Source organism: Roseococcus sp. GW821-FHT12F05, assembly GCF_058806835.1.
The window spans coordinates 1-441142 of record NZ_JBXAQB010000005.1; the positions used below are offsets into that span (position 1 = coordinate 1).

A 441142-nucleotide genomic window follows, 5' to 3' on the forward strand; every position below is an offset into this window, starting at 1 on the left:
CAGATCAAACCAACGCCCAGTTACCCAAGACATGGCACCAATCTCAAACGCGCACATATCATCTGCATCAACAGATTTGACTATCAAACAGCATGGCCGGACTTTCGTCCGGCCATCGGTACCACTTCGGTTTCCCTCGTGGCGGGCGGGCTTCCTAGCCGAGTTGCCTCGGCCGCGTCAACCGGTCCGTTTCACCGTCCGGAGCGCCGTAGGGCACCGCGTCGGTGGAGCGGCTTTTATGGGGGTGGCGGCCCCCTGTAAACCCCATCTTCATGCGTCATTTGCATGACGGTCATGAGGACCTATGCGCCGACAGACTCCTTGACCTCCACATCGAGTCCGTCATCGCCCACGCCCACCTCGAGCACGTCGCCGTTCTTCACGGCGCCCTCCAGCAGCATTCCCGCCAGGCGATCCTGGAGATTCCGCTGGATCACGCGCTTCAGCGGCCGCGCGCCATAGACCGGATCGTAGCCAGCCTCGGCCAGCCAGTCCCGGGCATCGGCATCGAGCTCCAGCGTGATCTTCCGCTCCTCCAGCAGCCCGCGGAGCCGCTGCAGCTGGATATCCACGATCTGGCCCATGTCCTCGCGCGCCAGCCGCCGGAACAGCACGACCTCGTCCAGACGGTTCAGGAATTCCGGCCGGAACCGCTCCCTGACAGCCCGCATGACCGCCGGCCGCGCCATCTCGACATCGGCGTCGTCCGGCAGCTCCGAGATGGCTTGGGAGCCGAGGTTGCTGGTCAGGACGATGATGCAGTTGCGGAAATCGACCGTCCGCCCCTGCCCGTCCGTCAGCCGCCCGTCGTCCAGCACCTGGAGGAGGATGTTGAACACGTCCTCATGCGCCTTCTCGACCTCGTCGAAGAGGATGACCTGGTAGGGCCGCCGGCGGACCGCCTCGGTCAGCGTGCCGCCCTCCTCGTAGCCGACATAGCCCGGAGGCGCGCCGATCAGCCGCGCCACCGCGTGCTTCTCCATGAACTCGCTCATGTCGATGCGAGTCATGGCGCGGTCGTCGTCAAATAGAAACGAAGCAACGGCCTTGACCAGCTCAGTCTTGCCGACGCCCGTGGGGCCGAGGAACAGAAACGAGCCGATCGGCCGGTTCGGGTCCTGCAGCCCGGCGCGGGCGCGCCTGACAGCCTTGGACACCGCCTCCAGCGCCTCCTCCTGGCCGACCACGCGGCGCCGCAGCTCCTCCTCCATCCGGAGCAGCTTGGCCCGCTCGCCCTCAAGCATCTTCTCCACGGGCACGCCGGTCCAACGGCTCACCACGGCGGCGATGCCCTCCTCCGTTACCGCCTCGTTGACGAGCTTCGCCCCGCCCTGCCCGGCCTCGGCGATCTGCTTCTCCAGCGCCGGGATGGTGCCGTAGCGCAGCTCCGCGGCCTTGTTCAGGTCGCCCCGCCGCTCGGCGAGGTCCTGCTCGGTCCGGGCCTGATCCAGCTGCTCCTTGAGCTTCTGGCTCTCGACCACCTGCCCCTTCTCGGCCTCCCAGGTGGCAGTCATGGCGGCGCTCTTCTCGCCCAGCTCGGCGAGTTCGGCCTCCAGCTTCACCAGCCGCTCCTTGGACGCCGGGTCCTCCTCGCGCTTCAGCGCCTCGCGCTCGATCTTGAGCTGCAGCACGCGCCGGTCGAGCTCGTCGAGCTCCTCCGGCTTGCTGTCGACCTCCATGCGCAGCCGGCTCGCGGCCTCGTCCACGAGGTCGATCGCCTTGTCCGGCAGGAAGCGGTCGGTGATGTAGCGGTTGCTCAGCGTCGCGGCGGCCACCAGCGCGCCGTCCGTGATCCGGACGCCGTGGTGCAGCTCGTACTTCTCGCGGATGCCGCGGAGGATGCTGACCGTGTCGGCCACACTCGGCTCGCCCACCATGACGGGCTGGAAGCGCCGCGCCAGGGCCGCATCCTTCTCGATGTGCTTCCTGTATTCGTCGAGCGTCGTCGCGCCGATGCAATGCAGCTCGCCGCGCGCCAGGGCCGGCTTCAGCAGGTTGGACGCATCCATCGCGCCATCGGCCTTGCCCGCGCCGATCAGTGTGTGCAGCTCGTCGATGAAGATGATGACCTGGCCCGCCGCGTCTTCCACTTCCTTGAGGACGCCCTTCAGCCGCTCCTCGAATTCACCGCGATACTTGGCGCCGGCCACCATCGCGCCGAGATCAAGCGCCATGACGCGCTTGTTCTTCAGCGCCTCGGGCACGTCGCCGCGTGCGATGCGCAGCGCCAGGCCCTCGACGATGGCGGTTTTGCCCACGCCGGGCTCGCCGATCAGGACAGGGTTGTTCTTGGTGCGCCGTGCCAGCACCTGGATGGCGCGCCGGATCTCCTCGTCGCGGCCGATCACGGGGTCGAGCTTGCCGGCCCGCGCCGCCTCGGTGAGGTCGCGCGCGTATTTCTTCAGCGCGTCGAAGCTCTCCTCGGCGGTGGGCGCGTCGACCTTGCGGCCCTTGCGGAGGCGGGTGATGGCCTCCTCCAGCGCGGGCGCCGTGATGCGGCCGGCCTTCAGCGCCTGCTGGGCCGGGCTCGCGGCCGTGGCGAGGCCGAGCAGCATGCGGTCCTGCGCCACATAGGCGTCGCCGGCCTTGGTCGCGGCCTGCTGCGCGGCGTCGAGCACGCGGACCAGCTCGGGCGTGAGCTGCGGCGCCTGGCCGGCATTGCCGCCCTGCACGGCGGGAATCTTCCGGATATCGGCCTCGACGGCGCCGCGCACGGCGTTCACGTCGCCGCCGGCGGCAGCAATCAGGCCGGAGGCCGCGCCCTGCTCGTCATCGAGCAGCGCCTTCAGCAGGTGCTCGGGCGTCAGCCGCTGGTGGTACTCGCGGATGGCGATGGTCTGCGCCGCCTGCAGGAAGCCGCGGGCGCGTTCGGTGAATTTTTCCAGGTCCATTGTGTCTCTTGTCCCCCTCGAGGCGACGGTTTGCGATGCGCCCCCAATCGGGCTGCGCATCCATGATCTCATTGTGGTAACGGGGGATGCCGTGATTCAAGACAGGACCAGGGAGAAGTCATGCGCATCGAGCACATCTATCGCTATCCGGTGAAAGGCCTCTCGGCCGAAGCGATGGAGGAGGTGACGCTCTCCCCCGGCGAATGCCTGCCGCATGACCGGCGCTTCGCCCTGGCCCAGGCGGACGCCCCCTTCGATCCGGCGGCGCCGGTCTGGATGCGCAAGACGCATTTCGCCTGCCTCGCGGCCAATGCAAGGCTGGTGAAGCTCCACACCGCCTACGACCCCAAGACCGGCCATCTGGTGATCCGCAAGCCCGAGGGCGATGCCCTGGTCGCCGATATCCGGACGGCGGAGGGCCGGGCCGAGGTCGAGGCGTACATGACGGAATTCATGGCCGAGGAGGCGCGCGGCCGCCTGCGGCTGGTGGACGCGCCCGGCTACAACTTCACCGACATCCCCCAGAAATCCGTCTCGATCATCTCGCTGGCGAGCCTCGCCGCGCTGGAGCGGGCGGCCGGGATGCGGCTGCACCCCCTGCGCTTCCGCGCCAATATCTATGTGTCGGGCGGGGTCGAATGGGGCGATTTCGACCTGATGGGCCGGGAGATCCAGCTCGGCCAGGCGCGGCTGAGGGTCTGGAAGCGCATCGTCCGCTGCCCGGCGACCGAGGTGAACCCGGACACGGCCGAGCGCGACGCGCGCCCGCCCCGTACCCTCTTCGAGAATTTCGGCCATGCCGACCTCGGCGTGCAGGCCGAGGTGCTGGAGGGCGGGCGCGTCTCGGTGGGCGACGCGCTGGAGCGGCTCGACCCGGCCTGACGCCGGGTCGGACCCTCAGATCTTCCGCGACGGATTCGGCCCGCGGCCGCGCCCCGGCGGATCGGTCGGGTCGTTGTCCGTCGGGCCCTGCGGAGCCTGGGGCGCCTGCGGACGCGAGCCGCCGCGGCCCTGGCCGGGCGGATCGTTGGGGTCGGAGTCGCTGATCCCGCTTCGCGGCCGGGTCTTGCCGCCGCTGCCGCCGCGGCCCTGACCCGGCGGGTCGTTCGGGTCGTTGTCCGTAGGGCCCTGGGGCGTCTGCGGGCGCGAGCCGCCGCGACCCCGCCCGGGCGGGTCGTTCGGATCGTTGTCGGTGACGCCGCCGCCACCGCCGCCGCCCCGGCCGCGCCCCTGGCCGGGCGGGTCGTTCGGGTCGTTGTCGGTGACACCGCCGCCGCCACCCCGGCCGCCGCGGCCCTGGCCGGGAGGGTCGTTCGGGTCGGAATCGCTGGTTCCGCCGCCACCACCACCGCTGCCCCCGCGGCCCTGGCCGGGCGGGTCATTGGGGTCGGAGTCGCTCTGGCCCGTGCCCGGACCCTGGCGACCGCCGCGGCCCCGGCCGGGCTCGTCGGTCGGGTCGGAATCGCTGGTTCCGCCACCACCCCCGCTGCCGCCGCGGCCCTGGCCGGGCGGATCGTTGGGGTCGGAGTCGCTGCGGCCGGTGCTGGGCGGAGGAGTCGGCGCCGGGGCCGGCTGGGGCCGCGACTTGGATCCCTGTGCGAAGGCGTCGCCCGAGGCGGCGGCCCCACCCAGAGCTGCCAGGTTCAGGACCAGCAGCCGGCGGCGAAGCCTCGGATCGAACGTCTTCATCTGTGTCTCCTCATCCGTGCGACGCTAGATCGTTTCGCGGATGATGACACCACCGCAAAAGCCGTCCAACGCATCTATTTCCGGCGTGGTCTCGGGCGTAACCCGTTCGGGCCGTACAAGTTCCGGCTAGCCGGACAAGATGGCGTCATCATGTCCGGCCAGGACCCCGGCCGCGCCGACCACCCGCACCCTCCCCTGCAGGCGGAGGCAGGCGCCGAGGATCAGGCCCCGTCCCAGGAGGGCTTCCGCGCAGGCCACGCCCCGGTCCAGCGCCTCCGCCACCAGCGCCGGCGGCAGCTCGCCGACCGCGACGGTGACCGGCAGGTCGCGGAGGTCGCTGTCGGGATCGAGGCTCTCCGCGGGGCGGCGGATCACCGATTCGTGCTCGGCATCCACGGCATTGGCGATGATGCTGGCCGCCGCATCGGCCTCCGGGGCCCGTTCCGCCAATACGGTCACGGCGTCGGCGATGCCGAGGGAAAAGCTCCGGCCCCGCCAGCCGGAGGTCGCGATGCCGCGCACCGGGTCGGCGGCCCGGATCACGGCGAGGCCGCTCGGTGCCGCCGCCTCCGGCCCCTCCATCAGCCCGACCCTCAGCGTGCTGGTTGGCGAGAGGTGGAGCGCGATGTCGCCGCCGTTGTTCACATGCGCGAGCGACAGGCCCGGGACGGTGGCGATGGCGAGCAGCACGTGCTCGGCGACGGCGCCGGCCACGGCCACCATGGGCGTCACGAACTGCGCCCGATGGGGCCAGGCGGCCTCGGCCATGCGGCGGGCGACGGGGTGGCGGAGGTCCGGCAGCCGGCCGAGCAGCGGCGCGCGCAGCAGCGGGAGCTCCACGGAGAGCGCGGCCAGGACCCCATGCAGGGCCCGCCAGGCGGCCTCGCGCGCCTCCAGGATGGCGGCGCGGGCGCCTTCCAGCCCGATGACGAGATCGATCGGCCCGTCCTGCAGGTGCAGCCTTCCGTCCGGCAGCATGGCCCGGCGCGGCGGCTCCCAATGCGGACCGCCGCTCATCCCGGCGCTCTCGGCCAGGGGTTTTGCCGCGGCCAGGCCTCGTTGGTCGCCCCCTGGCCGTACTGGGCGAGCAGGGCCTGGAGGCTCAGCGCCTGCTCCACATGGCCGCCGAGGGCGGCGTAGAGCTCGGCGCGCAGGGTGAATTCGAGGGGCGCGACCAGGGCCGGGGTCGGCACGTGGCCGAAGGCCTTGTCCGGGATGGCCAGGACATCCGCCATGATGGTGATTCCTCCGCCCGGATAGAGATAGCAGGGCGCGCCCCCCATGGTCACGCGCACGTCGCCGCGCTGGACGCTCCGGGTCAGGAGGATGGGGTTTTCCGTGACGCCCGCGCGCAGCGAGCCGCCGGCACCGGCCATGAAGAGGATGGAGGTCAGCGCCGGCTCGCAGTTCTCGCCGATGCGGGCGACGGTGCCGGCGACCGGCTTCGGCATCCGGGCCGGAACCGGCTTCAGCGCCTCGTCCAGCTCCACATAAAGGGAGTCCTCGCCGGTCGTGCTGGTCAGCAGCAGCCGCAGGCCGGGCCAGGCCAGCTTGGGATCGATGCTCTCGATGAGGGTCAGCGGGTCCGAGATGTCCGTGCCGCCCCATCCCGTCCCCGGATGCGCCACCTGGAAATACCGGCCTGGCGTGGAGCGCCGTCCCCGCACGCGGACGCCGGAGGGCCGCATGTCCAGGCATTTTCCCGCCTGGTGCTCGGTCAGCACGCCGGTGATGTGGTCGTCCACCACGATCACCTCGTCGACATGGCCCTGCCATTGCTGGGCGAAGATGCCGATGGTCGCCGAGCCGCAGCCGACCCGCATCCGGCTTTCCGGCACGCCGTTCACGATGGGCGCGGCGCCGGCCTGGAGGGTCAGGCGCGAGCCGCCCTCGATCTCGACCTCGATCGCCTCCTTGCGGCAGAGCGCCAGCATGGCCGCGCAGGTCACGTTGCCCTCGCGCTTCGAGCCGCCCGTCAGATGCCGGACGCCGCCAATGCTGAGCATCTGCGAGCCGTATTCCGCCGTGGTGACATGGCCGATCTGCTCGCCCTCATGCATCACGCGGGCGGCTTCCGGGCCGAGATGGCGGTCGGTGTCGATCTTCGCCTTGAGCCCGCAATAGCTGAAGATGCCCTCGGTCACGACCGTCACCGTGTCCACGCCGGCGTGCCGCGAGCTGACGATGAAGGGCGCGGGCTTGTAGTCGGGATAGGTGGTGCCGGCGCCGATCGCCGTGACGAAGACGTTTTCCGCCGGCGGGGCGATGCCGCCGTCCCAATCCTCGGAAGCATCGAGGAAGGGGATGACCGGATCGCCCGCCTCCACCGCCTGCCGCAGCAGGACCAGCGGATCGGTCCGGATCAGCGTGCCGTTGTCGTTGGCGTAGCGGTGGCAGGCGCCGGCGCGCCCGGGCCGGATGCGGCAGAGCACCGGGCAGGCGTCGCAGCGGACGATGCCGTCCGCCTCGGCGGCGCCGAAGATGGAGGTGCGGTCTACCATTTGGCCCTTCTGCGCCTCCGCTTCAGACCTTTGCGGGTTTCGCCGCTGCGGTCATGGGAGACAGGGAGTGTAACGCTTCGAGCACACGGTGGGGCAAGGCGGGAATCCGGTGGATCTCGGCCCCGGTGGCGTCGCGAATGGCGGAAAGAATGGCAGGCGCGGTCGCGACGAGGGCCGGTTCGCCCACGCCCTTGGCACCATACGGGCCGAGCGGCTCGCGCTCCTCGATGAGGATGCAGTCGATGGGGGGCACGTCGCCGAAGCTCGGGATCAGGTAGTCGTGGAGGTTCTCGGTGCGGCCGGGGATGTACTCCTCCATCAGCGCCAGCCCGATGCCCTGGGCGATGCCGCCATGGATCTGGCCCTCGACCAGAGTGGGGTTGATGGCGCGGCCCACGTCATGCGCGGCGACGAAGCGCTCCAGCTTCACCGTGCCGAGCTTCACGTCCACGGCGAGCGCGCAGAGCTGCGCGGCGAAGCCATAGGTGGCGTAGGGGACGCCCTGGCCGTCCGCATCCAGCGGCACGGTGGGCGGGTCGAAACGGCCATGGCCCTCCATGGGCTCCGCGGGCCGGAAGGGCGCGCCGTCCAGCGTCAGCGCGCCATCCCAGCCGAGCTGGCCGTTGCTGCCGCGCAGGATCTTCTCGCGCAGGTCGGCCGCCGCCTCCTGCGCCGCGCGGCCGCTGACGAAGGTCTGGCGGGAGGCGCTGGTCTTGCCGGCATCCAGCGTCGTCGCGGTGTCGCCGTTCACATGGCCGAGGGCGGCGACCGGCAGGCCCAGCGTCTCGGCGGCGATCTGCATGAGCACCGTGCTGCTGCCCTGGCCGATGTCCACCGCGCCGTTGAAGAAGGTGATCCGCCCGTCCGTGCCGAGCACGATCCGCATCTCCGACGGGTTGGACATGCCGGTATTGCCGATGCCGTACCACATGCCCGCCACGCCCACGCCATGGCGCAGCACGCCACTGGCCGCGTTGCGTTCCGCGGCCTGCCTGCGCAGCGCGGCCCAGGCCGGCCGCAACGCCTCGAAGCACAGGCGCTGGCCGGCGGAATGTTCCAGGAGCTGGCCTGTCGCCGTGGTGTCGCCGGCGACCAGCGCGTTGCGGACCCGGAACTCCAGCCGATCCACGCCGCTGGCATCGGACAGCCGATCCCACAGCATCTCCTGCGCGATCGCCGCCTGCGGCACGCCGAAGCCGCGGAAGGCGCCCGCGGGCGGCTGGTGCGTGTGCACCGCCCGCGCCCGCGCGCGGACATGCGGCACGCGGTAGGGGCCGGTCGCGTGCACCGGCACCCGGCCGGCGACGGTCGGGCCCCAGCTCGCATAGGCGCCGGTGTCGTAGATCCCCTCGAAATCCAGCGCGACGAGCCGGCCTTCCGCGTCGCAGCCGGCACGGGCCGTGATGCGGGCGGGGTGGCGCTTGGTGCTGGCGGCCATGCTCTCGGTCCGTGACCAGATGGCGCGGACAGGATGGTCCATCACCCAGGCCGCGACGGCGAGCATCGGCTGGATGCCGGCGTCCAGCTTGCCGCCGAAGCCGCCGCCGCAGGCCGAGGGGATGATGCGCACGTCGTCCATGGAGAGGCCGAGCACGCCGGCCACCTCCTCGCGGTCCATGCCTGGGGCCTGGGTGCTGGACCACACCTCGATGCGGCCACCGACACGGCGCGCGAAGCCGGCCTCCGGCTCGATATAGGCGTGCTCGACGAAGCCGGTTCGCCACTCGCCCTCGGCGACATGCGCGCAGCCCTTCAGCGCGGCCCCGGCATCGCCGCGGCGCACGAAGCCGGTGGTGAGCACGTTGTCCGGGAATTGCGTGTGCAGCGCCTCGGCTTCCAGCGCCGCAAGCGGATCGGTGAGCGGCGCCAGGATATCCCAGGCGATGGGCAAGGCCTCGAACCGCAGCGCTTCCACTGCCTCGCGCGTGCCGACCACGGCGCAGACCGGGTCGCCGCGGTAGAGCACGCGCCCCTCCGCGAAGACCGGCTGGTCCTTGATATGCGGATAGATGCCGTAGCCGTTGCGGCCCGGAACATCCTTCGCCGTCAGCACCGCGCGCAGCCCGGGATGCGCGGCGAGGAAGGTCTCCAGATCGCCCAGCACGAACCGCGCATGCGCGTGCGGGCTGCGGATCGCGCGCATCCACAGCGCATCGGCCGGCGCGAGGTCGGCGCCGTAGCGCTCGCTCCCGTCCAGCTTCGGCGCGCCGTCCACGCGCGGCAGCCGGGCGCCGACGCCGCCGGTTTCCGCCGCGGCATCGACGCCGCGGATCGCGTCGATGATCCGCCGGTAGCCCGTGCAGCGGCAGAGGACGCCGCCCAGCGCCTCCTCCACCTCCGCCTCGGAGGGCGAGGGGTTCCGGCGCAGCTGCTCCGTCCCGGCCATCAGCATGCCGGGGGTGCAGATGCCGCATTGCGCCGCGCCATGCGCGTGAAAGCGCGCCATCAGCGCGCGGCCCTCGTCGGTCTGGGCCAGCCCCTCGACGGTCTCGACGGCGGCGCCCTCGCACTGCCCGAGCGGGACCAGGCAGGCGCAGGCCTGCGCGCCGTCCACCAGCACCGTGCAGGCGCCGCAATCCCCGGCGTCGCAGCCGATCTTGGTGCCCGTCAGCCCGAGCGAATCCCGCAGCGCATCGGCCAGCCGGACCTGGCCCGGCAGGTCGAGCTGCCGCGCCACACCGTTCACGGAGAGCGACGTCATGCGGCGAGCCGTTCCCGCGCGCGAGCCACCAGCTCAGCTGCGGCGAGGTGCCGGTAGCCGGCCGTCGCGCGCACGTCGTCGATCGGCGAGAGCCCGCGCCCGTCCAGCAGCCGCGCGACCTCGGAGCAGGAGCCCACCGCCACGCGCCCCGCCGCATTCGCCGCGACCATCACGATGGAGATCACCAGATGCGCCCGCGATCCCAGCTTGAGGAAGATTGAGGGCGATTGCGCCATCGCCTCGGGCACATGGATCGCGACCAGCAGCTCGTCCCTCGCGCGGGCCGTGCGCCGGTTGCCGAGGATGAACTCGCCCAGGCCCAGCCGCCGTGTTCCACGGAGGCTCGCCAGCTCCACCCCGGCGTCCAGCATGAGCAGCGGCGGCACCCCGTCCGCCGCCGGCGAGGCGTTGCAGAGATTTCCACCTATGGTTGCACGCGCCTGCACCTGCCGCCCGCCGACCTGCCGCGCCGCCTCGCGCATCGCGTCGAAGCCCGGGGGCAGATCGGCGTCGCGCAGGGCCGCCCAGCTCGTCGCCGCGCCGATCCGCCAGCCGTCCCCCTCGCGCGAGATCCCGCGCAATCCCTCGATCGCCGTGATGTCCAGGACGTCGGCCTCGCGCGGCGCGCCCCAGGCCGCCGCATGCGCCCGCGCGGGAAAGATGTCGGTCCCGCCGGCGATCACCTGGCAATCACTCCCTGCCAGCACTTCCAGCGCCGCGCGCAGCTCGCGCGGCCGAACATAAGCGCCCAAGCCGGAGGACTCCCCAAAGGAGGTGTCATTTTGATGCCCCTTGGCGTGCCGCTCAATGGGAAACTAGGCTGCGCCAAATGGCGCCGCCTCTCGCCTCTTTGTTGAGATCGATCCGAAGGGAGCCCGCGATGACAAGGGTGCTGGTGAAGGGCCCGGGACTGGTCTTCCCGGGCGAGATCGCTGCGGATGCTCCCATCGGCCGCGCCGGCACGGCTGCCGGCGAAGCCCTCCTGGCCAGGATCGATGGCGAGGTCCGCATGGGCCGCTGCCGCAACACCCCTTCCGCCGCCCGCATCCCTGAGGTCACCGCATGATCATCCGCAAGCTGCTCGTCACCGTCGAGGACACGCTGCTCGAAATGGGCCGCCCGGTGACGCCGTCCATCCGCCGCGCCGTCGCGATGGCGGTGATCGAGAACCCCTTCGCCGGCCGCTACTTCGACGACCTGAGCGAGCTGGTCGAGACCGGCGAGAAGCTCGGCGCGCTGCTGGCCGAGCGTGCCATCGCGGTGCTCGGCGTCCCGGGACCGGAGCTGCACAGCTTCGGCAAGGCCGCCATCGTCGGCGAGGCCGGCGAGCTGGAGCACGCCGCCGCCATCCTGCATCCCAAGTTCGGTGCCCCCATCCGGGCCGCGCTGGGCAAGGGGCCGGCGCTCATCCCCTCGGCGAAGAAGCGCGGCGGGCCGGGCAGCACCATCGACATCCCGCTCGGCCACAAGGACGCCGCCTTCGTCCGCAGCCATTACGACGCGATCGAGGCCCGGGTGACCGACGCGCCCATGCGGAACGAGATCCTGGTCTGCCTGGCGCTGACCACCGGCGGCCGTCCCCTGCCCCGCGTGGGAGGCCTGACGGTGGGCGAGATCGCCGGCCAGGACGGGCTGCGCTAGGCGCCGCGAGGGCGATTCACCGGCTGGGCTATCCGCCTCGGCGGATCGCGCTCGATGCGCCGAGATGTCCGGTTCAATTCGATCCGGACAGGCCGTGAGCGAAAGCTTGCAAGCCTCTTCCCGCCTCGCCATACAGGTGGGCAAGGCCGGATCAGAACCGGTCGAGGGAACTTCCAAGGGGGACCGGACCGAAGTGAGCGATACGATCCTGGAGACGCAGGGGCTGACCAAGGAGTTCTTGGGCTTCCTCGCCGTGCAGAACGTGAACCTCTCCATCCGTCGCGGCAGCATCCACGGGTTGATCGGCCCCAACGGCGCCGGCAAGACGACCTGCTTCAACCTGCTCACGAAATTCCTGCAGCCGACGCGCGGCAGGATCACCTATGACGGCCGCGACATCACCAACATGAAGCCGGCCGAGGTCGCCCGGCTGGGCCTGGTCCGCTCCTTCCAGATCTCCGCCGTCTTCCCGCATCTGTCCGTCCTCGAGAACGTCCGCCTGGCGCTGCAGCGCGCCCGGGGCGCGAGCTTCGACTTCTGGCGCTCGGATTCGGCGCTGAAGCAGTACGACGCCCGCGCCCGCGAGCTGCTGGAGGATGTGGGCCTCAGCGAATATGCCGGGCTGCAGGCCGGCCAGCTCCCCTACGGCCGCAAGCGCGCGCTGGAGATCGCCACCACCCTGGCGCTCGAGCCGGTGATGATGCTGCTCGACGAGCCCACTGCCGGCATGACCCATGACGACGTGGACCGCATCGTCACCCTCATCAAGCGCGTCTCGGCCGGCCGGACGGTGCTGCTGGTGGAGCACAACCTCAAGGTGGTCGAGGGCCTCTGCGACCGCATCACCGTGCTGGCCCGCGGCGAGGTGCTGGCCGAGGGCGACTACTCGGCCGTCAGCCGCAACCCGGACGTGCAGGCCGCCTATCTCGGCACCGATCCCGCCAGCGTCGGCGTGCCGGAGAGCGCGCTGAATGTCTGACCCCATGCTGAAGATCAAGGGTCTGGAGGCCTGGTACGGCGAGAGCCACGTCCTGCATGGCGTGGACATCGAGATCGCCGAGGGCGAGGTCGTGACCCTGCTGGGCCGCAACGGCGCGGGGAAGACCTCCACGCTGCGCGCCATCATGGGCCTCGTCGGCCGCCGCGCGGGCTCGATCAAATTCGAGGGGACGGAGCTGATCGGGCTGCGATCCGACCTCATCGCCCGCACCGGCATCGGCTACTGCCCGGAGGAGCGCGGCATCTTCGCCTCGCTGGACGTGACGGAAAACCTGATGCTGCCGCCGACGCTCCGGCCCGGCGGGCTCGAGGTGTCCGAGATCTACACGCTCTTCCCCAACCTCAAGGAGCGCGCGCGCAGCCCGGGCACCAAGCTCTCGGGCGGCGAGCAGCAGATGCTGGCGATCGGCCGCATCCTGCGCACCGGCGCGAAGCTGCTGCTGCTGGACGAGCCCTCCGAGGGCCTCGCCCCGGTCATCGTGCAGCAGATCGGCCGCACCATCCGCGAGCTGAAGACCCGCGGCTTCACCGTCCTGCTCGTCGAGCAGAATTTCCGCTTCGCCCAGACCGTGGCGGATCGGCACTACGTGATGGAGCACGGCCGCGTGATGGACATGGTGCCGAACGCCGAGCTGACCTCCTCGCTGGACCGCCTGAACGAATACCTCAGCGTCTGAACACCGACGCCGCAACGGAGCATACGAGCTGATGTCCATCCAACGCCGTACCCTTCTCTCCGCCGCCGCCGCGGCCCCCCTCGCGGGCGGGCTGTCGCGCAAGGCGCGCGCGCAGGCGAACACCATCAAGATCGGCGTGCTCACCGACATGTCCGGCCTCTACCGCGACCTCGCCGGCCCCGGCTCGCTGAAGGCCGTGCAGCAGGCGGTGCAGGAGAGCGGGATCGCCCAGCGCGGCGTGACCGTCGAGATCGTCTCCGCCGACCACCAGAACCGGCCCGACGTCGGCTCCACCGTCGCGCGGCAGTGGTTCGACCGCGACGGCGTCGACGCGATCATCGACGTGCCGACGAGCTCGGTGGCGCTGGCGGTCAACACCATCGTGCGCGAGAAGAACAAGGTCTTCCTGAATTCCGGCGCCGCGGCCTCGGACCTCACGGGCAGCGCCTGCTCGCCCAACACCATCCACTGGACCTACGACACCTGGATGCTCTCGAACTCCACCGGCGGCGCCATGGTGCGCGCGGGCGGGCAGAGCTGGTTCTTCATCACCGCCGACTACGCCTTCGGCCACGCGCTGGAGCGCGACGCCGCGGAATTCGTGCGCGGCGCCGGCGGCCGGGTCCTGGGCCAGGTGCGGACGCCCTTCCCGGGCACGACCGACTTCTCCTCCTTCCTGCTGCAGGCCCAGGCGAGCCGGGCGCAGGTCGTGGGCCTCGCCAATGCGGGCGGCGACACGATCAACTCCATCAAGCAGGCGGCCGAGTTCGGGCTGACGCGCGGCGGCCGCGTGAAGCTGGCGGGGCTGCTGGTCTTCATCACCGACGTGCATTCGCTCGGGCTGCAGACGGCGCAGGGGCTGGTCCTCACCGAGACCTTCTACTGGGACCTCAACGACAAGACACGCGGCTTCTCCACCCGCCTGGCGCTGCCGGGCGGCGCTAAGCCCTCGATGGTGCAGGCCGGCTGCTACTCGGCCGTGCTGCACTACCTCAAGGCGGTGGGCGACATGGGCGTGGCCGCGGCCAAGGCCAGCGGCGCCGAGACGGTCGCGAAGATGAAGGCGATGCCGACCGACGACGACGCCTTCGGCCCCGGCAGCGTCCGCGCCGACGGCCGCAAGATCCATCCCTCCTACCTCTTCGAGGTGAAGCAGCCCTCCGAGAGCCGCGGCGCCTGGGACTACTACAAGCTGCTCAGCACCACCCCGGCCGACCAGGCCTTCCGCCCGATCGCCCAGGGAGGCTGCGCGCTGGTTCGCTAGACTTGACCGGTCCGCCCCCGGCGGGCCGTTCTGCAGACGACTACAAACCGGGGCGAGGCGGCATAGACCGCCCGCCCCATCCTCACAGGGAGACTGGACCAATGAGCAGGATCGAACGCCGCGCCCTCCTGGGCGCAACCGCCGGCGCCGCCGCCCTCGGCGCGCTGCCGGCCCGCCGCGCGCGGGCGCAGGCCGCCAACACCGTCAAGATCGGCGTGCTGAACGACCAGTCCGGCATCTACCGGGACGTGAACGGCCCGGGCTCGGTCTCCTGCGTGCGGCAGGCCATCGCCGATTTCGGCGCCGCCGCGAAGAACATCAACGTCGAGGTCGTGGTGGCCGACCACCAGAACCGGCCCGACGTCGGCTCCAACGTCGCGCGGCAATGGTTCGACCGCGACGGCGTGGACCTGCTGATCGATGTGCCGACCTCCTCCGTGGCGCTCGCGGTGAACCAGGTCGCGAAGGAGAAGAACAAGGTCTACATCAACTCCTCGGGCGCGACCTCGGACCTCACGGGCTCGCAGTGCACGCCCAACACCATCCACTGGACCTACGACACCTACATGCTCGCCAAGTCGACCGGCGGCGCCATGGTGCGCGCGGGCGGCGACAGCTGGTACTTCATCACGGCCGACTACGCCTTCGGCCATGCGCTGGAGCGCGACACCACGAACTTCGTCCGCGCCGCGGGCGGGCGCGTGGTGGGCGGCGTGCGCGCGCCCTTCCCCTGCACCGACTTCAGCTCCTTCCTCGTGCAGGCGCAGGCCAGCCGCGCCAAGGTCGTGGGCCTCGCCAACGCGGGCGGCGACACCATCAACGCGATCAAGCAGGCGGCCGAGTTCGGGCTGACGCGCCGCGGCACCAAGCTCGCCGCGCTGCTCATGTTCATCTCCGACGTGCACAGCCTCGGCCTCGAGACCGCGCAGGGCCTGGTCTGCACCGAGAGCTTCTACTGGGACCTCAACGACCGGACGCGCGCCTTCACGCGCCGGGTCGTGCCGTCCATGCCCGGGCAGCTCCGCCCCGGCATGGCCCAGGCCGGCTGCTACAGCGCGGTCATGCACTACCTCAAGGCCGTCGCCGACATGGGCGTGGCGCAGGCCAAGGCGAGCGGCATCGAGACGGTGAACCGCATGAAGGCCATGCCGACCGACGACGACGCCATGGGCCAGGGCTCCATCCGCCAGGACGGCCGCCGCATCCAGCCCGTCTACCTGCTCGAGGTGAAGTCGCCGGCCGAGAGCCGGGGCCCCTGGGACTACTACAAGGTGCTGCAGACCACCTCGGCCGAGGAGGCCTACCGCCCGCTCGCCGAGGGCGGCTGCTCCTTCGTCCGCACCTGATCCTGCCGGCGGAAGCGGCCGGAAGAGCCGCGCCGCCTCCCTTCAACCCCTCCGAGGACCCGATCCATGAGCCCGCCCCGCAGACATCTGCTCGCCGCCTTCGGCGGGCTTGCTGCGATGCCGGCCGCGCGGCTGCGGGCCCAGAATTCCCCGGGGGGCGGCACCCTCCGCATCGGCGTGCTGACCGACATGTCGGGCCCCTACCGCGACCCGACCGGTATGGGGAGCGTGGTCTGCACGCAGCAGGCCGTGGCGGATTTCGCGGGGCCGCTCGGCCTCTCCGTCGAGGTGATCCAGGCCGACCACCAGAACCGGCCGGACACCGGCTCGGCCATCGCGCGGCAATGGTACGACCAGGGCGTGGACGCGATCGTGGACGTGCCGACCACCTCGGTCGCGCTCGCCGTCAGCGGTATCGCGCGGCAGAAGAACAAGGTCTTCCTGAACTCCGGTGCCGCTTCCACGGAGCTCACCGGCGCCGCCTGCTCGCCCAACACGGCGCACTGGGCCTACGACACCTACATGCTCGCCAAGGGCACCGGCGCGGCCGTGACGCGGACGGGCGGCGGGAGCTGGTTCTTCGTCACGGCCGACTACGCCTTCGGCACGGTGCTGCAGCGCGACGTCACGCAATTCGTCGAGGCCGAGGGCGGCCGCGTCCTCGGCTCGGTGCGCTACCCCTTTCCGGCGACGACCGACTTCTCCTCCTTCCTGCTGCAGGCGCAGGCCTCGCGCGCCAAGGTGCTGGGCCTCGCCAATGCGGGCACCGATACCGCCAACTGCATCATCCAGGCCCGGGAGTTCGGCGTCAGCCGGAGCATGCGCCTCGTCGGCCTGCTGATGAGCCTCAGCGAGGTGCATGCGCTCGGCCTGCGCGCCGCGCAGGAGCTGCTGCTGACGGAAAGCTTCTACTGGGACCTGAACGATCGCACCCGCGCCTTCGCCGCGCGCGTGCAGCCACGCATGCCGCACCGGACCATGCCGGGGGCGGTGCATGCGGGCTGCTACAGCGCCGTCGCGCACTACCTGAAGGCGGCTGCCGCGCTCGGCCCCGCCAACGCCGAGCTGGACGGCGCCGCCGTCATCGCCCGCATGAAGGACATGCCGACCGACGACGACGCCTTCGGTCCCGGCCGGCTGCGCGAGGACGGCCGCAAGCTGCACCCCGCCTATCTCTTCCAGGTGAAGTCGCCCGAGGAATCGCGCGGGCCCTGGGACTACTACAACACCGTCGCCACCACCGCGGCCGAGGATGCCTTCCGGCCGATGCAAGAGGGCGGTTGCCCGCTCGTCAGAGGCCCCGCTCTTTAAAGGCCCGCTCTCTAAAGGATAGACCGCGTATGGACGATATCTTCGGGATCCCGGCGCCGCTGCTCTTCGGCCAGTTGCTCCTCGGGCTGATCAACGGTGCCTTCTATGCCCTGCTGTCGCTCGGCCTTGCCGTCATCTTCGGCATGCTGAACGTCATCAACTTCGCGCACGGCGCGCAGTTCATGATGGGCGCCTTCGTGGCCTGGATGCTGCTCGAATATGCCGGCCTCAACTACTGGTGGGCGCTGGTCCTGGCGCCGCTGCTGGTGGGCCTCTTCGGCGTGCTCCTCGAACGCACGATGATCGCGCGATTGTACAAGCTCGACCATCTCTACGGGCTGCTGCTGACCTTCGGCCTCGGCCTCATCATCGAGGGCATCTTCCGCAACCAGTACGGCAGCTCGGGCCTGCCCTACCGCATCCCGCCCCAGCTCTCCGGGGCCTGGGACCTGGGCTTCATGTTCATGCCCGTCTATCGCGGCTGGGTCGTCGTCGTCGCCGCCGTGATGTGCATCGGCACCTGGCTCGTCATCGAGAAGACCAAGATCGGCAGCTACCTGCGCGCTTCGACCGAGAACGCGGCGCTGGTGCAGGCCTTCGGCATCAACGTGCCTCGGCTGATGACGCTGACCTACGGCGCGGGCGTGGCGCTGGCCGCCTTCGCCGGCGTGCTGGCGGCTCCGATCTACTCGGTGAACCCGCAGATGGGGTCGAACCTCATCATCATCGTCTTCGCGGTCGTCGTCATCGGCGGCATGGGGTCCATCCTCGGCTCCGTCATCACGGGCTTCGGGCTCGGCATCATCGAAGGTCTGACCAAGGTGTTCTATCCGGAAGCCTCCTCCACCGTGATCTTCGTGGTCATGGCCATCGTGCTGCTGGCGCGCCCCGCCGGCCTCTTCGGGAGGGCCTGAGCCATGGCGGCACCCGGCGGCTTCAGCGGCACCGACTTCCGCAACGAGGAAGCCTTCTTCCTCGGCTTCACCCAGGCGCAGGTCATCGCCTTCGTCCTGCTGATCGCCTTCCTCGCGATCAGCCCTTTCTTCCTCTACCCCGTCTTCCTGATGAAGCTGCTGTGCTTCGCGCTCTTCGCCTGCGCCTTCAACCTGCTCATCGGCTATGTCGGCCTGCTGAGCTTCGGGCATGCGGCCTATTTCGGCATGGGCGGCTACATCACCGGCCATGCGGCCAAGGTCTGGGGGCTGCCGCCGGAGCTCTCGATCATCCTGGGCGGCCTCATGGGCGCGGCGCTCGGCCTCGTCATCGGCTGGATCGCGATCCGCCGGCAGGGCATCTACTTCGCCATGATCACCCTGGCCTTCGCGCAGATGGTCTACTTCTTCTGCGTGCAGGCGCCCTTCACCGGCGGCGAGGACGGCATCCAGTCCATCCCGCGCGGCTACTTCCTCGGCATCGTGGACCTCAGCCGCGACCTCAACATGTACTGGCTGACGGCGGGCGTCTTCCTGCTGGGCTTCCTGCTGATCCACCGCATCGTGCACTCGCCCTTCGGCATGGTGCTGAAGTCGATCCGCGAGAACGAGCCGCGCGCGACCTCGCTCGGCTACCGCACGGACGACTACAAGCTGATGGCCTTCGTGCTCTCGGCCGGGCTGGCGGGCGTGGCGGGCGGGCTGAAGTCCATCGTCTTCGGCATCGCGACGCTCACCGACGTGTTCTGGACCATGTCCGGCGAGGTCGTGCTGATGTCGCTGGTGGGCGGGCTCGGCACCATCTTCGGGCCCTTCCTGGGCGCGGCCGTCATCATCACCATGCAGAACTACCTGGCCGAGTTCGGCGCCTGGGTGACGGTGATCCAGGGCGCCATCTTCGTGCTCTGCGTGCTCGCCTTCCGCCGCGGGCTGGTGGGAGAGATCGGCAACTGGCTGCGCGTGCGGTTGTGACGGCATGACGCAGGACAAGGATTCCCTGGACGCGCTCGGCCTTCGCTTCGGCACGGACAAGGCGTCGAGCGGCCACAACTACCTTTCCTTCTACGAATCCTTCCTGGCTCCCCTGCGTGACCGGCCGCTGAAGATCCTCGAGGTCGGGGTGCTGAACGGCGCGTCGCTGCTGACCTGGCTGGCCTATTTCCCGCACGCCTCCATCGTCGGCGCCGACATCAACCCTGCCGTGCTGGCCTATTCCGGCGACCGGATCCACATCGAGATCCTCGACCAGTCGAACATCCAGGATCTGACCGACCTCGCGCTGCGGCATGGGCCCTTCGACCTCGTGGTGGAGGACGGCTCGCATCTCTGGGAGCACCAGATCACCACGCTCCGCCAGCTCCTGCCGCATGTGAAGGGCGGCGGCTTCTACATCGTCGAGGACCTGCAGACGAACTACGGCGCCTATGTCGAGAAGTACCGCGGCGTCGCGTCCTATTCCTGCGTGGACTACCTGAAGCGGCTGGTGGACCTGAAGGTGTCGGGCCTGCGCGCCGACCTGCGGGCGGAGGAGGACGCCTTCCTGCGAACCTATGCGCCGCTGGCGGATTCCATCGCCTTCGCGCGGCATTGCTGCGTCATCCAGAAGGCGCCGCCGCCGTTGCAGGTTCAGCCCTTCGCCGAGCTCGGCACGGCGAAGGGCCTGCCGGTGGCCGTTTCGGCGAATCTGGGCGGCAAGCACCATGCGGTGGGCATGGGGGGCGCCATCCGCAGCGCTCCGCCGCAGCAGCCCATCAGCGCCTTCTACCTGGTGGTCCAGGGCCGCACGCCGGTGCTCGAGTACAGCGCCCGGCTCTCGGACGGCGGCTGGACCGACTGGGTGTCCGAGAAGACGATCATCGGCACCGGCGATGCCCAGCAGGCGCTGACCGGCTTTTCCGTCCGGCTCCGGCCGGAGCTGCAGGACGGGTTCCGCCTCCGGGTGGCGGGGCTGTTCCAGGGCGTGGAGGCGCCGGTCCTGGCCGGCCCGGGGGAGGCCTGCACCACCGACGGCAAGGCGGCGCTGCGCGGGATCCAGGTGACGCTGGCCGCGCCCGGCGGCTGAGGCCTGCTACGCGTAGGCGGCGTCGATCATCACCCTGCTGAGCAGCGTGTAGGCGGCGGTCCAGGCGCCTTCCACCTCGGGCGTGTAGGCCGGCCCGAGGCCCTGGCCCAGCGTCCAGAGCAGCGCGGCGCCGACGCTGCCGTACTGCGCCTGCGTGACGCCGTAGGAGAGGTGGCGCTTCGCCATGTCCTGCGCCACCGGAACCACCTTCTCCGGCTGCCTCAGCGAGGAGACGACCATGGCCAGCGCGGCCATGAGCTTCTGGCCCTGCAGCGCCATGTCGCTCTTCGCGAAGAGCGGCACGGTGGTGGGGTCGGTCTCCCAGAGCCGCGCGTAGAAGAGCTCGGCGGCCTTCTCCTTGATGGGGACGACCTGGCGGAAGGTGTCCTGGACGAGGGTGACCTGGTCGGGCGTCATTCTTGCGGTTCCTGAATGCGGCGGTGCAGCAACGTTACGAAGCGGGTGCACGCCACTGCAACAACGGGATTCTCCTCATAAGGGCACTTCGCCCGGTTCCTTCAGTGTCGCGAGCACGAAACTGGAGCGGGTCTCCTTCACGCCGGGCAGGCGCAGCAGGGCGCGCGTCGCGAAATCGCCGAAGGTCTCCATGTCGGGCGCGAGGATGTGAAGCAGGTAGTCCATCTCGCCGCTCATCGTGTAGGCGGCGAGGATTTCCGGCCGCGCGGCCAGGGCCTTGTGGAACCTTTCCACGACCTCCTCGGCGTGGCTCTCCAGCGAGACCTGCACGAAGGCCTGGAGCGGCAGGCCCACGCGGGCGGGCGCGATCTGCGCCGCGTAGCCCCGGATGACGCCGGCCTCCTCGAGGCGCTTCACCCGGCGTTGACATGGGGTGGCCGACAGGCCGACCTCCTCGGCCAGGGCGGTGATGGGCAGCCTCCCGTCGCGCTGGAGGGCGCGGAGGATGCGGCGATCCCCGGCATCCAGCGCGATCGGAGTGGATTTCGCCATGGAAAGCGCCTTTCGTGGTGGATTCCTGTCATCAGACCGCATCCTGGCACCGAATCCGGCGAATTTCACTCGCTTCCCCGGGCGACATTTGCCGCAGCCAACCGAGGAAGCCTCCATGGACGTCCCTCCTGATCGTACCGACATCGCCGGCCGCATCTGCGACGCCAATCCGATGGGCACGGACGGCTTCGAGTTCGTCGAGTTCACCGGCCCCGACACCGGGCATCTGCGCCGAGTCTTCGCGCGGCTCGGCTTCGTCCAGGTCGCGCGCCACCGCAGCAAGGACGTGACGCTCTGGCGCCAGGGCGGGACGAACTTCGTCCTCAACGCCGAGCCCGCCAGCTTCGCCCAGGGATTCGGCCGCGTGCACGGGCCCTCGGCCTGCGCCATGGCCTTCCGGGTCGCCGACGCGGCGCAGGCCTTCGAGCGCGCGATCCAGCTCGGCGCCCGGCCCTTCCATGGCCGCGTCGGGCCGATGGAGCTGAATATCCCGGCCATCGAGGGGATTGGCGGCAGCCTGATCTACTTCGTGGACCGCTACGGCGACCGCGGCTCCATCTACGACGTGGACTTCCGATGGCTGGACGGCGTGGACCCGCATCCGACGACGCATGGCCTCACGGTCATCGACCATCTCACCCACAACGTGCACCGCGGCCGCATGGACGCCTGGTCCGGCTTCTACGAGCGGCTCTTCAACTTCCGGGAGATCCGCTACTTCGACATCGAGGGGAAGCTGACGGGGTTGAAGTCCAAGGCCATGACCTCGCCCTGCGGCCAGATCCGCATCCCCATCAACGAGAGCAGCGACGACCGCTCGCAGATCGAGGAATACCTGCGCGCCTACAACGGCGAGGGCATCCAGCACATCGCCCTCGGTACCGAGGACATCCACGCGACGGTGGAGGGCCTGCGCGGGAATGGCGTCAGCTTCCTGGAGACCCCCGACACCTATTACGAGCTGCTGCCGCAGCGCCTGCCCGATACGGGCGAGGATATCGAGCGCATGCGGCGCAACAGGATCCTGATGGATGGCTCGCCCTCTGGCGGGCGGCTGCTGCAGATCTTCACCGAAACGATGATCGGCCCGATCTTCTTCGAGAAGATCCAGCGCAAGGGCGACCAGGGCTTCGGCGAGGGCAACTTCCGGGCGCTCTTCGAGAGCATCGAGCTGGACCAGGTCCGCCGCGGCGTGCTGACCCCCGCCGCCGAATAGGGCAAGCCTGCCCAAGGGCGGGGCACGGGGGGACCGCAGGCGCCGAAGCCGGCCCAATCCCCCCTTTGCGCCCGGCCGGTCCTGGTTACAGTCGCGCGGCATGACCTGGTCCCTCCTGGCGCGCGACCCCCGCAGCGGCGAGCTCGGCGTCGCCATCGCGACACGCTTCTTCGCCGTGGGCGCGCTCTGCCCGCGCGTGGAGGGCGGCGTGGGCGCGCTGTCCTCGCAGGCGCTGCTGAATCCCATGCTCGGCCTCCGCGGGATGGAGCGGCTGCGCGCCGGCGAGGCGCCCCAGGCCATCCTGGACGCGCTGATCGCCGGGGACGCAGGGCGCGACACGCGGCAGTTCCATATCCTCGGTCCGGACGGCGCCGTCGCGCAGCACACCGGAGCGGCCTGCGTGCCCTGGTGCGGATCGGTGCGGGCGGAGAACGTGTCGGTGGCCGGCAACATGCTGGCCGGGCCTGATGTGGTCGGGGACACGCTGACCGCCTTCCTCGCCGCGCCGCACCTCCCGATGGCGCTCCGCCTGCTTCATGCCATGGAGGCCGGCGAGGCCGCCGGCGGCGACGCGCGCGGGAAGCAGGCGGCCGCGCTGATGGTGGCGTCGAAGGACCCCTATCCCGACCTCGACATCCGCGTGGACGACCATCCCGATCCGCTCGCCGAGCTGCGCCGCCTGCATGCGGTGGCGCAGGAGCGCTTCGTCACTTTCCGCAGCTTCCTCGCCGGCACCGACCATCCCGGCGTCTTCGACCGTTCCGTCATCGCGGCGGCCACCGAGGCCCGGGCGAAGCGATGAACGCCCTGGAGGTCGACCGCCTCAGCATCGAGTTCCACACCGACCGCGGCGTGCTGCACGCGGTGGACCGCGTCTCCTTCAGCGTCGAGCCGGGACGGACGCTGGCCATCGTCGGCGAGAGCGGCTGCGGGAAATCCGCGACGGCGCTGGCGATCCTCGGCCTGCTGGCCGAGAACGCCGAACGGCTGGGCGACATCCGGCTGGCCGGCGAGCTGCTGACGCCGGAGGGTCAGCGCAAGGCGCGCGGCCGCGAGCTCGCGATGATCTTCCAGGAGCCCATGACCAGCCTGAACCCGGCCTTCACGGCCGGCGAGCAGGTGGCCGAGGCGCTGCGCCTGCACGAGGGCCTGACCGCGCGCGACGCCATGGCCCGCGCCATCGCCATGCTGGAGCGCGTGCGCATCCCCGAGGCCGCCCGGCGCGCCAAGCAGTATCCGCACCAGCTTTCCGGCGGCATGCGGCAGCGCGTGATGATCGCGATTGCGCTCGCCTGCCGGCCCAGGCTGCTCATCGCCGACGAGCCGACCACTGCGCTCGACGTCACGGTGCAGGCGCAGATCCTGGCGCTGCTCGACGAGCTGAAGCGCGAGACGGGCACCGCCGTGGTCCTCATCACCCACGATCTCGGCGTGGTGCAGGACCATGCGGACGAGGTGGTGGTCATGTATGCCGGCCGCGTCGCCGAGCGCACGGCGGCCGCGCGGCTCTTCGCCGAGCCGCAGCACCCCTACACGATCGGCCTGCTCGGCGCTGCGCCGCGGCTGGATTCCAAGCGCCCGCGCCTCGCCTCCATCGAGGGCACGGTGCCGGACCTGCGCAACCCGCCGCCTGGCTGCCGCTTCGCGCCGCGCTGCCCCTTCGCGGCAGAGGTCTGCGCGACCACGCCCCCGCTGCGCGAGATCACGCCGGACCACTTCGCGGCCTGCCATCGGGCGCCGCTCGCGGCATGACTCCACTCCTGCAACTCGACGGGATGGTGAAGCACTTCCCCTTCCGCGACAGCCTCGGCCGGAAGCGCGGCGCGGTGCGGGCGGTGGATGGCGTGTCGCTGTCCGTGCCGCAGGGCAGCGTGCTCGCCATCGTCGGCGAGAGCGGCTGCGGCAAGTCCACCCTCGGCCGCCTCGCGCTGCGGCTGCTCGAGCCCGATTCCGGCACGCTGCGCTTCGACGGCGAGGACGTGCTGGCCCTAGGGCCTTCCGCGCTGCGCGCCAAGCGGCGCGAGATGCAGCTCATCTTCCAGGACCCCTTCGCGAGTCTCGACCCGCGCATGACCGTCGAGGCCGCGATCACCGAGCCGCTGATCCTCCACAGGCTGCATCGCGGCCGCGAGCGCGCGCGCGTCGCGGAACTCCTGGAGCGCGTCGGCCTGCGTCCCGAGCTGGCGCGCCGCTGGCCGCACGAATTCTCCGGCGGCCAGCGCCAACGCATCGCCATCGCGCGCGCGCTGGCCAGCGAGCCGCGCCTCATCATCGGCGACGAGCCCGTCTCCGCGCTCGACGTCTCCGTCCAGGCGCAAGTGGTGAACCTGCTGGGCGACCTGATCCGCGACCTCGGCCTGACCTTCGTGCTCATCAGCCACGACCTCGGCGTCGTCCGGCAGATCGCGGACAGGGTGGCCGTGATGTATCTCGGCCGCATCGTCGAGGAGGCGCCGGCGGAGCAGATCTTTCAGGCGCCGCGCCACCCCTACACGCGCGCGCTGCTCGCCGCCGTGCCCGGCCAGGGCGGTGTGCTGAAGCTGCTGGAGGGCGACATCCCCTCCCCCGTCGCGCCGCCCTCCGGCTGCCGTTTCCGCACGCGCTGCCCCTATGCGCAGGCGCTCTGCGCGGAACAGGGGCCCGAGCTGGTCGGCGAGGCGCATATCGCCGCCTGCCATTTCCAGGATAGCCTTCCCCCCGCGACGCCCATCCGCGAGGCCGCGGCCGATGCCCGCCTCGCGCGCCTGCAAAGCTTCTTCTCGACCAACCGGGAGCCCATCGCATGATCCGACGCCTGCTGCTCGCCGCCTGTGCCGCGCTGGGACTTTCCGCCGCCGCCCCCCACGCTGCAAACGCCCAGAACCTCCGCATCGGCCTGCGCGAGGACCCCGACATCATGGACCCGACGCTGGCCCGCACCTTCGTCGGCCGCATCGTCTTCGCGAGCCTCTGCGACAAGCTCTTCGACATCAACGAGCGGCTGGAGATCGTCCCGCAGCTCGCCACCGGATACACGTGGGAAGACCCGCGCACCCTGCTCATCACGCTGCGCGAGGGCGTGCGCTTCCACGACGGCGAGCCGATGGACGCCGAGAGCGTGCGCTACAGCCTCGACCGCCACATGAACCTGCAGGGCAGTTTTCGCCGAGGCGAGATCAACACGATCGAATCCGTCGAGGTCGTGGACCCGCTGAAGGTCCGCATCCGTCTCCGCGCGCCCTCGGCGCCCTTTCTCTCGCAGCTCACCGACCGCGCCGGCATGATCGTGAGCCCCAAAGCCGCCGAGGCCGCCGGCCGCAACTTCGGCACCCGCCCCGTCTGCGCCGGGCCCTTCCGCTTCGTCGAGCGCGTGGCGCAGGACCGCATCGTGGTCGAGCGCTTTCCCGAATACTGGAACGCCGCGGCGATCCACCTGAACCGGGTGACCTACCAGATCATCCCGGACAGCACGGTGCGGCTGGCCAACCTGCAATCCGGCGCGCTGGAGATGGTGCAGTCGGTCGATCCCGACGACGTGCCGGCGGTCCGCCGCAACAGCCGGCTGCGCGTCTCCATCAGCGACGAGCTCGGCTACCAGTCCATCTCCTTCAACATCGGCAACGGAGCGCGCTCGCAGACGCCGATCGGCCAGAACGCCCGCATCCGCGAGGCCTTCGAGCTGGCCATCGACCGCAACGCGCTGAACCAGGTCGTCTATGAGGGGATGTACACGCCCGCCTCCCAGCCCGTGCCCCCGGCCAACCCCTTCCACGTCGCGGCCTTCCAGCCGGAGCCGCGCAACCTCGAGCGCGCCCGCGCCCTGCTGCGCGAGGCCGGCGTCACCACGCCGCTGCGCGTGGAGATGACCGTCACCAACAGCCCGGACCTGCGCCAGGCCGGCGAGGTCATCCAGGCCATGGTGCGCGAGGCCGGCTTCGACCTGCGCATCAACACGATGGAATTCGCGAGCAGCCTCCAAGCCGCGCAGCGCGGCGATTTCGAGCTGTACCTGCTGGGCTGGTCGGGCCGCGTGGACCCGGACGGCAACTCCTGGAGCTTCATCCACTCGCGCGGCCCGCAGAACGACGGCCGCTACGCCAATCACGAGGTGGACCGCCTGCTCGACGCCGCCCGGCTGGAGCAGGATCCCGCCAAGCGGCGCGAGCTCTATGCCCAGACCTGGCAGATCGCGATGCGGCAGGACCGCCACCGCATCTACCTCTGGCACCGCAAGAACATCGTCGTGCACACGGCGCGACTGCAGGGCTACGTGAACGTGCCGGACGGCATCATCCGCCTGCAGGGAATGCGCCTTCAGTGATCACGCTGCACCACTGCCCCAACTCGCGCTCGAACGGCGCCCGCTCGCTCCTCGAGCAGATGGGCGTGCCCTACGAGCTGCACGCGATGGACCTGCGCGCCGGCGAGAACCGGCGGCCGGCCTATCTCGCCGTCAACCCGCTCGGGAAGGTGCCGGCCATCGAGGAGGACGGCGCGCTGATCACTGAGCAGGGCGCCGTCTTCCTCTACCTCGCCGACCGATTTCCCGAGGCCGGCCTGGCGCCGCCGATCGGCGATCCCCTGCGCGGCCCCTTCCTGCGCTGGCTGTTCTTCTACGGCTCGGCCTTCGAACCGGCCGTGGTGGATCACGCGCAGAAGCGCGATCCCGGCACGGCCTCGATGAGCCCCTACGGCACCTACGACGCCGTGATCGACACGCTGCGCGGCCAGCTCGCCAGGGGCCCCTGGCTGCTCGGCGAGCGCCTCACCGCGGCCGACATCCTCTGGGGCGTCGCGCTCGGCTGGACGATGATGTTCGGCTTGGTGCCGAAGCATCCGGAATTCGTGGCCTTCGCCGAGCGCGTCGCGGCGCTGCCGGGCGTGAAGAGCGCGGCCGCGAAGGACGCGGAGCTCGCCGCCGCGCACGAAGCCGCCCGCGGCGAGGGCTGACGCCGATATGTGGGGATTTCTGCTCCGCCGGCTGGGCCAGGTGATCCCCACGCTGATCATCGTCTCGATCCTCGTCTTCGCCCTGCAGCAGCTCATGCCCGGCGACCCCGCGCTGATCCTCGCCGGCGAGGAGCGCGGCGACCCCGAAGTCCTCGCCCAGATCCGCGCCGAGCTGATGCTCGATCAGCCATTGGTGCACCAGTACCTCCACTGGATCTGGCGCGCGCTGCACGGCGATCTCGGCTTCTCCTGGCGCATCCGCCTGCCGGTCGGCGAGCTCATCCTGGAGAAGCTGCCCGTCACCTTCCAGCTGGCGTCCATGAGCTTCATCATCGGCGTGGTCATCGGCGTGCCCTGCGGCGTGCTCAGCGCCGTCTGGCGCGACCGCCCCGCCGACTGGGTCATCAACGGCATCGCGCTCTTCGGCATCTCCACGCCGAACTTCTGGCTGGGGATCATGATGATCCTGTTCTTCTCCGTGCAGCTCGGCTGGCTGCCGCCCAGCGGCTACGTGCCGCTCTGGGAAGACCCGCTGATGAGCCTGGAGACGACGATCATGCCGGCCTTCGTGCTCGGCACTGGCGTCGCCTCCGTGCTGATGCGCCACACCCGGGCCGCGATGCTGGGCGCGCTGAGCCAGGACTACGTGCGCACGGCGCGCGCGAAGGGGCTGAGCGAGCGCGTCGTCGTCGCCAAGCATGCGCTGCGCAACGCGCTGATCCCGGTGGTCACGCTGGGCACCATCGAGTTCGGCCGGCTGCTGGCCGGCGCCGTGCTGACCGAGCAGATCTTCTCCATCCCCGGCTTCGGCAAGCTCGTCGTGGACGCCGTGTTCAACCGCGACTACCCGGTGGTACAGGGCGTGGTGATGGCGACGGCGCTGATCTTCATCCTGCTGAGCCTGGTCGCGGACCTGCTCTACATGGCCATCAACCCGCGGCTGCGCACGGCATGAGCACGACGGCCGCCCAGACCACGGGAAGCATCGCCATCGAGACGGGCGAGAGCCCCGCCCGCCGCGCGCTGCGGCGCTTCCTGCAGCACAAGCTCGCCATGTTCGGGCTGATCGTGGTGATCGTCTTCGTCGCGGCCGCGCTGCTGGCGCCCTGGATCGCGCCCTTCGACCCGCTGGAGACGAGCTGGTCGCGCATCCGCAAGCCGCCCTCGCTCGCCCACTTCTTCGGCACCGACGAGAACGGCCGCGACGTGCTGAGCCGCGTGCTCTTCGGCGCGCGGGCGAGCCTGATGGCCGGCGTCATCGCCGTCGGCGGCGCGGTGTTGATCGGCGTGCCGGTCGGCCTGCTCGCAGGGCTCGGCGGCAAGTGGCTGGACATCGTCATCAGCCGCATCGCCGATGCGATGCTGTCGATCCCCTTCCTGATCCTGGCCATCGCGCTGGCCGCCTTCCTCGGACCGGCGCTGGAGAATGCGATGATCGCCATCGCCGTCTCCGCCTCGCCCATCTTCGTGCGGCTCGCACGCGGCATGGCGCTGGAGGCCCGCAGCACCGACTGGGTGGAGGCGGCGCGCGCGCTCGGCAACCCGCTCTGGCGGATCGGCGTGATGCACGTGCTGCCCAACATCGTCCCGCCGCTGCTGGTGCAGGCGACGCTGGCCATCGCCGAGGCCATCATCGCCGAGGCCTCGCTGAGCTTCCTGGGGCTCGGCCAGCAGCCGCCGCAGCCCTCCTGGGGGAGCATGCTGAACTCGGCGCAGCGCTTCATCGAGGGCGCGCCGTGGCTGGCCATCTTCCCCGGGCTGGCGATCTTCCTGGTGGTGCTGGCCTTCAACCTGGTCGGCGACGGGCTGCGCGACGCGCTCGATCCGCGGAGCCAGCGGCGCTGAACCTCTGGAAGGGCTGAAATCCAGCCTTTCCCAAGCTTTCCGCAAGCTCCTCTCCAAGCAAGGGCGTGCCGGGCCTCCTAAAGCTCCGGCCACGTTCCACGGCCCCTTCAGGCACGGCGGGACGCCAACCCTGGAGAGAGACCATGACCGACACCGCGACCCTCGACGCCCCCGCCAAGCCCCGGAAGCCCCCGGTGGCCATGAACGGCGTGAACACCCCCGCCCTCCTCGCCACGATCGACGCCGTCGCCGGCCAGCGGGAGCTCGCGAAGTTCCAATTCCGCGCGAACGGCCAGTGGATGGTCGGCACGCATATGCGCGGCACCATGCTGGGCTTCTCCGGCGCCGGCGGCGAGCACACCCACAAGGCCGCCGTCGAGGCGCATTCCGACCACCCCGCCGTGCTCTGCGGCGAGGACAACGGCCCGACGCCGGTGGAATGGCTGCTGCACGGCCTGGCCGGCTGCCTCACCGCCGGCATCGCCAACATCGCCTCGGCGCGCGGCGTCGTGCTGAGCAAGGTGGAATGCAGCGTGGTCGGCGACATCGACCTGCAGGGCATCCTCGGCCTCTCGGACCAGGTGCGGAACGGCTTCGGCGCCATCCGCGTGAACTTCCGCATCGAGGGCGACGCGCCCGCCGAGAAGCTGGCGCAGATCGTGGAGCAGGCCCGCGCCCGCTCCGCCGTCTTCGACGCGCTGACCAATGGCTGCCCCGTGGACGTCGTGGTCGAGCGCTGACCGCGCGGCCGGCGGCCGGAAGGCCGCCGGCGCCTCACTCCGGGGAACGGACGCCATGCTGCACACCGATGCCATCATCATCGGCGCGGGCCAGGCCGGTCTCGCCATGAGCCACTGCCTGTCCGCCCGGCGGATCGAACACGTCGTCCTGGAGCGCGGCCGCGTCGCCGAGCGCTGGCGCAGCGAGCGCTGGGATTCGCTCCGGATGCTCACGCCCAATTGGATGAGCCGGCTGCCCGGCCATGCCTATTCCGGCGCGGAGCCGGAGGGCTACATGACCATGCCGGAGGTCGTCGCCTTCCTGGCATCCTACGCCGCGCGCATGCCGGTCATGACGGGCCAGACCGTGCGCTCCCTGTGCCGCGTCCCCGGCGGGTACCGCGTGGAGGCGAGCGGCGGCACCTGGATGGCGTCCGCCGTGGTGATCGCCACCGGGCAGTGCGACGTGCCCTGCGTGCCGGCCATGGCCGCGGATTTGCCGCCGGAGATCCGCCAGATCACCGCCGCTGGCTACAAGCGGCCTTCGCAGTTGCCGAAGGGCGGCGTCCTGGTGGTCGGCGCCTCCGCCAGCGGCGCCCAGATCGCCGAGGAGCTGCATCGCTCCGGCCGGCCCGTGACCCTCTCCGCCGGACGCCATGTCCGCCTGCCCCGGCGCTACCGCGACCGTGACATCATGGACTGGATGGACCGCATCGGCCTGCTCGCCGAGCCGGCCGATCCCGACCGCGACCTGGCCCTGGCCCGCATGCAGCCCTCCTTCCAGCTCGTCGGATCGCCGGAGGGGCGGGATATCGACCTCGGCACGCTGCATGCGCTCGGCCTGCGTGTGGTGGGGCGGGTGGCGGGCCTCGCCGCGGGCGTGCTGCATCTGCGGAACGACCTCGCCGAGACGACGGCAGCCGCGCAGCGCAGCCTCGACCGGCTGCTAGACCGGATCGACCTCGCCGCCGATGCGCATGGCGCGCCCGCGGAAGCGCGGCCCGCGCCCATCGCCCTCGACCCATCGCCCGCGCAGCTCGACCTCGCGGCCGAAGGCATCCGCAGCGTCGTCTGGGCCACCGGCTACCGGCGCGACTACGGCTGGCTGCACGTCCCCGTGCTCGATGCCGCCGGCGAGATCCGGCATCGCGGCGGAATCACGCCGGCGCCCGGCCTCTACGCGCTCGGCCTGCGCTTCCTGCGGCGGCGCAACTCGAACTTCCTCGACGGCGTCGGCGCCGATGCGGCCGAGCTCGCCGAGGACATCCAGGACCACCTCGCCAATCCCGGCCGTGCCGCGGCCTGACCCGGAGGAGACGGATCATGACCGTTCGCAACGACTATGACGCGCTGGTGGTGGGCGCGCGCTGCGCCGGCGCCGCGACCGCGCTGCTGCTGGCCCGGCAAGGCCTGCGCGTGCTCGCCGTGGACCGCGGCGGCTACGGCACGGACACGCTCTCCACCCATGCGCTGATGCGCGGCGGCGTGATGCTGCTCGATCGCTGGGGCGTGCTGCCGCGGATCGTCGAGGCCGGCACCCCGGCCGTGCGCCGCGTCACCTTCCACTACGGCGAGGAGGAGATCGCGGTCGACCTCCGCCCGGCGGACGGCATCGACGCGCTCTACGCCCCGCGCCGGACGCTGCTCGACAGCGCGCTGGTGGATGCCGCCGTCGAGGCGGGCGCCGAGATCCGCCACGGCCACGACATGGTGGGGCTGCTGCGCGAGTCGGGCGGCCGCGTCACCGGTGCCAGCCTGCTGGATGCCGAGGGGCGGGTCTCCCGCATCTCCTGCGCCCTCGTGGTCGGCGCCGATGGCGCCGGCTCCGGCGTCGCGCGCCAGGTCGAGGCCGCGACGCTGCACCGTGGCCGGCACGCCGCGCCCGTCACCTACGGCTACTGGAGCGGGCTGCCCCGCAGCGGCTACCACTGGCACTACCGCCAGGGCGCGAGCGCCGGCTGCATCGAGACCAATGCCGGCCAGCACTGCATCTTCGTCTCGGCCCCGGCCGAGCACTTCCAGGCCGCGCCGCGCGAAGGGCGCGAGGCGCAGTTCCGCCGGATCCTCGCCCAGGTGGCGCCTGAGCTGGCCCGCCAGCTCGCGGACGCCGAGTTGCAGGGGCCGCTGCGCAGCTTCGCCGGGCGGCGAGGCTTCCTGCGGCAGTGCCATGGGCCGGGCTGGGCGCTGGTCGGTGACGCCGGCTACTTCAAGGACCCGATCACGGCGCATGGCATCACCGACGCGCTGCGGGACGCATCCCTCCTCGCCGACGCGGTCGCGCGGGGCGACATGGGCCACTACGCCGCCATGCGCGACGAGCTGTCGCTGCCGCTCTTCCACACGACGGACGAGATCGCCGGCTACGGCTGGGAGCTGGAGGCGCTCAAGGCGCTGCACCGGGACCTGAACATGGCCATGAAGCGGGAGGTCGCGCAGCTGCTGGCGATGGGCCCGGCCTGCCGGGAGGATGCGCCCCGGGAGGACGTGCCCCGGGAGGACGTGCCATGAGCGGCTGGGACGGCGTCGCCGCGGGCAGGCCGAAGCCCGGCCAGGCCGCCGAGCGCCGGCGCCGCACCAGCCTCGAGGACGTGCATCGCTTCTCCGCCATGACCGGCGACTGCAACCCGCTGCACTATGATGCGGAGCTGGCCGCCGCCACGCCCTTCGCCGGGCTGATCGTGCAGGGTGGCGTCACCTCGGGCCTGCTGAACGCCGTCGTGGCCGAGGACCTGCCAGGCCCCGGCTCGGTCTTCCTCGGCGTGGAATGGCGCTTCGTGAAGGCAGTGCGCGTCGGCGAGGAGATCGTCGCGCGCGTGGAGGTGGCCTCGGTGCGCGACGACAAGCCGATCTGCAACCTCGTGACCATCGTGCGCAACGGCGACGGCGAGACCTGCCTCACCGGAACGGCCGTGACCTACACCGTGCCGCTGGCCGTCGCGACCACGGCCGTCTCCGGCAGCCCCGCGAGCGCGAGCCCCTCGGCGAAGCGGTCCACGACCGCCGTGTCCGGGCAGAAGAAGAGGTCGGTGCGCCCGTAGGCGCAGCTGTAGTCCGGCACGCGCCGCAGCAGCTCCTCGACGCTCGCGCGCGCCGCCTCGCCGCGGCCGGTCAGGCCGAGCGCCGCGGCGTGCAGCGCGAAGGTGCAGTGGCTCGCATTCTGCAGGCGCATCGCCATCCGGCTGCAGCTCACCGCCGCCTCCAGGTCGCCCAGCGCGAAATGCGCGAGCGCGCGGAGGTGGTGGAAGCTCGTCAGATGCGGGTCGCGCGGGCTGAGCTCGATCGCGCGCTCCACCAGCGCCAGCGCGTCGATCTCGCGCCCGCACCAGGTGAGCGCGAAGGCCAGCGCGAAATAGCCCTGGGCGAAGCTCGGATTCAGCTCCACGCATTGCTCGAGCGCGGCGACCGCGTCCTCGTGCTGGCCCAGCATGCAATGCGCCCGGCCGAGCACGCAGAGGTTCATGCAGTCGCGATCGTCCAGCGCGACGGCGGTGCGCGCGCCGCGCATCGCCTCCGCCAGCAGCCTCGGCCGCTGCTCCGGCGGGCTGATGAAGGCGCGCTGGAGATGCACGTAGGACAGCGCGCCATGCGCGCGCGCGAAGCCAGGCTCCAGCGCGACGGCCTGGCGGAACATCTCCTCCGCCTGGTCCATGCTGGGCCGGGTGAAGCCCCAGAGGTTCCACAGCCCGCGCTGGTAGCTGTCCCAGGCGTCGAGGTTCTCCGGCGGCTTGCGCATCGCGAGCTCGCGCTCGATGCGCCCGAGCTCGGGCTCCATCACGGCCGCGATCTGCCGCGCCATGGCGTCGGTGACGGGCATGATGTCCATCAGCGGCAGGTCGTAGGTCTCCGACCAGAGCTGCCGGCCGGTCTCGGCGCAGATCAGGTCGGCGACGATCCGCACGTTGCTGCCGCGCCTCAGCACGCTGCCCTGCATCAGGTAGCGCACCTTCAACGCCACCGCGATCTCGCGCAGCGGCACCTGCCGATCGCCGAAGGCGGCGCCGGAATGGCGGCTCAGCACGTCGAGCCAGCGGTTGCGCGCCAGCAGCCGGATGACGTCCTCGGTCAGGCCATAGGCGAAGTACTCGGTGCCGGAATCCGGGTTCAGGTCGACGAAGGGCAGCACGACGATCGAGGGCTTGCGGGACTCGCCGCCCGGCACGGGAGGCAGCGTCGGCGTTTCGGCCTCCGCGGCGGGCACGGCCTCCGGCTCCGCCTCCGTCACCTCGCCCATGAAGCGGAAGCCGCGCTTGTGGATGGTCTTGATCAGCTCCTGCCGGTCGCCGTCGTCGCCGAGCGCGCGGCGCGCGGCGTTGATGCGGCTGCTCAGCGCCGCCTCGGAGACGATGCGCCCGTTCCACACCGCGTCCAGCAGCTCGTCCTTGCTGACGACGCGGCCACGGTTCTCGATCAGGTGAACCAGCAGGTCGAAGACCTGCGGTTCGACATGGACGGGCTCATCGCCCCGGCGCAGTTCCTTGCGGCCCAGGTCGATCTCGTGCCCGGCAAAGCGCAGCATTGCCGAATCTCCGACGGCGCCCAGCCTCCGAGGCCAGGACATCAATCATTCTCGCGCCTGGGCCGGTCGCGCTCAAGCCTTCATAGCATCGAGTGTCGGAATTCTGCATGTCATCTGCATATCAAAAGCAAATCTCCAGAAATCCGGAAGGTGACCTTCAAGTCCTCACGCGGGTGAAGCGGCAAAAGGATGGGATCGACGCACGACGCATCGATACGCCACGCACACCCAGAAAGGACAGAATCGTGATCATCTTGGATATGCTCGCCCAGTTCGCGCTTTGGCAGGACCGGGCCCGGAGCCGGCGCATGCTGCTTCAGCTCGACGACCACCTGCTGCAGGACATCGGAATGACGGAGGACATGCTCGCCGCGGAGACCGGCAAGCCCTGGTGGCGCGTCTGAGCGCGCGGCCGCGGGTCCCGGCCGGGCAGGCGGACGCGTTCCCCTTGCCCGGCCGGCGGCATCTGGCGCAGCCTGCCGCAAATGCCACGACCGCGGCCGCCCGATCAGGAGCCGAGCCATGAACGACGCCATGCCCTGCTGCCATGCGGCAGCCCCGAAAGCCGTCGCGGCCGCGCATCCGCTGGACCCGCTGACGCCGGCCGAGTTCCAGGCCGTTTTCGCCATCATCCGCGCCGATCCGGAATTTTCGGAAGGCGTGCTCTTCGAGACGGTGGAGCTCTTCGATCCCGACAGGGCCGCGCTCGCCGCCTGGCCGGAAACGCCCGTGCCGCGCCATGCCCGCGCCAACCTGTTCCGCACGGATGCGATGGGCGTCTGGCGGCTGGTGGTCTCGCTGGACGAGGGTCGCATCCTCTCCCGCAGGCATCTGCCCGACGCGCGGCCGACCATCCAGCTCGAGCAGTTCCTCATGATCGAGCGCGTGGTCCGCGACGATCCGCGCTTCGCCGAGGCCTGCCGCAGGCGCGGCATCGAGGATGTGGAAAAGGTCTGCGTGGATCCCTGGTCCGCCGGCAGCTTCGGCGTGCCGGGCGAGGAGGGCCGCCACCTCGCGCACACCTTCTGCTGGCTCCGCCTGCGCGAGAACGAGAACTTTTATGCGCATCCCATCGAGGGGCTGAACGCCGTCGTCGATATCCTCGCCGGCACCGTGCTCCGCGTGGACGATCATGGCGGCCCGCCGATCCCCATGGCCGAGTCCAACTACGACCATGATTTCCTCGAACACGCGCGCGATCCCTGGAAGCCGCTCGACGTGGTGCAGCCGCAGGGCGTGAGCTTCGCGCTGGCAGGCCGCTGCCTCACCTGGGACCGCTGGTCCCTGCGGATCGGCTTCAACGCGCGCGAGGCGCTGACCCTCCACGACATCCGCTACGACGGGCGGCCCATCCTGCACCGCGCCTCGCTGGTGGAGATGGTCGTGCCCTATGGCAGCCCCGAGCGCGGGCACTTCCGCAAGAACGTCTTCGACGTGGGCGAGTACGGGCTCGGCAAGCTGGCCAATTCGCTGAAGCTCGGCTGCGACTGCCTGGGCTCCATCCAGTATCTCGACGCCCATCTCGGCACCATGACCGGCGAGGTGATGACCATCGAGAACGCCATCTGTATCCATGAGGAGGATCACGGCCTGCTCTGGAAGCACTGGGATTTCCGCACGGAGCGGACCGAGGTGCGGCGGGCGCGGCGGCTGGTGGTCTCCACCATCTGCACCGTCGGAAACTACGAATACGCGCTCTACTGGTACCTGCACACGGACGGCATGATCCAGTTCGAGGTGAAGGCGACCGGCATCATCAACACCGTCGCCTGCGAGCCCGGCCAGCCCGGAAAATTCGCGCGCGAGGTGATGCCCGGCGTGGCGGGGCAGATCCACCAGCACATCTTCTGCGCGCGGCTGGAGATGGCGGTGGACGGCGCCGGCAATTCCGTCGTGGAGTCCAACACGCGCGCCGTGGAGGACGGGCCGGAGAACCCCTACGGCAACGCCTTCTTCGAGGAGGAGACGGTCCTCCGCACCGAGCTGGAGGCCTGCCGCAGGATCGAGCCGGCGAGCATGCGCAGCTGGAAGGTGATCAATCCGAACCGCGTCAACCAGGTCGGCCGTCCCACCGCCTACAAGCTGGAGCCCACCCATGCGGTGACGCCCTTCCTGCGGCCCGATTCACCTTCCGGCCGGCGCGCGGCCTTCACGCGGAACCACCTCTGGGTCACGCCCTTCGACCCGGAGGAGCGCTATCCGGCCGGCGAGTACATGAACCATTCCGACGGGCGCGGCGACATCTCGGAGATCGTGCGGCAGGACCGGCCGATCGAGAACGCCGACCTCGTGGTCTGGCACACCTTCGGCCTGCACCACACCGTCCGGCCCGAGGACTTTCCGGTGCAGCCCTGCATCACCACCGGCTTCAAGCTGATGCCGAGCGGCTTCTTCGACCGCAATCCCGGCATCGACCTGGCGCCGTCGGTCAACGGCGCGAGCTGCCACGCGAAGGCTTAGAGTCCGCTTGGAAACTCCGCCGCCGGAGTTTCCAAACGGCGTCTGAGATCCTCAGGCGAGATGCCGGTCGAAGAAGGCGGAAATCTCACCGAAGGCTTCGAGTGTCTCGGGCACGCTCGGATCGAGGAATTGCGCGTGGCTCTGGCCTTCGAAGACCTGCAGCGCGGCCTCCGCGCCCGCCTGCCGCAGCTTGCGGTGGGCACGCACGGTGTCACTGAGCAGCAGGTCGCGCGTGCCCGTGGTCAGGATGGCCGGCGGAAAGCCGGAGAAATCGCCATAGACGGGCGAGATCAGCGGGTCGCGCAGGTCGCGCCCGTTCGCGTAGAGCCCGGCCGCCGCGCCGGCCCAGCCGGTATTCGAGACCAGCACATTGTCCACATAGGCATTGGCCTGGCGTGAATCCCCCTCGCCGGTGAGGTCGCACCAGGGCGTCCCCGGCGCGATGGCGGCCGGCAGCGGCAGGCCCTCGGCCCTGGCGCGCAGGATCATGGCCAGCGTCAGCCCGCCGCCGGCGGAGGCGCCGAAGATCGCCATCTTCCGCGGATCGTTCTGCCCGAGCAGGGCGCGCCAGACGGCGATGGAATCGTCGAGCGCGGCGGGGAACGGAAAATCCGGCGCCATGCGGTAGTCGATGGAGACCACGCGGAAGCGGCCGTAGCCCGCCATCATCATGCCCTCGCCGGCGCCGGCCTCGCCGGGATAGAGGACATAGCCGCCGCCATGCACGTGGACGAGCAGCCGGTCGCGGTTCGCGGCCGGCAGGTCGTCGGGCGTGATGGCGAAAGCGGGAACCCCGGCGATGCGGGTGGCCTGGACATGGACCTTCAGATGCTGCCGCAGCGCGGGCAGGTGCGGCGCGACGGCGGCGGCGCTCTGGGCCTGCATCGCTCGCCATCCGGCGGCGTCCTGCGGGATCGTGTCCCAGCCCGGCGGGAAGGGCGCGCCGATGCGGATGCGGAGTTCGGAGCTTACTGTGTTGGGGACGGGTAGTAGGCGCGCCGGCAGGGACCGCGGCGCCGGGATCGGCGCGGCCTGCTGGCCCCAGGCCGCGGCGGGCAGCCCCGCCAGGGTGGAGGCCGCGAAGAGGCGGCGGGAGAGAAGCGGGCCTGGGCGGCGGATCATCGAGGCATCCTGCCCGAATCTTCCTGCATCGCTCAATCGCGCGATCGGCGGCAGAGCCCTTCGGCAGGGGCGCGGAGCGGCCTGCCGATCAGGACGAGAGCGCCTGCCAGCCCGGCAAAAGCTCGGGGCATTGGCCTGGCGCAAGGAGAACCGCGCGCTCGACCCGCAGGCCGCCACCTTCCGGCAGATGCGTCACTGCGCAGATCGAGAAGCTCTCCATGATGATCGAAGAGGCGCCGAACAAGGGGACGTTCAGCACGGGCTCGTGATCGTCCGGAATGTCGGCCCATCCGATCAGGCGGTAGTCTCCCGGCTCCCCCCTGTAGACCTTCATGAGCTCCTTACCCGACCATCGCCCCCACTACAGTTATCATAATAGTTTTAAGTGCAGTAATTTCCTACCATCCGATACCCGTCGGGCGCAGCCCGCGAAGCGCAGCCCGCGAAGCGCAGACTGAGCGAGCGCAGGTAGCCGGCAGGACCGGCTGAGGCATGTTGGCCAATGAGGGCTTGGAACGCCCCAAGGTCGGGCGCTGACTGCTAGCCGCAGAAGCTCCACCTCGGGGAGGAGAGCTCGCACTCATGCTGCCCGTCCTAGGTCGGCTTGCTTCAGCATGGCCGATGTCGGCTGCAGGAGGTTGGCGTGGGGCGCCAAATGGCGGGAAATCGCCGAAAGATGGTCGGAGTGGCGGGATTCGAACCCACGACCCCCAGTCCCCCAGACTGATGCGCTACCAGGCTGCGCTACACTCCGACGGGCGCTGCCTTACCACCCGACGCGCCTTTGTCAAAGAGGCTCCTCAGACGATCGGCCCTGCATAGAGATCGCCCCTCGTCGGCGGCAGGCCGGACGCGCCGCGCGCCTTCTTCGTCGCCACCGTCTGGAAGATTCCCACGCTCCCCCGCTCGAAGGCCAAGGCACAGCCGGCGAGATAGACCAGCCAGATCCGCGTCTTGGCCGCGCCCACCTCGGCCTCCGCAGCCGCGCGATTGGCGTAGAGATTCTCGGTCCAGAGCCGGCAGGTGCGGCCGTAATGCTCGCGCCAGCCCTCGGTGTCGTGGATCTCGAAGCCGTTGCGCTCCAGGGCGTCGGTGGTGCCGCCGATGTGGTCGAGCTCGCCGCCGGGGAAGATGTAGTTCACCAGCGCGGCGAATTCCGGCCGCTTCTTCCGGAACTCGCGCTCGGTCCGCTTCATCGGCCGCGCGATGGCGTGGTGCAGGTAGATCCCGCGCGGCCGCAGCAGCGACCGGATGTGGCCGAAATAGCCGTCGCGGTTGTCGAGCCCGACATGCTCGAACATGCCGATGGAAGCGACCTTGTCGAACTCCATGCCCTGCAGGCTGCGGAAGTCGCGCAGCTCGATCGTCACGCGGTCCTCCAGGCCGAGGCGGTTCACCTTTTCCGTCGCGAAGTCGAACTGCGCCTGGCTCAGCGTCACGCCATGCGCCTGCACGTCGTGGTGCTGCGCCGCGTGGCAGACCAGCCCGCCCCAGCCGCAGCCGATGTCGAGGAAGCGTTCGCCGGGGGCCAGCCGCAGCTTGCGGCAGATCATCTCCAGCTTGGCCTTCTGGGCCGTGGCGAGATCGGCCTGCCAGTCCGGGAAATAGGCGCAGGAGTAGACCATCTCCGGGTCGAGGAAGAGCGCGTAGAAGGCGTTGGCGAGGTCGTAGTGGAACTGGACCTGCGCCCTGTCGTCGCGGCCGGCCTCCGCGCGCGCCTCCTGGACGCCCGCATAGGCATGGCTGGGGTCAGCCGCTCCCGAGCCGAAGAGGAAGGGCAGCAGGACCCGCGCCAACGCGAGCTTGCTCACGCCGCGCGCCAGCCCGCGCGTGCCCTTCTCGCCGCGCCGCGCCGCGAGGTCGAGCAGCGTCCCGCCCTCGATCTCGATCAGCCCCTCGGCGAGGAGGTCGATCAGCGTCGGCAGGCGCGGACGACGCAGCAGGCGCGTGACGGCGCGCGGGTCCCGGACGGCGACGGCGAGGTCGCCGCTCCAGCGCGGACCGAGCGGGATGGCCTCGCCGTCCCAAAGGCGGAGGGCGAGATCGAGGTCGAGCCTCGGGGCGAGATCGGCAATCAGGCGGCGAAGCACGGCAAGGCGGGAGGCGGACGTCATCGGCGGAAATTGCCACAAGGCGCGACGCTTCCCTACCCCGGCGCATGCCGGGGACTGAAGGCCGGCGACGACCACCGCACCCTGCTGGCCTCGTTCTTGCACCGAAACACATTACAACACGTCTTTGAGGAGTTTCGATGGTCGCGCGTCGCACGCTGTTGGCTGCTTCTGCAGTTTCGCTGACCAGCCCTGCCCTCGTTTCGCGCAGCTCGCTGGGCCAGACGAGACGCCGGGTGAAGATCGGCTCGGCCTTCACCACCACCACCAACGCCGCCTTCCTGATGCCCGACATGCTGAAGGCCGAGGGCATCGATGCCGAGATCGTCACCTTCCCGAGCCTCGTGCAGCGCATGCAGGCCGTGGCCTCGGGCGATGTGGACGTCGGCAATGGCGGCCTCTCCGCGACGATGCAGATCGCGGTGAAGGGCTTCCCGATGTCCGTGCTGGCCAATGGCTGCGACGGCGGCTGGATGCTGCTGGCCAAGCCGGAGATCCGCAGCTTCGCCGCGCTGCGCGGCAAGAAGATCGCGGTGCAGAACGGCTCCATCGGGCTGGTCAGCCTCGCCTGGAAGCTGAAGCAGGAGGGCCTCGAGGGCGCGGTCGAGCTCGTCTACATGGACAACCAGGACCAGCCGATCCCGCTGATGCGCGGCGACGTGAGCGCCATTTGCTGCTTCGAGCCCTATTGCTCGCTGGCCGAGTTGCAGGGCTGGGGCCACAAGCTCTGGGTTCCCTACGACACGCCCATGGGCAAGACGAACCTCGGCTTCGTCGCCTCCGTGCCCTTCATCCGCAACAACCCGGACCTCGTGCGCAGCATCGTGCGGGCGCATGTCCGCGCGACCAACGAGATGAAGAACAACCCGTCGATCGCGGTGCAGACCACCATCCAGCAGTTCCGCATGACGCGCGAGGTCGCCGAGGCCTCCACGCGGAACCTCTTCTTCTCCGCCGAATCCGGGCCGCCCTTCCAGGACGGGCTCAAGGCGCTGGCGCGGATGATGATCGAGCAGAACCTGCTGGAGCGGGAGCCCGACTGGGCCGAGTTCATCAACACCAGCTTCCTGACCTGACTTGTCCAGCCGCATCTTCGGCCTGCTGCCGCTGGTCGCGCTGCTGGCGGCCTGGCAGGCGGCCGCGGCCGCGCGGATCTATCCGACGCTGCTGCTGCCGCCGCCCATCGCAGTGCTCCAGGCCTTCACGACGGAATACGCCGCGATCCTGGCCAATGCCGGCGCCAGCATCACGCGCGTCGCCGTCGGCGTGGGCATCGCCTTCTGCGTGGCGGTGCCGCTGGGTCTGCTGATCGGGCGCTACCAGATCCTCGACCGGCTCACCGACTGGTCGATCCAGATCTTCCGGTCCGTGCCGCCGATCTCGCTGATCCCCATGGCGCTGCTGTTCTTCGGCATCGGCGACAAGCCGGCCATCATGCTGATCTTCCTCTCGGCGACATGGCCGCTGCTGATCAACACGATCTTCGGCGTGCGCAGCATCGACCGCACGCTGCTCAAGGTGGCGAAGGCGGCGCGGGCCAGCGAGGCGCTGATCTTCCGCGACATCATCCTGCCGAGCTCGATGCCGGCGATCTTCACGGGGCTGCGGCTGGCCATCGGCGGCGGCTGGCTCACCGTGGTGACGGCGGAGATGATCGCGGTGCGCTCGGGCCTCGGCTACATGATCCTGAACGCGCAGCTCACCTTCCGCTCCGAGCTCATCGTCGCCGGCATCATCGTGATCGGCGCCATCGGCCTGCTGGCCGACCAGGGCGTGCGCGTGCTGCGCGAGCGGGTCTGCCGCTGGCAGGAGGGCCTCACGGCCCAAGCGGAATGATGGTGTCGGAATGAGCATCGACGGATTTCTCGAATGCCGCGGCGTCGGCAAGACCTACCAGGGCAAGTCCGGTGCGGTGGAGGCGCTGCGCGGCATCGACCTCGCCTGCGGCACGGGCGAGTTCGTCTGCCTGCTCGGCCTCTCGGGCTGCGGCAAGTCCACCCTGCTGCAGATGATCGCGGGGCTGGAGACGCCGAGCACCGGCACCATCGCGATCAACGGCCAGCCGCTCGCCGGGCCCTCCGCCGAGACCAGCATCGTCTTCCAGGATCACGGCCTCTTCCCCTGGATGACGGTGCAGAAGAACGTCGAGTTCAACATGAAGGCGCGCGGCGTCGCCGCTGCCGAGCGCCGCGAGCGCGCGGAGAAATTCCTGGCGATGACCGGCCTCTCCGGCTTCGCCAAGCGCTATCCGCACGAGCTCTCCGGCGGCATGCGCCAGCGCGTCGGCATCGCCCGCGCGCTGACCACGCAGCCCAAGGCGCTGCTGATGGACGAGCCCTTCGGCGCGCTCGACGCCCAGACGCGCGGCCGCCTGCAGGAGGAGCTGCTGCAGATCTGGGAGGGCCAGCGCACGACGGTGCTCTTCGTGACCCACAGCATCGACGAGGCGGTCTTTCTCGCCGACCGCGTGGTCGTCTTCTCGCCGCGGCCCGGCCGGATCTCAGCCGTCGTGCCGGTCGACCTGCCGCGCCCGCGCGATCCGGAATCGCCCGGCTTCATCGCGCTGTCGAAGGAGCTGCGACACAAGCTGGCCCCGGATCTGCACGGGGCGCCTTTAGGTTAGACCATGATGCGTTCGCATTCGCTCAGGCATCATGTTTTAACCTTTTGTTTTAGCGTGTAATTCAGACCTCCGGCGCCTTCCTGCCTTCGGTCATCACGCTTCAGGAGAAGCTGCGCGAGGACTTCGCGACGCCCTGCGCTGCCTCGACGTCCGCGCGGCGCAGCAGCAGCGCGGTTGCCAGGGCGACCAGCCCGCTCACCGCCATGATCGCCGTCATCGGCCAGGGCGTGCCGTCGTTCACCAGGCCGAGGAGCGTGCTGGAGACGGCGCCGAAGCCGAACTGCATGCCGCCCGCCAGCGCCGAGGCGGAGCCCGCGCGATGCGGAAAAGCCGAGAGCGCCACCGCCATGGCATTGGCGCTCACAAGCCCGAGCATCGAGATGTAGAAGAAGACCGGCACCACCAGCCCCGCCAGCCCGCCGAAGCCCGTGCGCCCGGCGACGGCCAGCGCCACCCCGCCCGCGGCCGCGACGCAGATGCCGCGCAGCAGCAGGCGCTCGGGCCCGAGGCGCATCACCAGCCGCCGGTTCACCACGTTCAGCGCCATCATGCCCGCGATGTTGATGGCGAAGAGCAGGCCGTAGAGCTCGGCCGGCACGTGGTGGTACTGCACATAGGCGAAGGGGCTGCCCGCCAGGAAGGCGAAGCAGCCGGCGTAGAAGAAGCCGCCGGCCAGCGCCGCCCCGAGGAAGCGGCGATGAGACAGCATCTCGGCATAGCCGTAGAGGACATCCGGCAGCCTCAGCGAAGCGCGCATCGCCGGCGCCAGCGTCTCCCGCAGGAAGAGCGCGCCGATCAGCGCCGCCACGCCGAAGCCCATCTGCGTCCAGAAGACCGCGCGCCAGCCGAACCAGAGCAGCGCCTGGCCGCCGAGGCTCGGCGCCAGCAGCGGCGCCACGCCCATCACCAGCATCAGCAGCGACAGCGCCCGGGCCGCGCGCTCGCGCCCATAGACGTCGCGCACCATGGCCCGCGCCAGCACCGGCCCGGCGCAGGCCGCCAGCGCCTGGAGGCAGCGCCAGAAGATCATCTGATGGACATTGGCGGCGAGCACGCAGCCCAAGGTCGCCACGAGGTAGAGCAGCACCGCCGCCAGCACCGGGATGCGGCGGCCGAAGCGATCGCCAATGGGACCCCAGATCAGCTGACCCAGCCCGAAGCCCACCAGGAAGGAGGAGAGCGTCCACTGCAGCTGCGCGTCCGAGGCATGCAGCGCGGAGGCCATGGCAGGCAGCGCCGGCAGGTACATGTCGGTGGACATGGGCCCGAAGGCCATCAGCAGGCTAAGGATCAGGAGAAGCCGGGCGGCGGCTGCGCCCTCGGGCGGGACAGCCGGGTCTGATGCAGCGGACATGCGAGAGAATATAGGACAGTCAGGCTGACTTGTGCGCCACAAAATGTTGCAGCGCACAACGTCACCGGCAAGGCAGCGTCAATCGATCGGCATGACCAACCGCGCAACCCTCACACGTCGAGGTTCGCCACCTTCAGCGCGTTGCCCACGATGAAGTCGCGCCGCGGCTCCACCACGTCGCCCATCAGCGTCGAGAACACGCCCTCCGCATCCTCGGCATCGTCCACGCGCACCTGCAGCAGCGTGCGCACCGCGGGATCCAGCGTGGTCTTCCAGAGCTGGTCGGGATTCATCTCGCCCAGCCCCTTGAAGCGCTGGATGGAGAGGCCGCGCCGGCCCTGCCCCAAGATGCGGTCGAAGGCCGCCAGCGGCCCGCGCACCTCGGCTTCGCTGGCATCGAAGGCGACCTTCGCGCCGGCGGAGAAGTCGCGCTGCAGGAACTCGCGCCGCTCGTCGAGCCAGCGGGCTTCCGCGCTGCGCAGGGCCGCTGAGGTGAGCGTGTAGCGCTCGGCCACGCCACGCACCATGCGGTGCATGTGCACGCCGTGCTCGTCCACGCTCACCTTCCAGCCGCGCTCGGCGGGCGGCGCCATGGCGTCGAGGCGAGCGGCGAAATCATTCGCCGCCTCCAGCGCGCGCTGCGTGTCGGGCGCGAGGATGCCGGCCATCGCCGCCTGCTCGACGATCTCGACGGGGATGTTCACCGCGAGACGGCGGATGCGTGAGGTCGTCTGGCGCAGCGATTCCACGATCTCCATCAGCTCGTCGCCGGTCGCCTCGCGGCCGGTGGCCAGCGTGATGCGCGCGTTGGCCGTGGCCTTCTCGATCAGGTAGTCCTCGAGCGCGCGGTCGTCCTTCAGGTAGCGCTCGTCCTGGCCGCGCTTGGCGCGGTAGAGCGGCGGCTGCGCGATGTAGAGGTAGCCGCGCTCGATCAGCTCCGGCATCTGCCGGTAGAAGAAGGTCAGCAGCAGCGTGCGGATGTGCGAGCCGTCCACGTCGGCGTCGGTCATGATGATGATGCGGTGGTAGCGCAGCTTGTCCGCCGTGAAGCCGCCCTTGGCCGGCTCGCCCGGCCCGATGCCGGTGCCGAGCGCGGTGATGAGCGTGCCGATCTCGGCACTTGCCAGCATCTTGTCGATGCGCGCGCGCTCGACGTTCAGGATCTTGCCCTTGAGCGGCAGGATCGCCTGGTTCGCGCGGTTGCGCCCCTGCTTCGCGGAACCGCCTGCCGAGTCACCCTCGACCAGGAAAAGCTCGCACTTGGCGGGGTCCTTCTCCTGGCAATCGGCCAGCTTGCCCGGCAGCGTCGAGAATTCGAGGGCGTTCTTGCGTCCCACCTTCTCGCGCGCGAGCTGCGCGGCCTTGCGGGCCACGGCTGACAGCACGACCTGGTCCAGGACGAGCTTGGCCTCCTTCGGATGCGTCTCGAACCAATGCGACAGCGCATCGGCGACGGCCATCTGCACCACCGGCTGCACCTCGGAGGAGACCAGCTTGTCCTTGGTCTGCGAGCTGAACTTAGGGTCCGGCACCTTCACGGACAGCACGCAGGTCAGCCCCTCGCGCATGTCGTCGCCGACGAGCTCGATCTTCTCCTTCTTCGCGAGGTCCTCGGCGTATTTCGCCACCACGCGCGTCAGCGCCTGGCGGAAGCCGGCCTGGTGCGAGCCGCCGTCGCGCTGCGGGATGTTGTTGGTGAAGCAGAGCATCACCTCGCGCGGCGAGCTGGTCCACCACATCGCGAGCTCGACGCGGATGCCCTCGCCTTCCTTGGCGATGACGCTGATGGGCGGCTTGAAGATGGGCTCCTTGCCCTTGTCCAGCCACTCGACGAAGGCGACGAGCCCGCCGTCGAACTTGAACTCGGCCGTCACAGCCGGCACGTGCCGGTCGTCGCGCAGCGTGATGGCGAGGCCCGAGTTGAGGAAGGCCAGCTCGCGCAGCCGCCGCTCCAGGATGGCGAAGTCGTACTCGACATGGGTGAAGGTGCCGGCGGAGGGCTTGAAGGTCACCTCCGTGCCCTGGTGGTGAGCGGGGGCCGGCCCCACGACCTTCAGCGGCTGCACCGTGTCGCCGTGCTCGAAGCGGATGAAGTGCTCGATGCCGCCGCGCCAGATGCGGACTTCCATCCACTCGCTGAGCGCGTTCACCACCGCGGCGCCCACGCCGTGCAGGCCGCCCGAGACCTTGTAGGAGTTCTGGTTGAACTTGCCGCCGGCATGGAGCCGCGTCAGCACCACCTCGGCGGCGCTCACCCCCTCCTCCGCGTGGATGTCGACCGGGATCCCGCGCCCGTCATCCGTCACGGTCACGCTGCCGTCGCCGTTCAGCACGACGTCGACGCGCGAGGCATAGCCGGCCTGCGCCTCGTCCACCGAATTGTCGATGATCTCGAAGGCCATGTGGTGCAGGCCGGAGCCGTCGTCGGTGTCGCCGATGTACATGCCAGGCCGTTTCCGCACGGCTTCGAGGCCGCGCAGGACGGTGATGGAGGCGCCGGTGTAGTCCGCGTCGGAGACCTGATTCGGGAGGTCGCCGCCGGTCGGGGAATCGCTGGTCATCTGGAAATGGAAAACCTCAGGAAAGACCCCTCATATATGGCATTTTTCCTGCGGTTACGGCAGGGGGTTTCGGCGGGCCTGACCCGGCGAAACCGCCCAGTGTTCCGCGGCTTCCGCGAGGGGCGAGAATACCCCCGGATCGGTGCCCGTGAGGAAGCTCTGGGCGGGCAGCGCGGCCAGGGCCTCGAAGAGCGCGGAACGGCGCTCGGAATCCAGGTGGGCGGCCACTTCGTCCAGCAAAAGCAAGGGCGCAAAGCCCCTGCTGGCCGCAATCAGCCCGGCATGGGCCAGCACGGTCGAGATCAGCAGCGCCTTCTGCTCGCCGGTGGAGCAGAGGCCGGCCGCGATGCCTTTCTCGGCATGCGTGAAGAGCAGGTCGGCCCGGTGCGGGCCGGTGAGCGTCGCTCCGGCGGCCGCATCACGGGACCGGGACGCCACCCAGCCGGCGCGCAGGGCGTCCTCGGCGGCCAGGGCGGGCATGGCGTCCAGCAGCTCGGCCGCGGGGTCCTGCAGCGTCAGGACGGCCCGCGGGAAGGCGCCGGCCGCGCCGGCCTCCAGGGTGGCGTTCAGCCGCCCCACCAGCGCGCGCCGGGAGGCGGCGATGGCGATGCCGTGGCGCGCCATCGCATCCTCCAGCCCCGCGATCCAGGCCGGCTCCGCGCGCCGCCCTTCGCGGCCCTGGACCAGCAGCCGGTTACGGTTGGCCATGGCGGTCTCATAAGCGGAAACCTCGCGCGCCAGATGCGGCTCCAGCGCCATGGCGAGCCGATCCAGGAAGCGGCGTCGCCCGCCGGCGCTCTCCTGGAAGAGCCGGTCCATCTGCGGCGTGATCCAGACGGCGGCGACCCGCTCGGCAAGGTCGGACTGCGCGCGCAGCTTCCCGCCATCCAGGCGGAAGGCGCGGCGGTCGGGGCCGCCCTCCTCCGCCGTGCCCGTGCCGACCTCGAAGCCTCCGAGACCGTCGTCGAACTGGCCGGAGACGGCCCAGGGCGGCTCGCCGCCCATCGCCACCTCGGAGATGCGCGCGCCGCGCAGGCCGCGGCCGGGGACGAGCAGGCTGATGGCCTCCAGCAGGTTCGTCTTGCCGGCGCCGTTGGGGCCGGCGAAGACGACCAGTGGCGCGGAGAAGCGCAGGTCGGCAGCGGGGTAGGAGCGGTAGCGCGTGAGGCGCAGGCGAGTCAGGCGCAGCATGGGACCTTCGAGGGGCTTTGCCCCTCGAGCACCCCAGCAGGAAACGGAGTTTCCTGCACCTTCCGCAACCGATGTGGGTCCAGGGAGCGTGCTCCCTGGCGGGGGGTTGGCCGCGAAGCGGAGACAACGGGGCGGAGCCCCTTGGTCACACCCTCATCGGCATGAGGACGTATAAGGCCCCCGGATCCTTCGCATCGGCGACCACCGTGGGTGCGCTGCCGTCCGAGAACTTGAACTCCAGCTCCTCGCCCACCTGGTCCGTGATGTCATTCAGGTAGCGCGCCTGGAAGCCGATCTCGATCGGCGAGGAGGCGTAGGTCACGGAGCCTTCGTCCAGCTCCTCCTGCGCCTGCCCCTGCTCCGGGCTCGACGCCGTCAGCAGCAAGTGGTTCCGGTCGATGGACAGCTTCACCGGCCGCGACCGCTCGCTGGAGATGGCGGCCACGCGGCCCACCGCCTCGGCGAATTCCTTCTTCGAGACCTTCAGGATCTTGTCGTTGCCGCGCGGGATCACGCGCTCGTAGTCCGGGAAGGTGCCGTCGATGAGCTTGCTGGTCAGCGTCACGGTACCGATGCGGAAGCTGATCTTGGTGTCGGAGAGGCGGAACTCGATCTCGTCGCGCGTCTCCTCGGCGAGCTTGTTCACCTCGTTCACCGTCTTGCGCGGGACGATGACGCCCGGCATGCCGCCGGCGCCCTCGGGCAGGTCCTCCTCGACGCGGGCCAGGCGGTGCCCGTCCGTCGCTGCGGCGCGCAGCACCTTGCGGCCATCGACCTCGGCCGTGTGCAGGTAGATGCCGTTGAGGTAGTAGCGCGTCTCCTCCGTGCTGATCGCGAAGCGCGTGCGCGAGATCATGCCGCGCAGCTTGGCCGCCTCCAGCTTGAACTGGTGCGGCATGGAGCCCTCGGTCATCGAGGGGAAATCCTCGACGGGCAGCACGGGCAGGCTGGTGCTGAAGCGGCCGGCGCGCAGCGCCAGCGGGGCGTCGCCGCCCTTGTGGTCGAGCTCGACCATGGCGCCTTCCGGCAGCTTGCGGACGATCTCGTAGAGGGTGCCGGCCGGCGCCGTGGTGCGGCCGGGCCGCGCGACCTGCACGCCCGACACTTCCTCGACGATGGCGATCTCCATGTCGGTCGCGGTGACGCGCAGCGTGCCGTCCTTCGCGTCCAGCAGGATGTTCGCGAGGATGGGGATGGTGTTCCGGCGCTCGACCACGGATTGCGTGTGCCCGAGAGCCTTGAGCAGGATGGCGCGCTCGACGCTGAACTTCATCTCCCGGTCCCTTGCTATCCGAAGGCGCCGCCTCGATTCGCCGCGCAATACGGCCAAACCACTAGCATCATGGCTGGCCCCGGCAAAGCTTGGTGCGCGGGTCGCAAGGCCCGTTGGGGCAGGAAGAATGCCGTATTCGGCAAATCCACCGCGAAGGGCGGCGGCACGCTGTCCGGGGGCGGGGAAAACCTCCGCCCTTCCCCTCACATCTCCAGCATCTTGCGGAGCAGCGTCACGTCCTCGGCGAAGGACGGGTCCTCGCCCATCAGCTCCGTGATCTTGTTCACCGCATGCAGCACCGTCGTGTGGTCGCGGTTGCCGAAGCGGCGGCCGATCTCGGGCAGCGAGCGCGAGGTGAGCTGCTTGGCCAGGTACATCGCCACCTGCCGCGGCCGCGCCACCGCGCGCGAGCGCCGGGCCGAGGCCATCTCCGTCAGGCGGATGTTGTAGTGCTCGGCCACCTTGCGCTGGATGTCGTCGATCGACAGGCGCTTGTCGTGCGCGCGCAGGATGTCGGAGAGCACCTCCGGCACCGTGTCCAGCGTGATCGGCCGGCCGAAGAGCTTGGCATGGGCGACGAGCCGGTTCAGCGCGCCCTCGAGGTCGCGCACGTTGGAGGCGATCTTGCGCGCCAGCAGCTCCTGCACGCGCCCCGGCACCTCGACGCCCGCATGGTTGGCCTTGGCCTGCAGGATCGAGAGCCGCAGCTCGTAGGTCGTCGCATGCAGGTCGGCGACGATGCCGCCGGAGAGCCGCGTGCGCAGCCGGTCCTCGATGCCCGAGAGGTCGTTCGGCGCCTTGTCGGCGGAGATGATGATCTGCTTCCCCGCGTCGATCAGCGCGTTGAAGGTGTGGAAGAACTCCTCCTGCGTGTTGTCCTTGCCGATCAGGAACTGCAGGTCGTCCACCATGAGCACGTGGACCGAGCGGAGCTGCGTCTTGAACTCCATCGTGTTGTGGCTGCGCAGCGCCGCGATGAAGCGGTACATGAACTTCTCGGCCGACATGTAGGCGACCGCGAAGTCCGGCGCCTGCTCGCGCAGCGCCCAGGCGATCGAGTGCATGAGGTGCGTCTTGCCCAGACCCACCCCGCCATAGAGGAAGAGCGGGTTGAAGCCGGCCTGCGCCGGACTCTCGGCCACGCGGCGGGCGCAGGCATGGGCGAATTCGTTGGGCTTGCCGACGACGAAGGTGTCGAAGGTGAAGCGCTGGTCGAGCGGCACGAGCCAGTCGTTGCGCAGCGCGCCCTCCGGCGGGGCAGCGGCGGGCGCTGCAGCCACCGCGACGGCCGCCGCCGGCGGCGTGGTGGTCACGTTCTCGGCGAGCGCCGCGGGCTCCTCGACCTCCTCCTCGACGGCGGCCTTGGTCCCGGTGGCCTGCACGCGCAGCGCCACCTGGCGGATGCCCGGCATCTCCGCCTGGCAGGCCAGCCGCAGCCGGTCGCCGTAATGGTCGCGCACCCAGTCGCGGAGGAAGCGGGTCGGCAGGTTCACGAGCGCCGTCTCGCCGTCGATGCCGGCCAGGGTCATCTGGCGGAGCCAGTTGCGGTACTCCACGTCGCCCACCTCCTGGCGGAGGCGGGCCCGCGCCCGGGCCCAGCTGGCGGCGGTCTTTCCGGCATTTGGCGGGGGAATATCGCCGGAATCCGTGTCCATCCCTGTCCTCAGTCTCTCAACGCTTTCGTCACGAAAGCGCATTGGTTGTGTCACTTTGGAGGGCGGGGGCGCCCCAAATCTACTTCCTTGAGAGAAATCAGCAGCTTGCCTGAGCGGAGCCTCGCGTATTGCCTGGCCTCCGAAGGAGTTTAGCGGGAGTAACACTGCGAAATAAAGCGGCCCGAAGCGACAATTCGAAAACTCCGGCCACAGTGTGACAAACAAGCCGCGATCATGTTCCAAACAAATGACAGACGCGCGACATCGGCGAGAGCATGGGAATACTCTCGGCCGAGCCGCTTTCTATTTGTCAGGAAAGATTTTTACTTAGGCGCCGACGGCGCCCAGGGCCTTGATGCGCGCGGAGAGGCGCGACAGCTTGCGGGCCACCGTATTGCGGTGCAGCACGCCCTTGGTGACGGCGCGCTGCATCTCAGGCTGCGCGCCCTTGAAGGCCTCGGCGGCGCTGGCCTTGTCGCCGCCCGCAATCGCCAGTTCCACCTTGCGGAGGAAGGTGCGCACGCGTGAGCGCCGCATGCGGTTGCGCTCGGTGCGCTTCTCGGTCTGACGGATGCGCTTACGCGCGGAAGCGTTGTTGGCCATGGGCTCTGAAATGCGATCTCGAATAGGGTCTGCGGCGGTCCGCCACGGGAGGCAAGGGTCTAAGCCGCGCGGCCCTCCACCGTCAAGACACTTGATGGGACATAGGCGCCATGTCGCGCGCTAACGGTTGTGAAAGCTGGGTTTCCGCTTCTCGGCGAAAGCCGCCATGCCCTCTTTCTGATCCTCCGTGGCGAAGAGCGAGTAGAAGACCTTCCGCTCGAAGCGCACGCCCTCGGCCAGCGTGGTCTCGAAGGCCACGTTCACCGCCTCCTTGGCGATGGCCACCGAGGGGGCCGAGAGGCTGGCGATCTTCTCCGCCATCTTCAGCGCCTCCGGCAGGAGCTGGTCCACGGCCACGATGCGGGCCACGAGGCCGCTGCGCTCCGCCTCGACCGCGTCCATGAAGCGGGCGGTGAGGATCAGGTCCATGGCCTTGGCCTTGCCGATGGCCCGCGTCAGGCGCTGGGTGCCCCCGGCGCCCGGGATGATGCCGAGGTTGATCTCCGGCTGGCCGAACTTCGCGTTCTCGGCCGCGATGATCATGTCGCACATCATCGCGAGCTCGCAGCCGCCGCCCAACGCGAAGCCGGCCACCGCCGCGATGACGGGCTTCTTGACGTGGGTCACCGCCTCCCACTTCGTGATGAAGTCGTCGAAATAGACGGCCGGATAGGTGCGGGCCTGCATCTCCTTGATGTCGGCGCCGGCCGCGAAGGCCTTCTCGCTGCCGGTGAGGATGATGGCGGCGATGGCGGGGTCCGCGTCGAAGCCCTTCACGGCCTCCGCCAGCTCGGCCATGAGCTGGTCGCAAAGCGCGTTCAGCGCCTGCGGCCGGTTGAGCCGGATGATGGCGGCCCGGCCCTGGACCTCGGTCAGGATCATCTCGTACGGCATGGCATTCCCCAGGCTTTGCGGCGCCTCGGCGCTGCGTGAATTATCTTTGCGTTCGGGCGCAGTAGAAGGTGGATCGGCCGGACTGCACAAGCCGCGTGATCCCGGGGCAGCCCTTCGGGCCGGGGCAGAGCCGGCAGGGCTGGCCCTCGCGGTCGTAGACGTCGAAGCGCTCCTGGAAGTTGCCGATCTCGCCGTCGGCGCGGACATAGTCGCGCAGGCTGGATCCGCCGGCCTCGATGGCGTCCGAGAGCACCGCCTTGATTGCCGGCACCAGCCGGTCGGCCCGGGCGCCCGGGATGGTCGCGGCCATCCGCTTGGGCGAGATTCCGGCCCGGAACAGCGCCTCGCAGACATAGATGTTGCCGAGCCCGGCCACGATCTTCTGGTCCAGCAGCGCCGCCTTGATCGGCGTGAATTTTCCGCCCAGCGCGCGCTCCAGCACCTCCACCGTGAAGCCCGCCTCCAGCGGCTCCGGCCCGAGGCCCGCCAGCAGGCGGTGGCTGTCCTCGGCCTCTCGCGGCACCAGGTCCACGCTGCCGAAGCGCCGGGGGTCGACGAAGCCGATCCGCCAGCCGCTCTCGGTCTCCATCACCAGGTGCTCGTGCAGCTCCGGGGGCTGGTTGTGGCCGCGCGCATCGCTGGCGGCGCCCTGGGGGCCCATGCGCGGGACCGCCGGCGCGTCGCGATGCCGCGCCACCATCCGGCCGGACATACCGAGATGGATGAGCACGCTGGGCCGCTCCTCCAGCCGCATCAGCATGTACTTTCCGCGCCGGCGGAACCCGTCCACCCGCGCACCCGTCAGGGTCCGCACGAGCCCGGACGGGAAGGGCCAGCGCAGCCCCTCGCGCCGCGTCTCCGCATGGCGGATCACCTGGCCGTCCAGCACCTTGGCCAGGCCGCGCATGACCGTCTCGACTTCCGGAAGCTCGGGGATGGTCCGCTCCTGTCGCCGTCGAATTCCCGCCCGCCCGCATGGCAGATTCCCGGGCGGCGGGCTATAGCTCGGCCAATGAAGGAAAACGCCGACCGCACCGCCGATTTCGGGTTCCGGACCGTCGCCGCCGAGGAGAAGGCGGGCCTCGTCCGCGAGGTCTTCGACAGCGTGGCCCCCCGCTACGACCTCATGAACGACCTGATGTCGCTCGGCCTGCACCGGGTCTGGAAGCGCATCTTCCTCAACGCCATCGCCCCCCGCTCCTCCGAGACGCTGCTGGACCTCGCGGGCGGCACGGGCGACATCTCCTTCCTGGCGCTGGAGCGCGGCGCCGGCCGCGTCATCTGCTCGGACATCAATGCCGAGATGCTGCATGTGGGCCAGTCGCGCGCGCTGGACCGCGGGCTGGCGCGCGGCCTCGCCTTCCTCTGCACCGATGCCGAGCACCTGCCTTTGCCCGATGCCAGCGTCGAGAAGGTCAGCATGGCCTTCGGCCTGCGCAACTGCACCGACAAGGACGCCGTGCTGCGGGAGGTGCGGCGCGTGCTCAAGCCGGGCGGACGCTTCCACTGCCTGGAATTCTCCCGGCTGGAGATCGCGGCCCTGGCGCCGCTCTACGAGGCCTGGTCCTTCAAGGCGCTGCCCGCCATCGGCGGCCGCATCGCAAAGGATGCCGAGAGCTACCGCTATCTGGCGGAAAGCATCCGCATGTTCCCGGACCAGGCGACGCTGGCCGGCATGATGAAGGCGGCCGGGCTGGAGCGCGTGGCGCACCGCAACCTCTCGGGCGGCATCGTCGCCATCCACACAGGCTGGAGATTCTGAGATGGCGAGTCTCGATCTGCAGCGCCGCATCGAGGCGAGCTTCGCGCTGCAGGGCCTCATGCGCGTCATCGAGGCGCGCGTCACCGAGGTCGAGCCCGGCCGCTGCGTCATCGAGGCGCCCTTCCGCAAGACGCTGACGCAGCAGCACGGCTTCCTGCATGCGGGCGTGCTGACCACGCTGGCCGACAATGCCTGCGGCTATGCCGCGCTCAGCCTGCTGCCGCCCGGGCAGGAGGTGCTGACCGCCGAGCTCAAGGTCAACTTTTTGCGGCCCGCCCGCGGGGTGCTCGCCATCGCGCGGGCCGAGGTGCTGAAGCCCGGCCGCACGCTGACCGTGGCGCGCGCCGAGGTCTGGATGCGCATGGAGGACGGCGCCGAAATGCTCTGCGCCGCCATGCAGGCCACCCTGGTCCCCTCGCTGACGCAATGATCCTCACGGGCAAGGCCATGCTGGCCGGGGTCACCGGCTGGCCCGTCAGCCACTCGCGCTCGCCGCTGCTGCACGGCACATGGATCGAACGGCACGGGCTGGACGCGGCCTATGTGCCGCTGCCCATTCGTCCCGAGAGCTTTTCCCACGTCATCCGCGGCCTCGCCGACGCCGGCTTCCGCGGCGTCAATGTCACCATCCCGCACAAGGAGGCGGCCTTCGCCGTCTGCGAGACCGTCTCACCCCGCGCGCTGCGGGCCGGCGCGGTGAACACGCTGGTCTTCCGCGAGGGCCGCATCGAGGGCGACTGCACCGACGGCTTCGGCTTCCTCGCCTCGCTCGGCGCTTACGATCCTTCGAGCGGCCCCGCCGTGGTGCTGGGCGCCGGCGGCGCCGCGCGGGCCATCGTGGCCGCGCTGCTCGATGCCGGCTGCCCGCGCCTGACCTTGGTCAACCGCACGCCCGCGCGCGCCGAGGCGCTGGCGCGAGCGCTCGGCGGGCCGATCGAGATCAGCGACACGCCCCCGCTGGAGGACGCCGCGCTGCTGGTGAACACGACCAGCCTCGGCATGGCCGGCCAGCCGCCGCTGGAGATCGACCTCGCGCCGCTGCCTGATCATGCCGTCGTCGCCGATGCCGTCTACGTGCCCCTGGAGACAAAGCTGCTCGCCGCCGCCCGCGCGCGGGGTCTGCGCGGCTCGGACGGGCTCGGGATGCTGCTGCACCAGGCGCGGCCGGGCTTCGAGGCCTGGTTCGGCGTGATGCCGGAGGTGGATGACGCGCTGCGCCGAATCGTGGCAGCCGATATACCGGCGCGATGAAGATCCCATCGTGAAAATTTGGGGCCTCACCGGCAGCATCGGCATGGGGAAGTCCACCGCGGCGCTCGCCTTCCGTCGCCTCGGCGTGCCGGTTTTCGACGCGGATGCCGCCGTGCATGCGCTGCAGGCCAAGGGCGGCCGCGCCCTGCGCCCGATCGAGCGCGAGTTCCCTGGAACGGTGCGCGACGGCGTCCTGGATCGGGAGAAGCTGCGCGCCGCCGTGCTCGGCCAGCCCGCCGCGCTGCGCCGGCTGGAGGCGATCATGCATCCGCTGGTGCGCGACGAGCAGCGCCGCTTCCTCGGCCGGGAACGCGGCCGCGGCACCCGGCTGGTCGTGCTCGACATCCCCCTGCTCTTCGAGACGCGGCACGACCTCAGCGAGTTCGACCGCATCCTCGTCGTGTCCGCGCCGCCGGCCGTGCAGCGGGCGCGCGTGCTGATGCGCAAGGGCATGACGCCCGAACGCCTCGCGGCCATCCTGTCGCGGCAGATGCCCGACGCGGAGAAGCGCCGCCGCGCCGATGTCGTCATCCGCACCGGCCTTTCGCGCCGGCACGCCGGATCCGCCGTCCGCCGCCTCGTGGGAAAGCTGCGCCATGCGTGAGATCGTCCTCGACACCGAGACCACCGGCTTCGAGCCGAGCGAGGGCCACCGCATCATCGAGGTCGCGGCGATCGAGATCGTGAATCTCATGCCCACGGGCAAGGTGTTTCACACCCTCATCGACCCGCAGCGCGACGTGCCGCCGGAGGCCACGCGCGTGCATGGCTTCACGCGCGTGGACCTGGAGGGCAAGCCCCTCTTCGGCGACGCGGCGGAAGCGATGCTGGAGTTCCTGGGCGACTCCCCCATCGTCGCGCACAACGCGCCCTTCGACTTCAAGCATCTCGACGCCGAGCTGATCCGCTGCGGCCGCAAGGCGCTGAACCCTGCAAGGATGGTGGACTCGCTGATGCTGGCGCGCACCGCCTTCCCCGGCGCGCAGAACAGCCTGGACGCGCTGTGCCGGCGCTTCAACGTCGACCTCTCGCAGCGCACGACGCACAACGCGCTGCTCGACGTGAAGCTGCTGGCCGAGGTCTACCTGGAACTGCGCGGCGGGCGGCAGCCGGGGCTGGTGCTGGGCTCGGCGCCGGTGGTGCAGGCCATCCTGCGCGAGGAGAGCGCGCCGCGCACGCCGCGACCGATCCTCGTGACGGCCGAGCAGCTGGCGCGGTTCGACGCGTTCCTCGCGAAGATCAAGGATCCGCTGTGGAAGAAGCTGGAGCTGTAGACGGTCCGCGCCCCCGGTGTGATCATCCCGGCTCGACACAGGGAGGCCAGTCATGAGCGCAACGGAATATCCCCCCGCACCCGGGCTTCTGAAGACTCCGTCCTATTCGCATGCCGCCGTCGCCTCGGGCGCGCGAACGATCTACACGGCCGGGCAGGTCGCAGTGGACGAGAACGGCGCGCTGGTCGGCGGCAGCGACCTCGCAGCCCAGACGGCGCAGGTGATGGAGAATCTCGGCAAGGCGCTGGCCGCCGGCGGCGCGAGCTTCGCCGACGTCGTGAAGATCACCACCTATGTCGTGGGCTACAAGCCCGAGCACCGGGCCATCATCGGCCAGGCGCGCGCAAAATTCTTCGCGGGCCGGGCGGCGCCGCCCGCCAGCACGCTCGTCGGCGTCGCGGCGCTGGCGGTGCCGGAATGGCTCGTGGAGATCGAGGCCATCGCCGTCGTCGGCTGACGGCTCAGCCTCGTTCGTCGAAGCGGGCCATGGTGGCGTGGCCCGGCATGCTCACGCCTTCGCCGCGCAGCAGCACGCGCGCGCAGTCCCGCAGGATGCGCAGGTCGCCCGCGAAGGTGATGCGCTCGACATAGCGCGCATCCCATTCGAGCCGCTCCTCCCAGGGCACGCCGTTGCGGCCCTTGGACTGGGCGAGGCCGCAAAGCCCCGGCCGCACCGAGAGGCGGGAGGCCTGGCGCGGCGTGTAGCGCGCGGCGTATTCCGGCAGCAGCGGCCGCGGCCCGATCAGGCTCATCTCGCCGCGCAGCACGTTGACGAGCTGCGGCAGCTCGTCCAGCGCAGTCGCGCGCAGCGCGCGACCGAGCGGCGTGAGGCGGTCGGAATCGTCGCCCGGCCCGTGGCGCATGCTGCGGAACTTCAGCACCTGGAACCACGCGCCGCCGCGCCCCGCACGGGTCTGCCGGAACAGCACCGGCGGGCCGAGCCGCGCGCGCACCAGCAGCGCGACGACAGCCATCGCCGGCGCGGTCAGGATCAGCAGCGCCGAGGCCGCGGTCACGTCGAAGGCCCGCTTGCCCCAGCGTCTATACACGCCGTGCCTCCACGCCCAGCGACAGCCCGAGCCCCAGCGCGAACCACACCATCCGGTTGCCGAGATCCGTCGAGACCATCGCCGTCAGCGCGAGCGGCAGGGTCAGCGCCAGGATCGCCGCCGCGCGCTCCGGCTCCACACGGGTGAGTCGCGACAGCGCGAAGAGCACGGCCCCGCCGAAGGCCCCGCACCACAGCAGCAGCCCCACCGCCCCGCCCTCCACCAGCGCCTCGATGGCGTGGTTGTGCGGATGCAGGCCGCGATCCTGGCCGACGCCCGCGGCAACCGGGAACCCGCCCGGCCCGAGCCCGGCGAAGCCGCCCCAGCGCCAAGCCTCGGCCCAGAGGATGTCGCGCGCGGAATCCACGCCGCCGGTGTCGCGCGTCAGCCGCTCCAGCGTCGCCAGCTCCTCGACGCGCTCCGGGTCCAGCAGCAGCACGCCGAGTCCCACCGCTGCGCAGAGCGGCGCGGCGCAGAGCCAGAGCAGCGCCGGCCCGACGCGCCCCTGCAGCACCCAGCGCAGGGCCGGCGCCAGCGCGACCGTCATTCCCAGCGCGAGAAAGGCCGCGCGCCCGCCCGGCAGCAGCACCGCCGCCGCCAGTGCGCCGAGCACGCCGAGCCAGAGGATGCGCCGCCAGCCGCCCGCTGATGTCGCCCGCAGCGCCGCAAGCCCGGCCGCGCAGGCGATCGCGAGGCCGGCCACCTGGTACTGCACGCGCACGCGCGACGGGTCCACGCCGACCTTCCCGCCCAGCACCACCGCGTCGGTCGCGATGCCCCAGGCCACCGAGACGCCGACGAAGGCCCCGACCCAGATCACCGCATCGCAGAAGACGCGCCGCGCCGCCGGCTCCGCGCCGGTCACGAGGCCGGCGATCACCATGACCGGCCCGATCACCATGATCTCCGGCAGGCGATCGGCCACGCCCTCGTTCCAGGGGCTCCAGGTCGCGGCCAGGACCCACCAGGCCCAGAGCGCGCCGCAGGCGGCCAGCGGCAGGCCCAGCCCCGGCGCCAGGATCCAGGACCGGCCGGCGAGAAGCAGGGGCAGCAGCGCGAGCAGGCCGAGCGCCGCGAGCAGCGTCACGTCGAAGGGCAGCGCCGCCACCGCCGGCGTGGACTTCAGCGCGCCGGCGAAGTGCATCGCGGCGGCGGCGATTCCAGCCGTCCCGCCGAGGGCCGGGAGGGCCGTCAGCATCAGCCGTCGCCAGGGGGCGTGGAGGCGGGCGTGCGCGTGAGCACCGGCTCGATCCGCTCCCGCGCCGGCGGCGGCCCCGGCCAGACGGGCGCCCGCCACTCCTCTCGCCCGCGCAGCAGCAGCCGGCACGCGGCGAGGAGCACGACGGCCCCCGGGATCGCGATGGCCAGCAGGACCAGCAGCAGCGGCCGGTTGGGCACCGAGGGCCGCAGCTCCACCATCGGCAGCGAGACCAGGCGCGCCGCGGCCGCCTCGTCGGCCGAGACGACCAGTGCCGCGCGCTGCTGCTGCGCCAGCAGGTCGTAGAGCGTGCTGCGCAGGAAGAGGTCGGGCTCGGTGCGCAGCCGCGCCTCCAGCGCCACGATGCGCCGCTCGGCGAGCTCGGCGAGCGTCTGGCGCACGCGGCCCTCGGCCACGGCGTGCAGGCGCTGCAGGACATGGAGCGCGGTGGCGCGGTCGCGATGCACCAGCTCCAGCGTCCAGGTGACGGAGGTGAGCGAGGGCGTGGCGGCGAAGTTTCGCTCGAGGAAGGTCAGCACGTCGTCGGCATCGGCCGTCATGCGCAGGCCGAGGGCACGGCGGATCGGGCCGAAGGGCGGCGCGGCGCGGCGCGCCTCCAGCTCGGCCGGCAGGCTGGTCTCGCGGACCAGCGCCTCGGCGGCCTCGGGCGCGCGCAGCGCGGCGAGGTACACGGCGAAATTGCCGCCCGGCCGCTGGTCGAGGAGCGAGGGCTGCAGGAAGGGCGCGGGCGTGAGCAGCGCTGACGTGGCGATGCCGGTGGTCTCGGCCGGCGCCACGATGGCCGAGGCGACGTAGCTGCGCGGCCAGTTCCAGACGATCGTCGCCGCGCCGGCATAGAGCAGCAGCGCCGCCGGCGCGATCCAGCGCGTCTGGCGCCACAACCCCCGCAGGAGCTCGTCCAGCGTCATGCGAGCCGGATCACGGTGGTGAGCCGCGTGGCCCCGGCGCGGACGCGCACCTCCAGCACCGGCAGCGGGTTCGTCTCGCCATAGGCGAGGCTTTCGAGCCCGTCGACGAGCCGCAGCCGCACCGGCGCGTCGGCGGCGACGGCGAGGCGCGCCGGCCCCTCGACGCCATCCTTCGTGAGCCCCCATTCGCCGGGCATGAGACGCCAGCGCAGCACCGCCTCGGCGAAGGGCCCGCCGATCCGGTCCTCGACCCGGAAGCCCCCGGCGGTCGGAAAGATCTCGCGGGCGTGGGTGCGGCCGCGCCGGTCGCGCCACCAGCCGCCATCGGGCAACGCTGATGTCGCGGGCCAGTGCGCGAAGAGGAAGGGGCCGAGGCGCGGCATCTGGTCCTCGCCGTCGAAGCCGATCGTGTTGTGGGCCTCGGCACCCTGGAAATAGGGGAGCCAACTCGGGTCCTCGGGATTGTAGGCGCCGGTGCCCCCGTCGCGCAGCAGGTTTTCCAGACCGTCCCAGAGGTCGAGATGCAGCAGGTCGGCGTGATTGGGCCGGAAGCGCAGCGGCCCGGTGCGGAGAATCGCGCGGGCCCGGCCGCTGCGGCGCCCGAGAAAGCCGAGGCTGTTCCAATCGCCGGATTCCGCGAGGGTTTCGCCCGGCAGCGGCAGGCCCATCGCCGCGCAGCCGGAATCCTCGGGCCATCCGGCCGAGGCGCCGCAGAAGAGGCGCGCCGCGCGTTCCAGGCTGGCGCGGGCGTCGTCCGGCCCGGCCTCCGAGAGGTCGGCGACATGCGAGCCGTCCTGGTGGCCGATGCGCGGCAGCGCCCCGGTCTCCGGGCAGGCGAGGCGATGCAGCCAGCGCGTCGCGGCGGCCATGCGCTCCCGGGTGAGCGGCGCGGCCGGCGGGCCGGACCAGCGGCGGCGCAGCCATTCCGCCGTCGAGACCACGTCGAGCAGCAGGCGATGATAGGCGGGGCTCGGCTGGGCGAAGCTGCCGTCATCGGCGACGAGCCGCGCCACCGCCGCGTCCAGCCGCCGCGCGCCGCGCCGTGCCATCCGCGCATCCGCCGTCGCGAGGCCGCAGACCAGCAGCCCGGCCGCCTCGGAGACCGGGTGGTTGTTGTCCTGCGCCATGGCATAGGCGGGGTTGGCCTCGATGCGCCGGGCCAGCAGGCGCATCGCCGCGCCGTCGGGGCGTGCATCGAGCAGCGCGGCCGCCAGCGCGAGGTGCAGCGCCCGCAGCGCCGCCTCCTGCCCGCAGGCCCAGTTCGGGCCGCGATAGGGCGGGTTGGCCGCGAACCAGGCGGCCAGGAATTCCGCTATTCCCGCGCCCTCGCCGGCCAAGGCGAGGCGAGGCAGCTCCGCCCAGCGATTGGCCTCCCAGAGGGGGCGGATGTCGGGCCCCGCCATCGTGCGGAGATGCGCCGCCGGGAGCGTGGGATCGAAGCCGCCGGCTCCGGGAACCGCAATGGATGGCGCCGGCCAGGCCGCCGGGACCGGCCTGTCCCGCAGCCGCGCGGCCACCCAGGCGCGCGCCCAGGCGCCGCGCCCGAGCAGCGCAAGCGCCACCGCGCGCGGGCCCAGCCGCATCACCGCATCCAGCCGCAGCCCCCAATTATATGAAACGGAGAGAGCAATACCCCTCATGGTTGCAAGCATGGGGGCATTTGGGCCAAATCCACAATCTCAGGATGAGGTAAATGATTGGTGCTCGCGCATAGGTTTCTTTCGCGACTTATTCCTGTCGCGGGCCTGCTGCTGGCCCAATTCGTTTCTTCAGCGATAGGATTGGCCCAGAACCTTCCCTCCACCCTTCTCGCGCCTCCCTCGCTGCCGCCCACCCTGCCCGGCGGCGCGCCCCTGCAGAGCCTGCCGCCCGCCGCCCAGCAGGAGATCCTGCAGCGCCTGCTCGATGCCGGGGCCGGGCGCCCGCTCGGCGGTGCGACCCCAGCCCTGCCGCCGACGCCGCCGCCCGGCGCGAATCCGCCGCTGCCCGGTGCCGCCCTGCCGCTGCCATCGGCCGCGGTGCCCGAGGATCCGCTCTCGCCCGTCGAGCAGTTCTTCGCCAACCGCCTGACCCAGCCGCTGCGGCAGTTCGGCTACGACACCTTCCGCTCCGGCCCCGGCGGCGCCCCCGTCGGCAACGCCTTCGGCAATGTGCCGGAGGACTACATGATCGGCCGCGACGACGAGCTGGTGATCGCGCTGCGCGGCCGCTCGCGCCAGAACCTCACCCTGCGCGTGACGCGCGAGGGCATGCTGCTGCTGCCCGACCTGCCGCCGATCGCCGCTGCCGGCCGAACCCTGCGCGACCTGCGCGCGGAGCTCGAATCCCGCGCCCAGCGCGAGCTCGCGGGGTCCGAGGTCTTCCTGTCGCTCGGCCAGCTCCGGCAGGTGACGGTCTTCGTGGGCGGCGAGGTGATGCGGCCGGGCGTGGTGCCGCTCTCGCCGCTGGCCAATGTGCTGGACGCGCTGGTCGCCGCCAGCGGCGTGCGCAAGTCCGGCACGCTGCGCGCGGTCCGCGTCGAGGGGCCGAATGGCCGGCGCATCGTGGACCTCTACCCCGTCATCGCCGGCGAGGGCGCCACCCCCGACCTCACGCTGCGCGAGGGCGATCGCATCCTCGTGCCACCCATCGGCGGCGTGGTGGCGCTGGGCGGGGAGGTCTCGCGCCCCGCCATCTACGAGCTACCGGCCGGCGGCGCCCAGGCGCCATTGGGCACCATGCTGCGGCTGGCGGGCGATGCGCTGCGCCCCACCGGCAACCGCTACCTGCTGGAGACCACCGACGGCGAGGGCCGCCGCGCCTTCCGCGAGATCGCCCTCTCCACCCCGCTGCGCCGCGGCGACGCGCTGCTGGTCCAGCCGGGCTCGGACGTGCAGTCGCAGCAGCTCCGCCTCTCCGGCCATGTGGTGCAGCCGACCACCCGCGCCATGGGCGGGCGCGGCGCGACCCTGCGCGGGCTGCTGGCGGATTCCCGCCTCGTCCGGCCCGATCCCTATGCCCGCATGGCCGTGGTGCTGCGCGTCGACGCCCGCAGCCGCGGCCGGCGCTTCCAGCCCTTCGACCTCGCCGCCCTGCTGCAGGGCCGCACCGACCTGCCGCTTGCCGAGGGCGACGACGTGGTGATCCTCGCCCTCTCCGACGTGCTCTGGCTCTCCAGCCCGACGGTGCAGCGGGCCCTCCGCGGCGAGACCGAGACCTCGACGGTGGCGCCCGCGCTGCCCGTCGCGCTGCCGCAGCCGCGCGGGGCCACACCGATCGCCCCGCCGCAGGGATTTTCCGCCCCGCCGCCGCCCGGCGGGCCGCAGACCGGGAGCGGGTTGCCGGCCGGCCTCGATTGCCCGGCGCTGACCCAGCTCGCCATCGCCGCGCGCTCCTCGCCGCAGCGCTTCGGCCATGCACGTGTGGCCGGCTTCCCCGAGCTCGGCGCCCTGCCCTGCCCACAGGTCTTTCTCGACTATCCGGCTCTGCTCACCTTCCTGCTGGACAATTCCGTGCTGCTGACCGGCGAGGCGCGGCTGCCCGGCCTCTATCCCATCATCGACAACACGGGCCTCGACGCGCTGCTCGCCGTGGCCGGCGGCGTCACCGACACGGCGGACCTCTCCTCCATCGAGCTCGCGCGCGAGCCGACGGAGCAGACCAGCGCCATCCCCCTCAGCCGCACCCTGCTCGACCTGCGCAGCCGGAATTTCCAGGCCGTCCGGCTCTCGCCCCGCGACGGCATCCGCATCCCCCGCGGCTTCGGCGACCGCGACACCGGGCCGGTCTCGCTGGTGGGCGAGTTCCAGCGGCCGGGCATCTACGACATCCGCCGCGGCGAGCGACTCTCCGAGCTCATCGCCCGCGCCGGCGGGCTGACACCGCAGGCCTATCCCTATGGCGCCGTCTTCACCCGCGAGAGCGTGCGCAACCGCCAGCAGGAGGGCTTTCAACGAACCGCCCGCGAGCTGGAGACCGGGCTGATGCAGGTCGCGGCCGGCCAGGCCGTGGTCGGCACACGGCAAGGCACGGACATCGCCGGCGCCGTCGCCGCCGGGCGCGAGATGGCCGCGGCCCTGCGTGAGGCCCGCGCCGCAGGGCGCATGGTCGTCGAGGCCAATCCGGTGGTGCTCGCCGGCCGCCCCGATCTCGACGTGCTGATGGAGCCGGGCGACCTCGTCGTCATGCCCAAGCGGCCCAACGAGGTGACGGTGGTGGGCTCGGTGCAGAACCCAGGCAGCCTGCAATTCGTGAGCGGCTGGCGGGCCTCGCGCTACGTCACCGCGGCCGGCGGGACGCAGCGCTTCGCCGACCAGTCGCGCGCCTTCCTGGTGCTGCCCAACGGCTCGTCCGCGCCGGCGGGGCTCGGCTCCTGGCAGCAGGGTGGGCCGCCCGTGCCCCCCGGCAGCCTGGTGATCGTGCCGAACGATCCCTCGCCCTTCGAGAGCTGGGGTTTTCTCCGAGATATGACGCAGGTGGCGGGGCAGCTCGCGATCTCGGCGGCGGCACTCGCGGTCATCACGCGGGGCAGCGGGAACTGATTTCGTGCCCTCAAGCGCCGGGCGCCGCCTCCGGCGGCTTGGCTTCGCGCCGCGACGGAACCGCGCCTGGGAAGGCAGGTCTGGGCGCGACGGCCGCCATGCGGCCGGATTCTCGATGGCCGGCCCTGCTTCTCGCCGGTTTCGCCCTATTGACGGGCTCCCCCGCCCAGGCCCTCGACGACGTCCCCGCCTCCGGCTCGAATTTCGGCCGCGTCGGCCTGATCGAGATGCCCAATGCCCGCTTCCGCCTGGACGGCACCATCGAGGCCGGGATCGCTGTGCGGCGCCAGCGCAACTTCTGGTTCGTGAACTTCCAGGCCCTGCCCTTCCTGGAGACCACCTTCCGCATCACCGACCGCCTCAACGGCACCACCGGCCAGGGCACCAGCACAGACCGCGCCTTCGACCTCAAGCTGCGCGTCTGGGAGGAGAATGCCTGGCGCCCGGCACTGGCGATCGGCCTGCAGGACGTGATCGGCACCGGCCTCTACCAGGGCGAGTATGTCGCGGCTTCCAAGCGCTTCTGGTCCGTCGACGCGACGCTTGGGATGGGCTGGGGCCGGCTCGCCACCGGCAACGACATCCGCAATCCGCTGAGCTACAGCAATTCCTACTTCGGCACCCGGTCGCGCAACGTGGGTCAGGGCGGCACGGTGGCGCTGAACAGCCTGTTCCGGGGCCGCAGCGCGGGCATCTTCGCGGGGCTGGAATGGTCGGTGCCGTCCATCCCGACGCCGCTCGGCGCGATCGAGGGGCTGCGCGCCAAGGTCGAGTACTCCGCCGACGCGCTGCGCGACGAGCGCGGCGGCTATCCCGCCCGCACCACGAACCTGCGCGGCGAGGCCGCGAGCCGCTTCAATGTCGGCCTGAACTGGCAGCCCAACCGTCACGTGGATGTCGGACTCTCCTTCGTCCATGGGACCGACCTGCTGCTGCGCGCCTCGCTGCGGCTCGATCCCAACGACCCGCCGGAACTGCCGCGCCGTCCGCCGCCGCCCATGTATCCACGGCCCAGCCCCGTCGCGGAATCCATCGAGCCGCCGGCGCCGCGCCCGAGCTGGCGCGACCGGGTGATGCAGGCTGCCGCCGGCTATGACGGCACGCTGCGCCTCGGCGCCGACGACGCGGAGGGCGAGGCCACGCGCAATGCGGCTCTCGCGCGCCGGCTCTTCCCCGCGCTGCGCGAGGCGGGCTTCCTGCCGATCGCCTTCGACATCAGCGGCGAGGATGCGCGCATCACCGTCTCCGGCGGGCGCTACCGCACGCTGGCGCAGGTGACCGGCCGCGTGGTGCGGGCGGCGCAACCCATCCTGCCGCCGGAGGTGGAGCGCATCCATCTCACCTGGGAGCGCGACGGCGCCGTGGTGGCGCGGCTCGTCACCCTGCGCGAGGCCTTCGAGAACCTGGCCCGCGGGCGCGGCAGCGCAGAGGAGATCCTGCACGCCACACAGCTCCTCCCAGCCTTTTCGGAGCCGCTGAGCGGCAGCGCGATCCGCACCGCGCCGCCGCGCTTCTCCTGGGGGATCGCGCCGACGCTCAACCTCCAGGTCGGTGACGCAAAGACTTCGCTGCGCTGGCAGGGCGGTGTGGCAGCGGGCGGGCGGCTGGAGCTCGGCTGGAACACGGCGGTCGCCGGCAGCGTGGCCCAGGCGATCGCCGGCAACCTCGACGGCGGGCTGCCGAGCGACAGCCTGCTGCCGCATGTCCGCAGCGATTTTGCCCGATATGCCCGGACCGACACGCCGACCATCCCGGCGCTCTATCTGGAGCGGCTCTGGAACCCGGCGCCGGAGGTCTATGCGCGCCTCACCGGCGGCCTGCTGGAGCCCATGTTCGGCGGCATCTCCACCGAGGTGCTCTGGCGGCCCTACGACCGCTCCTGGGCGCTGGGGCTCGACGTGAACTACGTGGCGCAGCGCGACTACCGGCAGCGCTTCGGGTCGCTCGGCTATTCGGTCGCGACGGGGCACGTCTCGCTCTATGCCGACCTGCCGCTGTGGAACCTCTACACGGTGATTCGCGGCGGACGCTACCTGGCCGGCGACTGGGGCGGGACGATCGAGATGGGGCGCCGCTTCGACAGCGGCATCGAGATCGGCGGCTTCGCCACCTTCACCAATGTCAGCCGCCGAGAATTCGGCGAGGGCAGCTTCGACAAGGGGATCTATATCCGCATCCCCTTCGACTTCTTCGGCGTGGGCACGCGCAACCGGGCCTCGGTGAACCTGCGGCCGGTGCAGCGCGACGGCGGGCAAAGGCTCGCGGTGGACAATCCGCTATGGGACGTGGCGCGCGACGGACGCGCGGATGCGCTGCAACGCGGCTACGAATGGTTCGGCCGGTGATCAGGCCCCAGCGGCGTAGCGGTCGATCGCCGCCAGATGGCGGCTGACCTCCCCGTCCGGCAGGAAGGAGCCGAGGAAGCTGTTGCGCGCCAGCGCCACGATCTCCTCCCGCTCCAGCAGCCCCGCCATGGCCCGAAAGTTCTCGTTCACATAGCCGCCGAAATAGGCCGGATCGTCCGAGTTGACGGTGACGCGCAGGCCGCGCCGGAGCATCCGCGCGATGGGGTGGTCGGCCGCGGACTCCACCACCTTCAGGCTGAGGTTCGACAGGGGGCAGACGGTCAGCGTCGTCGCCTGCCGGACCAGCCGCGTCGTCAGATCCTCGTCCTGCAGGGCGGCGTTGCCATGGTCGATGCGGTCGACCTTCAGCACGTCGAGCGCCTCCCGGATGTATTCGGGCGGGCCCTCCTCGCCGGCATGCGCCAGCAGCTTCAGGCCGCGCTCGGCGGCCATCGCGAAGACCCGGGCGAATTTCGCCGGCGGGTTGCCCTGCTCGCTCGAATCCAGCCCCACGCCGAGGATGCGGTCGAGCCAGGGCTCGGCGGCCTTGAGGGTCGCGATCGCATTCTCCTCCGGCAGGTGCCGGAGGAAGCAGAGGATGAGGCGCGAGGTGACGCCGTGCTCGGCCTCGGCCTTCGCCATGCCGGCCAGGAGCCCTCCGACGGCGGTCCCGAAGGGGATGCCCCGGTCGGTGTGCGTCTGCGGGTCGAAGAAGATCTCGGCGTGGACGACCTTGTCCGCCGCGGCGCGGGCGAAATAGGCGCAGGCGAGGTCGTGGAAATCCTCCTCCTCCCGCAGGACGCCGGCGCCCCGGTAGTAGATGTCGAGGAAGTCCTGCAGGCAGGAGAAGCTGTAGGCCGCGCGGACCTCCTCGACCTTGCCGAAGGGGATCTGGATCTTGTTCCGCCGGGCCAGCGCGAACATCATCTCGGGCTCGAGGCTGCCTTCGATGTGCATGTGGAGCTCGGCCTTCGGCAGGCCCGCGATGAAGGCGTCTTTCCCCATCGCGGAAGCCTATCCCGGGGCGTTGCCCGGAAGCCAGGATTGGACTTTTGTTTTGTCGCGGGATTCAGACCTACGGCGCCTTCGCGCCTTCGGTCACCCCGCTCTAGCCCGGAAAGGCCTTCACTTCCGTCTCGACGAAGGCCAGCGGCGCCGTGCCGCCGTTCACCACATTGTGCTCGACGCCGGCGAGGCGTGAATAGGCCACGCCCGCCTTGAGCTCCGCCGTGCTGGTCGTGCCGTCCGGGAACTCGATGTGCAGCGTGCCGTCGTTCATCGGCACGACCACATAGAGCCAGCCGTGCCGGTGGAAGCCGGTCTCCGCGCCGGGCTCGAACTCCCAGCGGATGACGCGCAGCTTGTCGTCGTCGATCAGCGAAACCGGGACGGCAGGCGCACGGCAGCGCAGGGGCTCGGACATGTTGTTACTCCGCGGCCTGGGCGGTGGCGGCCATGCCGGGCAGCGGGATCGCGCCGGTCGCGACCCAGGCGGCCCAGCACTTGTCGGCCGTCGCCTTGTCGAGCGGCAGGTGCGGCGGGCGGATCACGCGATAGCCGTCGTCGCCCGTGCTGCGCGCGATCACCTCGCGCAGGTTGGGGATCAGCGGGAAGGAGGTCGCGGCCTTGCGGGTCGCGGCCAGCATGGCCTGCGCCGCATCGGCCTCGGGACCCGTGCGCTTGGCATAGACGATGCCGCCCCAATGCGAATTGGCGTTGCTCGCCGCGGTGATGCAGCCCGCGCCGCCCTCGGCCAGGATCTTCTGGAGGAACTCGTCGGAGCCCGTGTAGACCTCGAAGCCCTGGTCGGCGAAGGCGTCGATCATCGCCTTCATGTTCGTGTAGTCGCCCGAGCTGTCCTTCACGCCCTTGAACACGCCGGGGAAGGCCTTCAGCAGGCGGCCGATCAGGTCGAGGCTGAAGGGCACCGCCGACTGCTGTGGGAAGTTGTAGAGGTACAGCGCGATGCCCGAGCCGACGCGCTTCGCCACCTCGGAGAAGTAGGCGAAGAGGCCGTCATCCGACGGGCCCTTGTAGTAGAAGGGCGGCAGCAGCAGCACGCCGCGGCAGCCGTGCTGCTTGGCATGCAGCGTGAGCTCGACCGTGTCGGTGAGGCTGGCGCAGCCCGTGCCCGGCATCATGACGCTGGCCGGCACGCCGCGGGCGATCAGCCCTTCCAGGATCTGCTTGCGCTCGTGCAGGCCGAAGCTGTTCGCCTCGCCCGTCGTGCCGAGGATGCCCAGGCCGTTGCAGCCATTGGCCAGCAGCCACTTCGCGTGCTTCGCCATGCGGTCGAGGTCGGGCGCGAGGTCCGGCGTCATGGCGGTGAGGACGGCGGCGTTCACGCCGCCGAACAGGGCATTCTTCATGGCTGGTTTCCTTGGGAAGAGCGAAGGGGCAGTGAGCCGACGGCGGGGCGTGTGCCCGCCCGGCGTGGCCAGTTCCCTGGCCAGGTGGCGATATGGTCCTCGGTGGCGCCGGCCTGGCGCTCGTTGATCACGCGGCCGCGCACGGAGATACCGGCGCGGACGACGCTTTCGGGGTCGCCGGAGAGCAGCGGATGCCAGGACGGCAGGTCCCGCCCTTCGGCGAGCAGGCGGTAGGCGCAGGTGGGCGGCAGCCAGTCGATGCCGCGCAGCCGCGCCGGCGTCAGGCGGATGCAGTCCGGCACGCGGCTCCGGCGGTTGGCGTAGTCGGTGCAGCGGGCCGTCGCGGTGTCCAGCAGCCGGCAGGCGACCTCGGTGTGGTGGAGGCGATCGGTGTCCTCCTCGCGCAGCTTGTGCAGGCAGCAGCGGCCGCAGCCATCGCACAGGCTCTCCCACTCGGCCGATGTCATCGCCTCGAGCGTCTTGGTCTTCCAGAAGGGCAGCGGAGCCGTCACATGACGGGTTTAGCGCAACTCCGCCGGCTGTGAAATCAGCGCCTCGGCGGCGGGGGCGGCGGCAGCGGCGTGCGGCCCACGCTGCCGCGCGAGGCACGGCCCGGCGCAGACGCCGCGGGCAGCGGCTCGGCCACGGGGGCGGCGGCCGGCGCGCCGCCGAAGCGCATGAGCGCGGCGCGCAGCGGGTCGGCGCCCGGATTGTGCACGGCCATGTTCATCACGATGTCGCGCGGCGCCACCTCGCGGCCGTAATAGGCCATGTTCCACTCCGGCTTCGGATCCATCACCGTCCCTTCCAGGGACAGCCCGGCAAAGAGGCCGCGCGAGCGGGAAAAGGCCAGGATGTCGGCGCCGAGATTGGTGGTGGTCGCCGCCTCGACCGAGCCGCCGACATGCGCGACGGCGAGCGAGGCGTCGGCGCCGAAGCGGAACTGGTTCTGGATGGCCGCGTTCATCGCCTTCTCGGTCATGAGCAGGAGCAGCGTCTGGCTGTCGCGGATGCCCGCCTGGAAGCCGATGCTGCCCGAGCCCGTCTGATAGAAGGCCGGCGAGGACCAGGAGCCCGCGGCGTCGCGGCCGACCAGCACGCAGTCGCCGCCCTCGCCGCCGGCGAAGAAGGCGGCGCTGAAGGTGCGGGGGCAGATGAGGGCGCCCCGCGCCCGGCGCAGCACGCTCGCGGCGTCGAGCCGGTCGTTCTCCTCCGTCAGGATCTCCTGCACCGTGAGCGCGGAGCGGTCGACGAGCGCCTGCGGCGCGTTCCCGGTGGGCGCACCCGCGCAGGCCGAAAGCGCCGCCAGGGCGGCCAGGATGACAAGGCGCATGAGCTTCCCCCGATAACCCCAAGCAAACGCGCGATTCTACCTCAGGCTTCACCGTGCCGGAAGGGAAAAGGCTTTGGGCCCCTCCGGAGGGGCTTCGCCGCCTCGGCGCAGCGTCCGCGAAAGCCTTCTTCCACACCGGATCGAAAGCTCGGCACGCCGCCTCAAAGGCCGTTCGGGAATCCCGCCGGCGGAGGATTTGCCGCGGATTTTTCGGGCCCGGAAGACGCCGTGGGAACGACCCGCCGGCACTTCCCGGACGGCCTCTCACGCCAGGTCGATGCCCTGGATGTCGATGGCCACGGCGACACGGTCGAGGATCGGCCGGTTCTCCGCGCCGATGGCATGGACGCGGCGCTTCGTCGGAAAGACCAGCCCATCGAAGGCCTGCGGTTCGCTGGCGTAATTCGCGCTGGATGTCCCGCCCATGATGTCGACGCTGTAGTCCTGCCGGCGAAGGATGCCGGAGGCGTCGAAGTAGAAGACCTGATCGCGGGAATGGCTGGGGATATCCGGGGGGAAGGCGACCTTCAGGCGCCGCCAGGTCTCGCCGTCCTCGTCCCAGGGCGCGATCTCCTCGGCCTGGAATCCCGGAAGCCCGAACAGGAAGGGCGTGGTCAGATAGGTCCACATCGCATAGCCGGAGAAATAGATCAGGTGCTGCGCGTCCCAGCGCGTGGCCAGGGTGTGGCCCTCGAAGGCCAGCCTCGGCGACTCCCGCTGCTCGAGGACCTCGCCGCGGTCGGTCACGATGGCGGTGCGGCCGGGCTCGTATAGGCCGCGCTGGCCCGGCTTGGGGAAGGGCGAGAATTCGGTCCGGGGCCGATGCGGGTCGATCGAGACCTCCGCCGCGGCGAAGACGTCCGGCCAGCCCTTCACATGCCACATGGCGCCGCCGACCGAGATGCGCGCGGTCAGCCGCCGGAGCTGCCGCCACCGCTCCCAGCCGCCATGCGCCGCGACGGCAAGCTCCAACAGATCGCTCATATTCTATCTCCGCTGCTGCCGGCGTCCGACCGGAAGGTTTAAATTTGCAACCTATCGACAGGATGATCGAATGGTTTAAATTTGCAACCCATGGCACAGCACCGACGGCGGAGAATTCGATGAAGGGCAGGAGGACCGATCTGGGCGGAGCCGGCTGCGGGATCGCACGCGCCCTCCAGCTGGTCGGCGACTGGTGGACGCTCCTGATCGTCCGGGATGCCTTCCAGGGGCGTCAGCGGTTCGGCGAGTTCCAGAAGAGCCTTGGCCTGGCGAAGAACATCCTGTCCTCAAGGCTGCGAAAGCTCGTCGAGGACGGGATCTTCCGCATCGAGGCGGACACCGATTCCGCGCCGGGCCACCGCTATGTGCTGACGCCCAAGGGCGAGCAGCTCTACGTCGTCCTCATCGCGCTCTGGCAATGGGGCGAGCAGAATTGCTTCGAGGATGGCGGGCTGACATCCGCCATGGTGGACAGGCTGAGCGGGCAGCCGCTCGCGAAGCTGCAGCTCGCGGCGCAGGATGGACGGAGCCTCGGACCCCGCGATTTCCGCCTGGCCCCGAAGGAGCCAGCCTAGCGCCGGAGATCCTGCCGGTCGGCCGACCCATTCGAGGGCCTGATCCACCCTCCGGTGATTCCACCTGCGGCGACCGGGCCCTAATCCACGTCGGGCAGGATCCAGGGCTCCTCGTTCACCGAGACCACGCGCCAGTCGGCGCCGTGCTTCTCCAGCCGGGTGAGCGACAGGTTCTTGATCGAGAAGGTCAGCGCCTGGTGCGCGTCGAGGTCCAGCGCATGGGCCAGGGCCGCGCGGATGCTGCCGCCATGGGCGACGATCACGACATCCTCGCCGGCACGGGCCTCGGCCAGGCCTTCCATGACGGGCGCCACGCGCGCGCGCAGGTCGTCGAAGCTCTCGCCGCCGGGCGGGCGCTCGACCGCGGCGTGCGGCCAGAAGGGGTGCGCAGGGTGGCGCAGCCGCTCGACCAGCGCCTCGTGGCTGATGCCCTGCCACTCCCCCAGCGACTGCTCGGCGAGGTGGGGCTCGATCGCCAGCTCCTGCTCCGGATAGCCGGCCGCGAAGATGGCCGCCGCCGTGGCCTGGGTGCGGACCAGCGAGCTCGCGACCCAATGCGCCGGGCGCGGCAGGCGGGCGGCCAGCCAGCGGTAGAGCGCCGCCTCGCCCTTCAGCGACACGTCGCAGAGCGGCACGTCCATGTTGCCGTAGAGCGTCGCGCGGGCCGTGGCCTCGACGAGCGCATGACGGATCAGAAAGAAGCGGGCCGGTTCCATGGCCGATGCGTGTAGCGGCGCGGCCCACATGCCGCCAGGGACGACGGGTCGCGTCAGACCCGCGCTTGTGGCGGCTCGATCCGGGCTGATAGCCATTCCGCATGCAGATCGTGAAGCTGTTCCGCGACCGCCGCTTCCTCGTCATGCTCGCGCTGGGCTTTTCCGCCGGCGTGCCGCTGCCGCTGACGGGCTTCGTGCTGCGTCAGTGGTTCTCGGAGGCGGGACTCTCGCTCACCGCGATCGGCTTCACGGCGCTGATCGGCCTCTCCTATTCGCTGAAATTCCTGTGGTCGCCGGTGATCGATCATGCGCGGCCGCCGATCCTGGCCCGGCTGGGGCGCCGGCGCGGCTGGCTCGCGACCATCCAGCCGCCGCTGATCCTGTCGATCCTGGCGCTGGGCCTGACCGACCCCACGCAATCCGCCGTGCTGACGGCGGCCGTCGCTGTGGTCGTGGCCTTCCTCTCGGCCAGCCAGGACATCGTGGTCGACGCCTACCGCATCGAGATCCTCGAGGAGGAATCCCAGGGCTACGGCTTCGCCTGCTACGTCTGGGGCTACCGCTTCGCGCTGCTGGCGGCGAGCGGCGGCGGCCTGGCGCTGGTGGCGGTGATCGGCTGGTCCGGCACCTTCGCCTATTGCGCGGCGCTGGTCGGCATCGGCTTCGTCGCCACCCTCTGCGCGCCGGAGCCGGCCGCGGCGCCGCCCGAGCCCATGGGCTGGGCCCAGCGGATCCGGACGGCCGTCATCGATCCCTTCGCCGACTTCATGAAGCGCCGCTACTGGCTGGCGATCCTGCTCTTCGTCGGCCTGTTCAAGCTGGGCGAGGCGCTGGCCGGCATCATGACCGCGCCCTTCTACCGCGAGATCGGCTTCACGCGCGGCGAGGTCGCGGCGGTGGGCAGCGTCTTCGGGCTCGTCATGATGCTGGTCGGCGTGCTGGCCGGCGGTTGGTTCGTCTCGCGCATCGGCACGGGGCGGGCGCTGGTCATCACCGGGCTAGCGCAGATGCTGTCCAACCTGATGTACGTGGCGCTCTATTCCACGGGGCGGGACATGGCGATGCTCTACGCCCAGGTCGGCGTGGAGAACTTCACCGACGGGCTCGCAGACGCGGCCTTCGTGACCTATCTGACCGCGCTCACCAACCGTGCCTTCAGCGCCACCCAATACGCGCTCCTTTCCTCGCTGGCGGCGGTGCCGCTGCGCTTCCTCGGCGGGTGGTCGGGGCAGCTGGCCGAGGCGATGGGGTGGCGCAACTTCTTCCTGCTGACGACGGCGGCTGCGTTGCCCGCGCTGTGCATCATGCTCTGGCTGCTGAAGCGCCTGCCGCCGCCGCCGCGAAACCTCCCTCCCGCTCAACCGATGGCCCTCGCAGCATGAACAACGCCTTCTGGCTGACCCCCCTGCTGCTCGTCGGCAGCAATGTCCTGATGACCTTCGCCTGGTACGGGCACCTCAAGGCGCCGGCCTGGCCCATGTACGTGGCCATCCTGGTGAGCTGGGGCATCGCCTTCTTCGAGTATTGCCTCGCCGTCCCGGCCAACCGCATCGGCTACGGCACCTTCACCGGCCAGCAGCTCAAGGTCATGCAGGAGGTCATCACCCTCGGCGTCTTCGCCGTCTTCAGCGTGACCTTCCTGGGCGAGCAGCTCCGCTGGACCTATTTTGCCGCCATGGGCTGCCTGATCATGGCCGTCATCTTCATCTTCCTGCCCGTCGACTGAACCCACCACGGTCACAGTTATTCACAGCTTCTTCGCATTCGCGGGACTTGCGACACGGGATTCGGCTCGCCTAGCCTACCGGTGGTGGTGAATCGCATGGCGCACCCCAATCCCTGGGCCTTGGGGGAGGTCCGAGGGGGCGACGCGCGGCATCGGGCGGTCACGCCCCGTCACTCGTGAGTCCGGCCCGCCCGGGGCATGGCTCGCGCACCCAACCGGGCCCATAGGGGAGTGCCACATGTCCGGAATGCTGGCAGAGGTTGCTGACGACGAACGCGCAACCAACCCGCTCGACGTGCTGGAACAGATCGTCATCGCCAATGAATGGATGTTCGAGCGACGCTCGGACGGCGAGATGGCGGCGGAAGCGCCGGGCAAGTGGTGCAACTATACCCTCTTCTTCTCCTGGTCGCCCGAGATCAGCGCCATGCACTTCTCCTGCGCCTTCGACGTGAAGGTGCCGGACCAGCGCCGCGGCCCACTCTTCGAGCTGCTGGCCCTGGCCAACGAGCGCCTCTGGATCGGCCATTTCGGGCTGGAATCCGACGAGGGCGTGCCGGTCTTCCGCCATGCGGTGCTGCTGCGCGGGGCGCCCGGCGCCTCGGCGGAATCGCTGGAGGACATGGTCGACATCGCCATCACCGAATGCGAGCGCTTCTTCCCCGCCTTCCAGTTCGTCCTCTGGGGCGGCAAGGCGCCGGGCGAGGCGCTGGAAGCCGCGATGCTCGACTGCGTGGGCGAAGCCTAGGTTGCGCGCGCAGACGCCGGGCGTGCGGCTCGCGCGCCTGGCCTCGCAGATCCGGCAGGCCGCCCGGGTCGCGAAGCAGGAGGCCGCGCGAAGGCGGCCGCGCAGTCCCAAGCTGGGGCGCTGGCGGGGACGTTAGGTCACGGGGGCTTTGCCCGTTGTCTCCGCTTCGCGCCCCCTCAGCAAGAACCTCATGTTCTTGCATCTCCGAAACGAATATGGGTCCAGGGAACGTGTTCCATGGCGAGGAGCGCGAGGGGGCGGAGCCCTCTCGCTTCGCCCGCGCGATCTTCTAGACTGCGGCAAAACCGACAGGAATCGCCGCTGATGTCCCTCCCCCCTCTCCTCCTCATCGGCTGCGGCAAGATGGGCGGCGCCATGCTCGCCGGCTGGCTGGAGAAGGGCCTGCCGCCGGAGACCGTCGTGGTCGAGCCGCATGCGGCGGCGGTGTCCGCCTTCGCCGGCCGCGTCCGCCATCTCGCCGGCATCGCCGAGATCCCCGCGGGCTTCGCGCCGGCCGCCGTCATCCTCGCCACCAAGCCGCAGGAGGCGCCGAACGCCCTGCCGGCCCTGGCGCATCTCGTCCGGCCGGAGACGGTCTTCCTCTCCATCATGGCCGGCAAGACGGTCGCGGGCATGCAGAAGCTCCTGGGCGGCGCGCCGCACATCGTGCGCGCCATGCCCAACACGCCGGCGGCCGTGCGGCTCGGCTTCACGGTGGCCTGTCCCGGACCGGGCGTGACGGCCGCCCAGCGCGAGCTCTGCGACACGCTGCTGTCAGCCGTCGGCGAGGCCGCCTGGGTGGAGCAGGAATCGCTCATCGATCCCGTGACGGCCGTCTCCGGCGGCGGCCCGGCCTATGTCTTCCTGCTGGCCGAGGTGATGGAGAAGGCCGCCATCGCGCAGGGACTGCCGCCCGACCTCGCGCGCCGCATGGCCCGCGTGACGGTCGCCGGCTCCGGCGCGCTGCTGGCGGCGAGCACGGAGGACGCCTCCACGCTCCGCGTCAACGTGACCAGCCCGAAGGGCACGACCGAGCGCGCGCTGGCCGTGCTCATGCGGCCGGAGAACTGGCCCGCCATCATGGAGGAGGCCATCGAGGCCGCGACCGCCCGCTCGCGCGAGCTCGCGGGGTGAAGGCCGCCGTCGCCACCATCGGCTTCACGAAGACGACGGCGGAAAATTTCTTCGCGCGGCTGAGGAAGGCGAAGGTGAAGCGCGTGATCGACGTCCGGCTGCACAAGACCTCGCAGCTCGCGGGCTTCGCCAAGGCGGACGACCTCGCCTATTTCCTGAAGACGATCAACGGCATGGACTACACGCCCGAGCCCAGCCTCGCGCCGACCGAGGAGCTGATGAAGTTCTTCAAGACGGACAAGGGCGACTGGACCGTCTTCGCGCGCGACTTCTCCGCGCTGATGAAGGAGCGGAAGATCGAGAAGGCGCTGCAGCCCTCCCTCTTCGACGGCGCCTGCCTGCTCTGCTCCGAGGCGACGGCGCATCGCTGCCACCGGCGGCTGGTGGTGGAGTATCTGAACCGGGAATGGAACGGCACGCTCGAGGTCGAGCACCTCTGATCCGCCGTCACGGGCGCGGCCTGGAGAGCCTCCTCCGCAGCGCCTGGCCGAGCAGCCGGGCCAGCGTCGGCGGATCGTCCAGCAGGTAGCGGCGCCAATAGCGCTTCGGGTCCATCATGAGCTGGTAGGGCGATTCCAGCCCGGCGCGCTGCATCCAGCGGGGCGCGCGCGGCAGCGTGCCGGACAGCGTGTCGAAGACGCCGCCCACGCCCATGGCCACAGGCCCACCGACCGCGAGGAGGTTGCGCGCGATCCAGGCATCCTGCTTGGGCTGGCCGAGCGCGAGGAACAGCAGGTGCGGCGCGAAGGCGCGGATCCGGGGGATCAGCTCGGCATCCTCCGATCCCTCCCCGGTCTCGGTGAAGCGTCCGCCGTCCGTGCCCATGACGCGCAGGCCCGGATGCTCCGCCTCCAGCCGGGCCGCGAGGCTCTCCGCGACGCCGGGCGCGCCGCCCAGCAGGAACATCCGCAGGCCCCGGCGCCGTCCCAGCGCGAGGCACTCGCGCATCAGGTCGTGCCCCGTGATCTGCTCCGGCACCGCCTCGCCCGCGCCACGGAGGAGCCACAGCAGGATGCGCCCGTCGACCAGGGCCATGTCGGCCCCGTTGATCACAGACCGGAAGAAGGGCTTGCGGCGGGCCAGCGTCAGCAGGTTGAGGTTGATGGTCATGACCTGCAGCGGCTCGCCGGCCAGGCAGGCGCGCTCGATGCGGGACATGACCTCGGCCAGGCCGATCGAGGTCAGGAAAAGCCCGTCCAGCTCGACCCGGCGGCTGGCGGGGCCGCCGACCGGCATCACGCGGCCCGGGCCAGGACCTGGCCGCGGATGATGCCCGGCGGCGCGGCCTTGCGGGCGGTGTCCAGCTTCAGGACGGGCGCCCGGCTCCAGTCCAGCCCTGCCACGGCGCTGCCGACATCGACGAAGTCGAACTCGCCCAGCATCCGGCGCAGCTTCCCGAAGGCGCCGCCCAGGCCGACATAGGATTTGAACCGCCGCGCCCGCGACAGCCCTTCCACGACCGGCTGCCCAGCGTCGAAATCCCGCGGATGGAAATAGGTCATCACGTAGTCGGACCGCCGCAGTTGCTGCCGGATCACGGGATAGGGCAGCAGCCGGAAATAGCCGCCGCCGCTGAAGACAACGTCCCGCCCCAGGAAGCGGCCCAGGTTCAGCGGCAGCTCCTTCAGCCGTCCCGTCGGCAGGTCGATCCAGGAGGGTCCACGGACGAAGCCGGCATAGCCCCCATGCGCCCGCGACGCCGGAAAGATCGAGCAGTCGACCTCGATCCCGTTCGCGAGGAGAAGGTCGAACGCCCATGCGCTGGCCGGCGTGATCGAGAAGCCCGGCGCGCGGTAGATGCGCACCGGCTTCGCGGTGAGGGCCTCGAGCAGGCCGATGGACCGCTTCAGATCCTCCTCGAACTCCCGCGGCGACTGCTCGTAGACCAGCTGGTGCGCCTGGGAATGCGTGCCGATCTCGTGCCCGGCCGCGTCGATGCGGCGGATCAGCTGCGGGTACTTCTCCGCGATCCAGCCCAGGCAGAAGAAGGTGGCCTTCGTGCCGCGCGCGCCGAGTTCCTCGAGGATCCGCTCGGTGCCCCGCTCCACGCGCGACTCATAGGCCGCCCAGCTTGCGGGCGATCGCGTGGTCGGCACGTCTAGCAGGTGGAACCAGTCCTCGATGTCGAAGGAGAGGATGCGCGTGCTCATGCGCCGCGCTCGCGGAAGACCACGGCGATGCCGTTCCAGATGATCCGGAGGTCGTGCCGCAGCAGCTGCCAGGAGGAGGAGGTGCGGTAGGCCTCGGCATATTCGAAGTCGCCGCGCGGGTCGCCGAGCGCCTTCGTGCCCTTCTGCGCCTGGCCGCGCCCCAGCAGGCCGCCCTTGAGGAGCAGGCGGGTCACGTTCCCCTGGGCGAGGTCGCGCTCGTAATGGTGCCAGGCCAGCGGCCGCGGGCCGACGAAGCTCATGTCGCCCTTCAGGATGTCCCAGAGCTGGGGCAGCTCATCCAGATAGAGGGCCTTCACGAAGCGCCCGACATAGGTGCGGCTCTCCGGCGACCACTCCTTGGCGAAGGCGTGCCAGCTGCCCTGCGCGGCCAGCACGGGGTCGATCTCGGTCATCCGGATCTGGCGGATCTTGTGCTTGCGGAACCGCCGGCCGGCGCTCGACGCGATGTAGCTGTAGACCAGCGGGCCCCGGTTCCGCGGGATGAGCCATCCCTCGATCAGGTTCGCCAGGTACAGCGCGAGCCCGACGGGCGACAGGGCGACCAGGGCCGTGGCGGCGACGGTCCGGTCGAAGGCCAGCTTGGCGGGGCGGTCCGGCAGGGGTTCCCGCAGGGCGAAGAGCTCGGAGAATTCCTGGCGGAGGGCGGCATCCGGCGGCCGGCAGTGAAAGGCCTGGGGAGGCTCGGGAGGGAGGTCCGCCGAGCTGAACGCCACCGTTGTCGACATATCGATTCCCTTCCCGGTCACGCCGGGCGGGCATGCAACCCATCGGCGCTGTGGCCCGAAGGTTACGTTCACTTTAACATATCGTCAATCAATTTTTATACAATTTGTCGCGTGCGTTTCAAATCGAGCCCGAATCGAGACTCCCTTCATATGGAAAATTATAAAATAAACACAAATATCTTATTTTTATACGTTTTCACCTGCTGCCCAGCCGCTCGCCCAGGCCCACTGGAAGTTGTACCCGCCGAGCCAGCCCGTGACGTCCACCGCCTCGCCGATCACGAAGAGGCCCGGCACTTCCTTCGCCATCAGGCTTTGCTGCGAGAGCGAGTCCGTGTCCACGCCGCCCAACGTCACCTCGGCCTTGGCATAGCCTTCGGTGGTCGAGGGCGTCAGCGTCCAGGCCTTGAGCAGATTGGCCAGCGCGATCAGCGCGCGGTCCTGCAGATCGGCCATCCGGAGGCCCGGCAGGTGCCGCTCGGCCAGGGCCTGGGCCAGCCGCGTCGGCAGGAATTCCCCGAGCACCGTCCTGGGCTCCGCCTTCGGCCGCGCGCGCTTGGCGGCCAGCAGGAGCGCGGTCGCGTCCTGGCCGGGCAAAAGGTCCAGCGTGACCGCCTCGCCCTCGCGCCAGTAGGAGCTGACCTGGAGGATCGCCGGACCGGAGAGGCCGCGATGGGTGAAGAGCATCGCCTCCGGAAACTTCGCCTTCCCCGCCCTGGCGATCACCGGCAGCGAGACGCCCGCCAGGGGCTGCATGAGCGCGAGCTGCTCGCCGCCGAAGGCCAGCGGCACCAGGGCCGGCCGGCGCTCGACCAGCTTCAGGCCGAAGCGCTGCGCCACGTCATAGGCGAAGCCGGTCGCGCCCATCTTCGGGATGGAGAGCCCGCCCGTCGCCAGGACCAGCGATTTCGCCGTGAAGATTCCGCGGCCGGTCGCGACGCGGAACTCCGTGTCGCGCGCGATGTCGGTCACGCGGGTGTCGACCCGAAGCTCCACGCCGGCGGCCTGGGCTTCGGCCAGCAGCATCGCCACGACCTGCCGCGCCGAGCCGTCGCAGAAGAGCTGGCCCAGCGTCTTCTCGTGCCAGGCGATGCGGTGCTTCTCGATCAGGGCGAGAAAATCGCGCGCGGTGTAGCGGGACAAGGCCGACCGCGCGAAATGCGGGTTGGCGGAGAGAAACCGCTCCGGCCGGATGTCGCGGTTGGTGAAGTTGCAGCGCCCGCCGCCGGAGATGAGGATCTTCTTCCCGGGCTCCTCGGCATGGTCGATCAGCAGCACCCGCCGCCCCCGCTGGCCGGCCCGGATGGCGCACATCAGCCCGGCCGCGCCGGCGCCGATCACCAGGACGTCATGGGACGCCACTCAGCGATCCGGTCGCGACTGGCTGCTTCTGCCCGGCGCGCGAACGACGGCCCGACGGTGCCTCCGCACCGTCAGAGCCCGTGCGAGACCCGCCGGGTGTTGGAGGCGCGCAGGTTGCGCAGCCGCGCCAGCGCCCAGAGCGGGAAGATGCGCCGGTAGCCGTGGTAGCGCAGGTAGAAGACGCGCGGGAACCCGGTGCCCGTGTAGTCCTCCTCGGGCCAGTCGCCGTCGGGCTTCTGCCGGCTGGTGAGCCAATCCGCGCCGCGCTGCACGGCGGGGTGGTCCGCCTCGCCGGCGGCCATCAGCGCCAGGATCGCCCAGGCCGTCTGGCTCGCGGAGCTCGGCGCGTGCTGCTGCGTGTCGGGGCGCGTGCCGCCGCGGGTCGGGTAGCTCATGCCGTCCTCGCCCCAGCCGCCATCCTCGTTCTGCCGCTCGACGAGCCAGGCGACGGCGCGGCGCATGGCCTGGTGCCCGTGCGGCAGACCCGCCGCGTTCAGCGCCGTCAGCGCCGACCAGGTGCCGTAGACGTAGTTCACGCCCCAGCGGCCGTACCAGGAGCCGTCGGCCTCCTGCTCGCGCAGCAGGTACTCGATGGCGTGCCTGGAGGCCGCCTCCTCGCCGCGGCCGAGCTGCGCCAGCATGGCGAGGCAGCGGCCCGAGACGTCGGAGGTCGGCGGGTCGAGCAGCGCGCCATGGTCGGCGAAGGGGATGTGGTTCAGGTAGTGGAAGGTGTTGTCGGCGTCGAAGGCGCCCCAGCCGCCGCCCTTGGACTGCATGCCCACCGTCCAGTCCGTGGCGCGCCGGATGGCCGGGTCATACCCCTTGTCGTCGCCGGCCTCCTTCCGGAAGCGGTCCATGGCGAGCACCACCACGGCGGTGTCGTCGACATCGGGGTAGTGCGCGTTCTCGTACTGGAAGGCCCAGCCGCCCGGCTTGAGGTTCGGCCGCTGCCAGGACCAGTCGCCCTGGACGTCCGTGATCTCCTTGGTCAGCAGCCAGTCGAGCCCGCGCGCGACGGCCGAGCGCTCCTCGCCGCCGCCGGCCTCGAGCAGCGCGTGGCTGACCAGCGCCGTGTCCCAGACCGGGGAGAGGCAGGGCTGGACATAGGTCTCGTCGCCCCGCTCCTGCACCAGCTTCTCGATGGAGGACCAGGCCGTGAGCAGCCGCGGATCGTCCTCGGCCACGCCCATGCAGTGGTACATCAGCACCGTATTGGCCATGGCCGGGTAGATGGCGCCCAGCCCGTCCTCGCCGTTCAGCCGCTCCGTGACGAAGCGCTCGCAGGCGGCTTCCGCGCGCGCGCGGTGGGTGCGCGGGAAGAGCGTGCGGGCGCGGTGCAGCGCGCCGTCCAGCCCCTTGAAGAGCGAGGCCCAGGGCTCGGCCTGGTGGGCGCCGCCGGGCCAGTCCTTCACCTGCTCGGGGGGCGTGGCGAAGAGCTCGTCGATGGTCGCGCCGGTCGGGTTCTGCGCCCGGGGCTGGCGCGCGATCACCACGGTCAGCGGGATCAGCACGGTGCGGGCCCAGTAGCTGATCTTGCTGACGTGGAAGGGGAACCAGCGCGGCAGCAGCATGATCTCGGGCGGCATCATCGGCACGGCGCGCCAGGGCACCGCGCCGAACAGCGCGAGCGCGGCCCGGGTGAAGACGTTGCTGCGCTCGGCCCCGCCGGCGGCGAGGATCGCCTTGCGGGCGGCGACCATGTGCGGCGCGTCGGCGGGATCGCCGATCAGCTTCAGCGCGAGATACGCCTTCACCGAGCAGGAGATGTCGAGCGGCCCGCCATGGAAGAGCGGCCAGCCGCCGCCGCAATTGCCGAGCTGGTCGGACTGCACGCGGCGCAGGTAGCGGCCGATGCGCGCCTCCTTCTCCGGCTGGATGCGGCCGAAGAAGTGGTGGAGCATCACGTATTCGGCGGGGATGGTGCAATCCGCCTCGAGCTCGAAAACCCAATGCCCATCGGCGCGTTGATGCGCGAGCAGATGCTGCGCCGCGGCGGCGACGGCCTGCTCGAGCGTCTCGTTGTCCGGCCCCTGCGAATCCAGGCTGGGCGAGCCTCCCTGAGAGGCCGAGGCGGCGCTCCCGGGCAGGTTCGGCATGATGTTCAACGCGGCATACCCCTTGTTTCCGCATGAGCGGGATGGCCGGGGGCGCGAAGGCGCCGAAGGTCTAAATCCCGCGGTAGATCAAAAGAACTGGAACGCCAGCCGGAATGGATAGGCCATTTGGGCCCCGAACCGGAAGGGCGCGGGAAGTTGTATCTGGGCTGTGTCATTCGCGCGACAGTGGTTCCCCCTTCCAGAGCCCGCCCTTCCCCGCCCATTCGGCCCGGGCGGAGTCGAGGGTGAAGGCGAGATAGGTCGTCGCGACCAGCGGCAGCGCCAGCCCGCGCAGGGGCGAAAGGCCGAAGCGCATCAGCATCGGCGCATAGGCCAGCGCCATGGCGGCCCAGGCGAGCAGGCCCAGCGCGCGCGCCCAGCCCTCGCCGAAGATCGCGAGCAGCGGCGGCGCGAGGTAGACGAGGCTCAGCGCCGCCACCATGCCGAGCAGGATCAGCGGGTTGTAGAGAAGCTGCGCATAGGCGGTGCGGACGACCATGGCGCGGATCGTGCCGAGGTCGTCATAGGCGCGCAGCGAGCGCACCCGTTCGGTCAGCCCAAGCCAGATCCGGGAGCCGTTGCCTTTGGCCACCCTATTCAGACCTCCGCGCCCTTCGGCGCTCCGGTCATCGGGTGGCGCCTTCATCAGGGCCGCCAGCGCGCAGTCGTCGATGATGCGCCCCTTGATCGGCAGCAGCCCGCCGCGCGCCTCGAAGGCCGCGCGGCGCAGCAGCACGCAGCCGCCGGCGGCCGCGGCGGTGCGCGCCCTGGGGTCGTTCGACCAGCGGAAGGGGTAGAGCATCTGGAAGAAGAAGACGAAGGCCGGAATCAGCCAGCGCTCGGCCGCGCTCTCGCAGCGCAGCCGCGCCATGAGGGAGACGAGGTCGCGGTCGTCGGCGATGGCGCGGGCGACAAGGCGGCGCAGGCTGTCGGGGGAATGGGCGATGTCGGCATCGGTGAAGAGCAGGTATTCGTGCGCCTCGCCGGCAACCGCCTGAAGTCCCTGCTGCAGCGCATAGAGCTTGCCCGACCAGCCCGGCGCCTTGCCCGTGCCGGTGACGACCAGCAGCCGCTCGTCGCCCGCGCCGCGCGCGAGGTCGCCCGTGCCGTCCGAGCTGCGGTCGTCCACCACGACGATGCGGAGGGGGCCGGGATAATCCTGCGCCGTCAGCCCGCGGACCGTGGCCGCGATGGTCTCCGCCTCGTTGCGCGCCGGCACGATGGCGCAGACCGCCGGCCAGTGATCCGGCCCGGGCAATCCCTCCGCATCGGAATCGTCGTCGCGCGCGAGCCAGAAGAAGCCGCGGCCGAGGAGCAGCACCGCCCAGGCGAGGCAGGCCGCCAGTGCGAGAAACATCACCGGCGCAGCATCCCCACGCTCTCGTACCAGTGGATGGCGTCCATCACACCCTCCTGCCAGGGGCGCGCGGAAAAGCCGAGCACGCGTCGCGCCTTCTCGGCCGAGAAGAACATGTGGTGTCCGGCCATGCGCAGCCCGTCGATCGTCAGCATGGGCTCCCGGCCCGTCGCGCGCGCCACGACCTGCGAGATGACCGCGAGCGGGTAGAGCGGCGCGCGCGGCAGGCGGAAGGGCCGGCGATGCCCGCATTCGAGGGCGATGAACTCCAGCATCTGCGCCAGCGTCACGTCCTGGCCGCCGAGGATGTGCCGCTCGCCGATGGCGCCATGGTCGAGCGCCGCCACGCAGCCCGCCGCGCAATCCGTGACATGCACGAGGTTCAGCCCGGTCTCGACATAGGCCGGCATCTTGCCCCGCGCCGCCTCCAGGATGACGCGGCCAGTGGGCGTCGGCCGGCGGTCGTAGGGGCCGATCGGCGTGGAGGGATTCACGATCACGGCCGGCAGCCCCTCGCGCTTCACCAGGGATTCCACCAGCCGCTCGGCCTCGGTCTTGCTCGCCTTGTAGGGGCCGATCGCCTCCTCCGGCGCGGCGAAATCCTCCTCCGTGGCGGGAGTGCCGTCGGCCCGCGGCTTCAGCGTCGCGACCGAGGAGACATGCACGATTCGCGGCACGCCCGCCTTCAGCGCCGCCATCATGACCGCCTCGGTCCCGCCGACATTGGTCGCCCGCATCCGGGCCGGATCCGGCACGAATATCCTATAATCGGCCGCTGCATGGATTACTCCACCCACTCCAGCCATGGCGTAGGAGAGGCTTTGCCCGTCCGTGATGGTGCCGAGCGCGTAGGAAATATCGAGCCCGGCCAGGGACTCCCGCGCCGCCTGCGGGCGGATGAACGCGCGGACGGCATGGCCTTGCGCCAGGACGGCCCGCGCCAGCGAAGCCCCGAGGAAGCCGGTGGCACCTGTGATCAAGATCGTCGTGGGACGCATGGCAGTCTTGTGGCGGACCCCAAAGCCATGGTCCAGATCGCGGAACGCCTTATATGAGCATCATGCAATCCCGACGCCTCTTCCTCCTCGCCCCCGGGCTGCTGGCCCTGGCGACTCCCGCCCTCGCCCAGTCCTCCGGGGCCCAGGCGGCCCCGGCCGACGTGGTGGAGCGCTTCCACACCGCGCTGCTGGGCGTCATGCGTGACGCCCAGCGCCTCGGCGCCCGAGGCCGCTACGAGCGGCTGATGCCCGTCATGAGCCAGGCCTTCGACCTGGCGGCGATGACGCGCATCGCCACCGGCTCCAACTGGACGAGCCTGCCGCCCGACCAGCAGACTGCCCTGTCCGAGGCCTTCACGCGCTGGTCGATCGCGACCTACGCCTCCCGCTTCGACGGCTATTCCGGCGAGACCTTCACCACCATCGGCACCCAAAGCCTGGCGAACGGCGACACGCTGGTCCGCACGCGGCTGAACCGCACGGATGGCGAGCCGGTGGTGCTGTCCTATCTGCTGCGGGGCAATCCGCCGCGCATCGTGGACGTGTACCTGACGGGCACGATCAGCGAGCTCGCCTCGCGCCGCTCGGAGTTCTCGGCGCTCATCCGCGAGGGCGGCGTGCCCCGCGTGATGCACGAGCTGGAAACCCGCACGGCGCGGCTGCTGGCGGCCTAAGGGAGACCCTGCCCGCGCGGGCGCCGATCAGGCGCCACGCGCGGCCCCGGGCGTGCTAGGCTGGGAGCATGGAACCCGCCGAGCCCAGGAACTTCCGGGAGTTCTGGCCCTTCTACGTGGGCGAGCACCTGGACGCCCGAAATCGCTGGCTTCACTTCCTCGGCACCTCGGCGGCGATCGCCTGCCTTCTGGCCGCCGCCTTCACCGGCCAGCCCTGGTGGCTGGCGGCTGCGCTGGTGGCCGGTTACGCGCTGGCCTGGATCGGCCATTTCACCATCGAGCGGAACCGGCCGGCGACCTTCCGCTACCCCCTCTACAGCCTCCTGGGCGACTGGAAGATGTTCGCCCTGATCCTCACCGGCCAGATGGACCGCGAGGTCGCGCGCGTCCGGGCCGAGCGCGCCCGCGAACCATAGTCCCCCGAAGGCCCCTCGGGCCCGTCCTGCACCCCGCTTCCTGAGCTTTCGCGCGGGCCGGCCCGGCCGCCCGGTCATACCCGGTTGCGCGCGCCGGCAGGATCGGCTTTTTTGTCGGTAAGTCTTTGTATTTCTTCAATTTATTGAAGAGGTATACAGCTCTACCGATGAAGAGGTGAAGAGTGGTGCACATATTGGTCCGTGGGTTGCCTTTCGCCCTGGTCCCCTGCCTGGCCGCGGCGCAGACGCAGGAGCCCGCCCCAGCGATCGAGCTCGATCCCATCGTCGTGCAGTCCTCGCGGCTCGAGGCGGCGCGGACCGGCATCGCCCCCGCGCTGGGCGCCAGCGTCACCCGGATCGACCGCGAGACCATCGAGCGGCTGCCCCAGGGCGGCGGCGCCTCGCTCAACCAGGTGCTGCTCCAGGCGCCGGGCGTGGTGCAGGAGGCGCAGGGCGACCTCCATGTCCGCGGCGACCACCGCAACCTGCAGTACCGCATCAACGGCGTGATCATCCCCGAGGCGATCAGCGGCTTCGGCCAGCTCTTCGACGCGCGGGGCATGCGGTCCGTCGAGCTCATCACCGGGGCGCTGCCCGCACAGTTCGGCTATCGGACGGCCGGCATCGTCGACATCACGCTGCGCTCCGGCGCGCAGGATCCCGGCGGCACGGCGAGCCTCTACGGCGGCAGCTTCGGTCAGTTCCAGCCGAGCCTGGCCTATGGCTCCGCGGTCGGGCCCTTCGAGTACTACGTCACCGGCAGCTACCTGCGCAGCGACCGCGGCTTCGAGAACCCGACCAGCTCGCCCAACTCCATCCACAACACCACCGAGCAGGTGCGCGGCCTGGTGAACATGGCCTATCTGGTGGACGACCGGACGCGCGTGGCCTTCATAGGCGGCACCAACCAGTCGCGCTTCGAGATCCCCAACATCCCCGGACAGCCGGCGCAGTTCACCGCCTTCGGCCAGAGCAGCTACGACAGCGCGAGCCTGCGCGCCCGGCAATGGCAGCGCTCCAGCTTCGGCGTGCTGGCCCTGCAGCACTCGCGCGACGCGGTGGACCTCCAGCTCTCCGCCTTCGTGCGGCAGACCTCGATCAGCTACGTGCCGGATACGGTGGGCGAGCTGATCCTCTCCGGCGTCGCGGCCGAGACGCGCAAGCGCAACTATTCCGCCGGCCTCCAGGGCGACGCGTCCTGGCGCGTCGCCGAGGCGCACACGCTGCGCGCCGGCTTCTTCGCCTCCGCCGACATCACGCGCAACATCGCCAACAGCACGGTGCTGCCGGTGAACGCGCAGGGCCAGGCCTTCGATGCGCCCTTCACCATCCAGGAGCGCGGGCGGATCGAGGGCCAGCTCTACGGCATCTACGCCCAGGACGAGTGGCGGCTGACCGACGAGCTCACGCTGAACTACGGCGCGCGCTTCGACGTGATGAACCAGCAGGTGAATGCGTCGCAGCTCAGCCCGCGCGCGAACCTCGTCTGGCGGCCCACGGAGGCCACGACCATCTCGGCCGGCTATGCGCGCTACTTCACGCCGCCGCCCTCGGAGCTGCTGACCAATCCCGCGCTGTCCCGCTACGTCGGCACCACCCTGGCGCCCGAGGTGCTGCAGGCCAGCCCGCCCCGGCCCGAGCGCGCGCACTACTTCAACCTCGGCATCCGCCAGCGCATCGGCGAGAGCCTCACCCTGGGCGGCGAGGCCTTCTACCGCTCGGTCCGCGACATGCAGGACCTCGGCCAGTTCGGCAGCGCCTATATCTTCTCGCCCTACAACTACCGCGAAGGCCGGGTCTTCGGCACGGAACTGTCGGCGCAATGGCGCCGCGGCCCGATGCTGCTCTACGGCAACCTGACCCTCTCCCGCTCCGAAGGACGCGGCCTCGTCTCCAACCAGTACTTCTGGAGCACCGCCGAACTCGCGCAGGTGCAGAAAAAGTTCGTCCGCACGGACCATGACCAGCTCATCACCGGCTCGGCCGGCGTGGCCTACAACGTCTGGGAGGGCGGCAACGTCTCCTCGACGCTGGTCTATGGCAGCGGCATGCGGCGCGGCTTCGCCAACAGCGGGGTGGTGACGCCCTATGTCACGGTGAACCTCGGGCTGAGCCAGGAATTCACCATCGCCGGCGGCGGCAAATGGACCGCGCGGCTCGACGTGCTGAACCTCTTCGACCGCAGCTACCAGCTCCGCGACGGCACCGGCATCGGCGTCGGCGCCCCGCAATACGGCATGCGCCGCGGCATCTTCGCCGGCCTGTCCCGCGCCCTCTGAAGGACCATCCAGATGACCGAAGCCCATGATTTTTCCCTGGTCGCGCTGTTCCTGCAGGCCGACCTCGTGGTGAAGGCGGTGATGCTGGCCCTGGCCGCCGCGAGCCTCGCCGTCTGGACCATTCTGCTCGACAAGACCTTCCGGCTCCGGCGGCTGCGGCGCGACATGGCGGCCTTCGATGCCGCCGGACGCGCGGGGCACGGGCAGGCCCTGGAGAGGGGCCTTGGCCGGGAGGTGCTGCAGGCCGGCGCCGCGCTGCGCTTCGATCCCGACGAGGACCGTCTCACCCGCAAGGAACGCCTGCGCGAGACCATGCGCCTCGCCCTCGGCGACGCGATGCGGCCACTGGAGACCGGTCTGCCCTTCCTGGCGACGGTCGGCTCTTCCGGCCCCTTCATCGGCCTCTTCGGCACGGTCTGGGGGATCATGAACAGCTTCACGGCCATCGCGCGCTCGAACAACACCAGCTTGGCCGTGGTGGCGCCGGGCATCGCCGAGGCGCTGCTCGCCACGGCCATCGGCCTGGCCGCCGCGATCCCGGCGGTCATGGCCTACAACCGCTTCGTCGTGGCCGGCGCGCGGCTGCGCGGCGACGGGCAGGCGGCCATCGCCCGTCTCGCCGACGCGCTCAGCGAGGCGCGCCGCGCGCCCGTCCCGGCGGGGGACTGAGCCATGGCCATGACGGGATTGCCGCAAGGCGATGACGAGGCGGGCGCCCTGCCCCTCTCCGAGATCAACGTGACGCCCTTCGTGGACGTGATGCTCGTGCTGCTGATCGTCTTCATGGTGGCGGCGCCGCTCATGCTCTCCGCGGTGCCGGTGCAGCTGCCCAGCGCCGCCGCCGCGCCGGCGACGCCGCCCACCGAGCCCATCGTCCTCACCCTCGACCGGGAGGGCCGCGCCTTCCTGCGCGACGAGCCCGTCGAGGCCGGCGCCCTAACGGCACGGATGCGCCTGCTGGCGGCCGGCGGCACCGACCGCACCGTGCAGGTCCGCGCCGATCGCGGCCTCGCCTATGGCGACGTGCTGGCGGCGATGGGCGCGGTCTCCGCCGCCGGCTTTTCCCGGGTCGCGCTGCTCGCCGAACAGCCGCCGCGCTGATGTTCGACGCGGCCCTCGTCTCCCCCGGCAGCCCGCCCGTCGCGGCGGCCCCGAAACGGGGTCCGGCGATCCATCCGGCCGCGCTGGCAGGCGCGCTGCTGCTGCACCTCGCGGGCTTCGGACTGCTGGTCTGGGCCGCCGCCTCGCGCGAGCCCCGGCGCGCGGAGGAACCGCCGGCGATCGAGCTGACGCTGGAGACGGTGGCCGCCGAGGCTCCCGCGCCCGAGGCTCCACCGGCCGAGCCGGAGCCTCCCCCGGAAGTACCGCTGCCGGAACCCGAGCCGCCCCCGCCGGTCGAACCGCCGCCGCCCGAGCCACCCCCGCCCGAGCCACCGCCGCCGATCCGCGCCGAGGCCGTCGCGCCCCCGCCACCACCCGCGCCGCGTCCGCGGCCGCCGCAGCCTCCCCGCGAACGCCGGCCCGCGCCCGCAGCACCCAGCACGGCGCCGCCGGCTGCCGCGCCGGCACCTGTGGCGGCTGCGCCGGTCGCGCCCTCCGGCCCGCCCGTCTTCACCAATGCCCGCTTCCGCCGGACACCCACGCCGCCGGACTATCCGATGGTCGCCCGCGAGCGCGGGATCACCGGCACGGCCCTCATCCGCGCCCTGGTCGGCACAGACGGCGAGACGAAGGAGGTGCGCCTGCACCGGTCGAGCGGGAACGAAGCCCTGGACAGCGCCGCGCTCGCCGCCGTCCGCCGCTGGTCCTTCGAGCCCTCGACCCGCGACGGCCAGCGGATCGAATCCTGGATCGAGGTGCCGATCCGCTTCCAGCTGCGGTAGGGTCCGGCGGCGGCCTATTGCGCCGCCGGACCCACCACCTCGAAGAAGCGGTTCTTCAACGCCTTCTGGTTCTCGTAGATCGAGCCCTGGAGGCCCGCCGGCGGCAAGGGCAGCCGCACCGGCACGGCGGCCAGCCGCGGCGCGAGGCCGGGCGTGCCGGCGACCATCAGCTCATCATAGGCCGCGAGCCCGTCCGGGAAGCCCAGCAGCGGCCAGGCATCGGCGGCGCGGAACTGGAACAGCATCAGCCGCCGGTCCCGGTTGGAGAGATTCGGCGCCGAGCCATGCACCGCCCGCACATGGTGCACGGTGATGGAGCCCGCCCGCCCGGTCAGCGGCACGGCGGCGGCGTAGTCGACCTCCTTCTTCGCGGGATCCATGGCGCCGCAGAACGCCCCGTCGGCGTGGTGATCGTAGACCGGCCCCTTGTGGGTGCCGGGGATGATCATCAGCGGGCCGTTCTCCAGCGCCATGTCGTCCATCATCACGCCGACGGCGGCGAGGTCGTCATTGGTGTGGGGATAGAAGGCCCAGTCCTGGTGCCACTCCACCGCCGCGCCGAAGCCGGCCGACTTCATGTTGAGCTTGGCCGTGTCGAAGCGGATGTCCGGGCCCCAGAGGTCCTGCAGCACCTCGACGATCCGCGGGTGGCGCACCAGCCGGGCATAGGCCTCATGATGCAGGTGCGGCGCCTTGATGCGGCGGACGCGCGGCATGCGCGGCGTGTGCGTGTCCTCGAGATCGTAGATCGCATCATGCGTCGTCACGGCGCGGGCGCGCTCGACGAAGCCGTCGGTGACGCGGCGGAGCTCCGCCACCTCCTCCGGCGTCAGCACGTCCGGCACCACGATGGCGCCGACCTCCTCATAGGCGCGTTTCTGCTCTTCCGTCAGGATAGGCATTCGTTTCCTCCTATCGGTACCAGCGCCGCGCCGACCGTGCCGCGGCACGCATGGAATCCTGCGGGCTCTGCCCCCCGCTCACGACGCGGGCGAACATGTCCACGACCACCCAGTTCTCGTGCACCGCCCCCATGGCGGCGCCGATCGGGCCGGCGAAGCCCTCGTAATAGGGCGTGTCCATGGCGTTGCGGAACACCGCCAGCTTGGGGTCGGAGGTCCAGACCGCGCTGTCCGCATAGGCCTTCAGCGGCTGCGACCAGTAGCCGAGGCAGGCGGTGAGCCAGGCATCATATTGCGGCGCTTCCATCATGAAGCGGATGTATTCCCGCGCCGCATTCGGCGCGCGGGTGAAGCGCGGCACCATGGCGTTCAGGGTCAGCGCCGTCTCCGGCGCCTTCGGTGCCGCGCCGTGCGGCATTTCCGCGTGGTCGGTGTCGGCGGCGAGCTGGCGCTTGACCTCCTCGTCCGAGGTCTTCAGCGCGAAGTAGATGGAGACGCCGTTCTGCGTCAGGCCGAGCTGCCCGGCGACGAAGGCACTGTTGTTGGAGGCGCCGTTCCACGCCATCGTGCCCTGCACCATCGTCTCCTGCATGGCCCGGGCGAAATCCAGCGCGCGTAGCGTCTCCGGGCTTTCCAGGGCGACCTTGCCCTCCTCGTCCACCAGCCTCGCGCCATGCGACCAGAGCAGCCAGTTGGCGTAGCCGGGCGCGTCGCCCGGCGCGTGGCTGAGGGCGAAGCCGCAGGGCAGGCCGACGCGCTTCAACCCCTGGCAGAGCCTGAGGAACTCGCCGAGGTCATTGGGAATCTGCGTGAAGCCGGCCTGCTGCACCGCGCTGCGGCGGAAGACACAGGGGCCGGTGGTGCCGCCCATGGGCAGGCCGAGCCAGGCGCTGGACTTCCACTTGCGGCCGTAGAGCAGAGCCGTGTCGTACCAGCCGCCATATTTCGCGCCGAGATAATCAGCGAGGTCGGTCAGCTCCAGGACCTTGTCCTCGAAGAGATGCGGATCGGCACCGAAGCCGATGATCACGTCGGCGCCCTGGCCGACATTGAAGGCCGAGGCGATCTGCACCGGCATGTCCGGCCAGTTCACGTAGTCGACCCGCACCTCGATGCCCGTGGCCCGGGTGAATTTCCGGGTGTTCTCGTTGAAGAGCACCTCGTCGGGCTCGATGTACTTGGCGGGCCGCAGCACCCGCAGCCGGGCGCCGGATTCCAGCGGATATCGGGGGGCCGGCACCTCCGCGGCGCGGATCTGCGCCCGCGCCGTCCCCGCCCCGGCCAGCAGACCAGGGCCAAGCGTCAGCGCCCCGCGGCGCCGCATGGTGATGTCCCGCATCCTTTCCTCCCGTCGCGTGGGTTGGCCCCACTGCGGGAAAGACTAGCCATGCCAGGCCCCCGGCGTCGACGCCGATCCGCTTCCAGCTTCGCTGGAACCTGAAACTTGTTGATTTTACATGGAAATTTTGATAGGAAGGCCCGGATCAGGGGATGCATTGCGCCCGCCTTCCCGCCCGGAAAGGAGGGTTTGTCCGAAAACCGCTCCGCGAATGCCCCAAATTACGAAAAAGAACCGGATCGGTCAGTAGCGCGCCCCCGGCGGCATGTTACGCGCCCAGGCCGGATCCGGCTCGCCGACCGACGGCGCCGTGATGGTGATGCCCGGCAGCTGCGCCGGCGTCGCGGCGGGGGTTCCCGGCATGGCGGTCGGCGTCGCCGCCCCGCCGGAGGAATCCGCGCCTGGGTCGTCCAGCGGCACGATCGTCTCGGCCTCGCCGCCGGTGCGCCCGAGCTCGGCGTCGCGGCGCTGGCGGGTGACGCTGCGCAGGCGGGCGTAGAAGTCGAGGCTGTCGGTCCGCAGCGCGTCCAGCGTCTCGATGTTCTCGGCACGCAGATCGATCCCGCTCAGCGCGCCGCGGCCCACGCCGATGATATGCGCCGTGGCGGTCGAGAAGATGGAGCCCGTCAGCAGCCCGATCGGGTTGGACACGGCATCGACCCCGTCGCCGATCGCGTCGCGGACCACGGTGGGGCCCATGACGGGCAGCATCAGGAAGGGGCCGTCCGGCACGCCCCAGGCATGGAGCGTCTGGCCAAAATCGCCGGAGCGGCGCGTGAGCCCGTTGGGCGTCGCGATGTCGAAGAAGCCGAGGCCGCCGCCCACCGTGTTGATGTAGAAGCGCATCAGCGTGTGGCCGGCATCCAGGAAGCGGAACTGCAGGATGTTGTTCGCGAAGACCACGGGCTCGTTGAGGTTGCTGAGGAAGTTGCGGATGGCGGTGCGCATGCCGTCCGGCAGGGTGTCGCGATAGGCCGCGGCCGCGGGGCGGATGGCCGCGTCGTCGAGCGCGACGTTGAAGTCGAAGATCTGGCGGTTGGTCGCTTCCCAGGGGTCGCGAGGATCGGTGGCCGGCTGGTTGCCGGCGCAGGCACCGAGGGCGAGGGCAGAGGCCAGGAGCAGGGCAGAGGCGGTTCGTTTCACGGCCGGGACACTACCGCAGCCTCCGCGGCTGCGCGATATGACGCTTGTGACTTGGTTTGCGATCCCTTTCCTGCTTCTGGCGCTGGCCGGCACCGGCCAGGCGCTGGCCGCGCGCCGCGCCCTCCGCCGCCTCGCCGCGACGCCGGCGCCGACCGGACCGGCACTGGCCGCCAGCGTGCTGAAGCCGCTGCACGGGGACGAGACGGGGCTGGGGCGCAACCTCGCGGCGACGCTGGGCCAGGCGCATGCGGCGCCCTGGGAGGTGCTCTTCGGCACCGCCGATCCGGCCGACGCGGCCCGGCCGGTCGCCGAATCGGCGATGGCGGCGAGCCCGACGCAAGCGCGCTTCCTCGCCGGCGGGGCGGTGCTGGGCGCCAACCGCAAGGTCTCGCAGCTGGTCCACCTGGCGGCGGAGGCGCGGAATCCCGCCCTGGTCGTCGCCGATGCCGACATGCGCTGCCCGCCCGACTGGCTGACGGCGGTGACGGCGCCGCTGGCCGATCCCGCGATAGGCCTCGTCACCTGCCTCTATCGCGGCGAGGCGGCGGATGGCGGGGTCTGGTCGCGACTCGCGGCGCTCGGGATCGACTGGCACTTCCTTCCGAACGCGGCGCTGGGCGAGGGCCTGGGCAAGGCGCAGGGCTGCTACGGCGCGACCATGGCGCTGCGGCGGGACACGCTGGAGCGGATCGGCGGCTTCGAGCCCCTTCTGCCGCTGCTGGCCGACGATCACGCGCTGGGCGCGGCGGTGCGGAAGCTGGGGCTTGATGTCGAGGTCTCGCCGGTCATCCCGGTGCATGTGATGCACGAACCCAGCCTGGGCGCGCTCTGGGCGCATGAACTGCGCTGGGCGCGGACGCTGCGGCTGCTGAATTTTCCGGGATTCCTCGGCCTCGGGCTGACGCATCCGCTGCCCTGGGCGCTGGCGGCGCTCGCCCTCGCGCCAGGGGGATGGACGCTCGGCGTGCTGGCCCTGGCGCTGGCCGCGCGATGGGCGCTGGCCGCCGGCGTGGATTCCACGCTGGGCGTGGCCGGCGGCTGGCGGCGCTGGGCCTGGCTGCCGGTGCGCGACCTGCTCTCCTTCGCCATCTGGGTGACCGCCCTGGCACGCGGCGAGGTGGTCTGGCGCGACCGCCGCTACCGCATCGGACCCAATGGAGAAATGGTCGAGGACATCAGGTGAGGCGCCTGATCCTCAACGCCGACGACCTCGGCCTCGCCGCCGAGACCAATGAGGGCATCGAGCGCGCGCACCGCGAAGGCGTGCTGACCGCGGCCAGCCTGATGACGGGCGAGGCCGGCTTCGAGGAAGGCGTGCGGGTCGCCCGCGCCAATCCGGGCCTCGCGGTCGGGCTGCACCTCACGCTCACCGACGGCGTGCCCACCCTGCCCGCCTCGCGCATCCCGGCGCTGACCCAGAAGAACGGCCGCTTCCGCGACGACATGGCCGGGATGGGGCTGACGCTCGCGGTCTCGCACGAGGCCCGCGCCGAGCTGGCGGCCGAGGTCGCCGCGCAGATGGCGCGCTTCACCGCGACCGGCCTCGCCTGCGACCACGTGAACGCGCACAAGCACTATCATCTCCACCCCAACATCGCCGCCGCGCTGATCCGCGCCGCCGCCGAGGCCGGGGTGCGCTGCCTGCGGCTGCCCTGGGAACCGGGATCACTCGTCCGCTCCGTCGAGCCGGACGCGCCCGGTACGGGCGAATGGGCCATCCGCCCCTGGTGCCGCGTGCTGCGCCGCCATGCCGCGAAGCGCGGCCTCGTCGCGCCGGACCGCGTCGTCGGCCTCGCCTGGTCCGGCCACTTCACCGCCGACCGCCTGCTCGGCGTGCTGCCGCACCTGCCGGAGGGCGTGACGGAGCTCTACTTCCACCCCGCCACCGCCGGCGGCTTTTCCGGTGGCGCCGAGGGCTACGACTATGCCGGGGAGCTCGCCGCCCTCACCGATCCGCGCGTCGCCGAGGCGCTGGCCGGCACCACGCGCGGCGGCTATGCGGCCATGCTCTTGCCGAACGCCGCCTGACGTCCCAGGAAGGCCCGGTGAGCCCGCTTCCCATCCGCGAGGAGATTCCGCGCGTCGCCCTCGTCACCGGGGGCGCGAAGCGGCTCGGCCGTGCCATCGCGCTGGCCCTGGCCGAGGCGGGCTTCGACCTCGCCATCCACTACAACAGCTCCGCCGGGGACGCCGAGGCGCTGGCCGGCGACATCGCCCGGCTCGGCCGGCGCTGCGTCGCCTTCCAGGCCGATCTCATGCGGGAGGCCGAGGTCGCCGCCCTGCTGCCTCGCGTGCGCGAGGCGCTCGGCCCGGTCGGCGTTCTCGTCAACAACGCCAGCACCTTCGAGCGCGACGAATGGGACGACGCCACCCGCGAGGGCTGGGACCGGCACATCGAGCCCAATCTCCGCGCGCCCTTCGTCCTCATGCAGGATTTCGCCCGCGCCCTGCCGCCGGAGGCCGAGGGCGTGGTGGTCAACATGCTCGACCAGCGGGTGCTCTCGCTGACGCCGCACTTCGTCTCCTACACCGTCTCCAAGGCGGCGTTGTGGGCGCTGACGCAGCAGATGGCGCTGGCGCTCGCGCCGCGCATCCGCGTGAACGGCATCGGCCCCGGCCCGACCCTGCCGAGCCCGCGCCAGACCATGGCCCAGTTCGAGCGGCAATGCGCCTCGGTGCCGCTCAGGCGCGGCACCACGCCGCTGGAGATCGGCGCGGCTGTGGTGGCGCTGGTGGCGCTGCCCTCCGTCACCGGGCAGGTCCTGGCGCTCGACGGCGGCCAGCATCTGCAATGGGCCCCGGGTGGCGGGGCCGGGGGGCTGGTCGAATGAGTGCCGAGGACTATGTTGCGCCGCAACACGCGCTTTGGCGCCCTGGAACCTGATCATGCCCGGCGTCACGCCACCTCCTCCGCTGCCGCAGAACGGCGCCCTCAAGCTTCGCCAGGTCTTCGTCCGCGGCCTCGAGCTGCAGGCCCGGCTCGGCGTCTACGCCCATGAGAAGGTCGGCCCGCAGCGGATCCGCGTGCATATCGATCTCGCGGTGGTGGACGAGAGCGCGGCCATCGGCATCGGGCCGGACGACCTGGCCCGGGTCGTGAACTACGAGCGGGTGGTGCACGCCGCGCGCGAGGCCGTGGCGCGGGGCCATGTCCTGCTGGTGGAGACCCTGGCCGAGACCATCGCCGCCGCCGCCCTGGAGGATCCCCGGGTGCGGACCGCCCGGGTCTCCATCGAGAAACCGGACGCCTTCGCGGACACCGAAACAGTGGGCGTGACGATCGAGCGGACGCGGGAGTAGACTGCCTTCCGACAGGCTTTCCTTCCGTCGGAATGTTCTCCCCCGCGCGGCCGGGATCAAACCGAAAGTCAAGCACGATTTTCTCGAGTCGCGAGAGTCATCCACCGCAGCCTCCAGAAGCTCAGGACGTCTTGATTCATCAACATTTTCTTCATGGCGTGGCCATTCGCCTCGTGTACCGCAGAATATAAACACATAAAATCAATGGGTTACATAATTGCCCTTATTTTAGTCACTTCGATTCAACCCCAGGTCAAAGGCCGCCTGGGCCCCTTTGCACACCATCTCTCCCACAGGCTTATCCACAGGGTCCGGGGATAGTTGGAAGCTTGAGCGAAGACCCCCCTCCCGATATGCCGACACGCATGGAATCCGCAGATCCGCCGGTGGAATCGATCGGCAGCGGCCTCGCCGTGTTGGAGGCGGCGCTGCCCTCCCTGCCGCTCTCGCCGGGCGTCTACCGCATGCTCGACGGCAAGGGCGACGCGCTCTACGTCGGCAAGGCGCGGGCGCTGCGCAAGCGCGTCACCGCCTATACCCAGACCTCCCGCCTGCCCGAGCGCCTGCGCCGCATGGTGCACGAGACGCGGCGCGTGGAGGTCATCACGACCTCCTCCGAGGTCGAGGCGCTGCTGCTCGAAGCCAATCTCATCAAGAAGCTGCGGCCGCGCTACAATATCGTCCTGCGCGACGACAAGTCGTACCCCTGGCTCCTGGTCAGCGACGACCACCCCTTCCCGCAGATCGCCAAGCACCGCGGCGAGCGCCGCAAGGGCGCCGCCTATTACGGCCCCTTCGCCAGCGTCTGGGCGGTGAACCAGACCATCACGGCGCTGCAGCGCGTCTTCCTGCTGCGCACCTGCCGGGACACGGTCTTCGACACGCGCGACCGGCCCTGCCTGCTCTACCAGATCAAGCGCTGCTCGGCCCCCTGCGTGGAGCGGGTGACCCAGGACGAATACGGTGCGCTGGTCGCCGAGGCGAAGCAGTTCCTGGCCGGCGAGGTGCCGACCATCCAGCGACGCCTCGCCGCCGAGATGGAGCAGGCGGCCGAGGCCCTGGAGTTCGAGCGCGCGGCCTCGCTGCGCGACCGCATCCGCGGCCTCACCCAGATCCAGGGCAACAGCCGCATCAACATGGACGGCGTGGGCGACGCCGACGTGGTGGCGCTGCACATGGCGGCCGGGCAGTCCTGCGTGCAGGTCTTCTTCTTCCGCGGCGGCCGCAACAACGGCAACCGGCCCTACTTCCTCACCCATGCCCGCACCGACATCACGCCGGAGGAGGTGATGGGCAGCTTCCTCGCCCAGCTCTACGACGACCTGCCGCCGCCGCCGCTCATCCTGCTCAGCCACGAGGTCGAGGAAGCGCCGCTGATCGCCGAGGCGCTGGCCGTGAAGGCCGGCCGCAAGGTGGAGCTGCACCGCCCGCAGCGGGGCGACAAGCGCGACGTCGTCGTCCATGCCGAGACCAATGCCCGCGAGGCGCTGGAGCGGAAGCTCGCGGAATCCACCGCGCAGGGCCAGCTGCTGGACGGGGTGCAGAAGCTGTTCGACCTGCCGGAGCGGCCGGAGCGCATCGAGGTCTACGACAACAGCCACATCATGGGCACCAACGCCTATGGCGCGATGATCGTCGGCGGGCCGCAGGGCTTCAACAAGGGCGCCTATCGCAAGTTCAGCATCAAGTCCGCCCTCACGCCCGGCGACGACTTCGCCATGATGCGCGAGGTGCTGGAGCGCCGCTTCGGCCGCGCCCTGAAGGAGGACCCCGCCCGCGCCGAGCCCGGCTGGCCGGACCTCGTGGTGATCGACGGCGGCCAGGGGCAGCTCACCGCCGCGCGCGAGATCATGGCCGGCCTCGGGCTGGACGACATCCCGCTGGTCGCCATCGCCAAGGGCGTTGACCGCGACGCCGGCCGGGAGTGGTTCCACATGGCCGGCCGCGAGGCCTTCCAGCTCCCGCCGCGCGACCCGGTGCTCTACTACCTCCAGCGGCTGCGCGACGAGGCGCACCGCTTCGCCATCAACACCCACCGCGCCGGCCGCGCCAAGGCGCTGACCCGCTCGGAGCTGGACGACGTGCCGGGCGTCGGGCCCAAGGTGAAGCGCGAGCTGCTGAACCACTTCGGCTCGGCCCGCGGGGTGCGCAATGCCGGCGAGCAGGACCTCGCCCAGTGCCCCGGCGTCGGCCCCGCGCTGGCCCGCCGGATTCACCAGCATTTCCACCCTGGCTCCGGGCAAGCTACATAGGGGCCGTGCCAACGGACCTGCCCAACCTCCTGACCCTGTCGCGGATCTTCGCGATCCCGTTGCTGGTGCTGCTCGTTGCCGTGCGCCAGCCCTGGTTCGACTTCGCGGCCTGCGTGCTGTTCTCGGCGGCCGCGATCACCGACTACTTCGACGGCAAGATCGCGCGGGACCGCAAGATCGTCTCCGACTTCGGCCGCATGCTGGATCCGATCGCCGACAAGCTGCTGGTGGGCGCGGCCCTCATGCTGCTCGCCGGCTTCGAGCGGCTGCCCAACTGGGCGCTGCTGCCGGCCATCGTCATCATGCTGCGCGAGATCCTCGTCTCCGGCCTGCGCGAGTATCTGGCCGGCCTCAATGTCGGGCTGCCCGTCACCGCGCTCGCCAAGTGGAAGACCGGCTTCCAGATGGGCGCGCTCGGCACGCTTCTCGCCGGCGACAGCGGGGCGCGGATGGTCGGCCTGGGCTTCCTGCCGGTGTCGCTGATCGGCGAGATCATGCTGTGGACTGCAGCCGCGCTGACGCTGGTCACGGGCTGGGATTATTGGGTGGCGGGCCTACATCACGTCAGCCGCGACGCGCCTCCGCTGGAGTCGCCCAAGCGGCCTTGAGAAGGTTGGCGCCTCGGCGCATGTTGCGCCGCGGCGGGGTTTCGGGAGTTTGGGTATGCGGTTGAAGACGTCGGGGCCAAAGGTGCTTCTGCTGCTGGGCCTCGGGACGGTGCTGTCCGGCTGCTCGACCTTCGAGTCCGGCTTCGCCTCCGCCACAGGGTGGATGTCCGGCGTCTCCGATCGCTACGGGCCGAGCTGGGGCGGCATGCGCCCGGCGATGCCGTCGGACAGCCTGACGGTGCAGCGCATCCGCAACCGCGGCACGCCCGAGGCGCTCGCGCCGCTGACCACCGAGCCCGGCGACGTCTGGCCGCGCGAGGAAGGCCCACGCGCCACGCTGGCCAATCCGGACGAGGCGCTGCGCGGCTTCCGCCCCGGCGAGGAGGTTCCGCCCCCGCGCCGCCGCGGCAGCGCGGGGCTGCCGGCCGATCCGGTCGTGCCGGGCCTTCCGCCCATGCCGGCCTTCGATCCGCCCCCGCCCCCGCCGCCCAGCGCGAACCGCACCGACACGCCGCGCACGGACGGCCAGGTGATCTTCACGCCGCAGGGCCCGGTCAACACCACGGGCAGCACCGGCCGGGTGCAGACGACGATCTCGCCGCAGGGCTCCGGCCTCGCCATCCAGGATGGCCCCGTGACCACCATCATCGGCCCGGGCGGCAACGTCCAGCAGGTGCCGACACCGCGCTAGACCATGATGAGTTCGCACCCGCTCACCGACTCACGGCCTGGCTTTTCCGTTTGGCGCGGGATTCAGACCTGCGGCGCCTTCGCACCTGCGGTCATCCCGCTCGCCCGGCGCGGGATTCAGACCTGCGGCGCCTTCGCGCCTGCGGTCATCCCGCTCTAACCCCATGCAGATCCTGTATTTCGCCTGGGTTCGGGAGAAGGTCGGGGCCGCCGGGGAGGAGATCGCGCTGCCCGAGGGCGTGCGGAACGTCGGCGCGCTGATGCGCCACCTGGGCTCGCTGAGTCCCCGCCACGCCGAAGCCTTCGCCAACCCCACGGCGATCCGCGCGGCCGTGAACCAGGATTTCGCGACCGCCGAGGCCGCGGTCGCCGATCGCGACGAGGTCGCCTTCTTCCCGCCCGTCACCGGAGGCTGAGCATGGCGCGCATCGCCGTGCAGGAAGCGCCCTTCGACCTCGCGGCGGAGAGCACGGCGCTCAGCGCCGGCCGCACGGATGTGGGCGCGATCGCAAGCTTCGTGGGCCTCTGCCGCGCCGATGACGGGCTGTCGGCGATGGTGCTCGAGCATTATCCGGCGATGACGGAACGAGCGCTGGAAAAGATCGTCGCGGAAGCGGAGGCGCGCTGGCCGTTGACGGGCTGCACCGTCATCCACCGCGTCGGCCGGCTGGAGCCGGGCACGCCCATCGTTCTGGTGTTGACGGCAAGTTCGCACCGCGCGGCGGCGCTGGAATCCTGCGCCTTCCTGATCGACTGGCTGAAGACCAAGGCCCCCTTCTGGAAGCGCGAGGAATTTCTGGCCGGCGGCGCGCGCTGGGTCGAGGCGAAGGCCGGGGACGACGCCGCGGCCGATCGTTGGTGAGGGCCGGACCTTAATTGTCGCGGGATTCAGACCCCCGGCGCCTTCGCGCCTTCGGTCATCCCGCTCTCGCGATCCTCGCGGGCGGGCTGCTGCTGATCTGGCCGGCCTTCCTGAATCGCTACCCGATCCTGTTCAGCGACAGCGGCGCCTTCATCGCGCAGACGGTCGAGCCGCTGATGATCTGGGACAAGCCCTGGATCTACGGGCCCTTCGCCTGGATATTTCATCAACACGTCACGCTCTGGGGCACGGTCGCCGCGCAGGGGCTGATCGTGTCGCATCTGGTCTGGCTGCTGGCGCGCGTGCTGGGACGCGCGGCGGCCTGGCGGCATGTCGCGGTCTGCGCCGCGCTGGCCCTGCTCACAGCGGCGCCCTGGTCGGCCGCCCTGGTGATGCCCGACATCCTGACGCCGGTCGCCGTGCTCTGCGCGGCGCTGCTGGGTTGGGGGTGGGACCGGCTGGGCCGTGCCGAGCGCGCCTGGCTGATCGTGCTGGGCGGCGTCGCCACCGCCTCGCACCTCTCGAACCTGCCGGTGATCTTTGCGTTGGTCGTGCTGGCCGCGATCCTGCGCGCGGGCTGGGGCACGGTTCTGCGCGTGGCCCTGCCGCTGACAGGCGCGGTGCTGCTGCTGCTCGGCACCAACCTGGTGGGGCACGGGCGGCTCGCGCTCTCGCCCTATGGCAGCACCTTCCTCCTCGCGCGGCTGATCGCCGACGGGCCGGCCGCGCGCACCATCGAGGCCCGCTGCCCCGATTCCGGCTGGTACCTCTGCGCCTTCGCCGGGCGGCTGCCGACCAATTCCGACGTCTTCCTCTGGGTGCCGGACAGCCCGGTGAACCGGCGTCCAGACGGGACGCCCATCTTCCTGGGCGGCATGGTGCTGGCGCCCGAGGCCAGCGCGATCATCGCCGAGACGCTGCGGCGCGAGCCGCTCGCCGTGATCCGCGACGGGATCGCGAACTTCATCGCCCAGCTCCGCCGCTCGCAGATCGGCGACACGCTCTCGCGGCACGATGTGGGAATGGGCGTGCGACCGGAGATCGCGAAGGGGTTTCCCGCGGCGGAGCTGGCCCGCTTCGACGCCTCGCTGCAGATGCGCGACGGGCTGAAACCGGCCGGGCGGATGTTCAACCCGGTCTTCTCGATCGCGCTGGTCCTCGCCAGCCCTGTCGCGCTGCTGGCCTGGTGGCGGGCGCATCGGGCGCACGACCTTCGGAGCCTGGGGCTGCTGCTGTGCCTGCTGGTCGGCCTCACGGGCAACGCGCTGGCGACGGGAGCGCTGTCCATGCCGCACCACCGCTACCAGGCGCGCGTGGTCTGGCTGCTGCCGCTGGCGGCGATGCTCTTCTGGCGGCGGCCCGACCTCAGGGCCTGAGGATCCAGAGAAGTCCCAGCGCCACCAGGGCCGGCACGCCGAAGACGACCAGCGCGATCGGCAGTTCCTGCATCACCGTGTAGCCGGCGCGGGTGACGCCGATCCACAGGTTCACCGCCGTGGCGATCAGCCAGATCAGGAGGAAGAGCTGCAGCGCGGTGGCGGGCTGGCCGATGGCTCGCCCGGCGATGGCCATGCCGGCCAGCAGGACCAGCCCGCCGCCAATAATCAGGATCGTGTGCATGCGAAGCCCCGCCCGTGCCGCCACGGCATAAGGGCCGGCCTTGGGGCCGGCCCCCTGCCTCCATCCAATTATGTCAGGCTTTGGCATGCGGTGCGAGGAGGTCCTCCAGGCCAATTCGCCGAAACAGCTCCGCCCTGACACGGTCGGCAACGCCGTTTACGACCTCGGCACCGTCCTGCGAGGGGTCGACATGGACGCGGAATGGCCGCTTGCCGAAGGGCAGGTCCACCACCTCAGCGATGGCACGTGCTACCTCGGCCGCGTCGGCATCCGCGGGCTCCAGCGCGGCGAGGCCCTTCAGCGCCTGCTCCGGGACGCCGGCATAGGGGCCCTCGTTGTATTCAGCGGCCCGCTCCTTGTCGTCCGGCGCGCCGGAATGGGCGAAGTGGTTCGTGCCCTTGGTGAAGGCGCCGGGCACGATGATCGAGGTCTCGATGCCCCATCGCGTCAGCTCGCTGGCATAGGAGACGGCCAGGCTGTCCATCGCCGCCTTGGCCGCGAAGTAGGGCGAGAGGTAGGGCGGCGTGCCGCCCCGCGTGCTGCTCGACGAGACCCAGACCACCAGGCCCTTCCCCTGCTGCCGCAGCTGCGGCAGCGCCGCGCGGTTCACACGCTGGGTGCTGAGCACGTTGATGTCGTAGAGCTCGGCGAACTGCTCCGGCGTGAAGGCCTCGGCGGGACCGAAGGACATGTGGCCGGCATTGTGCACGATCACGTCCAGGCGGCCGGCCTCGGCGATGATCCGGGCGATGCCCGCCTCCACCGAGGGGTCGCTGGCCACATCGAGCTCGACGCTGCGCAGGTCCACCTTGTGCCCGGCGGCGTAGTCCGCCGCATTCTTCACCTGGTCGGCGTTACGACCCTGGGTGGCGCGCATGCCGGCGTAGACGATGTGGCCGGCATCGGCGAGGGCACGGGCGGTGAGGGCGCCGAAGCCGCTGGAGGCTCCGGTGACGACGATGACCTTCTTGTCCATGACACTTCGCTCCTGTCTTCGCGGGTTCAGACGAGGCCGCCGTTGGCGCGCAGGACCTGGCCGTTGATCCAGCCGCCGTCCGGGCCGGCGAGGAAGGCGACCGCGGCGGCGATATCCTCGGGCGTGCCCAGCCGCTCCAGCGGGTTCATCTTCGCCATGCGCTCGACGAGTTCGGGCGACTTGCCCGTGAGGAAGAGGTCCGTCGCGGTCGGCCCCGGCGCCACGGCGTTCACCGTGATGTTCCGGCCGCGCAGCTCCTTGGCCAGGATCGGCGTGATGCCCTCGATCGCGGCCTTGGTCGCGACGTAGACACCGTAGGTCTCCAGCTTCAGGCCGACCACGCTGGTGGAGAAGTTCACGATCCGGCCGCCGTCGCGCAGCTTGCGGGCCGCCTCGCGCAGCGCGTTGAAGCTGCCCTTGAGGTTGACGGCGATCTGACTGTCGAAGAGGGCGTCATCGCTCTGGGCGATGGTGGCCAGCTTCATGATGCCGGCGTTGTTCACCAGCACGTCCACGCCACCGAAGGCCGTCTCGGCCGCCTCGAACATGCGGGCGACGGCCGCGGGGTCGGCCACGTCGGCCTGAGCGGAGATGGCCTTGCCGCCGGCCGCCTCGATCTTGCGGACCAGCGCCTCGGCGGGGGCCTGGCTGCCGGCGTAGTTCACGACGACGGTGAAGCCGTCGCGGGCCAGGCGCTCGGCGACCGCGGCGCCGATGCCGCGCGAGGCTCCGGTCACGATGACGACCTTGTTGGTTTCAGAGTGGCTCATGGGTTTGTTCTCCGGTGGTCCGCCGGTCCGTCCGGCTGGTGGGAGGAAGATGACCCTTTTCGATCTGCGGATAATCATGCGATATTCGGCAATACTTTCCGGATTTATCGAACAATCCCATGGATCGCCTGGATGCGATGCGGGTCTTCACCCGGGTGGTGGAGCGCCGCAGCTTCACATCAGCCGCGCAGGACACCGGCCTGCCGCGCTCGACCGTGACGGATGCGGTGAAGCAGCTGGAGGCGCGGCTCGGCGTGCGGCTGCTGCAGCGGACCACGCGGCATGTGAGCCCGACGCTGGACGGCGAGGCCTATTACCGCCGCTGCATGGTGCTGCTGGCGGATCTCGAGGAGGCCGAAGGCGCCTTCGATGGCACGAAGCCGAAGGGCGTGCTGCGCGTGGAGGTGCAGGGCACGCTGGCGCGGCATTTCATGCTGCCGGGGCTGCCACGCTTCTTCGCCGCCTATCCCGAGATCGAGCTGCACATGAGCGAGGGCGACCGTTGGGTGGACCTCGTGCGCGAGGGCGTGGACTGCGTGCTGCGCTTCGGCAACCTGCCGGACAGCGACATGGTCGCTCGGCGCGTGACGATGCTGGAGCGGCTGACCTGCGCCTCGCCGGAGTATCTGGAGAAGCACGGCACGCCCGCGGACTGGCAGAGGCTGGAGGGTCACCGGATGGTGGGCATGCGCTCGCTCACGACGGGCCATCTGCGGCCGCTGCAATTCCTGGTGGGGGGCGAGCCGCGCTTCGTGACGCTGCCAATCACCATGTCGGTGACCGGCCCCGAGAGCTACCTGCCGACGACGCGGCTCGGCTTCGGGATCGCGCAGCTGCCGCGCTTCCACATCGAGGAGGAGCTGGCACGCGGGACGCTGGTCCCGATCCTGCCGGACTGGCCGCCCGCGCCGATGCCGGTGTCCATCCTGTATCCGCGCAACCGCCAGCTATCCCCGCGCGTGCGCATCTTCATCGACTGGCTGGCGGGAGAATTCACCGGAGGTGCAGGAACATGGTGAACATACATGTTCACCCTGCCGGGTGCTCGAGGGGCAAGGCCCCTCGATCTACAGCCGCGGAGCCAGCCCGCCCACGCCCGTCGCGAACTCCAGCTGCGCCAGCGCGGTGAGGTACTGCGCCCTTGCATTGTTCGCCGCCACGCGCGTCGCGTTCAGCGTGCGCAGCGCGTCCAGCACGTCGAGCAGGTTGCGGCCGCCGGCAAGATAGGCCTGCTCCGAGCTGCGATAGGCCTGCTCCGCCCGGCTCAGCGCGCCGCCGGTGTAGAGCCGCAGCAGCGCGCGCGCCTGCTCGTAGGCGGACCAGGCGGTGGCGAAGTCGGCGCGGGCCTGGAGGAGCGTGTTCTGCGCCAGGGCCTCGCTCTGGGCCTGCTGGCCCTGGGCGGCGCCGATGTTGCCGCGCGTGATCCGGCTGGTGAAGAGCGGCACCGAGAGGTTCAGCGTGAACTGGTTGCTGGCGATCAGCGGCTGGGAGGAGCTCGGCAGGTCCTGCGAGAGCTCGGAGCGCCCCCAGCCGCCGTTCACCGTCACGTCGCGCCAGCGCTGGGCCTCGGCGAGGCTGGTGTTGGCGCCGGCGGCCGAGGCCTGCCGCGCGGCCACGACCACGTCCGGGCGGCTCTGCACCGCATCGCCCAGCGTGCCACGCGCGACGCCGATATCCGGCACGATGTCGAAACGGCCGCGAATGTCGATGGCCATGGAGGGCAGCGCCACGCGCAGGGGATCGCGGCTCGGCGGCGCCGGCGGCACGGGGGCCGCGGCATCGAGGGCCAGCGCCACGGCCACCTGCGCGACGGCCGCGGCATAGGCCTGGGCCGCGGTGGTGACATCGGCCTCGAAGGGCACGCGGCTGGCCTGGAAGCGCAGCAGGTCGCCCTCGGGCAGCGCCCCGTCCTGGACCTGACGGCGCAGCAGCGCCTCGGTGCGATCGAGGCTGCCGCGATTGGCCAGCGCGACCTCGAGATTGGCGCGGGCGGCCAGCGCCGCGATGAAGTTCTGGCGCAGCGCGAAGACCTGGTTGCGCAGGGCGTCGAGCACCTGCGCCTCGGCGACGGCGATGTTCTCGTTGGCGAAGCGGGTGCGCAGCTCGCGCTTGCCGCCGAGCTCGACCAGGACCGTCAGGCCCAGGTTGATGTTGTTGTTCGGCCCGTGAACGCGCGCGCCCTGCAGGCCGTCGCGCCGGGTCTCGTTGAACTCGCCGATCGTGTTGCCGATGCTGACCTGCATGGGCGGCCGCGAGGAGGCGACGAGGCGCTGCGCGCGGGCGATGTCGATGCCGCGCTGGGCCGCGATGACGGTCAGATTGCGGTCGATCAGCCGTTGCTCGGCCTGGTCGAGGGTGAGCACGCGGGTCTGGCCGGGCAGCGGCAGGGCCTGCATGCCGGGGCCGGCCGCGCGCGGCTGGCGCGCCGGCGGCGGGGTGGCGGGAGTGGGCGCCGGCGCCTGGGCCAGCGCGGGCGCGGCCGCACAGAGCGCGGCCAGAACCAGCATTGGCCTCATGCCGGCAGCCCCGCGCGCTCACGGCGTGCGGCAAGCGCCGCTTCCTGGCGCGCGAGGTCGCGCGGACGGCCGAGACGGTCGATCAGCGCCGGGAAGACCACGAGGATGAAGATCGGCACCAGCCCGATGCCGCCCACCACCACGATGGCCAGCGGCTTGGTCACGTCGGCGCCGATGCCGGTCGCGAGCGCCATGGGCAGCAGGCCGAAGAAGCTCGCGAAGCAGGTCATGAAGACCGGGCGCAGGCGGTCCTGGCCGGACTGGTCCAGCGCGGGCTTCCAGGACATGCCCTCGTGCCGGAGGTGATTGAAATGCGAGAGCATGATGATCCCCTCCATGACCGTGATGCCGAAGAGCGCCAGGAAGCCGATGGCCGCCGGCACGGAGAAGTTCAGCCCCGCGACGCCCAGCGCCATGATGCCACCGACGAGTGACAGGGGTACCATCGCCATCACCAGCAACATCTCCCGCACATTACCAAACTGCACATAAAGCAGGACCATGATGATGAGGAGCGCCACGGGCACGATATTGAGCAATCGTGCTACCGCCTCCTGGAGGTTGCGGAACTCGCCCAGCCAGTCGAGCCGGTAGCCGGGCTCCAGATGCACCTCGCGGGCGATGAGCGCCTGTGCCTCCAGCACCGCGCTCGCCGGGTCGCGGCCGCGGACGGAGAAGCGGATGGGCACGTAACGCGTGCTCTCCTCGCGATAGACATAGGCCGTGCCGGAGGAGAGCTCGATATTCGCGACGTCGGACAGCACCGCGCCGCGCGGCCCGCCCACCGGGATGCGCCGGATCGCGTCGATGCTGTCCCGGAACGGCGCGGCCAGCCGGACCGTGATAGGGAAGTTGCGGTCGCCGCCGGGCTCGTAGAGCCGCCCGGCCTCGCGCCCGCCGATCGCGGCCTGCACCACCTCGTTGATGTCGTCCACCTGCAGCCCGAAGCGCGCGGCGCGCGCCCGGTCGATCCGCACGGAGACGGTCGGCTGTCCCAGCGTCGGGAAGATGGCGATGTCGGTCAGCCCGCGCACCTGGGTGAGCAGCCCGCGGATCTGCTCGGCATGCTGGGTCAGCAGCTCGAGGTCGGGGCCGTAGACCTTGATGGCATTGGCGCCTTTCACGCCCGAGGCGGCCTCCTGCACGTTGTCGCTGATCGCCTGGGCGAAGCTGAACTGCACGCCGAGGAAGCGCTCGGAGAGCCGCGCGTTGATGGCGGCGACGAGCCCGTCGCGGTTGCGCGCGGTGGTCCATTGATCCGGTGGCCGGAGGGGCACGAAGAACTCGGCGTTGAAGAAGCCGGCGCTGTCCGTGCCGTCGTCCGGTCGGCCCTGCTGCGAGGTGACGGTGATCGCCTCGGGGAATTCCATCAGCGTGGCGCGGATGCCCTGGACGGTGGGCTGCCCCTCCTCCAGCGAGATGGTGCCGGGCATGGTGGCGCGGACCCAGAGGTTGCCCTCCTCCAGGGTCGGCAGGAACTCCGCGCCGAGATGCGAGAGCACCAGGATCGCGAGCGCGACCAGCACCGCCGCGACGACCAGCGCGAATTCCCGCGCCGCCATGGCGAGGCGGTAGAGCTTGCCGTGCACCCAGCGCAGGCCGCGGACCAGCGGCGTGTCGCGCTCCTGGCTGTCCTCGCGCAGCAGCACGGCGGAGAGCGCGGGCACCACCGTGAAGGCGGCGATCAGCGAGCCGCCGATGGCATAGGCGTAGGTCTTGGCCATGGGGCCGAAGATGCGGCCCTCGATGCCGCCCATGGTGAAGAGCGGGATGAAGGCCACGATGACGATGAGCAGCGCGAAGAGGATGGGCTTGCCCACCTCGCTGCCGGCGCGCAGCACGGTGAGCGAGATGCCCGAGAGCCCGCCCGCCGCCTGCGGGTTGGCGTAGAGATGCGGGTTGCGCCGGGCGAGCGCCAGGTGGCGGTAGATGTTCTCGACCATGATGATGGTCGCGTCCACCAGCAGGCCGAAGTCCAGCGCGCCGATGGAGAGCAGGTTGGCGCTCTCGCCGCGCGCCAGCATGACCATGACGGCGAAGAAGAAGGCGAAGGGGATGGTGGCCGCGACCACGACGGCGCCGCGCAGGTCGCCCAGGAAGAGCCACTGGATCACCAGGATCAGCATCACGCCGACGATGATGTTGTGCACCACCATGTGGGTGGCGACCTTCACCAGGTCCTCGCGGTCGTAGAGCGGCACCACATGCACGCCGGGCGGCAGGACGCCGCCGGCATTGATGCGCGCCACCTCGTCCTGCACGCCGCGGATGGTGGGCAGGGTCTGCTCGCCACGGCGCATGAGCACGGTCGCCAGCACCACGTCGTCGTCGCGCTCGTGGCCGGCGATGCCGAGGCGCGGCAGGCTGCCGATCTCGATGGCCGCGACGTCTGAAAGCAGGATCGGCGTACCGTCGGCCGAGGCCGACAGGACGATGTTGCGGATGTCCTCGACGCTGCGGATCAGGCCGATTCCCTGCACGACGGCGGCCTGCGGCCCGATGTTGATGGTGCCCGCGCCCACCGTGGCGTTGCCCGCCCTGACGGCGTCGATCACCGCCGGCAGCTGCAGCCCGTAGGCGTTCATCCGGCCGAGGTCGATCGTCACGTTGTAGGACTTGCTGCGGCCGCCGAAGCTGGTCACGTCCACCACGCCGGGGACGCGCTTGAAGCGGCGCTCCAGCACCCATTCCTGCAGGGTCTTGAGGTCGTCCGGCGAGAAGCCGGGCGGGCCGACGACGCGATAGCGCATGATCTCGCCGATGGGCGAGAGCGGGCTGATGGTCGGGTTCGCGCCGTCCGGCAGGTCGCGCAGGACGGCGAGGCGGTTCAGCACCTGCTGCAGCGCCTGCTCGTAGGTGAAGGCAAAGGTGAACTGCACGCGCACGTCCGAGAGGCCGAAGAGGCTGGTCGAGCGGATGGAGTTCAGGTTCGGCAGGCCCGCCATGGCGAGTTCCACCGGGATGGAGACGTAGCGCTCGATCTCCTCGGCCGAGGCGCCGGGGTTCTGCGTGATGATCACGACCTGCGGCGGCACCGGGTCGGGATAGGCCTCGATGTTCAGCTTGAGGAAGCCATAGGCCCCCACGGCCACGAAGACGATGAAGAGGAGAATGACCAGCGCCCGCTGCTGGAGCGAGATGGCGACAAGCTGACGCATCAGGGCGTGCTCAGTCGATGCGCGAGGCGCGGTCGATGAAGAGGGCCCCGCCGGTGACGACACGGTCGCCGTCGGCGAGGCCGGCACGGGCCTCGATCATGTCGCCCGAGCGGATGCCCGGCGTGATCCGGCGCATGACGAAGCGCTGATCGGCCAGCGCCACCCAGACATTGGCCTCGTTGCCGCGGAAGATCACGGCGCTGGCCGGCACGGCGGGGGCGCGGGACGCCTCGCCGACCTCGATGCGGAACGTCGCGAACATCTCGGGCCGCAGCTCGTTGTCGGGGTCCCGGATCTCGGCCATGACCATGAGGCGGCGCGTCATGGGGTCGAGGCCGGCGGCCGTGCGCACGATGCGCGCATCGAAATGCCGGTTCGGCAGCGCATTGACCATGACGTCCACGGGCTGGCCCACCCGGATCATCGGCACGTCCATCTCGCGCACATTGGCGATGAGCCACATGGTCGAGAGGTCGGCGATGGTGAAGACCGGGTCGCCCTGGCCGGCGGTGAGCCACTGGCCGGGGCCGGCGCGGCGCTGGGTGATGGTGCCGGCAAGCGGTGCGGTGACGGTGATGACGCCGCTGACCTGGCGGGTGCGCTCGATCTCGGCGATCTGGTCGGGCGTGCGGCCGAGGACGCGCAGCCGGTCGCGGTTGGCCTCGGCCTGGGCGCTGGCGCTGCGCAGGTCGGATTCGGCGGCGGCGGCCGCGGCGCGGGCCTGCTCCACGTCACGCTGCGAGGCGGCGCGGGCGGAGAAGAGCGAGGCCTGCCGGGCATCCTCGCGCCGCGCCTGGGCGAGGGCGACATTGGCCTTCTGCATGTTGTCGAGCGCGTTCAGCAGGTCGTTGGCGGCGCCGGTGACATCGGGCGTCTCGATCTCGTAGAGCGGCGCGCCGGCCTCGACGCGGTCGCCGACGCGGGCGAAGGCGCGCATCACCCGGCCCGTATAGGGCGAGAGCATGGGGGTCGAGCGATCGTCGTTGTAGGCGATGCGGCCCTCGGCCATGCGCTCGGGGCGGAACTCGCGCGAGGCGACGGGCTCGATGCGCAGGGCGCGCATCTCGTTCTCGTTCAGGCGGAACTCGCCCTCGGGCAGCGCGGCGGCCGTCGACGCCGTGGCGGCCGCCGGCTTCTCGACGTGATTCAGGTAGTAGTAGGCGCCGCCGCCCAGCACCAGGACGAGACCCAGCCAGGGCAGGAACCGGCGCACGGGACGGACCGCCGCGGTCAGCTCCGAGGAGGGCGCCGACGAAGCCGTCGAGGCCTGGGGCTCGGCGCGCTGGTCGAGCTTGGGCGGTTCCTGGTGAATCACGTTCATGAATGTCCCGAACCATCCACGCGAAGGGAGAGGCCAGTCGAATTCGACGCCACGATAGGGCCCCGCGATGGAGAACGTACATTAACCGAAGCTGAACGAAGCCGGTAGCGACACTCGATGAAATTCTGTCCATCTGGGCCGGAACCCAGGCTTGGCCTTCGGTATGGCGCTTAGCATGAAAACAGAGAGCGATCCGAAAGTTCAAAGCTGAAACCTGCGACAGAATAGGCGGCCGGGCCTTTTCAGACGGGCAGGAGCGGCTGGGGATCGAGCCAGAGCCGGTACCAGCCCAGGCCGAAATGCAGGTGGGGGCCAGTGACGCGGCCGGTCGCGCCCATGGCGCCAATCCGGTCTCCCACGCGGACCTCCTGCCCCTCCCGGACCTCGATCGCGGAGAGGTGCGCATAGAGCGTGTTCACCCCATGCCCGTGGTCTAGCACCAGGACCCGGCCGAAGAAGTGGAACTCGGCCGCCAGGGTGACGCGGCCGGAGCAGGCAGCGTGGATCGGCGTGCCGACGGGGCCGGCGACGTCCAGGGCGAAATGGGGCTGGCGGGGCTGGCCGTTCAGGATCCGCTGGCTGCCGTAGATCCCGCTGATGCGCCCTCGCGCCGGCCAGGCGAGGCCGGCGGCGAAGTCGGTGCGGGGGGTGTCGAGGCCGCGGACGGCGGAAAGCCGCTCGCGCTCCACGCGGATGCGTTCCAGCGTGGCGGCGTCGGGCGTCACCTGGGCCGGCGGCAGGCCGTTGATGTGCTGGACGTCCCAGTGGCGGGGCGCGACCTCGATCGTGCGGGCGGCGCCGTTCTCGGTCAGGGTGGCGCGGGGGCCGTGGTCGCGGCCGAAGCCCATGACGAAGAGGCCGTCGGGCGAGACGCGCACCGCCTGGCCGTCCAGCGCCAGCCGCGCGCCGACGGCGCCCCGGCCGAGGAGCATGGCGCCCTGGGCCGGCATGCCGCGCCATTCCAGCGCGGCGGCCGGCCGCGCCAGCAGAAGCGCCGGCAGGGCCAGCGCGGCACGGCGGTTCAAAACAGCAGTCCCTGGACGGGCTTGGCCGGGGCGGCGGAGACACCGACGCTGCCGTCCTGGAAGGTCAGGGTCAGCTTCGCGCCCGGCGCGATCTCGGCGGCGGCGGTGATCGTCTTCCCGCCCGCGCCCTGCACCAGCGCGAAGCCGCGGGCCAGGACGGCGTTGTAGCTGACCGCCTCCAGCCGGGCGGCGAGGCCCTCCACCCGGGCGGCGCGCTCGCGGATCAGGCCGAGCACCGGCGCCGGCGAGAGCCGCGCCAGGGCCGGAGCGGCCTGCCGCCGCGCCTGGGTGCGGGCCCAGGCGGCATTCATCCGCTGGTCCAGCGCCTGCATGGCGTTACGGCCGGCGGCGATGGCCTCGCGCGGATGGCGGAGATGAGCGCCGAGCCGCGCCACCTCCTGTCGCTTGGCCAGGACGAAGCCGGGCAGCGCCGTCCGCAGCCGCTCGCCGCGATCGTCGAGCCGCTGGCGGAGCTGGTTCACCATCGCCGGCAGGTCGGGCAGGCCGCGCTCGGCACGGTGCAGATGGAGGCGGCTCTCGCGCAGCCTGGCCGCGATGCACTGGGCGATCCGCGAGCCGCTATGGGCGATGTCGGCGGCCAGCTCCACGCGGGAGGGCACCGCCAGCTCGGCGGCGGCGGTCGGGGTGGGCGCGCGGCGGTCGCTGGCGAAGTCGATGAGGGTGGTGTCGGTCTCGTGCCCCACGGCGGAGATGAGCGGGATGGTGGAGGCGGCGGCCGCGCGGATCACGATCTCCTCGTTGAAGGCCATCAGATCCTCCAGCGAGCCGCCGCCGCGAGCGACGATGATCACGTCGGGCCGGGGGATGCGCCCGCCCAGGGGCAGGGCGGAGAAGCCGGTGATGGCGGCGGCGATCTTCTCCGCCGCGCCCTCCCCCTGCACCGGGACCGGCCAGAGGATCACATGCCGGGGAAATCGGCGGGCCAGGGTGGTGCGGATGTCCTGGATGACGGCGCCGCGCTCGCTGGTCACCACGCCGATCACGACCGGCAGCAGGGGCAAGGCACGCTTGCGCTCCGGGGCGAAGAGGCCCTCGGCCAGCATCGCCAGCCGGAGCCGCTCGATGCGGGCCAGCAGGGCGCCCTCGCCGGCATATTCCAGCTTCTCGATGATGAGCTGGTACTTGGAGCGGTCGCCATAGGTGGAGACCCGGCCGGTCGCGATCACCTCCAGCCCGTTCTCCGGCTTGAGCCCGACTCGGGAGACGGCGCTCTTCCAGATCACGCTTTCGATCTTGGCGTTCTCGTCCTTGAGCGAGAGGTAGATGTGGCCCGAAGGGTAGGGCTTCACCTCGGTCAGCTCGCCGCGGACGCGGACGCGCTGGAAGGCGCCCTCCAGGGTGCGCTTGATGGCGCCGGCCAACTCGCCCACACCGTATTCGGGAATGTTTCCGCCGGTTCCGTCCATCGCATGAGTATAGGACGGATCGCGGCGTTGCGGAGGCAGGCAGCAGTGAAGGTCGGGGCATGAGAGTTCTGGTGGTGGGCGGCGGCGGCCGCGAGCATGCGCTGTGCTGGGCGATCGCGGCCTCGCCGCTGCTGACGCGGCTGATCTGCGCGCCGGGGAACCCGGGGATCGCGGAGATCGCCGAGTGCTTCCCGGTGGGTTCCGAGGACATTCCCGGCATCGTGGCGCTCGCGAAGCGGGAGGCCATCGACCTCGTGGTGGTCGGCCCCGAGGCGCCGTTGACCCTCGGCATGGCCGATGCCTGCGCCGAGGCCGGCATCGCCTGCTTCGGCCCGCGCAGGGCGGCGGCGCTGCTGGAGGGCAGCAAGAGCTTCTTCAAGGAGATCGCCAATGCCGCCGGCGCGCCCACCGCCGCGCATGGCCGCTTCACCGAGGCCGCCGCGGCGCGCGCCTACATCCGGGAAAAGGGTGCGCCCATCGTGGTGAAGGCGGACGGGCTGGCCGCCGGCAAGGGCGTGGTGGTCGCAGCCACGGTGGAGGAGGCCGAGCAGGCCGTCACCGAGATGATGGAGGACGGCATCCACGGCGCCGCCGGCTCCACCCTGGTCATCGAGGAATGCCTGATCGGCGAGGAGATCAGCTTCTTCGCCTTGTGCGATGGCACGCATGCCGTCCCGCTCGGCGCGGCCCAGGACCATAAGCGCGTGGGCGACGGCGACACCGGCCCCAACACCGGCGGCATGGGCGCCTATTCCCCACCCCCGGCCTTCACCGAGGCGCTGCAGGCCGAGGTGATGAAGAGCTGCGTCACCCCCGTCCTGGCCGAGCTCGCGCGCCGCGGCACGCCCTTCCAGGGCGTGCTCTTCGCCGGGCTGATGCTGACGGCGGACGGCCCCAAGCTGCTGGAGTTCAACGTCCGCTTCGGCGATCCGGAGTGCCAGGCGCTCATGCTCCGCCTGCGCAGCGACCTGCTGCCGGCGCTGCTCGCCGCCACCCAGGGCGAGCTCAAGGATTTCGACCTGCGCTGGGAGAAGCTCGCCAGCATCGTGGTCGTCATGGCGGCCGAGGGCTATCCGGCCAGGCCCCGGAAAGGCACGGAGATCCGCGGGCTGGAAGCGGCCGCGCAGGTGCCGGGCGTGCAGGTCTTCCATGCCGGGACGGCGCGCGACGAGGAAGGGCGGCTGGTCGCCAATGGCGGGCGCGTGCTGGGCATCGCGGCGACCGGCGCGACCTTCCGGGAGGCGCGCGAGGCGGCCTATGCCGCCGTCGCGAAGGTCGATTGGCCGGAAGGGTTCTGCCGCACCGATATCGGCTGGCGGGCTCTCTGAGAGGGCGTTCCGCGCCCAGCCCCCGGCCTGGAGGATCGCCGCGGGTGGAATCGCCGGGGGGCGTGAGCCAGGCTCTCGAAACGACAGGCGGAAGCTTTCGCCCCAGGCCCTTGCAGGCGGGAAATTCTAGCGGATGAGCCCCATCTCCCGCAGCAGCGGCGGCATGTCACGGTACATGTCCGAGACATAGGTGGCGTAGTCGGCGCCGCCCCGCCACTGCGGCATCAGGTTGAGCCGCGCGAGGAGCACCGCGTGCTCCGGTTCCCGCGTGGCCTTGTGGAAGCCCTCGATCAGCGTCTCGGCCATCTGCGGCGGCATGCCTTTCGGGCCCGCCAGACCGGAAAGATAGTCGAAGGCCACGTCGAAGCCCTGCTCCCGGATCGTCGGGACGTCCGGATAGCGCTCCATCCTTGTGCGGGCCGTGATCCCCAGCAGCCGGACGTCGCCGCTCTGGATCATGCCCGCCGCGGCACCGATGGTGTCGAACATGACGTCCACGTCGCGGCTGAGCACCGCATTCAGCCCGGGCGCCGGGCCCGACATCGGGACGAAGAGGAAGCGGATGCCGGTCCGGTATTCGAGCAGCTTCATGCCGAAGGGCGGGCTGGCCGGCGTGCCGCTGCCGGCAAGGGAAATTCCCTCCGGCCGGGCGCGCGCCCGCTCCACCAGATCCTGCATGCTCCGGATCGGGCTGTCCTTCAGCACGACGAAGCCCAGTGCCATGTTGTTGAGCCCGGCGAGATGGGTGAAGTCGCGGGTCGAATCATAGTCGCACGGCTGCACGAGCGGCAGGCGCCAGCTCGCATCGGTGGCACCGACCAGGACCGAGCCGTCGGCCGGCTGCGTCTTCACATAGGTCATGCCGATGGAACCGGAGGCGCCAGGGCGGTTCTCCACCACGAGGCTGCGCTGCAGGAAGCGCCCGGCGATGGGCGCCAGCCCGCGCAGATAGGCGTCAAAGGTGCCGCCCGCCCCCCAGGGGCAGATGATGCGGATGGGCTTGTCGGGCAGCGCGGCGCGGGCCGATGCGGCCAGGGGCAGCATGGCCGCGGAGGCCAGCCATCGGCGACGGGTCGTCGAGGTCACGTCGATCTCCTCCTGGTGCTGGCCCGGCTTCCCTGTCCGCCATGCTGCGACATGCGACGCGCCCTCGGCAAGGCACCGGCCGGATCCGTTCCATCCGCGAAATACCGTCGCGGAAGGCGAGGCACGGCCGATTCTTAAGTCTTTCCGCTGGCATCCGATGATGGCAGTGTCCCGCGCAAATCGAGGGAAGGCCCGAGCCAGGATGAGCACCTACACGCACCCGGAAACCATTGCCCTGCATGGCGGCAGCCATCGCGCGGATCCGTCCATGGGCTCGGTCGCCGTACCGATCCATCAGACGACCAGCTTCCAGTTCCACGACACGGGCCATGCCGCCCGGCTCTTCGGCCTCGCCGAGCTCGGCAACATCTACTCCCGCATCATGAACCCGACGAACGACGCGCTGGAGACGCGCGTGGCGCAGCTCGAGGGCGGCGCGGCCGCGCTGAGCGTGGGCTCGGGCCAGGCGGCGACGACCTTCACGGTGATGAATCTCTGCGAGGCCGGCGACAACATCGTCAGCAGCACCGATCTCTATGGCGGCACCTGGAACCTCTTCGCCAATACGATGAAGCAGTTCGGCATCGAGGTCCGCTTCGTGGATCCCGCCGATCCCGAGGCCTTCGCCCGCGCCACCGACGCCCGCACCCGCGCCTATTATGCGGAAACCCTGCCCAACCCGAAGCTGCAGGTCTTCCCGATCGGCGAGGTGGCGGCGATCGGCCGGAAGCTCGGCGTGCCGCTCATCATGGACAACACGGCGGCCCCCATCCTGTGCCGGCCCTTCGAGCACGGCGCGGCGATCGTGATGCACTCCACCACCAAGTGGATCGGCGGGCACGGGACCAGCATCGGCGGCATCGTGGTCGACGGCGGCAATTTCGACTGGGAGGCGGGCGGCGACCGCTTCCCCACGCTGAACAAGCCCGACCCCAGCTACCACGGCGCCGTCTGGAGCCAGGCGGCCAAGCCGCTCGGCCCCATCGCCTATATCCTGCGCATGCGGACCTGCCTGCTGCGCGACATCGGCGCGCCCATGTCGCCCTTCAACGCCTTCATGTTCCTCCAGGGGCTGGAGACGCTGCCCCTGCGCATGGAGCGGCACTGCTCCAACGCGATGAAGGTCGCGGCCTTCCTCTCAGGGCATCCGGACGTGGTGAAGGTGATCCACCCCTCGGTCATGACGGGCGAGTCCAAGCGCCGCGCCGACGCCTATCTCAAGGGCGGCTACGGCAGCCTCCTCGGCTTCGAGCTGAAGGGCGGCAAGGAGGCCGGGCAGGCCTTCATCGAAAAGCTGAAGATGTTCTACCACGTCGCCAATATCGGCGACGCGCGCAGCCTCGCGATCCATCCGGCGACCACCACGCACAGCCAGCTCGACGAGACCGAGCAGGCCGCGAGCGGCGTGACGCCCGGCTATATCCGCCTCTCCATCGGCATCGAGCATATCGACGACATCCTGGCGGATCTGAAGCAGGCGCTCGCCTAGGCTAGGCGCCGCGCGGCTCCTATAACGGCCTCCGATGACGTTCCGGCCATCGGAGGCCCCATGAACTTCTACGGTTCCTTTCCCAGCACCCGCATGCGGCGCAACCGCCTTAATGCCTGGACGCGCGCGCTCACCGCAGAGAACCGGCTGACGCCGGCCGACCTGATCTGGCCGATCTTCCTCACCGAGGGCGAGAACAAGATCGTCCCCGTGGACAGCATGCCCGGCATCGTCCGCGTCTCCGTGGACCGCGCGGCGGAGCATGTGGCCGAGGCCGCGGCGCTCGGCATCCCCGCCGTCGCCCTCTTCCCCTACACGCCGATCGAGGACCGCGACGACGAGGGCACCGGCGCCGTCGACCCGGACAACCTGATGTGCCGCGGCGCGCGCGCGCTGAAGGCGGCGCATCCGAACCTCGGCCTGATCGGCGACGTCGCGCTCGACACCTACACCAGCCACGGCCATGACGGCGTGCTGCGCGACGGCTACGTCCACAACGAGGACACGGTGGAGATCCTCTGCCGGCAGGCCGTTCTCATGGCCGAGGCCGGCGTGGACGTGATCGCGCCCTCCGACATGATGGACGGCCGCATCGGCACCATCCGCAAGGCGCTGGACGACAAGGGCCTGATCCACACGCGCATCATGAGCTACGCGGCGAAATACGCCTCGGGCTACTATGCGCCCTTCCGCGACGCGGTGGGCAGCACGGGCGCGCTGATCGGCGACAAGAAGACCTATCAGATGGACCCCGCCAACAGCGACGAGGCCCTGCGCGAGGTCGCGCTCGACATCGCCGAGGGCGCCGACATGGTCATGGTGAAGCCCGGCCTGCCCTATCTGGACATCGTGCACCGCGTGAAGACGGAGTTCGGCCTGCCCACCTTCGTCTACCAGGTCAGCGGCGAGTACTCGATGCTCATGGCGGCCGTCGAGCGCGGCTGGCTCGACCATGACCGCGCGATGATGGAGGCGCTGATCTCCTTCAAGCGCGCGGGCGCCAACGGGGTGCTGAGCTACTTCGCGCTGAAGGCCGCGCGGCTGCTGAAGGCGGGCTGAACCCCGGCGCCTGCGCGCCTTCGGCCGCCCCGCGCTACTTCCGCGGCGCGCCGCCGGCGGCGCCGGAGCGGAAGGCGTTCATCAGCGCGGTGACGTCCGGCCCCACATCGGCCGAGGCGTTGCCGGCGCCGACGAAGATCGCGACGTTGTTGTTCGGCACGCAGTAGATCGTGAAGATGCGGCCGCCCTCGCGCTCGCCCCAGGCGGCGGATTGCGTGGTGTTGAGCGGCCGCAGCCCCACCGAGGCGATGGCCAGAGCGGCCCGCTGCAGGCAGACGTTCATCGGCGTGCCCGGCGGGATGGTCTCGTGGTTGACCACGGCGCCGGTCGCCAGGGCGGGTCCGGCGGCCAGGATGGCGCCGGCCAGGAGCGCCGCGCCGGCCAGTTTCGGGATCACGTGCATCTGTCGCCTCCGTCTTGGTCTGCCGATCCTGGCAAATCGGGAGGCGTCAGGGAATATGATGCGCAGGACATTATCATGGCATCACAGTCGTCCCGGGCCTGGCGGCAGCCCCGCGACAACGCCGGCCTTCCCCGCGAGTTGCCGCTCAACCCTCCAGAAAGCGCAGGATGAGGGCGATCTGCGCGGGGTCCATCAGCGCCGGCGCATGGCCGCAGCCGGGGATGGTCTCGACCGTCACGTCAGCGGACTGGCCCATGCGGGCGGCGGTCCCCGGCAGCAGCAGGTCGGAGCTCTCGCCGCGCAGGACCAGCACGGGACGCTTCACGCAGAGCTCCCAGAGCGGCCAGAGGTCGACGTCGGCGAGCGGGCCCGCCATGGGCTCCACGATGGCAGGGTCGTAGTGCAGCACGAATTTTCCCGAGGCCGTCATGCGGGCGCTGTGCCGCGCCAGATGCGCCCATTCCCCGTCGGTCAGCGGACCGAAGGGCGCGTGGACGCGGCGGAGCTGCGCCTCCACGGCGGCCAGGCTGTCGAATTCCGGAAAGACCTGCAGGTAGTCGCGAATCCGCTCCAGCGAGGCGACGGGGACGAAGGGGCCGATGTCGTTGAGCACCATCCGCCGCATGGCCACGCCCGGCACGGCGCAGAGCCCCATGCCGATCAGCCCGCCCATCGAGGTGCCGACCCAGTCGTACTCGCCGAGCTGCGCCAGCAGCGGCGTCAGCGCGGCGATGTAGGTCGGCACGCCGTAGAGCGCGCCGGCCGGCAGCCAGCCGGAGATGCCGCGCCCCGGCACGTCCGGGCAGATCACCCTCCGGCCCTGCGCGGCCAGCGCCTGGGCCAGCGCGTCGAAGTCCCGGCTGTTGCGGGTGAGCCCGTGCACGCAGACGACGGGCCTGCCGGCGGCCGGGCCCCATTCCGTCCAGCGCAGGGTCAGCGCCCCGAAGTCGAAGGTGCCTCGCAGCGCGCCGATGCGGGGCGTCTCCATCTCAGACGATGCCCTTGCCCTTGAGCTCGGTGATCTCCGAGGGGCCCATGCCCAGCAGCCCGCCCAGCACCTCCTCGTTGTGCTGGCCCAGGGTCGGCGGCGCGCTGCGGTAGGTCGGCGGCGTCGCGGAGAGCCGGACGGGATTGGCCGTGACCTTCACCGTCTCGCCCGACGCATGCTCCATCTCGACCACGCAGCCGCGGGCCACGACATGCGGGTCGGCGAAGACGTCCTTCAGCGTGTTGATGGGACCGCAGGCGATCTTCAGCGCCTCCAGCGCCTCGACCCATTCCGCCGTGGTCTTGCTCTTCATGACCGGCGTCAGCGTGTCGGTGACGAGCTGGCGGTTCTCGACGCGCTTGGGATTGGTGGCGAAGCGCTCGTCGGCCAGCAGGTGCTCCTGGCCGAAATTCTTGCAGAAGCGCTCGAAGGTCGGGTCGTTGCCGACGGCGAGGATCAGGTAGCCGTCCTTGCTCGGGAATTCCTGATAGGGCGAGATGTTCGGGTGCTGGTTGCCCAGCCGTACTGGGTTCTCGCCGGTCGAGAGGTAGTTGGAGCCCTGGTTGGCCAGCCAGGCCACATGCGTGTCCAGCATGCCGATGTCGATGCGCTGGCCCTGGCCGGTGGCGTGGCGGTGGTTCAGCGCGGCGAGGATGCCGATGCAGCCGTAGAGGCCGGCGAAGAGGTCGGCCACCGGCACGCCCGACTTCTGGGGGGAGCCGTTGGGCTCGCCGGTCAGCGACATGATGCCGCCCATGGCCTGGATCAGCGCATCATAGCCGGGGCGCGGCGCGTAGGGGCCGGTTTGCCCGAAGCCGGTGATCGAGCAATAGATCAGCTTCGGGTATTTCGCCGAAAGCTGCTCCCAGCTCAGGCCGTACTTGGCCAGCGCGCCGACCTTGAAGTTCTCGACGAGCATGTCGCAGCTCTCGAGCAGCTTGTGGATGATCGCCTGTCCCTCGGGCTTGGCGATGTCGAGGGTGACAGACTTCTTGTTGCGGTTGACGCCGACGAAATAGGCGCTCTCGCCGCTCTTCGGCCAGACGGGCGGGGCGAAGCCGCGCGTGTCGTCGCCCGATTCCGGCTTCTCGATCTTGATGACCTCGGCGCCCAGGTCGCCCAGCATCTGCGTGCAGGTCGGGCCTGCCAGGACGCGGGTCAGGTCGAGGACGCGCAGGCCGCTAAGCGGACCCGGAGACGGGGTGGACATAAGGACATTCCCTGAAGGCCAAACGACCTTCAGGGATTAAACGCGCCCTGCCGCCGGCGCAATCCGGCTGGGGTTGCTGAAGAATTCCAGCGGCGGAGGATTCGCGGAGGATTTTTCGTGCCTGGAAGGCGCCGGGTGCCGCCCCAGGCGCGCAAAAGACCCGCGAAACCGACCCGCAGGAGTTCTCCGGTAACCCTAGACGCGCTCGAACTTCACCTTCGCGTTCTCGCCCGTGTCCGGCGTCTTCCCGGCCACCAGCGCCTTCACGTAGCCATAGGCGAAGAGGACCTTCGAGCCGGGGCTGTCCCAATACTCGGCGCCGAGCATCTCGACCTCGATGAGGGCCAGGTTCTCGCTCTTGTGGCCCTTGGGGAACCAGAGGCGAGAGGCCTCGGTCCAGAGCTCCTTCTGCTTCGCCTCGTCCTGCATCACCTTGGCGCGACCGGTCACCGAGACGAAGGCCTGGCCGGACGGGTTCGCACAGGCCAGCAGCACGTCGTGGTCGCGGCCGATCTCGAGGGTCTTGGGGCTGTTCACATCGGTGAAGAACCAGACCTTGTCATTCTCGACGCCCATCACGGCCATGGGGCGCGAATGCATGGCACCATCCTCGTCGGCCGTGACGAGCATCACGAAACCGATCTGCTTGATGAGCTCGCGGACCTTGATCCGGGCCTCGTCGTCGGAAATCTGCTGGGTCATGGGGGCTTCCTTTCTGGTTGTCCCTTCAACCGGCGGAGGGCGCGAGGGTTGCCCGGAAGGCCCCATCCGGCGCATGGTCCGCCCGACCCAAGACAAGAGGAGCGCTTTATGCTCGAGACGCCGCACCCGACCCCTTCCGCTCCGGAACTCGACTGCTTCGCCCTCGCCAAGCAGATGTCCGGCCTGCATTTCATCGGCGGCCGCTACGTTCCCGCGCTCAGCGGCAAGACCTTCCCGGTGGTGAACCCTGCGACGGGTGTCGAGGTCGCTGCCGCCGCCGAAGGTGACGCCGCCGACGTGGACGCCGCCGTCCGCGACGCCGCCCGCGCCCAGAAGGAATGGGCGAAGATGCCGGCCCGCAAGCGCGGCGCCCTCGTGCATCAATGCGCCGCCGTGATCCGCGAGCATCAGGAGGAGCTGGCGCGCCTCATCGCGCTCGAGACCGGCAAGGCGCTGCGCACCGAAAGCCGCGTCGAGGCCGGCACCGTCGCCGACATCCTGGAGTTCTTCGGTGGCCTCGGCTCCGAGCTGAAGGGCGAGAGCGTGCCCTTCGCGCCGAACGTGCTCTCGGTGACGGTGCGCGAGCCGCTGGGCGTGGTGGGGGCGATCATCCCCTGGAACGTGCCGATGCTGCTGATGTCGCTGAAGGTCGCGCCGGCGCTGGTGGCGGGCAACACGGTGGTGGTGAAGTCGGCCGAGGAGGCCCCGCTCGCCGTGCTGCGCATCTGCGAGCTGATGAACCGCGTGCTGCCGGCCGGCTGCTTCAACATGGTGAGCGGCATGGGCCCGGAATGCGGCGCGCCGCTGGTCGAGCACCCGCTGGTGCGCAAGGTGACCTTCACCGGCTCCGTCGAGACCGGGAAGATCGTGGCCAAGGCCGCCTCCCAGAAGCTGATCCCGGTGACGCTGGAGCTGGGCGGCAAGTCGCCCATGATCGTCTTCGCCGACTGCGACTTCGCCAAGACCGTCAGCGGCGCGCTGACCTCCATGCGCTTCACCCGCCAGGGCCAGAGCTGCACGGCCGCCTCGCGCATCTATGTCGAGCGTCCCATCTTCGACGCCTTCGTGGCCGAGATGAAGAAGGCCGTCGACGCCATGGTCATGGGCGACCCGCTCGACGAGAAGACCGACATCGGCACCATCATCAGCGAGGGCCAGTTCGAGAAGGTCCAGGGCTTCATCGACGAGGGCAAGAAGACCGCCGGCGCCGTCGCGCATGAGTGCTCGGCCATGCCGAAGGATTCCGCGCTGAAGAAGGGGCTGTTCATCCGTCCTGTGATCTTCACCGGCCTCGACGGCAGCTCGCGCCTCGTGCGCGAGGAAATCTTCGGGCCGGTCACCGTCATCCAGCCCTTCGACGACGCCGAGGCCGTGCTGGCCGAGGCCAATGACAGCGAATACGGGCTGGCGGCGAGCCTCTGGACCAACAACCTCAAGGTGGGCCTCGACCTCGCGCACCGGCTGGAGGCGGGGCTGGTGCAGATCAACCAGAACCTCGTGGTGCAGGCCAACCTCTCCTATGGCGGCGTGAAGAGCTCCGGCCTCGGCAAGGAGGCCTCGCTGGAGGCCATGCTCGAGCACTTCACCCACAAGAAGACCATCATGGTCAACATGTCATGAGCATGTCCCTCGAAGGCAAGACCGCCGCGGAGCTCAAGGCGATGGTGGCCAATGCCGAGGCCATCCTCGCCGGCCCGAACGCCAAGCTGCATGCGAAGGCGACCGAGTTCCGCGACGCTGCGAAGCTGGCGCTGGAGACCCGCCGCGTCACCTTCGTCGGCACGCGCGCGGCGGTGGACCCGGTGCTGGAGGCCGCGACGCAGCGCATCCTCGACGTCGCGGCCGAGGCGCAGAAGCGCTTCGACCTGACCGCGGAGACAGCCAAGGCCGCCGGCGTGAAGCAGCCGCATGCGCTGCTCTCGAAGGACGGCGCGCCCAAGACCGGCGGCGGCGTGCGCACGAAGAAGTACCGGCGCTGCCCCTACATCTCCTACCGGGGCCCGGCGGGCATTGCGATGCTGCTCTTCGCCGTGCCGACGGACGGCACGGAGAGCTTCTGGACCGGCGGCCTCGTCGCCGTCGGCGCGCCCGAGCTCGACACGCCCATGGAAGAGGAGGCCGCCGTGGCCGCCTTCCTGCAGGCCCTGGCCGAGACCGCGCCTTCCCGTCCGTGAAGGACGTCAGCGTCGTCATCGTCGCCTATCATTCGGCGGCGCTGCTTCCCTCCTGCCTCGCGGCGATTCCGGCCGAATGCCCGGTGGTCGTCGTGGACAATGCCAGCCCGGACGACAGCGCGGAGGTGGCCCTCGCGGCACGTCCCGGCGCGAAGGTGATCCGGGCGGGGAAAAACCTCGGCTTCGGGCCCGGCGCCAATGCCGGCTTCGCGGAGGTTTCGACCGAGTTCGGCCTCCTCCTCAACGCCGATGCGACCCTGGAGCCGGACACCGTCGCCGGCCTCGTCGCCGCCGCGCGCCGCTATCCCGAGGCGGCGATGTTCGCCCCCGAGGTCATCGCGCCCGACGGCAGCATGCAGTTCGGCCACGACCTGCCCTTCCGCCGCCTGCGCGGCCCCGTCGTCGAGCCCGAGGGCGACGCCTGCTGCTGGTATGTCGGCGGCTCCGCCATGTTCTTCCGGATGGCCGTCTTCCGCGCGCTCGGCGGCTTCGACCCGGCGATCTTCCTCTATTTCGAGGATGACGACCTCTGCCTGCGGATGCGCGCGGCCGCCCATGCGCTGGTGCATGTCGCCGGCGTGCGCGTGCGGCACGAGGGCGGGGCGAGCACCGCGCCTTCCGAGAAGCTCAACTGGTGGAAGGCCTTTCATCAGGGCTGGTCTCGGCTGCACCTGGAGGCCAAGCACCACGGGCGCGGCGCGGCCTGGCGGCTGATGCTGGGCGAATGGCCGGGACTCGTCCTCAAATCGACGCTGCGGCGCAGCGATGCCCGCCGCGAGAAATGGTCCGGCCGGGCCGCCGGCATGGTCGCCTGGATGAGGGGCCGGAAGGCCGCCGAGATCGCGCTCGGCAGGCGCCCGTAGACTGATCTCAACGGTTTAATATTCTAAGGAAATCAATTCTCTAACCGTGCTTGCATCGGAAGGCTGCGCGGCCAATGCTCCCCGCGCTCGAGGCCGCGCAACTGGCCTGGGCGGGGGAATCTCGGCATGGCACTGCTCACCAACAACGGCGCCTTCCGCGACAACGTCGCGGGGGTGCCGCCCGAACACGCCCATGCCTTCCGCACCGTCGCCGCCTCGCAGCGCTGCGTGATCCTGGTCCGCTGCGTCGGGCCCACCTGCCGCCAGCTCCTCCAGCACGGCTACGACACCAAGGGCTTCCGCATCCACGGCAAGTCCTGCGACTGGGGGCCCATGGCGGGCTTCGTCCTGCGCGATCCGCGGCTGAACAAGTCCGGCCTGCCCAACGAGGACTACAACCGCCGGGAGCACCAGGAGGCCCTCACCGACGCGCATGCCCATGCGGGCTGGACCGCCAGCACCACGCCGCTGCGCCTCTTTCCCTCGCGCGTGGCCTGGCTGCAGAACACCAACCGCATCCAGGTGGTGGCCAGGGGCGCGGACCGGCTGGAGGGGCGCGCCGTCCATCCCAGCGGCATCGCCTTCCACTACAGCCTCATCCGGGTTCAGACCCCGGCCGGCGAGATGTGGGGCGTCTATCTCGACAGGACGAAGAACGCGATCAACGCCGGCGCCGGCCGCAGCAGCGGCTTCGTGCAGGAGCGCGGCGACGCCCCGGTGCGCTACGACACCAAGTACGGCGACATGTACGAGCCGCTGCTCGCCATGACGAACTCCGTGGACCACCGGCACTACCGCGCGGAGCATCCTCTCAACGCCATCACCGGCGACTACGACCTCTTCGCGATCTGGCCCTTCCTCCGCGGCCCCGATGCCTACAATCGCCACGGGGACGACCGACGCGTGCTCGGCACCAACCGCGGCTGGACCGAGCGCAACCGCATCGAGACCCAGCTGGAGCGCTTCTTCACCACCACCGGCCAGGGCACCAAGCTCGGCAACATGACCAACCGCCTCTACCTGGTCTCGCAGATCCTGAACTCGACCATCGCAGGGATGCGCACGGGCGTGGCCGGGATGGCGGGCCAGTCCTTCCCCAACCGCAACGTGCTCTGGCACAGCGACGAGGCGGCCCGGCCCTTCGTGAACGACGTGGACCTGCCGCTGATCGCCTTCACGCCCGGGGGCAATTTCATCGGCATCGAGAACATCGCCGATTTCCGGAACTTCGTGCTGCTCTGCATCCTCGCCGGCCTCGTCCCGACGCTGGGCGAGGGCTGGGTCATGAATCCCGATCCGCACAACCCCGATCCCCGGCGTCGCTACCCCAACCGTCTCGGCGCCGCCTTCGCGCCGCTGATGCCGCCCGACTGGAACGACGGCCAGTGGCTAGTGCCGGCCTGGTACAACGCCTGAAGGGACCTTTGCCGAGGGGGCGATTCAGCGCCTCGGCGGATCGCACCCTACTCCGCGGCGCTCTCCATCGCCGCCGCGGCGTAGCGGCTCGCCGGCCGCGCCAGCCCGAGATTCTCGCGCAGCGTCGTCCCCTCGTATTCTCGCCGGAACAGCCCGCGCGCCTGCAGGATCGGCACCACCTGGTCGACGAAGGCGTCGAACTGGGTCGGGAAGAAGGGCGGCATCAGGTTGAAGCCGTCGGCGCCGCCCTCGCGGAACCATTGCTCCATCGTGTCGGCCACCTGCCCGGCCGCGCCGATCACCATCAGGTGGCCGCGCGAGGCGGCGACCCGGTGGCAGAGCTCGCGCAGGGTCAGCCCCTCGCGCCGGGCCATCTCCAGCAGCAGCAGGGCGCGGCTCTTCAGATGCTCGCTCTCGGGCAGGTCGGGCACGGGCGCATCGAGGTCGAAGCCCGACATGTCCGTGCCCAGCCGGTCCGACAGCACGGTGTTGGCCTGCTTCATGTCGAGGTTGCGGCTGAGCTCGGCAAAGAGCGCCTTCGCCTCCGCCTCGGTCCGGCCGATGATCGGCATGAAGCCGGGCATGATCTTGAGCGAATCCTCTGATCGACCGTGCTGGGCGAGCTGCGCCTTCAGCCCGCGATAGAAATCCTGCGCGTCGCTCAAGTTGTTCTGGGCAGTGAAGACCACCTCGGCCGTGCGCGCCGCCAGCGCCTGGCCGGGCGCGGAACTGCCGGCCTGGATGATCACGGGCTGGCCCTGCGGGCAGCGCGGCAGGTTCAGCCCGCCCTTCACGGTGAAGTATTTTCCTTCGAAATCGGGGACGTGGAGCGTGCCCGGCCGCACGAAGGTGCCGCGCTCCTTGTCCATGACGAAGGCGTCGTCGTCCCAGGAATCCCAGAGCAGCTTGCAGGCCTCGACGAACTCGTCGGCCATGGCGTAGCGCTCGGCATGCGGCGGATGCTGGCGGCCGAAGACGGCGCCGTTCTTGGGATAGGAGGTGGTCACCACGTTCCAGGCCGCGCGCCCGCCGGAGAGATGGTCCAGCGAGGAGAAGGCCCGGGCGGTGTGGTAGGGCTCGGCATAGGTGGTCGAGGCCGTGGCGGCCAGGCCCAGATGCTTCGTCGTGGCCGAGAGCACCGACAGCAGCGTCAGCGGCTCGAACTTGCCGATCGAGGAGGGATGCTCCCCGTAGCCGGTCGAGAAATTGTCGGCGAGGAAGAACATGTCGAACTTCCCGCGCTCGGCCGTCGCGGCGATGTGCTGCATCAGCGCGAGGTTGGGGCCGCCCGGCATCGCGTCCGGATGCCGCCAGCCGGCGACGTGATGCCCGGCGGCCTGCACGAAGATGCCCAGCCGCATCTGCCGGCCCATATCTGCTGCGTCCATCGCGGCCGCTCCTTCCGTCTACGGAAGGAAGACGCCGGCCGCCGGGCGCCGTCAAGCCGCCTGAGCGTCAGCTCCGGCCCAGCCACATTCCCGTGGCGAAGGCGGTGAGGCCCAGGGTCACGCTCAGGGCAACATAGGTCACGCCCTCCCAATGCGCGCGCTCCCACAGCGTGGCCGTCTCGAGGCTGAAGGCCGAGAAGGTGGTGAAGCCGCCCAGCACGCCCGTCATCCAGAGCAGCCGCTGCTGCGGCGACAGCCCGATCCCGACGAACATGCCCATGGTGAAGCTGCCGAGTATGTTCACCAGCAGCGTGCCCCAGGGCCAGCCCATCCCCATGAAGAGCAGCGAGACGAGATAGCGCAGCACCGAGCCCGCGGCGCCGCCGACCGCGACGAGGAAGAAGCTCATCCGCGGGGCTTCTTCCGGGCGGCGCGCGAGGCGAAGCGGATGAAGGCGTCTCGGCGCGTCATGAGGACCATCTCATCCGAAGTTCGTCACGCGACACCTTAGCTGGGCAACGGCCCGTTGGAACCTTCTTGAGACGGCTTCAGGACTTCCTCGACGCCTTCTGGGCCGCCCAGTAGTCGAGCCGCTTGCGGATGTCGCGCTCGAAGCCACGCTCGTTCGGCCTGTAGAGGTCCGGCGCGCCGCGCTGGCGGACCTCCTCCGGGAAGAACTCCTGCCCGGCATAGGCGTCGGGATAGTCATGGTCGTAGCGGTATCCCGAATGGTAGCCGAGCTCCTTCATGAGCTTCGTCGGCGCGTTGAGGATGTTCAGCGGCGGCGGGACATGGCTCGTCTCGCGGGCCAGGCCCGTGGCCGCCTCGAAGGCCATGTAGGAGGCGTTGCTCTTCGGCGCCGTCGCCACGTAGCTGATGGCCTGTGCCAGGAAGAGCCGCCCCTCCGGCCAGCCGATGCGCTCGAAGGCCTGCCAGGCGGTGATGACCTGCACCATGGCCTGCGGGTCGGCCATGCCCACATCCTCGGAGGCGGCGCAGGCGAGCCGCCGGAAGATGGCCTCGGGCGCCTCCCCTGCCACCACCATGCGCGCCGCGTAGTAGTGTGCCGCATGCGGGTCGCTGCCGCGCAGCGACTTGTGGAAGGCGGAGAGCAGGTCGTAATGCCCGTCGCCCGCCTTGTCGTGGGAGGGCAGCCGCCGTGTCAGCACCTGCCCCATGGCCTCGACGTCGAGGGGCCGGCCGGAGCGCACCGTGTAGATCTGCTCGACCAGGTTCAGCAGGTAGCGTCCATCGCCGCCGGCCAGGCCCAGCAGCGCCTCGCGCGCGTCCTCCGTCAGCGGCAGCGGGCGGCCGACATGCGCCTCGGCGCGCTCCAGCAGGACCGACAGCGCCGCATCGTCCAGCGCCTTCAGCACGAAGACCTGCGAACGGGACAGGATGGCGCCGTTCAGCTCGAAGGAGGGGTTTTCGGTCGTCGCGCCGATCAGGACGATGGTGCCGTCCTCCATGACCGGCAGGAAGGCGTCCTGCTGGGCTCGGTTGAAGCGGTGGATCTCGTCCACGAAGAGCAGCGTGCCCTGCCCCATGGCGCGGCGGTCCCGCGCCGCGTCGAAAACCCGCCGCAGGTCGGCGACGCCGCCCTGGATGGCGGAGAGGGATTCGAAATGGAGAGCCGTTTCATGGGCGAGCAGGCGGGCGATGGTCGTCTTGCCGGTGCCGGGCGGCCCCCAGAGGATGAGGGAGGAGAGCGTCCGGCTCTCGACCATCCGCGTGATCGGGCCGTCCGGGCCGAGCAGCTGGTCCTGGCCGATGACGTCCTTCAGCGAGGTCGGGCGGAGGCGGTCGGCCAGGGGGCGCGGCGCCTCGGACTCGAACAGGCTGCCGGAATCCGGCTCGGAGCGGGGGCGGCGGGGGGCCATGGCGGCATTCTATCCCTTCGCCGCCGGAAGGGCACGAGGGCGGCCGGAGTTTCCCCCATCGGGGTTTCACCGAAGCGAAGCTTGACGCAGGCCGGCCCCGGCGCGACGCCTCGGCCATGCTGCGCCGCACGATCCTCCTCGCCGCCTCCCTGCCGATCGCCGCCCGTCCTCTTGACGTTCTGGCGCAGGAACGGCCGGTCCGGCTGGTCATCGCCTATCCGCCCGGCGGCAGCACCGACATCCTGGCCCGGCTGATCGCGCCCCGCATGGGCGAGCTGCTGGGCACCACCGTGACGCCGGAGAACCGCAGCGGCGCCTCGGGCGCGGTGGGCGCCGGCGTGGTGGCCCAGGCCGCGCCGGACGGCGCCACGCTGCTGCTCGATTCTGGCGGGCAGGCGGTGAACCCCTTCCTGATGCGCGGTCTCGGCTTCGACTACCGCACCGCCTTCGCGCCCGTGACCCTGCTGGCCACCCTGCCCCTGCTGCTGGTGGTCCGGGCCGACCTCGGCGTGACCAGCCTGCCCGCGCTTCTGGACCGGCTGCGGGCCGAGCCGCGGCTGGCCGCCTATGGCAGCGTGGGGATCGGTGCGCGCACGCATCTCGCAATGGCCGCGCTGCTGCGCCGGGCCGGCATCGCGGCCGAGCACATCCCCTATCGCGGCGGCGCGGACCAGGTGACGGGGCTGCTGCGCGGCGACGTCGCGATGGGCTTCACCTCCATCGCCCTGGCCGCACCCCTGCTGCGCGACGGAAAGATCCGGTCCCTCGGCACCTCGCTGCCCGGCGCGCCGGACAGCATCGCCGACCAGGGATTTCCCGGATTTTCCATCGGCGACTGGCTGGCGCTCTTCGCCCCGGCCGGCACCCCGGCGCCGGTGAGCGCGCGGATCGCCACGGCCGCCGCCGATGCCGTGAACCAGCCCGCGCTGCGCCCGCGCCTGGACGAGCTCGGCCTCCTGCCCGCCGCCGAGGGGCCGGAAGCGCTCACCCGCTTCCTCGCTGCCGAGCGAGAGGCCATGGGCGCGCTCATCGCCGCCGAGGGCATCCGGCTTGACGGGTAATCCGCTTGACGCGGCACGTCGGGCCGGCATTCCTGGAACTCTTCATCCTTCGTTAGCGGCGATGGTGCTTCGATCCGCGCAAGGAGAAGACCGGCGCCACTTCGGCCCTACGGAGGATGCGATGTCCTTTTCCCGCCGCGCCCTGATCCTGGGCACGGGCGCCGGCCTGGCCAGTGCCCCGGCTGCTGATGCCCAGGGCTGGTCGCCCATGCGGCCGGTGCGGATCATCGCGGCCTGGGGCGCCGGCGGCTCGGCCGATTCCTCGCTCCGCGTCGTGGCACCGCCGATGCAGGCCGTCCTCGGCCAGCCGATCGTCATCGAGAATCGCGGCGGCGCCTCGGGCTCCATCGGCGCGGCCGCCGTCGCGCAGGCGGCACCGGACGGCTACACCCTGCTCTTCGACGCGGCCGGGCAAGTCAGCAACCCCTTCCTGATGCGCGGACTCGGCTTCGACTACGAGCAGGCCTTCGTGCCCATCTGCCTCTTCGCGCTGGTGCCCAACGTGCTCTGCGTCCGCGCCGATACGCCGGTGCACAGCGTGACGGAGCTGGTCGCCCATCTGCGCGCGAATCCCGGCACGCCCTATGCCAGCACCGGCATCGGCCTCGCCTCGCACCTCGCCGCCGTGCTCTTCGCCGGGCGCGACCGGCTCGAGGTCACGCACGTCCCCTACCGGTCGAGCCCGCAGTCCATCGTCGGCCTGCTCGGCGGAGACACGCTCTTCACCTTCAACACCACGCCGGCCGTCATGCCGCTGATCCGCGACGGGCGGCTGCGCGCGCTGGCTGTCGGCACGCCCGCCCGCATTCCCGCCCTGCCCGACACGCCGACGATGATGGAGCTCGGCTACCAGGGCTTCTCCATCAACGAATGGCTGGCGCTCTTCGCACCCGCGGGTACGCCGCCGCCCATCGTCGCCCGCTACGCGGAGGCCGCGCAGCAGGGCCTGGCCGATCCGCAGGCCCGCGAGCGCCACGCCTTGCTCGGCATGGAGATCATGGCGCAGGGTCCCGCCCCATTCGCCGCCTTCCTCACGGATCAGCGCGCCCGCATCGGCGCGCTGATCCGCGACAACAACATCCGCCTGGAGAGCTAGTCATGTTCCGCCGTTCGCTTCTGGCCTCGCTGATGGCCACGCCCGCCTTCGCCCAAGGGGGAGCAGCTCCGTGGTCGCCGGCGCGCTCGATCCGGATGATTGCGCCCTATGCGCCGGGCGGCGGCGTGGACACTTCGGCGCGGCTGCTGGCCGTGCCCATGACATCAGCGCTCGGCCAGTCGGTCGTCGTGGACAACCGCGGCGGCGCCGGCGGCTCGATCGGCGCCGCCGAGGTGGCGCGCAGCGCGCCGGACGGGCTCACCGTGATGATCGATGCGCTGGCGCACACCGTGAACCCGGCGCTGATGCGCAACCTGCCCTTCGACTACGCCACGGCCTTCACGCCCATCAGCCAGGTGCTGATCTGGCCGCAGATCCTGATCGTGCCGCCGACCCTGCCGGTCCAGAACCTCCAGGAATTCGTCGCCTATGCGAAGGCGCGGCCGGGCCAGCTCACCTATGGCTCCTCGGGCAACGCGACGGCCGCGCACCTGGCCTCGGCGCTGCTGCTGCGCCGCGCGGGCCTCGACATGACGCATGTGCCCTATCGCGGCGGCGCCCCGGCGCTGCAGGATCTCGTCGCCGGGAACCTGACCTTCGTCTTCGGCACCGTCGCCTCCTCCCTGCAGCTCGCGCAGGAGGGCCGCGTGAAGGCGCTCGCCGTCAGTTCCACCACGCGCCTCGGCGCACTGCCGAATGTCCCCACCGTCGCCGAGCAGGGCTTCCCGGATTACGAGCTGAACGAGTGGAACGGTCTCTACGGCCCCGCCGGCCTGCCCGCCCCCGTCGTCGCCCGCTGGTTCGAGGCGGTGAAGGCAGCCCTGGCTGATGCCAATGTCCGCTCGCGGCTCGACGCTCTGGGCGCGATCCCAGTCGGCAGCGAGCCAGGGCCCTTCGCGGCCTATGTGCGCCAGCAGCGCGAGGCGATGGGCGCGCTCGTGCGCGAGACCGGCATGGAGCTGGGCTGAAGCGAAACCGGCGCGGGGAGGCCCCCGCGCCGGTCTCAAACAGGTTTCAACGGCCCGGCGTCAGAACTCGCGGCGCGGCGGCCGGCGGTCGCGCGGGGGCGGCGGCGGAGCCGCCAGCTCCACCTCCAGCTCCTTGATCTTCGCCTTCACGGAATCGCGCAACGCCGGCGTGGCATGCGCCTTCATCCCGGCGAGCACTTCCTTCAGATCGCGGAGCTGCTTCTCCTTCTCCACACGGGTGCGGGAGATGGGGCGGTTGTCGCTGAGCTGGCCTTCCCGGGAGCGCATCCTCAGAGGCCCAGCATCAGCCGGCGGGGATCCTCGATCCCCTCCTTCACGCGGACGAGGAAGGAGACCGCCTCCTTCCCGTCGACGATCCGGTGATCGTAGGAGAGCGCCAGGTACATCATCGGCCGGATCTCGACCTTGCCGCCGACGGCCATCGGCCGCTCCTGGATCTTGTGCATGCCGAGGATGCCCGACTGCGGCGGGTTCAGGATCGGCGTGGACATCAGCGAGCCGTAGATGCCGCCATTGGTGATGGTGAAGCTGCCGCCCGCCATCTCCTCCAGCTTGAGCTGGCCGTCGCGGACGCGCTTGCCGAAATCGGCGATGCTCTTCTCGATCCCGGCGAAGCTCATCTGGTCGGCGTTGCGCAGCACCGGCACGACCAGGCCCGAAGGCCCGCCCACCGCGATGCCCATATGGACGAAGTTGCGGTAGATGACGGTGTCACCGCCCTCGATCTCGGCGTTGACCGCCGGGAATTCCTTGAGCGCCGCGACGCAGGCCGAGACGAAGAAGGACATGAAGCCGAGCTTCACGTTGTGCTTCTTCTCGAAGACGTCCTTGTACTCGGCGCGCATGGCCATGACCGCGCCCATGTCCACCTCGTTGAAGGTGGTGAGCATGGCGGCGGTGTTCTGCGCCTCCTTCAGGCGGCGCGCGATGGTGGCGCGCAGGCGCGTCATCTTCACGCGCTCCTCGCCGGCATCGAGCGCGCGCTCGGCCTTCGGAGCAGCCGCGGGAGCCGCAGCGGCGGCGGGGCGGCTGAGGAAGTCGATCACGTCGCCCTTGGCGATCCGGCCGTCCTTGGCCGAGCCGGCGCCGATCTGCGCGGCGGTGACGTTGTTCTCGGCCATCAGCTTGGCGGCGGCGGGAAGCGGGGCACCAGCCGAGGCGCCCTTGTCCTCGGCCGCGGCAACGGAGCCGGCGCCCGTGCCGGGCGGCTTGGCGGCGGCCGTCGGAGCGGCGGCGGGAGCCGCCGGGGCCGGAGCGGCAGGGGCAGCGGCGGGCTTGGCCGGCGCGGCAGCGGTGCCCGCACCGGCGGCGATGCTGCCCAGGACCGCGCCGGGCTCGACCTCGGCGCCCTGCTGGGCGGCGATGGCCTCCAGCACGCCGGCGGCCGGCGCGTTCACCTCGACGGTGACCTTGTCGGTCTCGAGCTCGACCAGGGGCTCGTCCGCCGCCACGGCCTCGCCGGCCTGCTTGAGCCAACGCGCCACGGTCGCGGTGCTGACGCTTTCGCCCAGGGTGGGCACGAGAATATCGGTTGCCATGGTCTTCGCTCTATTCCTGGCGGCTTCTTAAAGCAGTTGGGACCGGGACGTCAGCCCGAACAGGTGCCGACGTCCCGAAAAAACCTCAGAGACCCAGGGCCGAGCGGACCAGAGCGTCCTGCTGGGCCTGGTACACCTTGGCGAGGCCGGTGGCCGGGCTGGCCGCGGCGTCGCGGCCCACGTAGTCCGGCCGCTTGGCCTTTACGTCCAGGCCCTTCAGCACGCCCTCGATCCGCCGGTCCACGAAGTTCCAGGCGCCGTTATTCTCCGGCTCCTCCTGGCACCACACGACCTCGGCGTTCTTATAAGGAGCGAGCGCCTGGGCGAGGCTCTTGTCCGGGAAGGGATAGATCTGCTCCAGCCGGATCAGCGCCACGTCGCTGATGCCCTTGGCCTGCCGCTCCTGCAGCAGGTCATAATAGACCTTGCCGGTGCAGAGCACGACGCGCTTCACCTTCTCCTCGGGGGCGATCGCCTCGACCTCGGGGATCACGTAGCGGAAGCCGCTGCCCGGGCCGAACTCGGCGAGGCTGCTGACCGCCAGCTTGTGCCGCAGCAGGCTCTTCGGCGTCATGATGACGAGCGGCTTGCGGTAATTGGCCTTCAGCTGCCGGCGCAGGGCGTGGAAATAGTTGGCCGGGGTGGTGAAGTTGCAGACCCGGATGTTCCGCTCGGCGCAGAGCTGCAGGTAGCGCTCCAGCCGGGCGGAGGAATGCTCCGGCCCCTGCCCTTCCTGCCCGTGCGGCAGCAGCATCACGAGTCCGGACATGCGCAGCCACTTGGTCTCGCCCGAGGCGATGAACTGGTCGATGATGACCTGCGCGCCATTGGCGAAGTCGCCGAACTGCGCCTCCCAGAGCACCAGCGTCTTGGGATCGGCCAGCGAATAGCCGTAGTCGAAGCCCAGCACGCCGAACTCGGCCAGCAAGGAGTTGAAGGCCTCGAACTTGGCCTGGCCCTCCTTGATGTTGTTCAGCGGGACGTATTCCTGCTGATTCACCTGGTCGACCAGCACCGCGTGGCGCTGGCTGAAGGTGCCGCGCTGCACGTCCTCGCCCGAGAGGCGGACGCGATGGCCCTCCAGCAGCAGGGTGCCGAAGGCCAGCGCCTCGCCGGTCGCCCAGTCGATGCCCTCGCCGCCCTCGATCGCCGTCTTCTTCGTCTCGAGCTGGCGGGCGATCTTCGGATTGATGCCGAAATCCGCTGGCACGCGGCAGAGCGCGCCGCCCACCTCGCGCAGCGTGTCGAGCGCGACGGCGGTCTCGTGGAGCTGCTCCGCGCCCTCGCCGTTGCCGACCGCCTTCAGGCCGGACCAATGCCCCTCCAGCCAGTCCGCCTTGTTGGGCTTGAAGCTGGCGGAGGCCTGGAAGGCGTCCTCCATCTTGGCGTTGAAGGCGTCCTGGATGGCCGCCGCGTCCTCGGCCTTGAGGCTGCCCTCGGCGGCCAGCTGCTCGGCGTAGAGGGTGCGCGTCGTCTTCAGCTGCCGGATGCGGTTGTACATCACGGGCTGGGTGAAGGCCGGCTCATCGCCCTCGTTGTGGCCGTGGCGGCGGTAGCAGACGATGTCGAGCACGACGTCGGCCTGGAAGCGCATGCGGAACTCGGTGCAGAGCCGCGCGCACCACACCACCGCCTCGGGGTCGTCGCCGTTCACGTGCAGGATCGGCGCCTGCACCGACTTGGCCACGTCCGTGCAGTAGAGGCCGGAATAGGCGTGGGCCGGGACGGTGGTGAAGCCGATCTGGTTGTTGGTCACGATGTGGATCGTGCCGCCGGTGCGGTAGCCGATGAGCTGGCTCATCGCCAGCGTCTCGTAGACCAGGCCCTGGCCGGCGAAGGCGGCGTCGCCATGCAGCAGGATGCCCATGACGCTGGTGCGGCTCTTGATGTCGCCCGCCATGTCCTGCCGCGCCCGGACCTTGCCGGCGACGACGGGGTTCACCGCCTCCAGATGCGAGGGGTTGGGCTGCAGCGAGAGGTGGATGGTCCGGCCGCCGATCTCGAGATCGGTGGAGGTGCCGAGATGGTACTTCACGTCGCCCGAGCCCTGGACGTCGTCCGGCTTGAAGCTGGAGCCCTTGAACTCCGAGAAGACCTGCACGAAGGGCTTCTTCACCACGTTCACCAGCACGTTCAGCCGGCCGCGATGCGCCATGCCGATGGCGATCTCGTTCACGCCCTGCTCGGCCGCCGTCTCGATCGTGGCGAGCACGGCGGGGATGGTGCTTTCGCCGCCCTCCAGGCCGAAGCGCTTGGTGCCGACATACTTCTTGGCGCAGAAGGCCTCGAAGCCCTCGGCCTCGGTGAGCTGGGTCAGGAGCTTGCGCTTGTCCTCGGCGCCGAAGCTGCCGGCCCAGGGCGCGCCCTCGATGCGCTGCTGGATCCAGGACTTCTGGTCCGGATCCTGGATGTGCATGAACTCGACGCCGATATGGCCGCAATAGGTGGCCCGCAGCCGCTCCATGATCTGGCGGATGGTGGCGGTCTCGAGGCCCAGCACCTTGTCGATGAAAATGGGACGGTCGAGATCGGCGTCCTCGAAGCCCCAGAACTTCGCCGAGAGCTCCGGATGGGCCGGGGTGACCTGCAGGCCCAGCGGATCGAGCTGCGCCTCCAGATGGCCGCGCACGCGGTAGGAGCGGATGAGCATCAGCGCCCGGATGCTGTCGAGCACCGCGCGGCGCGTGGCCTCCGGATCGGCGGCGGCAGGCGCGGCCGCGCCCTTGGCCGGGGCCGCGCCCTTCGGCGCGGGCTTGACCTCTTCCGCCGGGGCGAAGCCGCCGCGGGGGCGCGGCGCCCAGGAGGCGCCCATCGCGTCGGTCAGGACGGCCCGGGCGTCATCGTTCAGGGCGGTGAAGAGCTCCGCGAAGGAGGGGTCGACCTTCGTGGGATCCTCGACCCACCTGGCATAGGTGTCGGCGAGATACGCGGCATTCGCCCCGTTCATCGCACTTGCGAGGATGTCCACTCCGGCCATTTTTCGTCGCTCCGTTCCGCAGGTGTCGCGGATGAGAATGCAATCTTCGGACCATATTGGCCCGTTTCCTAAAACAATATGAGCATTCGGGCGGGATTTTGGCGTCCCGCCCGACGCAGGTCAGACATCAGCCCCCGGCATCAAAGCCGTGGGGCATCAGCCCTTCAGGGCACGCACCATGGTCGAGCCCAGGGAGGCCGGGCTGTCGGCGACATGGATGCCGGCGGCCGCCATGGCTTCCATCTTGGCCGCCGCCGTGTCGTTGCCGCCCGAGATCACCGCGCCGGCATGGCCCATGCGGCGGCCCGGAGGCGCCGTGGCGCCGGCGATGAAGCCCACCACGGGCTTGTTCGGCTTGCCGGGCCCGAAGTTCTCGCTCTTCAGGTACTCGGCCGCGAGAATCTCGGACTGGCCGCCGATCTCGCCGATCATGATGAGCGACTTGGTCTCGTCGTCCGCCATGAAGAGCTCGAGCACGTCGATGAAGTCCATGCCCTTCACCGGGTCGCCGCCGATGCCGACGCAGCTGGACTGGCCGAGCCCGGCCGCCGTGGTCTGCGCCACCGCCTCATAGGTCAGCGTGCCCGAGCGGGACACGATGCCGACCGAGCCGCGGCGATGAATATGCCCAGGCATAATGCCGATTTTGCAGGCATCCGGCGTGATGACGCCCGGGCAGTTCGGCCCGACCAGGATGGACTCCGACCCGTCCAGCGCGCGCTTCACCTTCACCATGTCGAGCACGGGAATGCCCTCGGTGATGCAGATGATCAGCGGGATCTCCGCGTCGATCGCCTCCAGGATGGAGTCGGCCGCGAAGGCCGCCGGCACGTAGATGACCGAGGCGTCGGCGCCGGTCGCTTCCCGGCACTCGGCCACCGTGTTGAAGACCGGCAGGTTCAGGGTCGGGTGCATGGTGCCGCCCTTGCCCGGCGTCACGCCGCCCACGTAGTTCGAGCCATAGGCGATGCCCTGGCTGGCGTGGAAGGTGCCCTGGGCTCCGGTGAAGCCCTGGGTCATGACCTTGGTGTTCTTGTCGACGAGGATGGCCATGGCTCAGGCAGCCTTCTTCACGGCGGCGACGACCTTCTGGGCCGCGTCAGCCAGGTTGTCCGCAGGGATGATCGCGAGGCCGCTCTCGGCCAGGATCTTCTTCCCGAGCTCCACGTTGGTGCCTTCGAGGCGCACCACCAGCGGCACCTTCAGCGAGAGGTTCTTGCTGGCGGCGACGATGCCCTCGGCGATCATGTCGCACTTGGCGATGCCGCCGAAGATGTTGACCAGGATGGCCTTCACATTGGCGTCCGAGGTGATGATCCGAAACGCCTCGGTGACGCGCGCCGCATCGGCCGTGCCGCCCACGTCGAGGAAGTTCGCTGGGGACGAGCCGTAGAGCTTGATGATGTCCATCGTCGCCATGGCGAGGCCCGCGCCGTTCACCATGCAGCCGATCTCGCCGTCGAGCGCCACGTAGTTCAGCTCGTGGTTGACGGCGTCCAGCTCCTTGGGGTCCATCTCGCTGTCGTCGCGCAGGGCCTCGAGGTCCTTGTGGCGGAACAGCGCGCTGTCGTCGAAGGAGACCTTGGCGTCGAGCGCCACGATGTCGCCCGCGCCGGTCACGACCAGCGGGTTGATCTCGACGATCGCGCAGTCGAGCTCCAGGAAGGCGCCGTAGAGCGAGGTCACGAACTTCACGAAGCTGCTGACCTGCTTGCCCTCAAGGCCGAGGCCGAAGGCCAGCTTGCGGGCGTAGAAGGGGAAGAGGCCCGAGGCTGGGTCCACCGCCACCTTGAGGATCTTCTCGGGATGGTGCTCGGCGACCTCCTCGATCTCCATGCCGCCCTCGGTGGAGGCCATGACGGTGAGGCGCGAGGTTTCGCGGTCGATCAGCAGGCCCAGGTACAGCTCGCGCTTGATGTCGCAGCCGTCCTCGACATAGACGCGGGAGACGAGCTTGCCCGCTTCGCCGGTCTGCTTGGTGACCAGGGTCTTGCCGATCATCGCCTCGGCCGCCGCCTTCACGTCGGCGACCGACTTCACGACGCGGACGCCGCCCTTGCCATTCGGGTCTTCCTTGAAGCGCCCGGCGCCGCGGCCGCCCGCATGGATCTGCGACTTCACCACATAGACGGGCCCAGGCAGCTTCTTCGCCGCGGCCTCCGCCTCGTCGGCCGTCCAGGCCACATGGCCTTCGAGGACCGTCACGCCATAGCGGCGCAGCAGCTCCTTGGCCTGATATTCATGGATGTTCATGGGTGGGGGTCCTCAAGGTCAGTCCATTGTGCCAGTGGCCAGCGACTGCGACCAGTCGGCGCGGCCGTTGCGGAGCGCCTCGGCGGAGGCGGCGTCCCAGTCGTATTCCTCAGCGTGGAACTCCACCTGCCACTCCGTCCCACGGCGTTCCAGCAGCGCCCAGCGGGCATGCGGCGTGCCGGTCTCCATGCGGTGGAAGAAGGGGGTGGTGTCCTTATAGGCGGGCTGGCCGACCGCTCCGGGATTCACGATCGTCCGCCCGTCGGGCAGCCGCATGAGCCGGGCGCGATGGGTGTGGGCGGTGAGCACCAGCGTCTCGCCCGCGGGCGCGGGCAGCAGGGCCGCCACCTCGGCGGGGCGCCGCTCGCGGATGCCGTGCTCCGTCGACTCGTGCATGACGTAGGTTAGGTCGTCTCCGGGCAGGGAATGCGTGGCCAGGATGCCCTCGCCCCGCCATTCCATCGGCCGCGCGCCCAGCGCCTCGCGCTGCGCCGCGGTCAGCCTGGCCTGGGTGAAGCTGTCGGTGGCGCCCAGCTTCTCCGGCGGATCGAAGGCGACCCAGCGGTCGTGGTTGCCGCGGACCGACGCGGCGGAGCCGCAATCGGCCAGCATCTCAAAGCACTCGGCCGGCCAGAGCGGGCCGGACACCGCGTCACCGAGCTCGACCAACAGGTCGGGCGCGGCGCGCTTCACGGCGGCGAGCACCGCCGCCAGGGCCAGGCGGTTGCCGTGGATATCAGCGATCACGGCAACCCGCACGGGCTGTCTCAGACGCCCAGCGCCTTGAAGTCCTCGATGAGCTTCTTCACCGCGTCGCAGGACTTGTCGAAGGCGGCCTTCTCCTCGGGGAGGAACTCGACCTCGACGATCTTCTCCACGCCGCCGGCGCCGATCACGACGGGCACGCCGACATAGAAGTCCTTCATGCCGTACTCGCCGTTCAGCATCACGGCGCAGGGCAGGACGCGCTTCTTGTCCTTCAGGTAGGACTCGGCCATCGCGACGGCCGAGGCGGCCGGGGCGTAGAAGGCCGAGCCGCGCTCGAGCAGCTTCACGATCTCGCCGCCGCCATTCGCGGTGCGGTTCACGATAGCGTCGATCTTCTCCTGCGTCGTCCAGCCCATCTTGATCAGGTCGGGGACGGGGATGCCGGCGACGGTGGAGTAGCGGGTCAGCGGCACCATGGTGTCGCCGTGGCCGCCGAGCACGAAGGCCGTCACGTCCTCGACGGAGACGCCGAATTCCTCGGCGAGGAAGAGGCGGAAGCGGCTGCTGTCCAGCACGCCGGCCATGCCGACGACCTTGTTCGCCGGCAGGCCCGACTTCTGCTGCAGCGCCCAGACCATGACGTCGAGCGGGTTGGTGATGCAGATGACGAAGGCGTCGGGGGCGTAGGTCTTGATGCCCTCGGCCACCTGGCCCATCACGCCGGCGTTCTTGGTCAGCAGGTCGTCGCGGCTCATGCCGGGCATGCGCGGGAAGCCGGCGGTGACGATGATGACGTCGGCGCCCTTGATGGCCGCGTAGTCCGAGCCGCCCGACATCGCACTGTCGAAGCCGTCGACCGGGCTGGACTGCATGATGTCCAGCGCCTTGCCGGCCGCGACGCCGCCGAAGACGTCGAACATCACGACGTCACCCAGCTCCTTCAGGCCAATCAGATGGGCGAGCGTGCCGCCGATATTGCCGGCGCCGATGAGCGCGATCTTGTTGCGGGCCATGGGGTTTCCCTGAATGCCTTTCCGAACGCGGGAGAGTTACTCCCGCGCCGCCGGGCCGGCAAGGCGCCGGGATTCGGCGCCGAAGCTGTGTTCAGCGCAGCCGAAGACTGGCCTGGAGGCTAGGCGTGCACCTGCTGGGCGGCCCGCGTGTGCCCCGAGGGCAGCACCTCCACGCCCGGGTCGGGCGGCAGCTCGACGGAGAAGTGCCGGCGCAGCACGTCCTGGATCAGCTCGTAGCAGGCACCGATCCGCACGACCTCCATCGTCGTGAAGTCGATCATGGTCGAGGAGCGCCGGTAGGGGTGGTACTTCCGCAGGCCGTAATCGATCAGGAGATCCGCGCAGTCGCGGATCGGCGCCTGGACCTCCTCGGCGCGGAACTTCGTGCCGGTGCCCGTGAGGTTCGCCGAGGAGCCGAAGAGCGGCTGGTTCTCCGCCAGCGCGAGCCGCGCCATCTCCTCCTCCAGCGCGCCGACGTTCATCAGGATGGCGAGCGTGCCGTTCTCCGTGCTGGCCGCCAGCGCCGCGGGCTCCAGCGCCGATGGCAGGGGATGGTCCGGGCGAAAGGGACCGATCGCGGAGATCGGCAGGTCGTAATCCAGCACCAGGGCACGGATCATCTCCTTCGCCCGGGCCGGCATGTCGTGCACCTCGTCATGGATCGCGAGGCTGCCCAGCATGGCGTTGCGCTTGTGCGCGCCGCGGCCCTTGGCCCGGAAGAAGCGCAGCAGCGCCGCCTCGCAGCCGCCGACGCCGGCATAGCCGACATCGGTGGGGAAGACGCAGACCCCGCCGGCCCTCACCACATCCAGCACGCGGCGGGCGTCGCCCGCGATGTCCAGGCGCGTCATCGCGAGTCTCCCCTCAGTCCATCCGCAGGTTCAGGCCGGGTAGGATCGGCGCCCAGCGCGCGTTCTCTGCCCGCAGCATCGTCGCGGCCCGCTCGGGCGTCGTCGTCATGATGTCGAAGCCCGCGCGGGTCAGCGCCTCCTGGAGGCCGGGCTCCGCCATGACCTCGAGGGTCGCGGCATGCAGGACCTGGATGACCTCGGGCGGCGTCTGGGCCGGCGCGAAGAGCAGGAAGCGCAGGGAGTTCACCGCCTGGGGCAGCCCCGCCTCGGCCGTGGTCGGGATGTCCGGCGCGGCGGTGGAGCGCGTGGGCGAGAGCAGCGCGAGCGGCCGCAGCGTGCCGCCCCGGAAATGCCCGCTGACCGCCCCGAGGCTGAACACGCCGAGATGCACGTGCCCGGCCAGAACGTCGTTCAGGGCCGGCCCGCCGCCGCGATACTCCACCTGGAGCATGCGCATTCCGGCCTCGCGCGCGAAGAGCTCGTAGCCCAGATGGTGCGGCGAGCCGAGGCTGGGGTTGGCGAAGGCCCAGCGATCCGGCTCGCGCCGGACCAGTTCCACGAATTCCTGCAGATTCCGGGCGGGAACCGCGGGGTTGATGCCCAGGACCAGCGGGGAGTCGGCCAGGTAGGTGACGGGCGCGAAGTCGCGGAACAGGTCGTAGGTCAGCCGCTGATAGAGAAGCGGGAAAAGCGCGACATTGTCGGCATTGATGATGAGCGCATGGCCGTCCGGCGCTGCGCGCGCCGCCAGCTCCATCCCGATATTCGTCGCGGCGCCGCCCCGGTTCTCGATGACCAGCGGCTGGCCCAGCCTCAGCCGCATCCGCTCCGCCCAGGGGCGCGAGAGCGCGTCGGTGCCGCCGCCGGGCGGGTACGGGATGATCAGGCGGATCGGGCGGGAGGGGTAGGCCTGGGCCCGCGCCGGCCCCGGCATCGCAAGGGCCGCCATCCCGGCCGCGAGCGCGCTTCGACGGCGCATCGGAACATCTCCTCGGACAGCCCGACTCTAGGCGGCGGGCTTACCAGGGAGTGTAGCGCGATCTTGTCCGGACAAGAAGGCCCGTGGCGGGCAGATCGCCGCCTGCACCGTTCCTTAAAGCGTGATGACCGAAGGCGCGAAGGCGCCGGAGGTCTGAATCACGCGCCAAAACAAAAGGCTAGACCTTGATGCCTGAGCGAATGCGAACGCATCCGAGGTCTAGAGCGGGACGCAGCGCGTGATGTCGTTGTGGCCGACCGCCAGGGTGGCGATGGTGCCGTCGGGGCAGGCCGCCTGGTTCATCGCGGCCGGGGCGAGGCCGCCCGTCCAGCGCATCACCTCGCCGCGCGAGGCTGTCGTGGTGCAGGTGCGGCGGCCATGACGGATGGAGCAGGAGGCCATGGCGGTGCGGCGCAGGCCGCGGCCCTGCGACATCGCATAGGAGCGGCCATAGGGCACGGCGGCGGCCACCCGGCTGTTCAGGCTGCGGCTGCCGCGGGCGGCGGCGTCGCGGCCCCGGCCGCGCGAGGCGACGGCGGTGTCGCGGCCTCCCCGGCGGGTGGAGCGCTCGGCCGTCGCGTGACGGGACGGCGCGGCGGAGCGGGAGGCCGTGGCGCGGCTCCGGTCGCTCGTGCGGGCGGATGCGGTGGGGCGGGTGGAACGCGTGGCGGCGGGCCGGGCGGCCGTCTGCCGGCTGGACGCCGACCGCGAGGAGCTGGAGGATTGCGCGCTGGTCCTGGTGTCGGTCCGGGCCGAAGCCTCCACCGGCACGAAAGCCGCCAACAGGCACAGGCCCAGAAGGCCCCCGATCAGTTTCCGCATGAAATCCCCCGATTCCTGACCCGCCGGCCCCCGAGCCGCGCGACAGACGCGACCCCGACGCGCGACAGACGCGACACTCGTGTTACGGGGTATTACGTCAGGGCAGGTGAGGCAACCCCAAATACTCCTGGCTCTGCATTTCCATGAGGCGCGAGGCGGTGCGCTCGAACATGGCGGCGTTCTCGCCGTGCTCGTAGAGCTGGTCCGGCCCGGCCTCGGCCGAGGCGACCAGCTTGCAGCGATGCTCGTAGAGGGCATCGATCAGGGTGATGAAGCGTCGCGCCCGGTCGAAGTTCTCTGGCCCGAGTCGCGGGATGCCGTCCAGCACCAGCGTGTGGAAATGCGTGGCCAGGGCCAGGTAGTCGGCGGGGCCGAGCGGCCGGCCGCAAAGCTCATCGAAGGAGGTCCGCACCACGCCCCGCGCCGCCTCGCCCGCCGGGACGGTGCGGCCAAGCACCTGGAGGCTCGCGGGCTGGCCGTGCCGCTCGCCGGTCAGTTCCTCGAAGGCGGCGTCGAGCGCGCGCTCCGAGCGGCCGTTCACCGGGTGGTGCCAGGTGGGCAGGCCCCGGATGCGCTCGCGGCGGTAGTCCTGCGCGGATTCGAGATAAAAGACCTCCACCCGCGACTGGATGAGCGCGATGAAGGGCAGGAAGGCGTCGCGTCCCGGCTTGCCCTTGAAAAGGTCCTGCGGGGCGGTGTTGCTGGTGGCCACCATCACCACGCCGCGCGCGAAGAGCGCCTCGAAGAGGCGGCCCAGGATCATGGCGTCGGTGATGTCGTGGACCTGGAACTCGTCGAAGCAGAGCAGCGATGCCTCGCCGGCGATCTGGTCCGCCAGCGGCGGAATGGGGTCGTCGGCGCCCGGATGGGCGCGGCGCCAGGCGTGGATGCGAGCGTGCGCCTCCTGCATGAAGGCATGAAAGTGGATGCGGCGCTTGCGCGGGACCTCGGCCGTCTCGAAGAAGAGGTCCATCAGCATGGACTTCCCGCGGCCGACGGCGCCGACGAGGTAAAGCCCCTCCGGCGTCCCTTCCGGCGCCGCCAGATCGCCCGAGCCCCGCTTGCCCCCGAAGAGCTTGCCCAGGAAGCCGCGCTGCGCCGGGGCCGCGGGCTTCGGATCGTAGCCGCGCAGGTTGCGCCAGAGGGTCTGCAGGATCTCGGCGGCATGGGCCTGGGCCGGGTCGGCGCGGAGCGCACCCTCGGCGACGCGGGCGCGATAGGCCGCCAGCGGGCCTTCATTCTGCTGGGGGAGGGAGTCCATGGGCGGCAGGGATAGACCGGGCGCAGCGGCGGCTCAACTCGCCTTCCGCAACGCAGCATCCCGAAGCGCCACCCGCTTGAGCCCCTCGGCCGCCGCAAGGTAGCCCAGCACCAGCGCTGCGATCAGCCCGAGCAGCATCCCCGGCAGCGCGGTGAAGCCGACCACATGGCCCAGTGGCGAGAAGGCGAGGACCATCGCCACCGCCAGCGCGCCCAGCGAGGACAGGACCAGCCAGGGGTGCGGCCGGCTCGCCCAGGCCGGGCCGCCGGTGCGGATCACGAAGACCACCAGCACCTGGGTCGCCATGGATTCCACGAACCAGGCGGTGTGGAACATCTCCGGCGGCGCGTCGAAGCCCAGCCGCAGGATGGCGAAGGTCGCGATGTCGAAGATCGAGGAGAGCGGGCCCATCACCAGGGTGAAGCGCAGCACCGCCGCCATGCTCCATCCGTGCGGCTCGGCGGTCTCGGCCTCGTCCACGGCGTCGAAGGGAATGCCGAGCTCGCTGATGTCGTAGAGCAGGTTGTTCAGCAGCACCTGCACCGGGGTGAGCGGCAGGAAGGGGATGAACAGCGAGGCCGCCGCCATGGAGAGCATGTTCCCGAAGTTCGAGGAGGTGCCCATGCGGATGTACTTCTGGATGTTCGCATAGGTCCGCCGGCCCTCCGCCACGCCGTCCGCCACCACGCCCAGGTCCTGCTCCAGCAGGATCATGCAGGCCGCCGCCCGCGCCACGTCCGACGCGTCGGCGACGGAGAGGCCGCAATCCGCGGTCCGGATCGCCGGCGCGTCGTTGATGCCGTCGCCCAGGAAGCCCACCACATGGCCGCGCGACTGCAGGGCGCGGATGACGCGCGCCTTCTGGTCCGGCGAGACGCGGGCGAAGAGGTCGGTGGTCTCTACTCGGGCGGAGAGCGCGGCGTCGGTCAGCTTCGCGATCTCCTCGCCGGTCAGCAGGCCCTGCACGGGCAGGTTCAGCGCCTGCACCAGATGGCGCAGCACCGGCGCGGCATCGCCGGAGATGACCTTCACCTTCACACCCAGGGCAGCCAGGCGCGCGATCGCGGCGGCGGCGCTGGGCTTGGGCGGATCCTCGAAGGCGCAGAGCCCGGCCCAGACGAGCTCGCACTCGTCCTCCTGGACCGAGCAACGGTCCTTGTCCGCGGGCATCTCCCGCCAGGCGACGCCGAGGCAGCGGAGCCCCTGCCCCGCCAGCGCCTCGACCTGCGCCGTCAGCTTCGCGCGAGCCTCGTCGTCGAGCGGAAGCGGCGCGCCATCCGGCCCTTCCACGGCGGTGGCGCAGGCCAGCAGCTCCTCCGGCGAGCCCTTCGCCACCAGGAAGCGGCGGCCCCCATGCTCGGCCAGGACGGAGACACGGCGGCGCTCGAAATCGAAGGGGATGTCGGCGATCCGGGTCCAGCCGGCGCCGATGCCCTCCGTCCCGGCCAGGATCGCGTCGTCCAACGGGCTGCGCACGCCGGTCTCGAAGCGGGCGTTCACCACCGCCAGCTCCAGCACCCGGGCGCTGGGCTGGCCGTCGGGACCGGGATGCTGGGCAAGGGCAATGCAGGCCTCGGTCAGCGTGCCGGTCTTGTCCGTGCAGAAGACGTCCATGGCGCCGAGGTCATGGATGGCGGCCAGCCGCTTCACCACCACGCGCCGGCGCGCCATGCGCTGCGCCCCGCGCGCGAGGGTGACGGTGGTGATCATCGGCAGCAGCTCGGGCGTGAGGCCGACGGCCAGCGCGATGGCGAAGAGGAAGGATTCCAGCGCCGGCCGCCCGAAGGCCAGATGCGTCACGAGCACGAAGAGCACCAGGAAGATCGTCAGCCGCAGGATCAGGATGCCCAACCGGTGCAGCCCGACCTGGAAGGCGGTCGGCGGCGCGTCGCCCTCCAGCGCTGCCGCGATGGCGCCGAAGCGCGTGGCCGCTCCCGTGGCGGTGACCAGCATCCGGCCCTCGCCGGTGATCAGCGCGGTACCGGCGAAGAGCGCCCCCCGCGCCTCGGCCGGGCCCTTGGCCTGGGTCGGGCCGGGAAGCTTCTCCACCGGATAGGGCTCGCCGGTCAGCAGCGCCTCCTGCGCGCGGAGGTCGGCGGCGGCGAGCAGGATGCCGTCAGCCGGCACGAGGTCGCCGGCATGCAGCTCGAGGATGTCGCCGGGGACCAGCGCCTCGGTCGGCACGGGAACCAGCTTCCCGTCGCGCAGCGCCCGGGCCTGGAGGGCCACCGAGCGCCGCAGCGCCTCGGCCGCGGCCTCGGCCCGCCCTTCCTGGAAGAGGTCGAGCCCGATCGAGACGGCGAGGATGAGGAAGATGATGAGCATGCTCGCCACGTCGCCCGTCAGGCCGGAGAGCACGGCGGCCACGATGAGGATGGCGATCAGCGGCTCGATCAGCCGCCGCAGCAGCTTGGCGGCGAGACGCTTCTTTGCGTGGACCGAAGCGACGTTGGGCCCGAAGCGCTCCTTGCGCCGGGCGGCCTCCTCGGCGCTCAGCCCGGCCTCGGTCACGCCGAGCCGCCCGAGCGCCTCCGCCGGCGTCAGGGCCCAGAAGGGATCGATACCGGCGTCATCCATGGCGGACAGCATAGGTGGCCCGGCATGGCCGGGCCATGGGTCAATCCTTGGGCGCCAGGTAACCCGCGCCGGTCACCCCACATTCGCCTTCAGGCTGCGATGGTCCTTGGTGATCTCCGCGAAGGCCGCCTCGCACTCCCGCTGCTTCAGCGCGACGTCCTTCACGATCCCGACGATGTCGTCGTGCTGCCGCTCGCTGTCCCGCGACCGGAATTCCGAGCCCTCGGTCTTGATCCGGTGCAGCCGCTTCTCCTCCTCCAGCATGCCGTCGACATGCTTCCGGAAGACGGCGAACTGCGCCGCCACCTCGCTGTAGACCGCGTCGATCCTGTTGAAGAACGGCTTCTGGACCTTCCGCTTCTGCCGGATGTCGGCAAGGGATTTCTTCACCGCCTCCATGCCGTCGAACTTCCTGATCTTGTCCTTCAGGGAGGAATAGACCTGATCAAAGGCCCGTTTCTCGTTGTGCATGCGCACGAACTGGCCCTCCAACCTGTCGACGAGCTCGGACGCGTCGCGCGCGGGGTCGGCGCGCCTCTGGGCATCGAGGATCCAGCCGGTCGCCCTTCGCTCCAGGGCGTCGAACTTCTCGATGACCGAGCGCACCTCCTTGATGGCGGCGATCTCCTCCGCCCGCTGCGCCAGCAGCCCTTCATAGGCGCTCGCGGCCCCCAGCGCTTCCACCTGCTCCTTGAAGAGGGTCCCGAAGCCGCGCCATTCCTCCTGATAGCCCGGATATTGCCGGTCGTACTCCACGAGGTCGCGGTGCAGCTTCTGAATGGCCCTCAGGCCCTTCGTCGCCGTGTCCTTCTTCACCTCCATCGAATTGAACTGGCTCTTCACGATCAGCTCGACCGACTCGAGCATGGTCTGTGCGCGGGTCTCGGTGCGGCGCATCAGCTCCACATAGTCGCGATGGTTGTCCCTCGCCTTCCTCTGCTCCTCCTCCAGGATGGAGAGTGCCTGGCGGCGCTTCGCTTCCTTTTCACCCGCCTGCTCAGACAAGGCCGCGATTCGCGTGCCGATGGTGATCCTGGTCAGGCTGGGCATGGGCTCTTCCGGTTCCGAAGCGGTGTGTGACCTCCTGTCTGAGGCCGCTTCGGCTACACGGAGGTTGCAGGGACGCGCGGAATGACGACAGCTGTCATCGAACCCTGCCGGCCGCGATCAGTCCTGATGCGCGAGGAAATGGGCGATGGCGGCGATATCGGCGTTGGACAGCCCGACGACCGCGCCGTTCATCTGCGTGTCGGCACCGGCGCGCCGGCCCTCCCGGTACTCGACCATCGTGCGGGCCAGGAACTCCTCGCGCTGGGCGGCGATGCGCGGGATCTGCGCCCGGCCGCCGAAGTCGGCCACATGGCAGGTTCCGCAATGGCGCGGCCCGATCAGCGCCTGGCCTGCGGCGAAAAGCGCCGCATCGCGCGGCCGGCGGTCGTCCGGCGGGCCGGGCGGCAGGCTGGCGAAGAAGGCGGCGAGGTCCTCGACGTCGCGATCCGGCATGTTGGCGGCGAACTGGTTCATCGCCGGCACCTGGCGGATGCCCTCGCGGAACAGGATCATCTGCAGCGTGATGAAATCCGCCGGCTGCCCGGCCAGCGAGGGGATGTCCTCCGTCTGGCTGCGGCCGTTCTCGCCATGGCACATGACGCAGGTCTCGCGGGCCAGCTCGGCGCCGCGCCGGGCATCCTGCGCCAGCGCCGCCCCAGAAGTCGCGGCGGCCAGAAGGGCCGCCGCCAGCAGTCGAACGAGCATCACTGGCGATAGGTGATGCGGTAGATCGCGCCCATCTGCTCGTCCGCGACCAGCAGGGATCCGTCGCGCAGCACCTGGACATCCACCGGACGGCCGAGGAAGCGCTGGTTGGCCTCGTCCAGCAGGCCCGTCATGAAGGGCTCGACGCCGGTCACGTTGCCCTGCGCGTCGAGCTTCGCCACCACCACGTCGTAGCCGCTCATCCGCTCCCGGTTCCAGGAGCCGCGGCGGGCGATGAAGATCTGGTTGCGATAGGCCTCGGGAAACATCGTGCCGGTGTAGAAGCGCATGCCGATCGGCGCGACATGGCCGCCCAGCAGGGCGGAGGGCTGCGCGAACTCGCTGCAGTTGCGCCCGGCATTCTCCTGCGGATCGGCCCAGCTGCCGACGCAGAAGGGATAGCCGTGATCCTCGCCGGTGCGGCGGACGCGGATGAGCGTGTCGTTCGGCACGTCGTTGCCGGCCCAGTCGCGGCCGTGATTGGTGGCCCAGAGCTCACGCGTCACCGGATGGTGCGCCAGGCCCACGCTGTTGCGCACGCCGCGCGCCTCGATCCGCCGGTCGCTGCCATCGGGGTTGAAGGAGACCAGCAGCGCGAAGCGCTCGCGGTCGATGCTGCAGATGTTGCAGGGCGCTCCGACGTTCGTATAGATCCGGCCGTCCGGTCCGAGCGAAGCGACCTTCCAGAAATGGTTGCCGCCGTGATCCGCCTCGCCCGGCAGGCCGAAGGCCTGCGTCAGCTCCACCGGCGCGGGGACATTGTCGAGATTGGCCTCGATGTTGTCGTAGCGAAGCACCCGGTTGAGCGCGAGCACGAAGAGGCTGTTGCCCACCATCACGATGCCGTTGGGGTTGTTCAGCCCCTGCGCGATGACGCGCGTGCGCGTCGTGCCGTCGGGATTGCGGGTGATGGCGTAGACGCGCCCGATCACGCGGCTGCCGGCGAAGACGGTGCCGTTCGGGCCTTCCGCCATGGCGCGCGCGCCGGGGATGCCATGCGCGAAGACCGCCGCGGCGAAGCCCGGCGGCAGGCGAAGCGCTGCGACCGGCAGCCGGTCGACGGGCGTCACCGTCAAGGTCGGCCCGTGCGGAGCGAGGGTGGAGCCCTCGGGGCGGCCCACGGCCCATCCCGGGACGGCCGCGGGTGCGGGCGTTTGCGCAAGAGCGGGGCCGGCAATCATCGCCGCGGCCATGCCGAGCAGAAGGCGTTTCATGGTCATGATTTCTCTCCCTGCTGCCCTGCGGGCAAGCCCGCGGATGGAATGACGAAAACGGCATGGGTTGCAAGCCCGTACTGCCGCAGCCATGCATCCGTCAGGAGAATTCGCGGTACCTAAATTGCGACTCGCGGGCATCGGCCACGGCCGCGGCCAGAAGCCCGTGATGCGGCGAGAGCGCGCAGGCCGGATCGGTCGCGGCGGCGTCCCCCGTCAGCGCGAAGGCTTGGCAGCGGCAGCCGCCCCAGTCGCGCTCGGCATGCGCACAGCCCTGGCAGGGCTTGGGCATCCAGGCCGTGCCGCGGAAGGCGTTGAAGGCGTCGCTGCCGGACCAGGCCGCCTCCAGCGACGTGTCCCGGACGTTCGGAAAGGTCATGCCGGCGATGGACTTCGCCGCGTGGCAGGGCAGGATTTCGCCCTTCGGCGAGATCGCCAGGAAACGCCGTCCCCAGCCGCCCATGCAGGCTTTCGGCCGCGCCGCGTGGTAATCCGGAACCACATAGTCGATGACGAGGCGTCCACGATTCGCCAATCGTGCGTCGTCCACGATGCGTGTCGCGACGTCGAGCTGCGCGCGGGTGGGCAGCAGCGCGTCGCGGTTGGCGAGGGCCCAGCCGTAATACTGCACATGCGCGACCTCGAGCCGCTGCGCGCCCCAGTCCAGCGCGATCTCGATGAGCTGCGGCAGGTTGTGCAGGTTCTGCCGGTGGACGACGGCATTGAGGGTGAGCGGCAGGCCGAAGGCGCGCACCAGCGCGGCGGCCTGGCGCTTCTTCGGCTGGGCGCCGCGCATCCCGCCGATCCGATCGGCCCCCGCCTCGTCCGCGTCCTGCACGGAGAGCTGGACATGGTCGAGCCCGGCCTCGACCAGCCGCGCCATCAGGTCAGCGTCGAGCAGCACGCCGGATGTGATGAGATTGGCGTAGAGCCCGGCCTCGCGCGCCGCCGCCGATATCTCGACGATGTCGCGCCGCGCGGTGGGCTCGCCGCCGGAGAGATGAAGCTGCAGGCAGCCGAGCGCCGCCGCCTCGCGGAAGACGCGGGCCCATTCGGTGGTGGTCAGCTCGTCCCGTGCGCGGGCCAGCTCGGTCGGGTTGGAGCAGTAGGGGCAGCGCAGCGGGCAGCGATGCGTGAGCTCCGCGAGCAGCGCCAGCGGAGGCTCGATCGCGCTCATCCCTGGAGCGCGCCCTTGACGACGAGGTCGCGCAGCATCTCGGCCACGTCGGCGCCGATCTCCTCGGCGGGAGCCGCGAATTTTTCCGCGAGCAGCGCGACAATGGCGGCCTCGTCGCGCTGCCCGTCCACGAGGCGCAGGACTTCCAGCGCGGTCTCGTCGGGGATGAACATGCGCTCCGGCGCCATGACGATCCAACGCGACCGGGCCTTGTCCTCATGCAGGCGGACACCGGGGGCGAAGCGCGGGGTCACGCCGCCTCCGATCGCCGGAGCGCGCTTGCGCGAAGGCGTGAATCGGCGGCGCAAAGCTTCATGGCCGGTAGGCGCCGGGCGGCGGCAGGCCGGGCTCCACATAGGCGAAGTGCAGCGCGTCGAGCTGCGCCCAGAGCAGGTCGCATTTGAAGCGCAGCGCGGCGAGGCAGAGCTCCTGCTTCTCGCGGGTGTCGGCATGCGCCTTCACGTAGGAGAGCGCGAAATCCACGTCCTGCGGCGCCTGGGTGAGGCGTGGCGTGAAATAGGCCAGCGTCGCCTCGCTCACGAAGTCGTAGCCGCGCAGCATGCCGGCGACGCGCTCCTGGATGATGTTGGGCGAGAACATCTCCGTCAGCGAGGAGGCGATGGCCTCAAGGATGCTGCGCTCGCGCACGAAATGCACGTATGCGTCCACGGCGAAGCGCGTGCCGGGGAGCAGGCCGGCCAGCGAGACCACGTAGTCGCGATCGATGCCGAGGCTGTCGGTCAGCACCAGCCAGCGCTCGACGCCGCCGGGCTTGGTGCCGTCGCCGTCGTGATCCTCGATGCGGCGGCGCCATTCGCGGCGCAGTTCCGTCGTGGGAAGGCGCGCGAGGAGCGAGGCGTCCTTCGCGGGGATGCTCGCCTGATAGTAGTAGCGGTTGAGCGCCCAGGCCTGGACCTGCGGCTTCGTCAGTTGCCCCGTGTGCAGCAACCGGTGGAAGGGGTGCAGGATGTGGTAGCGCTCGGCGCCGATGGCCCGCAGCTCGGCTTCCAGTTCCTCAGGGCTGACGGGCTTCACAGGGTGATCTCCATCCCGTCCTCGGCGACGTCCCAGCCCTTCGCGGCGAGGTGAGCGCGCTCCGGGCTGTCGTCCAGCAAGGCGGGGTTCGTGTTGTTGAGATGGACGTAGATGCGGCGCGCGACGCCCAGACCCTCGAAGGCTTCGAGCGAGCCGCCCTCGCCCGTGATGGGCATGTGGCCCATGCGGCGGCCGGTCTTGGGGCCAGCGCCGGCGACGATCATCTCGTCATCGGTGAAGAGCGTGCCGTCGAACATCACGCAGGCCGCACCGCGCAGGCGCTCGGACAAGGCCGGCGTCATCATCGCGCAGCCGGGGATGTAGTGGAGCGTGGCGCCGCCCGCGGAGATGGCGAGGCCGACCGCCTCGCCCTCCTCGGCCACGCCCGGATCCTCGCCGGCCTCGGCGAAGAGCGGGACCTTTCCCGGCACGGGATAGGCCTCGAAGGTCAGGCCGGCAGCGGGAGCGAAGGGGGTGTTCAGCGCCATCTCCTCGCGCGTCACGAAATCGGAGTTCAGCGCCCGGAAGATGGGATTTTCGTCCAGGACCGCCAGTCCCGGCGCGGCGGCATAAAGACGAAAGGGCTGGCGCTCGCGCAACGTCAGCAGCCCCGCCAGCGTGTCGACCTCGGCCCCCGTCAGCACCACGGCCGATATCGGCGAGTTGCGCAGGGGTTTATCCCGGGGATGCAGCGCCGGCGTGGCTGCGATCTGCTGGCGCAGGTCTGGCGAGGCATTCACCACCGCCCAGTGCTCGCCATCGGCACTGACCGCCAGCGACGCCTGGCTCCGCGGCTTGGCCAGGATGTCACCCGCGCGCGAACGCCTGCAGCCCGGGCCCGCCGAGTTCCATTGCGGGAAGCCGCCTCCGGCCCCCGCGCCCAGCACGATCGCGCGCAACATGTGAAGGGCCCAGGCTCAACGCCCGGGCAGGACCTCAGCCGATCTCGGCGCAGGCGTAGCTGTTGATCTCGAGCGCCAGCGACACTTCGACGATGCGGGGCTTCTTCCAGGCCATGACGATACTCCCGATTTGGACCGGCAGATCGCCGGCGCCTCGAACATGGCGGCATTGCCAGCATCCATCAAGAACCCTGATCGCTGGACGCGGTTGATCTTTCGGGCCTAAAGCCCGCCCCTGACCTTCCGGAGATGAAGCCATGGCCTATAGGGTCGCGATCGTGGGTGCTACCGGCGCGGTGGGGCGCGAGCTGCTGAAGATCCTGGCCGAGCGGAAATTCCCGGTCTCCGAGGTGATCGCCCTCGCCTCCTTCCGGTCCGTCGGCCAGGAGGTGAGCTTCGGCGACGACACCGTGCTGAAGATGCGCAACCTCGAGACCTACGACTTCACCGGCACGGACATCGCGCTCTTCAGCCCCGGCGCCGCCGTCTCGGCCATCCACGCGCCGCGCGCCGCCGAGCAGGGCTGCGTCGTCATCGACAACACCAGCCAGTTCCGCATGGAGCCGGGCGTGCCGCTGGTCGTGCCCGAGGTGAACCCGCAGGCCCTCGCCCGCTTCCGCAAGCGCAACATCATCGCCAACCCAAACTGCAGCACCATCCAGATGGTGGTCGCGCTGAAGCCGCTGCACGACATCGCCCGCATCAAGCGCGTGGTGGTCTCGACCTACCAGTCCGTCTCCGGTGCCGGGAAGGAGGGCATGGACGAGCTCTTCAACCAGACCAAGGGCAGCTTCGTGCACGACATGCCGACGGTGGAGCAGTTCACCAAGCCCATCGCCTTCAACGTCATCCCGCACATCGACCGCTTCGTGGAGGACGGCGCCACGAAGGAGGAGTGGAAGATGTCGGTCGAGACCCGGAAGATCCTCGACCCCGACATCCAGGTCATCGCCACCTGCGTGCGCGTGCCGGTCTTCATCGGCCATGCCGAGGCGATCCACGTGGAATTCGAGACCCCCATCACCGTGGCGCAGGCGACCGCGGCGCTGAAGAAGGCGCCAGGGGTCTCCGTCTTCGACAAGCGCGAGGACGGCGGCTACATCACGCCGCTCGACGCGGCCGGCGACGACGAGGTCTTCGTGTCCCGCCTGCGCAAGGACCCGACCGTGCCGCATGGTCTGGCCTTCTGGTGCGTGGCCGACAACCTGCGCAAGGGCGCGGCGCTGAACGCCGTGCAGATCGCCGAGGAGCTGCACCGCCAGGGGCTGCTGACGAAGCAGACGGCCTGAGGCGGAACGCGGGGGACGCCGTCCTCCGCACCCCCTGCCAAAGGCCGAGAGGCCCCTGGGACCCAATACCTTCAGGAATTCGGATGGGGGGCGGATCCCGCATCGCTCACGGGAAGTTCACCTCCGTCAGATTGCACGTGTTCACCTGCCGGCGCTCGCTCGACTGGCCGTTCGCATAGACCACGCGGATGTCGTTCACGCATTGCCCCGCCGGCAGCACGACGTTCAGGCCGCGGCCCGGCGGCAGGACGGTCTGGCCGAGGCGATCACTGCCCCAGCTGCTGACGCGGGACGACGAGACATACACCTCGTTGATGACCACATTCCCACGATTGTTCAGGATGAAGTCCGGGTTGTTGGACTGCGCCCAGGCGGGCGCAGCCAGCAGGATGCCGAAGCCGGCGATCAATACGAAGCGCATGAAATGCATGGATATTTCCTTTGGAGGTTCACCCATCATGGGCGCCAACGGCTAAGGCGGTCCTAACGGCGCCGGTCTCGCCAAGGGGAAAACCTAGGACGGAGTTCTTAATTTTCCTTGCAAATGAGAACAAAATAGGAACATAACGACCTCCCGCCTGGAGGTCCTCCCCTTGCCCAGCTTCCTCGCCACCCCCCTCAAGATCCTGCTGATCGGCCTCTCCGCCGTCTCCGTCCTGTTCTGCGCCCGCCTCGCCGGGATCGGCCCGGGCCCGCTTCTCAGCGCCCCCGGCACGCTCGCTGCGCTGCTGGTCTTCCTCGTCGGCCTCGGCTTCGCGGCCTTCCTCTGGTGGCTCGCCTCGCGCTGTTTCACGCTCCTGCGTGATCCCGCCACCACCCCCGAGCAGATGGCCGCGCTCCGCGACCTCCCGCTCGCTTTGCCCGAGGGCACGGTCCGCGCGCTGCTGGCGCTGATCGTCGGCGTGATCGGCCTGCCGCTGCTGCTCTTCAGCCAGAGTCTGGCGCTGAACGACGCCGTCGCCGGCTATGTGAACGGCATCATCGCCGGCGTCTTCGGCTACTACTTCGGCGCCCGCTCCACGACCCCCGAAGCCCAGGCCGCCCGCCGCCTCGGCGATGCGCTCGAGGGCCAGCAGCGCGCCAACGAGGCGCTGCGCAGCAGCGAGGCCGCGGCGCGCGAGGCGGCCGCCCAGGCCGGGCAGCCTTCCCGCATCGCCGAGGTAATGGCCGCGCTGGAGCAGCACCTCTCCGTCGCGCGGATCCTGGTCCAGCGCCTCGGCCCGGCCCTGCCAGCGGGGGTGATCCCCGCCCAGGCCGCCTCCTGGCTGGACCAGGCCGAGCAGGCGCTGAGCGCGGCTCGCGCGCTCGGCAGCCAGGCGGACCTCGGCTCGCTCCAATCCGCGCTCGGCACCCTGACCGGGCGCGACGGTCCGCTATCCTCGCTGCTCCGCGCCGCGGCGCCGCTGCTGCCGGCCGCCGCCGGCGGGCCGCTCGCGGGCGTGGCGATGCTGCTCGGCCTGGGCTGGAACCTGGGCGCGGCCGCCTGGCGCCGCTTCCGCGCGCAGCTCCTCGACGCGCCACACGACCCGGCGCTCTTCGAGCCGGGCGCCATCACCCCCGCCTCGGCCGAGCTCCGCCTCGCCGATGCGCCCATCTTCGCGCGCCTCTTCATGCCGCGGCTGGCCGAGCCGGGCTTCCTCGCCGGCCTGCTCGACACCTGCCTGCGCGAGGACGCGGCCGACCGGCTCTGGGCCCGATATCCCGGCTTCGCGAGCCCGGCCGAGGCCGCCCAGGGCCTCGCCGAATTCCGCCGCGCCCTGCTGGAGGACCGCGTGGAGGCCGATCTCGCGCCGGACCTCGTGGCCCGCGTCGCGCAGTCGCTGAACGGCGCCGCGCCGGGAATCCGCCCGGATGCCGCAGCTCGCGTGACCTTGCCGCAGCCCGGCGCAGAGCCGGCGCAGGCGGCCCTCCAGGCGCTTGCCCTGCTGCTCGGCGAGTTGCGCGAGACCCATACGGACCCGGTCCCGCTGCTGGCGGGGCTGACGCCATGAGGTGGCCTGTCGCCCTCCTGCTCGCAGGCTGCGCGCCGGTCGCCAGCCTGATCGATCCACCGATCGCGCAGCTCGCCCGCTGGGAGCACGCGGGCCCGGTGGAGATCGCCGCCGAGCCGGTCGCCTGCCCCGCCGGGCATGACGCCTGCCCCCGCCTGCACCTGCTGCGCGCCGAGGCCTGCATGTCCCTCGCCATGGCCGCCCGCGCGCCCGGTGCCGCCTGCCCGGCCCTGCGCGACCACCTGCCCTGCGCGGCCGCTTCCTACGCCGCCGCCCGCGCGCTGATGCCCGATCCGAAGCTGGCGGCCGGGGAAGCCCAGGCGCGCCTCTGCCTCGCGGAGCTGTCCGCGCCAGGCGAAGGCACGCGTGAGGCCGCGGAGGCTGCCGCTGCGGCCGGCTCACCCCTCCTCGGCGCCCGCGCCGCGCTCCTCGCAGCGCGTCCCGGCGCCGGCCCCGATGCCCGGCGCTGCGCCGCCGCCCGAGGGGGCCTGCCCCTCGCCCCCGCCGGATCGCGCGAGGCCGCCGACCTCGCCCGCCGCATCGCCACCATCCCCCATTGCGGAGCCACGCCATGATGCTCGAGCGCAACCTCGATTTCCGCCTCCCGCTGATCCGCGGCGAGGATGTCCGCACCGCCCAGCTCGCACTGATCCGCGCCGGCGCCCTGCGCGGCGACGCCGACGGCGTCTTCGGCCCTGCCACGCGCGACGCCGTCGCCGCCTATCAGCGCCGCGAGCGGCTGTCGGCAGACGGCGTGGTGGGTCCCCTCACCTGGACGCGCCTCACCGGCCAGCCCGTGCTGAAGCGCGAGCGCCCCTGGCAGGACGGGCTGCGCCCTTTCCTCCCCGCGCTGGTCGAGGCCCATGGCGCGCCGGTCGGCAACGGCCGCAACCGCTGGCGCCTGACGCGCGCCGGCATCGAGCTCGAGGGCGAGAACGGCGCGCGCCGCAACGCCAGGCCCGACATCGCCGCGCGCTGCTGGTCCACGCATCGCGAGGCGCTGGAGGCGGCGGCCACGCGCTTCACCGTGCCCGTCGAGCTGCTGATCGCCACCGCCTGCACTGAGAGCGCCGGCCGCGCCGATGCGATCCGCGAGGAGCCCGGCTTCACCTCGGACGCCGCGACGCCCAACCGCGTCTCGCCCGGGCTGATGCAGACCCTGATCTCGACGGCGCGCGAGGCGCTGTCCGATCCCACGCTGGACCGCCGGAAGCTGCTCGATCCGGCGGTCTCCGCCGCGGCCGGCGCGGCCTATATCAGGCGCCAGTCGCAGGCCGCGACACGCTTCGACCCGCCGCTGGTCGCCATGGCCTACAATGCCGGCAGCCTGCGTATGAATTCCGATGCATCGAATCCGTGGGGCCTGATAGGAACCAAGCGTGGCAACGTTTGGCACGCTGACACGTTCATCGCCCATCTGGGCGATACCTATGCGCTTTTTGCCGGAGGTGAGCGACCGGGCGACGCCACGCCGAGTCTCTGGGAATTGCTGCCATGAGCGCGTGTGCTCTCGCGCTGGTGCTGCTGCTTGACGCCAGCGCTTCCATTCTTCCGCCCGAGTGGCAGCTGCAGACGCAGGGCCACGCCGCCGCCTTCGAGGATGCCGTCGTGCACCGGGCCATCGCGAATGGCGACGGCGTCGCCGTCACCGCGCTCTCCTTCAGCGACAGCACGCGCGAGATGGTCGCCTGGCGCATCCTGCGCGACGAGGCCGACGCCGCCGGCTTCGCGGCCGCCTTGCGCGAGGCGCCGCGCGGCATCCCCTCGGGCACCGATATCGGCGGAGCGCTGATCGCCGCCATGGAGCGGCTCGACGCCGCGCCCTGCGACGCCGACCAGCGGGTGATCGACCTCGCGACCGACGGCGAGGCGAACCCGCGCCGCGCGCAGGAGGCACGCGGACGCGCCGAGGCCCGCGGCGTGCGCATCAACGCGATCGGCGTCGCCTCCACGCGCGCGGGCGACTGGCTGCGCGAGAACGCGGTCACGATGGGCGGCTTCGTGATGGAGGCGCCGGACTGGCCGAGCTTCGCCGTCGCGATCCGCCGCAAGGTGACGCTGGAGCTGGCCGGCGCCCCTTGAAGCCGCGGGCGCAAGCCCGGAGGATGGCGGCGGAGGAAGCTTCGCATGCCCGTCACCATCCGCCCCGTCGTCCGCGACGACTTCGAGAAGTGGCTGACCCTCTGGGACGGCTACAACGCCTTCTATGGCCGCGAGGGCGACACGGCGCTGGACCCTGACATCACGGACATGACCTGGTCGCGCTTCTTCGACGCCTATGAGCCGGTCTTCGGCCTCGTCGCCGAGAGCGACGGCGCGCTGCTCGGCCTGACGAATTTTCTCTTCCACCGCAGCACGACGTTGATCGCGCCGACCTGCTACCTGCAGGATCTCTTCACGACGCCGGCCTCACGCGGCAAGGGTGTCGGCCGGGCGCTCATCGAGGGCGTCTACGAGCGGGCACGGGCGGCGGGCTGCCCGCGGGTCTACTGGCAGACGCACACGACCAACGCGGCGGGACGGATGCTCTACGACAAGGTGGCGCAGCACTACGGCTTCCTGGTGTACACAAAGCAACTGTAGTTAGGCCGAAAGCAACCCATCAATCGGAACTGAACACTTCCGGGCAGCGATCGACAGACGCGCACGAACCTCGACGCTATTGGGCAGGACCATGTAGCCGGTGGCGAGGTCGCCCAATAGGATCGATGCGTCGCGCGGACGGATGCGCCAACTCAGCGCCACCAAGAGGCACAGCGCCGCATCCAACCGGTCCTGTTCAGCCTTTTTCGGCAGACTGACGCCGGCCGCATCGCGACACCATTCGGCGAGTTCCTCGCATCCGAATGCTGTGGCCTCGCGCGCTGCGGTGGTCGCCACACGCCCCCAATCCATCGGCTTGAACGTCTTTCGTCGTCCAGGATTGTATCGAGGCCCCTTCTTGGGCCCACAGAATTCCGTCTCGAAGGAGGGGAGCGCCAAGGCTGGAAATACCTCTATAAGGTAGAGGCCGGTACTCGCTGCCCTAGCCTGTTCCGGATCCTCGACGGCATCGAGTTCACTTAGGAAGCGCCAGATCGGCGAGTCGTCGCAGAACATTCCTTTGCGTCCGCGATTGGCGGGCTGTACGCCGCCTCCGAGCCAGCTGATCACGGATGCTGCGACACGCTCAACTGGGCGCATGCTGGTCGGGTTAGGAACGATCGTCGGCTGATCCAATGCCACGATCGTGATGCCGTTGTCCGATTGAACCCGGCGGATGAACGTCAGCGCCTCCTCAAAGGAAGCGAGTTGGGGCGGGTGGAACCGGAGGGGGTGGCCCGCATCCACACACAACGCGCAAATCGCTCCGGGTGCCCGTGGATTGTTGGCCCAGGCAGAGTCAAAGCCAATGTAGGTATCCATCCGCGGCAGCCCTTTGCGTCACCCATGCGCCTCGATCAGCGCCACCAGCCCCTCCAGGATCTGCGTCGGCGAGGGCGGGCAGCCCGGGATCACGAGATCCACCGGCAACGCCGCCTCCACCCCGCCGAGCACGGCGTAGCTGCCCTTGAACACCCCGCCATCCACCGCGCAGTCGCCGAGCGCCACGACCCACATCGGGTCCGGCGTCGCGGCACGGGCGCGGAGCAGCGCCTCGGCCATGTTGCGCGTCAGCGGGCCGGTGACGAGCAGGATGTCGGCGTGGCGGGGACTCGCCACGAAGCGCAGGCCGAAGCGCTCCAGGTCATGCACCACGTTCTGCAGCGCGTTGATCTCGAGCTCGCAGGCGTTGCAGCTGCCGGCATCCACCTGGCGGATGGCCAGCGAGCGGCCCAGCCGAACCTGCGCCGACTCCTCCAGCCGCGCGCGCAGCTCGGACACGATCTCCGGCGCGACGGGCGGCGGGGGATCGGTGACTGGGCGCGAGACCAGGCAGCGCGCGAGCTTGGGCCAGAGCATCAGTCGGGCGCCCAGAAGATCAGCCGGTTGTGGAAAGGGTCGGTGATGCGGATCTGCCGCTCGCCCCAGGGCACGGTCTCCAGCCCTGGGCGCGCATAGGGGTAGGCCTTGGCCGTGATCTCGGCGTGCAGCGCCGCGATGTCGCCGGTGAGGATGCGAATGTTGGCACCAGGGCTGGCGTCGCCGTAATGCTCAGTGAGGTGCAGCGTCACGGACCCGCGCGAGACCTGCGCGTAGAGCGGCGCCCACTCCTCGAAGCGATGCTCCCAGTCCCAGGCGAAGCCGAGGAAGTCCACATAGAACTCGCGCGCCTTGGCGACGTCGAAGATGCGCAGGGTGGGGGTGACGGATTGCGGGCTCATAGATCCACTCCGCTGTAGCTGCCGTTGATGCTTTTGTTGATGAGCGGGAAGTCGGCGACGATGTTGCCGATCACCGCCGCCTCCAGCAATGGCCAGTGCAGCCAGGAGGGATCGCGCAGGTAGCAGGCCTCGATGAGGCCGCCATCGTCCAGCCGCATCCAGGCCAGGCATTCGCCGCGGAAGCCCTCGACCAGGGCCACGCCCTCGCCGCCGGCATGCGGCATCGGGATGGTGAGCGCCTCGCCCTCCGGCAGCGCGGGCAGCCAGGATTGCAGCAGCGCGATGGACTGCAGCGCCTCGGCGTGGCGCTGGCGCCAGCGGGCATCGACGTCCGCGCCCGCTTGGGTGATCAATTCGCCCGGCGGCAGCTCGCGGGACAACAGCCGCGCGTCGAAGGCGCGGCCAGCGGCACGGCCGACGACCCCGCCCGGCGCGAAAGCGGCGACGAGGTCGGCCTGCATGATCCCGGTGCCGAGCACGCGGTCCTGCAGGCTCGCATGATCGTCGTAGTAGCGCAGCAGCACAGGGAGCTCCGCCGCGACTGCGGCGAGCGCATCGAGCAGGACCACAATTCCCTCTGGCGCTAGGTCCTGCGCCACGCCGCCGGGCATCACCCGGTCCATCATCAGCCGGTGGCCGAAGGCCGAAAAATTCGCGCGCAGCAGCCCCTCGCGCAGCAGGCCCGCCCGCGCATGGATCACCGCGAAGGCCGCGTCGTTGGCGATGAAACCGAGGTCGTTGAGATGGTTGTGCAGCCGCTCCAGCTCCAGCATCACCGCACGGATCGCCACCGAACGCAGCGGGATCTCCACGCCCAGCGCCGCCTCGGCCGCGCGGGCGAAGGCGATGCCGTGCGCGACCGTGCTGTCGCCCGAGAGTCGAGCGGCAAAGCGCGCCGCCGCCCGCGGCGACTTGCCCTGGATCAGCGTGAGGATGCCTTTGTGCAGGTAGCCCAGCCGCGTCTCCAGCCGGACGATGATCTCGCCCTGGATGTGGAAGCGGAAATGCCCGGGCTCGATGATGCCGGCATGGATGGGGCCGACCGGGACGACGTGGACGCCCGCGCCCTCCACCGGCAGGAACTCCATGGGCCAGGGGTCCGGCTCGTGCCTTGCCGGTCGTCCGGAGAGCGGGCCCAGCAGCGGCCAGCGCCCGTGGTCGAGCCAGGGGCGTCCGTCGGTGCCGCCCTCCGCGCCGATGGCCCAGAGGTCGCGCAGCCCGCGCTCGAACCAGGCGGCGGCGGGCCGGACGGGCGAGAGGGCCGGGATCCATCCCTCCGTCGCGGCGACGGAGGCCAGGATCACCCCCATGTCAGCCGCGTCGAGGAAGGCAGCATGCGCCATCCCCGGCTCGCCCCAGAGGCCCAGCAGCGCGAAGCCGGGCTCGGCGGCCAGCGCGTCGCGCAGCCGCGACCACCGCGCCGGGTCGAGCAGGTAGCGCGGCCAGGGCCGGCATCCCGCGGGCAGGCCGCCCTCGATGATCTCCCGCGCGCTCACGACAGCGACCTCGCGGCTTCGAGCAGCATGGCGGCGAGCGGCGCCGGCAAGGCCAGCGCCAGCAGCGCCGCCAGCAGCAGGTTGATCCAGAGCGGCAGCAGCGTGGCGAGGCCGCTGCGCATCGCCACGGGCTCGGGCGTCGGCGCGCCGAAGCAGAGGCGCTGCATGGCGTGCAGCAGCGCCGTCCCGGCCATCAGCAGCCCGAAGACCAGCAGCGGCAGCAGCCAGGGCCAGACGCGGCCCGTCTCGGTCGCCAGCAGCAGCTCGGAGGCGAAGAGGCTGAAGGGCGGCAGGCCGGCCAGCGCCGCCATGCAGAGCGCCAGCCCCCAGCCCAGCGCCGGATGCGTGGCGGTGAGTCCGCCGATCGCCTCGATATTCTGGGCGCCCTTCAGCCGCACCGCGCGGCCGACGGCGAAGAAGGTCGCCGGCTTCACCAGCGAATGGCCCCAGAGGTGCAGCAGCCCCGCCATGTGCCCCGGCACGCCGCCGATGCCGAAGGCAATGGCGACGACGCCCATGTGCTCGATGCTGCTCCAGCCGAAGAGCCGCTTGGCGTCGCGCCGGCGCCACAGGGAAAAGCCGGCCAGCAGCAGCGTGGCGAAGCCCATCGCCAGCAGGAAGCCGCCGGGCGCGATGACCGCGGGGTTGGCGCCGACGATCGCCTTGCTGCGGAGGATGCCGATCATGGCCGAATTGAGCAGCAGCCCCGAGAGCACGGCGGCGATGGGCGTCGGCCCTTCCGCATGCGCATCGGGCAGCCAGGAATGCAGCGGCACCAGCCCCGCCTTGGTGCCGAAGCCCACCAGCAGGAAGATGAAGGCGAGGTTCAGCAGGCCCGGATCGGCGCGTGCCGCCACGGCGCGCAGCGCGGCGTAGGAAAGCTGCTCGCCATGGCCCAGCAGCGGCTGCGCCGCCAGCGCCAGCACGATGATGCCGAAGAGCGCCAGCGCGATCCCCACGCTGCACAGGATGAAGAACTTCCAGGCCGCCTCGATCGCGGAGGGCGTGCGGGGCAGCGCCACCACCAGCACGCAGGCCAGCGTGCCGGCCTCGATCGCCACCCACATGATGCCGAGGTTGTCGGAGAGCAGGGCCAGGAAATGCGTCGCCATGAAGCCCTGGAAGGCCACGTGGAAGTAGCGCGTGCGGCGGCGGTCGAAGCCCTCATGCACCACGTCCTGCGCCGAGAAGATCGCGGTGCCCAGGCCCACGATCGCGCCGGCCAGCACCATCGGCAGGTTCAGCGCGTCCGCGCGCAGCAGCCCCTCGCCGACCGGCCCGGCCGCCAGCATCAGCAGCGCGAGCGCCAGCGACCCCGCCGAGGCCGCGATGTTGAGCTGCGGCGCCAGGCCCGGCACCATCGCCACCAGCGCGGCCGCGAGCAGCGGCAGCAGCACCATGACGTCGGCGAGGTTCATGGCCCCTCGCCCCGGTGCGGGTGGAGCATGTCGGTGTCGAGGCTGTCGAAGCGCTCGCGCAGCAGGCGGGCGAAGAAGCTGGCGATGACGATGACGACCAGCACGAGGCCCGCGGTGGAAATCTCGATCACCAGCGGCATGCCGGCCACGCCGACCGCGCCCAGCACCAGCCCGTTCTCCAGCGTCATCAGCCCGGCCACCTGGCCCAGGGCGCTGCGCCGCGTCAGCATGGTCAGCAGCCCCAGCAGCACGATGGAGAGCGCGATGGCGAGGTCCTCGCGCGCCAGGGCCTGGGCGCCGGTCGTCGCCGGCAGCACGACGAGGACGGAAAGCGCGACCAGCAGCACGCCGCCCAGCATGCTGAGGCCGATGCTTCCGGCCGGCTCCACGGCGCGGTCGGGCATGCGGCTCTGGACCATCCGGCGCAGGAAGAGCGGAATGGCGACGCCCTTGGCCGCCAGCGCGATCAGCCCGGTGACGTAGAGCTGCGGCGCGCCCTGGACGTAGCCCTGCCAGACGGCGGCGGCCCCCAGCAGCACGCCCTGCAGCGCCAGCGCGTTCACCAGGGCCGCGGTGCGCCGCTGGTAGAGCAGGACGAAGGAGACGAGCAGCATGGCGCCGCCCAGCACATGCGCCACGTCGTAGGGGAGCTGGCCGAACCCCATCAGGCCAGCCCTGTCGAGACGAAGATCAGCGCGGCGGCCAGCAGCGCCAGCAGCAGCGCGCCGCCCAGGAAGTCGGGCACTCGGAAGACGCGCATCTTCGCGATGGCGCTTTCGAAGAAGGCCAGCCCCAGCGCCAGCACGCCCATCTTGACCAGCCAGAGCCCCAGGCCGATGGCCCAGGCCAGCGGCCCGCTCCCCGCCGGCGCCGTGCCGAAGGGCAAGAAGATCGCGGCCAGGAGGGCGAGCCAGAGCGTCAGCTTCACCGCCGCCTGCATCTCCCAGACCGCGAGGTGCCGCCCGGAAGCCTCCAGCAGCATCGCCTCGTGGACCATGGTGAGCTCCAGATGCGTCGCCGGATTGTCCACGGGGATGCGGGCGTTCTCCGCCAGCGTCACCGCGATCAGCGACATCGCCGCGAAGAGCAGCGAGACGCGCAGGCCCAGATTCCCCTCGCGCAGCACCGCGGCGATCGCGTCGAGGTTGGAGCCGCCCGCCAGCACGGCGAAGACCATCACGCAGACCAGCAGCGCGGGCTCGGCGAAGACGGCGAAGGTCATCTCGCGCGCTGCGCCCATGCCGCCGAAGGGCGTGCCGGCGTCGTGGCCGTTCAGCGCCAGGCAGACCCGCGCGAGCGCCAGCAGCCCGCCGATCAGCACGAGGTCGGCCATCGGCGCGAGCAGCATGCCCTGGGCGAAGCTCGGGATCAGCGCGGCGGCGAGCGCCGTGGCGCCCAACGCCAGGTAGGGCGCCGCCTGCGAGACCACGCTGGCGGTCTCGGCCAGCACCGGGCGCTTGCGCAACAGCTTGAGGAGGTCGCGCCAGGGCTGGAGGAGGTGCGGCCCGCGCCGCCCCATCAGCCGCGCCTTCAGCCAGCGCACCAGGCCCACGAGCACCGGCGCCGCCGCCAGGATCAGCGCGACGTGCAGGAGCTGGGTGATGAGGCTGCCGAAGGCCGTGAGCATCAGCCGCGCTCCAGCCAGGCGACCAGCGCCAGCAGCAGGATCAGCGTGCCGAAGGCGATGGCGAGGTAGGCGCGCAGGGTCAGGTTGCGCAGCAGCTCCGCCTCGCGCGACAGGGCCCGGCGGGCGCGCGCCAGCGGATAGAGCATCTGGGTGAAGCCGCGGTCCTCGGCGTCCACGCGCAAGGTTGCGGGCAAGGCCGAGCCGGGAGCGGCCGCTACGTGCTGCTCATGGAGCGCGAGCGCGACGGCGCCGAGGCTCCGCCGGATGGGTTGGCCGAGGCCGGCCGCGCTCACCTGGCTCAGCGGATCGCCGAAGGGCAGGTGTGGCGGCGGCGGCAGGAAGCCGCAGGCCCAGGCCGGGCCGCGCGTGGGCTCCAGCTTCGAGCGGCGCCGGACCGCAAGCCAGATCAGGCCGACCGCCAGCGCCAGCAGGGCGGCCGTGGCCCAGGGGGCGTAGCGCGCGCCCACCTCGCCCAGCGCCAGATCGAAGCCTGCGACGGGGGCATGGGCATTCTCCCCCAGCAGCACGCGGATCGCGCCGCCCGCCAGCGCCAGCATCGGCGCCGCCAGCACGGCCAGCGCCGCGCTCGCCGCGGCCGGGATGAGCAGCGCGGCCCGCATCAGCCCCGTCGCGTCGGCGGCGCCCGCGGCCTTCGGGGTGCGGGGCCGGCCCAGGAAGACGAGGCCGAGGAAGCGCACCATCGCCGCCGCCGCCAGCCCGATCGCCATGCCCGCCACCGCCAGCACCGCCGCCGCGAGGAGCTGGACCGACATCTCCGCCACCCGGAAGCCCTGGATCAGCGATTGCAGCAGCAGCCACTCGCTCGCGAAGCCCGAGAAGGGCGGCAGCGCGGCCGCCGAGGCCGCGCCCAGCATGGCGCAGCCGGCCACCCAGGGCATGCGATGGATGAGGCCGCCCAGCCGGTCCGGATCGCGGCTGCCGGCGAGGCTCGCCACCGCCCCCGCACAGAGGAAGAGCAGCGCCTTGAAGCCGGCATGGTTCAGCGCGTGCAGCAGCACGGCCGAAAGGGCCAGGGCCGCCAGCGGCCGCAGATCCGCGCCCCGGAAGACCAGCGCGAGGCCCAGCCCCAGCACCGTCAGCCCCATGTTCTCCAGCGTGGAGCAGGCCAACGCCGCCTTGATGTCCTGCTCCAGATTGGCGCGGAGCGCGCCGATCAGCGCCGTCGCCGCCCCCACCGCCATCAGCGGCAGCCCCCACCAGAGCGGCTGGGCCGGGCCGCAGAGATCCAGCAGCATCCGCAGCATCACATAGAGCGCGACCTTCACCATCGCACCGGACATCAGCGCCGAGACGGGCGTCGCCGCCGCCGGATGGGCCAGCGGCAGCCAGACATGGAAGGGCACCAGGCCGATCTTGGAGCCCGCGCCGAGCAGGACGAAGACCAGCACGGCCCCCGCGCGCCAGCCTTCCGGCGGCGCCGAGCGGATCGCGGCGAAGCCGAGCCCCGCCGGCGCCAGCAGCGCGAAGCCGGCGATCAGGCAGAGGCCGGAGAAGATCGCGAAGCCCAGGTAGAGCCGCGCCGTCCGGCGGCCCGGCCCCTGCGGATGCCGCGCCGCGAGCAGCCCCCAGGAGGCCAGCGACATGGCCTCGAAACCCAGCAGGAGGGAAAACCCGTCGGCCGCGACGAGCACCGCTGCCATCCCCGCCAGGAAGAGCGGGAAGGCCGCGCCCTCGGCTCGCGGCGGGGGCGGCGAGGCGGCGGCGAAGAGGGAGGCCGGGACGCCGACCAGCGCCAGGATCAGCAGGAACCAGGCCGAGAGCGCATCCACGGCGATCAGCGAGGGCGCCCAGGGCGGCCCGATCGGCAGGGGCGTCGTCGTCAGCTCCCCGCCCGCCAGGGCCATGCCGCCGGCCAGGCCCAGCCCCGCCACGCAGGCCGCGCAGCCGAGGAACATGGCCCGCGGCGCCCGGCCGGAACCGCCCAGCACCGCGAGGCCCAGGAGCGCCAGGAAACAAAGGCCCAGGAGCGTCAGCACGCCCTCGACCTTCCCCCAAAGGCTCCGATTCGCATCCGCATGATCAGGAGTTTAGGGGCCAAGGGGCCCAGGGGCGAGCGCAACGCTCTGGACTTTCGCCAAATCATCTTTAGGGAACGCGCGCGGCAGTTATTTGACGGGACCCGCGGGGCTCCCGTCCGCACGGCGTTCTGGAGGATCTTTGGGGGATGGCGCTGCTTCTGGCCTTCAGCCGGGGCGTGGACTGGATGAGCGACAAGTTCGGCCGGGTCGCCGACTGGTGCGTCCTGCTGGCCTGCGCCGTCAGCGCGGGGAACGCGCTCAGCCGCTACGGCTTCAACATCTCCTCCAACGGCTGGCTCGAGGTGCAGTGGTACTTCTTCGCTGCCGTGGTCATGCTGGGCGCCAGCCATACCCTCTATCGCAACGAGCATGTGCGGGTGGACCTGATCTTCGGCTCGCTGGGCGAGCGCGGGCGCCTCTACGTCGACATCTTCGGGATCATCGTCTTCCTGCTGCCCGGCATGATGCTGCTGGCCTGGATGACCTGGCCCTATTTCTGGGACTCCCTGACGCGGGAGGAATTCTCGCCGGCCCCCGGCGGGCTGATCCGCTGGCCGGCCAAGCTGCTGATGCCGCTCGGTTTCTTCCTGCTGGTGCTGCAGGGCCTTTCGGAGCTGGTGAAGCGCATCGCCCTGCTGCGGGGCCTGTCCGACGAGGTGGACGTCGTCACCGAATACCAGCGGCCCGAGCAGTAACGACATGAGCCTCGAAATCATGCCGCCGCTGATGTTCGGCGGGCTGATCGTCTTCCTGCTGATCGGCTTCCCTGTGGCCTTCAGCCTCTCGGCGGTCGGGCTGTTCTTCGGCTTCCTCTCGATCGAGCTCGGCTTCTTCAACGCGGGCTATCTGGGCAACCTGCCGCTGCGGGTCTTCGGCATCCTGTCGAACGACCTGCTGCTCTCCATCCCCTTCTTCACCCTGATGGGCGCGATCCTGGAGCGCTGCGGCCTCGCCGAGGACCTGCTGGAAGGGACCGGCCAGCTCTTCGGCAAGGTCCCCGGCGGCCTCGCCTATGCGGTCATCCTGGTCGGCGCGGTGCTGGGCGCCATTACCGGCACCGTCGCGGCCTCGGTCATCGCCATGGGCATGATCTCGCTGCCGATCATGATCAAGTACGGCTACGACACGCGGATCGCGACTGGCGTGGTGGCCGCCTCGGGCACCATCACCCAGCTGATCCCGCCTTCGCTGGTGCTGATCGTCCTCGGCGACCAGCTCGGCCGCTCGGTGGGCGACATGTATGCCGGTGCCATCGGCGTCTCGGTGCTGCAGATCCTGCTTTTCATCGCCTTCATCGCGGGCGTGGCGATCTTCGCGCCGCACAAGGTGCCGCCTCTGCCACCGGAGGCGCTGGTGCCGCGCGGCTGGCCCCTCTACTGGCGCGTGATCAAGGGCATGGTGCCCTCGATCGTGCTGATCCTGCTGGTGCTGGGCACCATCTTCATGGGCCTGGCCACGCCGACCGAGGCCGGCGCCATGGGCACGCTGGGCGCCGTCCTGCTGGCGATGATCAACCGCCGCTTCACCTGGAAGCTGATGCGCGAGGCCATGGGCAACACCATGCGCCTGACCAGCATGGTCATCTTCATCCTGATCGGGGCGACCGTGTTCAGCCTGGTCTTCCAGGGCGTGGACGGCTCGCGCTGGGTCGAGCACCTGCTGAGCCACCTGCCGGGCGGACAGGTGGGCTTCCTGATCTTCGTGAACATCTTTGTCTTCTTCCTGGCCTTCTTCCTCGATTTCTTCGAGATCGCCTTCATCATCATCCCGCTGCTGGCGCCGGTGGCGGCCAAGTTGGACATCGACCTGGTCTGGTTCGGCGTGCTGCTCTGCATCAACCTGCAGACGAGCTTCATGCACCCGCCCTTCGGCTTCGCGCTCTTCTACCTGCGCAGCATCGCGCCCAAGTCGCTGCCGACGAAGGATATCTACCTGGGCGCGATCCCCTGGCTGGCGCTGCAGCTGATCCTGGTGGGGGTGGTGATCTTCTGGCCGCAGAGCGTGACCTTCTTCGTGCATCCCGACAGCGGCGTGGATCCGGCGAGCGTGACGATCGAGCTGCCGCCTGCGCCGGCAACGGATGACGACGCCATGCCGGTGTTCAGGTAGGGTCGGGAGGGCCCCGCTTTCGCATCGACGCCGCTCAGCCGAATCGATATATGCGGCCCGAATTTTCGGAAGACGACGATGGAAGCGCGCCCCGATCAGAGGCTCTTTGTGCTCGACGCCCTGCAATGGGAAACGCTCGTCGAGGCGTTGAACGCTCCGGTCACGACCAATCCAGCCTTCAAGGCGCTCATGACCCGGAAGGCGCCTTGGGATACGTCGGCTCCTCGAGAAGCGGGCAATTCCTAAAGCATCGCCAAGGAACGCTTCCGCTTCGGCGGCGGGAAGGCCGCATCCAGCGCCGCGTGCTCCTCGGCCGTCAGCACCATCCCTCCCGCCGCCGCGTTCTCCCGCACATGCTCGGGCGCCGTCGCCTTGGGGATGCTGATCACGCCCGGCCTCGACAGCGTCCAGGCCAGCGCCACCTGCGCCGGCGTCGCCCTGCGCTCCTTCGCCACGCGCACCAGCTCCGGATGCCGCAGCAGCGACCCGCCCTGCCCGACCGGCGAATAGGCCATCACCGGCATGCCGCGCCCGGCGCAGAAGGGCAGCAGATCGTATTCCGGCCCGCGATGCTCCAGGTTCAGCAGCACCTGGTCCGTCGCGCAGTCGGCCAGCGCCGCGCCCAGCTCCTCCAGATCGTCGACATCCAGGTTCGAGACGCCCCAGCGGAGAATTTTTCCGGCCGCCCGCATCCGTTCCATCGCCTCCACCGTATCCGCCAGAGGTACGGAGCCGCGCCAATGCAGAAGGTACAGGTCTATCGTCTCAGTCCGGAGGCGCTGGAGGCTGCGCTCGCAGGCCTGCGGCAGGCCGCGGCGCGAGGCGTTGTGCGGATAGACCTTGGAGACGAGGAAAACCTTCTCGCGCTGGCCCGCGATGGCTTCGGCCACCACCTCCTCGGCGCCACCGTCACCATACATCTCGGCGGTGTCGATGAGGGTCAGGCCGAGCTCGATGCCCAGCCGCAGGGCGGCGACCTCGGCCTTCCGGTTGCCGCCCCGCTCGCCCATGTGCCAGGTCCCCTGCCCGAGGGCGGGGACCTCGGTGCCATCGGGGAGTCTCACCTTCGACATCGCCGTTCCTCCTGTGGGCCTGTAGACTAGCGCCCATGTCCAGGCTTGCCACCGCCCTCTCCCTGCTCCTGCTGCCGGCCGCCGCCCTGGCCCAGCCCGCGACCGAGGAGATCGGCAGCTGGCGGCTGACCTGCGCGACCGACCGCATGACCGACCGCGCCGCCTGCGTCCTGAAGCACCGGGACTGGGTGGAGCGGCCGAGCGTCGGCGCCGGGCTCAGCCTCGAGATCCAGGACCGCGGCGGCAAGCTCGTGCCGGTGGTGACGGCGCGCGACCTTTCGCTCGACAGCGCCTCGCGCGCGGTCCTCGCGGTGACAGGCACGGCGCAGTTGCGCTTCGACCGCAATGCGATGATGGAGCTGCCCTGCGGGCTGGAAGGGCGCAACCTCGTCTGCGCCCCCCGCCGCGCCGATGCCGATCGCGCCACGCAGGAGCTGATCGCGGCCGAGCGAGCGCTGGTCCGCATGGCCGGCCTCGGCAGCAACACGACGGCCACGACCGAGCCGACCGAGCTGCGCCTCTCCGGCACCGCCAACGCCCTCGCGCGCTTCCGCGCCGCGCAGCCCGCCGGCACCGCCGCGCCGCCGGCCGAGCCGGGCCTCGACCTGCGCGACATCCTCGGCCGGCTGCAGAACCTCGTGCGATGAGTGAAGCGGCGGCCCTGCTGGCCCGCATCGCCGGCGGCGACCGCGCGGCGCTGCAATCGCTCTACAAGGCGCAGTCGGTGCGACTCTTCGGCGTCGCCATGGCCATCCTGCGCGACCGCGACGCCGCCGCCGACGCTGTCCATGACGGCTTCGTCAACATCGCGAAGCGCGCGGCCCAGTTCGATCCCGCGCTCGGTGCCGGCGAGGCCTGGCTCGGCGCCGTCGTCCGGCACGCCGCGCTCGACATCGCGCGCCGCCGCGGCCGCGAGATGCCGACCGACGACGCCACCCTCGGCGACACGCCGGTCGAGGCGACCCAGCTCGACGCCATCGCCGCCGGCGAGGAGGGCGCGCGGCTGCGCTCCTGCCTGGAGCAGCTGCCGGAGAAGAATCGCAAGGGCATCCTGCTCGCCTTCGTGGACGGGCTCTCGCATCCGCAGATCGCGGCCCGGCTGGAGCTGCCGCTCGGCACGGTGAAAGCCTGGATCCGCCGCGGGCTGCTCAGCCTCCGGGAGTGTCTGGCATGACCCCGGAGGAGCGCGACGCCCTCGCCGCCGAATACGTGCTGGGCACGCTGGAGGCTCGCGAGGCGGCCGAGCTGCGCGCCCAGATGGAGACCGATGCAGAGCTCGCCGCCTCCGTCGCCGGCTGGGAGCGCCGGCTAGCGCCGCTGCTCGCGCTGGCGCCGCCCGAGGCGCCGCCGCCGGACCTCTGGGCACGCATCGAGCGCAGCCTCGGCGGGATCGCGGCGCCGGCACGGACAGGATGGCGCTTCCCCTGGCCGGCGCTGGGCATCGGCGCGAGCGCTGTCGCCGCCGGCCTGGCCGCCTTCCTCGTCCTGCGCCCGACGCCGCCGGCGCCGCTGATGACGGTGCTGCTGACCAGCCGCGACCAGCCCGCCTGGCTCGTCGAGGCGCAGGGCGACACCATCCGCCTCGCCGCGCTCAACCAGCGCCCGATCGAGGCCGGGCGCGTCGCGCAACTCTGGGCGCTGCCGCAGGGGGCGACGGCGCCGACCTCGCTCGGCCTCGTGCCGGAGAGCGGGCGCTTCAGCGTGACGCCGACGACGCTGCGGCCCTCGCCGGGCATGCTGATCGAGATCACGCTCGAGCCGCCGGGCGGCTCGCCGACGGGCCGCCCCACCGGGCCCATCCTGTTCATCGGCCGGCTGAGCGCGGCCGGAGGAACGTGATTTCGCCCTCAGACGGCGGGCGGCGGCTCCGCCGCCTTGCCTTCGCCGCGCCGCTGGAGTGCCCACCGGAAGGCTGAGTGGGCGGCGCCGACCGCCTTGCGGCCGGATACTTGGAGCTCATCCCTCAACTTCGCATGCCGCACGAATTCCGCGCATCGCTGCATCCGTCCCGCAGCGCGCTCCGTAACGTCGACAGCGAGGCGATGACGCCACGCGACAACGGAGACGAAACGCCATGACCCACACAATTCGCCTCGCTCTGCTGGGCACGGTCGCCCTGCTCGCCGCCGCACGCGCCGAGGCCGCCACGCTCGTCGGCCTGACCGGCGACAACAAGCTCATCCGCATCGACAGCGAGACCCGCCGCGCCATGCCGGCCGTCCGCATCACCGGCACGAACGGCACGGTGGTCGGCATCGACCAGCGCCCGCAGGACGGCCGCCTCTACGGCATCACCAGCACGGGCCAGATCGTCACCCTCGATCCCGCCAACGGCCGCGCCACCGCGGTGAGCCAGCTGAACGTGCCTTTCCAGCCCGTGGGCCACGCGATCTTCGACTTCAATCCCGTCGCCAACCGCGTCCGCATCATGGGCCTGGACGGCCAGAACCTGCGCGTGAACGTCGAGACCGGCGAGGCCGCCACCGACGGCAGCGTGAAGAACGCGGCCGGCGCGGCGGGCGTGCCGCGCGTCGTCGCCGGCGCCTATACCAACAGCCTCCAGGGCGCGACGGCGACCATGCTGCTGACGATCGACACCTCGACCAACAGCCTCAACGTCCAGAACCCGCCGAATGACGGCGTGCAGGCACCCCGCGCACGGCTCTCCGCGCAGGTGCCGGCGAGCGTCGCGCTCGACATCCTGAGCGACGGCACGAACAACTGGGGCTTCGTGATGGCCGGCAGCACGCTGCATGCGCTCGACCTCGCGAGCGGCGCGCTGACCAGCCGCGGCACGGTGGCGCTGCCGCGCGGCACGAGCCTGATCGACATCGCCGCGATGCGGTGACGAAGCGCGCCCCCGCGCGATGACTTCCCGGCTGCCGCGTCCGGGCTCCCTCCCCGGGGCGCGGCCGCGCGGGGGAAAGCGCCGCCGCCTTCCGGACAACCCGGATGGCGGCGTGCGCGTCTTCAGGCGGCGAGGATCGGAACGCCGTATTCGGCGAGGGCGCTATCGCGGGTCAGCAGCGTCAGGCCTTCATGTTTCGCCTGGGCCACGAGCATCCGATCGAAGGGATCTCGATGCCTCGGCAGCCGCGGCAAGTCCTGATAGGCCAGGATGTGCGTGTCCTGGATCGCAAGCGGCCGCAATCCAGCGAGCCGCATCCCGCGCAAAGCCTGCGACACGTCCATGTCCAGCTTGCCGGTGCTCCGCTTCGCAGCGATCTCCCAGAGACTCACCTGGCTGACGAAGCTTTCTTCCGCCTCGTCCTGCAGAGCACGCGCCGCTGCGGCGCTCAGACGTGGATCGCCCTCGATGGCGAAAATGAGCGCATTCGTGTCGAGCAGCAGACGCATCAGAGGATCGGCTTGTTTTCCATCTCGTCGATCATGGCCTGCCACTCCGGGTCAGAGTGCTTGTCGTAGTCGAGATCGGCCCGGGAGATCTTGCCCTTCAGCACGCCAAGCACGCATGAGCCGCCGGCCCTGCTGAACCGGCACCAGCTGCGCCACTGGCTTGCCCCGGCGCGTGATGACGACCTCCTCGCCCTGCTCGACCTGCCGGGAGAGGTGGGTCTTGGCCGAATAGGTGTCCGTGACGGTCGTCATGGCACCGACCTAGTCAGGCCAGCTGGTCAGATCAAGGTGATTCCCTCGTCCGGAGCACTTCCACGGCGCCGGCGATCTGCACTGACATCATCCGGTCCTCCCGCATGATCGGCACCCGCTCGCGCAGCGCCGCCACGGCCGGGCGCAGCGCTGGCGCCGCCGCATGGTCGCGGATATCCAGCGCCTGGGCCGCGAGGAGAAACTCGATCGCCAGGATCTGCCGTAGCGTCTCGGCGGCGAAGGCGCAGCGGCGCGCGGCCAGCGGCGCCATGGGCACGTGGTCCTCGGTGTTGGCGCAGGTCGGCACGGACTGGATCGAGGCGGGGATGCTGCGCATGCGCAGCTCCGCCACCAGCGAGGCCGCCGTGTACTGCGCGATCATGAAGCCGCTGTTGCGCCCCGGCGTCGCGTCGGGATGGATGAGGAAGGCCGGCAGCCCGTTGTTCGTCGCGGGATCGACCAGCCGCGCGCAGCGCCGCTCGCTGATGACGGCGAGGCTGGTCAGCGCGTTCGCGAAGAAATCCAGCGCCTCGGCCGCCGCCTGGCCGTGGAAATTGCCGCTGTTGGAAGTGACGAAGCCGTCCGCGAGGCCGAAGAGCGGATTGTCGTTCGCCGAGTTGATCTCGATCTCCAGCACGCGGCGGCAGAACTCGCCGGCGTCGCGCGCGGCGCCGACCACCTGCGGGATGTTCCGCAGGCTCAGCGCGTCGCGCAGCCGCGAGGCGCGCGGCGCCAGCACGGAGACGCTGCCTTCGGTCAGCTCGCGCATCCGCCGGCTGGCCGCGATCTGGCCGGGATGCGGCTTGGCCAGCGCCACGCGCTCATCGAAGGCGTCGTTGAGTCCGCCCAGCGCCTCCAGGCTGAGCGCGGCGATCGCCTCGGCCCAGCGGATCAGCCCGTCGCCGGCGAGCCAGGACAGACAGCCGATCGCGGTGGTCTGCTCCGTGCCGTTGATGAGCGCGATGCCGTCGCGCCCGGTCATGGGAATCTGCGCAAGACCGGCGCGCGCCATGGCTTCCGCGCCGTCCAGCCGTTCGCTGCGGAACAGGCAGAAGCCGTCACCGATCAGCGGCAGCACCAGATGCGCGAGCGGCGCCAGATCGCCGCAGGCGCCGACGCTGCCCTGCACCGGCACCTCCGGCACCATCCCGGCATTGAGCATGGCCAGCAGCGCCTCGGCCGCTTCGAGCGAGGCGCCGGTGATCCCCGTCGCCAGCACATTCGCGCGCAGCGCGAGCATGGCGCGCACCTCCGGCTCCGGCATGGGCGCGCCGACGCCCGCCGCGTGGGAGCGCAGCAGGTTGCGCTGGAGCGCCTGGTTGGCCTCGGGCGGGACCTTCGCGCCGTCCAGCGCGCCGAAGCCGGTGGTGACGCCATAGATCGGCGTGCCGTCGGCGATCAGCGCCGCGAGCTGAGCCTCGCCCGCCGAGATGCGCGCACGGGCCGCAGCCGTGAATTCGGCGGGCGCGCCGGCCGCGATGCGGCCCAAAGTCGCGCAATCCAGCCCCTCGCCGGCGATCTGTTCCATCGGAGTCCCCCATGCCTTCAGGGCGGAATGCTACGGCAGCTTCCGTAACGTCGCAGCCGCGTCCCCGGGCAGGTTCCGCTCCTGCAACGAAGGAATCTCCCGATGAAGCGCGAAGCCATCCGCGTCGAGCCCCTGTCCACCTTCCTGGAGCGGCGGCAGGCGCCGGTCTCGCCCGTGGTCCGCGGCGCGGGATATGTCCATGTCTCCGGCCTGCCGCCCTTCGACCCGGCGACCGGCGAGATCGCCGAGGGGCCCATCGAGCGCCAGACCGAGATCGTGCTGGAGCAGATGAAGCTCTGCCTGGAGGCCGCCGGCACCTCTCTGGAGAACGTGCTGAAGTGCAACGTCTACTGCACCAGGCCGGAGGCCTTCGGCGCCATCAACGCGATCTACGCGCGCTACTTCCCGAAGGACCCGCCCGCGCGGATCTTCATCACCGTGCCCTCCTGGTTCGGGCCCTTCGACATCGAGATGGATTGCATCGCGGCCACCTAGGCGGGGATCACGGGACGCGCGATGTTCGGCGAAAGTTCGAAGAGGACATGTCTCATGCGGGTTCTGGTGCTGGGCGCGGGCGCGCTGGGTGGGTATTTCGGCGGCCGCCTGGCCGAGGCCGGCGGCGACGTGACCTTCCTCGTCCGCCCCGGACGCGCTGCGGCGCTGGCAAAGGACGGCCTCGTCCTCGAAAGCCAGTTCGGCCCCGCGAAGCTCGCCGTGAAGACGATCCAGGCTGCCGAGCTGCAGCCCGGCTGGGACGTCATCCTGCTGAGCAACAAGGCCTACGACCTGGACGACGCCATCGCCACCATCCGCCCCGGCGTGGATGATCGCACCGCCATCCTCCCCGTGCTGAACGGGCTCTCGCACATCGACACGCTCAAGCGGGAATTCGGCGCGGAGCGCGTGCTGGGCGGGCTCTGCAAGATCCAGGCGACGCTGACGCCCGATGGCGTGGTGAAGCAGCTCAACGACTGGCGCTGGCTCACCTTCGGCGAGCTCGACGGCTCCATGAGCCCGCGCGTGCAGGCGCTGGAGGCGGCCTATGCGAAGGCGGTCGGCGTCGAGGCCAAGGCGGTCGCCAACATCAACCAGCGCCTGTGGGAAAAGCTCGTGCATCTCGGCACCAGCGCCGTCGGCACGGTGCTGATGCGCGCCAATGTCGGCGAGATCGTGCGCGCCGGCGGATCGCCCCTGCTGCTCGCCATCCTGGAGCGCAACGCCGCCATAGCGACGCATCACGGCCATCCCATGCCGGACGCCTTCATGGCCGAGTACCGCGCGCTGTTCAACGATGCGGCCAGCGCCTACGCCACCTCCATGCTGCGCGACGTCGAGGCCGGCAACCGCATCGAGGGCGAGCACATCCTGGGCTTTCTCGCCGAGGCGGCGCAGCGCGCTGGCATCGACACGGCGATCCACGACATGGCCGCGCTGCACGCGCGCGCCTACGAGCAGAGGCGGGCCGCCGGGCGGCTGATTCACGCCTGAGGCCGAAGAAGCCTCAGGCGATCAGACGCCGCCGCCTTCCGTAAGCGCGTGCAGCTTCTCCACCTGCACCTTGCCGAGCGCGGTCTTCGGCAGTTCCGCGACGCGGATCACCCCGCGCGGATGCTTGAAGCGCGCGAGCCTGCGCTCGAAATGCGCCGCCATCTCGGCCTCGTCGAATTCCGGCGTGGCCACGACGACGGCGATGGGCACCTCGCCCCAGCGCGGGTCGACGCGGCCGATCACGGCGCATTCGAGCAGGCCGGGCAACTCGTGCAGCACGCGCTCCAGCTCGGCCGGGTAGATGTTCTCGCCGCCCGAGATGATGACGCGCTTCAGCCGGTCGGTGAACCAGAAGCGGCCCTCGGCGTCCTGGTGCCCGACATCGCCCGTGCGGAACCAGCCGTCGCGCAGGGATTCGGCCGTCTCCACCGGGCGCTGCCAGTAGCCGGACATCACGTTGGGCCCGCGGATCTCGATCTCGCCCGCGGCGCCGATCCGCGCCTCGCAGAGCGGCGCCATCAGGCCGATGGAGCCCGGCGCCGCCAGCGCCTCCGCGCGCGTCTGCGCGATCGCGATGGGGCTCGTCTCCGTCATGCCGTAGACCTGCTGGACCGGGATGCCGCGCTCATGAAAGGCCTGGATGAGCGCCATCGGCACCTCGGAGGAGCCGGCGCCGATCGCGCGCAGCGAGGACAAGTCCTCCACGGGCCAGCGCGGGTGGTTCACCAGCGCCGCCATCACCGCCGGCACGAGCAAGGTCAGCGTCGGCCGATGCGCCCGCACGGCGTCGAAGAAGCCGTCGGGGTCGAATTTCGGCAGCAGCGTCACGCGCGCGCCGGCCAGCAGCGCCGGCACGGTCTGGATGTTGAGCCCACCCACGTGGAAGAGCGGCAGCACCGTCAGCACATGATCCTCGGGCGTCAGCTCGAAGACCTGCTTCGCGTTCTCCGCATTGGCGTGCAGCGCAGCCGCCGAGAGCATCGCGCCTTTCGGCCTACCTGTCGTGCCGGAAGTATAGCCGATGAGCAGCGCGTCGCAGCGCGCCTCGGTAGGCATCGGGCGCGGCGCCACCGCGCCGCTCGAAGGGCCGTGGCGCACCAGGTGCAGCCCGGCATCCTCGGCGATCCATTGCAGCTCGTCGGCCGCCAGCCGCCAGTTCAGCGGCACCAGCGTGAGGCCCAGCCGCTCGCAGGCGAAGAGCAGCGCGATCATCGAAGGATCGTTCAGCCCGATCCAGCCGATGCGATCGCCTTTCTCGGCGCCCGCATGCCGCAGCGCGATCTCCTCGGCGTCGATCAGGGGGGCCAGCGCATTCAGATCGAAGCTCATCGAGGGGCTCCGCCCCTCGTTGTCTCCGCTTCGCGGCCACCCCCCGGCAGGAAACTCAGTTTCCTGCCCTTTCGATCAGAAAGCGTTCCGCTCAATCCGTCTCGCCCTTCTCGTAGAGGGCGTCGCGGCCGATGCGGTCGATGCAGAGCTCCGCCGTCCAGGGCAGCATCAGCGAGCCGCAGCGGCTGTCGCGGTAGATGCGCTCCAGCGGCAGCGACTTCAGCATCGCCTGGCCGCCGCAGGTGCGCACCGCCTTGGTGGCGATGGCGCTGGCGTTCTCCATCACCGTGTTCTGTGCCGCCAGAGCGCGCAGGATCTGCTCCTTGGAGGGATCGGGGCCGGCCTCTGAGATCGCCTGGAACCAGAGCGCCTTGGTCTGCTCCAGCATCACGCGCATCTCGGCGACGGCGATCTGCTTCGTGGGATACATCCGCCGCTTCACCGGCGGCGTGCCCGGCTGCTCGCCGCGCAGGTAGCGCACGCAGAAGTCGTAGGCCGCCTGGGCGAGGCCCATATAGGTCGGCGTCAGCGTCATGAACATGTGCGGCCAGCGGCTCGCCGCCTGGAAATACAGCCCGGGCGGCATGAGCGCCGCGCTCTCCGGCACGAAGACGTCGCGGAAGATCAGGTTCCGGCTGACCGTGCCGCGCATGCCCAGCGGATCCCAATCGCCCTCGACGCTGACACCCGGCGCGTCCTTGGGAATCGCAAGATACAGCGTGTCGCGGCGCGAGAGCTTTTCGTCGCCATGCACCTCGGTGCAGAGAATGCCGTAATAGTCGGCGTGGCCCGACAGCGACGCGAAGATCTTCTTCCCGTTGATGCGGAAGCCGCCTTCGACGGGCGTGGCCGTCGTGCCGAAGGCCACGGTTCCGGCCGCGGCCGCGCCGCCTTCGGAAAACGGCTGCGAGAAGACCGCGCCGCGCTCCAGGATATTCGCGTAGTGCAGGCCGCGCCGCTCGCGGTGCAGCGCGCGCGTGGCCGCATCCATCTCCAGGTCGTCGGTCAGCAACCCCGTCCAGAGCGTGCTGCAGACATGCATGTTCCAGGTGAGCGCGGTGGCGCCGCAGTATCGCCCGAACTCGGCCGCGGCGAGGCAATAGGCCCGGAAATCCGCGCCCATCCCGCCCTCCTCGAGCGGCACGCAGATGCCGAGCCAGCCTTCCTTCCGCATGTCGTCGTAATTGTCGGTCGGAAAGCTCGCCTCGCGGTCCCAGCGCGCGGCGCGCGGCGCGAGCACACGCGCCCCGAACTCGCGCGCCCGCGTCGTCAGCTCCGCCTCGAAGGGCGAGAGGCGGAAGCCGCCGACATCGAAGATGGGGGCATCGCTCACGGCCAGACGTCCTTCAGCAGCCGCGCCGCATGGATGCCGCAGAGCTGCGACGGCCGCGCCCCCGGATGCAGGCGCAGGTAGCGCCCCACCAGGTCGAAGCCGATGGCATAGCCGGCCCAGCGCGGCGGCGCGGCATCGTCGCGGCGGTAGGGCGAGGCTCCGCCGTAGAACCAGGCGGCGTGGTCGTAGTGGAGCGCCTCGGCCTCGCCCTGCGCGCGCCCGGTCCAGGCAGCGAGAGCCTCCGCGCCCAGCGCGGTCTCCCACAGCTCCGGCGGCGTCTCCAGGCACTCGTGCACGAAGTGGCCGGCGAGCCCCTCGCTCACCAGCGCGTCGCCCAGCGTGTGATTCCAGCCGATCGCGGCCATGCGCAGGCAGTGGTGCAGCTCGTGCACCACGAGGCGCTGCACCGCGCCCTCCGCCAGCGAGTCCCCGAAGCGCGGATTCTGCGGATCGAGCGACAGGCTGAAGCAGCTGGGCCGGTAGGCATTGGCGCCCATGCCGAGCTCGGGGATGCCGGAGCGCGGCACGTTCTGGACGAGGATGTCGACGGCCGGCAGCGTGGCGCGACGGTCCGCCGCCTTGCAGCCGGTAAGGATCTCGGCCGTCAGCACCTCGCGCCAGGGCGAGAGCGGTCCGGCGGCCTCCAGCCAGTGCAGCCGCCAGTCGCTCACGACCGGGCGCTCACGCCAGAAAATCCCGCAGCGCGGCATGGAAGGCGTCCGGCGCCTCCAGCGGCAGCAGATGCCCGACGCCGGGGATCACCAGGAGCTGCGCATCGGGCATCGCATCGGCCATGCGCTGCATGCCGCGCGGCGGCGCCGTCGCATCCGCCTCGCCGGCGATGAGCAGGCTCTTCTGCGAGACCTTCCCCAGATCGCCGCGCCGGTCGAAGCCCGTGAGCATGCCGAGGGTCGTGCGATAGGCACGCTCGTCCACATCAGCCATGGCGGCGATGGCCGCGGGGATCGCGGAAGGATCGGCCGATGGACCCGGCATGGTCGGTACCAGCGCCTGCGCCACGCCCGCCATGCCGAGCCCTTCGTCCAGCGGCTTCTGGCGCGCGGCCAGAAACGCCTCGCGGAAGGCCGGATCGCGGCTGCCGAAGGCGGGGGAGCTCGCGACGATCACCAGCCGGTGCACATGCTCCGGATGTCGCAGCGCCATCTCCAGCGCGACCATCCCACCCAGGGAATGTCCCACGACATCGGCACGCGGAATCCCGCGCGAGGCGAGCAGCGCCATCGCCGCATCCGCCACCGCGGCAAAGCTGTCCAGCGCCGGCGCCACGCCGTCATAACCCGGCATGTCCATGGCGATGACCTGGTGGTCTGCGGAAAGCGCGTCGATGGTCGGCCGCCACAGGCTCGCGCGCCCACCGATGCCGTGCAGCAGCAGCACGGCCGGGCCCTCCCCCGCCTCGATGGTCACAGCAGTCTGCCCTCCCGCACGACCGCCTCGCCGTCGAGCGTGATCGTGGTGTTGAAGACGGGGATATCGAAATGCCCCTCGGTGAAGCGGTTCGCGAACTCGTTCGCGCCCGTCGAGAAGAGGAAGTTGCCCGCCACGGCGCGCAGCTCCGTGCCGTTGGTGTCCTCGCGGTCGTAGAAGGTCAGCGCCTCGTAGCGCGCGCGGCGGTTCAGGCCCCAGCCCACATGGGACACCGCATAGGCCGCGCGGTCGCCCCAGGCCTCCAGATAGCGGCGCATCATCTCCGCATCGGCGCCCTGCCCTTCGATGCGGGTGATGTGATCGTCCTCGATGGTGAGGGCCACCGGCGATTCCATATAACGTTTGAAGGTGAGGTTCACATCGCCGGCATCGAGCACCAGCCGGCCCTGCACGCTTCCCTCACGTGGGAAGCTCACGAGGATGCCGCCGGGCCAATGCGCGATGGTGCCGGGCCGGTCGGTCCAGCCCCAGACGCCGACGCTGGGCGCGCCCTCCATCGCGACATCAAGGTCGGTGCCCGCGGCGGAAGACACGTGCATGCGCTTCGCCGCCCGCGCGCGCTTCACCGCGGCCCGGGCGACGACCTCGTCCTCATCCGTCGGGACCAGGCGCTCCAGCGCATCGGGATGCTCGTTGCTGACCATCAGCACGCGGCTGCCCGCACCGAGGATTCGCTTGAGTTCCGGTGCATGCAGCAGGCCCTCGACGGTGAGGTCCACGATGAAGGGCGAGGCCGCCATCGCCGCCAGCGCGGCCGGATGCCCGGCGACGGCGCGCGACGCCCCCGTCGAGCGCACCGGCACCGGCGCGGATTGCCGCGGCGTGGGCAGCGTGCAGCGGAAGTACCGGGCCCCGATCCGCGCCAGCGCCGCCTCGGCGAGCGCGATGTTGACCTCCCGCGAGCGGCTCTCGGCCAGGAGGCAGACCGCCTCCCCCTCCGCCACCCGGCACCGGCGGAACACCGCCTCGAAGGCCTCGATCCAGGAGGGTTCCAGGGCGATGACGGGCAAGCTTCGGCTCCTCGGACGCCGTCAGCCTATCTCATGAAAACTCATATGTCAGCGATCCGTAATTCCCCTTAATTGCATGCCGGTGAACGCGACGACCAATCTCCCCCACGAAATCAACCGGGTCAGGGGATGTTTCATGGATGGGATTCTGGTTCGCTCGGCCTCCACAAATGAGCGATTTGTCGATGATTATCTGCTCTATCTGATGGCGCGTGCCTCGCACGCGATCTCGTCGGAATTCCACACGACCCTGCGCAAGGCCGGAATCTCCGTCCCCGTCTGGCGCGTGCTGGCGACCCTCTCCGGCAGCCCGGGCGAGACCGTCACCGGCCTGGCCGAGGCCTGCCTGCTGCAGCAGCCCACCATGACCAAGCTGCTGGACCGCATGGTCCGCGACGGCATCGTGAAGCGCCTGCCCGACCAGCGCGACCGCCGCGTCGTCCGCATCCAGATGCTGCCGCGCGGCGAGCAGATGGTGCGCGACCTGCTGGTCTCCGCCAAGGCGCACGAGGCCGAGGTCATGGGCCGCTTCCCCGCCGTGGACCGCATGCAGCTCAAGCAGCTGCTGCGCGCCATGCTGACCAAGCCCCCGCGGGCGCGCCGGAGCGCGGCCGCCGCCGCTTGAAGCTGCCCCACCCGGACCAGCTCGGCCGGATCGCCCTGATCCTGGTCGCGCTGGGGGCGGTGGTGCAGATCCTGGTCCTGGTGCTGCCGTAGCAGGGAGGGCGCTTCACGGCCTCGGCTTTCGCCTCGGCCGGTTGCGTCCCTCGCAACCGGGGGCCGTCTGCATTATCTCGGTGGGCGTGACCCAGCCGACTCCCCCTTTCCTCGACCATGACCGCCCGCCGGTGCCCGACCTCGTCGTGCCCCGCGGCGTCACCCCCTTCCACCTCGACGGCAAGCCGGTGCGCGGGCGGCTCGTCCGCCTGGGCCCGCTGGCCGAGGCCCTCCTCACCCGCCACGCCGCGCCCGACGCCGTGACCCGCCTGCTGGGCGAGGCGCTGGCGCTGACGGCTGGCCTCGCCGCCGCGCTCAAGTTCCGCGGCAGCTTCTCGCTTCAGGCCAAGGGCGACGGGCCGATCTCCATGCTCCTCGCCGATTGCACCGATGCCGGCGAGTTGCGCGGCTATGCCCGGATCGAGCCGGACAAGCTCTCCATGTACGGCAAGAATCCCTCGGCCCGGGCGCTGCTCGGCCGCGGCTACCTGGCCTTCACCTGCGACCAGGGGCCGGAGATGGAGCGCTACCAGGGCATCGTCGCCATCGAGGGCACGGACCTGACGGAGATGACCGGCACCTATTTCGCCACCTCCGAGCAGCTCCGCACCCATGTCCGCCTCGCCTGCGCCAAGACGGCGGAGGGCTGGCGCGCCGCCGCCTTCATCATGGAGCGCGTGGCCGGCGAGGGCGGCATCGGCCCGGAGCTCGACTCGGAGGACCAGGAAGAGGCGTGGAACACCGCCCTCGCGCTGGCCGGCACGCTGAAGGAGGAGGAGCTGCTGGACGACGGGCTGGCGCCCGAGCGGCTGCTCTACCGGCTCTTCCACCAGGAGGGGCTGATGGTCGGCCAGTCCCGCGCGCTGGCCTATGGCTGCCGCTGCTCGCGCTCGCGGCTGCTGGGCGTGCTGGAGGGCTTCCCCACCGACGACCTCGACCACATGGCCGAGGACGGCACCATCACCATGACCTGCGAGTTCTGCAATTTCGACTTCCGCTTCAGCCGGGAAAGCATCGACCGCGCCGCGGGCCATGCCTAGAGCCTTTTCCGTTCGCAAGGGCTCTCTGCAAAGCCTCTAGTTCGTTGTTTTGAGAGCATGATTCACGCTTCCGGTGATTTCACCTTCAGCGATCATGCTCTAGAAAGCCCAAGGGAGAGAACATGCCGCCACGCCGCGCCCTACTGATCCTGCCCGCCGCGCTGGGGGCCTGCGCCTCCACGCCGCCGCCGCGGGTGGAGGGGCCGCCCATCTCCTATGCCCATCTCACGCAGATCCGCCTGGACGTCTCGGCGATCGTCACCGAGGACCGCACGCCAAATGGCGGCCCCAACGACATCGGCCGCACCCTGCAGCCCACCGCGCCCGAGGCCGTGCTGATCATGGGCCGCGACCGGCTGGCCGCCTTCGGCACGCAGAACCGTGCGCGCTTCGCCGTCACCCGCGCGCAGATCGTCCGCGCCCGCAGCGCGGGGCGTGTCGGCGTCTTCGCCGCGGATCCCGGCGAGCAGCTCACCTGCCAGCTCACCGCGCGCCTGGAGATCCTGGGCGAGAACGACCGGCGGCTGGGCTATGCCGAGGCCTCGGCCGAGCGCTCGCAGACCGCGGAGAGCACACCGAACGAGCGCCGGATCGTGGCGGAATCGCTGCTCCGCCAGACCATGTTCGACCTGAACACCGAGTTCGAGTTCCAGATCCGACGCGCGCTGCGTCCCTACCTCGTGGAGGGAACCGGCGCGCCCCCGCCCCCCGTCAGCCGCGAGGCCCTATGATCACCTTCTCCAACCCCGAGGGCGCGCCGCAGCCCGCCTCCCGCTACTCCCAGGCCGCCCTGGTCGAGGGGCCCGGCAAGCGGCTGGTGATCTCCGGCCAGATCGGCATGGCGCTCGACGGCACCGTGCCCGCCGACGGCAAGGCGCAGATCCGGCAGGCGCTCGCGAATCTGAAGGCGGTGCTGGCCGCCCATGGCATGGGCCCGGCGGACATCGTGAAGATGACCGTCTTCCTGACGGATTCGGCCCTCGTCGCCCCCTGGCGCGCCCTCCGCGACGAGGCGATGGAGGGCGCGGCGCCCACCAGCACGCTGCTGATCGTGGCCGGGCTCGCCAGCCCGAAATTCCTGGTCGAGGTGGAGGCCGAGGCCTTTCTCTCCGCATAATCGCCAACAACACCGGAAACGTCCCCAGAATGAAGATCGCCCGACGCGGCCTCCTGGCCGCCGCCGCCCTGGCTCCCTGTGCCGTTCAGGCCCAGCCGGCCTGGCAGCCCATCCGGCCGCTGCGCCTCATCGTCCCCTTCGCGCCGGGCGGCAGCACCGATGTCGGCGGCCGCCTCATCGCCGAGCGCATGGGCGAGACGCTGGGCCAGTCCGTGGTGGTCGAGAACCGCACGGGCGCCGGCGGCGCGGTCGGCGTCGAGGCCGCGGCCCGCAGCGCACCGGACGGCTACACGCTGCTGGTCGCCACCAACGGCGCCTTCACGCTCGCGCCGCATCTCGGGCTCATGCGCGCGGTGGACGTGCGGCGCGAGCTCTCGATGGCCTCGATGATCTTCACCTCCGACGTCATCGTGGTGGTGAACCCGCGCATCCCCGCGCGCGACATCGGCGAGTTCCTGGCCTATGCGCGGGCGCGGCCGGGGCAGCTCTCCTTCGCGACCTCGGGCGTCGGCTCGGGCACGCATATCTTCACCGAGCTCTTCATGGCGGTCTCGGGCATCCAGATGGTGCACGTGCCCTATCGCGGCTCGGGCCAGGCCATGTCGGACCTGGTGAACGGCACGGTGCAGGTGATGCTGGACCAGCCGGCCAGCTCCATCGCCCAGGTGCGCGCCGGCGCCATCCGCGCGCTGGCGACCAGCGGCGAACACCGCCTCGCTTTGCTGCCGGACCTGCCGACCTTCACGGAAGCGGGCCTCGCCGAGGCGACCTCGCAGAGCTGGGGCGCCATCGCGGTCCCGGCCGGCACGCCGCCGGCGGCGATCGAGCGGATCGGCGCCGCGGTGCGCGAGGCGGTGGCGCACCCGCCGGTGGTCCAGCGCATGGCCGCGGCCGGGCTCGACGCCGTCGGCAACACGCCGGCCGAGATGGAGCAGGTCATCGCGCGCGACTACGAGCGCTGGGGCCGGCTGATCCGCGAGCGGAACATCAAGGTCGATTGAGCCATCGGCTTTTGTTGGCCGGCCTCCTGGAAGGGATCATGATGCGGGACATTCTCGGACTGGGAGGGGTGGGCGGATGCGTTCCCTGTTCCTCGCGGCGGTGGTGGCGATGAGCGGCGCGGCCCAGATGGGTCCAGCCAAGGCCGGACAGGAGAGCCCGCAGGCCGTCCTCGACCGCTTCGCGGCCAATTTCCACTCGCAGGACGCCGCCGCCCAGGCCGCGCTGTTCCGGCCGGATGCGACCTTCATCGGCTCGTCGGTGCCGGGGATGCTGCGGGGGCCGGAAGGCGCGCTCGGCTATTTCCAGACCGCCTGGGCCAGGTCTGCGCCGGGCACCATGACCTGCGAGCCGGTCTTCCAGCGGCCGGCGCCGGATGTGGCGCTGTTCTCGGCGATCTGCCGGCTCGTGCGTCCCGAGCGAACCGCGGTGCTGCGGGCGAACGGCACGATCCTGCGGGATGCGGAGGGCTGGCGCTTCGCCGACCTCCACGTCTCGGCGACGCCTATCCCGCGTTAGCGACCACCCGCCTTCCGGGGTCCAGTTCCGCCGTCTCCTCCTCCAGCCAGTCCAGGAAGGCCGCCACCATCGGCGACTTCGCCCTGTGCAGCGCCGTGACCACGTAGCAGGAGCGGCCGGTGCGCAGCCGGTGGTCGAAGAGCGGGATCAGCCGGCCGCGGCGGAACTCCTCCTGCACATAGGCGGTGGCCGCCAGTGCCACGCCGAGCCCGTCGATGGCGGCCTGGTAGGCCAGGCTCGAATTCTCGATCCGGACGCCGCCCTGCGGATCGACGCAGGTCGCCCGCACCTCGCGCAGCCAGGCCTCCCAGTCGCTCGGGCGCTGGAGGACGCGGAGCAGCGGCGTGGCGGCGAGGTCGTCCGGGTGCTCGACCCGCCAGCGCCGCGCGAAATCCGGGCTGCAGACCGGCACCAGTTCCTCCCGGAACAGCTCGCGCCGGGCGACGTCGTGCGAATCGCCATGGCCCCAGCGGATGACGGCATCGAAGGGCTCCGAGCGCGGGTCGGGCGGCGGGGCGTGGAAGGTGTCGATGTCCAGCGCCACGCCCGGCAGCCGCTCGCGCAGCCGCGCCAGGCGCGGGACCAGGAGGCGGGCCGCGAAGGTCGGCAGCACGGCGATGCGCAGCACATGTCCGGAGGGCGCATGGCCGAAGCCGTCGAGCGTGGCCTGCTGCATCTGGTCGAAGAGGAAGCGCAGCCGCTCCGCATAGGCGGCGGCCACGGGCGTCGGCACCATGTGCTGCGGCCGGCGGTCGAAGAGCTTGGTGCCGAGGAATTCCTCGAGCTTGGCGATGTGGCGGCTGATGGCGCCGTGGGTGACGCAGAGCTCGTCGGCAGCCAGGGCCAGGCTGCCCTGCCGGGCCGCGGCCTCGAAGGCGCGCAGCGAGTTCAGCGGCGGCAGGCGCCGGCGCGGCATGACCATCGACGTCCTCCCGTCCCTCCTGTCGGGGCCGGGTTCGGCGCCGGCGCCTCGCAGGAAAGCTCACAAGCCGCATGACTTTAAATCGCTTAGGGGCCGCGGCGCGAAGCTTATAATCGGCGGAAAGGGGACCGGCTGGACCTCGCAGGGGACGGAAGCAGAAACACGCAGGCGAAGCAGGATACGGGAAGCACGCGAACTCTATCCCGAAGACGGAGCGGTGCCAGAAGCCGAATCCCGACAGGAAGCCGCATCATTCCTCGCCATCTCTTCTGTGCGTTCACGGCAAAACCGGCCGCCTCATCGCTTCTGTCAAGAAAAACGAACCGGAGGATCACCATGGCCGTCACGTTCAAGCCCCTGAATCCGCACTTCGCCGCCGAGGTCTCGGGCGTGGACATCGGCGCGCCGCTCAGCGTCGAGGACCGGAACGCGATCGACGCGGGGATGGACCAGTACGCCGTCCTGGTGTTCCGCCGCGAGGCGCCGCTCAGCAACGAGGCGCAGCTGGCCTTCAGCCGCGCCCTGGGCCCGCTGGAGGACGCCGCCTACAAGCGGATCGAGGCGAATGCCGGGCCGCGCATCGCCGACCCGAACATCTCCGACATCTCGAACCTCAACGCCTCCAGCAAGCTGCTGGAGCGCGACGATCGCCGGCGGCTCTTCATGCTGGGCAACCGGCTCTGGCACAGCGACAGCAGCTACAAGCGGATTCCCGCGAAATACTCGCTGCTCAGCGCCCATGTCGTCCCGCCCGAGGGCGGTGAGACCGAGTTCGCCGACATGCGCGCGGCCTGGGACGCGCTGCCCGACTGGAAGAAGGATCAGCTCCGCAACCTCGTCTGCGAGCATAGCCGGCTCTATTCGAAGGGCGCGCTGGGCTTCGACTTCAGCGAGGAGGAGAAGGCCGCCTTCGCGCCGGTGCCGCAGCGGCTCGTGCGCCGGCATCCCGGATCGAACCGGCTGGCACTGTTCCTCTCCTCGCATATCGGCGCCATCGCCGGCATGGCGCGGCCCGAGGCGCTGATGCTGCTGCGGGACCTCACCGAGCACGCCACCCAGCGCGAGTTCGTCTACGCGCACAAGTGGAAGGCCGGCGACCTCGTGATGTGGGACAACCGCTGCACCATGCATCGCGGGCGCGACTACGACGACGCGAAGTATCCGCGCGACCTGCGCCGCACCACGCTGACCGACAGCGCCTCCACGCTCGAACAGGCGGCCTGACGCGCGGCCCGGCCCGCCACAAAAGAAGAAAATCGCAAGGGAGCAGCGTGATGCGGAAGACGTCATGGGGCCGGCGGGGACTCACGTCCTTCGCCGCGGCCGGCCTGCTGTCGGCGGCCGGGCCGGCGCGGGCGGAATATCCGGACCGGCCGGTCCGCATGGTCATCCCCCTGCCGCCGGGCGGCAGCAACGACGTGGTCGGCCGCATCCTCGCCAACGGCATGTCGCGCCGGCTGTCCCAGCCGGTGGTCGTCGAGAACCGCTCCGGCGCCAGCGGGCTGATCGCCGCCCAGGCCGTGGCCCGGGCGGAGCCTGACGGCTACACGATCCTCTTCGCGGGCGGCAGCCTCACCGGCAACCACCTGCTGCGCTCCAACCTCGGCTACGACCCGCAGACCGGGCTGGCGCCCATCAGCCTGGTCGGCAGCAGCCCGCTGGCCATCTTCATCACGCCGAGCCTGCCGGTGCGGAACCTGCGGGACCTGCAGCACTACGCGCGGCGCACGACGGTCAGCTACGCCACCTCCGGCGTCAGCAGCGCGAACCATGTCGCGGGGCTGATGCTCAACGAGGCGCTGGGCATCGAGATGGAGCACGTGCCCTATCGCGGCTCTGGCCCGGTCATGAGCGACCTGCTGGCGGGGCGGGTGCAGCTCTATGCCGTCGTGCTGGCGCCCATGCTGCCCTTTCTGCGCAACGGCACGGTGCGCGCGATCGCGCTGACCGGCGCGCGCCGCAGCGCGGCGGCGCCCGACCTGCCGAGCGCGGCCGAGCAGGGCTTTCCCGAGGTCGCGGCGGTCACCTGGTACGGGCTGCTGTCCACCGGCGGCACGCCGGCGCCGCGCCTCGCCATCCTCTCCGACGCGCTGAAGGCGACGCTGGCCGACCAGGAGGTCCGCGCCTCGCTGGAGGATGCGGGCATCGACGTCGAGACCAGCAGCCCCGAGGAATTCGCGCGCTACCTGGCCGAGGACATGGCCCGGCTGGGCCCGCTGTTCCGCCGCGCCAATGTGACGATGGACTGACCGCCGGGGTCGCGGGCCTCAGACCTCCGGTCATCCCGCTTCAAAGCGCCGCCAACCCCAGCGTCACCGCGAGCCCTGATAGCACCGGCAGCGCCAGCCCGCCGCGCCAGAACAGGACCGCGACCGAGGCCGAAAGTCCCGCCACCCGCGACACCAGCGGGATTTCCGTCAGGATTCCGCCGGGCGCGATCACCGCCGCCAGCACGAAGGCCGTCAGCGTCGCCAGCGCCACCGAGGCCGCCCAGCGCACGAAGGGATGGTCCGTCCGCAGCCGGCCCGCCACCAGCAGCCCGACCGCGCGCATCGCTGCACAGGCCAGGATCAGCAGGAGGAGCGCAAGCTCAGCGGCGCTCAGCACGTCGTCCCCACAGGAAAGCCGCCGTCCCGCCGACCAGCCCCGCGCCCAGCAGCGCCCAGGAGGCCGGCAGCAGCAGGACCAGCGGCGTCGCCACGGCGCCGCAGATCACCGCGCGCCGGGCCGGCGCGAAGCGCGTCTCGCCGGCCAGGATCGTGCCGAAGTAGAGCGGGTTGATGAAGAGCAGCGCCGCCAGGATCCAGCCGTCGAGCATCGGCGCGATCGCATAGCCGAGCCAGGTCGAGAGCCCCGCCACCGTCCAGGAGGTCAGCGCGAAGCCGAGATACCAGGTGAGCCGGTCCGCCGGCGGGATGTCGGGCAGCCGCCGCATCGCCATGGCCCAGGCGGTCACGGCGATGAAGGGCAGCGCCAGGAAGCGCGCCGGCCCGCGGGGTCCGAGCCAGGGCGCGAGCGCCACGGCCATCGGCAGGAAGCGCGCATTGGCCGCGACGGCGCCGAGCACCGCCGGCAGCGGCCCGCCCGGCGCGTTCACCGCCGCCAGCAGCACCATCTGCCCGGGCATGCCGTAGACCAGCTGGCCCGCCGCCAGCCCCCAGAAGATGCCGAGCCCCGCCGCCTGCACCGCTGCGCCGAAGGCCAGGAAGGTGGCGGCCATGGCCAGCGCGGGGGCGCCGAGCGCCTCGCGGCAGGCGGAACGGAAAACCATGCCGTAGGATCACTGCGCCCGGCCGCTTCGTCCAGACGTGGAGCCGATCCGAAAGCTGAACCGAAGCTGAACGAAAGATCAGATGACAGAAAGCTGAACGCAAGCTGAACAGGCCCATGTTGGACGCTCGCAACCCGGCGGCCCCCCCATGCGCCACGTCATCGCCTTCTCGCTGCAGAAGCGGGCGCTCGTCGTCCTCCTCTTCCTGGCCTTCGTCGGTGCCGGGGCTTACGGCTTCCTGCACCTCAACATCGAGGCCTATCCGGACCCGGTGCCGCCGACGGTCGTGGTCATCACCCAGAATGCCGGGCAGAGCGCCGAGGAGATCGAGCGCTACATCACCATCCCGCTCGAGGTCGGGCTCTCCGGCATGCCCAACCTGCGCACCACCCGCAGCACCAGCCTCTTCGGGCTGTCCGTGGTGCAGGCGCAGTTCACCTATGCCTCGACCTATCCGGATGCCCAGCAGAACGTGCTGAACAGGCTCGGCCAGATCAACCTGCCGGCCGGGGTGCAGCCGCAGATCAGCCCCTGGTCGCCGATCGGCGAGATCCTGCGCTACCGCGTCGAGGGCCCGCCCGGCTTCTCGCCGACCGACCTGCGCGTGATCCAGGACTGGGTGCTGCAGCGGCGCTTCAAGCGCGTGCCGGGTGTCATCGACGTCACCGCCTATGGCGGGCCCACGAAATCCTTCAACGTGGTGATCGACCTCGCGCGGCTCTCGGCCTACGGGCTCAGCATCCACCAGGTGGTGGATGCGATCGGCCAGGGCGGGGCGACGGTCGGCGCCGGGCTCGTGGACATCGGCCCGCAATCGGCCGTGGTGCAGGGCGTGGGCCTGATCCGCAGCGTGGACGACATCGAATCCGTCGTGCTCGGCGCGGCCAACGGCGTGCCGATCCTGGTCGGCGACGTGGCCCGGGTGCAGACCGGCAACCTGCCCCGGATGGGCATCGCCGGGCAGGACGCGGCTGACGATGTGGTGATGGGCGTGGTGCTCATGCGCCGCGGCGAGCAGACGCTGCCCACCATCCACGCCGTCGAGGACGAGCTCCGCGCCATCAACGCCGGCGGCGTGCTGCCGCCCGGCGTGCATGTCGTGCCGATCTACGACCGGCGCGAGCTGGTGGACCAGACGACGCACCATGTCGTGAAGAACATCATCATCGGCATCTGCCTGGTGGTCTTCATCCAGTGGCTCTTCCTGGGCGACCTGCGCGGCGCCTTCGTGGTGGGAGCCACCATCCCCTTCGCCTTCTTCTTCGCCGTCATCGTGATGCTGCTGCGCGGCGAGAGCGCGAACCTGCTCAGCCTCGGCAGCCTCGATTTCGGCCTGCTGGTGGATGCGACCGTCATCATGGTGGAGAACATCTACCGCCACCTGCACATGGCGCAGCACTCGCCCTATCCGCGCTTCCGGCGGCCGCCGCGCGGGCTTTCGGGCGTGCACATCACCATCCTGGCCGCGGGCGGCGAGGTGGCGACGCCGATCTTCTTCTCGGCGCTCATCATCGTGGCGGCCTTCCTGCCGCTCTTCACCATGGGCGGCATCGAGGGGCGCATCTTCGGCCCGATGGCCAAGACCTACGCCTATGCCATCGGCGGCGCGATGATCGCGACCTTCACCGTGGCCCCTGCATTGGCCGGCATCCTCTTCAACGAGGACACGCAGGAGCGGACCATGCCCATCGTCCGCTGGCTCGCTATGGCGCACCAGTTTCTCTATCGCCGGGCGATGGGCGCCCGTGCCGCCACGCTCGGCCTGGCGCTGGTGCTGCTGGCGGCCGGCGGCTTCCAGTTCTCGCGCCTCGGCGGCGAGTTCCTGCCGACGCTGGAGGAGGGCAGCATCTGGATGCGCGCCACCATGCCCGCGACCATCTCGCTCGAGGAGGGCAACGTCACGGTCAACGCGCTGCGCCGCGTGGTGATGGAGTTCCCGGAGGTGGTCACCGTCACCTCGCAGCAGGGCCGCCCCGACGACGGCACGGATTCCGCCGGCTTCTTCAACGCCGAGTTCTTCATCCCGCTCCGCCCCATGGACACATGGACCACGGCGCACACCAAGGAAGCCCTGGTCGCCGCTATCGAGACGCGGCTGCGCGGCGAGTTCCTCGGCGTGGACTTCAACTTCAGCCAGTACATCAGCGACAACGTCCAGGAGGCCGCCTCCGGCGTGAAGGGCGCCAATGCGCTGAAGGTGATCGGCCCCGAGCTCGACGTGCTGGCGCGGCTGGCCGAGCAGATCCGCGGCGAGATGGCGCAGGTCCCCGGCATCGCCGACCTCGCGGCCTTCCGCATCCTGGGCCAGCCCACCGTCTCCATCCGCATCGACCGCCAGCGCGCGGCCCGCTACGGGCTCAGCATCAACGACATCAACGCGGCGGTGCAGGCGGCTGTCGGCGGGCAGGAGGCGGCGCGGCTCTACGAGGAGGGCGCGGACCGCAATTTTCCCATCATCGTCCGCCTGGCCGAGCCCTACCGGCGCGACATCGACGCGATCGGCCGCGTGCCGGTGAACGCGACCTCGGGCGCGACCCTGCACGACGTGGCGGACATCCGCCTCGTCTCCGGCGCCAGCTACATCTACCGCGAGGACAGCGCGCGCTACGTGCCCGTGAAGTTCTCCGTCCGCGGCCGCGACCCGCAGAGCGCGGTGACCGAGGCCGAGGAGCGCGTCCGCCGCAACGTGCAGCTGCCGCCCGGCTACCACCTCGAATGGGTGGGCGAGTTCCGCAACCTGCAGGACGCGATCGCACGGCTGAAGGTGGTGGTGCCCATCGCGCTCGCGCTCATCGCGGTGCTGCTCTACGTGCAGTTCGGCTCGCTGCGCGACACGCTGCTGGTGATGTGCGTGCTGCCGCTCTCCTGCATCGGCGGCGTCACGGCGCTCAGCGTCACCGGCCTGTCCTTCAGCGTGCCGGGGGCGATCGGCTTCCTAGCGCTCTTCGGCATCACGGTCATGGAGGGGATCATCCTGCTCTCCCACTTCCGGCTGCTGCGCGAGCATGGGCTGGCATGGAAGGACGCCATCCACCAGTGCGGCGTCGACCGGATGCGGCCGGTGATGATGACCTGCATAGCCGCGATGGTGGGCCTGCTGCCCATGGCGCTGGCGAGCGGCATCGGCAGCGACCTGCAGCGGCCGCTGGCCGTGGTGGTGGTGGGCGGCACGACCCTGCTGCCGCTGATCATCCTGGTCGTGCTGCCCATCGTGATCGACCTCTTCGGCCGCAGCCGGGCCGAGGCGCGCCAGCCGATGCCGGCGCTGCGCCGACCTCTGCCGGGGATTGGTGACTAAGGCGTCATCCCGGATTACACGTCACGGGACGTACGGGAGAAACGCCAATGATCCGAATGCCCCGCCGCGCCCTGCTCGCGGCCCCGCTGCTCGCCGCGCCGGCCCTCGTGCGCGCCCAGGCGCCGGTGGTGAGCCGCACCGCGCGCATCCTCGCGGGCTTCCCCGCCGGCGGCACGGTGGACGTGGCCTGCCGCCTCTTCGCGGAGCGGCTGCGCGGGGTCTGGGCGCCGCAGGTGGTGGTGGAGAACCGGGTCGGCGCCACGGGCCGGCTGGCCATCGAGGAGCTGATCCGCTCCGACGCCGACGGCACAAGCATCCTCATCACCCCCGCCAGCATGGTGACGATCTTCCCGCACCTCTACGGCAACCGGCTGCGCTACAGCCCGATGACCGACATGCAGGCGGTGACGCCGGTGGTGATCTATCCCTTCGCGATGGCGGTGGGACCCGCCGCGCCGGGGGTGACGAACCTCGCCCAGTTCATCGACTTCGCGAAGGCGCGCAACGGCACCTCCTACGCCTCGCCGGCGGCGGGCTCGGTGCCGCACTTCACGGGCGTGATGCTGGCGCGCGCGGCCGGGATCGAGCTGACCCACCTGCCCTATCGCGGCGCCGCGCCCGCCATCACCGACGCCATCGCCGGCCAGATCCCCGCGACCATCAACGTCATCGGCGACCAGGTGGAGCACCACCGCAGCGGGCGCCTGAAGATGATCGCGGTGACGAGCGCTCAGCGCGTGCCGCGCTTCCCCGAGGTCGCGACCTTCGCCGAGCAGGGCTTTCCCGACCTGACCTCCGACGAGTGGTTCGGCGCCTTCCTCCCGGCCCGCGCGCCGGCCGCGCTGGTGCAGGCGCTGAACGCAGCGCTGGTGACGGCCGCGGGGAATGCCGAGCTGCGGCAGAACCTGGAAGGCCGCGAGTTCGAAGCCTTCACCAGCCCCAGCGCGGAGTTCGCGGCGCGCATCCAGCGCGAGACGGTGAAGTGGGGCCCGGTCGTGCAGGAATCCGGGTTTCGGCCGGAAGATTAGGGCGAGAAGCCATCGGGACCGCAATTCGTCGATCCCGCTACCGTCCGAGAGGCGGCCGGTGCCAAATCCGCAGGCGGCCGACGGTCTGGAAACCCACCCGCTGCGCCGCGATCAGGTCCTCGCCACTCTCGTATCCCACGAGCGGCTGTCCCGGAAACTTCGCCGCCGCCACCTGGGCCAGGCCCTGCAGAACGACCTCCGTCGCGATCCGATGGGCGAAGACGTTGGAGACACCCGTCACGCCCGACGCAGCCGACAGGACGCCGCCGCCGACAGTCAGGCCACCGACAAGGCCATGGACGAACTGGATGTCGGGAACGGCCAGGAGGCCGGGCCGGAACGTGCGCGACTTCGCATCGTCGGCGCTCCCGCGCCATGCCCGCTCCCATCGGGCAAGATCGCGTTCATCCGCCACCTCCACCCAGTGCACATCCTCGGCTTCCCGGCGGCCAATCGGTCCGAGCGCGGATGCCGACAGCCATTCCGCGCCGAACAGCGGCCTGAAGCCGAAGGGCTGCAGAGGCAGACAGTCGAAGCTGTCTTTGACATGGAGGCTTCTGGCGCCTTCCGCTTCGATCAGGCCGGCGAGCGCCTCCATCTGGGGCACGCTGTCCGCCGATCCGCTCAAGGTCACGAAATCAGGGTAGAATTGCGGAACGCCGTGGCGGTTGAGCCAATAGCCCGCATGGAACTCGCCGGGACCGGAATGGATCGCGCAAACGGCATCGCACCAGATGGCATTGTTGCGTGCGGCCCGGCGCAGCATCTCCGTCATCGGCACCGTCTTCCTCCGCCCCGGCCAGCATAGCTTTGCGGGAAGCGGCCGGCAAAGGATGCAGGCATCCGCGGCGGCGAGGTTTGCCTGCGGCTCGGCCATGACGGCCGGCGCGTCACGCCAGCGCGTGCGTGTCCCGATCGCTCCAGACCATCGTCACGGCATCGCCAGGCTGCACGGGCGCGGCGAAGAACAGGTTGTCCGCGAGCAGCACCGAAGCCTCCTCGCCCCGGTCCATCGCGACCGCGACGCGGACGCTGGTGCCCTGGTACTCCACCGCCGCGACGCGGCCCGTGGCATGCGGCCCGTCCCCGGGCGCGCCGAGCCGGCAGCGATCAGCACGGACGGCGATCGTGCCGTCCGGCCCCTCCAGCACATTGTGGCCGCCGATGAAGCGGGCGACGAAGGCGCTGGCCGGGCGCTCGAACACCTCGCGCGGCGGGCCGGCCTGGCGGATGTGGCCCTCGTCCATCACCACCATCAGGTCGGCCAGCGCCATCGCCTCGTCCTGGCTGTGCGTCACATGGATGAAGGTGATGGCGAGCTCGCGCTGCAGCCGCTTCAGCTCCTCGCGCACCCGTCCCCGGAGGAAGGGATCGAGCGCGGAGAGCGGCTCGTCCAGCAGCAGCACGCGCGGCTCGGTGATGAGCGAGCGCGCCAGCGCCACCCGCTGCTGCTGGCCGCCGGAAAGCTGCGCGGGCAGCCGTTCCGCGAGCTTCTCCATCTGCACCAGCGCCAGGTACTCCATCGCCTTCGCATGGCGCTGCGCCTTCGGCACGCCGCGCGCCTTCAGGCTGAAGGCGACGTTGTCCAGGCAGCTCAGATGCGGGAAGAGCGCGTAGGACTGGAACATCATCGCCGTGCCGCGCTCGACGGGCGGCAGGTCGGTGACGTTCACGTCGTGGATCAGCACGTCGCCTTCCGAGATCACCTCGTGGCCCGCGATCATGCGGAGCGTGCTCGTCTTGCCGCAGCCGCTGGGGCCGAGCAGGCAGCAGTAGCTGGCGCGCGGAATGCGGAGCGAGATGCCGTCCACCGCCACGACGCCGCCATAGCGCTTGGTCACCGAGACGAGCTCGACGTCGAAGCGGCGATCGAGATGCGCGGCGGAGGTGTCCATGCGGGTTTCGATCTCCTCAGCCGCCGGCGCGGCGCCGCTGCAGGCGCAGGACAAGGAACAGGGTGGTGCCGATCACCAGGAAGGAGACGGCGGTGGTGAGGGTGCCGATCGCGAAGAGCGTCGGCGAGGTCGCGCTGGAGATCAGCGCGTAGATCTCCAACGGCAGGGTGTTGCGGTTGCCCGCCACCAGCGTCGTGCGCGCGTATTCGTCGTAGGAGAGGGTGAAGGCGCCCATGGCCACGCCGATGATCCCGGGCATCAGGATGGGCAGGGTGATCCAGCGCAGCCGCTGCCAGGCGCTGGCGCCGAGATCGGTCGCCGCCTCCTCGTAGGCGCGGTTGAAGCGGTTGAAGACCGCGAACATCGCGAAGAGGCCGAAGGGCAGCGTCCAGGTGAGCTGCGCGGCCAGCGCCGAGGTGAAGAGGTCGGCCTGCCAGCCGAAGAGCCGGAAGCCCAGGCCGATGCCGAAGCCCACGAGCAGGCTCGGCATCACGAGGCTGGCGACGGCCAGGTAGAACAGCACGCCGGAGCCGGGGAAGCGCCGGCGGAAGCCGAGGCCGGCGGCGACCGAGAACAGCACCGTGAGCGCGCTCACGATCGAGGCCAGCGCGATGGAGCGGCCGAAGGAGACGGGGATGTTGGCCATCTGGCCGGGCTTCAGGATCTCCTCGAACCAGGTCGTGGAGACGCCGACCATCGGGAAGGTCACGCCGCCATAGGGGCCCTGGAAGGAGAGCAGGTAGATCACCGCCATCGGGCCGTAGAGGAAGAGCAGGAAGGCGCCCATCAGCGTGGCCAGCGCGTAGAAGGTCCAGGGCCGCTTCTCCCTGACGTCGCGCGTGCGGCCGCCGCCGCCGACCATCACCGGACCAGCTCCTTGCGGACATCCACCACGCGCATCATGCCGGCCACCATGATCGCCACGAACAGCACCAGGACCATCGCGGCCGCGGAGGCGGGCGGGTACTGCATGGCCTGGATCTCGGTCGCCAGCGCTGAGACGATGGAGGCGGACTGGCCGCCGCTCATCTGCTTCACCACGAAGAAGTCGCCCATCACCTGCGTGAAGACCAGGATCGAGCCGAGCGCGATGCCGGTCTTGGAGAGCGGGATCACCACGTCGACCATGGTGCGCCAGCGGCTCGCGCCCGCGTCGCGCGCGGCCTCGAGCAAGGCCGGGTCGATCTTCGACAGCGAGTTGGCGATGGGCCCGATCATCAGCAGCGTGAAGAGGTGGACATAGGTGACCACCACGGCGAAGGGCGAGAAGAGCAGGAATTCCAGTGGCTGGTCGATGAGGCGCAGCTCCATCAGCCCCTGGTTGAAGGCCCCGTTGCGACCGAGGAATGGGATCCAGGCGATGGTGCGGATGATGCCCGAGGTCCAGAAGGGGATCGCGCAGGCCAGGAAGAGCAGCGTGCGGACCGTGGCGCTGCGGACGTGGAACACCAGGAAATAGGCGATGTTGAAGCCCAGGAAGAGCGTGATGCCCCAGACGATGAAGGCGAATTTCAGCGAGCTGACATAGACGCGCAGGGTCGCCGGCGTGGTCAGCAGCTCGATGTAGTTGTCGAGCATGAAGGCCGGGTAGATGCCCACGCGGTCGTAGTCGAAGAAGCTCACCACCAGGAAGATCAGCGTCGGCAGGGCGAAGAAGGCGAGCAGGACGATCGCCAGCGGGCCGACCTGCAGCCAGGAGACGGCCCGCGACGAGAGCCGCCACCGGCGGCGCGAGCGGCTCCGGGCGGGGACGGCCACTTCCGCCGTGGACATCAGGCGGCCTGTGCGGCCACGGCGTCGCGGCAGCGCATCAGCGGCAGGATCCGGGTGCCGAACTGCTCCATGCCGATGACGAAGTCGTCGAAGGTCAGCATGACGCCCGCCACGCCCGGCACCTCCGCCATCTCGTCCAGCATGGCCGCGATCTTCGCGTAGGAGCCGCAGAGGATGCCCTGGTTGGTCGGCAGCTTCTTGTCGATCAGCCATTGCCGGCGGTTGGCGCCGGAGAAGGGATCCTTGCTCGGATCGTCGCTGGCCTGGTGGTCGCGCCAGGCCAGGGCCTCCATGTCGGCGCCGTCCTTGTAGTGCTCCCACTTCGCCTCGGCGGCGGCATCCGTCTCGTCGGCGATGACCATGGTGAGGATCAGCGCGCCACACTTGCGCCCGGTGACCTCGGTCGCCTTCACCAGCCGCGCGACGCTGGCGGTGACGGCCTTGGGCGTGTTGTAGCCGAAGCTCGCGCAGAAATTGTAGTCGGCATGCTCAGCGGCATAGCGCGTGCCGGCATCGCTCTGCGCGGCGCAGATGATGGGGATGGGCTTCTCCGGCATGGGCAGCAGCCGGCAGTCGTCCATCTGGAAGAAGTCGCCCTTGTAGTCGGACTGCCCGGTCGTCCAGAGCTCCTTCATGATCTCCACGTATTCGGTGCAGTAGTCGTAGCGGCGCTCGTAATGCGAGGCGCCGGGCCAGAGCCCCATCTGCGTGTACTCGGCGCGCTGCCAACCGGTGATCAGGTTCACGCCGAAGCGGCCGTGGCTGATGCTGTCCACCGTGACAGCCATGCGCGCGGCGATCGCCGGCGGGATGGTCAGCACGGCGCAGGTGGCGAAGAGCTGGATGCGGTGCGTCACCGCCGCCAGCCCTGCCATCAGGGTGAAGCTCTCGAGGTTGTAGTCCCAGAACTGGCTGGGACCGCCGAAGCCACGCAGCTTGATCATGGAGAGGGCGAAGTCGAAGCCGAAGCGCTCGGCCTTCTCCACGATCGTCCGGTTCAGGTCGAAGCTGGGCTTGTACTGCGGCGAGGTGGTGGAGATCAGCCAGCCGTTGTTGCCGATGGGAATGAAGACGCCGAGTTGCATGATGCGATCCCCTCAAGCGGGAGGACCGGAGGCGCGGAGGCGCCGAAGGTCCGAATCCCGCGACAAAGCAAAGTCTCTCAGGACGTGATGAATTCGTTCCATCGGCGGGTGAGGTAGCGGTCCTCGTCCATCACCGAGTTCCAGACCGCGATATTGCCCATGCGCTGGTCGAAGGAGCCGCCGTCGCGGACCTCGCCGGCCTTGATGGAGATGCGGCCGAAGGGGTCGGGCAGGTCGTTCGCGGCGGGCTTGCCGTCGTACCAGTAGTCCCATTCGGCCGGCGTCAGGACGCTCCGCGCCGATTGCGGATTCGCCGAGTAGTAGCCCTGCCGCGCGATGACGGCGCCCTGGAAGCCCGAGAGGTACCAGTTCGCATATTCCAGGGCGCAGTCGCGCTTCAGCCCCGTCAGGTGCTTCATCATGCCGAAGGCATAGCCCCAGCCGCGGAAACCCTCTTTCAGCGGCTGATAGGTGCAGGGAATGCCGCGGGCGCGCACGGCGGAGACCGCCGGCGACCACATGGACTGGATCACCACCTCGCCCGCGGCCATCAGGTTCACCGACTGGTCGAAGCTCGTCCAGAAGGAGCGGAAGTGGCCGCTGCGCTTGATCTCCATCATCCGGGTGATGGTGCGGTCGATCTCGGCACGGGTCATGTTGCCCTTGTTGCCGTAGGCCATATGGCCGCCGGCCTCCATCGCCAGGGCGACGTCGATGACGCCGATGGTCGGCTGGTCCTGCAGCGCGGCCTTGCCCCGGAAGGCGGGGTCGAGCAGGTCGGCCCAGGTGGTGATGGGACGCCCGACCAGATCCGGCCGGATGCCGAGCGTGTCGGCATTGGTCACGGAGGGGATGCCGGTCAGCCATTCCGTCTCGGTGGTCGAGAACGAACGGAAATCCTCGCCGGGCGAGTAGATGACGGTGAAGGGCGCCACGCCCTGGGTGGAGGCCACGCGGCCGTCGGGATAGCGGCCCTTGGTGAAGAGCGGGATCAGCTGCTCGAAGTTTCTGACACGCGCGCGCGGGATGGTCTGCAGCACGTTCCGGCCGACCAGGTACTTGTAGAAGGTGATGCTGACGTCGGCGACGTCGATCGAGGTCGATTGCGAGAGGAAGCGGTTCAGCAGGTCCGCGCCCTCGACCGCCTGCATGCGCACGGTGAAGCCGAGATCCTTGCTGGCCTGCTCGGCGATCAGGCCGATCGCGGTGACCGGCGGCCCGGAGTGCTGGAGGGTGACGTCACGGATGTTCTGCGCCCAGATGGTGGGGAAGCCGCCGAGCGCTCCCATGCCGCCGGCCGTGCCGATCGCGGCACCCAGGACGCGGCGGCGGGAAACCCCGGTGATGGCCGGGGAATCTTTCGTCTTCGACATAGGGGCTCCTGGCTGCGATTGCAGCGACGCGAGAGGTCCAGGAGCCGCGAGACTTGGCGTGTGGGCGGTGATCCGCTCCGTTTGCAACCATCGGCGAAGGCGCCGCATGTTGCAATGCAGAAAATGGCCGCGAGTTTATTCACCGCGCCTGAACACGGCCGTCATGGGGCCTATCGGCCCAACGCGGGTTCCAGGCGCCTCACCAGCGCAGGCTGCGCAGCGCGGCGATGGGGGCGACCTTCTCCTCCGCCGCCACCTCGAAGAGGTATTCCGGCGAGGGATCTGCCCCATGGGCATCCGCCGTCAGCCCGGTCAGCGCCCAGAGGCTGTCGATCCCCGCCGCCTGCGCGCCCGCGAGATCGGTATGCGGGGTGTCGCCCACCGCGAGCACGCGGCTGCGGTCCGTCATCTCCAGCATCTCCATGACCGGTCCGTAGACGGCCGGGTCGGGCTTGCCGACCTCGAAGATGTCGCCGCCCCATTCGGCATAGACGTCGGCGAAGGCGCCGGCGCAGATCAGCCGCTCGCCCGCCACCATCACCGCGCGGTCCGGATTGACGCAGACCATGGGCAACCCCGCCTTGAAGCAGGCCTCCAGCAGGTCGCGGTAGGGCTCCACCGACTTCGACTTGCGCTCGGGGTCGGGGCCGGTGTTCAGCAGGAAATCCGCCTCCTCCGGCGTCGCGACCAGCTCGGCGGCGCCGTCTTCCACGACGGAAAGGTCCCGCTCCGGCCCGATGTGGAAGGCCTTGCGGCCCAGCTTCTCGAACCAGGGCTGATCGCGCCGGTGCAGCCAGCGCCAGGCCACCTCGCCCGAGGAGATGACGCCGTCATAGAGGCCGCGGTCGATCTCCATCCGGTCCAGCATGCCCTGGATGAACCAGGAGCGGCGCGGCGCATTGGTGAGGAAGACGACGCGCTTGCCGCGCGCCTTCAGCTCGCCGAGACAGTCCACCACGCCGGGATAGGGCTGGCGTCCGTCATGCACGACCCCCCAGAGGTCGAAGACGTAGCCGTCATAGCGGTTGGAGATGGGGGCGAGGCTCTCGAGGATCGGCAGGCTCATGCATCGGTCCCTACCGCGTCCGCGACGTAGGCGAAACCGTCCCGCTTCAGCAATCTGGAAAGTTCACGCTTGATCTTGCCGACCAGCGCCGGGCCGCCATAGGCGAAGCCGGTGTAGAGCTGCACCAGCGACGCCCCTGCCCTGATCTTCCGGTAGGCCAGCGCGCCCGACGAGACCCCGCCCACGCCGATCAGCGCGAGGCGCCCGCCGGCGAGCCGGTAGGCCCGCGCCAGCATCTCGGTGGACCGCTCGAAGAGCGGCGCGCCGGACAGGCCGCCGATCTGGTCCTTCAGGGGCGAGCGCAGGCTCGCCGGCCGCGCCACGGTGGTGTTGCTGATGATGAGCCCGGCCACGCCAGCCGCGACGCAGACCTCGACGATGGCCTCCAGCGCCGCCTCGGCGAGGTCGGGCGCCAGCTTCACCAGGACGGGCCTGCCGACCTCCGGCGGGTTCACGGCGGCGAGGATGGCGGCCAGCCGCTCCTCGCCCTGCAGGTCCCTCAGGCCCGGCGTGTTGGGCGAGGAGACGTTGATCGTCACGTAGTCGGCGTAGGGCGCCACGCTGGCGCAGAGGCCGGGATAGTCGCGCTCCGGATCCGCGCCCTCCTTGTTCACGCCGACATTGGCGCCGAGCACGCCGGGCATCGGCCGCTCCAGCTGCGCCAGGCGCAGCAGGTACTCGTGCAGCCCGGCATTGTTGAAGCCCATGCGGTTGATGACCGCCTTGTCCTCCGGCAGCCGGAACAGTCGAGGGCGCGGATTGCCCTCCTGCGGGCGCGGCGTGACGGTGCCGGCCTCCACGAATCCGAAGCCGAGGTCCAGCAGGGGCCGGATGGCCGTCGCATCCTTGTCGAAGCCGGCGGCGAGGCCGATCGGATTGGAGAAGTCGAGGCCGAAGGCCGATGTGGCGAGGTTCGGCGCATCGGGGCGCGAGTCGCGGCCGGCGAGCCCCATCGCCAGGCCCTTGAGCGCCAGCCTGTGCGCGAGTTCGGCATCGAGGCCGCGCATCAGCGGCATGAGGGCGGAGGCGAGGAACGACGTCATGGTGCGCCTGGATAAGGCAGATTGCCGCGCGTTGACAGGCAGGTCATGCGCGGCGACACCATACGCCCGGAGCGGGATGGCCGGAGGTCTGAATCCCGCGACCAAGAGTGTGAGGAAACATATCTGGTGCGCGGCCCGCTGCTGCTCATGGCAGGCATCGGCCTGTTCGGCCTGCTGGACGCCAACAGCAAGCTGCTCGCGGGCAGCTTCTCCGCCTCGCAGACCATCTTCCTCCGCTACGCGATCCTGCTGGCGCTGCTCCTCGGGGCAAGGGCGCTGGTATCAGGGGCGGGCGGGCCGCTGGGCACCCGCCATCCGGGGCTGCACCTGACGCGGGCGCTCTCCATGCTGGGAGCCGGCACGCTCTTCTTCCTGGCCTTCCGCCACCTGCCCCTGGCCGACGGCTACCTGATCTTCTTCACTGCGCCCTTCCTGACGCTGATCTTCGCGGCCGCCTTCCTGAAGGAGCGGATTCCCGCCGCGGCCTGGCTCTGGTCCGCCGTGGGGTTCCTCGGCGTGCTGACGGCGCTCTGGCCGCAGCTCGGGCAAGGACGGGAAGGCAACCTCTTCGGCTTCGCCTGCGCGGCGCTGGGGACGCTCTGCTACACCACGAACATCACCATCAACCGGCGGCTGCGCGGCGAGTCCGGGATCGCGCGGCTGGTGCTCTGGCCGGCGATCGTGGGCGGGGGCGCCACCCTGCCCTTCGCCGCCTGGCACTGGGCGGCGCCGACGGCGCTGGAATGGGCGCAGCTCCTGGTGAACGGGGTGGTCGCGGGGGCCGCGACGGTCACGCTGGCCCTGGCCTTCCGGGCCGCGCCGCCGTCCCGGCTCGCGCCCTTCGAGTTCGTCGCCCTGCCGTGGGCCGTGGCGCTGGATTTCCTCATCTTCGGCAAGCCGCCCAGCCTGGCGGTGATCACCGGCGGCGCGGTGGTGGTCATGGCCTGCGTGATGAGCGAGCGCGCCGTGTCGCGTGACCTCAGGCCAGCTCCTTCTCGAGGAACAGGCTGATCGGCGATGCCTGGTAAGGGGCGAAGGGCCCCCGCTCGCGATAGCCCGCCCGGCGGTAGAGCGCCTGCGCCTCGATGTTCCGGATCCCCACCTCCAGGCGGATGAGGCGGAGGCCCAGCCCTGGCGCGGCCTCCTCGACACCGCGCCCCCGGAACCCCGCTCCGACGATCATCCGCTTGAGCTCCGCCGTGCCGTCGCCGCCCTCGAAGAGCGCGCAGCATCCGGCGGCGGCACCGTCCTCCGCCCGCGCCACGAACAGGCGGATGCCGAGTGCGGAGAGGGTCTCCGGGTCCAACGGCCGCCGATACTCGCCGGGGTAGAGCGCGGCGGCCAGCGCGTCGGATTCGCGGAGCAGCGCAGCCACCTCGTCCTGCCGCGGGCTTTCCTCGCGGACGAACACCTTACGGGATGCCCTCAGGGAAGACGTGGCGCCCGTCCGCCCCCAGCGGCACGGGAACGGCGCGGCGGACGGCGGAGACCGGCAGAGGCGCGTAGAGATGCGGGAAGAGGCCCGGACGGCTGCCGCCCGCGGCCGGCTCCCAGCGCAGCGCCTCGCCGAGCTCGGCGGCCTCCGCCTCCACCATCCACAGGTCGGGCTCGCCGGCACGATGCTTCGCCGCGCTGGCCCGGAGCTGGGCGGCGGTGGAGAAGTGGAGAAATCCGTCGCGACGGTCGTCGGCGCTGCCGGAATAGGCGCCGGCCGCCTCGGCCGCGCGCCAGTCCCCGCCGCGGACGAGAGTGTAGATCAGCGCCTCCATGCGCCGGTCAGGCCGCGGCCTCGCGGGCCAGCACCGTCTTCACGGCGGGCCGTGCCTGCATGCGGGCGTAATGATCGGCCACGCGCGGGAGGCGGGAGAGGTCCACGCCATCGCCCTCCGCCCAGCGCGTGAGGACGAAGAGGTAGGGGTCGGCGACCGTGAAGGCCTCGCCCATCACCCAGGGGCCCTTCAGGATCTTGCCCTCGATCAGCTCGAAGCAGGCGGTCATCGTCTGCGGCACCTTGCGCTTCATGTCGGCGATGGAGGATGCCTCGTCGGCCCAGCGCGGGCCGCGCCCCTTGTGGGCATGCGCCACATGCACGGTCGAGCAGAAGTAGCTGTTGACAGCTTGCAGCTCGGCGAAGGCGAAGGCATCGCCCAGCGGCGCGAGCTTCTTCTCCGGGAAGGTCTGGGCCAGGAAGGCGAGGATCGCCGGCGTCTCGGTCAGGACGCCGTGGGGCGTCACCAGGGTCGGCACCCGCGCCTTGGGGTTGAGCGCGAGATACTCCGCCGATTTCTGCTGCTCCGCGCCGAAGTTGACGCGCTTCGCCTCATAGGGCGCGCCCAGCTCCTCCAGCGTGACGTGCGAGGCCAGGGAGCAGGCGTTGGGAGAGTAGTGGAGGGTGAGCATGGTCGGGCGCCGTTCTTCTTCTGGGGCCGGAACCATCCCCGATCCCGGCGGCGCCGTCACCCCTCCAGCCGGTAGAAGCAGAGGCCGCCGAACTCGGCGCACGGGATGCGCCCCAGCGCCCAGGCCGGCTGAAGCGCCGCCTCGTGCCAATGCGTGGCGCCGCCGACCGTGTCGCGCAGCGCGCCCGAGAGGGCACGCGCCGCCACCCGGCGGCACACGGCCAGCGCCGGGTCGCCCTCGGCCGGTCTCGCGAAGCGCGCGTGCCGGCGGTGGCGCGGGTGCAGCACGGGGAACTGGAAGGGCGCGCGCAGCGCGGCGATGAGGGCGCGCGGCAGGGTCGCGGGCTCGGCGCCTGCCGCGAAGCGCAGCCGTGCCTCCGGCGAGGCCATCGCCGCCCGGGCGCGGTTCATCGCCAGCGAGGCCAGCCCCTCGATCGCCTTCACGGGTCGCTCGCCGGCCTCGGCATGGAGGATGCGGGCCAGGAGCTCCCCGGCGGCTGATATGGCCGGGATGGGCAGGGGCGCGCTCATTCGCCGTTGTCCTGGCGACGGCGGACCTCGCCGAGCTTGTTCTCGATGCGCAGCAGCTGCTCCGTCAGGCGCCGGTCCACGTCGCGGATCAGCGAGAGCGGCACGTAGGTGCGCGCCACCTCCAGCTTGAAGGCGGCGAGCTCGTCGCGCGTGCGGCTGAGCCCGTCGTGCTGGCGCAGGTCGCCGCGGTCGATGCGGCGGTCCAGGTCGCGCTTGATGCCGTGCACGAGCCAGTAGAGCGCACCCATGACGGGCGCCTGCGCGGCATTGATCCACCAGAGGGGGGTGGGGTCGGTCGGATCCATGGAGCCTCCTTGGGGCTGCGCCGCGGCGCGTGGTAAAAGGCGGGAATGTGGAACGAGCCCTATCTCGAGACCTGCTGCCGCTCCGCGCTGCACCGGCTGACGCTGGTGCAGCGGCACGGCCGGCCGACCGGGCTCGCGGACGAGCCCTGCCTGCATCGGCTGGCCAAGATGGGATTCGCGCAGCAGCGTGCGGATGGGCGGTTCGAGATCACCGCGGCCGGGCGGGTGCGGCACGCGAGCGAGATCCTGAAAAGGCCGGCGGCCTGAGGGGGGCGTCGCCCCCTCAAACTCCCCCAGCAGGAAACTCAGTTTCCTGCACCTTCGATCAGTTTTTGGGTCCAGGGCCAAAAGCCCTGGCGAGGGGGTGGAGCCCTCTCGCTACGACGTCAGTCGGTCGTAGCCCTTCATGCGATACACCGCGACCGAGACGATCCAGCTCACGGCGAAGATGCCGACCACCACGAACCCAAAATTCGCGAGATCGTCACTCAAGCTGCCGATGAAGTCCCAGAAGCCGCCCTCGAGGCCGAGCTTCTCGCTGATCAGCCCCAGCGCACCCACGCCGCCGATGAAGAGGGCGACGACCACAGAGGCGGCCGTAATGGTCAGGTTGTACCAGAGCTTGCGCATCGGATGGACGAAGGCCCAGCCATAGGCGCGCGTCATCAGCACGCTGTCGGCCGTGTCCATCAGCGACATGCCGGCGGTGAAGAGCGCCGGGAAGACCAGGATCGTCCAGATCGGCATCCCCTGCGCCGCCTGCGTCGCGGAGATGCTGAGCACCGCGATCTCCGTCGCCGTGTCGAAGCCCAGGCCGAAGAGGAAGCCGATCGGGTACATGTGCCAGGAGCGCGAGACGACCCGGAACAGGGGCCGGAAGATCCGCGCGATGAGCCCGCGCCCCGCGAGCAGCATGTCGAGGTCCTCGTCCACGATCTTCTCGCCGCGCCGCGCCCGGCGGAAGGCGGCCCAGACGCCGCGCAGGACGACGAGGTTGGCCAGGCCGATCGCCAGCAGGAAGGTGGCTGAGACCGCCGTGCCGATCAGGCCGCCGATCACGTGGAACTCCTCCACCTCGTCCTGCAGCGCCGCCGCCGTCGCGGCGATGGCCAGCGTCGCCAGGATCACGATGCTGGAATGGCCCAGCGAGAAGAAGAACCCCGTCGAGATGGGCGCCCTGCCCTCCTGCATCAGCTTGCGGACCACGTTGTCGATGGCTGCGATGTGGTCGGCGTCGAAGGCGTGGCGCAGGCCGAACATATAGGCGAGCACGGCGGTGCCGAAGAGCGCGGGACGGTCCGCGAAGGCGATCCAGGCCCAGGCCCAGGCGCCGAGGTTGGCGGCGATCAGCACCGCGAAGGTCAGGCCGGATTTGAGCCGGATGCGCTCCGGCCGGTCGTCGAAGGGATTGGGAAGCACGCTCTCGCCCCTGGAATGACGCATCACATCTTCACCGAAGTGCTTACGGGCTGGGGGGCGAATCACATAGCCCCCCGCCAGGACGGCGCCGTCGCGCGCGGCAGCGCCGGCAGCCGGACCGCCTCGGCCAGGATGCAGCCGGAGACCGCATCGAGCGCGTCGTCCCTGTTACCGCGCGCGTCGGGCCGCCACTCGGCCATCTCGCGCACGAAGCCCGTCCGGAAGACGCTCTCGTGGACATGGAGCCGGCGCGCGGCCAGCAGCGGGTCGAAGGCGGACAGGATGCGCTCGGCCTTGGCGCGGTGGCTGGCGTGCTCGATCACCGCGCAGGCCGCGCCCGCCCGCGCCATCTCCCGCTTCAGCAGCGCCGGCAGGAAGCGGCCGAGGCCGTTGGTCTCCACGCGCAGCACCGGCAGGTGCAGCTCGCGCGCCAGTGCCGCCACGTGGCGGCACTGCTGCGTCGCGGGATCGTCGGGCGCGTCGGCGCGCTGGGTGATCCAGGCGAGGCGATGCAGGTAGTGCCCGCCCTCGCCATCCGTGTAGGTCGCGGCGAGCACCGAACCGTCACCGCTTTCCACCTTGCCGAAGGACGGGTCCCAAAAGCCGCCGCCCGAGACCATGCGCCGCCCGAGCAGCCAGAGCTGCGCGCGGCCATTGGCCTCGCGATACTCCGTCTCCTCGGGGTAGCGCAGCAGCAGGGCCGGATCGAGGCGCGCGGCATCGGCCGCGATGGGCTGCAGCAGCATCTGCCGCGCGAAATGCAGCGGGCCGACCCGGTTGCGCTGCGCCGTGATGGCATCCGCGGAGAAGCGCTCCGGCCAGGCGCTCACGCCCTTCGCGTTCTCGATCGGCACCTCCAGCCGCCGATAGCCGGCCAGGAACGCGTCGCCGGAGCGGTAGAGGCTTTCCTCCGTGTGCGGCGTGCCGACATAGAGGATGGTCCCGCCCGGGGTCAGGACGAACTCCGTCTCCGCCAGCCGCTCGCGCAGGTCGAGCCGCTTGCCCGGCGTGTCGCAATTGCCGGCGACTTCGACATCGTCGCAGATCACGAGCTCCGCGCGCGCGCCGGTGATGTTGCCCTGCAGCCCCTGGGCGAGCATCGAGGGATCGCGCAGCGCACCCGGCCGCGCCACGGTGAAGCGGTCCGCGGCCCAGGCCTCGTCGCCCTCCGGCAGCAGGGATTCGCAGAGCGGGTGGCGCTCGATGATGCGGCGGACATGCCCCACCATCTTGCCCGCCAGCGACTGCTCCGCCGCGAGCACGAGGATGCGCAGCTCCGGCCGCCGGTACAGCGACCAGGCGCAGAACAGCCCGATCAGCGTGGACTTGCCGCAGCCGCGGAAGGCCATGAGCAGCAGGCGCCGCGACGCCTGCTCGCGCTCGATCCAACGCAGGATGCGGCGATGGACCGGCGGCGTGGACTGGCCCTGGAGCCGGTTCCAGATCCAGACGAATTCCAGGAGGTCAGCCGGGGTCTCCGTCGTCATCGCTGGGCATCTCCTCGGGTTCCACACTCATGTCCCGTCGCATCTCGCCCAGCAGCGCCTGGTACTCGCCCAGTTTCTTCGCCGCCTCGTCCCCGGTATCGCCGGAGAGCTTCATGATCTGCTCGATGTGCGAGAGCGCGGTCTTGCCGGCCGTATGCCTGGCAGCGAAAGTCTTGGGGTCGCCGTTGGACTCGTCGGCCTCGCGCGAGCGCCGCAGGAAGTCCATGTAGTCCGCCAGCACCGCGTCGAAGGCCTGATCGAACTCCGGCTCCTTGCCCATCCCCGCCGCGCCGCCCTTCCGGCGCCGCCTCAAGACTTCACCACCCGCACCCGCACCAGGCCCGGATTGAGGTCCACGGCCGCACCGGTGCGGTTCCAGGCGGTGACGGTCACCACGTCCTGCGCGCCGATCTGCGCAAGGAAAACGACGCCGGAGGTCGCCAGGCCATAGGCCGCCTGCGCGAAGTCGCCCGGCCGCGCGCCGGCCACCGTGACGTTGAGCTGCACCGAGCCGCCGGCGGCGACGGAGGGCGGATCCCAGTCGGCCTCGGCCTTCAGCTCGCGCGCGCCGTGCCGCAGGTCCGGCAGCCCGTAGAGCAGCGGCGGCGAGACCGAGGGGTCCGAGCAGAGCCGCATGGCGCGCACCTCGTAATCCGCGCCGATGCGGGCCACGCCGATGATGGCATAGGCCACGGCTGGCTCCAGCCGCACGATCTGCAGGCGGGTGAGATCCGCATCCGTCATGTCGGCCGAGCCCTGCCACCAGCGGGCGGCGGCGTTCCACTGCACCGACATGCCGGAGGCGCGCACGAGCTGGCCCGCAGCGTCCGTCAGCAGGTTCATCGCGCCGTCGAAGCACTGCACGATCAGCCGCGGATTGTCGGCATCCACCGCCAGCGCGAATTCCCGCGCCCGCCGCGCATCCACCACGAAGCCCAGGCCCCGGCCACCCGGCAGGACCACGCCGCGACTGGTCAGCGCATAGTCCTCCAGGCCGGGGAAGGCGAAGTCGGCCAGCGTGGCCGCGCCGCCGCTCACATTGGTCGAGAGGCAGGCCAGCTTGTCGAAGCCCGTCTGCGTCGCGTTCCAGCGGAAGGCGGCCGCGCGCAGGCTCGGCACGCTGGCGATCTCGCGGGTGAATTCGCGATGCGCCGCGGCCTGGTGCAGCGCGCGCACCACCGCGCCGACGCGCGCCGAGGTCGAGGCATAGAGCACGTCGACCAGGTAGCCCTGGCTGGCCCAGGCGACCTCGTAGACATGGTCCTGCGCGTTGCCGGTGTGGAAGGCGGCGTAGGGCGAGCAGCTCTCCATCCGCATGCCGTAGGCGAGGACGGCGCGGCTGCTCACCTCCGAGAGGAAGGGCACGCCGAGGATCGTCGGCCGGTCGCGCGCCTGGAGCTCGAAGGCCGGGCCGAAGAAGACGTGGCGGTTGTGCGCGACATAGGCGCCCGGCTCGGCGGAGAAGCGGATGCCGTAGCGGCTCAGCGTCGGGTAGAGCGAGCTCGCCACCGCGAAGTGCCCGCCATGGTAGCGCACCGAGGTGTTCCAGGCCGCGGCCGTCTGGCAGCGGATGTCGAGGCCCACGCAGTTGTTGATGATGCGGCCGAGGAAGAGGTTGCTGTCCTCGAAGCCGCGCTCAACGCCGAGCGTGCGGATGCCGATGGTGAAACCCTCGACATGGCGGACCTCGATCGTGGTGGAGTCCATGTTGCGCAGGACCACGCCGATGTCGTTGAAGTTGGTCCAGTCGCTGACGGTGGCGCGCACCACGCGGATGCCCTGGTAGATCTTGGTCGCGTTGCGCACCGCGCCGCCGTCGCCGATGGTCAGCGCCGCCTGGCCGCCCGGGCCCGCATAGAGAATGCTGCCCTGCATGGTCAGGCCCACTGCGCTGCCCGGCAGGGTCAGCGGCATGGTGGTGCGGAAGGTGCCCTCGCCGATCAGCAGGTACCGGCCCGACGAGCCGGCCGCGTTCATCGCGGCCTGCAGCGCGGGGCCGTCATCGGTGACGCCGTCGCCGATCGCGCCGAAGTCGCGCGCCGTCAGCGTCTCGCCGAGCTTGTCCTCGACGCTGCGCGGGATCGCGCCGGGAAAGGCGGCGGCGAGGACGCCGGTGCGGTCGTAGACCGTGACCTCGCCCACGGAGTCGAAGCCCAGCAGCTTGTCCGCTCGCGCCGGGCGCAGCGGCAGCACGGTGCCGGAGGGCGCCTCGGAGAGATCGAGCCGGATCGCGCCCGAGGCGTCGTCGCGCACCTCCTGCAGCGAGGCCATCTGGCTGTCCAGCTCGTCGTTGAGCGTGGCAGCGCGCAGCACGCCGTTGGACTGGAAGTCCGTGACGCGCGCGATGGGCAGCCGGCGGAGGATGGTGAGCTGCGTGCCCGCCGCCGGCGCCTCGGCGAAGCGCAGCGTGCCGCCGGCGGACTGGCCCGCGCCCTCGACGGTGTAGTCGAAGTTCGACGGCACGCTGTCGCGCAGCAGGGCGATGTCGCCGGCGTCGAAGATCGGGAAAGGGTAGGTGAACCCCGTCTGCACGCCGTCGGCGACGTAGTGCACGCGCGGCGCGATATCGCCGATGCGGATGTGCTCGGACATCGTTTACTCCGGAAGATCGAGGGATGGGATGGAGCGGTCAGCGCTATCCGCGATCCGGCCGCGACTGCGGCCGGCGCCGCCCACATGACCGTGACGCCGGCACGACAGCGGCGCAGCGAAGGCGAGGCGGCGGAGCCGCCGCCCGCCGTCTGAGGGCTAATCCAGAAGATTGCGCAGCGCGTTGCCGAAGCTCGGCACGGAGCGCAGCACCGCGGTCAGCGAGCCGTCCGGGTTCAGCAGCGAGGCCCGGCCGGAGGTCAGCCGCGCCCGGAAGATCGCATCGCTGTCCGCCTGGCCCGCGGCCGCGTCGGCCCGCAGCCCCTCCGTCACCGTCGCGGCCGAGCCGTCATTGGCGGCGAGGCCGCCGGCGGCGAGCCGTGCGCGGGCCGAGGCCACGGTGCGCGCCACCTGCTCGCCCCGCGCGCGCTGCTCGGCTTGCTGCTGCAGGGTGAGCTGCTGCTGCCGCGCCGCCTCCTGCTGCTGCGAGACCTCGAGCTGCGCGCGCTGCGTGGCCGCGCTCTGCTCCGCGGCGCGGTTCTGCGTGTAGAGCCCGACGCCGGCCGAGGCGAGCGTCGCGAGGGAACCCAGAGCGGCCATCAGTCGGTCGTCCTCATGTCGGTGGTGACGGAGAGCAGGGTGAGCGGCAGCGGCGCGTCGCCGGCGATCCGCCAGAGCGGCCGCATCGCGTCGCGCCGCCAGCCGAGTGCCGAGAGGCGCACATCGCCGCTGAAGCGGGGCGGCGGCGCGTCCAGCAGCGGCGTGTCCAGCCGGCGGAAGGAAACGGGCGATGGGCCACGGCCGAGATCCACGTCGAGCGCCGCCGTCTCCAGCAGCCGGAAGCCCACCGAGACCAGCCGGAGCGGCGCCGAGCGCGCACCGGCCACACCGAACATCTCGGGCGGCAGCGGCTCGATCTCATGGGCGAAGCGCAGGCCGATCTGCACGGCGCGCGCCGGCGGATCGAGGTTCACCGCGCCCCCGGAGACGGTCGCGTCATCGCGCGGCGCGCCGTCGGCGAGGATGCCGACGGTCGAGCCCTCGAGATGCGAGAGCCCGCTCCAATGGTCCTGCGGCGCGGCGTTGGACCCATCCAGCGCGGCGTCCAGCCCGAAGCCCGGCTCGAAGCGTTCCAGCCGCGTGGTGCCGCCGCGCTCCACCGCGACGAAGACGCGGCCGTCGAGCTCGGCGACGCCGCGGAAGGCGCCGGCGGTCTGCTGCAGCGTCCAGGCCGTCACCTCCTCCTGGCGGAAGAGGGTGAGCGTGGCCATGCCGCCATCCTCCATGACGACGTGCAGCAGGCGCTGCGCCTGGTCGTAGGCCATGGCGACGGGCCCGCGGATGATGTGCTGCGCCACCATGCCGAGATCGTTCGACTGGTAGGCCTGCTGCACGTCGGTATAGGCGAATTCGTGGATCGCCCGTCCGCTCCGGGCGGCGAAGATGGTGCTGCCGTCCACGTCCACCGGCTGGATCATGCGCAGGGGGCTGCTGCCGATCCGCGTCTGCCGGTTGAGCTGGATCGACGACGGCGTGAGCGGATCGCCCGTGACCATCCATTCGCCGCCCGTGGTGAAGACCTGGAGGTGCCGGCCGGAGAAGACGGCGCGGATGGCATTCACCTGGTCGGAGAAGAGGCCGAACTCGATCCCCTGGTCGTCAAGGCCGGTGCCCTTGTCGAAGTCGAAGAGCGAGCCGGACCGCGAGAGCCAGAGCCGATTCGGCAGGTCGCGAGAGCCGCCGATGACGAGACGGTCCTGGTGGAAGCAGGCGGTGACGGGAAAGCCGCGCGCCCAGCTGAAGGCCGCCTCCTCCCAGTCGGTGCTGGCTTCCGTGTCCGGCAGATCCTCGGCGAGGGCGAGCGTCATCTGGCTGGGAGAGGCGATGGCCATGATCGTCCCGGGCCTGCCCCGCAGCCGGAAGGCCGAGTGGAGCTGCGCCGGGACGAAGACCGGGCCCGAGGCCGTGACCGTCACGCTGCCCGAGGTGCCGCTCGGCGTGAGCGCGACGTCCGGCGCACCGAAGCGATAGGTCGGCGCCCGGAACCAGCTCCAGTCGGCCAGCGTCCAGGCGGTGTGGCTCGTGCGCGTCAGCCGCTGCGGCGGCAGCTCCGGATGGCAGATGAGCAGCGTGTCCGCGCTCTGGGTGAAGGCGAGCTGCGGCAGGTGCGCGCCGACCCAGGGGCCGCTGCCCTGCGCCACCAGCGTGTCGCCCAGGAAGACCCGGAAAGCCCCGCCGGTGAAGACGAGGAGGTAGGTCTGCTCGGTGTTGAACTCGAAGGCGAGCAGCCGCGCCGGGCCGGGGAGGCTCGCGACGTGACGCAGCCCCGGCCGGCGCGTCACGCCGCCGGTGGGCTGGATGAAGACGTTGCGCAGGCGCCGGGCGCCGTTCGCATAAGCGCGCAGCTCGCTGCGGCCGAGCATCTCGGGCGCGAGCTCGCCGGCGGTGAAGTTCGCCTTGATCTGGCGGGAGGCGGCCATGGGCTCAGCCCCGCGCCTGGATGAGCGGGAAGCCGTCGATCGCGCGCGTGGTGGCCTGCTGGCTGTCGGCGCGGCGGGCGGCGCGCAGCTCGGATTCGGCCTGGTCGAAGAGCATGTTGGCGCGGGTGCTGCTCTCGGTCAGCGGGATGCAGAACTCGGCGGAGAGGCGCGCGACCAGGGCGGCGGCGAAGAAGGGTGGAAAGGTGCTCTCGTCGGGGCGGAAGATGTAGGTGAGCGTCACCTGCCCGGCATTGGCGTGCAGGCGGTCCTCCAGCAGCCGGTAGGGCAGGCCCCGCCCGGCACCGGGCGCGCCGGCGGAGAGCGCGCGGAGGAAGCCGGCCGGGAGCTGGAAGGCGTACTGGAAATCGGCGGCGGGCTGGGCCGCGAGGCGCGGCAGCGAGGCCTGGCCGGTGGCGAAGCTCCAGGGATGCAGCGAGAGCAGCGCGTCGCGCGTGCCGGCATAGAGACCGGAGGCGATCTCGGCCTCGGCCGTGCCTTCGTCCAGCGAGGCGATGGCCTGCGCGCCGATGCGCAGCAGGGCCCGCGTGCAGAGCTCGAGCGCGGTGAGCGCCATGGGGGGAACCTCCGAGAGGAAAAGGAAGACACCGGGCCCTTCGGATGGATTGAGGAGGGCTCCGCCCTCCTCAAACTCCACCCGCCAGGGCTTTTGGCCCTGGACCCTGACACTTAAAGTACTGGTTTCCAAAGGCCTTTCGGCCTTTGGTGGGGTGGGTTTGGGAGGGGCAAAGCCCCTCCCAAGGCGCTACTCCTTGCAGCGCATCCGCACGATGCCCGCATCGTCCACCAGGCAGGCGCCCTGGCTCATCATGCTGTTGACGAAATGCGCGGCGCGGTCGCCATGCCAGGTCACGTCGGTCGTGATCTCGGCGCCGACGCCGTGGCCGATCGCCGTCCTGTGGTAGAAGTAGCAGGAGCGGATCGTGCCCGTGAGCGTGAGCCCCGTATGCGGGATCCAGGTCGCGCCCAGCCAACGCTTGGCCTGCGTGCCCTTCCAGGGCAGCTCGTCGGAGCCGATGTACTCGGCGTTCGAGAACTCCTGCAGGGTCAGCAGCTCGCTCCACTGCTTCCATCCGACGACGGCATAGCGCTGGCCGTCGTCCGGGACCTCCATCGCGCCCAGCATCTCGAAGGCCAGCAGCACCTTGGCGCGCGTCAGCCCGTCATTGTCGGTCTGGCCGGACTGCGTGCCCACCGCCTCGCGCGTGCCGAGGTCGAGCGCCGCGATGATCATCTCGTCCGTCTTGCGGCCGAGCGCATAGGCGCCGGAGGCCGCCAGCACGGCGAGCTCGTCGGCATTGGTCTTGAGGTCGTCGAGCTTGTCGATCCAGTCGCCGGCGTAATGGTCGGCGAGGAAGCACTCCACGGCGGAGTATTCGAGGTTCATCACCGGCACCACGCCGTTGCGCGACTTGGAGGTCGCGGTGCCGCGGCCGACGCGCTGGAAGACGGTGCTGGCGCCCTTGATGTCGGACTTGCTGCGCACGGTCGGGCGCAGCTTGGAGCCCTGGCGCTGATAGGCGAGGTGGACCTCGGCCTGGTACTGCTTGACGAAAGCCTGGTCGATCGAACCGGACATCTGTCGTTCTCCAGAAAGGTTTTCGGGGAAAGGCGCGGTGGGCGGTTGGCCGGGAATGGGCCGCGGCATCGCGCAGGCGCCCACGCGCCCGGAGACCGGGTTTTGCGCGGGCGAAAGGGGGTGCGCGCCCGCCGCGCGCCATGGGGATGGGTCAGGCTGCAGCGGCGGGCGCGGGCCACCGGTTCCGGGGAGGAGGAGAACCGGCGGCCTCACAGGGCGGGCGCGCGATCGACCGCGCGCCTGTCGCCCCGGATCGGGCGGAGTCCGATCGCTTCGGGCCTCTTTGCCCGAAGCGTGAATCGACCTCGGATGACGATGTCCGATCGCTTCGGGCCTCTTCGCCCGAAGCGTGAATCGGCCTCGGATGACGATGGCGATCAGCCGTTCACGAGCTTCCGAAAGCCCTCGGTCACGCGCTTCACGAACTCCGGCTCGCGCTGGCGCCAGTAGCGCGGATCGCGCATCATCCGGCGCAGCTCGCCCTCGTCCATCGCGGCCGGCGGCGCGGCGTCGCGCTCCAGGCTGGGCTCGCCGCCCTGCATCATCCGCTCCAGCGCGAGCACGCCTTCCGACGTCGTCGCCAGCGCCTCGAAGACGGCGGGCGGCAGGTTGGCGCGGCCCCAGGCGGAAAGCTGCGCGGCCACGCGGCGGAAGCGCTCCTCGCCGCCGAAATGCGCGCGCAGCTTCTCGGCCTGGCGATCGGCCTCGAACTGCTGCGCCGCCTCGGCGATCAGCGGCAGCAGCCGCTCGGAGGCGAGGTCGTAGACCAGCTGCACCTGCTCGCAGGAGAAGCCGGCCTCGTGCAGCCGCGCGTTGATCTCAAGGTCCGGGCCGCAGAGCTCGTGCTTCGCCTCGACCTGGTAGCCGTCCGGGCTCTCGGGGATGTTCATCATCTCGCGCCAGCGCTGCACGTCCTCCGGGGCGGAGGCGCCGGTCGGCGGCGCGATGCGCTGCGACAGGCGGCGCTCGAGCTCCAGATAGCTCTTCAGCAGCGCATCCACGCGCATCTGGCCGTTCCCGGCATCCCAGAATTTCTCGGGGACCTCCGATGGGCGCGTGGAGGCGGTGGTCGCGGCGCCCTCGGGCGCGGTCTGCAGCAGGTTGTCGGGCATCTGGGGCATCACTCCGGGCTGGGGACGGGAACAAGGACCTCGGCGGGGGCGCCGAGCGTGCGGGCGAGCCAGCGTGCGGCGGCCGGCGCATCCACCTGGGACGCGGCGGCCTCGCCCATCTTCGCGACGGCCTCGAGGAAGAGCAGCGTGTTGGCCGCGTCGGCGCGGCCCTGCACGCGAGCGAGCGGGCTCTCGTAGCGCAGCGCCACGCGGCCGTGGTCGAGCAGCACGGGCGGGATCTCGCCGCGCCGCGCGAGGATGGCGAGGCTGCGCGCCACCAGCGGCGTCAGCAGCTCCGACTGCAGGCGGCCATAGGTGGCGCCGAGCAGGCGGGCCGTCTGCGCGCTGCGCTCCAGCACCTCGGTCGCGGTCATGCGCGCGTCCTGCGGCGTGCCGAGCCGGTCGGCCAGCAGCGCGGAACGGATCCGCGCGCGCAGGTCGTTCAGCACGAGCTGCGAGACGTCGAAGTTCCCGGGCGCCGCGAGCGGCGTGAGCCCTGAGCTGCCCGGCGCCTTCGGGATGATCGCGCCCGGCACGAGCTGCACGGTGGCCGGGTTCAGCACCCCGTCATCCTCGGCCTGCCAGATGCCGGTCGCCGCGATGGAGGCGTTCTTCAGCACCAGCTCGACGACGCGGTTTGCGGTGCGGATGTCCGGCAGCGCCTTGATCACGGGACCGCGGCCATAGACCTCGCCGGGCGCCTTCAGCCAGCGGAAGGCGATGAAGGGCCCGTCGGCGAAGCGGCCCTGCGCGACGAAGATCGGCGCCTTCAGCGCGGCGGCGTCGAGCACCGCCGCATAGCGATGGCCGGTGCCGTCGGGCCAGACGGCCTCGACGAGGCGATGCTTCGGCGGATCCATCGCGTCGATCTCCGCCTCGGCCTCGCGGATCATGACCTCCGGCAGCTCGGCGAAGGGAAAGCGGCGCAGCACCTCGGCGGTGGTCAGGCGCGCTTCGAGGAAGACCGTGTCGAGCCGCCCCGTCATTCCCTCCTCCAGGATGGCGGTGCGAACCGGCACGGCGGTGAAGCGCAGCGAGGAAGCCTCGCCGGGCGGCGCCTCCTCGACGAGCATGATTCCCGTGCCGGTGATGACGAGATCGAGAAAAGCCTGGTGCATCTCGACGGCAAAGTTCGAGCGGTCGAGCTGCGCCTGCAGGATGTCGGCGGCGCCCTCCAGCGCGAAAGCGGCCGCCTGTCCTTCCGCGGTGTCCGCGATCGCGCGGGCAGGCGCCAGGCCGAACCAGCGCGACCAGGGTGGCGTCAGCTCCGCGAGCAGCGAGGCGGCGAGCTGCTCGGCGGCGTCGGCCGCGGTGGCATCGTAGAGGCCGGGCGCCTCGCTCGGCGAGGGCAGGACATGGGAATAGGCGTCGGCCCAGGTCGCTTCATGCGGGCGGCGGCGTGCGACGGCGCGGTCGTGGCGGACAAGGATCTGCTGCGGGGTCATAGGCGTCACTCCCCGAGCAGCGATTTGCGGGGGGTCGCGAGGGGCGCCGCCGTCAGCACGCCGCGGGCCGAGGTCGCGACCGTCCCGGCGATGCCGCCGCGGGCGCGGGCACGGCTTTCGATCCGGGCCGCCTCGGCCTCGGTGGCGCGGGTCGCGGCAGCGGCGGCATCGGTCTGGGACGGCGTCGGCGGCGGCGCGGGCGGCGGGACGACCACCGGCTTCGGGACGCGGAACAGGCCTGCCATGCGCGGCAACTCCTTCGGAATCCTGGGAATGGACTCCCCGTCCCGAACGGCATGCCGAACAAGGACGCGCCCCGCCGGATATCAATCCAGCGGAGCGCGGCGGCCCCAACGCGAAAGGCCCGGTTCCTGGAGGAACCGGGCCTTCGTGGGAGCCAGTCGATCGGGAGAGGAGAGCCTCGGGACGCAATTCGCCCCTTGGCCTGAGCGTTTTAGGTTGGAACGAGAGGCCAAGTCAAGTTTTTTTTCCTAGATTCGCGGGACTTCATCAGGCCCCGGAACAACCCATGCGGGGTCATGGCAAAGGGGGCGTGCGGGCCCAGAACCGCCCGGCAGGCCGAGACGCAGCTGAAGGGAACGCCACGCAGCCCGCGGCCCATCATCGGCTCCTCCAGGGGGAAGGGACCGACCGGCAGCAGTCCGGCGCGGCGGTAGAAACCCGGCAGGTCGAAGCCCGCCGGGACCTCCAGTCGTGCAACGAGCAGGCGGCCGGTCAGGGGATCGAGCACGGTCCAGCCGCCGTGATCCTCGAGCGCCGCGAAGCAGTGCCGGAAGCCGCGCCGCAGCAGGCGCTGCCAGAGATGGTCGGCGCGCCCGCCGAAGACGATCCAGGCGCGCTGCTCCCCCAGGTGCCGGCGATGGGCGGGCCGCGCGGCGGGCGCGACCGTCGTCACGCCCGGCCACCCGGAAAAGGCAGGATTTCAGCGCTTTCCTGCTCCATCCGCGGCGCGCCGGCGACGATGCCCTTCACCCGCAGCGGCCATTCGAGGCGGTTCATCGCCTCGCGCCACAAACGAAAATCGCCGCGCTCCTGCACGTGGCGCGGGCTGGGGGCGGTGCCGCGCTCGCCCCAGATCCGCATGATACGCGCATGGGCAAGCTCGATGCGCCGCTGGCGGTAGAGCCGGTCGAGGCACTTGATCACGTCGTCGGGCTCGCAGGGACGCTGGGTGGTGCCCTTGCCGGCGGCGATGCGGGCGCCGTCGCGCCGGGCGACGAGGGCGGACATGGTCCAGAACCAGGCCTCCTCGGCGGAGGTGAAGGGCTCGGTCCTGGCCATGCTGGCCAGGATGCGGGAGTGGCTGGGACGGGGGGCGGAGGGCATGGACGCTCGGTTCCTTCAGGCGAGAACGGATGAGAACATTTAGAGAACATAAACTCCGGGTTGTGCAGGATGCAAGCAGGTTGAGTAACATTTTCCTATTGCGTGATGACCCAACACCTATGATGGTCCTATCCCCATGCGACACGACGACATCTGGCGGGCGATCGATTCGCTGGCCGCCGAGAACGGCCTCTCCGCCTCCGGACTTGCGCGTCGGGCGGGGCTGGATCCAACGGCCTTCAACCCCTCCAAACGGATCGGGCCGGACGGGCGCGCGCGCTGGCCCTCGACGGAGAGCGTCGCCAAGGTGCTGGCCGCGACGGGGGCGGGGATCGAGGCCTTCGCGGCCCTCGTCTCAGGCCAGGCGGCGCTGCCGAGCCTCTCGCGCGGGCCCCGCCCCTCGCGGCGCATCCCGCTGATCGGGCTGGCGCAGGCCGGCAGCGAGGGCTTCTTCGACGATGGCGGCTTCCCGGTCGGCGGCAGCTGGGACGAGATCAGCCTGCCCGAGATCAGCGATCCCAACGCCTACGCGCTGGAGATCTCGGGGGATTCGATGGAACCGGTCTTCCGCGACGGCGACGCGGTGATCGTGTCACCCGCCGCCCCCATCCGGCGCGGGGACCGCGTGGTGGTGCGCACGCGGCTCGGCGAGGTGATGGCCAAGGAGCTGAAGCGCCAGAGCGCCAAGCGGATCGAGCTGGCGAGCCTCAATCCCGCCCATCCGGACTACAGCTTCGAGCTGCCGGACGTGGCCTGGATGCACAGGATCCTCTGGGCCAGCCAATGACCTGGCCGCCGGCCCGTCGCCGACGAAACCCGGGCGCCTTTCCGGCGTTCTGATCACGACTGATCGGATGGCCCAATAGCCGGATACGGTTGAGAATTCTCGACCGTCGCAATACCGGAGGGCGAGCCTCGAAGCGTGAGAGCTCCTCAGCACTCCCGATCGGAAGCCCGGCGCGGGAAACCTCGCCGGGCTTTGTCGTTCAGGGTCGTTCAGGAATATCGGCGCTCAGGCCGGGTCGCCCGTATCCGGCGACAGCCCCGCCGCCTCGATACCCGCGATGCAGCACTCCTCGTCCTTCGCCGAGGCATCGCCCGAGATCCCCACCGAACCCAGCAGAATGTTGTTCGCGTCGCGGATCAGCACGCCGCCCTGCGCCGGCACGGCCTTGCCGCCCACCAGGTCCGACAGCGCGTTCGTGAAGCCCGACATCGCCTGCGCCCGCCGCGCGAGCTCGCGCGTGCCGAAGCCCATCGCCAGCGCGCCATAGGCCTTGCCCATCGCGATCTCGGGTCGCGCCAGGCTCGCGCCGTCCTCGCGCTTCGTGACCTTCACATGGCCGCCGGCATCGAGCACCTGCACGCAGAGCGGCAGCAGCCCGAGCTCCCTGCCCTTGGCCAGCGCCGCATCGGCGATGACCTCCGCCTGCGCGAGGGTGAGGCCGTTCACGGCGGCGGGATAGGCGGGCTGCGGCATGGCGTTCTCTCCGGATGACGGCGCGAGGAAGGCCCGGCCAGCCCGTTCCGTCAAGCGCCTGCCCGCAGCCAGGGGCGCGGATCCACCGCCTCGCCGCGCCGCCGCAACTCCATATAAAGAGTGGGCCGCGGCGAGGCCGGCAGCACGCCCACCGGTTCGCCCGAGCGCACGCGCTGCCCCCCCGCGACGTCGAGCCGGTCCAGCCCCGCCAGCACCAGGTGCTGCCCGCCGCCGCAGTCCAGGATCACCATCCGGCCATAGCTGCGGAAGGGCGCGGCAAAGGCGACGTTGCCGCTGCAGGGCGCGGTCACGCGCGCGCCCGGTTGCGCCGCGAAGGTGAGGCCGCGCGACGGCCCGCCCTCGCCCGGCGCGTTGAAGTCGCGGACGAGCGCGCCGGCCACCGGCAGGCCGCCCGAGGCGTCGGGCGCCGTGCGAAGCGGTGCAGGCACCGGCACGCGCCCCGTCGATCGCGGCCGCGCCGCCGCCTCGCGGCGGGCCTGCTCCTCCTCGCGGCGTTCGCGCTCGGCCTCGCGCCGCGCCTGTTCCGCCTGCTCGCGCTCCAGCCGTGCCAGCGCCTCCTCGATGGAGCGCGCGCGCTGCACCGCCTGCTCCGCGCGCGCGGCCGCGCTGCGCTCGGCAGCGCTGCGTTCCACGAGCAATTGCCGCGCTTGATCGAGCTGCCGGTCCAAGGCCGCCGAGGCCTGACGCGCCTCGTCCTCCGCGGCGGCGAGGCGTCCCTGCTCCCGCGCAAGGCTGGCCGCTTCCACCGCCGCGCGCTGATCCGTCTCGCGCAGCAGCCGCGCCTTGACCTGCGCGTCGCGCAGCATGACCCGAAGACCCGCGAGCCCGATCGCCACATCCGCCGGCGGCATGGGCGCCGCGAGCAGGAGAGGCCCGGGCTGCGTCGCCAACCGCATGAGCAGCGGCACCATCGGCGCGATCTCCGCCGCCAGCCGCTGCTGCTCCGCGCGCGCGGCGGCGCCGGCCCGCCGCGCGGCCTCGGCCCGTGTCGCGGCCGCCTGCGCCTCGCGCTCCGCCGCCTGCACGCGCGCGGCGCCGGCGATGCGCTCGGCCGCCAGACGCGCCTCCTGCGCGGCCGCCTCGCGCGCGCTCTGCGCAGCCTGCGCCGCCGCCGCACGCTCCGCTTCCGCGGCGCGGCGGGCCGATGCTGCGTCCTGGGCTGCGCCAGGGGTCGCCATGGCTACGCCCGTCAGGACCAGCAACAGGGCAAAGGCTCGGATCACGCCACGAGGTAAACGTAGCGGGGGGCGTGTCGCCAGCGCCGATTTGTCGTGCGAGAACCGCACCCTGAGCTTCAGGGAATGATCGCCATGGCCGAAGGCCGCCTCGTGATCGGCAACCGCCGCTACTCCTCCTGGTCGCTGCGCGGCTGGCTGCCGGTGATGCTCACCGGCCTCGACGTGGAAGTGCAGGTCATCCCGCTCGCCGGCGGCAGCACGCCGGCCATCAAATCCGCCACGCCGGCCGGCCTCGTGCCCTATCTGGAGCATCGCGGCGCGCGCATCTGGGAGAGCCTGGCCATCGGCGAATACTGCGCGGAGATCATGCCGAAGCTGTGGCCGTCGAACCGGATCGCCCGTGCGCAGGCCCGCAGCGTGGCCTCGGAGATGCATGCCGGCTATCGCGAGCTGCGCATGGCCATGCCGATGAATCTCGGCCGTGAATTCCCGGGCCTGCGCCGCACCGAGGGCGCGCTGGCCGACATCATCAGGATCGAAGCGCTCTGGGCCGAATGCCTGGATGGGCATGGCGGGCCCTTCCTGTTCGGCGCGGACTTCACGATCCCCGACGTGATGTTCGCGCCGGTCTGCGCGCGCTTCCTCACCTGGCAGCCGGAGCTCTCCGCGAAGAGCCGCGCCTATGTGGACGCCGTGCGAGCGCATCCGCTGGTGGACCGGTGGTACCGCGACGCCGCGGCCGAGCCGGCGGACTGGCTGCTGGCGAAATACGAGGAGATCGCCTGATGGCGGAGACCGCGCTCGCGCTCGATCATGTCGGCGTCTGCAACATGGAGCTCGGGCCAATGACGGCGGCCTATGAGGCGCTGGGCTTTTCCCTCTCGCCCATCGCGCAGCAGTCCGGCCGCCGCACGCCGACCTCCGAGGTGGAGCTCTACGGTTCGGGCAACCGCTGCGCCTTCCTCACGCATGGCTATATCGAGCTGCTGGCGGTGCTGGACCCCGCGCGCTTCGACAACGATCTCGGCCGCTTCACCGCGCGCTATGGCGGGGTGCATATCCTCGCCCTCGGCGTGGACGATCCGGAGGCCAACCTCGCGCGGATGCGCCGCGCGGGCATTCCCATCCCGGGCGTCGCGCATCTCCAGCGGCCGGTCGAGGCCGGCGGGCCGATCGCGAAGTTTTCCCGGCTTCCCTATCCCGACGCGCCGGAAGGCCGGATCCAGCTCATCCAGCACCACACACCCGAGCTGGTCTGGCAGAAGCGCTGGATGGACCACGCGAACAAGGCCGAGGCGCTGACCGAGCTGATCCTGGTGAGCGCCGACCCCGCCGTGACGGCAGCGCGGCTGTCGAAGCTCACGGGCATCGTGATCGAGCCCCGGCTGGCCGGCGGCTTTCTCCTCCGCTTCCCCGGCGGCGCGCGCGTGGCCGGGCCGGAAGCGCCGGTCATCGAGACGCGCGTCTCCATCCTCGCCCCCGAGGACCTGGATGCGACCTTGCCCGGCGTCGCCATCCCCGCCCTGCCCTTCATGGCCGGCATGTATGTGAAGACCTCGGACGGCAACGCGGCGGTGCGGAAGCTGCTCGCGGGCAAGCCGGTGGTGGAGCTGCCGGGCGGCGCGCTGCTGGTGCCGCCGGCGCTCGCCGCGGGGGCGGCGCTGGTCTTTCACCCGTGAGCGCCTCCGCCATCGGGCGGAGCCTGCGCATCTATCACGCACCGGAGCGGCGGCCGGCGCTGGATGCCTTTCATCGGCGCTTCCTCGCGCCGGGCGAGCTGGCCTTCGACATCGGCTGCCATGTGGGCGACCGTGCCGCCAGCTTCCGGCGGCTCGGAGCGCGCGTCGTTGCGGTGGAGCCGCAGCCACGGCTGGCGCGGGCGCTGCGGCTGATCTTTCGCGGCGATCCGGATTTCACCCTGGTCTCGTCCCTCATCGGTGCGAGCGAGGGTGATTCCGTGCTCCGCCTCAACAGCGCCAACCCGACCGTCGCCACTGCCAGCGAGGCTTTCGTCGCCGCGGCCGCCGGCGCGCCCGGCTGGGAGGGCCAGGTCTGGGATGCCGAGATCACCCTGCCCCGCACCACGCTGGATGCGCTCGCCGCGCGCCATGGCATGCCCGATTTCGTGAAGATCGACGTGGAGGGCTGGGAGGCGGAGGTGCTGGCCGGCCTCTCCGCGGCGCCGCGCACGCTGTCCTTCGAGTTCACGACCATCCAGCGCGAGGTGGCCCTGGCCGGCCTGGAGCGCCTGACCGCGCTGGGCTACAGCGCCTTCAGCGCCTGCCTGGGCGAGAGCATGCGCTGGGCATTCCCCGCGCCCGTCGCTGCCGGAGCGATGGCGGAATGGCTCGTCGCGCTGCCGGTCGAGGCGAACAGCGGCGATATCTATGCGTCATTGGAACCGGGACGCCTGATCGCTCTCCCCCTGGGCGCCGGCTATCGTTTCGATCGCGACGAGGCCAGTCAGCGCTGAACTTCCTCCGGCGTCGCCGCCACGCCACGCGACACCAGCCAGCGCGCGAACCCTGGCGAAGAGGTCCAGACGCAGAAGGGAATCGCCAAGACCAGCCCGCCCGCCCAGGGCAGCGCGAACCCGATCGCCCAGGGTGCCCACGCCGCCAGCACGCCGAAGGCCAGGACCCCCGCCAGCGTGTGCGGCCAGAGCAGCCGCGCCGCGTCGCCCCAGGAGACGCCGCGATCCGCCCGGTTCTGCGGGCTCCAGCCCATCCGCGCGCCGAAGGGCAGCGCCAGCAGGAAGCGTGCCTTGTTGAGGTTGCTGATGGGCGAGAGCAGCGTCGTGAACAGGATTTCCGCTCCCGCCCCCGCCAGAACGGCTCCGCGTCCCCCATAGCGCGCCGCCTGCGCCGGCTGAGCGAGGAGCTGCACATAGCCGGCCAGCTTCGGCGCGTGCTGGGCCAGCCAGAAGACCAGCATCAGCAGGACCAGGCACGCCGTCGGTACCGCATCGAAGCCGCCCGTCGCCGCGATCGCCACGGCCAGCGCGAAGGCCAGCACCCAGAGCGGCGCGCAGAGGAAGAGCAGGATCGCCTGGAGCAGCTGGAAGCGCGACATCACGTCGAGCCCCGGCAGCCGCAGCAGGGAAAAATACTGCATGTTGCCCGCGGCCCAGCGCAGGTCGCGCGCCATGAATTCGGGCAGCGCCGGCGGATTGCCCTCGAGGCTCCCCTCCTCCTCCGGCAGGCACCAGACGCCCCAGCCCGCGCCATGGAGGCGCACCGCCTCCACCTGGTCGTGGCTGAGAATGGTCGAGCCGTCGGGCAGGGCCTCCAGCTTGCCGTGCTCGCGGAAGGGCGCGATGCGGATCAGGGCGTTATGGCCCCAATAGGGACCCTTCGGCCCCTGCCACCAACCCTGTCCCGTCGCCCAGGCGCGCATGCCCGCCCGCATGCCGAACTGGAAGAGCCGCGGAAACGGCGCCGCGACGGGCCTGCCGACGATGAGCTGCTGGAGGATGGCGATCCTGGGCTCGGCATCCAGCGCCGCGACCAGCTTCAGCACGGCCGCCGGCGTCATCACGGAATCCGCGTCGAGGCAGAGGAGGTAGTCGTAACCCGCGCCCTCGGCCTCCAGGAACTCCATCACGTTGCCGGCCTTGAAGCCGGTGTTTTGCGAACGGCGGCGAAGATGGATGCGCCCGGCATCATTGGGCCGGGCCTCGCGGAAGCCTTGGATGGCCGCGTCCTCGGCTGCCCGGAGGTCCGGGTCCTGCGTGTCGGACAGGAACCAGAGGTGGAAGTGGCCGGCCGGCAGCCCGTCGAGCATCGGGCCGAGCGGCCGAAACACCGGCCCCATCTCCTCGTTGCGCAGGCAGAGGGCGACGACCGTGCGCCCGCGCGGCGATCCCGGCCGCAACCCGCGCATCGCCGGCACCACATGGGCCGGCGGATCGGGCGTGAGGAGAAGGATCGCCAGCCCGATCAGCGCATTGCCGGAGGCCAGCGCGATCCAGGGGCTGAGGAGGAGAAGCGCCGCCAGGAAGGCGGCGTCGAGCGGCGAGAGCCCGTCGGAGGCCAGGAGGCGGAAGGCCGCCAGGCCCATCGTGCCGCAGAACAGGACACCGAAGAGAAGGAGGGCGATGCGTCTGGCCGGCATCAGCCCTGGATACCGGGGATTTGTGCCCGAAGCACGGCGCCTCCGGAACGGAGACGCCTCCCCCGTCGATCAGGCGGAGATGATCTTCCAGGCGACATGGCCGAGGACGCCGACCAGGGCCGCAGTGGCGGCCAGCAGCGTGAAGCGCAGGGCGGCCAGGACGATTTCGCCGCGCTGGATCTGGCCACGATGAATCTCGGAACGTTGCGACATTCTCAAATTCCTTACATCAGCGGGTTTTATCTGCCCTCTTTATACAGATCGCCCGACGAAATGAAACCAGGAATTGTGCTGAAATCGTATTTTGTTGATTTATTGGATTTTGTCTCCAAATTTCGACAAATCCATGACCCACACGATCAGCTGGTCAACTCGCCCCGGAAGGCATCCAGCAGCTTCAGCGACCCGTCGCGCTGGACGAGGTGCCAGAAGGTCCACCCATTGCAGGAGGGCGCCTCCTGCACCGCCGCGCCCACCGCATGGATGGAGCCGCGGGCCGTGCCGCAGCTCACCGTCCCGTCGGCGAGCACCGTCGCCGTCCAGCGCCGGTGCCGGTCGGTCAGCGCCTCGCCGGCGGCGACGAGGCCGCGCTCCACCAGGTTGCCGAAGGGGATACGCGGCTGCTCGCGGCGCGTGGGCGTCGCCATCATCGCCTCCTCGGCGAGGGGCTGGATTCCATCGACGCGCTCCTGCGCCGCCGCTGCGTAGGTCGGGTCGCGCTCGATGCCGACGAAATGGCGGCCCAGCCGCTTCGCGACGGCCGCCGTCGTCCCCGAGCCGAGAAAAGGGTCCAGGATCACATCGCCGCGCTGCGTACAGGAGAGGATGACGCGGTGCAGCAGTGCCTCGGGCTTCTGCGTCGGATGGACCTTGCCACCCGCCTTGTCGCGCAGCCGCTCGCCACCCGTGCAGAGCGGGATGAACCAGTCGCTGCGCATCTGCAGGTCGTCGTTCAGCGCCTTCATGGCGGCGTAGTTGAAACGGTACTTCGCCTCCTGCCCGCGCGCCGCCCAGATCAGCGTCTCATGCGCATTGGTGAAGCGGCGTCCCCGAAAATTCGGCATCGGGTTGGCCTTGCGCCAGATCACGTCGTTCAGGATCCAGAAGCCGAGGTCCTGCAGCGCCGTCCCGAGCCGGAAGACGTTGTGGTAGCTGCCGATCAGCCAGAGCGTGCCGTCCTTGCGCAGCACGCGGCGGCACTCGGTGAGCCATTCGCGGGTGAAGGCGTCATAGGTCGCGTAGTCGGCGAAGCGGTCCCATTCGTCGTCCACCGCATCGACCAGGCTGTGGTCCGGCCGGTGCAGCGTGCCGCGGAGTTGGAGGTTGTAGGGCGGGTCGGCGAAGATCGCGTGCACGGAGGCCGGCGGCAGTCCCCGCAGCTCCTCGATGCAGTCGCCCACCAGAATCTTGTCGAGCGGCACGTCGAGCCCAGCGCCCAAGGGACGGTTTTCCTTCGCGAATCGGGAGCCGACAATGCGGGGCGCCGAGTCGAGCCGTCAACAGCCTGCCGCTAGGCGGCGATGCTTTCCCAGAGCCCGTGGCGAAAGAGCAGCCCCGGATCCAGGCGCCGCTTCGCCGCGACGAACTCGTCCAGCCGCGGGTAGGCGCGCGCGATCTGGTCGCGCCGGGCGTGGCGCCGATAGGGAAGATAGAAGCTGCCGCCGAGCTCCAGCACCCGGTCGATGAGCGCCTGGGTCATGCCGCGCATGGCGGCATCGGCTTCCGCGCTGCGGCGCTGAGCGAAGGACATGACGGCCGAGATGCGGCGCGCCGGCGCGAAGGCCAGGACGGCGTCGCCGTCCGGCTCGACGAAGCGCAGCGTCACATTCAGCAGGTCCTGCCCCGACGAGGGGATGATCGCGCGGCAGGCGTCGAGGAAGCCGGCCAGCCCCTCGGGCGGCAGGAAGTACTCGTGCAGGATATCGGTGACGTCCGGGTCCGTGCCGGCCAGCAGCGAGACGGGCTCATTCAGCAAGGCGTTGCGCGTGGCGGCGGCGGGAAGGCGGGGCGCGAGCGAGGCCTCCATCCACCAGCGAAAATCCTTGCCGAGCTCGGAGCCCGTCTGGTTGCGGTAGACCCGCCGCGTGAGGCCCGGGAAGGCGCCGCCCAGGCCGGCCCGCGGCAGGCCCTCCGGCGGCGTCGGCACGGCGCGGTAGCCGATCATCGCGGCCTCGCCCAGGAAGTCGGAGGCGGCGACGTTCAGCCGCCCATAGGCCATGGCCACCCCGGGATCGGTGCAGAGCGCCACGAAGCGCGGCGCGAACTCCGCGGCCGGCATGCGCGCGAAGGACGGCGCGAGCAGCGCGTTCGGGACGATGCGGAAGTCGAGCTCCAGGAGGATGCCGACCAGCCCGTACCCGCCCGCCGACAACCGGAAGAGCTCCGCATTCCCGTCGCGCGAGCAGGTGACCACCTCGCCGCTCGCCAGCATCAGCCGCAGCGCCGTCACGGTGCTGGCGAAGGGGCCGTGCGGCACCGGCCAGCCATGCGCGTTCACCGCGAAGGTGCTGGCGACGCCGAAATCATGGTTGGACTGCATGACCGCGGGCGAGAAGCCGAGCGGGTCGAGCGCGGCGATGACGTCGCTCCAGCGCGTCCCGGCCGTCGCCCGACAGGTGCCGGAGGCCAAGTCGGGCCGGCATCCGGCCGGGGCCAGCGTGATGGCCGTGCCGCCCGGCGCCAGGCTCTGCCCGCCCATGGAATGCCGCGCGGCGCCGAGCGCCACCGGCCGCCCGGCCTCCCTCGCCGCGCGCAGCTCGTCGCGGAGCCGGTCCACGAGCGGATCCTGCGCCCCGATCACGACATGCCGCGCGACGAGGGTCGCGTTGAGCCGGCTGGCATCGTCCAGGACCAGGGGATCCGCCGGGGCCACGCATCCGGCGGCAAGCGCGGCACCCAGCAGGGGCCGGCGGCCGACGGTGATGCGCGATTCTCCCATGGCCCGGATTCAGGCCGTCAGCAGCGCGCCCTGCAAGGCCTCTTCGACGGGCGCGAAGCCCCGGCGATGGTGCGGGCAGGCCCCATGCGCCCGCAGCGCGGTCCGGTGGCGCTCGGTCGCATAGCCGAAATGCTGGCCGAAGCCGTAGGCGGGCCAGCGCTGGCAGAGCTTTCGCATGCCGGCGTCGCGCACCGTCTTGGCCATGATCGAGGCCGCGGCGATCGAGAGGCTCAGCCCGTCCCCGCCGATCACGCATTCCACGCGGCAGGGCATGGGCGGCGGCCGGTTGCCGTCCACCAGCACCACCTCGGGCGCGACGGCGAGGCGCGTCACGGCGCGGCGCATGGCGAGCAGGGTGGCCTGGAGGATATTGATGCGCCCGATCTCGGCGGCAGAAGCGGCGCCGACCGCCATGACCAGCCAGCCCTTCCCGGCCGCCTCGCGCAGGGCCAGCGCGGCCTCCAGCCGCTGCGGCTCGGACAGCCGCTTCGAATCGTCGAGGAGCTTCGCCAGCTTGCGCGGGCAGGGGCGGAGGAACAGGACAGCGGCCGCCATCACTGGCCCGGCCAGCGGGCCGCGGCCGGCCTCGTCCACCCCCGCGACACGCCCCCCGAACGAGGCTTCCAGGCTGAAATCCGGCATGACGCAAGCTTTAGCGCCGGTCCCAAGGGACGCGCGAGCGATTCGCTCCCGAGAAAATAGACGATACAGCCATAGGTTGCTGGAATCTTAACGGCCCCACCCGGCATGGTTGCTCGCATGCAGATGAACCAGCTCCTTGCCGCCACCGCCCAGGCCGGATTTCCTGCCCAAAAGCGAGGCGTCTTTACGAAGCCTTCATCCCTTCGGTGGAGGGTGGTGCGCATGATCAGCACCAACTCCCTCGCGGCCTTCACGCAGGAGGTCACGCGCACCCGTCCCGGCGCCGAACCCTCGCCGGTCCAGCGCAACGCCCGCGCGGACCAGCCCCAGGCGGAGCCGGTGGCCCAACGCAAGCTCGAGGCAGTCCCGCCGCCCCCGGCGCGGCCGCTGCCTCGCGGCTCGCTGCTGGACCTCCGGGTTTGAAGGCTTCAACATTTGCACGGATTGTCTGGTCCTGAGGCGAGGCAGACATCGAAGTGCCCGGAATCAGGGCACAGCCCAAAAGGGCCTGTTGCCGCTCTGCAACACTATGCCTTCTTTATAACCTCCCGACTTGCCGTTGACATGGTTTTGCAGCCTTTATGATCGCGACACGTCCGACCACGAAAGGTTCAAGATTTCATGCGCAAGCTTCTGCTCGCCCTGACCGCCGCCGTCGGCCTCGCTGCCGCCGCGCCCGCCTCGGCCCAGATCGTCCTCGGCGAGACCGGCCTGACGCTATCGCCCACGGCCACGGTCGCGAGCGACTACCTCTTCCGCGGCATCAGCCAGACGCGTTCGCGCGTGGCCTATCAGGGTGCGGCCGAGCTGGTGCATTCCAGCGGCTTCTACATCGGCACCTTCATCTCCAACGTGCGCTTCGCCGGCACGGACGCCCGACAGGAGGTCGACGCCTATGGCGGCTACCGCTTCTCGGCCTTCGATTTCAACTTCGACTTCGGCGGCATCGGCTACCTCTATCCGGGCTACAGCCGCGCCCCCGGCACCTTCAACCTCGACTACTTCGAGGCCTATGCGAAGGTCACCCGCGAGATCGGCCCGGTCACGCTGCTCGGCTCGCTCAACGGCTCGCCGAACTACTTCGGCCAGTCCGGCACGGGCATCTACATCGAGGGCGGCGCCGACTGGAAGACGGGCATCTACGACGTCACCCTCGGCGGCCGGGTCGGCTACCAGTGGATCGAGCGCAACCCGCGCTTCGGCACGCCGGACTACGCCTGGTGGGGCATCAGCCTGAGCCGCGACTTCGTCCTGCCGGTCATCGGCAACACGGTCACGCTCAGCGTCGGCTACTACGACACGTCGATCAGCCGCAGCGACTGCATCTACGGCACCTCGCAGAACATCTGCGGCGCCCGTGCGCTGGGCCAGCTGACCTTCAAGTTCTGATCGGTATCCCTGGCCCGCGGCGACGCGGGCCAGCCTTCGCGAACGGCGCCCGGGCTCCCCTCCCTGGCGCCGTTTTCGTTTTCGGGCCGGGATTGACCGTAGCGGGCGATCAGGCCGAGGTTGCGCGCCAATAGAGAGGATGCCTCATCATGCGTTGCCTCCCGATCGCCCTGGCCTGCGCCCTCGCCGCGCTGCCCGCGCTCGCCCAGGATCGCCCCGCCATCACGCCCACCCGCGACGTCTCGGTCGCCTACCGCGCCACCGGCCAGGGCCCGGGCAACGGGGCGGAGATGCGCATCTCCTGGATCGCCGCCAGCGGCCTCATGCGCGTCGACATGCCCGGCGGCCAGGGCTTCATGGTGGCCGACATGCGCGGGACCTCGCCCGGCTTCATGGTCATGGAAGCCCAGCGGATGATCATGGACGTTCCCGTCAGCCAGCTCCCCGCCGCCAGCATGCAGCCCAGCGCCAGCGCCCGCTTCACGCGCGAGGGCACGGCGCGCATCGCCAGCACCGACTGCACGATCTGGCGCATGGAGGACCAGGGCCGCTCGGGCCGCGCCTGCCTCACCGCCGACGGCGTCATGCTTCGCGCCGAGGGCGACGGCCGCCAGGGCCAGATCGAGGCGACCTCCGTCGCCTACGGCCCGCAGGATCCCGCGCGCTTCCAGCGCCCCAGCGGCTACCAGGCCTTCCAGATGCCGGCGGGCGTCCCCGGCGGGGGCATGCCGCGCGGGACCGCCCTGCCGCCGCCGGGCATGACACCCCCCGGCCGCTGAATCGCGGCGTGAAATGGCGTCCAGGGCCTTTCTTTGGCCCTGGAGCAGCCCCACAAACAGGGGATGAACCGCCGCACGCTTCTTGCCGCCCCCGCCCTTCTCGCGCCCGTCCCGCTCGCCGCGCAGACTCAGCCCGCCCAGGGCCAGGCCGAGGCGATCGCCCGGGTCGAGGCCTATTTCAACGCCATGACCACCTTCAAGGCCCGCTTCCTGCAGGTGGCGCAGGGCGGCGGCTCGGCCGAGGGCACGGCCTGGATCTGGCGCCCCTCGCGCATGCGCTTCGAGTACGACCCGCCGGAGCCCACCCTGCTGATCGCGGCGGACAGCCAGTTCTTCCACTTCGACCGCGAGCTCCAGCAGCCGACCGTGGTGCCGCTCTCCTCCACCCCGCTGAGCGTGCTGCTGCGCTCGCCGCTGCGCCTCTCGGGCGACGTCACCGTCGCCGGCGTCGAGCGCGCCCGGGGGCTGCTGGCGGTGACGGTCTTCCGGACCGCGCAGCCCTCAGAGGGCCGCATCACCCTCATCCTCGAGGAGAATCCGATGGTGCTGCGGCAATGGGTGGTGCTGGACGCGCAGGGCCGCAGCACGCGAGTCACCCTGACCCAGATCGAGACGGGACAGCGCTTCGATCCCTTCCTCTTTGCCTTCAACGACCCGCGCTTCCGCGAGCAATTGCAGCAGGGACGGTGAAAAAACGTCCAGATGCCGTTGATTCCGCCTTGAATCCGCCGCATCCGCTTGGTTTGTTGCATGCATGAGACCGCTGATCGGCATCTCCTGCTGCATTAAGGCCTTTGGCGCCTTCAACACCCCGAACCACGCCGCATCGGACAGCTATGTCCGTGTCGTGCTCGGCCCCGTGGGCGGCATCCCGGTGCTGCTGCCCGCCGCCGGCGAGGCCCTCGTGCCGGAGATCCTGCCGCGACTCGACGGGCTGATCCTGACCGGCAGCCGCAGCAACGTCTGGCCCGGCCATTACGACGGCCCCGCCCATGCCGAGGGCACGCCCGAAGATATCAGGCGCGACTCGACCACGCTGCCGCTCATCCGCTCCGCCATCCAGATGGGCGTGCCCGTGCTGGCGATCTGCCGCGGCATGCAGGAGCTGAACGTGGCCCTCGGCGGCAGCCTCGACCAGCGCATCCAGGACCTGCCGAGCCGGATGGACCATTCCACCCCCTCCGACCAGCCGATCCCGGCCGTCCGCACGGGGAAGGCCCATGGCGTCCGCCTGGCGCCGGAGGGGATGCTGCACGAGTTGGCCGGCACCATGGTCGTTCCCGTCAATTCCCTGCACAATCAAGGTGTTCAGCGCCTGGCCCCGCGGCTCGACGCCATGGGCTGGGCGCCCGACGGCACCGTCGAGGCCGTGAAGGTCCGCGATAGCAGGGGCTATGCCTGGGGCGTGCAGTGGCACCCGGAATACGACTGGGAGCGCGACGACTTCAGCCGCCGCATCTTCGAGCGGTTCGGCGAGGCCTGCATGGCCTGGTCGCAGGCGAGGTATGCGCGGCAAGCGGCCGAGTAGGCGTCCGAATAGACTTTGCGTCCAGATTAAGGCTGCGCTATGCTTCCCAAGCCGGTGGCGGTTCAACCACCGGCAGGACGCGTCGGTTCCCCCTAATCGGCTCGCCCGACCATTCCGATCGGAAGTGAACTGTTGGGCGCCCGACCACCCCCCTGGTCGGGCGCTTTCCGTTTCGGGGCTCCGTTTCCGCAGCCGCCGCCGGTTCCCCAATCCGCAGATCGCGAAACTGTCATCGCGCCCGAAGTCGGGTCAATAGCCAATCCGGCCCCGATTTCCCTGCGGATCATTCTGCTTTAGACGCGAGGGCGGACCTGTCCAGGAGCGTCTCGTGCCCAGCTACGTCGTCACCCCGCCCGCCACCTCCGCCGTGCCCGTGAAGGGCAGCAGCGAGCTCTTCCCCGTGCGCCGGATCTTCTGCGTCGGCCGCAACTACGCCGAGCATGCGATCGAGATGGGCAGCGATCCGACCCGCGAGCCGCCCTTCTACTTCACCAAGCCCTTCGACGCGATCGTGACCGGCGGCGCCGACATGCCCTATCCGAGCGTCACCAAGTCGCTGCACCACGAGATGGAGCTGGTCGTCGCCATCGGGAAGGGCGGCAAGAACATCGCCATCGCCGATGCGCTGGACCATGTCTGGGGCTATTGCGCCGGCCTCGACATGACGCGCCGCGACATCCAGAACGAGGCCAAGAAGACCGGCCGCCCCTGGGACATGGGCAAGGGTTTCGACCTCTCCGCCCCGATGGGCGACCTCATCCCCGCCGCCGGCTTCGATCCTTCAAAAGGAAAGATCGAGCTGAAGGTGAACGGCAAGGTCACGCAGACCTCCGACCTCTCCAAGCTCATCTGGTCGGTGCCCGAGGTGATCGCGAACCTCTCCGAGCTGGTCGAGCTGGCGCCGGGCGACCTCATCATGACCGGCACGCCCGAGGGCGTCGCGGCCGTGGTGAAGGGCGACGTGCTGGAAGGCTTCGTCGAGGGCGTCGGCGAGGTGAAGACCAAGATTGTTTAAGTCTTGTCGCATTTTCCGAGTCGCCGGGCGAAGAGGCCCGGCTTGAAAATGCTCCGATGAGTCGCTCCCTCCGGGTGGCGACCTGGAACATCAACTCCGTCCGCCTCCGGCTCCCGCTGCTGCGGGAGCTGGATGCGGTGCTGCGGCCGGACGTGCTCTGCCTGCAGGAGACCAAGTGCCCGGACGAGCACTTCCCGCATGAGGACATCAAGGCGCTGGGCTTCGAGCACGTCGCCGCGAGGGGGATGAAGGGCTACAACGGCGTCGCGATCCTCTCGCGCATCCCGTTCACGCACCGCGCGAACGATCCCGACTGGTGCATGAAGGGCGACTGCCGGCATGTCGGCGTGACGCTGGACGCGCCGGGCGGCCCGATCGACCTGCACGACTTCTACGTGCCCGCCGGCGGCGACATCCCCGATCGCGAGCTGAACGTGAAGTTCGGCCACAAGCTCGACTTCGTCGCCGAGGCCACGGCCTGGTTCGCGTCGCAGGGCGAGGCCAGGCGCTCCATCCTGGTGGGCGACCTCAACATCGCGCCGCTGGAGCACGACGTCTGGTCGCACAAGCAGCTGCTGAACATCGTCTCGCACACGCCCGTCGAGGTGGAAGCGCTGACGCAATGGCAACGCGCGGCCAACTGGGTCGACGCGCTCCGCCACTTCGTGCCGGCGGACCAGAAGATGTACACATGGTGGTCCTACCGCGCGAAGGACTGGGAGGCCGCCGATCGCGGCCGGCGGCTCGACCACATCTGGGTCAGCCCCGACCTGGAGGGCAGCCTGGTGCGCCACCAGATCCTCAAGCCCGCCCGCGGCTGGGAGCGCGCGAGCGACCATGTCCCCGTGCTGGTCGAGCTGTCGCTCTGAGGCAAGGCCGGCGCTGCGGATTGGGAATCGGACCCGCCCGGCGCTAGATTGCGCCGCATGAACCGGATCTATCGCTTCGTCACGCTGGACGTCTTCACGAGCACCCGCTTCGGCGGCAACCAGCTCGCGGTCTTCCCCAATGCGCAGGGCCTCTCGGATGCCGAGATGCAGTCGCTCGCGAGCGAGTTCAATCTCAGCGAGACCACCTTCGTCCTGCCGGCGAACGATCCGGCGAACACCGCCCGCGTCCGCATCTTCCACCGCACGGCGGAGATGCCCTTCGCCGGCCACCCGAACGTCGGCACCGGCTACGTGCTGGCCGACTGGGCGCGCGGAGGGCTGCTGAAGTTCGAGGAGATCGCCGGGCTCGTGCAGGTCCGCGTGGATCGCGACGCCTCGGGCGCCCTCCTAGGCACGACCATTTCCGCGCCCCAGCCGCTGACCGTCGGTCCCGAACTTCCCGTCGAGCTCGCCGCCGCCTGCGCCGGCATTTCGCCCGCGGGCATCGTCACCGCCCGCCACGCGCCGGTGCTGGCCAGCGACGGCGGCAATCCCCGCCTCATCTTCGAGGTGACGCCCGAGGCGATGGCCGCCGCCGCGCCCGACCTCGCCGCCTTCCGCCAGGCCGTGGCGACGACATCAGCGCTCGGCGGCAAGCTGTCGGTCTATCTCTATCGCCCGGAGGGGGACGGCCTGCGGACCCGGATGTTCTCGCCGCTCGCCGGCACCTGGGAGGATGCAGCCACCGGCAGCGCCGCGACGCCGCTGGCGGGCTTGCTGCTCTCGATCTCCTCCGCGGAGAGCGGCGCCTGGGACATCACCCAGGGCGTCGAGATGGGCCGCCCCTCGCTGCTGCGCACGACGGCCCGGCGCACGCCGGAGGGCATCTATGCCACCGTCGGCGGCAGCTGCGTGACGATGTTCGAGGGCACGGTCCGGCTATAGGTCAACCGGCCGTCAGGGCGTCCGCGTGACGGTCACCCGGCTATAGGGCGTGGCCTGACCGGAGACCTTGCCCAGCTCGATGATCTCCAGCGGCTTGCCCGGGAAGCGCGCGCGGAAGCGGTCGATGGAGTAGTCGCAGCAGGTCCGGCAGCAGTTGATCTCCGAGACCAGCGTGACGGATTTCACGGCCTGCACGGCGGGCAGCAGCCGCGCCTGCGCCGCCGCCTGGACGCGCTGCCCGCCCACGACCGCGCGATAGAAGGCGAGTTGCGGTCCCCGCGGCGGATTGGCCGGCGGTGCCGAGGAAAACGGCTGCTCGCGGATCGTCGGCGCGGCGGTCAGGAAGTTGAGCAGTTTCGGCTCGGTGTGCAGCTGCGCCATGCCGTCGCAGCCGAAGCGCTGGCCCTGCGGCAGCAGCGCATAGGTGTCCGGCACCAGGTTGAGGTGCAGCCGGATGGAGACCGGGATGGCGGAATCATTGGAATAGGCGGCCAGCACCGCCGTCCCGCCCGTCGTCAGCTCGACGATGGCGAGGCAGATGTTGTGCCCCTCCGTGTCGTAGCGCGTCTTGTAGGAGAGCGCGCGGTTGAGCTCCTCGCGCAGCACGGCGATGGCCATCTCGGCATCCCCGCGCCTTGCATCGGCCGGTATCGCCATCCGCGCGCTCCTGTTCCGCCCTCGTACCGTAGGACTCTCAGGCGCCGAAATTCAAGTCCAAGGCATGAAATACCGTCTCGCTTGAGCCGCCGGGGCCCTTCGTGCTTTTCTCGATCCAAATCGAAGAGGAAACGACCATGCGACGCCGCACCCTTGCCGCCCTCGCTCTGGGCGGCGCTTCGTCTTTCCCGCTGCCCACCCTGGCCGCGCCGCAGGACCGGCGCTTCGACAGCGCCGGCGTGCCCATCCGCTTCATCGAGGACGGCACGGGCGAGCCCGTCATCCTCATCCACGGCTACACCACCAACACCGAGCGCCAATGGGTGCAGACCGGCGTCTTCCCCGCCGTCGCCGCCCGCTACCGGACCATCGCGCTCGATGCGCGCGGCCACGGCCAGAGCGGCAAGCCGCACGACCGCGCCGCCTACGGCCCCGAGATGGGCCGCGACATCTCGCGGCTGATGGATCACCTCTCGATCCCGAGGGCGCATATCGTCGGCTATTCCATGGGCGCGCATATCGTCGCCCAGCTCGCCACGCTGGAACCGCAGCGCTTCCTGACGCTCACCCTGGGCGGGGCGCCCGGCCGCCTCGGCTGGACCGCGGAGGACCAGCGCCGCGTGGACATCGAATCCGCCGAGATGGACGAGGGCCTGCTGCGCTCGCAATTCATCCGGCTCTGGCCGCGCGACCGCCAGCCGCCCAGCGAGGCGGAGATCCGCGCGGATTCCGAGCGGCGCCTGGCCGGCCAGGATGCGCGCGCCCTGGCCGCCGTCCGCCGCTCCAACCCCGACCAGGTGGTGCCGATCGAGCGGCTGGCCGCGGTGCCCATGCCGGTGCTGGGCATCGTCGGCACGGCCGATCCCTATCTGCGCGGCTTCGAGCAGCTGAAGGCGGCGATGCCGGCGCTCCAGCTCGTCACCATTCCCGGCGCGAGCCATGGCAGCGCACCTGGCACACCGCAGTTCCGCGAGGCGCTGCTCGCCTTCCTGCAGGCGCACCCGGACTCGACGGCCGGCTAACCGGCGAGACGCGCCCCGATCCGGAGCACGTGCTCCACGTCGCTCTCGTCGTTCCACATGTGGAAGGCGAAGCGCAGCAGCCCGCGGCGGATGGTGAAGTCCACGCCCTCGGCCTTCAGCGCGGCGGCGAAGGCATCGAGCTTCGCGTCGCCCGTGGCCTCCGGGCCGCCGGCCAGGTTGCGCGCGCCGATGGTGACCATGTGGCTCTGCGCCTCCGGGAAGGGCGGGCGGTTCACCGGCCAGCCCTGCTGCGCCAGCCCCTCGGCCAGCCGCTTCGCCAGCGCGGTCACGCGGCGCTCGATGTTGGCGACGCCCACCTCCAGCGTCTCGCCCATCGCGGCGTGCGCAGCGGTCAGGCCGAGATAGTTGAGGTGGCCCAGCTCGAAGCGCTGCGCGTCCTCGCGGAAGGCGAATTTCCGCCCTTCGAAGGCGGAGTAGTGGCCGCCGGTCGCGATCGCCGTGCGCGCCACCGCCATCGGCGTCAGCTTGGTGATCCATTCCTTGCGGACATACAGGAGGCCCTGGCCGCGCAGGCCGTTCATCCCCTTGCTGGTGCTGGTGACCAGCGCGTCGATCATCTCGCGCTCCACATCGAGCCGCATGACGCCGAGGCACTGCACGCCATCCACCAGCAGCAGCGCGCCCGCCGCCCGCGCCGCGGCGCCGATGGTCGCAAGGTCGGTCCGGAAGCCCGGCGTGAAGGTGACGGCGGAGGCGGCGACCAGCCGCGTGCGGCCGTCGATCGCCTCGGCCATGGCCGGCGCGTCGATGGCGCCGCGGTCCGGCGCGATGACGCGGACCTCGACGCCGAAGCGCTGCGAGATGAGTTCCCAGAGATAGACGTTGTTGGCGTGCTCCAGCTCCTCGCTGACCACCACATTGTCGCCTTCCTGCCAGGACAGCGCGGTCGCGATGGCGTTCAGCCCCTCGGAGACGTTGCGCGTGAACGCGATCTCCCCGGGCGAGGCGTTGATCAGCTGGGCGAAGCGCGCGCGGGTCTCGTCCTTCATCGTCGTCTCGGCGATGTCGCCGGCGACGACCTCGTGCTCGGCGGCCAGGCGCGAGGTCACCGCGGCATGCACCGCCTCCGACAGCAGGCCCCGCGAGCCGAGATTCAGGTAGGTGCTGCGTGTGGCCACGGCATAGCGCGCTCGGATCGCGGGCCAATCCGGCGCGGGGGACAGTCTCTGGCGATCGGGAACTTCGTTCATGGACGTCCTCTCCGGTTCAGAAGTTGCGGCCTTGCGCCAGCTCGGCCTCGAGATGTCGGGCCCGGAACGAAAGGAAGGCGCAAATGACGAAATAGAGCAAGGCGACAAACAGATAGGCCTCGACGTAGTAGCGGGACCAGGCGGGGTCCTCGAGCGCGGCCATGGCGCCGCCCAGCACGTCGAAGAGCCCGATCACCACCAGCAGCGAGGTGTTCTTGAAGGCGCGGATCACGTCGTTGGCCAGCGCCGGCACGGCGATGCGCAGGGCCTGCGGCAGGATCACGCGCGTCGTGCGCGCCCAGGCGCCGAGGCCGAGCGCCCGTGCCGCCTCCTCCTGCCCGCGCGGCAGGGCCTGGAGGCCGCCGCGCACCGCCTCGGCCGCATAGGCCGCGAAGAACAGCGCCATGCCGAGCTGGGCGCGCAGCAGCTTGTCCGGGTTCATGCCCTCCGGGAGGAAGAGCGGCACCAGCAGCGAGGCCATGAAGAGCACGTTCACCAGCGGCAGGCCGCGCACCACCTCGACATAGCCGCGCGAGACGCCGCGCAGCACCGGCAGCTCGCTGCGCCGGCCGAGCGCCAGCACCACCGCGAGCGGCATGCCCAGCGCCACCGTGCCGACGAAGAGCAGGACGGTCAGCGGCAGCCCGCCCCAGCGTCCCGTCGGCACGTAGCTCAGGCCGAGGATGCCGCCCGCCTGGAGGACCAGCGCCGCGGCGATGGCAGCGATCCAGGCGGCGAGCAACGCGCGCGACCAGAGGGCACGGATCGTGGTGATCGCCGTCATGGCGCCGAGCAGCAGGACCACCAGCCCACCACGCCATTGCTGGTCATAGGGATAGGTGGCGAAGAGGATGACGCGCCATTTCTCCCCGATCACGGCCCAGCAGGCGCCGGCGGCCATGCGGCAGGCGGCCGGGTCCGGCGTGGCGAAGACGGCCTGCGCCACCAGCCAGCGCCACAGCGCGGGACCAGCCCAGAGGCACAGGGCGGCGATCGCGAGCGTCAGCAGGATGCTGACGGGGCCGGCGAAGAACTCGCGCCGCAGCCAGCCGCCGATCCCCGGATGCGGCACGGGCGGCGGGGGTCTTGCGCCGAGCTCGATGGCGATCCCCTGGTCCATCCCTCAGCGCTCCCGCAGCAGGACGGCGCGGTTGTAGCGGGCCATGGCGGCGCCGATGACGAGGCTGATCAGCAGGTAGACCGCCGACATCAGCAGCACCGCCTCCACCACGTGCCCCGTCTGCGCGAGCGTGGTGTTGGAGATGTTCACCACGTCCGGATAGCCGATCGCGACGGCAAGGGAAGAATTCTTGACCAGGCTCACATATTGCGCGGCCAGCGGCGGCACCATGACGCGCAGCGCCTGCGGCATCACCACAAGGCGCGAGATCTGTCCCGGCCTCAGCCCCAGGGCCCGCGCCGTCTCCACCTGCGCCTTCGGCACGGAGAGCACGCCGCCGCGCACGATCTCCGCCACGAAGGCGGCGATGTAGAGCGACAGCCCCAGGAACAGCGCCACGAATTCCGGGCTCACCGACACGCCGCCGCGGATGGCGAGCCCGCGCACGGCGGGCCACTCCATCGCGAGGGGCGCGCCCATCACGGTCCAGGCGACGATCGGCGCAGGGATCGTCAGCGCCACCACCGGCCAGAGCACCGGCCATCCCCGGCGCCGCGCCAGCACGGCCCAGCCAACGGCCAGCACGGCGCCGGCCAGCAGCGCCAGCCCCACCATGTCCCAGACCGGATCGGCCCTGGGCCAGGCCAGCGCCACGCCGCGGTTGCTGATGAGCATCCCTTCCACCGGGCGCAGCGCCTGGCGCGGCCCGGGCAGGCGCGTGATGAGCCAATACCAGAAGATGATCTGCAGGAGCTGCGGCGTGTTGCGGAAGAGCTCGACATAGGCGCCCGACAGCGCCCGCGCGCCGAGGTTCGGCGAGAGCCGCATCAGCCCCAGCACCACGCCGAGGATCGTCGCCGCCACGATGGCGAAGGCGGAGACCTTCAGCGTGTTCAGCAGTCCCACGAGGAAGGCGCGCGCATAGGTGTCGCTGGGCTGGAAGCGGATCGCGGATTCACCGATGCCGAAGCCCGCCTGCTCCCAGAGATAGGAAAACCCCATGGCGATGCCCCGCCGTCCCAGCGCGTCGGCCGCATTGCCGAGGCACCAGGCGAAGGCGCCGAGAAGGACGGCCAGCAGCGCGGCCTGGATCAGGACCTCGCGCGGGCGCCAGGGCCTCGCGGGCGGCACGTCAGTTGAAGGGCGGCGCGTAGATCAGCCCGCCCCGGCTCCAGAGGTCGTTGATGCCGCGCGGCAGCCGCAGCGCCGAGCCCGCGCCGAAGTTGCGGTCATAGACCTCGGCGTAGTTCCCCACGCTCTGGATCACGCGATAGGCCCAGCGCTCGTCGAGGCCCAGGGCGCGGCCGAAGCCCGGGATCACGCCCAGGAAGCGCCGCATGGCCGGATCCTCGGAGCCCAGCGCCTGCTCGAGGTTGGCCGTGGTCAGCCCCATCTCCTCCGCCTCGATCAGCGCGTTGATCACCCAGGTCACGATGTCGCGCCATTGCTCGTCGCCGTGGCGCACGGCCGGCGCCATCGGATCGCGCCCGAAGACCTCGCGCAGGATGACGAAGTCGTCCGGGTTGGAGGCGAAGGTGGCGCGCTGCGAGGCGAGGCCGGAGGTCGTCTGCACGTTCACGTCGCAACGGCCGGAGAAGAAAGCCTGGGCCAGCTCCTGCTGCTTGTCGATGACGACGGGCGTGTAGCGCATGTTGTTCCGCGCGAAGACGTCGGCCACCACGCGCTCCGAGGTCGTGCCGGGCGCCACGCAGACGGTGGCCCCGTCCAGGTCGCGCACCGAGGTCGCGTTCAGCGAGCGCGGCACCATGAAGCCCTGCGCGTCGTAGAAGGTGACGGGCGCGAAGTTGAAGCCCATCGCGGTGTCGCGCGTCAGCGTGACGGTGACGTTGTTGGCGAGCAGGTCCACCTCGCCCGTCTGCAGGATGGGAAAGCGCGTCTGCGCCGTGGTGCGGACGTAGCGGACCTTGTTCGGGTCGCCGAGCACGGCGGCCGCGACGGCGCGGCAGGTGTCGACGTCCATGCCGGTCCACTCGCCGCGGCTGTCGAGCATGGAGAAGCCGGCGCGCGACCCGTGGATGCCGCAGATCAGCTCGCCGCGCTGGCGGACCACGTCGAGGGTCGCGGCCTGGGCGACGGATGCCACGGCCGCCAGCGCTCCGGCCGCCGCGAATGTCCAAAAGCCTCGCATCCCGATCCCCTTTGCCTGCTCCGCCAAACAAATGCGAGCAAGTTCCGTGCCGATATGCAAGCACCGAACGGGAAGGCGGCCGCTACGCCGTGATCTCGTCCAGCAGCGAGCGGCCCTCGGAGGTCCGGCTGCTCAGCATCGAGCCGAACTGGCGATGCTCGACGGGCGACCGGATGAACTCATGCGCGTGGCCCAGCGGGCCGTCGTCATAGGCGTCCCCGACACGGCGCGTCACGTCCGAGAGGCCCCAGGGGTGCCCGCCGACGGCATTCACGTTGATCCAGCGCCGTGCGCCCTGCCGGACCCGCCGGAAGAAGGCGGGGCCGGTGCCGCGGCCCACCGGGTCGATCGTGATGAGCAGGTCCAGCTTCCGGCCCGCGGCGCCCATTCGCTCGGCGATCTTCGCCGCGGTGTTGCCGCCCCAGCTATGGCCGATCAGCCGTATCAGCGTGGCCGGCGGCGGGCTTGCGATGAGCCGCTCGATCTGATGGCGCTGGTCGAAGGTGAACCGATGCGTGTGGAGGTCGGGATAGGCCTCCCGGAAGGCCTCCTCGAAGTGCAGCACGGCCCGCCCGAAGCTCTGGTCCAGGAACCCGCTGACGAGGATCACCAGCAGGGGGGAGGACGCAGACTCCATCAGCCCCGCTTCTTCTCCTCGATCGCGTCCCAGATCGCCTTCTCCAGGTACACGCCGTCGAACCGCGCCAGCTCCTGCAGCCCGGTCGGCGAGGTCACGTTGATCTCGGTGAGATGCCCGCCGATCACGTCGATCCCCACGAAGATCAGCCCGCGCGCCTTCAGCTCCGGCCCGATCCGCTCGCAGATCTCGCGCTCGCGGTCGGTCAGCACGGTCTTCTCCGGCCGGCCGCCGACATGCATGTTGCTGCGCGACTCGCCCTCGGCCGGGACGCGGTTGATGCCGCCCATCGCCACGCCGTCGATCAGGATCACGCGCTTGTCGCCCTGCCGCACGGAGGGCAGGTACTTCTGGACCATCAGCGGCTCGCGCGAGCGCTCCGTGAACATCTCAAGCAGCGAGTTCAGGTTGGAATCATCGGGCCTCAGATGAAACACGCCGGCGCCGCCATTGCCGAAGAGCGGCTTGATGATGATGTCGCCGTGCTTCTCCCGGAACTTTTTGATCTCGCGCACGTCCGAGGAGACCAGCGTCTCCGGCATCAGCTCCGGGAACTTGAGGACGAACAGCTTCTCCGGCGCGTTGCGCACGCTGGCCGGGTCGTTCACCACCAGGGTCTTCGGGTGGATATGCTCCAGCAGGTGGGTGGCCGTGATGTAGGCCATGTCGAAGGGCGGGTCCTGGCGCATCAGCACCACGTCCACGTCCTTCGCGAGATCGAGCTCCACCGGCTCGCCGAAGGTGAAATGGTTGCCGCGCTCGCGCCGCACCTCGACCGGATGGCCATGCGCGACGACGCGGCCCGCATGCATCGAGAGATGCTTCACATGGTAGTGCCAGAGCGCATGGCCGCGCGCCTGGGCTTCCAGCATCAGGGCGAAGGTGCTGTCGCCATCGATGCCGATGGTCTCCATCGGGTCCATCTGGACCGCCACGCGCAACGCCATGCTCTTCCTCCGAAACCGTTCCGGAGATGTCGCATGGCCCAGCCTTGAGGCCAACTGGCGTCAGGAGAACAGGCTCACCCCGGTCATGGCGGCGGGTTGCTTCAGCCCCATGAGCTGAAGCAGCGTCGGCGCGAGGTCCGCCAGCCGCCCGTCGTGCAGCTTCGCTCCCTCCGGCCCGCCCATGAGCACGACCGGCACAGGATTGGTGGTGTGCGCCGTGTGCGGCCCGCCGGTGACGGGGTCTTTCATCAGCTCGGCATTGCCGTGATCGGCCGTGAAGAGCAGCGCGCCGCCGGCCTCCTGGATCGCGTCGGCGATGGCGCCAAGGCCCTGGTCCACCGCCTCGCAGGCCTTGATGGCCGCGGCCAGGATGCCGGAATGGCCCACCATGTCGGCATTGGCGAAGTTCAGGACGATGAGGTCCTGCTCGCCCGACCGGATGGCCGCCACAGCCTTCGCCGTCAGCTCCGGCGCGCTCATCTCGGGCTGCAGGTCGTAGGTCGCGACCTTGGGCGAGGGCACCATGATACGCGTCTCGCCCGGGAAAGGCGTCTCCTCGCCGCCGTTCAGGAAGTAGGTGACGTGCGGATACTTCTCCGTCTCGGCCATGCGGAGCTGCTTCAGCCCGGCCTTGCTGACGACCGCGCCCAGGATGTCCTCCATGGATTGCGGCGGGAAGAGCGTGGCCAGCAGGTGGTTCAGCTCGGTCGAATACTGGGTCATGCCGAGCGCGGCGGCGACCTTCACGAGCTTCGCGCGCTCGAAGCCCCTGAACGCCGGATCGAGCAGCGCGGCGAGGATCTCCCGCACGCGGTCGGCCCGGAAGTTGAAGCAGAGGATGCCGTCGCCATCCGCCATGCCCTGGTAGTCGCCGATGACGGTGGCCGGGATGAACTCGTCCGTCACGTCCTTGTCGTGCGCGGCCTTGATCGCGGCCTGCGCATCCGGCGCCGTGGCCTCGCCCTGACCTAGCGCGATCGCGGACCAGGCCTTGGAGACGCGCTCCCAGCGGTTGTCGCGGTCCATGGCGAAGTAGCGGCCGATCACGGTGGCGATCTTTGCACCCTCCGGCAGCGCCGACTCCAGCTCCGCAACGAAGCCCGGCGCCGAGAGGGGTGCCGTGTCGCGCCCGTCGGTCAGCGCGTGGACCGCGACCGGGATACCCCCCTCGCCCAGCAGCTTCGCCAGCGCCGCCGCGTGCCGCAGATGGCTGTGCACGCCGCCGCCCGAGATCAGCCCCAGCAGATGCGCCGTGCCGCCGCTCGCCTTCAGCTTCGCGATGAAATCGGTCAGCGGCGCCATCTTCGCCATCGAGCCGTCCTCGATCGCCTTGTCGATGCGCGGCAGGTCCTGCATCACCACCCGGCCGGCGCCGATGTTCAGGTGCCCGACCTCGCTGTTGCCCATCTGCCCGTCCGGCAGCCCGACGTCATGGCCCGAAGGCTTGAGGAAGGCATGCGGGCAGTTCGCCCAGAGCCGGTCGAAATTCGGGGTCCTCGCCTGGCGGACCGCATTGTCCGCCACCTCTTCCCGCCAGCCCCAGCCGTCCAGAATGACCAACATGACAGGTTTGGGAGCGGGCATGGCGATCCTTAACGCAGCGAAGCTGCGACCGGTTTAGCCGCGAAGTTGGGGATTGTCGAAGACCGGCTCCCGATAGCGCCGCAGCACCGTCTCGAGCACGCGCGCCAGGTCCTCGCGCTCCTCCGGCGCCAGGAAGCGGCCGATCTCGATGACGTCGCGCCTTTGCCCGATATAGAGCCGCGTCCCCTCCCAGCGGATCCGGGCCCAGAAGGGGTCGAAGCTCGCCTCCTCGCGCTTGCGGCCCTCGCGCCGGCGGATGGTCAGGCGGCCTTCCATCAGCGTCACCGTCTCGCCGCTGCCGCGGGCCCAGGCGCGATAAAGCGCCAGCAGGCCGATGACGAGCGCCGTCTCGGCGCCGGCGAAGGCCGTCACGGGCCAGGCGCCCATGAGCATCACGACGGTCCCGCTGAAGGTGAAGCCCAGCATCAGCAGCCCGGCCAGGATCCGGAAGCCTCGCGCGTCCAGGCTGTTGAGCGGCGCCGAGCGGGCCTCGAACAGGGTGGGGGTTTCGGGCATCGGCACATCAGATAGGATGATTCGCGACGTGAGAACCCCAAAACCTCTTCATGGTTCGGCCATGGAACCGCGCCGCGCCCGGCTGATGTCGCGCGAGCAGGTGGCCCTCTTCATCCGCGCCATCGCGCAGGAAAACCCGGAGCCGGAAACGGAGCTCCAGTACGGCGACGCCTTCTCGCTGCTGGTAGCGGTGGTGCTCTCCGCCCAGGCCACGGATGCCATGGTGAACAAGGTGACGCCCGGCCTCTTCGCGGCAGCGCCGACCCCGGCCGCAATGGCCGCGCTCGGCGCCGAGGGCATCGGCCAGCACATCAAGCGGATCGGGCTCTGGCAGGGCAAGGCGAAGAACGTCGCGGCCCTGTCGCAGATGCTGGTGGAGCGCCATGGCGGCGAGGTCCCGCGCGATCGCGAATCCCTGGAGGCCCTGCCCGGCGTCGGCCGCAAGACCGCGAACGTCGTGATGAACGTGATGTTCGGCGAGGCCACCATGGCGGTGGACACGCACATCTTCCGCCTCGGCAACCGCACCGGCCTCGCGCCGGGCAAGAACGTCCGCGAGGTGGAGGACAGCCTGGTCCGTCGCATCCCGCCCGACCTGCTGCGCCCCGCGCACCACTGGCTGATCCTGCACGGGCGCTACATCTGCAAGGCCCGCGCACCGGACTGCTGGCGCTGCAAGGCCGAGCCCTACTGCAACTACCGCGACAAGGTGATGAATCCGCCGCTCCGGGCCTGAGGCCGTGGAAGGGTGCCGCCTTTCCGGGGCTTCTCCTTTCCTTAACTGGCCTGCCCGGGCAGGCCGGCGCAGCCTCCGCCGCATGAAGACGCTTGCCCATCTCTGGCCGCTGCTGATTCTCTCCTCCGCCGCGGCCGCGCAGCCCCTCCCGGCCAACTACGACCAGCGCGGCTATTGCGTCGCGCTCGGCGCCCGCACGGGCGGGCGGACCACGGCCGATCTCGATTCCTGCCTCGCGGACGAGGCCCGCGCGCGGACGGCGCTCGAGACGCGATGGGACCAGGCCTCCACCGCGATCCGCGAGCGATGCCTGCTGCGGAACCCGCGCCACTCCTATGACCTGCTCAACATCTGCGTCGAGACCGAGATGGAGCGGGCCCGGTGACGCCGGCTAGAATTCCCGGATCCGCACGATCGTCACCGAGCACGGCGCGTCGCGCGCCACCTCCGTCGGGATGCTGCCCAGCACGCGCTGCGTGATCCCGCCCGCCTTCGCGCCCAGGATCAGATGGTCCACCCGGTTCTGCGAGGCATATTCCAGGATCGCGCCGCCAGCGCTCACCGCCTCCAGCACGTGATGCGTCAGCCGGTATTCCGGCAGGGCCAGCGGCGCCGACCAGTGGCGCAGCTCCAGCAGCCGCTGCACGTGCTTGTTGCGCCCCTCGCGGTCGAGCGTGTTGTCCGGCCGCAGCAGGTTGGTGCGCAGCACGTTGAGGCAGGCGACGCGCGCATTGGGCCGGATGGCGAGCAGGCGCCCCACCGCGTCGCGCAGCGCCGCGGACATCTCCTTCGACATGTCGTCGAGATCCAGCGCCACGGCCACGATCGGCGCATCACGCTGCGGCAGGGCGGCCGCCTTGCGGTGGAGCTGCGGCCGAAAATCCGGGTGGAAGCGCCGCTGTATGCGCTTGGACCAGGGGTCGCGCCTCAGCTTGGCCGCCCGCGGCCCCAGCGCCACCGCCTCCGGGTTCCGCAAGTCGAAGGCGAGCTGCGCGGCGCTGGCGGGGCGGCGCTCCGGGGATGGCTCCAGGCAGCGCAGGATCACCTCCTGCAGCCAGGGCGGGCATTCGGGCACCAGCGCACGCGGCGGCACCGGGTCCGACCAGATCCGCTCCTTCAGCTCGGCCATGCGCTGCGGGTCGCCGAAAGGCCGCCGCCCCGTCACGAAGAAGTACATGAGCACGCCGAGCGCGAAGAGGTCCGAGGCGGGGTCGCCGCGGATGCCCATCACCTGCTCCGGCGCCATGTAGGGCGCGGTGCCGTAGGGGAGCCGGAACTCCTCCTCCATCAGGTCCGGCAGCATGGCGGCGCGCGACAGGCCGAAATCCACCAGCACCATCGGCCCGTCCTCGCTCCCGCGGCGCAGGATGTTCGAGGGCTTCACGTCCAGATGCACCACGCCCTGGCGGTGCAGCCCGTCCAGCGCATCGGCCGCCGAGGCGGCCAGCGCCGCCACCTCCGACGGAGCGCGCGGCAGGCGCTTCAGCATGGGCAGCAGCGAGCCGCCATGGATGCGCTCCATCACGATCCAGGGCGTCGGCTCGTGCCCGGTGCCGTAGCAGCGCGGCACATGCGGACCAGTGAGGCGGGGCAGGATCATCTGCTCCATCTCGAAGCTGACGATGGCCGCGGGATCCTCGCCCTCGGCGAGCTTCGGCATCTTCATCAGCAGCGGGCCCGGATGGTCCGGATGCGTGACCTCGCGCAGCACCGCCATGCCGCCCCGATGCACCACGGGGCCCAGGGTGAAGCCGGCGATGACGACCGGTGCGCTCATGTCCCCGTGAACAGCCTTTCCGCCAGAAATTCCGGCAGCCCCGCCGCGCGGATCTTCTGGGCCGCCGTCGCGATGTCGTAGGGCACCCGCATCCACGCGCATTCGCTGGAATCCGTGTCGAGCAGCCCGTAGCAGGCCGCCGGATTGCCGTCGCGCGGCTGGCCCACCGCGCCCATCACGGCGAGCCAGCGGCGCGGCTGCAGCAGCGGCAGCATGAGGTCCGGCGTCGGCCGGTGCGCCACCAGCTTCTCCGTCGCCGTCAGCCCGAACAGCGCCGGCAGGTGGGTGTGGCCGCAGAAGGTGAGGCGCGCGTCGGTCGCCTCCAGGCTGATGCGCGCCGCCGTCGCGTCGGTGACGTAGATCCAGCGCTCCGGGTCCGAGCCCTCGGAATGGACGTAGAGCCGATCCTCCTCCTCATGGCTCAAGGGCAGGGCGGCCAGGAAGGCGCGCGCCTCCGCCGTGAGCTGCGTCGCGGTCCACTGGATCGCCACGGCCGCCAGCTTGGAAAAGTTGCGCGGCCCGATCAGCGCCGCCTCGTCATGGTTGCCGCGCAGCGCGATGGCGTCGCATTCCACCAGCTCCTGCACCCGCGCCGTCACCTCGACGGGGTTGGCGCCGTAGCCCACGAGGTCGCCGAGGAAGACCAGGCGCTCGGCCCGGTGCGCAGCCGCATGGGCCAGGCAGGCCTCCAGGGCCTCCAGATTGGCATGGATGTCCGCCAGGAGGGCGATCCGCATACGTCGTTGCTCACTCGCTCGTCATGTAGCGCGGGGATGATGCGCCAAGCCGCCCCGCCGCGCATCCCCGGCTGCTCGACACCCTTGCCGCACTGCCGCAAAATCGTTTCGCGCCCGCGCTGGAACCCGATTCATGCCCATTCCCCTCCTCGTCCAGATCCCGCTCGATCCCATCCGCCTCGCCCGCATCGCCGAGGCCGGCTTCGAGATTCATCTCGCCCCCACCCCGGCCGAGCGGGCGGAGATGATCCCCAAGCTCGCCCCCGTGCTGCGCGCCGTGCTGACCAACGGCGCCACCGGCCTGACCGCCGAGGCCATCGCCGCCCTGCCGAAGCTGGAGATCATCTGCTGCGTCGGCGTCGGCCACGAGAACGTGGACCTGCGCGCCGCCAAGGCCCGCGGCATCAAGGTCACCAACGGGCCGGCCACCAACGACGTGACCGTCTCCGACCACACCTGGGCGCTGATCCTCTCCATCGCCCGCGGCATCCCTCGGGCGGATGCGGCCGTGCGCCGGGGCGAGTGGCTGCAGTCGCGCTCGCCGAGGCCCATGGTCTTCGGCAAGCGGCTGGGCATCCTCGGCCTCGGCAATATCGGCCGGCAGATCGCCGAGCGCGGCGAGCGCGGCTTCGACATGGAGGTCGCCTACCACAACCGCTCGCCCCGGCCGGAGAGCCCCTACGCCTACATGCCCTCGCTGAAGGCGCTGGCCGAATGGTCGGACTTCCTGGTGATCGCGGCCCCCGGCGGCGCCGGCACGCGGCACCTGGTGAATGCCGAGATCCTCGACGCGCTCGGGCCCAGGGGATTCCTCATCAACATCGGCCGCGGCAGCGTGGTGGACACGGACGCCCTCGTGGCGGCGCTGTCCCAGGACCGCATCGCCGGCGCCGCGATCGACGTGGTGGACGGCGAGCCGGAGGTGCCGCCGGCCCTGGCCGCGGCGCCCAACCTCATCATCACGCCGCACATCGCCGGCCGCTCGCCCGAGGCCATGATGGCCACGGCGAGCCTCGTCGCCGCCAACCTCACCGCGCATTTCGCCGGCGAGCCGGTGAAGACGCCGGTCGCGATGCCCGCAGACTAGACCCTCCCGCCGGATGACGATTTCCCAACTGGCGAGACCCCTCCCCTGGCGATAGCCTCCACCCGTCCCAAGTGAACGACGCGGAAGTCCATCCGCGCGAAGGAGGCCCGCCATGTCGATCCTGTCCCGCCGTTTCACGCTGGGCCTCGGCCTGGCCGCCCTCTCCGCCATTCCCGCCTGGGCGCAGGGCGCCGGCCCCCTCCGCATCCGCGGCACCATCCTCGAGCTCGATGGCAGTGCGCTGGGCGTCACCACCCGGGCGGGCGACCGCGTGATCGTCAACCTCGCCGAGAACACCACTGTCGCCGCGCTGCGCCGGGTCACGCTGGCCGACATCACGCCCGGCACGGCCGTCGGCGTCGTCGCCGAGCCCGGCCCGGACGGCGAGCTCCGCGCCACCGCCATCACCGTCCTGCCGCCGGGCGTGCGGATCACCGAGCTGCAGAACGCCTGGGACACCGCGCCCGGCGCCTCCATGAACAACGGTCCCGTCGAGGCCGCGGTGGACAGCGGCTCGGGCCGCGACCTGACGCTGAGCATCCTCGGCCGCCGCGTGCTGGTCCGCGTGCCGGCCGAGACGCCGCTGCTCATGCCCATCGCGGCCGCGCGCTCCGACCTCGTGCCCAACGCCACCGTCTTCATCAACGCGACGCGCGGCGAGGACGGCCGCATCTCGGCGAACCGGGTGACGGTCAGCAAGGATGGTGTCGCGCCCGTCATCTAGAAGACAAGTCGCCGTGACATCTTCGCCGAAGCTGAACGCCGCCTGAACAACAACCGGACAGCATCGGCCGCGGCTGATCAAGCCACAGGCAGACGCGAAGGATTCCGCTGCTTCCTTCCGCAGCGCGGATGACGGGTGGACGCGGGCGGACAGCATCGTCATTTTACGGATGCCACCGATCTTGATAAGGTCTTGACGACTGCCTGAGGCAGCCGCAGCGGATGACTGTCGGAGGTCGTTGGATGGTGAATGCCGGATTGGGGTCTGCCCGCCGAGATGACTGACCGTTCGCTCAATACCCTATGCCATCCGAGAGCGGCCGTTCCCGGATCGCTCCGCCCACGCATCCCCGAAGTTGCCGCATGATCGGCCTCGTCCGCATCGCGCTGACGCGACCCTACACCTTCGTCGTGATGGCGGTCATGATCGTCATCGGCGGCGTCCTCGCCGCCTTCCGCACCCCGGCCGACATCTTCCCGGCCATCCCGGTCCCCGTCGTCGCCGCGGCCTGGACCTTCAACGGCCTCTCCGCCGAGGATATGTCCGGCCGCATCCTCACGCCCTATCAGCGCTCGCTGACCACCACGGTCAACGACATCGAGCACATCGAGGCGACCTCCCTGCCCGGCATGGGCATCGTGAAGGTCTTCTTCCAGCCCGGCGCCGACGTGCGGCTGGCCAATGCCCAGATCACCGCCATCTCGCAGACCCTGCTGCGCCAGCTGCCGCCGGGCACCACGCCGCCGCTGATCCTGAACTACAACGCCTCGACCGTGCCCATCCTGCAGATCGCGCTCGCCGGCCAGGGGCTGAACGAGCAGCAGCTCTTCGACCTCGGCGTGAACTTCATACGCCCGCAGCTCGTGACCGTGCCGGGCGCCGCCATGCCCTTCCCCTTCGGCGGACGGCAGCGGCAGATCCAGATCGACATCGACCCCGTCGCGCTTCAGTCCAAGGGGCTCTCCGCGCAGGACGTCGCCAACGCCATCGCCGCGCAGACGCAGATCACGCCGGCCGGCTTCGCCAAGATCGGCGAGTTCCAATACGCCATCAACCTGAACAACGCGCCCGGCACCGTGCCCGAGCTCGCGGCCCTGCCGATCCGCACGGTCAACGGCGCCACCATCACCATCGGCGACGTGGCGAATGTCCGCGACGGCTCCCAGCCGCAGCAGAACGTCGTCCATGTGGACGGCCAGCGCTCGGTGCTGCTGACCGTGCTGAAGAACGGCGCGGCCTCCACCATCAACATCGTGGGCGGCATCCTGGACATCCTGCCCACGCTGCGGCCGAGCCTGCCGCCGGGGATCACCGTCACGCCGCTGAACGACCAGTCGCTCTTCGTGAAGGCGGCCATCACCGGCGTCGCCTTCGAGGGCGCCCTGGCCGCGGCCCTGACCTCGCTGATGATCCTGCTCTTCCTGGGCTCCTGGCGGTCCACGATCATCATCGCGACCTCGATCCCGCTGGCCGTGCTGGCCGCGGTCTTCATGCTGGCCGCCTTCGGGCAGACGCTGAACGTCATGACGCTCGGCGGCCTGGCCCTCGCCATCGGCATCCTGGTCGACGACGCGACCGTGACCATCGAGAACATCAACTGGCATCTGGAGCAGGGCAAGGACGTCCGCACCGCCATCCTCGACGGCGCGCAGCAGATCGTGGTGCCGGCCTTCGTCTCGCTGCTCTGCATCTGCATCGTCTTCGTGCCGATGTTCTTCCTGCCGGGCGTCTCGGGCTTCCTCTTCGTGCCCATGGCCCTCTCGGTCGTCTTCGCGATGATCGGCTCCTTCATCCTGTCGCGCACGCTGGTGCCGACCATGGCGCTCTACCTGCTCAAGCCGCATACCGGGCACGGCCATCATCCGCCTCCCTCGCGCAATCCCCTCGTCCTGCTTCAGCGGAGCTTCGAGGGCGGCTTCGAACGCCTCCGCAGGGGCTATGGAAGCCTGCTGCGCCTGGCGATCCGGATGCGCGTCAGCACCATGACGCTGTTCCTCGTCTTCTCCTTCGGCAGCCTCGCGCTGGTGCCCTTCCTCGGCCGCAACTTCTTCCCCGAGGTGGACAGCGGCGCCATCGCGCTGCATGCCCGCGCGCCCACCGGCACGCGCATCGAGGAGACCTCGGCCCTCTTCGACCGGATCACGCAGGAGGTTCGGCGGATCATCCCGCCGGAGGAAATCCGGACGATCGTGGACAATATCGGCCTCTACAACAGCACCATCAACGTGACCTACGGCGCCTCGGGCACCATCGGCCCGATGGACGGCGACATCCTCATCAGCCTTAACGAGCACCACAGCCCGACCGCCGGGCACGTGGCGCGGCTGCGGGCGGAGCTGCCGCGCCTCTTCCCGACGGTGACCTTCTCCTTCCTGCCGGCCGACATCACCAGCCAGATCCTGAACTTCGGCTCGCCCGCGCCGATCGACGTCCAGGTGACCGGCCCCAATCTCGCCCAGAATCAGGAGCACGCGCAGCGCATCCTGCGCGCGATCCGCGGCATCGACGGGCTGGCCGATGCCCGCATCCAGCAGCCCGCCAACGGCCCGTCGCTGCGCTTCATGGCCGATCGCACCCGCATCAACGCCATGGGGCTCGACACGCGCGACGTGACCACGAGCCTCGCGGGCTCCGTCGCGGGCTCGCTGCAGACGGCACCGGTCTACTGGCTCAACCCGGCCAATGGCGTGACCTATGCCGTCGTCGCGCAGACGCCGGAATACATGGCCGACACGATGGAGGAGCTGGAATCCATCCCGGTCACCGGGCCCCGCGCGCCCGATCCGCAGCCGCTCGGCGCGCTGGGACAACTGGTCCGGATGAACACGCCGCCGGTCGTCTCGATGTACAACATCCAGCCGCTGGTCAGCGTCTATGCCGCGACCCAGGGGCGCGACCTCGGCGCCGTCGCGGCCGATGTGCAGCGCGCCATCGCCCAGCTCGATGCCGAGAAGCCGGCCGCCGTCCGCGTCACGCTGCGCGGGCAGTACCAGACGATGAACACGGCCTTCGCCGGCATGGGCTTCGGCCTGCTGGGTGCCGTCGTGATGATCTACCTGATCATCGTCGTGAACTTCCAATCCTGGTCCGATCCCTTCGTCGTCGTGGCCGCGCTGCCCGCGGCGCTGGCGGGCATCGCCTGGATGCTCTTCGTCACGGGCACGCCGCTCTCCGTGCCGGCGCTGACCGGCGCCATCATGTGCATGGGCGTCGCGACCGCGAACTCGATCTTGGTCATCAGCTTCGCCCGCGAGAAGCTGGCCGAGCTCGGCGATGCGCGGATGGCGGCGTTCGAGGCCGGGGTCACCCGCTTCCGCCCGGTGATCATGACCGCGCTGGCCATGATCATCGGCATGGCGCCCATGGCCTTCGGCATCGGCGAGGGCGGCGAGCAGAACGCGCCGCTCGGCCGCGCCGTCATCGGCGGCCTCATCGTCGCGACCTGCGCCTCGCTGATCTTCGTCCCGACCGTCTTCTCCATGATCCATGCCCGCCGGCCGGCGGCGCGTGCCGCCCATCCCCAAGGTGCCGCCCATGCCTGAAGCGCCCGTCCCCGAAACCAGAGGCCCCGAAACCGCCACGCACGCCACCGAGCCCGCCGTCGGAATGGCCAGCCCGCGGCGGGTCGGCCTTTTCCTCGTGATCGGCTTGGCAGGCCTCGGCGGTGTGCTCTGGCTCACCCTCTCCTCGCGCTTCGAGGCGCAGGCACGGCTGCGGGAGGTGACGACGGCCGCCGCGATTCCGACCGTCAGCGTGATCCAGCCGCGCGAGGTCCAGCCCCGCCCGCTGATGCTGCCCGGCCGCCTCGTGGCCTGGGCGGAGGCGCCCGTCTATGCGCGCACCAGCGGCTTCCTGCAGCGCCGCCTCGTCGACATCGGCGACCGCGTGACCGCCGGCCAGCTCCTGGCCGTCATCGACGCGCCGGAGGTCGAGCAGCAGCTCGCCGCCGCGGAGGCCGCGCTGGCGACCGTCCGCGCCCAGCGCGACCTCTCCGCCCGCAGCGCGCAGCGCTGGAACGAGCTGGTCTCGCGCAACGTCGTCTCCCAGCAGGCGACCGACGAGCGCCGCGGCGACCTCCAGGCCCGCTCCGCCCAGCTCAACCAGGCCGAGGCCGAGGTGAACCGGCTGCGCCTGCTTACCGGCTTTACCCAGGTAGCGGCGCCCTTCGCCGGCACGGTGACGACCCGTGCCACCGATGTGGGCGCGCTGATCGTGGCCGCGGCGACCAACGCCCAGCCGCTCTTCACCATCACCGACAGCGCCAAGCTGCGCCTCTATGTCCGCGTGCCGCAGGCCTATTCCGCCAGCATCGGCCCCGGCGTCACCGCTCGCTTCACGGTGCCCGAATATGGCGACCGGAGCTTCACCGCCGAGCTGACCCGCACCTCCGACGCGCTGGACGTCCAGTCCGGCTCGATGCTCGTGCAGTTCACCGTGGACAACAAGGAGGACGAGCTGACGCCCGGCGGCTACGCCCAGGTGAACATCGAGCTGCCGGTGCGGGCCGGCACGACCCAGGTGCGCATCCCTGCGAGCGCGCTGATCTTCCGCGCCGACGGCACCTCGGTGGCCGTGGTGGACGATCAGGGCAAGGTCGCCGTGAAGCCGGTGCGGATCGCGCGCGACCACGGCGCGTCGCTCGACATCAGCTCCGGACTGGAGCGGGGCGAATGGGTCATCAACAGTCCCTCCGACGCCATCCGCACCGGCGACGTCGTTCGACCCAACCGGCCGAACCCCGCGGCCGCCCCGGCCCCGCGCACCTAGCCTTCCTCACACCGCCTTGTGGCAGACGGCCTCGATGTTGTGGCCGTCCGGATCCAGCACGAAGGCGCCGTAATAGTTGGGATGGTAATCGGGCCTGAGGCCCGGGCCGCCATTGTCGGTGCCGCCGGCGGCAAGCGCCGCCTCGTAGAAGCGATGCACCGTGTCCCGATCCTCGGAGGCGAAGGCGACGTGGACGCGCGTGGGCGGCGTCTCCGTCGGGCCGAGCCAGAAGAAGCCCTTCTCCCCCGTGCCGAAGCCGGCGTAATGCGCGCCGTCGCCCGCGACCAGCCGGATGCCGAGCGGCTTCAGCGCCTTCTCGTAGAAGGCCTGGGATGTCGCGAGGTCGGTGACGGAAATTCCGACGTGGTCGAGCATGGCTGTCCTCCTGCCGTTCAGGCGCCTTCGCGGCGCAGCGGTTTCCACATGGGGTAGCCCCTGGTGCCGAATTTTCCCTCGGGCGGGCCGGTCTCGGCATAGCCCCGGGCGAGGTAGAATCGGCGCGCGGTCTCGGTGCTGGTGAGCTGGACCCTGTCCTGGCCGCACTCCGCCGCACGGGCCTCCAGCGCGGCGAGCAGCGCCGTGCTGACGCCACGGAAGCGCGCATCGGGCGAGACGTAGTTCAGCGTGATGCGACCGGCATCCGTCACCGAGCCGACGGCCAGGACCGCTCCGTCCGCGATGGCCAGCAGCATGTGGTTGCCCGGCTGCGCGATCCAGGTCGCCACGATCTGCGGCGTCTTGTTGGCCAGCCATTGCGTGAGAATGTCGATGTCGTCGCGATGGTCGGCGCGGCAGAGCTCGGCGATGGAGCGGCGCAGCACGGTGCAGGCCTCGGGCGCATCCTCCGGTACGGCGTCGCGGATCTCCATCGCGTCATCCGGGCCGGGTGAAGGCCAGCCGCGTCCAGGTGATGCCGCGGCCGAAATTGTCGGGCAGCCCCTCGATCGCCAGCACGGCGGTGAGGCCCTGGGCGTCGGCCAGCGCGACGGTCTCCGCGGCCGAGACCTCGAACATGCGCCGACCCGGCGGCACCGTGCCGTGGCGCAGTGTCATGCAGAGCGATCCGCCCGGCGCGATCAGGTTCGCGACGGCCGGCATGGCGAGCCGGCGCTGCGCCTCGTCCAGATGGAACCAGACAGCCGTGAGCATGACGAGGCCGAAGCGCTCGCCGCGCGCGGTGACTTCGGGCAGCAGCGGCAGGCCGTCATCCAGCCATTCGATGGCGGGCGAGGGATGCAGCGCCATGCCATGCGCCCGCAGCTCGGCGGTGGGCTCCACCGCGAGGACGCGGTGGCCCATCTCCGCGAAGCCCGCGGCATCGCGGCCGGTGCCGGCGCCGATGTCGAGCACATGGATCGGCACGGTGGGCACGAGATGCATGATGGGCGCGTGGAAGCGCGCGAAGGCGATGCCCTCGTAGAGCGGGACGAGCGCATCGGCCTCGGCCGCGTAGCCTTCGGTGCCGCTCACGCCGTCACCTCGGCGATGGCGGCGCCCAGCAGCTCCACGCCGAGGTCGATCTCCGCCTCGCCCACGGTGAGCGGCGGCGCGATGCGCATGACGCCGCCGGACGCGCCGGCCCGCGTGATGTTCGCCGACAGCCCGAGGCCGATCGCCGCCGTGGTGACGCGCGCCGAGATCTCCTCGATCCCCATGCCATCGGCCGGCACAAACTCCAGCCCCAGCAGCAGCCCGCGCCCACGCACGTCACCCACGCATTCGTGCCGCTGCTGCAGCCCCTGCAGCCCGGCCCGAAGCCGCGCGCCCAGCACGCGCGCGCGATCGGCGAGGCCGTCGCGGGTCACGACCTCCAGCACCTTCAGCCCGACGGCCGCAGGCAGCGGGTCGTTCACATGGGTCGTGTAGAAGTTGAAGTCGCGCGCTTCCGCGATGTCCGCGACGGCGTCCGAGCACATCACCGCCGAGAGCGGCAAACCGGCGCCGAGAGTCTTCGATAGCGTCAGGATGTCGGGCACCGCGCCGTCGCGCTCGAAGGCGAACATGTGGCCGGTGCGGCCGAGGCCCGTCTGCGCCTCGTCCAGGATCAGCAGCATGCCGCGCGCCTGGCAATGCGCCTTCAGCGCGGTGAGGTAACCCACCGGCAGGTCGATCACGCCGCCGCTGCTGAGGATGGGCTCGGCGATGAAGGCGGCGAGGTTGCCGGTGCTCTGGCGGTCCAGCAGGTCGAAGGCGTCGTCGAGCTCCTGCTGCCAGGTGATCGCGCCGCCGAAGCGCGGGCGGAAGGCGCTGGGTGCGGGGATGGCGTAGGTGCCCGGCATCATCGGCCCCATGCCGCGGCGGCCGCCCTTGAAGGTGCTGGAGGCCGAGCCCGCCGTGACGCCATGCCAGGACTGGGTGAAGCCGGCGATCTCCCATTTGCCCGTCGCGAATTTTGCGAGGCGGATGGCGCATTCATTGGCCTCGCCGCCGGTGGAGAGCAGCATCACGCGCGGCAGGTCCGGCACGCGCTCCGCGAGGCCGGCGGCCAGGTCCACCACGGGGCGCGACAGCATGCCGGAATAGAGGTGGTCCAGCGTGCCGGCCGCCTCGCGGATCGCGGCGACGATCTCGGGATGGCAATGGCCGAGGATGGCGCTCATCTGGCCCGAGGTGAAATCGAGCAGCCTCCGGCCGGAGGCGTCGTAGAGGAAGGCGCCCTCGGCGCGCTCGGGCACGAAGCCGGCAAAATCGCCGCCGAAGCGCAGCATGTGACGCTGCGCGCGTGCCCGGAAGGCGGGGTCGGTGGCGGGCTCGATGGCGTTCATGGGCGGGTTCCGGCGGTGCGGGACCATGGTCGGAGCAGCCGCGGGGGGAGGCAAGCCATATCCTGCCCGTCGCCGGCGGTGGGCAGAACGCCGTCTTCCCCTCATTCTGCCCCGACGACACGCGGCCGCCCTTCGGCGCATGGGAGACCATCATGCGATACCTCGCACTTTGCCTCGGAGCCCTTCTGATGTCCGCTGCCACCTTCGAAGCCGAGGCCCAGCCCGCGCCCCGCCGGGACGAATTCTTCTGGTTGGGCGAGATCAACAAGGCCAGCGCGGTCATCAACACCGACGAGGGCCTGCTGGACCGCGCCATCGCCCCTGTTATCGCCGCCGGCCTGCGCCAGGTGCTGGAGGCCGGCAACCGCCCCGGCGGCCGGCGCCCCAGCCTCGTCATCACCTTCGAGCCGCTGCTGATCGAGGCCGCCGGCGTGGAGGCCACCTTGCTGCATGCCGGCCGCTCCAGCCAGGACATGCTGGCCACGGCCCGCGTCGCCATCATCCGCGACGAGCTGCTGGTCCTGGCCGAGCAGCTGCGCCGCACCACCGCGACGATGGTGCGCCTGGCCGAGACCCATGCCGCCACCATCGTGCCCAACTACACCAACGGCGTCGCCGCCCAGCCCAACAGCTACGGCCACTACCTGCTCGGCCACGCCGCCGGTCTGCAGCGCGACGCCGAGCGGCTGCGGCAGCTCTATGCCCGGCTCGACCGCTCGCCCATGGGCACCACCGTGCTGAACGGCACCAGCTGGCCGCTCAATCGCGACCGCATGGCCCGCTATCTCGGCTTCGCCGCTACGGTGGACAATGCCTATGACGCCGCGCAGATCACCGGGACCGAGATCCCGGTCGAGCTGGGCGCCGTCAGCACCGCCATCGCCGTGCACGCCGGCGCCTTCATCCAGGACATCATGGTGCAGTACGCCCAGCCGCGCCCCTGGATCCTGCTGCAGGAGGGCGGCGGCAACACCTATGTCTCCAGCGCCATGCCGCAGAAGCGCAATCCCGGACTGCTGAACGACGTGCGCGGGCAGGCCTCGCGCGTGCTGACGCTGGGCATCGGCCGCGCCATCCAGGCGCACAACATCCCGCCCGGCATGAACGACGCGAAGAGCGTGGCCGACAACAGCGCCGTCCTCGCCGGCGCCACCCGCGCCCTGGCGGGCTGGGATCGCATCCTCACGGCCCTGGTCATCAGCCCACAGCGCGCGCTGGAGGAGCTGAACCTCGACTGGACCGCCTCGCAGGAGGTGGCGGACGTGCTGATGCGGCAATACCGCCTGCCCTTCCGCGTCGGGCACCACTTCGCCTCGGAGATCGTCACCTACGCGCGCGACCACGACATCCGCCCCAGCGATTTTCCCTATGCCGAGGCGCAGCGCATCTACGTCGAGACGCTGCGGGAGATGCAGGTCACGGGTGGCGCGCTCCCCATGAGCGAGGCGGAGTTCCGCGCGGCGCTGGACCCCGTGTCCATCGTCCGCAACCGCGCCACGGCCGGCGGGCCGCAGCCGGCGGAGATGACGCGCATGCTGGCCGCGGCGCAGCGGAATCTGGCGGAACAGGAAAGCTGGATCCGCGAGCGGCGCGAGCGCATCGACGGCGCGCTGGCCTCACTCGACGCGGATTTCGCGCGGCTGACGCCCTGAGCTTTACTTCCGGTTCGTGAACCGCGCGTTCCCGAGCCCCGTCCCGATCGTCAGCACGCCCCAGCGCTCCACCTCCTGCATGTTGGGAATCTCGCTCAGCCCCTGCAGCACGGCATCGTTGTGCATCAGCACCGCCGTCGCGTGGCCACCAACCTCCGGCAGATGCTCGACCAGCGCGCGGGGCAGGTTGAAGCGGCGGCTCTCCCAGTTGCCGGGCAGGTTCTGGCCGCCGCGGTCGATCGAGCCGTCCTCCTCGATGATCCCCGGGCAGCCGATGCCGATGAAGGGCGCCAGCACGCGCTTCTCCGCCTCGGCCTTGGCGACCATGGCCCGCAGCATCTTGGCCATCCGTTCCACGGCCTCCTCGCGGCTGGGCTTGTCCTCGATGTGGCTCCAGACCTCCAGCCCCACGACCTTGGCCTGCGACAGGTCCTTCTTCTTCTTCAGATTCAGCTCCACCAGGCCCACGCGGATGTTGGTGCCGCCGATGTCCACCGCCAAAAGACTGTCATGCCCGGCGAAGATCCAGCTCGGCGCCAGATGCGCGGCGCCGATCAGCGCGGCCTCGTCGGGCGCATGGGTGATGGGCCGCAGCTCCACGCCCAGCGATTCCGCCTTCAGCAGCAGCGAGGCGCGCGCGATCGCCAACTGCCCCACCCGGCTGCCGCTCATCCCGCCGCCGACCGCGATGCGCTGCGTGTCCTTCCAGCCCTTCAGCTTCAGGAAGCGCCGGACGACGCCCGCCAGCTCCTGCGCGAACTCCTCCACGACGCCGTGGACCAGCGCGGCCGCCTCCGGCCGCTCGTCCTGCAGGAGCTTCTCCAGCTTGCGCTTGGAGACGTCCTCGGTCGGTTCTTCGCCCAGCGGGTCCTCGTCGCCCAGCTCGTGCAGCCGGTCGCGCCACTCGTCGAGGATGGCCCAGAAGGCACGCTTGCTGGCGCGGTCGCCGAGGAAGCCGTCCTTGTCGCGCAGCTCGGCATTGTAGGCGTCGACGGTGACGCTGGTGAGCGTGGCCGCGCCATGGCCCGCGACGGGCGGCGCGGCGGCCTGTTCAGACATGATACGGCTGACTTCCCCTCATGATGAGGGCTGGAACGCCGCCACCCGGCCTAGGGTTGGTTCGAGCTCAGGAAAACTGCGCCGGCCGCGGCGCGTAGACATAACCCTCGCCGTCCTTCACCACCCGGCCGAAGCCCGGCCAGGGCACGTGCACGCCGCCGATCAGCAGCCGCTCCGTCGCCACCATGTCCAGCGTGCGCAGCCGGCTCTGCACGCCCATCGCGCTGTCCACGTCCACGCCCACCCGCCAGCGCGGCCGCGCGAGCTGGATCAGCATCTGGTGCGCGATGTCGCCCCAGATGAGGATGCTCTCGTTCTGGCTCGTGACGCGGTAGCTGACATGGCCGGGCGTGTGGCCCGGCGCCGGGTCCATGAAGACGCCCGGGATCACCTCCAGCCCCTCGCGCATCTCGGTGGTGCGGATGCGGCCGTCATAGGGGCGGATGGAGCGCCGCGCCGCCTCGATGAAGCGCTGGCCCTGCGGCACGCGGCTTTCCATCGCGGGATCGGTCCAGAACTGATGGTCGATCTGCGTCAGCACGATCTCGGCATTGGGGAAGTTGCGCGTGGTGCCGTCGTAGCTGAGGCCCAGCGCGTGCTCGGGGTGGATGTGGGTGAGGATCACCGTGTCCACCTGCTCGGGCGTGTAGCCGCTGGCCCGCAGCGCATCGAGCGCGCCCCCCGTGGTCGGGATGAAGCTGGAATGCCCGCCGCAATCGATCATCGCGAGGTTGCGCCCGGTGTTGAGCACATAGGCGCCCACCGGCTGGTGCAGCCCCTGCTGGATGGCGAAGGCCTTGTCCCGCAGGGGGGCGATCTCCTCCGGCCGGGCATCCGGGAAGAAGCTGCGGATGCCCTCGTTGGTGCCCCCCATGCCGCCGTCCAGCAGGGTCGTGACCTCGACGTCGCCGACCTTGATCCGGTGGAAGCGCGGCGGGTTGCCGCCCCGCTGCGGCGGCACACCCGAGGTCTGAGCGAAAGCCGGCGCGGCGGCCAGGGCGGCGGTCGCCGCCAGCGTGGCGCGGCGGGCGAAGGCAGGCGCATTTGCGGACATCGGGGGGGCCTCCCATTACGGCGTGTTTACATCTAGGGATTGCACCTCGCGCTGTCAGCCATATCCATGTGACAGAGTTCCGGAACTGGGAGAGCCCAACATGAAGGCCGTCGCCTACACGCATTGCCATCCCGTGACCCATGAGGACGCGCTGGAGGACATGGTCCTCCGCGATCCCTCGGAGCCGCGCGGGCACGACCTCCTCGTCGAGGTCCGCGCCGTCTCGGTGAACCCGGTGGACGCCAAGCAGCGCGCCGGCGCCGACCCGGCCGGCGAGCCGCGCATCCTGGGCTTCGACGCCGCCGGCGTGATCGTCGCGCGCGGCCCGGACGCGCATATCTTCGGCAATGGCGAGGAAGTCTATTACGCCGGCGTCATCAACCGCCCCGGCAGCAATGCCCAGTTCCAGCTGGTGGACGACCGGATCGTCGGCCGGAAGCCGAAGAACCTCACCTTCGGCGAGGCAGCCTCCATGCCGCTCACCACCATCACCGCCTGGGAGGCGCTGTTCGACCGGCTGCGCATCCCGCGCGGCGCGACCGGCGGCGCGGTGCTCATCATCGGCGGCGCCGGCGGCGTGGGCTCCATGGCGATCCAGCTCGCCCGCAAGCTGACCGGGCTGACCGTCGTCACCACCGCCTCCCGCCCCGAGACCCGCGCCTGGTGCGAGCAGATGGGCGCGCACCACGTGCTCGACCATTCCGGCGACCTCGTGGCCCAGGCGAAGACGCTCGGCCTGACCTTCCCCTGGATCTTCGCGACCACGCAGACGGCGAAGCACTGGCACGCCATCTGCGAGATGGTGGCCCCGCAGGGCGCGGTCTGCGCCATCGACGACTTCATGGAGATGGAGATCGGCCGCCTGAAGTCGAAGGCCGCGAGCTTCCATTGGGAGAGCATGTTCACCCGCGCCATCCACAAGACGCCCGACATGGTCGAGCAGCACAAGCTGCTGAACGAGCTGGCGGATCTGGTCGAGGCCGGGACGATCCGCCACACCATGACGAAGCAGCTCGGCCGCATCGAGGCCGCGCACCTTCTCGAAGGCCATGCGCTGGTCGAGAGCGGGACGATGATCGGCAAGGCCGTCGCCGAGGGCTGGGACTGACCACCCTCCTCGACCTCCCGGTCCAGGAGGCGCTGCCCGCACTGCGCGCGGCGCTGACGGCCGGCAGCAATGCTGTCCTGGTCGCGCCGCCCGGCGCCGGCAAGACGACCCTGGTGCCTCTGGCCCTGCGCGACGAGCCCTGGGCCGTCGGGCAAAAGCTGCTGGTGCTGGAGCCGCGGCGCGTCGCCGCGCGCGCGGCCGCGCGCCGCATGGCCTCGCTGCTCGGCGAGCAGCCGGGCGGCACGATCGGGCTGTCCACGCGGCTCGACCGCGCGGTGTCGAAGGACACGCGCGTCGAGGTCATCACCGAGGGGCTGCTGGTGCGGCGCCTCCAGTCCGATCCGGGGCTGGAGGGCGTGGCCGCCGTGCTCTTCGACGAGGCGCATGAGCGCCATCTCGACACGGATCTCGGCCTCGCCCTCTGCCTCGACCTGCAGCGCGGGCTGCGGCCTGAGCTGCGGCTGATCGCCATGTCCGCGACGCTGGACGGCGGCGCCTTCACGAAGCTGCTCGACGCGCCGCTGATCGAGAGCATGGGCCGCGCCTGGCCCGTCCGCATCGAGCACACGAAGCGCGACATCACGGAGCTGCGCGACCTTCCCGAGGCCATGGCCGCCGCCATCCGCGGCGTCATGGCACGCGAGCCGGGCGACGTGCTGGCCTTCCTGCCCGGCTGGGGCGAGATCCGCCGCACGGCCGAGCGCCTCTCCGGCCTCGACGCCGACGTGCTGCCGCTGCATGGCGAGCTCTCGCCGGCCGAGCAGGACAAGGCGCTGAGCATCGGCGCCCGCCGCCGCGTGGTGCTCGCCACCAGCATCGCCGAGACATCCCTCACCGTCCCCGGCGTGCGCATCGTCGTCGATGGCGGCTTCCGCCGCACGCCGCGGCTGGACGGCGCCACGGGCCTGACGCGCCTCGTCACCGTCCGCATCAGCCGGGCCGCCGCCGAGCAGCGCGCCGGCCGCGCCGGCCGCACCGAGCCCGGCGTCGCCGTGCGACTTTGGAGCGAGGCGATCCATCGCGGCATGCCCCTGCAGGACCGGCCCGAGATGCTGGAGGCCGAGCTCTCCGGCCTCGTCCTCGACTGCGCCTCCTGGGGCGCCGATCCGGCCGCCCTGCCCTTCCTCGACCCGCCGCCCGAGGGCCAGCTCCACGCCGCCCGCGCGCTGCTGCGCAACCTCGACGCGCTGGACGCGCAGGGCCGCATCACCGCCATGGGCAAGCGCATGGCGCGCATGGGCACGCATCCGCGCCTCGCCCGCATGATGTGCGCCGTGGAGAACGAAAGCGAGGCCGCCCTGGCCGCCGACCTCGCCGCCCTGCTGGAGGAGCGCGATCCCCTCCGCGGCCGCGAGCCCCCCGCCGACATCACGCTCCGCCTCGACGCGCTGCACGGCCACGGCCATTCCGAGAGCGACGCCATCGCGATCCGCGCCATCCGACGCGCCGCGGCCCTGCACCGCCGCCGCCTCGGCGTGCACGGCAACGAGCCGCCGGAGGGCGATGCGGGCGCGCTGCTGGCGGCAGGCTTCCCGGACCGCATCGCGCTGAAGCGCGGCACGATGGACGGCGCCTTCCGCATGGCCTCCGGCCAGGGCGCGCGGCTCTCCGTCGCCGATCCGCTGGCCAAGCAGACCCTGCTCAGCGTCGCCGACCTGGAGCTGAAGGGCACCGAGGCGCGCATCCGCATGGCCGCGCCGCTCTCCCGCGCCGTGCTGGAGGCGCGCTTCCCCGAGCGCTTCCACACCGTCGAGGGCGCGAGCTTCGACGCCCGCGCCGGCGCCGTGCTCGCCCGCCGCCGCGTGATGTTCGGCCCCCTGATCCTGGAGGAGACACCGCTCGCGGGCGTCGATCCCTCCCTGATGGCCGAGGCGCTGGCCGAGGCCGCCGCCACCCGCGCCTTCCGCGACCTGGACTGGAGCGAATCCGCGAAGCAGCTCCGCGCCCGCATCGCCCGCATGCACGCGCTGGAGGGCGCGCCCTGGCCGGACGTCTCCGACGCCGCGCTGACCGCGACGGCAAAGGACTGGCTCGCGCCCTATTGCTCCGGCCTGACGAAGCTGTCCGAGCTGAAGTCGCTGGACGTCGCGCAGATGCTGCTGCCGCACGACCTCCGCCGCAGGCTGGATGCCGCCCTGCCCGCCCGCCTCGCCTTGCCCCAGGGCCGCAGCGCCGCGATCGACTACACGGGCGAGATCCCCACGCTGGAGGCCCGCGCCCAGCATCTCTACGGCATGGGCGCCATGCCGCCGCTCGCCGACGGCCGGATCAGGCTCCAGGTGGCGCTGCTCTCCCCCGCCGGCCGTCCCGTTGCCATCACCGCCGACCTCGACTCCTTCTGGAAGGCCGGCTGGGCCGACGTGCGCAAGGACATGCGCGGCCGCTACCCCAAGCACGACTGGCCGGAGAATCCCGCGCAGCCAGGGTGAGATTGGGACGCTGAGGCAAGGCGCGAGCCTTGTGGCCGGTCCGGCCCTGGCGGAAGTTCGGCGCCATGGTCCATCGCCTGATCGACACCTCCCGCTACATCGCCCTGATCGCGATCGTGAGCATCTTCGTGGCCTCGCTCGCGCTGATGGTCTACGAGGCCGTCGTCGTGGCGACGGTGCTGGTCAACGCCGTCCTGACCGGGTCGAGCTCGCCCAGCGCCTCCAAGGCGCTCGCCGCCGGGCTGATCGAGGCGATCGACGTCTTCCTGATCGCGATCGTGGCCTACATCATGAGCATGGGGCTCTATGCTCTCTTCGTCGACGCGACGGCGCCGCTGCCGAAATGGCTGGCCATCCGCAATCTGGACGGCCTCAAGACCCAGCTGATCAGCGTCATTGTCGCCGTGCTGGCCGTGCTCTTCCTGCAGGAGATGGTGGAGCGCGCGGGCGAGACGGATCTGCTCCATCTCGCGCTCGCCATCGGCGTCATGATCGGCGTGCTGACCCTCTTCCTGAAGATCAACAAGGGCACGCCGGACTGAGCCGGGCCAGGCTCCACCGGGTGGCTCAGCTCTCGACGCGGAGGTTGAGGTCCTGTGCGATCTCCGTCCACTCCCGCAGCTTCGCCGCGACGAAGCCGCCGAACTCGTCCGGCCCCAGATAGGAGGGCACGGTGTCGATGCGCAGCAGCCGCTCCTGCGTCACCGGCGCCTCCGCCGCCTTGCGGAAGGCCGCGACCAGCCGCTCGACGATGGGCCGCGGCGTGCGCGCCGGCGCCATCAGGCCGGAGAAGCCGTCGAAGATGAAGCGGTTCGAATAGCCGAGCTCGACGAGCGTGGGCACGTCCGGCAGCGAGGGCGAGCGCCGCGCCCCGCTGCAGGCCAGCGGCCGGACACGGCGCGCCCTGACCATCTCGCCGGCCGCGGCCATGCTGTGGAAGCCGCCGTCGATGGTGCCGGCCAGCATGTCCTGCAGCATCGGCGCCTCGCCGCGATAGGCGACCTGCGTCGCGTTCAGTCGCGCCTCCCGCGCCAGGATGAGGCCGAAGGCATGGCCCGTGGAGCCGGGCGCGTAATTGGCGATGGAGACCTCGCGCCCCCCTTCGCCCCCCTGGGCCCAGGCGACGAACTCGGCCAGCGTCGTCACCGAGGCCGGCACCTTCGGTCCCACCACGAAATTGACCGCCGTCGTGCCGAGGCGCCCGATGGGCGCGAAATCCGCCACGGGATCATAGGGGAAGCGGTTCATCACGACGGGGCTCTGGATATGCGTCGTGATGGTGAAGAGCAGCTGGTAGCCATCCGGCGGCACCTTGGCCGCGTATTCCGTGCCGACCATCCCTCCCGCGCCGCCGCGATTGTCGATGATGATCGGCTGGCCGAGCTCGGCCTGCATCGGCTCGGCCGCGATGCGCGCCCAGGTGTCCGTGCCACCGCCGGCGGGGAAGGGCACGATGAAGCGGATGGGGCGATCGGGATATCCGGCGGCGGCGCCCTGCGCCCGCGCCAGATGGGGAGTGGCCAGAATCATGGACGCGCCCAGGCCGAGCGCATGGCGTCTTAGCATTCGTTTCCCCGTATTCTTGTGTTTCTCCCATCGTTTCACGCGGACGGCCGCGCCGTCCAGAAGAAGCCGCCTCAGGGGGCGGGCGCCGCCGCGAGCCAGGCGCGGCCCGCCTCCTCGGCCGGGATGGGCTGCCGCGGATGCTCCATGAAGGCCAGGATATCGTGCGCGACCTGCTCGCGGATCGCATCCCGCAGCAGCAGGTGCCAGCCGTCCGGATAGAAGGCGACGCGCGGGACATGCGCGTCCCGCAGCGCCCGCCGCGCGATGCGCGTCGGCACCACCTGGTCCTTCCCGCCCACCATCAGCAGCACCGGCACGTCGCCGCAGCAGGTGCGCAGGTTGGCCACCGCCACGTCCATCAGGTCCACGATGCCCTTCACCATGTCGAAGCGCACCTCGCGCAGGGTCAGCGGGTCGCGCGCGAAGCGGCGCAGCGCGGCTTCGTTGTCGCTGGCGGTGATGCCGGCCGCGCCCGCCGGCATGGCCAGCGGCCCCAGCGCCCGCGACGCGCCCCAGAGCAGCGTGCGCAGGAAGTCCGACAGATACGGCCCGCCCCAGATGGCCGGCGAGGAAAGGATGATCCCCGAGACATCCTGCGGCGAGGCGGCCAGCGCCACCGCGCCGCCCATGCTCTCGCCCAGCAGGAAGACCGGCAGGCCGGGATGCCGCGCGCGGAGCAGCCGCAGCGCCTCGCGCGCGTCGGAGACCAGCGTGTCCACGCCCGGCCAGTAGCCGCGCGCCGAGGTCCAGCCGAAGCCGCGCTGGTCGTAGGCATAGACGATCGCGCCCCCGGCGGTGAGCAGCGGCCCGCCCTCGGCCAGGAAGTTTCCGCCGTGATCGGCCAGCCCGTGCAGGGCGACGACCACGAAGCGCGGCTCGCCCTCGGGCCGCCAGACGCGCAGCGGCAGCCGGGCGCCGTCGGGCATGACCAGCATGGATTCCGGCCGCGGCCCGGCCGGCTGCGGCTCGGGGGGCGAGGGCGCGAAGGCGTAGACCGGCCGCGGCGTCCAGGGCAGCGGGGGCGGCACGAAGGGCTCGATCCCCGCCTCGCGAATGACGGGTCCGGCGGGGATCATCACGGGGGCGCAGGCCCCCATCGAGAGCATGGCCAGCAGCAGGGCGGCGAGCAGCTTCATGGTCGTGGCATATGGGGCGGCGTGCGGCTGGTCCATCAGGGTCCGAAGCCTTATGTTGTGGCCACCAAGCGGCAAGATGAAGGCCCCGAATGCGCGATCCGCAGATGACCGGCTACACCCCCCACCTCACCCCCGGCGTCACGCCGGAGCAGGTGATCCCGGTCGAGTCCCGCAAGATCGGCTGCGACGGCGGCGGCGGGGTGCTCGGCCATCCGCTGGTCTATCTGCGCATCGAGGACCAGCAGGTGACCTGCCCCTATTGCTCCAGGACCTACCGGCTGAAGGAAGGTTTCGGCGATGATGGACACCATTGACGGATCGGTGATCCCCTCGGCCGAGCCGAGGACCCCGCCGCCTGGCGACCCGCACCTGATCCTGATCGACGGCAGCGGCTACATTTTTCGGGCCTACCATGCGCTGCCGCCGATGACGCGGCCCGACGGCACGCCGGTGAACGCCGTCTTCGGCTTCGCCCAGATGCTCGAAAAATTCCTCAACCAGAACAGCTCCAGCCACATCGCCGTCGTCCACGACAGCGCGCGCCAGACCTTCCGGAACGACATCTACCCCGACTACAAGGCCCACCGCCCCGAGCCGCCCGAGGAGCTGATCCCGCAATTCGCGCTGATCCGCGAGGCGACGGAGGCCTTCGGCGTCGCCCAGATCGAGCTGCCCGGCTACGAGGCGGACGATCTGATCGCCTGCTACGCCAAGGCCTTCGAGGCCACGGGCGGGCGCGTGACCATCGTCTCCTCCGACAAGGACCTGATGCAGCTCGTGCGCGAGCGCGTCATCATGCTGGATCCGATCAAGCAGAAGCCCATCCGCGAGCCCGAGGTCTTCGAGAAGTTCGGCGTGGCGCCGAACAAGGTCGCCGAGGTCCAGGCGCTCGCCGGCGACGCGACGGACAACGTGCCCGGCGTGCCCGGCATCGGCGTGAAGACCGCGGCCCAGCTCCTCACCGAATACGGCGACCTGGAGACGCTGCTGGCCCGCGCCGGCGAGATCAAGCAGCCCAAGCGCCGCGAGCTGCTGCAGACCTATGCGGAACAGGCGCGCATCTCGCTGCGCCTCGTGACGCTCGACTGCGATGCACCGCTGCCCCTGCCCCTCGACGTGCTGGTCGCGCGCTCGCCCGAGCCCGTGCGCCTCGGCGCCTTCCTCGCCGAGAACAATTTCCGCTCGCTTCTCGCGCGGCTGGGCCTGGGCGACGGCGGCCCGCCGAACCGGCCGCGCCCCGTCGTGCAGCCCGCGACGGAAGCGCCGGCCGACCCGCTGGAGATTCCCTTCGACGGCTACCACTGCGTCACCGACCTCGCCGACCTCGAGAAATGGATCGCCGAGGGCAAGGCCGCCGGAATCGTCGCCCTCGACACCGAGACCACCAGCCTCGACGCGCTGGCCGCCGAGCTGGTCGGCGTCTGCCTCGCCGTCGCGCCGGGCAAGGCCTGCTACATCCCGCTGCGCCATGCGAGCCAGGACCTGCTCGCCGAGACGCCGGTGCAGCTCCCGCACGACCAGGTGATCGAGGCGCTGCGCCCGCTGCTGGAGGACCCCTCGGTCCTCAAGGTGCTGCACAACGCCAAGTACGACCTGGAGGTGCTGGCCAACCCGAAGAACGGCGGCCTCACGGTCACGCCCATCGACGACACGATGATGATCTCCTACGCGCTGGAGGCCGGCGCGCATGGGCATGGCATGGACGAGCTCTCGCAGCTCCACCTCCGCCACAAGCCGATCAGCTTCGACGAGATCACCGGCACCGGCCGCGCCCGCATCTCCTTCCAGCACGTGCCGCTGGACCGCGCGACCTGCTACGCGGCCGAGGACGCCGACGTCACGCTGCGCCTCTGGCACACGCTGAAGCCGCGGCTGCGCGAGGTGAAGGCGCTCTCGCTCTACGAGCAGGTGGAGCGGCGGATGATCCCCGTCCTCGCCGGCATGGAGCAGGCGGGCGTGAAGGTCGACGGCACGGAGCTCAAGCGCATCGGCGACGACTTCGCCGAGCGGCTGGTCGTTCTGGAGGCCGAGTGCCATCGCCTCGCCGGCCGCGTCTTCAACGTCGGCAGCCCGAAGCAGCTCGGGGAGATCCTGTTCGACGAGATGGGGCTGAAGGGCGGCAAGAAGGGCAAGACCGGCGCCTATTCCACCGACGCCTCCGTGCTGGAGGACCTCGCGGCCCAGGGCAACGAGCTGCCGCGCATGGTGCTGCAGCACCGCCAGCTCGCCAAGCTGAAGTCGACCTATGTCGAAGGGCTCACGGCGCAGATCGCCGCCGACGGGCGCGTCCACACCGACTACTCGCTGGCCTCCACCAGCACGGGCCGCCTCGCCTCCACCGAGCCGAACCTGCAGAACATCCCGATCCGCAGCGACGAGGGGATGAAGATCCGCCGCGCCTTCGTGGCGGAGCCCGGCCATGTGCTGATGAGCGCCGACTACTCGCAGATCGAGCTGCGCCTGCTCGCCCATCTCGCCGAGGTGCCGACGCTGCGCGCGGCCTTCGAGGCCGGCGAGGACATCCACTCGCGCACGGCGGCGGAGATCTTCCACCTCGATCCTCATAACGTGGACAAGGAGGCGCGCCGCCGCGCCAAGACCATCAACTTCGGCATCATCTACGGCATGAGCGCCTTCGGCCTCGGCGCCCGGCTGGGCATCCCGGCCGGCGAGGCGCGCGGCATCATCGAGGCCTATTTCGCGCAATACCCCGGCATCCGGAACGAGATGGAGCGCCTCAAGGACGAGGCGCGGATGAAGGGCTTCGTATTGTCCCCCTTCGGCCGCCGGCTCTGGGTCCAGGACATCGGCTCCAAGGACCCGGTGCGCCGCGCCGGCGCCGAGCGCCAGGCGATCAACGCCCCCTTCCAGGGCGGCGCCGCCGAGATCATCAAGCGCGCCATGGTGCGCACGCCCCGCGCGCTTGATGAGGCAGGGCTCAGGACCCGCATGCTCCTCCAGGTGCATGACGAACTGGTCTTCGAGGTGCCGGAGGCCGAGATCGAGGCCGCCGGTCAAATCATCAAGAAAATCATGGAGAGCGTCGCGGACCTGCGGGTTCCCTTGCTGGTCGAAGTGGGTCACGGCGCTTCCTGGGCGGAGGCGCACTAGGTTTCATGTCTGCTGGTTTTTCGCCGGACGAGAGGAGGCTCCTCCTCTCTGTCTCCGGCGCGCATTTCGTCAGCCACGTGCACGTGCTGGCCTTGCCACCCCTCTTCCCCCTGCTGCGCGACAGCATGGGCGTCGGCTTCCTGGAGCTGGGCTTCGCGCTCACCGTCCTGAACGTCGTCACCTTCTTCACCCAGGCGCCGATGGGCCTGCTCGTGGATCGCCTCGGTCCGCGGCGGGTGCTGGTCGGCGGGCTGCTGCTGGGAGGGATCGCCTTCGCGGCGGCCGGCATCGGCGGGAGCTACGCCTGGCTGCTGGTGGGCGCCTTCCTCGCGGGGCTGGCGAACAGCGTCTACCACCCGGCGGACTACGCGATCCTCGGCAGCGCGATCGACGACGCGCATGTCGGCCGCGCCTTCTCGCTGCACACCTTCGCCGGCTATGCGGGCTTCGCCGCGGCGCCCTTCCTCATGCTCGGCGTCGCGAGCCTGGCCGGCGCCGGCGCCGCGCTGGTCGTGGCCGGCCTGCTCGGGCCGCTGGCCGCGATCCCGCTGCTATCAGGCGCGATGGGGGAGAAGCCGGCGCCGCGGCGCGCCAAGAGCCAGACGCGCGGACCAGGCCTGATGAATGCGGCCGTGCTCTCGCTGCTGGTCTTCTTCACGCTGATCGCCTTCAGCAGCACCGCCGTCCAGGGCTTCGCCGTTTCCTCCTGGCAGGCGGCCTCCGGCCTCTCGCTCACGGCCGCCAATGTCGCGCTGACCGCCTGGCTGGCGGCGAGCGCAGCCGGCGTGCTGGTGGGCGGCCATGTGGCCGACCGCACCAAGCGCCACGGGCTGGTGGCGGCCCTGGGTCTCGGCGCCGCCGCCGTGCTGATCCTGCTGGCCGGGATCGGCGATCTCGCACCGGTGCCGCTGGTGATCGTGATGACCCTCTCCGGCCTGCTCTCGGGGCTGATCATGCCCTCGCGCGACATGATGGTCCGCGCCGCGGCCCCGCCGGGCCAGGCGGGCGCCGCCTTCGGGCTGGTGAGCACGGGCATCAGCATCGGCGGCATCGCCGGCCCGCTGATCTTCGGCTGGCTGCTGGACCATGGGCGGCCGCACGCGGTCTTCGTCATCGGCGCCGGGCTCATGGGCGTGGCGGTGCTGATGTCCCTGGTGCAGGAGCTGCGCCGTGGCCGGCGGATGGCCCTGGTGCCCGCGGAGTAGGACGCGCCCTCGCCCCACGGCCCGGGCCGTGCTTCACAGGCGGGCGGGTCGGGAGCATCGGATATGCTGTGGAATCTCGTCAGGCTCGCCGTCACGGCGCTGCCTCTGCTCTTGCCGGCGGTCGGGCAGGCCAGCGCGCTCGAGGATCTGAACGGGGCCTTCCGCTCCTCCTACCGCCTCGCGCAGCTCCATACGCTGAGCAACCTGCGCGCCACCGTCCCGGTCATGGTGAACCGCTTCAGCCAGATCGCCCTCTACCGTCCCGGCGTGGCGCGTCCCGAGCTCTTCGAGGCCGACGAGGAGCTGCTCCGTGAGACCCGCGCCGTCGCGCACAGCGCGGCCTCGCTCTACCTGCGGCTGGCGCCCTTCGGCCTGGGGCGGCTGGACGCCGAGCGGCTGGCCTGGCTCGTCACCTTCCAGGGGCTGATCCGCGGCGCCGAGACCGAGGTCGCCGCCCGCACGGACCTGCCCGGCGATCTCCGGACCGTGCAGCTCGGCATGCTGGCGGAGGTCCGGCGCGTCGCCGAGCGCATCCATCAGCGCGGCGAGGTGGACGAGGCCATGCTGACCACCCTCGGCGCCACCGTGCGTGCCGCGACCGACATGGGCTTCCGCATCGCCGTGGGCTCGACGCTCGACCAGTTCCGCGCGCAGTTCGCAAGCTGGCGGCAGCAATATCCCGCGCTGGACTGGACCAACGCCGTCGCCATCATCATCGGCACGCACCAGCCCCGCAACCTCGCCTGGCAGCGGCAATTCTTCGACTGGATGCTGCGCGACGACCCGCGCCGCGAGGACCGCGTGGTCTTCGCGGAGACGCTGGGCTTCCCTGCCCCGATCGATGGTCCGGACGGCCCCACCGACGCCCTCCTGCTGCTCGCCTCGGTGATGCTGGACAAGGCACTGGCCGGCGCGATCCTCGGCGATCCGCTGGTGCTGCAGGCGGACGCGCTGGGCCCGGCCGCGCAGGAGATCATCCGCGGCTGGTCCGCGCCATGAGCCTGGGGGAGATCCGCAGCTTCGACTACGCGATCCTGCTCTGCGACCGGCTGGAGGAGACGCGCGACTTCTACCGCGACGTGATGCGCTTCCCCATCGAGACCGATCGCGGGAACTGGGTCAGCTTCCGCGTCGGCGCGACGCTGCTGACGCTCCGCCGCCGCGGCGTCTGGAGCGTCTGCGACGACGGGAAGGCGGTGCCTGGATCGGCCTCCGTGCAGCTCGCCTTCCGGGTCCCGCCGCCCGCCGTGGACGCCTGCCATGCCGAGCTGGTCGCGAAGGGCGTGCCGATCCTGCGCCCGCCGACCGACCTTCCGGACTGGCGCCACCGCACGCTCTTCTTCCGCGATCCCGAGGACAACATCATCGAGATCTACGCGGAGTATTAAAGCGTGATGACCGAAGGCGCGAAGGCGCCGGAGGTCTGAATCACGCGCCAAAACAAAAGGCTAGACCATGATGCCTGAGCGAATGCGAACGCATCATGGTCTAACCGGTGGCCGGCGCCAGCTTGTCCTGCGTCTTCGTCTCGAAGTCGCTGGCGTCATGGCGCTCGAGGAGCTGGCTGGAGGGCTCGCCGGCGGTGCGGTTCACCATCCGGCCGCGCTTGACCGCCGGGCGCGCCCAGAGCTGTTCGGTCCAGCGGAGCACGTTCTTGTAGCTTTGCGCGTCCAGGAACTCCGACCCGGCGTAGCTGTCGAACTTCACCAGCCCGCCATACCAGGGCCAGATGGCCATGTCGGCGATGGTGTAGTCCGGCCCGGCCACGTACTCGCTCTCGCCCAGCCGGCGGTCCAGCACGTCGAGCAGGCGCTTCGTCTCCATGGTGAAGCGGTCGATCGGGTATTCCCACTTGTGCGGTGCATAGGCGTAGAAGTGGCCGAAGCCGCCGCCGATATAGGGCGTGCTGCCCATCTGCCAGAACAGCCAGGAGAGGCATTCCGCCCGCGGGCCCGGCGCGGTCGGCAGGAAGGCGCCGAACTTCTCCGCGAGATGGACGAGAATCGCGCCGGATTCGAAGACCCGGATCGGCTCGGGCCCGCTGCGGTCCACCAGCGCGGGAATCTTCGAGTTGGGATTCGCCGCGACGAAGCCGCTGCCGAACTGGTCGCCCTCGCCGATGCGGATCAGCCAGGCGTCGTATTCCGCGCCCTTGTGGCCGAGGGCCAGCAGCTCCTCCAGCATCACCGTGACCTTCACGCCGTTCGGCGTGCCCTGCGAGTAGAGCTGGAGCGGGTGCTTCCCGATCGGCAGCTCCTTGTCGTGCGTCGGGCCGGCGATCGGCCGGTTGATGTTGGCGAAGCGGCCGCCGCTGGCCTTGTTCCAGGTCCAGACCTTGGGCGGGGTGTATTCGGTGCTGCTGCTCATCGTCTTGGAGGCTCCGCTTCGTGACGTCATCCGTTCATGTGGAACGCCCCTGCCGCTTGCCAACCGTTACCGCCGTAACAGTGGGCACTCGCTCTCGGCGGCCGGACGATAGGCCTGGTCGCCCGGGATGGTCTGCACCACCTCCAGCAGGTCCCACTCGCCGCGCGACTGGCTCGGGCGCTTGGCCCGCATCAGGTACATGTCGCGGATGATGCGGCCATCCTCGCGGATGCGGCCGTTCTTCGTCATGAAGTCGTTGATCGGGGTGGCGCGCATCTTCTCCAGCACCGGCTGGGTGGCGTCGGTGCCCGCGGCCTTCACCGCATTGAGGTAGTGCGTGACGGCGCCCCACATGCTGGCCTGGAACATGGTCGGCGGCCGGCCGTGGAGGCGGGCGAAGCGCGTGGAGAAGGCGCGCGTCTCGTCGTTCTGGTCCCAGTAATAGGCCTCGGTGAAGACGAGGCCCTGCGCCGTGTCCAGCCCGATCGCGCGGACATTGGTGAGCAGGCAGAGCAGCGCGGCCGGCTGCAGCCCGCGCCGGATCAGCCCGAACTCGCCCATCTGCTTCACCGCGTTGATCAGGTCGGTGCCCGCGACCGCGAGGCCCAGCACCTGCGCGCCCGACTGCGCGGCCCGCAGCAGATGCGCCGAGAAGTCGCTCTCGTTCAGCGGGGCGCGGGTGGCGCCCACCACCTCGCCGCCCAGCGCGCGCACCACGGCCGCGCCATTGGCCTCCAGCGAATGGCCGAAGGCGTAGTCGGAGGTGAGGAAGAACCACTTGCGCTTGCCCTCGGCCATCATGGCCGTGACGGTGCCGCGGGCCAGCGCGTAGTTGTCGTAGGTCCAGTGCAGCCCATTGGGCGTGCAGGCGGCGCCGGTGAGCTCGGTGGTGCCTGCCGCGACCGCGACGTTGATCTTGTTCTTCTCGCGCGTGAGCTGCTGCACCGCCAGCGCCACGGCCGAGTTGCCGACGCCGAAGATGGCGTCGACCTTCTCCTGGTCGTACCAGCGGCGGGCGATGCCCATGCCGATGTCGGGCCGGTTCTGCAGGTCGCCATAGACCAGCTCGATCGGCGCCCCCAGCACGCGGCCCCCGAAATCCTCGATGGCCATGCGGGCGGAGACCACGTCGCCCATGCCCTGCTGGTCGGCGAAGACGCCGGACATGTCGTCGAGCACGCCGATCTTCACGACATTGTCGGAAGCCTGGGCCAGCGCGCGGCCGGCGGGCCAGATGGCGGCGGTGGCCAGGCCCGTGCCGCCCAACAGAAGCGAGCGGCGTGGCGTCAGGATATGCGTGCTCGGCGCGGTGTCGCGGTCCATGTGTTCGATCCCCTCCCGGCGGGCCCTCCTTGGCGGGGCCCGGCTCTCGTCAGGGGATCATGAACATCGCGCCGGCGACCGCAAGGGTTTCCGGTCAGGCGGCTTCGCTGGACCGGGTGACCCCCATGGCCTTGCGCGCCATGTCCACGGCGCCGGCGCGCGACCTGGCGGCGCCCACGAAGCGGCGCAGATGCACGAACACGGCATCCGCCACGCCCGACTTCGCCGCGAGCGCCCCCGCCTCCAGCCCGGCCCAGGCTTCCGGCAGCGGCAGCCGCTGCGCGAAGGAGCCGGGCTCCGGCGGCATCGTGTCCAGCATCCAGTTGCCGTTCGAAGCGGGGGACACGGTGAAGAGGACGGGCAGGTCGTGCGAGAAGACCACGTTCTTCCAAGGCATGCCGCGGTCCAGCACCAGGATGCGCGGATCCTCGCCGTCCCTGTGCGCGGCGAGGACGCTGGCCTCGGCGGAAAGGCGCGCCCGCAGCCCGTCCACGCGGCGGCGCAACAGGCCCAGGATCAGCGCGGTGGCCTCCAGGAAGGCCGCGTCGCCGGCGGTCGGTCCGCTGGACGCGGGATCGTCCCAATTGGGATTGAAGTCGCCGACCAGCGAGGCGAGGCCCAGCGTATCGGGCCGGTCGGCGGACACGCCGTTGTCGATCTCGTCGATCCTGCGCACGACGATCTCGTCGATCTCCGCGGCGATGGCGGCGGCGAAGGCTTCGGACCCGCTCTCCTTCAGCAGGGCCGCGACCGCGCGCTCGCCGTAGACCCGCCAGATCAGGCCGGCGGAGGAGAAGGGCGTCCCGTCGGCGCGCAGCGGAGCGCCGCGCTGATGGTGGTCGAAGCGGCTTTTGGCCTCGTCGAACACGAAGCCCACGTCCCAGACGATATCGGCCGTTTCGATCAGCTCCGGCTTGCGGGTGCGCAGCAGCACATGATCCCGGCCGGGCTCCCGCAGGCCGAGCGCCAGGCGCAGCACGGCATAGGCGAACACCTCGTCGCAATGAAACTTGCCGCTATGGGTCGCGAGAACGGGAAGCGGCTGGTCGCGTGTCATGGTCGTGATCCGATGCGAGATAGATGCTGGCGCAGTGCCTAACGGCGCAGGCCCGATGCGTCGATGGCCGGCGCGCTAGATCGGCGGCAGGATCCGCGCGGCGCGATAGGCGGCGATCTGGTCGGCGAACATCGCCCAGGTGTTCACGAAGCCGGTGAAGCCGGCCTCGCGCGCCGATGTCATGGAGCAGAGGACGTCGTAGTCCATGCCCATGAAGAAGTCGAAGAAGGGCCAGCTCGCGACCTGCTCCAGCGGCAGCGCGAGATCATGGCGCGCGCGGATGCGATCCCAGACCTCGGTCTTGTCGGCCATCCAATGCGCCATCGCCATGGTCCGCACCGCACCGGGCCGGCAGCCGAACTGTTCCGCGAGGAAGGACCACAGGTCGCACCAGCGGAAGGCATCGCCATTGGTCATGTTGAAGGCGCGGTTGGCGCAGCCGTCCTCGCCGAGCATCCAGAGCACGCCGTCGGCGAGCAGCTTCGCGTCCGTCACCTCGTGCAGGGCGTTCCAGGTGCCGGGCTTGCCCGGGAAGTCGAAGGGCACGTCGAGCTCGCGGCAGATCGCGGCATAGGCGCCCAGCGTCGAGACCATGTTGCGCGCGCGGCCGGGCGCCACGTCGAGCACGAAGTTCGGGCGGCTCGCGCTCCAGGACCAGTCCTTGCCGCGCTGGCGATCAGACAGGAAATCCTGCTGGTCGTAGTAGAAGTTGGGCGGCATGTGGCGCGGATCGTCCTCGCGCGCGGGCGTGCGGTAGCGGCCGATATGCATGCCGTACCACTTCGCGCCGTGCACGAGATGGATATGCGCGAGACGCGGCAGGCTGGCCTCGGCGGCATCCACCAGGTTGCGCAGCATGCGGAGGTTGCCCGGCACATCCTCCACGCCCGTCTCGCCATGCGGCGCGCGCGAGGCATAGACGATGCGGCTGATGTTAGGGCGCGTCGCCAGCGCCTCGGCCAGGCGCGGCGCGTCGTCCAGATCGGCCGCGAGCCATAGCTCGTCGCCGGCGGGCCTGTGGCGCGAAAGGCCGAGCAGGGTCTGGTCCGGCCGAGCCCTGCCCCGCTCCAGGATGCGGCTGGCCGCCGCACCCGTGGCTCCCACGATCAGCGTGACGCGCGTGTTGTCCATGCGCGGAATTATGACCCGGCGAGCGTCATCCCGTCGATGCGCAGCGTCGGCGCATCCGTGCCGCGCTTGTAGACGAGATCGTCCGCCGCGGTCATGGCCAAAAACATCTCGGGCAGCTTGCCGGCGATGGTGATCTCGCTGACGGGTTCGGCCAGCTTCCCGTCGCGGATCATGAAGCCGGCCGCGCCGCGCGAGTAGTCGCCGGTGATGCCGTTCACGCCCATGCCGATGAGCTCGGTGATGTAGAGCCCCTCGCGGATATCGGCCATGACAGCCTCAGGCGAGAGCGTTCCCGGCTCCAGCCAGAGGTTGGTCGGCGCCGGGCCCGGCGGGCCGCCGGTGCCGCGCGAGGCGTGGCCCGTCGTCGTCAGCCCGAGCTGCTTCGCGCTGCGCCCGTCGAGCAGCCAGGTGGTCAGCACGCCGTTCTCGACCAGCGCCCGGCGCTGGCCGCGCTGGCCCTCGCCGTCGAAGGGGCGCGAGCGCATGCCGCGCGGGCGCAGCGGATCGTCCATCACGGACAGGGTCGCGGGCAGGATCTGCTTGCCCATCGCGTCCTTGAGGAAGGAGGTGCCGCGCGCGATGGCCGCGCCGTTGATGGCGCTGACCAGATGGCCCAGCAGGGAGTTCGCGACGCGCGGGTGGTAAACCACGCTGAGCCGCGTGCTCTTCGGCCGCGTCGGGTTGAGCCGCGCGACGGCCTGCTCGCCGGCGCGGCGGCCGACGGCGGTGGCATCCTCGAGGTCGGACAGGAAGGTCGCGCTGGCATAGTCGTAGTCGCGCTGCATGCCCGTGCCCTCGCCGGCCAGCGCCGTGGCGGAGACGGAATGCGAGGAGCGCGTGTAGGTGCCGAAGAAGCCGCGCGAGGTGGCCAGCGCGCGCGAGCCGCGCGACCATCCGGCCGAGCCGCCCTCGCTGTTGGTCACGCCCTGCACGGCGAGCGCCGCCTCCTCCGCCAGCGCGGCGCGGGCCAGCAGGGCGTCGGCATCGGGCTCCGCGTCGTCGGCGAGGTCGAGCGGCCCGGCATCGATGGGTGCCGGCGCGTCGAGCAGCGTGGCGTAGCCGTCCTCCGGCACGACCTGCGCCATGGCGACCGCGCGCTCGGCCAGCGCGGCGAAGCCGGAGAGAGAGGCGTCCGTGCCGCTCACGATGGCCGTGCGGTTGCCGAGGAAGACGCGCAGCCCGATGTCGGTGCTCTCCGAGCGCTCCAGCTGCTCGATGGCGCCGAGCCGGCGCTGCACGGCCAATGAGGCCGAATGCACCAGCAGCGCATCCGCCTGCTCCGCGCCGGCCTTGCGCGCCGCGTCGAGCAGCGCGCTGAGCGTATCCTGATCGCTCACGCCGCCAGCTTCTCGGCGATGTCGCCCAGCGTCGGCACCTTCGCGATCGGTCCCAGCGCCGCCAGCGTCGGCCGGCCCCGGAAGAGCCGCGCCGCCGCGCGCTGGATGTCCTCCACCGTCACCGCCGCGATGCGCGCCTTGGTCTCCTCGACCGGGATCACGCGGCCATGCACCTGCAGCTGCCGGGCGATCTGCTCGCAGCGGCTGCCGGTGGATTCCAGCGACATCAGCAGCGAGGCGCGCAACTGCGCCTTGGCACGGTTCAGCTCGTCCACGGTCACGTCGAGCTGCACGCGGCGCAGCTCCTCGACCGCGACGGGGACCAGCTCCGCCACCTGCTCCTCGCCGGTGCCGGCGTAGAGCGCGAAGACGCCCGTGTCGTGATAGGGGCTCGCGAAGGAGTAGATCGAATAGACCAGCCCGCGCTTCTCGCGGATCTCCTGGAAGAGACGCGAGGACATGCCGCCGCCCAGCAGCGTCGAGAGCAGCTGCACCGGGTAGTGGTCCGGATCCGTGTAGGTCGCCGAGGGGAAGCCCAGCACGATGTGGACCTGGTCCAGGTCGCGCTCCTCGCGGAACTCGCTGCCGGCGTAGATCGCGGCCTCCGGTTCATGCGGCGTCACCGCCGGCAGGTCGGCGAAGTGCTGGTTCACCAGCGAGAGAAGCTGCTCATGCTCCACCGCGCCGGCCGCAGCCACCACCATGCGCGAAGGGCCGTAATGCCGCGCCATGTAGGTGGAGAGCACGTCGCGCGGCATCTTCTCGATGATCTCCTCGGTGCCCAGCGTGGGCCGGCCCATGGCCTGGTCCGGGTAGCAGGCGTGCTGGAAGTGGTCGAAGATGATGTCGTCCGGCGTGTCGTTCGCCTGGCCGATCTCCTGCAGGATCACGCCGCGCTCGCGCTCCAGCTCCTCGGGGATGAGGGTGGAGTGGCAGAGGATGTCGCCGATGATGTCGGCCGCCAGCGCCGTGTCCTCCTTGAGGACCTTGCAGTAGTAGGCGGTCTGCTCGCGCGCCGTGTAGGCATTGATGTGGCCGCCGACATTCTCGATCTCGCGCGCGATGGAGGCCGCGTCCCGCCGCGCCGTGCCCTTGAAGGCCATGTGCTCGAGGAAGTGGGAAGCGCCGTTCTCGGGCGCGGTCTCGTTGCGCGTGCCGGCATGGACATAGGCGCCGATGGAAACGGTCTCCACGCGCGGCATGGTCTCGCTGGCGACGAGGAGACCGCTGGGCAGGCGCGTGACGCGGACGGATTCGGTCATTTCGACAGGGGGGCTTTCAGGGCTGGTCAGGCTGGGTTCCTTCCTAGCCCGCTTCGGGCCGGGCCGAAACCTTGAGGCCTGGGAGGGAAAGGATCCCCCCTGATATCGGGTGTCCCTCCCGGGCCTTTCAACCTGTCACGCCGTCGGCACGCTGCCGCCGTCGACCCGGACCTCGGCCCCGGTGATGGCGCCGGCACGGGGCGAGGCCAGGAAGGCGATGAGGTCCGCCACCTCCCGCGGCTTCGCCGGACGGCCGAGCGGAATGCCGCCGAGGGAGTCCATGATGATCCGCTTGCCGCCCTCGTAATCGGTGCCCGCCTGCGCGGCGAGGCGCTCGGCCAGGGCGACCGAGGCCTCGGTCTCGACCCAGCCGGGGGAGACGCGCACCACGCGGACGCCCTTCGGCGCCAGCTCCTTCGAGATGCTCTTGCTGTAGGTCGAGAGCGCGGCCTTCGCGGCGGCATAGGCCGTGGTCGCCTCGGGCAGCGGCATCTCGCGCTGGATGGAGGTGACATGGATCACCACTCCCGAGCCCTGCGCGACCATGGAGGGCACGAGCGCCCGATCCAGCCGCACGGAGGGCATGAGGTTCAGGTTCAGCTCCTTCTCCCACTGCCTGTCGTCGAGCGCCAGGAAGCCGCCGGCCGGCGCGGTGGAGCCGCCGAGGACGTTCACGAGGATGTCGATCCCGCCCAGCCGCTCCAGCACGGCCCGCGCGACGGCGGCGCAGCCCTCCGCCGTCGTGATATCGGCCGCGATGAAGTCCGGCCCCTCGGGCACGGTGCGGGCCGCCGCGATGACCCGGGCGCCCGCCTCGCGCAGGACCTCCACAGTGGCGGCGCCGACGCCCTTCGTCCCCGCCGTGACCAGCGCGCGGCGGCCTTCCAGGCCAAGTCCGAAGCTCACGAAAGGATCTCCAGCGCGGCGATCCCGTCGCCGGCGAGGAGGAAGAAGAACCGCAGGTCCACCGGGCTGCCGGGGAAGTCGCCGACGACATGGGCGGTGACGACCGTCTTCCCGTCACGCGCCTCCACGGCGAAGGGCTCGGCCGTGTAGCTGTACTTCCGCGAGGCCGCCGTCTTCCAGGCCGCGATGGCGGCGCGGCCGCGGTGGTCGTGTCCTTCGTCGGTCACCACCGCGTCCTCGGTGAAGCAGCGGGCCACCGCCTCGCCATCGCCTTGGTCCGCCGCGAAATAGGCCGCGACGGGCCTGGGAAGCTCGATCGCCATGAGCCCTCTCCTGTTCGGTTGAAGGTGCGGATTGCACCCGGCCGGACGTGGCGGCATGGTTTCCAGATGGCAAGAACGCACGAAAAAGTAGGGTACTTACCTCCGGGTGAGGAGCACACGCCCATTTCGGCCGCGGTCGGCGTCGAGCAGGCCTTCAAGCTGCTGGAAGGCCGGTGGAAGCTGCTCATCCTGTTTCACCTGTTCGGCGGCAAGCTGCTCCGCTTCTCCGAGCTGGAGCGCGCCATCCCCGCGATCTCGCAGAAGATGCTGATCCAGCAGCTGCGGCAGATGGAGGCGGACGGGATCGCCCGCCGGATTGTCCACCATCAGGTGCCGCCGAAGGTGGAATACGGGCTGACGGATTGGGGCCAGTCGCTGTGCCCCGCATTGGACTCCATCCTGCAGTGGGCCGCTCGTAAGCCACAGAACTGAAAGAGTTTCCGAGAAAAACGCCCACAGGGCGGCCGGCCCTGCAACCCTTCCGCGCCTTCGCAGTTGCACAATTGCCGCCGGGCGACGCCCCGCGCGGCGTGTCTCGCGTGGCCGCCCCCCGACCCTCAGGGCCGCGCCCCATTTGGGTCGCAAAGGCATCGCCCCCATGCCTTGGGCCGGACGGATCAGGGAGCCCATGACGACACGCACGACCCGGCTCATCGAGCTCGATTCGCTGCGCGGCATCGCTGCGCTCATCGTGGTCCTGCACCACGCCTATCTTTCGCTCCCGGAGCTGCCGGACTGGCTGCACTGGGTCCTGGACGCCACGCCGCTGCGCCTCGTCGGCGCGGGGCGCCCCGCGGTGATCTTCTTCTTCGTGCTGAGCGGCTACGTCCTGACCCGCGCTCTCGCGGCGCAGGAGGAGGCGCGTCCCGGCAGCGTGCTGAGCGGCGCCGGCTGGGCCAACTACGCGGCCCAGCGCGCGGTGCGGCTGGGCCTGCCGGTGCTGGCCTCGCTGGTGCTTTCGGCCGGGCTGCAGCTGTTGCTCTGGGAGGAACCGCTGCCGCCCGAGACGCCCGGCCTCGTCGGCACGGCGACCTGGGCGAAGATGTGGAGCTGGAAGGGCTTCACCGAGCAGGCGCTGCTGCTGAGCGCCGGCAACGGCTTCCAGCTGAACCCGGTGCTCTGGAGCCTCGTGCACGAATGGCGGATCAGCCTGGTTCTGCCCTTCGTGCTGCTGTTCCGCGGCCATCTGGCGCTGCTGATGGCGGTGGCGCTGCTCGGTGCCGGCATCGCGCGGCTCGCGGGCATGCCGGAGGGCGACGTGGCGCTGGGCAGCAGCCTGCTGAAGACCTTCGCGGCGACCGCCGGCTTCCTGCCGGCCTTCGCGGCGGGCGCAGCCCTGGCGCTCGGACGGCTGCCGCGGCTGGACCGCACCCAGGCCCTCGCGGCCGGCATCGCGGTGCTGGTCATGGCCATGGCGGCGCATGACTACGGCGTGATCCTGGCCTCGGCGCTGCTGATCCTGCTGGCGCAGCGCGACGGCCCCTTCGCACGGGAGATGCGGCGCCCTTCGCTGGTCTGGCTGGGGCGCGTGTCCTTCAGCCTCTACCTGGTCCACCTGCCCCTGCTGCTGGCAGCGACGCACCTGCTGCGGGACCAGGACGTGCCGGAGGTGGCGGCACTGATCGCGGTGGCGCTGTCGCTCCCGGCGGCGGCGCTGATGTGCCGCTGGGTGGAGATGCCGGCGCACCGGCTCGCGCGCCGGATCCGCCCACGCACGCCGCGGGTGCCGGCGGGCCTGCCCTACGAGGCGCGTTAGGGCGGGAAGCCGGCGGCCTCAGGCGTCGACCGTGTTCCGCCGCGCATGCGCCCGCACCTGGGCCTCGACCTCGCCGAGGTCGTTCGGCAGCACGGTGAAGCGCTCCGGCCGCTCGTAGAGGTCGGCCAGCGCCGGCGGCAGCGGCGGCCGGATCCCGGTCGCCCGCTGCACCGCATCGGGGAACTTCGCGGGATGCGCCGTCGCCGCGACGATGACGGGAATGCGGCTCTCCGGCATCAGGGCACGCACGGCGGCGGTACCGACCGCGGTGTGCGGGTCGGCGAGGTAGCCGGTCTCGCGATGCAGCCGCTGAATCTCGCCCAGCGTGCCGGCATCGTCCAGCGTGAAGCCAGTGAAGAGCTTCGTCGCCTCGCGCCAGGCGGCATCCGGGATCGGCATGCGGCCGGTGGCCCGGAAGTCCTTCATCTGCTGCGCCGTGGCCTTCGCGTCGCGGCCCAGCAGCTCGAAGAGCAGCCGCTCGAAATTGCTGCTGACCTGGATGTCCATGGACGGCGAGAGCGAGGGCTCCACCGGCTTCGCGGTCATGTCGTTGGAGGCGAGGAAGCGCGCCAGGATGTCGTTGCGATTGGAGCCGATCAGGAATTTCGCGATCGGCAGCCCCATCTGCCGCGCCGCCCAGGCCGCCAGCACGTTGCCGAAATTGCCGGTCGGCACGGAGACCGCCACCTCGCGGTCCGGCGCGCCGAGGCTCAGCGCGGCATAGGCGTAGTAGGGGATCTGCGCCGCGATGCGCGCCCAGTTGATGGAGTTCACCGCCGCCAGCCGCATCTCGCTGCGGAAGGGCGCGTCCACGAACATGGACTTCACCAGGTCCTGGCAGTCGTCGAAGCTGCCCTGGATCGCGATGTTGGACACGTTGGGCGAGAGCACCGTGGTCATCTGCCGGCGCTGCACGTCGCTGGTGCGGCCCTCGGGGTGGAGGATCACGATGTCCACGGCGTCGCGGTCGCGGCAGGCCTCGATGGCCGCGCTGCCCGTGTCGCCGCTGGTGGCGCCGACGATGGTGATGCGCTCGCCGCGCTTCCTCAGCACATGGTCGAAGAGCCGGCCGAGCAGCTGCAGCGCCACGTCCTTGAAGGCCAGCGTGGGCCCATGGAACAGCTCCAGCGCGAACTCCGCCGGGCCGAGCTGCACCAGCGGCACCACGGCCGGATGGCGGAAGCCGGCATAGGCCTCCGTGGTCAGCCCCCGCAGCTCGTCCAGCGTCAGCGCGTCGCCGACGAAGCGATGGATCAGCCGGGCCGAGAGCTCGGCATAGGGCAGCCCGCGCAGCGACCGCCACTCCTCGGGCGTCAGCCTGGGCCAGGATTCCGGCAGGAACAGCCCGCCATCCTCGGCGAGGCCGGCGAGCAGGACATCCTCGAAGCCGCGCGGGGCGGCTTCTCCGCGAGTGGAGACGTAGCGCATGAGGGCTGTTTAGGCGGTTGCGGGGCGCCGCGGTAGGGCGGGCGCTCGCGGGGCAGGTCCGCCTACTCCCTTCACCTGGGCCGGATCGGGATTCTCGGTCAGGCGCCTCGGGTCCGCAGCCGAGCCTGCCGCGGCCGGCGCGCGCTATCATCCTGCCAAAACAGGGAGGGGGCGCGAATGCAAAGCGACATGTCACGGCGGCTGACCGCCGAGTTCATCGGCACCTTCTGGCTGGTCTTCGGCGGCGTCGGCAGCGCGGTCTTCGCCGCCACCTTCCCGCAATACGGCATCGGCTTCCTGGGCGTTTCCTTCGCCTTCGGCCTGACCGTGCTGACCATGGCCTATGCCGTGGGCCATATCTCCGGCGGCCATTTCAACCCGGCGGTGACGCTGGGCCTCTGGGCCGCGGGCCGCTGCGCCAACCGGCACGTCATCCCCTACATCATCGTGCAGGTGGCGGGCGCCATCGTCGCGGCCGGCGTGCTCTACGTGATCGCCTCGGGCCGCGAGGGCTGGACCATCCAGAGCTTCGCCTCCAACGGCTACGGCCCGCTGAGCCCCGGCCACTACAGCATGGCCGCCTGCTTCCTGGCCGAGGCCGTCCTGACCTTCGTCTTCCTGGTGATCATCACCGGCACGACCTCGAAGGGCGCGGCGACGGGCTTCGCGGGCATCCCCATCGGGCTGGCGCTGACGCTGATCCACCTGATCTCCATCCCGATCACCAACACCTCGGTGAATCCGGCCCGCAGCACCGCGCCGGCGCTCTTCGCCGGCGGCGAGTACATCGGCCAGCTCTGGCTCTTCTGGGCGGCGCCGATCCTGGGGGCGCTGATCGCGGGCGTGGTCGCGCGGGCGATCTACGAGCCCTCGGAATGACCGAAGCTTCCCTTCGGGGAACGCCGTGTTAGCGTAACGACGGCCGGGAACCACCGGCCAGGGAGGACACCATGAACATGAACCGTCGCCATATGGCCGCCGCCGGCGCGGCCACGCTCCTCGTCGGAGCCCTGCCCGCCGCCGCCCAATCCACCAACCAAGGGGCCGCCGACGACCGGGCCGTCGCCCAGGCCGTCGAGGCGCTGACCCGGGCCATGCTCAACCCCGACCGCGCCGCGCTGGAGGCCCTGGCCCATGACGCGCTGAGCTACGGCCACTCGGCCGGGCGCATCGAGAACAAGGCCCAGTTCGTCGGCAACCTGGTCGAGCGCGGCAACCCGTTCGGCGAGATCAACATCAGCGACCAGACCATCGCCGTGGTCGCCGACGACGCGATCGTGCGCCACAACTTCACCGGCAACACGACCGGCGGCGGCCGCGTGACGCCGGTGCGGATCGGCATCCTGCAGGTCTGGAAGAAGCAGGGCACGAACTGGCGGCTCTTCGCGCGGCAGGCCTTCGTGCGTCCGGCCGCTTAAGCTGGGGTCAAGGGGCTCAAAGGCCCCTTGCGGGGTTGGCGCCGAAGGCGAGACAACCTGGGGAGGGCGGCGCCCTCCCCAGGGCGCTACTCCGCCGCCTGGAGCTGCATCTCCTCCGCATAGGCTTCCAGCGGCGCGCAGGTGCAGATCAGGTTCCTGTCGCCATAGACATTGTCCACGCGCTTCACCGGCGGCCAGTACTTGTGCGCCTTCACATAGGGCAGCGGGAAGGCGGCCTCCTCGCGCGTGTAGGGATGCGTCCACTCGCTCGCCATCACCTCGGCCGAGGTGTGGGGCGCGTTCTTCAGCGGGTTGTCCGCCCGGTCCATCCGCCCCTGCTCCACCGCGCGGATCTCGCCGCGGATGGCGATCATGGCGTCGCAGAAGCGATCCAGCTCCGCCTTGGTCTCGCTCTCCGTCGGCTCCACCATCAGCGTGCCGGTGACCGGCCAGCTCATGGTCGGCGCGTGGAAGCCGTAGTCCTGCAGGCGCTTGGCGATGTCCTCGACCATCACGCCGCCCCCCTGCTGGAAGCCGCGGCAGTCGAGGATGCACTCATGCGCCACCATCCCCTGCCGGCCGCGGTAGAGGATGGGGAAGTGGTCGCGCAGCCGCGCCGCCATGTAGTTGGCGTTGAGGATCGCGACCTGCGTCGCGCGCGTCAGCCCTTCCGCGCCCATCATGCGGATATAGGCGTAGCTGATGGGCAGGATCGCCGCCGAGCCGAAGGGCGCGGCCGAGACCGGGCCGAAGCCCGTCGCCGGCCCGGCCTCCGCCACCAGCGGATGGTTCGGCAGGTGCGGCGCGAGGTGCTTGGCCACGCCGATCGGCCCCACGCCAGGCCCGCCGCCGCCATGCGGGATGCAGAAGGTCTTGTGCAGGTTGAGGTGGCAGACATCCGCGCCGATCGAGGCCGGCGAGGTCAGCCCCACCTGCGCGTTCATATTGGCGCCGTCCATGTAGACCTGACCGCCCTGCGCGTGGATCAGCGCGCAGATCTCGCGGATGCTCTCCTCGAAGACGCCGTGGGTGGAGGGGTAGGTGATCATCAGCGCGGCCAGGTTGGCCGCGTGCTGCGCCGCCTTGGCCTTGAGGTCCGCCACGTCCACGCTGCCGTCGCGGTCGCTCGCCACCACCACGACCTTGAGGCCCGCCATGGCCGCGGAGGCCGGGTTGGTGCCATGCGCCGAGCTCGGGATCAGGCAGATGTCGCGATGCCCCTCGCCGCGTGCCTGGTGATAGGCGCGGATGGCCAGCAGCCCCGCATACTCGCCCTGGCTGCCGGCATTGGGCTGCAGCGACACGGCCGCGAAGCCGGTGACGCCGCAGAGCCACGCCTCCAGCTGGCGGATCATCGCGATGTAGCCCTGCGCCTGGTCGGTGGGCGCGAAGGGGTGGATGTCGGCGAAGCCGGGGAAGGTGACGGGGATCATCTCCGCCGTCGCGTTCAGCTTCATGGTGCAGGAGCCGAGCGGGATCATGGACCGGTTGAGCGCGACGTCCTTGTCCTCCAGCCGCTTCATGTAGCGCAGCATGGCGTGCTCGGCGTGGTGCGAGTTGAACACCTCCGCCTCGAGGAAGGGCGTGGTGCGGACCAGCGCGACGGGCTCGCCGCCGGCCGGCTCCAGCGTGGCGAACTCGCCGCCGTGGAACAGCGCGACGAGTGCCTGGAGCTCGGCGCGCGTCACCGTCTCGTCGAGCGCCACAGCGACCGCGCTGTCATCCACGCGGCGCAGGTTGAAGCCGGCCTTCAGCGCCTCCGACATGATCTCGTCCGTCTTCACGCCGGTCTCGATGCAGACCGTGTCGAAGAAGGCGGCGTGGCGGAGCTTGAAGCCGCCCTCCTCCGCCGCGCCCGCGACGAGGCGCGCCTGCAGGCCGGCGCGGCGGGCGATCTTCTTCAGCCCCTCCGGCCCGTGCCAGACGGCGTACATGCTCGCCATCACGGCCAGCAGCACCTGGGCGGTGCAGATGTTGGAGGTGGCCTTCTCGCGGCGGATGTGCTGCTCGCGCGTCTGCAGCGCGAGGCGCATGGCCGGCGCGCCGGCCGCATCGATGGAGACGCCCACCAGCCGCCCGGGCAGCGAGCGCTTGAGGGCATCCTTCACCGCCATGTAGCCGGCATGCGGGCCGCCATAGCCCAGCGGCACGCCGAAGCGCTGCGAGGAGCCGACGACGATGTCCGCGCCCATCTCGCCGGGCGGCTTGAGGATGGTCAGCGCCAGCAGGTCGGCGGCGACGATGGCGAGCGCGCCGGCCGCCTGGGCCGCGGCGATCTCGGGCGCGATGTCACGCACCTCGCCCGTCGTGCCGGGATACTGCGTCAGCACCGCGAAGGGCTTTTCCGCGGCGATGGTCGCGGCGAGGTCGGCCGGCGCGCTCAGCACCAGCTGGATGCCGACCGGCTCCGCGCGCACGCGCACCACGGCGATGGTCTGCGGGTGGCAGTCGGTCGCGACGACGATCGTGCTGCCCTTCCCCTTGTGCGTGGCGTGGGCGAGCGTCACGGCCTCGGCCGCCGCCGTGCCCTCGTCGAGCAGCGAGGCGCCGGCCATCGGCAGGCCCGTGAGCTCGCCGATCATGGTCTGGAAGTTCACCAGGGCCTCGAGGCGGCCCTGCGCGATCTCGGCCTGGTAGGGCGTATAGGCCGTGTACCAGCCCGGATTCTCCAGGATGTTGCGCAGGATCACCGGCGGCGTGTGCGTGCCCGAATAGCCCATGCCGAGCAGGCTGCGCTTGCGGAGGTTCCGGTCCGCCAGAGCGCGCAGCTCGGCCAGCGCACCGGCCTCGTTCACCGGATGCGGCAGCGTGTCGAGCGTCATGCCGCGGATGTCGGCGGGGATGGTGCGCGCCGTCATCTGCTCCAGGTCGGCGCAGCCGATGGTCTGGAGCATGGAGGCCACGTCGGCCTCGGTCGGGCCGATGTGGCGGCGGATGAATTCGCCCTGGTCCTCGAGGGCGGCGAGTTCGGCCAGGGCGCCGCTCATGCGAGGGTGTCCACGTAGGCGGCATAGGCGCCGGCGTCGAGCAGGTCCTCCGGCAGCGCGCCGTCCAGCTCGATCTTGAAGAACCAGCCGGCGCCCGTGGGCTCGGTGTTGATCAGCGCGGGGTCGTCCACCAGGGCCGAGTTCACCTCGACCACCTTGCCGGCGATCGGCGCATAGACGTCGGAGGCGGCCTTCACGCTCTCCACCACGGCGATGGCCTCGCCGGCGGTCACGACGCGGCCCACCTCGGGCAGGTCCACGAAGACCACGTCGCCCAGCGCGTTCTGGGCGTGGTCGGTGATGCCGATGGTGGCGACGTCGCCCTCCAGCCGCACCCATTCGTGGTCCTTGGAGAACAGCAGTTCGGTCATGGGGGGCTCCTCAGCGGGCGTAGCGATGGGGTTGGAAGGGCATGGGCGCGACGCGGCCGGGCAGCGGCTTGTCGCGTACGATGAGGTCGAGGACGGTGCCGTCGGCCGCGGCCTCGCGGGCCACGTAGCCCATGGCCACGGGCGCGCCGACCGAGGGGCCGAAGCCGCCCGAGGTGATCTCGCCGATGGCGGCGCCGTCCTTCTGGATCACGGTATGGCCGCGGGCGGGCTGGCGCCCCTCCGGCCGGATGCCGACGCGCAGGCGCTTCACGCCATTGTCGAGATGGTCGCGCACGACATCGGCGCCGACGAAGTCCCACGCCATGCGGCGGCGCTTGCCCATGGACCAGGTGAGCGCGGCCTCGACCGGGCTGGTCGTCTCGTCCAGGTCGTTGCCGTAGAGGCAGAGGCCGGCCTCCAGCCGCAGGGAATCCCGCGCGCCGAGGCCGGCGGGCATCACGCCCGGCAGCGCCAGCAGCGCCTTCGCCAGCGCCTCGGCCTGCTCGGCCGGGACGGAGATCTCCAGCCCGTCCTCGCCCGTGTAGCCGCTGCGGCTGGCGAGCACCTTGAAGCCGGCCACCTCGATCTCGCCGATGCCCATGAAGGTCAGGGAGGTCGGCGCGATCGCCGCCACGCCCGGCCCCTGCAGCGCGATCAGCGCGCGGTCCGGCAGCGGCTTCAGCGTCACGCCGGCGGGCAGGACGCTCTCGATCAGCGGCAGGTCGATGTGCTTGCGGCTGGCGTTCACCACCAGGAACAGCTTGTCGCCGAGGTTGGCGACCATGAAGTCGTCCACGATGCCGCCGGCTTCGTTGAGCAGCAGCCCGTAGCGCTGGCGGCCGGGCTTGAGCGCCTGGACATCGGCCGGCGTCAGCTTCTCCAGCGCCGCCGCGGCGCCTTCCCCGACCAGCTCCGCCTGGCCCATATGGCTCACGTCGAAGAGTGCGGCATTTGCGCGGCAATGCAGATGCTCGGCCATGATCCCGGCCGGGTACTGCACGGGCATGCTGTAGCCCGCGAAGGGCACCATGCGGCCGCCCAATTCGCGGTGCAGCGCGTCCAATGGTGTGGTGAGCAGTGCTTCTGAGTCGGTCACGCATCCCCCTGCCGCATCGCGCGGCGGTTGAGTTCGTGACCCCCCTCTGTCCATGGAACCTGAGAGATTCAGAAACCGGTAAGGGCTTCCTTACTCCGTCGGCGCCGGGCCCCTTGCGGGGTCCGATCTTTCCAGAGTGCCCAATCCCACGCGGCCCTTTTGCCTGAGCGTTTCCGGGGGCCGGTTGCGCCTTCGGCGACCCGGTCCGAGGACCGGGTTCTCTCCCGCGCGGGATGCACAGGCACGGTCTACATGCCTGCCCATCCTCTCCGGCGCAAGGCGATTCCGGAATGAATCGCCCGGCATGATCCCGTGCCTGCCCTCGGAATGGGCAGGCTGGCCACGCCGTCAGCCCGGCGACGGGTGGCAGGACCGCCCACCCCATCCTGCGCGGATCATCGAGCGGCCGGCCCGACTGGCACGTCGAACCTCACATCTTGATGATCATCAGCGTCGACGAGGCATAGGCATACAGCGTCCTCCCGCCATCCCCCGTCAGCCGCGCCTCGGAGATCGCGATGCGGCTGCCGCGATTCACGACCTTGCCCTCGCAGGTCACGAGGCCGCTCTTCACCGTCAGCGCCTTGGCGTAGTTCACCTTGAGCTCCAGCGTCGTGTGGCCGTAGCCCGGCTCGATCGTCGTGCGCACCGAGTTCCACAGCGCCGCGTCCAGGATCGTCGCCGCATAGCCGCCGTGGGCGATGCCGATGCTGTTGTAGTGCTGCTCGCCCACCTCGCCCTGCATCACCGCGAGGCCCGGCTCCGCGCGCACCAGGCGGATGCCCATCAGCGCGAAGATCGGGCTGCGCGTCGCGCTGTCTGCGATCTGCGCCTGCATGGCCTCCAGCGCCGGCATTCCGGCATAGGGCGAAGGCCCATCCGGGACCTCCCAGGTGACGGTATGGCTGCGTGTCGGCATCGATTCTCGGCCCTGTTGATCGGGACGATGCTTAAGGCGGGGCGCGCGCCCCGCCAACGGCAAGCCGTCAGGCCTGCCGCGGCCGACGCAGCGTGACCAGGATGCTCGTGCTCGGGCGCGTCCGGTCGATCTCCATCATCCCCCGCGTCTGGTTCTCCAGCAGACCCTGGACGATGGTCATGCCGAAGCCGGTGCTCTTCGCCGGATCGAAGCCCGGCGGCAGCTGCCCCTCGTCCTCCACCCGCATCATCACGCCGCCCTCGATGACCTCCAGCATGACCGAGACCTGCCCTGCCCCGTATTTGAAGGAATTCGTCAGCAGCTCCACCAGGATCAGCCCCAGCGTCGGCGCCTCGGACGCCGGCCAGACGATGACGGGGCCGGTGAAATCCGCCCTCCTCCCCCGCGCGCCCGCATGGCCGGACACCTGATCCCGCACCAGCTGGCGCAGATAGGCGGAGAGGTCCACCTCCGCCGCCGCGCCCGTGCGGTAAAGCTGCTCGTGCATCGCGCTGAAGGTCAGCACGCGCCCCGCGCTCTCGCGCAGCTCCTGCGCCGCCGCAGGATCGGCGCTCATCTCGGCCTGCAGCTGCAGCAGCGTCTGCACGGCCGAGAGGCTGTTCTTCACGCGGTGATGCACCTCCTGCATCAGGATGTTCTTCTCCGCCAGCGCCTCGTTCCGCTCGCGCAGCGCCCGCCGGAGCTCGAGCTGCGCCATCACCTGCCGGGCCAGCGCCTCCAGCGCGTGCTCCTGGGTCTCGGTCAGCCCCTCGGGCCGCGGCTTGCGGTCGAGCACGCACATGGTGCCGAGCGGCAGGCCCTCCGCCGTCTCCAGCACCGCGCCGCCGTAGAAGCGCAGGTTCGGATCCTGGACGACGGCCGGGTAATGCGCGAAGCGGGCATCACGCGACAGGTCCGGCACGACGAAGACGCCGTCCTGCCGGATGGCATGCGCGCAGACGGAATGTTCGAGCGGCGTCTGCGTCCCGCCCAGGCCGAGCCGCGCCTTGAACCACTGCCGCCCCTCGTCCACGAAGGTGACCAGCGCCATGGGCGCGTCGCAGATCTCGGCCGCGATCTCCACGAAATCGTCGAAAGCCTCCTCGGGCGGCGAGTCGAGGATATCGTAGCTGCGCAGGGCCGAGAGGCGGTCCCGTTCCCGCCAGGCGACGGGCGGCATCGGCTTCCCCGGGCTGATGTCGCTCATCACGAATTCCCTGGCTGTTGCGGAAGGAACATGAATAAGCATGTGATGAAGCGCAAGGCCGCCCGTTCACGGCGTCAGTAGGCGACCGTGAAGCGCCGCCGCGAATGGGCCCGCGTCTCCAGCTCGTCCACCAGGGCGATGGAGAAATCCTCGAAGGAGACGGTGCTGCCCGCCTCGCACACGAGGAGCTGGTCCGTCCCCAGCCGGAATTTTCCCGTCCGCTCGCCCGGCACGAAGAGCGCCGGCGGCGAGAGGAAGGTCCAGTCCAGCTCGCGCTCCTCGCGCAACAGGTCGAGGAAATCGGCGCCGATGCCGGCCTCGTGCCGGTACTCCTCCGGAAAGCCAGGCGCGTCGATGAGCCGCAGGCCCGGCGCGACCTCCAGGCTGCCCGCGCCGCCCACCACGAGGTAACGCTTCACGCCGGAGGCCCGCACCGCCTCGATCAGCACCCGCGGCTCGACCGTCGTGAAGCGGACGGAGCTGATCACCGCATCATGCCCCTTCAGCAGCGCGGCCAGCCCGGCCGGGTCCAGCACGTCGCCGGTCTTCGCGGTCACGCCGGGCAGGGCCGGCACCTCCTCCGGATGGCGGGCGATGGCGGTGACTTCATGGCCGCGGCGCACGAGCTCGGCGAGCAGCCGCTGGCCCACATTCCCGGTGGCACCGATGAGAGCGACGTTCATGTTCAGGATCTCCTAGGTGGGTTTCTGATAGAAACCAGATGCCCACTTGTCCTGCTGCTGTGAAGAAGGCACCTTCTCCACACCTGGTCACCCTGAGGAGACCGCCATGATATCAGCCTGGAACGCCTACGACCCTGACTGCCCCACCCGCGTGGTGCTGGACCGCATCGCCGACAAATGGGCGGTGCTGCTGCTCGGCCTGCTCTCGCGCGGCCCCATGCGCTTCAACCAGCTCCGCCGCGAGATCCGGGGCCTGTCGCAGAAGATGGCCTCGCAGACGCTGAAAAGCCTGGAGCGCGACGGGTTGGTCAGCCGCCGCGCCTTTCCCACCGTGCCGGTCACGGTGGAATACGCGATCACCCCGCTCGGCGAGACGCTGGCGGCGACGGTGGATGCGCTGCGCCTCTGGGGCGAGACGCATATCGAGGAAGTGCAGGCGGCCCAGCGGCGCTACGATTCGCGCGCCTTCGCCAGCAGCGCCGCGACATAATCAGCCTTCGCGTCGGTATAGGCCTCGCGGTCCTCGCGGTGCCGCACGGCCAGCTCGCGCTTCAGCGCCGCGTAGCGCGCCGCCTCCTCCGGATCCGCGCGGAGGATGTCGCGGACGAGGAGCAGGTCCCACATCTCGGCCGAGGGCTCGATCATGTGGACATGGTGCGTGCGCCGGACGGCCCGGGGCGGCAGCCCCTTCACGAAGAAGAGCCGGTGGCGCTTCGGGTTCTCGGACCAGAAGGCGTAGCCCATCGCCTCCAGCGGCCCCACGGCCGTCTCCCGCGCTTCCTCGATGGAGGAGACCGCGACCAGGATGTCGATGACCGGCTTGGCCAGGAGCCCCGGCACCGCGGTGCTCCCAAAGTGCTCCATCTTCAGCACGAGGCCCTCGGGCAGCGCGGCGCGCAGGCGCTCCGCCTCGGCCTCGTACATGGCGGACCAGGCGGGGTCGTGGGAGACGAGCTCGACCTCATCCATCGTGCTTCTCCAGCCGGTGGTGCTGGACGATCCGCGCCACCTCCTCAGCCGGGATGGCCTCCAGCCGGCGGCCCTGGTGCCCGGTGACATCCACGGCCTGCAGCATGGCGTTGTACACCGCCTCCTCCACCGCCTCCGAGACGGCCTGGAACAGCGGCGACATCGCGTCGTTCGGCAGATCCAGCACCGCCGCCACGCCCTGGCGCTGGGCCGGCGTGCGGCGCACCGCCTCGGCCGTCGAGAAGGCGACGGCGTAGTCGCCAGAGCCGTTCGCCATCGAGGAGCCCGTCCGCGCGATGCCCAGGAAGGCGCGGCGCGCCAGCCGGGTGAGGTTGCGGTCGGAGAGCGGCGCATCGGTGGCGATGACGATCATCATGGAGCCGTCGCCGCCGCGGTCGTCCAGCCGGTCGCGCAGGTAATAGCGGCCCAGCGCCCGGCCGACGGGCGCGCCGTCCACCGTCAGCACGCCGCCGTAATTCGTCTGCACCAGCACGCCGAGCGTGTAGCCGCCGAGCCCGCGCGGCAGCACGCGCGAGCTGGTGCCGATGCCGCCCTTCCAGCCGAAGGCCTGGGTGCCCGTGCCGGCGCCGACGCAGCCCTCGGCAACGGGGCCGCCGGCGCAGGCGGCCAGCGCGTCGAGCACGTGCTGCTTGGTGACGTGCCGGCCGCGGATGTCGTTGAGCACGCCGTCATTGGTCTCGCCGACCACGGCGTTGACGGAGAGGACGCGCTCGTTGCCGGGCTGGGCCAGGGTCCATTCCACAAGGCCCGCGATGCCCTCGGCGACGGAGAGGGTGTTGGTCAGGACGATCGGCGTCTCGATCTCGCCGAGCTCGATGATCTGCGTGGAGCCGGCGAATTTGCCGAAGCCGTTGCCGGCCGCGAAGCCGGCGGGGGTCTTATCCTGGAAGGTGTTTCCCGGGTGCGGGCGGATGGCGGTGACGCCGGTGCGGACGGACTCGCCCTCGATGAGCGTGACATGGCCAACCGTGACGCCGGCGACGTCGGTGATAGCGTTGAGCGGGCCGGGTGGGAGGATGCCGGTGGCGATGTGGAGGTCGCGGGCGCAGGATTGGCTCCGCATTTATGTTCCTTTATATATTCTTGAGAATGCAATAAACTTGTTCACCTCGATTACATATTATGCTATTGTCCTCAGCATGTTGGCCGATTTCAGTTGTGCTAATGATCGCCCTACCTTAACTGCTTTAGAGGGCTGACACTATGGGGGAAATGTTGTTCGAATCTCATGAGTTCTGGACCGTCATCGGTTCCTTTTTGGCCGGCGCTCTGGGCGGATCCCTACTTACGCTCCGTTTCTCCCGTAGCAACCGCGCTTCGCTGTTTGGGCGGATAGTCGATCAAAGTCGATCGACTGTAGGAGGCGATCAAGTTGGCGGGGACAAGCACTAGTGAGCCGCCTTCCGGTTCTACGCCCTTCGGGCACTCCCGTCCCCACAACTAATAATCTTCCAGCATCTTCTGGATCGAAAAGCACAAACCAATCATATTCGACTGTGCATGGCAATCAAATTGCTGGCGATAACTATAACTCTCAAATAACTATCAATCAAGCCTCCAGAGAGGCAAGTGTGTTAGAGCAGTTACTAGCACAACTGCATATCGAAGTTGAACATAAGATACACTGTCAAGATGTAGTTCAGAAACTTCGACGGTACCATCGCGGTACAGTTTCCGACGGAGTTATCGGCCTTTCGGCAAAATTGGAACGCGCCGGTCGACAGTATGAGATCGACGACGCCCTCGAACAAAAAGAAATGTTTGCCAAATTACTCGAAGAATGGTCATTATATGCTTCGGCTCAGGATATATTTGTTTATCTTCTCGCAAAATCTGAGCATTTATTTAAGAGTGAAATCAGACCTCAATTGTCAACCCTCCCCAAAACAAGCATCAATGAATTGGTGAATTTACGCATTGTGGAACCGACTGTCGCAGGATGCGGTGCAACCGTACTACATATCGATCATCTCACTGCTATGGGTATGGTCTATTGGCTAGCAGAACAATGCTTCGTGCGTTGGCATTGATATGCTTACCTTTCAAGCTGCTCTAGATCCATATCATGCAACCTTTCGTTGCCTGCGAATTATCGATTGGCTAAGGGATTGCCTGCCCATAGAATGGGATAAGTTTCGGATTATCGATTTCTATCTTAATTTTCCATTCAGATTATCGGATTTTGAATTTCGCCGAAGCCAAATGAAGTTTCGTAAATTGCACCCTTATATAATCATATGCGGCCATACGGATCACTTCCGGACGATCAAGATTTGTTAACTCGAATGGCCCCGATGCAGATGGCCGCCACAGAGACCTTGGCCCGACTCGATTTTTTAGATCCAAAGCAGATTAAAAAAGCACTGATCACAAGGGGCAAAAAAAATCTTCCTGATTCTCTCCACACCAGAATAAAGGAGATCAACGATTCTCAGATGGATTTAATGAATATACTTCTAGATTTATGCAATCAAAATCCCCTTCTCGGTCCTGATGGTTTAAAGCGACGCAGCGGCCTTATTGAGTACCGACATGACGCAATTTAAGCCCACCATTATAATAGAGCGGATGCGGGTCGAGGATCACAGCCACGCGGCAGCGTATGACGAGCGCTTCCATATAGGCGTCAACATCATACGTGGAGACAATTCCTCAGGAAAATCTACTGTACTTAATTTCATATTTTACGGACTTGGTGGTGATTTACAGGATTGGAGTGGTGCAGCCCAACGCTGTTCTCGTGTATTATTACAGGTCCGCATAAACGGGCACGTGGCTACGTTAAGCCGGGATGTGTCACCAAAGGCTCGCGCATCAATGGATATATTCTCCGGCAGAATGGACGAAGCACTTCAATCTCCAGCGGCTAACTGGCTACGCTTCGGTTACTCTCGAAGTGAAAGACGGGAAAGTTTTTCACAAGCGCTTTTTCGCCTTATGGATATACCAGAGGCTTTAACTGACATCACTGGAAATATGACTATTAATCAGCTTTTGCGCATTATATATGCCGATCAGTTGAGCCCTGTTGAATCTATATTCAAATATCAGGGTATGTTTGACAACGCGGATATTCGTGACGCCATAGGACGACTTATTTTCGGCGCGCATTCCTTGGAATTCTATCATAATGAGCAGGAAATTCGAAAATTAGAGCGAGATCTTGATGTCGCTACGGCCGAGTATCGCAGCTTAATTTCTGTTGCCGGCGATAGAAAGGAAACCTTTACGTTTGAATTTATCCAAATAGAGCGACGCAAATTAGAAGATCGATCGACGCAACTTATAACCGAAATTTCAGAGGTTGAATTCAATTTGCAGGCTGGCTTGGGCAAGCAGCCAACGCTTCGTGGGCAGGAAGATGCTTACGCAGCGGTTGTCGCGGCACAGGAAGGACTCGCCGGAGCACGTATGGAGCGCGATTCGATCGCGCTCAAGATAGCAGATTCCGATCGCTTTCTCGCCAGTCTAAGGGATAAACTTCAATCTCTTCGAGATTCATCGTTTATTTCTGACACAATAGGGGATATTTATTTTAATGAATGTCCGGCTTGTCATGCTCCAGTCCAATTATCCCGAGCACCTCATGCATGTTATTTATGCAAACAACCATATGAAGAAGGTTATGAGCGCGGCCGAATTACGGACCTTATTAACGAGACCGCTCTCCAAATCAATCAGTCAGCAGATCTCCAGGATAGACGCCGGAAACGCGCGTCATCCCTTGACCACAAAATTAAATCTCTAACTGATTCATGGCGCGAAGCCGCTGTCCGTTTTTCTACACTTCGGCGTACACCCACTACCGAAGATCAGCTTAAGTTACGTGAATTATTACAAGAATCTGGTTATATCTCTCGACAGATAGAAGAACTTAGCCGGCGTGAAGAACTAGCTCAACGCCTACATAGCTTGTCGGAGCAACGTGAGAACATGCGTGGGCGTATCGAGTTTTTGCGTGCAAAAAACGAGGCTCTGGAACACGAACAACAAAAACGGTTAGATCAGGCGGCAACTGCAACCTCGGAAGAGGTAAAGATCTTGCTCCGAAATGACCTTAGACGTCAGGATATTTTCCACAATCCGCATTCAGTACAGATTAGTTTTCGTGATAATCGGATTTCCATTAATGATCAGGCGTATTTTTCTGCTAGCTCACGCACAATATTAAAAAGCAGTCTCATATTAGCCCTTCTTGCCGCAGCTACAAAGCTTCCTTTTATGCGCCATCCGCGATTCTGTCTGATTGATACCCACGAAAATATGGGCATGGAGCCGGTTAGAAGCCAAAATTTCCAAAGGCAGGCCCTTCGAATTTCCAAAGATAGTAAGGTAGACCATCAAATCATCCTTGCCACGGCAATGATAGCCGCAGAGCTAGACGAACCCTCTTATACCGTCGGCAGGCATTACACTATTGACCATCCATCGTTGGAATTTCGTAACTGAAGACATATCGTATCGGTCTCTATTTTCTCTTTAACACCAACGTACACCACGGCTTCAAATCAATCCGCCGCTCCAGCACCAGCCCGGCCCTCCGATGCGCCGCCAGCACCATCCTGGCCTGCGTCCCCAACAGCCCCGCCAGGATCGCCCGCCCACCCGGCGCCAGATGCGCCCCCAGATCCGCCGCCATCGCGCACAGCGGCCGCGCCAGAATATTCGCGAAGATCAGGTCGAACGGCTGCCCCTCCCGGATCGCCGCATGCCGGTACCCATCCGCCAGGATCACCCGCATCCGCCGCTTCAGCCCATTCATCGCGACGTTCTCCTCCGCCACCCGCACCGACCACGGCTCGATATCCGTCGCCAGTGCCGTCGCGGCCGGGAACAGCTTGCACGCCCCCATCGCCAGGATGCCGCTGCCCGAGCCCACGTCCAGCACGCGCCGCGGCGCGCGGTGCAGCCCCTCCAGCGCCATCAGGCACCCCTGCGTCGAGGCATGCTCGCCCGAGCCGAAGGCCAGCCCCGCATCCAGCACCAGCGCGATGCGCCCATAGACCCGCCGCGGCGGCACATGCGTGGGACGGATGAGGAAGCGCGTGCCGATCTCCTGCTCCGGAAAGGCCTCGACGGTGCGCGCCAGCCAGCCCTCCGCCTCCACCGGCCCGCGCGTCAGCTCGGCCTCGTAGCCCGAGAGCCCCGCCGCCAGCGCCAGCGCGGCGCGGAGGCAGTCCTGGTCGGCCAGCGCCTCGCGCACCGCCTCGATGCGCCAGGTGTCCGTCGCCTCGTCGCGGAACAGTGCGACGGTCGCGCTCACCGCCAGCAGCGCGGCCTCATAGGAGGGCACGGCCTCTTCGGGCAATTGGTCGAGCACGAGGGTCTCGAGCTGGGCGGGCTGTGTCCTCATGCGGGCTCCACGAAGCGGTCGAGCACGCGCTTGGCGCCGGCCCGTTCGAACTCGATGTCGAGGCGGTCGTCATCCACCCCGGTGACGCGGCCGTAGCCGAATTTCTGGTGAAACACGCGCGCGCCCACGGCAAAGGCTTTTTCGCGTTCCGGGCGCTGGTCCACCTCCCAGGCGCCGGCCTCGATCACGCGCGGGCGGCGGTGGCTGGAGAGCGCCCCGGCCGAGAAGACCGAGGAGGGCATGACGGGCTTCTGCTGCACGGCGCCCTGGCGCTCGATCTCGGCTTCCGGCAGCTCGTCCAGGAAGCGCGAGGGGATGGAGCTCGTCCAGTTGCCGTAGATGCGCCGGTTCGCCGCATGGCTGATCGTGCACAGCTTCCGCGCGCGCGTGATGCCCACGTAGGCGAGGCGCCGCTCCTCCTCGAGGCTCTTCTGCCCCCCCTCGTCGAGGCTGCGCTGGCTGGGGAACAGCCCCTCCTCCCAGCCGGGCAGGAAGACCATGTCGAACTCCAGCCCCTTGGCCGCGTGCAGCGTCATCAAGCTCACTTTCTCGCCCTCGGCCGCGTCGTCCGCGTCCATCACCAGCGCGATGTGCTCCAGGAAGGCGCCGAGCGTGGCGAATTCCGACATGGCGCGCAGCAGCTCCTTGAGGTTGTCGAGCCGTCCCGGCGCCTCGATGCTGCGGTCGGCCTTCCACATCTCGACGTAGCCGCTCTCCTCCAGCACCTGCGCGGCGACGACGACGTGGCCTTCCTTCTCCAGCCCGGCATTCCAGCGCGCGAGGCCTTCGAGGAGCTCGCGCAGCGCGGCGCGCGGGCGGGGGCGGATGGCGTCGCCCTCGATGAGGCGTTCCGCGGCGAAGCGCAGCGGGATCTGCTGCTCGCGCGCGAGCTTGTGCAGCGCCGATATCGCGGTGTCGCCGAGGCCGCGCTTGGGCGTGTTCACGATGCGCTCGAAGGCCAGGTCGTCGCTGGGCTGCGAGAGCGCCCGGAAATAGGCGATGGCGTCGCGGATCTCGAGCCGCTCGTAGAACTTCGCCCCGCCATAGACGCGGTAGGGGATGGCCAGCGTGATCAGGCGCTCCTCGAAGGCGCGGGTCTGGAAGCCGGCGCGGACGAGGATGGCGATCTCGCCGAGGTTCTGTCCCTCGCGCCGCGCCTCCTCGATGCGGCCGCCGACCATGCGCGCCTCCTCCTCGCTGTCCCAGAGCGAGACGACGCGCACGCGCTCGCCGGAGGCGTCGTTGCGGCCGGAGCGCAAGGTCTTGCCCAGCCGCCCCTCGTTGCGCGCGATGAGCCCGGAGGCGGCGGAGAGGATGGGCTGCGTGGAACGGTAGTTCCGCTCCAGCCGCACGATCACCGCGCCGGGAAAGTCGCGCTCGAAGCGCAGGATGTTCTCGATCTCGGCGCCGCGCCACGAATAGATCGACTGGTCGTCATCGCCCACGCAGCAGATGTTCTTGTGCCCCTGCGCCAGCAGCCGCAGCCACAGGTACTGCGCCAGGTTCGTGTCCTGGTACTCGTCCACCAGGATGTAGCGGAACAGCCGGTGGTAGCGCTCCAGCACCTCGGCATTCGTGCGCAGGATTTCCGTCACGTGCAGCAGCAGGTCGCCGAAGTCGCAGGCGTTCAGCGCGATCAGCCGCGCCTGGTAGGCCGCATAGAGCTTCTCGCCCCTGTTGTTCGCGTAGTCCGTGGTCTCGGCGACGGGGATGCGGTCCGGCGTCAGCCCGCGATCCTTCCAGCGCTGGATGATCGCCATCAGCCCATTGGGCGGCCAGCGCTTGAGGTCGACGCCCTCGGCCTCCATCACCTGCTTCAGCAGCCGGACCTGGTCGTCCGTATCCAGGATGGTGAAGGAGGAGGTCAGCCCCACCAGCTCCGCATGCCGGCGCAGCATGCGTGCCGCCAGCGCGTGGAAGGTGCCGAGCCACAGCCCCTCGACGGGCCGGTTCAGGATGGCGCCGACCCGCTCGCGCATTTCGCGCGCGGCCTTGTTGGTGAAGGTGACGGAGAGCACCTGGTGCGGCGCCGCGCGGCCCGTGACGAGCAGATGCGCGAATCGCGTGGTCAGCACGCGGGTCTTGCCCGTGCCGGCGCCGGCGAGCACCAGCAGCGGGCCGTCCAGCGTCTCGACGGCGGCGCGCTGCTCGGGATTCAGCCGCGTCAGATAGTCTTGGGGGGCGGAGGGGGCGGACACCCATGAGTCTATAGAACATCGGAACACGGCAACCAACCGCGGCGCCTGTGGGCAAATCGCGATGAGCGGGGATAGGTTCCGCAACCCCTTGATTCCGGAGGATCGGACTCCGGCGCGATCTCGCGGCGAGGCGGCGCCCGTCTGGTCGCCCGTCTGGTCGCCCGGCCTGTTGCCCTGTAGCCCTGTCCCGACTGCAGCCGGGTGGCATGTCTTGGAACTGATGCGTCGTTTGCTCGAATGGTCGGCCTGGCGCGGTGCCGCGCTGCTGGCGGGCGCCATCTTCCTCGGGCTCTTCGTGCCGCCGCTGGCCTCCGTCGCGCGCGGCGCCATCACGCCGATCGTCTTCCTGCTGATGGTGCTGGTGCTGCTGCGGGTCGATCCCGCTGTGGTCATCGCCTATCTGCGCCGGCCCGTGCTGGTCGCGGCGCTGCTGGCCTGGCTGCTGGTGGCGAGCCCGCTGATCCTCTGGGCCCTGCTCCGGGTCCTCGGCATCACGCATCCCTTTGCCGCCGGGCTCGTCATCGTGGCGACGGGCTGCGCGGCCACCTCGTCCCCGGCCTTCGCGCGGCTGGTCGGGCTGGACGGCGAGATCGCCTTCGTGGTCGCCATGCTCTCCACGCTGATCCTGCCCTTCACCGCGCCGCCGCTCGCGCTGGGGCTGCTGGGCATCGACCTCGCCATCTCGATCTCCGGCCTGATGCTGCGGCTCGCGCTGCTGGTCGGCCTGCCCTTGCTGATCTCGATCGTGCTGCGCCGCTGGATGGGCCCGGCGCGGCTCGACCGCTGGGGCCGCGCGGTGGACGGCGCCGTGGTGCTGCTGGTGGTGCTCTACGGCTTCGGCGTGATGGACGGCGTGCTGGCCCAGTTGCTCGCGGCGCCGGCCCTCGTGCTGACCGGCATCGTCATCGCCTTCGCCGGCGCGCTGGCGATGAATGCCATGACCGCCCTGGCCTTCGCCGGCTTCGGCCGGCGGGTGGCGCTCTCGGCCGGGCTGATGGCGGGCAACCGCAACATGGCGCTCTACCTGGCCGTGATCCCCGCCACGGCCGACCCGCACATCATCCTGACCTTCGTGCTCTTCCAGTTCCCGCTCTTCCTCAGCCCGTTCCTGCTGAAGCCGGTCTACGAGCGGATCAGGGGAGGCCCTTCAGCGGAGCGGTTCAGGGAAGGACCCTGAGGGCCGCCACGATGTCGCGCAGGAAAGCGCGCGAATCCGCGAGCGGCGGATCGCGCCGGGGCATCGAGGCCCGCACGCGCAGAAGCTGCCCGCCCGCCGCGCCCACGCAGATCATGCTCTGCACCGGCTGGCGGCCGTAGGTGCCTTCGAGCTCTGCGCAGCGGAAGAGCGGGTTGTCCTCCGGCTGGTTCACCTCGCGGATGACCGTCAGCCGCCGGTGCGGCCCGGCGCCGCGCGCCGCCTCGGCGATGGAGCGCTGATACTCGCCCTGCACCGCCGGCGATTCGGTCCCGTCGGGCAGCGACGCGCCGTCGCCTGGCGGGCGCAGCACCTGCACGAAGCCCGCAGCGGTGCGGCCCGGCGTGGCATAGGCCACCTCGACGCCCGGGAAGGGCTGCCGCAGCGGCACCGTGGCGCCCTTCTGGAAGCTGGCCGCCTGGGAGGGCAGCCGCTGCGCCAGGAGCTCGGGCGCGGAGGCGACGGGAATCGGCGCCGGCGGAATCGCCACCGGCTCCGGCGTCTCCATCGCGCAGGCGCCCAGGGCCAGCGCAGCGAGCAGAACGGAACCCCGCATCAAATCATCCGGATCGTGGTTTCGGGCGACATCATCAGGCCCACCTCCATCGTGGCGGCGTGCGCGCTCATCCAGTGCTGCACGTCGTGGTAGATCATCTCCACGCCGATATAGACGATCAGCGCGACGCCGATATAGGCGATGACCGGGAACTTCTCGAGCAGCTTGGCGATCAGCGTGGCCGCGACGCCCATCAGCAGGATCGAGATGACCAGGCCGATGATCAGCATCTCCATGTTGCCCTTGGCCGCGCCGGCCACGGCCAGCACGTTGTCGAGGCTCATGGACACGTCGGCGATCACGATCTGCCGCAGCGCGACCATCATGGTCTTGGGCGCGTTGTCGACGTGGCCGTCCGCCTCGTCCCTGTCCTTCTCGCGCAGCTCCTTGAAGAAGGTGTAGGCGATCCAGAGCAGCACGACGCCGCCGATCGCCATGATGCCGGGAATGGCGAGCAGATAGACGGCCGCGAGGCTGAGGATGATGCGCAGGAAGACCGCGAGCACCATGCCGAAGAGGATGGCCTTGCCGCGCTGCGCGGCAGGCAGGCCGGCCGCGGCGAGGGCGATCAGCACGGCGTTGTCGCCGGACAGGATAAGATTGACGCCGAGAATCTCCGACAGCGTCACCCAGTTCCAGCTCGCGGCGAATGAGGCGAGATCCATAATCCAATGCTTCCCCCAGGGTGGAACGGCGGAACCTAGCCCCACCGACCCACCCTGTCTTTACAGGGCAGTAACGTTCCGGAAACTTAATGCCGGTCGGCACCGCCTCGGCGGATGGCGCGGAGAACCGCATCCACCGCAAGGGTCGCCACCATGGCCAGCACGGCCACCTGGAGCAGCGTCGCCCCGGCCCAGAGCCAGGCGGGGAAGACACCCGGGAGCGCGAGATAGCCCAGCGGCAGCAGCAGGAAGGAGTAGGCCTCCGGCACCCGCTCCGCCACCTCGTGCGTGCCGGAGAAGATCATGTCCCCGGCCACGTAGAGGATGATCAGCAGGCCCACCCAGGCGATCCAGCGGTGCTTGTTGAGCAGGTTCGCGATCAGCGTCGCGGCCACGCCCATCAGCACGACCGAGATGGCCAGGCCGACGACCAGCACATAGGGGTGGTCCTTCGCCGCGCCGGCCACCGCCAACACGTTGTCCAGGCTCATGGAAATATCGGCGACCAGGATCTGGGTGATGGCCTGGCGCATGGTCTTGCGGGGCGCACCGCTGGCATCCAGTTCGCCGCCCTCGCCCTCGCCCTCCACGGAGCCATGCCCGCTGCCGTCCCGCAGTTCACGGTACATCTTCCAGCAGACCCAGAGCAGCAGCACGCCGCCCGCCAGGGTGATGCCGACGACGGAGAGCAGCTGTACCGTGATGCTGGCGAAGCCGATGCGCATGATGGTCGCGGCGACGATGCCCCAGAAGATGGCCTTGCGCCGCTGCTCCGCGGGGAGACCCGCCGCGGCCATGCCGACCACGATCGCATTGTCGCCGGCGAGAACGATGTCGATCATCAGGACCTGGAGGAGTGGAACGACCCATTCCGGCATGCGCGAATTCCTTCATATTTAAAAAACGTAATGACGGGCGGCGATCCCGATCATTGCTGAAATGACAGAAATGGGCCGCCGGGCCAAGCCCGCTTGCTCCAAGACCCGCGACGCGCGACATGACGCCCCGAGTTCCGAGAGAGGCTGCGATGGTCCCCCGCTACACCCGCCCTGCCATGGCCGAGATCTGGTCGCCCGAGGCGCGGTACCGCATCTGGTTCGAGATCGAGGCGCTGGCCGCCGAGAAGATGGCCGAGCTCGGCACCATTCCTGCCTCCGCGGCCGCGGCGATCCGGGCGGGCGGGGGACCGAAAGTCGCCGCCATGGGGGCCGCCGACGTCGAGCGGATCGACGAGATCGAGCGCGTCACCCGGCACGACGTCATCGCCTTCCTCACCTGGCTCGGCGAGGGCATCGGCGAGGATGCGCGCTACATGCACCAGGGCCTGACCAGCAGCGACGTGCTCGATACCTGCCTCGCCGTCCAGATGACACGCGCGGCAGATTTGCTCATCTCGGATGTCGAAGCCGTCATGAACGCGTTGAGGATGCGCGCTCTCGAGCACAAGTTCACGCCCACGATCGGTCGCAGCCACGGGATTCATGCGGAGCCCACCACCTTCGGCCTGAAGCTCGCCAACCATTATGCCGAATTTTCCCGCAACCGGCAGCGATTGATCGCGGCCCGGGCCGAGGTCGCCACCTGCGCGCTCTCCGGCCCCATCGGCACCTTCGCCTCGGTCGATCCCCGTGTGGAGGAGCACGTGGCGGCGAAGCTCGGCCTGTCCGTCGAGCCGGTCTCCACCCAGGTCATCCCGCGCGACCGCCATGCGGCCTTCTTCGCCACCCTCGCCGTCGTCGCCGGCGCGGTGGAGCGGCTGGCCACCGAGGTCCGCCACCTGCAGCGCAGCGAGGTCCGCGAGGCGGAGGAGTACTTCCATGCCGGGCAGAAGGGCAGCAGTTCCATGCCCCACAAGCGCAATCCGGTGCTGAGCGAGAACATCACTGGCCTCGCCCGGCTGATCCGCGGCTACGCCATGCCGGCGCTGGAGAACATCACCCTCTGGCACGAGCGCGACATCAGCCATTCCAGCGTCGAACGCGTGATCGGCCCCGACGCCACCATCGCGCTGGACTTCGCGCTCATGCGCCTCGCCGGGATGATGGAGAAGCTGACGGTCTATCCCGTCCGCATGGAGGAGAACCTCGAGGGCCTCGGCGGCGTCGTGCACAGCCAAAAGGTGCTGCTGGCGCTGACCCAGGCGGGCATGTCGCGCGAGGCCGCCTATGCCGCCGTGCAGCAGGCCGCGATGGCCACCTGGCTGAAGCTGGGCAAGCCGGACGCGCAGCGCTTCCGCGAGAACCTGCTCTCCCAGCCCGACGTCGCCGCCGTGATGGACGGCGCCGCGCTCGACGCCGCGATGGACCCGCAGCGCGACTTCCGCCACGTCGAGACGATCTTCGCGCGCGTCTTCGGCGCGGGCTGAGAACGCCTCAGACGGATTGCAGGTCCAGCCGGTAGCGTGACAGCGCCCGCAGGATCGCGACGTCGTCCAGCCGGTCGGTGAAACCGATCTCCGACAGATAGCTGACCGGGTAGAGGTGGTACATCCGGTGCCGCCCATGCTCCCGGATCAGCCCCAGCTCGGGGAAGATCCGGCCCGTCGGCCCCGAGACCACGAAGAGGTTGAGGACGGCGCGCGGCGCAATCTCGTCCAGCAGCGCCGCCAGCGACAGGAAATCCTTGTGCGAGTCCGGGGCGACCCAGGCCAGCTGCATCAGCAGCGTGCGCCGCGGCCCCTGCACCGACCGCCGGAAACGGTCCACGCAGCGCTGGAAGTACTGGTGGTCCGCCTCGGCCAGCGGATCGTGATGGTTGAAGATCGGCTCGTTGCGGACCATGCCGCGATAGAAGCGGTGATGGCAGCGCCAGCCGCCCGGTGTCTCGACCCGCTCATACTGGTCGCGCGCCAGGAACAGGCGGAAATCGTCGCGGAGGACGTGCTCCACCATCTTCTCCGAGGAGAAGATCCAGTCGAAGGGCCCCGCGAAGTTCCGCAGCCGCCAGCGCCGCTGCAGGAAGGTCGTGAAGCATCCCACCCCGATCCCGAGGATATGCGAGATGGAGTCCTCCTCCACGGCTTCCGGCCCCTCCGGCCGGACGAGGTTGGAGAAGTCCACGGTCCCGGTGCGCAGGCGGAATTCTTCGCTGCCGATGAAGTCGCGCAGGACCCCCTCCAGCGCCGCGAAGCCGGGACCGGCCGCAAGGTTGCGCGCATGGTGGACAAGGCCCTCGGGATCCGGCTCGCGGCCCAGTAACGCCCGATAGACGGTGCGGATCAGATCGATCCTCGCGGCCTCGCTGCTGTCCTGCATGCTGCGCCCGACGTTGCCCTCTTCTTGAGATGAAAGACGAAACCAATTCGTCCGGCTTCGCAATATGGCGATGACGATGATAACCAACCGGAACGACTTGTGACGCTGGCATGAAACCTGACCCTTTCCGGATGCCGGGAGATTCCGCCTGGGCTAGGCTGCACGACAGCCCGGCGCCTTTCTGCCGGGCGCCGATGCGGAGCTCCTGCTGATGCATTTTCGACCGATCTGGCTCGCGGTGCTGCTCCTCCTGCCGCTTCCCGCCGCGGCGCAGGACGCGCCCGGCTGGCTGGAGCGGGCCAACCGCGCCGTCTACTCCTTCAACCGCTCCGCCCTCGAGGGCTTCACCGCGCTGCGCGAGCGGCTGCCCGAGGCGCCCGCCGTGCCGCCGGAATGGCGCCTGGGCGCCGCCAACCTGATCTCCACCTGGATCGCCGAGCCCTGGCAGGCCCTGGCGCTGGCGGCGGCGGGCCGGCCCGAGCACGCGCTGACGACGCTCGACCGGGTCCGGACCAACATCGTCGAGGGCAGCGGCGGCCTCGTCGACCGCGCCAGCGAGCGCGGCATGCCCGTGGCACCGCAAGCCGATATCGGCCTCGCCCTCTGCGCCCGCGGCGTGCCCGAGGGGCCCTTCGTGGTGCTGCCGGTGGTGGGCGGCCGCACGCTGCGCGACGGCCTCTCCGACCTCGTCATCTCCAACGCGCTGATCTACGGATCGCTGGTCCCCTTCGTTGGGCCGGTGCCCTCGGTGGAGCTCGTGGTCGTGGTGGAGCTGCTCGACAACATCCCGATCTGGGCGCTCGCCGAGCGGATGGGGCGCGAGGACGGGGTCGACCGCGCCACGATGGATTTCGAGACGGCGCGCGACGCCTATGTCGCCGCCCGCCGCCGCGCCTGCGAGGCGCTGCGGGTGCCTTCGGCGGGATAGTCGGGCGGGCGCACTGTCCCGGGAGGCGCCGCCTCCCGGACCCTCCGCCGGGGAAACCCGTTTCCCCGAACCCCATCATCCGTTGAACCCTGGGCCAACTGATACCTATATTCGTCTCATCGGAGACGAACGATGAACGCCTTCACCACCTTGGGCCTCAAGCCCGACACCTCGCTCATGGCGCTGGCCGCCCAGGTCGAGCGCGGCCTGCCGATCGCGGCCCTCGACCGCGTCGCGCACCACGTCGCCCCCGAGGACGCCGCCTTCCCGCACCGCCTCGTCCCCAAGGCCACCCTCGCCCGCCGCCGCGCCGCCCAGGCGCGCCTGACCCCCGAGGAAGGCGCCAAGGTCGCGCGCCTCGCCGAGATCTGGGCCCAGGCCCTGATCACCTGGGGCAGCGATACTGCCGCGCGCGATTTCCTCGGCCGCCCCCACCCCATGCTCGATGGCCGCAAGCCGCTGGACGTGGTCCTCGCCAGCGAGTTCGGCCGCCCCGTGGTGGAAGGCATCCTGGGCCGCCTGCGCTACGGCTCCGCGGCCTGATCGCGCTTTAGCCACCGCATCCGGGCATGGCCGCACAGGTCCTCGACCGCGTCCTGACCTGCTGGCGCATCGGCGACCCCAAGGGCGAGTTCCCGGTCTTCGACGCCACCGGCTCCAAGCTCTACCCCGGCCGCTGGAACACGGCGGCCAGCGCGGTGATCTACGCCTCCGAGCACTACTCCACCGCGATGCTCGAGAAGCTCGCCCATGGCAGCGGCCACCTGCCGCCGAACCAGCATGCCATCGAGATCACCATCCCCAACGGCGTGAGCTACGAGCTGGTGGAGGAATGGCAGGTGCCGGGCTGGGACGCGCCCTCGTCAGCGGCGGCGCAGGCCTATGGCGAGGCCTGGTGGAAGGCCAAGCGCTCGCTGGTGCTGATCGTGCCGAGCCTGGTGGCGCGGATGGAGCGAAATTTTCTGATCCATCCGGAGCATCCGGACTTCCCCCGAGTCACGCATGGGCTGCATCGGCCGGTGTGGTGGGATGGGCGCTTGTTCGGGCGGTGAGGACGTCGCCAGTCGGCTGAGCGCAGGCGCCAGTCCCCGGCGAGGGAGAGAAGCCGCCGGCCGCCCCCGTATTCGGAGTTTTCCGCACTCCACGGGACGACGTCAAACACCGCCTGCCGGCTTTCATACAGTGGAATATTATTTTGCGCCCCCATCGCCCCCGAGCTAGATTTACATGATGGAAAATAAAGGGCGGAGACATGGGAAAAATCGGAATTGAACAGCCGGCGCCCGCACCGCACGGCCTCCCACCCTTCAACCGCAAGCTCACCGATCCCAGCCAGCTGATGTTCCCCGCCGACGGGCATCGCTATCACTGCCCCTGGATCGAGGACAGCATCACCATCCATTCCGACGGCAATGTCACCTGCGGCCTCGACGATCCGCACGGCCAGCGCAGCTTCGGCAATATCAACCGCCAGTCGGTCGCGGAGATCTTTGCCAATCCCGCATACGAGCGGCTGCAGCGCAAGCTGTGGGAAGGCCATCGCTGCACCGAATGCGGCCTCTACCAGCGCGTGCCGGACGGCGCCGCCGAGGAGATGCCGGCACGGATGCGCCTGCCCAGCACGGCAGTCGTGGAACCCACGGTCCGCTGCAATATCCGCTGCCCCAACGACGCCTGCATCGCCAACAACGACCCGGCGATCCGCACGCGCGATGCCGACATGCTCGGCCTAGACCCCTTCCGCCGTGCGGTGGACGAGCTCGCCGGGCATCTCCGCCATGTCTACTTCTTCAACTACGGCGACCCCTTCGTGAACGCCCAAGCCGAGGACATGCTCGCGCATCTGCGACGAGCCTGTCCCGACGTGCGCGTCGTCACCAGCACCAACGGCATCCCGCTCGCGAAGCCCGAACGCGCGCGCAAGGTGGTCGCTGCCGGCCTCGAATTCATCGTGTTCACGATCGGCGGCATCACCCAGGAGAGCTACAGCCGCTACCACGTCGCCGGCCGTGTGGACCTTGCGCTTCGCGGCCTCTCCAACGTGGCGGCGGCAAAGCGGGAGCTCCAGGTGCACAAGCCCGTTGTCCATTGGCGCTACCTGCTGTTCCCCTGGAACGACAGCGATGCCGAGGTCGCCGCCGCGCTCCGCCTGGCCGAGGAGCATGGCGTCGACGAATTCTGCCTCTACCTCACCCATGTCCCGGCCGGCGCCACGTCGTTCCGCTTCTCGCCTGGCAGCCCGAATTTCGTGCGCTACCGCAAACACATCGCAAGCTCGCTCGGCTACACCTACCTCGTCCCGTCGCCGGATCGCGACGGCTTCTATGGGCTGGAACAAACGGCTCTGGGCCCGGCGCGCTGGACCGGCTGGCAGGCCCGCAAGCGGCTGCACGTCGATCGCAACCGGGCGCGGCTCGCCGTGTCCACCGGCCGGCCGGCAGCCATGGAGCGCACCAACCACCTCTTCATCGTGACGCCCTGGCAGACGCTGAAAGTGCCGATCGAGCCGATGGCCTGGCGGACCGTCGAGCTCGTCATCCCCGACCATCTGCAGATCGACACGGTCGAGGTGGAGCTTGTCACCTTCGATCACTGGTTTCCGGCCGAAGAGGTCGGCAATGGCGATTCGCGCTGCCTTGGCGTGCTGGTCCAGGAAGACGGCGCGGAGGATTCCGGCCCGCCCTGGCGCGGATCGGTGCCCATCACCGCCGAAGAAGCCGCCCGCCTGGCCGACTTCCACTACCTCGCCCCGGCGCCGCTGGTGGACGACAATGCCGGCCGCTTCTCCGCTTTCGACACGGACCAATAGCGAGCGAAGGGCATCTGGAGCTCGGTTTTTCTTGCTATTTCCAGAAAATTTTCCTAGAAAAAGGACATGACCGCTCGCCTCCGCATCCCCCACAACCCCCTCTCCGATGCGGAATGGCAGGCCCTCCTTCCCCACATCCTCCGGCGCTTCCGCGGCCGCCCCTGCGACCACCGCGTCCGCTTCGACGCCATCTTCCGCGTCGCCGCCACCGACGGCCCCTGGAGCGACCTCCCCGAACAATACGGCAGGCCCGACACCGTCTCCCGCTACTTCCGCCGCCTCACCCATGAGGGCTTCTGGGAGCACCTGCTGCTCGCCCTCGCCGCCGCGCCCGAGGGCCATCCCTTGCGCAACCTCCTCGGCCCCATCTGCCGCGCCGCCCGCCGCGCCATCCGACTGCGCGGCCTGCGCATCATCCTTCTCGCCCGCCGCCTCGACCTCAAGCGCGCCCTGCCGGCCCCGCCCTGGATGTGTCCCGACCCGGATTTGTCCGAAAAGATCTTCGCCCTGCCAATTCCACGGCGAATCCCACCGACGCGGCGGCTCCGGAGGGCCGCCATCGAGTACCTCCGCACCATCCGGAAGCTGCTCACCATCGTCGCCGGCCGCCGCTACATCCCCCGCGCGCTGAAAGCGTGCTGGCCGTGAGCCGGGATGAGAGCTCCGGCGGGTCGGTTTCGCGGGTCTTTTCCGCGCCTGGTGCGTTGCCGGACTTGCCGATGCAATCAGCATCGGCGGCGCCCGGCGCCTTCCAGGCACGAAAAATCCCTCGCGAACCCTCCGCCGCCGGAATTCTCAACCCGGCTCTGCCGTTTCCCTCGCTGGACAAGCCCCTCGCGCGGCCCGAAATACGGCCCATGGCCTCTGTCCCTCCCCTCGCCCCCGAACGCGCCCGGCAGCTTGCCGCCGAATTCGGCCTGAAGCCCGACGAGTACGAGCGCGCCCTCGGCATCCTCGGCCGCGACCCGACCCTGGCCGAGCTCGGCATCTTCTCCGTCATGTGGAGCGAGCACTGCTCCTACAAATCCAGCCGCGTCTGGCTGAAGGAGCTGCCGACCAAGGCGCCCTGGGTCCTCGTCGGCCCCGGCGAGAATGCGGGCGTCATCGAGATCGGCGAGGGCCTGGCCGCCGTCTTCAAGATGGAATCCCACAACCACCCCAGCTTCATCGAGCCCTACAACGGCGCGGCGACGGGCGTGGGCGGCATCCTGCGCGACGTCTTCACCATGGGCGCGCGTCCCATCGCCAACCTCAACGCGCTCCGCTTCGGCGACCCCAGGCTGGCCAAGACCCGCCAGGTCATGGACGGCGTGGTGCGCGGCATCGGCGGCTACGGCAATTGCGTGGGCGTCCCCACCGTGGGCGGCGAGGTGAACTTCCACCCGGCCTACAACGGCAATCCGCTGGTGAACGCCATGACGGTCGGCATCCTGAAGGCCGACCGCATCTTCACCGCGGCCGCCACCGGCCTCGGCAATGCGGTGGTCTATGTCGGCTCCAAGACGGGGCGCGACGGCATCCACGGCGCGACCATGTCCTCCACCGAGTTCTCCGCCGACAGCGAGGAGAAGCGCCCCACCGTCCAGATCGGCGATCCCTTCGCCGAAAAGCTCCTCATCGAGGCCTGCCTGGAGCTGATGGCCACCGACGCCATCGTCGCCATCCAGGACATGGGCGCGGCCGGGCTGACCTCCTCCGGCGTCGAGATGGCCGGCAAGGGCGGCATGGGCGTCGAGCTCGACATGGACCACGTCCCCCAGCGCGAGGAGGGCATGTCCGCCTACGAGATGATGCTGAGCGAGAGCCAGGAGCGCATGCTCATGGTGCTCAAGCCCGGCCGCGAGGCACTGGCCGAGGCCATCTTCCGCAAGTGGGAGCTGGACTTCGCAATCATCGGGCACCTGACGGACACCGGGCGGATCGTCATCAAGCACAAGGGCTTGGTGGAGGCCGATATCGAGCTGGCGCCGCTGGAATCCGCCGCGCCGCTCTATCGCCGCCCGACGGCGGAGACGCCGAAGCTGCCGGTCATCAACTCCGCCGAGGTGGCGAGCCCGGTTCCCCTGCTGGACGCGCTGAAGACCCTGGTCGCCTGCCCCGACCTCTGCTCGCGCCGCTGGATCTGGGACCAGTACGACGCGCAGGTAGGGGGACAGACGGCCAAGCGTCCGGGACAGGCGGATGCCGCCGTGGTCCGCATCGAGGACCATGTCCGCGCCCTCGCCATGACCACGGACTGCACGCCGCGCTACTGCCAGGCCGACCCCGAGGCGGGCGGCATGCAGGCGGTGGCCGAGGCCTGGCGCAACATCACGGCCGTGGGCGCCCTGCCCCGCGCCATCACCGACAACATGAACTTCGGCAATCCGGAGAAGCCCGAGATCATGGGGCAGTTCGCCGCCGCCGTGCGCGGCATGGGCGCGGCCTGCAAGGCGCTGGACTTCCCGGTGATCAGCGGCAACGTCTCGCTCTACAACGAGACCGAGGGCAAGGCGATCCTGCCCACCCCGGCCATCGGCGGCGTGGGCGTGCTGGAGGATGTGGCGCAGGCGGTGGGCCTCGCCATGCCCGTGGGTTCCGACCTGGTTCTGATCGGCGAGACGGAAGGCTGGCTCGGCCAGTCCCTCTGGCTGCGCGAGATCGCCGGCCGCGAGGAGGGTGCGCCCCCGCCGGTGGACCTCGCCGCCGAGCGCCGCAACGGCGACTTCGTGCGTTCCGAGATCCTGGCCGGTCGCGTCCGTGCCTGCCACGACTGCGCGGATGGCGGCCTGCTGGTGACGGTGGCCGAGATGTGCATGGCCTCCGGCGTCGGCGCGACGCTGGAGCCGAAGGGCGACCACGGCTTCTGGTTCGGCGAGGACCAGTCCCGCTACGTGCTGGCCGTGGCGGACGGGGCGGCACTTCTCGCGGCTGCGAAGTCGGCCGGCGTGCCGGCGCTTGCGCTCGGGCGTTCCGGCGGGAAAACTCTGGCGATTCCGGGTGGCGATGCCATATCGGTGGATGAACTTTCGGTGGCGAACGAATCCACGCTGCCGGAGCTGATGCGGGGGATGTGACCGAATGCCGATGCAGCCGGCCGAGATCGAGGCCCTGATCAAGTCCGCCATGCCGGACGCGAAGGTGGCCATCGAGGACCTGGCGGGCGACGGCGACCACTATGCCGCCACGGTCGTCTCCGAATCCTTCCGCGGGCTGTCGCGCGTGAAGCAGCACCAGCTCGTCTATGCCGCCCTCCAGGGCCGCATGGGCGGGGTCCTGCATGCCCTCGCGCTCCAGACCAGCGCGCCCGAGTAGAACATTCGACAAGGAACCAGCAGATGACGACCGTGACCGAGCGCATCGAGGCCGAGATCAACGCCAACCCCGTGGTGCTCTACATGAAGGGCACGCCGGTCTTCCCGCAGTGCGGCTTCTCCGCGCGGGTGGTGCAGATTCTCAGCCATGTGGGCGTGCCCTTCAAGGGCGTGAACGTCCTCGAGGACCCCGAGATCCGCGAGGGCATCAAGGCCTACACCAACTGGCCGACCATCCCCCAGCTCTACGTGAACGGCGAGTTCCTGGGCGGCTGCGACATCGTGATGGAGATGTTCCAGTCCGGCGAGCTGCAGTCGATGATGCAGGAAAAGGGCATCGTCAAAGCGGAAGTTTAACCGCTCCTCGGACGCCGGGCGGCGCCGGCCGCCTTGCGGCCACTCAGCCTGAAAGCTGCGGCGCCGCCAGGGCGCCGCGCAGCAGCACGACCTCGTCGATGAGGTCGGCATAGCCGATCCCCTTCGGCTCCGAGAGCGTGTGGCACCGCAGGAAGCGGTGCTGGCCCCGCGCCCGGCTCAGCTCCATCTCCGGAAATGGCCCGCTGGGCGAGCCCGGCACCACCGCGATCGTCACCAGGATCGCGCCCCGCGCCGAGCGGTCCAGCATGTCGCAGGTGTCCTCGAAGGCCGGCAGGCTGCGGCCGGTCTCGTCGGTGATCTGCAGCAGCAGCTTGCCGTGCAGCCCGCGCAGCGCGTCGCGGAAGCGCAGCACGGCGCGCTCCAGCGAAGCATAGCCCGCCGGCGTCGAGGGATCGTACTGGTGGAAGATGGTGGCGCCGTAGAGCTCGCTGAAGCGGCGGTGGCGGCAGAGGTAGCCCTTGCTGCCGATCGGCCGGTCCTCCGCCTCGATGGGCTCGTATTCCGAGGCCATAAGCAGGCCGGCGCAGTCGTCGATGATGCTGTCGCGCACCGCCTCGGCCGGGATGGTCATCCAGTCGAAGGGCCCGGCCCAGCGCCGCAGCCCGGCGCGGCGGAGCATGCCCGCCGTCTGCGGCGCGCAGCCCAGCCCGATGCAGGCGAGCGGCGAGGGCCGCGCGGCGAGGCCCGGCGCGATGACCGATTCGATCGTCCCGCGCGCGTTGGTGGTGGCCGTCAGCCGCTTCTGCGCCTCGGGACTGGAATTGATGGTGGCCACGAAGTCGGCCATCACATCGACCAGTGACTGGTTCTTCAGCCGGCGCCCCAGCTCGTCCGAGAAGTTCACGAGCCAGGTGGGATCCACATGGCGGGCAAGGAGGGCCTGATGCGTGGCCCGGACGAGTGTTTCCAGGACTTCGCGGAGAGGGACCGGGTCTTTGGAGGGCATGGAGCCTGTGTGCAGGCGAAGGGCGCGGTCCGTCAACCACCCGGATGTGACGTTGTTCTGCCGCGAAAATGAAAGCGGCGCAGGGGAGTGCCCCTGCGCCGCTTCCGGAAATCCCTAAAAGGCCGACGCCGCTTAGCGCGAGTAGAACTCGACGACCAGGTTCGGCTCCATCTGCACCGGGTAGGGCACGTCGCTGAACTTCGGCGAGCGCAGGATCCGGCCCTTCATGGCGCGGTGATCGACCTCGATGTACTCCGGCACGTCGCGGCCGGCCTCCTGCGTGGCGTCGAGCACCATGGTGAGCTGCTTCGACTTCTCCTTCACCTCGATCGTGTCGGTGTCCTTCACCGAGTAGGAGGCGATGTTCAGCCGCTTGCCGTTGATCAGCACATGGCCGTGATTCACGAACTGGCGCGCGGCGAAGGGCGTCACCGCGAACTTCATGCGGTAGATGATGGTGTCCAGCCGGCGCTCCAGCAGGTCGATCAGGTTCTCCGAGGTGTCGCCCTTCCGGCGCACGGCCTCGTCGTAATACTTGCGGAACTGCTTCTCGCCGATGTTGGCGTAGTAGCCCTTCAGCTTCTGCTTCGCCATGAGCTGGATGCCGAAGTCGGTCGGCTTGTTCTTCCGGCGCTGGCCGTGCTGGCCGGGGCCGTAGGTGCGGGCGCCCTGCTCGCCCTTGCGGGGCTTGGAGACCGGGCTCTTGGCACGGCCCCAGAGGTTCTCGCCGAGGCGGCGGTTGATCTTGTACTTGGAGGCAAGGCGCTTGGTCATGCGCGGCTTCTCCCGGCAGCCTTTCGGCGCGGGACCTTCTTTGGTGCGGAGCCATTCTCAGCTCTGCGGGTTGTCCCGGTAGTCCCTGCTCTCGCGAGCAAAGCGGGCGCACGCCCCGAAGGCGTGTCCTCGTTCCCAGGAATGGGCGGCGTCTTAGGGGTCGGGGGCGGGCTTGTCAAACCGGGCCGGCCGACCCTACTCCGGCGCCATGGTCACGCGCGAAGAGATCCTGGTCCTGGGCCTGACGGCGGGCGTCGTCGGCAGCCTGGTGGGCGGCCTGATGCTGGGCCTCGGCTTCATCGCCGTGTCGGAAGGCGTCCATATGGGCTGGCTGCTGGTGCTGCCGGCCGCGCCGGTCGGCGGCGGATTGGGATACGTGCTGGCGCGGAAGCTGGCGAAGAACCTCAGCTGAGATCGCGATCCGGCAGGGCGATGAAGATCAGCCCGGCCATCAGCGGCATGTAGAAGCGGAAGGCCGCCTCCTGCCCGTTCCAGCTGCGCGACTGCCACATCTGGAACCACTCGCCGCCCACCAGCATGAAGCCCACGAACCAGACGCCGAAGCCGGCCGTGGCCCCGAGGATCGACCAGGATTTTTGCGCATCGAAGCGCGCCGCCGGCGCCCGCAGCGCGCGGAGCAGCTGGACGGCGCCGATCAGGAAGAGCAGGCCCATCACCGCCTCGCCCAGGATGATCAGCGCGTAGCCGGCATGCCACCAGAAGGGGTCGAGGACGGCGCGGCCGCGCAGGCGGCCGTTCTCGAAGGTCGTGTCCATGCTGAACACGTGCTGCACGAAGGCGAAGTTCGTGCCGTAGTCGAGCAGGTTGTCCGCCGCGACGAGCAAGCCGAAGAGCCCGAAGGCCAGGGACATGAAGACCTTGGCGATCCGGCTGGCCATGTCGGCTACTCCTCGTCCATCGGCGGGGCTCCCTTTTCCGGCCGCCCCCGGATCATGCGCCCTCGCGAGAGTTCCGCCACCACGCCGTGCAGGGTGCGGACCTCCTGCTCGGTGATCTCGCCGCGCTCGAACCAATGGCGAAGGTTCCGGACCATGCCGGCTCGCTTGGGCGCGTTGCGGAGGAACCCGCAGGCATCGAGCTCCTCGGTCAGGTGCCGCATGAAATTGTCGAGCTCGCCCTTGGTGGCGACCTGGGTCTTGTGGGTCTGGAGCTGGCGCGGCGGGGTGGTGTCGGCAGCGACCCACCATTCATAGGCCATCACCATCACCGCCTGAGCCAAATTGAGCGAGCTGAACTCCGGATTGAGCGGATAGCGCACCAGCGTGTCCGCCCGGGCAAGATCCTCTGCCTCCAGCCCGGCCCGCTCGGGCCCGAAGAGGACAGCAACGCGCTCCTCGCGCCCATTGATCGCCCGAAGCTCCGCCGCCGCCGCCCGCGCCGTCATGACCGGGACGACCACATGGCGGGGGCGCGGGCATGTGGCGATCACGCGATGGCAGTCGGCGATCGCCGCGTCCACGGTCTCGAAGAGCTGCGCCGCGTCCAGGATGCGGTCCGCGCCGGAGGCGGCGGCCCAGGCCCGTTCCTTCGGCCAGCCGTCCCGCGGCGCGACCAGGCGCAGGTGAAACAGCCCGCCATTGGCCATGGCGCGCGCCGTGGTGCCGATGTTCTCCGCGAGCTGCGGCCGCACCAGCACGACGATGGGCGTCTCGCCCGGAGACGCCACCAGCGGCGCGGCGCCCTCCTCCCTCATGGGGTCAGGCCCGCTTCCACACCGTGCCCGCGGCGCTGTCCTCGAGCACGACGCCGTCGGCGAGCAGCGTGGCACGGATGCGGTCGGCCTCGGCGAAATCGCGCGCCTTGCGAGCGGCCGCGCGCGCGGCGATCGCGGCCTCGATGGCCGACGCATCCACCCCGCCCTGGAGCCAGGCCTTGGGATCGCCCTGCGCCACGCCGAGCACGGCCGCGGCCTCGCGGAAGGCCGCGGCCGCCTGGCCCGGCACCAGCGACCAGGACCTGCCGATGCGGCCCAGTACCGCGGCGTCCGAGCCGCCGACCGTCGCCGCGTTCTCCAGCGTGCGCAGGTCGCGCAGCCGGCTCAGCGTCAGCGGCGTGTTGAGATCGTCGCGCAGCGGCTCCAGCGCCCATTCCGCCATCTCGGCGATGACGGGCGCCTCGGAGACGGCGGGCGCACGGGAGAGCATGGCGTAGCTGTCGTCCAGCTCCTGCTTGGCCTCCTCCAGCGCCGCCTGGGTGTAGTCCAGCGCCGCGCGGTAATGCGTGCGCAGCAGCAACAAACGAAAGGCCTCGCCGACCCAGGGGCCCTGGGCCAGGATGTCGCGCAGGGTGAAGAAGTTGCCGACGCTCTTCGACATCTTCTCGCCGTCCACCAGCAGCATGCCGTTGTGCAGCCAGGTGTGCGCCATGAGGGGCGTGCCGAAGGCCGAACGCGACTGCGCCACCTCGTTCTCGTGGTGGGGAAAGATCAGGTCCGCGCCGCCGCCGTGGATGTCGAACATCTCGCCCAGATGCTTCCAGGACATGGCCGAGCACTCGATGTGCCAGCCCGGCCGGCCGCGGCCCCAGGGGCTCTCCCAGCCGGGCGTGCCGTCAGCGCTGGGCTTCCAGAGCACGAAGTCGCCGGGGTCGCGCTTGTAGGGCGCCACGTCGATGCGGGCGCCGGCCAGCAGCTCGTCCTGGTTGCGGCCGGAGAATTTTCCGTAATCGGGAAAACTGCCGACGCTGAAGAGCACGTGGCCCTCGGCGACATAGGCGTGGCCGCTCGCGATGAGCTTCTCGTTCATCGCGATCATCTCGGCGATATGCTTCGTCGCCCGCGGCTCCACGTCCGGCGGCAGGTTGCCGAGCGCCGCCATGTCCTGGTGGAAATCGGCCGTGGTGCGGGCGGTGACGGCGGCGATCGGCTCGCCGGATTCGCGCGAGCGTGCGTTGATCTTGTCGTCCACGTCCGTGATGTTCCGGGCGTAGGTCACGCGCGGATAGATCCGCCGCAGCAGCCGCGCCAGCACGTCGAAGACCACGACCGGCCGGGCGTTCCCGAGGTGCGCGAGGTCGTAGACCGTCGGGCCGCAGACGTAGAGCTTCACATGCTCCGGATCGAGCGGGCGGAATTCCTCCTCCCGCCGCGTCAGGCTGTTGTGGAAACGAAGCTCGGTCATGGGGAGCGGTCCATCAGGCAAGAAGAAGTCAGGCGCGACCTCCGCGCGGCGCGCGGGTCGTCAACCGTTGCAGCAAGAGGGAGCCAGGACCATGGCTCTCCTATGCGCCACGGGCCGGCCGCCTTCAAGCATGAAAATCGCCCCGCAGGCGGTCCGCCACCCTGGCCCGCCCCATCAGCGGCAGCAGGGTCTTGAGGTCCGGGCCGTGATCCTCGCCGGTCAGCGCCAGGCGCAGCGGCATGAAGAGCGCCTTGCCCTTGCGGCCCGTGGTGGATTTCAGCGCCTCCGTCCAGGCGCCCCAGGTGGTGCCGTCGAAGGGTTCCGCGGGCAGCAGCTCGCGCGCCTTGGCGAAGAACTCGGCCTCCTCAGGCTGCTCGACGGGCGCGATATGGCCGCGGATCACGTCCCACCAGTGCCTGGCCTCGGGCATCAGGTCGATGTTCTCCCGAATGGCCTCCCAGAAGCCGGCATCGGCGCCATCAGGGAGGCGCGGCCTGGCCTCCTCGAAGGACATGGCGTGCAGGATCTTCCGGTTCAGTGCCAGCATCTGCCGCGGATCGAAGCGCGGCGAGGAATGCGAGACGGCGGAGAGATCGAAGCCCTCCAGCAGCTCCGCCGGCTTGGCCGGGAACGGATCATGCGAGGTGCCGAGCGCGCCGAGATAGCCCGTGATCGCCGCCGCTTCCACGCCGTCGCGCCGGAGCTGCCGCAGCGAGAGCGAGCCGATGCGCTTGGAGAGCGGGCCGCCATCGGCATCCGTCAGCAGCGGTAGATGCGCGAATTCCAGCGCCTTGCCGCCCAGCGCGCGCCAGATGTCGAGCTGCACGCCGGTGTTGGTCACGTGGTCCTCGCCGCGCACCACATGGGTCACGCCGGTCTCGAGGTCGTCCACCACGGACGTGAAGGTGTAGAGCGGCGAGCCGTCGGCGCGGATCAGCACGGGATCGCTGATCGCCGGCAGCTTGACCGTGCGGCGGCCGAGCACGCCGTCCTCCCATTCGACCGTCGTGTTGGAAAGCTTGAAGCGCCAATGCGGGCGCTTGCCGTTCTCCATGGCGCGGGCGAGCTGCTCCGCGGTCATCTTCAGCGCGCCGCGATCGTAGATCGGCGGGCGGCCCTGCTTCATGCGGAGCTCGCGCTTGTAGTTCAGCTCCTCCTCGGTCTCGAGGCAGGGGTAGAGGTGGCCGCTCTTCTTCAGCCTCTCCGCCGCGGCCTCATAGAGCGGCAGCCGGTCCGACTGCCGGAACATGCTGTCCCAGTCGAGGCCGAGCCAGCGCAGGTCCTCCTCGATCGCATGGGCGAATTCCGCCTTGCTGCGGCCGGTGTCGGTGTCGTCCAGCCGCAGCACCAGCTCGGCGCCGAGCTTGCGCGCGACCAGCCAGTTGGCCAGCGCGATGCGCGCATTGCCGACATGGAGATGGCCCGTGGGCGAAGGAGCGAAGCGGAGCTTCATTCCTCCGGCTCCGCGTCGTCGCCGTCGTCATCTCCCTCTTCGGCCGCCAGCTTGCGCGGGTCGATGATCCGCCAGTTGCGGTCCTCGCGGTCGCGCGGCGGGGCCGCGGCGAAGTCGGCGAGCTCGTTGCCGCTGTTCCAGGCCCCCTCGATCGCGCGGCCCTCGGGATCGCCGATCACCGCATCCTCGCCGAAGGCGAACCAGGCCTCGCGCGCGGCCTCGGCATCGGCCCCGCGGGGCCGGCAGACCTCCATGGAATCCCGGACGTAGCGGCGCGCGAAGGCATTGGCATGGGCGAGGGACGAAAAACCGCGCACCGTCTCCAGCGGCTCGGATCCGTTGGCGCCGGAAAGGTCCATGATGCGGACCTCGATGCCGTCGGCCTTGCCCAGAATTTCGTCCGTGATGCTCAAGAGATCAGTCCGGTGAAGCCGTTGGTGATGGGGTAGCGCCGGTCGCGGCCGAAGGCGCGGCGGCCGATCTTCACGCCCGGAGGCGCCTGGCGGCGCTTGTACTCGGCGCGGTCCAGCATGCGCCAGACACGCAGGACCAGCGCGCGCTCGAAGCCTTGGGCGACCATGTCGTCCACGCTGCGCTCCTCCTCGACGAGGCCGTTCAGGATGGCGTCCAGCACCTCGTAGGGGGGCAGCGTGTCCTGGTCCTTCTGGTCGGGCTTCAACTCGGCGCTGGGCGGCTTGGTGATGACGCGCTCGGGCATGGCCGGGCCGTTCGGGCCGAGGGCGCCGGCCGGCACGTTGGCGTTGCGCCAGCGGCAGACGGCGAAGACGTCGGTCTTGTAGACGTCCTTCAGCACGGAGTAGCCGCCGCACATGTCGCCGTAGATGGTGGCGTAGCCGGTGCTCATCTCGCTCTTGTTGCCGGTCGTCAGCAGCATGTTCCCGAACTTGTTCGAGAGCGCCATGAGCGTGACGCCGCGGATGCGCGACTGGATGTTCTCTTCCGTGATGTCCGGCGCGCGGTTCGCAAAGGACGGCGCCAGCATCGTGTGGAAGGCGTCCATCGCCGGGCCGATCGGGATCGTGTCGTACTGGATGCCCAGCAGGCGCGCGCATTCCGCCGCGTCCTCCAGGCTCTCCTGGCTGGTGTAGGGCGAGGGCATCATGACGGCGCGCACGCGGTCCGGCCCCAGCGCGTCGGCGGCGACGGCGGCGGAGATTGCGGAGTCGATGCCGCCCGACAGGCCCAGCACCACGCCCGGGAAGCGGTTCTTGTTCACGTAGTCGCGCAGCCCGAGCACCATCGCCGCATAGATCTGCGCGGAACGCTCCATCGGGGCCGGGATGGCCTGCGGCTCGCAGCGCCAGACCTCGCCGTCGCGCGCCCAGTCGGTGAAGGTCAGCGCCTCCTCGAAGGCGGGCATGCGCAGCGCCAGGCTGCGGTCGGCATTGAGCACGAAGCTCGCGCCGTCGAAGACCAGCTCGTCCTGGCCGCAATTCTGGTTGAGGAAGACGAAGGGCAGCCCCGTCTCCACCACCCGCGCCACGGCGAGGTCCACGCGCGACTGCGCCTTGTCGATCTCGAAGGGCGAGCCGTTGATGGAGAGCAGCAGCTCCGCCCCGCTCTCGCTCAGCGTCTCGGAGACAGCGGGGAACCACCAGTCCTCGCAGATCATCAGGCCGAGGCGCAGGCCGCGGAACACCACGGGGCCGGGGGACGGGCCGGGATCGAAGACGCGCTTGTCGTCGAAGACGCCGTAATTCGGCAGCTCGTGCTTGGCCCGGCGGGCGACGATTTTTCCCCCGTCCAGCAGGAAGGCGGCGTTGTAGAGCTTTCCGCCATCGTACCACGGGCCACCCACGATCAGGCCGGGTCCACCATCCGCGGTTTCCGCCGCCAGCGCGGCGATCTCGGCCTCGGCCATGGCGCGGAAGGCCGGCTTCAGCACGAGGTCCTCGGGCGGGTAGCCGGCGATGCTGAATTCGGGCGTGACCAGCAGGTCGGCGCCGCCTGCCGCGGCCTCGGCGCGCAAGGCTCGGATCTTGGCGGCGTTGGCGCGCAGGTCACCCTCATGCGGGTTCATCTGCGCCAGGGCGATGCGGATGCGGTCGGTCATGTATGCGAAGTAAGCGTGCGGGGGTGCAGGGTCAACGCGCCCGCGGCGCGGGACCGACCACCCCGGCGATCATGCCGAGCGTCACCAGGCTGATGCCGGCGGCGCCCGCCCAGCCCAGGACCTCGCCCAGCAGCGGCCAGGCGCCCAGCGACACCATGGCCGGCACGACCGAGGTGATCACCGAGGTCTGCGGCGCGCCCAGCAGCACCACGGCGCGGGTGAAGAGGAAGCCGGCCACGACGACGGACAGGCAGCCCTGGTAGATCAGGTGGAAGGCCACCCACTCCCAGGGCACGGCGGCGAGGTTGCTCGGCAGGGCCAGCCACCACACCGGCAGGTAGATGGGCGCGGCCAGCAGAGCGACGGCCAGGGTGACCTCCAGCGCGCCGAGCTGCCAGCGGCGGACCATCCACATATAGGCGGTCCAGCTCAGGCAGCCCGCGATGAAGAGCAGGTCGCCGCGCCAGGCGCCCGGCTGGCTGGCGGCGGTCTCGGAGGCCAGCAGGGCGATGCCGGCGGCCACGATCCCGAGCGAGGCCGTGCGCCGCCAGCTCCAGGCATCGCCGAAGGCCCACCACCAGACGCCGGCGGCCAGGAAGGGCAGCAGCCCCGGCAGCAGAACGGCGCCGTGCGAGGCGGGGGCGAAGCGAAAGCCCCAATAGGCTGCCAGCGGGAAGCCGAAGGCCGCGGTCGCGGTCAGCGCCAGGCCGCGCCCCGGCCGCAGCCTCGGCCATCCGCGCAGGGCGACCAGCGGCAGCACCGTGAGGAACGCGCCGGAGTAGCGCAGCGCCGCCAAGTCCCAGGGCGTGAAGGGCTGGGCGGCCGCCAGGCGCGAGAACAGCAGGAACCCCGTCCAGATGAACAGGACCCCGAAGGCGCAGAGCAGCCCCTGTTGTCTCGCCGTCAGGTTCAAGGTCTGCCTCGGAGGGGCTGCGGCGCGATCCGGCGGGTCTTTTCCACCCTGGCGGCTTCAGCCGACTTGCCGATGCAACCAGATCGAAAAATCCCTCGCCGGCTCATCGCCGCGGCCCCTCCGAGGCAGACCTCAGGAGTGGCCGTTCCGGCGCCGGCCGTTCCGCAGCAGGAACTCGCGGCCGACCTTCACCCGCGGCGTGCCGTCATACTCGACGATATCGGCCGTGGCGTAGGTCTCGCTCCAGCTGTCCGGGATGAAGCTGCCGGTGCCGACGACGTCGACCGGCGCATGCGCCTCGTTCATCACCCGGCACTTGCCGACCGAGAAGCCGGAGGAGGCGACGATCCGCACCTTCTCGAAGCCGGCCGCGTCCAGCGCCTCGCGGGTCCGCCAGATGGCGGCGGCCGAGACGCCGGTGCCGACCAGGTGGCGGAGCTCGGAATCGCTGCGGTAGCGGCGGATGGCGGCGGGCGCGTGGCGCTCCAGCACGGCATAGCTCTCGGCGGGATCGAGCCCCTCGAGGAAGCGGCCGCCATGCGTGTCGAGCCGGACCGAGAGGCGGCCGGCGGCGGCGTGCTCGGGGAAGCGCTGCGCGACGGCCAGCGCGTCGGTGATCTCCATCCCGAAGTAGTCGACGAGCACGGTCAGCGGCTCGTCCGGGAAGGTCGCGTGGAACATCTCGGCGGCGCGCAGCGTGGAGCCGGCATAGCCGATCAGGGCATGCGGCATCGTCCCCCGGCCGGCATTCGCCCCGAACCAATGGGCCGTGGCGTCATTGGCGTTGCCGATGAAGCCCTTGGCGCCCTCGCGCTGCGCCGCCGCGCTGCCAACCGAGGCGGCATAGGCCATCATGTCCTGCATCTCGAAGCCGGCGCAGTGGCGGGCGTCCATGGCGAGGAAGGCGGCCTCGGGCAGCTCCAGCGACATCTGGTAGGCGTTGTGCGCGGCCACGCAGCAGGGGCCGAGCTTCTGGAGGTACAGCGTCTCCAGATCCGCCAGCGCGGCGAAGGAGCCGGTGAGGTAGAGCAGCGGATCGCCCGCGCCGACCCAGGCGCCTTCCGGGTACTTCACCTCGATCTCGAAGGGAGTGCCGCGCGCCTGGGAGACCGTCTCCAGCCATTCCACGGCAATGCGCGGCGCCGAGATCACCGGGCGCCGCAGGAAGACCGCATAGGTGACGCGGCTGTCGCCGAACTTTTCCACGATGCGGCGCGTGCGGTTGAAGTAGCTGTCCGTCCGCGCCGTGATGTCGTGCTCCAGGTCCGGCCGCCCGGCCTTCACCCGTGGTCGGTCGGACGCCTCGCTCATTGCGCGGCTTGCACCAGCGGGCGCTCGGGCCGGTGCCGGTGGGCCTTCAGCTCCTCGGCGATGAGGAAGGCCAGCTCCAGCGACTGCTCGGCATTGAGCCGCGGGTCGCAGAAGGTCGCGTAGTTGGCCGCGAGGTCCGCGGGCGTGAGCCGGTGGGCACCGCCCGTGCACTCCGTGACATTGTTGCCGGTCATCTCGACATGCACGCCGCCGGCCACCGCGCCCTCGCCCGCCATGACGTCGAAGAAGCGCCGCACCTCGGAGAGGATCGCGTCGAAGCTGCGCGTCTTGTAGCCGTTCTGGGTGGTGGTGTTGCCGTGCATCGGATCGGACAGCCAGACCACGTTCCGGCCCGCCGCCTGGATCGCCCGGACCAGCGGGGTCAGCTTGGCCTCGACCTTCTCATGCCCCATGCGGGCGATGAGGGTCAGGCGGCCGGCCTCGTTGCGCGGGTTCAGGATCTCGGTGAGGCGAAGCAGGTCTTCGGCCTCCATGCTCGGGCCGACCTTCATGCCGATCGGATTGGCCACGCCGCGCAGGAACTCGACATGCGCGCCGTCGAACTGCCGCGTGCGGTCGCCGATCCAGAGGAAATGGGCGGAACAGGCATAGGTCTTGCCGAGATGCGTGGAGCTCTCGCGCGTCAGCGCCTCCTCATAGGGGAGGAGCAGGCTCTCATGGCTCGTGTAGAAGGCCGTCTCGCGGATCTGCGGGGCGTTGTCGCTGTTCATGCCGCAGGCGGCCATGAAGCTCAGCGTCTCGTCGATGCGCGCCGCCAGGCCCTCATACTGCTTGGAGAGCGGCGAGCGGGCCACGAAGTCCAGGTTCCAGCGGTGCACCTGGTGCAGGTCGGCGAAGCCGCCGGTCGCGAAGGCGCGCAGCAGGTTCAGCGTCGCGGCCGACTGGAGATAGGCGAACTCCATCCGCTTCGGGTCCGGCGAACGGGCCTCGGGCGTGAACTCGGCGGAGTTGATGATGTCGCCGCGGTAGGAGGGCAGCGTCACGTCGCCGACCTTCTCCACGTCCGAGGAGCGCGGCTTGGCGAACTGGCCGGCCATGCGGCCGAGCTTCACCACCGGCATGCCGGCGCCGAAGGTCAGCACGACGGCCATCTGCAGCAGCACCTTGAAGGTGTCGCGGATGGTGTCGGCGCGGAAATCGGCAAAGCTCTCGGCACAGTCGCCGCCCTGGAGCACGAAGGCGTGGCCTTTGGAAGCTTCGGCGAGCGCGGCCTTGAGTCGCTCGCACTCGCCTGCAAAAACGAGGGGCGGAAAGGTCGCGACCTTGGCTTCCATCGCGGCCAGGGCCGCGGGATCGGTGTAATCCGGCACCTGCCGGATGGGCATCTGCCGCCAGGAGGCGGGGCGCCATTCGCGCGCCATGACACGGAACTCCAAGGTAATTGGCCGGACAGGTTACGGCAGGATGGCCGCCAAAGCTACTCGGCGGCGCTTTTCGCGGGCTCGACGGCTGCCATGCCCGAGACGCGGGTCCGGGTGCGGAGGGTAACGAACTCCTCGGCGGCCGTCGGGTGGATGCCGATGGTCCGGTCGAAATCCTGCTTGGTCGCGCCCATCACGACAGCGATGCCGATGCCCTGCATGATCTCGGCCGCGTCCTCGCCCAGCATATGGGCGCCGACGATCTTCTGGCTTTTCTGGTCCACGATCAGCTTCATCAGGGTCTTGCGGCCCTCGCGCTTGGTGATCGTGTGCCGCAGCGGGGTGAACTTGGAGACGTAGACGTCGACCGGCCCGCGCTTGGCCGCCTCCTCCTCCGAAAGCCCCACCGTGCCGATGGGCGGCGAGGTGAAGACGGCGGTCGGCACGTTCTCGTAGCTGACCTTGCGCGGGTTTCCCCCGAAGAGCGTGTCGGCCAGGGCATGGCCCACCGCCGTCGCCATGGGGGTCAGGTTGATGCGGTCGATCACGTCGCCGATCGCGTAGATGTGCGGGACGTTGGTCGCGTGCTCATCGTCCACGGGGATCGCGCCATCGGGCTTCACGGTCACGCCCGCCTTCTCCAACCCGAGGCCCTCGGTGTTGGGCGCGCGTCCCGTGCAGAAGAAGACGGCATCCACCTCGCGCATGAAGTTGTTGGTCAGCGTGAGCATCAGCCCCGTGTCGACCTTGGTGATGCGCGTCGGCGCGCAGCCGGCGTTCATGTGGATGCCCTGGGCCGTCATGGCCTCGGAGACGGCCAGGCGAATGTCGCCGTCGAAGCCGCGCAGGGGCTGGTCGGCGCGGAAGAAGACCTCCACCTCGGCGCCCAGCCCACGCAGCAGGCAGGCGAATTCCAGGGCGATGTAGCCGGAACCGATGACGGCGACCTTCTTCGGCAGCTCGGGCAGGGTGAAGAGCCCGTCCGAGATCATGCCGAGCTCGGTGCCGATGCCCTCCGGCCGCGTGGCGCGGCCGCCGGTCGCGATCACGATGCGCTCTGCCGTGACGGTCCTGTCGCCGACCTGGAGGGTGTGGTCGTCCAGGAAGGTCGCACGGGCGTTGAAGCTGGTGACACCGGCGCCCTGGAGCAGGCGGTCGTAGATGCCGGACAGCCTGTTCACCTCGGCGTCGCGGGCCGCGGCGAGCTTCTTCCAGTCGTGGCCGTGGTTCTCGATGTTCCAGCCGAAGGCCACGGCGTCCTGCGCCCATTGGCCGTATTCGGCGGCATTCACCATGAACTTCTTCGGCACGCAGCCCACGTTCACGCAGGTGCCGCCCCAGAAGCGCTCCTCGGCGATGCCCACGCGAGCACCGTGGCCGGCCGAGATGCGGGCGAGCCGCACGCCGGCGGAGCCGCCGCCGATGACGAAAAGGTCGAAATCGTACTTCATGGGACGCCTCTAGCTAACCCTGCCAATATGAGAAGCGACGGCCGGATTGCGACCGCCGCGTCATTCGCCGGAAGCGAGGGTGACGCGCCCGGCCCCGATGGCTGGGGGCTTGAAGGCGCGCCGCCCGGCGGGATCAGGTCCCGATGCCGCCCAGCGCCAGGTACTTCACCTCGAGGTAGTCCTCGATCCCGTACTTGCTGCCCTCGCGGCCCAGGCCCGACTGCTTCACGCCACCGAAGGGCGCCACCTCGGTGGAGATGATGCCCTCGTTGATGCCGATGATGCCGGCCTCGATCGCCTCCGCCACGCGGAAGATACGGCCGACGTCGCGCGCGTAGAAATAGGCGGCCAGGCCGAACTCGCTATCGTTCGCCAGCGCCACGCCCTCCTCGTCCGTCTTGAACTTGAAGAGCGGCGCGACAGGCCCGAAGGTCTCCTCGCGGAAGATGAGCGCGTCGTGCGGCACATCGGTCAGGATGGTCGGCTGGAAGAAGTTGCCGCCCTTCTCGTGGCGATGGCCGCCGGTCAGCACATGGGCGCCGTGCTTGGTGGCGTCGGCGATGTGCTCCTCGACCTTCAGCACGGCGTCGGCGTTGATGAGCGGGCCCTGGGTCACGCCCGGCTCCATGCCGTTGCCGACCTTCAGCGCCTCGACGGCCGTCTTCAGCTTGGCCGCGAAGGCGTCGTAGACGCCCTCCTGCACCAGGACGCGGTTGGCGCAGACGCAGGTCTGTCCGGTGTTGCGGTACTTGCTGGCCATGACGCCCTGAACCGCGGCGTCGAGGTCGGCATCGTCGAAGACCAGGAAGGGCGCGTTGCCGCCGAGCTCCATGCTCGTCTTCTTGATGGTCGGCGCGCATTGCGCCAGCAGCACCCGGCCCACCTCGGTCGAGCCCGTGAAGGTCAGCTTGCGGACGATGGGGTTGGAGGTCAGCTCCGCGCCCGTCTCGCCCGCCGGGCCGGTGATGACATTGCAGACGCCCGGCGGCATGCCCGCGCGCTCGGCGAGGACCGCCAGGGCAAGTGCGGAAAAGGGCGTCTGGCTGGCCGGGCGGATGACGCCGGTGCAGCCCGCGGCCCAGCCGGGGCCGGCCTTCCGGGTGATCATCGCGGCCGGGAAGTTCCAGGGCGTGATGGCGGCGAAGACGCCGATCGGCTCCTTCATCACGAGGATGCGGCGGCCCTGCGCGTTCGGCGGGATCATGTCGCCGTAGATGCGCTTGCCCTCTTCCGCGAACCACTCGATGAAGCTGGCGGCATAGGCCACCTCGCCCTTGGCCTCGGCGAGCGGCTTGCCCTGCTCGGCCGTCATGATGGCCGCGAGGTCGTCCGTGTTGGCGAGCATCAGGTCGAAGAGCTTGCGCAGGATGGTCGCGCGCTCCTTGGCCAGCAGCTTGCGCCAGGCCGGCAGGGCGGCATTGGCGGCCTCGATGGCGCGGCGCGTCTCGGCCTTGCCCATGGCGGGCACGTTGCCGACGACCTCGCCAGTAGCAGGGTTGCGCACCGCGAAGGTCTTGCCGGAGTCCGCCTGGACCCATTGTCCGCCGATGCAATTGGCCTGCCGCAGCAGGTCGGGATCCTTGAGCGCGAGCTTGGAGATGGAATCGAGCATGTGGGGGTTCCTCCGTCCTTCGGACCGACGATAGGCCCCTCCGCGGCAATTGTCAGCGCCGGGAGGGCGAGCCTAGCCTTCGGGGCATATGGGGAAGGAAACGGGCATGGCACGCCGCATCGTCGATATTTCGGTCGCGCTGAAATCGGGCATCGCGAGCGACCCGCCGCGGATGCTGCCGGAGATCAACTACATCGACCACAGGATGAGCGCGCCGACCATGGCCGAATACATGGGCGTGCCGGTCGAGGCCCTGCCCGAGGGCGAGTATGCCGCGATCGAGCAGGTGAACATCAGCACGCATAACGGGACGCACCTGGATGCGCCCTATCACTTCTTCTCCCGCATGAACGAGCGGACGGTGCCGGGCGGCGAGCCCTCCTGGCGGATCGACGAGGTGCCGCTCGACTGGTGCTTCCAGCCGGGCGTGAAGCTCGACTTCCGCGCCAAGCCGGACGGCTATGTCTGCACGCCGGACGACGTGAAGCGCGAGCTGGACCGGATCGGCCACAGGCTGAAGCCGCTGGAGATCGTGGTGGTGAACACCGCCGCCGGCGCCCGCTACGGCCAGGACGACTACGTCGACACCGGCTGCGGCATGGGCAAGGCGGCGACGCTCTGGATGCTGGAGCAGGGCGTGCGCCTCGTCGGCACGGATGCCTGGTCCTGGGACGCGCCCTTCTCCCACACGAGGAAGCGTGTGGCCGAGACGGGCGATGCCTCGCTGATCTGGGAAGGGCATCGCGCAGGCCGCGAGATCGGCTACTGCCACCTGGAGAAGCTGGCCAACCTCGACCAGCTGCCGGCCACCGGCTTCACCGTGGCCTGCTTCCCGGTGAAGGTGCATCGCGGCAGCGCGGGATGGACGCGCGCGGTGGCGATCCTCGACGACTGACCTACTCCGCCGGCAGGGCGGCCAGCTCCGGGTTGCGGTCGGCATAGCGCCGCGCGAGCCAGGCGCAGACCATCAGCTGCATCTGGTGGAAGAGCATCAGCGGCAGCACGATCAGCCCGACCTGGCTGCCGGCGAAGATCACGCTGGCCATGGGCAGCCCGCTGGCCAGGCTCTTCTTCGAGCCGCAGAAGACCAGCACGATCTCGTCGGCCCGCGAGAAGCCGAGGCGGCGCGCGAAGAACATGGTCAGCCCCAGCACGGCGCCCAGCAGCACGGCGCAGATCATCAGCAGGACGGCCAGCTGCGCGGCGTCGAGCCGATGCCAGATGCCGCTCGTCACGCCCTCGCTGAAGGCCACATAAACCACGATCAGGATCGAGCCGCGGTCCATCCGGCCAAGCAGCCAGTGGTGCCGCTTCGCCCAGGCCCCGAGCCGCGGGCGCAGCAGCTGGCCGGCGGCAAAGGGCAGGAAGAGCTGCGTCGCGATATCGGCCAGCACGCCGAGCGAGATGCCGGCCCCCGCGCCATGCATCAGCAGCGCGACCAGCGCCGGCGTCAGCACGATGCCCAGCAGGTTGGAGGCCGAGGCGCTGCACACCGCCGCCGCGACATTGCCGCCTGCGATGGAGGTGAAGGCGATGGAGGACTGCACCGTGGAGGGCAGCACGCAGAGGAAGAGGATGCCCGCATAGAGGCTCGGCGGCAGCACGGAATCCGGCAGCAGCCCCAGTGCCAGGCCGAGCAGCGGGAAGAGCACGAAGGTCGCCGCCATGACCGCGAGGTGCAGCCGCCATTGCGCCAGCCCCTCCAGCGCCGCCCTGGGCGCGAGGCGCAGCCCGTAGAGGAAGAACAGGAAGGCGATGGCGATATTCGCCACCCAGCCCATGACCTGCGCGCCCTGGCCGTGCGCGGGGAAGACCGAGGCCAGGGCCACGGTGCAGATCAGGGCGAGGACGAAGCCGTCGATGGGGAGGCGGAAGCGCATGCGTCGGAATTGCGCCCTGTTGCAGTATTGTGAAGTCCGCTTACCCCGCTCATTGTAATCGCAAATCGCGATAAGCATGGAGGATGGCATGCTGGAGCCCCTGCTTCTCCGCAGCTTCCAGGCGGTGGCCGAGCGGCGCGGCTTCTCCGCCGCCGCCCAGCAGCTGGGCCTGAGGCAATCGACGGTGAGCGGCCATGTCCGCAAGCTGGAGGAGGCCTGCGGCCGCCGCCTCTTCCTGCGCGACACGCACCGCGTCCAGCTCACGCCGGACGGCGAGGCGATGCTCGGCTTCTCGCGCTCCGTGCTGGACGCCGAGGCGCGGGCGCGGCGGCACTTCATGGCCGGCAAGCTCCGGGGAAAGCTGCGCTTCGGCGCTTCGGAGGACGTGCTGCTGCAGGGCCTCCCCGAAATCCTCCGCGACTTCACGAGGGAACATCCGCGCGTCGACCTCGAGCTCACCGTGGGACAGAGCGGCGAGCTCCACGCGCGGCTGGCGGCCGGCGAGCTGGACCTGCTCTTCGCCAAGCGGCAGGAGGGCGACCCGCGCGGCCGCGGCGTCTGGAAGGAGCCGCTGGTCTGGATCGCCCGGCCCGGCTTCGAGCCGGACCCGGCCGAGCCGCTGCCGCTGATTCTCCTGGCGCCGCCCAGCATCACCCGCATCCGCGTGCTGGAGGCGATGGAGCGCGAGGGCCGCGCCTGGCGGCTGGTGTGCAGCAGCAGCACGCAGACCGGCGTGGACGCGGCTGCGCTGGCCGGGCTCGGCGTGGCGCCGCATGCGGCCAGCCTCGTGCCGGCCGGGCTGGTCACCCTCCAGGGCCCGGGCCTGCCGGCGCTGGGCGAGGTGGAATTCGTGGTGATGGGCGCACGGCGCGGACCGGCGCTGGCGCTCTCCGCGCTGATCGAGGCGAGCGCGGATCGGCTGCGGCGACCGGCCTCCTGATTGTATCCCTTCAGGATACTCTTTGAGGAAAACAGGCTCATTTATCGCCGAAAGGCGTGCAGCTAGATCGAGATCATCACAACGGACCCCGAAAGGCCGCCCCATGAAGCTCTACATCGCCAACCAGACCGGCTCGCAGGCGATCCAGGTCGTCGTCAACGAGCTGGACCTCTCGCCCGAGCTGATCCACGTCGACCTCGCCAGCCGGACCACCTCCAGCGGCGAGGATTTTTCCGGGATCAACCCGCTCGGCTACGTGCCGGTCCTGACCCTCGACACCGAGGCGCAGGACCGGGTCACCGAGGTCAGCGCCATCGCCGCCTACCTCGCCGACCAGCATCCCGATTCCGGGCTGATCCCGCCGCGGGGCACGCTGGAGCGCGTGAGGCTCGAGGAGCTCCTCTCCTTCATCGGCACCGAGATCACGCAGAAGCACATCCCGCTGATGCGCAAGCTCCTGACCGAGGGGGGCGCGGCCTGGACGCGCAACAAGCTGGTCGTCGCCCACACGGCGCTCGACGACAGGCTGGCCGATGGCCGCCCCTTCCTCATGGGCGACCGCTTCACCGTGGCCGACGCCTATGTGTGGGGCACCTGGTGGAGTCCGCGGTCGGGCGTGGAGATCGGCCATCTGAAGCACCTAATGGCCTGGAAGGCGCGCACGGATGCCCGCCCCTCGGTGCAGAAGGCGCTGCGGGACGAGGCGGCGCTCTACGCCAGCCATGTGCAGAAGCGCGCGGCCTGAGCCTGACGGGTGGACCGCGGCGTGCGCCGCGGCCCACCCGCTCATTCCACGGTGACGCTCTTCGCGAGGTTCCGGGGCTGGTCCACGTCGGTCCCCTTCAGCACGGCCACGTGATAGGCCAGCAGCTGCACCGGGATGGCGTAGAGAATCGGCTGCGCGAAGGGATCGATCTCCGGCAGCACGATCACCTTCTCCGCAAACCGCTCCAGGGCCACGGCGCCGGCCGCGTCGGTGAAGGCCATGATCCGCCCGCCCCGCGCCGAGGCCTCCTGCAGGTTGGACAGCGTCTTCTCGTAGAGCGGGCCCGAGGGGCAGATCGCGATCACCGGCACCTGGCTGTCGATCAGCGCGATCGGGCCGTGCTTCATCTCGCCCGCCGCATAGCCCTCGGCGTGGATGTAGCTGATCTCCTTCAGCTTCAGCGCCCCCTCCATCGCGATCGGGAACAGCGCCCCGCGGCCCAGGAACAGCACGTCCCGTGCCTTCGCGACCTCGGCCGCCAGCGCGTGGATCTCCGCGTCGCGCTCCAGCACCTCGGCCGCCTTGTGCGGCACCTCCAGCAGCGCCTTGGTCAGCCGCCCCTCGTCCAGCGTGGTGAGCTCGCGCCGCTTGCGGCCCAGGCCGATGGCCAGGCACGCCAGGACGCAGAGCTGCGCCGTGAAGGCCTTGGTCGAAGCCACGCCGATCTCGGGCCCCGCCACGGTCAGCACGGTCGCGTCGCTCTCCCGCGCCATGCTGCTCTCGGGCACGTTCACGACAGCGAGCACGCTCTGCCCTTTCTCGCGCAGCAGCTTGAGCGCGGCCATGGTGTCCGCCGTCTCGCCCGACTGGCTGACGAGAATCGCAGCGCCTCCCTCCGGCAGCGGCGGGTCGCGGTAGCGCAGTTCGCTCGCCACGTCCGCGTCGACGGGGATGCGCGCGAGATGCTCGATCCAGTAGCGCCCCACCTGCCCGGCCAGGAAGGCGGAGCCGCAGGCGGTGATGGTCAGCCGCGGCACCTTCACGGGGTCGAAGGGCAGCCGCGGCAGGTTCACCTCCAGCGTGCGCGGATCGAGATACTGCCGCAGCGTGTCGCCGATCACCGCGGGGTGCTCGTGCAGCTCCTTCTCCATGAAGTGGCGGTAGTTGCCCTTGCCGGTCGCAGCACCCGAGACCGCCGTGGTCCGCACCTGGCGCGAGACGGGATTGTCGTGGATGTCGAAGAAGCGCGCGCCGTCCTGGTCCAGCACGGCCCAGTCACCCTCTTCGAGATAGGCGATGCGGCGGGTCAGCGGAGCCAGGGCCAGCGCGTCCGAGCCCACGAACATCTCGCCCTCGCCGAAGCCGATGGCGAGCGGCGCGCCCTGCCGCGCGGCGATGAGCGTCTTATGCTCACCGGCGAACATCATCGCCACCGCGAAGGCGCCGTGCACGCGCTTCAGCGCAGCCGCCGCGGCCTGCTCCGGCGTCGCGCCGCCGGCGAGGAGATCGTCGAGCAGCCGGCAGAAGGTCTCCGTGTCCGTCTCCGTCTCGAAGACCTGGCCCTTCTTCTCCAGCTCCTCGCGCAGCTCGGCGTAGTTCTCGAAGATGCCGTTGTGGACCACGGCCACGCGCTCGGTCGCATGCGGATGCGCGTTGCGCTCCACCGGCGCGCCATGCGTCGCCCAGCGCGTGTGGCCGATGCCCGTGGTGCCGGGCAGCGGCGAGGCCTCCAGCACGGCGGCGAGGTTGCCGAGCTTGCCCTCCGCGCGGCGGCGCTCGACATGGCCGTTCACCAGCGTCGCGATGCCCGCGCTGTCATAGCCGCGATATTCCAGCCGCTTCAGCGCATCGAGCAGCCGCGGCGCGGCATCCTCGCGCCCGACCACTCCGACAATTCCACACATGCTAGGCTCCCTTCGGCCGCAGCGCCCTCATCGGACGCTCACGACTTCCCCTTCGCCCCACGCCCCGGCTTGTTCACCTGCCGCCCCCGCGCGATGGCCAATGCGTCGTCCGGCACGTCCTCCGTCACCACGGAACCCGCGGCCGTGATCGCGCGCGCCCCCACGCGCACCGGCGCCACCAGCGCCGTGTCGCTGCCGATGAAGGCGCCCGCGCCGATCTCGGTGCGGTGCTTGTTCACCCCGTCGTAGTTGCAGGTGATGGTGCCCGCGCCGATATTCGCCCCCGCGCCGATCGTCGCGTCTCCCAGATAGGTCAGGTGGTTCGCCTTGGCGCCGGCGCCGAGATGCGCGGCCTTCAGCTCCACGAAATTTCCCACATGCGCGCCCTCGCCCACCTCGGTGCCCGGGCGCAGCCGCGCATAGGGGCCGATGATGGCACCGCTCCGCACCACGCACTGCTCCAGATGGCTGAAGGCGCGGATGAGCACGTCATCCTCCACCGTCACGCCGGGCGCGAAGACCACATGCGGATCCACCACCACGTCCCGGCCGAGCTGCGTGTCGAAGCTCAGCACGACGCTCTCCGGCTGGATCAGCGTGGCGCCGCCGAGCATGGCGGCCTCGCGCAGCCGGGCCTGCACCTCGGCCTCCGCGGCGGCGAGCTCGACGCGGCTGTTGATGCCGCGCAGCTCGGCCTCCGGTGCCTCGACGGCGACGGCGCGCCGGCCCTCGGCATGCGCGGCGCCCGCCACGTCGGTGAGATAGAATTCGCCCTGGCGGTTGTCGTTCGTCAGCCCCGCGAGCCAGCGCGAAAGGTCGGCCCAGGCCGCGCAGACCACGCCGGCGTTGCACAGCCCGATGGCGCGCTCGGCCTCGCTCGCATCGGCCCATTCGACGACGCGCTCGACGGCGCCCGAGGCATCCTGGATCACGCGGCCATACCTGGCCGGATCGGCCGGACGCATCGCCAGCAAGGCGAGATCCGCGCCCGCGCGCGCCTCCACCAGCCGCCGCAGCGTTGCCGTGGTGACCAGCGGGTTGTCGCCATAGAGCACCGCCGCGTCGCCCGAGAACCCCTCCAGCAGCGGCGCCGCCATCCGCGCCGCATGACCGGTGCCGAGCCGCTCGGCCTGCACCACCGTCGCATGCGGCGCCACGGCCTTCTCCAGCCCGGGCATGCCCGGGCCCACCACCACGACCACCCGGTCGAAGACCGGCTCGCAGGCGGCGATCAGGTGGCTGATCATGGGGCGGCCGGCGATGCGGTGCATCACCTTCGGCATCGCGGACTTCATGCGGGTGCCCTGCCCCGCCGCGAGGATGATCGCCGTGCGCATGCCCATGGCCTAGCCGCCCCCATGGCCGCACCGCAACCCTCGCCCGCCTGACGCTTTCTTGCGGCGCGTTTCGGCTGCGGCTACCCAGGCCCCATGCCTCTCGCGATCTTCGACCTCGACGGCACGCTGGTGGACAGCGCGCCGGACCTGCATGCCTCGCTCAACCGGCTGATGGCACGCTACGGCCTGGCGCCCTTCCCGCTGCCCGAGGTCACGAAGATGATCGGCGATGGCGCGCGGGCTCTGGTCGAGAAGGCGTTTTCCGCCCGCGGCGCCCCGTTCACCGACGGGGCGGTGAAGCATTTCCTGGCAGACTACGAGCCGAACAGCGCCGTCCTCACCCGGCCCTATCCCGGCATGGTCGAGACGCTGGTCGCCTTCGGCCAGGAGGGCTGGCAGCGGGCCATCTGCACCAACAAGCCCATCGCCGCGACCTGGGTGATGCTCAACGCCCTGCGCCTCGGCGGCTATTTCGAACTGGTGCTGGGCGGCGACAGCCTGCCCGTGAAGAAGCCCGATCCCGGACATGTACGCGGCGTGCTGGCGCAACTCGGCGTGGACCCGGTCGACGCCACCATGATCGGCGACCACCAGAACGACATCCGCGCCGCCGCCGGCGCCGGGGTGCGCAGCGTCTTCGCCGCCTGGGGCTACGGCGACGGCGCCGGGGCGGACATGACCTGCGCCGCGCCGGCCGAGCTGCCGGACCTGCTCATCGAAAGCTTCGGCGCGCCCTAGAAGGCGATCAGGGTCCGCCCCGCGAGACCTGGTTCAGCACCACCTGGATCGTGCCCCACCAGCGGCTCGCCAGCTCGATCCGGACGGGCAGCATGGGCGCGCCGGGCAGCCTCGGGGTGCCGAAATGCACCACGCTGCGCATCGGCCGCGCGTCCTCCGGCCGCTCCACCGGAACGCCGGCGAGCATCCGGCTCTCGATCACGCAGCTCGGCTGGCCGCCGCCGTCGGCATGGCGCACCGGATCGGTCGCAAGATCGAGCTGCGTCAGGCGGCGCCCGTCGAAGATCCGGGCCTGGGCCTCGCAGCGCCCCGTCTCCCGCACCTGGCGCGAAAGCTGCAGCATGGCCGAGAGCGCGTCCATCGTGCCGGGCAGCGCCTCGGGCGGGAGGGGCGTGCGCTCGATGTCCTGCACAGGCTCCAGCACGGCGATCCGCGGCACGCCGCCGGGGCCGTATTCCATGACGGTCCGGCGGGGGCTGCCGCGCCAGTTGCCGCTGCTGCGATGGAGCCGCGGCACGGGTGTGGAGCCGCGCCAGACGCCCTCGCTGTGGGAGACCTGCTCGCCGCGGAAGAACAGCGTGGCGAGGCCGCGCGCGCGGGTCCGCGTCTCGATCATGTAGGGCGCGCCGGGTCCGCCCATCTCGAGATCCACGCGGGCCTCCATCACCGTCACGCCCGCGACGGTGAAGATGTAGCTGGCCTGCCAGGGCTCCGCCGCCGCGGGGCAGGCAAGAAGGACGAATCCCAGGGTGATGCGCCGCAGCATGGAATGCATAGGTGGGCGCATCCGCAGGGCATGGCAACCGTCTTGACACCCCGCGCCATCCGCCGCAAACGGAGCGCCCTCGGATGGGCGCGTAGCTCAGCGGCAGAGCACTGCCTTCACACGGCAGGGGTCACAGGTTCAATCCCTGTCGCGCCCACCATCCATTTCAATAGCTTAAGGGTCTTCTCCGAAAAGCCTCCCGATCGCGACTCACCAAATACTCACCACGAGCTCGGATCAAACGAAGAGGAAGCCTTCGGGCCGGAGGTGCTCGTAAGGTGAAGGCGCATTGTCCTTCGCCAGCATCCGGCCCATCGCCATGATCAGCGCCACCGGGCCGTCGATCTTGTTCTCCGGACGCTCCTTCCGGGGATAGACGTTGTCCTTAGCGTCGGCCTTCGCCACGACATTCGACAGCATCCAGGTCATGGCCGGATCTCCGTCATGGGCGATTTTCCGGGACCGGATCAGCCCTTCGACCTCCTTCAGCGGCTCCGACATGGTGTTGACGATCTGCCGATACTCGACGCACGGCACCCCATGCCCGGACAGCTCGGTCATGAGCATGGTGGCCTGCCAGGGGTCGAAAGCGACCTCCTCGATCTGGAACCGGCGCGACAGGTCCAGGATGTCGTCGCGGATTCGGCCGAAGTCGATCATGTTGCCTTCGGTGACGATCAGCCGGCCTTCCGTCGTCCAGGTCTGATAGTGCTGGTTCTCGCCCAGCTCGACGGTCTTCTCCGGCAGGTACCAGCGGCCGAAGCACGCAAAGCCGCCCGCCTCTCGCCGGAACAGGATCACTATCGCGGCAATATCGACCTTCGATGCCAGGTCGAGGGCGACGACACAGCGCTGCCCGGCGAAGTCCTCGATCTTCATCTCCGGGACGGCCGATTCATGCCAGCGCTGGATGTTGAAGAAGGCCTCCCGCGCCTGCATCCATTCGTTGAGATGCTTCGTCTTGAAGGCCGAAACCTTACGGGCGTTGGTCACCGCGTCCCGCTGCGCCCGCAGCAGGAAGTCGACCTTCACCGAGACCTCATAATTGGGGTTGGCCTTGATCAGCGCCGCCTCGGTGGTCCAGTCGTCGCCGGGATCTATGCCGTACATGAGGGCGAAGAGCTCGTGGTCCTCCACGACGCCCTCCAGCATCCGGCGCGCCTCGACCACGGCCGCGTAGCATGGGCCGGACACGTTGGCGCCGGCCGTCGTGATGATCAGCTGCAGCGGCTGCTCCCGGGCACCCATGCCCGTCTCCATGCTGGACACCTGATCGTCGGTGTCGTGCTCGTGATATTCGTCATGGATGGCGCAATGCGGCGAACTGCCGTCGCCAGGCCGGCCGACGATGGGCTCGAACCGGCTTTCGGTGCCGAGCACATGCAGGTTGGAGGCGTTTACCGTCAGCCCAACAGCAGAGCACAGGTGCGGCGAGCGCAGCGCCATGATGCGGGCCGGGCGAAAGACCTCCCAGGCCTGCCGTTCGTTGGTCGCGCCGGAATACACCTCGGCACCATGCTCGCCGTCGAAGGTGAGCATGTAGAGCCCGATCGCGGCCGCCCAGATGGATTTGCCGTTCTTCCTCGGCTCGAGGATCAGCGCCTTGCGGAACCGCCGATAGCCGTCCGACTTCCGGAGCCAGCCGAAGAGGCACACCGTCTTGAAGCACTGCCAGGGCTCAAGCTTCAGCCGATCTCCGGCCGCAGCCCACTTCCCCTTCGTGTGCGGCAGCAGCTCAATGAACTTGCAAACCCGCTCGGCCTTCTCGGCGTCGAACCGGAAGGGATAGGCCTTGTTCTTCACCCTAGTCAGGTCGTCGAGATGACGCTGGCAGGCCAGGCGGACCCACTTGTTTGCAGGCTTTGTGCCGGCGACGATCGCTCTCGCATAACGGTTCGCGGCATCAACATGAGCATGCTTGTCGGCTGTCATCGCTCAGCCCAGCAGTGCTTTGAAGGGGTTGGCTTCCGGCTTCCGGTTCACCGACACCTTCGACCGCGCTGCCGGCGTGAGGCCAAACTCAACGAGCAGAGATTGGGCGTGCCGCATCGCCTCGCTGCGCTGGGCAACGGCGGGGTGCCCCTTGATCTGCTGACTGGTAACGCGCCCATCACTGTCATACTCAGCCGAGCTGACGAAAGTTCGGCCACCGTCCTCGATCACGGCGGTGCAGATCTCCACCTCCTCGAGGCGCGACGCCGCAAGTGCCAGCGCTGCCGTGTCGCTCGCCGACGCGATGCCCATGTTCTCGATGACGCTGACCAGGCCAGCGAAGATCTCCATCGCCCTCGTGGAAAGCCATTCCGGAGGAGCAGGAAGATCCGATGCGGCCACCGGCGCGGCGGAGTTCATGCGGCAGGGCTGCGCCGTCCCAGCGACGATCTTCAAGTGGTCGGGGATCCGCTTTCTACCGGCCATCGAAAGTCACTCCCATTCTGCACGCACGGAAAATCGCCTCCCTGAGCGGTCCGAACCCCTATGGACGAAGCTCAGACCGCCCCCTACGGGTCAGCGACCAGCCCTGCTGACGTGGCCGAAGCCGCCTTCCGATTGGACGGCTTTGCGGCTGTTGCAAGGGATGCACAGCGGCTGCCAGTTCGACCGCTCCCAGAACAGCCGCATGTCGCCCTTGTGAGCGATGATGTGATCCACCGCTTCCGATGGCGCACCACAGCGCCGGCAGGTGCGGTTCTGGGCGAGAAAGGCATTCGCCGCAGCATCCCATTCGGGTGTGTAGCCGCGCTGCCTCGCGTTGGGCCTCCGCCGCTCCACGGCAGCCTTCGCCTTCGCGGAGCAGACGGGGCACCGCGAGCCCCGATAGGGTGCATGCCCTTTCGGGCAATGTCTCGGCGCGGACCAAGGCACGACGCTACGCCACCGGCGCGACGGCGGGATTGCCGAGAATGGCCATGGCTGCAATCGGGCTGTTGCCGCTGTCGGCCGCGGCCGGTGTAACCGTCAGACGCGTGTAGCGCTTCGTGCCTCGATAGCCGAGCTTCCGTGTCTCGCCGTCGTCGCCGAAGTTGAAGCCGGCGTCAGCTTCCTTGCCCGTGAGGTAGGCGTCGTCGACGGCCGTGAAGCCGCTGCCCGACGTGTCGCTCTCCTCCAGCAGCACGGTATAGGTCGCATCGGCGTCGCTCAGCGTGCCGGTGACGATCGCATAGACGAGGCTGTTGAAGCCCAGCCTGTCGATCACCGTTCCGACAAGCGGCGTGGTGCCGAGGTTGCTGTTGGCCGCCGGCACGATGACCGGGCGGATCGCAATGTTGGATGCAAGGTCGCGCATCATGTGCGTGGTGTCCTCTCTGCGCTCAGGTTTACGAGGTGGCCGTCTTCAGCTTGCGGAAACGGGCCGCCTGCAGCACGCGGCCGCCGACGCGGCGGGTGGCATGCAGCCGGGTGACACCCTTGCGAGCCTGCGTGTAGGGATCGGAGAGGATCGACAGCGCGAGCCGGTCGACGATCCGATAGGCACTGAAGTCGCCGAAGATGATCGGGAAGTTGCCGTCGCCGATGTCGGGCATGTCGACGAACTCGATCACCGGCTTTCCGAGCAGGGTCTCGGGCTGGCCGGCGACGAGCGCGGGCTGCCAGATGTATTCGCCGGTCGTGCCATTCTTCAGCTTGCGTACGGCGGCCAGCGTGTTGCCGTTCATGGCCCATCGCGCACCCGATGCATTCCGATAGGCCGCCGGCAGGGCGTACAGCAGCTCGATGAGCTTGTCGGTGCTGAGGTTCGTGGCATGGCCGTTGACGGTGTGCAGGATGTCCGCATTCGTCATCACGCCTTCCGGGCGCTTGTCGCCGGCGCCGAGCACGAAGCCTGCGCCTTCCTTCTTGCCGAAGTCTTCGGCCAAGGCGAGGCGCACTTCCGCTTCCGCCTGCCCGCCGCTGTCAGCCAGCAGCTCATTCGAGATGTCAACGAAGGTGGTGATTTTGTTGACCGGCACCTCCAGCATGCCGAAGCCGACCGTCGATTCGTCGCTGTCTTCCAGCTCGTCTTCCCATTGGGCATTCGTGATGGAGGTGCGGCGCGGATACTTCACCGAGGGCGCGCCGGTGGTGCGCACCGAAGCGACGGAGCGGATCGGGCTGAACTCGACGATGTCCCGGATGAACTCGGACGACATCTCGGCCGGGGCCAGATAGCCCGCCTGGGGATCGTTCGAAACCGTGAGGGCCCTGATCTCATCGACCGGCGTCTGGTTGCCGAGGCGGAGATAGCTGCCGAACGCCCTGCGCTCGACGGCAGCGTCGGCCGACGTGTCGGTGCCGTTGCCCGGGCGCTGGCTCCGCACGTCGATGGCGTCCACGCGCTCGGCGAGCGTCCGCAGCTCGGTCGTCATGCGTTCGTCGATCGCGGCGCGGTGCTGATCGACGGCGGAGCGAAGCTCGCCGACAGCCTGCACGGCTGCCGCAAGGTCGTCGCCGCCTTCATTGCGGGTTTCGAGAGCATCATTCATTTTGCCAGTCCTTTAATGGAGGGCGCGGCGCGGCGGGCCGCCTCGATAAATGCCGCTACGCTGGCCCGACCGGCCGCGCCCTTGACGTTGGTGATCCGCGCCTTCGACGCTGCCGGCAGCGCGACGAGGCTGATCTCGACGAGTTCGATATCGGTGAGCACACGGCCACCGTTCGGACCGCGCTCCGCGGAGCGGGTCCGGAAGCCGATGGATAGGCCGTTGATGGCGCCGGCCTTCAGCAGCGCGAGTGCTTCCGCGCCCTTTGCCGTCTCGACCACGAGGCGGCCCGTGACCTTCAGGCCGCGCTCGTCCTCAATCAGGTCGATCCAGACGCCGATGGGCTGGTTGCTGTCGTGATTCCAAAACATGGCAGGGCTGCCGGTGGCCTTGCGCTCGCGCAGCGTCTTCCGGAAGGCGCCGCGCTTCACCGTGTCCCCGTAGGAATCGGGCTCGCCGAAGACGCTGGCGTAACCGGTAAAGGTGCCGGCATCGTCGGTGCTGAAGCGGACCTCCGGAGCGGCGAGCGTGCTGATCTCGCGCTTCATCGTGGTTCCTCCTTCTCTTGGTGAACCGGAGCCGCTCCGGCTTGCCCAGCCTGGAGAATCAGCGCGTCACCGCCGGCGATCGGCGGCAGATTGTCGAGGCGGCGAACTTCATTGGGAGTGAGCCAGGCGCCGCCGGCAGCTTGGCGATAGGCGGTGAAGCGCGCAGCCAGATCGCCGCGCAGCAGATCGTCGAAGACGGCCTCCACGAAGTATTCCCGGCGCTCCTCCGGCTTCAGCAGCGCGCGCTCCAGGGCTGACTTCCAAGCTTCGCTCCAAGGCAGCAGGCAGGTCTGCACGAACTGCCGCATCAGCTCCTCGACATTGCGCCAGGTGGCGCGGTCCAGGTCGCCGATCAGCGTGCCGGGCACCTTGAAGGCGCGGGCGATCTCCTGAATGACGAAGCGGCGCAGCTGTGTGAACTCGAGGTCGACGCTCGAAAACTGAAGCGGCTCGAACGCCATTCCATCTTCCAAGATAAGCGTGCGACCACTGTTGATTGCGCCTGAGAACGAATCATCGAATTGCGCCCGTAAACGCACAAGAGCTGCTTCGCTGAGGGACTTGCTATATTTGAAAATACCTGCAGGTCGCGCCCCGTTTGAAAAGAGCCTGCCCTGGTGCTCGGCCATACTGAGGTCCATGGCGATGGCCTCGCGGCACAGATTGATCAAGCAGATGGTGCGCCCGCCGATCGAGCCGGGCGTACGGACAGTGAGCAAGTCACGCCAGTCGATCACGCGCTCGACGTTGTTCTCTCGCACCTTGAAGCGCGGCTCCGGACCGGTCGTGTCGCGGGTGACGCAACGCGGATCGAGACGATGGATTTCCCGCGCCTGCCCGTTGACGCGGACGACCAGGCCGTAGGCGGCGCCGTGGAGCAGGGCATCGAGCTGCATGGCGGTGCGTGTCTCGACGCCGCCAGCCCAGGGGCACCAGTCGCCGGCGAGGATCCGTGCGGCTGGGTGCGTGCTGTCGCGGTTGCGGGCACCATCGGTGCTACGGTGGTAGAGATGGAAGGGCAAGCCGCCCAAACTTTCCGCGATGACGCGGCAGGCGGCCAGGGTGGTCGGGCTGCGCAAGGCCGACTCGGCGGAGACGGAGATGCCGGCCGCGGTCGGCACGGCCCCGAACAATGAAAGAAGCTCCGGCGAGGGGTTCGCCAGAGCGTTCTTCGTCTCGATGCCAAGGAGTCGCTTCAGCCCTTCGAACATGTAGACAGAGGCACGGTAAGCCGGCGCAAAATGGAAGCGAAATCGATAGTACCTGGGATGTTAGAAGTGCTGGAAAATGCAGGATGTTTCAGTATTTTGCAGGCGTGTGCGCTGGGCGGCTCCTGCTGCCGAATACCTCGGCCCAGGCCAATGCCTCCGCCTCCTGACGGGACATGCCGCCGTCGAACTCGATGATGGCCGCGCGTTCCTCGAAAGCAGCCTGAAGGTCGATTTCACGCCGGACATCGATGTTTTTCGGTGGAACAGGTGGAACAGGTGGAACAAATTTTTCAACGTGCTGATAATGCTTGATAATTCGTGTGCCACCACCTGTTCCACCTGCTGCAGGGGCTGGTGGAACAGGTGGAACAACGCCGGCCCTCCGAGCCAGCGCCGTGAAGCGGGAAAGGTCAGGCATCGCCTTCGTCACCAAGGATGCCGGAGGTGATGACGTAGCAGCGGACCGAATTCGAGAAGCCGGGCAGGCGGGTATTCTTCTGCAGTTTGTTGTCCTCGCCTCGGAGGAGCAGGCCATGCTTGGCGAGCGCCTTCGCCACTGCCACGGCGTCCATGCCCGCGCAGATCTCGGTCCGCCAAACTTCCGGTAAAATCAGATATTCAATCTCGCTGGCCTCATCCCGGCGACGGAACCCAGCTCGGTTAGGAATTCGGACGTCGAGCGGCGCGCCCTTCTCATCCTTCGGCGCAAGGACTCCCATAGCCTCGAAGCGGGAATTGCCATGCAATTCGATGAAGCGCCGCACCGCCGACACGGCGTCGCGTTCCTCTGCCGGCTCGACGCCACCACGCAGCTGCAACCAGCCCTGGAAGCATCGCGCGGCGGCTCGGGCGGCCTCACCATCTGGCCAGGGCAGAACGCCGAACGCCGTCGCCATCGCGCCACCCGCAGCCACCAGGCCGAACCGGGCCGCCACGCGGCTCACCTGACCATCAGCACCGGCCGGTATGTTCTCGGCAATGAACTGGTCGCGATAGCGGCTGACGGCCGGCGCGATGCCGTCGAAGTCCTTCACCAGGATCCGCACAAAAGCGCGCCATGCCTCGCCGTAATGTTCGCCGGCCGCCATTTTGAGGTGACGCGCTAAGGCATCGGCAGACGCGAACCCGTGCAGGTTCTCGAAGATCCCCATGCCCTTACCGGCGTCGGCCGCGATATCGACGACCCGAACTTCTTGACCAGCAGCGGCGCGAAGGCCGCGCCCATCCTCCGCGATTTTCGCCGCAAGGCTGATCTCCCCCGTGGACAGGAAGAGCAGCCTCCATTCCGCCGCAGGGCGAGCTTCACCTGACCGACTGGCACGCGCCTTACCCCGGCTGTTCGCCAACATGTAGGCAATTTGCCCAGCCTCTCGGCCATCGACCTGGGAAATTTCGTCGAGGCACAGCAAGCCATCGCAATGGAGCTTGGCCACGCCCTCGATGCCATTGGCGGTGGCGCGCCAGGGACGGACGAAGCCGCCGATGCCACCACCACCCCAAGCGGAGCCAGCGGCGTGTAGTATCGTGCTCTTTCCGATCGAGGAGCTCCCGCGGAAATGAAAGCCGCCCGATTCTGAGCTGGTTGGATACAGCAGCGGCCCGGCGAACGCAGTGCAGAGGGCAAGCCCCAGCCGGGAGTTGCCAACGGCGTATCGGGCGATGTGCTCCTGCCAGCCCTCCAGCGTGCCGCGCCGGCGGTATGCGTGATCAAGCGCTCCATCATGTTGGAGGAGGTACCGCTCACCCATCGGTCTCACCGAAATTTTCGTTAAAGCCGACGAAGATTCTGCCCTGCCAACCGATATGGCTGACGCAACGTGCCTTGTGATCAGGACGAGCCGTCGAGATGAAGTCATGCAATGCGTCGCGAGCAAAGCGGCCCGGCGCCATGATCAGCCCGAGGGACAGCAGCCGCTCGCGATAGGCGGTGCCGTCGCCCGCCAGCATCGCCATGGGCATCGCCCATTCCTTTACGCGGCCATCGCGATCCGTGATCCGAAGTAGGCGGCCCCATTCGTCGCCGTCGGCGCTGCGGGTCTCTGCGGCAACCTCGAGACGCGAACAGAGCCAACGCCACTCGACGATGGTATCCTCCGTGTCTCGATCCTTCCGCTCGATGCGCTTTCGGACCCCGTCTTCCTCAACACGGAAGGGCCAGCCGGTGAAGGCCTCTGATTCGTCGGACCTCTCAGAGCGACGGAGCTCGTCCCGAGCGGCGTCTAGATAGGGCGCGAGGAATGCCGGGTCGCTTTGGAGGTCCGCCACCCGCTGGGCCGTCCAGCCCTCATCGAGTGCATCGGCGAGATCCCAGCCGTCCGGCATCGCCTCGCCACGAGGCACCCTTTCGCCATCATGCCATCGCCAAGCACCGAGGCGATCAGGATGAAGGTGCAGCAGGCGGGCGGCGCCAACGGCGCGCGCCAACTCGCACACCTTGTCGCCGAAGTCTCGACCGGGATGCAGCGACCTGCCCTTGTCATTAACGCGACCAGGCTCGTCGAAGTCGGTGGCGATCACCACCGTGCGGCCGGCGAGGGGACCAAAGTCCGTGAGATGCGGGCTCTTGGCTCCGTGCGCTGGCGTCGTCGTCACCATCTCGGGAAAGAGCTCCGCGGCGGCGTCGCGCGCTTTTTCGCCTTCTGTGATCAGAACCGCTGCGTGGGGTCGGGCAAGGATCCCCGGCAGACCGAACAGAGGGCGCGGTAAAGGCATCCCCTTCGACCGCCAGCCGCGCCTCCCCTTGCCCAGGTCGCAGAAGGTGACGGGCAGAATTTCCTTCGTCGGCTCGCCATCGTCACCGACGAAATCCCAGCGGCAGACGTAGCCAACAAGCCGCCCCTCGGCATCGAAATACGGCCAAGAGCGCGTGGGTACACCATACCGGGGATGAACGAATTCCATGACAGGCGCATCGGTCGGCACCGGGATGATCGGCGTCTTGCTGCCGGATCTCGGTTGAGAGCGCTTCACGACGCTCGCTTCCTCTTCCGATAAGGGCGCGAACATGCTGGCTCCGTCCATCAACGAAGCCCAAGCATGACTGCAAGGTTTCGCGCCGCATCGAACTGGCTGATCCCGGCGAGGTAGGCGGCGAGCGACACCACATCGCCTCCGCGATCGATCGTGGCGAAGTCGGCCCACTTGCCCGTGTTCATGTTGACGGAAAATGACCCTGGCTTCCGGTCGGATCGACGCGGGTTTCGGCACACCCATTCATGGCCGGCGCGGTGACCGTCCGGGAGCCAGCGGAACAGCAGAGAAGGCAGCACGGCCAGAGCCGCCAAATTGATTTTCCTGAAGTCGATCGTGCCGCGCTCGGTCGGGACGGGATGCATCACGCAGTCGTCGTCGCTGGAAGGCATGGCGAGGGAACTACGCATCGCGCGCGCCGGCGTCGCTGGTGCTGGTCTTGGTCGTACCGAGCTTCGCGAGCGCCCAGGCGTCGAGGCTATCGCGATGATAGAGCGCGGAGCGATTGAACTTCTGAAAATTAGGGCCGCCGCCGGTCGACCTCAGCTTGTCCAGAGTACGCGGCGCGACGGGCACGCCGTGGATGGCGCCGAGGTATACGGCCGCTTCGTCCGCGCGATAGCGGACCTTGTTCCGGAGGGCAGGCGGCAGGCATAGCTCCGCCGTTCCCGCCGAGGCGGGTTCTTTCTCGATCATGTGATTTCTCCAGGTTGCTAGAGGAAAGGACGGTTGGGTCGGGTCAGCTCGAGTCGTCGCGTGAAACGCGAAAGCGCGGCGGCATGCCCTGTTGCGTGATGTTCACTCGTTTCGACCGGGCAGTTTCCAGCGAGCTCAGCCGGATCGTTCGTTGAAGGGTGCGACCTGCCTCCGCTGCAGCGGAGGCTTCTCGTGCCCGGACGCGGGCGCGGGCCGGGTCGCACGGCCGTTCGGAATTAGTGCTTTGTGGCATTGACCGCCTCGCCGAGAAGCCGCAGCGCAAGCCAATCAATATAGACTTCGGCGAACACTCGAACGGGTAACCGGACGGCCTGGGCTGCCGCCTCGACGGTCAGCTCCTCGCCGCGGTCGAAGCGGTCGAAGAGGGCGACACACCGGCGCTCAAAGGCGTCGCTCAGAATCCACTCGCCGCCGCCGGTCGCGAGATAGCTGTCCAGCGGGGTCAGACCGGTCACGAATTTAATCGGCATCACGGTCACTCAGCGGTCGCGATCGTCGCGAGGACGTCGCCGCCGATGATCGCGATGGTGCGAAAGCCGGCTGCGGCAGCATGATCGCGATTGTACGACTTCACGAAGCGTGACTGCACGACCTTCCTACCATCACGGAAGAAGATGGACACATCTTCAACATCGCGAGTGACCTCAATCCTGTCGACGCGACCAGCCAGCGGCGGAGACGCCAAAATGCTTTTCAGCGCCTCGCCGAAAAGGTGTTGTTTTGTCAGCGGGCAAAGCATCAGGCGCGGCGGTGGCTCAATTTGATTGGTCGCCGGGTTCACCCATCCTCCGGTGCTCGATCCTTCGGCGGGCGTGTGCCAGTACCGCCACACAGCCTCAATGGCGCCGGATCGGGGACCGGCCACCAGAGCGCCAATGATCATGAATCCGACTGTGAAAGGCGTTGCATCCGCACCGCCGCCCGGGCCGGAACGCGCCGAGCGTAGGCCCTGCTCGGCAGCGCGTTCATCCATCTGCAGCGCGCGTTGGAGCTCATACGCTTCCTGGGGCGACATCCCCAGAGCCGGCGCGGCGAAACGCCCATAGAATTCCCGAAGCTTCACGTCGCAGATCCCGCGTCATTGATATTGGTGATTTTCCAACATAGAGCGGAAAGCGTCAATGTAAATTTGCGGCCGATCCCTGCCCACTACCCTTTAAGATCGGGCAGCCGGCGGATCTGCCCCTCGGCGTGCTCTTGAAAAATCGCAGCCCACAGTGCCCTCTGGAGGAGAAAAAATGGTCGAAGTCCACGGCTATCATCAGCTCCGAGGCAACCTCGTCTATGAGCGCAATTGCTTGCTCAAGGAAATTCGCGATACCGACCTGCCTATCGGAGAGATGAAGGACCTCATTGCGCGACTGGCGGACATCCAAGTCGCGATTCAAGCCGTAGACGCCGCTCACGATGAGGAAGCGAAGGCAGCCCGCCGGTAGGCCTGAAGCGACGCGTGACCTAAACAGCCCAGGTCGCATGCACCCGATGCAGTTCGCTGACCCAGCACGAGAGTAAGTCGCTGGTGTCTCGCCCGAGCCTACTCGCCAGCTCATAGAAGCCAGGGCCGGGCTGCATATCGCCGGCCTTGTGGACGACCAGCACGGTCAGCATGCCACGCCCGGCAACATCCTCCTCGCTGGAGATTTCGCCGAGGAGGTGGAAGAGGCGCGGATCGTAGGGAGCAAAATCCACTGACTGGATCCGCTGGACCAAGTCCGAATATGAGATCATACCCCGGACGCGGGCGTGGTCGACAATCACGGCGATGGCCTCCTGCTTCGCGGCATCCCAGAGATCCTTGGGAACGCCGAATTTGGACTTGCTCAGCATGGCCCCGGCCCCCTGCTGACCGCGCATAATCGGGCTCAGCCCGAGCACCGTAGTGATCGCGCGCGTGCTGTGACAGACACTGCGACAGACACTATCGCAAGGCGTTCGTAGCCCAGAGGGCTGCCTATCAAGGCGGATCGGCGTCTAGGACTTCCAATCCATTCGCGCGAGGATGGCGGCGACGGTGGCATCGTCCAGGCCCGCCGCCTTGGCCTCGGCCGCCGCGCTGATCAGTGCCCCCACTGCACGCGCAGCGGCGCCTTGGTCGAACGCCTGCGTCGCGCGATCTGCGCCGAGGTCCGCCGCGTCAGAAGATCGGTGCCGCGAACATCGGCGATGGCCGCCCACCGCGGCTCGGCCAAGTCAGTCGGATAGGAGAGGCGTTCGCGTCGCATTGAAGGGCGTCCAATAGGGCGACAACCCATGAATCACGCTTCGCAACTCGCCGGAATCCCTCCTCAAACACGCTCTAAGCCATGATATCTTCCAAGGGGATGGCGCCGGAGTTGTGCTAACTTCGTCTCAAGTTACACTGGGATGGCTGCGATGGATTTTGTTTGGCGGTGGAATGGCGAATATTTTGGGTGGCTGGACTATGGCGAGCTCTACACGAGCGATGGGCGCCATGTCGGCCGCCGGAGTAAGGGCCGCATCTATGGCAAAAATAGACAATATCTCGGTGAATTGCGCGATGGGCGACTGATCAGTCGAAGAGCCCCTCAACCCTCAACATCACTTGGATTTATGCCTACTATTAGGATCCTACCGCCAAGTTTGGGGCCAGGGCCGGAACGAAGTCTTGCGATGCCAGAAGGGTTTCAGGATTTTCCGGACCCGGATTCCCTTTGATCAAATTTACCCGGTGGTTGGGACGTGGGTGAGCCGATTATTTTTGACGAATTGGACTGGCGAAATCTGACTGGGCCCGAGAAGAAGGCATTGCGCATTTTCTCCCGCGTTGCGGTCGATTTTGAGCCTTTTGCGAAGGCCGCCGGCCTCTTAGTCTTCGCGCTTCAAGGCGCGCTCGTAGTCGCCCTTCCAAACGGTCACCCCGTTCGATCCGCCATCAATCCCGGAGATGATCCGGTGGACGAGATCACTATCTTCGCCTAGGTCGTGGGCAACTTCGTAGCTCATAATCGAACTGCAAGTGTCAGCCGGCCAATCTGCGATTAGAGCGTTGATGTGGGCTTCCACACGGCCGGCGACGCGGTTGAATTCCTGGCTCTTCCTGCGCTTTTTCGGGTCGGCGCCCCTGTAGCCATCGCGTGGCGCCCTGATCGGGTACTGCTTCATGGTTGCGTCCTCGAGTTTGTGGCCATGACCCCGGGGCAGCTCCCAACATCCGGGTCGAACCGATGGGTAGTGGACATCAGCCGCAAGTCGATAGAAATTGAGATCCATCTGATTTTTACGAGGCCAGCTTGTCTCTCTTCCACTTGTATGTCGACGATTCGGGGTCGCGATACTCTGACAAGCCGCAGGCCCTGCGGGCAGATGGAATGGACTATTTCGCGCTGGGCGGCGTCTTGATCGCAGAAGAAGACATCGGGACTGTGCTTGCCTCGCATGCAGCGCTGTTGAAGCGCTGGGAAATTACTGCCCCCCTCCATTCCACGAAGATCCGAGGGGCCCGCGCCGCATTTTCCTGGCTCTCAAAAGACGCCGCGCAGGCCGACGCGTTCCTGGCAGATCTGGAAGCATTCATCCTTGATGCCCCAATTATCAGTGTCTCCTGTGTAATTGATCGGGCAGGCTATGTGGCGCGCTATTCCGAAAGGCACCCGGAGCCGTGGCTCCTCTGCCAGACCGCGTTTGCGATTCTGGTTGAGCGCGCGGCCAAATTCGCTCGCGAACGCGACGGGCAGCTCGTCGTTTATTTTGAAGAGGCCGGAAAGAGAGAGGATCGGGCTCTTCTGGGCTACATGAAGGCGCTGAAGCAAAACGGCATGCCCTTCGGCGGTTCCGCCGCCGCCGGGTACGAAAGCCTACAGCCTGAGGACTTCCGCACGCTTATTCGCGGTCAGCCAAACCGCGTCACTAAACAGGTTCCAATGGTCCAGCTCGCAGATCTAGTGCTCTACGCCATGGCGCGCGGCGGCTATCATGAGGGTTATCCCCCATTTCAAGCGCTTCACGCCCGCAGCCGCATTATTGATGCTTTTCTCCGGCCTGAGGACATCCCGAGCCGCGGTGTAAAGTACAGCTGCTTTGATACGAAAAAGGCCCGGATCGCTCCGAGCCTTTGACGCGGCCTGCATAACGCAAACCCCGGGGCTTCAGCCCATGAAGGTATAATGCACGGGAGCAGCTTTGGTTCAACGTAAATTTGAGGGGCTGGGCATCGCCTTAGGATAGCACCCGCCTACGGACGATCATCCCCTCATTCCGATCAACTCTCGGTGCGAACGGAGCTCCCCCTACGATCCAGGACCCCGCGACCCAGCGATGGGACGCCGGGGCGGCGGTCTTGCCTCCATATCCTCGCTTCCGTACCTACGCCCGAATGACGCTTGGGGATGGACCGGTCCCTGCCGCGCCTGAGTTCGGCTAGGCGTCTGAGCCGGGCTTCCAAAACTCGGTCCGCCCTGCCGGCCCAAACGACAAGGGGCAGCCCGAAGGCGGCCCCGTCATCTGACACGAAAGGTTCGCCGGCTCTATCGGAGCGCCACATCCCGATCCCGTCGCCGATAATCTTGGCGGCGTCGTCTTTGGAGAATACCTTCATGCCAGTATCATGCCGGTCCAGACGGAATGTAAAAAGTCGCATATCAGCTGAGATTTTGGCTTTCACAGCATGATAGCGTGGCAGAGAGCGGCAATAAGCCGGATGCACTGCTTGAAAGGGGAACGAAATGCTGACCTGGGCTGAGCGATTGACGCTTTGGAATCAGTACGAAATTCTGAAGCGCCTCAATCCGGAAGATGCGCCGGAATATGAAACCAATCAGGAAATCCTCTCGCATGGCTTCGAGCACTGTTATTCCGAGATAAATCCATCGATATATAAAGAGACAACAAAACATGAAATCTCACGCGAGGTTGAAGAAATCCTGAACGTCTTTCGCGCGATTAAGTTATCCTGCATCAAGCTCGACTATACGCCCAAGAGTCACTATGCGTTGTTTGATGGCTTCGACGGCAACGATGATGGCGGCCACTACGGATATGCCAAGTTCATCCGCCGTACACTCGGAAAATGGGATGAGTTGAACGACCGTCCCGACAACTCCCACAGTGGCTCTACGCTTGGACACTATCGGCGTATGCTGCGAATGTGGCGGCGGCTCGGTGAAAATTATCAGCTAACCGAAACTGAGATTGAAGAGATTGCGGAATCTCGATGACGGAAGACGAAGAATACTTCCTCGCCAACACGATGCTCAACGCTCACGAATGGCGGGGCATCGGCCAACTAGCGAATGCGCTGAGCGACCTCGAACCGCTCGCGAAGCGCGGGAGCCTTGGCGAGGTCGTCGCCGACAGGCTGGTCTCGCTCGGCTTGGCGGAGAAGGGACCGTCCTCCGGCAGGTATTTCGCCATCGGCATGAAGGTCGGCTACCGCCTCAGCGAGCTGGGATGGAAGGTGAAGGACCGCGGTCGATACCCGCGCCGGACGCGCTAAGCTCGCCTGTTCCACCGTGTTCCACCTGTCGCAACAGGTGGTGGAACAGGATTTTTTCCTGCGAAATCAATGTTGTTCCACCTGTTCCACCGCGTTCCACCTCAAAACAATGATGACGTGCAGGAATTACGCCTTCCGTCGCCGCATCGGCAGCGCCACCACCTCTGCCTCGAGGCCCGTCATCTGCCGGTGGATCTCATTGGCGATCTTGTTCGCCGCGGCGATCAGGACACTGTCGAGCTTATGGATATAGCGAGAGGTGATGGAATGCCCGGCGTGGCCGATCACGGCGCCGATGGTGTTGGCGGTGAAGCCGAGGTCGTCACCGACGCTGGCGAAAGAATGCCGCAGGGTGTGCGACGTGACGCCTGCCAGGCCTGCCTTGGCCACAAGCCGCTCCACGGCCGCGTTGAGGGCTCCATAGTGGCCGGAGGCCTTCCGCGCGGCCGTCAGCACGTGAGGGTTACCGTCCGCTCGCTCCATCCCGTTCAGCACGTCGATCGCGCGCCTCGCCAGCGGCCGGACAGACGCTCCGGTCTTCGTGTCGCCGAGCCGTAGGGCGCCGCCCTCGGCATCGACCTCGCCCCACCGCAAGGACTGCACCTCGCCGTAGCGGCAGCCGGTGAGGGCGAGGAGCCAGGTGCCCGCGATGGCTTGTGGCAACACGCCCTCGGCTTCGGCATCCGTGATGGCTTTGCCCAGCGCCCGGTACTCCTCCGGACTGAGCCTGCGCTGCCGTTTCTTGTCAGCAGGCCGTTTTACACCGCGGGCCGGGTTGAACTGCAGCACGCCTTCCGAGACAGCATAGGAGAGGATCCCGCCGAGCAGGCCAGCCGTACGGGCCGCCGTGCCGGCGCCGCCTTGCACGATCGCCCGACCGCGCTGCCCGGTCTTCACGTCGGCGGCCGTCTTGCCGGCCGTCACGTCGCGGATGAAGCGGGAGATGTCCGACTGTTGAAGATCGATCACGAGCTTTCGGCCCAGCAGCGGCTTGATGTGTCGCTCGACGCGGCCTCGGTCGGTGTCCAGCGTCGAGGCCTTCTTCGCACGGCCGGCCTTGCCGAGGATCAGGCCCTTGTCGGCGGCCTTGAGGTAGTTGTCGCACAGCTCGGCGACGGTCAGGGACTTCCGGCGGGTGGTTCGCTCCTCAGCGGGATCTTCGCCGCGCACCGTGCTGCCAAGGGTGGCCATGGCCAGCTTGCGCGCCTCCTCGGTGGTGATCCTGCCGTGCCTGCCGATCGTCATCCGGCGCCGGACACCGTCGGCGTTGCGGTAGTCCACAATGTAGGTGCGGTTCCCGGTGGGTTGGATGGCGACCCCGAAGCCCGGCAGCTCGCTGCACCAGACGGTGAACTGCTTCGGCTTTGGCTGGGCCGCCTCGAGCACCGATTTCGTGAGCTTGGCCATGCCTGAAAACCCCTGCCTTGGGAGAACGACTCACCAAATACTCACCACGAAATCGGAAACTCGGGAATATGCTGGCGCTGGCAGGAAAGCTCGAAGTCATCGGAAACGCAGCCTTATCAGTCGGATAGAGTACTCCAGAATATTCCTGGAGTGTTCCGAAAACACGCGACCTAAGCCTTCACACGGCAGGGTCACAGGTTCAATCCCTGTCGCGCCCACCATCCCCCCCTACCTTTGCGTTTCCCGCGCGGCCCGGACGAGCGGCACCAGCGACAGCAGGATCGCGGAGACCAGGATGGCGGTCGTCACCAGCCCCGCGGGCGTCGTGCGCGCGGCCGCCGTGACGCTGGCCGGGCCGAACTTCAAGGTCACGCTCGCCTTCATCTCCTCGGGATGGGTGATCTCCGCGGGCTGCGCGGTCGCTGGGAGTTCGGGGTCCATGCTGTGCCTCGTCCTTCGGTGAGGCAGGCAGCATAGCCGCCGGCAACGCGGTGCGCGCCCCTGCGTTCGCCGCACATGCACCTTCCCGATGCCCCGCTCCGGCTCTCCCTCGACGTCCTGGCCGCGGCCGAGGCCGCGGCGAAGCGCGCCGGAATATCCATGCAGGAGTGGATCGAGCGCCTGGTCCTGCGGGAGGCCAGCCGGCCCGAAGCCTCCTCCGCGCCACAGGAGGTCGGGCCCGAGGACGAGGTGCGCGGCGGGCCGGAAGCCACGGAACAGCCGGCCCATCCGACGGACGACTGAGCCTCATGGCCGGAATCGGCGGCAACCCGCTCCGCACAGCCGCGTTGAGAACATATGCGAATGCATGAAGGAGAACTTAACATGATGAAACGCCACATGCCCGCCCTCGCCATGGCCGCCGCGCTGCTTGCTGCTCCGGTCGCCGGCTTTGCCCAGGGCAGCAGCACCGACACGCCGCGTCCGCCGGGGTCCGATCCCAGCGCCACGGTGAGCCGCCAGACCGGCATGCCCAGCTCGCCGCCGGGCAGCACGGGCAATCCGACCGGCAGCCCGCTGGACCGCACGCCGACGCCGGGCGCCAGCGCCTCGGGCAATGCGGCCAATCCGGCCCATCCGGGGGTCAGCGATCCCGCGACACGCATGGCACGTCCGGGCGTCCCTTCTCCGGGCGCGCCTTCGGCGCCGGGCTCGAACACGAACTGACCGGAAAGGCCAGCCCCGCGATCGCCTCCAGGGGGTCGCAGGACGGGCCGTTGGGAGGAGCGAATCCACCCAACAGTGAAGGCCGGCGAGGACGCCCCTCGCCGGCCTTCATCGATTCTCAGAGGGGGGATTCTCAGAGGGGAATCGTGAGCGTGACGCGCAGGGCCGTCGGTTCGACCGGATGGAAATGCCGGTCGGCGACCCCAGCCGCCTCCCCACGCAGACGCGACTCATAGAAATACTCGATCTGGCTGGAACGGCTGCCGAAGAGGTTGAGCGCGTCCAACTGCGCCCGCATCCCGTTCTCGAAGCGGTAGCCCAGCCGGGCATTCACCAGCGTCGAGGGCCGCGAGCGGACGCTGTCGTCCTCCACCAGCGGCCGGGCGCCGAAATAGCGAAGCCGCGCCGAGCCGAACCAGCCAGCCCCCTCGCCGCCGAAGGTCACGCCGGCCGACGCCACGACATCCGGCGCGCCCGGGATGTGGCTGCCGGCGGGATCGCTGTCGGTGAAGCGCGCGCGCGTGGCCGCAAGGTCGGCGTCGAGCGCGAGCCAGGGCGTCACGCGCCAGCGGTTGGTCCATTCCACCCCGATCCGCCGGGAGGGCCGGCTCGCCTCGGTGGTGCCGGCATCGCCGACGAAGACGATCTCCGAGCCCAGCGTCAGCACGAAGACGGCCAGGCTGCTTTCCAGCCCCTCCAGCCACCGTGCGCGGATGCCGATCTCGGCGCCCTTGCTGCGCACCAGCAGCGGCACGCGCGAGAGCGGCGTCAGCCGGTCCACCGGGTCGACGCCGATGGTGGCGCCGCGCAGGTCGTTGCTGTGGAATCCCGTGCCGGCATTGAGGAAGAGCTCCGTGCCACGCCAGGGGCCCAGCGCCAGCCCGAGCTTGGGGCTCGCGATGAATTCGGTGGCCGTGCCGGAATTCTCAGGCAGCGTGCTGTGGACGCGGCCGGTCATCCCGTCCACCCGCAGCCCGACCGTGCCGCGCAGCCATTGCGTTGCGCGCAGCGTCGCATCGGCCCAGATTCCCGCGCTGCCCTGGCGCACGGCGTCGTCCCGCACGGTGGAGAGGTAGTTCCGCGCCTGTGTGCGCGTCAGGCCGAGGGAGACGTCGTCGTAGCGCGTCTGGAAGCCGATGCGCGTCTCGAGCGGCCGGCCGAAGAGGCGGCCCGGCATCGTATGGCTCGCATCGATCCCCGTGAGCCAGCGCCGCTCCTGCTGGCGGAACTGGTCGCCGTTCACGGGGTCATCGAGGAAGTAGGTGAAGTTGTTGAAGAGATCGAGCGTCGAGCGGACGAGGTAGCCGCTGATCCGCGTCGTCCCGCTCTCCGTCTGCCGGTGCCAGTTGGCGGAAAGGCTGTAGCGCTGGGTGATGCCGCCGTCGGTCGGGTCCATGGTGCCGAATCGGCCGATGATCCCCTCGGAGACGGCGCGGGCCGGGATCTGGTCGGTGGAGCTCCAGCGGCCGGAATAGGCCATGGCGGTGACGGTGAAGCCCTCGGCCTGGCCGCCCTGGCTGTAGCGCGCGAGGCCGTTGAAGCGCCGCAGCTCGTCGGGCCGCCGCCAGGGGCCGTCATAGCCGGCCACCTCGCCCGCCAGCAGGAGCTGTCCCCGCCCCAGCGCGTGGCTGCCGGCCGCGAGGCCGCGCCAATAGCCGAAGCTGCCACCGGTCACCTGTGCGAAAGGCCTGATCGTGTCGCGAAGTGTCAGGTCGAGCGCGCCGGCGCTGGCGAAATCGCCGAGATCGGCGAAGTAGGGGCCCTTGCGGACGCGCATCCCCTCCAGCAGCTCGGGGATGAGGAAGTTCAGGTCGGCATAGCCCTGGCCATGGGCATGGGTGCGCATGTTGAGCGGCATGCCGTCCAGCGTGATGGCGAGATCGGTGCCGTGGTCCAGGTTGAAGCCGCGCAGAAAATACTGGTTCGCCTTGCCCTCGCCGCTGTGCTGCGTGACGACGAGGCCGGGTGCTGCCTCCAGGATCTCGCCGGGCCGGGTGACGGGGCGGGAGAGCAATTCCTCGCCCGAGACGCGCAGCTCGCTGGCCGCCGCGACGGGCTGCAGCGCGGGCGCGACGATGCTGAGGTCCGGCAGGCGGATGGCGGAAGGTGCCTCCTGGGCGGCCGCCGGACCGGCGACGGCGAGGAGAAGGGCGGTCAGGGACGGGGTATGCCGGAAACCCGAGAGCTTTTCGTGAATCACAAACCACCGGACTCCAGACATGTCCGGCAAATCATGACAGGGAATCGTAGGAAGAAAAGATCGAAAATTCCTACTGACGTGGAATGGGTCAGCCCCCGGCCTTCGGGTCGTGGCCATGGGGGCGACGCCCCGCGACCGGCACGACATGCAGGTGCCCCAGCCGCACGCCGCGCTGGGTCACCAGGCTGTCGCCGAAGGCGCGCACCTCCGACACGGTCCCCTTGAGCACGGCCACCTCCAGGCACTCCTCCTCGTCGAGATGCACGTGCATCGTCGCGACCGAGAGGTCGTGGTGGTGGTGCTGGGCACTGGTCAGCCGCCGGGCGAGGTCGCGCGTCTCGTGCTCGTAGACATAGCTGAGCGCGGCCACGCAGGGCGCGTCGCCGTCGCCGGCCGCGGCCTCGCGTGCCTGGGTCTCGCGCAGGATGTCGCGGATCGCCTCCGACCGGCTGGCATAGCCGCGGCGCGCGCAGAGCCCGTCGACGAGGCCGAGCAGCTCCTCGTCGACGCTGATGGTGATCCGCTGCATGAACAGGCTCCGTCGTCGGGGCCCGATCTTCGCGCCAAACCGCCTGGAGTCGAAAGCCTCACCCGCCGAGGGCGGCGAGTTCCCGCTCCAGCTCCGCGATCTCCTTGCGCGTCTGCCGGAGATAGCCGTCGCGCTGGGCGATCTCGGCCTCGGTCTTCAGCTTCCAGCCATAGGCATTGGTGATGTCCTGCCGCTTCTTGCGGATGAGGTCACGGAGATCCACGCGACGCTGGGTGATCTCAGGCGGCTCGGCGGGGGCGGGCTCGGGCGCAGCCAGGGGCGGCAGCTGATCCTCGGCCGGCGGCGGTGGAGGCTCCGGCATCGACCGGGAGACCGGCTCGGGCCCACGCTCAGGCTGAGGCTCGGGCTCAGGCGCCGGCCAGAGCGCGCCGGAGGCCGCGAGCCCCTCGAAGAGCCGGATCAGCACCGACCAGCGCAGCGCCTCAAGCCGCTCCGCCGCCCGGTTGCGGGCCTTCCCGCCACGGAGGCTCCAATCCTCCCGGCCGAGGCGCTCGACGGCGCGACGGAACGCCTCCGCCGCCCGCGCGCCATAGGCCAGCTCGAGGAAGGCTTCCACGTCGCTCGGGCCGGGCCGGTGCAGCAGCGAGCGGGCGTGCTGGCGCCAGGCCCACATCACCTCCCGCGCCGCCAGCCGTGCCGAGAGCCGGTGCATCGCCCGGCGGCTGAAGGCCTCGGCGAACCAGTCGTAGCCCCAGGCCAGATGGTAGAAGACGCGGCAGCCGGCCTCGCGCAGCCCTTCCCGCGCGGCGGGCATGCGCAGCAGGATCCAGGCCGGCCCGGCGAGCGCCAGCGCCACCTCCGGCCGCCGCACGGCCTCCCATATCGGGCCATGATGCGTCAGCGCCGACCAGCATCCCCAGAGGAAGGCCGCCAGCACCAGCGCGTCGAGCACGAAGCCCAGCAGCGCGCCGAGCTTGCCGGCCAGCTTGCGCGCCGAGGGCGCGGCGCGGGGCGGCGGCCCCGCCGCCAGGGCCGGCCGCTGCGACGCGTGCAGCAGCGAGCGCGAGCTCTCCAGCAGCCGCCGGACATCCGCCCGCCGCTCCGCCAGCCCGCTCCGCTCCAGCTGCGCCACCAGCTCCCGCAATTCCGCGGCGGCGCGGTCCTCTGCCCGCCTGCCCTGCACCCGTCCCTCCGTGGGGATGAGGCGCCATTCTGGGAGGCTTTGGTGAACGCCGACTTAAAGGCGCTGAACGGTTCGCTCGGCCTCAGGCTTCGCAGCCTTGGGAACAGTCAGGGGCTCCAGCGCCGGAAGATTGATGACGAAGGTGAGGAAGGCGGCCGGGAAGCCCACCCTCGCCGCGTTGAAATCATCCACGCTCTCGTTGAAGAAGCGCCGCAACGCGTCGATCCTCTTCTCCATCTCCGGGAATTCGGATTGGAGCCGGCGGAAGGTGGCATCGTCCCGGAGCCCGGCCTGGCCGGCGCCCCTCGTGAGGGCTCTCTCGATCGCGGCGCTCAGCGCCGCCTCGGCCTTTCCGATCGCTTCCGGCGAGCGCGCGGACGCGGCCGCCCGGCGCGCGTCGGCCAGCAGGCGGACCGTCTTGCTCTCGGGGCCGAGGGCCCCCTCGATCTTCTCGAGCAGGCGGGAGACCAGATCCTGCCGCTCACGGAACTCGGCGTCGATCTCCGACCAGGCCTCCGTCGCCGCCTCCCGTATCGCGACCAACCGCCGATGGACGATCACCGCCCAGATCAGCAGAAGCAGCGCAACCGCCGGCACAATCCACTCTATGGGCATTCCCGCACCTCATTGCGGCCGCAACACTAGCGCGGCAGCACCTGCGCTGGAATGGGACCGGTGGAGATCCGCGCTTGCACGCGCGGGGCCGATGGCCTAAACGCCGCCGACCCACGGCGGGAGCCATCGCGCCTGCCGCTTCCCCGAAAGCCCGCGCCATGAAGCCCGACACCCATCCCGCCTATCACGACCTGACCGTCATCATGACGGACGGCACGACCTTCACGACGCGCACCGCGGGCGGCAAGCCGGGCGAGACGCTGCGCCTCGACATCGATCCGAAGAGCCATCCGGCCTGGACGGGCGTGCAGCGCATCATGGATACGGGCGGCCAGGTCGCGAAGTTCAACAAGAAGTTCGCCGGCATCGGCATGCGCAAGGGCTGATTCAAGCCCCCTCGCCGCCGAAAAGAGCCGCCCGGTCAAGGACCTGGGCGGCTTTTTCGTTTTTGCCCGAATCCTCTTGAACGGCGCGGCCGGCCGTCACATCTCCCGGACGTCGGGGCGCCCCAGCGGGCTCCGGCGCGGATCCGAGGCCCTGTCGCCCGCATGGGGACGGAGCCGATCGGGACGCTTCAACAGGACCTTGCTCCAGAAGGAGGTTCGCGTATGAACGCCATTGATTTCTCTCCCCTTTTCCGCACTGCCATCGGTTTCGACCGCGTCGCCCGCCTGCTCGACGGCGTGCGCAACCAGGCCGAGACCCAGGCCTATCCGCCCTTCAACATCGAGGCGACCGGCGATGACAGCTACGTGCTGACCATGGCCGTGGCGGGCTTCGGCCCCGAGGACATCGAGATGGTTGTCCGCGACGATCAGCTCTCGATCAGCGGCAAGGCCCCGCAGGCCCCCGAGGGCCAGGAGCGCCGCTACGTCCATCGCGGCATCGCCGGCCGTGCCTTCGAGCGCCGCTTCGTGCTCGCCGACCACCTCGTGGTCCAGGGCGCGCGGATGGAGAACGGCCTGCTGCATGTCGCGCTGAAGCGCGAGGTGCCGGAGGCGCTGAAGCCCCGCAGGATCGAGATCCAGGCGCCGGCGCCGCGCCAGCCCGCGATCGAGCAGGTCGCCCAGGCCGCCTAATTCGACGGCAGGTCTGAATGGGAGGGCCGGCGGGCGACCGCCGGCCCTTTCCTTATGGAGGCCGTGAATCGCCCTTCCGGCTCAACCCGGCCGCTTGAAGAAGGCGTCCGCCGCCGCCCGCTGGTTCGAGCGCGCGGCGATCGCCGCCTCCGCCCGGGCGATCTCCGCCTGGAGGTCCGCGATATAGGCGCGCAGCTCCGTCTCGGCCCAATCCTGCAGGGCGGCGGGGGTGAAGCGCTGGGCCAGCTTCGGCCGCGGCTCCTCGTCGAACATCGCATTCCTCCAATTCGTCACAGGGCTTGGCCCGGGCGGGCCCTGCCACTATAGGGCTTGCGACATAAGGGCTGTCCCCGTTTGGGCGCGTGCCCGTCGCGCAGCCCCTCACCCATGGAAGCACCGTCATGGCCCAGCCGCCCCTGATGCCCAAGGCCACCGCCGTCTGGCTCATCGAGAAGACCTCGCTCTCCTTCGAGCAGATCGCCGATTTCGTCCAGATGCACCCGCTCGAGGTCCAGGCCATCGCCGACGGCGAGGTGGCGCAGGGCATCATCGGCTACGACCCGGTCGCCAACGGCCAGGTGACGCGCGAGGACATCGCCCGCGCGGAGGCCGACGCCAGCGCGCGGCTGACGCTCGCGGCCAACGCCATCCCCGCCGCCAAGGGGCGCGGCAAGGGCGGGCGCTACACGCCGGTGGCCAAGCGCAACGACCGGCCGGACGGCATCGCCTGGCTGCTGCGCAACCATCCGGAGCTCACCGAGGCGCAGATCGGCAAGCTGGTCGGCACCACGAAGGAGACCATCCAGAAGGTGCGCGACCGTACCCACTGGAACAGCGCGAACATCAAGCCGCGCGACCCCGTGATCCTGGGCCTGTGCAGCCAGGGTGCCCTGAACACGGCCGTGACGACCGCGCAGGAGCGTCTCCGCGCCGAGGGCGTCGCCATTCCGACGCCCATTCCCACGCCCTTCGAAACCGAATGATGGCTGGAGGGACCGGCTGCCACCAAGGGTAAGAGCGTTTCGCGCCCCCCGGCGATGCCGCCTCGGCCGATCGCGCCCTAATGGGCGCGGCGGAGCTTCTCCATTTCTTCCTTGAGATGCAGCTTCTCGCGTTTCAGGCGGGTGATGGCATCGTTGTCGGGGCGCGGACGGGCGCCTTCCGTGGCAATGCGCGTCTCCAGCTCTGCGTGGCGGGATTCCAGGGCTCGCACCCTCGGGGCATGCATCATGCAGCGGCTTCCTCTGCTTAGGATCGCCCCTGACGGAAACGCCAGGGGCGTCGCCTGTTCATGCGGCTGTTGCGACCGCATCCAGGCATGCTATCCCCCTTGGCGCCGGGCAGGCGAGTGAATTCGTTCCCCTCGAATGAATCTGCCCCAGGGATGCGGCGGAACTGATGTTGGAAGACCGAGAGGCCCTGCTGCGCCGCCTGCACGAACTGCGCAGCGAACACCGCGACCTCGACACCGTCATCGCGCGCCTCGAGAGCGGCTTCGGCGACCAGCTGCAGATGCAGCGGCTGAAGAAGCGCAAGCTGAAGCTGAAGGATGAGATTTCCTGGCTGGAGGGGCAGCTCGTCCCCGACATCATCGCCTGAGCGGGCCTCAAGTATAATGACTCCATCCGACGTATCGCCGCCCCCTCTGCACCCATTGGTCGGCGTCATCATGGGCAGCCGCTCCGACTGGGAGACGATGCGCCATGCCGACGAGGTGCTGACGGCCCTCGCCATCCCGCACGAATGCCGCGTCGTCTCGGCGCACCGCACGCCGGAGAGGCTCTTCGACTACGCGCGCGAGGCGCGGGGCCGCGGGCTGAAGGTGATCGTCGCCGGCGCCGGCGGGGCCGCGCACCTGCCCGGCATGGCGGCGAGCATGACGCCGCTGCCGGTGCTCGGCGTGCCGGTGGAGAGCCACGCCCTCAAGGGCATGGATTCGCTGCTGTCCATCGCGCAGATGCCGGGCGGCGTGCCGGTGGGAACGCTGGCCATCGGCAAGGCGGGCGCCATCAACGCGGCGCTGCTGGCCGCCGCCATCCTGGCGCTCTCCGACCCCGCGCTGGCGGAGAGGCTCGACGCCTGGCGCGCCCGGCAGACCGAGGGCGTTCCGCATGACCCGGCCTGATCCCCTTCCCCCGGGCTCCACCATCGGCATCCTGGGCGGCGGGCAGCTCGGCCGGATGAGCGCCATGGCGGCGGCGCGGCTGGGCTATCGCTGCCACGTCTTCGCGCCCGAGCCCGATTCGCCCGGCATGCAGGTCGCGGCGGCGCACACGCTGGCGGAATATGAGGACCTCGACGCGCTGCACCGCTTCGCGGAGGCCGTCGACGTCGTCACCTTCGAGTTCGAGAACGTCCCGGTCGCGACGCTGGAGGCCCTGGAAGGGCGGGTGCCCTGCCGCCCCGGCCTCCGGGCGCTCTCCATCTGTCAGGACCGCGTCGCGGAAAAGCGCTTCCTCGCCGGGGCCGGCGTGCCCGTCGCGCCCTGGCGCGAGGTGACGAGCGAATCGGAGCTGGAGGCCGCCATCGCGGAGATCGGCCTGCCGGCGGTGCTGAAGACCACCCGCCTCGGCTATGACGGGCGCGGCCAGGCGGTGCTGCGCCGGCCGGAGGACGCCGCGCCCGCCTTCGCGCGACTCGCACCCCGCCCGCTGATCCTGGAAGCCTTCGTTCCCTTCGCGGCCGAGATCTCCGGGATCGCCGCGCGTGGGATGGACGGCGTGGTCGCGACCTACGATGCCATCGAGAACCGGCATCGCCACCATATCCTGGATCTCTCCTTCGCCCCCGCGCGCCTGCCGGCAGCGGCCGCGGAGGCGGCCCGGGCGCATGTGGCACAGGTGGCAGCCGCGCTGGATCTGGTGGGCGTGGTGGCGCTGGAGATGTTCCTGCTGCCGGACGGAAGCCTGCTCGGCAACGAGATCGCTCCGCGCCCGCACAACTCCGGACATTGGACCATGGATGCCTGCCTGTGCGGGCAGTTCGAGCAACACGTCCGCGCCGTCGCCGGCCTGCCGCTGGGCAGCCCCGCGCGCCACGCAGACGCCGTCATGCGCAACCTCGTGGGGCCCGAGGGCCTCGCCGCCTGGCCCGCACTGGTTGCGCGGGCCGACGTGGTGGCGCATTGGTATGGCAAGGCCGAGGCGCGGCCGGGCAGAAAACTGGGCCATGCCAATCGCCTGCTGCCGCTGAACGCCCTCAGCTCCGCCGACGCCGCCGAGACGTTTTGACCCCCTGTGACGAAAAGGCCAGGGCCCATGTGGCGATTTGGCCACAGCCTCCGGGAATTGCTCCACAAGGTGATGCAATCCCGCGGCCTTATTGTTAGGTTGCCGTCACGCAGCGCGGAATCGTACCCGTCGGGTGCACGCGCAGCGACCGAACAAACGACTTGTATTCAAGGAGAACGAGGATGAGCCTCAAGAAGGCCCTTCTGGCCGCGACCGTTCTGTCGCTGCCCGTGGCCGCCCAGGCGCAGCCGATCACCGGCCTCTACATCGGCGGCGGCGTTGGCGCGAACTATCGCGCGCCGAGCGACGATGGCGTCCGCCTGCGCGGCCCCGCCACGACCATCACCGGCAACTACGACGTCAAGACCAACTGGGGCTATGCCGCGGTCGGCAGCATCGGCTGGGGCTTCGGCAACGGCCTGCGCGTCGAGCTCGAGGGCAACTACCGCAACAACAGCGTGGAGCGGATCACCGGCGCCTCGGCGACCGGCGGCATCGTCCACCAGTACGGCGCGATGGCGAACGCCCTGTACGACTTCAACTTCCTCAACCTGAATGTCGGCGGCATCGGCATCGTTCCGTATGTCGGCGCCGGTGTCGGCTACGTCTGGAACGACTGGCGCAGCGTGCGCGGCCGCATCAACTCCACGACGCGCATCCTCACGGATGACCGTGACGGCCAGTTCGCCTATCAGGGCATCGTCGGCGTGTCCTTCGGCCTCGACGCCATGCTGCCCGGCCTGGCGCTGACCACCGAGTACCGCTACCTCGGCACGCTCGAGCCCGAGCTCGGCACGACGGCGATCAACAATGGCGGCGCTGCGGTTGCGGCCGGCACCTACAAGCCGACCAACAACAACCACTCGGTCCTGGTCGGCCTGCGCTATGCCTTCAACGCGCCGCGTCCGGCTCCCGTGGTGGCCGCGCCTGTCGCCGCCGCTCCGGCTCCGGCCCGCACCTACCTGGTCTTCTTCGACTGGGATCGCGCGGACCTGACCGACCGTGCCCGCCAGATCATCGCCGAGGCCGCCACCAACGCCCGCGCGGTGTCGGCGACCCGCATCGAGGTCTCCGGCCACGCCGACCATACCGGCACCGCCGCCTACAACCAGCGCCTGTCGGTCCGTCGCGCCGAGAACGTCGCGGCCGAGCTCGTCCGTCGCGGCATCAACCGCAACGAGATCACCATCCAGGGCTTCGGCTTCAGCCGTCCGCTCGTCCCGACCGCCGCCGGCGTTCGCGAGCCGCAGAACCGCCGCGTCGAGATCGTCCTGCGCTAAGCAGGACCTTCCTTCGCAGGAATCGGAAAGGGGCGCCGAAAGGCGCCCCTTTCTTTTGTGGTTAAGGTTGACCACGGAGGTGTGACAAAATATGCACGCTCCTGGAAAATGTATGAAATTATGCTGCGATCCGATGAAACCCATGCATACGATAGGGCTAAGTTGGCGTTGATCGCGCGCAACGAGCAAACCCGGACAATGCCGGGCAGGAGAGAGACCGCATGAATTTCCCGAAGCTCTTCATCGCCACGGGCGTGATCGCGCTTCCGGCGATGGCCCAGGCCCAGCCCATCACGGGCCTCTATGTCGGCGCTGGCGCCGGCCTGAACTTCGTCGAGGACAGCACCTTCCTGTCCAACCGTTCGCTGGCGTCCGGCGCCCGCGCCAACGGCTTCCCCACGACCGGCAGGGGCGGCTTCGAGACCGGCCTCGCCGTCGTGGGCTCCGTCGGCTGGGGCTTCGGCATGGGGCTCCGCGTCGAGCTTGAGGGCAACTACCGCCGGAACGACGCGGCTGGGCGCGGATCGGTCAACGGATCCGGCGCCGGCCAGCAATACGGCGTCATGGGCAACGTCCTGTATGACATCAGCCTGCCCTTCGCGCCCTGGGTGACGCCTTATGTCGGCGTCGGTGCGGGCTACATCTGGCGCGACGCCGATGCCGTGGCTGCCGTCAGCCGGGGCCGCGGTGCGGGCCTGGTCTCCAACGACACGCAGGGTGGCTTCGCCTACCAGGCGATCGGCGGCCTCGCCTTCCCGCTCTCGACCGTTCCCGGCCTCGCGGTCACGCTGGAGTACCGCTACCTCCGGACCGAAGATGCGTATTTTGACTCGCGCGCCTTCGCGACCTCGAACGGCTCCACCTTCGCCTCCGGCTCGGTCAAGACCAGTTCCTTCAACCATTCGGTCCTGGCCGGCCTGCGCTATGCCTTCAACGCACCGCGTCCGGCTCCCGCCCCGGCACCGATCGTCGCGGCCGCCCCGGCCCCGGCCCGCACCTACCTGGTCTTCTTCGACTGGGATCGCGCGGACCTGACCGACCGTGCCCGCCAGATCATCGCCGAGGCCGCCACCAACGCCCGCGCGGTGTCGGCGACCCGCATCGAGGTCTCCGGCCACGCCGACCACACCGGCACCGCCGCCTACAACCAGCGCCTGTCGGTCCGTCGCGCCGAGAACGTCGCGGCCGAGCTCGTCCGTCGCGGCATCAACCGCAACGAGATCACCATCCAGGGCTTCGGCTTCAGCCGTCCGCTCGTCCCGACCGCCGCCGGCGTTCGCGAGCCGCAGAACCGCCGCGTCGAGATCGTCCTGCGCTAAGCAGGACCTTCCTTCGCAGGAATCGGAAAGGGGCGCCGAAAGGCGCCCCTTTTTTCGTTCGTGGGCACCGGCCACGAAAAAGGGCGCCTCTCGGCGCCCTTCATGCATTCCCTCCGGAGAGGGGTCTCAGCGCGTCGTGGAAGCGGCCGGCGTGCTCGTGGAGGCCGTGCGGCGCGGCTGGGCCGCGGCAGGCTGCTGCGGGCGCTGGTTGCGCACATGCGTCGTGGCAGCCGGGCGCTCCGGGCAGGGCGGCGTCGTGATGGCCTGCGGGACCTCGCGGGTCACCGAGATCTGCGACAGCTCTGCCGGCGAGCTCGCCGCGGTGGCCTGCTGGAAAAGCCCGCCCTGCTCGCGGCAGAAGAACGACCCTCTGGAGATGCCGACCTGCGACTGGCCGTTCGCGAGGTTGGTGATGTACTGGTCCAGCATGCGCTGGTGCTGGGCGCCCGCCGTCCGCCGGAAATGGCCGGCGACGTTGCGGAAGGCGGTCGCGAGCTCACGCTGGTGGCGCGTCACGAAGGTGTTGTAGTCGTCCTGCTGGCCGCAGGTGAGCGCCACCACCATGAGCTGGCTCTGCAGCGCCCGGATGTCGAACGCCGTCTTCTCCACCGGCTGCAGGCAGGCGCTCTGCGCAAAGGCAATGCTGGGCGTCAGCATGACGGCAGCCAGGCCGCCCAAGAGCTTACGTGAAGGCGTCATCCCGCCCATACTCCCAATCCCGTTGGCCCTCGGCCTGCCGCTTCCTGGCGAATCCAGGCGAACGGCGCGAAGCGGCCTATCAACGTTGCCCTTTACACGGATCGGCGCGAGCCGCGAAGCCCGATCATGCAGCTTTTGGATGTGTCTTAGGTAATTCTGCCAAGCGCCTGTCAAGAAAGGCCAAAGTCTCCTCCACCGTGGGAGGGTTCGGGCGCAGCCAGAAGGCTGTGACCGCGCCCAGGACGCCCATCAGCGTCGCCCGGCGCGTGTACCAGGAGAAGTCGGCCGATTCGTCACCCGCCGCGTACCAGATCGCGGAGGCGCTCCGCGCCGCGCAGCGCAGGCCGAGGGGCAGGTTCCAGGGCAGCGCCAGCAGGGCGGCCGCGCCGCGAAAGGCCTCGCGGTCCGGCTCTAGCGCGAGCAGCCGCAACTCGATCAGCCGGCGGATTCGCGCGGGCGTGCGCAGCGCCGCGAGATCCTCGTCGGCGGCCGCTTCCTCCATCTCCGCATCCACCAGGGCGAACCAGGAATCGATGGCGCCGATCACGCCGCGGGGAAAATGGCTGGAGACCAGCTCGGGCGCGTCGCCGCGATCCTCCAGCGCATGGCGCAGCGCGGCCTCCGTCCAGCCCTCGCGCCCGGCGCGGGCGACGACCGCGCGCAGCAGGTCGGCTTCGCTCATGTGCGGTTCTCCGCGAGGCGGGCGAGCTCCTCGGTGAAGCCCAGCTGCGTGAGGTCCTTCATGCGCGACAGATACAGCACGCCGTCGAGATGGTCATTCTCGTGCTGCAGCACGCGCGCCGAGAGGCCCTCCGATTCGCCGGAGACCGGCTCGCCGTTCTCGTCGAGCCCGCTCCAGGACACGCGGGCGGGCCGGTCCACGCGGCCGCGCAGGCCGGGAATGGAGAGGCAGCCCTCCCAGGCGGCCTCGGTCTCGGGGCCGAGCGGCGCGATGACCGGGTTGAGGAGCACACGCAGCGCCGGCCCGTCGCGCCAGAGGAACAACCGCAGGGGCACATGCACCTGGGGCGCCGCGAGGCCGATGCCGCCCGCATCCGCCAGCGTCTCGGCCATGTCGGCGACGAGGCGCCGCATCTCGGGCGCGGTCGGATCGGCGATTTCGGCGGCCCGGCCGAGAAGAACCGGGTGACCCAGGCGGGCGATCTTCAGGATGGCCATGCGGCGGTATTTCCTCTTTCCTGGCTGGTGATCTGGGTCGTCACTTTCCCGCATTTGAGGGCTTCCCGCCCGCGCGGTGGTTGTGTTATGTCGCTGCCTCGGCCCCGGCGCGACTTCGCATCGGGGTCCTTCCGCATTTCAGGGCCGGATGAGGCCAGCAGGAGATTCGCCCGCGTGCAAGTCGTCGTTCGGGACAACAATGTCGATCAAGCGCTGAAGGCGCTCAAGAAGAAGCTGCAGCGTGAAGGCGTGTTCCGCGAGATGAAGCTGCGCCGGCACTATGAGAAGCCCTCCGAGCGCCGTGCGCGCGAGGCGGCCGAGGCGGTGCGTCGCGCCCGCAAGGTCGAGCGCAAGCGCATCGAGCGCGAAGGCTTCTGAGCCGTGGGGCCGGCCCAGCCGGCCCTCTTCAGGACGACAGGGATTTTGAGCGCCGCTCGGCATGGCCGGAGCGGCGCTTTTGGCGTTGATTCCGCCGGAAGAGCGATGACCGATGGCACCACAACAACAGCCTAGGCCATCGCGAGAACCTGCGCCGCGGCCCTCCGCCCCCCGAGCAGCGCGCCATGCGCATAGGACGGAAACTCCGTGGTCGCGGCCTCCCCGGCCAGGAACAGCCGCCCGGCCACCGGCCGGCACAGCGCCGCGTGGTCCGCCGCGGCGGCGCCCACCGGCAGGTAGCAATAGGACCCACGCGCGTAGATGTCGCGCGACCAGCGGGTGATCCGCGTTTCCGTGGGCGCCGGGACCGACTGGCCGTACATGGCCCGCAGCGGTCGCAGGGCGGCCTCCACCACCTCCGGATCGCGCAGGCGCTCGAGCTGGTGCGCCGCGCCGCCGCCGATCAGCGCCACCAGCACCGGCGCATCGAGATGCGGCGCCATGCTCACGATCTCGGGCGCGGCATTGGGCGCCTGCTCCGCCAGGAAGCGCAGGTAATGCGTGTCGGCCGGCCAGAAGCGCCGGGGGAAGCCAAGCACGATCTTGTTCAGCAGCCCCACCCCGATCCGGGCGATGGCGCCCTGGTGGCCGGCCGGCAGGGGCGGATCGAAGGTCACGTCGCCGCGCTTTAGCACGCCGAGCGGCAGGGTGATGACGGCCCTATCGGCCTCCCAGATGCGGTCCGCCGTGGCCAGGGCGACCCCGTTGGCGTTCAGGCGGACGCTCCTCACGACCTGCCGCGTGCGGATGTCCAGCCCGCGCGCCAGCAGGTTCAGGATGGCGATGTAGCCGGTGGAGAGCAGGTGGTTCTCGGCGGGAATCTCGCCGTCGCCGCCGAACCAGCCGGCCGCGGAGATCTCGGCCGCATCGGCGCCGGCATAGCCCGCGACATAGGCGCAGAGCCAGGCGATGACGCGGCGCTCGCGCGGGGAGCGGGCACGGGTGGGATCGAGGAGCTGCGGCACCGCCTCGGCGAGGCTGACGTCACGGCTGCCGGGCGGCGGCGCCAGCGGGCTGCCATGGGCGATGAGCCGTTCCACCTCGGCGAAGATCCCGGCGCGCTCCGCCTCGGTCAGCACCCGCCCGTCGGCGTCGAAGAGGATCGAGCGGGAATCGTAGGTGGCCATGCGCCGGATGCCGGCGGCATCCGCGAGCGGCGTGAGGGGATTGCCCTCGGGCCCATGGATCCAGGCGCCGCCGAGGTCGAGGGGCGCGCCGGCGAAGCGCACCGTGTGCAGCCGGCCGCCCAGCCGGTCCCGCGCCTCCAGCACGGTGACCTGGTGCCCGGCATCCGCCAGCGCCCGCGCGGCGCCCAGCCCGGCAAGGCCGGCGCCCAGGACCAGGACGGACAAGCGGCGCCCGCTGGCCTTCGCAGGGGCCGGCGGCACGAGAAGAGGCAGGGAGGCAGCGAGAAGGCGGCCGAGATCGCGCCGCCGCAACCAGGTCCGCTCCTGCCGCACCGCGCGCCTCCCCCCCTGAAGGCGCGCAACCTAGACGAGGACAGACGGCAACCAGTACAAATTTCGACCGGATGGGCCCGATTACTTCTGCAGGGCCTGCACGATTTCCTGCGTGACCTTCTTCGCGTCGCCGAAGAGCATCATCGTGTTCGGCCGGAAGAAGAGCTCGTTGTCCACGCCCGCATAGCCGCTGGCCATGCCGCGCTTCACGAAGAACACCGTCTTCGCCTTCTCCACGTCCAGGATCGGCATGCCATAGATCGGGCTCGACTTGTCGGTCTTGGCCGCGGGATTGGTCACGTCGTTCGCGCCGATCACGTAGGCCACGTCGGCTTCCGCGAACTCCGGGTTGATCTCCTCAAGCTCGTGCACCTCCTCGTAGGGCACGTTCGCCTCGGCCAGCAGCACGTTCATGTGGCCGGGCATGCGGCCCGCCACCGGATGGATGGCGTAGGAGACCTCGGCGCCCTCCTTCTTCAGCAGGTCCGCCATCTCGCGCACCACCTGCTGCGCCTGCGCCACCGCCATGCCGTAGCCGGGCACGATGATGATCTTCTGGGCGTTCTTCATGATGAAGGCGGCGTCCTCGGGCGAACCGGCTTTCACCGGCGCGCGGTCCGCCGCGGCACCGCCCGCCGCCGCCGCGCCACTCTCCGAGCCGAAGCCGCCGAGCAGCACGTTGATGATCGAGCGGTTCATCCCCTTGCACATGATGTAGCTCAGGATGGCGCCCGAGGCGCCGACCAGCGCGCCCGTCACGATCAGCAGCGTGTTGCCGATGGTGAAGCCGATGCCCGCCGCCGCCCAGCCGGAATAGCTGTTCAGCATGGAGACGACGACCGGCATGTCCGCGCCGCCGATCGGGATGATCAGCAGAAAGCCCAGCGCGAAGGCCAGGATCGCGATGGCCCAGAAGAGGAAGGCCGAGCCGGTCGCAACGAAGGCGATGACCAGGATCAGCAGCAGCGCGCCCAGCGCGGCGTTGAGCTGATGCTGGCCCTTGAACAGGATCGGCGAGCCCGACATCCGCCCGTCCAGCTTGGCGAAGGCGATCACCGAGCCCGAGAAGGTGATGGCGCCGATGGCAAGGCCCAGCGACATCTCGATCAGCGACTGGGCGTGGATATGCCCCGCCGTGCCGATCCCGAAGCTCTCCGGGCTGTAGAAGGCCGAGGCCGCCACGAAGACCGCCGCCATGCCGACCAGGCTGTGGAAGGCCGCCACCAGCTGCGGCAACGAGGTCATCTGGATCTTGCTGGCCAGGTAGGCGCCCACCGAGCCGCCGATGGCGAGGCCCACGATGATCAGCCCGAAGCCGCCGACATCCATGTGCGAGCTGGCCATGGTCGCGAGGATCGCGATCCCCATGCCGATCATGCCGAACATGTTGCCCTGGCGGGAGGTCGTCGGGTGCGAGAGGCCGCGCAGCGCCAGGATGAAGAGGACCGAGGCGACCAGGTAGGCGAGGCTCGAGATCGTCGCCATGGCGTCAGGCCTTCTTCTTGTTCTGGAACATGGCGAGCATGCGTCGCGTCACGAGGAAGCCGCCGAAGATGTTCACGGCGGCCAGCGTCACGGCCAGGAAGCCGAAGAAGCGGGCCGCGCCGCTCTCGGCCGAGGCGGCGGCGTGGATGGCGCCCACCACGATCACCGAGGAGATGGCGTTGGTCACGCCCATCAGCGGCGAATGCAGGGCCGGCGTCACGTTCCAGACCACGTAGTAGCCGACGAAGCAGGCCATCAGGAACACGGTCAGGAGGAGCAGGAAGGGCTCGGCATGCTCGGCCACGGGCTGCACGGCCACGGCGGCGCTGCGGGCCATCTCGGCGAGCTCGTTGGCGCGCGCGGCCAGGGCCGAGGCCGCGTTGGCGATATCCGTCTGGGTGCTCATTTCGGAACGCTCCTCAAGCCGCGGCCGCGGGGAGAAAATTCTTGTGGACCACGGCGCCGCCGCGGGTGAGCGTCACGCCGGCGACGATGTCGTCCTCGGGCGGCAGCTTCGGCGCCTTCGCCTCCTTGTCCCAGAAGGTGGTCAGGAAGGTGAGGAGGTTGCGCGCGTAGAGCGCGCTGGCGGCGGCGGGGATGCGGCCAGGCCAGTTGGTGTAGCCCAGGATCTTCACGCCGTTGGGGGTGGTGACCATCTGGCCGGGGACCGTCGCGGCGCAGTTGCCGCCGGCATCCGAGGCGATGTCCACGATCACCGAGCCGGGCTTCATGCTGGCCACCATCTCGGTCGTGACCAGCGTCGGCGCCTTGCGGCCCTGCACGAGGGCCGTGCAGACCACCACGTCCTGCTTGGCGATGTGCGCGGCCACGACCTCGGCCTGCTTGGCGTAGAAATCGGCGGAGAGCTGCTTGGCGTAGCCGCCGGCGGTCTGGGCCGACTTGCTCTCCTCGTCCTCGTAGCCGACGAAGCTGGCGCCGAGGGACTTGATCTCCTCCTTGGCGGCCGGACGGACGTCGGTCGCCGAGACGCGCCCGCCGAGCCGGCGGGCGGTCGCGATGGCCTGCAGCCCCGCCACGCCCGCGCCCATGATGAAGGCATTGGCGGCGGGGATGGTGCCGGCCGCCGTCATGAGCATGGGGAAGCCGCGGTCGAAGACGCCGGCAGCCTCGATGACCGCGCGATAGCCGGCGAGATTCGCCTGGCTGCTCAGCACGTCCATGCTCTGGGCGCGGGTGATGCGCGGGGCGAGCTCCAGAGAGCAGGCCTCGATGCCGCCCTGGGCATAGCCGGCGACGGCATCGGCGTCCGCCGCCAGCGTGCCGACCAGCAGCGTGCCGGAGGGCAGCGGCGCATCGGGCGCGCGGACGCAGAAGACGATCTGCGCGCCGTTCAGGGTGGAGGCGGCGTCGGGCGCGACCTCCGCGCCGGCGGCGGCGTATTCGGCGTCGGGGAAGCCGGAGGCCAGGCCCGCGCCCGCCTCGACGGCGACGGTGAGGCCGAGGGCGATGAGCTTCTTCGCGGTCTCGGGCGTGGCGGCGACACGGGTCTCGCCCGCCTTCGTTTCCTTCAGAACGGCCAGACGCATGTCGGCAATACCCCCCGAGACCCAGAACTTCCCTGCTGCATAGCCATGCCGCAGCGCCGCACGCAAGTGACCCGCACGGGACTCAGGCGGCGGCGCCCCCGGGAGATTCAGGCCTCCCTCGGCAACTGCACCACACTGCGGAGAAAATCGGCAGTCCCGTCATTCATGCCGCGGAAGGCGCCGCGGCCGAAACGCAGGGACAACCGGGCCGCACCCGACAGAGCATTCCGGCCGCCATCCGGATGACGGCATTTCTTCACGGCATCGCAACGGAACATCCATCGACAGTTCTGGCCCTATTGGATGCATTCCGGCCCGCAAACGACCACGTCGAGGGGCCTCCGAATGCCGCGATTCACATCCCTGCGCAGCCTGCTCCTGGCAGGATGCGCCGCCCTGGCCTGCGCCCATGGCGCGGCCGCCCAGAGCATCTCCTTCCAGGGCCAGACCTTCGAGAATCAGGGCCTCGCCGGCGTCGGCCGCGTCTCGCCGCAGCTGCGCGACGGCTTCGGCGACACGCTGGGCAGCCTCGGCTCCGGCATGGTGGCCGACCTCTCGCGCTGGCGCCGCAACGGCAACAGCTATTCCGGCGTCTTCTTCATGGTGCCCGATCGCGGCTACAACATCGCCGGCACGATCGACTACCAGGGCCGCATCCAGCAGATGGGCGTCGGCTTCACGCCCCTGGGCACCAGCGGCAGCACCGGCCAGCAGAACCAGATGCAGCTCAGCCTGCAGCAGACCATCGGCCTGCGCGACGGCAACAACGTGCCGACCACGGGCTGGGACCCCAACGGCTTCCGCGCCGCCGGCAACGGCTTCCCCATCCTGCCGACCGGCCCCAACGGCCGCGTGACCATGGACAACGAGGGCATCGTCCGCGCCCGCGACGGCAGCTTCTTCGTCAGCGACGAGTACGGGCCCTACATCTATCGCTTTACGCCCGACGGCCGGATGCTCGGCGCCATCCAGCCCCCCGCCGCACTGATCCCGATCCGCAACGGCATTCCCGCCTTCGCCTCGAACAACCCAGGCGTGGGCCAGTCCACGCCGGTGCCGGCCGATCCCGTGACCGGCCGCCAGAACAACCAGGGCTTCGAGGGCCTGGCCCTCAGCCCCGACGGCCGCCAGCTCTCCGCGCTGCTGCAGAGCGCCACGCGGCAGGATGGCGGCACGGGCGGCAATGCCGCCACCCGCAACAACACGCGGCTGATCACCTACGACATCTCCAACCCCTCGGCGCCGGTGGAGAGCGGGCACTACATCGTCCAGCTGCCGCGCTTCGCCAACACCAACGGCAACGGCGCGACGCTGGTCGCCGCGCAGTCGGAGATGCTGGCGCTGAACCGCACCCAGTACCTGATGATCGCGCGCGACAGCGCCAACGGCTTCACCTATCCGAGCGCGACCTCGCTCTACCGCCAGATCCTGCTGGTGGACACGCGCGGCGCCACCAACATCAAGGGCACGGCCTATGAGGGCACGACGCCGGTCGCGCCCAACGGTGTGCTGGCCGCCGGCATCACGCCGGCCTCGACCACGCCCTTCATCAACATCAACGACAACAACCAGCTCATGCGCTTCGGCCTGCACAACGGCGCGCCGAACAACAGCAACAACCTCTACGAGAAGTGGGAGGCGATGAGCCTGCTGCCGGTGCTGGACCGGCACCGGCCCAACGACTTCTTCCTCGTCGTGGTCAACGACACCGACTTCATCACCAAGAACGGCAGCATGAACGGCGTGCCCTATTCCGACCCCTCGGGGCAGGACGTGGACAACATGTTCCTGGTCTACCGGGTGACGCTGCCGACCTATGTCGATCCGCTGGCCCTGCAGTCGCTCGAGGTCACGGCGCTGCCGCTGGCCCGCGCGACCGGCGAGAGCGCCATGGCGGTGGGCCGCACCCTGCTCGGCCATGCCGATACGCGCCTCTTCGGCCTGCGCACCGGCCAGGACCTGATGCCCCAGGGTGACGGCGCCAACGGGCCGGCCGTGCAGACGCGCTGGAACACCTTCGTCGCCGGCAACTTCAGCTTCGCCTCGCTCGGCTCCAACAGCTCGGCCAGCTACGCCTACGGCCCGACCGGCGGCTCGCTCGGCCGCGCCTCCACCGACCCCTCGGTGCGCGCGGCGACGGTGGGCATGGACTACCGCTTCACGCCGAACATCCGCGCGGGCCTGAGCGTGAGCTACTACGACACCTCGGCCTCGCTCTGGGGCGGCACGCGGATCGACGGCACGGGCGGCGCGATCAGCCCCTACATCACCGCGACGCACGGCAACTCCTATGTCGACCTGCAGTACAGCTACGTCTTCGGCGACTGGGACGTGCGGCGCGACACCGGCATCTACGGCCTGACCGGCCGCGGCAAGCCGGGCGGCGACGGCCACCTGGTGGCGCTCTCGGCGGGCCATAACTTCCGGGCGGGCGGCTTTGTCTACGGCCCGATCGCGCGCTTCACCCACAGCAGCATGAGCGTCGACGGCTACACCGAGAGCGACGCCGTGCACGCCAACGCCTCGGTGCCGCGGCAGACGGCGACCAGCAATATCCTGAGCGTCGGCATGCAGGGCAGCTACCCGATCCAGCTCCAGGGCGGGTGGCGCGTCACGCCGCAGCTCCGGGCGGGCTGGGACTTCGCGCTGAGCGAGGACCGCCGCGACCTGACCATCGGCCTCGCGGAGCGGCTCTTCATGCCGGAGGCCTATGTGACGGGCGCGGTCGGGACGCGCAGCCAGGCCGGCTTCCGCGGCGGCGCCGGCGTGCGCGTGCAGCGCGGGGCGGCCTCGGTGCTGGTGGACTACGATGCGCGCAGCTTCCAGGGCGGCGGCGGGCAGAGCCACGCGGTGACGATCGCGCTGGGCTACTCGTTCTGACGACTTCAGGGGGGGCTTTGCCCCTTCATTTGTAAATGGGACCAGGGGGCAGAGCCCCCTGGTCCTACACCGTCGCCGGCACCCGCGCCTCGGCCAGCGCCGCCGCCTGCCGCTCCGCGAGCTTCGCTTCGTCGAAGCCCTCGATCAGCTCGTGGAACATCCGATGCCAGTTCAGCCGCGCGTCCAGCCGCAGGAAGACGCTGCCCAGCCCGATCGCCGAGCGGTCCATCAGCGGGAACTCGCGCGGCACGCGCACGCCGCCGGTGCGCTTGAGGCCCTGGTGCACCTCCTCGGCGACCTTGCGGCCGAACATCGGGTCGTTCGTCTCGCTGATCGGGCGGATGCGGTCCTGCATCAGCGGCTCGTAGAGGAACTCCGCCCATTTCTTCAGGACCAGCATCGTCTCGCGCGAAAGGTTGCGGAAGCCCCAGATACGGAAGCCCTCGGCGGCCTTCTCGTCGTCGCCGTCGCGCACGCCCTCGTAGAGCATCAGCACGCCCGTGATGAAGCTCGCCGGGAAGACTCGGATGGTGCCGAAATCCAGCAGGTTGATACCGAGGTCCCAGGGCCGTACCTGGTAGTTGCCCAGATGCGGGTCGCCATGGATGACGCCGTAGCGGTAGAGCGGCACGTACCAGGCCGCGAAGAGCGCACGCGCGTAGGCGTTGCGCTCCTCCTGGTCGGCGCCCTCCTCGATGCGCTTGAGGATGGATTCGCCCGGCAGCCAGGTCATGGTGAGCAGCCGGCGCGTGGTCAGCTCCTCGACGGGCGTGGGGACATGCACGTTGGGCTGGCCGGCCAGCATGAGGCCGTAGAGGCGCTGCTGCGCGGCCTCGCGCTCGTAGTCCAGCTCCTCCCGCAGGCGGTCCTTCAGCTCGGCGAAGGCCTCCTCGTTGTCCAGCGCGGTGTCCATGCGTCGATAGAGGCTGAGCGCGATCTTGAGCTGCTTGAGGTCCGCCTCCACCACCGCCGGCATGTCCGGGTATTGCAGCTTGCAGGCGACGTCGCGCCCGTCATGCAGCGTCGCGCGGTGGACCTGGCCGAGGCTCGCCGCCGCCGCCGCCTCCAGCCCGAAGCTTGCGAAACGCGACTGCCACTGCGGGCCGAGCTCGGTCTGCATGCGACGACGCACGAAGGCCGGGCCCATGGCCGGCGCGTTGGACTGAAGGGTGGCGAGCTCCCGCGCATATTCCTCGGGCAGCGCGTCGGGCACGGTGGCGAGGAACTGCGCCACCTTCATCATCGGGCCCTTGAGCCCGCCGAGGATGGCCTTCAGATCCTCGGCATGGGCGCCCTTGTTGGTCTTGATGCCGAGGAAGCGTTGGCCGGCCACGCGCGCCGCGATGCCGGTGACGGCACCGGAGGTGCGCACCATGCGGCGCACCTCGCCGAAGAGGCTACTCTCGCGTTCTTCGGTCAAGAAGACGCCTCCAGCTCGTCGATGAAGCCGGAGATCACGTCCAGGCCCTTCTTCCAGAAGTTCGGGTCCGAGGCGTCGAGGCCGAAGGGCGCCAGCAGCTCCTTGTGGCGGAGCGTGCCGCCGGCCTTGAGCATGTCCATGTACTTCTGCTCGAAGCCCGGCACCGAGCCGTCGCGGAAGACGCCGTAGAGCGCGTTCACCAGGCAATCCCCGAAGGCATAGGCGTAGACGTAGAAGGGCGTGTGCACGAAATGCGGGATGTACGCCCAGTAGCTCGTGTAGTCCGGCGTGAACTCGAAGATCGGGCCCAGGCTCTCGGTCTGGATGGACATCCAAATCTCGCCGAGGCGCTCCGGCGAGAGCTCGCCCTTGCGGCGCTCGTCATGCACCTGCGTCTCGAACTTGTAGAAGGCGATCTGGCGGACGACCGTGTTCAGCATGTCCTCCACCTTGCCGGCGAGGAGCAGGCGGCGCTTCGCCGGATCCTTCTCCGCGTCGAGCAGGGCCCGGAAGGTCAGCATCTCGCCGAAGACGCTGGCGGTCTCGGCCAGCGTCAGCGGCGTGGACGACCGGAAGTAGCCCTGCGCGGCGGCGAGGCGCTGGTGCACGCCATGGCCCAGCTCATGGGCCAGCGTCATCACGTCGCGCGCCTTGCCGTGGTAGTTCAGCAGCAGGTAGGGATGCGCCGAGGGCACCGTCGGGTGCGCGAAGGCGCCGCTGGCCTTGCCGGGGCGCAGCGCGGCGTCGATCCAGGCGTGCTCGAAGAACGGCGCGGCCAGCTTCTCCATCTCGGGGCTGAAGCCGCCATAGGCCTTACGGACGCGGCTGACGGCGTCGGGCCAGGCGATCTTGCTGTCATCGTCGCGTGGGAGCGGCGCGTTGCGGTCCCAGTGCTGCAGCTTCTCCAGGCCGAGCCACTTCGCCTTCATGGCGTAATAGCGGTGCGAGAGCCGGGGGAAGCTGTCGGTGACGGCCTTCACCAGCGCGTCCACCACCTCGTCCTCGACCATGTTGGCGAGGTTGCGCGAGGAGCCGGGGCGGGCGTGATGGCGCCACTTGTCCATCACCTCCTTGTCCTTCACCAGCGTGTTGGTGATGAGGCTGAAGAGGCGGATGCGGCTGCCGAAGGCCTCGGAGACGCCTTTGGCCGCGGCCTCGCGCACCGCGCGGTCGGTGTCGGAGAGCTTGTTCAGCGCGGCGGATACCGAAAGCTCCTCGCCGGAGACCGTCACGGTCATGGTGGCCAGCGTCTCGTCGAAGAGGCGGTTCCAGGCGGCGCGTCCCGTGACCTCCTTCTCGTGCAGCAGCCGCTCCATCTCGTCGGAGAGTTGGTGCGGCAGCCAGACGCGCAGGTCGCGCAGCCAGGGGCGCCATGCGGCCAGCTTCGTGCTGGAGGCGATCTTCTCCTCCAGCACCTTCTCCTCGACGTGGTTCAGCTCCAGCGTGAAGAAGACCAGGTGCGAGGAGATCTCGGTCACCCGCTCCTGCATGGTCTGGTAGAAGCGGCCGTTCTCGCCGCTCAGCGAATCGCCAGCAAAGATCAGCGAGGCGAAGCTCATGGCCCGGCCCAGCACCTCCTCGATCCGCTCGCAGGCCTCGATCGCCGCGGCCAGCTCGTCGCCGGAGAGGCCGGCGAGCTTGGTGGCATATTTTTCCTGGAAGGCGCGGGCCTCGGCCTCGGCGCGGTCCAGGTCAGCTTTCAGCGCCGGGTCGTCCTGGCCCTTGTAAAGGTCCGAGAGGTCCCAGGACGGGAGGGCGGCCTCGCCCGAGGTGGCAGCATCGAGGGGGGAGCGCAGCATTTCGGGAGCGCGGCCTGGGATCATTCGCATTTCTCCCATATATGCGCCCTGACGGCGCGGCCAAGCGGGAAGTCCAGGAATGACAACAGGAATCGAGGCGGCGAAGAGCCTCCCCGCCTTGCACTTCACGCTGGCCGTCGAGGCACCGGACCTGCCGATGATCGGCTACTGGCGCGGCGGCGCCTGGCAGAAGATGAGCCGCGGGGCCTTCGCGCAGAAGGTCGCGGATGCGGCAGCCGGCCTGCGGCGACTCGGCGTCATGCCCGGCGACCGCGTGCTGCTGGTCAGCGAGAACCGGCCGGAATTCCTGGTCGCCGACACCGCGATCATGGCGATCGGCGCCGTCTCGGTGCCGACCTACACGACCAACACGGTGACCGACCACGCCCATATCCTCAGGGATTCCGGCGCGCGGGCGGCCATCGCCTCCACGGCGGCGCTGGCCGGCCGGGTCCGGTCGGCGGCGGAGCAGGTGGCGGGGCTCGACGCCCTGGTCTGCATGGAGGGCGCCGACGGCGCCTCGCTTTGGTCCGAGCTGGAGGCCCCCGCCGACCTGGCCGCCCTCATCGCCGAGGTGGAGCAGATCCCGGACGGGCGGCTGGCCTGCCTGATCTACACCTCCGGGACGGGCGGCCCGCCCAAGGGGGTGATGCTGCCGCACCGCTCCATGCTGGCGAACTGCTCGGCCGTTCGGAAGATCATCGGCCGGATCGGCATCGAGGGGCAGGGCCGCTACCTCTCCTTCCTGCCGCTCTCCCATGCCTACGAGCACACGGTGGGCGGCTACCTCATGCCCTCCTGCGGGGTGGAGCTCGTCTTCTCGCGCGGGGCGGACAAGCTGCTGGCCGATTTCGCCGAGCACCAGCCGCACCTCATCACCACCGTGCCGCGCCTCTTCGAGGTGATCCGCGAGCGGGTCTCCACGCAGGTCGCCAAGGAGGGCGGCACGAAGCAGAAGTTCTTCGACAAGGCGCTGGCGCTCGGGCTGCGCCGGCTGGACGGCCCCCGCCTCAACCCGATCGAATGGGTGATGGACAAGATCCTGGACCGGCTGGTGCGCGACAAGGTGCGGGCCCGCTTCGGCGGGCGGCTCAAGGCGCTGGTCTCCGGCGGCGCCCGGCTGGATCCGGACCTTTCCGGCTTCTTCCTCGCCCTCGGCGTCCCGGTGCTGCAAGGCTATGGCCAGACCGAGGCCGGCCCCGTCGTCAGCGTGAACCTGCCCTGGGACAACGACCGCCGCAGCGTCGGCAAGCCCCTGCCCGGGGTCGAGGTGAAGATCGCGGGCGACGGCGAGCTGCTGGTCCGCGGCGACCTCGTGATGGACGGCTACTGGAACAATCCCGAGGCCACCGCCCGTTCCATCACCCTCACCCCGGACGACGGGCTCCCCTGGCTGCACACCGGCGACGTGGCGGAGCTGCGCGATGGCCGCATCCACATCACCGACCGCAAGCGCGACTTCATCAAGCTCAAGGGCGGCGACATGGTGGCGCCCTCCAAGATCGAGAGCCTGCTCGCCGCCGAGCCCGAGGTGGCGCAAGTGGTCGCCGCCGGCGAGGGCATGGCCGGCGTGGTCGCGCTCATCGTGCCCACCGAGGGGCGCGAGGCCCAGCTGGGCGAGGCGGTGAAGCGGGTGAATGCCCGGCTCTCCACCATCGAGCGCATCCGCCGCTTCGCCGCCGTGGTGGAGCCCTTCACCGTCGAGAACGGGCTGATGACGCCGACCATGAAGGTGAAGCGCCGCCAGGTGATCGAGCGCTATGCCGCGGAGATCGAGGACCTCGCCTGACATTGTGGTAGTCTTCCGGCAACCGAAGGGCGGCGCGGCCGTTCCTTCTGGCGAAATGGTTATGCAGAGGAACGCGAAATGACACGCCGGATCGGATACAAGGCGTTGCTGGCGGCGGCCCTGGCCGGCGCGATGGCGCTCTCGGCCGGGCCCGCCATGGCGCAGCGCCACCGAGACAATGGCTGGCACGGTGGTCCGCCCCCGGGCCGCGGGCATGACCGTGGCTGGGACCGCGGCCGCGGCGGTTATCACGGCGGCTACGGCCGCCGCGACAACACCGGCGCCATCGTTGGCGGGGCGTTGCTCGGCCTCGGCCTGCTGGGCGGCGCGCTGGCCCTGCAGCAGTCGCAGGTCGCGCCGCCTCCCGCCTATTACGCGCCGCCGCCGGGCTATGCCCCGCCGCCGGCCTATGCGCCGCCGCCCGGCTATTACGGCTACAAGTGAGGCAAGACCGATGAAGCTGATCACCACGGGCCGCATCGCGGCACTTGTCCTGGGCCTTGGCCTGCCGCTGGCGGCCGTCGCGCAGGAGCAGCGCGCGCCCTCCGTCCAGGCCCCGCCCGCCGCGGCCAACCAGGCGCGCCGAACCCAGCACCTGACGCAAGAGCAGATGATGCAGCAGGTGGAGACGCATCTGGCCACTCTGCGCACCCAGCTCGGCATCACCCCCGCGCAGGAGCCGCAGTGGCAGGAATTCGCCAAGGTGCAGCGCGACAATGCGATCGCCATGCGCCAGCGGTTCACCCAGCGCGGCACGCAGCTCGCGCAGATGAGCGCGGCGGACAACATGATGGACTACGCGCAGATCACGGAGCAGCTCGCGCAGGAGCGGCTGCGCCTCGCGACGGCGTTCCGCGGGCTCTACGACGCCATGTCGCCGGAGCAGAAGCAGCGCGCGGACGTGATCTTCCGCGCGCCGCCGCAACATCACCGCCAGGCGCGCGGCGGCGCCCGCAACGGCTGAGGCGATGGCCCGGGCCCGGTTCGGGCCCGGGCGTGCGCGTCCATCGGCGTTCCGGCGCGACGCGCGAGAACCTCCACGCGACAGACAAGACGGATTCTCCCACCCCGCTCTGACAAGGTGATGGCACCGGCGCACCGATGCCACGGCCCGGGCAAGGAGAAGGCAAGATGTCGCGCAAGATCGGATACAAGTCCCTGGTCGCCCTGGCCCTGGCCGGCGCGGTGATCCTCTCCGCTACGCCGGCCTCGGCGCAGCACTATCGCCACGGCGGCTACGGCGGCTATGGCGGCCGCGGCTATCACGGCGGCTCCTATTATCGCGGCCCCAGCACGGGCGCCGTCGTCGGCGGTACGCTGCTGGGCCTGGGGCTGCTGGGCGGGGCGCTCGCCCTCTCGCAGGCCGCGCCGCCGCCGGTCTATGCCCCGGCGCCCGTCTACGTTCCGCCGCCGGCCTACGCGCCCCCGCCGGCCTACTATTACGGGTACAAGTGAGGCGGTTGCGCCTCCCTCGGCTCAGACCGGCTCCGCCACCCGCGCCCAGCTCGGGTTGAGCAGCGGCGAGGGCGCGGCCATCCGGGCCCGCGCCTCCAGGTACTCGGCATGCAGCCGGTCGATCAGATCAGCGGCCGGCACGACCTTCTGGATGCCGGACACGCTCTGCCCCGCCCCCCAGATGTCCTTCCACTTCTTCTTCCGGTCGGAGGCGAAGGACATCGCCGACTTGTCCGAGGTCTCCAGGTTATCTGGGTCCATCCCGGCGTTGCGGATCGACGGCTTCAGGTAGTTGCCGTGCACCCCAGTGATGAGGTTCGTGTAGACGATGTCCGACGCGCCGGATTCCGTGATCATCCGCTTGTAGTCGTCCACCGCGCGGGCCTCCTCGGTGGCGATGAAGGCCGTGCCCATATAGGCGAAGTCCGCCCCCATGGCCTCGGCGGCGAGGATGCTGCGGCCATGCGCAATGGAGCCCGAGAGCGCGATCGGCCCGTCGAACCAGGCGCGCGTCTCCTGCATCAGCGCGAAGGGGCTCTGGGCGCCGGCATGGCCGCCCGCCCCGGCAGCGACCAGGACCAACCCGTCCGCCCCCTTCTCGATCGCCTTGTGCGCGAAGACCTGGTTGATCACGTCGTGCATCACATGGCCGCCGTAGGAATGGACGGCCTGGTTCACCTCCTCGCGCGCGCCGAGCGAGCTGATGACCAGCGGCACCTTGTGCTTCACGCAGAGCGCCAAGTCCTGCTCCAGCCGGTCGTTCGACTTGTGGACGATGAGGTTCATGGCGAAGGGCGCGGAAACCCGGTCCGGGTTCGCGGCATCGTGCGCCGCGAGCGTTTCCGTGATCTCGGCGAGCCATTCGTCCAGCTGCTCCACGGGCCGGGCGTTGAGCGTCGGCATGGCGCCGATCACGCCCGCCCTGCACTGCGCGGTCACCAGCTCGGGCACCGAGATGATGAAGAGCGGCGAGCCGATGAGCGGCAGCCGCAGCCGTCCCCTGACCTTGTCGCGCAGATCCATGGACAAGCCCCTCACATGTTGTTGTGCGAAGGTTAGTCCGCCTAACCCAGCCCCGTACAGGCCGGCGAATTGTCCTGGCAGGTCTTGTCAACCAGACATGATTCCATGAGGTTGCACGGGATGGAATCATACGGCTCGAGATGGAAGGCTGCCGGAACGGCGGCTCGCTGGACCGCGGCCTTTTTGCCGGGATGTACGAATGGCTGACATGAAGCCGGTCCTGATCGTGGGCGCAGGCCCCGTCGGGATGGTGGCCGCGGCCGCGCTGCTGAGGGAGGGCATCCCCGTCACGGTCCTGGAGGCCGGGCCGACCATCTCGGAGGAGATGCGCGCCTCCACCTTCCATGCGCCGACCCTCGACATGCTCGACGACCTGGGCGCCGCGAAGGACATGATCCGCCAGGGCATCAAGGGCCCGATCCTGCAGTACCGGCAGCGCGACCAGACGGTGATCGCCGAGTTCGACTTCGGCATCCTGGCGGACGTGACGCGGCACCCCTACCGGCTGCAATGCGAGCAGTTCAAGCTGACCCGCATCCTCTACGACCTGCTGAAGGACAGGCCGGGCTTCTCCATCCGCTTCCACGCGCAGGTTGCCGATGCGGTCGACCATGGCGGCCATGTCGAGGCGGTGCTGGAGGACGGCACGCGGATCGAGGGCAGCTACCTCATCGGCGCGGACGGGGCGCACAGCGCGGTGCGCAAGGCGGCCGGCATCGAGTTCGAGGGCTTCACCTGGCCCGAGCGCTTCCTGGTGCTCTCCACCGAGTTCGACTTCGCCTCGATCATCCCGGGCCTCGCCGACGTGACCTACTATGCCGATCCGGAGGAATGGTTCTTCCTGCTCCGCGTGCCCGGCGTGTGGCGCTGCATGTTCCCCGTGGCGCCGGAGGTGTCCGACGAGGAGATCGAGACCGACGCCTTCGCCCGCGCCCGCTTCGCCCGGATCCTGGCCGACCGCGACGACTATCCGGTGAAGCACCGCACCCTCTACCGCGTGCACCAGCGCGTGGCCGAGACCTTCCGCAGGGGGCGCCTGCTGCTGGTCGGCGACGCCGCGCATATCAACAATCCGCTGGGCGGCATGGGGCTCAACGGCGGCGTGCACGACGCGGTGAACCTGGTGGAGAAGCTGGCCCGCATCATTCGCGGCGAGGCGGACGAGGCCGAGCTGGACCGCTACGTCCGCCAGCGGCGCGGGATCACGGTCGAGCACGTGCAGCGCCAGACCATCCAGAACAAGAAGAACCTCGAGGCGAAGACGCCCGAGGACCAGGCGGATTTCCGTGAGCGCATGGCCGAGGCGGCGTCGGACCCGGCCAAGGCGCACGCCTACCTGATGGGCATCTCGATGATCAACAGCCTGAAGCGGGCGGCGGAGATCGAGTAGCCGAAGATGGTGGAAGAGCAGGCCCGAAGGGATTATTCGGAGACTCGCTCATGCCTCACGCCCTAGATCGTTGTTAAGGCGCAATTTCCGCCGATGCGGCGTTCCCGCCCGGCGGGAAGCTGCCTAGGCTGCGACGATCCCGAAAGGAAGCCGATGACGAACCGCCGATTCCTGTCCCTCGCCTTCGCCGCCACGCTCCTCGCCGGGCCCGCCTTGGCCCAGGCCTGGCCGGACCATCCGCTGCGCGTGGTGGTCCCCTTCGCGCCCGGCGGCGTGACCGACAGCATCGGCCGCCTCGCCTCGGAATGGCTGAGCGGCAAGCTCGGCCAGCCGGTGGTCGTGGAGAACCGGACCGGCGCCAACGGCATGATCGCGGTGGAATACGTGGTCCGCAGCCGACCCGACGGCTACACGCTGCTGACCGCCAGCGCCTCGCAGATGGTGATGCTGCCGGCGCTGGCCCAGCTCAGCGTCAACCCGGCGCGCGACATCGCGCCGATCTCCATCGTGGGGTCGAATCCGCAGGTGCTGGCCGTCTCCGCGCGGCTGGGCGTCAGCAACCTGCAGGAACTGCTCGCCTATCTCAGGGCGAACCCGGGGACGCTGAACTTCTCTAGCGGCGGCAACGGCTCCTCCAACCACCTGGCGATGGAGCTGCTGCTGAACCGGACCGGCACCCGTGCCACGCATGTCCCCTATCGCGGCGGCGCGCCGGCGATGCAGGCGGTGCTGGCCGGCGATGTGGGCGCCTATTTCGGCAATCCCTCCGACATCATCCCGCATCTCGGCGGTCCCGCGATCAAGGTCATCGGCATTGCCGGGCCGGAGCGCATGGCCGCGCTTCCGGGCGTGCCGACCATCGCCGAGCAGGGCCTGCCGGGCTTCCAGGCGCAGACCTGGAACGGCATCGCCGCCCCGGCCGGGACGCCGCCCGAGCTGATCGAACGCATGGGCGCGATCCTCGTCAGCGCCTGCCAGGACGCCGCCTTCAAGGCGGCAGTGGAGCGGCTGGGCGCGATCCCGGTCTGCTCGACGCCGGCGCAGATGCGCGCAGCCATGGAGGCGGATGGGCCGCAGTGGCAGGAGCTCGTGCGCGCGGCGGGGCTGAAGCTGGAATAGTATCCAAACGCGTGATTCAGACCTTCGGCGCCTTCGCGCCTTCGGTCACCACGCTTCAGCCCGCCTTGAAGCGGGCCAGGGCATCCCGATCGATCTCGATGCCCAGACCCGGCCCCGTGGGAATTTGGACCACGCCGCCGGAATGCTCGATCGGCTCCTTCAGGATCGCCTGGCGGATGGGGTGCTCGGTGCGGTCGAACTCGAAGATCGGCTGGGCCGGCGCCAGCGAGGTCGGCGTGTGCGTCGGCAGCACGCCCATCAGTTGCAGCGCGGCGGCGAGGCCGATCCCGGTCCCCCAGCAATGCGGGTTGTACCGGACGCCGAAGGCCGCAGCCATGTCGGCAATCTTCTTGCATTCGGACAGGCCGCCGGCGGAGCAGGTGTCGGGCTGGATGATGTCCATCGCGCCCTGCACCAACACCTCGCGAAAGCCGAAGCGGGTGAACTCGCATTCGCCGCTGGCAACCGGGATGGTCAGCGCTGCCTTCACCGCCTTGTGGCCGGCCAGGTCCTCGGGCGGCACCGGCTCCTCGAACCAGCCGATGTCCAGCGGCTCGATCAGCCGCCCCAGCTTGATGGCGGCGACCGTGTCATAGGCGTGGTTCGCGTCGACCATCAGGCCGATGCCCGGCCCGATGGCCTCGCGGACTGCCCTGGTCACGGCGGCGTCCTCGGCGATGCCGAAGCCGACCTTTAGCTTTACCGCCCGAAAACCCTCGGCCACGTAGCCGGCCGCTTCCTCGGGCAGATATTGCAGGGGATCGCCGCTCCGGCGGCGATAGAGGCCCGTGGCATAGGCCTGGACCTCGGTCCGCACCGGGCCGCCCATGAGCTGGTGAACCGGCGCGGAGAAGTGCTTGCCCTTGATGTCCCAGAGGGCGATGTCGATGCCGCTGAGGCCCTGGATGACGAGGCCCTTCTGGCCGTGGTCCCTCAGCCGGGCATAGATGTCCTGCCAGATGACCTCGGTCTGCAAGGGATCCGCGCCGATCAGCCAGGGCGCGATGTGGCGGACCACGGCCTCCGTCATCCAGGCGGGGCCGTAGCATTCGCCCCAGCCGGTGAGGCCCGTATCGGTCTCGATCTCGACGATCATCGCCATGCGCGTGCCGTACCAGGCGCGCGAATAGGCGAAGGGTTCCGCAAGGCTCGCCTCGAGCACGTGCGTGGTCACCTTGCTGATCCTCATCCGCTTCCCCTCCGTGCCGAGGGCGTGCCGGCCTTTCCGGCCGGTCTCGCAGATCGCCCCGCGTCGAGCGGCCAGCTTGGCACGCTTTGCGCCATGCGGCGCTATGGGGCGGGCGGCCCCGCCCGCTCGGGTAGGACGGACAACATGGCCGCGGCGAAGCCAGTCCCAGGCGCCGCATCAAGCCGGCAGGGGTCCGAGGTCGAAATTCACGACCTCGGACCCCTGGCTTCGACCTCAGGCCGGCCGCACGCCCATCGCGACCGTCCGCTCGTCCATCCGCGCGGCGTAGGTCAGCCCGCGCTTCGTTGCCCAGCTGTGGTTGAGCTGGATCAGCGGCATGATCGGCACCTCGCGCGCCACCCAGCGCACCATGTCCTGCAGCGCCTTCTCGCGCGCCTCGTCGTCCACGATGGAGACGGCCGCGTTGGTCAGCCGATCCAGCTCGGGCGAGGAGAAGCGGCCGGAATTGCTGGCGCCTGTCCGGTTCTCGCGGCTGTAGGTCATCATGATGTTGGCGAGCATGTAGCCGGCCTCGGCCGTGGTGCTGCCCCAGCTCGTCAGGCGGATGGCGAAGTCCTGCCGGTTGCTGCGGGCCGAGAAGCTGGCCCAGGGCAGCGCGTCCACCTGGGTCTGCACGCCGATGCGCGTCCAGAACTGCGCGATCGCCTGCGCGATACGGCTGTCGTTCGGGAAGCGGTCATTGGGCGAGTGCAGGGTCAGCTTGAAGCCGTTGGGATAGCCGGCCTCGGCCAGCAGGCGGCGCGAATGCTCGACATTCGGCACCGGCACCGTCACGTCCGGCGCGTAGCTGAAGACGCCGGGCGGCAGCCACTGGTTGGTGGCCGTGGCCTGGCCCTCCATCACGCGCTCGGCGATGTTCTGCCGGTTGATGATGCTGGTCAGCGCCTGGCGGACGCGCACGTCCTTGAAGGGGTTGGTCGGCAGCGGCTGGCCATTGTTGTCGGTGACGAAGGGCAGGCTTCCGTCGCGGGAGAAGTCCGGCATCAGGTAGACGCAGCGCAGGCCCACCGTCTCGGAGACGGAGGTCCGCGGCTCGCGCTTCAGCCGGGCGAGGTCGCTGCTGGCGACCTGGTCGATCATGTCGAGGTCGCCCGAGAGCAGCGCCGCCGAGCGCGCCGCGTCGTTGGCGATGAAGCGGTAGGAGACGCGCGACCAGGGCTCCCGGCCGCCCCAGTAGTCGTCGTTGCGGACCAGCTCGGTGCGGTTGTTCGGCTCGTAGCTCACGAACTTGTAGGGGCCGGTGCCGATGGCCGCCTTGCCGCTGTTGTAGTCCTCGGTCGATGCGCCCTCAGCCGCGTGCTTCGCCACGATGAAGATGGCGGCGAGGTCCGTCGGCAGGATCGGGTTCGGCGCATGGGTGTGGAAGCGGATGGTGTGCGGATCGACGATCTCGATCTGCTTGATGCTCCGCAGGAAGCCGCCGAAGCCGCCGGGGCTGTTCGGGACGTTGGGCGCGCGGCCGTAGGTGAAGGCGACGTCCTCGGCGGTGAAGGGGCGGCCGTCATGCCACTTCACGCCCTCACGCAGCTTGAACTCCCAGAGGGTGGGCTCGATCACGCGCCAGGAGGTGGCGAGGCAGGGCTGGAACTTCGCGTCCGGCGAGCGCTGGACCAGCGCGTCGAAGATGTGCAGCGCCAGCGAGGAATTGGGCGCGGCGTTGAAGAAGTGCGGATCGACGGAGGTGATGGAGCCGCCGGTGGCGATGGTCAGGGTGCGATCGGCCTGCGCCAGGGCGGGCGCTGCGAGAACGCTGGAAACGGCGGCGGCGCCGAGGGCGCGGCGGCTGAGGGCGGTCATGGGGGAGATACTCCGAACTCTAGGGACGGGCTTGTTAGCGACTTTGGAATTCGCTTTCCAGCATTGCCACAGGAGTTCCTGTTATGGTGAACAGGTCAGGAAAAGACGGAGCCAGATCCATGAAATGCGAGATAATGGACGGCAGACCGTCGACGAGAGACGGAATTATAGTCGGTCTCTTAAGTATTTTTTGTAGTTTTATATTCCCTGGAACACTTTTGATGATGCTCGTCACCGGCTGCGCGCCACAGCTGCGGGTGGGAGATCGTCCCACCAGCCTGGATGCGCAACTGGTCGCACTTCGAACCGGCCTCGAGGTGACCGCGCCGAGTGCTCCCTTGTCGCTCACCTATCGCCCAGTGGCGCGGTGCGTATTCGAGCGGAACATGGACGTCATTGGGGATCCTCGGCGAAACCAAAGAGTAGAGATGACCATGCGGGGCGTACGGGATCGGATCCAGGTCGTGTTGTCAGCGACGGGCGACCAGCCAAGCTCCTATCTGATTGGGCGTAATGGCCAGTTGTACGACTATAACGTCACCATGGCGCCGGGATCTTCTACAAGATTGACGAGTGAGAATCGTCAAAATATCTTGGATGACCGGATGCGTGAAAGTCAGAATCTTGTAGGTCGAGGCAGTAGAATTGTGAGTGTGATAGACTCTTTTTCGTATTTTATGCCGGAATTCTCGACACAGCGTTTGGAAGTAAATGGGGTTGCGGCCTTGATTCGCGGATTGGATGGAAAGGAATGGGCGAGATTTCATTTCGCCGGGATTTCCACTTATGCCGGACGTTCCGTGGTCGTGCTGGACCTGATCCGAAACTCCACGGTCGTGGGATTCAATCTGATGGATATGCAGAATTCGGTGCCGATCCTGGCCGCACACAGCGCAGGGAGCCGGGTACGCTACGATCGGGTGAGCTGCGACGGATAGCCGCTCTCAGCGCACCACCACACCAGCCGAGGCACGGCAAGCATCCTGCGCCATCCGCCGCTCGGCGCCGCTGGGCAACAGGCAGGCGATGGTTCCCGGCGCCCCCGCCGTGGGCCGCGCGGGCGTCGGCGCTGCGGCAGGCGGCGTGGCTGCCCGGCTGATCACCGAGCTGCGCTCGGAGAGGATGCTCGGCGGCTGGCCCGCCGGGAAAGCGACCTCAAGGGTAAAATCGGCCAGCCCCGTGGAGACCGCGTTGCGCGCGGGGCTTCGCGCCTCCCAGTCCACAAGCCCTGTCACGAGGCAGATCCGCGCGCCATCGTTGCAGCTCGCGGAGAATCCGTCCGGCCTGATGACGTAGCGGCGGAGCGGCCACCGGCTCACGAAGTCCCTCTTGTAGTCGGCGATCCAGCCTGAGCTCCGCGGGGTGCCGAAGAAGTTCACGCTTGGGGCATAGGCACCGTTGATGAAGGCCATCGCGGCATCGTTGGTCTCGGAGAAGCTCCCGTAATAGCGGCGCGCGAAGGCCCTCGCCGCTTCTGCCAGGGCCTGCGGGGCTGGCTGCATCGGGCGGGGCGGCGGCAAGGCCGCGTAGATCGGGTCCGCAGGGGCCGGTGGGATGGGGCGCGGAACCGGCGGCGCGGCGAGCGCCGGTGGTGATGGTGATGGCAATGGTGCCGCGCCGGTCACCGGACCCGACAGGTACACGCGCTCCCGGCCCAGCTGGCCGTAGGTGCTCGGGTCCTGCCGGTTTCCGGTCGCGTCCAGCACGTCCGCCCGCACCTCCCGGAACAGATCCGAGACTTCAAGCGTGGCAGTGCCGAGATGTTGCAGGAGGGCCGCAGTGTAAGGGCTGTTCCGTCCCTGACCGTCCTCGGCCGTCGTGCCCTCGCGCGCGGAATAGGCCACGAGCACCGAGCCCCTGGGCTCCACCCGCCCGAGGCCCCGGCTCGCCGACCGGGTCGCGCCGGCGCTGCGTTCCATGCGAGCGCGGAACGGATCGTCCCGGCAGGCATCGAGGATCACGAGACCCAGGCGGCGGGCGTTCCGCACCATATCGGTGACATCGCTCAGCCGGATGGCCTCGAGCGGGGCATCCCGATCGGAGCGGAGTTCCGCATCCACAGGGATGAGATAGTTGTCCCCGCCCAGTTCCATGCCATGGCCGGCGAAGAAGACGATGGCATGCTCCGCCCCGTCCGCCGCCCGGCCGAAGTCACGGAGCGCCCGGAGCATGGTCTCGCGGCTGGCGTTGGTGACGAGGCGGACCTGGTAGCCGACGCCCGTCAGCGCCGCGGCGATGTCGGCTGCGTCGTTCAGCGGGTTGGCGAGGCGCACGACCCCCGTCTTCGCATAGGCGGCGTTGCCGATCACCAACGCCACGCGCTGGGCCATCGCCGGCGCCGACAGGCCGAGCACGAGCGCAACCATCAGCAGGCCCAGCCGCGCTGCACGACCCGCCGATGTCGATCCCGATGAAATCATGCGGGAAGACTAGGAAGGCGAGCCGGCTCTTGGAAGAAGGAATCCAGCGAGCGCGATGTCGCTCCCGGCGAAATTCATGACCTGGACAGTAATTTCAGCCAGATCGTCAGGCCAGGCTCCGCCGCCCGATGAAGCCGTGCACCGCCTCGGCCAACGCGGCCGCCACCTTGGCCCGATGGTCCGCCCGGCGCAGCAGCGCCTCGTCCTGCGGATTCGAGAGAAAGCCGCACTCCACCAGCGCCGCCGGCACGTCGGGCGCCTTCAGCACCACGAACTGCGCGCGCCGCAGCGGCTGGTTGAGCAAGGCCACCTCGCCGTCCAGCGCGTTCACCGCGAGCCGGGCCAGCCGCTCCGAACCCGCCCGCGTCTCCTGCCGCATGAGGCTGAGCAGGATGCGCTGCACCTCGGGCGAGACCGAGGGCAGCCGCAGCCCGCCGGCCCGGTCGGCCTGGTTCTCGCGCCGGGCCAGGGCCGCAGCCAGGGAATCGGTCGCCGTCTCGGAGACGGTGTAGACCGAGGCTCCGCGGAGCGCGTGCGATTGCCCCGCCGGCATGGCGTCGGCATGGATGGAGAGGAGCAGCACCGCCTCGCGGTTGCGGGCGATCTCGACGCGGCGGGCCAGCGGCACGAAGACGTCGCTGGTCCGGGTCAGCGCCACGCGGCAGCGGCCGCCTGCCTCCAGCATGCGCTTGAGCTCGAGCGCGAGCGGCAGGGTGATGCGCTTCTCCTGGGTGCCGTTGGTGCCGATGGCCCCGGGATCCGCGCCACCATGGCCCGGGTCCAGCAGGACCAGCGGCAGGCGCGCGATATCCCGCGCCGGCGGCGCACGCCGGCGTTGCGCAGCCAAGGTCTGCGCTTCCGCTCCCGGCGCCATGGCCAATCCAGCCATCGCCGCGAGCCATGCTCTGCGATCGAAAACCCCCATAGGCCGCAACCCCCATCGCGGTGGCGGGACGCTAGCTGAAAAGACCTTGAAAATCCAGAGGACGTGCTTCCTATGCGGGCAATAAGCGTATGCGTTGTGCAACGAAACGTGACCCTGGCCGGCTGCGGGGGATCGACTTGTCCACAGGGCGCCTTGTGAGGCCGCGCCCGGGCGCGTATGCTGCCTTGCCCCAGCGATAGGTGCTGCGGGCGGAACAGGGGCAGACGGCGCGGTTTCGCGCGCCAAGCCCCGGTCGTGGTCCGCCGGATGGACGCCCCTTTTGCGGCGCTCCGAAGAAAGGACCTGCCGGTTCCGCCAGCGTGCCCGCGGTGCAGGCTGGCCATGCCGAGACGCGCTTGTCCCACCTGCCGCAATATCGTCCGCCCGTGAAGGGCGCACATCCGTGGGGGTGAGCCATTGGGCACGACGCCCCGTTGCCTGCCGACCGCGCTTGCGGCGCAGGACAAGCGGGCTTCCGCGCCCCCGAGTGAGGACGCAAGCGCATGTCACGGACATCGCCGCCGATCGGCCCGCACCCGGAATCCACACACCTTTTCCGCCGCCGGCCGGGTGCCCCCATGCCCCGCCGCGGTGCGGAGTTTTCCTCGCATGACCAAGCGCATGTTGATCGACGCGGCTCACCCGGAAGAGACCCGGGTGGTCGTGATGGACGGCCATCGCGTCGATGAATTCGACCTGGAGGCGGCCAACCGGCTGCCTCTCAAGGGCAACATCTACCTCGCCCGCGTCGTCCGGGTGGAGCCGAGCCTCCAGGCCGCCTTCGTGGAGTACGGCGGCAACCGCCACGGCTTCCTGGCCTTCGGCGAGATCCATCCCGACTATTACCAGATCCCCGTCGCCGACCGTCAGCGGCTGATCGAGGCCCAGGAGGCCGAGGCCCGCGAGGAGGCCGAGGCCGAGGCCCGCGAGGAGGAGCGGCGGGCCCAGGCCCAGGCCGCCCGCGCCGCCGCCCAGGCGGCCCGCGCCGCGGCCGCCGAGGCCGCCGGCGAGGAAGCCCCCGCCGAGGAGCCCCTCGAGGCCCTGCCGGAGGAGCTGACCTCCGAGCAGCCCTCGCCCGAGGAGATGGAAGCCGACATCGTCGCCCAGCTCGAATCGCAGGGCCAGCCGGAGACGGTCGAGTCCTCCGAGAGCGACGACGAGAACGGCAGCCGCGTCGAGATCCTGCCCCCCTCCGACGCCCCGCCGCCCGAGACCATCGGCGAGTCCGGCGGCGAGGCGGAAGCCGAGGCCGAGGCCGACCAGGAGGAGCGTCGCGAGCGCCGCTCCACCCCGCGCTTCCTGCGCAACTACAAGATCCAGGAGGTCATCCGCCGCCGGCAGATCCTCCTCATCCAGGTCGTGAAGGAAGAGCGCGGCACCAAGGGCGCGGCGCTCACCACCTATATCTCGCTCGCCGGCCGCTTCTCGGTGCTGATGCCCAACAGCCCGCGCGGCGGCGGTGTCTCCCGCAAGATCACCTCCAGCTCCGACCGCCGCCGCCTGCGCGAGGTGATCGACGAGCTGGAGATGCCGCACGGCATGTCGCTCATCGTCCGCACGGCGGGCGCGCAGCGGCCGAAGCCCGAGATCCGGCGCGACTGCGAGTACCTGCTGCGCCTCTGGGACGACATCCGCGAGCGGACCCTGGCCAGCACGGCGCCCGCGCTGATCTACGAGGAGGCGGACCTCATCAAGCGCTCCATCCGCGACGGCTATGCCCGCGACATGGACGAGATCATCGTCGAGGGCGACGCGGCCTATGCCCAAGCCCGCGAGTTCATGCGCATGCTGATGCCGGAGCATGCCCGCAAGATCCAGGCCTATCGCGACGGCACGGTGCCGCTCTTCTCGCGCTTCCAGGCGGAGTCGCAGCTTGATGCGATGCACGAGCCGAATGTGCAGCTCCGCTCGGGTGGTTATCTCGTCATCAACCAGACCGAGGCGCTGGTCGCCATCGACGTGAACTCCGGCCGCTCGACGCGCGAGCGGAGCATCGAGGACACGGCGCTGCGCACCAACCTCGAGGCCGCCGAGGAGATCGCGCGCCAGCTTCGCCTGCGCGACCTCGCGGGCCTGATCGTCGTCGACTTCATCGACATGGACTCCAACCGTCACAACGCGATGGTGGAGAAGCGGATGAAGGACGCGCTGCGGACCGACCGCGCGCGCATCCAGGTCGGCCGCATCAGCCATTTCGGCCTGCTGGAGCTGTCGCGGCAGCGGCTGCGTCCCTCGCTGGCCGAGACCACCTTCGTCACCTGCCCGCATTGCCTGGGCCGCGGCACCGTCCGCGGGCTGGAGAGCAGCGCGCTCGCCGTGCTGCGCGCCGTCGAGGAGGAATGCGCCAAGCGCCGCGCCGCCGAGATCACCGTGCGCGTGACCTCAGCCGCCGCGCTCTACCTGCTGAACAAGAAGCGCGACCGGCTCGCGGATATCGAGAACCGCTGGGGCGTGACCGTGCTGTTCGATCCGGACGACACGCTACACGGCGCCGAGACCCGCATCGAGCGCAGCAAGGCGCCGCCGCCGCCGATCGACGACCGCCCCGCCGCGCTGCGCATGGACTATGCCGCCGAGGAAGAGGCCGCCGTCGTCGAGGAGGCCGAGGAGGTCGAGGCCGAGGCGTCCGAGGCCGGGATGACGGAGGAGGAGCGGGCCCGCCGCCCGCGCCGCCGCCGCCGGGGCCGGGGCCGCCGCGAAGGCGGGCCGGAGCGCGCGGAAGGCGCCGAAGAGGGCACCGAGGCGCCGGCCGAGGGCGCATCCGAGACGGAGCTGGAAGCCGAGGATTCGGCGCCCGCTGAGGTCGATGCGGAAGCCGAGCCGTCCGAGAGCGACGAGTCGGCACGCCGTCGCCGGGGCCGTCGTGGCGGCCGCCGCCGGCGCGAGGGCGAAGGCCCGGCGACCGAGCGCGAGGCGCCGGAGGCCGCCGCCGGCTACGTCGCCCCGGCGCCGGCCGGCTATGCCGGCCCGACGCCCGCCGATCCCTTTGCCAATACGACGGACAGCCTGCTGGCGGCCATGGAGGCGGCGGAGGCCGCCGCCGAGGCCGCGCTCGCCCCGCGCCCCGTCGTGCCTCCCGTGGAACCGGTGCCTGCGCCGGCGGCGGAAGCGGTGCCAGAGGTCGAGCCGATCGAGGCCGCGCCCGTTGCGGAGGCGGTCGAGCCGGTCGTCGCGGAGCCCGTGGCGGTCGAGCCGGCGAAGCCCGAGCCCATCCCGGAGCCGATCGGCGGCGCCGCGCCGCCGAAGCCCGAGCCTGAGCCGGTGCCCGAGGTCGTGATCGGCCCGGCGATCCAGCCCAAGACGGTCGAGGAAGCGGCCGCGGCCGCGCCCCGCCGTGGTGGCTGGTGGAAGCGATGAGCGGCACGGAGCCGCCGGTCCTCGTTCGTCGCGAGGGGCCGGTGGTTCACGTGACGCTGAACCGCCCTGCCCGCCGCAACGCCATCGGCGGCGGCATGGGCGAGGCGCTCGACGAGCTCATCGCTGAGCTCCGCGGCCATTCCCAGGCGCGCATCGTGGTGCTGCGCGGCGCCGGCGGGCATTTCTGCGCCGGCCTCGATCTCACCGAGATGGCGCAGGGCACGCCCGAGGAGCGGCTGGCGGCGCAGCTCACGCGCAACCGCCGCATCGGCGCGCGCTTCCAGGAGCTTTCGGAGCTCCCGCAGGTGGTGATCGCGGCGATCGAGGGCGCGGCGCATGCCGGCGGCCTCGGCTTCGTGTGCTGCGCGGACATCGCCTTCGCCAGCGCGGATGCGAAATTCTCGGCGCCGGAGACGCGGCGCGGGCTGGTAGCGGCGCAGATCCTGCCGTGGGTCGCGCGGCGCATCGGCCGGCCGAACGCCACGCGCATGGTGCTGGAGGCCAATGTCATCGACTCCGCCACGGCGCTGCGCTGGGGCCTGGTGCACGAGGTCGGCGCCGACCGCGCGGCGCTGGACGCGCTGGTGGCGCAGAGCGTGGCGCTGATCCTGGAGGGCGCGCCGGGTGCGCTCGCCGAGACCAAGGGCCTGCTGGCCGCGCTCGGGCCGCTCGCGCCGGAGAGCTATGCGGAGATGGGGGCCAACGCCTTCGCCCGCACGGGCTCCAGCCCGGAGGCGGCGGAGGGCATCGCGGCCTTCAAGGAAAAGCGGAAGCCGAGCTGGGCGGCATAGCCGCCAGGGGGCAGATCGGAAGAAGGCGAGCAGGCCAACCGAGAATCCGGCCGCAACGCGGAAAGCGCCGCCCAACCGACCTGACATCCCGCGCACCAGTGGCGCGGCGAGCCAGGCGAGCGCCCGGCGCTTGAGGGCACAAAAAAAGCGTTCGGAAGCGGCCCTCGGAACTTACGGCCGCGGGCGCACAGTCTCCGTGCCGCTTCCGAACGCGCCCATGATGGTCCATTGGCCGGACATCTCGCCGTCGGGCTTGATCTCGTAGATGCCCATGCTCGGCTGGCCGCCCAGGCTGAAGGCGGTGGCGAAGACCAGGCCGCTCACCATGCCCACGCCCTCGATCGATTCGGAGCCGATGGTCCAGGTCAGGCGGAAGCTCAGCAGGCCGATCTGCTCCAGCAGCAGGGTGCCGGTGTATTGCGTGCCGTCGGGATTGGCGCCCGTGACGTCATAGGTTCCGGGTCGCTGCGCGGCCGCCGGCCCGGCGAGCCCGAAAGCCAGACCCAGGGTCAGGCCCGCGGCCAAGATCAGTCGCTTCATCGACACAACAGTCCCCTTGGCGAACGGCCGACGGGGACCGGTCGCGTGTCACTTCACGATGGCGACCCTGAGCGAGTTCGTGGTGCCGGGCGTCCCGAAGGGCACACCGGCCGTCACCACCACCTCGTCGCCGGGCTGCACGAAGCCTTCCTGCTGCGCCGCCCGGCAGGCCCGCGCCACCATTTCCGTCATGGAGTGGATATCCTGAACCACCAGCGGATGCACCCCCCAGACGACGGCCAGCCGCCGCGCCGACTGGATGAGCGGCGTGAGGCCGAGAATCGGGGAGCCCGGCCGCTCGCGCGCGGCGCGCAGCGTGGTGGAGCCGGTGCTGGTGAAGGTGGCGATGGCCTTGGCATGGATGGTCTGCGCCACCTGGCGCGCGGCCGCGGCGATGGCGCCGGCGCTGGTGCCCTCGGGCTCGGGACGGTTGGCGTTGGTCTGGGCGCGCCAGTCGGGATCCTGCTCCACCCGGGCCACGATGCGGTCCATGATGTTCACCGCCTCGAGCGGGAACTGCCCGGCGGCCGTCTCGGCCGAGAGCATGACGGCGTCGGCGCCGTCGAAGACCGCGGTGGCGACGTCCGAGGCCTCGGCGCGGGTGGGGGAGGGCGAGGTGATCATGCTCTCCAGCATCTGCGTCGCGACCACGACCGGCTTGCCCAGCGCGCGGGCGGCGCGGACGATGCGCTTCTGAACGAGCGGCACCTCCTCGGGCGGCATCTCCACGCCGAGGTCGCCGCGGGCGACCATGACGCAGTCGGTCAGCGCCAGGATGCCGTCGAGGTTCTCGACGGCCTGGGGCTTCTCCATCTTCACCATGACCCAGGCGCGGCCGTCGCAGATGGCCTTGGCCTCGGCCACGTCCTCGGGCCGCTGCACGAAGGAGAGGCCGATATATTCGACGCCCAGCGGCAGCACGAATTCCAGGTCGGCGCGGTCCTTGGCCGTGAGCGCCGGGATGGGCAGCGCCACGTCGGGCACGTTCACGCCCTTGCGGTCGGAGAGCGCGCCGCCGACCACGACCTCGGTCTCCAGGTGGTCGTTCTCCACCTGGCGGACCACGCGCAGCCGCAGCTTTCCGTCGTCGAGCAGGAGGGTGGTGCCGATGCGGGCGGCGTTGATGATCTCCGGATGCGGGAGCTGGACACGCTTCACGTCGCCGGGCGTGGGGTTCAGGTCCAGGCGGAAGCGGCTGCCGGTGGCGAGCTGGACCCGGCCCGCGCCGAACTTCCCGACCCGCAGCTTGGGGCCCTGGACGTCGGCGAGGATGCCAATGGGACGGCCGGTCTTGCGCTCCACCTCGCGGATGATGGCGATGCGGGCCGCGTGGTCCTCGTGGCTGCCATGGGAGAAGTTGAGGCGGAAGACGTCGGCGCCCTGGCGGAAGAGCTTCTCGATCATCTCCAGCGAGGAGCTGGCCGGGCCGAGGGTGGCGATGATCTTGGTGCGGCGGTGCCGGCGCATGGGGATGCGCGGGCGGACAGAGCCCTCGGGCACACGCGGCGCGGGCGGCGGCGCGCCGGGCGAGCGGAGCGTCTCTGCCTCGATGCCGAAGAGCTCGGCCACGTCGTTCACCCGGTCGGCGGGGACGCGCTTCCACTGGCTGACGGCAGCCGTGGAGATGTTCAGGGCGGAGGCGATGCGGGTGACCGCTCCGCGGCGGGCGAGGATATCCTCGAGGACGGGATCGCGCATGCCGCTAAGTTATCATTCGTAAGCCTTATCGCAAGCGAAATTTCTGTTATCTTAATTTTGGTAAGTTAAGATACCAGGAGGATGCGAACGTCGTTAACGTTGGTGAGGGTCGGCCCCGTCCTGATAAGGGTGCCGGCGGCCTCGAAGACATCATAGCTGCGGTGCTCGGCCAGGGCGGTGCGCGGATCGAGCCCGGCCTTCCGGGCGGCCTCCAGCGTGCCGGGGCCCGCAATGGCGCCGGCGGCGTCCGACTTCCCGTCGATCCCGTCCGTGTCGGCGCAGAGCGCCCAGGTGCCGGGCGCCCCGTTCAGCGCCAGCGCCATCCCCAGCAGACATTCGGTGCCGCGCCCGCCGGCGCCCTTGGTGCCGGGCGCCATGGTCACGGTGGTCTCGCCGCCGGAGAGCAGCACGCAGGGCGCCCCGAGCGGCAACCCGTGCGCGGCCACGCTGCGGGCGATGCCGGCCAGCGCCTGGCCGACCACGCGCGCCTCGCCCTCCAGCGCGTCGCCGAGGATGAGGGGCGCGAGGCCCAGGCCGACAGCCTCTTCGGCCATGGCCTGCAGCGCCATCAGCGGCGTCGCGATCATGCGGAGCTCATGGCCGGCGAGGCGCGGGTCGCCGGGCTTGGGCGTCTCGTCGCTTCCTTCGGCGAGGTGGCGCATCGCGGCCTCGGGCAAGGGCATCCTGTAATGCGCGACCAGCGCGCGGGCCTCGGCGAAGGTGGATGGGTCGGCCACGGTGGGACCGGAGGCGATGACCTCCGGGTCGTCGCCCGGCACGTCGGAGATGGCCAGCGTCAGCACCCGCGCCGGGCCGGCCGCCAGCGCCAGCCGTCCGCCGGAGAAGGCGGAGAGGTGCTTGCGGATGCAGTTCATCTCATGGATGGGCGCGCCGGAATCCAGCAGCGCCTGGTTCACGGCGATGAGCTCCTCCAGGGTCAGCCCCTCGGCCGGCAAGGTGGAGAGCGAGGAGCCGCCGCCCGAGATCAGCGCCAGCACCAGGTCGTCCGCCGTCAGGCCATGGACAGCCGCAAGAATCTCGGCCGCCGCCGCCGCGCCCGAGGCGTCAGGGCGGGGATGCGCGCCGAAGCGCAGCGCGATGCGGCGACGGGCCGGCGGTTCCGACAGGTCGGCGCCATGCGGGGCGATGACGAGGCCGGTCAGGGGAACGTCCGGCCAGGCGCGCTCCACGGCCAGCGCCATCTTCGCCGCCGCCTTGCCGGCGCCGACCACCACCACGCGGCCCTTGCGCGGCGGCTCCGGCAGATGCGCGGCCAGCACCGCCAGCGGATCCGCCGCGCGCACCCCGGCATCGAACAAGGCTCGCAGGGCCGATACCGCCCGTGCCTCGGTCCAGTCTGACGTCATCCCTGCCCTCGTTTTCCAGGGCGCATCATGGCCTCGGCTGCCTGGAGCACGCAATTCGGGCACCCCATCTTCTTGCTGCGTCGCAAACATGCCAAGAAACGGAAGATCATTCCCCCCAGGAGCCCCCATGCGCAGCTATCGCATCGCCGCGATCCCCGGAGACGGCATTGGCAAGGAGGTCATTCCCGCCGGCCTCGAGGTGCTGCGCGCCCTCCAGGCCCGCGCCGGCGACTTCGAGCTGGAGGTGGTCCACTTCCCCTGGGGCAGCGATTTCTACCGCGAGACCGGCCGCATGATGCCGGAGGACGGGCTGCACCAGCTCCGCGGCTTCGACGCCATCTACTTCGGCGCCGTCGGCGACCCGCATCTGCCGGACTCGCTGACCCTCTGGGGCCTGCGGCTGGCGATCTGCCAGGGCTTCGACCAATACGCCAACATCCGCCCCACCCGCGTGCTGCCGGGCCTGCTGAGCCCGCTGCGCGGCGCCGTCCCCGGCTCGATCGACTGGGTCATCGTGCGCGAGAACAGCGAGGGCGAATATGCCGGCCATGGCGGCCGCGCCCATCGCGGCCATGCGATCGAGGTCGCGACCGAGACCTCCATCTTCACCCGCGTCGGCGTCGAGCGGATCATGCGCACGGCCTTCCGGCTGGCCGCCAGCCGGCCGCGCAAGTTCCTCACCGTCGTGACGAAGTCCAACGCGCAGCGCCACGGCATGGTCTTCTGGGACGAGGTGGCGGCCGAGGTCGCCCTGGATTTCCCCGAGGTGACCTGGGACAAGGAGCTGGTGGACGCCATGGCCGCGCGCATGGTGCGCAAGCCGGCCAGCATCGACACGGTGGTCGCCACCAACCTGCATGCCGACATCCTGAGCGACCTCGCCGGTGCGCTGGCCGGCTCGCTGGGCGTGGCGCCGACGGCGAACCTGGACCCCGAGCGCCGCGCGCCCTCGATGTTCGAGCCCATCCACGGCTCGGCCTTCGACATCACGGGCATGGGCATCGCCAACCCGATCGCAACCTTCTGGACCGCCTGCATGATGCTGGAGCATCTCGGCGAGAAGCCGGCGGCCGACCGGCTCATGCGCGGCATCGAGGTCGCGACGGCGAACGGCGTCGTTACGCCCGACCTCGGCGGCAAGGCCAAGACGGCGGAGGTGACGGAGGCCGTCGTGGAGGCCATCCGCAGCGCGAACGACTAGGTTCGCCTAAACGTCCCAGGACAGGACCATCCGGTCGACGCGCCGGATTCCGGAATAGCCCCGAATGACCGGCGCCTCCTCCAGCCGCAGGCCGGGCAGGCGCGCCGTCAGCGCGGCCAGGCCCTCCTCCAGCTCGATGCGCGCCAGCGCCTCCCCGATGCAGCGATGCGCGCCGCCGCCGAAAACGGGGTGCAGGCGCGGGTGGTCCTTGCGCGAGATGTCGAAGCTGTCCGGCTCCTCGTAGACCCGCTCGTCGCGCATCGCCGACATGGTCGAGAGCGAGATGAAGGTCCCGGCAGGGATGACGGCGCCGTCGAGCTCGATCTCCTCGGCCGCCACCCGCGAGACCGTGGCCACGCTGGGCTCGAACCGGAGCGCCTCCGCCACCGCCTCGGGAACGAGCCCGGGATTGCGGCAGACCTCGTCCCACTGGTCCCGGTGCTGGAGCAGCAGGGCCACCGTCATGACGGCGGCCACGCGGGTCGTATCGGTCCCGGCGATGATGAGCTGGAAGATCTGGAACAGCATCTCGATCGGCGAGAGCTCGCCGTCCTCGTCGGCCGCGGCCAGGAAGCTCGAAAGGAAATCCTCGCGGGGTGTCCGGCGCCGGTCCTCGAGCAGGGCGCCGACATAGGCCTGCAGCTCCCGCGCCGCCGCCTCGGCCAGCGGGATCTCGTCGGGGCCGACGGCCAGGTTCACGAAGCGCGTCGCCTCATAGACCAGCCGGGTGGTGGCGGGGATGTCCTCCGGCGGCAGGCCGAGGAGGCCGCTGATGACGCGCGCGGGAAGCTGCGACGCGAAGTGCTCGACGAACTCGACGTGCCCCTGCCGATGCCAGCCGTCGATCAGCCCCTCGGCGGATCGCCGGACGACGGGCCGGAGTTCCGCCATCGCGCGCGCCGCCAGGATCCGCGTGAAAGGCGCCCGCCGGCGGCGGTGGGCCTCGCCATTGGCGGTCAGCATCCCGTGCTCGAAGGCCTCGAACAGCGGGCCCTCCGTGACGCCGAGCATCTTCGGGAAGGCGGTCCCGGTCGCCGGTGCCGTCCGGGGATCCTTGGCGAGCCGCTCGATGTCCGCATGGCGCAGCACGAAGCAGCCGCCGGCCTCATGCGCCACGACCGGGGTCCTGGCGCGATGGAGCCGAAACGTCCTGTGCGGATCGTCCCGCATTTCGGCGTCGGTCAGCCTCGGCTGGTCGCCATCCGCGGCGAGGGTCCGGGAATGCGGTTCGGTATCGCCTGGCATCTGTACCTCCTGTCCGGCGGCATCCTTACGTCGCGCCGGATTTCGGGAGCATGTCCGGCCGGGCCTTCAGCGTTACCGATGTCAGATGTTCCGCCCGCTTGCCACCGGCACGGACGGGTCTCAGATTGCGCGGATACTGGCGAAGACATCGTCAGAAACCGCCGACAACGAAGCCGGTCCCGCCACGGAGTCCGGCTCAACGCCAAGGAAGCCTCCATGATCTCTCGCCGCGCCACGCTCGCGCTCCCGTCGCTGCTCGCAACCCCGGCGCTGGCGCAAGGCGCTTTCCCGCAGCGGCCGATCACCCTGCTGGTGCCCTTCGCGGCCGGCGGACCCACCGACATGATCGGCCGGCTGGTCGCCGAGGGCATGTCGAAGGAACTCGGCCAGCCCGTCGCGGTGGAGAACGTCACAGGCGCGGGCGGCACCATCGCCGCAGCGCGCGTCGCGCAGAGCCGGCCGGACGGCTACAACCTCGTGCTCCACCATATCGGCCTCGCCAGCGCGGCGACCCTCTACCGGCGGCTGCCCTTCGACATCCAGCGCGGGCTGGCGCCGCTCGGCGTGGTCTCGCAGACCGGCATGACGCTGGTGTCCCGGCCGGATTTCCCGGCGACGGACATGGCGGGCTACATCGCGCAGATCCGCGCGCAGGGCGACGTGCTCAACCTCGGGCACAGCGGCCTCGGCGGATCCAACCAGCTCTGCGCCATGCTGCTGCAGCACGTGGCGGGCAAGAGCGTGACCAACGTGGTCTTCCGCGGCAGCGCGCCGGCGATCACCGAGCTCATGGCCGGCCGCCTCGACATCACCTGCGACCAGGCGACGGTGACCGCGCCCTTCCTGCGCGACAACCGCATCCGCGGCTATGCCGTGACCCTGCCGCAGCGCATCCCGGGGCTGGAGCTGCCGACGACGGCGGAGCTCGGCATCCCGCTCACCATGTCGGCCTGGCACGGACTCTATGCCGCGGGCGGCACGCCGGCGGACATCCAGCAGCGGCTGGCCCAGGCGATCCGCGCAGCGCTGCACGAGGAGCGGCTGAAGGCCCGCTTCGCCGAGACCTTCACCACCGTCGCGACCGACAGCGAGGCGGACCCGGCCTATCACGCGACCTTCCTGGCCAGCGAGATCGAGCGGCTGCGCCCGCTGATCCTGGCCGCGGGCCAGTTCGCCGACTGAGGTTTCATCTGCAACAAGGGCAGTAACATTGACCTATCCCGCGTGCAGCGCATGGGTGGATTGCCGAGTTTCCGGGTTCGATCGGCGGGTTGTTGCTCTAATCTCGAACCATACGCAAGATCATTGCGTCACACGGATCACGAACCGACGAAAGCAAGAGCGAGTGCCATGACCGAGATCACCACCACGCTGACCCGCACGCCGGCGACAAAGCCCGCCGACGCCTCCCTGTCCTTCGGCAAGGTCCTCACGGACCACATGTTCATGATGAACTACACGGCGGGCCGGGGCTGGCACGATCCGCGCATCGTCCCCTACGGGCCGATCTCGCTCGATCCCGCGACGCAGGTCCTGCACTACGGCCAGGCGATCTTCGACGGGCTGAAGGCGTTCCGGGGCCCCGACGGCCAGATCCGGCTCTTCCGCGCCCAGCGCCATGCCGAGCGGCTGAACAAGTCCGCCCGGGCCCTCTGTATCCCCGAGCTGGACGCCGACCTCGTGCGCCGGTCCTTCGAGGCGATCGTGGGCGTGGACAACGAGTGGGTGCCGCACGCCATGGGCACCTCCCTTTACATCCGCCCGACCGTGATCGCGACCGACGTGATGCTCGGCGTGCATCCCTCCAGCACCTACACCTACTTCGTGATCTGCTCGCCGGTGGGCGCCTACTACAAGGAAGGCGTGAAGCCCGTCCGCATCCTGGTGAGCGACAACCACGTGCGCGCGGTGCAGGGCGGCCTCGGCGAGGCCAAGACGGCGGCCAACTACGCCGCCTCGCTCTCGGCGCAGATGGAGGCGGAGGCCGCCGGCTACACCCAGGTGCTCTGGCTCGACGGCGTGGAGCGCAAGTGGATCGACGAGGTCGGCACCATGAACATCATGATGCAGATCGGCGAGGAGGTGATCACGCCCCCGCTGGCCGGCACCATCCTGGACGGCGTGACCCGCAACTCCTGCCTGCAGCTCATGCGCGACTGGGGCATGAAGGTCTCCGAGCGGAAAATCTCTATCGACGAGGTGATGGCGGCCGGCCGCGCCGGCACGCTGCGGGAGATGTGGGGCACGGGCACCGCGGCCGTGGTCTCGCCGGTGGGCGAGCTCGGCTACAAGGGCGAGAAGCTCAGCATCGGCAACGGCCACACCGGCATCCTGACGCAGAAGCTCTACGACAGCATCGTGGGCATCCAGTACGGCACGGCGCCGGACCCGCATGGCTGGACCAGCGTGGTGAAGGTGCCTGTTCCGGCTTGATCGAGGAACCGGCGCCGGCCGGCTGACCGGCCGGGCCGTGCTCCCGTGGCGCGGCGAGGCCGGGCGGCCGGAGGCCGCGCCCGGCGCCTGAGGGCGAAAGGTCCTGCTTGAACCGCCGGCCCTTTCGCGTATCTCTGCGGGACAAGGAGTTCGTCCCATGCCCGCACCGCAGCCTGAAGCCGACCTCGCCCTCGGCGCCGCCGCCGAGCTCGACGCCGCCACCCGCGACCGCATCGAGGCCGCGGCCTTCCGCAAGCTGGTCGCGCACCTCCGCGAGCGCGGCGACGTGCAGAACATCGACCTCATGAACCTGGCCGGCTTCTGCCGGAACTGCATGAGCCGCTGGTACCAGGAGGCCGCCTCCGACGCCGGCCTCGCCCTCGAGACGCCCGCCGCGCGCGAGATCGTCTACGGGATGGACTACAAGGCCTGGCAGGCGGCGAACCAGAAGGACGCCTCGCCCGAGCAGAAGGCCGCCTTCAGCCAGGCCATGGCCAAGCACGGGTAGAGGCGCTACCTCCCTCGCCCTTCGACCAGCGATTCGAGAGATTTCATGTCAGACACCAACGACGACGCCGCGGCGAGCCGCAAGCGCCAGGCGGACAGCCCCGATTCGGACGTGGGCGGCATCGCCGCCGACCGGCTGCGCTCCATCGTCGAGCGCATCGAGCGGCTGGAGGAGGAGCGCAAGGCCCTCGCCGACGACATCAAGGACATCTATTCCGAGGCGAAGTCCGCCGGCTTCGACGTGAAGGTCGTCCGGCAGATCATCCGCCTGCGCAAGCAGGAGCCGGCCGAGGTGGAGGAGCAGGAGACGCTGCTCGACCTGTACCGCCGCGCCCTGGGGATGTAGCGCTCCGGCGCGTCCCCCGGGAGATGCGGGCTGTCCGGACCGGAGGCCACGCTGCCTCCGGGGACGCATCAGTGCCCCATGATCAGATCCGGCAGCCACAGCGACAGCCCCGGCACGAAGGTGATCAGCCCGAGCACCACGCACATGGCGCCGAGGAAGGGCATGATCTCCACCGTGTAGCGCTCCATCGGCACGCGCAGCACGGCACAGCTGATGAACATCATCTGCCCCACCGGCGGCGTGATCCCCGCGATGGTGAGGTTGGTCACCAGCACGATGCCGAAATGCACGGGGTCGATGCCGAAGCTGTTGGTCACGGGCACGAAGATCGGCGTCAGGATGATCAGCGCCGCCGTGCCCTCCACGGCCGTGCCGAGCACGATCAGCAGCACGTTGATGAGCAGCAGCAGCATGGTCGGGTCGCGCGTCAGCCCGACCATCCAGGTCGCCATGGCCGGCGGCAGCCGCTCCCAGGCCAGGTAGAAGCCGAAGGCCGAGGCGGCGCAGATCAGCAGCATCACCGAGGAGGTGTCGAGCACCGTCTCGCGCAGCACCACCGGCACCTTCTCCCAGGTGAGCTCGCGATAGACCAGCGCACCGATCCCGATGGTGACGAAGACGGTGATGGCCCCCGCCTCGGTGGTGGTGAAGATGCCGTAGCGCAGGCCCACGATGATGAAGACGGGAATCGCCAGCGCCCAGGCGGCGTCCTTCGTCGCGCGCGCCACCTCGCGCCATCCCACGAAGTTCGGGCGAACGGGCGCGTAGCCGCGCTTCTTCGCGATGGCCCAGGTGGTGCCCATCAACCCCGCCGCCAGCAGGAGCCCAGGGATCACGCCGGCGATGAAGAGCCGGCCCACACTGACATCGGCCAGGTAGCCGTAGATGATGAGGCCGATGCCCGGCGGGATCAGCGCCGTGATGATCGCCGCCGAGGAGGTGATGGCCGCCGCGAAGGCCGGCGAATAGCCGCGCTTCACCATCTCCGGCCCGAAGAGCTTCGACAGCATCGCCGCATCGGCCGAGGAAGAGGCGGTGAGCCCGCCCAGCAAGGTCGCCAGCACCGTGCAGGCCTGGGCCAGCGCGCCGGTGAGGTGGCCGACCAGCGCGTCCGCCAGATGCAGCAGCCGGCGTGTGATGCCCGCCGCGTTCATCAGGCTGCCGGCCAGCACGAAGAAGGGCACGGCCAGCAGCGGATAGCTCTCGGTCGCCGCCACCATCTTCTGGAGGAAGATGTCGATCGGCAGACCGTCCGCCAGGAAGAAGAAGGACAGCGCCGAGATCGCGATGGCGAAGGCCACCGGCACGTTCAGCGCGAAGAGCAGCGCCATCAGGATCGCGGGGATCGCGACGGTCATGCCATCGCCCTTTCAGGGCCGCGCGCCCGGCGCATCGCGGCGAGGTGGCGGACCAGCGCCATCACCGTCGCGAGGGTAATGGGACCGTAGACCACCGTCATCGGCACGCGCAGCACGGCCGTCGGATTGTCCCAGGCGGAGATGGAGAAGCTCAGCCCGATCCAGGCGAAATAGGCCAGGAAGGCAGCGACCAGCAGGTCCACCGCGAGCCGCGTGGCGCGCTGCAGCCGGTCGGGGAAGCGGATCACCAGCATGTCGATGCTGGGATGCGCGTTATGCGCGAAGCAGGCGCTGGCGCCGAAGAAGGTCAGCCAGGCGAAGGCGATGGCGGCCACCTCGCTGGCCCAGACCGCCGGCTGCGCCGTGATGTAGCGGGTGATGACGCCCCAGGTGACGGAAAGCACCGTCACGAGGAGCGCGAACTTCGCCACCGCCTCGTCCGGGTGGCGCAGCGCGTGACGGATCATGCCAGGATGCGCCGCACCGTGTCATGAAGCCCGGGCGTCCAGCGCGGGAAGGCGCGGTAGGTGGCGGCCGAGGCCTCGCGGAAGGCGGGGATGTCCACCTCGGTCATCACCTGCACGCCGGCCTCGCCGAAGCGGCGGACGTAGTCGGCCTCCTGCGCGCGGGTGAGGCGCGTCATCTCCTGCCGGGCGCGGTCGCCCTCCTGGAGGAGCATGTCGCGGATCTCGCTGGGCAGGCGGTTGAAGTAGCCGTTGTTGATCGGCCAGCCCGTCATCGCCTGGAAGTGGCCGGTGGTGGAGATGACCTTGCGCACCTCCTGCAGGCGCGAGCCCCAAAGGCTGCCATAGGGCGCCTCGGCCGCCTGCACGACGTTCTGCTGGAGCGCGTTGTAGATCTCGCTCCACTGCACAGTCGTGGGCCGCGCGCCGAGGCTGCGAAACGTCTCGATCCACATCTGGTTGGGCGGCACGCGGACGGTCATGCCGGCCATGTCGGCCGGCTTGTGGATGGGCCGTTCGGCGATCATGTGGCGCGCGCCGAAATAGCCGCCCTGCATGACCATCCGCAGCCCCGCCTGCTGGAGGCGCCGGTCCACGTCGCGGTACCAGTTGCTGTCGAGCAGCTTGCCGTACTGGTCGAAGTCGTCGACCAGGTAGGGGCCGTTGAGGATGCCGATATCCGGCACGAAGTCGCTGAGATAGCCGGGATCCGTGATGTTCATCACGTTGGCGCCCTGGCGGATCATCTCGTTCACGTCGCGCCCACTGCCGAGCTGCTCGCCGGGAAAAACCTCGATGCGCACGCGGCCGTTGCTGCGCTCTGCCATGTTGCGGGCGAAGTACTCCGCGGCGAGATGCGCGGGCTCCGTGGTGGAGAGGCTGTGGGCGAGGCGGATGCGGATCTGCGACTGCGCCCGCGCGACCGCCGGCGCGGACAAGGCGGCTGCGACCGCGAGCAGGCTTCTGCGCTGCATGGAAAATCCCCTTCCCTGTTGCCGGCCCCGTTTTCGGGGTCCGTCGTCACGACTTGATGGTGTCTCCGAGCTTCCCGCCCTGCGCGGCGCCCCGGTAGAGGATGGCCAGCTGCCGATCGAGGATGCGCGCGTGCCGCTCGACGGCCTCCGGCTCCATCTCCGCCCTCGGCGATTCCTCAAGCTCGAAATGGCCGTGGCGATCGGTGCCGCGCACCAGCAGCGCGCTGTCCTTCTCGCCGTTGAGCTGATGCACGTGCGTCGGCACGTAGCGGATGGCGAAGCCGATGCGCGGATACTCCGCATGGTTCGGCTCGCTGCCATGGACGATGAGCACGTGGTGCAGGCTCATTTCGCCGGGCTGGAGCTGGATATCGACGGCGTCCGCCTCGTCCACCTGCACCGCTACCTCCTGCCCGCGCGAGAGCAGGTTGTCGGCGGCATAGGTGTCGGCATGCGGCACGGGTTCGCGCTGGGTGCCGGGCACCACGCGCATGCAGCCGTTCTCCACCACGCTTGGCGTCAGCGCGACCCAGGCGGTGACCACGTCGGGCGAGGAGAGGCCCCAATAGGTGCCGTCCTGGTGCCAGGAGACATAGGCGGGGTCGCGCGCCTCCTTGCTGAAGAACTGGCTGCCCCAGCAGAGGATGTCCGGTCCGAGCACGCTCTCCACCGCATCGAGCACGGCGGGATGGCGCACCAGCGCGTCGGCCCAGGGGAAGAGGAGGTGCGGCTTCTGGTTCATCCGGCCGGCGAGCCGGCTGCCCAGCCGGGCCTCGGTGGCGCGCAGCGCCGCGAGGGTCCGGCCGGCTTCCTCGGCGGGCATCACGCGGACGGGAAAGACGTAGCCACGCTCGCCATAGGCGCGCGCCTGCTCCGGTGAGAGCGAGCCTGCCATGATTTCCTCCGACTTTCCGTCAGTGGAACATTCGAGGCAGGCCCCCGTCAATCGGTCCGGACGAATCCGTCAGAGCACGATCCGCCGAGGCGGAATCGCCGAAGCGGTGAATCGTCTCTCAGCAAAGGCTGAACCTTGATCCACGCCAGTGGATCAAGGTTCAGAGCGCCTTGATGCCCGCCGCGAAGGCGTCGAGCGTCTTCGTCACGTCGTCCGGCGTGTGCGCCGTCGATATGTAGTACTTGCTGTCGCCCTTCAGGATTCCCGCCGCGCGCAGGTGCTTGTTGAAATGCGCGGCCAGCTTCGTGTCGGCCTTCAGCACGTCGCGGTAGTTGCGGATCGGCCCCTCGGCGAAGACGATGTCGAAGAGCGGCGCCTCGCCGACCACCTGGCCCGGCAGGCCCTTGTCGTTCAGCAGCCTGGTCAGCCCATCCATCAGCGACTGACCGAGCGCGAAGACCTTCTCATAGGTCCCCGGGCGGGACAGCACGTCGAGCGTGGCGAGGCCGGCGACGGAGGCCACCGGATTGCCCGAGAGCGTCCCCACCTGCATGAGGAACCCGTCCTCGCCGACCTTGGCCTTGTCGAAATGCGCCATGATGTCGGCGCGGCCGGCGAGCGCGGAGAGCGGAAATCCGCCGCCGACGATCTTGCCCAGCGTGCAGAGGTCCGGCGTCACGCCGTAGTAGCTCTGCGCGCCGCCATAGGCGAAGCGGAACCCGGTCACGACCTCGTCGAAGATCAGCGGAATGCCGAAGCGCGCGGTCACCTCGCGCAGCGCCTCGAGGAAGCCCGGCACCGGCGGGATCAGCCGCTGGAAGGGCTCGACGATGACGCCGCCGATCTCGTCGTGCTGCGCCTCGATCAGCGCAACCACATGATCAGCGTCGTTGTAGGGCGCGACCAGCACGTCGTCGCGGACCTTGGCGGGGATACCGGGGCTGTCGGGGATGGCGAGCGGGAAGTTGCCGGGGCGCTTGGGCGCGAGGCTCATGAGCCCATGGTCGCTCATGCCGTGGTAGCCGCCCTCGAACTTCACGATCTTGTCGCGACCGCGGAAGGCGCGGGCGACGCGCATCGCATACATGTCCGCCTCGGTGCCCGAGCCGAGGAAGCGCACCTGGTCGGCGCAGGGCAGCGCGGCGACGATCTTCTCCGCCAGCCGGATGCCGTGCGGGTTGTTGGTGAAGAAGGTGGTGCCGAGCGGGACCTGCTCCAGCACCGCCGCCGTCACCTCGGGATGGGCATGGCCGATGAACATGGGGCCGGAGCCGAGCAGGTAGTCGATGTACTCGTTGCCCTCGGTGTCCCAGACATGGCCGCCAGCGCCCTTCACGATGGCGATGTCGCTGGCGAAGTTTCCGAAGTTGCCGGCGGGCAGGACGCGGTGGGCGGTCTCGACGAGCGTTTCCGCGGTGGCGACGTCATTCATGGGCGCACGGCCTCTCCAAGGGTTTGCATCAGGCGATTGGCATTGGCGAACATCGCAACCGAGAGCGTGATGTCCAGGATCTCGGCGTCGTTCAGGCCCTCGGCGCGCAGCTTTGCGACGTCCTCCGCCGTCGCGGCCGAGGGCGTGGCGCCGAGCTTCACGGCGTAATCGACGATGGCGCGCTGGCGGGACGGCATGGGCGTGTCCACGCCCTCGTCCAGCAGGTGCTGCATGAGGTCCTTGTCGCCCTTCATCTGCACGAAGCGCTGCGCGTGGACGCTGGCGCAATAGGGGCAGCCGTTCACGCGGGATTCGGCTGTCGCGGCGAGCTCGCGATCGGCGCGCGGGGCGCCGCGCGGGCCATACATGATCGTGTTGAAGAGCTTCGAGCGCTGCCGCAGCACCTCGGCCTCCTGCACGAGCAGCAGGTAATAGGGCGAGGTCTTCGCCTTCGGGTGGCTTTCCTCCAGCACCTTGATCTCGTCCGGCGTGGCCTTCTCCAGATCGAGGACCGGCGCCCAGGCCTTCCATTCCAGCGTGTCGATGGTGAAGCCGAAATCATGCGTGCTCATCACACAGTCTCCGATGGCCGAAGCGCGCTCTTCGCGCGGAGGTCTGAATCGGGGGCCACTATGCTTCCTCCAGCAATCGCAGGCCGGCGAGCAGCCGCGCCTCGTAGTTCACGTGGGCGATGAGCTGCGAGAGCATCACCACGTCGCGCGGCGCGAGGCCGGCCGCGATGAGCGTCTGGATCGCCTCGGGCGTCGCCTGGTCAGGGGCCTTGGTGAGCATGGTGGCGTGGGCCAGCAGCACGGGGATGCGCGGGCTGTCGCCGGCCTTCGCGCGATGGAGCTCCGCCAGCACGGCATCCTTGTTCAGCTCGGCGACGTGCAGCGCCACGGCGTGGCGCTCCGTCCGCGTCAGCCCGCTCTCGCCTTCGAAGATCGCAGCCTCGCTGGCCTGGGTCGCAAGGCGAACATCCGGGCGCAGGGCCCGCAGCTCGTCCAGCTTGGAGCCGGGCTTGATGCCCATCAGCTCGTCGATCACGTCACGCATTCGGAACAGGCTCCATCAAGGCTTCGGCACGTAGAAGGGCGTGCCGAGAAGTTCGGGCTCGTCATACTCCACCAGCGCCTGCCGGATGGCCGGAAATTCCGCCAGGAAGAGCGCACGCAGGACCGCATCGGCCACCCGCTCGCCTGCGACCACAACGCCAGGGATGTCGCTCGCGATGCCGCCATGGCTGAGATGGGCGCCGTAGTTCACGAAGTGGATGCGTTGCAGCTCCGGCGGCGCGGAGGCATCGCGCGGCTGCAGTTCGAAACCGGGGCCAAGGACCGGGAAGGTCTCGATCTCGCGCCGGCGCAGCTCGGGCGGGGCGTCGCCGATGACGTCAATCCAGCGCCGGACATGCGGCGCGAAGTCGCCAAGCTCCGGCACGTGCAGGGGATCGACGGAAAAGCCGGTGGCGACGATGACGAAGTCGTGCCGCTCCTCGCGCGGATTCTCCCCGCCGACCGCGATCACCGCCTGGTCCTCGTCGCGCCTGGCCCAGCGGGTGGGCGTGGCAAGGTGGACATGGAAGCCCGGCTGCCGCAGCGCACGGTGCACGGTCTCGTGCGGCACGGGCGCCTGCTCGTCGTAGAGATAGACAGCGAGCTTCCACTTCTCCGCCTCAGACAGCGCCTCCAGCCCGTTGTGGTAGTGCGGTCCCGTGCTGCCGCGGCCCTTGTTCACCTGGGGCAGCACGGCGCGGCGGACGTAGAGGTCCGCCCGCGCGGCGCCGCGCTCCAGAGCCGTCGCCGCATTGTCCCAGGCCGAGGCGCCGCCGCCGATGATGCCGATGCTCTTCCCACGCAGCGCCTCGAAGTCGATGGGCTGCGGCGCCAGCGCGGCGAGATCGGGAAACAGCGCGCGATCCACGAAATCCGGCAGGTCCAGCCCGCCTGCGCCGGCGCGGCCCGTGGCCATCACCACGTGGCGCGCGAGCAGCGTGCGCGTGCCCTCCGGCTGCTCAACGGTCAGGCGCAGCAGGCCGTCGGCCGGGCTGATCCTCGTGACGCGGGAGAAATGCGTCAGCGGCAGCTTCAGCACCCGCTGCAGCCAGCCGAGATACTCCTGCCAGGTCCGGTTGAAGATCTTGTAGAGCGCCTCCCAGCTCTCCACGCCGAAGCTGGCCACATACCAGGCGCGGAAGGTCAGCGAGGGGATGCCGAAGCAGGGGCCGGGCAGCGTCTTGGGTGAACGCAGCGTGTCCATGCGCGCCGTGGTGCACCAGGGGCCTTCCTGGCCGGGACCCGCGGCCTCCAGCACGGCGATGTTCGGCATGCCCTTGAAGATCAGCGAGCCGGCCGCCGCGATGCCGTTCATCCCCGCGCCGATCACCACCGCGTCCAGCACCGCGACGCCGTCGCGGATGACCGGCGGAACCCAGTTCTTCGGCGGGAGGTTCAGCGTCTCCAGATCAGCAGCGACCTGCGCCTCCAGGGCGGCGAGGCCGGCCTGATCCGGGGCTTGTGTCGCGATCCGTGTGGTCTGGTTCATGCGGAAAACTCGTCCAGTGCAGGCTTTGCTGCGTTGCGGAAATCATGGTCTGATCGGGCTTCTGTTGTCCATGTGCCCCCGGATTTCCCTGATGTTCCTCACGCGCCGTGCTCTTCTGCCCAGCCTCGCGGCCCTGCCCCTCCTGACGCCGGGCGCGGGCGCCGTGACGCTCCCGCCCGGCTGGCCGGACCGGCCGCTGCGCATCATCCTCCCCGCCGCCGGCGGCGCAGGCACCGCCGATACGCTCGCCCGCATCCTCGCGCAGGAGATGGACAAGCGCCTGCCGCAGCGGACCCTGGTGGACAACCGCCCCGGCGCCAACGGCAATGTCGGCGCGACGGCCGCCGCCCGCTCGGCGCCGGACGGCTACACGATCCTCTTCAGCTGGGCCGGGACCATGGCCACCAACCCGTCCCTCTACCAGAACCTGCCCTACAACCCGCAGCGCGACTACGAGCCGGTGATGCTGCTGGGCAACGTCCCCAACGTGCTGGTGGTGAACAACGCGCTGCCCGTGCACACGCTCGCCGAGCTGACCGAATACCTGAAGGCCCATCCCAGCCAGATCTCCTTCGGCTCTTCCGGCAACGGCAGCTCCATGCACCTGGCGGGCGAACTGTACCGGCAGGCGACGAGCACCGAGATGGTCCATGTGCCCTATAACGGCATCGGCCAGGGCTTCACCGACCTCTATGCCGGCCGCATCCAGGTGATGTTCAACCTCGTGACCGGCGCGCAGCCGCAGATCCGCGCGGGGCAGGTGCGGCCCATCGCCGTGCTGAGCGACCGCCGCTCGATCGTGCTGCCCGACGTTCCCACGACCGCCGAGCTCGGCATGCCCGGGCTGGAATTCGGCAGCTGGTTCTGCCTGATGCTGCCGAAGGGCACGCCCGCGCCCATCGTGCAGGCGCTGAACACGCTGGTGAACGAGATCCTGCAGGATCCGGAGGGCCGCCAGCGGCTGGAGGCGCAGGGCCTCGACATCATCGGCGGCGGCCCGGAGCGGCTGACCGCGCTGCTGGCCAGCGAGCTGGAGCGCCACGCGGCGCTGGTGCGGTTCGCGGGCCTCAGCCTGCAGTAGCCTCAGCCTTCGAGCAGGGCGACGTCCCCGCCGTCGAGGTCGTAGCGCGCCGCCACCACGCGCAGCGCGCCGCTCGCGAGGCGCGGCGTCAGCACCGACTCCTCCTCCCGCAGCCGGCGCGCGGTGCGGAGCGCATGGGCGCGGACCGTCGCGTCCAGCAGGTCGGCGGGGTTGCCGCGCTTCGCCTCCGCCACCGCCGGCAGGATGGGCTCGACCATCGCCATGAGCGAGCCGGGCAGCCGGGCGTTGCGCTCGGCAACCTCGACCGCGGCATCCACGGCGCCGCAGCGTTCATGGCCCAGCACCATGATGAGCGGCACGCCCAGGCTCATGCTGGAATACTCCATGCTGCCGAGGCTGGCCGGCGAGAGCGTATTGCCTGCCACCCGCAGGCCGAAGATCTCGCCGAGACCGACGTCGAAGAGAGTGTCGGGCGAGGTGCGGCTGTCGGCGCAGGTCAGCACGGTGGCGAAGGGCGCCTGGCCCTGCGCCAGCGCGCGGCGCCGTGCCGCGTGTTCCGGCGCGGGCCGGGGAGCGTCGGCCACGAAGCGGCGGTTGCCCTCCATCAGCCGCGCCAGCGCCTGGTCCGGCGTCAGCGTGGTCGGCGGCAGGCCGGAGGCGGCGCGCGCCTGGACGCCACCTGCGAACAGGGATGCGCAGGCGCATCGCAGGGCGAGACGGCGGGACAACGGCATGGGCGGGAGCCTCGGAAGGGGCGGCATTGAGGACACCGGCTTCCCAGTATGGCAAGGCCTCCCGGTATCGGCCGCGGTCAGCGCGCCGTCAGCGTCAATCCGAACATGTCCTGCCAGCCCGCCAGGTTCCGCTGCGGCTTGCGCTGCACCAGCCCCATGCTCAGCGGCGCGCGCGGGGCGGCCGCCAGCTCCAGCACCGTCGCGTCGCCGCGGAGGAAGCGCTGCACCGCGTCACGCGCCGGGGCCAGCGTCGGCCCGGTCAGCGCCGCCGTCGCCTGCTGCGCGAGGCGCTGGCGGAAGGTGTTCTCCGGCGCGCCGTCGCGCTGGGCGGCGGTCCGCACCCAGCGGCGGAACAGCGAGAGGTCGGCATAGCGCAGCCGTGCCGAGATCAGCCGCATGTTCTCGGCGCTCCGGGCGTCCATGTTCTCGCGCACGTTGTCCACGCGGAAGGCGAGGCTCAGCTCGCCCGCATCGCGCAGTTCGATGCTGAAGACGGGCATGTCGAGCACGCCGGTCGCGGTGTCATGCGTGGCCTCCATCCGGGCCTCGGCGCGCAGGCTGGTGTAGTCGAGCCGCTGCATCCATTCGGCATGCGGCGGCGCCGGATTCACCTCCAGCCCGCGCAGCGCGAAGGAGCCGGAGCTCGGCCGGCCGGGCGCCACCTCGCCACGCATGGTGAAGGCGCCGAGCCGCCCGATCACGTTGCCGGCCTGGCTGACGCTGACGCTCTCGATGTCGAGGCTGGAGCGGCCGGGCGGGGTCGCCGGCGGCCGCTGCTCCATGATCGCCGACAGGATCTCGGCCGTGTCGAGCCCGCTGAAGGCGATGCGCGCGATGGCCAGCCGATCCACCGGCCCGGCGCCGCGGAGGCCCACCTCGAGCGCGGTGACATTGGTGGCGCCGGTGCGGCCTGCCCCGAAATTCTCAACGCTGACGGCGCCGATGTTCACCGGCGTGTCGCCCGTGCTGCGCCAATTCTCCAGCCGCAGGAGGTCCGCGGAGACGTCGGTCGGCTTGGGCGGCGCGCCGCCGGGCTGGCGCCGGATGGTCAGCCCCTCCAGGTCGAGCCGGTCCAGCGTGGCCGGCACCTGTCCGCCGGCGATCTGGATGTCGCGCAGCGAGAGCCGCGCGATGCCGTCCTCTCGCAGCCCCTCCAGCCGGGCCTCGGCGATGCGGATGGTTTCGGCGCCCTTGGTCAGCACGACCGCACTCAACGCGGCGCCGCCCTGCACGTCGGTGGCGGTCGCCGTGCCATAGGCCAGCGTCACGCCCGAGCCGAGCATTCGGCGGAGCTGGGTCACCGCCTCCGGCTCCGGCGGCTGCTGCGCCAGTCCGGGCAGGGCCAGGGCCGAGAGGAGGACGGCGAGGATCATCTTGCGCATGCATGGAAGCCTAGCCTCGGCGCGGGCCGGAACGCCACCCCGGACCTTTCCCCTCCGGCGCCACCCCTCTGGCGCCACCCCTCTGGCGCAGCCGCCCCGCATGGACCATGTGTTGGCGCAGGATGACCCAGCTCCCGGCCAAGCCCGGCAATGCCGCCGTCGCCGCCTTCCTGCAGAAGGTGGCCTCGACGCCGGCCGTCCGGGCGGGGCGCGGCGGCGGGCGGCTGATCTTCGCGGTGGACGCGACCGCCTCGCGCCAGCACGCCTGGGACCGCGCCTGCCACCTGCAATCCGAGATGTTTTCTGCCACGCGCGACCTCGGCGGGCTGGCGGTGCAGCTCGCCTATTGGCGCGGCTACATGGAATTCGCGGCGACGCCCTTCCTGACCGACACGGCGGAGCTGGCCCGGCGGATGTCGGGCGTCACGGTGCTGGGCGGGCAGACGCAGATCCTCCGCGTGCTGGAGCACGCGCTGGCCGAGACCAAGCGCGAGCGCGTGAACGCCGTGGTGCTGGTGGGCGATGCCTTCGAGGAGGCGGCCGACCCGATCTGCCATCTCGCCGGCCAGCTCGGGATGCATGGCGCGCCGGTCTTCTGCTTCCAGGAAGGGGGGGACCGGGTGGCGGAGGCGGGCTTCAAGCAGGTGGCGAAGCTTTCGGGCGGGGCCTGGGCGCCCTTCGACGCGAACAGCGCCGACGCCCTGCGCGACCTGCTGCGGGCCGTCGCGGTCTTTGCTGCGGGAGGGCGGGCGGCGCTGGCGCGGCTGCAGGGCGGCGCGGCCACTGGGATCGCGGGGCAGCTCGCGGCGCCCAGGCCATGATGCGACCGGATTCGCCCGCGCGTCATGGCCTAGCCTTTTGTTTTGTCGCGGGATTCAGACCTTCTGCGCTTTCGCGCCCGCGGTCGTCCCGCCCTGAGGGCTGAGGCATGGCCGCGATCGCCATCGGCGGGCTGGTGATGCTGGCGGCGCTCGGGTTGCTCTACGCCTTCGCGAATGCGCGGCCGGCGGCGGTGAAGGCCTCGCTGATCTGGGGCTTCGGGACGCTGGGCGCGGCGGGCTTCGCGCTGATGCTGTTCACGGGCCGCGGGGCCAGCGCATTCTGGGCGCTGGTCATGTTCGGCCCGGCGCTGCGGCAGGCCTGGAAGAGCTGGCGCGCACGGAAAACCTTCAGCCGGCCGGGCGACACGAGCGGCGTCGAGACGGCGACGCTGGAGATGCGGCTCGACCTGGCGACGGGGATCATGTCCGGGCAGGTTCGGCGCGGCGATTTCGCGGGGCGGAACCTCGCCTCGCTGGAGAAGCCGGAGCTGCTGGCGCTGCTCGCGGATTGCCAGGCGAACGACGCCGAAAGCGTGCCGCTGCTGGAGGCCTGGCTGGACCGGGTGCATCCGGACTGGCGCGAGGCTTCGGAAGCGGCGCCGCCTGCCTCGGGCGGTCCGATGACGCGGGCGGAGGCGCTGGCCGTGCTCGGGCTGCGCGAAGGGGCAAGCGAGGAGGAGATCCGGGCGGCGCATCGCCGGCTGATGCAGGCCGCGCATCCGGACCACGGCGGCAGCGACTGGCTGGCCAGCCGGATCAACGAGGCGCGGGATCTGCTGCTGGGGTGACGGCGGCATGGTAAAAGGCCCCTATGTCCCGAGAAGAACGTCGCACCTTGCTGAAGCGCTATTCGAATGCCGAGATCACGGCGCTCGACCTGCGCCGGCAACTCGACAATGACTTTCGGGGAGGTGCTGCGGATGCTGGCGGACGAGGGCCTGCCCCTCCCCCGGATCCCCACGGCAGGACGCGAAGAGAAGATCGCACGGGCACGCGAGTGGATGTTCCAGAAGCACTGATATGTCCATCCACATCAAGATCTTGGTGGTAGACACGGGTCCGCTCATCACCCCGGCCGCCGCGCGATCCCTCGACTATCTGCTCTATGTCGAAGGGGCAGACGAGGTCATCCGGACGCCGTCTTCTACGAAGCCACTTACGACGCGTCGAAGCTCGGCGCGGCCGACATTCTGGCCTGGGTCAAGGCCCACCATGATCGGATCGAGATCGCTCCCACTCAGGCCTTCGTCATCTTCGAGGCGGACCGCCAGACCAGTGCGCGACACGTCGCGCATCGTCGAGCTGAGCACGATGGGTTTCCTTCGCATCCTGGAGGACGAGCGACGCATCCAGTCGGCCGAAGCCGTTCTTCAACTCGCGAGTCTGGCCGGCCGCACGCCCTCCGTTGCCGAGCACCTGTCCCGACACGAGGATGAGGTCCGGCAGACGATCGCCGCGCTTGTCCGGCCGCGTGGGGGCTTGCGGCGCTAAGCCATCGCCCCGCGCGCCGCCACCGGCCAGAGGCATTCCACCCGCCCGCGCCGGACGCCGACATACCAGTCGTAGCGGTCCACGGTCGGGTCGCAATGGCCCGGGATCAGCCGCAGCTTCTCCCCCAGCCGCGGGCGCAGGTCGGGGTCCTCCACCGTCAGCTTCCCGTGCTCGTCGGAGGCGCCGACATAGGAGACGCCCGGACGGTTTAGCACCACGGGATAACCACTGTCCGTCGGCATGGCCTTATGCCCCGCATCCACCACCGCGACGTTCGGCGAGGAGGCGCTCATGACCGTCGCCAGCACGAAGAGCGCGTGCCGGAAGGGCGGCGCCTCGGTGTTGCGGGCGTAGTCGGCGTCCATGAAGGCGTAGGAGCCGGCCTGGAGCTCGGTGTAGACGCCGCTCGCCAGCTCGTGCCGGAAGCTGCCCGTGCCCGCGCCGCCGACCACCGGGCAGTCGAGCCCGCGCTGGCGCAGCTGCTCCACCGTGCGGCGCGAGGCGTCCACCGCGTGGCCGATCGCCGCCGCGCGGGCCTCGGGGTCGCGGATGTGCTGCGCGCTGCCGTGATAGGCCTGGATGCCGTGGAAGCTGAGATGCTTCGAGGCGGCGATCACCTCGGCCAGCGCCACGGCCGGCGGCCCGGCCTCGACGCCGCAGCGCTTGCCGCCCACGTCGATCTCGACCAGCACGGGGATGCGTACGCCGCCGGCCTCGGCGGCCTCCTCGATGGCGGCGATCTGCGCCGGATCGTCCACGCAGACGGAGACCTGGGCGATCTTCGCCAGGGCCGCCAGCCGCGCCAGCTTGCGCGCGCCGACGACCTGGTTGGTCACCATCACGTCCGGGATGCCGCCCCAGGCGAGGATCTCGGCCTCGCCCACCTTCTGGCAGCATTGCCCGATCGCGCCGCGCGCCATCTGCAGCTTGGCGATGACCGGCGACTTGTGGGTCTTGGCATGCGCGCGCAGCTTCACGCTGCTGCCCGCCAGGAAGCCGGCCATGGTGTCGAGATTGTGCTCGAAGGCGTCGAGGTCGAGGATCAGGGCGGGCGTGTCGACCTCGTCCTCGCGCATGCCGGGCTCGGCGGGAGGGGGTTGCAGCATGGGCGTTCCTTGTGAAAGCGCGGGAATTTGAAGGGCATGATGCGGTGATGCTGCGGAATGATCCAGACGTGGTGGTGATCGGCGCGGGCTGCGCCGGGATCGCGGCCGCGCGTGCGCTGGTCGCGGCGGGGAAGAGCTGCGTGGTGCTGGAGGCGGGCGACCGCGTGGGCGGGCGGACCCATACCTCGGAGGTGCTCGGCGCCCCCTTCGACCATGGCGCCACCTGGCTGCACCAGGCGAACGAGAACCCACTCACCGCCTTCATCGGCGAGCACATCGACCACGACACGGTGCGCGGCCGGCACCTGCATCTCGGCGATCGCTTCGCTACGCGCGCCGAGATGGCTGAATATCTTCATGCCCTCGATGCCTTCGAGACCGCGATCATCGAGACGCCGAGCGAGCCCGACCGCGCCGTCTCCGAGGTCGTGCCGAAGGGCGGGCGCTGGAACGAGACCATCGCGCATTGGCTCGGCTCGCAGATCAACGCGGCGGAGCTCTCGCTGATCTCGCTGAGGGACTATGTCGCGGTCGACCTGGAAGGCCCGAACCTGCTGCCGCGCGAAGGCCTCGGCACGCTGGTGGCGCGGCTTGCCGAAGGGCTGCCGATCCGGCTGAACCACACAGTCACCCGTTTGCGCTGGGACGGGCCCGGCGTCACCGTGGAGGGCGATTGGGGCACGCTGCGCGCGGGCGCCGCCATCGTCACCGTCTCGACCGGCGTGCTGGCGGCGGGCGGCATCCGCTTCACGCCGGAGCTGCCCGCTAAGACTATGGACGCGATCCACGGCCTGCCGCTCGGCCTGCTCACGAAATACGGATTTCGCGCCACAAGCGAGGACCGGCTCGGCATGGAACCCTTCCATTCCGCACGCCGCCTTCTCGGTCCCGAGGTCCACACGGCCATGAGCTGGATCTTCTGGCCCTTCGAGCGCGACCAGGTCTTCGGCTTCGTTGGCGGTATCAGTGCCTGGGAGCTCGCGAGGGAGGGCGAGGCCGCGACCGAGGCCGCAGCCCGGGCCGATTTCGCCGCGATGTTCGGCGCTGAGGGTGCGGCGCTGCTGGGCCGGGCCGTGATCACCGACTGGGGCATCAACCCTCTGTTCCGCGGCAGCTACACCCATGCGCGGCCGGGCCATCACGAATCCCGCGCGCGGCTGTCGCAGCCGCTGGCCGGGGGCCGGCTGCGCTTCGCCGGCGAGGCCTGCCATTCGCGCTTCGCCGGCACCGTCGCCGGCGCCTGGCTCTCGGGCGAGGACGCCGTGCGCGATCTCCTGGACAAGCGCCTCGCGGTGACGGACGCTTCCTGAAACGGCGCAACGATGCCGGGTTCGAGGAGAGGTCCATATGCCCATCAGCCGCCGCGGTCTCGCGGCTCTTGCCGCCCTTCCGCTCGCCGCCCCCGCCTATGCCCAGGGCCGCGGCGACCCACGCGTGCTGCGGGTCAAGCTCTTCGGCGACCTGCGGAGCCTCGATCCCTTCATCAGCCCGGAATACATGGCCCGAAACCATGGCTACATGGTCTACGACACGCTTTTTGCGCTGGACTCGAAGATGCGGCCGCAGCCGCAGATGGTGGCGAGCCACAGCACCAGCAGCGACGGCCTGACCTGGAATTTTTCCCTCCGCGACAACCTGCGCTTCCACGACGGCGCCCCCGTCACCAGCGAGGACGTCGTCGCCTCGCTGCGCCGCTGGGCCATCCGCGACGGGCACGGCGCGCAGATGCTGGCCGAAGGCAACCGCCTCGAAGCCGTGGATGCGAAGAGCTTCCGCCTGACCCTGCAACGCCCCTGGGCGCTGGTGCTGGATGCCTTGGCAAAACCCTCGGGCCTGCCGGCCTTCATCATGCCGGCGCGCGTGGCGGCCACGCCGATCACCACGCCCATCACCGACCCTACGGGCTCGGGCCCCTACACGCTGAAGCGCGAGGACTGGCGCCTCGGCGACCGCACCACCTATCGCCGAAACGCCGACTACGTGCCGCGCTCCGAGGCGCCGGACGGGCTGGCCGGCGCCAGGCTCGCGAAGGTCGAGACCATCGAATGGGTCGCCCTGCCCGACGCGACCACGGCGCTGAACGCGCTCCAGACGGGCGAGATCGACATCTTCGAGGAGCTGCCGCCCGACCTTTTCCCCGTGGTCCAGCGCAACCGGAACCTCCGCCTCGCCGCGCAGGACAGCGCGGGCGTGCAGCCGATCTTCCGGATGAACCACGTCGTCGCGCCCTTCGACAACGTGAAGCTGCGCCAGGCCATGCGCCTGCTGGTCGACCCTGCCGAGATGATGCCCGCCTACATGCCCGACCCGGCGCGATGGCAGGACTGCAAGAGCTTCTTCCCCTGCGCCTCGCCCTTCCACACGAACGAGGGCTGGACCGCGCCGAACCTCGACCTCGCGCGCACGGCCGTGCAGCAGTCGGGCTATGACGGCACGCCCGTTGCCGTACTGGATGCGCAGGACAGCACGATCAGCAGCACCTTCGCGCGCGTGGCGGCCGACCGGCTGCGGCGCGTGGGGATGAACGTGGACCTCCAGGCCATGGACTGGGCGACGCTGGTGACACGCCGCCTCTCGAAGAACCCGGTGAGCCAGGGCGGCTGGAGCCTCTTCGTCTCGGCGCCGGCTGCCGTGGACCTGATGGACCCGGTGAGTCACATCGCGCTGCGCTCGGCCGGCGCGCGGACCGCCCTGCCCGGCTGGCCCGACGACGCGGAGATGGAGCGCCTGCGCGACGCCTTCGCGGTCGCGCCGACGCTGGAGGAGCGGCGCCGCATCGCCACCGCGACGCAGCTCCGCGCGCTGGAGGTGGTGCCCTACCTGCCCATCGGCACGATGAGCCTGGTGCGCGGCCATACCGCGCGGATCTCCGGGATCCTGGACGCGGCGATCCCGGTGTACTGGAACATCGCGAAGGCGGCTTAAGATCGAGGAGCTCTGCCCCTCGTTGTCTCGCCTTCGGCGCCAACCCCCGGCTGGAACCTCATGTTCCCGCATCTCGGATTTGTAAAAGGGTCCAGGGCCCAAAGCCCTGGCGGGGGGTGTGGGGGGCGGAGCCCCTCACGTCAGTGCGCCGCCAGGAAATCCAGCACCGCCTTGTTGAAGAAATCCGGGTTGTCGTAATTCAGCCCGTGCGTCGCCTTGGGCACGGTGACGCGCTGCGTGTCCGGCATGTACCGGATCAGCGCGTCGATGATCTTCGCGAAGTTCGGCTGGCTGTCGGCGCCCCCGAGCAGCAGCGTCGGGATGCGGATCGCCTCCGCCGCCGCGCGGGAATAGGGCTTCCGCTGCTCGTTCATCTGGCCGATCAGGGTGCGGGCATTGTCGCGGCTGATGACCTTCTTCTCCTCCGGCCGCTTCTCCCAGGCGCCGGGGCCGCCGGTCTGCTCCGCCACCATGATCAGCCCGCTATCGACGTCGCCGGCCGCGATCTTCTGCGCCGCGGCGTTGAAGCCCGCGGCCTGTTTGCCGGCGGCCGGCACGCCGCCCAGGCTCTCGTCCAGCTCGCCGCCCGGCTCGGCCAGGACCAGCGCCTTGATCAGCTCCGGGTACCGCTCGGCCACGCGGAAGGCGATGTGGCCGCCGCGCGAATGGCCGAGCAGGTAGACCGGCCCCGCCTTCAGCGCCCGGATGAAGCCGGCCACGTCCTCGACATGGCGGTCGATGGTGAAGTTGCCGCCTTCCTCCCAGGTGCCGGGCCAGGCATGCCGCATGCTGAGCGACATCACATGGTACTTCGCGCCGAAGGCCGCCATCTGCGGGCCGAAGCTGCGCTGGTCGCCCAGCGTGCCGTGGATCATCAGCAGCGGCGCGCCGCTCCCGGACTCGGCATAGGATACAGGGTAGCCATCGACTTCGAGGTTCGGCATCGGCGTCTCTCTCCGCAGCTGTTCAGGCGAGCCTAGGCCGGAGACGCGGAGCGGCCAATCCGGCGAATCCTTGCGAGGCAGTCATGCCCGCTTCCTGGGCGAAACCCGCACGCCATCGCATGGAGGAGAGATTATACCGATTGGCCGGCGTCGCGGCCGCGGCCAGACTTCCCTATCCCCTGGCCGGAGCCCTCCGCATGCCGCACCTCCCCCGCCGCGCCCTTCTCGCCGCCACGCTGGCCGCGCCGTCTCTCGCCCGTGCGCAATCCTGGCCCAACGGGCCGATCCGCCTCGTCGTCGCTTCCGCGCCCGGCTCGCAGCCGGACCTGATGGCCCGGCTGGTCGGCGATCCGCTCGGCGCCGCGCTCGGCACCTCCGTGGTGATCGACAACCGCGTCGGCCAGGGCGGCACGATCGGCATGGAGAACGTGATCCGCTCGCGCGCCGACGGGCAGACGCTGCTCATGGGCGCACTGAACCACGCCATCAACCAGAGCCTGTTCCGGCCCGCCACCTTCGACTGGCTGGCCGAGCTGGAGGCCGTGGCGCCCGTCTACAACACGCCCAACGTCATCGTCGTGAACAAGGAGGTGCCCGTCGGCAGCCTCGCCGAGCTGGTGGCGCTGGCGAAGGCGCGGCCGGGGCAGCTCAACTTCGCCTCCTCGGGCAGCGGCACTTCGCTGCACCTGGCGGGCGAGCTGCTGAACCAGATCGAGGGCATCGAGCTGGTGCACGTGCCCTATCGCTCCGCCGCGGCGGCCGCCCAGGATCTCGAGGCCGGCCGCGTGCAGATCATGTTCGACAATTTCGCGCCCGCCATCGCGCGCGTGGACGGCGGCCGCGTGCGCGCGCTGGCGGTGATGAGCGCCGCCCGCGTGCCCCGGCTGCCGGACGTGCCCTGCGTGGCGGAGCTCGGCTACCCGCAGCTGGAGATGCTGGTCTGGGGCGGCATCTTCGCGCATGCCCGGACCCCGGTGCCGGTCCTCGACCGGCTGCACGACGAGATCGCGCGCATCACCGCGACGCCGAATGTCCGTGCGCGGCTGGACCAGCTCGGCTCGCTGCCCATCGTGACGGAGCGTGCCGCCTTCCGGGCGCTGACCGTCGCCGAGACGGAGCGCTGGGCGCGGGTGGTGATCGCATCCGGAGCCAAACCCGAGTAGTCAGGAGGGCATGCTCGCCACGACCCACGCGCATTCTCAAATCAGGCGGGACGCCTGATGGCTCGGAGAATGCGCCAGACAACAAGCCTGGCGCGGGTTCGGTGAGCGCATGCGAACCGAACCCGCGCTAGGCCCCCGGGTGAAGGCGCTGCGCCTCCGCCACGGGCTCACTCTGGAGGCGCTGGCGCAACGCACCGGCCTCACGCGCTCCTTCCTCTCGAAGGTGGAGCGCTCGGCCACCACGCCCTCCATCACCACGGCGCTGAAGCTGGCCGCGGCCTTCGGGATCGGCGTGGGGCAGCTGCTCGGCGAGGCGAAGGACGAGAGCACCGTCTCCGTCCTCCGCGTGGCCGACCGGCGCTCCTTCATGGGCGGCGGGCCGGACGACTACACGCCGCTCGCCCCCGGCCGCCCGCTCAAGGCCATGGAGCCCTTTCTGGTCACCCCACCTATGGAATTCCGCGAAGGCCCGATGGGCCGCCACGCCGGCGACGAGTTCGTGCTGGTGCTGAAGGGCCGGATGGAGCTCTCCTTCGACGGCCGCTCCATCGTCCTGGAGGCCGGGGACACCGCCTATTTCGACGCCTCCCTGCCGCATCGCAGCCGCAGCCTCGGGAGCAGGCCGGCCGAAGTCCTCGTCGTCGTCGCCATGCCCCACGAAGATTCTATATGACACTTTGTGTCCTAAGTGGTATTCGACCCGGGACAGGCGACGAGGTGTTCCGATGGATGGCGATACGGTGGTGCGGCCCAAGGAGGCCTATCACGCCAAGGCGGAAGAGGATTTCCGCCGCAACCTCGGCATCCCCGACTGGACGGTCCGGCAGCGCCTCGCGCTCGCCTGCCGCATGCTCGCCATGGAGGGCCACGGCTCCGGTCTCGCCGGCCAGCTGACGGCGCGCGGACCGGAGCCCGGCACCTACTACACCATGCGCTTCGGGCTGGGGCTGGACGAGATCACCGCCACCAACCTGCTGCTCGTCGACAACGATCTGAAGGTGCTGGAGGGGCAGGGCATGCCCAATCCCTCCAACCGCTTTCACCTCTGGATCTACCGCGCGCGGCCGCAGGTGAACTGCATCGTCCACACCCATCCGCCGCAGACCTCCTCGCTCTCCATGATCGGCGTGCCGCTGAAGCCGTCGCACATGGACACCTCCATGTTCTACGAGGATTGCGCCTGGCTGCCGGAATGGCCGGGCGTGCCGATCGGCGACGAGGAGGGCGAGCTCATCAGCAACGCGCTGGGGAACAACCGCTCCATCCTGCTCGCCCATCACGGGCTGCTGACGGCGACGACGAACATCGAGGAGAGCGCCGTGCTCGCGCTCTTCCTGGAGCGCTGCGCCGGGCTGCAGCTGCGCGCCATGGCCGCCGGCACGATCCGCGACCTGCCGCCGGCGGTGGCACGCGAGGCGCATGACTACCGCCTCAAGCCCAAGCCCGTGCAGGCCACCTTCTTCTACCACGCGCGCGCCGCCATGCGCGCGGGACACGCCGAAGCGTTGGGCTGACAAGCCCATGGATCATCTGGGATAGCCTCCCCAAGAAAGTATCTGCGGCGGCGATTCAGGTTCGGATCGAGTGATCCGAACAATCGCAGTCGAAAACGCCAGCCGCGGCGCCACTCGGGAGACACCGATGCGCCGACGCCATTTCCTTCTCGCTCCTCTCGCCGCGCCGGCCCTGGCGCGCGCGGAGGCCTGGCCGAGCCAGGCCATCACCTTCCTGGTGCCCAACGGCGCCGGAGGCACGACCGACATCGCCGCGCGCCTCGCCGCCGGCGGGATGATGCCGCGCGTCGGCAAGCCCGTGGTGGTCGAGAACCGCCCCGGCGCGGACGGCGCCATCGCCATCCGCGCGACGCTGCGCGCCCGCGACGGGCACACCTTTCTCGCCGCCTATTCGGGCTACGTGGTCGGCACGCCGCATCTGAACGCCGACCTCGGCTACGACGTGCTGGCGGACCTGATACCCATCGGCCAGGTGATGGACGCGCCGCATGCGGTGCTGATCCACCCCTCCATCCCGGCCACCACCCTCGCCGAGCTCACGGCCTGGATCCGTGCCAATCCCGGCACGGTGAACTACGGCTCGACCGGCACGGGCAGCGTGCAGCACCTCGGCACCGAGCTGTACCGCCAGCAGGCCGGCGGGCTGGACGTCACGCACATCTCCTATCGCGCCGTCGGCCCGGCCATCCAGGATCTGCTGGCGAACCGCATCCAGCTCTTCATCACCACCATTCCGCCCGTCGCCGGCCTCGCCCGCGAGGGGCGGCTGCGGGCGCTCGCCGTGACCGCGCCCACCCGCTCGGGCGCGCTGCCCGGCGTGCCGAGCGCCGTGGAAGCCGGCATGCCCGCGCTCGACGTGGTGACCTGGGTCGCGCTCTATGCGCCCGCCGGCACGCCCGCGCCGGTGATCGCGCAGATGTCCGCCGCGCTGCGCGGCGTGCTGGATGATCCCGCGACCGTGCAGCGCATGGCGGAACAGGGCGCCACACCCGGCGCCGGTGGCCCCGCCGAGCTCGATGCACGCACCCGCCGCGAATACGCGATGTGGCGGCAGGTCGTCCGCGAAGGGAACATCAAGCCGGACTGACTGGCACGCGGATTGCTGCACGCAATCCGCGCCGGACCTCCGGCGCGGGAATAGTGAGCATACGGAGCATTTTTGTCGGCCCCGCCGGACAAATTGCCCGTTTCATGTGCGTGCGAGGAAACGCCCCCCGCTCGAGCCAGAGGAGGCATGGATGCGCAGACGGGATGTGTTCGGGCTCGCCGGAGCCACGCTGGCCGCGCCGCGGCCAGGCCGCGCGCAGGCCAGCCAGGTGCTGCGCTTCGTGCCGCAGGCCGACCTCGCGATCCTCGACCCCATCATTACCTCCACCTACGTGACGCGCGACCACGGCTTCATGGTCTTCGACACGCTCTACGGCATCGACGAGGACTACGCGCCCCACCCGCAGATGGTGGAGGGCCATGTCGTCGAGAACGAGGGAAAGCTCTGGCGCATGACGCTGCGCGAGGGGCTGCTCTTCCATGACGGCACGCCGGTGCTGGCGCGCGACGTCGTCGCCAGCCTCCGCCGCTGGCTGCGGCGCGATGCCTTCAGCACCGACATCTCGCCCATCCTCGAGGAGATGGCGGCGCATTCGGACCGCGAGGTCCGGATCCGCCTGAAGCAGCCTTTCCCGCTGCTGCCCGCCATCCTCGGCAAGGCCAACAGCAACATGCCCTGCATCATGCCCGAGCGGCTGGCGCAGACCGACCCGACGCGGCAGATTCCCGAGGTCGTCGGCAGCGGCCCCTTCCGCTACGTGGCCGGCGAGCGCGTGACGGGCTCGCTCAACGTCTATGCGAAGTTCGACCGCTATGTACCGCGACCCGGCGGCACGCCGAACTTCCTGGCCGGGCCGAAGATCGCCCATCTCGACCGCGTGGAGTGGCGCACCATTCCCGATCCCGCCACGGCCTTCGCCGCGCTGCAGGCCGGCGAGGTGGACTGGTGGGCCCAGCCCATTCCCGAGATCGTCCCGCGCCTCAAGGCCAATGCGGCCATCCGCACCGAGGTGCTGGACCCCGCAGGCTATCTCGGCCTAATGCGCTTCAACCACCTGCACGCGCCCTTCAAGGACAATCCGGCGCTGCGCCGCGCGATCCTGATGGCAGTCGACCAGACCGACTGCATGATCGCCGCTGCCGGCGACGATGCGAGCCTGCGGCGCGCGCCCGTCGGCTTCTTCACGCCGGGCCCGATGGTGAGCGATGTCGGCATGGCCGCGCTCCAGGGCCCGCGCGATCTCGCCAAGGTACGCGAGGCGGTGCAGGCCTCCGGCTACCGGGGCGAGCGCATCGTGCTCATGGCGCCGACCGACTACCACAGCATCAACGCCATGACCGAGGTGGTGGGCGACGTACTCCGCCGCATCGGGCTGAACATCGACTACCAGTCGATGGACTGGGGCACGATGGTCCAGCGCTGGAACTCGAAGCAGCCGGTCGAGAGCGGCGGCTGGAGCCTCTACTGCACCACCACGACCGCGGTCAGCAGCGTCGATCCCGCCGATCACCGCTCCATCCGCGGCAGCGGGCCGCTGGCCGCGCAGGGCTGGTGGACCAACGAGCCGATGGAGGCGCTCCGCAACGCCTTCCTCGCCACCGGCGACACGGCCGCGCAGCGCCGCATCTGCGCCGATATGCAGGAGCTCGCCTTCCGCGAGGCGCCCTACGTGCCGCTGGGCGTCTTCTATCAGCCCACGACCTGGCGCCGAAACTTCACCGGCCAGCTCAAGGGCTTCAACCGTTTCTGGAACGTCCGGAAAGGCTAGGGATCGACGCCATGCGCGACCGCAAGATGCACATGATGGCCTATCTGAAGACCGGCCCGACGGCGACGCATCCCGGCGGCTGGCGCCATCCCGAGACGGACCTGAAGACCTTCACCTTCGAGCGCTACGAGCACATCGCCCGCGTGCTGGAGGACGCCTGCTTCGACGGCTGCTTCTATGCCGACACGCTCGGCATCCCCGACATCTACAAGGAGAGCTTTTCGACCTACGTCGAATATGGCGGCCAGCTCTCCTACCTCGATCCGCTGACGATCCTGCCGATCATGGCGCGGGTGACGAAGCATCTGGGCCTCGGCGCCACCCTCTCGACCACCTTCCACCAGCCCTATCACCTGGCCCGCGCGCTGGGCTCGCTCGACCTGCTGTCGAACGGCCGCGCCTGCTGGAACATCGTGACCTCCACCACCGATTTCGAAGCGAAGAACTTCGGCATGGAGAAGATCCCGGCCAAGGACGACCGCTACGAGCGCGGCGACGAGTTCGTCGAGGCCTGCTGCGCGCTGTGGAACTGCTGGGACGAGGATGCGCTGATCCTCGACAAGGCGAGCGGGCATTTCGGCCACCCCGACAAGGTCCGCTACGCGAACTACAAGGGAAAATACGTCAGCACGCGCGGCCCCATGACCATGCCGCGCTCACCGCAGGGACGGCCGGTGCTGATGCAGGCCGGCTCTTCGCCACGCGGGCGGGAATTCGCCGCGCGCTGGGCCGAGGCGATCTTCTGCAACATGGCGAACACCAAGGCGGCGGTGGAGTTCTATGCCGACATCAAGGGCCGCATGGCCAAGCATGGCCGCGAGCCCTGGCAATGCGCCATCCTGCCGGCGATGACGGTGGTGGTCGGCGAGACGGAATCCATCGCGAAGGAGAAGGCGGAGTACCTCAACTCGCTGATCCCGGGCGAGCTCGCGCTGGCCACCACCTCGGCCATGCTGGGCGCCGACATCAGCAAGGCGAAGACGGAGGAGGAGTTCGTCGCGGCGCGCGGCGAGCAGGGCCATGGCGGCCTCGAGGACCGCCACCGCCAGGTCGCGAGGAACGAGGGCATCAGCTTCGTCGAGGCCGTGCGCAAGCCGCGCCCGATGGTGGTCGGCACGCCGGCCATGATCGCCGACCACATGCAGGCGATGTTCGACGCCGGCGGCTGCGACGGCTTCGTGCTCACCGGCAACGTGACGCCCGGCATGTTCGAGGATTTCGGCCGCATGGTGGTGCCGGAGCTGCAGCGGCGCGGGCTCTACCGCACGGAGTACACGGGCGCGACGATGCGGGAGAACCTGCTCACCTGAGCAGAGGGGCCCCGACAACAAAGATGGGTCCAGGTAACGTGTTCCCTGGCGGGTGAGCACGAGAGGGCGAAGCCCTCCCGCAACTACTCCATCCGCAGCCCGAGCGACGCCACCACCGGCCGCAATGCCGCGACCTGCGCGTGCACCATCGCCGTGAACTCCGCGCTCGAATTCCCGCCGGGATCGGCGCCCAGCTCGTCGATCCGCGCCGCCACGGGCGGATGCCGTGCCGCCGCCGCGATCTCGGCCTGCAGCCGGATCAGGATGGGCTCCGGCGTGCGTCCCGGCGCGAAGAAGCCGTTCCAGCCCAGGATCTCCGCGTTGGGAAAGCCCTGCTCGCGCACCGTCGCGATCTCCGGCAGCAGCCGGTTGCGCGAGGTGGAGCGGATGGCCAGCGGCCGCACCCCGCCCGCGCGGATATGCGGCATCGCCGAGGAGAGCTGGTCGCCGCCGAAGGGAATGCGTCCCGCCAGCATCTCCTGCACCAGCAGCGAGGCGCCGCGGAAGGGCACGTGCTCCATCTCGAAATGGCCGTCGCGCTTCAGCACCTCGCCCGTCAGGTGGCCGGCGCTGCCGGGGCCGGTCGAGCCGTAGAAGGGCGGCCGGGGCTGCGCCCGTGCCCAGGCGATGAACTCGGCGAGGTTGGTGGCCGGCACCGAGGGGTGGACCAGGATCACCGTCGGCACCAGCGCGCCGAGGCTCACGCCCACGAAGTCGCGCTCGATGGAATGCGGCGCGCGGTTCTGGAACTCCATCACCGCCGTGGTCGCCGAGAAGGTGGAGTTGTGGAACAGCAGCACCTGACCGTCCGGCGCGGCCTTGGCCACCAGGTCGGCGCCGATGGAGCCACCGCCCCCGCCGCGATTTTCCACGAGGAAGGCAACGCCCATGGTCTCGGAGAGCCGCTGAGCATAGAGCCGCGCGAGGATGTCCGTCGTGCCGCCGGCCGCGAAGGGCACGATCACGCGGATCGGGCCGTTCGGCGTCCAGGACTGGGCGCGCGCAACGGCGGGCGCGGCGAGCAACGCCCCCGCGAGGAGCCGGCGCGACAGCATCACTCGACCCGCAGGTTCAGTGTCTGCACCAGCGGGCGCACCGCCGCGATCTGGCTGTGCACCTGCTGGGTGAACTCGGCGCTGCTGTTGCCGCCGGGCTCGGCGCCCAGCTCCACGATCCGCGCGGCGAGCGGAGGATGCCGCGACGCCGCGGCGATCTCCGCCTGCAGCCGGGCCAGGATCGGCTCCGGCGTGCGGGCCGGCGCGAAATACCCGTTCCAGCCCTGCAGCTCGGCATTGGGAAAGCCCTGCTCGCGCACCGTCGGCACCTGCGGCATCGCCGTCGCCCGCGTGGCCGAGAGCGTGGCGACCGGCTTCAGCGCGCCGCTGCGCATGTTCTGCAGCGAGGAGGAGAGCTGGTCGCCGCCGAACTGGATGCGGCCGGCCAGCATGTCCTGCACCAGCGGCGCCGCGCCGCGGAAGGGCACGTGCTCCATGTTGAAGCCGCCGTCGCGCTTCAGCACCTCGGCCACGAGGTTCATCGTGCTGCCGGGGCCGGTCGAGCCGTAGAAGGGCGGCGTGGGCTGCGCCTTCGCCCAGGCGGCGAACTCGGTCAGGTTGCTGGCCGGCACCTCCCGCGCCACCAGCAGCATCATCGGCACGTTGGCGCCGACGGTGATGGGCGCGAAGTCGCGCTCGATGGAGTGCGGCGCACGGCCGGCATGCTCCATCGCCGCGGTGGTCGTGCTGAAGGTAAGATTGTGGAAGAGCAGCGTTTGGCCATCCGGCGCCGCCTTCGCCACCACATCGGCGCCGATGGAGCCACCGGCGCCGCCGCGGTTCTCGACCACGACGGAGACGCCCAGCGTCTCGGTCAGGCGCTGCGCGTAGAGCCGCGCCAGCACGTCCGTGGTGCCGCCGGCGGGAAAGGGAACGATGACGCGGATCGGGCCGTTCGGCGTCCAGGCCTGGGCACGAAGGACGGCGGGGGCGAGGCCAATGCCGAGACCGGCAGCGGCAAGGGAACGGCGGGCGATCATGCGGACAACCTCCTGTCGGAGCCGCCTCAGGGCGGCTCTCGTTCAGGATAGTTGGCCGTGCAGATTACCGGACGTCAATCCGGAGTTGGCGTTCGATCCGCGCAGGCGATCGAAGTGGTGAATCGGCCGCCCAAAGCTTCAGTGCCCCGCATTCTGTCCGGAGAAATCCGGCGCCGCGAGGCCCGAGGCCTCCAGCTGGTGCACAAGCTGCGCCTTCAGCCGCTCCAGCCCGGCCTCGGTCTTGGCCTCGGCCCGTGCCACCAGCACCGCCTGGGTGTTGGAGGCGCGCAGCAGCCACCAGCCGTCGTCAGTGAGGACGCGCACGCCGTCCACGGCCTGGACCTTCGCCCCGTCGGAGGCGAGGCGGGCCTTCACCTCCTCGATGACCTCGAACTTCCTCGCCTCTTCGCAGTCGAAGCGCAGCTCCGGCGTGTTGATCACCTGCGGCAGGGCCTTGCGCATCTGCGCCAGGCTCTCGTCGCTGCGCGCGAGGATGTCGAGCAGCCGCACCGCCGAATAGAGCGCGTCGTCGAAGCCGTACCACTTGTCCGCGAAGAAGGTGTGGCCCGACATCTCGCCGGCCAGCGGGCTGCCGGTCTCGGCCATCTTCTGCTTGATGAGGCTGTGGCCGGTCTTCCACATGAGCGGCACGCCGCCGGCCTTGGCCACCTCGTCGAACAGCACCTGCGACGCCTTCACGTCGGCGATGATGGTCGCGCCCGGATGCGCCTTCAGCACGTCGCGCGCCAGCACCACCAGCAGCTGGTCGCCGAAGAGCATGTGACCCTCACCGTCCACCACGCCGATGCGGTCGGCGTCGCCGTCGAAGGCGATACCGAGGTCGGCCTTGGTCTCGGCCACCTTGGCGATGATCTGCTCGAGATTCTTCAGCACCGTCGGGTCGGGATGGTGGTTCGGGAAGGTCCCGTCGATCTCGGCATTGATGAGGCGGTGCGTGCCCGGCAGCCGCTTCACCAGCCGCTCCGTCACCGCGCCGCCGGAGCCGTTGCCCGGATCCCAGACCACCGTCAGCGTCTTCGGGCCGCCGGCATAGTCCTTCACCATGCGCTCGATGTAGCTCTCGCTGACATCGACCTCGCGCGAAGAGCCCTGGGATTCCGGCACGACATCCCCGCTCGCCGCCATGGCGCCGAGCGTCTGGATGTCCTTCCCGAAGAACGGCTTCTTGCCGATCATCATCTTGAAGCCGTTGTAGTCCGGCGGGTTGTGGCTGCCGGTCAGCATCACGGCGCCGTCGGCCTTCTGGTCGTAGCTCGCGAAGTAGAGCATCGGCGTCGGCCCGCAGCCGACCCGGATCACCTCCATGCCGGAGGCGACCAGCCCCTCCACCAGGCTCTTCTCCAGCTCGGGCGAGGAGAGGCGTCCGTCACGCCCGACGGCCACGCGGCCGCCGCCGGCCCGCGCCACGATGGTCCCGAAGACCCGACCGATCGCGAAGGCGTCGGCCGGGTGCAGGGTCTTTCCCACGATTCCGCGGATGTCGTACTCGCGCAGCGAGGTCTTGTCGAAAACGTGGGAGAAGGCGGCCATCAGGGTCGTCCGATCGAGTGGTAGGTGAAGCCAGCCTCGCGCATGGCGGGCGGATCGTAAACGTTGCGGAGGTCGAGCAGGATGCGGCCCGCCATCACCGCCGCCAGCTTCTCCGGCGCGACGTTGCGGAACTCGTTCCACTCGGTCAGCAGCACCAGCGCCTCGGCCCCCGTCGCGGCGTCGATCGCACTGGACGCGTAATGAACGGCCTCCGGCAGCAGCGGCTTCGCCACATGCATGCCCTCCGGGTCATAGGCGCGGAGGGTGGCTCCGGCCGCGACCAGCTTGGGCACGATCTCCAGCGAGGGCGCGTCGCGCATGTCGTCGGTCTCGGGCTTGAAGGTCAGGCCCAGGATGCCGATCGTCTTGCCCGCCACCGAGCCGCCGCAGGCCTCGATCACGCGGTCCGCCATGGCGACCTTGCGGCTGTCGTTGACCGCGATGGTCGTCTCGACGAGGCGCAGCGGCGCGCCCAGCGCCTGGCCGGTGCGCGCGAAGGCCAGCGTGTCCTTCGGGAAGCAGGAGCCGCCATAGCCCGCGCCCGCATGCAGGAACTTCCGGCCGATGCGGCCGTCCAGGCCGATGCCGCGGGAGACCTGCTGCACGTCGGCGCCGGCCTTCTCGCAGAGATCCGCCACCTCGTTGATGAAGCTGATCTTCATCGCGAGGAAGGCGTTGGCCGCGTATTTGATGATCTCGGCCGTCTCCAGCCCGGTCGCCACGATCGGCGTCTCGATCAGGTAGAGCGGGCGGTAGAGCCGCCGCAGCACGTTGAGCGCGCGCTCGCCCGCCGCGCCCTCCTCCACGCCCAGCACGATGCGGTCCGGCCGCATGAAGTCGCCGATCGCCGCGCCCTCGCGCAGGAATTCCGGGTTGGAGGCGACGGTGATGTCCACGTCCGGCCGGGCGGCCTGAACGCGCTTCTTCACCTCGCGCCCCGTGCCGACCGGGACGGTCGACTTGGTGACCAGCACCAGCGGCCCCTGCGCCGCGCGTGCCACCTGCTCGGCCGCGGCGAAGACATAGGTGAGGTCGGCATGGCCGTCGCCACGCCGCGTCGGCGTGCCGACGGCGAGGAAGACCGCCTCGGCACCCGCCACTGCCTCTTCGAGGCTGGTGGTGAAGGTCAGCCGGCCCTCCTTGGCGTTGTCCGCCACGAGGTGGTCCAGGCGCGGCTCGTAGATGGGAATGCGGCCCGCCTTCAGGGCCTCGATCTTGCCGGCATCCGTATCCACCAACGCCACGTCCACGCCAAATTCGGCGAAGCAAGCGCCGGAAACGAGACCGACATAGCCGGCCCCGATCATCGCGATTTTCATGCAGGAACCCCCGGGAGCCGCATGGCTGAAACAGCATGCGGAAGCAGCATTTGAAAGGATTGTCCGTGACGGTTCAACACCCTGCGTTCCGCAGCCGTCAAATTTCAAATTCCCGTGATATTCGGCCTCTTCGGGTCAGTGGTACTTGGCCAGGAATTCCTTCACCTGCGGCGCGAGCTCGGGCCGCTTCAGCGCGAAGGCGATCTGTGCCTCGAGGAAGCCCACCTTGTCGCCGCAGTCGAAACGCCGGCCCTCGTAGCGCACGCCATGGAAAGGCTGTTGGCCGATGAGCTTCGCCATGCCGTCCGTGAGCTGCACCTCGCCACCGGCGCCCTTCTCCATCTTCGCGAGATGGCCGATCACCTCGGGCATCAGCACGTAGCGGCCGATGATGGTGAGGTTGGAGGGCGCCTGGTCGATCGGCGGCTTCTCCACGAGGCCCTTCACCGAGACGAGCTTGCCCATGTCCTTCTCGATGTCGAGCACGCCGTACTTGTTCACCCGCTCCATCGGGACCTCCTCGATGGCCACGACGTTGCCGCCGGTCTCCCGATAGGCGTCGGCAAGCTGCTTCGTGCAGGAGACGTCGCACATCATCAGGTCATCGGGCAGCAGGATGGCGAAGGGGTCGTCGCCGATGAAGCTGCGGGCGCACCAGATGGCGTGGCCGAGGCCCATCGGCACCTGCTGCCGCGTGGTGGTGAGGCTGCCGGGCTCCATGGCCAGGGACCGGAGCTCGGCAAGCTCCTTCGTCTTGCTGCGCTCCTCGAGGATGCGCTCCAGCTCGAAATGCACGTCGAAATGCTCGACGATCGCGGTCTTGCCGCGGCCGGTGACGAAGCAGAACTGCTCGATGCCGGCAGCCCGGGCCTCGTCCACCGCATACTGGATCAGCGGCCGGTCCACGACCGGCAGCATTTCCTTGGCGATCGCCTTGGTGGCCGGAAGGAAACGGGTGCCCATCCCCGCGACGGGCATGACGGCCTTTTGGAGCGGCTTCAGCAACGGGGTATTCCCTTTGTTCATTCGCCGCAACGTGTTGCCATGCCGGGACGTGCGGCGGCAAGCCATGTCACGTCAGGTTTCATGCGGATTTCGCGCAACGCGCGAAGGCCGCGCCGCGACGCCGCGGCGGGGTTGTCAGCCCGGGTTCCGGGCCAGCTGCTGGCGCGGCGGCGGTGCTGCGTCGGCCGCGCGGGAGCTGCTGCGTGGCGCGGATTGCGCGGCGCGCGTGGCCGGCCGGGGCGCGGGGTGCAGCTGGCGCTGCCGGGCCGGCGGCGCGGCAACCGTGCGCACACGCGCGGCGGGCTGGCGGGCGACGGG

General features: G+C 69.9%; 439 protein-coding genes, 2 tRNA genes, 3 pseudogenes and 2 riboswitches. Of the genes and pseudogenes, 193 read left to right on the plus strand and 251 right to left on the minus strand.

Features of this window, described 5'->3' with window-relative positions:
* Positions 1-302 precede the first annotated feature (302 nt).
* Positions 303-2891, minus strand: a complete 2589-nt coding sequence (gene clpB / locus AC1ROY_RS14070) for an ATP-dependent chaperone ClpB (protein ID WP_493149469.1) — start codon at positions 2889-2891, stop codon at positions 303-305.
* Between the two features lie 120 nt (positions 2892-3011).
* On the opposite strand from clpB, the gene AC1ROY_RS14075 reads away from it, so the two are divergent.
* Positions 3012-3773 (plus strand): MOSC domain-containing protein, encoded by a 762-nt coding sequence (locus AC1ROY_RS14075; protein WP_493149470.1) that lies wholly within the window; start codon positions 3012-3014, stop codon positions 3771-3773.
* 15 nt (positions 3774-3788) lie between these two features.
* Here the strand turns inward: AC1ROY_RS14075 and AC1ROY_RS14080 are convergent, their stop codons facing one another.
* From AC1ROY_RS14080 to AC1ROY_RS14100, 5 genes are all read right to left on the minus strand, one after another.
* A complete protein-coding gene (locus tag AC1ROY_RS14080; RefSeq protein ID WP_493149471.1) occupies positions 3789-4580 on the minus strand; it encodes a hypothetical protein in 792 nt (263 codons plus the stop codon).
* 126 nt (positions 4581-4706) lie between these two features.
* A complete protein-coding gene (locus AC1ROY_RS14085; RefSeq protein WP_493149472.1) occupies positions 4707-5597 on the minus strand; it encodes a UPF0280 family protein in 891 nt (296 codons plus the stop codon).
* Complete coding sequence (locus AC1ROY_RS14090; protein WP_493149473.1) at positions 5594-7081, minus strand: 6-hydroxynicotinate reductase; 1488 nt, start codon at positions 7079-7081, stop codon at positions 5594-5596. Before AC1ROY_RS14090 ends, AC1ROY_RS14085 begins: the two co-directional genes overlap by 4 nt.
* A gap of 22 nt (positions 7082-7103) precedes the next feature.
* Positions 7104-9782, minus strand: a complete 2679-nt coding sequence (locus AC1ROY_RS14095) for a molybdopterin-dependent oxidoreductase (protein ID WP_493149474.1) — start codon at positions 9780-9782, stop codon at positions 7104-7106.
* A complete protein-coding gene (locus AC1ROY_RS14100; protein WP_493149475.1) occupies positions 9779-10534 on the minus strand; it encodes an FAD binding domain-containing protein in 756 nt (251 codons plus the stop codon). The genes AC1ROY_RS14095 and AC1ROY_RS14100 overlap by 4 nt, the downstream gene beginning before the upstream one ends.
* Positions 10535-10662: 128 nt before the next feature.
* Between AC1ROY_RS14100 and AC1ROY_RS14105 the strand changes: the two genes are divergently transcribed.
* The 10 genes from AC1ROY_RS14105 to AC1ROY_RS14150 all read left to right on the plus strand — a co-directional run bounded on the left by AC1ROY_RS14105 (position 10663) and on the right by AC1ROY_RS14150 (position 20014).
* Positions 10663-10848 (plus strand): hypothetical protein, encoded by a 186-nt coding sequence (locus AC1ROY_RS14105; protein WP_493149476.1) that lies wholly within the window; start codon positions 10663-10665, stop codon positions 10846-10848.
* Positions 10845-11423: an amino acid synthesis family protein gene (locus AC1ROY_RS14110; RefSeq protein ID WP_493149477.1), complete on the plus strand. Its 579-nt coding sequence runs from the start codon at positions 10845-10847 to the stop codon at positions 11421-11423. Before AC1ROY_RS14105 ends, AC1ROY_RS14110 begins: the two co-directional genes overlap by 4 nt.
* A gap of 193 nt (positions 11424-11616) precedes the next feature.
* Positions 11617-12402, plus strand: coding sequence for an ABC transporter ATP-binding protein (locus tag AC1ROY_RS14115; RefSeq protein ID WP_493149478.1), 786 nt, complete (start codon positions 11617-11619; stop codon positions 12400-12402).
* Entirely contained in the window at positions 12395-13099 is a 705-nt protein-coding gene (locus AC1ROY_RS14120; RefSeq protein ID WP_493149479.1) for an ABC transporter ATP-binding protein, read from the plus strand. The genes AC1ROY_RS14115 and AC1ROY_RS14120 overlap by 8 nt, the downstream gene beginning before the upstream one ends.
* Before the next feature lie 31 nt (positions 13100-13130).
* A complete protein-coding gene (locus AC1ROY_RS14125) occupies positions 13131-14363 on the plus strand; it encodes an ABC transporter substrate-binding protein (RefSeq protein WP_493149480.1) in 1233 nt (410 codons plus the stop codon).
* A gap of 101 nt (positions 14364-14464) precedes the next feature.
* Positions 14465-15709: an ABC transporter substrate-binding protein gene (locus AC1ROY_RS14130; protein ID WP_493149481.1), complete on the plus strand. Its 1245-nt coding sequence runs from the start codon at positions 14465-14467 to the stop codon at positions 15707-15709.
* 66 nt (positions 15710-15775) lie between these two features.
* Entirely contained in the window at positions 15776-17020 is a 1245-nt protein-coding gene (locus AC1ROY_RS14135; protein WP_493149482.1) for an ABC transporter substrate-binding protein, read from the plus strand.
* Between the two features lie 29 nt (positions 17021-17049).
* Positions 17050-17934: a branched-chain amino acid ABC transporter permease gene (locus AC1ROY_RS14140; protein WP_493149483.1), complete on the plus strand. Its 885-nt coding sequence runs from the start codon at positions 17050-17052 to the stop codon at positions 17932-17934.
* A 3-nt stretch (positions 17935-17937) separates the two neighbouring features.
* The gene (locus tag AC1ROY_RS14145; protein WP_493149484.1) at positions 17938-18924 is read left to right on the plus strand and encodes a branched-chain amino acid ABC transporter permease; all 987 of its coding nucleotides are present in this window, start codon (positions 17938-17940) and stop codon (positions 18922-18924) included.
* Positions 18925-18928: 4 nt separating this feature from the next.
* Entirely contained in the window at positions 18929-20014 is a 1086-nt protein-coding gene (locus AC1ROY_RS14150) for a class I SAM-dependent methyltransferase (protein ID WP_493149485.1), read from the plus strand.
* Between the two features lie 6 nt (positions 20015-20020).
* On the opposite strand, the gene AC1ROY_RS14155 is transcribed toward AC1ROY_RS14150, so the two are convergent.
* Both AC1ROY_RS14155 and AC1ROY_RS14160 read right to left on the minus strand, forming a co-directional pair.
* Positions 20021-20431 carry a globin family protein gene (locus tag AC1ROY_RS14155; RefSeq protein ID WP_493149486.1) on the minus strand — a complete coding sequence of 137 codons (411 nt, stop codon included), beginning with the start codon at positions 20429-20431 and terminating at the stop codon, positions 20021-20023.
* A gap of 75 nt (positions 20432-20506) precedes the next feature.
* Complete coding sequence (locus AC1ROY_RS14160; RefSeq protein WP_493149487.1) at positions 20507-20983, minus strand: Lrp/AsnC family transcriptional regulator; 477 nt, start codon at positions 20981-20983, stop codon at positions 20507-20509.
* Between the two features lie 115 nt (positions 20984-21098).
* On the opposite strand from AC1ROY_RS14160, the gene hppD reads away from it, so the two are divergent.
* The 12 genes from hppD (at position 21099) to AC1ROY_RS14220 (ending at position 32730) form a co-directional block, all read left to right on the plus strand.
* Positions 21099-22199, plus strand: coding sequence for a 4-hydroxyphenylpyruvate dioxygenase (gene hppD / locus AC1ROY_RS14165; protein ID WP_493149488.1), 1101 nt, complete (start codon positions 21099-21101; stop codon positions 22197-22199).
* Positions 22200-22299: 100 nt separating this feature from the next.
* Positions 22300-23001: a DUF1028 domain-containing protein gene (locus tag AC1ROY_RS14170; protein WP_493149489.1), complete on the plus strand. Its 702-nt coding sequence runs from the start codon at positions 22300-22302 to the stop codon at positions 22999-23001.
* Positions 22998-23951, plus strand: coding sequence for an ABC transporter ATP-binding protein (locus tag AC1ROY_RS14175; protein ID WP_493149490.1), 954 nt, complete (start codon positions 22998-23000; stop codon positions 23949-23951). The genes AC1ROY_RS14170 and AC1ROY_RS14175 overlap by 4 nt, the downstream gene beginning before the upstream one ends.
* Positions 23948-24985 carry an ABC transporter ATP-binding protein gene (locus tag AC1ROY_RS14180; protein WP_493149491.1) on the plus strand — a complete coding sequence of 346 codons (1038 nt, stop codon included), beginning with the start codon at positions 23948-23950 and terminating at the stop codon, positions 24983-24985. The genes AC1ROY_RS14175 and AC1ROY_RS14180 overlap by 4 nt, the downstream gene beginning before the upstream one ends.
* Entirely contained in the window at positions 24982-26499 is a 1518-nt protein-coding gene (locus AC1ROY_RS14185) for an ABC transporter substrate-binding protein (RefSeq protein WP_493149492.1), read from the plus strand. Before AC1ROY_RS14180 ends, AC1ROY_RS14185 begins: the two co-directional genes overlap by 4 nt.
* Positions 26496-27128 carry a glutathione S-transferase family protein gene (locus AC1ROY_RS14190; protein WP_493149493.1) on the plus strand — a complete coding sequence of 211 codons (633 nt, stop codon included), beginning with the start codon at positions 26496-26498 and terminating at the stop codon, positions 27126-27128. The genes AC1ROY_RS14185 and AC1ROY_RS14190 overlap by 4 nt, the downstream gene beginning before the upstream one ends.
* A gap of 7 nt (positions 27129-27135) precedes the next feature.
* Complete coding sequence (locus AC1ROY_RS14195) at positions 27136-28083, plus strand: ABC transporter permease (protein ID WP_493149494.1); 948 nt, start codon at positions 27136-27138, stop codon at positions 28081-28083.
* Positions 28080-28973 carry an ABC transporter permease gene (locus AC1ROY_RS14200; RefSeq protein WP_493149495.1) on the plus strand — a complete coding sequence of 298 codons (894 nt, stop codon included), beginning with the start codon at positions 28080-28082 and terminating at the stop codon, positions 28971-28973. The genes AC1ROY_RS14195 and AC1ROY_RS14200 overlap by 4 nt, the downstream gene beginning before the upstream one ends.
* 143 nt (positions 28974-29116) lie before the next feature.
* Complete coding sequence (locus tag AC1ROY_RS14205; protein WP_493149496.1) at positions 29117-29713, plus strand: OsmC family protein; 597 nt, start codon at positions 29117-29119, stop codon at positions 29711-29713.
* Between the two features lie 55 nt (positions 29714-29768).
* Complete coding sequence (locus AC1ROY_RS14210) at positions 29769-30998, plus strand: NAD(P)-binding domain-containing protein (protein ID WP_493149497.1); 1230 nt, start codon at positions 29769-29771, stop codon at positions 30996-30998.
* 17 nt (positions 30999-31015) lie between these two features.
* A complete protein-coding gene (locus tag AC1ROY_RS14215; protein ID WP_493149498.1) occupies positions 31016-32200 on the plus strand; it encodes an NAD(P)/FAD-dependent oxidoreductase in 1185 nt (394 codons plus the stop codon).
* On the plus strand, positions 32197-32730 hold the full coding sequence (locus tag AC1ROY_RS14220; protein WP_493149499.1) for a MaoC family dehydratase: 534 nt from the start codon (positions 32197-32199) through the stop codon (positions 32728-32730). The genes AC1ROY_RS14215 and AC1ROY_RS14220 overlap by 4 nt, the downstream gene beginning before the upstream one ends.
* 338 nt (positions 32731-33068) lie before the next feature.
* Here the strand turns inward: AC1ROY_RS14220 and AC1ROY_RS14225 are convergent.
* A pseudogene (locus tag AC1ROY_RS14225) lies at positions 33069-34250 on the minus strand (winged helix-turn-helix domain-containing protein); the annotation flags it as partial.
* Between the two features lie 203 nt (positions 34251-34453).
* Between AC1ROY_RS14225 and AC1ROY_RS14230 the strand changes: the two are divergent.
* Together AC1ROY_RS14230 and AC1ROY_RS14235 are read left to right on the plus strand one after the other, a co-directional pair.
* A complete protein-coding gene (locus AC1ROY_RS14230) occupies positions 34454-34612 on the plus strand; it encodes a YjiS-like domain-containing protein (RefSeq protein WP_493149500.1) in 159 nt (52 codons plus the stop codon).
* Positions 34613-34730: 118 nt separating this feature from the next.
* Complete coding sequence (locus tag AC1ROY_RS14235; protein ID WP_493149501.1) at positions 34731-36668, plus strand: primary-amine oxidase; 1938 nt, start codon at positions 34731-34733, stop codon at positions 36666-36668.
* 51 nt (positions 36669-36719) lie between these two features.
* Here the strand turns inward: AC1ROY_RS14235 and AC1ROY_RS14240 are convergent, their stop codons facing one another.
* The 4 genes from AC1ROY_RS14240 to AC1ROY_RS14255 form a co-directional block, all read right to left on the minus strand.
* Positions 36720-37790, minus strand: a complete 1071-nt coding sequence (locus AC1ROY_RS14240) for an alpha/beta hydrolase (RefSeq protein ID WP_493149502.1) — start codon at positions 37788-37790, stop codon at positions 36720-36722.
* Between the two features lie 88 nt (positions 37791-37878).
* Entirely contained in the window at positions 37879-38124 is a 246-nt protein-coding gene (locus AC1ROY_RS14245; protein ID WP_493149503.1) for a hypothetical protein, read from the minus strand.
* Between the two features lie 343 nt (positions 38125-38467).
* Positions 38468-38544: transfer RNA gene (locus AC1ROY_RS14250), tRNA-Pro, on the minus strand.
* 46 nt (positions 38545-38590) lie between these two features.
* The gene (locus AC1ROY_RS14255; protein ID WP_493149504.1) at positions 38591-39904 is read right to left on the minus strand and encodes a class I SAM-dependent methyltransferase; all 1314 of its coding nucleotides are present in this window, start codon (positions 39902-39904) and stop codon (positions 38591-38593) included.
* A 137-nt stretch (positions 39905-40041) separates the two neighbouring features.
* Here AC1ROY_RS14255 and AC1ROY_RS14260 point away from each other — a divergent pair, with 137 nt between their 5' ends.
* Genes AC1ROY_RS14260 through AC1ROY_RS14270 form a run of 3 tightly spaced genes read left to right on the plus strand, consistent with a single transcriptional unit; the run spans position 40042 to position 42524 of the window.
* Positions 40042-40977, plus strand: coding sequence for an ABC transporter substrate-binding protein (locus tag AC1ROY_RS14260; protein WP_493149505.1), 936 nt, complete (start codon positions 40042-40044; stop codon positions 40975-40977).
* A 1-nt stretch (position 40978) separates the two neighbouring features.
* The gene (locus AC1ROY_RS14265; protein WP_493149506.1) at positions 40979-41737 is read left to right on the plus strand and encodes an ABC transporter permease; all 759 of its coding nucleotides are present in this window, start codon (positions 40979-40981) and stop codon (positions 41735-41737) included.
* A gap of 10 nt (positions 41738-41747) precedes the next feature.
* Entirely contained in the window at positions 41748-42524 is a 777-nt protein-coding gene (locus AC1ROY_RS14270) for an ABC transporter ATP-binding protein (RefSeq protein WP_493149507.1), read from the plus strand.
* Positions 42525-42624: 100 nt separating this feature from the next.
* On the opposite strand, the gene AC1ROY_RS14275 is transcribed toward AC1ROY_RS14270, so the two are convergent.
* The 8 genes from AC1ROY_RS14275 to mutM all read right to left on the minus strand — a co-directional run bounded on the left by AC1ROY_RS14275 (position 42625) and on the right by mutM (position 52992).
* Positions 42625-43878, minus strand: a complete 1254-nt coding sequence (locus tag AC1ROY_RS14275) for a Bcr/CflA family multidrug efflux MFS transporter (RefSeq protein WP_493149508.1) — start codon at positions 43876-43878, stop codon at positions 42625-42627.
* Between the two features lie 110 nt (positions 43879-43988).
* Entirely contained in the window at positions 43989-46439 is a 2451-nt protein-coding gene (gyrB, locus tag AC1ROY_RS14280; RefSeq protein WP_493149509.1) for a DNA topoisomerase (ATP-hydrolyzing) subunit B, read from the minus strand.
* A 54-nt stretch (positions 46440-46493) separates the two neighbouring features.
* Positions 46494-47630, minus strand: a complete 1137-nt coding sequence (gene recF / locus AC1ROY_RS14285) for a DNA replication/repair protein RecF (RefSeq protein ID WP_493149510.1) — start codon at positions 47628-47630, stop codon at positions 46494-46496.
* A 145-nt stretch (positions 47631-47775) separates the two neighbouring features.
* Positions 47776-48903, minus strand: coding sequence for a DNA polymerase III subunit beta (gene dnaN, locus AC1ROY_RS14290; RefSeq protein WP_493149511.1), 1128 nt, complete (start codon positions 48901-48903; stop codon positions 47776-47778).
* A 203-nt stretch (positions 48904-49106) separates the two neighbouring features.
* On the minus strand, positions 49107-50558 hold the full coding sequence (gene dnaA / locus AC1ROY_RS14295; RefSeq protein WP_493149512.1) for a chromosomal replication initiator protein DnaA: 1452 nt from the start codon (positions 50556-50558) through the stop codon (positions 49107-49109).
* Positions 50559-50885: 327 nt separating this feature from the next.
* Positions 50886-51161, minus strand: a complete 276-nt coding sequence (rpsT, locus tag AC1ROY_RS14300) for a 30S ribosomal protein S20 (RefSeq protein ID WP_493149513.1) — start codon at positions 51159-51161, stop codon at positions 50886-50888.
* A 120-nt stretch (positions 51162-51281) separates the two neighbouring features.
* Positions 51282-52055, minus strand: a complete 774-nt coding sequence (locus AC1ROY_RS14305; RefSeq protein ID WP_493149514.1) for an enoyl-CoA hydratase — start codon at positions 52053-52055, stop codon at positions 51282-51284.
* Positions 52056-52095: 40 nt separating this feature from the next.
* On the minus strand, positions 52096-52992 hold the full coding sequence (gene mutM, locus AC1ROY_RS14310; protein WP_493149892.1) for a bifunctional DNA-formamidopyrimidine glycosylase/DNA-(apurinic or apyrimidinic site) lyase: 897 nt from the start codon (positions 52990-52992) through the stop codon (positions 52096-52098).
* Between the two features lie 75 nt (positions 52993-53067).
* Between mutM and AC1ROY_RS14315 the strand changes: the two genes are divergently transcribed.
* From AC1ROY_RS14315 to AC1ROY_RS14340, 6 genes are read left to right on the plus strand one after another with little or no spacing between them, the layout of a single operon-like run.
* Positions 53068-53817: a class I SAM-dependent methyltransferase gene (locus AC1ROY_RS14315; RefSeq protein WP_493149515.1), complete on the plus strand. Its 750-nt coding sequence runs from the start codon at positions 53068-53070 to the stop codon at positions 53815-53817.
* A 1-nt stretch (position 53818) separates the two neighbouring features.
* Positions 53819-54247, plus strand: a complete 429-nt coding sequence (locus tag AC1ROY_RS14320; protein WP_493149516.1) for a PaaI family thioesterase — start codon at positions 53819-53821, stop codon at positions 54245-54247.
* Entirely contained in the window at positions 54244-55068 is an 825-nt protein-coding gene (locus AC1ROY_RS14325; RefSeq protein WP_493149517.1) for a shikimate dehydrogenase, read from the plus strand. The genes AC1ROY_RS14320 and AC1ROY_RS14325 overlap by 4 nt, the downstream gene beginning before the upstream one ends.
* Before the next feature lie 10 nt (positions 55069-55078).
* Positions 55079-55672, plus strand: a complete 594-nt coding sequence (gene coaE, locus AC1ROY_RS14330) for a dephospho-CoA kinase (RefSeq protein ID WP_493149518.1) — start codon at positions 55079-55081, stop codon at positions 55670-55672.
* The gene (dnaQ, locus tag AC1ROY_RS14335; protein WP_493149519.1) at positions 55665-56342 is read left to right on the plus strand and encodes a DNA polymerase III subunit epsilon; all 678 of its coding nucleotides are present in this window, start codon (positions 55665-55667) and stop codon (positions 56340-56342) included. The genes coaE and dnaQ overlap by 8 nt, the downstream gene beginning before the upstream one ends.
* A 52-nt stretch (positions 56343-56394) precedes the next feature.
* Positions 56395-56799, plus strand: coding sequence for a RidA family protein (locus tag AC1ROY_RS14340; RefSeq protein ID WP_493149520.1), 405 nt, complete (start codon positions 56395-56397; stop codon positions 56797-56799).
* Between the two features lie 4 nt (positions 56800-56803).
* Here AC1ROY_RS14340 and AC1ROY_RS14345 read toward each other — a convergent pair whose 3' ends face one another.
* From AC1ROY_RS14345 to AC1ROY_RS14360, 4 genes are read right to left on the minus strand one after another with little or no spacing between them, the layout of a single operon-like run.
* Positions 56804-57391, minus strand: a complete 588-nt coding sequence (locus AC1ROY_RS14345; RefSeq protein WP_493149521.1) for a sugar transferase — start codon at positions 57389-57391, stop codon at positions 56804-56806.
* The gene (locus tag AC1ROY_RS14350; protein WP_493149522.1) at positions 57384-58589 is read right to left on the minus strand and encodes an O-antigen ligase family protein; all 1206 of its coding nucleotides are present in this window, start codon (positions 58587-58589) and stop codon (positions 57384-57386) included. Before AC1ROY_RS14350 ends, AC1ROY_RS14345 begins: the two co-directional genes overlap by 8 nt.
* Positions 58589-59518, minus strand: a complete 930-nt coding sequence (locus tag AC1ROY_RS14355; protein ID WP_493149523.1) for a hypothetical protein — start codon at positions 59516-59518, stop codon at positions 58589-58591. The genes AC1ROY_RS14350 and AC1ROY_RS14355 overlap by 1 nt, the downstream gene beginning before the upstream one ends.
* Positions 59515-61101 carry a heparinase II/III family protein gene (locus AC1ROY_RS14360; RefSeq protein WP_493149524.1) on the minus strand — a complete coding sequence of 529 codons (1587 nt, stop codon included), beginning with the start codon at positions 61099-61101 and terminating at the stop codon, positions 59515-59517. Before AC1ROY_RS14360 ends, AC1ROY_RS14355 begins: the two co-directional genes overlap by 4 nt.
* 198 nt (positions 61102-61299) lie before the next feature.
* Here AC1ROY_RS14360 and AC1ROY_RS14365 point away from each other — a divergent pair, with 198 nt between their 5' ends.
* Both AC1ROY_RS14365 and AC1ROY_RS14370 read left to right on the plus strand, forming a co-directional pair.
* Positions 61300-64038: a polysaccharide biosynthesis/export family protein gene (locus AC1ROY_RS14365; RefSeq protein ID WP_493149525.1), complete on the plus strand. Its 2739-nt coding sequence runs from the start codon at positions 61300-61302 to the stop codon at positions 64036-64038.
* Positions 64039-64187: 149 nt separating this feature from the next.
* Complete coding sequence (locus tag AC1ROY_RS14370) at positions 64188-66383, plus strand: YjbH domain-containing protein (RefSeq protein WP_493149526.1); 2196 nt, start codon at positions 64188-64190, stop codon at positions 66381-66383.
* Here AC1ROY_RS14370 and AC1ROY_RS14375 read toward each other — a convergent pair whose 3' ends face one another.
* From AC1ROY_RS14375 to AC1ROY_RS14400, 6 genes are all read right to left on the minus strand, one after another.
* Positions 66384-67388: an adenosine deaminase gene (locus AC1ROY_RS14375; RefSeq protein WP_493149527.1), complete on the minus strand. Its 1005-nt coding sequence runs from the start codon at positions 67386-67388 to the stop codon at positions 66384-66386.
* 103 nt (positions 67389-67491) lie between these two features.
* A complete protein-coding gene (locus AC1ROY_RS14380) occupies positions 67492-67806 on the minus strand; it encodes a cupin domain-containing protein (RefSeq protein WP_493149528.1) in 315 nt (104 codons plus the stop codon).
* Between the two features lie 4 nt (positions 67807-67810).
* The gene (locus AC1ROY_RS14385; RefSeq protein ID WP_493149529.1) at positions 67811-68752 is read right to left on the minus strand and encodes a dihydrodipicolinate synthase family protein; all 942 of its coding nucleotides are present in this window, start codon (positions 68750-68752) and stop codon (positions 67811-67813) included.
* Positions 68749-69264: a YcgN family cysteine cluster protein gene (locus AC1ROY_RS14390; RefSeq protein ID WP_493149530.1), complete on the minus strand. Its 516-nt coding sequence runs from the start codon at positions 69262-69264 to the stop codon at positions 68749-68751. The genes AC1ROY_RS14385 and AC1ROY_RS14390 overlap by 4 nt, the downstream gene beginning before the upstream one ends.
* 35 nt (positions 69265-69299) lie before the next feature.
* Complete coding sequence (locus AC1ROY_RS14395; protein WP_493149531.1) at positions 69300-70085, minus strand: lipid-binding SYLF domain-containing protein; 786 nt, start codon at positions 70083-70085, stop codon at positions 69300-69302.
* Positions 70086-70349: 264 nt separating this feature from the next.
* Positions 70350-71069 (minus strand): hypothetical protein, encoded by a 720-nt coding sequence (locus tag AC1ROY_RS14400; RefSeq protein WP_493149532.1) that lies wholly within the window; start codon positions 71067-71069, stop codon positions 70350-70352.
* 119 nt (positions 71070-71188) lie between these two features.
* On the opposite strand from AC1ROY_RS14400, the gene AC1ROY_RS14405 reads away from it, so the two are divergent.
* The gene (locus AC1ROY_RS14405; RefSeq protein WP_493149533.1) at positions 71189-71644 is read left to right on the plus strand and encodes a winged helix-turn-helix transcriptional regulator; all 456 of its coding nucleotides are present in this window, start codon (positions 71189-71191) and stop codon (positions 71642-71644) included.
* Between the two features lie 80 nt (positions 71645-71724).
* On the opposite strand, the gene AC1ROY_RS14410 is transcribed toward AC1ROY_RS14405, so the two are convergent.
* Positions 71725-72360, minus strand: coding sequence for a histidine phosphatase family protein (locus tag AC1ROY_RS14410; protein WP_493149534.1), 636 nt, complete (start codon positions 72358-72360; stop codon positions 71725-71727).
* Between the two features lie 101 nt (positions 72361-72461).
* Here AC1ROY_RS14410 and AC1ROY_RS14415 point away from each other — a divergent pair, with 101 nt between their 5' ends.
* From AC1ROY_RS14415 to AC1ROY_RS14435, 5 genes are all read left to right on the plus strand, one after another.
* Positions 72462-73742 carry an AmpG family muropeptide MFS transporter gene (locus tag AC1ROY_RS14415; protein WP_493149535.1) on the plus strand — a complete coding sequence of 427 codons (1281 nt, stop codon included), beginning with the start codon at positions 72462-72464 and terminating at the stop codon, positions 73740-73742.
* Positions 73739-74086 carry a DMT family protein gene (locus tag AC1ROY_RS14420; RefSeq protein WP_493149536.1) on the plus strand — a complete coding sequence of 116 codons (348 nt, stop codon included), beginning with the start codon at positions 73739-73741 and terminating at the stop codon, positions 74084-74086. The genes AC1ROY_RS14415 and AC1ROY_RS14420 overlap by 4 nt, the downstream gene beginning before the upstream one ends.
* A 247-nt stretch (positions 74087-74333) precedes the next feature.
* The gene (locus AC1ROY_RS14425) at positions 74334-74834 is read left to right on the plus strand and encodes a type III secretion system chaperone family protein (protein ID WP_493149893.1); all 501 of its coding nucleotides are present in this window, start codon (positions 74334-74336) and stop codon (positions 74832-74834) included.
* A 324-nt stretch (positions 74835-75158) separates the two neighbouring features.
* Positions 75159-75968, plus strand: coding sequence for a pyrroline-5-carboxylate reductase (gene proC / locus AC1ROY_RS14430; protein WP_493149537.1), 810 nt, complete (start codon positions 75159-75161; stop codon positions 75966-75968).
* Positions 75965-76408 carry a DUF488 domain-containing protein gene (locus AC1ROY_RS14435; RefSeq protein WP_493149538.1) on the plus strand — a complete coding sequence of 148 codons (444 nt, stop codon included), beginning with the start codon at positions 75965-75967 and terminating at the stop codon, positions 76406-76408. The genes proC and AC1ROY_RS14435 overlap by 4 nt, the downstream gene beginning before the upstream one ends.
* 7 nt (positions 76409-76415) lie before the next feature.
* On the opposite strand, the gene AC1ROY_RS14440 is transcribed toward AC1ROY_RS14435, so the two are convergent.
* The 7 genes from AC1ROY_RS14440 to hpnA form a co-directional block, all read right to left on the minus strand.
* Positions 76416-77204, minus strand: a complete 789-nt coding sequence (locus tag AC1ROY_RS14440) for a WecB/TagA/CpsF family glycosyltransferase (RefSeq protein WP_493149539.1) — start codon at positions 77202-77204, stop codon at positions 76416-76418.
* Positions 77204-78118, minus strand: coding sequence for a polysaccharide deacetylase family protein (locus AC1ROY_RS14445; protein ID WP_493149540.1), 915 nt, complete (start codon positions 78116-78118; stop codon positions 77204-77206). The genes AC1ROY_RS14440 and AC1ROY_RS14445 overlap by 1 nt, the downstream gene beginning before the upstream one ends.
* Positions 78115-78864, minus strand: a complete 750-nt coding sequence (locus tag AC1ROY_RS14450) for a sugar transferase (protein ID WP_493149541.1) — start codon at positions 78862-78864, stop codon at positions 78115-78117. Before AC1ROY_RS14450 ends, AC1ROY_RS14445 begins: the two co-directional genes overlap by 4 nt.
* 186 nt (positions 78865-79050) lie before the next feature.
* The gene (locus tag AC1ROY_RS14455) at positions 79051-80226 is read right to left on the minus strand and encodes a BaiN/RdsA family NAD(P)/FAD-dependent oxidoreductase (RefSeq protein ID WP_493149542.1); all 1176 of its coding nucleotides are present in this window, start codon (positions 80224-80226) and stop codon (positions 79051-79053) included.
* 71 nt (positions 80227-80297) lie between these two features.
* Positions 80298-82322, minus strand: a complete 2025-nt coding sequence (shc, locus tag AC1ROY_RS14460) for a squalene--hopene cyclase (protein ID WP_493149894.1) — start codon at positions 82320-82322, stop codon at positions 80298-80300.
* 172 nt (positions 82323-82494) lie between these two features.
* A complete protein-coding gene (locus tag AC1ROY_RS14465; protein ID WP_493149543.1) occupies positions 82495-83679 on the minus strand; it encodes a glycosyltransferase in 1185 nt (394 codons plus the stop codon).
* Positions 83679-84659 carry a hopanoid-associated sugar epimerase gene (gene hpnA, locus AC1ROY_RS14470; RefSeq protein ID WP_493149544.1) on the minus strand — a complete coding sequence of 327 codons (981 nt, stop codon included), beginning with the start codon at positions 84657-84659 and terminating at the stop codon, positions 83679-83681. The genes AC1ROY_RS14465 and hpnA overlap by 1 nt, the downstream gene beginning before the upstream one ends.
* 80 nt (positions 84660-84739) lie before the next feature.
* Between hpnA and AC1ROY_RS14475 the strand changes: the two genes are divergently transcribed.
* The 6 genes from AC1ROY_RS14475 to AC1ROY_RS14500 all read left to right on the plus strand — a co-directional run bounded on the left by AC1ROY_RS14475 (position 84740) and on the right by AC1ROY_RS14500 (position 89929).
* Positions 84740-85351, plus strand: a complete 612-nt coding sequence (locus AC1ROY_RS14475; protein WP_493149545.1) for an ABC transporter substrate-binding protein — start codon at positions 84740-84742, stop codon at positions 85349-85351.
* Positions 85352-85419: 68 nt separating this feature from the next.
* Positions 85420-85767 carry an Mpo1-like protein gene (locus tag AC1ROY_RS14480; protein ID WP_493149546.1) on the plus strand — a complete coding sequence of 116 codons (348 nt, stop codon included), beginning with the start codon at positions 85420-85422 and terminating at the stop codon, positions 85765-85767.
* 185 nt (positions 85768-85952) lie between these two features.
* On the plus strand, positions 85953-88046 hold the full coding sequence (locus AC1ROY_RS14485; protein ID WP_493149547.1) for a TonB-dependent receptor: 2094 nt from the start codon (positions 85953-85955) through the stop codon (positions 88044-88046).
* A 12-nt stretch (positions 88047-88058) separates the two neighbouring features.
* Complete coding sequence (locus AC1ROY_RS14490) at positions 88059-88715, plus strand: MotA/TolQ/ExbB proton channel family protein (RefSeq protein WP_493149548.1); 657 nt, start codon at positions 88059-88061, stop codon at positions 88713-88715.
* A gap of 3 nt (positions 88716-88718) precedes the next feature.
* Positions 88719-89147 carry a biopolymer transporter ExbD gene (locus AC1ROY_RS14495; RefSeq protein WP_493149549.1) on the plus strand — a complete coding sequence of 143 codons (429 nt, stop codon included), beginning with the start codon at positions 88719-88721 and terminating at the stop codon, positions 89145-89147.
* Positions 89147-89929, plus strand: a complete 783-nt coding sequence (locus AC1ROY_RS14500) for an energy transducer TonB (RefSeq protein WP_493149550.1) — start codon at positions 89147-89149, stop codon at positions 89927-89929. Before AC1ROY_RS14495 ends, AC1ROY_RS14500 begins: the two co-directional genes overlap by 1 nt.
* Before the next feature lie 14 nt (positions 89930-89943).
* On the opposite strand, the gene AC1ROY_RS14505 is transcribed toward AC1ROY_RS14500, so the two are convergent.
* The 3 genes from AC1ROY_RS14505 to AC1ROY_RS14515 all read right to left on the minus strand — a co-directional run bounded on the left by AC1ROY_RS14505 (position 89944) and on the right by AC1ROY_RS14515 (position 93313).
* Positions 89944-90831 carry a phytanoyl-CoA dioxygenase family protein gene (locus AC1ROY_RS14505; RefSeq protein ID WP_493149551.1) on the minus strand — a complete coding sequence of 296 codons (888 nt, stop codon included), beginning with the start codon at positions 90829-90831 and terminating at the stop codon, positions 89944-89946.
* A gap of 10 nt (positions 90832-90841) precedes the next feature.
* Entirely contained in the window at positions 90842-92170 is a 1329-nt protein-coding gene (locus tag AC1ROY_RS14510; RefSeq protein ID WP_493149552.1) for an ABC transporter substrate-binding protein, read from the minus strand.
* 243 nt (positions 92171-92413) lie between these two features.
* Positions 92414-93313, minus strand: a complete 900-nt coding sequence (locus AC1ROY_RS14515; protein ID WP_493149553.1) for an MlaA family lipoprotein — start codon at positions 93311-93313, stop codon at positions 92414-92416.
* A 37-nt stretch (positions 93314-93350) separates the two neighbouring features.
* Between AC1ROY_RS14515 and hpnI the strand changes: the two genes are divergently transcribed.
* The 10 genes from hpnI to AC1ROY_RS14565 all read left to right on the plus strand — a co-directional run bounded on the left by hpnI (position 93351) and on the right by AC1ROY_RS14565 (position 102401).
* Positions 93351-94496 (plus strand): bacteriohopanetetrol glucosamine biosynthesis glycosyltransferase HpnI, encoded by a 1146-nt coding sequence (hpnI, locus tag AC1ROY_RS14520; RefSeq protein WP_493149554.1) that lies wholly within the window; start codon positions 93351-93353, stop codon positions 94494-94496.
* Complete coding sequence (hpnK, locus tag AC1ROY_RS14525) at positions 94493-95341, plus strand: hopanoid biosynthesis-associated protein HpnK (protein ID WP_493149555.1); 849 nt, start codon at positions 94493-94495, stop codon at positions 95339-95341. The genes hpnI and hpnK overlap by 4 nt, the downstream gene beginning before the upstream one ends.
* A gap of 17 nt (positions 95342-95358) precedes the next feature.
* The gene (locus AC1ROY_RS14530) at positions 95359-96144 is read left to right on the plus strand and encodes an SDR family oxidoreductase (protein ID WP_493149556.1); all 786 of its coding nucleotides are present in this window, start codon (positions 95359-95361) and stop codon (positions 96142-96144) included.
* Between the two features lie 55 nt (positions 96145-96199).
* Entirely contained in the window at positions 96200-96613 is a 414-nt protein-coding gene (gene folB / locus AC1ROY_RS14535) for a dihydroneopterin aldolase (protein WP_493149557.1), read from the plus strand.
* Between the two features lie 365 nt (positions 96614-96978).
* On the plus strand, positions 96979-98865 hold the full coding sequence (uvrC, locus tag AC1ROY_RS14540; RefSeq protein ID WP_493149558.1) for an excinuclease ABC subunit UvrC: 1887 nt from the start codon (positions 96979-96981) through the stop codon (positions 98863-98865).
* A 5-nt stretch (positions 98866-98870) separates the two neighbouring features.
* On the plus strand, positions 98871-99473 hold the full coding sequence (gene pgsA / locus AC1ROY_RS14545; RefSeq protein WP_493149559.1) for a CDP-diacylglycerol--glycerol-3-phosphate 3-phosphatidyltransferase: 603 nt from the start codon (positions 98871-98873) through the stop codon (positions 99471-99473).
* Between the two features lie 55 nt (positions 99474-99528).
* Positions 99529-100164 carry a hypothetical protein gene (locus AC1ROY_RS14550; protein WP_493149560.1) on the plus strand — a complete coding sequence of 212 codons (636 nt, stop codon included), beginning with the start codon at positions 99529-99531 and terminating at the stop codon, positions 100162-100164.
* A 163-nt stretch (positions 100165-100327) separates the two neighbouring features.
* The gene (moaD, locus tag AC1ROY_RS14555) at positions 100328-100579 is read left to right on the plus strand and encodes a molybdopterin converting factor subunit 1 (protein WP_493149561.1); all 252 of its coding nucleotides are present in this window, start codon (positions 100328-100330) and stop codon (positions 100577-100579) included.
* A 2-nt stretch (positions 100580-100581) separates the two neighbouring features.
* Positions 100582-101025: a molybdenum cofactor biosynthesis protein MoaE gene (locus AC1ROY_RS14560; RefSeq protein WP_493149562.1), complete on the plus strand. Its 444-nt coding sequence runs from the start codon at positions 100582-100584 to the stop codon at positions 101023-101025.
* Positions 101026-101039: 14 nt separating this feature from the next.
* Positions 101040-102401, plus strand: a complete 1362-nt coding sequence (locus tag AC1ROY_RS14565; RefSeq protein WP_493149563.1) for a hypothetical protein — start codon at positions 101040-101042, stop codon at positions 102399-102401.
* Here the strand turns inward: AC1ROY_RS14565 and AC1ROY_RS14570 are convergent.
* The 3 genes from AC1ROY_RS14570 to AC1ROY_RS14580 form a co-directional block, all read right to left on the minus strand.
* On the minus strand, positions 102391-102645 hold the full coding sequence (locus tag AC1ROY_RS14570; RefSeq protein ID WP_493149564.1) for a hypothetical protein: 255 nt from the start codon (positions 102643-102645) through the stop codon (positions 102391-102393). The genes AC1ROY_RS14565 and AC1ROY_RS14570 overlap by 11 nt on opposite strands.
* A 73-nt stretch (positions 102646-102718) precedes the next feature.
* Positions 102719-103621 (minus strand): SDR family oxidoreductase, encoded by a 903-nt coding sequence (locus tag AC1ROY_RS14575; RefSeq protein WP_493149565.1) that lies wholly within the window; start codon positions 103619-103621, stop codon positions 102719-102721.
* 26 nt (positions 103622-103647) lie between these two features.
* Positions 103648-104391 carry an SDR family oxidoreductase gene (locus AC1ROY_RS14580; RefSeq protein ID WP_493149566.1) on the minus strand — a complete coding sequence of 248 codons (744 nt, stop codon included), beginning with the start codon at positions 104389-104391 and terminating at the stop codon, positions 103648-103650.
* A gap of 119 nt (positions 104392-104510) precedes the next feature.
* On the opposite strand from AC1ROY_RS14580, the gene AC1ROY_RS14585 reads away from it, so the two are divergent.
* A complete protein-coding gene (locus AC1ROY_RS14585; protein WP_493149567.1) occupies positions 104511-105410 on the plus strand; it encodes a LysR family transcriptional regulator in 900 nt (299 codons plus the stop codon).
* A gap of 48 nt (positions 105411-105458) precedes the next feature.
* Here AC1ROY_RS14585 and AC1ROY_RS14590 read toward each other — a convergent pair whose 3' ends face one another.
* From AC1ROY_RS14590 to xseA, 5 genes are all read right to left on the minus strand, one after another.
* Positions 105459-106898 (minus strand): TolC family protein, encoded by a 1440-nt coding sequence (locus AC1ROY_RS14590; RefSeq protein WP_493149568.1) that lies wholly within the window; start codon positions 106896-106898, stop codon positions 105459-105461.
* 5 nt (positions 106899-106903) lie between these two features.
* The gene (locus tag AC1ROY_RS14595) at positions 106904-110065 is read right to left on the minus strand and encodes an efflux RND transporter permease subunit (protein WP_493149569.1); all 3162 of its coding nucleotides are present in this window, start codon (positions 110063-110065) and stop codon (positions 106904-106906) included.
* 10 nt (positions 110066-110075) lie between these two features.
* A complete protein-coding gene (locus AC1ROY_RS14600) occupies positions 110076-111386 on the minus strand; it encodes an efflux RND transporter periplasmic adaptor subunit (RefSeq protein ID WP_493149570.1) in 1311 nt (436 codons plus the stop codon).
* Between the two features lie 242 nt (positions 111387-111628).
* Positions 111629-112411, minus strand: coding sequence for a M23 family metallopeptidase (locus tag AC1ROY_RS14605; protein ID WP_493149571.1), 783 nt, complete (start codon positions 112409-112411; stop codon positions 111629-111631).
* Complete coding sequence (xseA, locus tag AC1ROY_RS14610; RefSeq protein WP_493149572.1) at positions 112408-113838, minus strand: exodeoxyribonuclease VII large subunit; 1431 nt, start codon at positions 113836-113838, stop codon at positions 112408-112410. Before xseA ends, AC1ROY_RS14605 begins: the two co-directional genes overlap by 4 nt.
* A 59-nt stretch (positions 113839-113897) precedes the next feature.
* Here xseA and purD point away from each other — a divergent pair, with 59 nt between their 5' ends.
* Positions 113898-115166, plus strand: a complete 1269-nt coding sequence (gene purD / locus AC1ROY_RS14615; protein ID WP_493149573.1) for a phosphoribosylamine--glycine ligase — start codon at positions 113898-113900, stop codon at positions 115164-115166.
* A gap of 126 nt (positions 115167-115292) precedes the next feature.
* Here purD and AC1ROY_RS14620 read toward each other — a convergent pair whose 3' ends face one another.
* Positions 115293-116252 carry a Bug family tripartite tricarboxylate transporter substrate binding protein gene (locus AC1ROY_RS14620; protein WP_493149574.1) on the minus strand — a complete coding sequence of 320 codons (960 nt, stop codon included), beginning with the start codon at positions 116250-116252 and terminating at the stop codon, positions 115293-115295.
* Between the two features lie 202 nt (positions 116253-116454).
* Here AC1ROY_RS14620 and AC1ROY_RS14625 point away from each other — a divergent pair, with 202 nt between their 5' ends.
* Both AC1ROY_RS14625 and hemB read left to right on the plus strand, forming a co-directional pair.
* Complete coding sequence (locus AC1ROY_RS14625) at positions 116455-117741, plus strand: O-acetylhomoserine aminocarboxypropyltransferase/cysteine synthase family protein (RefSeq protein ID WP_493149575.1); 1287 nt, start codon at positions 116455-116457, stop codon at positions 117739-117741.
* 60 nt (positions 117742-117801) lie between these two features.
* Positions 117802-118800: a porphobilinogen synthase gene (gene hemB / locus AC1ROY_RS14630; protein WP_493149576.1), complete on the plus strand. Its 999-nt coding sequence runs from the start codon at positions 117802-117804 to the stop codon at positions 118798-118800.
* A 34-nt stretch (positions 118801-118834) separates the two neighbouring features.
* Here the strand turns inward: hemB and AC1ROY_RS14635 are convergent, their stop codons facing one another.
* The 4 genes from AC1ROY_RS14635 to AC1ROY_RS14650 all read right to left on the minus strand — a co-directional run bounded on the left by AC1ROY_RS14635 (position 118835) and on the right by AC1ROY_RS14650 (position 122103).
* Positions 118835-119203 (minus strand): hypothetical protein, encoded by a 369-nt coding sequence (locus tag AC1ROY_RS14635; RefSeq protein WP_493149577.1) that lies wholly within the window; start codon positions 119201-119203, stop codon positions 118835-118837.
* A 145-nt stretch (positions 119204-119348) separates the two neighbouring features.
* Positions 119349-120191 carry an alpha/beta fold hydrolase gene (locus AC1ROY_RS14640; protein ID WP_493149578.1) on the minus strand — a complete coding sequence of 281 codons (843 nt, stop codon included), beginning with the start codon at positions 120189-120191 and terminating at the stop codon, positions 119349-119351.
* Between the two features lies 1 nt (position 120192).
* Positions 120193-121401 (minus strand): CaiB/BaiF CoA transferase family protein, encoded by a 1209-nt coding sequence (locus AC1ROY_RS14645; protein ID WP_493149579.1) that lies wholly within the window; start codon positions 121399-121401, stop codon positions 120193-120195.
* 195 nt (positions 121402-121596) lie between these two features.
* Positions 121597-122103: a pyridoxamine 5'-phosphate oxidase family protein gene (locus tag AC1ROY_RS14650; RefSeq protein WP_493149580.1), complete on the minus strand. Its 507-nt coding sequence runs from the start codon at positions 122101-122103 to the stop codon at positions 121597-121599.
* A gap of 108 nt (positions 122104-122211) precedes the next feature.
* Here AC1ROY_RS14650 and AC1ROY_RS14655 point away from each other — a divergent pair, with 108 nt between their 5' ends.
* From AC1ROY_RS14655 to AC1ROY_RS14670, 4 genes are all read left to right on the plus strand, one after another.
* Positions 122212-123723 carry an aldehyde dehydrogenase family protein gene (locus AC1ROY_RS14655; protein ID WP_493149581.1) on the plus strand — a complete coding sequence of 504 codons (1512 nt, stop codon included), beginning with the start codon at positions 122212-122214 and terminating at the stop codon, positions 123721-123723.
* Positions 123720-124277, plus strand: a complete 558-nt coding sequence (locus AC1ROY_RS14660; protein ID WP_493149582.1) for a hypothetical protein — start codon at positions 123720-123722, stop codon at positions 124275-124277. The genes AC1ROY_RS14655 and AC1ROY_RS14660 overlap by 4 nt, the downstream gene beginning before the upstream one ends.
* Positions 124274-125140, plus strand: a complete 867-nt coding sequence (locus AC1ROY_RS14665) for a glycosyltransferase family 2 protein (protein WP_493149583.1) — start codon at positions 124274-124276, stop codon at positions 125138-125140. Before AC1ROY_RS14660 ends, AC1ROY_RS14665 begins: the two co-directional genes overlap by 4 nt.
* 126 nt (positions 125141-125266) lie before the next feature.
* Positions 125267-126556 carry an anthrax toxin-like adenylyl cyclase domain-containing protein gene (locus AC1ROY_RS14670; RefSeq protein WP_493149584.1) on the plus strand — a complete coding sequence of 430 codons (1290 nt, stop codon included), beginning with the start codon at positions 125267-125269 and terminating at the stop codon, positions 126554-126556.
* A gap of 47 nt (positions 126557-126603) precedes the next feature.
* Here AC1ROY_RS14670 and AC1ROY_RS14675 read toward each other — a convergent pair whose 3' ends face one another.
* From AC1ROY_RS14675 to AC1ROY_RS14685, 3 genes are all read right to left on the minus strand, one after another.
* Positions 126604-127944, minus strand: coding sequence for an LLM class flavin-dependent oxidoreductase (locus AC1ROY_RS14675; RefSeq protein WP_493149585.1), 1341 nt, complete (start codon positions 127942-127944; stop codon positions 126604-126606).
* A gap of 67 nt (positions 127945-128011) precedes the next feature.
* Positions 128012-128353, minus strand: coding sequence for a fluoride efflux transporter CrcB (gene crcB / locus AC1ROY_RS14680; RefSeq protein ID WP_493149586.1), 342 nt, complete (start codon positions 128351-128353; stop codon positions 128012-128014).
* Between the two features lie 139 nt (positions 128354-128492).
* Entirely contained in the window at positions 128493-129824 is a 1332-nt protein-coding gene (locus tag AC1ROY_RS14685; protein WP_493149587.1) for a replication-associated recombination protein A, read from the minus strand.
* A 116-nt stretch (positions 129825-129940) separates the two neighbouring features.
* Between AC1ROY_RS14685 and AC1ROY_RS14690 the strand changes: the two genes are divergently transcribed.
* The 3 genes from AC1ROY_RS14690 to AC1ROY_RS14700 all read left to right on the plus strand — a co-directional run bounded on the left by AC1ROY_RS14690 (position 129941) and on the right by AC1ROY_RS14700 (position 132949).
* Entirely contained in the window at positions 129941-130885 is a 945-nt protein-coding gene (locus tag AC1ROY_RS14690) for a Bug family tripartite tricarboxylate transporter substrate binding protein (protein WP_493149588.1), read from the plus strand.
* A 121-nt stretch (positions 130886-131006) separates the two neighbouring features.
* Positions 131007-131981, plus strand: a complete 975-nt coding sequence (locus tag AC1ROY_RS14695) for a Bug family tripartite tricarboxylate transporter substrate binding protein (protein WP_493149589.1) — start codon at positions 131007-131009, stop codon at positions 131979-131981.
* Positions 131982-131983: 2 nt separating this feature from the next.
* A complete protein-coding gene (locus AC1ROY_RS14700; RefSeq protein ID WP_493149590.1) occupies positions 131984-132949 on the plus strand; it encodes a Bug family tripartite tricarboxylate transporter substrate binding protein in 966 nt (321 codons plus the stop codon).
* A gap of 60 nt (positions 132950-133009) precedes the next feature.
* Here AC1ROY_RS14700 and AC1ROY_RS14705 read toward each other — a convergent pair whose 3' ends face one another.
* From AC1ROY_RS14705 to pqqA, 20 genes are all read right to left on the minus strand, one after another.
* The gene (locus AC1ROY_RS14705; protein WP_493149591.1) at positions 133010-133237 is read right to left on the minus strand and encodes a hypothetical protein; all 228 of its coding nucleotides are present in this window, start codon (positions 133235-133237) and stop codon (positions 133010-133012) included.
* A gap of 2 nt (positions 133238-133239) precedes the next feature.
* On the minus strand, positions 133240-134508 hold the full coding sequence (odhB, locus tag AC1ROY_RS14710) for a 2-oxoglutarate dehydrogenase complex dihydrolipoyllysine-residue succinyltransferase (protein ID WP_493149592.1): 1269 nt from the start codon (positions 134506-134508) through the stop codon (positions 133240-133242).
* 85 nt (positions 134509-134593) lie between these two features.
* A complete protein-coding gene (locus tag AC1ROY_RS14715; RefSeq protein WP_493149593.1) occupies positions 134594-137485 on the minus strand; it encodes a 2-oxoglutarate dehydrogenase E1 component in 2892 nt (963 codons plus the stop codon).
* A 156-nt stretch (positions 137486-137641) separates the two neighbouring features.
* A complete protein-coding gene (sucD, locus tag AC1ROY_RS14720; protein WP_493149594.1) occupies positions 137642-138538 on the minus strand; it encodes a succinate--CoA ligase subunit alpha in 897 nt (298 codons plus the stop codon).
* A gap of 3 nt (positions 138539-138541) precedes the next feature.
* Positions 138542-139738: an ADP-forming succinate--CoA ligase subunit beta gene (gene sucC, locus AC1ROY_RS14725; RefSeq protein WP_493149595.1), complete on the minus strand. Its 1197-nt coding sequence runs from the start codon at positions 139736-139738 to the stop codon at positions 138542-138544.
* 18 nt (positions 139739-139756) lie between these two features.
* Entirely contained in the window at positions 139757-140497 is a 741-nt protein-coding gene (locus tag AC1ROY_RS14730) for a metallophosphoesterase family protein (RefSeq protein ID WP_493149596.1), read from the minus strand.
* Between the two features lie 8 nt (positions 140498-140505).
* Positions 140506-141459 (minus strand): malate dehydrogenase, encoded by a 954-nt coding sequence (gene mdh, locus AC1ROY_RS14735; protein WP_493149597.1) that lies wholly within the window; start codon positions 141457-141459, stop codon positions 140506-140508.
* A gap of 119 nt (positions 141460-141578) precedes the next feature.
* Positions 141579-142310, minus strand: coding sequence for an L-threonylcarbamoyladenylate synthase (locus AC1ROY_RS14740; protein WP_493149598.1), 732 nt, complete (start codon positions 142308-142310; stop codon positions 141579-141581).
* A 13-nt stretch (positions 142311-142323) separates the two neighbouring features.
* The gene (locus tag AC1ROY_RS14745; RefSeq protein ID WP_493149599.1) at positions 142324-143289 is read right to left on the minus strand and encodes a Bug family tripartite tricarboxylate transporter substrate binding protein; all 966 of its coding nucleotides are present in this window, start codon (positions 143287-143289) and stop codon (positions 142324-142326) included.
* A gap of 219 nt (positions 143290-143508) precedes the next feature.
* The gene (locus tag AC1ROY_RS14750; RefSeq protein ID WP_493149600.1) at positions 143509-144111 is read right to left on the minus strand and encodes a hypothetical protein; all 603 of its coding nucleotides are present in this window, start codon (positions 144109-144111) and stop codon (positions 143509-143511) included.
* 97 nt (positions 144112-144208) lie between these two features.
* Positions 144209-145372, minus strand: a complete 1164-nt coding sequence (gene zapE, locus AC1ROY_RS14755; RefSeq protein WP_493149601.1) for a cell division protein ZapE — start codon at positions 145370-145372, stop codon at positions 144209-144211.
* Positions 145373-145405: 33 nt separating this feature from the next.
* Positions 145406-147949 carry a magnesium-translocating P-type ATPase gene (gene mgtA / locus AC1ROY_RS14760; protein ID WP_493149602.1) on the minus strand — a complete coding sequence of 848 codons (2544 nt, stop codon included), beginning with the start codon at positions 147947-147949 and terminating at the stop codon, positions 145406-145408.
* Positions 147950-148021: 72 nt separating this feature from the next.
* Positions 148022-148999 carry a hypothetical protein gene (locus AC1ROY_RS14765; protein ID WP_493149603.1) on the minus strand — a complete coding sequence of 326 codons (978 nt, stop codon included), beginning with the start codon at positions 148997-148999 and terminating at the stop codon, positions 148022-148024.
* Between the two features lie 117 nt (positions 149000-149116).
* Positions 149117-149704 (minus strand): c-type cytochrome, encoded by a 588-nt coding sequence (locus AC1ROY_RS14770; protein WP_493149604.1) that lies wholly within the window; start codon positions 149702-149704, stop codon positions 149117-149119.
* Positions 149704-150924: a PQQ-dependent sugar dehydrogenase gene (locus AC1ROY_RS14775; RefSeq protein ID WP_493149605.1), complete on the minus strand. Its 1221-nt coding sequence runs from the start codon at positions 150922-150924 to the stop codon at positions 149704-149706. The genes AC1ROY_RS14770 and AC1ROY_RS14775 overlap by 1 nt, the downstream gene beginning before the upstream one ends.
* 94 nt (positions 150925-151018) lie before the next feature.
* Positions 151019-152095, minus strand: coding sequence for a pyrroloquinoline quinone biosynthesis protein PqqE (gene pqqE, locus AC1ROY_RS14780; RefSeq protein ID WP_493149606.1), 1077 nt, complete (start codon positions 152093-152095; stop codon positions 151019-151021).
* Entirely contained in the window at positions 152092-152349 is a 258-nt protein-coding gene (gene pqqD / locus AC1ROY_RS14785; RefSeq protein WP_493149607.1) for a pyrroloquinoline quinone biosynthesis peptide chaperone PqqD, read from the minus strand. The genes pqqE and pqqD overlap by 4 nt, the downstream gene beginning before the upstream one ends.
* A gap of 58 nt (positions 152350-152407) precedes the next feature.
* Positions 152408-153130 carry a pyrroloquinoline-quinone synthase PqqC gene (gene pqqC / locus AC1ROY_RS14790; protein ID WP_493149608.1) on the minus strand — a complete coding sequence of 241 codons (723 nt, stop codon included), beginning with the start codon at positions 153128-153130 and terminating at the stop codon, positions 152408-152410.
* Positions 153127-154032, minus strand: coding sequence for a pyrroloquinoline quinone biosynthesis protein PqqB (gene pqqB / locus AC1ROY_RS14795; protein WP_493149609.1), 906 nt, complete (start codon positions 154030-154032; stop codon positions 153127-153129). Before pqqB ends, pqqC begins: the two co-directional genes overlap by 4 nt.
* 34 nt (positions 154033-154066) lie before the next feature.
* Entirely contained in the window at positions 154067-154147 is an 81-nt protein-coding gene (gene pqqA, locus AC1ROY_RS14800; protein ID WP_131549351.1) for a pyrroloquinoline quinone precursor peptide PqqA, read from the minus strand.
* A 142-nt stretch (positions 154148-154289) separates the two neighbouring features.
* Between pqqA and AC1ROY_RS14805 the strand changes: the two genes are divergently transcribed.
* Positions 154290-155321, plus strand: coding sequence for an aspartate-semialdehyde dehydrogenase (locus AC1ROY_RS14805; RefSeq protein ID WP_493149610.1), 1032 nt, complete (start codon positions 154290-154292; stop codon positions 155319-155321).
* A 106-nt stretch (positions 155322-155427) separates the two neighbouring features.
* Here the strand turns inward: AC1ROY_RS14805 and AC1ROY_RS14810 are convergent, their stop codons facing one another.
* Complete coding sequence (locus tag AC1ROY_RS14810) at positions 155428-155751, minus strand: hypothetical protein (protein ID WP_493149611.1); 324 nt, start codon at positions 155749-155751, stop codon at positions 155428-155430.
* Positions 155752-155914: 163 nt separating this feature from the next.
* Here AC1ROY_RS14810 and AC1ROY_RS14815 point away from each other — a divergent pair, with 163 nt between their 5' ends.
* The 5 genes from AC1ROY_RS14815 to AC1ROY_RS14835 are packed head-to-tail and all read left to right on the plus strand — an operon-like array spanning position 155915 to position 159895.
* Entirely contained in the window at positions 155915-157312 is a 1398-nt protein-coding gene (locus AC1ROY_RS14815) for a hypothetical protein (RefSeq protein WP_493149612.1), read from the plus strand.
* Positions 157309-157887, plus strand: coding sequence for a hypothetical protein (locus AC1ROY_RS14820; RefSeq protein WP_493149613.1), 579 nt, complete (start codon positions 157309-157311; stop codon positions 157885-157887). The genes AC1ROY_RS14815 and AC1ROY_RS14820 overlap by 4 nt, the downstream gene beginning before the upstream one ends.
* Positions 157884-158810: a peptidoglycan-binding protein gene (locus AC1ROY_RS14825; RefSeq protein ID WP_493149614.1), complete on the plus strand. Its 927-nt coding sequence runs from the start codon at positions 157884-157886 to the stop codon at positions 158808-158810. Before AC1ROY_RS14820 ends, AC1ROY_RS14825 begins: the two co-directional genes overlap by 4 nt.
* The gene (locus AC1ROY_RS14830; RefSeq protein ID WP_493149615.1) at positions 158807-159394 is read left to right on the plus strand and encodes a DUF1194 domain-containing protein; all 588 of its coding nucleotides are present in this window, start codon (positions 158807-158809) and stop codon (positions 159392-159394) included. The genes AC1ROY_RS14825 and AC1ROY_RS14830 overlap by 4 nt, the downstream gene beginning before the upstream one ends.
* A gap of 45 nt (positions 159395-159439) precedes the next feature.
* Positions 159440-159895, plus strand: a complete 456-nt coding sequence (locus tag AC1ROY_RS14835; RefSeq protein WP_493149616.1) for a GNAT family N-acetyltransferase — start codon at positions 159440-159442, stop codon at positions 159893-159895.
* Here the strand turns inward: AC1ROY_RS14835 and AC1ROY_RS14840 are convergent, their stop codons facing one another.
* The 8 genes from AC1ROY_RS14840 to AC1ROY_RS14875 are packed head-to-tail and all read right to left on the minus strand — an operon-like array spanning position 159896 to position 168154.
* On the minus strand, positions 159896-160717 hold the full coding sequence (locus tag AC1ROY_RS14840; RefSeq protein WP_493149617.1) for a DUF429 domain-containing protein: 822 nt from the start codon (positions 160715-160717) through the stop codon (positions 159896-159898).
* Positions 160718-160735: 18 nt separating this feature from the next.
* Positions 160736-161254 (minus strand): NADH-quinone oxidoreductase subunit B family protein, encoded by a 519-nt coding sequence (locus AC1ROY_RS14845; protein ID WP_493149618.1) that lies wholly within the window; start codon positions 161252-161254, stop codon positions 160736-160738.
* A complete protein-coding gene (locus AC1ROY_RS14850) occupies positions 161254-161616 on the minus strand; it encodes a glyoxalase superfamily protein (protein WP_493149619.1) in 363 nt (120 codons plus the stop codon). The genes AC1ROY_RS14845 and AC1ROY_RS14850 overlap by 1 nt, the downstream gene beginning before the upstream one ends.
* A complete protein-coding gene (locus tag AC1ROY_RS14855; RefSeq protein WP_493149620.1) occupies positions 161613-163112 on the minus strand; it encodes a hydrogenase large subunit in 1500 nt (499 codons plus the stop codon). The genes AC1ROY_RS14850 and AC1ROY_RS14855 overlap by 4 nt, the downstream gene beginning before the upstream one ends.
* Positions 163109-164530: a proton-conducting transporter transmembrane domain-containing protein gene (locus AC1ROY_RS14860; protein ID WP_493149621.1), complete on the minus strand. Its 1422-nt coding sequence runs from the start codon at positions 164528-164530 to the stop codon at positions 163109-163111. Before AC1ROY_RS14860 ends, AC1ROY_RS14855 begins: the two co-directional genes overlap by 4 nt.
* Positions 164527-165195 (minus strand): hydrogenase-4 component E, encoded by a 669-nt coding sequence (locus AC1ROY_RS14865; RefSeq protein ID WP_493149622.1) that lies wholly within the window; start codon positions 165193-165195, stop codon positions 164527-164529. The genes AC1ROY_RS14860 and AC1ROY_RS14865 overlap by 4 nt, the downstream gene beginning before the upstream one ends.
* Entirely contained in the window at positions 165195-166157 is a 963-nt protein-coding gene (locus AC1ROY_RS14870; RefSeq protein WP_493149623.1) for a respiratory chain complex I subunit 1 family protein, read from the minus strand. The genes AC1ROY_RS14865 and AC1ROY_RS14870 overlap by 1 nt, the downstream gene beginning before the upstream one ends.
* Positions 166157-168154: a proton-conducting transporter transmembrane domain-containing protein gene (locus tag AC1ROY_RS14875; protein WP_493149624.1), complete on the minus strand. Its 1998-nt coding sequence runs from the start codon at positions 168152-168154 to the stop codon at positions 166157-166159. Before AC1ROY_RS14875 ends, AC1ROY_RS14870 begins: the two co-directional genes overlap by 1 nt.
* Positions 168155-168342: 188 nt before the next feature.
* Here AC1ROY_RS14875 and AC1ROY_RS14880 point away from each other — a divergent pair, with 188 nt between their 5' ends.
* From AC1ROY_RS14880 to AC1ROY_RS14890, 3 genes are all read left to right on the plus strand, one after another.
* Positions 168343-168891 (plus strand): TRAP transporter small permease subunit, encoded by a 549-nt coding sequence (locus AC1ROY_RS14880; RefSeq protein WP_493149625.1) that lies wholly within the window; start codon positions 168343-168345, stop codon positions 168889-168891.
* Between the two features lie 4 nt (positions 168892-168895).
* On the plus strand, positions 168896-170305 hold the full coding sequence (locus tag AC1ROY_RS14885; RefSeq protein WP_493149626.1) for a TRAP transporter large permease: 1410 nt from the start codon (positions 168896-168898) through the stop codon (positions 170303-170305).
* 78 nt (positions 170306-170383) lie between these two features.
* Positions 170384-170551: a type II toxin -antitoxin system TacA 1-like antitoxin gene (locus AC1ROY_RS14890; RefSeq protein WP_493149627.1), complete on the plus strand. Its 168-nt coding sequence runs from the start codon at positions 170384-170386 to the stop codon at positions 170549-170551.
* Here AC1ROY_RS14890 and AC1ROY_RS14895 read toward each other — a convergent pair.
* Positions 170548-171378: an aldo/keto reductase gene (locus tag AC1ROY_RS14895; RefSeq protein ID WP_493149628.1), complete on the minus strand. Its 831-nt coding sequence runs from the start codon at positions 171376-171378 to the stop codon at positions 170548-170550. The two genes, AC1ROY_RS14890 and AC1ROY_RS14895, sit on opposite strands and share 4 nt — an antisense overlap.
* 35 nt (positions 171379-171413) lie before the next feature.
* Here AC1ROY_RS14895 and AC1ROY_RS14900 point away from each other — a divergent pair, with 35 nt between their 5' ends.
* From AC1ROY_RS14900 to AC1ROY_RS14915, 4 genes are all read left to right on the plus strand, one after another.
* Positions 171414-172025, plus strand: coding sequence for a hypothetical protein (locus tag AC1ROY_RS14900; protein WP_493149629.1), 612 nt, complete (start codon positions 171414-171416; stop codon positions 172023-172025).
* On the plus strand, positions 172022-172552 hold the full coding sequence (locus AC1ROY_RS14905) for a sigma-70 family RNA polymerase sigma factor (RefSeq protein WP_493149630.1): 531 nt from the start codon (positions 172022-172024) through the stop codon (positions 172550-172552). Before AC1ROY_RS14900 ends, AC1ROY_RS14905 begins: the two co-directional genes overlap by 4 nt.
* Positions 172549-173217: an anti-sigma factor gene (locus AC1ROY_RS14910; RefSeq protein WP_493149631.1), complete on the plus strand. Its 669-nt coding sequence runs from the start codon at positions 172549-172551 to the stop codon at positions 173215-173217. Before AC1ROY_RS14905 ends, AC1ROY_RS14910 begins: the two co-directional genes overlap by 4 nt.
* A gap of 235 nt (positions 173218-173452) precedes the next feature.
* Positions 173453-174226, plus strand: a complete 774-nt coding sequence (locus AC1ROY_RS14915) for a DUF4394 domain-containing protein (protein ID WP_493149632.1) — start codon at positions 173453-173455, stop codon at positions 174224-174226.
* Between the two features lie 122 nt (positions 174227-174348).
* Here AC1ROY_RS14915 and AC1ROY_RS14920 read toward each other — a convergent pair whose 3' ends face one another.
* The 3 genes and pseudogenes from AC1ROY_RS14920 to AC1ROY_RS14930 form a co-directional block, all read right to left on the minus strand.
* A complete protein-coding gene (locus tag AC1ROY_RS14920) occupies positions 174349-174735 on the minus strand; it encodes a type II toxin-antitoxin system VapC family toxin (RefSeq protein WP_493149633.1) in 387 nt (128 codons plus the stop codon).
* 123 nt (positions 174736-174858) lie between these two features.
* Positions 174859-174987: pseudogene (locus AC1ROY_RS14925) on the minus strand (type II toxin-antitoxin system Phd/YefM family antitoxin); the annotation flags it as partial.
* Positions 174988-175018: 31 nt separating this feature from the next.
* Entirely contained in the window at positions 175019-176515 is a 1497-nt protein-coding gene (locus AC1ROY_RS14930) for an HAL/PAL/TAL family ammonia-lyase (protein ID WP_493149634.1), read from the minus strand.
* 102 nt (positions 176516-176617) lie between these two features.
* Between AC1ROY_RS14930 and AC1ROY_RS14935 the strand changes: the two genes are divergently transcribed.
* A complete protein-coding gene (locus AC1ROY_RS14935; protein ID WP_493149635.1) occupies positions 176618-177010 on the plus strand; it encodes a RidA family protein in 393 nt (130 codons plus the stop codon).
* A 54-nt stretch (positions 177011-177064) separates the two neighbouring features.
* On the plus strand, positions 177065-178003 hold the full coding sequence (locus AC1ROY_RS14940; protein ID WP_493149636.1) for a ketopantoate reductase family protein: 939 nt from the start codon (positions 177065-177067) through the stop codon (positions 178001-178003).
* 21 nt (positions 178004-178024) lie between these two features.
* Here AC1ROY_RS14940 and AC1ROY_RS14945 read toward each other — a convergent pair whose 3' ends face one another.
* From AC1ROY_RS14945 to AC1ROY_RS14965, 5 genes are all read right to left on the minus strand, one after another.
* Positions 178025-179332 carry a class I adenylate-forming enzyme family protein gene (locus AC1ROY_RS14945; protein ID WP_493149637.1) on the minus strand — a complete coding sequence of 436 codons (1308 nt, stop codon included), beginning with the start codon at positions 179330-179332 and terminating at the stop codon, positions 178025-178027.
* Positions 179333-179423: 91 nt separating this feature from the next.
* Positions 179424-180665 carry an acyl-CoA dehydrogenase family protein gene (locus AC1ROY_RS14950; protein ID WP_493149638.1) on the minus strand — a complete coding sequence of 414 codons (1242 nt, stop codon included), beginning with the start codon at positions 180663-180665 and terminating at the stop codon, positions 179424-179426.
* Complete coding sequence (locus AC1ROY_RS14955; RefSeq protein ID WP_493149639.1) at positions 180662-181336, minus strand: DUF2268 domain-containing putative Zn-dependent protease; 675 nt, start codon at positions 181334-181336, stop codon at positions 180662-180664. Before AC1ROY_RS14955 ends, AC1ROY_RS14950 begins: the two co-directional genes overlap by 4 nt.
* 10 nt (positions 181337-181346) lie before the next feature.
* Positions 181347-182093, minus strand: a complete 747-nt coding sequence (locus AC1ROY_RS14960; RefSeq protein WP_493149640.1) for an alpha/beta fold hydrolase — start codon at positions 182091-182093, stop codon at positions 181347-181349.
* Positions 182090-183124, minus strand: a complete 1035-nt coding sequence (locus tag AC1ROY_RS14965; RefSeq protein WP_493149641.1) for a 2,5-dihydroxypyridine 5,6-dioxygenase NicX family protein — start codon at positions 183122-183124, stop codon at positions 182090-182092. The genes AC1ROY_RS14960 and AC1ROY_RS14965 overlap by 4 nt, the downstream gene beginning before the upstream one ends.
* A gap of 205 nt (positions 183125-183329) precedes the next feature.
* Here AC1ROY_RS14965 and AC1ROY_RS14970 point away from each other — a divergent pair, with 205 nt between their 5' ends.
* From AC1ROY_RS14970 to AC1ROY_RS14995, 6 genes are all read left to right on the plus strand, one after another.
* Positions 183330-183749: a MarR family winged helix-turn-helix transcriptional regulator gene (locus AC1ROY_RS14970; protein ID WP_493149642.1), complete on the plus strand. Its 420-nt coding sequence runs from the start codon at positions 183330-183332 to the stop codon at positions 183747-183749.
* Positions 183750-183921: 172 nt separating this feature from the next.
* Complete coding sequence (hslO, locus tag AC1ROY_RS14975; protein WP_493149643.1) at positions 183922-184881, plus strand: Hsp33 family molecular chaperone HslO; 960 nt, start codon at positions 183922-183924, stop codon at positions 184879-184881.
* A gap of 122 nt (positions 184882-185003) precedes the next feature.
* Positions 185004-185612 carry a hypothetical protein gene (locus tag AC1ROY_RS14980; protein WP_493149644.1) on the plus strand — a complete coding sequence of 203 codons (609 nt, stop codon included), beginning with the start codon at positions 185004-185006 and terminating at the stop codon, positions 185610-185612.
* Complete coding sequence (locus AC1ROY_RS14985) at positions 185609-185998, plus strand: RidA family protein (RefSeq protein ID WP_493149645.1); 390 nt, start codon at positions 185609-185611, stop codon at positions 185996-185998. Before AC1ROY_RS14980 ends, AC1ROY_RS14985 begins: the two co-directional genes overlap by 4 nt.
* 29 nt (positions 185999-186027) lie before the next feature.
* Positions 186028-186999, plus strand: coding sequence for a Bug family tripartite tricarboxylate transporter substrate binding protein (locus AC1ROY_RS14990; protein WP_493149646.1), 972 nt, complete (start codon positions 186028-186030; stop codon positions 186997-186999).
* A gap of 76 nt (positions 187000-187075) precedes the next feature.
* Entirely contained in the window at positions 187076-187516 is a 441-nt protein-coding gene (locus AC1ROY_RS14995; protein WP_493149647.1) for a YybH family protein, read from the plus strand.
* Here the strand turns inward: AC1ROY_RS14995 and AC1ROY_RS15000 are convergent.
* Positions 187503-188432 (minus strand): LysR substrate-binding domain-containing protein, encoded by a 930-nt coding sequence (locus AC1ROY_RS15000; RefSeq protein WP_493149648.1) that lies wholly within the window; start codon positions 188430-188432, stop codon positions 187503-187505. The genes AC1ROY_RS14995 and AC1ROY_RS15000 overlap by 14 nt on opposite strands.
* A 342-nt stretch (positions 188433-188774) precedes the next feature.
* Here AC1ROY_RS15000 and AC1ROY_RS15005 point away from each other — a divergent pair, with 342 nt between their 5' ends.
* Entirely contained in the window at positions 188775-189662 is an 888-nt protein-coding gene (locus AC1ROY_RS15005) for a TauD/TfdA dioxygenase family protein (protein WP_493149649.1), read from the plus strand.
* A gap of 50 nt (positions 189663-189712) precedes the next feature.
* On the plus strand, positions 189713-190687 hold the full coding sequence (locus tag AC1ROY_RS15010) for a Bug family tripartite tricarboxylate transporter substrate binding protein (protein WP_493149650.1): 975 nt from the start codon (positions 189713-189715) through the stop codon (positions 190685-190687).
* A 40-nt stretch (positions 190688-190727) separates the two neighbouring features.
* Here AC1ROY_RS15010 and AC1ROY_RS15015 read toward each other — a convergent pair whose 3' ends face one another.
* On the minus strand, positions 190728-191045 hold the full coding sequence (locus tag AC1ROY_RS15015; protein ID WP_493149651.1) for an AzlD domain-containing protein: 318 nt from the start codon (positions 191043-191045) through the stop codon (positions 190728-190730).
* Positions 191029-191709, minus strand: a complete 681-nt coding sequence (locus tag AC1ROY_RS15020; RefSeq protein ID WP_493149652.1) for an AzlC family ABC transporter permease — start codon at positions 191707-191709, stop codon at positions 191029-191031. Before AC1ROY_RS15020 ends, AC1ROY_RS15015 begins: the two co-directional genes overlap by 17 nt.
* A gap of 148 nt (positions 191710-191857) precedes the next feature.
* On the opposite strand from AC1ROY_RS15020, the gene AC1ROY_RS15025 reads away from it, so the two are divergent.
* Both AC1ROY_RS15025 and AC1ROY_RS15030 read left to right on the plus strand, forming a co-directional pair.
* Positions 191858-195007 carry an efflux RND transporter permease subunit gene (locus AC1ROY_RS15025; RefSeq protein WP_493149653.1) on the plus strand — a complete coding sequence of 1050 codons (3150 nt, stop codon included), beginning with the start codon at positions 191858-191860 and terminating at the stop codon, positions 195005-195007.
* 47 nt (positions 195008-195054) lie between these two features.
* Complete coding sequence (locus AC1ROY_RS15030) at positions 195055-196035, plus strand: tripartite tricarboxylate transporter substrate-binding protein (protein ID WP_493149654.1); 981 nt, start codon at positions 195055-195057, stop codon at positions 196033-196035.
* A 37-nt stretch (positions 196036-196072) separates the two neighbouring features.
* On the opposite strand, the gene AC1ROY_RS15035 is transcribed toward AC1ROY_RS15030, so the two are convergent.
* The 8 genes from AC1ROY_RS15035 to AC1ROY_RS15070 all read right to left on the minus strand — a co-directional run bounded on the left by AC1ROY_RS15035 (position 196073) and on the right by AC1ROY_RS15070 (position 204270).
* On the minus strand, positions 196073-196810 hold the full coding sequence (locus AC1ROY_RS15035; protein WP_493149655.1) for a hypothetical protein: 738 nt from the start codon (positions 196808-196810) through the stop codon (positions 196073-196075).
* 115 nt (positions 196811-196925) lie between these two features.
* The gene (locus AC1ROY_RS15040; RefSeq protein ID WP_493149656.1) at positions 196926-197930 is read right to left on the minus strand and encodes an ABC transporter ATP-binding protein; all 1005 of its coding nucleotides are present in this window, start codon (positions 197928-197930) and stop codon (positions 196926-196928) included.
* Between the two features lie 16 nt (positions 197931-197946).
* Positions 197947-198792 (minus strand): ABC transporter permease, encoded by an 846-nt coding sequence (locus AC1ROY_RS15045; RefSeq protein ID WP_493149895.1) that lies wholly within the window; start codon positions 198790-198792, stop codon positions 197947-197949.
* Entirely contained in the window at positions 198792-199703 is a 912-nt protein-coding gene (locus AC1ROY_RS15050) for an ABC transporter permease (RefSeq protein WP_493149657.1), read from the minus strand. Before AC1ROY_RS15050 ends, AC1ROY_RS15045 begins: the two co-directional genes overlap by 1 nt.
* Positions 199703-200788 carry a pyrimidine utilization protein A gene (rutA, locus tag AC1ROY_RS15055; protein WP_493149658.1) on the minus strand — a complete coding sequence of 362 codons (1086 nt, stop codon included), beginning with the start codon at positions 200786-200788 and terminating at the stop codon, positions 199703-199705. The genes AC1ROY_RS15050 and rutA overlap by 1 nt, the downstream gene beginning before the upstream one ends.
* Positions 200789-200865: 77 nt before the next feature.
* On the minus strand, positions 200866-202161 hold the full coding sequence (locus AC1ROY_RS15060) for an ABC transporter substrate-binding protein (RefSeq protein ID WP_493149659.1): 1296 nt from the start codon (positions 202159-202161) through the stop codon (positions 200866-200868).
* Positions 202162-202360: 199 nt separating this feature from the next.
* Positions 202361-203227: a TIGR01459 family HAD-type hydrolase gene (locus AC1ROY_RS15065; protein WP_493149660.1), complete on the minus strand. Its 867-nt coding sequence runs from the start codon at positions 203225-203227 to the stop codon at positions 202361-202363.
* Positions 203224-204270 (minus strand): quinone-dependent dihydroorotate dehydrogenase, encoded by a 1047-nt coding sequence (locus AC1ROY_RS15070; RefSeq protein WP_493149661.1) that lies wholly within the window; start codon positions 204268-204270, stop codon positions 203224-203226. The genes AC1ROY_RS15065 and AC1ROY_RS15070 overlap by 4 nt, the downstream gene beginning before the upstream one ends.
* Before the next feature lie 126 nt (positions 204271-204396).
* Between AC1ROY_RS15070 and AC1ROY_RS15075 the strand changes: the two genes are divergently transcribed.
* Positions 204397-205281, plus strand: a complete 885-nt coding sequence (locus AC1ROY_RS15075) for a DMT family transporter (RefSeq protein WP_493149662.1) — start codon at positions 204397-204399, stop codon at positions 205279-205281.
* On the opposite strand, the gene AC1ROY_RS15080 is transcribed toward AC1ROY_RS15075, so the two are convergent.
* The 5 genes from AC1ROY_RS15080 to AC1ROY_RS15100 are packed head-to-tail and all read right to left on the minus strand — an operon-like array spanning position 205250 to position 207505.
* Positions 205250-205681: a GNAT family N-acetyltransferase gene (locus tag AC1ROY_RS15080; RefSeq protein WP_493149663.1), complete on the minus strand. Its 432-nt coding sequence runs from the start codon at positions 205679-205681 to the stop codon at positions 205250-205252. The two genes, AC1ROY_RS15075 and AC1ROY_RS15080, sit on opposite strands and share 32 nt — an antisense overlap.
* Position 205682: 1 nt before the next feature.
* A complete protein-coding gene (locus tag AC1ROY_RS15085; protein WP_493149664.1) occupies positions 205683-206039 on the minus strand; it encodes a DUF952 domain-containing protein in 357 nt (118 codons plus the stop codon).
* Between the two features lie 7 nt (positions 206040-206046).
* Entirely contained in the window at positions 206047-206670 is a 624-nt protein-coding gene (locus AC1ROY_RS15090) for a glutathione S-transferase family protein (protein ID WP_493149665.1), read from the minus strand.
* A gap of 56 nt (positions 206671-206726) precedes the next feature.
* Complete coding sequence (locus tag AC1ROY_RS15095; protein ID WP_493149666.1) at positions 206727-207200, minus strand: cell wall hydrolase; 474 nt, start codon at positions 207198-207200, stop codon at positions 206727-206729.
* Positions 207197-207505 carry a hypothetical protein gene (locus tag AC1ROY_RS15100; protein WP_493149667.1) on the minus strand — a complete coding sequence of 103 codons (309 nt, stop codon included), beginning with the start codon at positions 207503-207505 and terminating at the stop codon, positions 207197-207199. The genes AC1ROY_RS15095 and AC1ROY_RS15100 overlap by 4 nt, the downstream gene beginning before the upstream one ends.
* A gap of 45 nt (positions 207506-207550) precedes the next feature.
* Between AC1ROY_RS15100 and AC1ROY_RS15105 the strand changes: the two genes are divergently transcribed.
* Positions 207551-207772 (plus strand): hypothetical protein, encoded by a 222-nt coding sequence (locus AC1ROY_RS15105; RefSeq protein ID WP_493149668.1) that lies wholly within the window; start codon positions 207551-207553, stop codon positions 207770-207772.
* A 111-nt stretch (positions 207773-207883) separates the two neighbouring features.
* Here AC1ROY_RS15105 and AC1ROY_RS15110 read toward each other — a convergent pair whose 3' ends face one another.
* The 13 genes from AC1ROY_RS15110 to AC1ROY_RS15170 all read right to left on the minus strand — a co-directional run bounded on the left by AC1ROY_RS15110 (position 207884) and on the right by AC1ROY_RS15170 (position 220981).
* Entirely contained in the window at positions 207884-208948 is a 1065-nt protein-coding gene (locus AC1ROY_RS15110) for a HoxN/HupN/NixA family nickel/cobalt transporter (RefSeq protein WP_493149669.1), read from the minus strand.
* A 38-nt stretch (positions 208949-208986) separates the two neighbouring features.
* Positions 208987-210411, minus strand: a complete 1425-nt coding sequence (gene terL / locus AC1ROY_RS15115) for a phage terminase large subunit (RefSeq protein WP_493149670.1) — start codon at positions 210409-210411, stop codon at positions 208987-208989.
* Positions 210389-210724 carry a hypothetical protein gene (locus tag AC1ROY_RS15120; RefSeq protein WP_493149671.1) on the minus strand — a complete coding sequence of 112 codons (336 nt, stop codon included), beginning with the start codon at positions 210722-210724 and terminating at the stop codon, positions 210389-210391. The genes terL and AC1ROY_RS15120 overlap by 23 nt, the downstream gene beginning before the upstream one ends.
* Positions 210721-213003, minus strand: coding sequence for a glycosyl hydrolase family 28-related protein (locus AC1ROY_RS15125; protein ID WP_493149672.1), 2283 nt, complete (start codon positions 213001-213003; stop codon positions 210721-210723). Before AC1ROY_RS15125 ends, AC1ROY_RS15120 begins: the two co-directional genes overlap by 4 nt.
* Before the next feature lie 156 nt (positions 213004-213159).
* Positions 213160-213600 (minus strand): hypothetical protein, encoded by a 441-nt coding sequence (locus AC1ROY_RS15130; protein WP_493149673.1) that lies wholly within the window; start codon positions 213598-213600, stop codon positions 213160-213162.
* Positions 213600-215480 (minus strand): phage tail protein, encoded by a 1881-nt coding sequence (locus tag AC1ROY_RS15135; RefSeq protein WP_493149674.1) that lies wholly within the window; start codon positions 215478-215480, stop codon positions 213600-213602. The genes AC1ROY_RS15130 and AC1ROY_RS15135 overlap by 1 nt, the downstream gene beginning before the upstream one ends.
* Before the next feature lie 4 nt (positions 215481-215484).
* The gene (locus AC1ROY_RS15140) at positions 215485-216054 is read right to left on the minus strand and encodes a phage connector family protein (RefSeq protein ID WP_493149675.1); all 570 of its coding nucleotides are present in this window, start codon (positions 216052-216054) and stop codon (positions 215485-215487) included.
* A gap of 189 nt (positions 216055-216243) precedes the next feature.
* The gene (locus AC1ROY_RS15145; RefSeq protein ID WP_493149676.1) at positions 216244-217077 is read right to left on the minus strand and encodes a phage capsid protein; all 834 of its coding nucleotides are present in this window, start codon (positions 217075-217077) and stop codon (positions 216244-216246) included.
* A 377-nt stretch (positions 217078-217454) separates the two neighbouring features.
* The gene (locus tag AC1ROY_RS15150) at positions 217455-218198 is read right to left on the minus strand and encodes a capsid assembly protein (RefSeq protein WP_493149677.1); all 744 of its coding nucleotides are present in this window, start codon (positions 218196-218198) and stop codon (positions 217455-217457) included.
* Positions 218198-219634, minus strand: coding sequence for a portal protein (locus AC1ROY_RS15155; protein ID WP_493149678.1), 1437 nt, complete (start codon positions 219632-219634; stop codon positions 218198-218200). Before AC1ROY_RS15155 ends, AC1ROY_RS15150 begins: the two co-directional genes overlap by 1 nt.
* A 5-nt stretch (positions 219635-219639) precedes the next feature.
* Positions 219640-219879, minus strand: a complete 240-nt coding sequence (locus AC1ROY_RS15160; protein WP_493149679.1) for a hypothetical protein — start codon at positions 219877-219879, stop codon at positions 219640-219642.
* A 209-nt stretch (positions 219880-220088) separates the two neighbouring features.
* A complete protein-coding gene (locus tag AC1ROY_RS15165) occupies positions 220089-220550 on the minus strand; it encodes a hypothetical protein (protein ID WP_493149680.1) in 462 nt (153 codons plus the stop codon).
* Positions 220547-220981, minus strand: coding sequence for a hypothetical protein (locus AC1ROY_RS15170; RefSeq protein WP_493149681.1), 435 nt, complete (start codon positions 220979-220981; stop codon positions 220547-220549). Before AC1ROY_RS15170 ends, AC1ROY_RS15165 begins: the two co-directional genes overlap by 4 nt.
* A 136-nt stretch (positions 220982-221117) precedes the next feature.
* Between AC1ROY_RS15170 and AC1ROY_RS15175 the strand changes: the two genes are divergently transcribed.
* Entirely contained in the window at positions 221118-221768 is a 651-nt protein-coding gene (locus tag AC1ROY_RS15175; RefSeq protein ID WP_493149682.1) for a S24 family peptidase, read from the plus strand.
* A 225-nt stretch (positions 221769-221993) separates the two neighbouring features.
* Here AC1ROY_RS15175 and AC1ROY_RS15180 read toward each other — a convergent pair whose 3' ends face one another.
* Together AC1ROY_RS15180 and AC1ROY_RS15185 are read right to left on the minus strand one after the other, a co-directional pair.
* Positions 221994-222461, minus strand: a complete 468-nt coding sequence (locus AC1ROY_RS15180; protein WP_493149683.1) for a GlcG/HbpS family heme-binding protein — start codon at positions 222459-222461, stop codon at positions 221994-221996.
* A gap of 50 nt (positions 222462-222511) precedes the next feature.
* Positions 222512-223660: a murein hydrolase activator EnvC family protein gene (locus AC1ROY_RS15185; protein ID WP_493149684.1), complete on the minus strand. Its 1149-nt coding sequence runs from the start codon at positions 223658-223660 to the stop codon at positions 222512-222514.
* A 132-nt stretch (positions 223661-223792) separates the two neighbouring features.
* Between AC1ROY_RS15185 and AC1ROY_RS15190 the strand changes: the two genes are divergently transcribed.
* The 3 genes from AC1ROY_RS15190 to AC1ROY_RS15200 are packed head-to-tail and all read left to right on the plus strand — an operon-like array spanning position 223793 to position 226133.
* Complete coding sequence (locus AC1ROY_RS15190; protein ID WP_493149685.1) at positions 223793-224446, plus strand: glutathione S-transferase; 654 nt, start codon at positions 223793-223795, stop codon at positions 224444-224446.
* Positions 224446-225339: a VOC family protein gene (locus AC1ROY_RS15195; RefSeq protein WP_493149686.1), complete on the plus strand. Its 894-nt coding sequence runs from the start codon at positions 224446-224448 to the stop codon at positions 225337-225339. Before AC1ROY_RS15190 ends, AC1ROY_RS15195 begins: the two co-directional genes overlap by 1 nt.
* Entirely contained in the window at positions 225336-226133 is a 798-nt protein-coding gene (locus tag AC1ROY_RS15200) for an FkbM family methyltransferase (protein ID WP_493149687.1), read from the plus strand. Before AC1ROY_RS15195 ends, AC1ROY_RS15200 begins: the two co-directional genes overlap by 4 nt.
* On the opposite strand, the gene mdoH is transcribed toward AC1ROY_RS15200, so the two are convergent.
* The 5 genes from mdoH to rnhB form a co-directional block, all read right to left on the minus strand.
* Entirely contained in the window at positions 226124-227773 is a 1650-nt protein-coding gene (gene mdoH, locus AC1ROY_RS15205; RefSeq protein ID WP_493149688.1) for a glucans biosynthesis glucosyltransferase MdoH, read from the minus strand. The genes AC1ROY_RS15200 and mdoH overlap by 10 nt on opposite strands.
* A gap of 69 nt (positions 227774-227842) precedes the next feature.
* Complete coding sequence (locus AC1ROY_RS15210) at positions 227843-227986, minus strand: hypothetical protein (RefSeq protein ID WP_493149689.1); 144 nt, start codon at positions 227984-227986, stop codon at positions 227843-227845.
* A 146-nt stretch (positions 227987-228132) separates the two neighbouring features.
* A complete protein-coding gene (locus AC1ROY_RS15215; RefSeq protein WP_493149690.1) occupies positions 228133-229212 on the minus strand; it encodes a site-specific DNA-methyltransferase in 1080 nt (359 codons plus the stop codon).
* Positions 229213-229283: 71 nt separating this feature from the next.
* Positions 229284-230711, minus strand: coding sequence for an FAD-binding oxidoreductase (locus tag AC1ROY_RS15220; protein WP_493149691.1), 1428 nt, complete (start codon positions 230709-230711; stop codon positions 229284-229286).
* A gap of 9 nt (positions 230712-230720) precedes the next feature.
* The gene (rnhB, locus tag AC1ROY_RS15225; protein WP_493149692.1) at positions 230721-231353 is read right to left on the minus strand and encodes a ribonuclease HII; all 633 of its coding nucleotides are present in this window, start codon (positions 231351-231353) and stop codon (positions 230721-230723) included.
* A 222-nt stretch (positions 231354-231575) separates the two neighbouring features.
* Between rnhB and AC1ROY_RS15230 the strand changes: the two genes are divergently transcribed.
* The 8 genes from AC1ROY_RS15230 (at position 231576) to AC1ROY_RS15265 (ending at position 237878) form a co-directional block, all read left to right on the plus strand.
* Positions 231576-231776, plus strand: coding sequence for a hypothetical protein (locus AC1ROY_RS15230; protein WP_493149693.1), 201 nt, complete (start codon positions 231576-231578; stop codon positions 231774-231776).
* A 198-nt stretch (positions 231777-231974) separates the two neighbouring features.
* Entirely contained in the window at positions 231975-232742 is a 768-nt protein-coding gene (locus AC1ROY_RS15235; protein ID WP_493149694.1) for a TorF family putative porin, read from the plus strand.
* Between the two features lie 149 nt (positions 232743-232891).
* Entirely contained in the window at positions 232892-233521 is a 630-nt protein-coding gene (locus AC1ROY_RS15240) for a hypothetical protein (RefSeq protein ID WP_493149695.1), read from the plus strand.
* Between the two features lie 63 nt (positions 233522-233584).
* On the plus strand, positions 233585-234211 hold the full coding sequence (locus tag AC1ROY_RS15245; RefSeq protein WP_493149696.1) for a LolA family protein: 627 nt from the start codon (positions 233585-233587) through the stop codon (positions 234209-234211).
* Positions 234212-234275: 64 nt separating this feature from the next.
* Positions 234276-235049, plus strand: a complete 774-nt coding sequence (locus tag AC1ROY_RS15250) for a gamma-glutamyl-gamma-aminobutyrate hydrolase family protein (RefSeq protein WP_493149697.1) — start codon at positions 234276-234278, stop codon at positions 235047-235049.
* 328 nt (positions 235050-235377) lie between these two features.
* Entirely contained in the window at positions 235378-236064 is a 687-nt protein-coding gene (locus AC1ROY_RS15255; RefSeq protein ID WP_493149698.1) for a fumarylacetoacetate hydrolase family protein, read from the plus strand.
* A 56-nt stretch (positions 236065-236120) separates the two neighbouring features.
* A complete protein-coding gene (locus AC1ROY_RS15260) occupies positions 236121-236933 on the plus strand; it encodes an exodeoxyribonuclease III (RefSeq protein WP_493149699.1) in 813 nt (270 codons plus the stop codon).
* Between the two features lie 57 nt (positions 236934-236990).
* Entirely contained in the window at positions 236991-237878 is an 888-nt protein-coding gene (locus tag AC1ROY_RS15265; protein WP_493149700.1) for a PhzF family phenazine biosynthesis protein, read from the plus strand.
* A 12-nt stretch (positions 237879-237890) separates the two neighbouring features.
* On the opposite strand, the gene AC1ROY_RS15270 is transcribed toward AC1ROY_RS15265, so the two are convergent.
* Positions 237891-238535 carry a hypothetical protein gene (locus tag AC1ROY_RS15270; RefSeq protein ID WP_493149701.1) on the minus strand — a complete coding sequence of 215 codons (645 nt, stop codon included), beginning with the start codon at positions 238533-238535 and terminating at the stop codon, positions 237891-237893.
* Positions 238536-238672: 137 nt separating this feature from the next.
* On the opposite strand from AC1ROY_RS15270, the gene AC1ROY_RS15275 reads away from it, so the two are divergent.
* Positions 238673-239557, plus strand: coding sequence for an alpha/beta fold hydrolase (locus tag AC1ROY_RS15275; protein ID WP_493149702.1), 885 nt, complete (start codon positions 238673-238675; stop codon positions 239555-239557).
* Here the strand turns inward: AC1ROY_RS15275 and AC1ROY_RS15280 are convergent.
* From AC1ROY_RS15280 to AC1ROY_RS15315, 8 genes are all read right to left on the minus strand, one after another.
* Positions 239554-240768 (minus strand): aminotransferase class V-fold PLP-dependent enzyme, encoded by a 1215-nt coding sequence (locus AC1ROY_RS15280; RefSeq protein WP_493149703.1) that lies wholly within the window; start codon positions 240766-240768, stop codon positions 239554-239556. The genes AC1ROY_RS15275 and AC1ROY_RS15280 overlap by 4 nt on opposite strands.
* Positions 240769-240784: 16 nt before the next feature.
* Positions 240785-241888 carry an amino acid ABC transporter permease gene (locus AC1ROY_RS15285; protein ID WP_493149704.1) on the minus strand — a complete coding sequence of 368 codons (1104 nt, stop codon included), beginning with the start codon at positions 241886-241888 and terminating at the stop codon, positions 240785-240787.
* Positions 241889-241891: 3 nt separating this feature from the next.
* Complete coding sequence (locus AC1ROY_RS15290) at positions 241892-243019, minus strand: amino acid ABC transporter permease (RefSeq protein WP_493149705.1); 1128 nt, start codon at positions 243017-243019, stop codon at positions 241892-241894.
* A 1-nt stretch (position 243020) separates the two neighbouring features.
* Positions 243021-243992, minus strand: a complete 972-nt coding sequence (locus AC1ROY_RS15295) for an amino acid ABC transporter substrate-binding protein (RefSeq protein WP_493149706.1) — start codon at positions 243990-243992, stop codon at positions 243021-243023.
* A 127-nt stretch (positions 243993-244119) separates the two neighbouring features.
* A complete protein-coding gene (locus tag AC1ROY_RS15300) occupies positions 244120-244674 on the minus strand; it encodes a hypothetical protein (protein ID WP_493149707.1) in 555 nt (184 codons plus the stop codon).
* Positions 244674-245621, minus strand: a complete 948-nt coding sequence (gshB, locus tag AC1ROY_RS15305) for a glutathione synthase (protein ID WP_493149708.1) — start codon at positions 245619-245621, stop codon at positions 244674-244676. The genes AC1ROY_RS15300 and gshB overlap by 1 nt, the downstream gene beginning before the upstream one ends.
* Positions 245622-245681: 60 nt before the next feature.
* Positions 245682-247184 (minus strand): 2,3-bisphosphoglycerate-independent phosphoglycerate mutase, encoded by a 1503-nt coding sequence (gene gpmI, locus AC1ROY_RS15310; protein WP_493149709.1) that lies wholly within the window; start codon positions 247182-247184, stop codon positions 245682-245684.
* 54 nt (positions 247185-247238) lie between these two features.
* Positions 247239-247721, minus strand: coding sequence for a DUF2244 domain-containing protein (locus AC1ROY_RS15315; RefSeq protein WP_493149710.1), 483 nt, complete (start codon positions 247719-247721; stop codon positions 247239-247241).
* A gap of 61 nt (positions 247722-247782) precedes the next feature.
* On the opposite strand from AC1ROY_RS15315, the gene nth reads away from it, so the two are divergent.
* Both nth and AC1ROY_RS15325 read left to right on the plus strand, forming a co-directional pair.
* Positions 247783-248457, plus strand: coding sequence for an endonuclease III (gene nth, locus AC1ROY_RS15320; protein WP_493149711.1), 675 nt, complete (start codon positions 247783-247785; stop codon positions 248455-248457).
* Between the two features lie 82 nt (positions 248458-248539).
* Entirely contained in the window at positions 248540-248842 is a 303-nt protein-coding gene (locus AC1ROY_RS15325) for a hypothetical protein (protein ID WP_493149712.1), read from the plus strand.
* Positions 248843-248848: 6 nt separating this feature from the next.
* On the opposite strand, the gene AC1ROY_RS15330 is transcribed toward AC1ROY_RS15325, so the two are convergent.
* Both AC1ROY_RS15330 and AC1ROY_RS15335 read right to left on the minus strand, forming a co-directional pair.
* Positions 248849-250234 carry a serine/threonine protein kinase gene (locus AC1ROY_RS15330; protein ID WP_493149713.1) on the minus strand — a complete coding sequence of 462 codons (1386 nt, stop codon included), beginning with the start codon at positions 250232-250234 and terminating at the stop codon, positions 248849-248851.
* Positions 250231-250971 (minus strand): metallophosphoesterase family protein, encoded by a 741-nt coding sequence (locus tag AC1ROY_RS15335; protein WP_493149714.1) that lies wholly within the window; start codon positions 250969-250971, stop codon positions 250231-250233. The genes AC1ROY_RS15330 and AC1ROY_RS15335 overlap by 4 nt, the downstream gene beginning before the upstream one ends.
* 133 nt (positions 250972-251104) lie before the next feature.
* Here AC1ROY_RS15335 and AC1ROY_RS15340 point away from each other — a divergent pair, with 133 nt between their 5' ends.
* From AC1ROY_RS15340 to AC1ROY_RS15355, 4 genes are all read left to right on the plus strand, one after another.
* Positions 251105-252058 carry a 2-hydroxyacid dehydrogenase gene (locus AC1ROY_RS15340; protein WP_493149715.1) on the plus strand — a complete coding sequence of 318 codons (954 nt, stop codon included), beginning with the start codon at positions 251105-251107 and terminating at the stop codon, positions 252056-252058.
* A 112-nt stretch (positions 252059-252170) separates the two neighbouring features.
* Positions 252171-252782 carry a hypothetical protein gene (locus tag AC1ROY_RS15345; protein ID WP_493149716.1) on the plus strand — a complete coding sequence of 204 codons (612 nt, stop codon included), beginning with the start codon at positions 252171-252173 and terminating at the stop codon, positions 252780-252782.
* A 362-nt stretch (positions 252783-253144) separates the two neighbouring features.
* Positions 253145-256324: an efflux RND transporter permease subunit gene (locus AC1ROY_RS15350; protein ID WP_493149717.1), complete on the plus strand. Its 3180-nt coding sequence runs from the start codon at positions 253145-253147 to the stop codon at positions 256322-256324.
* Between the two features lie 64 nt (positions 256325-256388).
* Positions 256389-257549 (plus strand): efflux RND transporter periplasmic adaptor subunit, encoded by a 1161-nt coding sequence (locus AC1ROY_RS15355; protein WP_493149718.1) that lies wholly within the window; start codon positions 256389-256391, stop codon positions 257547-257549.
* A gap of 6 nt (positions 257550-257555) precedes the next feature.
* Here the strand turns inward: AC1ROY_RS15355 and AC1ROY_RS15360 are convergent, their stop codons facing one another.
* Genes AC1ROY_RS15360 through AC1ROY_RS15375 form a run of 4 tightly spaced genes read right to left on the minus strand, consistent with a single transcriptional unit; the run spans position 257556 to position 260314 of the window.
* Entirely contained in the window at positions 257556-257924 is a 369-nt protein-coding gene (locus tag AC1ROY_RS15360) for a VOC family protein (protein WP_493149719.1), read from the minus strand.
* 17 nt (positions 257925-257941) lie between these two features.
* Complete coding sequence (locus AC1ROY_RS15365) at positions 257942-258418, minus strand: GNAT family N-acetyltransferase (protein ID WP_493149720.1); 477 nt, start codon at positions 258416-258418, stop codon at positions 257942-257944.
* Positions 258419-258422: 4 nt separating this feature from the next.
* Complete coding sequence (locus tag AC1ROY_RS15370; protein WP_493149721.1) at positions 258423-259019, minus strand: class I SAM-dependent methyltransferase; 597 nt, start codon at positions 259017-259019, stop codon at positions 258423-258425.
* Positions 259016-260314, minus strand: a complete 1299-nt coding sequence (locus AC1ROY_RS15375; protein WP_493149722.1) for an aspartate aminotransferase family protein — start codon at positions 260312-260314, stop codon at positions 259016-259018. The genes AC1ROY_RS15370 and AC1ROY_RS15375 overlap by 4 nt, the downstream gene beginning before the upstream one ends.
* Positions 260315-260502: 188 nt before the next feature.
* Here AC1ROY_RS15375 and AC1ROY_RS15380 point away from each other — a divergent pair, with 188 nt between their 5' ends.
* Positions 260503-261966, plus strand: a complete 1464-nt coding sequence (locus tag AC1ROY_RS15380) for a lyase family protein (protein ID WP_493149723.1) — start codon at positions 260503-260505, stop codon at positions 261964-261966.
* Between the two features lie 3 nt (positions 261967-261969).
* On the opposite strand, the gene AC1ROY_RS15385 is transcribed toward AC1ROY_RS15380, so the two are convergent.
* A complete protein-coding gene (locus tag AC1ROY_RS15385; RefSeq protein ID WP_493149724.1) occupies positions 261970-263025 on the minus strand; it encodes an ROK family protein in 1056 nt (351 codons plus the stop codon).
* Positions 263026-263092: 67 nt separating this feature from the next.
* A complete protein-coding gene (locus AC1ROY_RS15390; RefSeq protein ID WP_493149725.1) occupies positions 263093-264079 on the minus strand; it encodes an MBL fold metallo-hydrolase in 987 nt (328 codons plus the stop codon).
* Between the two features lie 100 nt (positions 264080-264179).
* On the opposite strand from AC1ROY_RS15390, the gene AC1ROY_RS15395 reads away from it, so the two are divergent.
* The 3 genes from AC1ROY_RS15395 (at position 264180) to AC1ROY_RS15405 (ending at position 268158) form a co-directional block, all read left to right on the plus strand.
* Entirely contained in the window at positions 264180-265187 is a 1008-nt protein-coding gene (locus tag AC1ROY_RS15395; RefSeq protein ID WP_493149726.1) for a zinc-binding alcohol dehydrogenase family protein, read from the plus strand.
* Complete coding sequence (hrpB, locus tag AC1ROY_RS15400) at positions 265184-267616, plus strand: ATP-dependent helicase HrpB (RefSeq protein WP_493149896.1); 2433 nt, start codon at positions 265184-265186, stop codon at positions 267614-267616. Before AC1ROY_RS15395 ends, hrpB begins: the two co-directional genes overlap by 4 nt.
* 65 nt (positions 267617-267681) lie before the next feature.
* On the plus strand, positions 267682-268158 hold the full coding sequence (locus AC1ROY_RS15405; RefSeq protein ID WP_493149727.1) for a YqhA family protein: 477 nt from the start codon (positions 267682-267684) through the stop codon (positions 268156-268158).
* Positions 268159-268183: 25 nt separating this feature from the next.
* Here AC1ROY_RS15405 and AC1ROY_RS15410 read toward each other — a convergent pair whose 3' ends face one another.
* Both AC1ROY_RS15410 and AC1ROY_RS15415 read right to left on the minus strand, forming a co-directional pair.
* Complete coding sequence (locus AC1ROY_RS15410) at positions 268184-269146, minus strand: Bug family tripartite tricarboxylate transporter substrate binding protein (protein ID WP_493149728.1); 963 nt, start codon at positions 269144-269146, stop codon at positions 268184-268186.
* Positions 269147-269253: 107 nt separating this feature from the next.
* The gene (locus AC1ROY_RS15415) at positions 269254-270354 is read right to left on the minus strand and encodes an alpha/beta fold hydrolase (RefSeq protein ID WP_493149729.1); all 1101 of its coding nucleotides are present in this window, start codon (positions 270352-270354) and stop codon (positions 269254-269256) included.
* Between the two features lie 53 nt (positions 270355-270407).
* Here AC1ROY_RS15415 and AC1ROY_RS15420 point away from each other — a divergent pair, with 53 nt between their 5' ends.
* From AC1ROY_RS15420 to AC1ROY_RS15440, 5 genes are all read left to right on the plus strand, one after another.
* Positions 270408-270632, plus strand: coding sequence for a zinc-finger domain-containing protein (locus AC1ROY_RS15420; RefSeq protein ID WP_493149730.1), 225 nt, complete (start codon positions 270408-270410; stop codon positions 270630-270632).
* Positions 270619-273429 (plus strand): DNA polymerase I, encoded by a 2811-nt coding sequence (polA, locus tag AC1ROY_RS15425; protein WP_493149897.1) that lies wholly within the window; start codon positions 270619-270621, stop codon positions 273427-273429. The genes AC1ROY_RS15420 and polA overlap by 14 nt, the downstream gene beginning before the upstream one ends.
* Before the next feature lie 5 nt (positions 273430-273434).
* Complete coding sequence (locus AC1ROY_RS15430) at positions 273435-274634, plus strand: MFS transporter (RefSeq protein ID WP_493149731.1); 1200 nt, start codon at positions 273435-273437, stop codon at positions 274632-274634.
* 63 nt (positions 274635-274697) lie between these two features.
* Positions 274698-275633 carry a hypothetical protein gene (locus AC1ROY_RS15435; protein ID WP_493149732.1) on the plus strand — a complete coding sequence of 312 codons (936 nt, stop codon included), beginning with the start codon at positions 274698-274700 and terminating at the stop codon, positions 275631-275633.
* The gene (locus AC1ROY_RS15440; protein ID WP_493149733.1) at positions 275630-276022 is read left to right on the plus strand and encodes a VOC family protein; all 393 of its coding nucleotides are present in this window, start codon (positions 275630-275632) and stop codon (positions 276020-276022) included. Before AC1ROY_RS15435 ends, AC1ROY_RS15440 begins: the two co-directional genes overlap by 4 nt.
* Positions 276023-276122: 100 nt before the next feature.
* Here the strand turns inward: AC1ROY_RS15440 and yghU are convergent, their stop codons facing one another.
* The 8 genes from yghU to AC1ROY_RS15480 form a co-directional block, all read right to left on the minus strand.
* On the minus strand, positions 276123-277001 hold the full coding sequence (yghU, locus tag AC1ROY_RS15445; protein WP_493149734.1) for a glutathione-dependent disulfide-bond oxidoreductase: 879 nt from the start codon (positions 276999-277001) through the stop codon (positions 276123-276125).
* 66 nt (positions 277002-277067) lie between these two features.
* The gene (locus tag AC1ROY_RS15450; RefSeq protein ID WP_493149735.1) at positions 277068-278324 is read right to left on the minus strand and encodes an ABC transporter substrate-binding protein; all 1257 of its coding nucleotides are present in this window, start codon (positions 278322-278324) and stop codon (positions 277068-277070) included.
* Between the two features lie 94 nt (positions 278325-278418).
* On the minus strand, positions 278419-279381 hold the full coding sequence (locus AC1ROY_RS15455; protein ID WP_493149736.1) for an MYG1 family protein: 963 nt from the start codon (positions 279379-279381) through the stop codon (positions 278419-278421).
* 75 nt (positions 279382-279456) lie between these two features.
* Entirely contained in the window at positions 279457-280512 is a 1056-nt protein-coding gene (locus tag AC1ROY_RS15460) for an SDR family oxidoreductase (protein ID WP_493149737.1), read from the minus strand.
* An 8-nt stretch (positions 280513-280520) separates the two neighbouring features.
* On the minus strand, positions 280521-281849 hold the full coding sequence (locus AC1ROY_RS15465; protein ID WP_493149738.1) for a TldD/PmbA family protein: 1329 nt from the start codon (positions 281847-281849) through the stop codon (positions 280521-280523).
* On the minus strand, positions 281846-283111 hold the full coding sequence (locus AC1ROY_RS15470; RefSeq protein WP_493149739.1) for a M16 family metallopeptidase: 1266 nt from the start codon (positions 283109-283111) through the stop codon (positions 281846-281848). Before AC1ROY_RS15470 ends, AC1ROY_RS15465 begins: the two co-directional genes overlap by 4 nt.
* A 135-nt stretch (positions 283112-283246) precedes the next feature.
* Positions 283247-284017, minus strand: a complete 771-nt coding sequence (locus AC1ROY_RS15475) for an SDR family oxidoreductase (protein WP_493149740.1) — start codon at positions 284015-284017, stop codon at positions 283247-283249.
* Complete coding sequence (locus tag AC1ROY_RS15480; RefSeq protein ID WP_493149741.1) at positions 284014-284340, minus strand: nuclear transport factor 2 family protein; 327 nt, start codon at positions 284338-284340, stop codon at positions 284014-284016. Before AC1ROY_RS15480 ends, AC1ROY_RS15475 begins: the two co-directional genes overlap by 4 nt.
* A 66-nt stretch (positions 284341-284406) precedes the next feature.
* Between AC1ROY_RS15480 and AC1ROY_RS15485 the strand changes: the two genes are divergently transcribed.
* Together AC1ROY_RS15485 and AC1ROY_RS15490 are read left to right on the plus strand one after the other, a co-directional pair.
* Positions 284407-284772: a winged helix-turn-helix transcriptional regulator gene (locus AC1ROY_RS15485; RefSeq protein ID WP_493149742.1), complete on the plus strand. Its 366-nt coding sequence runs from the start codon at positions 284407-284409 to the stop codon at positions 284770-284772.
* Positions 284773-284968: 196 nt separating this feature from the next.
* Positions 284969-286096: an acyltransferase family protein gene (locus AC1ROY_RS15490; RefSeq protein WP_493149743.1), complete on the plus strand. Its 1128-nt coding sequence runs from the start codon at positions 284969-284971 to the stop codon at positions 286094-286096.
* Between the two features lie 18 nt (positions 286097-286114).
* On the opposite strand, the gene thrC is transcribed toward AC1ROY_RS15490, so the two are convergent.
* Positions 286115-287524 (minus strand): threonine synthase, encoded by a 1410-nt coding sequence (gene thrC, locus AC1ROY_RS15495; protein ID WP_493149744.1) that lies wholly within the window; start codon positions 287522-287524, stop codon positions 286115-286117.
* 177 nt (positions 287525-287701) lie between these two features.
* On the opposite strand from thrC, the gene aqpZ reads away from it, so the two are divergent.
* Positions 287702-288403: an aquaporin Z gene (gene aqpZ / locus AC1ROY_RS15500; RefSeq protein ID WP_493149745.1), complete on the plus strand. Its 702-nt coding sequence runs from the start codon at positions 287702-287704 to the stop codon at positions 288401-288403.
* Between the two features lie 77 nt (positions 288404-288480).
* Positions 288481-288942, plus strand: a complete 462-nt coding sequence (locus AC1ROY_RS15505) for a nuclear transport factor 2 family protein (RefSeq protein WP_493149746.1) — start codon at positions 288481-288483, stop codon at positions 288940-288942.
* Positions 288943-289028: 86 nt separating this feature from the next.
* Here AC1ROY_RS15505 and gcvP read toward each other — a convergent pair whose 3' ends face one another.
* The 6 genes from gcvP to AC1ROY_RS15535 form a co-directional block, all read right to left on the minus strand.
* Positions 289029-291929 carry an aminomethyl-transferring glycine dehydrogenase gene (gcvP, locus tag AC1ROY_RS15510; protein ID WP_493149747.1) on the minus strand — a complete coding sequence of 967 codons (2901 nt, stop codon included), beginning with the start codon at positions 291927-291929 and terminating at the stop codon, positions 289029-289031.
* Positions 291926-292300, minus strand: a complete 375-nt coding sequence (gcvH, locus tag AC1ROY_RS15515; RefSeq protein ID WP_493149748.1) for a glycine cleavage system protein GcvH — start codon at positions 292298-292300, stop codon at positions 291926-291928. The genes gcvP and gcvH overlap by 4 nt, the downstream gene beginning before the upstream one ends.
* 10 nt (positions 292301-292310) lie before the next feature.
* Entirely contained in the window at positions 292311-293396 is a 1086-nt protein-coding gene (gene gcvT, locus AC1ROY_RS15520; RefSeq protein ID WP_493149749.1) for a glycine cleavage system aminomethyltransferase GcvT, read from the minus strand.
* 36 nt (positions 293397-293432) lie between these two features.
* Positions 293433-293537, minus strand: a riboswitch (glycine riboswitch).
* Positions 293538-293633, minus strand: a riboswitch (glycine riboswitch).
* 193 nt (positions 293634-293826) lie between these two features.
* Entirely contained in the window at positions 293827-294315 is a 489-nt protein-coding gene (locus AC1ROY_RS15525) for a PaaI family thioesterase (protein ID WP_493149750.1), read from the minus strand.
* A gap of 67 nt (positions 294316-294382) precedes the next feature.
* Complete coding sequence (locus tag AC1ROY_RS15530) at positions 294383-295522, minus strand: sensor histidine kinase (protein WP_493149751.1); 1140 nt, start codon at positions 295520-295522, stop codon at positions 294383-294385.
* A 74-nt stretch (positions 295523-295596) separates the two neighbouring features.
* Positions 295597-296205, minus strand: a complete 609-nt coding sequence (locus AC1ROY_RS15535) for an NAD(P)-dependent oxidoreductase (RefSeq protein WP_493149752.1) — start codon at positions 296203-296205, stop codon at positions 295597-295599.
* 106 nt (positions 296206-296311) lie between these two features.
* Here AC1ROY_RS15535 and AC1ROY_RS15540 point away from each other — a divergent pair, with 106 nt between their 5' ends.
* Complete coding sequence (locus AC1ROY_RS15540) at positions 296312-296695, plus strand: winged helix-turn-helix transcriptional regulator (RefSeq protein WP_493149753.1); 384 nt, start codon at positions 296312-296314, stop codon at positions 296693-296695.
* Here the strand turns inward: AC1ROY_RS15540 and AC1ROY_RS15545 are convergent.
* Both AC1ROY_RS15545 and AC1ROY_RS15550 read right to left on the minus strand, forming a co-directional pair.
* The gene (locus AC1ROY_RS15545; protein ID WP_493149754.1) at positions 296656-297174 is read right to left on the minus strand and encodes a GrpB family protein; all 519 of its coding nucleotides are present in this window, start codon (positions 297172-297174) and stop codon (positions 296656-296658) included. The two genes, AC1ROY_RS15540 and AC1ROY_RS15545, sit on opposite strands and share 40 nt — an antisense overlap.
* Positions 297167-298258, minus strand: coding sequence for a DmpA family aminopeptidase (locus AC1ROY_RS15550; RefSeq protein WP_493149755.1), 1092 nt, complete (start codon positions 298256-298258; stop codon positions 297167-297169). Before AC1ROY_RS15550 ends, AC1ROY_RS15545 begins: the two co-directional genes overlap by 8 nt.
* 328 nt (positions 298259-298586) lie before the next feature.
* Here AC1ROY_RS15550 and AC1ROY_RS15555 point away from each other — a divergent pair, with 328 nt between their 5' ends.
* Genes AC1ROY_RS15555 through AC1ROY_RS15570 form a run of 4 tightly spaced genes read left to right on the plus strand, consistent with a single transcriptional unit; the run spans position 298587 to position 301644 of the window.
* Complete coding sequence (locus tag AC1ROY_RS15555; RefSeq protein WP_493149756.1) at positions 298587-299225, plus strand: ABC-three component system protein; 639 nt, start codon at positions 298587-298589, stop codon at positions 299223-299225.
* 1 nt (position 299226) lies between these two features.
* A complete protein-coding gene (locus tag AC1ROY_RS15560) occupies positions 299227-299475 on the plus strand; it encodes an ABC-three component system middle component 5 (RefSeq protein WP_493149757.1) in 249 nt (82 codons plus the stop codon).
* A gap of 14 nt (positions 299476-299489) precedes the next feature.
* Entirely contained in the window at positions 299490-299741 is a 252-nt protein-coding gene (locus tag AC1ROY_RS15565; RefSeq protein ID WP_493149898.1) for an ABC-three component system middle component 5, read from the plus strand.
* The gene (locus tag AC1ROY_RS15570; RefSeq protein ID WP_493149758.1) at positions 299728-301644 is read left to right on the plus strand and encodes an AAA family ATPase; all 1917 of its coding nucleotides are present in this window, start codon (positions 299728-299730) and stop codon (positions 301642-301644) included. Before AC1ROY_RS15565 ends, AC1ROY_RS15570 begins: the two co-directional genes overlap by 14 nt.
* Positions 301645-301663: 19 nt before the next feature.
* Here AC1ROY_RS15570 and AC1ROY_RS15575 read toward each other — a convergent pair whose 3' ends face one another.
* Positions 301664-302548 (minus strand): 50S ribosomal protein L11 methyltransferase, encoded by an 885-nt coding sequence (locus AC1ROY_RS15575; protein WP_493149759.1) that lies wholly within the window; start codon positions 302546-302548, stop codon positions 301664-301666.
* Positions 302545-304746 (minus strand): ATP-dependent helicase, encoded by a 2202-nt coding sequence (locus AC1ROY_RS15580; protein WP_493149760.1) that lies wholly within the window; start codon positions 304744-304746, stop codon positions 302545-302547. Before AC1ROY_RS15580 ends, AC1ROY_RS15575 begins: the two co-directional genes overlap by 4 nt.
* A 220-nt stretch (positions 304747-304966) precedes the next feature.
* On the opposite strand from AC1ROY_RS15580, the gene AC1ROY_RS15585 reads away from it, so the two are divergent.
* Complete coding sequence (locus AC1ROY_RS15585) at positions 304967-305923, plus strand: hypothetical protein (RefSeq protein ID WP_493149761.1); 957 nt, start codon at positions 304967-304969, stop codon at positions 305921-305923.
* Here AC1ROY_RS15585 and AC1ROY_RS15590 read toward each other — a convergent pair.
* The 3 genes and pseudogenes from AC1ROY_RS15590 to AC1ROY_RS15600 all read right to left on the minus strand — a co-directional run.
* A complete protein-coding gene (locus tag AC1ROY_RS15590; protein WP_493149762.1) occupies positions 305907-306497 on the minus strand; it encodes a hypothetical protein in 591 nt (196 codons plus the stop codon). The genes AC1ROY_RS15585 and AC1ROY_RS15590 overlap by 17 nt on opposite strands.
* Positions 306497-307162 (minus strand): YjbE family putative metal transport protein, encoded by a 666-nt coding sequence (locus tag AC1ROY_RS15595; RefSeq protein WP_493149763.1) that lies wholly within the window; start codon positions 307160-307162, stop codon positions 306497-306499. The genes AC1ROY_RS15590 and AC1ROY_RS15595 overlap by 1 nt, the downstream gene beginning before the upstream one ends.
* A 155-nt stretch (positions 307163-307317) precedes the next feature.
* Positions 307318-308040 (minus strand): annotated as a pseudogene (locus tag AC1ROY_RS15600) (TerC family protein); the annotation flags it as partial.
* A 149-nt stretch (positions 308041-308189) separates the two neighbouring features.
* Here AC1ROY_RS15600 and purB point away from each other — a divergent pair.
* A complete protein-coding gene (gene purB, locus AC1ROY_RS15605) occupies positions 308190-309527 on the plus strand; it encodes an adenylosuccinate lyase (protein ID WP_493149764.1) in 1338 nt (445 codons plus the stop codon).
* 7 nt (positions 309528-309534) lie between these two features.
* Here purB and AC1ROY_RS15610 read toward each other — a convergent pair whose 3' ends face one another.
* A complete protein-coding gene (locus AC1ROY_RS15610; protein WP_493149765.1) occupies positions 309535-310416 on the minus strand; it encodes a hypothetical protein in 882 nt (293 codons plus the stop codon).
* A gap of 211 nt (positions 310417-310627) precedes the next feature.
* On the opposite strand from AC1ROY_RS15610, the gene AC1ROY_RS15615 reads away from it, so the two are divergent.
* From AC1ROY_RS15615 to grxD, 8 genes are all read left to right on the plus strand, one after another.
* Positions 310628-311344 carry an MlaA family lipoprotein gene (locus tag AC1ROY_RS15615; protein ID WP_493149766.1) on the plus strand — a complete coding sequence of 239 codons (717 nt, stop codon included), beginning with the start codon at positions 310628-310630 and terminating at the stop codon, positions 311342-311344.
* A 132-nt stretch (positions 311345-311476) separates the two neighbouring features.
* A complete protein-coding gene (locus tag AC1ROY_RS15620; RefSeq protein WP_493149767.1) occupies positions 311477-311887 on the plus strand; it encodes an antitoxin Xre/MbcA/ParS toxin-binding domain-containing protein in 411 nt (136 codons plus the stop codon).
* Positions 311888-311913: 26 nt separating this feature from the next.
* Positions 311914-312396 (plus strand): RES family NAD+ phosphorylase, encoded by a 483-nt coding sequence (locus AC1ROY_RS15625; RefSeq protein WP_493149768.1) that lies wholly within the window; start codon positions 311914-311916, stop codon positions 312394-312396.
* Positions 312397-312596: 200 nt separating this feature from the next.
* Complete coding sequence (locus tag AC1ROY_RS15630; protein WP_493149769.1) at positions 312597-314153, plus strand: SPASM domain-containing protein; 1557 nt, start codon at positions 312597-312599, stop codon at positions 314151-314153.
* 66 nt (positions 314154-314219) lie between these two features.
* Positions 314220-314801, plus strand: coding sequence for a transposase (locus tag AC1ROY_RS15635; protein WP_493149770.1), 582 nt, complete (start codon positions 314220-314222; stop codon positions 314799-314801).
* Between the two features lie 209 nt (positions 314802-315010).
* Positions 315011-317209 (plus strand): phosphoribosylformylglycinamidine synthase subunit PurL, encoded by a 2199-nt coding sequence (purL, locus tag AC1ROY_RS15640; RefSeq protein ID WP_493149771.1) that lies wholly within the window; start codon positions 315011-315013, stop codon positions 317207-317209.
* A 4-nt stretch (positions 317210-317213) separates the two neighbouring features.
* A complete protein-coding gene (locus AC1ROY_RS15645) occupies positions 317214-317447 on the plus strand; it encodes a BolA family protein (protein WP_493149772.1) in 234 nt (77 codons plus the stop codon).
* Between the two features lie 23 nt (positions 317448-317470).
* Positions 317471-317803 (plus strand): Grx4 family monothiol glutaredoxin, encoded by a 333-nt coding sequence (gene grxD, locus AC1ROY_RS15650; protein WP_493149773.1) that lies wholly within the window; start codon positions 317471-317473, stop codon positions 317801-317803.
* A 43-nt stretch (positions 317804-317846) separates the two neighbouring features.
* Here grxD and AC1ROY_RS15655 read toward each other — a convergent pair whose 3' ends face one another.
* Both AC1ROY_RS15655 and rpsD read right to left on the minus strand, forming a co-directional pair.
* Positions 317847-318770, minus strand: a complete 924-nt coding sequence (locus tag AC1ROY_RS15655; RefSeq protein ID WP_493149774.1) for a DUF1796 family putative cysteine peptidase — start codon at positions 318768-318770, stop codon at positions 317847-317849.
* A gap of 132 nt (positions 318771-318902) precedes the next feature.
* A complete protein-coding gene (gene rpsD, locus AC1ROY_RS15660) occupies positions 318903-319544 on the minus strand; it encodes a 30S ribosomal protein S4 (RefSeq protein WP_493149775.1) in 642 nt (213 codons plus the stop codon).
* A gap of 208 nt (positions 319545-319752) precedes the next feature.
* Here rpsD and AC1ROY_RS15665 point away from each other — a divergent pair, with 208 nt between their 5' ends.
* Complete coding sequence (locus tag AC1ROY_RS15665; RefSeq protein WP_493149776.1) at positions 319753-319956, plus strand: hypothetical protein; 204 nt, start codon at positions 319753-319755, stop codon at positions 319954-319956.
* On the opposite strand, the gene AC1ROY_RS15670 is transcribed toward AC1ROY_RS15665, so the two are convergent.
* The 11 genes from AC1ROY_RS15670 to AC1ROY_RS15720 form a co-directional block, all read right to left on the minus strand.
* On the minus strand, positions 319949-320443 hold the full coding sequence (locus tag AC1ROY_RS15670; RefSeq protein ID WP_493149777.1) for a DUF2165 family protein: 495 nt from the start codon (positions 320441-320443) through the stop codon (positions 319949-319951). The genes AC1ROY_RS15665 and AC1ROY_RS15670 overlap by 8 nt on opposite strands.
* Positions 320444-320448: 5 nt before the next feature.
* The gene (locus tag AC1ROY_RS15675) at positions 320449-321258 is read right to left on the minus strand and encodes an RNA methyltransferase (protein WP_493149778.1); all 810 of its coding nucleotides are present in this window, start codon (positions 321256-321258) and stop codon (positions 320449-320451) included.
* A 4-nt stretch (positions 321259-321262) separates the two neighbouring features.
* Positions 321263-322684 (minus strand): cysteine--tRNA ligase, encoded by a 1422-nt coding sequence (gene cysS, locus AC1ROY_RS15680; RefSeq protein ID WP_493149779.1) that lies wholly within the window; start codon positions 322682-322684, stop codon positions 321263-321265.
* A gap of 124 nt (positions 322685-322808) precedes the next feature.
* Entirely contained in the window at positions 322809-324137 is a 1329-nt protein-coding gene (gltX, locus tag AC1ROY_RS15685; RefSeq protein WP_493149780.1) for a glutamate--tRNA ligase, read from the minus strand.
* Positions 324134-324496 (minus strand): hypothetical protein, encoded by a 363-nt coding sequence (locus tag AC1ROY_RS15690; protein ID WP_493149899.1) that lies wholly within the window; start codon positions 324494-324496, stop codon positions 324134-324136. Before AC1ROY_RS15690 ends, gltX begins: the two co-directional genes overlap by 4 nt.
* Positions 324497-324546: 50 nt before the next feature.
* The gene (locus tag AC1ROY_RS15695; RefSeq protein WP_493149781.1) at positions 324547-326211 is read right to left on the minus strand and encodes an NAD+ synthase; all 1665 of its coding nucleotides are present in this window, start codon (positions 326209-326211) and stop codon (positions 324547-324549) included.
* 31 nt (positions 326212-326242) lie between these two features.
* Positions 326243-327124 (minus strand): DMT family transporter, encoded by an 882-nt coding sequence (locus AC1ROY_RS15700; protein WP_493149782.1) that lies wholly within the window; start codon positions 327122-327124, stop codon positions 326243-326245.
* A 132-nt stretch (positions 327125-327256) separates the two neighbouring features.
* Entirely contained in the window at positions 327257-328435 is a 1179-nt protein-coding gene (locus tag AC1ROY_RS15705; protein ID WP_493149783.1) for a beta/alpha barrel domain-containing protein, read from the minus strand.
* Positions 328432-329817, minus strand: a complete 1386-nt coding sequence (locus tag AC1ROY_RS15710; RefSeq protein WP_493149784.1) for a class II 3-deoxy-7-phosphoheptulonate synthase — start codon at positions 329815-329817, stop codon at positions 328432-328434. The genes AC1ROY_RS15705 and AC1ROY_RS15710 overlap by 4 nt, the downstream gene beginning before the upstream one ends.
* A gap of 56 nt (positions 329818-329873) precedes the next feature.
* Positions 329874-331268 carry a glutathione-disulfide reductase gene (gene gorA, locus AC1ROY_RS15715; protein ID WP_493149785.1) on the minus strand — a complete coding sequence of 465 codons (1395 nt, stop codon included), beginning with the start codon at positions 331266-331268 and terminating at the stop codon, positions 329874-329876.
* A 133-nt stretch (positions 331269-331401) separates the two neighbouring features.
* The gene (locus AC1ROY_RS15720) at positions 331402-332880 is read right to left on the minus strand and encodes an NAD-dependent succinate-semialdehyde dehydrogenase (RefSeq protein ID WP_493149786.1); all 1479 of its coding nucleotides are present in this window, start codon (positions 332878-332880) and stop codon (positions 331402-331404) included.
* A 106-nt stretch (positions 332881-332986) separates the two neighbouring features.
* Between AC1ROY_RS15720 and AC1ROY_RS15725 the strand changes: the two genes are divergently transcribed.
* On the plus strand, positions 332987-333775 hold the full coding sequence (locus AC1ROY_RS15725) for a cyclase family protein (protein WP_493149787.1): 789 nt from the start codon (positions 332987-332989) through the stop codon (positions 333773-333775).
* Between the two features lies 1 nt (position 333776).
* Here the strand turns inward: AC1ROY_RS15725 and AC1ROY_RS15730 are convergent, their stop codons facing one another.
* Positions 333777-334760, minus strand: a complete 984-nt coding sequence (locus AC1ROY_RS15730) for a bile acid:sodium symporter family protein (protein ID WP_493149788.1) — start codon at positions 334758-334760, stop codon at positions 333777-333779.
* A gap of 88 nt (positions 334761-334848) precedes the next feature.
* Between AC1ROY_RS15730 and AC1ROY_RS15735 the strand changes: the two genes are divergently transcribed.
* Both AC1ROY_RS15735 and AC1ROY_RS15740 read left to right on the plus strand, forming a co-directional pair.
* Entirely contained in the window at positions 334849-335700 is an 852-nt protein-coding gene (locus tag AC1ROY_RS15735; protein ID WP_493149789.1) for a LysR family transcriptional regulator, read from the plus strand.
* Between the two features lie 103 nt (positions 335701-335803).
* Positions 335804-336445 (plus strand): glutathione S-transferase C-terminal domain-containing protein, encoded by a 642-nt coding sequence (locus AC1ROY_RS15740; protein WP_493149790.1) that lies wholly within the window; start codon positions 335804-335806, stop codon positions 336443-336445.
* A 41-nt stretch (positions 336446-336486) separates the two neighbouring features.
* Here the strand turns inward: AC1ROY_RS15740 and glmS are convergent, their stop codons facing one another.
* A complete protein-coding gene (gene glmS / locus AC1ROY_RS15745) occupies positions 336487-338310 on the minus strand; it encodes a glutamine--fructose-6-phosphate transaminase (isomerizing) (protein ID WP_493149791.1) in 1824 nt (607 codons plus the stop codon).
* Between the two features lie 38 nt (positions 338311-338348).
* On the minus strand, positions 338349-339647 hold the full coding sequence (gene glmU / locus AC1ROY_RS15750; RefSeq protein WP_493149900.1) for a bifunctional UDP-N-acetylglucosamine diphosphorylase/glucosamine-1-phosphate N-acetyltransferase GlmU: 1299 nt from the start codon (positions 339645-339647) through the stop codon (positions 338349-338351).
* Between the two features lie 93 nt (positions 339648-339740).
* Between glmU and AC1ROY_RS15755 the strand changes: the two genes are divergently transcribed.
* Positions 339741-340385, plus strand: a complete 645-nt coding sequence (locus AC1ROY_RS15755; protein WP_493149792.1) for an HAD-IA family hydrolase — start codon at positions 339741-339743, stop codon at positions 340383-340385.
* A gap of 7 nt (positions 340386-340392) precedes the next feature.
* On the opposite strand, the gene AC1ROY_RS15760 is transcribed toward AC1ROY_RS15755, so the two are convergent.
* Positions 340393-341160: a DUF3108 domain-containing protein gene (locus AC1ROY_RS15760; protein ID WP_493149793.1), complete on the minus strand. Its 768-nt coding sequence runs from the start codon at positions 341158-341160 to the stop codon at positions 340393-340395.
* 76 nt (positions 341161-341236) lie between these two features.
* Between AC1ROY_RS15760 and AC1ROY_RS15765 the strand changes: the two genes are divergently transcribed.
* Positions 341237-341311 (plus strand) — tRNA-Val (locus AC1ROY_RS15765).
* A gap of 77 nt (positions 341312-341388) precedes the next feature.
* Here the strand turns inward: AC1ROY_RS15765 and AC1ROY_RS15770 are convergent.
* The 14 genes from AC1ROY_RS15770 to AC1ROY_RS15835 form a co-directional block, all read right to left on the minus strand.
* Complete coding sequence (locus tag AC1ROY_RS15770; RefSeq protein ID WP_493149794.1) at positions 341389-343083, minus strand: terminase large subunit; 1695 nt, start codon at positions 343081-343083, stop codon at positions 341389-341391.
* A 3-nt stretch (positions 343084-343086) separates the two neighbouring features.
* A complete protein-coding gene (locus AC1ROY_RS15775) occupies positions 343087-343539 on the minus strand; it encodes a phage terminase small subunit P27 family (RefSeq protein WP_493149795.1) in 453 nt (150 codons plus the stop codon).
* Between the two features lie 120 nt (positions 343540-343659).
* Positions 343660-344016 (minus strand): HNH endonuclease, encoded by a 357-nt coding sequence (locus AC1ROY_RS15780; protein ID WP_493149796.1) that lies wholly within the window; start codon positions 344014-344016, stop codon positions 343660-343662.
* Positions 344017-344020: 4 nt separating this feature from the next.
* Positions 344021-344440, minus strand: coding sequence for a hypothetical protein (locus AC1ROY_RS15785; protein WP_493149797.1), 420 nt, complete (start codon positions 344438-344440; stop codon positions 344021-344023).
* 28 nt (positions 344441-344468) lie between these two features.
* Positions 344469-345614: a phage major capsid protein gene (locus AC1ROY_RS15790; protein WP_493149798.1), complete on the minus strand. Its 1146-nt coding sequence runs from the start codon at positions 345612-345614 to the stop codon at positions 344469-344471.
* Entirely contained in the window at positions 345611-346159 is a 549-nt protein-coding gene (locus tag AC1ROY_RS15795; protein ID WP_493149799.1) for an HK97 family phage prohead protease, read from the minus strand. The genes AC1ROY_RS15790 and AC1ROY_RS15795 overlap by 4 nt, the downstream gene beginning before the upstream one ends.
* Entirely contained in the window at positions 346156-347370 is a 1215-nt protein-coding gene (locus AC1ROY_RS15800) for a phage portal protein (RefSeq protein ID WP_493149800.1), read from the minus strand. The genes AC1ROY_RS15795 and AC1ROY_RS15800 overlap by 4 nt, the downstream gene beginning before the upstream one ends.
* 88 nt (positions 347371-347458) lie before the next feature.
* Entirely contained in the window at positions 347459-347788 is a 330-nt protein-coding gene (locus AC1ROY_RS15805; RefSeq protein WP_493149801.1) for a hypothetical protein, read from the minus strand.
* A complete protein-coding gene (locus AC1ROY_RS15810) occupies positions 347781-349118 on the minus strand; it encodes a DUF927 domain-containing protein (RefSeq protein ID WP_493149802.1) in 1338 nt (445 codons plus the stop codon). Before AC1ROY_RS15810 ends, AC1ROY_RS15805 begins: the two co-directional genes overlap by 8 nt.
* The gene (locus AC1ROY_RS15815) at positions 349111-350376 is read right to left on the minus strand and encodes a DUF927 domain-containing protein (protein ID WP_493149803.1); all 1266 of its coding nucleotides are present in this window, start codon (positions 350374-350376) and stop codon (positions 349111-349113) included. Before AC1ROY_RS15815 ends, AC1ROY_RS15810 begins: the two co-directional genes overlap by 8 nt.
* Before the next feature lie 14 nt (positions 350377-350390).
* Positions 350391-350705, minus strand: coding sequence for a hypothetical protein (locus tag AC1ROY_RS15820; RefSeq protein ID WP_493149901.1), 315 nt, complete (start codon positions 350703-350705; stop codon positions 350391-350393).
* A 37-nt stretch (positions 350706-350742) separates the two neighbouring features.
* Positions 350743-351036 carry a hypothetical protein gene (locus tag AC1ROY_RS15825; RefSeq protein ID WP_493149804.1) on the minus strand — a complete coding sequence of 98 codons (294 nt, stop codon included), beginning with the start codon at positions 351034-351036 and terminating at the stop codon, positions 350743-350745.
* A gap of 236 nt (positions 351037-351272) precedes the next feature.
* A complete protein-coding gene (locus tag AC1ROY_RS15830) occupies positions 351273-351536 on the minus strand; it encodes a hypothetical protein (RefSeq protein ID WP_493149805.1) in 264 nt (87 codons plus the stop codon).
* Positions 351533-352120, minus strand: coding sequence for a hypothetical protein (locus tag AC1ROY_RS15835; protein ID WP_493149806.1), 588 nt, complete (start codon positions 352118-352120; stop codon positions 351533-351535). The genes AC1ROY_RS15830 and AC1ROY_RS15835 overlap by 4 nt, the downstream gene beginning before the upstream one ends.
* Positions 352121-352295: 175 nt before the next feature.
* On the opposite strand from AC1ROY_RS15835, the gene AC1ROY_RS15840 reads away from it, so the two are divergent.
* The gene (locus AC1ROY_RS15840) at positions 352296-352493 is read left to right on the plus strand and encodes a hypothetical protein (protein ID WP_493149807.1); all 198 of its coding nucleotides are present in this window, start codon (positions 352296-352298) and stop codon (positions 352491-352493) included.
* A gap of 19 nt (positions 352494-352512) precedes the next feature.
* Here the strand turns inward: AC1ROY_RS15840 and AC1ROY_RS15845 are convergent, their stop codons facing one another.
* Positions 352513-352884: a hypothetical protein gene (locus tag AC1ROY_RS15845; protein ID WP_493149808.1), complete on the minus strand. Its 372-nt coding sequence runs from the start codon at positions 352882-352884 to the stop codon at positions 352513-352515.
* A 546-nt stretch (positions 352885-353430) separates the two neighbouring features.
* On the opposite strand from AC1ROY_RS15845, the gene AC1ROY_RS15850 reads away from it, so the two are divergent.
* The gene (locus AC1ROY_RS15850) at positions 353431-353733 is read left to right on the plus strand and encodes a 4-fold beta flower protein (protein ID WP_493149809.1); all 303 of its coding nucleotides are present in this window, start codon (positions 353431-353433) and stop codon (positions 353731-353733) included.
* A 150-nt stretch (positions 353734-353883) separates the two neighbouring features.
* On the opposite strand, the gene AC1ROY_RS15855 is transcribed toward AC1ROY_RS15850, so the two are convergent.
* Positions 353884-354180, minus strand: coding sequence for a hypothetical protein (locus AC1ROY_RS15855; protein ID WP_493149810.1), 297 nt, complete (start codon positions 354178-354180; stop codon positions 353884-353886).
* 143 nt (positions 354181-354323) lie between these two features.
* Here AC1ROY_RS15855 and AC1ROY_RS15860 point away from each other — a divergent pair, with 143 nt between their 5' ends.
* The 3 genes from AC1ROY_RS15860 (at position 354324) to AC1ROY_RS15870 (ending at position 356509) form a co-directional block, all read left to right on the plus strand.
* Positions 354324-355133, plus strand: coding sequence for a DUF3800 domain-containing protein (locus AC1ROY_RS15860; RefSeq protein WP_493149902.1), 810 nt, complete (start codon positions 354324-354326; stop codon positions 355131-355133).
* Between the two features lie 606 nt (positions 355134-355739).
* Complete coding sequence (locus AC1ROY_RS15865; protein ID WP_493149811.1) at positions 355740-356231, plus strand: YfbU family protein; 492 nt, start codon at positions 355740-355742, stop codon at positions 356229-356231.
* Complete coding sequence (locus tag AC1ROY_RS15870) at positions 356228-356509, plus strand: hypothetical protein (RefSeq protein WP_493149812.1); 282 nt, start codon at positions 356228-356230, stop codon at positions 356507-356509. Before AC1ROY_RS15865 ends, AC1ROY_RS15870 begins: the two co-directional genes overlap by 4 nt.
* A gap of 126 nt (positions 356510-356635) precedes the next feature.
* Here AC1ROY_RS15870 and AC1ROY_RS15875 read toward each other — a convergent pair whose 3' ends face one another.
* Entirely contained in the window at positions 356636-357916 is a 1281-nt protein-coding gene (locus tag AC1ROY_RS15875; protein ID WP_493149813.1) for a tyrosine-type recombinase/integrase, read from the minus strand.
* Positions 357917-358144: 228 nt separating this feature from the next.
* Entirely contained in the window at positions 358145-358357 is a 213-nt protein-coding gene (locus AC1ROY_RS15880; protein ID WP_493149814.1) for a hypothetical protein, read from the minus strand.
* Between the two features lie 75 nt (positions 358358-358432).
* Between AC1ROY_RS15880 and AC1ROY_RS15885 the strand changes: the two genes are divergently transcribed.
* The gene (locus AC1ROY_RS15885; protein ID WP_493149815.1) at positions 358433-358660 is read left to right on the plus strand and encodes a hypothetical protein; all 228 of its coding nucleotides are present in this window, start codon (positions 358433-358435) and stop codon (positions 358658-358660) included.
* Positions 358661-358741: 81 nt separating this feature from the next.
* Positions 358742-359083: a hypothetical protein gene (locus tag AC1ROY_RS15890; protein WP_493149816.1), complete on the plus strand. Its 342-nt coding sequence runs from the start codon at positions 358742-358744 to the stop codon at positions 359081-359083.
* A 133-nt stretch (positions 359084-359216) separates the two neighbouring features.
* Here the strand turns inward: AC1ROY_RS15890 and AC1ROY_RS15895 are convergent, their stop codons facing one another.
* From AC1ROY_RS15895 to AC1ROY_RS15910, 4 genes are all read right to left on the minus strand, one after another.
* Positions 359217-361283, minus strand: coding sequence for a TonB-dependent receptor (locus AC1ROY_RS15895; protein WP_493149817.1), 2067 nt, complete (start codon positions 361281-361283; stop codon positions 359217-359219).
* Between the two features lie 88 nt (positions 361284-361371).
* Positions 361372-361812 (minus strand): nickel-responsive transcriptional regulator NikR, encoded by a 441-nt coding sequence (gene nikR, locus AC1ROY_RS15900; protein ID WP_493149818.1) that lies wholly within the window; start codon positions 361810-361812, stop codon positions 361372-361374.
* Between the two features lie 58 nt (positions 361813-361870).
* Positions 361871-362956, minus strand: coding sequence for a hypothetical protein (locus tag AC1ROY_RS15905; RefSeq protein ID WP_493149819.1), 1086 nt, complete (start codon positions 362954-362956; stop codon positions 361871-361873).
* A gap of 54 nt (positions 362957-363010) precedes the next feature.
* On the minus strand, positions 363011-363571 hold the full coding sequence (locus AC1ROY_RS15910) for a LemA family protein (protein ID WP_493149820.1): 561 nt from the start codon (positions 363569-363571) through the stop codon (positions 363011-363013).
* Positions 363572-363729: 158 nt separating this feature from the next.
* On the opposite strand from AC1ROY_RS15910, the gene rpmE reads away from it, so the two are divergent.
* The gene (gene rpmE, locus AC1ROY_RS15915) at positions 363730-363957 is read left to right on the plus strand and encodes a 50S ribosomal protein L31 (protein ID WP_493149821.1); all 228 of its coding nucleotides are present in this window, start codon (positions 363730-363732) and stop codon (positions 363955-363957) included.
* Between the two features lie 222 nt (positions 363958-364179).
* Entirely contained in the window at positions 364180-364650 is a 471-nt protein-coding gene (locus tag AC1ROY_RS15920; protein WP_493149822.1) for an Hsp20 family protein, read from the plus strand.
* Positions 364651-364731: 81 nt separating this feature from the next.
* Here the strand turns inward: AC1ROY_RS15920 and AC1ROY_RS15925 are convergent, their stop codons facing one another.
* Positions 364732-364923 carry a DUF1192 family protein gene (locus tag AC1ROY_RS15925; RefSeq protein ID WP_493149823.1) on the minus strand — a complete coding sequence of 64 codons (192 nt, stop codon included), beginning with the start codon at positions 364921-364923 and terminating at the stop codon, positions 364732-364734.
* A 128-nt stretch (positions 364924-365051) separates the two neighbouring features.
* Here AC1ROY_RS15925 and AC1ROY_RS15930 point away from each other — a divergent pair, with 128 nt between their 5' ends.
* Positions 365052-365633, plus strand: coding sequence for a DUF1013 domain-containing protein (locus tag AC1ROY_RS15930; RefSeq protein WP_493149824.1), 582 nt, complete (start codon positions 365052-365054; stop codon positions 365631-365633).
* A gap of 77 nt (positions 365634-365710) precedes the next feature.
* On the opposite strand, the gene AC1ROY_RS15935 is transcribed toward AC1ROY_RS15930, so the two are convergent.
* A complete protein-coding gene (locus tag AC1ROY_RS15935; RefSeq protein ID WP_493149825.1) occupies positions 365711-365881 on the minus strand; it encodes a YdcH family protein in 171 nt (56 codons plus the stop codon).
* A 167-nt stretch (positions 365882-366048) separates the two neighbouring features.
* On the opposite strand from AC1ROY_RS15935, the gene AC1ROY_RS15940 reads away from it, so the two are divergent.
* From AC1ROY_RS15940 to AC1ROY_RS15960, 5 genes are all read left to right on the plus strand, one after another.
* The gene (locus AC1ROY_RS15940; RefSeq protein WP_493149826.1) at positions 366049-366249 is read left to right on the plus strand and encodes a YdcH family protein; all 201 of its coding nucleotides are present in this window, start codon (positions 366049-366051) and stop codon (positions 366247-366249) included.
* 16 nt (positions 366250-366265) lie between these two features.
* The gene (gene purE, locus AC1ROY_RS15945) at positions 366266-366775 is read left to right on the plus strand and encodes a 5-(carboxyamino)imidazole ribonucleotide mutase (protein ID WP_493149827.1); all 510 of its coding nucleotides are present in this window, start codon (positions 366266-366268) and stop codon (positions 366773-366775) included.
* On the plus strand, positions 366762-367880 hold the full coding sequence (locus AC1ROY_RS15950) for a 5-(carboxyamino)imidazole ribonucleotide synthase (protein ID WP_493149828.1): 1119 nt from the start codon (positions 366762-366764) through the stop codon (positions 367878-367880). Before purE ends, AC1ROY_RS15950 begins: the two co-directional genes overlap by 14 nt.
* A gap of 182 nt (positions 367881-368062) precedes the next feature.
* Entirely contained in the window at positions 368063-369160 is a 1098-nt protein-coding gene (locus AC1ROY_RS15955; protein WP_493149829.1) for an OmpA family protein, read from the plus strand.
* A 221-nt stretch (positions 369161-369381) separates the two neighbouring features.
* On the plus strand, positions 369382-370479 hold the full coding sequence (locus AC1ROY_RS15960) for an OmpA family protein (RefSeq protein WP_493149830.1): 1098 nt from the start codon (positions 369382-369384) through the stop codon (positions 370477-370479).
* 126 nt (positions 370480-370605) lie between these two features.
* Here the strand turns inward: AC1ROY_RS15960 and AC1ROY_RS15965 are convergent, their stop codons facing one another.
* The 3 genes from AC1ROY_RS15965 to def all read right to left on the minus strand — a co-directional run bounded on the left by AC1ROY_RS15965 (position 370606) and on the right by def (position 372357).
* Positions 370606-371178, minus strand: a complete 573-nt coding sequence (locus AC1ROY_RS15965) for a hypothetical protein (protein WP_493149831.1) — start codon at positions 371176-371178, stop codon at positions 370606-370608.
* Positions 371179-371302: 124 nt separating this feature from the next.
* Positions 371303-371860, minus strand: coding sequence for a COQ9 family protein (locus tag AC1ROY_RS15970; protein ID WP_493149832.1), 558 nt, complete (start codon positions 371858-371860; stop codon positions 371303-371305).
* Positions 371857-372357 (minus strand): peptide deformylase, encoded by a 501-nt coding sequence (def, locus tag AC1ROY_RS15975; RefSeq protein WP_493149833.1) that lies wholly within the window; start codon positions 372355-372357, stop codon positions 371857-371859. Before def ends, AC1ROY_RS15970 begins: the two co-directional genes overlap by 4 nt.
* Before the next feature lie 174 nt (positions 372358-372531).
* Between def and rpsU the strand changes: the two genes are divergently transcribed.
* The gene (rpsU, locus tag AC1ROY_RS15980; RefSeq protein WP_027286066.1) at positions 372532-372735 is read left to right on the plus strand and encodes a 30S ribosomal protein S21; all 204 of its coding nucleotides are present in this window, start codon (positions 372532-372534) and stop codon (positions 372733-372735) included.
* A 131-nt stretch (positions 372736-372866) separates the two neighbouring features.
* On the opposite strand, the gene AC1ROY_RS15985 is transcribed toward rpsU, so the two are convergent.
* The 4 genes from AC1ROY_RS15985 to AC1ROY_RS16000 all read right to left on the minus strand — a co-directional run bounded on the left by AC1ROY_RS15985 (position 372867) and on the right by AC1ROY_RS16000 (position 377287).
* Positions 372867-374147, minus strand: a complete 1281-nt coding sequence (locus AC1ROY_RS15985; RefSeq protein ID WP_493149834.1) for a flavin monoamine oxidase family protein — start codon at positions 374145-374147, stop codon at positions 372867-372869.
* A 189-nt stretch (positions 374148-374336) separates the two neighbouring features.
* On the minus strand, positions 374337-375740 hold the full coding sequence (locus AC1ROY_RS15990) for an NAD(P)(+) transhydrogenase (Re/Si-specific) subunit beta (protein ID WP_493149835.1): 1404 nt from the start codon (positions 375738-375740) through the stop codon (positions 374337-374339).
* Between the two features lie 4 nt (positions 375741-375744).
* A complete protein-coding gene (locus AC1ROY_RS15995; protein ID WP_493149836.1) occupies positions 375745-376146 on the minus strand; it encodes a proton-translocating transhydrogenase family protein in 402 nt (133 codons plus the stop codon).
* A 13-nt stretch (positions 376147-376159) separates the two neighbouring features.
* Positions 376160-377287 (minus strand): NAD(P) transhydrogenase subunit alpha, encoded by a 1128-nt coding sequence (locus AC1ROY_RS16000; RefSeq protein ID WP_493149837.1) that lies wholly within the window; start codon positions 377285-377287, stop codon positions 376160-376162.
* A 345-nt stretch (positions 377288-377632) separates the two neighbouring features.
* Here AC1ROY_RS16000 and AC1ROY_RS16005 point away from each other — a divergent pair, with 345 nt between their 5' ends.
* Entirely contained in the window at positions 377633-380167 is a 2535-nt protein-coding gene (locus AC1ROY_RS16005; RefSeq protein WP_493149838.1) for an esterase-like activity of phytase family protein, read from the plus strand.
* Between the two features lie 64 nt (positions 380168-380231).
* On the opposite strand, the gene AC1ROY_RS16010 is transcribed toward AC1ROY_RS16005, so the two are convergent.
* Together AC1ROY_RS16010 and AC1ROY_RS16015 are read right to left on the minus strand one after the other, a co-directional pair.
* Positions 380232-381587 (minus strand): ABC1 kinase family protein, encoded by a 1356-nt coding sequence (locus tag AC1ROY_RS16010; protein WP_493149839.1) that lies wholly within the window; start codon positions 381585-381587, stop codon positions 380232-380234.
* Positions 381584-383386 (minus strand): M3 family oligoendopeptidase, encoded by a 1803-nt coding sequence (locus tag AC1ROY_RS16015; RefSeq protein WP_493149840.1) that lies wholly within the window; start codon positions 383384-383386, stop codon positions 381584-381586. Before AC1ROY_RS16015 ends, AC1ROY_RS16010 begins: the two co-directional genes overlap by 4 nt.
* A gap of 79 nt (positions 383387-383465) precedes the next feature.
* Here AC1ROY_RS16015 and AC1ROY_RS16020 point away from each other — a divergent pair, with 79 nt between their 5' ends.
* The 4 genes from AC1ROY_RS16020 (at position 383466) to AC1ROY_RS16035 (ending at position 386630) form a co-directional block, all read left to right on the plus strand.
* Positions 383466-385175, plus strand: coding sequence for an AMP-dependent synthetase/ligase (locus tag AC1ROY_RS16020; protein WP_493149841.1), 1710 nt, complete (start codon positions 383466-383468; stop codon positions 385173-385175).
* 78 nt (positions 385176-385253) lie between these two features.
* Complete coding sequence (locus AC1ROY_RS16025) at positions 385254-385619, plus strand: hypothetical protein (protein ID WP_493149842.1); 366 nt, start codon at positions 385254-385256, stop codon at positions 385617-385619.
* A gap of 10 nt (positions 385620-385629) precedes the next feature.
* Positions 385630-386139, plus strand: coding sequence for a Spy/CpxP family protein refolding chaperone (locus AC1ROY_RS16030; RefSeq protein WP_493149843.1), 510 nt, complete (start codon positions 385630-385632; stop codon positions 386137-386139).
* A 167-nt stretch (positions 386140-386306) separates the two neighbouring features.
* Positions 386307-386630 carry a hypothetical protein gene (locus AC1ROY_RS16035; protein ID WP_493149844.1) on the plus strand — a complete coding sequence of 108 codons (324 nt, stop codon included), beginning with the start codon at positions 386307-386309 and terminating at the stop codon, positions 386628-386630.
* 21 nt (positions 386631-386651) lie between these two features.
* On the opposite strand, the gene AC1ROY_RS16040 is transcribed toward AC1ROY_RS16035, so the two are convergent.
* Positions 386652-387653, minus strand: a complete 1002-nt coding sequence (locus tag AC1ROY_RS16040) for an NAD(P)H-dependent flavin oxidoreductase (RefSeq protein ID WP_493149845.1) — start codon at positions 387651-387653, stop codon at positions 386652-386654.
* Between the two features lie 199 nt (positions 387654-387852).
* Here AC1ROY_RS16040 and AC1ROY_RS16045 point away from each other — a divergent pair, with 199 nt between their 5' ends.
* Both AC1ROY_RS16045 and AC1ROY_RS16050 read left to right on the plus strand, forming a co-directional pair.
* Positions 387853-389043 (plus strand): FAD-dependent oxidoreductase, encoded by a 1191-nt coding sequence (locus AC1ROY_RS16045; protein ID WP_493149846.1) that lies wholly within the window; start codon positions 387853-387855, stop codon positions 389041-389043.
* A 153-nt stretch (positions 389044-389196) separates the two neighbouring features.
* On the plus strand, positions 389197-390162 hold the full coding sequence (locus tag AC1ROY_RS16050; protein ID WP_493149847.1) for a Bug family tripartite tricarboxylate transporter substrate binding protein: 966 nt from the start codon (positions 389197-389199) through the stop codon (positions 390160-390162).
* Positions 390163-390217: 55 nt separating this feature from the next.
* Here AC1ROY_RS16050 and AC1ROY_RS16055 read toward each other — a convergent pair whose 3' ends face one another.
* Both AC1ROY_RS16055 and AC1ROY_RS16060 read right to left on the minus strand, forming a co-directional pair.
* The gene (locus AC1ROY_RS16055) at positions 390218-391351 is read right to left on the minus strand and encodes a mandelate racemase/muconate lactonizing enzyme family protein (protein ID WP_493149848.1); all 1134 of its coding nucleotides are present in this window, start codon (positions 391349-391351) and stop codon (positions 390218-390220) included.
* Between the two features lie 234 nt (positions 391352-391585).
* Positions 391586-393169: an ABC transporter substrate-binding protein gene (locus AC1ROY_RS16060; protein WP_493149849.1), complete on the minus strand. Its 1584-nt coding sequence runs from the start codon at positions 393167-393169 to the stop codon at positions 391586-391588.
* Positions 393170-393390: 221 nt separating this feature from the next.
* Between AC1ROY_RS16060 and AC1ROY_RS16065 the strand changes: the two genes are divergently transcribed.
* The gene (locus AC1ROY_RS16065) at positions 393391-394107 is read left to right on the plus strand and encodes a hypothetical protein (protein WP_493149850.1); all 717 of its coding nucleotides are present in this window, start codon (positions 393391-393393) and stop codon (positions 394105-394107) included.
* 6 nt (positions 394108-394113) lie between these two features.
* Here the strand turns inward: AC1ROY_RS16065 and AC1ROY_RS16070 are convergent, their stop codons facing one another.
* Both AC1ROY_RS16070 and AC1ROY_RS16075 read right to left on the minus strand, forming a co-directional pair.
* A complete protein-coding gene (locus tag AC1ROY_RS16070) occupies positions 394114-395535 on the minus strand; it encodes a caspase family protein (protein ID WP_493149851.1) in 1422 nt (473 codons plus the stop codon).
* A gap of 160 nt (positions 395536-395695) precedes the next feature.
* Positions 395696-396436 (minus strand): N-acetylmuramoyl-L-alanine amidase family protein, encoded by a 741-nt coding sequence (locus tag AC1ROY_RS16075; protein WP_493149852.1) that lies wholly within the window; start codon positions 396434-396436, stop codon positions 395696-395698.
* Positions 396437-397123: 687 nt separating this feature from the next.
* Between AC1ROY_RS16075 and AC1ROY_RS16080 the strand changes: the two genes are divergently transcribed.
* Together AC1ROY_RS16080 and AC1ROY_RS16085 are read left to right on the plus strand one after the other, a co-directional pair.
* Positions 397124-399871 carry an Rne/Rng family ribonuclease gene (locus tag AC1ROY_RS16080; RefSeq protein WP_493149853.1) on the plus strand — a complete coding sequence of 916 codons (2748 nt, stop codon included), beginning with the start codon at positions 397124-397126 and terminating at the stop codon, positions 399869-399871.
* Entirely contained in the window at positions 399868-400662 is a 795-nt protein-coding gene (locus AC1ROY_RS16085; RefSeq protein WP_493149854.1) for an enoyl-CoA hydratase/isomerase family protein, read from the plus strand. The genes AC1ROY_RS16080 and AC1ROY_RS16085 overlap by 4 nt, the downstream gene beginning before the upstream one ends.
* 171 nt (positions 400663-400833) lie before the next feature.
* On the opposite strand, the gene AC1ROY_RS16090 is transcribed toward AC1ROY_RS16085, so the two are convergent.
* The 3 genes from AC1ROY_RS16090 to AC1ROY_RS16100 form a co-directional block, all read right to left on the minus strand.
* Positions 400834-401202: a hypothetical protein gene (locus AC1ROY_RS16090; RefSeq protein ID WP_493149855.1), complete on the minus strand. Its 369-nt coding sequence runs from the start codon at positions 401200-401202 to the stop codon at positions 400834-400836.
* 48 nt (positions 401203-401250) lie between these two features.
* Entirely contained in the window at positions 401251-402669 is a 1419-nt protein-coding gene (pyk, locus tag AC1ROY_RS16095) for a pyruvate kinase (protein ID WP_493149903.1), read from the minus strand.
* A 296-nt stretch (positions 402670-402965) separates the two neighbouring features.
* On the minus strand, positions 402966-404267 hold the full coding sequence (locus tag AC1ROY_RS16100; RefSeq protein WP_493149856.1) for a glycerate kinase type-2 family protein: 1302 nt from the start codon (positions 404265-404267) through the stop codon (positions 402966-402968).
* Between the two features lie 127 nt (positions 404268-404394).
* On the opposite strand from AC1ROY_RS16100, the gene AC1ROY_RS16105 reads away from it, so the two are divergent.
* Positions 404395-405468, plus strand: a complete 1074-nt coding sequence (locus AC1ROY_RS16105; protein ID WP_493149857.1) for a tartrate dehydrogenase — start codon at positions 404395-404397, stop codon at positions 405466-405468.
* 6 nt (positions 405469-405474) lie between these two features.
* Here AC1ROY_RS16105 and AC1ROY_RS16110 read toward each other — a convergent pair whose 3' ends face one another.
* A complete protein-coding gene (locus tag AC1ROY_RS16110) occupies positions 405475-406713 on the minus strand; it encodes a cytochrome P450 (RefSeq protein ID WP_493149858.1) in 1239 nt (412 codons plus the stop codon).
* A 216-nt stretch (positions 406714-406929) separates the two neighbouring features.
* Here AC1ROY_RS16110 and AC1ROY_RS16115 point away from each other — a divergent pair, with 216 nt between their 5' ends.
* From AC1ROY_RS16115 to AC1ROY_RS16130, 4 genes are all read left to right on the plus strand, one after another.
* Positions 406930-407895 (plus strand): Bug family tripartite tricarboxylate transporter substrate binding protein, encoded by a 966-nt coding sequence (locus tag AC1ROY_RS16115; RefSeq protein WP_493149859.1) that lies wholly within the window; start codon positions 406930-406932, stop codon positions 407893-407895.
* A gap of 168 nt (positions 407896-408063) precedes the next feature.
* Positions 408064-409146, plus strand: a complete 1083-nt coding sequence (locus tag AC1ROY_RS16120; RefSeq protein WP_493149860.1) for a branched-chain amino acid aminotransferase — start codon at positions 408064-408066, stop codon at positions 409144-409146.
* A 157-nt stretch (positions 409147-409303) separates the two neighbouring features.
* Positions 409304-409654 (plus strand): DUF1244 domain-containing protein, encoded by a 351-nt coding sequence (locus AC1ROY_RS16125; RefSeq protein WP_493149861.1) that lies wholly within the window; start codon positions 409304-409306, stop codon positions 409652-409654.
* 45 nt (positions 409655-409699) lie between these two features.
* Positions 409700-409999, plus strand: coding sequence for a DUF2312 domain-containing protein (locus AC1ROY_RS16130; protein WP_493149862.1), 300 nt, complete (start codon positions 409700-409702; stop codon positions 409997-409999).
* A 68-nt stretch (positions 410000-410067) separates the two neighbouring features.
* Here AC1ROY_RS16130 and AC1ROY_RS16135 read toward each other — a convergent pair whose 3' ends face one another.
* The 8 genes from AC1ROY_RS16135 to AC1ROY_RS16170 all read right to left on the minus strand — a co-directional run bounded on the left by AC1ROY_RS16135 (position 410068) and on the right by AC1ROY_RS16170 (position 417666).
* Positions 410068-411357: a TRAP transporter large permease gene (locus tag AC1ROY_RS16135; RefSeq protein WP_493149863.1), complete on the minus strand. Its 1290-nt coding sequence runs from the start codon at positions 411355-411357 to the stop codon at positions 410068-410070.
* Positions 411354-411824 (minus strand): TRAP transporter small permease, encoded by a 471-nt coding sequence (locus AC1ROY_RS16140; protein WP_493149864.1) that lies wholly within the window; start codon positions 411822-411824, stop codon positions 411354-411356. The genes AC1ROY_RS16135 and AC1ROY_RS16140 overlap by 4 nt, the downstream gene beginning before the upstream one ends.
* Complete coding sequence (locus AC1ROY_RS16145) at positions 411821-412795, minus strand: C4-dicarboxylate TRAP transporter substrate-binding protein (protein ID WP_493149865.1); 975 nt, start codon at positions 412793-412795, stop codon at positions 411821-411823. The genes AC1ROY_RS16140 and AC1ROY_RS16145 overlap by 4 nt, the downstream gene beginning before the upstream one ends.
* 46 nt (positions 412796-412841) lie before the next feature.
* A complete protein-coding gene (locus AC1ROY_RS16150) occupies positions 412842-413690 on the minus strand; it encodes a phytanoyl-CoA dioxygenase family protein (RefSeq protein ID WP_493149866.1) in 849 nt (282 codons plus the stop codon).
* Between the two features lie 160 nt (positions 413691-413850).
* Positions 413851-415122, minus strand: a complete 1272-nt coding sequence (locus AC1ROY_RS16155; protein WP_493149867.1) for an aspartate aminotransferase family protein — start codon at positions 415120-415122, stop codon at positions 413851-413853.
* Positions 415119-415694, minus strand: coding sequence for a peroxidase-related enzyme (locus AC1ROY_RS16160; protein WP_493149868.1), 576 nt, complete (start codon positions 415692-415694; stop codon positions 415119-415121). Before AC1ROY_RS16160 ends, AC1ROY_RS16155 begins: the two co-directional genes overlap by 4 nt.
* Before the next feature lie 58 nt (positions 415695-415752).
* Positions 415753-416178: a hypothetical protein gene (locus AC1ROY_RS16165; RefSeq protein ID WP_493149869.1), complete on the minus strand. Its 426-nt coding sequence runs from the start codon at positions 416176-416178 to the stop codon at positions 415753-415755.
* Between the two features lie 15 nt (positions 416179-416193).
* Positions 416194-417666: an NAD(P)-binding domain-containing protein gene (locus tag AC1ROY_RS16170; protein WP_493149870.1), complete on the minus strand. Its 1473-nt coding sequence runs from the start codon at positions 417664-417666 to the stop codon at positions 416194-416196.
* Between the two features lie 91 nt (positions 417667-417757).
* Here AC1ROY_RS16170 and AC1ROY_RS16175 point away from each other — a divergent pair, with 91 nt between their 5' ends.
* Complete coding sequence (locus tag AC1ROY_RS16175; RefSeq protein WP_493149871.1) at positions 417758-418747, plus strand: Bug family tripartite tricarboxylate transporter substrate binding protein; 990 nt, start codon at positions 417758-417760, stop codon at positions 418745-418747.
* Between the two features lie 2 nt (positions 418748-418749).
* Here the strand turns inward: AC1ROY_RS16175 and AC1ROY_RS16180 are convergent, their stop codons facing one another.
* Both AC1ROY_RS16180 and AC1ROY_RS16185 read right to left on the minus strand, forming a co-directional pair.
* Positions 418750-419442, minus strand: coding sequence for a carbonic anhydrase (locus AC1ROY_RS16180; RefSeq protein WP_493149872.1), 693 nt, complete (start codon positions 419440-419442; stop codon positions 418750-418752).
* A gap of 77 nt (positions 419443-419519) precedes the next feature.
* Positions 419520-420824 carry an aq_1923 C-terminal domain gene (locus AC1ROY_RS16185; RefSeq protein WP_493149873.1) on the minus strand — a complete coding sequence of 435 codons (1305 nt, stop codon included), beginning with the start codon at positions 420822-420824 and terminating at the stop codon, positions 419520-419522.
* Between the two features lie 122 nt (positions 420825-420946).
* Here AC1ROY_RS16185 and AC1ROY_RS16190 point away from each other — a divergent pair, with 122 nt between their 5' ends.
* The 4 genes from AC1ROY_RS16190 to AC1ROY_RS16205 all read left to right on the plus strand — a co-directional run bounded on the left by AC1ROY_RS16190 (position 420947) and on the right by AC1ROY_RS16205 (position 423136).
* Positions 420947-421645: a VWA domain-containing protein gene (locus AC1ROY_RS16190; protein WP_493149874.1), complete on the plus strand. Its 699-nt coding sequence runs from the start codon at positions 420947-420949 to the stop codon at positions 421643-421645.
* Between the two features lie 107 nt (positions 421646-421752).
* Positions 421753-422433: a J domain-containing protein gene (locus AC1ROY_RS16195; protein ID WP_493149875.1), complete on the plus strand. Its 681-nt coding sequence runs from the start codon at positions 421753-421755 to the stop codon at positions 422431-422433.
* Between the two features lie 108 nt (positions 422434-422541).
* Entirely contained in the window at positions 422542-422664 is a 123-nt protein-coding gene (locus AC1ROY_RS16200; protein ID WP_493149876.1) for a hypothetical protein, read from the plus strand.
* Positions 422665-422920: 256 nt separating this feature from the next.
* Positions 422921-423136 (plus strand): hypothetical protein, encoded by a 216-nt coding sequence (locus tag AC1ROY_RS16205; RefSeq protein ID WP_493149877.1) that lies wholly within the window; start codon positions 422921-422923, stop codon positions 423134-423136.
* Here AC1ROY_RS16205 and AC1ROY_RS16210 read toward each other — a convergent pair.
* The gene (locus AC1ROY_RS16210; RefSeq protein ID WP_493149878.1) at positions 423133-424242 is read right to left on the minus strand and encodes a DSD1 family PLP-dependent enzyme; all 1110 of its coding nucleotides are present in this window, start codon (positions 424240-424242) and stop codon (positions 423133-423135) included. The genes AC1ROY_RS16205 and AC1ROY_RS16210 overlap by 4 nt on opposite strands.
* A gap of 47 nt (positions 424243-424289) precedes the next feature.
* On the opposite strand from AC1ROY_RS16210, the gene AC1ROY_RS16215 reads away from it, so the two are divergent.
* Entirely contained in the window at positions 424290-425552 is a 1263-nt protein-coding gene (locus tag AC1ROY_RS16215; protein ID WP_493149879.1) for a flavin monoamine oxidase family protein, read from the plus strand.
* 37 nt (positions 425553-425589) lie between these two features.
* On the plus strand, positions 425590-427167 hold the full coding sequence (locus AC1ROY_RS16220; RefSeq protein ID WP_493149880.1) for an ABC transporter substrate-binding protein: 1578 nt from the start codon (positions 425590-425592) through the stop codon (positions 427165-427167).
* Positions 427168-427307: 140 nt separating this feature from the next.
* Here the strand turns inward: AC1ROY_RS16220 and AC1ROY_RS16225 are convergent, their stop codons facing one another.
* Complete coding sequence (locus AC1ROY_RS16225; protein WP_493149881.1) at positions 427308-428111, minus strand: alpha/beta fold hydrolase; 804 nt, start codon at positions 428109-428111, stop codon at positions 427308-427310.
* A gap of 197 nt (positions 428112-428308) precedes the next feature.
* On the opposite strand from AC1ROY_RS16225, the gene AC1ROY_RS16230 reads away from it, so the two are divergent.
* The 6 genes from AC1ROY_RS16230 to AC1ROY_RS16255 all read left to right on the plus strand — a co-directional run bounded on the left by AC1ROY_RS16230 (position 428309) and on the right by AC1ROY_RS16255 (position 434914).
* Entirely contained in the window at positions 428309-429274 is a 966-nt protein-coding gene (locus tag AC1ROY_RS16230) for a tripartite tricarboxylate transporter substrate binding protein (protein ID WP_493149882.1), read from the plus strand.
* A gap of 109 nt (positions 429275-429383) precedes the next feature.
* Positions 429384-429947 (plus strand): helix-turn-helix domain-containing protein, encoded by a 564-nt coding sequence (locus AC1ROY_RS16235; protein ID WP_493149883.1) that lies wholly within the window; start codon positions 429384-429386, stop codon positions 429945-429947.
* Positions 429948-429999: 52 nt separating this feature from the next.
* Positions 430000-430788, plus strand: coding sequence for an aldolase (locus tag AC1ROY_RS16240; protein WP_493149884.1), 789 nt, complete (start codon positions 430000-430002; stop codon positions 430786-430788).
* Positions 430789-430915: 127 nt separating this feature from the next.
* Positions 430916-431875, plus strand: a complete 960-nt coding sequence (locus tag AC1ROY_RS16245; protein WP_493149885.1) for a Bug family tripartite tricarboxylate transporter substrate binding protein — start codon at positions 430916-430918, stop codon at positions 431873-431875.
* 151 nt (positions 431876-432026) lie between these two features.
* Complete coding sequence (locus tag AC1ROY_RS16250; protein WP_493149886.1) at positions 432027-433604, plus strand: ABC transporter substrate-binding protein; 1578 nt, start codon at positions 432027-432029, stop codon at positions 433602-433604.
* 11 nt (positions 433605-433615) lie between these two features.
* Positions 433616-434914: an LLM class flavin-dependent oxidoreductase gene (locus tag AC1ROY_RS16255; RefSeq protein ID WP_493149887.1), complete on the plus strand. Its 1299-nt coding sequence runs from the start codon at positions 433616-433618 to the stop codon at positions 434912-434914.
* A gap of 83 nt (positions 434915-434997) precedes the next feature.
* Here AC1ROY_RS16255 and AC1ROY_RS16260 read toward each other — a convergent pair whose 3' ends face one another.
* The 6 genes from AC1ROY_RS16260 to AC1ROY_RS16285 form a co-directional block, all read right to left on the minus strand.
* Positions 434998-435969 carry a Bug family tripartite tricarboxylate transporter substrate binding protein gene (locus AC1ROY_RS16260; RefSeq protein ID WP_493149904.1) on the minus strand — a complete coding sequence of 324 codons (972 nt, stop codon included), beginning with the start codon at positions 435967-435969 and terminating at the stop codon, positions 434998-435000.
* Positions 435969-436949, minus strand: a complete 981-nt coding sequence (locus AC1ROY_RS16265; RefSeq protein ID WP_493149888.1) for a Bug family tripartite tricarboxylate transporter substrate binding protein — start codon at positions 436947-436949, stop codon at positions 435969-435971. The genes AC1ROY_RS16260 and AC1ROY_RS16265 overlap by 1 nt, the downstream gene beginning before the upstream one ends.
* A gap of 138 nt (positions 436950-437087) precedes the next feature.
* Complete coding sequence (pgmG, locus tag AC1ROY_RS16270) at positions 437088-438500, minus strand: phosphoglucomutase/phosphomannomutase PgmG (protein ID WP_493149889.1); 1413 nt, start codon at positions 438498-438500, stop codon at positions 437088-437090.
* Positions 438500-439819, minus strand: coding sequence for a UDP-glucose dehydrogenase family protein (locus AC1ROY_RS16275; protein WP_493149890.1), 1320 nt, complete (start codon positions 439817-439819; stop codon positions 438500-438502). Before AC1ROY_RS16275 ends, pgmG begins: the two co-directional genes overlap by 1 nt.
* Before the next feature lie 135 nt (positions 439820-439954).
* The gene (locus AC1ROY_RS16280; protein ID WP_493149905.1) at positions 439955-440797 is read right to left on the minus strand and encodes a UTP--glucose-1-phosphate uridylyltransferase; all 843 of its coding nucleotides are present in this window, start codon (positions 440795-440797) and stop codon (positions 439955-439957) included.
* A gap of 162 nt (positions 440798-440959) precedes the next feature.
* On the minus strand, positions 440960-441142 hold a 183-nt coding region (locus AC1ROY_RS16285), incomplete at its 5' end, for a hypothetical protein (protein ID WP_493149891.1).

What these genes read in the sequence shown, in the direction of transcription:
- clpB (WP_493149469.1), bottom strand. Translation starts at nt 2,891, where the DNA reads ATGGACCTGGAAAAATTCACCGAACGCGCCCGCGGCTTCCTGCAGGCG.
- AC1ROY_RS14075 (WP_493149470.1), top strand. Translation starts at nt 3,012, where the DNA reads ATGCGCATCGAGCACATCTATCGCTATCCGGTGAAAGGCCTCTCGGCC.
- AC1ROY_RS14080 (WP_493149471.1), bottom strand. Translation starts at nt 4,580, where the DNA reads ATGAAGACGTTCGATCCGAGGCTTCGCCGCCGGCTGCTGGTCCTGAAC.
- AC1ROY_RS14085 (WP_493149472.1), bottom strand. Translation starts at nt 5,597, where the DNA reads ATGAGCGGCGGTCCGCATTGGGAGCCGCCGCGCCGGGCCATGCTGCCG.
- AC1ROY_RS14090 (WP_493149473.1), bottom strand. Translation starts at nt 7,081, where the DNA reads ATGGTAGACCGCACCTCCATCTTCGGCGCCGCCGAGGCGGACGGCATC.
- AC1ROY_RS14095 (WP_493149474.1), bottom strand. Translation starts at nt 9,782, where the DNA reads ATGACGTCGCTCTCCGTGAACGGTGTGGCGCGGCAGCTCGACCTGCCG.
- AC1ROY_RS14105 (WP_493149476.1), top strand. Translation starts at nt 10,663, where the DNA reads ATGACAAGGGTGCTGGTGAAGGGCCCGGGACTGGTCTTCCCGGGCGAG.
- AC1ROY_RS14110 (WP_493149477.1), top strand. Translation starts at nt 10,845, where the DNA reads ATGATCATCCGCAAGCTGCTCGTCACCGTCGAGGACACGCTGCTCGAA.
- AC1ROY_RS14120 (WP_493149479.1), top strand. Translation starts at nt 12,395, where the DNA reads ATGTCTGACCCCATGCTGAAGATCAAGGGTCTGGAGGCCTGGTACGGC.
- AC1ROY_RS14125 (WP_493149480.1), top strand. Translation starts at nt 13,131, where the DNA reads ATGTCCATCCAACGCCGTACCCTTCTCTCCGCCGCCGCCGCGGCCCCC.
- AC1ROY_RS14130 (WP_493149481.1), top strand. Translation starts at nt 14,465, where the DNA reads ATGAGCAGGATCGAACGCCGCGCCCTCCTGGGCGCAACCGCCGGCGCC.
- AC1ROY_RS14135 (WP_493149482.1), top strand. Translation starts at nt 15,776, where the DNA reads ATGAGCCCGCCCCGCAGACATCTGCTCGCCGCCTTCGGCGGGCTTGCT.
- AC1ROY_RS14140 (WP_493149483.1), top strand. Translation starts at nt 17,050, where the DNA reads ATGGACGATATCTTCGGGATCCCGGCGCCGCTGCTCTTCGGCCAGTTG.
- AC1ROY_RS14145 (WP_493149484.1), top strand. Translation starts at nt 17,938, where the DNA reads ATGGCGGCACCCGGCGGCTTCAGCGGCACCGACTTCCGCAACGAGGAA.
- AC1ROY_RS14150 (WP_493149485.1), top strand. Translation starts at nt 18,929, where the DNA reads ATGACGCAGGACAAGGATTCCCTGGACGCGCTCGGCCTTCGCTTCGGC.
- AC1ROY_RS14155 (WP_493149486.1), bottom strand. Translation starts at nt 20,431, where the DNA reads ATGACGCCCGACCAGGTCACCCTCGTCCAGGACACCTTCCGCCAGGTC.
- AC1ROY_RS14160 (WP_493149487.1), bottom strand. Translation starts at nt 20,983, where the DNA reads ATGGCGAAATCCACTCCGATCGCGCTGGATGCCGGGGATCGCCGCATC.
- hppD (WP_493149488.1), top strand. Translation starts at nt 21,099, where the DNA reads ATGGACGTCCCTCCTGATCGTACCGACATCGCCGGCCGCATCTGCGAC.
- AC1ROY_RS14170 (WP_493149489.1), top strand. Translation starts at nt 22,300, where the DNA reads ATGACCTGGTCCCTCCTGGCGCGCGACCCCCGCAGCGGCGAGCTCGGC.
- AC1ROY_RS14175 (WP_493149490.1), top strand. Translation starts at nt 22,998, where the DNA reads ATGAACGCCCTGGAGGTCGACCGCCTCAGCATCGAGTTCCACACCGAC.
- AC1ROY_RS14180 (WP_493149491.1), top strand. Translation starts at nt 23,948, where the DNA reads ATGACTCCACTCCTGCAACTCGACGGGATGGTGAAGCACTTCCCCTTC.
- AC1ROY_RS14185 (WP_493149492.1), top strand. Translation starts at nt 24,982, where the DNA reads ATGATCCGACGCCTGCTGCTCGCCGCCTGTGCCGCGCTGGGACTTTCC.
- AC1ROY_RS14195 (WP_493149494.1), top strand. Translation starts at nt 27,136, where the DNA reads ATGTGGGGATTTCTGCTCCGCCGGCTGGGCCAGGTGATCCCCACGCTG.
- AC1ROY_RS14200 (WP_493149495.1), top strand. Translation starts at nt 28,080, where the DNA reads ATGAGCACGACGGCCGCCCAGACCACGGGAAGCATCGCCATCGAGACG.
- AC1ROY_RS14205 (WP_493149496.1), top strand. Translation starts at nt 29,117, where the DNA reads ATGACCGACACCGCGACCCTCGACGCCCCCGCCAAGCCCCGGAAGCCC.
- AC1ROY_RS14210 (WP_493149497.1), top strand. Translation starts at nt 29,769, where the DNA reads ATGCTGCACACCGATGCCATCATCATCGGCGCGGGCCAGGCCGGTCTC.
- AC1ROY_RS14215 (WP_493149498.1), top strand. Translation starts at nt 31,016, where the DNA reads ATGACCGTTCGCAACGACTATGACGCGCTGGTGGTGGGCGCGCGCTGC.
- AC1ROY_RS14220 (WP_493149499.1), top strand. Translation starts at nt 32,197, where the DNA reads ATGAGCGGCTGGGACGGCGTCGCCGCGGGCAGGCCGAAGCCCGGCCAG.
- AC1ROY_RS14235 (WP_493149501.1), top strand. Translation starts at nt 34,731, where the DNA reads ATGAACGACGCCATGCCCTGCTGCCATGCGGCAGCCCCGAAAGCCGTC.
- AC1ROY_RS14240 (WP_493149502.1), bottom strand. Translation starts at nt 37,790, where the DNA reads ATGATCCGCCGCCCAGGCCCGCTTCTCTCCCGCCGCCTCTTCGCGGCC.
- AC1ROY_RS14245 (WP_493149503.1), bottom strand. Translation starts at nt 38,124, where the DNA reads ATGAAGGTCTACAGGGGGGAGCCGGGAGACTACCGCCTGATCGGATGG.
- AC1ROY_RS14255 (WP_493149504.1), bottom strand. Translation starts at nt 39,904, where the DNA reads ATGACGTCCGCCTCCCGCCTTGCCGTGCTTCGCCGCCTGATTGCCGAT.
- AC1ROY_RS14260 (WP_493149505.1), top strand. Translation starts at nt 40,042, where the DNA reads ATGGTCGCGCGTCGCACGCTGTTGGCTGCTTCTGCAGTTTCGCTGACC.
- AC1ROY_RS14270 (WP_493149507.1), top strand. Translation starts at nt 41,748, where the DNA reads ATGAGCATCGACGGATTTCTCGAATGCCGCGGCGTCGGCAAGACCTAC.
- AC1ROY_RS14275 (WP_493149508.1), bottom strand. Translation starts at nt 43,878, where the DNA reads ATGTCCGCTGCATCAGACCCGGCTGTCCCGCCCGAGGGCGCAGCCGCC.
- gyrB (WP_493149509.1), bottom strand. Translation starts at nt 46,439, where the DNA reads ATGACCAGCGATTCCCCGACCGGCGGCGACCTCCCGAATCAGGTCTCC.
- recF (WP_493149510.1), bottom strand. Translation starts at nt 47,630, where the DNA reads ATGCTGCGCCTGACTCGCCTGCGCCTCACGCGCTACCGCTCCTACCCC.
- dnaN (WP_493149511.1), bottom strand. Translation starts at nt 48,903, where the DNA reads ATGAAGTTCAGCGTCGAGCGCGCCATCCTGCTCAAGGCTCTCGGGCAC.
- dnaA (WP_493149512.1), bottom strand. Translation starts at nt 50,558, where the DNA reads ATGGACACGGATTCCGGCGATATTCCCCCGCCAAATGCCGGAAAGACC.
- rpsT (WP_493149513.1), bottom strand. Translation starts at nt 51,161, where the DNA reads ATGGCCAACAACGCTTCCGCGCGTAAGCGCATCCGTCAGACCGAGAAG.
- AC1ROY_RS14305 (WP_493149514.1), bottom strand. Translation starts at nt 52,055, where the DNA reads ATGCCGTACGAGATGATCCTGACCGAGGTCCAGGGCCGGGCCGCCATC.
- AC1ROY_RS14315 (WP_493149515.1), top strand. Translation starts at nt 53,068, where the DNA reads ATGAAGGAAAACGCCGACCGCACCGCCGATTTCGGGTTCCGGACCGTC.
- AC1ROY_RS14320 (WP_493149516.1), top strand. Translation starts at nt 53,819, where the DNA reads ATGGCGAGTCTCGATCTGCAGCGCCGCATCGAGGCGAGCTTCGCGCTG.
- AC1ROY_RS14325 (WP_493149517.1), top strand. Translation starts at nt 54,244, where the DNA reads ATGATCCTCACGGGCAAGGCCATGCTGGCCGGGGTCACCGGCTGGCCC.
- dnaQ (WP_493149519.1), top strand. Translation starts at nt 55,665, where the DNA reads ATGCGTGAGATCGTCCTCGACACCGAGACCACCGGCTTCGAGCCGAGC.
- AC1ROY_RS14340 (WP_493149520.1), top strand. Translation starts at nt 56,395, where the DNA reads ATGAGCGCAACGGAATATCCCCCCGCACCCGGGCTTCTGAAGACTCCG.
- AC1ROY_RS14350 (WP_493149522.1), bottom strand. Translation starts at nt 58,589, where the DNA reads ATGCTGACGGCCCTCCCGGCCCTCGGCGGGACGGCTGGAATCGCCGCC.
- AC1ROY_RS14355 (WP_493149523.1), bottom strand. Translation starts at nt 59,518, where the DNA reads ATGACGCTGGACGAGCTCCTGCGGGGGTTGTGGCGCCAGACGCGCTGG.
- AC1ROY_RS14360 (WP_493149524.1), bottom strand. Translation starts at nt 61,101, where the DNA reads ATGCGGCTGGGCCCGCGCGCGGTGGCGCTTGCGCTGCTCGGGCGCGGC.
- AC1ROY_RS14375 (WP_493149527.1), bottom strand. Translation starts at nt 67,388, where the DNA reads ATGGGGAAAGACGCCTTCATCGCGGGCCTGCCGAAGGCCGAGCTCCAC.
- AC1ROY_RS14380 (WP_493149528.1), bottom strand. Translation starts at nt 67,806, where the DNA reads ATGTCCGAGCCCCTGCGCTGCCGTGCGCCTGCCGTCCCGGTTTCGCTG.
- AC1ROY_RS14385 (WP_493149529.1), bottom strand. Translation starts at nt 68,752, where the DNA reads ATGAAGAATGCCCTGTTCGGCGGCGTGAACGCCGCCGTCCTCACCGCC.
- AC1ROY_RS14395 (WP_493149531.1), bottom strand. Translation starts at nt 70,085, where the DNA reads ATGCGCCTTGTCATCCTGGCCGCCCTGGCGGCGCTTTCGGCCTGCGCG.
- AC1ROY_RS14400 (WP_493149532.1), bottom strand. Translation starts at nt 71,069, where the DNA reads ATGAGCGATCTGTTGGAGCTTGCCGTCGCGGCGCATGGCGGCTGGGAG.
- AC1ROY_RS14405 (WP_493149533.1), top strand. Translation starts at nt 71,189, where the DNA reads ATGAAGGGCAGGAGGACCGATCTGGGCGGAGCCGGCTGCGGGATCGCA.
- AC1ROY_RS14410 (WP_493149534.1), bottom strand. Translation starts at nt 72,360, where the DNA reads ATGGAACCGGCCCGCTTCTTTCTGATCCGTCATGCGCTCGTCGAGGCC.
- AC1ROY_RS14415 (WP_493149535.1), top strand. Translation starts at nt 72,462, where the DNA reads ATGCAGATCGTGAAGCTGTTCCGCGACCGCCGCTTCCTCGTCATGCTC.
- AC1ROY_RS14420 (WP_493149536.1), top strand. Translation starts at nt 73,739, where the DNA reads ATGAACAACGCCTTCTGGCTGACCCCCCTGCTGCTCGTCGGCAGCAAT.
- AC1ROY_RS14425 (WP_493149893.1), top strand. Translation starts at nt 74,334, where the DNA reads ATGCTGGCAGAGGTTGCTGACGACGAACGCGCAACCAACCCGCTCGAC.
- proC (WP_493149537.1), top strand. Translation starts at nt 75,159, where the DNA reads ATGTCCCTCCCCCCTCTCCTCCTCATCGGCTGCGGCAAGATGGGCGGC.
- AC1ROY_RS14440 (WP_493149539.1), bottom strand. Translation starts at nt 77,204, where the DNA reads ATGCCGGTCGGCGGCCCCGCCAGCCGCCGGGTCGAGCTGGACGGGCTT.
- AC1ROY_RS14445 (WP_493149540.1), bottom strand. Translation starts at nt 78,118, where the DNA reads ATGAGCACGCGCATCCTCTCCTTCGACATCGAGGACTGGTTCCACCTG.
- AC1ROY_RS14450 (WP_493149541.1), bottom strand. Translation starts at nt 78,864, where the DNA reads ATGTCGACAACGGTGGCGTTCAGCTCGGCGGACCTCCCTCCCGAGCCT.
- shc (WP_493149894.1), bottom strand. Translation starts at nt 82,322, where the DNA reads ATGCCGAACCTGCCCGGGAGCGCCGCCTCGGCCTCTCAGGGAGGCTCG.
- AC1ROY_RS14465 (WP_493149543.1), bottom strand. Translation starts at nt 83,679, where the DNA reads ATGTTTCTCGCACTGGCGGCCTGCCTCGCCTGGGCGGTGCTGCTCCTC.
- AC1ROY_RS14475 (WP_493149545.1), top strand. Translation starts at nt 84,740, where the DNA reads ATGCAATCCCGACGCCTCTTCCTCCTCGCCCCCGGGCTGCTGGCCCTG.
- AC1ROY_RS14480 (WP_493149546.1), top strand. Translation starts at nt 85,420, where the DNA reads ATGGAACCCGCCGAGCCCAGGAACTTCCGGGAGTTCTGGCCCTTCTAC.
- AC1ROY_RS14490 (WP_493149548.1), top strand. Translation starts at nt 88,059, where the DNA reads ATGACCGAAGCCCATGATTTTTCCCTGGTCGCGCTGTTCCTGCAGGCC.
- AC1ROY_RS14495 (WP_493149549.1), top strand. Translation starts at nt 88,719, where the DNA reads ATGGCCATGACGGGATTGCCGCAAGGCGATGACGAGGCGGGCGCCCTG.
- AC1ROY_RS14500 (WP_493149550.1), top strand. Translation starts at nt 89,147, where the DNA reads ATGTTCGACGCGGCCCTCGTCTCCCCCGGCAGCCCGCCCGTCGCGGCG.
- AC1ROY_RS14505 (WP_493149551.1), bottom strand. Translation starts at nt 90,831, where the DNA reads ATGCCTATCCTGACGGAAGAGCAGAAACGCGCCTATGAGGAGGTCGGC.
- AC1ROY_RS14510 (WP_493149552.1), bottom strand. Translation starts at nt 92,170, where the DNA reads ATGCGGGACATCACCATGCGGCGCCGCGGGGCGCTGACGCTTGGCCCT.
- hpnI (WP_493149554.1), top strand. Translation starts at nt 93,351, where the DNA reads ATGACGCTTGTGACTTGGTTTGCGATCCCTTTCCTGCTTCTGGCGCTG.
- folB (WP_493149557.1), top strand. Translation starts at nt 96,200, where the DNA reads ATGCCCGGCGTCACGCCACCTCCTCCGCTGCCGCAGAACGGCGCCCTC.
- uvrC (WP_493149558.1), top strand. Translation starts at nt 96,979, where the DNA reads ATGGAATCCGCAGATCCGCCGGTGGAATCGATCGGCAGCGGCCTCGCC.
- AC1ROY_RS14550 (WP_493149560.1), top strand. Translation starts at nt 99,529, where the DNA reads ATGCGGTTGAAGACGTCGGGGCCAAAGGTGCTTCTGCTGCTGGGCCTC.
- moaD (WP_493149561.1), top strand. Translation starts at nt 100,328, where the DNA reads ATGCAGATCCTGTATTTCGCCTGGGTTCGGGAGAAGGTCGGGGCCGCC.
- AC1ROY_RS14560 (WP_493149562.1), top strand. Translation starts at nt 100,582, where the DNA reads ATGGCGCGCATCGCCGTGCAGGAAGCGCCCTTCGACCTCGCGGCGGAG.
- AC1ROY_RS14570 (WP_493149564.1), bottom strand. Translation starts at nt 102,645, where the DNA reads ATGCACACGATCCTGATTATTGGCGGCGGGCTGGTCCTGCTGGCCGGC.
- AC1ROY_RS14575 (WP_493149565.1), bottom strand. Translation starts at nt 103,621, where the DNA reads ATGGACAAGAAGGTCATCGTCGTCACCGGAGCCTCCAGCGGCTTCGGC.
- AC1ROY_RS14580 (WP_493149566.1), bottom strand. Translation starts at nt 104,391, where the DNA reads ATGAGCCACTCTGAAACCAACAAGGTCGTCATCGTGACCGGAGCCTCG.
- AC1ROY_RS14585 (WP_493149567.1), top strand. Translation starts at nt 104,511, where the DNA reads ATGGATCGCCTGGATGCGATGCGGGTCTTCACCCGGGTGGTGGAGCGC.
- AC1ROY_RS14590 (WP_493149568.1), bottom strand. Translation starts at nt 106,898, where the DNA reads ATGCTGGTTCTGGCCGCGCTCTGTGCGGCCGCGCCCGCGCTGGCCCAG.
- AC1ROY_RS14595 (WP_493149569.1), bottom strand. Translation starts at nt 110,065, where the DNA reads ATGCGTCAGCTTGTCGCCATCTCGCTCCAGCAGCGGGCGCTGGTCATT.
- AC1ROY_RS14600 (WP_493149570.1), bottom strand. Translation starts at nt 111,386, where the DNA reads ATGAACGTGATTCACCAGGAACCGCCCAAGCTCGACCAGCGCGCCGAG.
- xseA (WP_493149572.1), bottom strand. Translation starts at nt 113,838, where the DNA reads ATGGACGGAACCGGCGGAAACATTCCCGAATACGGTGTGGGCGAGTTG.
- purD (WP_493149573.1), top strand. Translation starts at nt 113,898, where the DNA reads ATGAGAGTTCTGGTGGTGGGCGGCGGCGGCCGCGAGCATGCGCTGTGC.
- AC1ROY_RS14625 (WP_493149575.1), top strand. Translation starts at nt 116,455, where the DNA reads ATGAGCACCTACACGCACCCGGAAACCATTGCCCTGCATGGCGGCAGC.
- hemB (WP_493149576.1), top strand. Translation starts at nt 117,802, where the DNA reads ATGAACTTCTACGGTTCCTTTCCCAGCACCCGCATGCGGCGCAACCGC.
- AC1ROY_RS14635 (WP_493149577.1), bottom strand. Translation starts at nt 119,203, where the DNA reads ATGCACGTGATCCCGAAACTGGCCGGCGCGGCGCTCCTGGCCGGCGCC.
- AC1ROY_RS14640 (WP_493149578.1), bottom strand. Translation starts at nt 120,191, where the DNA reads ATGGAGACGCCCCGCATCGGCGCGCTGCGAGGCACCTTCGACTTCGGG.
- AC1ROY_RS14645 (WP_493149579.1), bottom strand. Translation starts at nt 121,401, where the DNA reads ATGTCCACCCCGTCTCCGGGTCCGCTTAGCGGCCTGCGCGTCCTCGAC.
- AC1ROY_RS14650 (WP_493149580.1), bottom strand. Translation starts at nt 122,103, where the DNA reads ATGACCCAGCAGATTTCCGACGACGAGGCCCGGATCAAGGTCCGCGAG.
- AC1ROY_RS14655 (WP_493149581.1), top strand. Translation starts at nt 122,212, where the DNA reads ATGCTCGAGACGCCGCACCCGACCCCTTCCGCTCCGGAACTCGACTGC.
- AC1ROY_RS14660 (WP_493149582.1), top strand. Translation starts at nt 123,720, where the DNA reads ATGAGCATGTCCCTCGAAGGCAAGACCGCCGCGGAGCTCAAGGCGATG.
- AC1ROY_RS14670 (WP_493149584.1), top strand. Translation starts at nt 125,267, where the DNA reads ATGGCACTGCTCACCAACAACGGCGCCTTCCGCGACAACGTCGCGGGG.
- AC1ROY_RS14675 (WP_493149585.1), bottom strand. Translation starts at nt 127,944, where the DNA reads ATGGACGCAGCAGATATGGGCCGGCAGATGCGGCTGGGCATCTTCGTG.
- crcB (WP_493149586.1), bottom strand. Translation starts at nt 128,353, where the DNA reads ATGAGCTTCTTCCTCGTCGCGGTCGGCGGCGCCGCGGGCTCGGTGCTG.
- AC1ROY_RS14685 (WP_493149587.1), bottom strand. Translation starts at nt 129,824, where the DNA reads ATGGCCCCCCGCCGCCCCCGCTCCGAGCCGGATTCCGGCAGCCTGTTC.
- AC1ROY_RS14690 (WP_493149588.1), top strand. Translation starts at nt 129,941, where the DNA reads ATGCTGCGCCGCACGATCCTCCTCGCCGCCTCCCTGCCGATCGCCGCC.
- AC1ROY_RS14695 (WP_493149589.1), top strand. Translation starts at nt 131,007, where the DNA reads ATGTCCTTTTCCCGCCGCGCCCTGATCCTGGGCACGGGCGCCGGCCTG.
- AC1ROY_RS14700 (WP_493149590.1), top strand. Translation starts at nt 131,984, where the DNA reads ATGTTCCGCCGTTCGCTTCTGGCCTCGCTGATGGCCACGCCCGCCTTC.
- AC1ROY_RS14705 (WP_493149591.1), bottom strand. Translation starts at nt 133,237, where the DNA reads ATGCGCTCCCGGGAAGGCCAGCTCAGCGACAACCGCCCCATCTCCCGC.
- odhB (WP_493149592.1), bottom strand. Translation starts at nt 134,508, where the DNA reads ATGGCAACCGATATTCTCGTGCCCACCCTGGGCGAAAGCGTCAGCACC.
- AC1ROY_RS14715 (WP_493149593.1), bottom strand. Translation starts at nt 137,485, where the DNA reads ATGGCCGGAGTGGACATCCTCGCAAGTGCGATGAACGGGGCGAATGCC.
- sucD (WP_493149594.1), bottom strand. Translation starts at nt 138,538, where the DNA reads ATGGCCATCCTCGTCGACAAGAACACCAAGGTCATGACCCAGGGCTTC.
- sucC (WP_493149595.1), bottom strand. Translation starts at nt 139,738, where the DNA reads ATGAACATCCATGAATATCAGGCCAAGGAGCTGCTGCGCCGCTATGGC.
- mdh (WP_493149597.1), bottom strand. Translation starts at nt 141,459, where the DNA reads ATGGCCCGCAACAAGATCGCGCTCATCGGCGCCGGCAATATCGGCGGC.
- AC1ROY_RS14740 (WP_493149598.1), bottom strand. Translation starts at nt 142,310, where the DNA reads ATGACGCGCCTGGACATCGCGGGCGACGCCCGCCGCGTGCTGGATGTG.
- AC1ROY_RS14745 (WP_493149599.1), bottom strand. Translation starts at nt 143,289, where the DNA reads ATGCGCCGTCGAAGCGCGCTCGCGGCCGGGATGGCGGCCCTTGCGATG.
- AC1ROY_RS14750 (WP_493149600.1), bottom strand. Translation starts at nt 144,111, where the DNA reads ATGCGGAAACTGATCGGGGGCCTTCTGGGCCTGTGCCTGTTGGCGGCT.
- zapE (WP_493149601.1), bottom strand. Translation starts at nt 145,372, where the DNA reads ATGGACTCCCTCCCCCAGCAGAATGAAGGCCCGCTGGCGGCCTATCGC.
- mgtA (WP_493149602.1), bottom strand. Translation starts at nt 147,949, where the DNA reads ATGGATGACGCCGGTATCGATCCCTTCTGGGCCCTGACGCCGGCGGAG.
- AC1ROY_RS14765 (WP_493149603.1), bottom strand. Translation starts at nt 148,999, where the DNA reads ATGCCCAGCCTGACCAGGATCACCATCGGCACGCGAATCGCGGCCTTG.
- AC1ROY_RS14770 (WP_493149604.1), bottom strand. Translation starts at nt 149,704, where the DNA reads ATGCTCGTTCGACTGCTGGCGGCGGCCCTTCTGGCCGCCGCGACTTCT.
- AC1ROY_RS14775 (WP_493149605.1), bottom strand. Translation starts at nt 150,924, where the DNA reads ATGACCATGAAACGCCTTCTGCTCGGCATGGCCGCGGCGATGATTGCC.
- pqqE (WP_493149606.1), bottom strand. Translation starts at nt 152,095, where the DNA reads ATGAGCGCGATCGAGCCTCCGCTGGCGCTGCTCGCGGAGCTCACGCAT.
- pqqB (WP_493149609.1), bottom strand. Translation starts at nt 154,032, where the DNA reads ATGTTGCGCGCGATCGTGCTGGGCGCGGGGGCCGGAGGCGGCTTCCCG.
- pqqA (WP_131549351.1), bottom strand. Translation starts at nt 154,147, where the DNA reads ATGGCCTGGAAGAAGCCCCGCATCGTCGAAGTGTCGCTGGCGCTCGAG.
- AC1ROY_RS14805 (WP_493149610.1), top strand. Translation starts at nt 154,290, where the DNA reads ATGGCCTATAGGGTCGCGATCGTGGGTGCTACCGGCGCGGTGGGGCGC.
- AC1ROY_RS14810 (WP_493149611.1), bottom strand. Translation starts at nt 155,751, where the DNA reads ATGCATTTCATGCGCTTCGTATTGATCGCCGGCTTCGGCATCCTGCTG.
- AC1ROY_RS14820 (WP_493149613.1), top strand. Translation starts at nt 157,309, where the DNA reads ATGAGGTGGCCTGTCGCCCTCCTGCTCGCAGGCTGCGCGCCGGTCGCC.
- AC1ROY_RS14825 (WP_493149614.1), top strand. Translation starts at nt 157,884, where the DNA reads ATGATGCTCGAGCGCAACCTCGATTTCCGCCTCCCGCTGATCCGCGGC.
- AC1ROY_RS14830 (WP_493149615.1), top strand. Translation starts at nt 158,807, where the DNA reads ATGAGCGCGTGTGCTCTCGCGCTGGTGCTGCTGCTTGACGCCAGCGCT.
- AC1ROY_RS14835 (WP_493149616.1), top strand. Translation starts at nt 159,440, where the DNA reads ATGCCCGTCACCATCCGCCCCGTCGTCCGCGACGACTTCGAGAAGTGG.
- AC1ROY_RS14840 (WP_493149617.1), bottom strand. Translation starts at nt 160,717, where the DNA reads ATGGATACCTACATTGGCTTTGACTCTGCCTGGGCCAACAATCCACGG.
- AC1ROY_RS14845 (WP_493149618.1), bottom strand. Translation starts at nt 161,254, where the DNA reads ATGCTCTGGCCCAAGCTCGCGCGCTGCCTGGTCTCGCGCCCAGTCACC.
- AC1ROY_RS14850 (WP_493149619.1), bottom strand. Translation starts at nt 161,616, where the DNA reads ATGAGCCCGCAATCCGTCACCCCCACCCTGCGCATCTTCGACGTCGCC.
- AC1ROY_RS14860 (WP_493149621.1), bottom strand. Translation starts at nt 164,530, where the DNA reads ATGAACCTCGCCGACGTCATGGTGCTGCTGCCGCTGCTCGCGGCCGCG.
- AC1ROY_RS14865 (WP_493149622.1), bottom strand. Translation starts at nt 165,195, where the DNA reads ATGGGGTTCGGCCAGCTCCCCTACGACGTGGCGCATGTGCTGGGCGGC.
- AC1ROY_RS14870 (WP_493149623.1), bottom strand. Translation starts at nt 166,157, where the DNA reads ATGCTCACGGCCTTCGGCAGCCTCATCACCCAGCTCCTGCACGTCGCG.
- AC1ROY_RS14880 (WP_493149625.1), top strand. Translation starts at nt 168,343, where the DNA reads ATGGCGCTGCTTCTGGCCTTCAGCCGGGGCGTGGACTGGATGAGCGAC.
- AC1ROY_RS14885 (WP_493149626.1), top strand. Translation starts at nt 168,896, where the DNA reads ATGAGCCTCGAAATCATGCCGCCGCTGATGTTCGGCGGGCTGATCGTC.
- AC1ROY_RS14890 (WP_493149627.1), top strand. Translation starts at nt 170,384, where the DNA reads ATGGAAGCGCGCCCCGATCAGAGGCTCTTTGTGCTCGACGCCCTGCAA.
- AC1ROY_RS14895 (WP_493149628.1), bottom strand. Translation starts at nt 171,378, where the DNA reads ATGTCGAAGGTGAGACTCCCCGATGGCACCGAGGTCCCCGCCCTCGGG.
- AC1ROY_RS14900 (WP_493149629.1), top strand. Translation starts at nt 171,414, where the DNA reads ATGTCCAGGCTTGCCACCGCCCTCTCCCTGCTCCTGCTGCCGGCCGCC.
- AC1ROY_RS14905 (WP_493149630.1), top strand. Translation starts at nt 172,022, where the DNA reads ATGAGTGAAGCGGCGGCCCTGCTGGCCCGCATCGCCGGCGGCGACCGC.
- AC1ROY_RS14910 (WP_493149631.1), top strand. Translation starts at nt 172,549, where the DNA reads ATGACCCCGGAGGAGCGCGACGCCCTCGCCGCCGAATACGTGCTGGGC.
- AC1ROY_RS14915 (WP_493149632.1), top strand. Translation starts at nt 173,453, where the DNA reads ATGACCCACACAATTCGCCTCGCTCTGCTGGGCACGGTCGCCCTGCTC.
- AC1ROY_RS14920 (WP_493149633.1), bottom strand. Translation starts at nt 174,735, where the DNA reads ATGCGTCTGCTGCTCGACACGAATGCGCTCATTTTCGCCATCGAGGGC.
- AC1ROY_RS14930 (WP_493149634.1), bottom strand. Translation starts at nt 176,515, where the DNA reads ATGGAACAGATCGCCGGCGAGGGGCTGGATTGCGCGACTTTGGGCCGC.
- AC1ROY_RS14935 (WP_493149635.1), top strand. Translation starts at nt 176,618, where the DNA reads ATGAAGCGCGAAGCCATCCGCGTCGAGCCCCTGTCCACCTTCCTGGAG.
- AC1ROY_RS14940 (WP_493149636.1), top strand. Translation starts at nt 177,065, where the DNA reads ATGCGGGTTCTGGTGCTGGGCGCGGGCGCGCTGGGTGGGTATTTCGGC.
- AC1ROY_RS14945 (WP_493149637.1), bottom strand. Translation starts at nt 179,332, where the DNA reads ATGAGCTTCGATCTGAATGCGCTGGCCCCCCTGATCGACGCCGAGGAG.
- AC1ROY_RS14970 (WP_493149642.1), top strand. Translation starts at nt 183,330, where the DNA reads ATGGCGCGTGCCTCGCACGCGATCTCGTCGGAATTCCACACGACCCTG.
- AC1ROY_RS14980 (WP_493149644.1), top strand. Translation starts at nt 185,004, where the DNA reads ATGCCGCCACGCCGCGCCCTACTGATCCTGCCCGCCGCGCTGGGGGCC.
- AC1ROY_RS14985 (WP_493149645.1), top strand. Translation starts at nt 185,609, where the DNA reads ATGATCACCTTCTCCAACCCCGAGGGCGCGCCGCAGCCCGCCTCCCGC.
- AC1ROY_RS14990 (WP_493149646.1), top strand. Translation starts at nt 186,028, where the DNA reads ATGAAGATCGCCCGACGCGGCCTCCTGGCCGCCGCCGCCCTGGCTCCC.
- AC1ROY_RS14995 (WP_493149647.1), top strand. Translation starts at nt 187,076, where the DNA reads ATGCGTTCCCTGTTCCTCGCGGCGGTGGTGGCGATGAGCGGCGCGGCC.
- AC1ROY_RS15000 (WP_493149648.1), bottom strand. Translation starts at nt 188,432, where the DNA reads ATGCCGCGCCGGCGCCTGCCGCCGCTGAACTCGCTGCGCGCCTTCGAG.
- AC1ROY_RS15005 (WP_493149649.1), top strand. Translation starts at nt 188,775, where the DNA reads ATGGCCGTCACGTTCAAGCCCCTGAATCCGCACTTCGCCGCCGAGGTC.
- AC1ROY_RS15010 (WP_493149650.1), top strand. Translation starts at nt 189,713, where the DNA reads ATGCGGAAGACGTCATGGGGCCGGCGGGGACTCACGTCCTTCGCCGCG.
- AC1ROY_RS15020 (WP_493149652.1), bottom strand. Translation starts at nt 191,709, where the DNA reads ATGGTTTTCCGTTCCGCCTGCCGCGAGGCGCTCGGCGCCCCCGCGCTG.
- AC1ROY_RS15025 (WP_493149653.1), top strand. Translation starts at nt 191,858, where the DNA reads ATGCGCCACGTCATCGCCTTCTCGCTGCAGAAGCGGGCGCTCGTCGTC.
- AC1ROY_RS15030 (WP_493149654.1), top strand. Translation starts at nt 195,055, where the DNA reads ATGATCCGAATGCCCCGCCGCGCCCTGCTCGCGGCCCCGCTGCTCGCC.
- AC1ROY_RS15035 (WP_493149655.1), bottom strand. Translation starts at nt 196,810, where the DNA reads ATGACGGAGATGCTGCGCCGGGCCGCACGCAACAATGCCATCTGGTGC.
- AC1ROY_RS15040 (WP_493149656.1), bottom strand. Translation starts at nt 197,930, where the DNA reads ATGGACACCTCCGCCGCGCATCTCGATCGCCGCTTCGACGTCGAGCTC.
- AC1ROY_RS15045 (WP_493149895.1), bottom strand. Translation starts at nt 198,792, where the DNA reads ATGGTCGGCGGCGGCGGCCGCACGCGCGACGTCAGGGAGAAGCGGCCC.
- AC1ROY_RS15050 (WP_493149657.1), bottom strand. Translation starts at nt 199,703, where the DNA reads ATGTCCACGGCGGAAGTGGCCGTCCCCGCCCGGAGCCGCTCGCGCCGC.
- rutA (WP_493149658.1), bottom strand. Translation starts at nt 200,788, where the DNA reads ATGCAACTCGGCGTCTTCATTCCCATCGGCAACAACGGCTGGCTGATC.
- AC1ROY_RS15060 (WP_493149659.1), bottom strand. Translation starts at nt 202,161, where the DNA reads ATGTCGAAGACGAAAGATTCCCCGGCCATCACCGGGGTTTCCCGCCGC.
- AC1ROY_RS15065 (WP_493149660.1), bottom strand. Translation starts at nt 203,227, where the DNA reads ATGAGCCTGCCGATCCTCGAGAGCCTCGCCCCCATCTCCAACCGCTAT.
- AC1ROY_RS15070 (WP_493149661.1), bottom strand. Translation starts at nt 204,270, where the DNA reads ATGACGTCGTTCCTCGCCTCCGCCCTCATGCCGCTGATGCGCGGCCTC.
- AC1ROY_RS15085 (WP_493149664.1), bottom strand. Translation starts at nt 206,039, where the DNA reads ATGGAGGCGCTGATCTACACTCTCGTCCGCGGCGGGGACTGGCGCGCG.
- AC1ROY_RS15090 (WP_493149665.1), bottom strand. Translation starts at nt 206,670, where the DNA reads ATGCTCACCCTCCACTACTCTCCCAACGCCTGCTCCCTGGCCTCGCAC.
- AC1ROY_RS15095 (WP_493149666.1), bottom strand. Translation starts at nt 207,200, where the DNA reads ATGAGCGCGCCCCTGCCCATCCCGGCCATATCAGCCGCCGGGGAGCTC.
- AC1ROY_RS15100 (WP_493149667.1), bottom strand. Translation starts at nt 207,505, where the DNA reads ATGGATCCGACCGACCCCACCCCCCTCTGGTGGATCAATGCCGCGCAG.
- AC1ROY_RS15105 (WP_493149668.1), top strand. Translation starts at nt 207,551, where the DNA reads ATGTGGAACGAGCCCTATCTCGAGACCTGCTGCCGCTCCGCGCTGCAC.
- AC1ROY_RS15110 (WP_493149669.1), bottom strand. Translation starts at nt 208,948, where the DNA reads ATGCGTCATTCCAGGGGCGAGAGCGTGCTTCCCAATCCCTTCGACGAC.
- terL (WP_493149670.1), bottom strand. Translation starts at nt 210,411, where the DNA reads ATGACGACGGAGACCCCGGCTGACCTCCTGGAATTCGTCTGGATCTGG.
- AC1ROY_RS15125 (WP_493149672.1), bottom strand. Translation starts at nt 213,003, where the DNA reads ATGTCCGAGCACATCCGCATCGGCGATATCGCGCCGCGCGTGCACTAC.
- AC1ROY_RS15130 (WP_493149673.1), bottom strand. Translation starts at nt 213,600, where the DNA reads ATGGCCGCTCTGGGTTCCCTCGCGACGCTCGCCTCGGCCGGCGTCGGG.
- AC1ROY_RS15135 (WP_493149674.1), bottom strand. Translation starts at nt 215,480, where the DNA reads ATGGCCGCCTCCCGCCAGATCAAGGCGAACTTCACCGCCGGCGAGCTC.
- AC1ROY_RS15140 (WP_493149675.1), bottom strand. Translation starts at nt 216,054, where the DNA reads ATGGCGCTCACCGCGCTCGAGCTCTGCACGCGGGCCCTGCTGCGCATC.
- AC1ROY_RS15145 (WP_493149676.1), bottom strand. Translation starts at nt 217,077, where the DNA reads ATGTCCGGTTCGATCGACCAGGCTTTCGTCAAGCAGTACCAGGCCGAG.
- AC1ROY_RS15150 (WP_493149677.1), bottom strand. Translation starts at nt 218,198, where the DNA reads ATGCCCCAGATGCCCGACAACCTGCTGCAGACCGCGCCCGAGGGCGCC.
- AC1ROY_RS15155 (WP_493149678.1), bottom strand. Translation starts at nt 219,634, where the DNA reads ATGACCCCGCAGCAGATCCTTGTCCGCCACGACCGCGCCGTCGCACGC.
- AC1ROY_RS15160 (WP_493149679.1), bottom strand. Translation starts at nt 219,879, where the DNA reads ATGGCAGGCCTGTTCCGCGTCCCGAAGCCGGTGGTCGTCCCGCCGCCC.
- AC1ROY_RS15170 (WP_493149681.1), bottom strand. Translation starts at nt 220,981, where the DNA reads ATGCCCTCCGCCCCCCGTCCCAGCCACTCCCGCATCCTGGCCAGCATG.
- AC1ROY_RS15175 (WP_493149682.1), top strand. Translation starts at nt 221,118, where the DNA reads ATGCGACACGACGACATCTGGCGGGCGATCGATTCGCTGGCCGCCGAG.
- AC1ROY_RS15180 (WP_493149683.1), bottom strand. Translation starts at nt 222,461, where the DNA reads ATGCCGCAGCCCGCCTATCCCGCCGCCGTGAACGGCCTCACCCTCGCG.
- AC1ROY_RS15185 (WP_493149684.1), bottom strand. Translation starts at nt 223,660, where the DNA reads ATGGCGACCCCTGGCGCAGCCCAGGACGCAGCATCGGCCCGCCGCGCC.
- AC1ROY_RS15190 (WP_493149685.1), top strand. Translation starts at nt 223,793, where the DNA reads ATGGCCGAAGGCCGCCTCGTGATCGGCAACCGCCGCTACTCCTCCTGG.
- AC1ROY_RS15195 (WP_493149686.1), top strand. Translation starts at nt 224,446, where the DNA reads ATGGCGGAGACCGCGCTCGCGCTCGATCATGTCGGCGTCTGCAACATG.
- mdoH (WP_493149688.1), bottom strand. Translation starts at nt 227,773, where the DNA reads ATGCCGGCCAGACGCATCGCCCTCCTTCTCTTCGGTGTCCTGTTCTGC.
- AC1ROY_RS15210 (WP_493149689.1), bottom strand. Translation starts at nt 227,986, where the DNA reads ATGTCGCAACGTTCCGAGATTCATCGTGGCCAGATCCAGCGCGGCGAA.
- AC1ROY_RS15220 (WP_493149691.1), bottom strand. Translation starts at nt 230,711, where the DNA reads ATGGGAGAATCGCGCATCACCGTCGGCCGCCGGCCCCTGCTGGGTGCC.
- rnhB (WP_493149692.1), bottom strand. Translation starts at nt 231,353, where the DNA reads ATGCCGGATTTCAGCCTGGAAGCCTCGTTCGGGGGGCGTGTCGCGGGG.
- AC1ROY_RS15230 (WP_493149693.1), top strand. Translation starts at nt 231,576, where the DNA reads ATGATCAGCACCAACTCCCTCGCGGCCTTCACGCAGGAGGTCACGCGC.
- AC1ROY_RS15235 (WP_493149694.1), top strand. Translation starts at nt 231,975, where the DNA reads ATGCGCAAGCTTCTGCTCGCCCTGACCGCCGCCGTCGGCCTCGCTGCC.
- AC1ROY_RS15240 (WP_493149695.1), top strand. Translation starts at nt 232,892, where the DNA reads ATGCGTTGCCTCCCGATCGCCCTGGCCTGCGCCCTCGCCGCGCTGCCC.
- AC1ROY_RS15245 (WP_493149696.1), top strand. Translation starts at nt 233,585, where the DNA reads ATGAACCGCCGCACGCTTCTTGCCGCCCCCGCCCTTCTCGCGCCCGTC.
- AC1ROY_RS15250 (WP_493149697.1), top strand. Translation starts at nt 234,276, where the DNA reads ATGAGACCGCTGATCGGCATCTCCTGCTGCATTAAGGCCTTTGGCGCC.
- AC1ROY_RS15260 (WP_493149699.1), top strand. Translation starts at nt 236,121, where the DNA reads ATGAGTCGCTCCCTCCGGGTGGCGACCTGGAACATCAACTCCGTCCGC.
- AC1ROY_RS15265 (WP_493149700.1), top strand. Translation starts at nt 236,991, where the DNA reads ATGAACCGGATCTATCGCTTCGTCACGCTGGACGTCTTCACGAGCACC.
- AC1ROY_RS15270 (WP_493149701.1), bottom strand. Translation starts at nt 238,535, where the DNA reads ATGGCGATACCGGCCGATGCAAGGCGCGGGGATGCCGAGATGGCCATC.
- AC1ROY_RS15275 (WP_493149702.1), top strand. Translation starts at nt 238,673, where the DNA reads ATGCGACGCCGCACCCTTGCCGCCCTCGCTCTGGGCGGCGCTTCGTCT.
- AC1ROY_RS15280 (WP_493149703.1), bottom strand. Translation starts at nt 240,768, where the DNA reads ATGAACGAAGTTCCCGATCGCCAGAGACTGTCCCCCGCGCCGGATTGG.
- AC1ROY_RS15285 (WP_493149704.1), bottom strand. Translation starts at nt 241,888, where the DNA reads ATGGACCAGGGGATCGCCATCGAGCTCGGCGCAAGACCCCCGCCGCCC.
- AC1ROY_RS15300 (WP_493149707.1), bottom strand. Translation starts at nt 244,674, where the DNA reads ATGGAGTCTGCGTCCTCCCCCCTGCTGGTGATCCTCGTCAGCGGGTTC.
- gshB (WP_493149708.1), bottom strand. Translation starts at nt 245,621, where the DNA reads ATGGCGTTGCGCGTGGCGGTCCAGATGGACCCGATGGAGACCATCGGC.
- gpmI (WP_493149709.1), bottom strand. Translation starts at nt 247,184, where the DNA reads ATGTTGGTCATTCTGGACGGCTGGGGCTGGCGGGAAGAGGTGGCGGAC.
- AC1ROY_RS15315 (WP_493149710.1), bottom strand. Translation starts at nt 247,721, where the DNA reads ATGCCCGAAACCCCCACCCTGTTCGAGGCCCGCTCGGCGCCGCTCAAC.
- nth (WP_493149711.1), top strand. Translation starts at nt 247,783, where the DNA reads ATGGAACCGCGCCGCGCCCGGCTGATGTCGCGCGAGCAGGTGGCCCTC.
- AC1ROY_RS15325 (WP_493149712.1), top strand. Translation starts at nt 248,540, where the DNA reads ATGAAGACGCTTGCCCATCTCTGGCCGCTGCTGATTCTCTCCTCCGCC.
- AC1ROY_RS15330 (WP_493149713.1), bottom strand. Translation starts at nt 250,234, where the DNA reads ATGAGCGCACCGGTCGTCATCGCCGGCTTCACCCTGGGCCCCGTGGTG.
- AC1ROY_RS15335 (WP_493149714.1), bottom strand. Translation starts at nt 250,971, where the DNA reads ATGCGGATCGCCCTCCTGGCGGACATCCATGCCAATCTGGAGGCCCTG.
- AC1ROY_RS15340 (WP_493149715.1), top strand. Translation starts at nt 251,105, where the DNA reads ATGCCCATTCCCCTCCTCGTCCAGATCCCGCTCGATCCCATCCGCCTC.
- AC1ROY_RS15345 (WP_493149716.1), top strand. Translation starts at nt 252,171, where the DNA reads ATGTCGATCCTGTCCCGCCGTTTCACGCTGGGCCTCGGCCTGGCCGCC.
- AC1ROY_RS15350 (WP_493149717.1), top strand. Translation starts at nt 253,145, where the DNA reads ATGATCGGCCTCGTCCGCATCGCGCTGACGCGACCCTACACCTTCGTC.
- AC1ROY_RS15355 (WP_493149718.1), top strand. Translation starts at nt 256,389, where the DNA reads ATGGCCAGCCCGCGGCGGGTCGGCCTTTTCCTCGTGATCGGCTTGGCA.
- AC1ROY_RS15360 (WP_493149719.1), bottom strand. Translation starts at nt 257,924, where the DNA reads ATGCTCGACCACGTCGGAATTTCCGTCACCGACCTCGCGACATCCCAG.
- AC1ROY_RS15365 (WP_493149720.1), bottom strand. Translation starts at nt 258,418, where the DNA reads ATGGAGATCCGCGACGCCGTACCGGAGGATGCGCCCGAGGCCTGCACC.
- AC1ROY_RS15375 (WP_493149722.1), bottom strand. Translation starts at nt 260,314, where the DNA reads ATGAACGCCATCGAGCCCGCCACCGACCCCGCCTTCCGGGCACGCGCG.
- AC1ROY_RS15380 (WP_493149723.1), top strand. Translation starts at nt 260,503, where the DNA reads ATGTCCGCTGCCACCTTCGAAGCCGAGGCCCAGCCCGCGCCCCGCCGG.
- AC1ROY_RS15385 (WP_493149724.1), bottom strand. Translation starts at nt 263,025, where the DNA reads ATGTCTGAACAGGCCGCCGCGCCGCCCGTCGCGGGCCATGGCGCGGCC.
- AC1ROY_RS15390 (WP_493149725.1), bottom strand. Translation starts at nt 264,079, where the DNA reads ATGTCCGCAAATGCGCCTGCCTTCGCCCGCCGCGCCACGCTGGCGGCG.
- AC1ROY_RS15395 (WP_493149726.1), top strand. Translation starts at nt 264,180, where the DNA reads ATGAAGGCCGTCGCCTACACGCATTGCCATCCCGTGACCCATGAGGAC.
- AC1ROY_RS15405 (WP_493149727.1), top strand. Translation starts at nt 267,682, where the DNA reads ATGGTCCATCGCCTGATCGACACCTCCCGCTACATCGCCCTGATCGCG.
- AC1ROY_RS15410 (WP_493149728.1), bottom strand. Translation starts at nt 269,146, where the DNA reads ATGATTCTGGCCACTCCCCATCTGGCGCGGGCGCAGGGCGCCGCCGCC.
- AC1ROY_RS15415 (WP_493149729.1), bottom strand. Translation starts at nt 270,354, where the DNA reads ATGGACCAGCCGCACGCCGCCCCATATGCCACGACCATGAAGCTGCTC.
- AC1ROY_RS15420 (WP_493149730.1), top strand. Translation starts at nt 270,408, where the DNA reads ATGCGCGATCCGCAGATGACCGGCTACACCCCCCACCTCACCCCCGGC.
- polA (WP_493149897.1), top strand. Translation starts at nt 270,619, where the DNA reads ATGGACACCATTGACGGATCGGTGATCCCCTCGGCCGAGCCGAGGACC.
- AC1ROY_RS15430 (WP_493149731.1), top strand. Translation starts at nt 273,435, where the DNA reads ATGTCTGCTGGTTTTTCGCCGGACGAGAGGAGGCTCCTCCTCTCTGTC.
- AC1ROY_RS15435 (WP_493149732.1), top strand. Translation starts at nt 274,698, where the DNA reads ATGCTGTGGAATCTCGTCAGGCTCGCCGTCACGGCGCTGCCTCTGCTC.
- AC1ROY_RS15440 (WP_493149733.1), top strand. Translation starts at nt 275,630, where the DNA reads ATGAGCCTGGGGGAGATCCGCAGCTTCGACTACGCGATCCTGCTCTGC.
- yghU (WP_493149734.1), bottom strand. Translation starts at nt 277,001, where the DNA reads ATGAGCAGCAGCACCGAATACACCCCGCCCAAGGTCTGGACCTGGAAC.
- AC1ROY_RS15450 (WP_493149735.1), bottom strand. Translation starts at nt 278,324, where the DNA reads ATGGACCGCGACACCGCGCCGAGCACGCATATCCTGACGCCACGCCGC.
- AC1ROY_RS15455 (WP_493149736.1), bottom strand. Translation starts at nt 279,381, where the DNA reads ATGACACGCGACCAGCCGCTTCCCGTTCTCGCGACCCATAGCGGCAAG.
- AC1ROY_RS15460 (WP_493149737.1), bottom strand. Translation starts at nt 280,512, where the DNA reads ATGGACAACACGCGCGTCACGCTGATCGTGGGAGCCACGGGTGCGGCG.
- AC1ROY_RS15470 (WP_493149739.1), bottom strand. Translation starts at nt 283,111, where the DNA reads ATGACCGAATCCGTCCGCGTCACGCGCCTGCCCAGCGGTCTCCTCGTC.
- AC1ROY_RS15480 (WP_493149741.1), bottom strand. Translation starts at nt 284,340, where the DNA reads ATGGCGATCGAGCTTCCCAGGCCCGTCGCGGCCTATTTCGCGGCGGAC.
- AC1ROY_RS15485 (WP_493149742.1), top strand. Translation starts at nt 284,407, where the DNA reads ATGGCAAGAACGCACGAAAAAGTAGGGTACTTACCTCCGGGTGAGGAG.
- AC1ROY_RS15490 (WP_493149743.1), top strand. Translation starts at nt 284,969, where the DNA reads ATGACGACACGCACGACCCGGCTCATCGAGCTCGATTCGCTGCGCGGC.
- thrC (WP_493149744.1), bottom strand. Translation starts at nt 287,524, where the DNA reads ATGCGCTACGTCTCCACTCGCGGAGAAGCCGCCCCGCGCGGCTTCGAG.
- aqpZ (WP_493149745.1), top strand. Translation starts at nt 287,702, where the DNA reads ATGCAAAGCGACATGTCACGGCGGCTGACCGCCGAGTTCATCGGCACC.
- AC1ROY_RS15505 (WP_493149746.1), top strand. Translation starts at nt 288,481, where the DNA reads ATGAACCGTCGCCATATGGCCGCCGCCGGCGCGGCCACGCTCCTCGTC.
- gcvP (WP_493149747.1), bottom strand. Translation starts at nt 291,929, where the DNA reads ATGAGCGGCGCCCTGGCCGAACTCGCCGCCCTCGAGGACCAGGGCGAA.
- gcvH (WP_493149748.1), bottom strand. Translation starts at nt 292,300, where the DNA reads ATGACCGAACTGCTGTTCTCCAAGGACCACGAATGGGTGCGGCTGGAG.
- AC1ROY_RS15525 (WP_493149750.1), bottom strand. Translation starts at nt 294,315, where the DNA reads ATGCCGACACGCAGCCATACCGTCACCTGGGAGGTCCCGGATGGGCCT.
- AC1ROY_RS15530 (WP_493149751.1), bottom strand. Translation starts at nt 295,522, where the DNA reads ATGAGCGACATCAGCCCGGGGAAGCCGATGCCGCCCGTCGCCTGGCGG.
- AC1ROY_RS15535 (WP_493149752.1), bottom strand. Translation starts at nt 296,205, where the DNA reads ATGAACGTCGCTCTCATCGGTGCCACCGGGAATGTGGGCCAGCGGCTG.
- AC1ROY_RS15540 (WP_493149753.1), top strand. Translation starts at nt 296,312, where the DNA reads ATGATATCAGCCTGGAACGCCTACGACCCTGACTGCCCCACCCGCGTG.
- AC1ROY_RS15545 (WP_493149754.1), bottom strand. Translation starts at nt 297,174, where the DNA reads ATGGATGAGGTCGAGCTCGTCTCCCACGACCCCGCCTGGTCCGCCATG.
- AC1ROY_RS15550 (WP_493149755.1), bottom strand. Translation starts at nt 298,258, where the DNA reads ATGCGGAGCCAATCCTGCGCCCGCGACCTCCACATCGCCACCGGCATC.
- AC1ROY_RS15560 (WP_493149757.1), top strand. Translation starts at nt 299,227, where the DNA reads ATGCTTACCTTTCAAGCTGCTCTAGATCCATATCATGCAACCTTTCGT.
- AC1ROY_RS15565 (WP_493149898.1), top strand. Translation starts at nt 299,490, where the DNA reads ATGCAGATGGCCGCCACAGAGACCTTGGCCCGACTCGATTTTTTAGAT.
- AC1ROY_RS15570 (WP_493149758.1), top strand. Translation starts at nt 299,728, where the DNA reads ATGACGCAATTTAAGCCCACCATTATAATAGAGCGGATGCGGGTCGAG.
- AC1ROY_RS15575 (WP_493149759.1), bottom strand. Translation starts at nt 302,548, where the DNA reads ATGAGGACACAGCCCGCCCAGCTCGAGACCCTCGTGCTCGACCAATTG.
- AC1ROY_RS15585 (WP_493149761.1), top strand. Translation starts at nt 304,967, where the DNA reads ATGCGTCGTTTGCTCGAATGGTCGGCCTGGCGCGGTGCCGCGCTGCTG.
- AC1ROY_RS15590 (WP_493149762.1), bottom strand. Translation starts at nt 306,497, where the DNA reads ATGCGGGGTTCCGTTCTGCTCGCTGCGCTGGCCCTGGGCGCCTGCGCG.
- AC1ROY_RS15595 (WP_493149763.1), bottom strand. Translation starts at nt 307,162, where the DNA reads ATGGATCTCGCCTCATTCGCCGCGAGCTGGAACTGGGTGACGCTGTCG.
- purB (WP_493149764.1), top strand. Translation starts at nt 308,190, where the DNA reads ATGGTCCCCCGCTACACCCGCCCTGCCATGGCCGAGATCTGGTCGCCC.
- AC1ROY_RS15610 (WP_493149765.1), bottom strand. Translation starts at nt 310,416, where the DNA reads ATGCAGGACAGCAGCGAGGCCGCGAGGATCGATCTGATCCGCACCGTC.
- AC1ROY_RS15615 (WP_493149766.1), top strand. Translation starts at nt 310,628, where the DNA reads ATGCATTTTCGACCGATCTGGCTCGCGGTGCTGCTCCTCCTGCCGCTT.
- AC1ROY_RS15620 (WP_493149767.1), top strand. Translation starts at nt 311,477, where the DNA reads ATGAACGCCTTCACCACCTTGGGCCTCAAGCCCGACACCTCGCTCATG.
- AC1ROY_RS15625 (WP_493149768.1), top strand. Translation starts at nt 311,914, where the DNA reads ATGGCCGCACAGGTCCTCGACCGCGTCCTGACCTGCTGGCGCATCGGC.
- AC1ROY_RS15630 (WP_493149769.1), top strand. Translation starts at nt 312,597, where the DNA reads ATGGGAAAAATCGGAATTGAACAGCCGGCGCCCGCACCGCACGGCCTC.
- AC1ROY_RS15635 (WP_493149770.1), top strand. Translation starts at nt 314,220, where the DNA reads ATGACCGCTCGCCTCCGCATCCCCCACAACCCCCTCTCCGATGCGGAA.
- purL (WP_493149771.1), top strand. Translation starts at nt 315,011, where the DNA reads ATGGCCTCTGTCCCTCCCCTCGCCCCCGAACGCGCCCGGCAGCTTGCC.
- AC1ROY_RS15645 (WP_493149772.1), top strand. Translation starts at nt 317,214, where the DNA reads ATGCCGATGCAGCCGGCCGAGATCGAGGCCCTGATCAAGTCCGCCATG.
- grxD (WP_493149773.1), top strand. Translation starts at nt 317,471, where the DNA reads ATGACGACCGTGACCGAGCGCATCGAGGCCGAGATCAACGCCAACCCC.
- AC1ROY_RS15655 (WP_493149774.1), bottom strand. Translation starts at nt 318,770, where the DNA reads ATGCCCTCCAAAGACCCGGTCCCTCTCCGCGAAGTCCTGGAAACACTC.
- rpsD (WP_493149775.1), bottom strand. Translation starts at nt 319,544, where the DNA reads ATGACCAAGCGCCTTGCCTCCAAGTACAAGATCAACCGCCGCCTCGGC.
- AC1ROY_RS15665 (WP_493149776.1), top strand. Translation starts at nt 319,753, where the DNA reads ATGGTCACGCGCGAAGAGATCCTGGTCCTGGGCCTGACGGCGGGCGTC.
- AC1ROY_RS15670 (WP_493149777.1), bottom strand. Translation starts at nt 320,443, where the DNA reads ATGGCCAGCCGGATCGCCAAGGTCTTCATGTCCCTGGCCTTCGGGCTC.
- AC1ROY_RS15675 (WP_493149778.1), bottom strand. Translation starts at nt 321,258, where the DNA reads ATGAGGGAGGAGGGCGCCGCGCCGCTGGTGGCGTCTCCGGGCGAGACG.
- cysS (WP_493149779.1), bottom strand. Translation starts at nt 322,684, where the DNA reads ATGACCGAGCTTCGTTTCCACAACAGCCTGACGCGGCGGGAGGAGGAA.
- gltX (WP_493149780.1), bottom strand. Translation starts at nt 324,137, where the DNA reads ATGAAGCTCCGCTTCGCTCCTTCGCCCACGGGCCATCTCCATGTCGGC.
- AC1ROY_RS15690 (WP_493149899.1), bottom strand. Translation starts at nt 324,496, where the DNA reads ATGGACCTTTCCGGCGCCAACGGATCCGAGCCGCTGGAGACGGTGCGC.
- AC1ROY_RS15695 (WP_493149781.1), bottom strand. Translation starts at nt 326,211, where the DNA reads ATGACCGACCGCATCCGCATCGCCCTGGCGCAGATGAACCCGCATGAG.
- AC1ROY_RS15705 (WP_493149783.1), bottom strand. Translation starts at nt 328,435, where the DNA reads ATGAGCGAGGCGTCCGACCGACCACGGGTGAAGGCCGGGCGGCCGGAC.
- AC1ROY_RS15710 (WP_493149784.1), bottom strand. Translation starts at nt 329,817, where the DNA reads ATGGCGCGCGAATGGCGCCCCGCCTCCTGGCGGCAGATGCCCATCCGG.
- gorA (WP_493149785.1), bottom strand. Translation starts at nt 331,268, where the DNA reads ATGAAGTACGATTTCGACCTTTTCGTCATCGGCGGCGGCTCCGCCGGC.
- AC1ROY_RS15720 (WP_493149786.1), bottom strand. Translation starts at nt 332,880, where the DNA reads ATGCTCGATTCCATCTCCAAGCTCGCGCTCAAGGATCCCGACCTGCTG.
- AC1ROY_RS15725 (WP_493149787.1), top strand. Translation starts at nt 332,987, where the DNA reads ATGGCACGCCGCATCGTCGATATTTCGGTCGCGCTGAAATCGGGCATC.
- AC1ROY_RS15730 (WP_493149788.1), bottom strand. Translation starts at nt 334,760, where the DNA reads ATGCGCTTCCGCCTCCCCATCGACGGCTTCGTCCTCGCCCTGATCTGC.
- AC1ROY_RS15735 (WP_493149789.1), top strand. Translation starts at nt 334,849, where the DNA reads ATGCTGGAGCCCCTGCTTCTCCGCAGCTTCCAGGCGGTGGCCGAGCGG.
- AC1ROY_RS15740 (WP_493149790.1), top strand. Translation starts at nt 335,804, where the DNA reads ATGAAGCTCTACATCGCCAACCAGACCGGCTCGCAGGCGATCCAGGTC.
- glmS (WP_493149791.1), bottom strand. Translation starts at nt 338,310, where the DNA reads ATGTGTGGAATTGTCGGAGTGGTCGGGCGCGAGGATGCCGCGCCGCGG.
- glmU (WP_493149900.1), bottom strand. Translation starts at nt 339,647, where the DNA reads ATGCGCACGGCGATCATCCTCGCGGCGGGGCAGGGCACCCGCATGAAG.
- AC1ROY_RS15755 (WP_493149792.1), top strand. Translation starts at nt 339,741, where the DNA reads ATGCCTCTCGCGATCTTCGACCTCGACGGCACGCTGGTGGACAGCGCG.
- AC1ROY_RS15760 (WP_493149793.1), bottom strand. Translation starts at nt 341,160, where the DNA reads ATGCATTCCATGCTGCGGCGCATCACCCTGGGATTCGTCCTTCTTGCC.
- AC1ROY_RS15770 (WP_493149794.1), bottom strand. Translation starts at nt 343,083, where the DNA reads ATGACAGCCGACAAGCATGCTCATGTTGATGCCGCGAACCGTTATGCG.
- AC1ROY_RS15785 (WP_493149797.1), bottom strand. Translation starts at nt 344,440, where the DNA reads ATGATGCGCGACCTTGCATCCAACATTGCGATCCGCCCGGTCATCGTG.
- AC1ROY_RS15790 (WP_493149798.1), bottom strand. Translation starts at nt 345,614, where the DNA reads ATGAATGATGCTCTCGAAACCCGCAATGAAGGCGGCGACGACCTTGCG.
- AC1ROY_RS15795 (WP_493149799.1), bottom strand. Translation starts at nt 346,159, where the DNA reads ATGAAGCGCGAGATCAGCACGCTCGCCGCTCCGGAGGTCCGCTTCAGC.
- AC1ROY_RS15800 (WP_493149800.1), bottom strand. Translation starts at nt 347,370, where the DNA reads ATGTTCGAAGGGCTGAAGCGACTCCTTGGCATCGAGACGAAGAACGCT.
- AC1ROY_RS15805 (WP_493149801.1), bottom strand. Translation starts at nt 347,788, where the DNA reads ATGCCTGACCTTTCCCGCTTCACGGCGCTGGCTCGGAGGGCCGGCGTT.
- AC1ROY_RS15810 (WP_493149802.1), bottom strand. Translation starts at nt 349,118, where the DNA reads ATGGGTGAGCGGTACCTCCTCCAACATGATGGAGCGCTTGATCACGCA.
- AC1ROY_RS15815 (WP_493149803.1), bottom strand. Translation starts at nt 350,376, where the DNA reads ATGTTCGCGCCCTTATCGGAAGAGGAAGCGAGCGTCGTGAAGCGCTCT.
- AC1ROY_RS15820 (WP_493149901.1), bottom strand. Translation starts at nt 350,705, where the DNA reads ATGCATCCCGTCCCGACCGAGCGCGGCACGATCGACTTCAGGAAAATC.
- AC1ROY_RS15825 (WP_493149804.1), bottom strand. Translation starts at nt 351,036, where the DNA reads ATGATCGAGAAAGAACCCGCCTCGGCGGGAACGGCGGAGCTATGCCTG.
- AC1ROY_RS15840 (WP_493149807.1), top strand. Translation starts at nt 352,296, where the DNA reads ATGGTCGAAGTCCACGGCTATCATCAGCTCCGAGGCAACCTCGTCTAT.
- AC1ROY_RS15845 (WP_493149808.1), bottom strand. Translation starts at nt 352,884, where the DNA reads ATGCTGAGCAAGTCCAAATTCGGCGTTCCCAAGGATCTCTGGGATGCC.
- AC1ROY_RS15850 (WP_493149809.1), top strand. Translation starts at nt 353,431, where the DNA reads ATGGATTTTGTTTGGCGGTGGAATGGCGAATATTTTGGGTGGCTGGAC.
- AC1ROY_RS15855 (WP_493149810.1), bottom strand. Translation starts at nt 354,180, where the DNA reads ATGAAGCAGTACCCGATCAGGGCGCCACGCGATGGCTACAGGGGCGCC.
- AC1ROY_RS15865 (WP_493149811.1), top strand. Translation starts at nt 355,740, where the DNA reads ATGCTGACCTGGGCTGAGCGATTGACGCTTTGGAATCAGTACGAAATT.
- AC1ROY_RS15870 (WP_493149812.1), top strand. Translation starts at nt 356,228, where the DNA reads ATGACGGAAGACGAAGAATACTTCCTCGCCAACACGATGCTCAACGCT.
- AC1ROY_RS15875 (WP_493149813.1), bottom strand. Translation starts at nt 357,916, where the DNA reads ATGGCCAAGCTCACGAAATCGGTGCTCGAGGCGGCCCAGCCAAAGCCG.
- AC1ROY_RS15880 (WP_493149814.1), bottom strand. Translation starts at nt 358,357, where the DNA reads ATGGACCCCGAACTCCCAGCGACCGCGCAGCCCGCGGAGATCACCCAT.
- AC1ROY_RS15885 (WP_493149815.1), top strand. Translation starts at nt 358,433, where the DNA reads ATGCACCTTCCCGATGCCCCGCTCCGGCTCTCCCTCGACGTCCTGGCC.
- AC1ROY_RS15890 (WP_493149816.1), top strand. Translation starts at nt 358,742, where the DNA reads ATGATGAAACGCCACATGCCCGCCCTCGCCATGGCCGCCGCGCTGCTT.
- nikR (WP_493149818.1), bottom strand. Translation starts at nt 361,812, where the DNA reads ATGCAGCGGATCACCATCAGCGTCGACGAGGAGCTGCTCGGCCTCGTC.
- AC1ROY_RS15910 (WP_493149820.1), bottom strand. Translation starts at nt 363,571, where the DNA reads ATGCCCATAGAGTGGATTGTGCCGGCGGTTGCGCTGCTTCTGCTGATC.
- rpmE (WP_493149821.1), top strand. Translation starts at nt 363,730, where the DNA reads ATGAAGCCCGACACCCATCCCGCCTATCACGACCTGACCGTCATCATG.
- AC1ROY_RS15920 (WP_493149822.1), top strand. Translation starts at nt 364,180, where the DNA reads ATGAACGCCATTGATTTCTCTCCCCTTTTCCGCACTGCCATCGGTTTC.
- AC1ROY_RS15925 (WP_493149823.1), bottom strand. Translation starts at nt 364,923, where the DNA reads ATGTTCGACGAGGAGCCGCGGCCGAAGCTGGCCCAGCGCTTCACCCCC.
- AC1ROY_RS15930 (WP_493149824.1), top strand. Translation starts at nt 365,052, where the DNA reads ATGGCCCAGCCGCCCCTGATGCCCAAGGCCACCGCCGTCTGGCTCATC.
- AC1ROY_RS15935 (WP_493149825.1), bottom strand. Translation starts at nt 365,881, where the DNA reads ATGATGCATGCCCCGAGGGTGCGAGCCCTGGAATCCCGCCACGCAGAG.
- AC1ROY_RS15940 (WP_493149826.1), top strand. Translation starts at nt 366,049, where the DNA reads ATGTTGGAAGACCGAGAGGCCCTGCTGCGCCGCCTGCACGAACTGCGC.
- purE (WP_493149827.1), top strand. Translation starts at nt 366,266, where the DNA reads ATGACTCCATCCGACGTATCGCCGCCCCCTCTGCACCCATTGGTCGGC.
- AC1ROY_RS15950 (WP_493149828.1), top strand. Translation starts at nt 366,762, where the DNA reads ATGACCCGGCCTGATCCCCTTCCCCCGGGCTCCACCATCGGCATCCTG.
- AC1ROY_RS15955 (WP_493149829.1), top strand. Translation starts at nt 368,063, where the DNA reads ATGAGCCTCAAGAAGGCCCTTCTGGCCGCGACCGTTCTGTCGCTGCCC.
- AC1ROY_RS15960 (WP_493149830.1), top strand. Translation starts at nt 369,382, where the DNA reads ATGAATTTCCCGAAGCTCTTCATCGCCACGGGCGTGATCGCGCTTCCG.
- AC1ROY_RS15965 (WP_493149831.1), bottom strand. Translation starts at nt 371,178, where the DNA reads ATGACGCCTTCACGTAAGCTCTTGGGCGGCCTGGCTGCCGTCATGCTG.
- AC1ROY_RS15970 (WP_493149832.1), bottom strand. Translation starts at nt 371,860, where the DNA reads ATGAGCGAAGCCGACCTGCTGCGCGCGGTCGTCGCCCGCGCCGGGCGC.
- def (WP_493149833.1), bottom strand. Translation starts at nt 372,357, where the DNA reads ATGGCCATCCTGAAGATCGCCCGCCTGGGTCACCCGGTTCTTCTCGGC.
- AC1ROY_RS15990 (WP_493149835.1), bottom strand. Translation starts at nt 375,740, where the DNA reads ATGGCGACGATCTCGAGCCTCGCCTACCTGGTCGCCTCGGTCCTCTTC.
- AC1ROY_RS15995 (WP_493149836.1), bottom strand. Translation starts at nt 376,146, where the DNA reads ATGAGCACCCAGACGGATATCGCCAACGCGGCCTCGGCCCTGGCCGCG.
- AC1ROY_RS16000 (WP_493149837.1), bottom strand. Translation starts at nt 377,287, where the DNA reads ATGCGTCTGGCCGTTCTGAAGGAAACGAAGGCGGGCGAGACCCGTGTC.
- AC1ROY_RS16005 (WP_493149838.1), top strand. Translation starts at nt 377,633, where the DNA reads ATGCCGCGATTCACATCCCTGCGCAGCCTGCTCCTGGCAGGATGCGCC.
- AC1ROY_RS16015 (WP_493149840.1), bottom strand. Translation starts at nt 383,386, where the DNA reads ATGCTGCGCTCCCCCCTCGATGCTGCCACCTCGGGCGAGGCCGCCCTC.
- AC1ROY_RS16020 (WP_493149841.1), top strand. Translation starts at nt 383,466, where the DNA reads ATGACAACAGGAATCGAGGCGGCGAAGAGCCTCCCCGCCTTGCACTTC.
- AC1ROY_RS16025 (WP_493149842.1), top strand. Translation starts at nt 385,254, where the DNA reads ATGACACGCCGGATCGGATACAAGGCGTTGCTGGCGGCGGCCCTGGCC.
- AC1ROY_RS16030 (WP_493149843.1), top strand. Translation starts at nt 385,630, where the DNA reads ATGAAGCTGATCACCACGGGCCGCATCGCGGCACTTGTCCTGGGCCTT.
- AC1ROY_RS16035 (WP_493149844.1), top strand. Translation starts at nt 386,307, where the DNA reads ATGTCGCGCAAGATCGGATACAAGTCCCTGGTCGCCCTGGCCCTGGCC.
- AC1ROY_RS16040 (WP_493149845.1), bottom strand. Translation starts at nt 387,653, where the DNA reads ATGGATCTGCGCGACAAGGTCAGGGGACGGCTGCGGCTGCCGCTCATC.
- AC1ROY_RS16045 (WP_493149846.1), top strand. Translation starts at nt 387,853, where the DNA reads ATGGCTGACATGAAGCCGGTCCTGATCGTGGGCGCAGGCCCCGTCGGG.
- AC1ROY_RS16050 (WP_493149847.1), top strand. Translation starts at nt 389,197, where the DNA reads ATGACGAACCGCCGATTCCTGTCCCTCGCCTTCGCCGCCACGCTCCTC.
- AC1ROY_RS16055 (WP_493149848.1), bottom strand. Translation starts at nt 391,351, where the DNA reads ATGAGGATCAGCAAGGTGACCACGCACGTGCTCGAGGCGAGCCTTGCG.
- AC1ROY_RS16060 (WP_493149849.1), bottom strand. Translation starts at nt 393,169, where the DNA reads ATGACCGCCCTCAGCCGCCGCGCCCTCGGCGCCGCCGCCGTTTCCAGC.
- AC1ROY_RS16065 (WP_493149850.1), top strand. Translation starts at nt 393,391, where the DNA reads ATGATGCTCGTCACCGGCTGCGCGCCACAGCTGCGGGTGGGAGATCGT.
- AC1ROY_RS16070 (WP_493149851.1), bottom strand. Translation starts at nt 395,535, where the DNA reads ATGGTTGCGCTCGTGCTCGGCCTGTCGGCGCCGGCGATGGCCCAGCGC.
- AC1ROY_RS16080 (WP_493149853.1), top strand. Translation starts at nt 397,124, where the DNA reads ATGACCAAGCGCATGTTGATCGACGCGGCTCACCCGGAAGAGACCCGG.
- AC1ROY_RS16085 (WP_493149854.1), top strand. Translation starts at nt 399,868, where the DNA reads ATGAGCGGCACGGAGCCGCCGGTCCTCGTTCGTCGCGAGGGGCCGGTG.
- AC1ROY_RS16090 (WP_493149855.1), bottom strand. Translation starts at nt 401,202, where the DNA reads ATGAAGCGACTGATCTTGGCCGCGGGCCTGACCCTGGGTCTGGCTTTC.
- pyk (WP_493149903.1), bottom strand. Translation starts at nt 402,669, where the DNA reads ATGCGCCGGCACCGCCGCACCAAGATCATCGCCACCCTCGGCCCGGCC.
- AC1ROY_RS16100 (WP_493149856.1), bottom strand. Translation starts at nt 404,267, where the DNA reads ATGACGTCAGACTGGACCGAGGCACGGGCGGTATCGGCCCTGCGAGCC.
- AC1ROY_RS16105 (WP_493149857.1), top strand. Translation starts at nt 404,395, where the DNA reads ATGCGCAGCTATCGCATCGCCGCGATCCCCGGAGACGGCATTGGCAAG.
- AC1ROY_RS16110 (WP_493149858.1), bottom strand. Translation starts at nt 406,713, where the DNA reads ATGCCAGGCGATACCGAACCGCATTCCCGGACCCTCGCCGCGGATGGC.
- AC1ROY_RS16115 (WP_493149859.1), top strand. Translation starts at nt 406,930, where the DNA reads ATGATCTCTCGCCGCGCCACGCTCGCGCTCCCGTCGCTGCTCGCAACC.
- AC1ROY_RS16120 (WP_493149860.1), top strand. Translation starts at nt 408,064, where the DNA reads ATGACCGAGATCACCACCACGCTGACCCGCACGCCGGCGACAAAGCCC.
- AC1ROY_RS16125 (WP_493149861.1), top strand. Translation starts at nt 409,304, where the DNA reads ATGCCCGCACCGCAGCCTGAAGCCGACCTCGCCCTCGGCGCCGCCGCC.
- AC1ROY_RS16130 (WP_493149862.1), top strand. Translation starts at nt 409,700, where the DNA reads ATGTCAGACACCAACGACGACGCCGCGGCGAGCCGCAAGCGCCAGGCG.
- AC1ROY_RS16135 (WP_493149863.1), bottom strand. Translation starts at nt 411,357, where the DNA reads ATGACCGTCGCGATCCCCGCGATCCTGATGGCGCTGCTCTTCGCGCTG.
- AC1ROY_RS16140 (WP_493149864.1), bottom strand. Translation starts at nt 411,824, where the DNA reads ATGATCCGTCACGCGCTGCGCCACCCGGACGAGGCGGTGGCGAAGTTC.
- AC1ROY_RS16145 (WP_493149865.1), bottom strand. Translation starts at nt 412,795, where the DNA reads ATGCAGCGCAGAAGCCTGCTCGCGGTCGCAGCCGCCTTGTCCGCGCCG.
- AC1ROY_RS16150 (WP_493149866.1), bottom strand. Translation starts at nt 413,690, where the DNA reads ATGGCAGGCTCGCTCTCACCGGAGCAGGCGCGCGCCTATGGCGAGCGT.
- AC1ROY_RS16155 (WP_493149867.1), bottom strand. Translation starts at nt 415,122, where the DNA reads ATGAATGACGTCGCCACCGCGGAAACGCTCGTCGAGACCGCCCACCGC.
- AC1ROY_RS16160 (WP_493149868.1), bottom strand. Translation starts at nt 415,694, where the DNA reads ATGAGCACGCATGATTTCGGCTTCACCATCGACACGCTGGAATGGAAG.
- AC1ROY_RS16165 (WP_493149869.1), bottom strand. Translation starts at nt 416,178, where the DNA reads ATGCGTGACGTGATCGACGAGCTGATGGGCATCAAGCCCGGCTCCAAG.
- AC1ROY_RS16170 (WP_493149870.1), bottom strand. Translation starts at nt 417,666, where the DNA reads ATGAACCAGACCACACGGATCGCGACACAAGCCCCGGATCAGGCCGGC.
- AC1ROY_RS16175 (WP_493149871.1), top strand. Translation starts at nt 417,758, where the DNA reads ATGTTCCTCACGCGCCGTGCTCTTCTGCCCAGCCTCGCGGCCCTGCCC.
- AC1ROY_RS16180 (WP_493149872.1), bottom strand. Translation starts at nt 419,442, where the DNA reads ATGCCGTTGTCCCGCCGTCTCGCCCTGCGATGCGCCTGCGCATCCCTG.
- AC1ROY_RS16185 (WP_493149873.1), bottom strand. Translation starts at nt 420,824, where the DNA reads ATGCGCAAGATGATCCTCGCCGTCCTCCTCTCGGCCCTGGCCCTGCCC.
- AC1ROY_RS16190 (WP_493149874.1), top strand. Translation starts at nt 420,947, where the DNA reads ATGACCCAGCTCCCGGCCAAGCCCGGCAATGCCGCCGTCGCCGCCTTC.
- AC1ROY_RS16195 (WP_493149875.1), top strand. Translation starts at nt 421,753, where the DNA reads ATGGCCGCGATCGCCATCGGCGGGCTGGTGATGCTGGCGGCGCTCGGG.
- AC1ROY_RS16200 (WP_493149876.1), top strand. Translation starts at nt 422,542, where the DNA reads ATGACTTTCGGGGAGGTGCTGCGGATGCTGGCGGACGAGGGCCTGCCC.
- AC1ROY_RS16210 (WP_493149878.1), bottom strand. Translation starts at nt 424,242, where the DNA reads ATGCTGCAACCCCCTCCCGCCGAGCCCGGCATGCGCGAGGACGAGGTC.
- AC1ROY_RS16215 (WP_493149879.1), top strand. Translation starts at nt 424,290, where the DNA reads ATGCTGCGGAATGATCCAGACGTGGTGGTGATCGGCGCGGGCTGCGCC.
- AC1ROY_RS16220 (WP_493149880.1), top strand. Translation starts at nt 425,590, where the DNA reads ATGCCCATCAGCCGCCGCGGTCTCGCGGCTCTTGCCGCCCTTCCGCTC.
- AC1ROY_RS16225 (WP_493149881.1), bottom strand. Translation starts at nt 428,111, where the DNA reads ATGCCGAACCTCGAAGTCGATGGCTACCCTGTATCCTATGCCGAGTCC.
- AC1ROY_RS16230 (WP_493149882.1), top strand. Translation starts at nt 428,309, where the DNA reads ATGCCGCACCTCCCCCGCCGCGCCCTTCTCGCCGCCACGCTGGCCGCG.
- AC1ROY_RS16235 (WP_493149883.1), top strand. Translation starts at nt 429,384, where the DNA reads ATGCGAACCGAACCCGCGCTAGGCCCCCGGGTGAAGGCGCTGCGCCTC.
- AC1ROY_RS16240 (WP_493149884.1), top strand. Translation starts at nt 430,000, where the DNA reads ATGGATGGCGATACGGTGGTGCGGCCCAAGGAGGCCTATCACGCCAAG.
- AC1ROY_RS16245 (WP_493149885.1), top strand. Translation starts at nt 430,916, where the DNA reads ATGCGCCGACGCCATTTCCTTCTCGCTCCTCTCGCCGCGCCGGCCCTG.
- AC1ROY_RS16250 (WP_493149886.1), top strand. Translation starts at nt 432,027, where the DNA reads ATGCGCAGACGGGATGTGTTCGGGCTCGCCGGAGCCACGCTGGCCGCG.
- AC1ROY_RS16255 (WP_493149887.1), top strand. Translation starts at nt 433,616, where the DNA reads ATGCGCGACCGCAAGATGCACATGATGGCCTATCTGAAGACCGGCCCG.
- AC1ROY_RS16260 (WP_493149904.1), bottom strand. Translation starts at nt 435,969, where the DNA reads ATGCTGTCGCGCCGGCTCCTCGCGGGGGCGTTGCTCGCCGCGCCCGCC.
- AC1ROY_RS16265 (WP_493149888.1), bottom strand. Translation starts at nt 436,949, where the DNA reads ATGATCGCCCGCCGTTCCCTTGCCGCTGCCGGTCTCGGCATTGGCCTC.
- pgmG (WP_493149889.1), bottom strand. Translation starts at nt 438,500, where the DNA reads ATGGCCGCCTTCTCCCACGTTTTCGACAAGACCTCGCTGCGCGAGTAC.
- AC1ROY_RS16275 (WP_493149890.1), bottom strand. Translation starts at nt 439,819, where the DNA reads ATGAAAATCGCGATGATCGGGGCCGGCTATGTCGGTCTCGTTTCCGGC.
- AC1ROY_RS16280 (WP_493149905.1), bottom strand. Translation starts at nt 440,797, where the DNA reads ATGCCCGTCGCGGGGATGGGCACCCGTTTCCTTCCGGCCACCAAGGCG.